The organism is Rhizobium tumorigenes, from assembly GCF_003240565.2.
Taxonomy (GTDB): Bacteria; Pseudomonadota; Alphaproteobacteria; order Rhizobiales; family Rhizobiaceae; genus Rhizobium; species Rhizobium tumorigenes.
Map to the genome: position 1 here is coordinate 57,672 of NZ_CP117256.1, position 461,373 is coordinate 519,044.

Sequence of the window (461,373 nt, forward strand, 5' to 3'; positions counted from 1 at the left end):
ACCGCCAGGAGAATTTCGCCGGCGCTTGCGCCGATTTCGCGACTGACCATCTGGCGGTCATGTTGCGGTCGCCGCGTGTGATTTATTGCCGTGCCTTCCTCTCGGAAGAAAAGGCACCCGTTCAGGACGCCACGTGTTTCGGCTACTACAATTATCCTGGAGCGCTCGATGACATCGCCAACTTCGAGGAACAGCTCGTTTCGCTCGGCGCACTCCGATTGTCCAAGAAGACGGATGGATCCTTGATGCGCCCCGACCTGGCGAAGGCCGAACAAATCGGACGAACGGGTTTCGGCATGTGGGGAGATCCAAGGAACAAAACACGATGATAGGTCGCTTATGGCTGCTGGCGATGGGAAGCATGGTAGCGCTCTTTGCGCCTTGCTTTGGCGCACCTGGGTATTTCGATCTGCGAAGCGATGTCACACTGGAAGGCGGCGAGAGCTGGTCCGATCGAGGGCAGAGGTTTCGCCTCTACGGTGTGCAATCTTGCATCCGGGGCACCACGTTTATAAACAGATCGGGCCAGCGCCGGGATTGCGGCGATGCATCGATGGCGGTGTTTGCTGCCTTCATCAAGGATACCCATCCGCAATGCGCGCCTGTGGTGCGGGTTGGGGCCCTGTCCTATGTCGTCTGCTTCTCGACGGTGGGCACACAGACTATCGACCTTGCCACTGCCCTGATCAGCGAGGGCTATGCCTTCGCCGCCCTGGATGCCAACGGCCTGCCGATCAATTCTTCCTATGCCGTCGCAGAGCAGGACGCCAAACGACGCAAGGCCGGTCTCTGGCAGTTCCCCGATGTTCAGCATCCATCCCTGCTGCTCAGTCATGCCGCAAATATTAAGGGGGAGAATCAGCCTTGATGAAACCTTCGTCCACGCTTCTGGTGTCAGTGCTCATGGTGTCGACGCCGGCGATTGCAGCCGATTGGTTGGCACCCCCTTTTGAAACACGGGCAAGTGCTCCGCCTCCGGTTCGCTATCCGGTCATCGAGGGACAAGTTTCCGTCGTTGATGGTCGAACGCTTTGGTATCCTCAGGCCTCCACGACAGTTCGCCTCTCGGGGATAGACACATGCGAATTGCCGCAGTGGGCGTTCAAAGCCGAGGCTTCGAAGCCGGCAGACGACGCTGCTCTAATCCCCTTGCCGTGTGGCGCGCTGGCGAAGGCGTGGTTGACGCGGGCCGCCCGGGGAGCGGTCGTTCGGTGCAAGGGCGTCTCCTACGATACGCAGGGAACTCTTGGGGCCCGTTGCAGTGTCCAGGGACATGATCTCGGCCTCGAAATGCTTCGTGTCGGCTGGGCGCGCACGACGGAGCCTGCATCCGGATCCTACGCGCAGGCTCAGCGTATCGCCATGGCATCGCACTATGGCCTGTGGTCCAGTTTGGTCCTGGATATGAACGAGTGGCGGCGCAAGGCAATCGATCGAACCTCAGCGCGTCGGCCGCTCGCCGACATGCACCTGCTGGCAGAACGGGAGAGTGAAATATCACCACCCTTTGCCGACGCTCGCCGCCTTCCTCGAAGAACCGATCGCTGAATTATGAGGAGGTGCCAATGGCCAGCCGTCTTATCGCTTTCGCTCTTCTGATGGTCTCTTTGTTGATGTCGCACGAAGCCCGATCGAGCGATTGGGGATGCGAAGTGCTGTTGTGTGCGGCCTCGTCCGATCCGTCATGGCACAGCGTCTCGGAGTGCCATCCGCCGATGGAAAAGCTGATTTCGGCGATGAAGAGCCCGGGATTTGCGTGGCCGACTTGTCCAGAGGGTGGATCCGGCAAGCCAGGATATGAGGCCTACGCGGATTGCCCTGTCGGGACGTCGCCCGCCGCGTTGCCTGACATCGGCGACAATCACGGTGCCGATAGTGCCAAGTCACAGTGCATGCGCACGGTAACCTCGTGCAGAGGCAGCTCGTTGGTCCAAGACAGTGACGGCAAGAGGAGAGCATCGGCAGGGGACGGGACAACGCGCGTCTACCGCAAGGGGAATAGCTGCATCTTTGACGAATATTCCGTCCGACCCCGGCGGCGCCAGCCATACTATTTTTATATTCTGGACGAGGAGACGAAAACGTCGAAACGCCATTTTTTCGATCTCGATCGTTAGCGACGGTCTTGCCGGAGTTCCTTTGACGCCGGTGCGGCGCGAGCCTGTGGCCCGCTTCGCTCCCAGCGAGCCGAGGAAAGATCGTTCGGACAAGGTGTTTGCCGCTCACGCTGTTGGCTTGGACATCGCGCTCGTTACCAACACTGAGCTCGACTATTTTGTCTGTCTGGAACGACGCTTGGAAACCTGGACAGGCTGCCACAATATGCGAAGACGTCGACCTTCTGGCGGACAGCGCTGCTTGGCGGCCACGACAAAAGAAGCCGTTAAGGGCTTGTGGTAACAGGCCATCGTAACCAGACGTGCCTCTGCGGTCTGAGGGGGACCGATGGCAATTCGGTGGTATCTGTCGGCGCGCGTGTCGCGCTCATCGCAATGAGCCGCGTCTAAAAGAGCACGCGAGCCGTGTCGGCCTAACTCTCCAATGTGCCCCGGATAACCTTATCGCTCCGGATCGCCGCCGATAGGACGAAGGCCAACGTCTGCTCATCCTGGTCAAGCTCTGCAAGCTGGGAAATGGCCATGAGGTAGGCAAGCGCCTTGTCGGTAAAGGTCGAGCCTATGGGAGCCCAACGCAACAACTGTAGGCGGATTTGCAGTTCTGCCGAGACGCACTCGGCCCATTCGGCGGGCGGCTCCTTTTGATTGATCGCCCGGTCTTTGATTTCCTGCATCCTGATGGCGATTTCGCGGTGCATTTTGATGAGTGACGCAAGTTCCCTGTTCGATTTTTGATCTGTCATCTTGTCCTTTCTCCTTTCCAGGTCTTGATCGCTTTTCGGGCATCAGCGGAAAAACTTCATGTCTGCTGTGATCACCCGCCCGATGCAGATAGCCAAGCGGCGGGAAATTCATGTATGAATCGCTCGTTGGTCGAGGCGAGTGTTAATGAAGACGGAATTGGAAAATTACATTGAAGAGGCTGGTCTCGTTGCAACGGATGACCCAAAAATAGACCGGCCGGTCTACAGGCGACCGGGCTTCAATGAACTTTTGACACCTGATGAACTCGACCAGAGAATTGTCGCAGCGCTCCAGGAGGCGCGGGTGTCGAGAAATCTGACGCGAGCCGAGTTGGCAATTCTATTTGGCTCTGCCCCTGCCGCCTATGGACGGTATGAAAACGGCATTACGAAACTGACGGCAACGCGCATTATTCAGCTATGCGAGGTTCTTAGAATCGTACCCGACGATCTGTTTTTCAATGCGGCACCGCATCTGTGGGGGGACGATCCGGAAGAGGTACAAAAGCGCCGCCGCATTACGAAACTAGCCCAGCAGTTGCCGCCGGACAGCCTTGAGACCGTGACCACCTTGCTGGAGGCGATGCTAGCGTTACGAAACACCTCTCCTCAGTCAAAATAGGCATTGTCGGACCGGGATCTTTGGCAAACGCTATCGCCACCGACAGAAGCCAATCGGAAAAACCGTAAAAATGTTGGCATATTCTTAACAGTATCGATTTACGTTTCGTCTTGCACCCCTTTGTATTGCGTCGGTGCCCAGCCAGTAGTTGACGCTTGCCGCCCTGCCGACCAGCTTGGCGGCAAGCGCCAGTTCTCCCTCGCCGGTTCATCAGTCTCAGCTGTCGCCCTTTGTGCCGGGCAGGCCTTCAAGCGGAGTTCCATTGAAGCGCGACCGAGGCTATCCGTCAAAGTTCAACGGAAAAAGTGGCCAGCAATGATATGAATTTGGGGCGCATTTTCTGGGGAATCGCCATGAAGGCATCAACAAGCCTTTGACCCTCGTCTGTGGCCACAAAGTCTTCCCGCATGGCCGCTTTGCGATCGAGCTCTGTGCTGCTTGCTTCCGGGTGCGCCAATGTTTCAAAGAAATATGTGATCGGTACGCCAAGCGTCCCGGCAAACCGATAGAGGATGGCCGAGCTGACCCTGTTCGTACCCCGCTCGTATTTCTGAATTTGCTGGAAGGAAACGCCGACGGAGGCACCCAGAGCCGTTTGCGATATACGCAACTGCTGGCGTCGCTTTTTAATGCGTTTGCCGACCACACGATCGATCTGACTTTGGTCATCCGTGGACCGGACTGGCCGCACGGCGTTCGAATTTCGAGTTTGCTCCATGAGACGCTCCCACTTGCCAGATGTCTGGCATTAAGAGCCGGGGAGTTAGAAAGACCTTCGGCGGCCCCCCGTGGACTTTAGCGCAAGCGCCTCTTGCATGCTCCACAGGCTCCCCGACCGAGAATGGTCGCGAAGAATTGCTCATGTGCGTTGTACCGAATGGGGTTTCTACGCCCCGGGACGATCTTCGTCCTGGTTGAATTCTACCAACGCGTTTCACTTTTGCAAAGAACTTTAAGACAATGTCTTAACACTAACGTAGGAAGCGGAGGAGCGGTCTGTTACTGCCGGCTGCGCTTCTTCATTTCCTGCTCAGCTTCGATTACGAGCATTCGCAGGAGATATCGGATGAAATGCAAGTCGGTCGCCGGCGGATAGCGGTGACAGGTTTCATCGGCGATCTTCAGCAAGGCGGATGTCTCCAAGTAAATCATCTCAACTATAAAGCTGGTGGCATCGGCAGATCCCATCAGCGATTTCTTCGGCCGTACCACTGCCCGTCTCCGCTATGCCGCCTCAGATTCGCGACCTACGAGCCGAGATACTGCGTTGCCCCATGTCAAAAGAGGATGGCCAATGCCGGCTTTTTGCCTCTGTCGCGCGAGCAATCCTGCGGGCAGGCGTGAAAACACCGCCTGTACATCGTCGCCGTTTGCGACCGTGATGTTTGCTATAACGCATGCGGGATAACCTCTTCGCCGCATCATCCTGACGACCGCAGGGTATGTCAGAAAGGTGACGGCGTTCGCACCAATGGCGGTGAGACATTCAAGTACGCCGGTCATCAGGATGTCCCCGGCGCGAAGGCCGGAAAGCAGGGGCAAATCACGCGCGATGGCGCACCGGCTCCATTCATAGTTGCTCGGTCCGCAACGAGGCGAAACCGAAGCCGGTAAAAGTTCTTTGACCAGGTGAGGGCCCGTCGTCTGCAACAGACGAGAATAACCGATCACTTCATCGTCGTGTTGGAGCACCAGATGAAGAGCCGTCGCGGTATCGAACTGATCGCGCTCGAGATGATCATCCCGGGCCAGTTCCACCCAACCCATTTGTTCGACAAATCGCCGATGCCGGAACGCCCACACGCGCGTCATGAGGCCCGGGTCGTCATTCTCATACATTACCTTCAGCATATCTAGATCTCCAGGTGTACTAATGAAGAATGCAACCGAAGATCAGCATTTTCTATTCGTAAAATGTCGTAATTTTAATATTGGAGACCGCGGCGAAAGGCTTCTGCGATCAGCTGAGCGCGGTTGGACACACCGAGCTTCTGCTGAAGATTGTGAAGATGGGCCTGGACAGTCCTTGGCGAGCGATGGGTCATCCTGCCGATCTCCCTGTCCGTCTTGCCGTCCGCGCACAAGGTCAGGCACTCGCGCTCGCTGCGTGTGACATAGGGGCTGTCAGGTTGTGAACGTCTCGGAGAGACCAGCTCTCGTAGACGGCGATGGGCGCTTTCGGCGACAATTTGAAGCAGGCTGACCTCTACGGGTCGCATTGGTTCGCGCCGTCCGCCTGCAGAAAAGAGACCATCCAGACCCAACTTGGAATGCAAGGGTATTGTTACCCCGTCAAGCAGGCCAAATTCGGCAGCTTCGCTCATGACCCGTTTGGACTTTTCTCCGAGGGCGTGCATCCGGATCGACTTCGACCAAACGATGGGTCGGTCGGACGTCCTGACAAGACGCACGACCGGGTCGCAATGAAAATAATTGGACTTCAGGTACCGCTCCCGCCATCCTGGAGGCCAGCGCTCCCCGATGAAAAACCCGTCGAGCGGTTCATGCGCACTGGGAAGATGAGCCATGGCGAAGTGCTCGATGCCAAGCTGACGACTGACAGCATCCACTGCCGCGACCAGGTGAGCCCTGGTGGTTGACACCTCGCTTGCACGGAAAAAATCGACAAGAATATCTGCGATCAGATCATCCATTCGCCTTCCCTAAAGCCGTTACATTGCCGATAGCGTCAGCGACGCCCGTGAAAGTCTTATTCCCTCTCCAACTCGACCGACCATAGCCACGCCAGTTCACAAGGGCGCGAGGAAATTGGGTTGCGGCTGCGCGTGGCCTGGGAATATCTTCCGCCAGTGATCGCGCGCAGGTGCCGGGAAGCTCGCGGCTAGGCCAGCCGCTCTCGGCAAATGCTCAAAACGATATCTTGCAAAACGGTGACCCTTTGCACCACCCATTCAAGCTCGTCATCGGCAATTGCGTATTTGGTGGAATAACGAGCCTCGACATAGGCGCGGTCGATGCTGGTAAAGCAGCGTCGCGCGAATTTTGTATCGCGCGGCCAGGCATCGATGAGACGCTCATCGGCCCGCTCAGCATGCGATCGCAGGACCGAAAGTCGGTGCGACTTCGGGCTGTAGAGGGTGATGACTTGCAGGGCGCAATGATATAGCCGCTCAATCGTTTGGTGGAGGAAAAACGCTGCCTCGTTGACTGTGCCATCAGAGATCGCAATTTTTGCATGCTTGAAGAAGTGCATTGCACTCGGATACCACTGATCGAAATTCCGCTGGGCTTCGTCGCGGGCTTCCATTGTGGACAGTTGTCGCGGCGACGTCAGCGGATGGCCCGGCGCATCGTAAAGCGCGATGCCGTCACGGGCTATATCGACAAAAAACGGGCGACCGCGGGCAAGCTGGTCATTCACCTCATGAAGCGAATGGACGATGAAATTGACGGGCGTTTCGAGATGCCTGGTGATGGTCAGCTCACGGACGAAGCGCTCGGAGGCGCTTTCCCAGCAGTCGAAGTTTTCTGCCACCAAATGGGAATTGACGACGATCAGAAGGTCATAGTCCGAGCGGTAGCCGCTCATGCGGTCCTCGACCCATCCGCCACGGGCATAGGAGCCGAAGAGGATGATCTTCAAGATCTGGGCGGCCTTAAGCTCCCCCTTAAGCTTGAACTGTCGTGCAGTATCGAATTCCTCAAAAAGGATCCGCGCGACCTCCGCCAGCTCCTCTTGCTTGCGCGGCGGCAGGTGATCGAGACCGTCCATCGTCGTCATTCCATCTCATCAAGTTTGGCCCACGAACCTGCGGCCTTTATAGCATAAAAAGGTTACGCCACGCTGCACCCATGTTTCGCACAATCCTCACGAGCAATCACTAGGCGAGTGAGGATATCCACAATATGGATAGCATGGTTCAACGCTTCGGATTGTTCATGCATACCGACCAGATTCCCGTCATCACCCTGCGTGGTACCGCATCGGAGCGGGGTCGTCAGCACGGCATGCATCTCCACGGTCCGATCCTGGACGCTTATGCCTCATTACGAGCCTCCACAAATAGCGCCGATTGGGATCGGGCCTGCATGAGGGCTACACCCGGTTTTCAGGCGCTTTCCGCTGTTTGCGCTGATATGCGCGCCGAGCTCGATGGCATGGCTGCGGCCACCGGCCTGACCGGGCTCGATGTCTATCTGCTCTCTGCCTTCGAATTTTTTATCGAAGGCAAGACCGGGTGCACGTCCGCCGGGATCGCGCGCGACGAGGGCGTGCTTGTTGCCCAGAACTGGGATGCGCCTGCAGGCACCGAGCGGCATCTCACCGCCTTCATCCATGAAGGTCCGGATTCTCATATTCTGACAATTGCCTCGCCGGGTACGCTCGGCTGGGTCGGCATGAATCGCCACGGCCTTGCCTTCGTCAATAATGATCTCCTTCTCGATACCTCGCATGTGGGTCTGCCAAGCCTCGTCATTCGCCGTATGATGCTGCATCAGTCGAGCGCTGATGCCGCCATCGCCGTGCTGCGCGCCTATCCCCACATGTCCGGACGCTGCTTCCTGGTTGGCGATGCCAACGGGACTTTGCGCGTGGCTGAACTCGGGCCTTCGGTGGGCGTCACCGACCGGGCCGTCCGCTCCGTTGTTCACACGAACCACCCACTTTTTCCCAAGCCTGCGATGTGGGAAGACATTGAGGCCGGTGCCCGTCATTACCCATCCAGCCGAGCTCGCCTTCGAGCGGCGCGTCAGTTCGCATTGACCGGCGTCCGCGACCTCGAGGCGTTGCTTCGCGATCGTTCCGGCGCACCAGACGCCATCTCCAAGTCGCCATCGTCGCGCGAGCAAACAGCGACCGCCTTCTCTGCGATCTTCGATTGCGGTCGGCGCGAGGCGATGATCGCAATCGGTCGCCCTGACCAGGCTGCCTATCGAAGCATCGGCTTGCGGCAGCCCGCTGGCGCCTAACAAGCTTAGCTAGCCTTTACCTCGAGCATACCGTTCTGGCGGGAAAATTGGGCAAAACGGGCCGCCAGTTCTACGGCGCGGGCCTCGCATTCCTGTGGAGGATAGGAACGAAGCTCGAAGCCCAGGACCCCTTTGAGCACATCGGCAGCCACATCCGTAAAGTGCACGGTACCGTCGTCGTCGACCCTCTCTATTCCGTCATAGCGTTGGCATTCGCGATTGATGGCAATGGCCTCATTGAGCGTCAGGCCAGCTGGAAGATCGACAAGCAGGCCGTCAGCGGAAACGCGGACCGGATACCCGCCGACAAGACCGAGCGGACCCGGGGCATGCACGACCTCCCCCTTTCTACGTACGAGCGCCAAAAGCATTGCTGTGGCCGACGAGGCGGTGACGGACTGGCCGGCGAGACCTTTGACGCGCCGAAACCGTCCGGCAACGAGGGAGAAGAGTTTGGCGTGATCGATGGCCTCGCGAGGGACTTCCAGTCCGTCGGCATAGATGCTGAGGTGATAAGGGGCCCCATCCGTGCCGCCGGTGCTTGGCATCCGATAGCTGAGATAGTGATGTGCGAAGAAGCGGACATCGATAGATACAGGCGGCAGCGCGAGCATGGAGGCCGCAGCCAGACGAATGCCCGGAACGGCATTGGCGATATTGCCAATACCAACGGCAGGCGCCAGCCCCTCTGCGGCCAATGTGGCGTTCACCACATCCGGATAGGACGCATTGACGACGACGGCTTTCGAGTCCGCAAGTCGCACGGCTTTCATCAGCCTGCGGATCAAGACCTGGTGCATCGGGGTCCAGATGCCACCACGCCCTTCGTCGAGACGCCTGAATGCATCCGGCGGAAGCTTGGTGATAACCCACCAGCTGTGCATGGTCGCGGCGTTGAAAATGATATCAGGCCTGATTTGCGAAAGTCTTTCGGCTGTCGCTTCGATGTTCATGAGGTCGATCGGATAAATCTCGACAGGCGGTGAGAAACCGAGATTCATCGCCGTGTAACGCGCCAGATTGACGCGATGCAGAGCTTTGTCACCGTTGCGCGCACCGACGGCAATTTCGATGTCTGCACCGCTTTGCAGCAGGAAGTCGAGCACGTCTCCACCGAGGACCCCCTGGCCAATTATCAAAATTTTCGAGCGGCGTTTCGTTTGAGCCATCGCACTATCTCCTAATTGTCAGATTCGGATTCTGCAGCGGATATGCATCTATGGATTGCAATATGACTCAATGTCACGTATATTGCAACCAGGAATATCCATATTTCTGAAGGCAGTCTTGGAATGACGATGCGCAACGAACCGGTCCTTCACGTTGACCTAGCGGCAATCCAGGCGAATTTCGCGGTGATACGGGCGCTCGTCGGGCAGGGCGTCGCCGTCAGCGCAGTGGTCAAAAGCGACGCCTACGGTCTCGGACTTGAGCCCGTGGCCGGTGCACTTTGGCGTGCCGGCTGCGACAGTTTCTTTGTCGCAAATGTGGAGGAGGGCCTGCGGCTGCGCCGCGAGCTGACCCAGGCAGATATCTTCATTCTCGAAGGACTGCACATGGAGAGTATTCAGACCTACAGAAGGAACCGCATGACGCCGGTGTGCAACACACTGGCACAGGCAAGGGCGGCCGCTTTGGCCATACCTGGCTATGCACTCAATCTAGAGACAGGCTTTGGACGGCTGGGCCTGGGGGTCGATGAGGTGGGCTCGCTTCTTCACGCGCAGTTGCCATCGCCTGTACTGGCTATGAGCCATCTTGCTTTTGCGGATGACCCGACCAATCCACGAAACGAGCTGCAGCGGCACCGTTTTGTCGGGATGTGCAGCATGCTTGGACCGGCCGTAGCGCGAAGCTTGGCAGCCTCGGCGGGCGTCTCGCTGGGCGACCGCTACCACTTCGACCGGGTACGCATAGGATCAGGATTATTCGGCCTTAACAACGCGGGTCTTAAGCCAAATCCCTTTACGCCGGTCATCCGGCTCAGTGCGCCGCTGATCGATATTCGGACGATCTACCGCGGCGAACCTGTCGGCTATATGGGGACCTTCGTTGCCAATCGACCGACCCGCCTCGGTGTCGTCTCGCTTGGCTATCGGCACGGCCTTGCCTGGCAGGTAGCGAACCAAATGTCGGCAGAGATCGATGGCTATCAGGCGCCTCTGGTTGGTCGGGTCTCCATGGAATATTGCGCCCTCGATCTGACGGACATACCGCTTGTTGCAACTCAGCTAGGCACACGGGTTAATTTCATCAGCGCGACAGCACCGCCGGAAGTCCTGGCGCGTGCAGGGGCCACCGTTGCGCAAGAGGTGATGGTCCGCACGGGAGCGTCCTGCACCCGTCTTTACCACATGCCAACCGGAAGAAGCACATGAGCGCGCGACGGCGTGCACAAATGCAATTGCTGGCCGCGGCGCTGCTTTTTAGCACGGCGGGGCTGTTCATGGGGGTGGCGCACGCCAGCGTCTGGACGATCATATTCTGGCGCAGTCTGTTCGCACTGCTCTTTACCCTCATGATCATGGTGAGCCACAACGGGCATGCCCGTTCGAAACTCGATCGTGCAGGCTGTATTGCAGCCATACTTTCCGCGTCAGCAATGCTTGCCTTCATTCCGGCTATCCGTATGACATCCGTTGCGAATGTCGCCGTGATCCACGGTTCGCTTCCATTGATGACATCGTTGCTGACGCGGTGGGTGGGCAAAGATCGTCTGTCGCCGGGCACTCTCGGGTTGGGAGGATTAGCCGGTTTTGGCGCGGCCGTCATCTTCTCCGGTTCGGCATCGTCGGGTTCGCATCTTGCGGGTGACTGCCTTGCACTCTTGATGACCTGCCTGATGGCGCTGATGACGATCGCTTTCCATCATTCGAGAACATCGATCTACCTTCTGGTGGCTGTTTCGAATGCGATCGCAGCAATTGCGGGCGGTATGCTTTCGCCGTCGCTTTCGATTTCCTTTCAAGAAGGCGTCGTGCTGGCCTGTTTTGCGCTGGTGCAGATGACGCTCGGTCTGATCTTCTTTGCAGCCGGTTCACGCGCGTCATCGCCGGCTGAGGCGGCCCTCATATCGCTTGCTGAAGTGCCGTTGTCAGCCCTTTGGGTGTTCCTTGCCTTCGCGCGCACGCCGGCACCTGAAACCCTAGCCGGCGCCGGGATCATCTTGACCGCCGTCCTCATCCATCTGCTGACGCGCCCGGGCGATCGCAATAACAAGGAACGACCCGATGCAGCTTGAGAACATGGTCCTGGAGACGACCCTCGCGGAGGTTGCTCAGTCCTTCCGTGGTATTATCCTGGACGTCTTCGGCGTCCTTCACGATGGTATCGAGCTGTACGAGCCGGTCAGGGATGCTCTGCGGCGAGTGCGAGCGGCTGGCATACGCATATGCCTGCTGTCCAATTCACCAAGGCGTACGGAGGCCGTTGCATCCCGGCTTGCCGCAATGGGTCTCGGCCGCGAGTTCTATGACGGGCTGATCACGTCCGGGGAACTTGCCTACGCAGCGCTTGCTTCTCCCATCTGGCCGGCCGCCCGGCACTACCTGCATGTCGGGCCACCTGAACTATCGGATCTTCTCAGTGGGCTCGCGCTCAGGCAGACGACAGACCTCAATGCGGCGAACTTTGTCCTTGCCACCGGCGATTTTGATGATCGCCCGCCTGTGCTCGAGCATGCGCGGCAGCGAGGCCTGCCTATGGTCTGCGCCAATCCCGACCTTGACGTGATGATTGGTGACAAGAGGGTTTTATGCGCTGGATCGGTGGCGGCGTCCTTTGAGGCGCTGGGTGGCACCGTCATCCGCTTTGGAAAGCCTGGGCTCGGAGCCTATGTCGGCTCCCTTCGGATGCTCGATCTGCAAGCTTCAGACGTGATTGCCATAGGAGACAATCTGGCAACTGACATCCTCGGTGCCAAACGCGCCGGAATCCGCTCGGCACTCGTCTTGACGGGGGTTCACCACGCCGAAGTCTGGCGTGACGATCACCTCGATCCGGAAGTGCTGGCGGCGCTGTGCGGAAGGCATAAGGCTGTACCGGACTATTTCCTTCGCCGGTTTGCCTGGGTTGAAACTCATATGCTCAATCCACCAGTGGGTTGAGCTGTTCTTCAATTTTGCGCACTTCTCTTGTCAGCAGATCAACAAGCTCTGGAATGCGCTCGGCAGCCATCCTGGGGCTTGTCATATTGATGGCGATCGAGGCGATCGCATCCCGGCCAGGCGGCAAGATCGGCACAGCGATCGCGGAAATGCCCGCAACGAGCTCGCCATCGTCCAACGCATAGCCCCGCTCTCGGACTTCAGCAAGCAAGAGCCTCAGCTTGCGTGACGAGAGACCGCCGAACTTCTTGTAGAGCTCGGCATTCGTCTCGAGTATGACGTCGGCTTCGGTTAATGGCAGGAAGGCAAGGATTGCCTGGCTTGCCGGCCCGATGCCCATCGGGATCTGGCCGCCGATGTGGCCGGTCAGGCTGTCGATGATATAAGTTCCCTGCTGGCGATCAACGCAGACCGTATTGAAGCCGGCTCGCGCCATCAGAAACACCGAGTCGTTGGTTGCAGCGGCGATCCTCAACAAGGCCGGTCGGGCGAGCTGGCGAAGTCCAGTGCCATCGGCAGCCGAAACGCCCATCGCAAAAAGGGCCAATCCCAGCCGGTAACGCTTCGTTTCCCGCTCGCGGTCGACGAGCCCGTGGCGCTCCAGGGCGGTAACGATCCGATGGACCGTCGGCTGCTTCAGGCCCATTGCCGTTCCGATGGTCGCCATGGATGCGCCGCCCTGGCCGGCATCGCCCAGGAATTTCAGGATCGCAACGGCCCTGTCGAGGAGCTGAGTTCCTTTGGCTGCAATGTCGTCGTTGGCCATGCCCGCTCCCAAACGCCGGTTGAGAGGGCATTCCTTATACATCGCGGGGGCAAAGTAAACGTCTAGGTGGGATACCTTAGGGCCGCATAGAGGTGCGCCGAGGACTGACGGGTACCGAGGTCGCGGGCCGCTTCTAGGAGCGCAAGGCGCTGAGCCTCCCTGGGAAGCGCTGCAGACAACGTCATGAACTTTTCTTGCAGATCTGCCGATGTCAATGGATTGTCAGGCTCGCCTCGGGGCAAAAGGACCTCGACCGTCCTGCTCCAACCTCCCGCCGTTATCGTCACTCGTGACGGTGTGGCTGCGGGGAAACTGTCACGGTAAATCGGCGAATATTTCAGCTGGACGCGGCGGGCAAGCCCGGTCACCCGTGGGTCGCTCAAATGTCTGTTTTCCATCGGCAGCAGCGAAGAGGCTCCATGCACCGACGCCAGCGCTACGCAGAAGGGAATGCTGTACTGCGCGGCTTCTAGCGACTGAGGCTCACTCTGGTTTGGCAGCGACAGCGCGCGTTCGAAGGTCTCTACGAGGACGTGGTCAATCATGGCGGGGACGATCCCGCTTCGTTTGAGAAGGATCAGGGCCGCATCGATTGCGGCATGCGCCCAGCGGCAGCAGCTGTAAAGCTTGAAATAGGCCCGTTCGATCGCCCAGCGCGCGGCGAAGCCGTCGATCAGGCGCCGGCGATCGTAGAGGGAAGGGTCGTCGAATATATCGACTGGCCCCCGATGACCGGCTGCCGCCAGGGTCAGGGCCTGAAGTCCATTCGCTGTTGCCCAGGGAATGCCTTCCTTCACCGTATGGCCGATCTTGGTCCAGCCCGTGGCAGCCTGCGACGTCGATGTGTGTGCGGCGATTGCGATCGCTTCGGCGACCACAGCGCTCGGGGCTTCCTGCAACCACCCGGCGGCCGCAGCGACACCTGGGCCGCACCATAGGCCGGTGTCGGTCGTGCGCAGAAGGCGGATATCGCGCGCAGCGGCAATACGCACTGCGACCTCGTAGCCCAGGGTCACTGCTGTCAGAAGTCGGCTGGCATCGGCACCGATCTGTTCGCCGACGGCGATCACGGCCGGAACGATCGCGGCGGCTGGATGACCCGATGCCTGTCTGTGGCCGTCATCGAGATCCAGCGCCGCAGCATAGGTCGCGTTGACGAAAGCCGCGCCGGCCGGTGCCAGCCGCTCCTTCGAAAACCAGACGGTCGCATTGCCAGCGTGCCATATGTCGACCGCCGCCCGTCTCGACGCATGGCCGGCCTGCGTTGCCGCGCCCGCAGTCGCCACGCCAAGCGTGTCCAGAACCGTGCGCCGCGCCGCGTCGAGGGTGTTGCCCGGCATCTTTTTGATCCGTTCGCAAGAACCGGCAAGGACAGCGGCCACGGGCTGCAGGTCGGGATCGTTCGGTATGCTCTCTGTGGTAGTATTCATGTTTCGAACATCCTCCAAGTGAATCTGATATAATGGATATATTATAGCATTGACATCCATAATGTGGAAGTCTAGCCTTTTGGAAATTGGTTAGAAAGGAGAGGATAATGGTCGCTCAAGACGATCCGCGCCGCAGCGCTCACAAGAAGCCTGCAGCGCCCCTGGACTTTTTCCTCGATGGTGGTCGCCTGACGGCACGGCAGGGAGAGACGGTTCTCAGCGCATTACGCCTGGCTTACGGATCAGCTGACATGTCCTCCCGTTCCAGGCTTCGGCTCGGCTTCTGTCTGATGGGGGCATGCCAGGACTGCTGGCTGTGGCACTCAGACGGGCGACGTCTGCGCGCCTGTACCAGTCGTCTCGAAGCAGGCATGTCGCTCGTTACCCGCGCGCCGGGGACAATCTGATGGCCGCCCCCGTGGTCATCGTCGGTGCGGGACCTGCAGGTATAGCTGCCGCAGGGGTGCTTGCGGCGGCGGGGGTGCGTCCCGTTGTGATTGATGAAGCCCGTAATCCCGGTGGCCAGATTTTCCGCCGTCCTGAGCCGGAGTTGATACGATCAACACGTCAGCTTTACGGATTCGATGCACGACGGGCGGCAACGTTCCGTCGACGTTCCGACGCGCTCGAACAGGCCGTGGATTATCGGCCGAGAACCCAGGTCTGGGGTGTGTGTGAAGGCGAGCTGCATATCCTGGACGAAGCGGGTGTTGCGGTCCAGGACTGGTCGCAGCTCATCATCGCGACGGGCGGCATGGACAGGCTCGTGCCAGTCAAGGGATGGACGGGCCGCGGCGTCTACAGTCTCGGCGGAGCACAAATCGCGCTCAAAGCAGAGGCATCGTTGATTGGTCGCCGCGTCGTCTTTGCGGGCACCGGACCGCTGCTCTATCTCGTTGCCTACCAATATGCGAAAGCAGGTGCCACGGTGGCTGCCGTCCTTGAGACCAGCGCTCCTTTTCAACAGTTTGCGCTGCTGCCAGCGCTGGCGTCGGGCGGCGCCATCTTCGCAAAAGGATTGTTCTACGTTGCGGCCCTCCTGGCACGCGGCGTCCCCGTAATGACAGGCGTCCGGCTCCTCGAAGTCCTGCGCGGCACAGACGGTGGTGTCACCGGGCTTGCCTACGCTTGGCGCGGCAGCGAGCGCATTGCGGCTTGCGATGCCTTGGCACTCGGCCACGGCCTCAAGGCCGAAACCCAACTGGCCGATCTGCTCGGCCTTGAGTTTTGGTTTGACCCTGCTCAGAGACAATGGTTGCCGTTTGCCGACCGCGACGGCCGCTCTTCCATGGCGAACATCTATCTCGCCGGTGATGGACTGTCGATCCGGGGCAGTGAGATGGCAGAGGCCAGTGGACGGTTGGCAGCAGTTGCTCTGCTTCAAGACAACGGTCACTCCGTCCCGATGAAGATCGACCGTGATCGGCATGCGATCGACAAGACCGCGCGCTTTCGAAACGCATTGAACCAGGCTTTTCCCCTGCCGCATAAGATGATCGCCCAGTTGCCCGACGATGTCGTCGTCTGCCGGTGCGAGGGGATAACGGCGGGTACGATCCGCAAGACGGTGGCGTCGACCGGTGAAGCAGAGATCAACAGGATCAAGGCCTTCTGCCGGGTCGGAATGGGACGCTGCCAGGGTCGGATCTGTGGAACAGCCGCCGCCGAACTGATTGCGGCGGCCGGCAGCGCGGAGATAAAGACGGTAGGACGCTTGCGCGGCCAGGCGCCGATTAAACCGCTGACACTTGGCGACTTGGCACCAGGCTCGCCATGACAAAACTTTACGATATGGCGATCATCGGCGGCGGGCTTGCCGGCTGCTCAACCGCTCTGCACGCAAGTCTTCAAGGTGCCTCGGTCATACTGGTCGAGCAGAGCCGTTGCGGGGCCCAGGCAAGCGGTGTTAATTATGGCGGAGTTCGCCAGCAAGGGCGTCATCCTGCGGAGATGGCGCTGGCGCGCCGCAGCAGAGCGATCTGGGGCAATCTGCCCAACCTCATTGGCACCGATTGCGATTTCGCTGCAACCGGTCACCTGAAACTGGCGCGCAACGACGCAGACCTCGCTGACCTGAGCGCGCATCGATTGCTGCTGGGCGACCACGGTATCCGCGCCGACCTGTTGGACGCTACCGATCTCAAGCGCCGGTTTCCCTATCTGGCAAAACATTATGTCGGGGGATCCTTTTGCCCAGAGGATGGCCAAGCCAATCCGCGGCTGGTTGCCCCGGCATTTGCGCGCGCCGCGCGCTTGATGGGTGCCAACATACTTGAAAATTGCCGGGTGATCAGCGCAGAGACCGGCACAGGCGGCTTTTTTCTCCGGCTTGACGCTGAGCCGACCCAAATCAGAGCCCGCCGTCTCGTCAATACGGCTGGAGCCTGGGGCGCAGCGGTAGCAGCGCAATTCGGCGATCACGTTGAAGAAGCAGTCATGGCACCGAACATGTGTGTCACCGAGCCGATCCCGCCCCTGATCGGACCCAATCTCGGGATTTGCGGCGGCAGCATCTACATCCGCCAGGCTCCCAATGGCAGCGTCATATTCGGGGCTGGCCTTGGCACCGCTGATCGCGAACATCTTCGTGCAAGGCCGCTCGCCGAAACCACGATGGACGCTGCAGTCGCTGCCATCGGCATGGTGCCTCAACTCAGGAACGTCCTGCTGCTCAGAAGCTGGACTGGCATCGAGGGACGTATGCCCGACGGACTGCCGGTGGTCGGGCCAAGCCCGGCTGTCGATCGTCTTGTTCATGGGTTCGGATTTTCGGGTCACGGATTCCAGCTTGGCCCTGCCGTCGGCGCCGTGCTGGCGGAACTCAGCCTCGAGGGCCACACAACGACATCAATTGCGGGCCTCGCCATGACCCGTTTCACACCAGGTCACGCGCTGGGCGCGCGCGCCTGACATTTACAAAAAGAGAAAGGGAACCAACATGCGATTTCTATTTTACAAAGTTCTCCTTGGCGCCGTGGCGCTTACAGCAAGCATTTCATCGCGGCCCGCAGCGGCTGTCGATCGGCCCTATCATCTCAGTGAGCCGAATGTTCTGTCCGTCGCCATTACCGGTGACATGCCAGGACTGGTGGTTCGCGATGGCAGGCTTGCAGGCTACGACGGCGATATTCTGCAGATTGCCGCCGACAAGCTCGGCCTGGTGATCAAGCCGGTCCCCATGGAATGGACAGGCGCCATAGCCGCAGTCCAGACCGGGCGCGTCGACATTATCGGTGGCAATGTCGCCTGGACGAAGCAGCGCGCCGATACGCTCGCGCTCACCGACCCCACGGGCTATTTTCAAAACGGTGTAACGTCGCGCGAGGATGCCGGATGGCACAGGCTCAAGGATCTGGAAAATCGCAAGGTTGGTTCGATGACAGGGTTCTCGTTCCTGCCAGAGCTTCACAAAATTTCCGGTCTGGAACTGACGCTCTACGATAGTACGGATGCCGCCCTTCGCGATCTGCACGCTGGACGCATCGAGGCACTGGTTGGCGACCCGCCGGTGATCGACTACGCCCTGTCGAAGAATCCTGCCTGGCACCTCGTCAATCTTCCCTTTTCCGACAACGACTTTAACTTTCCCCTGCTGACCGGGCTCGGCCGCCAATATGTATTCGGCCTTTCCAAACAGAACGCGGATCTTGCGGCGGACCTAAGCACTCAAATCCGTGCCTTGTGGACATCGTGTGAGGTGAGGACGATCGGCAAACGCTACGGCAATGTCAGTGAGGCGAACTACACACCCGCTGCAGAAAACTTTCGTGCCGGCGTCGACCGCGCGGCAGACTGGACGCCACCCGTCTGCGGCCGTTGACCGATCCGCATTGCCTGATGGCAAGCCCCTGCACTCCAACGAGAGAGGCCGCGATGGTCACCCCAAAACTTCTCGAGGTTCTCAATCTCGGCAAATCCTTCGGCCATCTGACAGTGCTCAAGAATATCTCCTTTAGCCTTGCCCGCGGCGAGCGCGTCGCGCTCATCGGTCCGAGCGGCTCCGGCAAGTCGACCTGCCTTCGCGCAATCAACTATCTGGAGCCGCCAAGCGAGGGCGAGATACGTCTTGAGGGACAGACGATTGGTCGCAGGCCCAATGGCCAGCGTATGACGGACCGTGAAATGGCACCGCAACGCGCCCAGATCGGCATGGTGTTCCAGCACTTTCATCTCTGGCCGCATCTATCTGTCCGTGCCAACGTCGCACTGCAGCCACGCAAGGTCAGAGGCATGAAACGCGATGCAGCCGACAGGCTTGCCGGCGCCCTCTTGGCCAAGGTACATTTGGCCCAGAAGGCGGACGAGATGCCCCATCGGCTTTCTGGGGGACAGCAACAACGCGTAGCCATCGCACGCGCGTTGGCACAGCAGCCAAAGCTCCTGCTTTTCGATGAACCGACGTCCGCGCTCGATCCGGAATTGGTCGGGGAAGTATTGACCGTCATCAAGGAGCTGGCAGCCGAAGGACTTGCCATGGTGCTTGTGACCCACGAGATCGGCTTTGCCAGAGAGGTTGCCGATCGCGTCATCTTCATGGATGGCGGGGACATCGTCGAACAGGGTCCTGCGCGAACGGTGCTTGATCAGCCTCAGTCGCCGCGCCTGAAACAATTTCTTGGATCGCTCCAGGGTCGGGGAGGGGGCAATGGATGAGGCTCTGCCCGGACTGATCGTCACGGCGCTCCTCAAGGGAGCGCTCGTGACCGTTGAGGTTACCGTCGGAGCCCTTATCGTCGCGCTGGGGATTGGCCTGACATTGGCGACTATATCCGCCCTGACGAAGTGCCGCCTATTGCAGGCAGGGATCCGCCTCTATGTCGAATTATTGCGCAACGTGCCGAGCCTGACCTTTCTCTTCCTACTCTACTTCGGCCTTGCATCTCTTGGCGTCCGGCTGTCGTCAATGGGAGCTGCTGTCTTGGGACTGGGGATGATCGGCGGCGCCGTGACCGTCGACATTTTCCGCTCCGGGTTTCTGTCGGTCGAAGTTGGACAAAGGGAGGCGGCCGCATCGTCCGGGCTAACCCCCTTTCTCGCCTTCCGACTGATCGTGCTGCCCCAGGGATTGAGACTGGCACTGCCGTCGATCGGAAACTATGCAGTCGCGCTGATCAAGGACACATCGCTTGTTGCCGCCATTGCGGCGCCGGAGCTGATGTTCAATGCCCGACAACTCGTCAACGAAACCTTCGAGACTGCCGCGATCTATGGGAGTGCTGCTATGGTCTATCTCGTTCTGACAGGCGTCATGGCGCAGTCCGTGAGCTTCTTCGAGCGCCGACTGGAGAGCCAATGATGTTTCTTCAAGTCATCGCCGACAACATCGCGGACTGGGGCCCCAGGCTACTCGCCGGACTGCGGGTTACTTTGTCGCTGACCGCAGTTGGGTTCAGCCTTGCCTTCGTGCTGGCACTCATGATCGAATATCTGCGCAGTCGCCGAAATATCTGGGTCAGCTGTCTTGCGCGACTTTACATCACAGTTGCTCGCGGCGTGCCGCTTCTGGTCATCCTCTATCTCCTCTACTTTGCGCTACCGGGCGCCGGCATCATGCTTCCGGCGTTCCTGGCTGGTACAATGGGCCTCGCCTTGGTCTATGCCGCTTATCTCGCCGAGGTCTTTCGCGCCGGCCTTCGTGCCATTCCATCGGGACAGCGCGAGGCGGCCATGGCGAGTGGCATGACGCCCTTCCAGGCTTTCCGGCATGTGCTCCTGGCGCAGGCGATCCGGTACACGGTCGCTCCGTTGCTGATCAATATGGTCTCGCTCTTGAAGGACAGTTCCATCTGTGCGTTGATCACGGTTCCAGAACTGACGCTGGTTTCGCGGGAGCTCATGTCGGAGAGCTTCAGGCCGCTTCACGTGTTTGCGCTGACCGCATTACTTTATTTCGGACTGGCTTGGCCGGCCTCCCTGGTTGCACGGTGGGTAGAGGGGCGCTTGATAGGTCGCTCTATCCACCGCATCCCGCGTGGTGCACGTCGAGGTGCCGATTGCGGGATTCTGAACCTTCAGCAACCCCATTAGCCTCCCTCGTTGATGGGATCGTCTGCCGCCACCAGGTGATGCAGGCGTTGGCGATCGGCGAGGGTGATCTGCGTGTAGCACCGAGACATACCAAAATCTCCAAAGTAAAACCCTTAAAATCATTGGGATGTCGCACTTGGAAATGGAATGTACCATCCGAGACCCGAAACATACATAACAGGCGGGTCACTTCTCAGCGGAAATCAACATCCAAGGTCACAAATGCTCTCCCGCGTTCGAAATGCGATCAAAAGGCCTGCACGCGCATATTAAATCGACGTCACCGGCCGCCGAAGACGGGCGACGTAACAGGGGCAAGTCTGGCCACAGTGTGTGGTATCAATCGACAAGCGAAGCATGGGAGAATGCCGGTTGCTACGCGAGACATCGAGTCGTCTTTTCGAAGTTCGTCGTCTTGGGAGACAGGACACGGCGGTCTTTCGCGATATCCGAAGAGAAGCCATCGCGGACAATCAAGACGCCTTGGGCATGAGTGTTGGCGAGGAGCTCGCGCACGATGAGGCGTGGTATCTAGAAAAGTTGGACGTTGACCATGTTTTTGGCGGGATCGACCAGACGCGCGCTCTGATGGGCGTTGTTGCTCTGACTAAAAGGCGGATAGAATACCGAAGTGGCGTTGCTGCGTTGTCAGGCATGTATGTCAGGCCGACTGCCCGGGGGACTGGCCTATCGCGGCATTTGCTCGATGCTGCGGTCTCCGAAGCCTGTCGGGACGGCCGGTCAGTTGTGCTCGCTGTCACAATCACGAACGAGGCGGCGATCAGGCTCTACTTGTCGGCGGGTTTTCGCGAATGGAAAAGTTGCGAACTGCAGTTGTACTTAGACACATTTTCTCCGCCACAGATGCTGATGATGCTTGACGGAGCCGAGTTCAGAGCTCTTTGACGTCCCTAAGGCATTATAGGGTGACGCCTTCATCAAGTTGGAAAAGACGCTTTAGGTACGGAGCTGTCCGGCTTCCCTTCGAACTGGCTACTTGTTGGGGCGTGCCTTTGGCGACTATCCTTCCACCCTCGTCACCCGCACCGGGTCCGATATCAATCACCCAGTCGCTGGCTGCTGCCACTGTCATATCGTGATCCACGACAACGACAGTATTGCCTGCCTCGACCAGTGCATTGAGCTGGACGACAAGCCGCTCGACATCGGACGGATGCAACCCGGTTGTCGGCTCGTCCAGCACGTAGAGAACGCCACCCTTCTGGGCTCGCTGAAGTTCGGTCGCAAGTTTGATCCGCTGCGCTTCGCCTCCAGAGAACTCGGTCGCAGGCTGACCCAGACGCAGGTAGCTCAGTCCAACCTCGCGCAGCACTTTCAGGGACGCCCTGACGCTCGGGGCGTCGTCGAAGAATTCCCAAGCGTCTGAGACAGTAAGCCCCAGGATTTGCGAGATGTTTTTCCCCCTGTATTCGATCTCGAGCGTGTGCGCATTGTAGCGGGTGCCATGGCAAGTCGGGCAGGGTGCATAGACGCTTGGAAGGAAAAGTAGCTCGACCATGACGAAGCCTTCACCCTCGCATCGCGGGCAGCGGCCCTTGGCGACATTGAAGGAGAACCGCCCGGCGTCATAGCGGCGCTTCCTTGCTTCCGGCGTGGCGGCGAAGAGGGAACGGACATGGTCGAACAGCCCGGTATAAGTCGCGAGGTTCGATCTTGGCGTCCGGCCGATCGGCTTCTGGTCGACCTGGATGAGGCGTCGGATCCTGTCCAGCCCGCCCTCGATCCTTCCCTGCGTCGGCATGCCTGGCTCCACCTCCAGCGCTGCCTCGTCCTCCGCGTCGCTTTCCTGACGAACCGGAGCGCCGAGCGCCTCGCCGACGAGTTCGACAAGCGCTTGGCTGACCAGACTTGACTTGCCCGACCCCGAAATGCCTGTCACTGTCGTCATGACCCCAAGCGGAAACGCGCAGTCGACGTCGCGAAGATTGTTTCGGGTGACACCGGAAAGGCGAAGCCAGCCGTCCGGTTCTCTCCGCTTTGACGATGGCTCGCTGGCTTTCGCGAACAAATGCTTTGCGGTTTCCGATCGTTCGACATTCCGCATGCCCTCCAGGGGGCCGCTGTAGAGGATCTCGCCCCCCAGTTCGCCGGCGGCCGGTCCCACGTCGACGATCCAGTCCGCGTGCCGGACGACGTCGAGTTCGTGCTCCACGACGAACAGCGAGTTTCCAACCGCTTTCAGTCCGTCAAGCGCCCGCAGTAGAGCTTCGGTGTCGGCGGGGTGTAATCCCGCCGACGGCTCGTCCATGACATAGACGACGCCGAACAGGTTCGAGACGACCTGGGTGGCCAGGCGAAGTCGCTGGAGTTCGCCGGGAGAAAGAGTGGGCGTGCTCCGCTCGAGGGTAAGGTAGCCGAGACCGAGATCGAGAACGACCGCCAGCCGCCTGCAAAGGTCACCTGCGATACGCTGCACCACCATTGCCTTCTCAGGGTGCTTCCGTCGCATGGCTACGAGCTTCTCGGCACCAGGGTCTGCATAGGGCGCGAAGATTTCCGAGAAACGGGCCATCGCCAGCCTGCTCATCTCGGCATAGTCGAGACCTTCGAATGTGACCGAGAGAGATTCCTTTCGCAGCCGCTTTCCTTCGCACAGCGGGCAGGCACTGCTGAGCATGTAGCGGTAAGCCCGCTTCTTCATCATAGCGCTTTGCGTTGTCGCGAAGCTATGGGTGACGTGGCGGCGCGCGCTTGAGAATGTGCCCATATAAGAGGGCTCGTCCTTCCTCGCGACAGCACGCTTTACCTGCTCATGGCTGAGGCCCGGATAGACCGGGACGATGGGCTGTTCTTCCGTGAACAGGATCCAATCGCGGGTTTGCTCCGGAAGCTGCCGCCATGGCTTGTCGACGTCGATGCCAAGGGTGATCAGGATGTCCCTGAGGTTCTGGCCGCCCCATGCCAGTGGCCATGCCGCCACGGCGCGCTCGCGGATTGACAACGACTGATCCGGCACCATCGACGCTTCGGTCACCTCATGGACACGACCGAGGCCATGGCATTGCGGGCAGGCACCTTCCTGCGTGTTCGATGAGAAGGACTCCGCCTCGAGATGAGGCTGGCCAGGAGGGTACGTGCCAGTTCGGGAATACAGCATCCGGAGGAGATTCGAGATGGTGGTCACGCTGCCGACCGACGAGCGTGCTGTCGGAGACCCGCGCTGCTGCTGAAGGGCGACGGCAGGCGGGAGACCCTCGATCTGATCGACGTCCGGAACGCTCATTTGTGTGAAGAGTCGACGGGCATAGGGAGAGACGGATTCCAAATATCGGCGTTGAGCCTCGGCATAGAGCGTGCTGAAAGCGAGGGAGGATTTCCCAGATCCGGAGACGCCCGTGAAGACGACAAGGGCGTCCCTTGGCATGTTCACATCGACGTTCTTCAGATTGTGCTCGCGGGCTCCACGGACTCTGACGAACCCTTCGAGCCTTTCGGCCGGAGGGACTGTACCGTCGCTGTGTCTTTTCGCCATCTGGGATCTCGAGCGTGACTGTTAAGCGAGGAGATAGCACACTCGTTCCGCCGATCAACGGCGAGCACAGCGCCGGCGGATATTCACGCGCTCCGTCTCCACTGCCATCTGTCTACCATAATCGATCCGCCTGAGGGTCGAAGGAAGCAACCGGTCGATGCCCTATTCGGAATAAATCCCAACGAGACCTCGTTGACGCTCCGGACAAAGCCTATCTGTGTAAGGCGCTATCTTTTGTATCATACGACGGGCACCCATGATTACCGAACCAGGCCGCCTCACTCTTGGAATCGTGCTCCCGTCACAGCCGAGGCAGGCGGCCGACTTCGACTTCGAAACCCAGATAGCGATTGCCCGCAGGGCTGACGAGCTCGGCTTCTCGGCGATCTGGGTTCGCGACGTCCCCCTTAACGGCGACAGCTATCCGGATCCGACCGGACACTCGGATCCGTGGGTTCTCCTGGGTGCCCTTGCTCTGGCGACGACGCGTATCAATCTCGTCAGCGGGTCGATCGTCCTCCCGCTGCGGCATCCTCTCCACGTTGCTAAAGCTGCCCTCTCTGTTAACGCGCTGTCGAAAGGGCGCTTCGTGCTCGGACTTGGATCCGGCGACAGACCATCGGAGTTTTCCGTCTTCGGCGAGGACTTCGAGAACCGCAAGGAGCTTTATCGGCACAACTGGACACGGCTAGCCGCCGCTCTCGGACAAGATGGTGCAGTTCTTGACGAGCAGAGCGTTGTCAGACCGGAATTTCAGATACGGCCGCGCACAGGATCCGCACCGGTTTCCATGCTTGCCGTCGGCTCGGCCTCGCAGTCGCTGGAGTGGATTGCCCGCAATGCCGTCGGCTGGGCGACCTACTACCGCCCGTTGTCAGCCCAGGCCGACCGCATCGGGCTTTGGAAGATGGCTGTCGGGAAGGTGACGACCGAACACCGTAGCTTCAGCCAGTCCATGTTACTGGATCTTTCCGAAGACACAGATGCGCCGCCCGAACCCCTCGGTCTTGGCATGCGGGTCGGAAGGAATGCGCTGGTCCGCTATCTTCAGGACATCCATGAGCTGGGCGCGAACCATGTGATGTTCAATCTTGCTTCGAGGAGCAGGCCGGTCGAACACATCTTGCAGGAAATCTCCGAGGACGTCATGGCTGAAGTCGGTCAGATGACGGAGGCGGGATTCTGATGGCGATCCCGGCTTCTTTCGACCCGGTTTCAGGCGGTGGCAGGTCCGGGGCGACTTCCCGTCAATGCTCGGCGTTGGCGTCTCCACGCTCCTTATGCGGATGCTGCAACCGCCGGCGCTGGCTGGCGCGCGATCAGCCCTGGCCGTTTTTTCGCATCGGCATTCGATCTATCAGGCCAAACATGGCCTCATCCGTCACGACCTCAGAACTGCGAAGCTTGACGCCGCCGTCTTTGCCGATGAGCACGGCCTGGAAGGCATTGCCCTCGATGCCGGCTTGCTGCCGAAGCTTCCGGGCATCCACGCCGGTCGCGTCGCCGTAGACCGGACGCACTTCGTCGCCGATCACCGTGATGACAACCATGTCCCTGCTTGCGAGGTCTTTTTGGTGGCTTTTCAGCATCTCGACCTGTCTCGCGAGCTTCTGATTGCCAGATCTGCCGAACAGGACAACGACGCGGTTTTTCCATTCATATTTTGCGAGCTCGTCCATCGTGGCGGACGCCTGGGATGCCATGACTGAGGCAACAGCGATGGCAGATGCTATGATTACGGTTTTCATGTTCCGTCTCCCTTCTTCCAGCCAAACGCACCGGCATGAACAATGTTCGCTTCAACCCGGTAATCGATTAATCCGAACGGTCAATTGATCAGCGCCCCTTGGAATGGAGAGCCCCGACTCTACCATGTATGTCCGAGTGCCGGTCGGGACGATCAGACAAAGACACCGGAGGTAGCCTTGGATCGCGACGTAGGGCCAGAACTCAGGCCGCTGGACACGCTGAGTGCAGACGAGAGACAGCGGGTGCTGTCCCAGTTGCATCGCGTCATCGTGGGGCTGATCGACGAACTTGCCAGTATTGGCCGCATCGACTTGATCGGACCACTTCACGATCTGGCGAAACTGCTGCGGGCGATCTCGGCGGATATCGCCCACTCGGAAGCCTTTCGGGAGGTTGTCGCATCGGTGGCCCAGCTTGTAGGACGGTTAGAAACATAACCGGGCAGAGGCCTACAGCCCGAACATTCCACTGAAAGAGCGAACAGGGCAGACCATTTCCGCGACGGCTAATCTTGCGCAGCAAAGGGCACCCGCCGCCGCTCCCAGAGGATTAAGACAACACTGGAAGCAACGATCAGCGCCGCTCCGGCGAAGACGTTTATGGCCGGCAACTCGGACCAGATGAGGTACCCGTACCCGAATGCCCAAATGAGGCCGGTGTACTCGATAGGGGCCAGCGCGGAGGCCGGCGCATATCGGAAACCCTCGTAGAGGATGAATTGGCCGATCGTCGCGATGGCTCCCAAACCCAGCATCAGCACCCAGCCCATCAGATCAGGCGTCTTCCAGATCCAGGGAAACGAGACGGCGCATGCCACCCCGAACAGGAGGCTGGTCGCGTACATCTGGGTGAGTGTCGACTCGCTTCGGCTCACGAGACGAACGAGTATTGTGCTCCAGGCCCAGAAGAACCCTGCGACAAGACACATGGCCGTGGGAATGAGATCCGGCGTGTGGCTCGGATTCGCGGCCACCGCGACGCCGACGAAACCGACGATGCAAGCGATCCATCGTCCCCCGTCGACTCTCTCCTTGAGTATCCAGATCGATAGAAACACGACGATGATCGGCGCGGAGAAGTAGAGCGTGGTGAGCTGGGCAAGCTCGAGGTGGCGCGCGGCGTTGTAGAAAAGTAGCCATGCGAAGAACATGAGGGCGGCGCGCAGAACGACCGACGAACGATGCGGACTTTTGAAGATCGACGGATGCTTGCGGTATCTAGCCAGAAATCCGCTGACGACCACGATGACGAAGCTGCGCATGAAGAGGATTTCGGGCACCTCGTAGTCGGCGACCAGCCATTTGACGATCGCGTCCTGCATCGCGAAGCAGGCGTAGCCGACACAGGCAAGTGCTATCCCTGCAAGCGGCCTGGTATCTCGATTTCCGGAATTCATCTTATCTCGCACTGATACTCGGAGGGCGGCAAGCCGCCGGCCGAGGAAGCAACGAGGCATGGCCTATCGGATTCATTCCGGATGTTCAACTCGACGGAGCTGATCGCAGGGCTTCAGAGCAACTGGAGGACGGCCGGGGGCCGTGAACTGCTCGCAGCCCCACCAAGCGCACGTTCACGATCTCGTCGTGCCTTCCAGCGGCTCGTCTGTCCTCCGAGCCAGCGCAAGACATCCGCTTCCAGCACCCAGACCGTCTCGTCGAGGATCGCATCGATCTTCGTGAGATTTTCATCTGCGATCCGGGTGAGAATGTCGGTATATAGCGTGGCTGACCAGATTGGAGTCTTTCTATCCTGGGTGAGCGTAGCTAACGCTTCGGGCGTCACTTTGACCTTCCAGACAAACTCCTCGTTGGTCGCCAGGAAGTGGGCGTTCTCGCCGATGATGACCGGATCAAATACTTGGGTGAGCATTTCGTCCTCCTCGCCGTTCAGACGTGCTTGTCGGCGTTGGCCTTGATGCTGTTCCGCAGCGCGTCCATGATTCTGATGACGTTTCCGGACGAAGGGGTTTGCGTGGCCGCCTTGAGCTTGCTGACTGGCTTCTTGAGGCTCTTCTTCTTTACCGCGATCAGATCGAGAAGCTTGTCCTAGAAGGGTTCTACGGCCATCTTGCCGTCCCAGTGCTTGGTCTCCTGCTTGATGAGCTGCTGGACCAGCGGCATCATGTCGGGATCGGCGGTCTCGGCGCCAATTCCCCCGAAGTAAGCGTCCTCATCGCGGATCTCGTCGCCATAACGAAGCGTCCAAAGTACGATGCCCTTGCCGCGGGGCTCCAGCATCACCGCGCGCTCGCGGCGGGACAAGACAAGTTTAAATATGTCGACCATCTTCTGCGCCGCCATCGCGTCGCGGATCACCGAGAAAGCTTCCTGACCCACGGCGTCCAGCTCGTCGTCTTCAAGCATGACGAATTCGTTCTCCCCGCGCTCCTATCTTTTCACCTCGTCGCCGCCGGCGACCTCTTTACCGGTCATGGCATCGACGTAGTGGCTGACGACGCGGTTCTGAAGCACGACGCCAAGGCAGACGAGGGCGACAAGGGCGATCACAACCGCTGACCGGGAAGAGTGCGGACTGATCAGCATCGCAGCGTGGCCGCCCAGTCTGCATACGGCGTGTTTCTGGCGAGCTTCTGATTATAATCGGGAGCACCGTCAGCCCACCACACAGCGCCGCGCTCGCCGAGCGCGGTCTTGGCCTCGCCCACCCGCCGCCGGGCGATAGCTTTGGCGTCCGGGTCGTCAATAGCATCTCGAACGGCTCGACGCGCCGACATCAGTTCCGAAACGAGTGTCTTTCGGCGATCCTCGTCAAGGGCAGGGTTGCTGCGCCTCCACAGCCGTCCGCGCACCACGAAGTATCGGCCGTCGGGTGTGTCTGGATATGGGCGCTTTCCGTCCGCCATCGTCTCAGCCAAACAGGTCCGCGGTCTTGCCCGGGATTCCGCCAAGGCCGCCAACCGCTGTATATCTCGGCAACACCATCATGCGGTCCTCGGGCAGCGGACGCTGAAGCTTTTTGGCCTCCAACCATGGGGCGGACAACCAGGTCTCGCATTCCTCTTTGGTCGTCAGCATGACGGGCATGGCTTTTGGATGTACCGGCTCGACTAGCTTGTTGGGCTTCGTCGTTAAGAACGCATAGATGTCGTGCTCGCCGTGACGGGGAGCCTTGATCGGTCCTCTGGCTCCCGTCCACCGCGTGTGGATTCCGGCAAGCGCGAAGACGGGTTGGTCCTCGTCAACGACGAACCAGCGGAGCGGCTTTTTTCCAGTGACGGGATCGGCGATTTGTTCGTATTCCGAGAATGCCGTCGCCGGAACGAGGCAGCGATTCCCGATGCCCAGCCATTGCTGCCAATGCGGTATCCACGTCTTGCGGACATTAGTCACGCCCTTGTCGGGCTTATCTTCGAGATGGATTTCCGGCGTCGGCATGCCCCATGTGCTCATGACCAGTTCACGCTCGCCGTTGCCGTCCAGGCGGACGATCGGACCAGAGCGGTCGGGGTGGACGTTGAGCGACGGCTCAAGATTGCCCTCGCGGGAATGCGTGACGCTGATGAAGTCGCGGATGGCCTGCTGGTTGGTGGTAACGTTGTAAAGGTTGCACATCGCTCTGTTCCCTGTTTGCTTAGGAAATAGCCTGCGACAGTCATCGATCAAGCAGGTGAATGCACGGCATACATCGGCGCTATTCGGGTTCGTCCCGGGGTTCCTCGGCTAGATCGTGGAGCGCCTGAGTGTCATCGAGATCGAACTCGGCCGAAAGGATCACGGTCAGAAAAGCCGCCCGAGCGATTTCCTTCTTGGTCGCCGAAGGATGACGCAGTTTGACGGCTTCAATCAGAGCCCTGGGTCTCATCCCGCGTTTGGCGATCGTCTTTATCGTTTCAGCGATCGCTTGGCTCTCCCGGAATTTCTTCTCCTGCATGGCAACCTCCGCGTCTTGCTCCGCGGCGAAAGTCTCATTCTTCCATGTGTGATTTATGTCATGGTGACTGGAATTCCACTGATAAGCGGCCCGATGGAGGACGTCCGTGCATATGGCGCACCATCAAAGGATATTGTCGAGGCCGATCAACTGAGGTTCGGATGGTGCATTGGTAACATCGGCGGCGCGGGCCTGGGCACCGCCATTGCGATTGGACCGCCCGTTCACCCTACGGGTCACTCCTCTGCTACGGTCGTTGCTTGACACGGCTTTCGCGGACGATATCGGTGCCGAAAAGTCTGAACTCGTCGCTAAGCTCATGCACCATGAACTCACGGACACGGCGCATGCACCCACCTTCCTGCCACTGCCGACCAGCACCATAGGACGGCGTGTTGCCGATTTTGCCTTTCAGGATTACCGGAACTGGTTGGACGCGGCAGGACTCGCGTCGCAAGCCGCCACGTCCGTGCGGACTACGACCGCTGTTGGCGCATTTCCGGTCATGGCGGTTGTCGGCCCAGCATGTACTCGCCTTCCTCGTTAGGCTCCGCCAAACCACTGCGACGTGGCTTGGGTGATCGCCTGAAAGTCTGTGACAGCATTGCCGGCCCAGGCGACGACGCCATCCGGTCTTACCAGCACCGCCGCCAAACCCAGCGGGTCCTCCGCCTTGCTGGTGATATAGGTGATCCGCGGAGCAAAAAAACGGAGTCGGTCCGGAAACAAAGATCCCTTGGCAAAGTCCAGCAGCACCCCTTTGCCGTTTCTCAGATGATCGCTGAGCGTTGTTCCATCGGCCAGCGCGAAGTCCGGAGCACTGCTACCAATGAGCGGATGATCGCCGCCGAGATTGTAGCGGAGATCGATCCCCCAGACGCGCTCGGCGAAATAGTTTGCTCCGTCCCGCATATGGATGAGGTCCCGGAAGATCGCCTCGAGCGCCCGTGCGCTGGGGCTGGGTCGCATGATCGCCACCTGAGCACGCGACCATTCAAGAACCTTTGCGCCCGTCGCCAAGGACAATGGTTGCTTCAAAGGGCCCATGCGGATTGGGCAGCAGCGCACGGCCGACGTTGAGCACGGCCTGTCCGATGGAAAGCGCTTGGTCATACCTTTGAACCGACGAACAGTGCCCTCTACCGATCAGACAGACGTTGCCAGTTGGAGGCCGGAACATCGAACGTCGGTTTCGGTTTCCAATGAGAAAGCGTTCTTACAAACAAAGGAGGCAGTGCCAGTGTTCTATCTTTCGATAGCCGCCATATGGGCGGTTGCGGCGATAACGCCGGGACCAAATTTTTTCGTCGTCGTGCGCACGGCACTGGAAAGATCGCGAACTGCAGCCTTCGGGGTGATGGCGGGCGTCATCCTGGGGACGTTCTTTTGGGGAATGGCGGGGTGGCTCGGTATCAGCTCGCTGTTCACGGCTGCACCTGTTGCCTACTTTGTTTTAAAGTTGGCAGGGGGGCTATATCTGCTTTACCTGGGCGGCAGGCTCCTTTGGCAGAGCTACGCGAGCGGCGGCCATTCGTCCGAGGCGACTTCGAAGACCGCTATTTCTCCACGGCAGGCATTCTACTCGGGCCTCGCAACGAACTTGGCGAACCCCAAGTCCGCGTTCTTCGTCGCAAGCCTGTTCGCCGCGGCCTTGCCGGCCAATTCCTCCTGGCCGGAGGGTATGGCAGCGGTAGCAATCATGGTGGCCATTTCCGCTCTGTGGTACACCTTTGTGCTGACCGTGATGCGGAACTCTTCCGTGGTCGCCGCTTACACCCGTGCAAAAAGGGCGATAGACGTCTTTGCGGGAATGGCGTTCGTGGGCTTCGGGGCCAAAATGCTCACATCTGCGAGGTAGTGGCACTCGGGCAGCGACGCCTACGCGACGGTCAGAAGTTGTTCATACAAGACTGTCGCAGGCGACGAGTGGAAAGCCAGCGGACGTCAGCTCCCCCTGAAGACGTACGACTGTGGTCCGGTCGATACGATAGCGGCGACATTCCCGGCCCAAGACAGGCGGCTAGCTTGGGTGTGTTCCACTGTTTCGATAGACGCGTCGGACCCCAGCTTCAAATGCCGTCAGCCAGAGAACCCCGCAGAAGCAATTCACACAGCGCGTCAGCCCACTGGGAACTAAGAGGTTGGCAAAGAAGCAGCCGCCAATAGATCGCGCCAACCATTGCGTCCAACATGAGCGAAACATCAAGGTCGGCGCGAAACTCACCATGAGCGATGCCGCGGGCCAGAAGTTGCCCGCTTTCTTCACGAAGCGGCTCGGAAAACGCCTCCACGAACAAGCGCCGCGTCTCGGGATCGCGCTGCGCTTCGGCGACGACGGACGCCGCGATTCGACCAGCAGGTCCATTGAGAGCATTGACGAGCGAATGCACCAGTCTCTTCAAATCCGCCACGACGTCCGATGTCGGGGTGTAAACGAGCTGTGGACGGAAGGCCTGTAAGAAGCTCTCAATCGCCAGAATGCCTTTGGTGGGCCACCAGCGATAGATCGTCGTTCGTGCGACGCCGGAGCGCTGAGCCACACCGTCGATTGAAAAAGAGTTGAGTTCGTTCTCCACCAAAATCGAGTAGGCGGCCTTGAGGACAGCCTGGCGAGCAGGCTCGTTTCGCGGACGACCAACGGGGCTAGATTGTTTCACAGTTATGTCAGGCATCACGATGCTCTTTGAAGTTGCGGCACGGTCTGTACCCTTGCCTTGAACCTGGCTCGAACATACGATACACAGTGTAGCGGAAATCAGGATCCATTTCAAATGTCCTAAGTCGAGGAGAGAGAGTCGTCATGCCAACCATCGCAATCGACGGCGTATGCGAAGTCAACTTCGTTCGAACAGGGCCGAGGGGCGGCGTTCCCTTCTTGTTTGTTCACGGGGTAGGGCTGGACCTGACCTGGTGGGGCGCGCAGGTCGAGGATTTCGGACGCGATCGTGACGTCGTCGCTCTCGATTTGCCAGGCCACGGTCTCTCCGGGGCCATGGTCCGTCCACTCAGCTTCGAAGTGATGACGTCAGTCATCGAACGCGTCATCGTCGAACTGGATGGCGGCCCCGTACATCTGGTGGGGATATCGTTCGGCGGAATGATCGCTCAGACACTTGCCCTCCAGCGTCCCGACTTGGTTCGCTCGTTGACCTTGGTGGCGACACTGTGCACTTTTCCCGAACCCGTCCGCAGCGCGCTGCGCGAGCGAGCGCGGGTCGCCCGCTCCGAGGGAATGTCGAAAATCGCACAGCTTTCCAATGAACGCTGGTTTCCACCGCACTTCCGCGAGCGAAGGCCGGACTTGCTCGACCGCGCGACAAGGAGCCTGCTGGCGCAGGACCCGGAGTTCCACGCGTCCATCTGGGAGCTGATAGCCGGGCTTGACTTGGAAGCACAGCTTCCGGCCATCTCTGCCCCGACGCTGGTGATTGTCGGAGCCGAAGACATTAATGCGCCGCTCTCGGCAGGCAGGCTAATCGCTGATCGGATTGCCGGGGCGGAGTTGCACGAGATGATCGGGCTGGGCCACTTCCCGCCATTTGAGACAGCGGAACCCTTTAACGCGCTGTTACGCGATTTCCTGAAAAGGCGGGCCGTCGACCAGATTTGAGGTCTGGTGGAGCGAATGTCTGCGCGTCGGACGCTCCTAGTGGGCACATCCGCAAACGCCCGATGCAGCGCGGCATCGTCTATTTCGGCAACGGCAGGGACACGATCGCGTGCCTTTGCACAGTGGTTAGGTCAGCCGAAGCCGATCAACCACAGCCATGACGGGGCGGTTGAACCTCAGCGGCCTCGCAGACGGACCGGGTAGTCAGCTACCTCCTTAGCAGGGGATGGACAACGTTACCTCAAGCATCGACCTTGTTGGATTGCTTTCGACAAAAGGAAGCAGCCTGACGCATTGGGGAACAAACGGCTGGCAAGCCTGTTTCGATGCGAACAAAGCCGAAAGGGATAAGCGTGGCCGCTCATCGATCTATTCCAAAGCATCTGGGGCTCACCGTTCTCGCGCTCGTTGCCGTTGTCGTCGGGGCAGCGTTTTGGGGTGCCGCCGACAGGCCCGAGGAGCCGCTTCGGAAGCCCGACCATGGTCACCTGGCGGACGTTCCCGAAGCCATCCCGGCAAAGGGGCTTCGCGACGTCTTCTGGCGCGTGCTTCATGAAGTCTCCGAAGATCGCGTTACGCTCATAGCCGGCGGCGTCACCTTCTACCTGCTGCTGGCCCTTTTTCCAGCACTTGCGGCGCTAGTATCATTGTACGGTCTTGTCGCCGACCCGGTCACGATCTCAGAAAATCTGGGGAAACTAGCGGGCATGCTTCCTCCCGGCGCTTTCGACATGTTTGCCGACCAGATCAAGAGCCTGGCAGAGAAGCGGGACAGCAGCTTGGGTCTGACCTTCTTCTTCGGGCTTGCCGTGGCGCTCTGGAGCACGCACAACGGGACGCTGGCCATCTTCGATGCGATGAACATCGCCTATGAAGAGAAAGAGAAGCGCGGCATCATCAAGCTAAACGTGGTCGCCTTCTGCTTCACAATCTGCGGCATGCTCGCTGCTATAGTGATGATCGGGCTTGTGGCCCTGCTGCCGACAGTGCTCTCCTATATCTGGCTTGATCAATTCAAGGAGAACGCGCTTCTGTTGCTGCGTTGGCCGATCGTCCTGGTGGTCGTGGCAGCCACGGTTCTGGCTATCTATAGAGTAGGTCCGAGCCGGGAGCCGCCCAAGCTGCGCTGGATGACCTGGGGAGCCCTGCTGACCATAATCGGCCTTACCGCCATGTCGCTCGGCCTGTCCTACTACCTCTCCCACTTCGCCAACTACAACGCGACCTATGGCACGCTGGGGGCGCTGATAGGCTTCCTGGTCTGGACCTGGCTCTCAGTCACGGTCCTGATCGTCGGGGGCGAACTCAACGCCGAGCTGGAACACCAGACTGCAAAGGACTCCACTACAGGATCGCCAAAGCCGCTTGGACAGCGGGGCGCATATGTGGCGGACAACGTCGCATCGAGTGGCGGGTGAGCTATCCGGTGCCAGTTGAACACCGAGGCTACTTGAGGGCAACCCCTTCAGACTTCAGGCCGTCCTTCAGCGCGTCGATCACATCGTAGCGGGTCTCTGACCACTCAGACGTCGTTGCCCAGTATTGAAGGGTCGGCACGGTCTTGTCTGCCGTGGCGCAGATACTGTTACGATGCGTGCCGCGGAATGTTGCGAAGACATCTAAGGCTGGGGAAGAACAACCATCTATGTGAAACGGCCCGGCTGGGATACTGGGCCATTTCATTTGATCCGAGGTCAGATCAGCTGGGTATTAGAACGTACGCTGAATGCGCAAAATGCCTGCCCAGTTGTCGTTGTCGCCAGGTGCGCTGTCGTACTTCGTGTAGCTAACTTCCGGCTGGAAGACGAGATCCTTGACCGGGTAGAATTTCAAATTAGTCGTAGCGGCAAACGTCTTGTTGTCGTCGTAGGCTACCTGGACGTTAAACTTCAGCTTGTCGTTGATCTGATCACCGATGCCGCCCCAAACCGCCCAATCACCCCAGCCAATACCGTTGCCGTTGTCGCCAGCGTACTTGTTGAGCTTGTTGCCGTCGGTGTTGTAGCCACCCATGACAAATGCCGAGAAGCCGCCGAACTTGGCATCGATACGGGCCTTTAAAGCGCCTTCTTCAACGATCGAGTCATAGCCGCCGACAACGCGGAAGGTGAAGGCACCGGTCTTGTAACCGAGACCGAGAACGCCGTCCGGAGCGTAGTGGTCCGAACTATTTTCGCCGTTAGCACCAGCGGCATTGCCGTTGTAGCTGTCTTCGATCGAAGCCACTGCCGTGAAGCCGTTGCCCGCGTCGTAGCTGTAGGTAAGCTGGTTCAGCTCGTCCTGGCCCTTGATTCCGTATTCGATCACGTCGTCGTTTACGACGTCGCCAGCGTAGCCCATCCACGCGGAGTAGACCGAGTCGGCCTTACCAACGAGGAAGCCACCGAGGCTGATGTTGGCCCAGAGAAGCTTGTTGGTGTTGTTGCCTTCCTGCGATTCAAAGCGGAAGACGGTATCCGTCTTCAGAGCGCCATACTCGGTGTCGGTTGCCGTATCGACAGACAGCTCAGCGCGGGTCTTCCAATAGGTGCCGCGAGCAGACGCGTCTTGACCGACGCGATAAGCGTTGTAAACACCGATGTCTTCGCGAACACGGCCGCCGATTTTCAGGCAGGTTTCCGTGCCTGGGATGTAGAAGTAGCCAGCGCCATATGCATCACAGATGCGGACGTATTCCAATGGCTCAGGTTCAGCCGCGACAATGGCGTCAGCTGCATGGGCACCGGACACGACCGAGAGGGCAGCGGCCGAGCCAAGAAGAAGGGTTCTAATGTTCAATTTACTCGCTCCAATCGAAGGGTGATGCCGTGGCCGCGTGGGGTTGCGCGTCTTCCCATCACCTAATGTTCGTAATCCGCTAGGGCGAACAGAGTGCGTCGACTCTCGTTCTAGGAGCTTCTTAGCAACTAATAGTTTTGGCGCCTTATCAATTGGTGCTCGGGGGCGAAAATTGAGTTCGGTTTCCAATACTGCGTTGCGCAAAAATCACGTCACAAAATCGTAATAAATACTGCTTCGCACAAACGGCCGAGATGGCATCAGTGGTCGGGGAGCATCTCTCCGAGATGTTGCCGAGCCCATTTCACCTCTTCCGCTGCCGTACGGCGAAAATGTCGTTTGAAGTCACGGCTGAACTGGGCTGGACTGACATAGCCAACAGAAAGGGCGACTTCAGCGATCGTGCGGTCTTGCCGGGCCAAGAGAACCCTCGCCTGATGAAGGCGCATCGCTTTCACATACTGTATCGGACTGCTTCCCGTCAGCGGCTCGTTGACCCTGCGGATAGGCCCCGATAATCCAAAAGTCAGCCGAGAAGCGCAATTTCTTGTGGCCGGTTCCCGCAGGGAGCACCAACGCGTGTCCCGCGGTCATTGTCAGCTCGAGCCCCGCCTCGGCCTCCGATTTACAAGTCGGTTTCACCTGTCGCTACTCCAAAGGCTTCATGCGCTGTCGTATGGTAGTGGTGGTAGTCGTAGACCCGTTTTTGACAAATAGCCTTTCGAATCCGTTTAAAGATCGGTAGGATCCATCCATGTCTCATTCCTTGCAAGCGATAAGCCATTGTTATCTATTGCAAGTCGCACTTCATCCTTGAACCCACCCCGCTACAAAACATGTCAAAGCTGGTTAGAGACGCGACGGTGTCAGCCATTTAGAAATGCGACACTGGCTCTGCGGGTCAGCCCCCGATCCGCCCGGCTGGTCCGGGTTGCAAGGGCGGAGCGGGGGCGGTGGAGAACACCGTTTCGGCTTTAGCTTTGAGACGATGTGCGCTTCTGTTCATTCGGCAGCCTCCATCCGCGCCAGCGCCTTCTGCCGCTTTGCAATCACCGCCGGGTCGTTCATGTAATCTGTCCTCGGCTTGCGACCGCGCTTCTGATAGCCATTGCCCTGGCTGCCGTCGCGAATGCCGAACATGTGATCCGTCTGGCCGGTGCGGCGGGGACCGCTCTTGCTACGGTGCAGTTCGCGCCCGGCCTGCATCTCGGCGACAACAGACAGCATGTCGTCCAGACGCTTGTTCTCAACGACGTCCGGCCGATGGACCGACCGCAGCTTGTCGAACGTTCTGTAGGGCAGGGCAAAGCTCTCGTGCATGATCTCGAGGCGACCGTCGGGATAATCGCAGACAACAACCTTCTTTCCCGAAAGTGGCCTGGAGAGGTCAGTCGGATCGAGAATGAACAACACCTTGTCGTAGCGCAGCGTCAAAGCTTGCGACAACGTGCGGACTTCCTTCCGGCACATAGCGCCATCAAGGTTCTCATGATCGGCCAGCGACCGGTGCATGTCCTTCGGATTGCGTGGTGACTTGCCGAAACGACCATTGAAGTCGGCGATAAATTCCGGCGCATAGGCATTGGCCGCCGCGATCGTATCGATGCCGTGTAGCCGTAACTCCTTCACCAGCCGATCCTGCAGCGTCTGGTTGGCGCGTTCAACCCGGCCCTTGGCTTGCGGGGTGTTGGCGCAGATGATGTCGATGTTCAGCTCATAAAGCGCGCGTCCAAACTGCGTCAGGCCGCTCGTCCGGTCTTTCTCCGACGCATGGGTCGCCCGAAAGACACCATGCTTGTCGCTGTAGAAAGCCAGCGGTTTGCCCCATTGCTGCAGATAGGCCTTCGTCGCATGCAGGTAGTCGAATGTGTTCTCCGATCCGGCAAAGCGCAGATGCAACAGTTTGCCGGTGGCGTCATCAATGTAGACGAGCAGGGCGCATTTGGGGCCGCGGCTTTCGAACCACCAGTGATGCGAGCCGTCAATCTGGACGAGTTCACCAAAACAGTCGCGCCGGCCGCGCGGTTGGAACACGCGCTTCTTGCGGGCTCGGCGCGAGGTCCAGATACCAGCCTCGGTCATCCATTGGCGCAGCGTCTCCTTGGCCACCGAGATCTGATGAAGCTCGATCAGCTTCTCACGCGCCAGCGTCGGACCGAAATCCAGATAGCGTTCCCGGATCAGATCCAGCGCCGCATTGCGAAAATCTTCGCTGTGGCGGCGATTGCTGGGTCGTGATCGCTTCTTCGACACGAGGCCGGCCGAACCGGCACTGTCATAAGCCTGCAGCAGCCTGTGGACCTGGCTGCGACAGAGATCAAGCAGTTCGGCCGCCTGAACGACACTCAAGCGATGATCCCGGATCTTCTGGATGACTTCGAGGCGATGCAATTCTTTCTGTGACATGGTGATCAAACAGGACATGACGACTCCGTTCGCTCCTGGTCTCCACCAGGCTGGACGTCGTCATCCTTGCTCCCAACGTTGATGTTGACCAGTGCATCGAAAGGCGAGACTGTCGCATCTCTAACTGGCCCAACTGTCGCATTACTAAATAGCCGCTACAAAACAAAAATGCGTAATGATAGTTATGGAACCTTGATCAACACATTCGATCGGACATTCGGTGGAGGTAAGCGCTGTTCTTACACCACGGTATTTGGGGCTGACGGGTTTCATTATCACTGTCGGCAGCAAGGCGTTCCGCTTTAGCCATCTCTACCGCTTTGGTTCGAACGGCCCGATATCATGCTCCTCGGTATCGGGCAGCCATTTCGCCAGGCCACCAGCCGCCGGAGCGGTAGCTGACATTGCTTTGCACCGAGCCAACGTCCTTGGCAAACAACCAGCCGGAATCAATTCCATCTTGTTCCCAAGTGATGCTCTTCTCAATCATCACATACCCCGTTGGTGGAGCTACCCAAACATTCTATCTGGGCGATATGACCACGGCAACAACTCATCGAACTGGCTCTTTGGATGGCCGTTGACAATCCTGGTGATGATGTCAGTTAAATTGGCCATCGGCTCAACGTCGTAAGCTTGGCCGTTTCGACGAGCGAGGCAATGGTCGCCCAGTATTCCGCCCCGGCGTCAGAGCCCGCAAAGAGCGAATTCTTCCAACTGCGAGCAGTTGTCGCCTTGGATCGAGCAACAGCGTCTCGTCGGCAAAGAGCTTTGATGATGTCCTCAAAACGTCGAGCCGCCACTGATGAACAGGCCGCAGACAATCGGCCGGCTTCTCCCGTTTGAAGGTGGTGTTGAATATAAATGTTACCTCAAAAGCTTAGGATGTTGCGCCCCTATTTGGGCGTCACTTCCGCATTCAAAGTTTAGGTTAGAAAGGCTCTGGCGCCTAGCATTTCTTGCACTGGTCGAAGGACGGACATCAGAAAGCGTCGTTCACGAAGCGCTCCCCCCCGCCGTCCTTGCAATGTTGAGGCGGTAGAAGTCTTCACGCCATGTGACCTGTGCGCGAAACAACCTGCCGGCTTCTCCCGTTTGAAGGTGGCGTGGAATATGAAGTTTAACTTAAACGGTTAGGAATTTGAGCCCCTATTTGGGGCGTCGTTTCCGCTTTCAAATCTTAGGCTAGAAAGGCTCTAGTTTCGGCCTATCGAGGCATGTTGTCGCTGTAAGTTGGCGCTGTAACTGGTTTTGGTGTTGTTTCTTCTCCAACCACTCAGTTGATACAATGTGGTGGCACTTGGCTTTGGGGCGTCCATTCCCTGTCGATTACCATATTGTGGCGGCTTTTATCGGTGCCAACGTCCCCTTTTTCCGTCCAGTTCGCCCCTCCGTTACTAATTTAGAGTGCAAGTAGAGCCGACGGCCTCACCGAGAATTGGCTCTGCGCCTGTGGGGCACCGCACGGCTTACAGGGCCTCTTGGGTCCGTGCCCGTCGGAAGATAGGGCTGAGCGTAAGTAGACGCCCGCCAGGCAAGGTTCACACCGTCGTTGGTTGCGAACGCGGCTCGGTGTCTGTCCTCTGTGCTCCTGCCGTTGAGACGCTCTGGTCTCCTCTGCGGGCATCCTAGTGTGGCCCCCACATCGCCGCGTAGCTTGTTCTCGTTTCCTTCACTATTTCAGCAGTTGTAACAGTATCACGATGTCCCGGGGCATCGGGAAGCCGCGGGACTGCCGGCTCCCCATGTGCGGGCCCATTGCAGTCTGTTCCCCCTTCCGGTCTCCCGCTTGCTGGAGCTACATCAATTCGCGCCCGGCAAGAACGTCTGCGTCTTGCCGGTGAGGCGATAGGCGGCCAGACCGAGCCATTCGTGAGCGGCGGTGTCGCTAATATCCAGTCCTTCGGCGATAGTACTGTACGGCAGTTCGAACTCTGCATTTCTAGTGCGGTAGTCAACTGGATAGGGAACGGTGGTGAACCCAACCGCTCTGAATGACGCGACCGCACGCGGCATATTATAGGCTGAGGTGACGAGCAGCCAATTGTCGGACGGCTGTGGTTTGGCTATCGCCATGCTTTGAACGGCATTTTCATAAGTTGTCTGGGAATTGCGCTCAGTTTCAATACGCTCTGAAGCTATCCCAAGGTCCACAAGCACGCGCTGGGCAATCTCCGCCTCGGTTTGACTTTCTCCGAGCACGAGATGGCCACCGCCCCCAGAGAGTATAATGCGAGCCTGGGGATATCGGCGTGCAAGCGCGGCAGTCTGAAAGATCCGCTCGGCATTGTTGTTGAGCGTAAGGCTGTTTCTGCTCGCTGTTATATGGGCTTCTTCAGCCCCACCGAGCATCACGATGCCGGTCACGTAACCGGGAAGGTCGGAGGCGGTGAACCGGTCCTCTAGAACCGTGAGAGCGGCGGGGCCAACCGGAGACCAGCCTGCGATGCAAAGCAGTACGGATGACGTGCCGAGCAACCACAAGGCCGTGCATGTCCTTCTTAGGAGTAACGCTGTGATCCCTAAAAGTCCGAGCAAGGCAACGAAATTCGATGGTAGAAATACTGACGCAACCAGTTGATAAAATATTAGGAACATTCTGCATCTGCTTTCAGGATAGCGTTGCGCCGGGGACGAGTCTGGAAGCGACCCATCCTGTAAGTTGCCGTTAATCCCTTAGAGGTTTTGTCAGACTACGCATCATTTAGTTCTGGTTGATGAACAAAATCGGACGACTGTAACTCTCACTTGCCAAGATTGGCCGAATTCGGGTTTGGTTAGGGTCGCAACTCGACCAACGACAACTCGGCATCCCGTAAAGACGTGACCCAAACGACTTCCTGCTTTAACTGCTGCGGCTGCGGCCTGTTGAGCCCACGACTGAGCCTCCCCTTCGTCGCATCGGCTTCAGCCTTGCTGGGCCTTGAGGAGCAACCACGCAATCGGAATGCAAAAGAGGCGCGTCAATCGATGCCCGTCTTGCCCCCCAATGCCCGGTCAATCTTCACCCTATCGACGGGACAGTGCGAAAGCGCACAGACACCTGCCTGGATCCAGCATTTGTACACTTCACCCTTCCCTTCCCACTGGACATCCACAGCGATCCCGGCCTCGGCGAATGGATATCTGGCCCGCCTGCAACGCTGGGCCCGTCTACAGCCGTCTCAACGACGCATAGGCGACGTTGCGATTGGCCCCTGATCAGACCGCCCCTTCGAACTTGCCGATATCGTTCGCCGCGTTCGATATTTTTCCACATCTCCGACTCCGGCCTTAACAGGAGCGACCAGTTCATAAAGGTCTCCATGTACCCTACGCTGACCTCGTCGGAGAAATTAGCAAACAATAACATCCCACCCGGCTTCAACATCCCTAAGCAATGGCGGGTCAGTTAACGGCTACACCGTAGGACAGATAATCGTAGAGACCCGCGGCATAGATCAGGTCGAACTGACCGAGTGTCTTCGTCCGGTTAGAATTTCAAGTACCGAACCACCCATAGCCTAGACGAGCTTCCGGCGTAACCGATCCACTGTATGTACTGCGAGTCGGTTCCACCAACGATGAAGCCGCCAGGCCTGATGCTTGCAAACAGAACCTTAGAGCTCCGCTTCCCACATTGCCTGCGATCAGCCGTCGTCGCTGCACAATTTCTGTCGAACGCTTGATGCTGTTGGAGGTCCTCCAGGTCCAGATCCTTCATCTTTCCGCGACGTCGCGCGGTGGGCCTGCGTGCTTGCCCCTGCCGACTTCGCCTTCGTCGTTCACTCACTGCGCGTGTGTGAGAGCGGCCTATCCTCGCTTCGATCAAGGACAGTGTCCACCGCCACGGGTGCTCGGCTTAATGTGACTCGCTCCATTTGCAGGCACGGTACGGACTTCAGGAGAAAATTTCGTCGTCTTGCTTGTCATAGAGCGTACGTCTGGCGTGCTGGGGCCTGCGGTAAACCCAGGGCGGACCGTCAGCCTCTTTCAAATCGCTTTAGCATCGTCCTCAGCTGCGCGTTTTGCTGTGTCAGGTGCTCTGCCAGCAACTGCTTCAGGCGCCGGTTTTCGGCACCGAGCAACGGCAACTCGTCAGAGTGGGGCTCCACACCCTCGACTGTCACCGTAGCTGCAGGCGCTAATTTGCGACCCCCGGCCTTTTCCAACCGACTCGTCCGATGACGCTTCGGTGTCCCTGTCGTTTTCGGTTTGAGCTTGCCGGCTACCGGCTTCAAAACAGTGTGTTCCGTCCAAGCCCGATCTTGCTGATGCGGTTGCATATTCACGGACCCGGTCGACGGCATCATACCCAGCTGGATTTCACCAGCTTCACAGATATCGGTAGCATCCTTTTCGGCCTCCGGTCCGAACGGTTGATCAACACGGGAGACCGGAGCGTTCGAAACGGCGTTCTGCATGAACGGGAGAGTTGTTTCCGCTTCCCGCACAAGCGCCTTGAGATCGGTCTCGCCCCAGATGGATTTTGGCTTAGTCTTCAATCGCCGGCGCGCCGATTTGATTTCGACGACGAAACTGCGCTGTTGTGGTTTCATTGCTTAATTCTCTGGTGATCGTCTTGCAGACTCAAGAGCGCTCGAAGCGCTCGAGCATTGCTCTCAGCTGGGCATTCTGCAGCCGGAGCTTGTGCGCAAGGAGGTCTCTCAGTTGCTTGATGTCCCTGTCGAGATCTATGACGTCGTTGGCAAGGGCGTTCGTTGGAGATGATGGGCCTGCAGCGGCCATCTCAGTGGCGTCGACGGGGTTTTCATATGTTGGATCGCTGCAGTCTCTCCTTAACCCCTTGTCCCTCGTGTTAAGTGCCTTGAGCGATTGAGCATCAACCTCACCTGCAGGTGACGGGTCTCGCGGATCAGAAATGGATTGCTCTTGATCCCCAGTCGCCTTGGCCTTCGCTGCTTCCGTGTCGTCCAAGGGAAAGGCAGGTGCTGCGGCGTCGGTTTTACCGTCGGTCGCCGCCGCCATTGGCACTTGAGCGCCGGCAGCAGGTTGGTCCATATGCGCAGGCCCAAGGGTGCCTTCCGGAGAAGAGAGGAGGATAGTCGGGGCGCGCTGCAATTCAATCTCGAGATTGTCGGCATTGCCAACGGCACGACTGTCATCATTCTTATCGGACGTCTTTTGCCGGGACATCAGCCGCGCGAGAAATTGCCAAGGTGGTTTCATGGTAGGTCTTTCCGGGCGGCAGACAATGCGATGATTCTGACAGCCCCAATCCGGCTCACAAGGCGAGCCGGAATATCTTTGATACGAGCCTCGAAAATACTGGCGGTGGTCGATTGCGCAACCGCAGACAGGTTTCTGCCCAGATCAGACGCCGAGGCGTTTGCGTAAATCGGCATTTTCCGCACGCAGCTTATCGGCCAGGGCGTGGCGAAGCCGTTGGTTTTCTTCCTCAAGCTGAATGAGATCAGCCATCTCGTCGCTCGCAGCGACGGAGGTGGCGGGCGTCGCTGGCACAGTGATAGGCTTGGCTTTGACGGCCGTCTTCTTCGAGGCGCCAAGGCCAGGCTTTTCGCCATCCGCTGCAATGGGTTCGGCACGCGGGGTCCGCTTTTGACGAACCTTCGGTGACCTTGCAGTAGCAGCCTCGATCTCGGCCTTGGACCGTCGTGGGGCACGCTGCTTTTTGGTCACAGGCACCTCTTGCTGCGCCTCCATTTCTGCAACTTCACCTGGGACGCCTGTTTCGCTTTCGTCTGCCATTGCTCTCTCCATAACGGTATGGATTCTTTTCGACTGCTAGACAGCGGATGTCAACAGACCGAACCAAATCGTCGGCTGACACCAATTTGCATTCAGTCCGACTTGCGAGTTGGAGTTACAGGCCGCAGGTGCCCGTGGCGCCGCAGCCGCCGGCGACATCCTTGAATACGGCGGCGATATCGACGTCTCACTGGTGGCGCCAGCAAGCGTGGCGCGTAGTCCTCGCCCGACGATTGGCAAAGGGCCAGGGAAACCTTCGACTGACTGGGGCTCAAAGCAAGCGTCAAGCGGCGAGGCGACGCACCTCACGCGATGGGGCGGCCTGGGAGGGCTTGCTCGCAGGCAGTTCGACAAACATCTTCCGCCATCTGGCGACTCGGCCAGGGCGGGCCGTATCGTCGATGACGATCATTCATGCCACAAGCCAACATAGCAGTCAGTAGGAGAAGGAAGTCATCAAAGTGGGCGAGATCCCTGAAAGAGTGGAAGGCGAAGCCCGCCAGCTCGCAGAAGAATCGCGGCGCGCCTAGCGATGCAGAGTTTGTAGCGCTGAGAGACGTTTGCAAAATCAACCGTCGAGCTCAGGCCAAACGCCCCTTTCTTCGGTGCCCTAGGCCCATTTCTGTTGCTAGTTGCGAGCGGGCTCGGGAGTATGCGGGAGCGACCATGGGGTAGTCAGCAGGCAACGCCCATTTTGCACGATATGCTTCTGGAGAAAGTGCGTGGTTCGTAATGATGTGTCGCTTCAGAGACTTGAAAGCTTCACCGCATTCCAGGCACGAAATCTGGTCATCTTGCAACGACTTCCTCACTGAGATCGCGGGCTTTTTCTTTTCTGCGACGGGAAGAACGGCGCTTCCAGACTTTGTTTTAAGCGCAGATTTGATTGAAATGATCAGATTGGCGATATCGCTGACCGGGACGACATGGTTGCTTAGATAGGCCGCCGTAATCGCAGCCGCTAACTGAGCCAACTTATCGGCGTCTTTGATATGATTTTCGTTGCTCATTAAATCTCCGCACGCTTAGTGGGTAGCGGTCACTGTCTAAGATGGCATCCGCTAAAACTCAGTCTTTCTGATAATCTACTCGCAGTGCCGCGGGTAACATTGAGTTGCCCGAAGCAGCCGTTCCCGGGATCAAAATCGAATCGCCGATAGCGCTTTTCACAGAAAGGTTCTGGCAGTTACGTAATCGGCACTCAGCTGTTTCCTCTGGTGCTGGTTAATCAACCGTAAATTTCCACAGGTCGCCGCATCGTATAATCGCCTCCGGACGAGCCTCGGCATGCGGCTTGCATGTTTATCGCTGTATTAATGGTGGAGCTCGTTTCTGGCATGCTGCGACACACATCAAATCAGTTTCCAACCCTTAGGCTCATCCTAAAAGGTCGTGAAAAATACAAGAGCATCAGAACGGTGCATGAAGCTGCCGCAACGTTGTTGGGAGAATGGCCAACTGACGACGGTGACTGCTACTTTGAGGCAATCATGACTTGCCTTGATGCGCTTTACAAAGCGACGCCGCCAGCGCTTGTCCGTGCAGCTCTGATCCGTGCCGCCGACGAGGAAAATATCGGGCATATTTCTTTAGTGTGTACAGCCAATTAAGGTCTCGCCATACGTGTCCCTTTAGTCCGCCGGGTGCACGGGAGATCCGGAGACAAATACACAAAGGCGGAGTGAGGCGATGGGCGAAACATGCAAAGGAATAATTCACCGCCGTCATCTGCTCCGACATGATTTGATTTCGAGCGATTGGCCCGCCCCGTCAAACCCAGCCGCCTTGCTAAGATCTGAACCACCGTTCCCCGTAACATGGATCTCCAATGTAGATCGGACGCCCCAAGACGTCATTATTTTTCACGAAATTCGCAATGTTCATGCCTTTGCACTCGCCAGTCGCCCGGTCGGCAAGACAGACTGAAGGTCGATGTCGGTAAGCTGACAGTCTGCTCGGATAGCTGGAAGCAGAAATCCGCGGGACTATGTAATTCACTTTATCTTTAATCCTTAATATTTAAAATCAACATTTACTTAAATAATTTGAACCAATGTGCGTAGACGAACGTCGCAACTGGTGATTCACATGCGTAAAATTCCTCTGATCTTATCTGCAGCTTGCCTCTATTACAGTGCAGCCTCGGCTGAGACCATCGGTGTCTCCATGGCCAATATGGACAAGTTCCAGACTGCGCTTGCTGCTGGCATCACCGATCACGGTGCAAAGATACCCGGGGTCAAGATCACGATGGAAAGCGCCGGCGGCGATGCCGCAAAGCAGATGGAAACCGTCAAAAAATTTGTCGCGGACAAGGTCGACGCGTTGATCGTCGGTCCCGCTGACGGTGACATGGGTGCCGAACTTTCCAAGATCGCCAGCGATGCAAAAATTCCGCTGGTCTACGTCAACAACGAGCCAGCCAACCTCGCCGAACTCCCGGAGAAGCAGACCCTCGTCGCCTCGGACGAGAAAGATTCCGGCACGCTCCAGACAAAGGAAGTGTGCCGGCAACTGCATGGCAAGGGCAATGTGGTCATCCTGATGGGGGAGCTGTTCCATGCGGCTGCTCGCAAGCGGACGGACGATGTAGCCGAAGTGCTGGCGACGGATGACTGCAAGCAGATCCATGTCGTCGAGCGGCAGGCGGCAAACTGGTCGCCGCAGCTTGCCGAATTTCAAATGCAGGAATGGATGACTGCCGGCGTCAAGTTTGATGCCGTTATCGCCAACAACGACGAGATGGCTCTGGGAGCAATCAAGGCCTTGAAGAAGGCCAACGTGCCGATGAACAAAGTGGTGGTCGCCGGTGTCGATGCCACAGATGACGCACTGGCCGCCATCGGGCGCGGTGATCTGGACGTCACGATCCTGCAAAACGCGGCAGGACAGGGTTCAGGATCGGTTGACGCTGCACTGAAACTGATCAAGGGCGAGAGCGTGCCGAAGACAATCTACATCCCGTTCGAACTCGTGACTGCCGACAACGTCGCCAAATATCTGCCTAAGAGCCAGTAAGAGAGCCAAGGATCAATCACATGAAAATCTGGAAAAAATTGGGTATCCGGACCCAAATTACCGTTGGTTTCCTACCTCTTATCCTGCTGATGAGCGTATTGTCGCTGAGCGCGATCAATGGCATGAGTGGTCTCGCTTCGATGTTTACTTCCTACCGCGCCACCGCTGGACAGAGCGTTGCGGTTTCGGATTACAGCAACAGGCTGCACGACATCCAGCTTGCCGCAGAAAGCTTCCGTACCAATCCCAGCGCCGACGTCGTCCAATCATTCAAGGAGGGCGTGAAGGCATTTTCGCTTGACGACCCGCGTCTGTCCGGCAACCAGGAACTGCAGAAGCAGATGGTCGAGATCCGCGCGGAGATCGGCACCTACAGCCACGCTTTTGAAAAGATCGTCGCACTCCACACCAAGCGAGACGTGCTGATCGGCAAGGTCACCCAGTTCGGACCATGGACGAGCATAGCGCTGAACGACGTGATGCGCAGCGCGTGGAGACAGGGCGACGTCAGCACCCTTCATCTGGCAGGCGACGCTCTGGAGGCATTCAACCGAAGCCTCTATTTCTCCGAACGCTTCGTCCACGCCGACGATCTCCAGGCCTATGACAATGCCCAGGCTGCGCTGAAGGAAGCGGTCGACCGCAATACGGCGCTCGGAAAAATCGCGCCTAACGAATTGCAGCAAAAGCGCATCGCCGGGGCTGCCCGCCTCATGCAAAACTACACCGCCCGTCTCGGCGACGTGAAGGATGTGCTGCTCGCAAGCAATGCGATCCGGCAAAGCGAGCTCGATGTCCTCGCTCCGAAAATTGCTAGCGGCTTCAAGAGTCTGCAGTCAACGATCACCAGCTCGCAAACGGCGCTGGACGGATCGGTGGAAAGCACCGTGCAATCCGCCACAACGAAGACGCTGGTCATCAGCGCGATGCTCATTCTCGTTGGGTTGGTTCTCTCCTACGCCATCGGCCGCCTCATCTCTGCGGCAGTGCGCAGCATGGCACTTGCCATGGAGAGGCTGGCACGCGGCGACGATACGATCGCCGTCGAAGGTACGGAATACCAGCACGAGCTGGGCGCCATGGCGCGATCGCTGAAAATCTTCCAGGAGACCGGCCGCGCCAAGCTGATCGCGGAAGCAAACGCTGAGCGCAGCCGCATTGCAGCAGAAGACGAGAGGCTCCGTCAGGAATCCGAACGTCTCTCTGACGCACGCTCCATGGAGCACGCTTTCCAGCAGATTTCGGCCGGGCTCGACGCGCTGTCGCAAGGCGATCTGACCGTCCGCGTCGGCGCAGTGGATGCCCGCTACGAGACGATCCGCGACCATTTCAACAACTCCGTCGCATCGCTTGCAGAAGCGATCCAGTCGGTCATCCATGCCGTCAGCACAATCCGCTCCGGACTGATGGAAATCTCCACGGCCTCGAACGATCTCGCACGGCGAACGGAGCACCAGGCAGCCTCGCTGGAAGAAACCGTCGCTGCACTCGGTGACGTGACGCGTGGGGTTAACGGAACTGCCGAAGGTGCAAGCCTCGCACAGACGGCCGTTGCGACCGCCCGTATCAACGCCGAGAAGGGTGGCGAGATCGTCGCAAGTGCCATCGACGCCATGACGGAAATCCAGGCTTCCTCGTCGAAGATCGGCAATATCATCAGCGTTATCGACGAAATCGCTTTCCAGACCAACCTGCTCGCGCTGAACGCTGGTGTCGAGGCGGCGCGCGCCGGTGAGGCCGGCAAGGGCTTTGCCGTCGTTGCCCAAGAAGTTCGTGAGCTTGCCCAACGCTCCGCCAGCGCTGCAAAGGAGATCAAGATTTTGATTTCCGCATCGTCGACGCAGGTGGCAACTGGTGTCAGTCTCGTCAGCCAGTCCGGCTTTTCGCTGCGGGAAATCGTCCAGCAGGTGGTCGCGATGAGCGGAACTGTGGGTGAAATTGCAACGAGCGCACGAGAACAGGCCTCCAGCCTCCGCGAAGTTTCTGCGGCGGCGGACCAGATGGACAAGGTCACCCAGCAAAACGCCGCCATGGTGGAAGAAACGACCGCTGCAGCTCAAGGCTTGAGCCAGGAAACGGAAAATCTCGCCAATATGATTGGCCGGTTCCGGACCCAGCGTTCACATAGCAATCGCGCGTTCGCGTTAGCATCGTAACTACAAGTCAGTGGCTCGAAGCAGTGATGTTTGCGTAAATGGGATGCAGCACTTGCAGCTTGACACCGACCTTTGCCCACTGCCGCGCCACAGAAAAGGATGTCAAGCTTGTGCTGCTGCAACATGCCGACGGCAAGCTCGCCCTGTGGCGTGGCGATGACGCCTGGGCCGGCCTCGACCCCCTGATGGCATCGGCCGAGGTCGAAGAGGGCGCGAAGCTTTTTTTCCGCAAGCCCCAGAACAATACCTGGGGCGTGCTCAACACCACGGAGACGTTCGCCGCAGAGCATCCAGATATCGTGAAGCGCGTGATTGCAGTCTACGAGCAGGCACGCCAAAATGCCCTGAAGCACCCTAAAGCGCTCAAGGCGGCGCTGGTCGAGGCAGCGAAGCTACCGGAAAACGTGATCGACAAGCAACTCGAGCGCACCGACCTCACCAAGCCGACCATCTGTACAGCCCAGAGGGAAACCGTTATCGCGGCTGGAAAGACATTGCAGAAGGCCGGCGTCATACAGGCAGGGGCGGATGTCGAGAAGGTGGAAGGTGAACTGATCGATACGGACTTTGCCGTCACAGATACTCGGTAGGGTTACGGTTCACTCCATGACGGATGTAGCCGAAGTCAGGCAGACTGTCGATAAGCAAACCGCGAGCGCCCGCAACCGACGGGCGCTATCGAAGTTTTTCGTGCGCCTTGCCAAGACAATTATCATTCCCGCTGGTCTACTCATTTTCTGGGAAGTGGCTGTCGATCTCGGCTGGATGGGTGGACGGTTGATGCCGCCGCCGTCGATGGTGATGAATACACTCTGGGCACTGTTGCAGAGTGGCGAGTTGCTGACACATGTGTGGATCACGACGCTTCGCGTTCTGCTCGGATTCTGTATCGGAACCGTGGCCGGCACCATCGCCGGCGCGCTGACGGGCTATATTCCACTGGCTCGCCAGTTGCTCGATCCGACCCTGCAGGCGTTAAGGGCCCATCCCCTCAGTCGCTTGAGTGCCCTTGTTCATCCTTTGGCTCGGTATCTTCGAGACATCAAAAATCGCGCTGATTGCCGTCGGCGTGTTCTTTCCTGTCTATCTCGGCTTTTCCGGCGCGCTGCAGTCGGTCGATCGCAAGATCGTCGAAGTCGGCCGCATCTTTCGGCTGTCAGGTTTTGCGATGGTCCGGCGCATTTTGCTGCCAGCGGTGTTTCCTGCCTACATCATTGCTTTGCGGGCTGGTCTTGGACTTGGCTGGATGTTCGTTGTCGCCGCAGAGTTCATGGGCGCTTCCGAAGGACTTGGCTACCTGCTCGTCGACGGCCAGCAATTGGGGAAACCGGCGCAGATCATGGCGGCCATCGTCTGTTTTGCAATTATCGGCAAAGCAACCGACAGCTTGCTGGTCTTGGCCACCGCCCCTTTGCTTCGCTGGCAGGACACTTTCAACCGGGGGCAGAGCTGATGTTGTCGTTGCAGGGTCTCTCAAAAACATTCGCCGGCGGCATGCACGCTCTTGAGGGGGTTTCACTTCGGGTGGGACCCGGCGAGATCGTCGCCGTGATCGGCGGCTCCGGCTGCGGCAAGAGTACGCTGCTGCGTCTCGTTAGCGGCCTTGATCACCAAAGCCGCGGCCGTGTGATGCTAGGTGCAGAAACCATTTTGGAACCGCACCCACGCATCAATCTCATTTTCCAGGAGCCGAGGCTGCTGCCGTGGTTGACGGTGGCGGGCAATGTGGGCTTTGGATTGCCGAAACAAACCGCTATCAACCGGGTTGGCCTTGTGAATGGGGCGCTGGAGAAGGTCGGCCTCTCATCCTATGCGGCGCGGTGGCCGAAGGAGCTTTCGGGTGGTCAAGCGCAACGTGTGGCGATTGCGCGTGCCTTGGTGACCCGCCCAAAAGTCCTGCTTCTCGATGAGCCGTTTTCGGCCTTGGATGCATTTACCCGTGTAGATCTGCAAGACCATCTTCTCGATCTCTGGGATGATACGCGGCCGACGCTGATCCTCGTTACTCACGAGATCGAGAAGGCAGTAGCGTTGGCAGACCGGGTCGTTGTCATGCGCCCACGTCCTGGTCAGATACTCGATGAGGTTGCGATCCAGCTGCCAAGAAAGCGAGACAGGACAGCCCCCGCCTTTGAAGCTAAAAGACGCAAAATTCTGGCGCTTCTGAATATGTCGTTACAATCATCTGCAGCGTGTCAGATGACCGCAAGTCGATCGTGATCAGTGTGTTACCAGTCAGACGTCGCCGACGTCACCGAACCGGGCACATCGGCAGTTCGGCCACTGACCTGCGACGGCGGGTGCGTGACTTCATACCTTCAAGCAGCTGATAACCGCCGCTCCATCGACCAAAGCCGCTGGCCGTGTTGATGTGTCCGGCGTTACCGATATTCTTTATCTCTGCTCCCCAGCAACGGGCGACCAGCGTCAGGCAGTCGAGCGACATGTAGCGGTCGCTGAGGCTACCCACGACTTTAGCGGGAAACGGCAATTGCCCCATCGGCATGTCACCAAAGACGACTTTCCCTGGGTGAAGAGTGTGTGTCGGCTGTAGATCACAGGGCGCGACGAGCAGCGCGGCCTTGACCTGTCTGGCGGCAGCTGTCCCTGCGAGGTTAGCGGCGAGCAGGCAGCCGAGGCTGTGGGCAACGATATAGGCCTCGCCGACGGCATCGAGTGTCTCTTCCAAACGCGGCATCCAATCACTGAGCCTTGGATTGTCGAAATCATTCTGAACGACGCATATGCTGTCGGGCTGGTCCCGCAACCAGAACTGCTGCCAGTGAGCCTCGTCGGATCCGAATAGCCCCGGCAAGATAAGGACCGCGGTCATGATCTAAGTCCTCCCTCAGGCTGCATCTCGGATGCAAACCATTCCCGAGTCCGGCTCATTGAGTTTTCCTCAGACCAGTCCCGCGACAAATGTGAACAGGAATAGGAATGCGAAGACGACCGTCCCCGCCTCAGCGCAGCGCGTTAAGCTGTGCATGAGATCGATCGGCCGAAGGAGCTGTAATTCCCCGGAGTATCCAACCGCGTAGCTCATCTCTCGGCCTTAATACCACGGTGCAGGACTGAATCCCCAATAGTACATCTCGTATTCACTGGTCGGGAGCTTGCGCTCGTGCTGTCGAAAGACCCCGGGACCGCGCAATTTCTTCTGCTGGCCACCCGCGAAAAGCGTGCTTAGACGCAATGTCAAATTTCCGAAAAGTGTTGGCTTCATGCTGATCTTCATCTGTCTATTGAGCAATTGAACTATTCAAGCGTGGACGAGATATCGGCGACTTTCCGGGAGTTTGTGAAACACAGCCACCTCAGCGGTCATGTACAAATATTGTAGATCAAAAGAATAGTTTAAAGAAATGGACGCCTAACCTTGAACCGCAGCCCGAAAAATTCGCCCGCGGCTACTGTTTTCGGCGCAACCGCTCCGTACGCTGCGGTGGTGAGCAGTACGATGGGCGGTATTCGCCGATAAAATGTGTTCATCCTCACTCGATTAGATGTCCGAAGCCGACGCTTGACGGGGTAAAGCCGCGCATCAGCCATTCAACCGCTCCGTGTAACCCCAGCAGAAGCATTCGGGCTACGGGGAGAGCTGCGCGTCTGACGGCGCCAGGAGCGATTACAATCTTGGGAACCGAAGCGTTCCGAATTCGGGTTCACTTTGCTGGGAATGGAGAGGATTATGAAAAAGCGGTTGCAATATCCCCCATATCGGAGAAACTGACACCTTACATTCATAAACTGAGATGTTAGTTTTAGCCATGCTCGATACTCAAAGCCCCTTTCTCGGCCACAATGAACCAGACGCGGTCGCCGTTACTGAGGCCAGGTTGCGCTTGGCAATCATATCGGGAGTTCTAGGGCCTGGCGCCCGGCTTTCCGAAGTAGGCCTTTGCCGGGAGTATGTGACAGGGCGCGGTATCGTTAGAGCCGCGCTCAGCCGACTGGCGCAGGGGGGGTTTGTCCTCTCGCAGCCGCGCAGCGGCTGGAAAGTGTCCGCTATTTCCGCCGTTGGACTGCGCGAGATCATCCTGGCGAGAGGGCGGTTGGAAAGCCTGCTTGTGGACGCACCACTGTCTGCTGCCGATCTTACCGCCATGCGAACGATCTGCGACATGCAGGCGGCACTGCGCTCAGTGCCTACCAGTACGCCTTCAGGCTATGGATCGCTGCATCGCAGCTACGATCGGCAAATCCGCGACATGCTGGCGACGAAACTGAAGGCCCCGCTTATCGCCGGCTGGCTCGCAAATCTCTGGGACAGGTCAGAGCGCTATTTGAATTATTTCGAAAGAACCGGCGCCGGAGCAGCGCCGTGTTTCGACTGGACGCCGTTCATCGAGGCCAAGGCACTGGCGAATGATGAAGAAGCAGCCGCCAACCTGGAGGAAGCCTGCATGGCGTTCGCCCGATTTTCCCAATCCAGCCTGCTTTCGTCTGAACTGGTTGCACCTGAGGCCGCTCCGCCCGCACCGAGGGCAGCCCGCGCGAAGACGGCGCTCCTGCCGCAACCCACTCGCCGTGAACGATCTTCTAAGAGGACGACATAATGCGTATTCCGATTTCATTCGCGTGTTTGTTGCTGTTTGCCACGACCGCCCTGCCCCTCACCGCCGTCGCGAAGGACGGAATTGTCGTCGATCTTGTCAGCGAACCGTCGTCGCTGGATCCGCAGAAGCAATGGAACCCCGATAGTTATTTCGTCTACCGCAATATTTTCGATCAACTCGTAACGCGTGACGACGACGGCAAGATCACGCCGTCCATCGCAACGGCCTGGAACTACAAATCCGACACCGATATAGCCTTTACCCTTCGGAGCGACGTCACCTTTCAGGACGGCACCCGGCTGACGCCGGAGGATGTGGCCTTCAGCGTCAACCGGATCATTGACAGGAAATTCGCCAGTCCCCAGCTCAGTCAGTTCAACAAGATAGTCTCGGCCACTGTCACCGGCCCCAACGAAGTGACACTGAAGACCGACGGCCCCTATCCCGTTTTGCTGGCGCAGCTCGTCAAGCTTTCGATCGTACCGAAACATGTCATCGAAGCTGTCGGGAATGATGCTTTCAACCTTCAGCCTGTGGGCTCCGGACCTTACAGTTTTGGTGCATGGCAACGCGGCGTCGCTGTCTCACTCGTGCGCAACGACAGCTACTGGGGCAAAAAGGGATACTTCAAGACAGCGGAATTTCGCGCCGTTCCCGATGCGTCGACACGCGTGGCCAACCTGAAAGCTGGTACCGCCGATCTGGCGGTCACGCTCAATCCCGATCTCGCTGCCCAGATCGATCCTTCGAGTGGCGCCAAAGTGCTCACGGCGGTTACCGAGCGCATCGCCTATCTCAAGCTCAATCCTTCGCGGCCTCCCTTTGACGACGCCAACCTGCGCCGTGCCGTCGCCTACGCGGTCGACAGAAGCTCGCTCATTGAGGGCCTTCTGGGCGGTTTCGACAAGCCGGTGTCGCAACTTGCCTCACCCGAGTATGCGGGCTATGTCGATGGGATTGTCGGGTTGTCTTTCGACACGGACAAGGCAAAGGCACTGGTTGAGAAGGCAGGCGAAAAGGCAAAGCAGCCGATAGCCTTTTTGACGTCGCCCACTTTCGACCAGCGTATCGTCGAAGCGCTGGTGCAGCAGCTTGGCGATGTCGGCTTCAACGTCAACATTGAGACCGTCGATTTCGCAACCTATCTTCAGCGAATCCAGAGTGACAAGCCGAAGCAGCCGGCAATCTCCTTCGGTCGGTGGTCCTGCGCCTGCCAGGATGCTGACGGCATATCCTTCCCGCTGCTGCATAGTTCGAGCTCCTTCTCGGCACTGTCGAATCCGCAGATCGACGCGTGGCTGACGGAAGCCCGCAACACCCTGGACGCCTCCAAGCGCATCGATGCCTACCGTCATGTGGCAACCTCAGTTGCCAGCGACGTCCCGGTCCTGCCACTTTACCAGGCGGCTGTTCTTTACGGTGCCTCCGCCAAACTGAATTGGCAGCCGACTGCCAACGAAAGCTTCTTCCTCAATCGCGCCAGCTGGCGGGATTGAGGCGTCGCTGCTGCGAAGATGCCGCGCAAAACATAAGTGTTGCTGTTCCCTGCATTAGCCGACCAGAAGCAAAGCCGGTCCACCGGAGAGCGAGGAAAAAGTGCCAAGTTTTATTGCCAAGCGACTTTTCCAAGCGATCATCGCACTGCTTGGCGTCGTGACGCTCATCTTTTTCCTGCAGCGGTTGACAGGCGATCCCGTCCTGCTGCTGGTACCGCAGGGCGCGACCCAGGCGGATATTGACGTAATGCGCACGGCCCTCGGTTTCGATCAGCCGCTTTATCTGCAGTATCTGCATTTTCTCGGTGGCCTCGCCCGCCTAGACCTCGGCCGCTCCTATGTCCAGAACCTACCGGTCAACGATATCCTCGCCAGCCGTATTCCCTATACGATGGAACTGGCTGCCGGGGCATTGGCGGTTGCCGTTGGCCTTGGCGTGCCAATCGGTGTCCTGATCGCCGTCAACCGAACCTCCTTTTTGTCGCGCTGGCTGATGGGCGTCGTCTTGATCGGACAGTCGATGCCAACCTTCTGGACGTCGATCCTGTTGATCATGGTATTTGGGGTTTGGTTGCGCTGGCTGCCACCATCGGGCGCCAGCGGTCTCTCGAGCCTGATAATGCCCTCCTTTGCGCTCGGTTTCCTGTCGATGGCAACTTTTGCCCGCGTGTCACGCACCGCCGTGCTCGATGAGCTTGGCAAGGACTACATCCGGACCGGTTATGCCAAGGGCCTGTCGACGGGCCGCATTGTCTTGCACCATATCTTGCGCAATGCGGCGGTGCCAATCGTGACCATCTCGGCCTTGGAGATCGCCAACCTGCTTACAGGCGCCATCATAATCGAAACGGTCTTCGCCTGGCCGGGCCTGGGACAACTCACCATCCAGGCAGTCAGCGCTCGTGATTTCTCCATCGTGCAGGGGATCGTGGTGATCGGCGCGGCTGCCGCCATCCTGCTGAACCTTGTCGCGGACTTTCTCTACAGCGTCATCGATCCGCGCATCCGATTGTCCGGGAGACGGCCATGAGCGTCGCGCTGGTACGGTGGAAGGCCGGCATGGTTGCAGGCGTGCCGGTCGGTGTCCTGCTCTCGGCGGCCGTTTTGCTGTCGATCGTCGCCGTTGCCGTCTTCGCTCCGCTCATTGCCCCCTACGATCCCTATGCGCAGAACCTGCTCGGGCGATTGAAGCCGCCGGGAACACTGGCCCGCAAGACACTCTATCTGCTTGGCTCTGACGAGCTCGGCCGTGATACGCTGAGCCGTCTCATCTACGGCGCCCGCGTCTCGCTTCTGGTGGCCATCGCCTCCGTCGTCTTGTCCGGCATCTTCGGCTGCGCCCTGGGCATGCTGGCGGCCTTCTACCGCGGCTGGACCGAAACCCTGATCATGCGCCTGGTCGATATCGTGCTGTCGGTACCGGCAATCCTGCTTGCGATTATCACCGTGGCGATCCTCGGGCCGGGACTTTTCAATGTCGTACTCATCCTGGCGCTTACGCGCTGGCCGCGCTACGCCCGTGTCGCCTATGGCCAGACGCTGTCGATAGTCACGATGCCCTACCTGCGCCTGTCGCGGTTCATGGGGGCAGGCTGGCTGCGCGTGCTTTGGCGGCATGTGCTGCCGAACATTGCCGGCGCGCTCATCGTTGTCGCTACGCTCGAGTTCGGATTGATGGTGTTGTTCGAGGCCGGGCTGTCCTTTCTCGGCCTTGGAGTGCAGCCACCGACCGCCAGCTGGGGCGCTATGCTCTCGGTCGGTCGCAACTACGTCGCCAATGCATGGTGGCTGTCGGTCATGCCAGGCTTCGCGCTTTTTCTTCTCGTCCTGTCTGTCAATTTCATCGGCGATTACCTGAGGGACCGCCTCGATCCACGGAGTCAGTGAGCACATGGTTGATTTTTCGCAAGATTACAAAGGCAAGCGCGTCATCGTCACCGGTGCGGCCGGCATCTTCGGCGGCTGGATCGCCGAGGCCTTCGCAGCAGCTGGCGCAACGCTGTTGGTCACCGATGCCGATACGCCACGGCTGGCCGCTGCGGCTTCGAAGCTGAGCGGCGGACCGCATCTTCAGAAGACGGCCGACCTCACCTCGGACGCAGACCTCAAGGCGCTGCTGGCTTTCGTTGCCGAGAGCTGGGGGACAGCCGATGTGCTGGTCAACAATGCCGGCATCTACCCATCCGGCTTCTTGCTCGACATTAGTATAGAGGACTGGGACCGGGTGTTCGATGTCAATGTCCGCGCGCCTTTCATCCTGTCACAAGGGGTCGCTCGCCAGATGATCGACAACGACGTCAAAGGCTCGATCATTAACATCTCCTCCGGGGCGTCGCGCAAGATGCGCAAGACCGTCGTGCCCTATTGCACCTCCAAGACGGCGCTCGACCGTCTGAACAAGGGATTTGCCATTGAACTCGCTGAGTTCGGCATCCGCGTTAACATCGTCGAGCCGGGATTTGCCCCAGGCAGCGATGTCAGCCACCTCACCCAGGAGCATATCGACACCGTGCTCAGCACTATTCCCCTCGGCCGTGTCTCGGCGCCAGAAGATGCGGCAACGGCCGTCCTCTATCTCGCCTCGGATGCCGCGAGCTACGTCACCGGCTCAACGCTTACGGTCGACGGGGGCAATTCGCTCGGATCGCTTGCCGTTTTTCAGACCAAAAAAACGGCACTGTAGACGGGGACCTGGACATGACGGAAGACGGTAAAACTGGTGCCTACGTGCCCTTCCCTCCTTATCAATGGCCTGAGGGCAAGCAGAGCGCGGCTTTGATCAGCGTTGATGTCGATGCCATCGCGCCCTTCCTGTGGGAACATCGCGAGGCAGTGCCGGATCGTCTTTCCCGACTTGAAATCCGCCGCTTCGGATTGCGTACCGGAATTGGCCGTATTCTCGACCTGTTTGCCGGCAAGGGAATAAGAGCCAGCTTCTTTGTCCCGGCCATTGTTGCCGAATTCGATCCGGACCTGCTGCCAGCGCTGCTCCAGGCCGGCCACGAAATCGGCCTACACGGTTACTTTCACGAGCTCGTCAAGGATATCGCCGACGACGAGTTCTCCGCAGCGTTGGGTGCCAGCCTCGAGCTGTTCGTCGCCCAGACCGGCAAAAAGCCGCTAGGCTTTCGCTCGCCAGCCTGGGAGATGACGCCGCATATGCTCGCCGAGGTAAATCGCGCCGGTCTTGCCTATGATTCGTCGCTGATGGGGTTTGACCATCCCTACGAGATCGACGGCATCGTCGAAATTCCAGTGCAATGGGCACTCGACGATGCAATCTTCTATAAATTTGAAAACAGCGGCAACGAACGCTGGGCACCTACCTCAAGCGCTGCGGTTTTGGCCGACTGGATAGCCGAATGGCAGGGGCTGCACCGTTTCGGCAGCCTATTCACGCTGACAATCCATGACTGGATTTCCGGCCGCGCGCAGCGCATCGACATGTTGGAGAAGCTGCTTGATACCATCGTGGCCGCGCCGACGGCGTGGATCGCTACCGGCGGGGAAATAGCCAAGCATCACGCGGGCTCGGGCAATCTTGGTCGCTTCGCCGTTGATGCCAATATTCCGGCATCGATTGAAACGCGACGCTTTGGACAAACCTCATGAATGAAACCTGGCAGATCGGCAAACGCGAAACGCGCGGCACGGGCGGCATCGTGGCATGCCAGAACTATGTCGCGGCGGAAGCAGGTGCCGCCGTGCTTTCGGCTGGCGGCAATGCCATCGATGCCGCCATCACCACGGCGCTGGTGCTCAGCGTCGTCGAACCATGGCTGTCCGGCATTGGTGGTGGGGGCTTCCTGTTGCGTGGCGATACAACCGGCGCAATCGATGTGCTCGACTTCAACGTGATCTCGCCTGCAGCCCTCGATCCGAGGGACTACCCGTTGGTAAAGGGCCGCGACGGCGACTGGTTCGACTGGCCGTCGGTAGAGGGCGACCGCAACCTGATCGGCTACGGCTCGATCTGCGTGCCGGGCGCCATAGCTGGCTTTGCCGAGGCGCTGGAGCGCTTCGGCACGCTTACCTTTGCAGAGGCACTGGCGCCGGCAATTGACCAGGCGCATCGCGGCTTGAAGCTGGACTGGTATGCCGCTCTTGCGTTGGCAATTGACGGCAGCAACCTGGCGCAGTTCGAGGGGGCCGCAGCGCTGTTCTTGCGTGATGGCCGCGCGCCGCGCGTGCCGGAAGGCGGCCGAACGACTTTCTTGCCGATGGCAGCCAAGGCGCTCACACTGGAGCGGCTGGCATATTCCGGAGCTACAGACTTCTATGAGGGCGAGATAGCCGACAGGATGGTGAGCGCCCTCAATGCCGGCGGCTCACCACTTTCCAAGCGGGATCTCCAAGCCTATGCGCCCCGCTGGCTGAGACCCCTGATACAACCTTTCGCCGGCCTTACGGTCAACGCGGTGCCTGGCCTGTCTGGCGGTCCCACTTTATGCGCAGCATTAGCCGAGCTGAGCGACACGCTGAGTGATGGCGATCCAACCGGCGGTCGGAACGCAGCAGCCTTCGCGGGCGCTCTGCGGCGGGCGACAGAGTATCGGCTCAGGAATCTGGGGCATGCCAACGGTGAAAGCTGCACCAGCCATATCAGCGTTGTCGACGCCGAGGGCACCATGGTTTCGCTGACCAACACACTGCTTTCGCGCTTCGGCTCGAAGGTGGTCGTGCCGGAGCTCGGATTTGCGCTCAACAATGGATTGATGTGGTTCGATCCCCGCCCGGGCCACCCCAATTCGATCGCCGCCGGCAGTCGGCCGCTGGCAAACATGAGCCCGATCATTGGCACGAGGGATGGACGGCCGGAGATCGCGCTGGGGGCAGCCGGCGGACGACAAATCGTCCCGGCCGTGACACAGATCCTCGCCTATGTTGCCGCCTTCGGCCTCTCGCTCGAAGAGGCCTTCAGCGTCACCCGCATCGATACCAGTGGAACGAAGGTGCGCGTCAATAGCGCTGCAGCAGGCGATGTGGCGACCTATCTCGCCAAGAGCTTCGAGGTTGAGATCATCGATGACGCACTCTATCCGGTCAACTTCGCAGTGCCGTCCGCTGTTATGCGGAAGAATGGCTTAAACAGCGGCATGGGCCATCCGAAAAACCCCTGGGCTGCAGCCCGCGAGGGGAGGATGCCATGACTCCGCCGGTCCTTAGCGTCGATGGGCTGCGTGTTACGATTGACGGCCGTCCCGTGGTCGACGGTGTGGATTTCTCGGTCGAGGCGGGGGAGATCGTCACGCTGGTGGGCGAATCCGGTTGCGGCAAGTCAATGACGGCTTTCGCAGTCATGGGTCTTTTGCCGCAAGTGGCTCGCCAGGAAGGTGGCAACATCTGGCTCGGCGGGGAACCCATCGGGAAAGGGAGGCGCAGTGGTCTACGTGGCACCAACATGGCGATGATTTTCCAAGAGCCGGTTGCCTCTCTCAATCCTCTGATGCCAATCGGTTGGCAGATCGCCGAATGCCTCATCGTCCACCGCCGCCTCACGCGCCGTGAGGCCAAGCGCCAGACGATCGCCATGCTGTCCGATGTCGGCATCCCGGAACCTGAGATCCGCTATAGGCAGTATCCCTTCGAGCTCTCCGGCGGCATGTGCCAGCGTGCCATGATTGCCATGGCGCTGATCACGCGCCCCAAGCTGCTGATCGCCGACGAACCAACGACGGCGCTCGATGTAACCATTCAGGCGCAGATCCTTGAATTGATGAAGCGCCTGCGGGACGAGACCAACACAGCAATCCTGCTCATCACCCATGACATGGGCGTGGTCGCCGACATCGCCGACCAGGTGGCGGTGATGTATGCGGGCCGCGTCGTCGAAACGGCGCCCGTCGACGACATTTTTGCGTGGCAGGCGCACCCATACACCAAGTTACTGCTTTCGACTATCCCGCGCCTTGATGGTGAGGCCAAGACATTGCTGCCGACCATTCGCGGCACAGTGCCGCGTATAGGCGACTGGCCGGTGGGCTGCCGATTTTCTACCCGCTGCCCGCTCGCCGATGATGACTGTCGAGAGGATCCGCCGCTCGCTCCAGCTGGTCTCGGCCGGCTAGCCGCCTGCTGGCATCAAGATCGAGTAGGAGGGCTGGCATGAGCAAAGCACTTCTGTCAGTCCGCGACCTACATGTGCATTTCCCGCTTGCGGCCGATTGGCTCGGGCGTCCGACAGGCTGGCTGAAGGCGGTCGATGGCGTCGACCTGGATATAGCTGAAGGCGAAAGCCTAGCGCTAGTCGGCGAGTCCGGTTGCGGCAAGTCGACACTGGGGGCCGCCATTCTCGGCATGCAGCAGCGCAGCTCCGGCCGGATCGTATTTGACGGCAGCGACCTGAACGACGACACAGCGCGCAGGCGTGCCGAGCGCTCTCGCGACATCCAGATCGTCTTTCAAGATCCGGTGTCGGCGCTCAACCCGCGCATGGCGATCGGCCGCAGCATAGCAGAGCCGCTTGACATTCATGGCATCGGCAGTCCACGCGAGCGGGCCGACCGTGTGTACGAGCTATTGGAGTTGGTCGGCCTCAACCTGACCGATGCAAAGCGCAAGCCGAATGCTTTTTCCGGCGGCCAGCGGCAGCGTATCGTAATCGCTCGGGCGATCGCGCTGCAGCCAAAACTGCTGATCCTCGACGAACCGGTGTCGGCGCTCGACGTGTCGATCCGCTCGCAGATCCTCAACCTGCTGCTTGAACTGCAGGGGCGACTGGGGCTTTCCTACCTGTTCATTTCCCATGATCTGTCAGTGGTCCGGCATTTTGCCGACCGGGTGGCCGTCATGTATCTCGGCCGTATTGCCGAGACAGGCGCGACACGGGACGTCTTTGCCGAGCCTATTCACCCCTATACCCAGGCGTTGCTGAGCGCCGTGCCACTGCCGGATCCTATTGCCCAACGTCGACGGCAGCGCGTCCTCCTCCATGGCGATCTACCAAGCCCGGCCAGTCCGCCTAAAGGCTGCCGCTTTTCGACGCGCTGCCCGATTGCAGAGCCCATCTGCCATGCAATTTCGCCTGGACTCGTGCCGGTGGGCGACAGCGGCCAAACCGCCGCCTGTCACATCAATGCCCCGGCCAAGCAGTTCGCAAGCCATCCATCCAAGGACCAACACAATTCGCCATCGGCATATAACGCCAAAAGCGACTTTAACAGGAGCTCGTCATGACCTTACGCAAACTGCTCGTCGTCGGCGCGAGCCTACTAGTTTTGCTGCCAGCGGCCAATGCCGCGCGAGCTGTCGACAAGCAGAGGTTCGTCGTCGATCTTGTCAACGAACCGTCGACCCTCGATCCGCAACTGCAGTGGAATCCTGACAGCTATTTCGTCTATCGCAACATCTTCGACAATCTGGTGACGCGCGACAATGCCGGCGCCATCGTCGGCGAGGTAGCAACCGCGTGGAAGCAGGTTTCCGACAAGCAGCTCGTCTTTACGCTGCGCGACGGCATCACTTTCCACGACGGCACGCCCCTGACGGCGACCGACGTCGCTTTCAGCGTCAATCGTATCATCGACCCAAAACTTGCAAGCCCTCAGATCAGCCAATTCAACAAGATCGCGAAGGCTGAAGCGACCGGTGAGCACGAGGTGACGTTGAGCCTTGCCAGCCCGTACCCAGCACTCCTGGCGCAGCTGACAAAACTCTCGATCGTCCCGAAGCATGTCGTCGAGGCGATCGGCAACGCTGCCTTTAACTTGGCGCCGGTCGGCAGCGGTCCCTACAAATTCGTTAAATGGGACCGCGGTGTCGCCGTGACATTGGATCGCAATGACAGCTACTGGGGCACGAAAGCTCCCTTCCCGCAGGCGATTTTCCGCGCCGTGCCGGATGCGTCGACCCGGCTCGCAGACCTTCAGTCCGGCACAGTCGATTTCGCGCGCGCCCTGACGTCCGACGAGGCGGCGCAGTTGGACGGCGCAGCCAATGTGAAGGCGATGCCTGTACTTACTGAGCGCCTCTCCTATATCCGCATCAATTCAGCAAAGCCGCCCTTCGACAATCCAGCGCTGCGTCAGGCGCTGGTCTATGCCATCGACAAGGACGGCATAACACAAGGTATTCTCGGCGGCCTCGACAAGCCGCTTGCTCAGATGGTGACACCGGCGCATTTCGGCTGGAGCGATAATGTTAAGGGCCTTGAATACGATCCAGACAAGGGCAAGGCGCTGATCGCCGCGGCCGGCAAACCACCAAAATTCCACCTGACGACTGGAGCGTTCTTCGACCAGCGCGTTGCAGAAGCTGTGCTGCAGGAATTGCAGGACGTAGGTTTCGATGTCGATATAGTTCAGGTGGACACCCCCACCTTCCTGCAGCTTATCCAAAAGGGGCCGGCTGATGGCCCCACCCTTGCCATCAGCACGTCCTCCTGCGCTTGCCAGGACGCCGACGGCGCCCTATCATCATTGTTCCGCTCCGGCAGCAGCTGGACAATTGCGGCAAAGCCGGAAATCGACAGGCTGCTAGACGAAGCCGGCGCTTCCTCAGACGACAAGCTCCGCCTGGCCGATTACCAAAAAGTCTCGGACTGGATCGCCAAGGACATCCCCACTGTGCCGCTTTACCGAATGGTGGCGATCTACGGCGCAGCAAAGCCCTTGAATTTCAAGCCGACGCCCAACGAAAGCTTCTTTATCAATCGCATGAGTTGGGGTGACTAACTATCTCACCAGAACGCTACCAAATTCGATTGGGGCCCAAAGGCCCCTTTCCACGCCGATTAGTTGAACGGACGCATTACTATCTAGCTATCAGCACACCCTTAAAGATCTGAGTAGAAATGCAGGCCCTATGACCATATCTATGTCTTGATTGATATCCGCTTCCAAGACGTTCGTGCTGAAATAGCTGAGACTTGAAGCCGGCTTGTCGCACCATTTCCGATGGTAGCAATTATTGCCTAGTGTTTTCGCTGGATAGTCGCCCTTTAGACCGGGCGAGCGAACCGTTTGCGTCGGCAATTTGATTTAGTATTAATTGGTCTTGATGGGTTTGAACCGGCGGCCACTCAGTGTGTGCACGGTTTTTTCCAACAATGTCAGAGGATTGAAGCGTAAGGCTGATTTTTATGGAACCATAAGTTACGGCTCGTATGCAGCGGCTAAATGGACATCTCAAATAGATGCGAATCAACTACTCTATCGGTTCAAGGGCTCTGCTATCCAATCAACGGGCATAGAAATGATGGACCGGACCGCGTCCCTTGCCTATCCGCAAATCCTGACCTGCCGTCAGAGCCGCGTGCAGGTAGTCTTTTGCCATTCCAACCGAGGTTGGAAGATCAAATCCGTGCGCCAGCTGGGCGGCGATCGCTGCCGACAGGGTGCAGCCGGTTCCGTGACTGTTGGGTGTTTCCAGACGCGGTGATTTGAAGGCATGGAATGCCCCGTCAGTGGTCAGCAGCGTGTCGACGCATTCGCTACCCTGGCCATGGCCGCCTTTGATCAGCACCGCGCGGGCATTCTCTTTTTGCAGCTGCAGGGCCTGCCGAGAGACCTCTTCAGGGGTTTCCGCCAGCGGCAGGCCTGTCAGTATGGCGGCCTCGAAAAGGTTCGGGGTGATGAGATCGGCTCTCGGCATCATTGCAAGCTTCAGTGCCGCCACGGCATCGTCGCGGAGCAACCTGTCACCTGACGTTGCCACCATGACGGGATCGAGCACGACAGGTCCTTCGAAATGCCGCAGGCCTTCAGCGACGGTCCGGATGATGTCGTAGCTCGCCAGCATGCCGATCTTGATCGCGTTCACCTGAAGGTCGTCCAGCACTGCCTGCATCTGTGCTGCGACCATGGAAACGGAAATATCCTCTATCGCAAAAACGCCCAACGTGTTCTGCGCCGTGACGGCGGTCAGTACGCTTGCGCCGTAAACGCCGAGCGCGGAGAATGTCTTGAGGTCCGCCTGGATGCCGGCGCCGCCGCCGCTGTCCGATCCGGCGATGGTAAGGGCTATCAGTGTCATTTCTCGATTTCCGCACGTCTCCACAGTGCCGTTGCTGCCAGCCATTGCCGGGTTCGGCCTTCCGGGTCTTCATGAAGGGTGATGTCGGTAACGACAGCTGCGCACGCCGCCCCCTGCTCCAGCACCAGCGGTCCCCGTTCGGCAGTGATGCCGCCGATGGCAACCAGCGGAAGATCGCCGATCCGGCGCTTCCACTCGGCAACCCGCTCGATCCCCTGTGGTTGCCATTTCATCTTCTTGAGGATGGTCGGCCAGACGGGCCCAAGCGCGACGTAATCCGGTCGAGCGCTAAGCGCCGTCTCGAGTTCGGCGACATCGTGGGTGGAAAGCCCGAGCCTCAAGCCGGCCGCGCGAATGGCGGCAAGGTCCGCCCCGAAAAGATCCTCCTGTCCGAGATGGACGAAGTCGCATTCCTCGTCGATCGCCAGTTGCCAGTAATCGTTGACGATAAGCTGGCATCCGTGAGCTAGGCACAAGATCCTTGCGCGCCGGATTTCCCGCCGCAGCTCGGTCTCAGACTTGTCCTTGACGCGCAACTGCACGAGTTTCACGCCGAGCGGCACCAGGCGCTCGATCCAGTCGGCACTGTCGACGAGGAGGTAGAAGGGATCGAACCTCATTGAAACACCGCCTTGCCGATGACGGGTGTCGAGGGAACGGCCATGTCACGCGGCTCCAGCATGCCGGACAGATAGGCAAGCCGGCCGGCATCGACGGCTTTCGCAAAAGCCTCGGCCATGACAGGCGGATCGCCGGCCATGGCGACGGCGGTGTTGAGCAGAACGGCGTCGTAACCCAGTTCCATGACCACAGCCGCATGCGACGGCCGCCCGAGGCCGGCATCGATGATCAGCGGGATCGCGGGGAAGGCCGCCCTGAAGGCAACGAGCGCCGACGCATTGCGCGGACCCGCCGCCGAACCGATCGGCGCGCACCAGGGCATCAGCACCTGGCAACCGGAAGCCAGCAGTTTTTCCGCAACGACAAGATCGTCCGTGGTGTAGGGAAAGACGCAAAACCCCTCGCTGCTGAGGATCCGCGCGGCTTCGACCAGCTCGAATACGTCAGGCTGCAGACTGTCGTGATTGCCGATGACTTCCAGCTTGATCCAGTCTGTCGCGAAGATCTCCCTTGCCATCCTGGCAGTCAGAATGGCCTCCGAGGCACTATGGCATCCGGCCGTGTTGGGCAGGACACGCACCCCGAGTTGACGGATGAGTTCGAAAAATGCGCCCCCGGTCCTGCCGCCGGAGGTCTCGCGGCGAAGCGACACGGTGACGATCTCGGCACCCGACCGCCTGACCGCCTCGCCCAGCACCGCCGGCGACGGGTAACGCGCCGTTCCGAGCAGCAGGCGCAACGACAGTTCGGTATCGTAAAGTTTCAGCATCGATCAGCCCCCCTGCATGGGCGACAGGATTTCGATCCGATCGCCGTCTTCGAGGCGCCTGTCTGCCCGATCCTCGCGGTGCACGAGATCGCCATTGACTGCTGTTGCCAGCCACTCGCCTTCGTATTCGAGGACAGCAAGCAGCTCCGCCAGCGTTGCCGCCTCCAGAGCCTGGGCTTCACCATTGACGATGAGTTGTTTCATCGGGAAAACTCCTTCCTGGTGGACATGCCATTGGAAAGGCGTGTTGCGGCCTTCACGGCCATGGCGGGTGCCAGCAGAAAACCGTGGCGATGCATGCCGGCAATCGCCAGCCCCTCCCCGGTTTCAACCACGCGCGGGACATTGTCGGCGAAGGCCGGACGGATACCGACACCGGTTTCCACCAGCCGCGCCTCGCCGAAGGCGGGATGAAGCGCGTAGGCCGCATTGAGCAGCTCCATCAGCGAGCGGGCCGAAATCGGCCCGTCATCCTCCGTCTCGATCATCGTTGCACCGACCATGAAGCGGTGGTTGTCGCGCGGGACAACATAGATCGGATGGCGGGGATGCAGCATCCGCACCGGCCGCGACAAACTGATCTCCCCGGTTTCCAGATGCAGCATTTCGCCCCGTACGCCCCGCAATCCCGTAATGTGGGGGATAGCCGCCGGTCCGGTGCAATCGATTGTGGAAGTGTAGTGCCGTTCAGGCAGCTGGCTGGCACCGAAGTGAAACCGGCTGCCGCTGCGGACGACAGCTTCGGCCAGGCCGATCAGCGCCCGCCGCGGATCGAGATGGGCTTCAGACGAAAAGAACAGCCCCTTTTCGAACCGCCCGCCAAGCGATGGCTCGAGCTCGGCGATGGCGTCCCGGTCGACCCAGACGTGGCCAGTCGTGCGGGATGCAGACCGGACGAGATCCGGCATGTCGCGCGGCTGCGCCACCACCAGCGTACCGTTGCGGACGACCTCGCCCGGTACGGCGTCGCTCCACCAATCGGCAGCTCCCCGGCCCAGTGCCAGAACGCTCCCGTCCGACGCCTCTCCTTCGCAATAGGGCGCAAGCATTCCGCCGGCGAAGAACGAGGCCCCGAGTCCTGCTGCATCCCGGCAATCGACGATATCGACCTCATGGCCGCGCTTGCGCAGTTCATAGGCGACGGTCAGTCCGGCGACACCGGCACCCCTGACAAGAAACCCCGCCATCACGCTTCACCGGCTATCGTCTTGGCTGGATTTTCCACCGGCATGTAGAGATCTCCGCCGTCACGATATCTGGCAGCCATCGCCTCCAGCCCCTCCTTCTGCGCTTCGGCACGGATCTCGTGCGAGATCTTCATGGAACAGAATTTGGGTCCGCACATGGAGCAGAAATGCGCCACCTTGTGCGCCTCCTTCGGCAGCGTCTGGTCGTGGAAGCTTCGAGCCGTATCCGGGTCGAGCGACAGATTGAACTGGTCCTCCCAGCGGAATTCGAACCGGGCACGCGACAGTGCATCGTCGCGCAGGCGTGCGCCCGGGTGTCCCTTGGCGAGATCGGCAGCATGTGCGGCGATCTTGTAGGTGATGACGCCGGTCTTGACGTCGTCACGGTCCGGCAAGCCCAGGTGCTCTTTCGGCGTCACGTAGCAGAGCATGGCGGTGCCGAACCAGCCAATCATCGCGGCCCCGATCGCCGACGTGATGTGGTCGTAGCCGGGAGCGACATCGGTGGTGAGCGGTCCAAGCGTGTAGAACGGGGCCTCGCCGCAGGTCTGCAACTGCTTGTCCATGTTCTCCTTGATCTTGTGCATCGGAACATGTCCCGGCCCTTCGATCATCACCTGACAATCCTTTGCCCATGCGATTTTCGTCAGTTCGCCCAACGTCTCAAGCTCCGCGAACTGGGCGGCATCGTTGGCATCGGCAATCGAACCCGGGCGCAGCCCATCCCCCAGCGAAAAGGTCACGTCATAGGCGCGGGCAATGTCGCAGATCTCGTCGAAGTGCTCGTAGAGAAAGCTTTCGCGGTGGTGGTGCAGGCACCACTTGGCCATGATCGACCCGCCGCGCGACACGATGCCGGTCACGCGGTTTACAGTCAGGTGGATATAGGCGAGACGGACGCCGGCATGGATGGTGAAATAATCGACGCCCTGTTCGGCCTGCTCGATGAGTGTGTCGCGATAGACCTCCCAGGAAAGATTCTCGGCAATGCCACCGACTTTTTCCAAAGCCTGATAGAGCGGCACGGTGCCGATCGGCGCCGGCGAATTGCGGATGATCCAGTCGCGGATATTGTGGATGTTGCGACCGGTCGACAGGTCCATCACCGTATCGGCGCCCCAGCGGATCGCCCAGACCATCTTCTCGACCTCCGCCTCCATGGACGAGGTGACGGCAGAGTTGCCGATATTGGCGTTGATCTTCACCAGAAAATTACGACCGATGATCATCGGCTCGCTTTCCGGATGGTTGATATTGGCCGGAATGACGGCGCGACCCTCGGCCACCTCGCGGCGCACAAATTCCGGCGTGACGAAATCCGGGATCTGAGCGCCAAAACTCTCGCCGTCCCGCACCGAGGTTTCACGGCCAGCCTGGCGTCCGAGATTTTCGCGGATGGCAATGAATTCCATCTCGGGCGTGCTGACGCCGGCGCGGGCATAGGCAAGCTGGGTGATAGCCCGCCCGGCAACGGCTTTCAGAGGTGCATGACGAACCGGAAATTCCGGCGTCAACCGCTCGCCGGTGGCAAAGCTGTTGTCCTCCGGTAAGACATGGCGTCCCTCATAGCGCTCGACATCGCCGCGCGACACAACCCAGCTTTCGCGCAGCCGCGAAAGGCCGCCGTTGATGGCAACGGTATGGTCCGGATCGGTATATGGACCGGAACTGTCGTAGACGATGACAGGCGGTTCCCCCGCAGTCGGATGCAAGGCGATCTCGCGCATCGGAACGCGAATGTGCGAGTATTGCTGGCCTTCGACATGGATTTTGCGGGAGGCTGGGAATGTGCCCGAGGTGACCATCGGGCTTTGGTTTTCAGCGGCAATATTCATCGTGAGGCTCCAAGTTTGCGTTTGGAGACCCAGTCCTAGAGCCGGAATGATGGAAGAACGCCGACACGGAATCCGGAATACGGATCTGTAACTGCAGCAGCGTTTTGCACCGTCCCTACGCCAGTATGAACTGGATCAGGTTCAACGGGTCACTGCGCGCGATAGCAGAATCTCAGCCCCTTGACGGGACACCCCTGGTGAATATGCAAAGCCTACGGGAGCTTTCTGAAGGGGTCAAGAGGCATCCGCCGTCGTATCCAAAGGTGTGAAGAGCTTGCCGCCTTGAAGGGATCTGAACTCTCAGCACTCCATTTGTCTTCGTCACGTCGATGATGAGGAAGTCGAGAATGCGCAATGGATCCGCGCTGGCGCCGCAAAGAACCGGCATCTTCGCCGGCTGGTCGATGTTATCATTCGAACCACGGTTCGATGTCAGGAATTGAACTCCGTAGCCGTTGGCATCCTGAAAGCCGGCGAGACTGCTGATCCCCATCGATGGGGAACCGGCCGGAAGCTGGCATCGACGCTCGCAGCAGTTCAAGGAAAGGAGGCAGGCTGTCTTCAACCTCCTCGCTGATGGCATGGTTCTAAGCAATGTCGCATCGCCGGTGAGGATCGAAGCCATGGGAAGGCGGACCCCCCAGCAGTCCTAAATAGCACTGCAAGGCCACCGTGCGAGAACAGTCCGGAGCCGAAGAGACCGCCCATCGCCCTGACAGTGCTGACAGTGCTTACAACCACGCGCCCGAAAGATCCTACTTGGCAATTGACAGAAGATGAAAAATCGGTTTCTCTAACCTGAGAAATCGTTTTTTCAATTGTTGAATGTGACAGGTTGGAAGCTGAATGGTTGGTGGCGACGCTATGGGAGCCGCCTCTGCAGGTCGGTCGCAGGGGATTCAACGCACGACTATTAAAGACGTCGCCCTTGCCGCCGGCGTGTCGGTTTCGACGGCCTCCAAGGCGTTGAACGAGCGCGGGCGCATGACCTTGGAGACTCGCGAGCGAATCCAGGGAATCGCGCAAAAACTGGGTTTTCGGCCGAACGCCATGGCGCGCGCACTTGTTCACCAGCGCTCGTTTACCCTTGGTCTTCTGACTAACGACACATACGGCCGCTTCACCTTGCCGATCGCGGCCGGCCTCTCGGCTGCGATGGCAGATCGCGGGGTGTCGGTCTTCCTGTGCGCCATTGACGACGACCCGGAGCGCGTGAGGCTCAATGTGGAAACGATGGAGGATAAGCGCGTCGATGGGCTGGTCGTTTCCGGAAAGCGTATCGACCGTGTCTTGCCGGTCGATCTCCCGGCCGTTCACATGCCTGTCGTCTACGTCAATGCGGCTTGCCCTCCAGGCGCCATAGGGTTCGTCCCGGACGACGAAGGCGGCGCCCATTCGGCCGTCGCCCATCTTGTCAGCCTCGGTCGCAAGCGCATTGCCCATGTAACTGGTCCTCGGGGTTTCGGTGCCGTCGGGCTGCGCGAAAAGGGCTGGCTGCGGGCGCTATCTGAAGCATCTCTACCCTGCTTTGGGGCGGCGCTGTCCGGAGAATGGTCCGAAGGTTTCGGCTACGAAAGCGGACAGCGGCTGATTGCCAATCGTGAGGCCGAGCGGCCCGATGCCATATTTTGCGGCAACGACCAGATCGCTCGTGGTCTGATCGACGCCTTGACGCTTTCAGGTGTCCGTGTGCCGGAGGACATCGCGGTCATCGGCTTCGACAACTGGGAAATCTTTGCAACAGCAACGCGTCCGCCTCTGACCACGGTGGACATGGGACTGAAGGAGCTTGGACGCCAGGCCGGCCTCACGCTCCTAGACCTTATCGACGGCAAGCCGGTGGAGGCCGGACAGCGGCAGCTACCGTGTCGTCTTAAGGTGCGACAATCCTGCGGCTCGGAGGCGCCGTCGGCAGACTAGAATTCAACCGTACCCGTAACCGGGTGCAAAATTGGGAGGGGAATGAAATGAAGACTTGGATAATTGGGCTCGGTGGATTTGTCATGACGGCGCTTGCCCTGCCGTTACCCGCCAGTGCGGATACATTCACGCTCTGGACGCGATCCGACAGCTCGACCTTCATGCCGAAGCTCGTCGAAGCATTCAACAAGAGCCAGAAGGAGCACCAGGCGAATTTGCAGATCGTGCCGGTCAACGAACTGGTGCAGAAATACGCTGTAGCAGCAGCAGGCGGGACGGCGCCGGATGCCTTGTCCCTCGACCTGATCTACACGCCCGCCTTCGCCGCGGCCGGTCAATTGGAGGACTTGACCGACTTCGCGAAGTCCCTGCCCTATTTCAACGCTCTTTCGAAGGCCCATATTTCTGTCGGCACCTATAAGGACCACATCTACGGCGTGCCGTTCTCCGCCGACGGTTCGGTGCTCATCTGGAACAAGAAGTTGTTCAAGCAGGCGGGTCTCGATCCGGACAAGGGTCCGGCGACCTGGGCGGAAATCCGCGCCGATGCTGAGAAGGTCAATGCGCTGGGCGGAGATATCAAAGGCTTCTACTTTTCCGGCAACTGCGGTGGCTGCAACATCTTCACCTTCACGCCGCTGATATGGGCGTCGGGCGGAGATATCTTCTCTTCTGATGGCCGCAAGGTGACGCTGGATACGCCGCAGATGCGGGATGCGATCTCTTTCTATCAAGGCATGGCAAAGGATAAGCTCATCCCGGCGGGCGCACAGACGGACACCGGGGCCAATTTCTTCTCTGCCTTTGCCACCGGCAAGATCGGCATTACACCGTCCGGCTCCTTTGCAATCGGCGCGCTCAACTCTCAAAACCCGGATCTCGAATACGGCGTAGCCCCCCTTCCGGGCAAGGACGGCGGCTCCTCCTCCTTTGCCGGCGGCGACAATTTCGTCGTCTCCAAAGGCACGAAGAAAATGGATGCGGTAAAGGCGTTCCTCGAGTTTTCCTATTCGCTCGACGGCCAGAAGCTGCTTGCCCGCAACGGTTCCCTGCCGATCCGCAGCGATATCGCCAAGGAAGCGCTGGCAGGCCTCGATTCACGCTATCTGATTGCTGCCGACGCGATGGCCAAGGGCCGGACACCCTACTCCACGGTCTTCAACGATCTCATCAACTCCGCCAACGGCCCATGGATCACCATGTTGAACACGGCTTTCTTCGGCGGACCGGATGCAATCGAACCGGCGATCCAGGCCGCGCAGAGCGCCATGCAGTCGATCGTCGACACCGCGCCCTGAGGGCTCGATCCTAAAAGGCGGAGCCGTGCGGCTCCGCTGCATGGATATCAGCGGAGGACTAGACAATGTCAGGCAACACCCCGGCGATGCCAAGCGGCGCGTCCAATGCCTTCCTGCGCCCCCGGCGCAAGCCGCGTCGTGACTGGATGGGACTTCTCTACGTGGCCCCGGCGCTGGCTCTGGTCCTCGTCTTCTTCCTGTTGCCTCTCGGCATGACCGCCTGGATGTCGCTGCACAACTGGCCGCTGATCGGCGTGCCGCGCTGGATCGGCTTTGCCAACTACAAGGCGCTCTGGAACGACGTCAATTTCTGGAACGCGCTCGCCTTCACCGTTCGCTACACCATCGCTGCCACGGTCGGGCTCATGCTGGTGGGCTTCGCGCTCGCTCTTCTCGTGGAAAAGCCGCGACCGTTCGCCGGCGTCTATCGCACCGCGTTTTTTCTGCCGGTGGTGATCGGCTTCGCTTCGGCGAGCCTTTTGTGGAGCTGGTTGTCGAATGTCGACAGCGGATTGTTTTCTCCGCTGGCCGAAGCGCTGGGACTGACGGACGGCCGCCTGAACCTTCTTGCCACCTTCGCACCCGCCTTCTGGTCGGTAACCGCCATGGTGATCTGGAAGATGTCGGGCTTCTACATGGTCATCCTGATGAGCGGGCTGCACTCCATTCCGGCTGACTTCACGGAAGCCGCCCGGATCGACGGCGCGAGCGCGCTGCAACGGTTCCGGTTCATAACGCTGCCTCTGGTGCGACGGCCCTTCGCCCTTGCGCTTATCCTTTGCGTTTCCGGCTCGATGCTCGCCTTCGACCAATTCTACATCATTCTCGCCGGCGGACCGCAGAACAAGACGATCACCGCAGTGTACTGGATTTTCAGCCAGTCCTTCGTGTCCTTCCGTCTCGGTTATGGCGCAGCGCTCTCCATGGTCCTGCTCGCCATTCTGGTGGTGCTGAGCGTGATCCAGCTGCGTCTGCTGGGTGATCGAGAGGCAGCACAATGACGATGACCGCGACGTTATCCGCAGCAAAGGCAGCGCCGGCGCGCAGACGCGGCAATGCCCGACTGTACAGGGTGCTGTTTCACATCACCGGCCTGCTCGTCGCACTGCTGTTCTTGGCGCCGATTGCGCTCGTGCTGCTCGCGTCTTTCCGCCCGCCCGCGATGGCGGGAAACGGATTGCTTTCGACCCAGGGCCTTGGTTTCGGAAACTACGGCCGGCTCGAGGATTTCGGCGCCGGCATCCTGCACTACGCCACCAACAGCCTGTTCGTCGCTGTCGCCACGGCGGCTTTGACAGTCGTGGTCTCGGTCTTTGCCGGCTACGGATTTTCACGCTTCCGTTTTCCGTTCAAGGCGGTGGCTTTCGTCCTCATTCTGTCGACGATCATGGTTCCGTTTCAATCCATCCTGACACCGCTGTTCCTGATCCTTGCCAAGCTCGGGCTGCAGAATACGCTGAGCGGACTTGTTCTAATCTATGTCACGCTGCAACTGCCCTTTTCAGTCTTCATGATGCGCAATGCCTTTGACGCGGTGCCCAAGGAGATCGAGGAGGCGGCGCGCATCGACGGCGTGAAGGGACTGCGGGCACTGGTCTACGTCATGGGACCCCTGGTGTTCCCGGGTGTCGTTTCGGTTGGCCTTTTTGCCTTCCTCAACGCTTGGAACGAATTTCTGGCGGCGCTTGTGCTGTTGACCGACCAAGACCGCTACACGCTGCCGGTGCTCGTTACGGCTGTGCGCTCCGGCCATTACGGCTCCGTCGACTGGGGTGCCGTGCAGGCCGGCGTCACCGTCATGATGATCCCCTGCCTGCTGCTCTTTCTCGCTCTCCAGCGCTATTACATCCGCGGCCTGACGGCCGGCGCGGTGAAGTAGGCGCACCACCGATCCAATAGAGGACCAACGTCATGAGCATGCCTACTCCAGCCGCCAACGCGATCCGCCGGAACGCCAAATTTCGCCCACCGGCCGTCCACCGGGTGCGCGTCGGTGGCTTCTTCGGCCCCCGCATCGAAACCATCGCTACCGCCACGGCCCACACCCTGCTCGACCGCTGCATCGAAGCGGGCATGCTGGACCAGGTCGATCCGGACCGCCCGAACCCCGGGCTGCGCATTCCATACCAGCAGGGCAACGACACCGTCAGCACCCAGATGTTCTGGGATTCCGATTTCGGCAAGAGCATCGAGGCGGCAGCCTATGGGCTTCTGCACAAGCCGGATGCCGCGCTTGAGGCCAGGATCGACGAGATCGTCGATGCCTATGGACGACTGCAGGACGAGAATGGCTACCTGAATTCCTGGTATCAGCGGATCGAGCCGGGCAAGCGCTGGACCAACCTGCGCGATTGCCATGAGCTCTATGATGCCGGCCACCTGATGGAAGGCGCCGTTGCCTATTACCACGTCACCGGCAAACGCAAATTCCTCGATATCATGGCGCGCTGTGCCGATCATATCGCCACCATCTTCGGGCCTGGAGAAGACCAGAAGCCAGGCTATTGCGGACATCCGGAAATCGAGCTTGCGCTTGTCAAGCTCGGGCGCGCCACCGGCGAGCAACGCTATCTCGAGCTAGCCCGCTTCTTCGTCAACGAGCGTGGCCAACGGCCTGACGGCAAGCATTATTACGATCTGGAAGCCCACGCCCGGGGCCGTGATCCGTCCGATTATCACTTTGCGACATATGAGTATTCACAGAGCCATGTGCCGGTGCGCGATCAGCGCCATGTGGTCGGCCATGCCGTGCGTGCGGCCTATCTCTATTCCGGGATGGCCGATGTCTCGACCGAGTTTGGCGACGACAGTCTGAAGCCGGCGCTGGAGGCAATCTGGGCTAACCTCACGGAAAAAAACCTCTATGTCACGGGTGGTTTCGGCCCTTCCGCCCACAACGAGGGACTGACCTTCGACTACGACCTTCCAAACGAAACGGCCTATGCCGAGACGTGTGCTGCCGTGGCGCTGGTCTTCTGGGCCAGCCGCATGCTGGGGCTGGGTCCCGATCGCGCCTATGCTGACGTCATGGAGCGGGCGCTCTACAACGGTGCTCTGGTCGGTCTCTCCATCGACGGCACCCGGTTCTTCTATGACAATCCCCTGGAAAGCCGCGGCAAGCATCATCGCTGGACCTGGCATCGGTGCCCCTGCTGCCCGCCGAATATCGCACGGCTGGTGGCGTCGGTCGGCACCTACATGTATGGCGAGGCAGAAGACGAAATCGCCGTGCACCTTTACTGCGAGGGCATTGCCGATCTGGAAACGGCGGCTACGCCTGTCCGGATCCGCCAGGAAACCATTTACCCCCTGGACGGCGCAATCCGGCTGACGCTGGAGCCGCAGCAGCCGGCCGAGTTTACTCTTTCCCTGCGCCTGCCGGCCTGGTCACCGGGCGTAACGATCCGTGTCAACGGCGCGCCGGTCGATCGTGCCGCCGTCGAGCAGAAGGGGTATGCGAGGCTGCCCCGCCTTTGGCAGTCGGGAGATGTCGTGGAACTCGATCTCGAAATGCCGGTGCAGCGGCTTCACGCTCATCCGAAGGCCGGCATCGATCAGGGGCGTGTCACACTCCAGCGCGGCCCGCTGGTCTATTGCCTTGAGGGCGTCGACAATGGAGATGACCTGAACTCCCTCGTCCTTCAACCGCAAAGTCGCTTTCGCTGCGAGCCCGTGAACGCACTTGGTGCCATCCCGGCACTTGTAACGACCGGTCTACGCGAAGTCGCCGCTGGCGAAAGCCTCTACACGGAAAGGCCGCCTCGACGGGAGGAGGCGGAAATCCGGGCGGTTCCATATCATCTGTGGGACAATCGCGCGGCGGGAGAGATGCTGGTCTGGATCCGGACGGAGGGTGGGCAATGAATGCTGTGGACATGAGAGTGGCATCTCACCTTTCAGCCCAGACCAGCGGCGTCGATCTGAGGGGCGTCTCCAAGAGCTTCGGCGCGGTCGACGTCATCCACGACATCGACCTTTCCATTGCGGCCGGCGAATTCGTCGTGTTCGTGGGGCCGTCCGGCTGTGGAAAGTCGACGCTTCTGCGGCTGATTGCCGGATTGGAGGAGACAAGCCGGGGCGAAATCCTCATCGGCGGACGCGACGTCACGGATGCAGATCCCTCGGATCGCGGCATCGCCATGGTTTTCCAGTCCTATGCGCTTTACCCGCACATGACCGTCGCCCAGAACATGGGGTTTGGCCTGCGCATGGCGCATCGGCCGAAGAAGGAAGTCGCCGATATGGTGCAGGCGGCGGCCGAAATCCTGCATCTTTCCCCCCTGCTCGATCGCCGTCCGGGCCAGCTCTCCGGCGGTCAGCGCCAGCGCGTCGCGATCGGCCGGGCCATCGTGCGCGACCCGAGGGTATTCCTGTTCGATGAGCCGCTCTCCAACCTCGATGCCGAATTGCGGGTCGGAATGCGCATCGAAATCGCCCGGCTGCACAAGCAACTCGGCAACACGATGATCTACGTCACACACGACCAGACCGAAGCCATGACGCTGGCGGACAAGATCGTCGTCCTGCGGGCTGGCCGCATCGAACAAATCGGCTCCCCGTTCGACCTCTACAACGATCCCGACAACCTGTTCGTCGCCTGCTTTATCGGCAGCCCCAAGATGAACATCCTGCCGGCGAGCTACGAGGCCGGCTCGCTTGTGATCGGCGGCCAGCGCCTATCGTTCGCCGCGCCCGCTGGCCTGCCGGCAAACGGTGAACTGCAGTTCGGCATACGACCTGAACATCTGCGCCCGACCCGCGAGAACGAGCAGGGGCTCAGTCTTACCGTCGATTTTACGGAATTCCTGGGTGGTGCTACCTATCTCTACGGGCAGCTTCAGCCCGGTATGTCGCTGGTCGTCCAAGGGGGCCGGGGCCCAGCGCCGAATGTCGGGCAGACGATTTCTGTGGCATTCGATCCGGCGGATGCGCGCTTGTTCGATGCCGACGGACAACGGATCCGTGAGGCAGCGTCTTGAGAGACGTATCACTCTGGACCGTTGGTCTGTCAAACTGCATTGTTTGTTCCGAGCTTTCGAAAGGAGTCAAACCTCGGGGCCCACCCGGCAAATAATTGCCGTCGGGAAATCGAGGCTTTTGCACGTCAGGTTCGGATTCAATGGCGACACTGACCTGATGTGATGGACGGCCTCCGCTGCCGGCACCACAATGTGCCAAGATGTGGGGTGTCGAACTCACATCAGGAGATGCATCCATGGAGAAGGTTGCTACTATTGGCCTGGATATTGCCAAGCAGGTATTTCAGGTTCACGGGATCAATGAGGCTGGGGCGATCGTGTGCCGTCGCAGGCTTCGCCGCGATGATGTCGTTGCGTTCTTTAAAGTATTGCCGCCGTGCCTGATCGGGATCGAGGCTTGCGCGACCGGACACCACTGGGCTCGGGTTCTCATAGCACTGGGTCACGAGGCTCGGTTAATGCCGGCATCTTACGTCAAGCCCTACGTGAAGCGTCAGAAGAATGATGCGACCGACGCTGAAGCGATCTGCGAGGCGGTGACCCGGCCAACTATGCGCTTCGTTCCGGTCAAGAGCGAGGAGCAACAGAGCGTGCTGATGCTGCATCGGGTTCGCGAGCTTTTGATTCGGCAACGGACGATGCTTGTGAACGCCTTGCGCGGACACCTCGCAGAGTTCGGCATTGTTACGCGGCAGGGTGCTGCCGGCGTCGGAACGCTTATCGCGTTGGTCGAAGATGGTGACCAAGATGTCATTCCGCCGCTTGCGCGGTCCGCACTTCTTTCGCTGGTAAGGCAGTTACGAGAGGTGCATGAGAAAGTCAGCGAAATGGACTGCCAAATTCAGGCTTGGCATCGAGCGAACGAATTGAGCCGTCGCTTGGAGACGATCCCTGGAATCGGCCCTATTACAGCCAGTGCGATTGCCGCGACTGTGGCAGACGCGTCTCTCTTCAAATCCGGCCGACAATTGGCGGCTTGGATCGGTCTCGTACCACGGCAGAACTCATCGGGTGGCAAAGACCGTCTCGGGAGGATCAGCAAACAAGGTGATCCCTATCTGCGACGTCTTCTCGTCGTTGGCGCGCACGCGGTCCTTCGCTTCAGTAAGAACCGCAAAACGGCACCGACGCGTTGGGCGGCCGATCTTTTGGCGAAGAAGCCTTACAACGTCGTCGCTGTTGCTTTGGCGAACAAAATGGCGCGGATCGTGTGGGCGTTGATGTCAACGGGAAAGCGCTTTGAAGCTGCCGGCACCATTTAACAGCTCCGGACAATGCAGAAATTGGTGAGGTGCTGATGGTGTGATGGCGTACGGTCGAGCCGGGATTGGAAAAACCCGATCAGTGGGTGTCGCTTGAAAGCGCGTTGACCTGTCTGGGATCCAATCAACGGACTACATCAGGGCCAGCGGCATGAACACGCCGCAATCAAAGGCCGAATACATGCCTGCACCCGACCAATCCGTCAGAAACGTCAAATTGCCCCTTGCCACGCGGAGGCCGTCCATACATGCCCCTTGCCACGCGGAGGCCGTCCATACATGCCACTGAACTTTCATCCAGCGATGGTTAGGGCCTCGGCGGCTTTGAATACGCCAAATGGCGCGGTGTGAGCAACCGGCGGAAACGCGAAGCTTTCATATTGCGTAGCGGTTGGAGCCGGTTGCAGCGATGATCCCGGCATAGTCTGCCGGGGTGTGATATCCGAGCGATGAGTGCGACCGAATATGATTATAATCCACCGCCCATTCAGCGATAGCGCTGCGGGCATGATCGAGGCCGAAGAAGACGCTCTAGTTGAGCAACTCGTCTCGCATGCGTCTGTTGAAGCTCTCGACACATCCATTCTGCATTGGCCTTCCGCGCGATGTTGTGCCATTCGACCTTGTGATCTTTCGACCAGGCCAGAATGGCATTCGAGGTGAGAGAGGTGGCTCGGTTTGTCTGAACAGTTTCGGGCGTTTGGCTAAGTGGATTTCCGCCTCGATTATGCCGCCACCATCATTGGTGCCAGCGCGTTGAAGTAGGCCTGATCCGGTGTCTGCCGGTCAAGGGATGAATGTGGGCGTCGGCTATTGTAGAAGGTAAGATATCGGCCGATGCCGACGCGGGCCTCGGACACGGTGTTGTAGGCGTGCAGGTAGACTTCCTCGTATTTGATCGAACGCCAGAGCCGTTCGACGAACACGTTGTCCCGCCACGCACCCTTGCCGTCCATCGAGATGGCGATCTCCGCCTTCTTCAACACGGCGGTGAAGTCGACAGAGGTAAACTGCGATCCCTGGTCGGTGTTGAAGATGTCGGGTTTGCCATATCGGGCAAGCGCCTCCTCAACCGCTTCGATGCAGAAGGCCGCTTCCATCGTGATCGACAGCCGCCACGACAGAACCCTCCGGCTGAACCAGTCCACGACGGCGCAGAGATAGACAAAACCGCGAGCCATCGGAACGTAGGTTATGTCCATTGCCCAGACTTGGTTGGGCCGGGTGACCGCCAACTTGCGCAGAAGATAGGGATAGATTTTGTGCCCAGGCGCTGGTTTTGAGGTGTTTGGGCGGCGATAAATCGCCTCGATGCTCATCTTCTTCATCAGCGTGGCGATGTGCAGCCGCCCAGTTTCCAGCCCTTCTCCCCTCAAGAGCCCTTGCAACATTCGACTTCCGGCAAACGGGTAGTCGAGATGCAGTTCGTCGATCCGCCGCATCAATGCAAGATCGCCGTCAGGTACCGGACGCGGCATGTAATAGACACTGCCACGGCTGAAGCCGAGAAGCTTCGCCTGGTGTGCGACCGACAGTGTATGTGAGCGGTCGATCATTTCTTTCCGCCCAGCAATCCCGCCTTGCCGAGCGCACCGGATAAAAAATCGTTCTCCAGTGTCAGCTCGCCGATCTTGGCGTGCAGTGTTTTGACATCGACGGTTGGACCCGCCGGTTCCGCCTTCGCTTCATCACTGAAAACGCCTGTCGCCCCCTCAAGGAGCTGGTCTTTCCACTGTTTGATCTGGTTGGCGTGCACATCGAACTGCTGGGACAACTCCACCAGTGTTTGCTCACCTCGGATGGCGGCGAGCGCCACCTTTGCCTTGAAAGCCGGGCTGTGGTTCCGGCGCGGTCGTCTCGTCATGGTATCTCCTGTTCCCGGCATCTAATCCGAAGTCAGGCAGAAATTCCACTTACCCTAGCTGTGCAGATTTCCCGAGCCAGCTCTATCGACGGATCGCGTCGAGATGCCCTGGATATAGGCCTCTTGTATAACGGCCGTCAGAGCCTTCTCGGCCATGCGGCGTGGTTCCAGGAAACTCGGGAAATAGCTACCTGTTCGCAGCTTGGGAATGCGCAGCTCCACTGTTCCGGCTCGCGTTTCCCAGTCGCGATCGCGGTAGCCATTGCGCTGGGCGAGACGAAGCGCTGTCTTCTCGCCATAGCCAGCACCCGTCGCGGCCCCAACTTCCAGTGCCATCAGCTTCTCGGCGGCAAAGCCAATCATCTCGCGCAGCAAATCCGCATCGGCGCTCTTCTCAACAAGCGAGCGCAGGTTCATCATGTCGTCGGTCATCGGTGGTGTCCTTCAGGTTGGTCATAAGCAACCCGACCCTACCGGAAAACACCGATGGCTATGAAACCCAGATACACCACGCGCTGGGACACGATCGAAGTCCCTCCGCTTTCGCCCGCAAAAGCATGGCCGCGGCCAAGTTGCCCCCTGCCGACCATCCGATAATAGCGATCCTGGAAGCCTCGTGATGTTCGAGAACGTAGCGATAGGTTGCCATGCAGTCATCGAGCGCTGCGGGATACGGATGGTCTGGTGGCACATGATAGTCGACACCGTAGCAAGAAATGCCCTGACTTTCGGCTTGGGAGCGGGCGCTCACCCGGCACGCCTCGCCGCCTCCGAAAACAAAAGCACCCCCATGAATATCGATAATTGCGGCGTCGCTATTAATCGCTTCAGCGGGCGTGGCAAGGTGCAGAGTGGTTTCTTCGAACTCGATCGTTTTCGCTTGAGTGGAGTGTCGCGCCGAGTGTGTCGGCCATAGAGGTGTAGTGGCGATCAACTATCGCTTTGACAGCAAGCCAAGCTCGATGATCGTCGGCTGCCGGCATGGCGTGGAGAGAATTGAGAGGCACCCCGTCATCACCGACCAGACGCCGGAGAACGGCCTGAGCTTCGGGACTGATGGATCGAGGGAATGGCAGCACTCTGGCGTCGATCCTAACCCCGGGTTGATCGTCGCTCATGAATGCTCCTAATCGGAAAGTTCGACAGCCTTATCGACGTTCGTGCTTATATCAACGGTGCGTTAAAAGGCAAAACGGCTTTTTGCATTGGCTCGGCCGCCCGAAAGGTCGAAACGGACAGGACATCAGCCCCCATGTACTGCCGCCATTGCGATCGAAACTGCGTTTCTTGGCAACGAAGCGACCGCCGCCTTGAAGCGATCGGAACTCACGGCGCCGGAATAGTTTTGATGGAACATATTTTGGATTGGCGCACTAGCGAGGCATGGATTTTAGCACCAAATGGTGCTAGCCAAGCGATCTGAAGGTAGGAGTCTTCGCATGCGATCCACTATCAATCTCGATGACAGCCTCATGGAACAGGCGAGATCCTTGACTGGAACAAAGGAAACAGCTGCGCTTGTCCGCCAAGCCTTGGAGACACTTGTGAGGGTCGAATCCGGAAAGCGCCTCGCTGCGCTCGGAGGTACCATGCCAGACGCAGAGGCAGCCCCTCGCCGCCGGAGCGAAGCGGCAAAGTGATACTCGTAGACACCTCGATCTGGATTGATCACTTCCGCCATAGTGACGCGGACTTGCGCAAAGTTATCGCGGACGACCGGCTACTCTGCCACCCCGTCGTTATCGGTGAACTGGCGCTCGGCAGTCTTCGCGACCGCGGGGTCGTCATGGCATTCTTTTCGGCGCAGCGAGAGGCACTTGTCGCTAGCCATGATGAAGTAATGACGATGATCGATCGGCACTCGATTTTCAGCATGGGGATCGGCTACACGGATGCACATTTGCTGGCTTCGACACTGCTCGACAGGCGATTGTTGTTATGGACCAGAGACAAGCGCTTAGCTGCCGCGGCACAAAAAGCGGGTGCTTCGCTGTATGCACCCACCATCGCGCCAAACTGAAGCCTTGAAGGATGGCATTCAGATCCATCGCCTTGAAAGGATATGAACCAACGACCCTGTTATTTGAATAGAGCTAACGCACTGAGATGTCACAGCGGGGAAAGTCGTTTGACTTAAGGGGGAAAGGCTGATTCGGGGCCGTTATCGGACTGACCGGTATCGGCGGGGAATTCGTGAAAGCTGACATCTAGCATCCGACAGGCACGAAGTCCGCGCGGCATTTAGCGCAGGTTCGATCGAATACCGGGGTAGAAGTGCAAATCAGCGAGATCCCTCTTTTAGGTGCCTTATTTGCCGGGCTTGCTAGATTTGCTGGGTTTGAGGGACGGTGTATTACCTGGTGAGCTTTTGTTATCACGGCGGCGCTGATCCGGTTTCCCTGTGGATTTCGCTATCGGCTTTGGTCCTGGTTTAAGTGCCATGAGTGCTCTCCTTTTTTGCTTTAAGAAAATAAGCCTGCACGTACCTTCTGACGAGGCTTAGGACACAGCAATACTATGTAACAGTCCACACTAGTTCTGACCTAAGTCAAGGTCCACCAATGGATATTCATACAGTAGCAACACCTCACGAAAATCGGCAGGCCAGGCCGGAGGCACTTTGCCTCACTGTCCCTATCAGTGGCGGTGAGGGCGATCGGGTTATTCCGTAGGGACGAAGTTTCTGAGAGCCTGCTGTCGGCCAGGATTGGCGGCGGCCTCGGCCGGTCACGTTGAGTGAGGTGCAACCGTCCGTTTCAGGGGCAAAGCCGGCTCCCTGCGCTGTCCTTCACTACCAGAGCGGCACACCGACCGGCAGCTCTCTGCGCATTGCTGCCGTTTGTCTAGGATGCAGCGAAAGACGGCCTGCAGGACGGTTCGGGAACCGGATGAACGACCGATTTGACGGTGCAGTGCTGCCGCAGCCCCGCTCAAGGAGATCGTTTAGGGGCCAAGTGCTCTTCACGAAGGCAATATCAGCACAGCAAAGTGAATGCTTGCACCGGAGGGAAGCCGCGTCGGGGGGCCGCGACTTCCCTCGCCTCCCCTCAGAGCGTCATTTTTTCCTTCGGATGCGGGCTGTCCTCGTAGGCGCCCCAGATCGACTGGTCGAAATTGATTGTAGCGCCTGTCATCAGGCCGCTTTCCTCCGACGAAAGATAGGCGCAGGCGCGGGCGACTTCGGCCGGGTCGACGAGGCGGCCGATGGGCTGGCGGGCAGCGGCGTCCTTCAGCCAGTCGGCAGGCGCGCCGTGATATTCCCGCTGAATGCGATCCTCGCCGTCGGTCGACATCCAGCCGATATTGAGGGCATTGCAGCGGATACGGTTCTTGAGCAGGCCGAAGGCGACATTGCGGGTGAGCGTATCGAGCGCACCCTTGGAGGCGCAATAGGCCGCGATGAAGGGCTGGCCGGCCATCGAGGACATGGAGGAGATGTTGACGATCGTGCCCTCGATGCCATCGCGCAGCATCAGCTTCACCGCATCCTGGATCAGGAAGAAGGGCGCACGGGTGTTGACCGCAAAGATGCTGTCGAACAGCGCTTCGTCCGTGTCGAGGATCGTGCCGCGATCGGTCAGTGCGGCAACATTGATCAGCGCATCGATGCGGCCGAAGGTCTGGTCGGCGGCTGCAATCACGGCGCGGCAATCCTCGACGCGGCCGAGATCGGCGGCCACGAAGGTGACCGGCGTGCCGTAGCGTTCGGTGATCTCCTTCGCCTTTGCCTCCCCCTTTTCACGGCCCCGCCCGCAGATCACCAGACCGCCTGCCCCGCGTTCGGCAAAGAGCCTGGCCACTTCCGCGCCTGAGCCTTGCGTTCCGCCGGTAACAACGGCGATCTCTCCATCCAGTCTCCCCATGTCGCTCTTCATCCTCCCTGTCATGCCTTGCTCCTTCATGCCTTGCGCTTTGCCGCCTGAGTATCCACCAAGCTCGCGAAGACCTGAGGCTCCATCCCAGCCTCAAGCGCTTCCGCCATCATGGTGTTCTGCGTCTTCGGCGCAAGACCGCCGACCGGGGGATCTCGGTCGAGATTGGTTGGAAAGGCATAGCCCTCGGCGGTTGCGGCGATAGCATTGGCCACCTCGGACAGGGTCAGTGATCCAGATGTCCGGGCGGCCAGAAGCGGCGGATAGACGGCCTTGCACATGGCGTCGCGATCGACGGATTCCATGGCGCGGCCAAAGGCTGAGGAGACCTGCAAAAGGTTCACCATGCGCCAGATGTCCTTGGAGACATTGTTGCCGGCGCCATGCATCAGCGCTGGACTGAAGAACACGGCGTCACCCTTGGCGAGAGGCAATTGCACGTGGTGTTCGGCAAATACGGTCTGGAATTCCGGACGCCCGAAGGCAAGGTATCCCTCGAAGAAGGATTGCGAATAGGGCAGGAATAGCGTCGGCCCGCTTTCGATAGGCATGTCACAATGGGCAACCGCACCCTGCAGGGTAAGCACCGGCGAGATCGCGTGGATATGGCCGGGATAGGCTTGCATCTGCTCTGGAGACATGAAGCCGAGATGATAATCGCGATGCGGAACCTGCGCCTTGCCGCCGGGGTTCACCCGGTTCATCTGTGCGGTCATCTGGTAGCCTCGGCCGAGCCAGGCTTCTGACGCCATGGCGATCGCGTCAGAGGCGTAGTAGCGGGCGAAATTCTCAGGGGCGGCGAGCGCGTGTTTCTGCAGCGAATTCCAGATGCGATCATTTGCGCCGGGCTTGGCGAAATGGTCGGCGGCAGCTCTGCCACCTTCCTTCTCTGCCGCGACGATAGCGTTGAAGACATCAGTCGCGCCGTCGACGACAGTCAGGTCGGCAATGGCCCGCTTGATGACGATGACGCCGGGGCCGGTCGAGAAGGCTTCGATCCATTCCGCCATCAATTCGAGGCGGGCATCCGGGTCGCGAGCGATCTCGCGGACCCTCGATCCATCATAGATCAACACGTTCTTCACGACGCCGGAGGCAAACGGCCAGTCGTGCGGATTCGTGGTCCGTGCCACCAATGCCTCGAAGTCGTCAATCTTGCCACTCTCCTTATCGAGCCAGACTTTTTGGCGACGGCGGCTGGTCAGGGTCTGCGTATCCATGGTGTTCCTCCCAATGTTTCTCTCCAGACTTGACCATAACCAACCGTAGTGGGAGAGATGAGCAGGAAAACACCTCAAAAATACCTCAGGAGTGGATTAATGGCTCCGCCGTTCCCGCTAAAGGACATCGCCCTGCAATCGGGGCTCAGTCTCGCGACTGTCGACCGGGCCCTGCATGGCCGTGCGCATGTCGCGCACGCCACGGCGCTGAAGATCGAGGCAGCGATGGTGGAACTGGAGCGGCAATATGCCGACTCATGCATCGGCGGGCGGCGCCTCGTCATAGACGTGGTGATGGAAACGCCGCAGCGATTTTCGAATGCGGTACGCGCGGCCTTCGAGGCCGAACTTCCCGGCATGAGGCCGGCTTCGCTGTCGACCCGTTTTCACGTGGCCGAGACCATGGAAGAGCGCGATCTCCTTGCTATCCTTAATCGCATCCGCCGGCGCGGCAGCCATGGTGTTGTCGTCAAGGTGCCCTCGACACCAGCGATCGCGCATATGGCAAGCGAGTTGATGGCAAGCGGCATTCCCGTTGTGACGCTGGTGACCGATCTGCCCGTGCCTGCCCGCCAGGGTTATGTGGGAATGGACAATCGCGTAGCCGGTGCAACAGCCGCCTATATGGTCGCCCGCATGGCGGGGCAGGCGACAGGCAAGGTGTTGCTGACGCTGTCGAGCGCTCGTTTCTCCGGCGAGGAAGAACGCCACCGCAGCTTTCGCGACGCGCTTCACAAGGACGCACCGCATCTTGGCATCACGACTATATCAGAGGGGTTCGGTGTCGACCGCACGACGGAAAGGCTGGTGAAGGCGGCGCTTGTCGCCGATAACGAAATACGCGCCGTCTATTCGATTGGCGGCGGCAATCGGGCGATCCTGAAGGCCTTCGCCGAAGACAGGCGCCGGATCGACGTCTTCGCCGCCCACGATCTCGATGCCGACAACCGCAGCCTGTTGACGCAAGGCCTTCTCACTTTCGTCATCCATCACGACCTACGCCAGGACGCCCGCAGCGCCTGCCAGATGGTCATGGCGCATCACCGGATGCTGCCGAGAGATTTCCAAGTGGCACCGTCGCGGGTCGCAATTGCCACGCCATATGAAGTGTTCTGAAACAGAACGATCATCTCATTGTCGCTACCAGCCGCATGTCCGGTTTTCGGTTGTCTTGAAATTCTGCTCTATGCCCGAAACGAAGGCGCAAGGCTGCCATGGGCCACAGCCCTGTTGAGCAAAAAGTGGAACCAAGATTTCAGGTCTTGAGCCGAATCGAACCATCGACCTACAATTCTAAAGGCTTAGGCGACCCAAGGATTGATAACTCTCACTCCGGCTGCCTCAAATGGGCTTGTATCTCGCGTTGCGACCGCGAGATGGTTTTCTGCTGCCGTAGCAGCAATGCATCCATCAGCCTTCCCGATCGCCTTTCCTGATGTTCGGGCGCTAGCCATCAGCTTCGCGTAGAATTGCGCTGTGCCTACGTTAAAAGGTAGAACGCGCCCGTCAAAGATGGGAAGAACTTCACCTTCAAGGCGATCGTGGAGAATTGTCTGACGCTTTCCTGAGGGCATTGAGGCAATCCCGAAACGAAGTTCGGCAATTGAAATCGCAGAGATGAATAGCGTCTCGATGGCCTGTGCATCCAGCCAAGTCAGCACAGCAGTATCAGGAGCCGGCTTCCAAGGCTCCGATACTACATTAGTGTCTAGCAAGATCATTCGAAAATCATCGGTTCTGCCGGGGTCCTGTCGCGCTGTTGTTGCAGCGCTTCGACGTCACTGTCTGACAGTTTGGCATCACGACCAATGGCCGCGAGCAATGATCCGAGTTTCACGCGTCCAGATGGACGAACAGCGGCTTCAAGAATGTCACGAATTTCGGCCTCGGTACTACGGCCGTGGTGAGTTGCTCTTGCGCGTAATGCCCGATGCGTTTCATCAGAGATGTTTCGAATGGTCACAGCCGCCACTGGTTCAATCCTATCTATATTTTGACTTGATATCAAAATAGTAGAAACGATAGCATTTTTCAAGTCGTTCTGGGAGAAAGAAACGGATCCTAGGCCGCGCACTCATAAACGGGGTTTGCAAATCAGCCTGATTTTGATTCATTGAGGCTTTGATTTGGAGGCCTCTCATGACCCGTCGCCGGTTTGATCTCACCGATTTCGAGTGGTCTGTGATCCAGCCTTTGTTGCCGAACAAGCCGCGTGGCGTGCCACGCGTTGACGACCGCCGTGTGATCAACGGTATTTTGTGGCGTTTCCGGACAGGCTCGCCCTGGGCAGACGTTCCGGACCGATATGGCCCATACACAACTTGCTACAACCGGTTCGTTCGGTGGCGCAAAGCGGGTGTCTGGGACCATGTTTTGGGCGAGATTTCCAAGGCCTTCGATGGCGATATCGTCATGATCGACAGTTCCTGTGTCCGTGTCCATCAACATGCGGCCACGGGAAAAAGGGGGATCAAGACGATGGCTGCATGGGACGTTCCCGTGGCGGCCTGACCACCAAGATCCACGCCGTTGTCGATGCAGACGGCCGACCGGTCCGTCTGGCACTCACAGCCGGGCAAGCCCATGACGGTCGCATGGCTGAGCCGATGTTAAAGGATATATCCAAAGGTGCGATCCTGCTGGCGGACAAGGCTTACGACACCAATGCGATAAGAACATTGGCAAAGCAGAAGCAGGCCTGGGCCAACATCCCTGCCAAAAGCAATCGAAAGCAAAGCTTCCCCTTCAGCCAATGGGTTTACCGACAGCGAAATCTGGTCGAGCGTTTCTTCAGCAAACTCAAGCAGTTCAGAGGCATCGCAACGCGCTATGACAAAAACCCCCTCAACTTTCTGGCCGCCGTAAAATTGGCAGTAGCAAGAATCTGGATCAGATCGTTATGAGTCTACGGCCTAGCACTACTTTGGCAGAATTGAATTTTTGCTATGAAAGTGTTGTTGACAGTGCGGACATCGGATCTGTGCTGGCGGTATAGTAAGCGCATTGATCACGGCTCGACGGACGGCTGGCAAGGTCGGTTCAGGCGGCCCACAGCGAACTCGTCGCTTCTTTTTTTTCCCGCTTTGCAGTTTGCAATCTCTGGTGCTGGAGAAAAGCATAAGCGATCATCGTCATCAGAGCGTGCCGATGTAGGCCTTGCCACGATCGGCCCTCGAAGTGATCGAGACCGAGCTCCTCTTTCATCTGCTGATGCGCCTGTTCGCAGACCCATCTCGCCTTGATCGCGGCCGCCAGCACTTTCAATGTCGCATCGACCGGCAAATTGGACAGGTAGTATTTGCGCTCGTCGTTTGATCGCCATTCGCCAACTAGCCAGGCCGCTTCGCCCGGCATGTGCTGCTGTCCCTTGTCATAGATGCGCTGCGGCGTGCCATCGGCGATCCGGATGCGCAATGCTGCAAACCGTGCGGTCAGGCGACCTTTTGTGCCGCGGCGCCAACTGACCTTCTTCCAGCTTGCAGATGCCAACATCGTTTCGGCGGCAACCGAAAGGGTGTCGGGGATCGAATGTTTGCGAGGACGGCCATGACCGGAGACGGAAAAGATCAATCCAACATCATCGGGATAAACCTTCTGATGCTTGGGGATACCGACCGCCCAAGTGAGGCCACGTTCACTTAAGCCCTTTCGGAACGCAGCCGACAGGCCGTAACCTGCGTCAGCCAGCACTGTGCCAAACCGGACACCGGTCACGATCAACCGATCGATCTCGGCAAGAGCAATCTCCGGCTTCGTGCGAGAGGTCCGCATGTCGTCTGGGACCCCAGCCTTCGCCATGCGCTCCTGATCACCGATCCAGCTATCCGGCAGGAACAGACGCAGGCCAACCGGGACCGGCACCTCGTCTCGCGCAAGCGTCACTGACACCAGCGTCTGGCAATTTGCTCTCTTGCCCAGCATCGAGGCGTATTGCGGCGCTACTCCGACGGAATGATCCCCCTTCTTCGGCAGGCCGGTGTCATCAATCACCAGAAACGCATCGGATGCGCCAACGATCCTGTCCGCCTGCAGCGCGAGCTCGGCCTCAAGAGGAACAGCATCCCAAAGGCCGTCGGAAATGAAATGGTGGAGACGGTCGTACTGGCCTGGAGCGAACCGTTCCGCCATCGGCTCAATACTCTTGCGGTCTCCGGGACCGATAAGCCCCGACACATAAAGTGGACACATCTGTCGCCGTTTCTTGTGTCCAAGCTTCTCCAGAAACGGCTGCAAAAATGCTGAAAGCTCTATATCCCAATCCGCCATATCGCGCCCCAAAAGTGAGAGCGCAAATCATCTCAAACCAGGCTTGCCCGAATCTGCCAAAGTAGTGCTAGTAAGCGCTCTTCGCCTTGATGCGATATGAACGGCCGGACCGGGGCCTCGCAGAGGGTTGAAACGCGTACGGACAGCCGGGGCAGAAAAAGACAGGCCATCCTGATGTTATGAAGATTGAACCTCCAACAATCATATGGCTGACGACATGCAGGATAAAAATTTTAAATAACCAGACCCCAAAGCACCACCGACTCGATGTTTTGTCCCCTATGGGTTACACAAGTTCATGTTCACGATTAGGCGCACCCGTAATTATGCGGACTGGATCAAAACGCTAAAGGACTTTCGTGCCCAAGCTCGAATAGCCGACCGCATTGACCGTCTCGCCGCAGGAAATCCTGGGGATGTAAAGCCAGTCGGCGAAGGCGTGAGCGAACTCCGCATTAACTACGGGCCTGGTTATCGTGTCAATTTTGTCCGGGAAGGGTTGGTCGTCTATGTTCTCCTCTGTCGTGGCGACAAGAGTACCCAAGAGAAAGATATTCGATAGCTAAAAAAACTAGCACAACAATTGAAGGAGTAATCGCATGCAACTTGAGACATTTGAGTACGACTCCGCCGAATTTCTTGGAAGTGAGGAAGCGATTGCTGAATATCTTTTAGCTGCTAGCGAAGATGGAGACGCAAACCATATTGCTCGCGCTCTTGGTGTTGTCGCGCGGGCGCGCGGCATGTCCGATCTTTCTCGGAATACCGGACTTACGCGACCTGCTCTTTACCGGGCAATAAGTGGAGATGGCAATCCAGAGTTTGGGACAATCGCAAAGGTAGCATACGCACTTGGTTATAGGCTAAATCTCGTTTTGAAATCCGACAGCGGATCGACCGCCGCGGTGAAGTGAACGGCATCAGAGCGAGGCCGCCATTTCTCCATGGTTTAAGCTCTTGATAGAATGCGAACAGGCGACACACTATTCGAATGAGCGAAGTAATTGATGAAAAGAACCTTGGCGGCGTAAGGCCAATTTATAGAACTCAGGCCCAGCTTCGCGCGCCAACGGGCAAAGGGCTTGTCGTGATAAGCGGCCTACATTTTTGTGGCTCTGTCTCCGCGTCAATACGAACTTTCAAAATGCGTTGGTATTTCCAGTAAGCTTTCTGCAGGCAGCGTTATCGGATACTGAACGGGAAATATTTGGCATTAATAGTATCGTACGTGTCGTCCGCTTCGATTACTTCAAGCGCCGAATTCAGCTTTTTCAGCAATTCCGTGTCGGAAGGGCGCACTGCAATACCCGCGCCATCGCCAAAATACTCCGTATTTTTAATATCGGAGCCTTTATACTCGCAGCAACTTCCCGCTTTTGTGTTTGCGAGCCAGTCATAGATTGCCAGCTTATCCTCAATAATTATATCGACACTTCCGTCGACAAGAGCTTTGTAAAGATCTGGGGATGCATGAAATTCAGCAGTAGACACACCCGCGTAAAACCGTCTCGCATAAGCTTCTTGTGAAGTTGCCGCTGTTACGCCTAGTCGGAGCTTCTTCAAGTCCTCTATGCTTGTACCTGCAATATCGCTCCCTTTTTTAACGATGAATACCGAGGGGCTGTCATAGTATTTTTGGGTGAATGCGACGCTTTTTCGTCTTTCAGCGCTCATCGACATGGACGAGACAATTGCGTCAAAGCGATCCGCTAGCAAGTCAGGGATCATGGTTGTCCATTCTTGGACAACAAACTCACACTTCAAGTTAGCTACCTTACAGAGCGCTCTTCCAATATCTACATCGAAACCTTGAAGTTGTTTATTGGAATCAACATAGTTGAACGGCGGAAAGGCACCCTCCACTGCGATCTTGATGCTTTTGGAATCTGAATTTTCTCCAGCGAGGCTAACGCTCGCAGTGAATAAACATCCGAGCGACATCAAACACATAAATACCCGCAAGATTTTCATAAAATGCATATCTCACCAATGCAGATGCGCCGGACAGTGTTGCCAAGACCTGACATCGCGGTAGGCATACATATCACGCAACTATTAAGGAGATTTTCCTCGTGCATGCTAATTTCAGCATGAATTGAAGTGTAATTCGTAATCAATCCAAGTCACTGTTATGTCGACTGGGGGGAGTCGCGTGCGTGGCAATGCAAAAATAAATTTAATTAAATACAGAGTAACGCAGACATCATCTGGGTCACTATTGATTCTGCTTGCCGTCAGCGCGCTCGGGATCCTAGGGCTTGTATTCTTAGCTGCCGTTTGGGCCGGTTCGGAAAGCGATGCTGCAGCCCTTGATCGTCAACGGCAACTCGTCACTGGTCGTTTGAGTGATCAGGTGACGCGGGTTTCTCAAGAAATGCAGCTGATCGGCGCTGGCTACGCGTCCTTTTTGGTGGGAGATCCGTCTTCAGCGAGCGGCGATACCCGTCTCGCTGGTGAAGGTAGTAGTCCCGCATCTGCAGAGACCTTCGGAAGGATTGCGACAACAGTCTTCGGTTTCAATGCCGCTTTCCTGACTAACTCCAAGGGGGAACTCGCCCTAACCTCAGATCCAGAAGCGACGCGCCGTTTCAAGTGGGTGCGACCGCTCCTTCAACCGCTTATCATTGGTCTTGAAAAAGGGCTTGCTCAACAAGATCCCTTGGCTGCATCAGGCAGGGTTGGTTTAATGCGACTTGAGGGCCGCCCTTCTGTCGTAGGCTCCATTCCCGTCTTGAGGTCGTCGACCGCGGGCGTAGCAAAAGTAGAACATTTGTATCTCTTGGTCGTTCGTTTCCTTGATGGAGTCACACTCGACACACTCAGTCGCGAACAAGGGTTGGCCGGTGCCCGGTACGCGCGTAGTGCGGATCAGGACCTTACTGAGGTTGCCTTCGAAATAAATGCGACGGCAACTGGTGAGCCCATTGGCTTCATCATCTGGAAGCCGGACTTGCCAGGGTCAAGAGTTCTGGGTCGTCTCATCCCAGTACTTTCTGTTGCCGGATTGATGATCGCTGGTTTGTTTTTTGCATTGATGGCACGCTTGCGCCGAAGCCTGAATGAGTTAAGCGATAGCGAGCACCATGCGAAGCATCTCTCGCTTCACGACGTTTTGACCGGACTTCCCAATCGAGCTTTGTTCGCCTCTCGCTTTGAGGAGTGTCTTGCCTCAATGAAGGCCGATCGTAGCACTGCTGCCATCGCACTCATCGATTTGGACAAATTCAAGCAGGTAAACGATACATACGGACACGCAACCGGGGACGAACTTCTGCTCGCAGTTGTCACAAAGATTTCCGAGCTGATAAATTCAAGTGACACCCTCGCACGCGTTGGCGGAGACGAGTTTGCGTTGCTAATGCCCGAGTGTGGAGGAGATACAGATAATCACATCGCGTTTTGTGAAAAAATCATAAGGGCCTTGAGTGATCCCTTTCAGCTTCGCGGCGGCGACATCGTCGTCCGCGTAGGCGGCTCAATCGGCGTTACGACCTTCGATGATGACATACGGACGGTCGATGAGCTCCTTCGCCGAGCCGACGTTGCGCTTTACCAAGCGAAGACAGCCGGTCGAGCCAGAGCTGTCTCCTATGATCATTCAATGGACAGCAAAGTCGAGGCACGGGAGGCTCTCAAACGCGATCTGCGTATCGTTCTGGAAGGCAGTTCGTCTGCCTCCGCGGAAAGCGGCGGGCAAGACATCGATAGGGGCAATCTAGAGGTCTATTTTCAGGGCGTGTATCGTTCTGACCAAATTGGTGAGCTTTCAAGCGCCGAGGCGCTCGTCCGGTGGAACCACCCGACGCATGGGCTGCTAACGCCTGACAAATTCATTTCGATCGCCGAAGAAGCCGGTATCATCGATCAGCTCGGCGAATGGGTGTTGAGAGAGGCGGCTGAAGCCGCATCAAACTGGCCAACAGAGATATCCATCGCAGTCAACGTTTCACCTTCGCAAATGCGGCATCCCGAATTTGATCGTCATGTGCTGGAAATACTCGCGGTGACAGGCTTACCTCCATCCCGACTGGAATTAGAGTTGACAGAAGCAACGCTGTTCAACATCAACGAGGACGCTCTAGCCGCACTAACACGGCTTCGGGCTCACGGTGTTCGTGTAGCCCTTGACGATTTCGGCACAGGGTTCTCGTCACTCAGCCACGTCATCCAATTTAACATCGACAGAATTAAAATCGACAGATCCTTTGTGAGGCTACTCGGGACGCGTGCCGAGGGTGCGGCTATCATATCCGCGATCGTCAGCCTGAGCCGTACCTTGGGCAAGGCGACAACAGCGGAAGGTGTGGAAACTCAGGGTCACCGTGACTTCTTGATCGCAGTGGGCTGCACCGATCTGCAGGGTTTCTTGTTTTCTAGGCCTGAACCCTTGGATGACTTCAGATCACGGATAAGTCGCCAATTGAAATTTGCAGCGCAACAATAGCAGCTATTTCAAAGTGGTAGCCAAATCCTGTAGACAGATTGCATCCTACGTCCTGATGGGATCTGACCTGATGTGAGTTCGACACCCCACATATTGGCACATTGTGGTGCCGGGAGCGGAGGCCGTCCATCACATCAGGTCACGACCCATATGCGATATGGTCAAAGTCTAACAGGCGACCGGCTTTGCCCTCGATCCATGACGAACCACCAACACTGGTGTAGGGAACTTCTGCCCTTCCCGACCGACTCCAATTCGCCTGGGGGGCCAATCCATGGCACCGAGTGGCTAATCGCTTTGCGATTAATCACTCGGTGTTCCTCCGTCAGCAGTGCCTCATACAAGGTAAGGCGCAATTAGGCTCAGATCGGCAGGTCCAAGGCGATCCGACGCCGTGTTTCTCTGGTGCCAGTAGGGATACTGAAGCCATGGCAGGCTGACCTGATCGAGTTTTGACAGCTCCTCATCCGTGAGCTTGAGTTCCACGGAGGCCAAGTTGTCCCTGAACTGGGTTTCGGTGCGGCCGCCGACGATAACCGACGTGACCGCTGGTCGGCCCAACAGCCAGGCAAGGGCAACCTGAGCAGCAGACAACCCTCTCCCCTCGCCAATCTCAACGAGCGCCTCGACGATGTTCCAAAGCCTGACCTCGTCCCGGATTGGTGGTTCGGTCCACCCGGCAAATTGGCGAGTGCCTTCCGGCGTGGCCTGGTTGCGGCGATGTTTACCAGACAGAAGACCGCCTGCGATCGGAGCCCAGACCAGAATCCCGAGGCCTTGGTCGACGCTGATGGGAACCAGTTCATTCTCCGCGTCACGCGTTTCCAGAGTATAGTGGATCTGCTGGCTCACGAAGCGCTGGTAGTGATCACGCTCGGACACGCCGAGCGCCTTCATGATGTGCCAACCGGAAAAGTTCGAACAACCGATATAGCGAATCTTGCCCTGCCTCACCAAGGTATCGAGCGCTTCCATCGTCTCCTCAACGGGCGTCAGGCCATCCCACTCGTGGACCTGATAGAGATCAATCACGTCAGTCTTCATGCGCCTCAGGCTATCTTCGCATGCCCTGATGAGGTGTTGGCGCGAAAGTCCGGCTTTGTTCGGCCCGTTGCCCATCGGGAACCGTGCCTTGGTGGCGATCAAAACGCCATTCTTGCGCGGTCCGCCGATGATTTCACCGAGGATCTCTTCGCAGAGGCCGTCGGAATATGCGTCCGCGGTGTCAATGAGGTTTACACCGGCATCGATGCAGAGGTCGACAAGGCGGCGCGCCTCGTCAATTCCGAGATCGCCGACGGTTTTTGCCCAACCGACGCCTCCGAAGGTCATCGTCCCCATGGTGATCGCAGATACTTTCAGACCCGAGCGGCCAAGCTGCCGATACTCCATTCTTCTTCTCCCAAAGCGTTGCAGTTACAAGGTATCAATTGCTTCGATCATGACTCGTCCTCGGCCATGCTCCGCCCGAAGCTAAAGTCCTCAAGTGCCTATGCTTCATCCACCGTCGGTGACACGCACAAATGCACCTGAATTCCGCACGAGAGCGTCGATTTCGACCTCGCGTTCTATGATGAAACGAAATCGCTCAGCGTGCCGATCAACATCGCCCCGACCGTCGCTCCCGCGTCCTGAAGGCCGACTGTTTTCTCCTGGAAGGCAGCCGCCTTGCCATGCTGTGCGACCAGGGATTTGGTGTCTTCCAATGCCCCTGAAGCGACGGCGGCGGCGTTGGAAAGCGCCTCTTGGAGCGCCAGCCCGCTCGTTGCCGCGGTCTGAAGACTTGCTGCGACAGGCGCCAGGACATCCATTATCGTCTTATCGCCAACTTTGGCCTTGCCGCGTTCGGCAACCCCGTCCTTGAACGCGACCCAAAACGCTGCCATCTCGGTCGTGCCAAGCGCCTCCGCACCCTCGACCGCTTTGCTCGCTCTCAAAAATCCGGTGGCAGTCAGCGTTCCCATGGTCGAGGGTGCCGTGCGGGCCATGATCGCTCCTGCCGTGCGCAGCAGCTTCGGAATCCCAGCTGCGGCTCCTTCAGATGCCACCGCCTCGGCAGCAGCCGTGAACGACTTGCTCATGGTGATGCCAAGATCGCTGTCACCAACCTTTCCATCGAGTGATATGAGATAGTCTCGCTGTTCGACAAACAATTGTTTCCAAGCTTCGAAAAGACGGATGAGGTTGGATGCAGATATGACGTCCATCGTTATGTCCTCACGAAGCGATGTGCTTGAAGAATGGGGTGTTGGCCGGCGCGGCCATCAGGCGATCAAGTTCCGGGTCGAGATGAAGGATGGACACGGAAGCGCCCGCCATCTCCATGGACGTGGCGAACTCGCCTATCCAGACGTGCTTGATCTGGACGCTGCGGCCTGCCATCAGCTGTGAAACGCGCCGGAACATGATGTAGAGCTCTTCCAACGGCGTACCGCCCAAACCGTTCATCAGCACCGCAACTTCGTCACCGCGCTTATAGTCCTGTTCGGCGAAGATGCGCTCCATCATCTGGTCGATTACGCTGTCGGCGGGCGCCAACTTCGTGCGGCGAATGCCGGGTTCACCATGGATGCCCATGCCGATCTCCATCTCGTCTTCGCCGATGGAGAAGGTTGCATGGCCGATTTCCGGGACGACGCAACTGGAGAGCGCAACGCCCATGGTACGCGTCTGCAGTCGCGCCTTTTCGGCGACCTCGTAGACCTGATCGAGTGTCATTCCTTCAGCAGCGGCGGCACCTGCGGCCTTGTAGACGAAGTACACGCCAGCAACGCCGCGTCGCTTGTGCTCCTCCCCAACCACCGAGGATGCTACGTCGTCATTTCCGACAACCTGCCTGACACGAATGTCATCCAGATCTGCAAGCTCCGCCGCCATGTCGAAATTGATAAGGTCGCCACTGTAGTTGCCATAGATATAGAGCACGCCAGCGCCCTGATCGATGGCTTTGGTCACCTGATAGATCTGCTCGGAACTTGGCGACTGAAACACACCGCCGACGCCTGCACCGTCGAGCATGCCGTCACCGATGTAGCCGAGAAAAAGCGGGAGGTGGCCGGAGCCGCCGCCTGTGGCGATCCCGACTTTGCCGGGCTTGGGCTTTGACGTCACCATGCAGCGCTTATCCTCAGCGACAAAAGTCACCTCCGGATGAGCGCGGTAGATGCCATCGAGCATTTCATCGACGAAGTCGGCTGGGTCATTCAAAAACTTACGCATGATTTTCTCCTGAAATTATCGTTTGCGCTGGCGTGTCACGAAGAATGCAGCCGCGAGAAGGATGAACACGCCGACGACAAGCCTCTGCCAGGTGCTTGGGATGCCGACGAGAACCAACACACTGTTGATGACGACGATCAGGAGGACGCCCAGGATCGTGCCCAGCACGGATCCGGTGCCGCCCGTGATCTTCGCGCCACCCAGCACGACGGCAGCGATCACGTTGATTTCCGTTCCGACGAGATCGAAGGGGTTCGCCTGGCGGTTTGCGCAGACATGGATGATGCCCGCGAGGCCGGCCAGCGCGCCCGCATATCCGAACAGGAAGAGGTGGACGGTCTTCAGGTTGTAGCCAAGGCGGCTCGCGATATTGGCATTGCCGCCGACTGCGAAGATGGCCCGCCCCATCAAGGTGCGGTTCAGGATCCACCACGTCACCAGCGCGGCGATGGGCAGGGCGAGGAAGTAGAATGGCAGCGTTACGGTCGCCCCATTCGCCGTCTCGAACTGCAGCAGCGGCAGGCGACCGAAGGCGCCCATTTGCGGCGGCAGCGACATAATCCACACGGTGCCGATGAAAGAGAGCAGGAAGCCGCGAAACAGATATTGCGTGCCGATGGTGACAATCAGCGACGGAACCTTCAGGTGATGGACAAGCAGGCCGTTGAACAATCCGAGCACGGCACCACCAGCCGTCGCGATAATCATGATCACGGCGATAGGCAGGCCGGGCAACTTGGTCTGGACCAGCACGGTCATGGAATACATCGTGAAGGCGGCGATCGCCGTGAATGAGACGTCGATACCACCCGCCGCAAGGATGATGAAGACACCCAGCGCAAAGAGACCCATCACCACGCTGGAACGGCCGATATCGATCAACGTCGATGGCTGCAGAAAGGCGGGGTTGGCGATCGAGACTGCGACGCAGATGGTCACAAGAATGATGAAGGTGATCGTTTCAGGCCGTCTGCGAACGAGATCACCAAGGCTCAAGCGGCTGGACATGGAGAGAGGCTGGGGGAATTTGTCTGACTCTGACGCGCTCAATGCACCAACTCCGGCTTGACGGCCAGCATGGCCTGATAGAGCTGATCCTCGGATGCCTGCTCCGTTTCAAATTCCTGGACGAGTCGACCATCCAGCATCACGAGTATCCGGTCCGTGTTTTGCAACAGCTCAGGAAGGTCATCGCTGACGATGACGATCCCCATGCCGGCTTCCGCAAACTTCTGAATTGCGCGGTAAATGGTATCCTTGGAGCCGACGTCGACACCGACCGTCGGTCCGTGGAGCAACAGCAGTTTCGGATTAATGCTGAGCCAGCGTCCGATGAGGACGCGCTGCTGGTTGCCACCCGACAGAGAGCCGACCGGCAAGTCGAGATCCTTGGTGTTCAGACGCATGTCTTCCGAGAGCTTGCCGGCGATTGCCCGGCCCTTCCCGCGGTTCACGATGCCAAACGTGTTGCTGAGCTTTCTCAGAATCAGGGCAATCTCGTTGTCGAGAATTGACTTGTCGAGAAACAGCCCTTCCGCCAGACGATCCTCCGGGACGTAGCCAATGCCGTAGTCGATCGCGTCCACCGGACGACGGATTTTCACCTCTGCGCCTTCGAGCCGGATGCTTCCGCCCGTGGCGGGCCTGACGCCGGCGATGGCCATGGCGAGTTCATTGCGGCCGGAGTCCGCAAGACCAGTGATACCGAGGATCTCGCCCTTTCGCAGTTCGAAGCTCATGTTGACCAGACCCGGAGCGCTGAGGTCTTTCACCGCCAGTGCCATTTCCACGCCGGGCCTGCCATGTCTGTACCGATCGGAATCAATCGATCGTCCTGTCATCAGCTCGGACAGCTGCGCCTTGGTGTATTGAGCGATGGGGCCCGTTGCCACGCACTGACCGTCGCGAAAGACAATCGCCTGGCCACCGATCCGGTAGCATTCGTCGAGCTTATGTGTCACGAAAAGGACAGCGACATTCTCCTGCCGCAGCCGCTCGACGACGCGGATGAGGTTATCGACCTCGCGTCGTGTCAGGGACGTCGTCGGTTCGTCCATGATCACGAGCTTGGCATTGGTCGCCACGGCGCGCGCGATGGCCACCAATTGTCGGCTTGCCAGCGGAAGATCCGCGACAATCGTATTGAGAAAGGATCGGTCTGTGGGCAAGCCCGCTATCGCAAGCGCGGTCACTGCCGTGTCCATCAGCCGCTTGCGGTCGAACAGTCTTGCCAGGCGACCATGACCGGAGACAAGCTGCTCACTGAGCGCCACATTTTCGGCGACCGTAAGGTTTGGCAGCAGTGACAAATCCTGATAGACAGTCTCGATGCCGTGGCTCAGGGATTGGATCGGCGTAATTGCCGGGAAGCCTGCGCCTTCAAGGATAATCTCCCCTACGCTTGGCGAGATGGCACCCGACATGATCTTGATCACGGTACTTTTGCCGCAGCCGTTTTCGCCGAGCAGGTGATAGGCCTCGCCAAGATCGATCGTCAGGTCGATGCCGCGGAGCGCGTGCACGCCACCGAACCACTTCTGAATATTTCGAAGTTCCAGGAACCGGCTCGAAGCCAGTTGGCCTTCGTTGATGTCCGCTGACACGTCTATTATCCTCAATCAACGCGGTCGTCGCACGGCTGTGTCGACCATTTCTCCGCCGGCGCCGCGACGGATCGCGGCGCCCGCCAGTTGCTGAGATTAGAAAAGGTGCGGCTTGTAGCTGGACTTATCGACCAGAACCATGCCGTTGCCGATCACCAGCAGGCCGTCGCCGGCACCCTTGGTGACCTTGACCTTGTTGTATCCTTCGACGCCAAGATCCATCCCGTCGGTGATCTGCTTGTTTTCCAGCAGGAGCTTGGCCAGCGAGTTCATCGCCATCCCTGCCTTCTGCGGGTCCCAGAAGCCGATTGCCGTGATGGCTCCGGCTTCCAGAAGATCGGCGGATGGATTGGGCAGTCCGGTGCCGACGAGGCAAATCTTTCCGCTCAGGCCAGCTTCGTCGATGGCGCGACCGACACCGAGAACGTCGTTGCCAGCGGACGTCTGGAAGCCCCGGATATCAGGATGCTTGCGCAGGATTTCCTTGGCTTTTTCGTAAGTGCCATTGGCGTCGTCGAAGGATTCGTTGTTCGAATCGACCAGTTCCATGCCTGGATACTTCTTAGCATTCGCTTCGCCTGCGCCGACCCACTGCATGTGCGTCCGGCTACCCACAGAGCCCACAAATGTCGTCCACTTGCCCTTCTGGCCCATGCATTGGGCGAGACGCTCGTTGAGAGCCGTCCCGTAGTCCGCGTTGTCGAACGCCTCCACGTCCGCCTGCGTATTTTTCTCGTTGTCGGCCTCATGGGTGACGACAACGATCCCACGATCCATCGCACGCTTGAGGGCGCCTTCGATGACGGCCGGGTCCATCGGCACGACGGCGAGAGCATTGACTCCCTTGGCCGTCAGGTCCTGGATGATTTGTAGCTGCTGGGCGGCGTCAGCGGTCGGTGGGCCGCTCTGGCTGGCAACGACGTCCGGGTTGGCCTTCTGGAAAGCTTCGACGCCTGTGCTCATACGGTCGAACCACGGAATACCGCTGATCTTGACGACCGTTACGATGACTGGCTTGTCGGCAGCCATAACAGCTCCGATGGCGCCGCTAAGCAGCGCACCCGCAACGCCTGCGATCAAAATGCGCTTTGACATGGTTTTCATTTTCTCCTCCACAAATGAACCCTCAGTTGTTAGGCCTCGGCGCCTGAGGGACGGGCGACGAAGGTTTGAACTGCCCTTTCGAGGGCGAGAGATAGCCGACGACATCGTAGCGACCGACGGCAAGGAACAGCAGGAGCAGCAGGCCCCAGGCGAAATCGCGGAGAAAATTCGACAGGCCACCGAAGTTGAGCAAACTCGACATCAGCTGGAGCGCGACAGCGCTGAGGACGACCGAAATGACTTTACCGTGGCCGCCTTCTGGCTTCACACCCGCCATCACGACGATCAGAATTGCGATCAGCAGGTAGGAACTGCCATAGTCGAACTTCACATTGACGTTGCGGGCAGCAATGACGATCCCGGCCAGTGCCGATAGCGTTCCGCTCAAGGTGTAGGTACCGATCAAGATCCCGGCGCGAGGAAAGCCTGCATAAACGGCTGCTGTCGGATTTGTGCCTGTCAGCATCAGCCATGAGCCGAACGGGGTGAACCGCAGCACCGCTCCAAGGACAAGCGCGACGAAGGCAAACACGAGAAAGCTGATCGGGACCGAGAGCATCATGTCGTTGCCGATCCTCGAGAGGAGATCAGGGCTTCCGACCGTCACGGCTTTGCCGCCGGACACCACAACCGCCAGCCCTGTGAAAGCCATCTGGGTTCCAAGGGTGCAGAGGATAGGCGTGATGTGCAGCTTGGCGATCAGGATGCCGTTGATTGCGCCGCCGATCACGCCGATCGCAACGGCAACGCCGATGAATGCGAGGCTGAACGCCAGCTCGTTGTCCGTTATCGAGCAAAACGACGAAACGATCACGGCCGAAAAAACCCCGGATAGGTTGGCAAGTGCGATTCCGGAGAGGTCGATGCCGCCGTTCCCGGCGCACATGGCCAGCATAACGCCGATCGCCAGCAGGCCGATCTCCGGAACCTGGCCGCCCATCGACTGCAAATTGAACAGCGAAAGATATGAGCCGCCCGATATGGCTGCGCCGACGACGAGGAGGGCGACGTTTATGACGACCAGCATCAACAGTTGGGCATTTGAGCTACGCATGGCCTCCCCTCCATGTTTACTAAACAAATAGTATCTTTAGTAAAACGCTATCAAAGCGATTTTCGGTTTGCAAGCGATATTTTTACGCAAAATGTTCAATTTTAGTGCATTTGTCGCATTCGATGGATTGCTGCTCCGCACAATGTTTACTAAACAAAATCGTGGCGCATTGTCGTCACTATTTTTGGGAATCGAGATGGCATCGAATCGCAGGACAATCAGAGACATTGCGGAGGCCGCTGGCGTATCACCTGCGACCGTATCGCTGGTTTTGAACGGCAAGGGCGGAATCTCAGATGAGACCCGAGACAAGGTGCTTGAGGCCGTCAAGCGATTGAATTACGTGCCGCGTCCAGCCAAACCAATCCAGGAGGTAACCAAGGAAAAGCTCCGATTCCTGAAGATTGCCAAACATGGACACACGGTGAACCGGGATCACAGCGTCTTTATCTCCGACTACATCGACGGACTGTCGGCGGAAGCGACCCGAAAGGGCTACATGCTTGAAGTCGTGTCGTTCGAGGGTACGTCCATCAGTGCGATCGCGGAAACCTTGATGGGCGCGCCTATCAGCGGGGTCATAGCGCTGGGGACCGAACTTTCGGAGCAGGATATCAGGCTCATCCAGAGCGCAGGCGTCCCAACCGTCTTCATAGACACCTTCTTCGACGTCTTGGACGCTAACTTTGTCGACATGAACAACGAGGACGCCGTCTTCAAGGCTCTCTCCCAGTTCAGGCAGCAAGGCTTCGAACGCATTGGGTTTGTCGCGAGCCACGTGGACACCCACAATTTTCGGATGAGGCGCGATGCATTCTTCAAAAACATGGTCAGACTTGGGTTAAAGGCACGCGAGCAGGATGTCCTATCTGTGGAATCAACCCCCGCCGGCGCCTATGCCGATACTCGTGCCTTGTTGGCGACAGGCATCGAGCTAGCGGAATGTTACTTCTGTACAAACGACGTCATTGCCTTTGGTTTCATCCGCGCCCTTAAAGAATTCGGCGTTTCAGTCCCAGGCGATGTTTCCGTCATCGGATTCGACAACCTTCCACAAAGCGCGACTATTGACCCTGCTCTGACGACTGTCGAAGTGTCGAAGCGCAAAATCGGGTATTTCGCAGTCACAGTACTCGACGACCTGATCAGGTCCACGGAGCCGCAGCCGTTCGTGAAAATTCAAGTTGGCGCGGAATTAGTACTTCGGCAAAGCCATTCCAGGGAGGAAAATCAGAAGGTTGACATGAGGCCGTCGTCGCGGAAGGCGCACTTCCAAACTTGAAAGTGGTTTGCGCTTGACGGGTATCGAACCTGCATCACCCATACAAGAACGGAAATAATCTCCGCTTATGGCGTGCCCCTATACGTCGCCTTGACGCGTATCGAACTGACCTTGCCCCCAAGTTTTATCCAGTTTTGAGTTCGCTCCAGCGGTTTTTGGTTTCTGTTGTTGGGTCGGTAGCGGCGGGTTGCGGTGCGGAGCCATTTTGGCTGCGCAGCACCGCAACCCGTCGCGGGTTGAGTGTCCGGGCGAATTCGGCCGGTGTCAGCCAGCCAAGGCCTGAATGCGGGCGTTGATCGTTGTAATCGCTACGCCAGTTTGAAAGTGCAGACCGGGCATGAGCAAGCGACGAGAACAGCGTTTCATTCAAGAACTCGTCGCGCAGCCGCCCGTTGAAGCTTTCGATAAAAGCATTCTGGATAGGCTTGCCAGGCGCAATGTAATGCCAGTCAATCTTGGTTCTGTCCGCCCATTGCAAGATCGCGTTGCTGGTGAACTCGCTGCCGTTGTCACTGACGATCATCCTCGGCTTGCCGCGCCCCTCGATAATCCGGTCAAGCTCCCGTGCGACGCGAAGACCGGAAAGCGATGTATCCGCAATGAGCGCCAGGCACTCCCTCGTGCAATCATCGACGACGGTCAGAATCCGCAACCTGCGCCCGTCGGTGAACTGATCCGACACGAAGTCCAGCGACCAACGATCATTGGCCGCCATCGGCACCAGCATCGGTGCTCGCGTGCCAATCGCTCGCTTGCGACCGCCGCGCTTGCGCACAGTCAGCTTCTCCTCCCGATAGAGCCGGAAGAGCCTCTTGTGGTTCACAACGTGACCCTCCCGCCGGAGCAGCACATGAATGCGTCGATATCCGAAGCGGCGGCGTTCATGCGCCAACGCCTTCATCCGCTCGCGAAGGTCCTGGTCGTCGTCGCGCCTGGTTTCGTAACGGATCGTCATTCGGCAAAGACCAATGGCTTTACACGCCCGCCGTTCGCTCATCTCATGATGGCTCATCAGATGCACGACAGCTTTTCGCTTGGCTGCGGGCGTCACCACTTCTTTCCCAAAAGGTCTTTCAAGGCAGCATTGTCGAGCATCGCATCCGCCAGAAGCCGCTTCAGCTTCGTGTTCTCGTCCTCAAGCGTCTTCAGGCGCTTGGCCTCGGATATCTCCATGCCACCGAACTTCGCCTTCCATTTATAGATGCTGGCATCGCTGACGCCATGCTTGCGGCAAAGCTCGGAGACAGGTGTGCCTGCCTCATGCTCCTTCAAAATGCCGATGATCTGTTCGTCTGCAAAACGGTTGCGCTTCATCCTCTGGTCCTCTCAATGGGCCAGAGCTTACTTCAAAATGGATTAATTCAGCGGGGCAAGGTCAAAACCAATGACCGGGCTTCCTTTGGCAAAAACGGTTTACGAATCAATGGATCGAGGAACTAGCGCGACGCCAATTTATGCAACTCGACGTTAACCTTGGCTCCTTATTCAGCCGAGAGTTAGGCAGCCGTAGGTGAGCTTGAACCCCGCGCATTCTCGTTAGTTCTGAAACAAGATAAGTCTTCGGCGGACATTGGACGGCCCATCATAAATCCTTGAAGCTGATGACACCCGGCATCTCGCAGAAAGTCTGCTTGCCCCTCGTTTTCAATTCCCTCTGCCGTAACCGGGATTGATAACGCAGTGGCGAGCGCAATCGTTGCCTTCAATACGTCCCTTCCACGCCCGTCGTTGGCCGCCCAAACCAAAGACCGATCGATTTTCATGCTGTCGAAGCCAAACTGTCTAAGCGCTCCTATACTGGCGTAACCGCATCCGAAATCATCAAGAGCAAACCGGACGCCGATCTTCTTGAGAACATCAATCGCCCTTTGCGCTTGGTGCGGGTTCGATATCAGAACGCCCTCTGTAATTTCTAGGGTCAGCCGGTTTGGTTCAAAGTTTTCCTCATTCAGAAGGCTGGCAATCCTGGGTGCGAATGAAGGATTGCAAATTTGAACAGGAGAAACATTGACGGACAGCCCTAGCTCCGGCCATTCAGCCGCCGCCTTCACGGACTGCCGTAGTATCGACATCCCAAGTTGGTCAATTAGACCAGAACGCTCTGCCAACGGGATGAAAATTTCCGGACTGACAGCGCCTGTCCGGTGCTGCCATCGAGCAAGGGCTTCCACTCCGTTCAGTTTTCCAGACCCTGACGCGACTAGAGGTTGATATGCGACGGTGATATCTCCTTCCGCAACGGCGCGTTTTAGCGCGGCCTCAAGCACGGCCATTTCTTCTCGGTCGCGGTCAAGGTCAGGTTCATAACCCACCGTCTTTCCCCTCCCTTCGTGCTTCGCCCGATAGAGGGCCATGTCGGCACGACGAAGCAATTCGAACGGCTCGGTGACGTCGCTGGAAGACGCGTTGCCAATGCTAACGCCAACCTCAACTGTTCGACCTTCGATCTCGAACGGCTTTTCGAAAAGCGAAAGCACTCGAGCGCCGAAGTCCGATGAAGAACATTGCCCGCGCTGGACAAGGGCAAACTCGTCGCCTCCTAATCTTGCGGCAGACACGATTTGCGGGTGGCATCCAGAAATTACCTCAGCCACTCTTTGGATAAGGACGTCTCCGATCTGATGGCCCCAGGTATCGTTCACTGCCTTAAAGCCGTCTAAATCAAGAAGATGAAGTGTAACATCGCCGCCTCTTACAAGCTCTCTATCCAAATCCGCCAGAAGCCCACTTCTGTTTAAGAGGCCACTAAGACCATCGTGGCTCGCTTCATAGCGGGCGACCCTCGCCATTCTCGCCATCCGCCGGGACTCTGCACCCCCGGCAATTACAACCAACACAAGGAAAGCAACCAAAATGATACCGGCGGCTAGGACGTCATTTCTGACCTCCTGATAAACTCGCGTACCGGGTCGCAGTCTATTCCATCCCAGATAAGCAACAGGCATGCCCGAAGTGCTTCGCAGTGCAACGGCGAGCATATTGCGGGGCGCTTCCTCGTAAAGGCGCAGGCCCTCAAGCTGATATTGCTCAGCAAGCAGGCCCAGGTCGGAATCCCGAACGTGCCTAAAAAGCGACAAAACTGCATAGGGGATGCTGACTGCCGTACCGCCATCTGGATGTATTATAGTGGAGGCAAGGATATCGACGCCGTCCCACGTCTTAACAAATTCGACGAGTGGTCTGCCTTCGTTCTTAAGAGCCGCCGAAGTTTGGGATTCGAGAGCACTTCCGAACCGGGCCGACGGATCGAAGGCCGAGCCTTTGTAGCTTGCCATCGCGGTTGCACCGCTGCGCGTCGTGACAACCGCTCCATCGTAAATCGAGGAAGCTCCGCTCGTTCCACGCCATTTTTCAAGGGCCCAGCGAGAGAATTCGCCGGTCTGCGAAACTTGATAGGCATCACTCGAGCCCGCATTGTCTAAAAGTGTCATCGAAACCCGGTCTTTAAGAGATCGGATCGCGGATTGGGCGGCACGGGAGGCACGCTCGTCATCACGGATATCTGCCGACCGGCGCATCGTTGTGATGACGTTTGTTGCCAGCGCTCCGAGAGTAACAAGGACCATAACAAACAAAACAGTAGAGAGAACAACGGACCGCTTTGAAAGGCCGTGTTGCTTCGATGGCATCTGTTTCTCCCTCAGACCCTAAAACGATTTAGCGTATTTTTTACAGGCGATGTTTACCTCAGCTTCGAAAAGTAACTCGGCGTTATTATCATGTGGCTTACGCTTGTGGTTAAAATCTGATAAATTGCTGAAGGCTAAGCAGCCGATGGAGACTGTACCTTCGCGGGGAACGGACCCCACAAGGAGTTTCAAAAGCGGGTCGAAAAAAATCGATGGGGAAAGCAGCCATGGCCGGTCGGCTCCTTTCGTCCAGAAAATGATTGGTTATCTGCATCGATCTTCTCACTCCGAATAATAGGCTTATCCTCCTCCCTCCCAAAAACAATACTCTCTAAACGCGCTTTCAACCTTTCGCGCTTACTTTCTATTTGAGAACACATCATATGGTAAATCCGACAGATGCGGACCCAGAGTTTGTCCGGTTTGCGGAGAGTGTGATGAAGAGCTTTGGGGCGATGCTGGCGGGCTATGGGGGCTTTGGGCCGGGTTTCAATTTTTTGCGGATCTCGCTGGCTTTCTCCATTGTTTTCTATCATGTTTTGACCAATTCCGGTCACTCGGTATTGGCGCACGGCCCGGTGCTGTGGTTCCTTGAGTACAGCCTAGCACTACTTTGGCAGAATTGAATTTTTGCTATGAAAGTGTTGTTGACAGTGCGGACATCGGATCTGTGCTGGCGGTATAGTAAGCGCATTGATCACGGCTCGACGGACGGCTGGCAAGGTCGGTTCAGGCGGCCCACAGCGAACTCGTCGCTTCTTTTTTTTCCCGCTTTGCAGTTTGCAATCTCTGGTGCTGGAGAAAAGCATAAGCGATCATCGTCATCAGAGCGTGCCGATGTAGGCCTTGCCACGATCGGCCCTCGAAGTGATCGAGACCGAGCTCCTCTTTCATCTGCTGATGCGCCTGTTCGCAGACCCATCTCGCCTTGATCGCGGCCGCCAGCACTTTCAATGTCGCATCGACCGGCAAATTGGACAGGTAGTATTTGCGCTCGTCGTTTGATCGCCATTCGCCAACTAGCCAGGCCGCTTCGCCCGGCATGTGCTGCTGTCCCTTGTCATAGATGCGCTGCGGCGTGCCATCGGCGATCCGGATGCGCAATGCTGCAAACCGTGCGGTCAGGCGACCTTTTGTGCCGCGGCGCCAACTGACCTTCTTCCAGCTTGCAGATGCCAACATCGTTTCGGCGGCAACCGAAAGGGTGTCGGGGATCGAATGTTTGCGAGGACGGCCATGACCGGAGACGGAAAAGATCAATCCAACATCATCGGGATAAACCTTCTGATGCTTGGGGATACCGACCGCCCAAGTGAGGCCACGTTCACTTAAGCCCTTTCGGAACGCAGCCGACAGGCCGTAACCTGCGTCAGCCAGCACTGTGCCAAACCGGACACCGGTCACGATCAACCGATCGATCTCGGCAAGAGCAATCTCCGGCTTCGTGCGAGAGGTCCGCATGTCGTCTGGGACCCCAGCCTTCGCCATGCGCTCCTGATCACCGATCCAGCTATCCGGCAGGAACAGACGCAGGCCAACCGGGACCGGCACCTCGTCTCGCGCAAGCGTCACTGACACCAGCGTCTGGCAATTTGCTCTCTTGCCCAGCATCGAGGCGTATTGCGGCGCTACTCCGACGGAATGATCCCCCTTCTTCGGCAGGCCGGTGTCATCAATCACCAGAAACGCATCGGATGCGCCAACGATCCTGTCCGCCTGCAGCGCGAGCTCGGCCTCAAGAGGAACAGCATCCCAAAGGCCGTCGGAAATGAAATGGTGGAGACGGTCGTACTGGCCTGGAGCGAACCGTTCCGCCATCGGCTCAATACTCTTGCGGTCTCCGGGACCGATAAGCCCCGACACATAAAGTGGACACATCTGTCGCCGTTTCTTGTGTCCAAGCTTCTCCAGAAACGGCTGCAAAAATGCTGAAAGCTCTATATCCCAATCCGCCATATCGCGCCCCAAAAGTGAGAGCGCAAATCATCTCAAACCAGGCTTGCCCGAATCTGCCAAAGTAGTGCTAGTGCCGATGTTTTTTGCCTTGAGCGGCTTTCTTATCACCGGTAGCGCCCAGCGTCTCAGTCTCGAAATTTTTCTCCTCAATCGCGTCCTACGCATCGTTCCGGCGCTTGTGGTCGACATTTTGGTGTGCGCCTTCGTCATAGGCCCAGCCGTCACCACGCTGCCACCCGGCGTTTATTTCACCGATGCGGGCTTCTTCGCCTATATGCTGAACATTATCGGCTCGGCGCATTTTGAACTACCAGGTGTTTTCACAGGCCTACCGGTGCCGCAGGTCAACGGCGCGCTGTGGACCATTCCCTGGGAGATCAACTGCTACACCATTGTGCCGGTCATGATTGTCACAGGTGCGGTGCGGCAACCGCAGGCGACCATCTTGCTGCTATCGGCCTTTGTCACCGCAGGCCTTGCGGTCGAGCATTTCACACCTACCGAGGCCGGGAACCTCCTGGACCTACATACACTCTTCGTCGGTCGTGGTGCGCAGCTCATCACTGCCTTCCTGTGCGGCATCCTTGCCTACCAGTTGCGTGACAGGATCCCGATGAGCAGAATGCTGTTTGGTGCCTGCGCTGTTATCGCACTTGCGGCCGCGCTCCTGCTCGACATGGGGGCAACCGAAAGGGTCGCAAACCGACTAATACTGCTTCCTGTCCTTGCCTACATCACCATATATTTAGGTTTGTCGCGCTTGACGCTACCGAAGATTTTGGAGAGCGGCGATTATTCCTACGGTGTCTATCTCTACCATGTGTACCTCATCCAGCTCGCTATTCTGCCCGGACCGCCGATCTTCGTCGGAACAGCAGTCGGTATTGTCATGTTGGTCTTGATCGCGGGCACCAGCGTGCTCTGCGTCGCTGCAGCGTCCTGGCACCTAATTGAGAAGCCCATCCTGTCGCTCAGAAAGCACCATTCTGCATCATCGTAAATTCCTTTGATTGCGAACACCATGTCCAAGCGCTCCATAGCGCCAGGAATTCAAACTTGCGATCTTAAGGGACTTCGTGTCCTCGAAAGGAGAGCCACGAAGGACGGCCGACAACCATGTTCAGAAATTGTTAAATCTGCCATATCGGCTACGTAAAAGCCCAGGATTGAGTGACCTAGAAGAGCCGGTGATGCCTCTGCATTGTGAACGGAATGAGACTAATGCCCGAGAAATCAGCAGTAATCATCGAAGGCGCAACCGTGGTTTTCGGTGATCGCCTGGAACCTGCTTCCGTGCGCCTGGAGGACGGTCAGATCGCCGCAATCGACGGCCCCCGTGAAGGGCCACGTCGGTCGATGGTCGTGGTCACCTTCTCGGACCGGCCTTTGTGGACGTCCATGGCGACGCGTTCGAGCGCCAGCTCATGCCCAGGCCCGGCACCATGCTTCCGGTCGAAGCAGCTCTTCTTGAAACAGACCGCCAGCTTGCGTCGAACGGGATAGCCACTGCCTTTCACGCTCTCACATTGAGCTGGGAGCCGGGCTTACGCTCAGTAGAAAACGGCCGCGCCGTCGTTTCCGCGCTTGAAGTTTGGCCCCGCGCCCGACAGTCGACAATCGCGTGCAACTGCGCTGGGAAACCTTCTGCTTCGAGGCAATCGGACTCATACGCGAAGCGCTCTCGGGGCCGCGCCGACCGTCCATTGCTTTCAACGATCACACGTCGATGCTGATGCTTGATCCTTCCTTGCCGTTACAGGAACGGCCGTTTGACCTCGATCCGGACTTTCCGGTCGTCGACACCTCGAAGGCTGCCTTTGCCGACAAGATGGGTGAGCGCGCCAAGCGGGCGAAGATATCCGCGACGGACATGGTTAGCCTGGCGAAGAGCATGTGGGAGCGCCGACCACAGGTTATGGCCGCCATCGAGGAAGTAGTTGCTCTCGGTAGGACTGCCGGCGCCCCAATGCTGTCCCATGATGACAGCCAGATCAAGACACGCGATTTCTATCGCGAGCGTGGTGCGCAGATCTGCGAGTTTCCGATGCATCGCCGGGTGGCAAGGGCGGCTCGCGAGGCCGGCGACTACATCGTTTTTGGTGCACCGAACGCGACACGCGGCGGCAGCCATCTGGCGTCCATTGCCGCCGCCGACATGATCCGCGAAGGCCTGTGCGACATCCTTGCTTCAGACTACTACTACCCGGCGATGCTCCTGGGTCTGGCGCGGTTGAAGGCCGATAGGGTTGGGCAGTTGCACGAACTCTGGCCGCTTGTGGCCGGCAATCCCGCCCGGGCATCCGGGCTTCTCGATCGCGGAACGATCGAGGTACGCAAGCAGGCCGATCTTGTGCTCATCGAATGGCCGGATGGCGCGACACCGGCGGTGCGCCGAACCTGGGTTGCCGGGCGGGAAGCGTACCTGGCGGTAGCTGCAAATCACTGTGCGAGTATCCGCCGGTCCCTAAATTGAATGCAATTTTCTAACGATACAATGGACTTGCGCTGTGTGTATAGCGTAACGGCGATTTATGGAACACAAGTATTTTACGATTAGCGGTCTCTCTGACTGTCGGTTACCCGCTGCCGCAGGCGGTCCAGGTGATACCGCATGGCAAGTTCGGCGCCTTGCATATCCCGCTGCTCAATCGCCCGGAAAATTGCATGGTGTTCGTCGAATACGCGCTTGGCACGCTCCGGGGTGCCCTCGCGCGTGATACTGAGCGCTACAGTCATTCCGCGTTCGATGAGACCGTGCAGTGTCTGCAGGACTTGTAGGAAGAGAACATTGCCACTCGCAGCCGCAACCGCATGATGGAACGCGAAGTCCGCGGAGACCGCCAGATTGCCCTTATCCATCACTGTTTTAATGGCATTCAAGGCATTTTCAATGTCGGACAGTTGTGAAGCGGTATGACGGAGTGCGGCCAATGCGGCGGCCTGGCCCTCAACAGCCATCCGCAGCTCCAAACAGCGTAGCATTTCAGAGACGTCAGACGGCTCGGCAAAACGCGTGAGGCCTGCCGGAGGGCGCTTCTGCACGAAGGTGCCGGCGCCCTGGCGGGATGCGACGAGGCCATCAGCTTGTAAACGCAACAGGGCCTGGCGAACGACAGGGCGAGAGACGTTGAACGACTGGCACATCTGATTTTCCGACGGCAGCCGATCGCCTTCGCGTAAAACACCAGAAACGATCTGCTCAAGAATCTGACCGTAAAGCATGTCGCCCAAACGTTCTTTTTTCTGTGGAGTGAAAATTAGAGCTGCCACCTGTTTCCCCATTTCGCCCGGATCGGTGTCGATACGATAATTCGTTGCGCCCTTGACTTGTCCGTTAACTTGTAAATATAAATTACATATTAGCTACTCGCCGTGCATTATTAGATGGAAGAACACCATGGGACAAGTCAACTCATCATTGAGCAAAGCGCTTTGCGGCGTGTCCGGCATTCTCGTCACGCCGTTCGATGCCGACGACCGCGTCGCGCCGCAGCGTCTGACACCCATAATCGATCGAGCCGTTGCGGCAGGTGTCGGCACATTGGTATCAAATGGCAACACCGGCGAGTTCTACTCTCTGACAACGGCTGAAGCCGAGGCGATGGTGCACGCGAGCGCCGAGATCGTTGACGGTCGCCTACCGCTCGTCGCCGGCGTCGGCCGCGGCATTCAGGATGCACTGGCGCTGACCAAAGCGTCGCGTATTGCGGGTGCCTCTGCGCTGATGGTGCACCAACCGCCGGATCCCTTCGTCTCCCCCCGCGGCGTTGTTGCCTATGTTGCGAAGATCGCGGACGAGGGCCAGGGTCTCCCCGTTGTCCTTTATCTTCGCGATGATGGAATAGGACCGGATGCTATCGCGGCTCTGTGTGCGATCCCGAACGTCATCGGCGTCAAATGGGCGTCAGCGTCTCCGCTTCGACTGAGCGAAGCGATTCAGGCGGGTGATCCGTCCATCGTTTGGGTCGGCGGGCTTGCGGAAATCTGGGCGCCGGCTTTCTACGCCGTCGGCGCGCACGGGTTTACCTCAGGATTGATCAACGTCTGGCCCGAACGATCCGTCGCCATCAACACCGCACTGGAGAATGGCGACTTTGGTGGCGCCAATGGGCTGATCCGAGGCATGTCAGCTTTTGAGGCCCTCCGGGCCGAGGAGCGCAATGGTGCGAACGTCTCCGTCGTCAAGGCGGCGCTGAAGCTGCTCGGACAGGATTGCGGCCCGCCGCGTGTTCCCGCTGCGTGGCCCCTCACGGCCGAGGCAAGCGGCAGGCTTTCGACACTAATGTCCGAGTGGCCGGTTTCGCAGCCTCTCGCCCAGCCGAGCTAGCGTCAAACGTCGCCGAGATAGATTGGGAGGAGAACCGAATGAAAATTGAACACGTGCAGGCGTTCATGTCCAGGGACAAGGATCGCCCACGCGTCCTCTTGTCCATCCGGACGGATGACGGGATCACCGGATGGGGCGAATGCTACAATCATGGCCCCGACAGGGCGCTCATTCCAATACTGGAGTATCTGTCGACGTTCATTGCCGGCCAAGATCCACGCCGCATCGAATATCTCATCCAACTGCTGATGCAGCAGTCACGCTTTCCGCCGGGCGCCTTGGGCTTGGCAGCGATTTCTGCCATCGACCATTGCCTTTGGGATATCTCCGCCAAGGCGCTAAACGTTCCAGTCTATATGCTGCTCGGCGGCAATGCGCGCGATCGTGTCAAGGTCTATGCCGGCGTTTATACGGCGCCCGATCCCAGCCAAGCCCGCGACGAAATGGCAGCCCTCAACGAAGGCTGGGGGTTTTCCGCCTTCAAGCTCAGCCCCTATCGCATCGACATCCATGCCAACCGCTGGGGCGAAGTCGTGCGAACAAGTGCCGAATATTTTCGCGAGCTTCGCGAAACGGTCGACAGCAGCTTCGAGATCGCTTTCGACGCCCATGCCAAGATATTCGAGCCGCGCCAGGCCGCCCAACTCGGCAATGCGCTGGCTCCCTACGACCCGCTGTTCTTCGAGGAGCCGATCCGGCCTGAGAATTTCGAAGCCTGGGGCGAACTGCATCGGGAGCTCAAATGCACGCTGGCAACGGGTGAATCCCTTTACAGCCGCTTTGAGTTCCTCCGCTTGCTGCAAGTGCGAGGCTGCGACATCATTCAACCTGACATTTGTGTCGTCGGCGGCCTCCTGGAGATGCGCAAGATTGCGGCCATCGCCGAGGCGCACTACGTGACCGTTGCGCCCCACAATCCGATGGGACCGCTGGCTACGGCGGTGAACCTGCACTTCAGCGCGTCTCAGCCGAACTTCCGCATTCTCGAATACCGCCTGCCGAACGAGATAGCCGCCGCAAACGGCACCAGGCTGCTGCGCGGCCAGACCATGGGCGACGCCCATTACGTGGTTGATCCCTATGTCCCCCAAAGCGGACACCTCGAGCTGCGGCCGGACCGCCCTGGCTGGGGTGTCGAAATCGACGAAGATTATCTGAAGACGGACCGTTACGTGCATTGGGAGCGCAAGGTCCCCAGCCGGCCGGATGGGTCGACAGCCTACATGTGACATAGCATTTGCGACCGATCTTCCGGGAGAGAAGATCGTCAACGCCCTTGATTGAGGCTGTTTGGGAGGGAACCACCATGACACCGAGCGAGCCCGTTCGAGCCGGCTACCAACGATTCATCGTCCTGGCACTGATTACCATCGTCCTCGCGCTGAGCACCGGCGACAGGGCGACGCTGTCTGTGGCCGGGCCAGGAATTGCGCGAGACCTGGGGATCACTCCTGTCAACATGGGCTGGCTGTTCTCGGCCTTCTCCTGGAGCTATTTCCTGTCGCAGGTACCATCCGGCTGGCTGGTCGACCGGACGGGGGCGAAGGCCGCGATTTTGGTGTCGCTGGCCGGGTGGTCTGCAACAGTGTTCCTGGTCAGCGGTGTCGGCTGGATCGCCTTTCCGGTTGTAGCCCTATTCATCCTGCGGCTGATCCTCGGACTGCTGGAAGGGCCGGTTGCACCCGCCTCGGCGCGCATCATAGCGGCTTGGTTTCCGTCGGATGAACGGGGCGTTGCCGGTGCCATCTTCAATTCGGCGCAATATCTCGCCTTGGCCGTCTTCACGCCGCTGATGGGTGCGCTCTATCACTATTTCGGCTGGGAATCGATCTTCTCCGTGATGGGTGGCCTCGGCCTGGTGCTTGCCGTTGTCTGGAGCCTGACCTATTTTGCGCCCAGCCAGCATCCGCGGGTCTCTGAAGCTGAACTCGACTATATCAAGTCCAGGGGCGCGTTGACCGATGTCGGCGCGAAGCCGGCAGCCGATGCGCCGCCGCCGATTGCGACCCGTCAGGCTATTAAGCAGATTTTGACGAACCGGATGCTTGTCGGGATCTTCTTGGCGCAATATTGCATCGCCTCCCTCTCGACATTCTTTATCTCCTGGTTTCCAAGCTACCTCGTCGAGGCACGGCATTTTTCGATGCTTCAGGCTGGGTTTGTCGCGTCCCTGCCGGCGATGTTCGGCTGTATCGGCGGGGTAACGACCGGCTTCTTTTCCGATTGGTTGCTTCGCCGGACGGGTTCGCTGAGCCTGGCCCGCAAGATACCGATCACACTTGGGCTCGGGCTGAGTGCGAGCATCATCCTCTGCAATTACACCGAGGTAAATTTCATCGTCGTGGCAATTATGTGCGCCGCGTTCTTCGGGAAAGGCTTTGGCGCGCTTGGTTGGACAGTTGTAGCAGACACGGCGCCGAAGGAAGCCATCGGACTGACCGGGGGTCTCTTCAATGCTGCGGGCAGTGTCGGCGGCATCATCACGCCCGTTGCTATCGGTTACATTATCCAGGGCACGGGCTCGTTTCACGGCGCCCTTCTCTATGTCGGACTGCATGTGATTTGTGCCGTGGTCAGTTACTGGCTGCTGGTTGGGCCGATTGAACGCTTCACGCTTTCGCCTGCGCCGACAATACCAACCGTGAGGAAAAGCCCGTCATTGCTCGATGTCGGTTAAAGCCTAGGATAATCATAGTGGCTGCCGTCTTTCCTTCCTTTCGTTGTCTCCGAACGACCCGTATGATTTGCTTGAGCCGAGTAACATCTTTGGCCAATAAGTTGACTGTCTAACCCTCCGATTCATAAGCTGCTACGCACTTTTGCGGAGCAACACCAATTTATGCAGAACTTGCGTAAGGGGTCGAACATCTTTTGCGGTTTCACGCCGACGGTTGAAGGCGTCGATGAAGCAACTAAACGCCGAGATCCAGTCGAGCTCCGCCATGGCGAAAGATGCAGAAGCTTTGCGCTAATTCTCATTGGCCTGACGAAGCGCACGGTTCTTAGTTCAAGAGCCTTCATCGTCTCGGCCACATCGCTCGGCAGGCCTGCTCGTTTGCCGCTGTCGACCTCGGTCTTCCTGACCCATTCGTGCTGCGTGGCTGGCGCGCAGCCAATCTTGGCACCGATAGGTAAAACGGCAGCCCAGCGGCATGGACGCTCGGCCTCGTGGTCTAGCACCATGCGTATGGCACGGTTGCGGCTTCGGGTGAAAACTTGTTCGTTGTCCTGCTCATGGTGGCTCCACTTCTCAGAAGTTGGAGCCTCCGGCACACCCTGGGCGGTTCAGTCAGGCTGTCCAAAATGACCGACTCGGCTACAATGGATCGGGTCGAGGTCGCAACATGCATAAAGTAGGAAAGCCTGAAGCAATCCTCGACACGTAAAAACTCTACTGACCCCGCCGTGCAATACCAAGGAGCCGCGCTGTGCCTGACCTATTTTCCCTAAAAGCGCGATTGCTTTCCAATCTTTCTAACGAGGTGCGACTGCGACTGCTCTATATGATTTTGGACAAAGAGGTGTCTGTTGGAGACATCGCACAATGCTTGGGAATAAGGCAATCCGCGTTGTCGCAACATTTGGCGAGGCTGCGAGGCGATAGGCTTGTCAGCACACGTAAGGTTGCGCAGACGGTGTATTACCGATGCGACAACCTGGGCGTACGACGCCTGCTGGAAACAGTAGGTGAAATTTATGAAACGAGAGCCGCTGCCGAGGCTGCATGAAGAACTGCTCATATTGGAACGTCCTACGCAGTTGTTAAGCCATAGCTCGTCCTTTAATTAGGCGTCAACTGCCGCCGCCAAGGCCATCTTTAACTCGCCAATTCCGAACGGCTTGCGCAACAGAGCGGTATGCGAGGGGTCGCCAAGCGCTGGCCCTTCATCCATGCCGGTGGCAAAGATAATTGCGACTGTCGGCCAGCGGCCTCTGATCTCGTGGCAGAAGGTTTTGCCGTCCATACCGGGAAGCCCAAGATCGGTCAGCACGATGTCCGGCTGGTTCTTGTCGAGCATGACCAGCGCCTCCTCGGCGGTCCCCACCTCGCTTACGGAGTGTCCTAGCTCCTCCAGCATGTCGACCGTCGCCAGCCGGATCAACGGCTCGTCCTCGACGACCAAGACTGAGAGCTTGACGGTGTCGGACACCGATGCGGCCGGGTCCGCCGACTGGGGGGCTTTGAGTTGTGCCGAAGCCATTGCGTTCTGACGGCTATTGTTGAGGACATGGCGGATTTTGTGTGCCAGTTGCTCGCGGCTGTAGGGCTTGGAGAGTAGCTGGACGCGCTCTACCGTCTCAACACTTCTTTCGGAGCTGAAAGATAGGGGAGTCGTTCTCGATCTCGATACCAAGAGCAACGGCTTCGGGCGTCCGTCGCAGTTACTCTCCTTAAATCCAGAAACTGGACGCTGTGCAGGGGTCCTCTTGGGATTGGGTGAAATCCGTATCGTCATCTGCGATCTAGCGCATTCTCTGCTTTCGGACGTTTGGTTCGAAATGCCGCGCGACTACGCGCCGGAGGCGGCGGCCAAGCAAATCGAGGCCAATCTAGCGCGAGAATGCGCCTCCCTCGGTTTTGCCATTCCAGACCTTCTTGGCGTCGGCCTGGCGATTTCAGCCCCCCTCAGCTATGACGGCCGGGTGCTCAATGGAGACGTCCTGCCGACCTGGGGCGGCGTCAATCTTGCGGCCTTGTTTTCGGATTATCTGGACTGTCCAATACACGCGGAAAACGAGAGCCACTGCGGCGCTTTGGCAGAAATGACATGGGGTGCCGCGATTGGCGAGAAAGACTTTGTCCTCTTCAAGTTCGACCTTGGCGTGGGTGGCGCGATCGTTCGAGATGGCGTGGTTCAGCGGGGCTTTACCGGTAGCGCGGCCGAATTTGGCCATCTCGTTCTGGATCCCAACGGCGCTCTTTGCCGCTGCGGAAATCGGGGCTGCCTTCAGACGTTTGTCGGCGGGTACCATCTTGTCCGGCACGCTGAAGAATTTGGTGGCCACCCCGTCACTATTGATCAGTTTGTCGAGCACGCAAGGGATGGCCGGCTTGGATACCGGCGCTTGATCGCCGATGCAGCGGACAAGGCTGGCTGGGGTATGGGTATCGCTGCCACCATCCTCAACCCTCCACTGTTCGTCATTGTCGGCAAGCTGGCCGCAATCGGCGAGGCTTTCCTGACGCCCATGGAACGCAGTTTTTTGCGCCATACCCTCCAGCCGCCGGACCAGCTGATTGAAACAACGAGACCCCGCTTCGTGGTTGGGAAGTTTCTCGGCAATGATGACACGGTCCTAGGCGCAGTGGCTCTTGTGCTGCATCAACACGGACGCGTCACCGGCTTTTCAGCACGGAATTAGATTTAACGGATCCAACGTGAGTATCGCCGCGCTTGATGGGATCTGAACCGCTGCCGATTTAACATACAAAATGAATTATTACTAATTTGTCGCGGAAGACATCGTAATTTTAGGAACCGTTAGCGATGCGGCGTTTCCGATATCTTTCGTAAGAAACCTCGCAATTTCGAAAGAAATACCTCGGGCTCGTTCAATTGGTCGCTGTCATGTGCCGCAACGTCAGTGCGTTGCAGATCCCGTCCCCTGCGTGCCAGAACCTCAAGACTGCTGACGAGCTCAGGTCTGAGCGCGATGACGTCACCGACGGCTTTTTTGTCGAGACGATAGGCTGTCACCGGTGTCAAAGCTTCGGCAGTGGCCGCGTAAGGCGTGCCGGTGATCATGCCGATGGCCCCAAGGCTTCCTCCCGGCCCGAGACGATGGATGACCTTGCGTACGGCCGTGGCACTGGCGGAGATTTCTACGGTACCGGAGGCAATGATAAAGAGGGCTTCTGGAGCTTCTCCCTCCTGTATCAGCTTGTCGCCCGTTGCATACCAGACTTCGCTCAAATGTTCCGAGAGAAGATTGCGGTCATCTGGCGCAAGGATGCCGAACCAATCCGACTCTTTGAGCAATATCGCCGGCGCCGGAACCTCCGCCCGGCTGACATTGGCGATCCCCGGCACGGCAAGCGATATGCCCGCATGCCGCAGGTGGTTTTGAATGTGCCCTAGCAGCTCCGTTCGCGCAGCGACGACCGCTTCGATGTTGGGGATCGAGAAGCCGATCTCATATTTGACACCGTCGCCGCTGACTTCCGTCCTGGCGATACTTGGCGCAGGTGCGTCGGACATCAGCATGCACGTCTTCACCGCGGCGGTGAGGACCGCCAGGCAGCGTTCGGGCAATTCGCCTGCTGCCAGCCGGACACTGACCGACATTGCGCGCGTCGGCGTGGGCAGGCTGTGATTGATCAGGCGCGATTTGGCCATGACGCTGTTGGGAACGATCGCGACATCGTGGTTGATCGTGGCGATGTGGGTGGACCGCCAATTGATCTGGATCACCCTCCCCTCGACCCCGCCCTCGACCCAGACAAGATCGCCGGCGCTGTAGGGCCTCTCGATGCCGACGGCGATACCAGAGAAGACGTCCGCCAGACTGCTCTGCAGCGCCAGACCGAGGACGATTGCGATGACGCCGGATGTCGCAAGAAGACCGCCGATAGGAACAGCAAAGACGAAATCGATGATGCCGAACAATGCCACCAGATGGATGACGGCGGCAATCAGATCCGAGACGATGCGGGTTTCCCGCGGCTTGGCCTCGAAGACCAGGAAGAGACGGGTGATGCCGATGGCGCCCTGGGCCGCGATAACCCACCAGCCGACTTCGATAACCTGCTCCCAAAGTCGTATGCCGGGAGGTTCCGCGACCAACTGCGGCGCAAAGGGGGAATCGAGAATGCGCTGCACGAGGATGGTAAGGAAGACGAAGACCGCCAATCGCCAGGCCGCCTTCACCCAGAGGGACCTGTCGACGATAAACCAGGGCACAATCATCGATGCAAGCAGGAGCAGGCTCGCAAGGATCAGGGCCGTCTCGTTGGACATTGTCATTCCGATCCTTCTGTCGCGGCGATGAGGTCTGCGCGGCACCTTTGCTGGCAAAGCTCGGGCCTGTCGAGTACCAACTGCTTATCCAGATTGCGAATACGACGCTAACTCGACCTCGGCTCAGCCGTGAGCGCAAGGGCGTCGGGCAATGTTTCGAGACGAATTCGTCTCGATCGATATCCGCAAGTTCCAATCGTCCAAAAAAGAGTCATCCCGTTCAAGACTATCCCGGGATGATGCCCCATTGGACACGGGTAGAAGTCTCGGGGCCGCGGTGGGGCGTGGATCCGAGCTTGGATCAATATCCACAAACCCATTTGCAGGCATCTCTTCCCAAATCGGCCGCGCGACCGAAGTTTTGCCTCCGAACACACCGAGCTTTCTATTTTCAATGCGCCGCACAGCGGAAGCCAAGCCAAAACCGAAAGGTATTCGACATGACCAAGAAGCTGGAAGTTTTGACACCACAGAACAGTCAGGTGATCTTCATCGATCAGCAGCCGCAGATGGCTTTCGGCGTTCAGTCAATCGACCGCCAGACCCTGAAAAACAATGTCGTAGGCCTCGCCAAGGCGGCAAAGATATTCACCGTTCCAACCACCATCACGACTGTGGAAACGGCATCTTTCTCCGGAAATACCTTCCCGGAACTGCTCGCGGTCTTCCCGGAGAACGACATCCTGGAACGCTCGTCGATGAACTCCTGGGACGATCAGAACGTCCGTGACGCGCTTGCCCGCAATGCCGGCAATGGTTGCAAGAAAGTGGTCGTCGCAGGTCTCTGGACAGAGGTGTGCAACACAACTTTTGCGCTTTCCTGCATACGTGACACGGACTACGAGATCTACATGGTCGCGGACGCGTCCGGTGGGACTTCGATCGACGCCCACAAATATGCCATGGACCGGATGATCCAGGTCGGCGTTGTCCCCGTGACCTGGCAGCAGGTACTGCTTGAATGGCAGCGCGACTGGGCCCGCAAGGAAACCTATGCTGCCGTCACTTCGCTAGCGAGAGAGCACTCGGGCGCCTATGGCATGGGCATCGATTACGCCGTCACCCATGTCCATGGCGGCGAAGAGCGCGTCATCCATGGCAAGCGCATCGGCCCAAACCCCGCCAATTGATCCGCGAACTGAAGCGTCTGCAGCGGATCGGATGTTTCGCCGCTGCGAGGTCACTTCTACACCATCGAGGAAGATCACCATGAAAGTCTATCTCCTGTCGCTCGGCGCCGGCCTCCTTGTCGGCATCGTCTACAGCCTGCTCAACGTCCGCTCGCCAGCGCCGCCTGTCGTGGCATTGATCGGGCTTCTCGGCATCCTGGTGGGTGAACAAATCGTCCCTCTCGCCAAGACGCTGATCGGCAATGAGCCGGCGGCGGTTTCGTGGATCAACCAGATCAAGCCACACATGTTCGGCCACATGCCCAAGGGCAAGGACACCAAGGATCTGGCCTCTGTCAGCCGAACTGCGGCCAAGTCCGACAGCTGAGTCTAGCTCCGGGGATGATGTCTCCCGCCGATCTCCGGAACTCTTGTTCACTCGCCATCCTTCCTTGCTCGAAGCCGGAGCCGTCATCATGCACGCCGACCTCATCCTTCACCATGGCCTGTTCACCACGCTCGATCGCACGAACCCGACCGCCAGCGCTGTTGCAATCAAGGACGGCAAATTTCTTGCCGTCGGTTCTGATGCCGAGGTCATTGTGCATGCCGGAACCGACACTAAGACCATCGATCTCAAGGGAAGGCGCGTGCTGCCGGGTTTGATCGACAACCACACCCACGTCATCCGAGGCGGCCTCAACTTCAACATGGAACTTCGCTGGGATGGTGTACGCTCGCTGGCGGACGCCATGGACATGTTGAGGCGACAGGTGGCAATCACGCCGGCACCGCAGTGGGTCCGTGTCGTCGGCGGCTTCACCGAACATCAGTTTGCTGAAAAACGGCTGCCGACGATCGAGGAGATCAACGCGATGGCGCCCGATACGCCGGTCTTCCTGCTGCATCTCTACGATCGCGCGCTGCTGAATGGTGCTGCGCTGCGAGCGGTCGGCTATACGAAAGACACGACCAATCCGCCAGGCGGCGAGATTACACGCGATGCCAAAGGCAATCCGACCGGCATGCTGCTGGCCAAGCCCAACGCCGGCATCCTCTATTCGACGCTTGGCAAGGGCCCCAAGCTGCCGTTCGAATATCAGGTCAACTCCACCCGGCACTTCACGCGAGAACTGAACCGGCTGGGCATCACGGGAGTGATTGATGCCGGAGGTGGGTTCCAAAACTATCCGGACGACTATGCCGTCGTCCAGAAGCTGTCCAACGAGAATCAACTGACCGTACGCCTCGCCTATAATCTGTTCACCCAGAAGCCCAAGCAGGAAAAGGAAGATTTTCTCAACTGGACGTCCTCGGTCAAATACAAGCAGGGCAACGACTATTTCCGCCACAACGGCGCCGGTGAGATGCTTGTGTTTTCAGCCGCCGACTTCGAAGACTTCCGCCAGCCACGGCCGGAAATGGCCCCTGAGATGGAGGGCGAACTAGAAGAGGTTGTTCGTGTCCTGGCCGAGAACCGCTGGCCGTGGCGTCTGCACGCAACCTATGACGAAACCATTTCTCGGGCACTGGATGTTTTCGAAAAGGTCAACAAGGATATTCCGCTCGAAGGACTGAACTGGTTCTTCGACCATGCCGAGACCATTTCCGACCGCTCGATCGATCGTATCGCGGCACTCGGCGGCGGTATCGCCACCCAGCATCGCATGGCCTACCAGGGCGAATATTTCGTCGAGCAACACGGTCATGGAGTGGCCGAGGCAACGCCACCAATCCGGCGCATGCTCGACAGTGGCGTTAACGTCTCCGCCGGCACCGACGCCACCCGCGTCGCCTCCTACAATCCCTGGGTTTCTCTGTCCTGGATGGTCACGGGCAAGACGGTTGGTGGCATGCAGTTGTATCCACGCGCCAGTTGCCTGGATCGTGACACTGCGCTGCGGATGTGGACCGAGAAGGTCACCTGGTTCTCCAACGAAGAAGGAAAGAAAGGCCGGATCGAAAAAGGCCAGTTCGCCGACCTTATCATTCCCGACAAGGATTTCTTTTCCTGCGCCGAAGATGAGATCTCCTTCCTGACGTCCGAGCTCACCATGGTTGGCGGCAAGATCGTCTATGGTGCCGGCATTTTTGCCAAGCTCGACGAGAGCGATATCCCACCCGCCATGCCGGACTGGTCACCGGTGCGCAAGTTCGGCGGTTACGCGGCCTGGGGCGAGCCCGAGGGTGCGGGCCGCCATTCGCTGCGCCGAACCGCCATCGCCTCTTGCGCCTGCGCCAGCGATTGCGGTGTCCATGGCCATGATCATGCCGGCGCATGGACGTCAAAGCTGCCTATCGCCGACCTGAAGGGTTTCTTCGGCGCACTTGGCTGCTCGTGCTGGGCCGTATGAGGTAGACGATCATGACATCACCACTCCGCTTCAGAAATCGCTTCAGCGCCCTGGTCTCGTCGCCTGCAGTTCAAGTCCTTGCACTTATTGGTTTGTGCGCGGCCTATATCCAAGGTCCGCTGACAAAGATTTTTGATTTCCAAAGCGCGATTGCCGAAATGCAGCATTTCGGTCTTAAGCCCGCACCGGTTTTTGCGATCGTTGTCATTGTGTTCGAACTGACCTCTTCGGCAATGATCCTTTCCGGTTTTTTGCGCTGGATTGGTGCCTTCGCACTGGCGGCCTTCACGCTGCTTGCAACCTTTGTCGCGCTTCGCTTCTGGGAATTGCCACCGGGCATGGATCGGATGATGGCCGCAAACGCATTTTTCGAGCATCTCGGCCTCGCCGGCGCTTTCGTCATCGTTGCAGCAGCCGATCTTGCGGGGAACACAAAGAGATAATCAGGAAGGTCAAGCCGCGATTGTTTCACAAATGGCAATTCAATCGAGATTATTATTGCAATAGCGCTGCCGCGTGGATTGCCTCAGTATCGCTGCAAGACAACCAATAACAGAGGTGCTCCGATGACCGAAAGAGATTTTCAGATAACGCGGCGCGACACGCTCGTTGCAGCTGCTGTTCTGACCGCCAGCATGACACTGTCCGCCCGTCCCTCAGCTGCCAAGACATCATCCATCAAGCTGACCCCAACAGGAGATAACACCATGGGTTTCGTTAAAACCGCAGACGGCACTGAAATTTTTTACAAGGACTGGGGCTCGAAGGATGCTCAGCCAATCATGTTCCACCACGGCTGGCCACTTTCTTCCGACGACTGGGATGCACAGATGCTCTATTTCCTTTCCAAGGGCTATCGTGTCGTCGCCCATGACCGTCGCGGCCACGGCCGGTCGGCGCAGGTCTCGGAAGGTCATGATATGGACCATTATGCTTCCGACGCCTTTGCGGTCGTCGAGCATTTGAACCTGAAGAACGTCGTTCACATTGGCCATTCGACGGGCGGCGGCGAAGTCGCTCGTTACGTCGCAAAGCATGGCCTGCCTGCCGGCCGCGTAGCAAAAGCGGTTCTGGTTTCCGCCGTTCCGCCGCTGATGCTGAAGACGAAGTCGAACCCAGGCGGTCTTCCGATAGAAGTGTTCGACGGCATCCGCAAAGCTGTTGCCGAAAACCGCGCGCAATTGTTCCTCGATTTCCCGACAGGCCCTTTCTACGGCTTCAATCGTCCAGATGCCAAGGTTTACCCCGGCGTCATACAGAATTGGTGGCGGCAGGGCATGATGGGGAGCGCCAAGGCCCATTACGAGGGCATCAAGGCCTTCTCGGAAACCGATCAGACTGAAGACCTGAAGGCGATCACAGTCCCCGTTCTTGTCATGCACGGTGACGATGACCAGGTCGTACCGATTGACGATGCCGCCAAGTTGTCGGTCAAGCTGGTCAAGGATGGTACCCTCAAGGTCTATGCAGGCTATCCGCACGGGATGCTGACGACCCATGCGGACGTGCTCAATGCGGATCTGCTTGCCTTCATCCAGTCTTAGGCTTTCTGGAAGGACGCGGCTTTAGTCGCCGCGTCCACCTTCAGCGATGAATTCGAGAAGCTCGGTCGGACCGATCGCTCTAGTCGGGAGGTTCTTCGATTTCTTCGCCGAATCCGAGATCGGCAAGCAGTGCCCGGAAGGGCTCAACGGAAGTGGGCGACCGTTGAAACTGCCGCTTCCGCCTCCCCCCAAAAACCGAAATCAACAGGACGGAAAATGTCGATCATAACCCCTGCACTACGATTATTGGCGGCCGGTGGTCTTTCGGTCATGCTGACGTCCCATTCAGCGAATTCTGCCGAGACAAACAAGAGCCTTGCCGTCGGTGCGCAATACGACACAACGCATGTTTATGTCCCGGTGGTCGATGTCGATGCTTTTGCAGCCAGTTTCATCGCAACATTCGGTGGCACGTCCACAAAGCAGATTGTCGCCACGGTAACGCCAACGCCAAGCAGCACGACCTCGCAGCTGATCCAGACGCCCGCAGGCACGGTCTCTCTGTTCGGCTTCAAGACTCCGATCCCCTTTCCCTTCGGGAACGAACGGACGGGATATCTTGTATCGGATATGGACCGCGCAATCCGCGACGCCCGCAACGCCGGGGCCTCCGTTATCGTCGATGCCTTTCCCGATCCGATCGGCCGTGATGCTGTCATCCAATGGCCAGGTGGCGTCAACATGCAGCTTTACTGGCACATGAAGGCCCCTGACTACCCGAAGTTCGACACGGTTCCAGAAAACAAGGTCTATGTGTCGAAGGATACCGTCAGCACATTCATTCGTGATTTCCTGGCCTTCTCGCGCGGCAGGATCGTTTCCGACGACAAGACCGCACCCGGTATCGAGATCGGACGTCCAAACGACACCTATCGCCGCGTTCGGATAACATCTGATTTTGGAAGAATGTCACTCTTGGTAACCGATGGCCACCTGCCGTACCCTTATGGCTACGAGACGACCGGCTACGAGGTGATGGACCTGGATGCCACCGTCGCCAAGGCGACGGCATCGGGCGCCAAAATACTGGTTCAGCGCTACACGTCGGACAAGCGCCAGGCAGTTATAGTCCAGTTCCCAGGTGGATATATTGCCGAAATCCACGCGCCGCTCGTCTCGCAATGATCGGCGGCTCGAACTTTGCCTGGATGACCAGAACTCAATCAGCTACGGCTGCCCGCAAGGCAACCGGTGCTGCGGCAGCAGCAGCGATCGTTCTTCTGTCATCCGTGGGGGGCGCCTGGTGCGCGAATGCCGATCAGCAGACAGCGCCGAAGAGGCCGCCAATCAAGACCAACCGCTGGCAGGAGGACTGGTCGGCGCTGGCAGATCCCGCCTTGAAGACACAACCGCTCGACCGCCTGAAATATGTTCCGATCGGCATAGCCGACCCGCAAAGCTACGTCTCCTTCGGCGCCACGGTCCGGGAGCGCTTTGAGAGCAACGGAGCGCCTTCCTTCGGCATCGGTGGCGTGGAACACGATTCCTATTTGTTGCAGCGGGCGCAGATCCACGCCGATTTTCACATCAACGAGAACTGGCAGCTGTTTACCCAGTTGGAAGATGTTCGCGCCTTCGACAAGACGATCATCGGCGGTGCCGACCAGAACCGCTTCGATCTCCGACTGGCGTTTCTGGCCTATGCGGACAATTTCGAAAGCGGTACCTTCAAGGCACGGGTCGGACGACAGGATTTCTCCTTCGATCTTCAGCGGTTTGTGTCATCACGCGACGGGCCGAACGTGCGGCAATCCTTCGACGCCATCTGGGTCGACTGGGAGACCGGGCCCTGGCGTTTCATCGGCTTCGTCAGTCAGCCTGTGCAGTACAAGGATGAAAGGGATTTCGACGATACCTCGAATGATCAATTCCACTTCAGCACGCTGCGCGTCGAGCGGCAGGTGCTCGGGAAGTCGGAACTATCGGCCTACTATTCCCTCTATCAGAAAGACGTGGCACATTTTCTCGACGGCAGCGGCGACGAACAGCGCCACATCCTGGACACCCGCTTTGCCGGTGCCGACAACGGCTTCGACTGGGATCTCGAAGCCATGGGACAAGCCGGCACGGTTGGCTCCAAGGATATAAGGGCCTGGGCAGCAGGCGCGCGGGTTGGATACACATTTGAAGAACTGGGCTGGACGCCACGCATTGGAATGCAGGCCGATATTGCATCCGGCGACCCTCATCCAGGCGATCAGACCGTCGGGACTTTCAATCCTTTGTTCCCGAATGGCTACTACTTCTCACTCGCCGGCTACACCGGTTACGCCAACCTGATGCATCTCAAGCCGTCGGTCACCATCAAGCCCACCGAGCAATTGACCCTGACGGGAGCTGTCGGGCTGCAGTGGCGCCAGACAACGAAGGACGCCGTTTACGTGCAGCCGAATATTCCCGTTCCCGGCACGGCGGGTCACGGCGAATCGTGGACCGGCGTCTACACGCAGCTGCGCGCGGATTATGCCTTCAACGCCAACCTTACAGGGGCGATTGAAGCAGTCCATTACGATGCTGGCGAAACGATCCGCCACGCCGGCGGACACAACAGCAACTATCTCGGCGCCGAACTGAAAGCCTCTTGGTAGGGCACAAAAAGGAAACCCCGTATGAAAAAACTATCTCTTGCCACAGTTCTGAGCTTCGATGCCGGATATGTCGACACAGCCGGATTTCTGGCACTTCAGGGATTGTTCACGGCGCATGTGACCGGCAATTTCGTGACGTTCGGCGCGGCTGTCGTGCTTGGTACGTCCGGGATCATTGCAAAACTTCTCGCTCTGCCGGTCTTTTGCGCCGTCATTCTTGTGACCAGACTAGCCAGCTACTGGCTCGCAGGTCGCAAGTATCCGGTCCTGAGTACGATGATGCGCGTGAAGCTCGTGTTGCTGATTCTGGCAGCCGTCCTCGCGGTATCTTATGGCCCCTTCCCCAAGGGAGACGGATGGCCTGCGATCGTTACCGGCATGGTGCTCGTCGCCGCGATGGCGATCCAGAATGCCGCCCACAAGATCCACCTTGCGAAGGCGCCGCCAACAACGATGATGACCGGAAACACCACGCAAATCATGATCGATGTCGCTGATATCGTTCGGGGAGAAACCCCGGAAGCCAAGAGTGTGGCCAAGAAGCGCGTCGTCAAGATGCTGACGAGCGTCTGCGCATTCGCCATCGGCTGCGGCGTCGCCGCCGCTGCTTTCATGTGGCTCGGAATTTGGTGCCTCGCAGTTCCGCCCTTGCTTGGCCTGCTGGCTCTTCTGGCGGAAACAGAAACGCCCGAAGGCGATGCGAAATAAGGCGGGCGTCGACGACATCCGCAACTGCGTTAGAAGCACCACCATTCATTGCCGGACTGGCGAGCTGGCCGACACAACCGCCATCGCGTTCGTCCGCACACCCTGGCTTGAACCATTGCAACGGCGTATTGCAGATATCAGCTATTGCGACGCCAATTGCCCGGCGTCGTACCGACGACGTTCGTGAAAACGCGGGTGAAATGGCTTTGGTCCGCAAACCCGCAGCTTATTGCCACTTCTGACAATGGCATTTCCTGCGCGCGCAGAAGTTTGCGGGCATGGGAGATCCGTTCGTTGACGAGCCATCGATGCGGTGTCATGCCGGTGGTCTCGCGGAAGGCGCGAATGAAATAGCCACGCGACAGATTGCAGGCTCGCGCGACGTCGAGAATGGACACGTCGCCATCCAGATTTTCAAGAAGAATGTTTTTTGCCAACATTTCCTGCGAGCGCGAAAGCCTTCTCAAATTCAGCGGTGACGCGAGCGACCTGCCGCCGTAGCGCTGGACAAGATGGGTTCCGATTGCCGTCGCCAGTTGGTCGATGAACAGCTTGCTTGCCTCCTCGGGTCGTTCGAGCGCAGGGATCAGCGCACGCACCAGATTGGCAAGCACAGGGTCTGATGATGCAGTCTCGGCTTCGAGAGACGTCACGCCTGAGAAATCCGCTTCCTCAACGATACGGCTCAAGGCGCTTGGAGAAATCTCCAGCAATAGGAAATCAAAGGAACCGCCGAGATCGGCTTTGTAGGGCTCGGCTAGATTGCGGATGTAAAGTGAGTCCTGTGCGAACACATGGTGCGTCGCGCGATGGCCCTGGAAAATACGTCGCGTATGTCCGGCAAGCGTCGAGATTCCGACCGCAAATCCGCGGTTGCTGGCCGGTGTTACGACCTGCTCGATTCTGTCATCTCTCGTACCTTTGCGGAAGACACTGATATCGGCACCATGAAGCACTTGATCTTTGTAGAGCTTGCTGAACGGGCATCCGAAAGTGTCGGTGCCCGACTTGATGGGAAATGTCGTCCGAGCGGTGGAATGACGAAGCAAGGCGCACTACTTTCTCGATCAGAGTTCAGCTAGGCAAGTTGATGCCACGACCACCCGCTATTTACCATATCTGTTTGGTGAATTTTGGCATGACGCTATGCGACAAAAGCCGAAAAATGATACATAGAGTGAGAAACGCTTATCGAGCTGGCCCCTTGATAACAGACCGGTCCAGGACGCATCGGCAGTCAGAACGACGGCTCGATTTTTTGCGGCCCTTGATCCTTGAACAGTTGACCTTCGTAAAGACTATGTGACGCTGCAGTCCCGGAAAATTGACGAATGAATAGATGAGACAAGTATTGGCCGCAGGCGAAAAAATTGCCGAATGTTTCGGAACGGAAAATGCCCGCTTTTTAAGGAGCAGGCCGCTTCGGCGGGCAGAACTATCCATTACGCACCTTTGGTGCCAATACGACGATGGTGACAATGTCGTCGATTTCCCTGCCGATGATGCGTTCCTTGTGGTCCTCTATCTGATCGATGTCGAACACCGCGATATCTGGCTTGATCGCCCCCCGGCTCCGATCAAGACCTACCCGAAAGGCTCGATCTGTCTGGTCAGCCTGCGGCAGGGAGCGACCATCGCAATTCGCGGAAATTTCGAAGCCCTTGTCTTTCATGTCCCGTGTGCGCTCCTCGCCGAACTGGCGGATGAAGCGGGGGAGCCGCGTGTCAACGATCTGGCCGTCTGCCGCGGGGCGGAAGATCAGACCGTTCGCTCTATCGGGTCGGCCATCCTGCCGCTCTTCGATCTGGCGGACGATGTGAGAGACCGCCTTTTGCCGCATGTCGCGCTCGCGTTCAATGCCCATATTGCCCATCGTTACGGGCATTTAGGAAACCTTCAATAAAAGCGCCGCGGTCTTTGAAATGCGCGGCGCTATTTCGTCGTCTCGATGACGCTGTCAGGCGGTCAGTGGCTCGAGATTGGCCTCGATCTGATCGCGGAAGCTTTCGTAGCGGCTAGGCAGCTTCAATGCCTCACCCAGATGTGCCGTATCCTCGTCGTGGTCGAAACCCGGTTCATTGGTGGCAATCTCGAACAAAATGCCGCCCGGAGTTCGGAAATAGATTGCCCAGAAATAATCTCGGTCGATCACCGGGGTGACCTGATAGCCGGTGTCCATCAGCGCTTTCCGCACTTCCAGCTGCTTCTCGCGATTGTCGACGGCAAAGGCTATGTGGTGGACCGAGCCTGCACCCTGGCGGGAAGACGGTGTCGCTGGCAGGGCTGCAAGGTCGATTGTGTCGGCGCCGTTCCCACCGGGAATGATAAAGCGCTTTACATTGCCTTCGGTTTCGGCACGCTGGTAGCCCATGAAGCCCAGCAGTTCTTCGGTCGCTGCCGTTTCGCGCAGATTGAAGCGAGCCCCGGCAAAACCGCGAATGGCCGCCTGGTCCGAGACGCTCCCCCCCCTCCATGCAGGGCGACCATCATCCGCCGTCTCCACCAGAGCAAAGCCATCACCATCGGGACCGATGAAGCGTAGCCGGTCGGCACCGAAGACGGTGTCGGCTTCGATCCCGCTGACACCTTGTAAGATAAACCGGTCTTTCCAGAAGGAAAGAGACCCTTTGGGAATGGCGAATTGGGTCTCGCCGACTTCGCCGACGCCGGGACGACTGGGCATCATGTTAGGAAATGGAAAATAGGTCATGACAGTGCCTGGAGTGCCATTTTCGTCACCGTAGTAAAGGTGGTAGACATTGGGATCGTCGAAGTTGACGGTCTTCTTGACGCGGCGCAGACCGAGCGTATCGGTAAAGAAGCTGTTGTTCTGCCGCGCATTCGACGCCATCGAGGTGATGTGATGAAGTCCATTGATATCCTTGATCATAGTCTGGTGCCCTTCTTCGTCCGCTGGTGTGTTTCGTTGACAGCAGATTTAGCCGGGTTGATTACCAAGGAGAATTGCAATATTTCTCTCGAATGAATTGTCATTTTTGAAATAATCAGATGAACGACTACAAAGCGCTCCGTGTTTTCCTTGTCGCCGCCGAGAAACGCAATTTTGCACAGGTTGCCCGCGAGCTTGACCTGACGCCGGCGGCGGTGACCCGTGCGATCGCGGCATTGGAGACTGAACTGGGCGTGCAGCTTTTCGTGCGCACCACACGGCAGGTGTCGCTGACGACAGATGGTGCCATTTTTGCAGCGCAGATCCAGCCTGCTGTAAAGGCGCTTGAGAATGCGCGGCGCGACGTGATGAATACGCATAAGGCGGATCAAGGGCGGTTGCGGATCAGCGCGCCCACTTGGTTCGGGAAGGCAGTACTGCCTCCGATCCTTTCAGGATTTAGAAGTCTCTACCCGAAGATGAGCTTTGAGATCTCGCTGTCAGATGGTCTCGTGGATATCGTCGATGACGACTATGATCTCGCGATCCGCATATCCTCGCAGCCATCTGACAAGTACACCATCTGGCGCAAGATCCGCGCCGTACCGCGTATCCTGGTCGCGGCACCTGGAAGCCGTTTCCTAAGTATCGAGCATCCCAATGAACTCACGCCCGACGACTGTCTCGCATACAGCGGCGAAAGTCGACGGGAAGCGTGGGTATTGTCGGACGGTGGGTCGAGTGTGACCATTTCAGCGGGTCGGGCGTTCAGCGCAAACAATGGCGAGGTTCTGGCCGACATGGCGGCCGATGGTGGCGGCGTCGCGATGCTGCCGGGTTTCCATGTGTCCGATCATCTGAGCACAGGGCGCTTGGTTCACGTTCTGCGGGGATGGGCGCCTCCGGACCTCTGGCTGACGCTCTATTACCCACCCTATCAGGCATTGCCACCGCGCATCGCTTCATTCTCTAAGTTCTTCGAAGAGCGAGTGGCGTCGCACATGACAATGCTTGATTGAAGTAAGAGAATATTAGCTGAATTATCAGGCAAATTGGCCTGGATATTTTCTAGGAATGTATTGAGAAGCCGGCCACGTATAGGTGGCCTTTAAGCTTTTTTAGGACTGCGGTTGACAGAAATCGAAGCCGCGCAACCCATCTTACATCGGAAATCATTTCCGCCGTGAGATGCAGGAAAAGTCTTTGCCTTGAACGGAATCGAACCTCTGGCCATAACTGGCCCGCCCGGCCGCCTGAGTGCTTCTCGGTAAGTAAGCCACGGGGATATTTTGCCCACCGGCACGTGGTCGTGGGCAACAAGAAGGAATGTTTGGGTCAGATCGTGCCCGAGTGCGCTTGCGAAAGTAAGTCGATCAATTGGGTCTCATACATCGACGGTTGATGTCCCCGGTGACGCGAGACCATGAATGTCAGCGAACCGATATGCCAGGCATGGCGGTCGAGTTCGATCAATGTTCCAGACGCGATGTCGCCAGCAACAAGGTCCGCCGGCATGTGCCCCCAACCCAATCCCGCATTCAGGAAATCATGTTTGGCGCTGAGTTCGTTGACGAACCAGCGCCGCTCGCTCGCCACCGACACAAGCGTCCTTTCCGCGTTGGGCTGGTTATCGGTTACGACGAGTTGAAAGTGGCGGCTGAACTCGTCGCGGGATACCGGCCCTTTAGTCTTGGCCAACGGATGAGAGGGCGCGCAAACGGTAACCATCGGCGTCTCGCAAAGCCAATGCCTCTCGATCGCGCTTGGCTTTAGCTCCGGCACCTCAGACGCGGTGACGGCGAACAGGCATACACCGTCTAGAACCAATGCCTCCCCGCCCTGCATGGTCGTTATGCGAAGGCTGACGGCAGCAGTCGGTGAGGTCTCATGGAGTTTCTGCAGACAGGCGATGAGATGCTTGCGCGGGAAATAGACATCGATCGCGATCGATAGCTGTGGGGCACCGGCTTCGTGGATGGAGCGCGCCCGCGTTTTCATTTCTTCGGTACGGGCGATCACCGCGCGGGCATCGGGCAGAAGGCTCCGGCCGGCATCGCTGAGCTCGGCCCGCCTCGTATCCCGCGCAAACAGGTCGACGGACAAGGCAGCCTCGAGTGCTGAGATCGCATGACTGACCGCCGACTGGGCGCGCGAAAGGTGTTTCGCAGCACCAGAGAAACTTCCCGCATCACACACGGCGACGAAGGTGCGGAGCTGATTGATGGTGACGCCGTCGAGCACTTCGATATCCAATGATTAGATCGATAGCAATAATATTACGTCAATTACCGAGATGGATCAATGCAGCTAGAACTCCGTCAGCGACGTGGGGTATCCGCACGTCTACCGAAACAAACGATAGAGGTCTTTATGCCCACGCTTCTCGCCATTGAGGTCAGCCCTCGTCATCATCTCTCTGCATCACGCAAACTCACGGCACATTTTATCGAGAGCTGGAAAGCCGAAAATCCTGACGGCGTTGTGGTCGTCCGCGACCTGATGAAAACCCATCTTCCATCTGTCGATCTGCCCTGGATCCTAGGAGCGTTTACCCCCGCAGACCAGCATTCCCCGGAGAGCGCTGCCGCCATCAAGGTGTCCGACGATCTCGTCGCAGAATTGAAAGCAGCGGACCATATCGTCATCGGCACGCCGATGTTCAATTTCTCGATCCCGGCAGTTCTCAAGGCCTATATCGACCATATCGTCCCCGTTGGTATCACCGTCACGGCCGACAACAAGGGACTTCTGACCGGAAAAAGGGCCGATATCATCCTGGCATCGGGTGGCGATTTCTCGCCCGGCTCGCCTGTTGAACACTACAATCAGGCAAGCGGCTACCTTCGCCAGGTCCTGACATGGATCGGTATCACAGACGTCAATATCATCCTGTCGGCCCGTGCCCGTTCGGGCGTCTATGGCGAGACGGCGATCGAAGCATATGGCGACACGGTTGCCGCTGCTGCGGTTCGCGCGCCTGCATCATCGCTTGCTGCGGCGGCAGAGTGAAAAAACGGAGGCGGATATGAGCTATAGTATCATTGGAACTGGCATTGTGGGATATACTCTCGCGAGCCTGTTCGCTCGAGGCGGCGTGGACGTGAAAGTCGCCAACACAAGGGGACCGGAGGCGGTGATCCCGATTATCAAAGACCTTGGCGCCAGCGTCGTTGCAGCAACGCTTGATGAAGCCCTTGAGGCAGACGTCATCCTCCTCGCTGTGCAGTTTCTCAACTTCAAGGACGTCGGTAAATTGAAGTCCGACTGGACGGGGAAAATCGTCGTCGACGTGACGAATTCAGCATTCCTGCCTCCGGACGTACAGGAACGCGAACTCAAGGGCCGCCTGTCTTCGGAGGTAAACGCCGAGCGTGTTCCGGGCGCAAAACTCGTGAAGGCCTTCAATCAACTGCCCATGCAAGGTCTTGCCGCGCCGGTGCCTCAAGGTGGTCGTCGCGTCGTGTTTATCGCCAGCGACTATCCAGATGCCAGCACCACAATCGCCTCGCTGGTAACGCAACTTGGGTTCGCACCAATCGAGGTCGGTAAGATCGCAGAGGGAGGAAGGCTGATCCAGGCCCGCAACGCGCTTGTGTTTCATAACTTGGTGAAGTTCGACAGCTGATGCCTTTGGGGCTGGTGCGGCGTGCGCCAGCCCCATGAAAATTAATGATTAAGCCGCATCCGAGATATCGAAGCGCACGATCTTGTCGCCATCCATGCGAAAGATGTGCATGACGGTCTTGTCCTTGAGGTCGTGGGTTTGCTGTCCCTGCAGCGGCTGACCGTCGAGGTCGAAGACCGACTGGATCACCTCGACCGTGATGATGCCGTCTTGCGTGATGGTAAACGCCACCGGCTCGACATGCGGGCTGACGACAGCCCACTGCCGCGTCCAATACTCGCGCACCGCTTCGCGCCCATGCTCGTGGCCTCCTTCCATCCCGTTTGCCCAGGCGACATCGTTGGCAATCGCGCTCAACACCCCATCGATGTCTCTCTCGTTGAAGCGATCATACAAATGCTTTATCAGTGGGATGTGATCGTTCGACATGTCATTTCCTCGATGTGAGATGTATAGAATCGCAGTGGTATCGACGAAGCCTTGCCTTCGGTCATCGATTTATATATGTGCGTATGTATATTGCAGTCAAGGGCAATCGAGGCAGTTGCAATGGATGAAGACGTGCTTTCAACTCCGGGGCATCTGATCACGCTTGCCGCCCGGGGTTTTGCCCGCCTGAGCGAGGCGCGCCTCGGACCGCTCGGCTTCGGTGTCGGCCAGTTGCCGGTTCTTGTCGCGCTGCAGAATGGCAAAGCCGCAACGCAACGGGACCTCGCTCGTTTCGCCAAGGTCGAGCAGCCGCCAATGGCGCAAATGCTGGCGCGCATGGAGCGGGACGGCTTGATCGAGAAGACACCCGATCCGGCCGATGGTCGCAGCAGCAGCATCGCGCTCACGAAGACCGCACTGATGCGCCTTCCGTCGGCGGTCGAAACCTTGTTCCATGGCAACAAAGAAGCATTGGCAGGCTTCACCGACGCAGAAGCGGGACAATTCGTCGATCTGCTGAAGCGGCTGATCGAAAACCTGGATCAGATCGCGGGCGCTGCGCCGGCATTGCGCAAAACGGATGGACCGCTGAAAAGCTCACGTGAAGGCTGAGACCGCTTAACAAGGGATGCCGGACGTAATCGCGGGTGCGCTGTCGACAGGCCTTATCCGAACGCCAGGCAAGGATGGTCGCGCACCCATCGTCAAGCCGCTGCGGCCATCGGGTTACCTCCGGCAAGGAGGACCGGAGCTACTGACCAACATGTCCTTCGGAAAACCGCCTTGCAGCTATCAGCACAGGCATGAAGTTGCGACCGGCATCGGTGAGTGCATATTCGACGCGCAGCGGTTGTTCGCCGAAGTCCGTCCGCCCGACGAGGCCGTCACTTTCCAACTCCCGCAGGTGCTGGGTCAGCATTTTCTGCGAGATGCCGGGCATGTCTCGTTTTAACTGAGACGTCCGCATCGAAGGCTCTGCATAAAGGCGGAAGAGGATCGGCAGCTTCCAGCGTCCGCTGATCATACGCAGCACCCGTGTGACATGCCCGACAGCGCCATCCGGGCCGAGGCAAACCGACCGTTCATCCTTTTCCATGAGCACTTTTAAGTGCGTACTTGCCTCGATCACCGTCCCGGTCTCCCTATGGCGTAGATATGTCAGATAGGAGTTCTTTGATGGATTTAAAACTTGCCGGAAAGATCGCGCTCGTGACCGGAAGCAGCAAGGGCATCGGCGAAGCGATCGCCAGAGGCCTCGCACGCGAAACCGCGACCGTCGTCGTGCATGGGCGAAACAGAGGAGAGGCGGAACGCGTCGCTCATGACATTCGCTCGCTGGGTGGACAGGCGCATGCCGTGGTCGGCGACCTCGCCATTGACGATGAGGTGCAGCATCTTGTCGAAGAGGCTCAGGCGCTCGCCGGCCCGATCGACATCCTGATCAACAATGCCGGCGGTTCGGGGGATGCGGAAGACTGGACGAATACCAAAACCTCGTCCTGGATCTCCACTTTTGACCGTAACGTGCTGGCCGCTGTCAGGGTCACCACGCGGCTGCTTCCGCACATGCGGGCCGCCAGGTGGGGCCGGATCGTCAACATTTCCAGTCTAGCCGGTTTGATGCCGCCCGCCGCCAGGCCCGACTATTCCGCAGCCAAGGCTGCGATGAACGCCATGACGGCATCAATGGCCAAAGCGGTCGCGGCTGACGGTGTGACAGTCAACACCGTATCACCTGGCACAATTCATAGCGAAAGGTTAGACGCACGGTTCCGCGAAGTGGCCGGCGAGCAAGGGATTGCCAGAGATGCGCCATGGGAATTGATCGAGCAAGCGGTCTTGCCGATGTTTGCCGCGGTGCCTGTCGGCCGTGTCGGAACTTTGGAAGAAATCGCTGACACCATCTCGTTTCTCGTCAGCCCCCGGGCGGGTTACATCACAGGAGCCAATCTCAGGCTCGACGGTGGGGTGCTGCCCACAATCTGACCGCATCACCTCGGTGCTGTTGGGAAGTGCCTTCGGCCAGCGGACCATGGGCAGACGATGCTTTAGATGCAGAAGAGCTTCGTCGGGAACCGCGATCGTGAATGGACGAATAATCATGTCTTTGTCCTCGAATGGTCCATGGACGCTTGCGAACGCTTGAAGCCGTCGCTGAGGTGGCGCGCGAGCTCGTTTGTGGCCTGGCTGCAGGCCCGGTTAGGACGATGAAGGGTGATGGCATAGGAAGGGAGGCTCGGGAGACCTGCGTCTTGATTGAGAATGTTGAGGTCGGTCGCAACCGTCGAGGCCAGCCAGGCGGATACAGCCATATCCATCCTGATGGAAGCAAGCGTTGCCTCCAGTCCCCCATTGTCGAAGACGGCGCGCGCCTTTCGGCCCTCTTTTTCCAGCGCGGCAAGGATGGCTGGCCGAAAACAGCAGGTATCGGCAACAAGCGAGATCGGCAGGGGAGATTTCCGATGCGCGGTGCCTCCCACCATGCCGACCCAGACCAGCCGATCGATCATCAGGCATTCTCCCGTAGCACTTGCAACAGGCTCTTCAACGACCATGAGATCCAGCCGCCCCTCTTCCATGCCGCGGCGGAGTTCCTCCGAAGACCCGCAACTCAGCTGCAAATCGACCTTGGGAAAAGCCTCGAGGAAACCTCTCAGCACCGGAACGAAAACCGTCCCGACCAGATCGACGGGCAGGCCGAGCCGGACCACGCCATCAACCGCATTACCACTCATCTCAGACCATATCTCATCATTCACCGCCAGCATCTGCCGCGCTTTCGCCAGCAGGCGTTCACCCGCCGGCGTCAGCGACAGCCCTCGGTGCTCCCTGGTGACCAACTGATTTCGCGATAGGGCTTCCAGACGCGCAATTTTCTGACTGACCGCCCCTTGCGTGAGATGTAGGGCCTTGGCGCTGGCTGTCATGCTCTTGCATTCGGCGACAGCAACAAAGGTTCGAAGAAGGGATGTATCGAGATTACGCATACCTGACATTAGTACAGCTAATAGTTTCTATTGCAATTATTAGCTTTACTTGCGGCTTTGAGATCGACATGCCTGTGTTTTCAGCCGAGGAATAACGTTGATCACGAGCATGGCACCCCTCCTTCTGTTCGTCCTGATTGCAACGATCAGTCCAGGCGGCGCGACCACCCTTGCGACCGCATCAGGAGCGAACTTCGGCTTGCGTAGATCCCTTCCGCTGATCGCCGGCATCTGCGCCGGCCTTGCCACGATGGCGGCACTTGCGGCATTGGGCCTTGCCACACTGCTACTGCGTGAGCCGACGCTTCGGATAGCCATGAAAGTCATCGGGTCGGCATATCTCGTGTGGCTCGCATGGAGAACGGCGCGTAGCGGCCGACCGGATCTCGAGCGCGGCGTTGCAAAGCCATACACCTTCTTTGGTGGCGTCGGGCTCTTATGGCTCAATCCCAAAGGATGGGCGATGACGCTGAGTGCTGCAGCCTCGTTCGCCACGATTGCTGAGGGGCCGGTTCAACTGGCGGGGATGCTCGGTATGACATTCGCATTGCTGTCCGGCCTGTCCCTCATCTTATGGTGTGCCGTCGGCCTTCTTCTTGCAAAATTCTTGCGATCCGATGCTCAATGGCGGGCGTTGAATATTGTTCTCGGCATCCTTCTCGCCGCTTCGATCCTGCCCATTTGGCTCTAATAATGCCGTGATTGTGTCCGAGTGAATGGAGTGTGATTTGACCAGAATTGCAGACTGCCAATGCGGCGGCGTCCACTTGACGTGCGAGGGTGAGCCGACCCGCGTGTCGGTCTGCCATTGTCTGGCGTGTCAAAAACGGAGCGGTAGCGCCTTCGCTGCTCAGGCGCGCTACGCCCGTGGACAAATAGCTGTTGCAGGGGAGACACGCGAATTCATCAGGATCGCGGACAGCGGTGAACACATATACCAGCACTTCGGTCCAGCGTGCGGAACTGGGCTCTTTTACTACCTCAAAGCGTCGCCTGACATCACTGCCGTTCCAGTAGGCCTGTTTGCGGACCCTCAATTACCCGCCCCACGCTACTCCGTCTACGAAGATCGCAAACATCCGTGGGTCGAGATCGCGACTGCAAGATAAATCAGCAACGCAGGGATCGAGACGGCGCAGCTCGCATATCAATCCCGGCATGACAATCAAATCCAGACGGCTGTTTTCCCATGTTGGTCGGACACATGGTTTCTTTGCGGATCTTGTTCGCTGGGGGGCAATGGGGTGGCTGAAAGGTGTGGTTTTCGAGAGCATCGAGAGGATTTAGTGTCAAGTGTGGAGACTGCTCACCATGCAGAGGTCAACGGCTACCTTTTGCAAACATCATGCATCGCAGCAGCGGTCCCGGGGGCGGCGGGCTCTCCCAATCCCATCCCGCGTAGTCGGCGGACGAGATCAGGATAGCTTTCACCAGCGACTTATCCGCGCGCCGTCAACGCCACGGCGCCTCCCATGCATGCGGCTGAAACGTTGCTTCCAACGGCGGCTGCGTGATGTTGGCCGTGTAATTCGTGATGGTGGATGCCGCAAGAACAGCGACCACTTCCAGCAGGCGGCTCTCATCAAAGCCCAGGTCGAGGAATTCACGCTTTTCGGCTTCACTGACGCCGCCACGCTTCTCGATCAGGGAACGCGTGAGTTTTGATAGAGCGGCGTGCTTGGCATCTCCAGGCAAAGCGCCGTTCCTGATGGCGGCTACATCGTCCGTGCTAACCCCTTCAGCAATGGCCAGATACGAATGGAATGCTACGGCCCACTCCGCGCCATTGGTGACGGCATTGGTTAAAAGCAGGATCTGGATCTCGGCCTCGCTGAAACTGCCGCCGTGGACCCGACCGAACAGATCGGTCAGGCTGCCGATAAGCGCGGGCGACGTTGCCATCGCGCCGGCGATATTCGGTATGAAACCGAAGGCGGAGTTCAACGCTTCAAGCGCCGGCTTTGACGCCTCAGGCGCGGTCTCGATGGAATGAACGGGAAGGTTCGTCATGTAATCGTCCTTTAAGGTTTGCAATCGCGCCACGCTGCGGCACCTAGAAGAAAAGGCGCCGAGCCAAGCGCTGGTGGTTTGCTTGTTCAATCGGCCTGTGCCGCCTCTACGATCACGTCGGCGACTTGTTGCGGATGCGAGAGCATGACGACATGCGATGCATCGGGCACGACCACGACATCGCGCGCCTGCGCCCGCTTTGCCATGAAGGCGTGTAGCGCCGGGGGGATGCTCTTGTCGGCGGCGCCGTAGACGAAATAGGAGGGAATGGTTCTCCAAGCCGCCGGACCTGAAGCCTCCTTTAACGCGGCCTCTGTCACTGGTCGTTGTGTTATAGCCATCAACGTCACTTGATCATGCGGTAGGTCGGCTGCGAATGGCCCGGCAAATTTTGCGGGATCAACGCTCAAATCATGACCACCATCGGAAAGCGTCACCGGCTTTGCCAGGGCGGCGCCGAGTTCACTGCCTGGAAACTTACCAATCAAAGCAAAGGCGCTCTCGCCCTTTTCTGGCGCGAAGGCCGCGACGTAGACCAGCGCCGTGACATTGTTATTGCTATTGCTATTGACTGCGTTGGTTATGACCACTCCGCCATAGGAATGGCCGACCAACACCACCGGCCCGTTGATGGATTTTATGACGCTGGCGACCAATGCGGCATCGCCAGCAACGCTGCGAAGCGGATCGGCAACAGCGACGACATTGTAGCCATCCTTTGAAAGGAGCGGGATCACACCATTCCAGGACGAGGAGTCAGCCATCGCACCGTGAACCAGAACGATGGTGGGTTTGGTCGATGCGGCTTCGGTCGCCATCGGAACGATCAGCAGCATAGTAAGTGCCGCTATGGTTTGCGATAAGCCGCGAACGGCCAATTTCGTTTCGGGGTTCATTATTTTCTCCTAGACAGGCTCGGGCGCCTGTATCTGGGACGATATAAACCATGCTAAATTTTAGATAAGACTTGCGGGCGGAATGATATTCGTGCGCATTATGCATGAATGGATTTTGACGACCTCAAAACATTCTGCCGGGTTGCCCAGCTAAGCAGTATCGCGGCCGCGGCGCGGGCCGAGGCGAGCGAGGCATCAACGGTATCGCGGAGAATCGCCGCGCTGGAGGCGCAGCTTGGGACGCGTCTGTTCCAGCGGACGACGCGCAAGCTATCGTTGACAGAGGCCGGCGCGATTTTTCTGTCTCACATTCTGCCGATCCTGGATGACGTCTCGGCGGCAAGCGAAGCGGCCGTCGCTGCGGTGGAACAGCCGGCCGGCCTGTTGCGCGTGACCGCTTCCAACGCCTACGGCGAAGCTGTGGTTGCGCCACTTCTGGCCGCGTTCTGCGCGCAATATCCGAAAATCGAGATAGACCTGCTGCTCTCAGATTCGCTGGTCGATCTTGTCGCCCAGCAGGTCGACGTCGCCTTGCGTCTGGGGCCGCGCCCCGCGGGCGATCTCATCGTCTCCAAGCTGAAGACGATTGAGCGTCGTCTGGTGGCATCGAAGGAATATCTGTCGTCTTTGCCGACGGTCGAGCAGCCCAGTGATATTGTCGGGCATGTTTGTCTTCCGACGACGAATTCACCGCAACCGCCTGTGTGGCTGTTCAGGCGCGATGTCGAAAATATTGAGCTGGTCGTGCCGGCGAAGATAAGGACCAGCAATACGCTGGCGCTTCGTCAGTTGGTCCGCGACGGTGTCGGGATCTCGCTCCTTCCGGAGTGGTCGGTGGACGAGGATATCAAAAGTGGGAAGCTCATCCAACTCCTTCCAAACTGGAAGGTCAGCGTCGGGGCACAGGAGAGTGCCGTGTGGATTGCCTACCCCTCGCGCGCCTACCTCCCCCTGAAAACGCGGAAATTTATCGATTACTTCAGGGAGCAGGTCTCGTAGACAGTCCCGGTCGCCTGTTGGTCACTGTCCATCATCATCGTTTGGTGTAACGTCGCCGAGGGGTGATACTCCAAACATCCTGCGGTACTCACGATTGAACTGCGACTGACTATCATATCCGACTTCGAAGGCGATCGTGCCTGCCTTCGATCCACCGAGAAGCAGTCTGCGACGCGATTCGTGCAATCGCAGGCGTGTTCGAAACTGTAACGGGCTCGACCCTGTTGCCGATTTGAAAGCGCGATGAAACGACGTGACACTCATTCCGGTCATCTGGGCGAGATCGCCAACGCTAACTGCCTTGTTGAAGTTTGCCTTGATCCAGGCAGTTGCCTCAGCAATGCGAGATATCTGGGTTCCAGTCGTCCCGGATTGCCGGACAAGAGCTGCGAGGCTGCCGACGAGAAGGCGGTAATGGATCTCGCGTTTAATGAGAGGTGCGATGACCTTTATATCTGCAGGCCGATCCAGAAGCCGAACAAGCCTCTCGAAGGGCTCAAGGATATCTTCGTTTTGTGGTGCCGTTTTGGCGCCGGCCGTTTCGCTGCTCCCACCACGGCTCTCTTCTTCGAACAGAAGGTCCACGATCAGCTCCGCGTCGAGATCGAGGGTAAGAGAGAAGTGCGGTTCCAATGGTGTCGCCTCGGTGATGTTGGCCGAGACCGGCAAGTCAATAACCGCGACCAGATAGTCATCGGGGCCCACATCTAACCGCGTGCGATCCAGAGAAATCTGCTTACGCCCCTGCAGAACAATGCAGATCCGGGGGTTGTAGAGGCTTCGTACCGGTTCCGTTGGATGATCGCTGCGAAACAACGTTAATCCAGGCACCGCCGTTGCCTGCTTTGGCCCCCGGCAATGCGCCCGCACATGATCTATCAACCGCCGCTTCGTCGTTTCCATAGAGGCTCACGTTAAACAAATTGGAAACGGGCTGTAACCCGTCGCGACGGGATTGGTAGGATTGTGCAATACTATGGCAGCCCTGATCTAAGCGTCATGGTTTGTGGGTCCCATCTTCCATGCATGGCCGTGTGGCCTTGTTCATTTGAAAAGGGAAAATACCATGACCGACGATGTATCTGTCTGGCTTATCACAGGCGCCTCATCAGGATTGGGACGGGCACTCGCGGAAGCGGCTCTCGAGGGTGGCTACAAGGTCGCGGCGACCGCCCGGCGTCCCGAAACTCTGACTGACCTGGCCGAGAAATATCCCGATCGCTGCGTCGCAACGACACTCGATGTGACCAATCCTGCGAGTGTCAAAGCGGCGGTTTCAAAAATCGAAAGCAGTCTCGGTAAGATCGACGTTCTGGTCAATGCTGCCGGTTACGGATACCTGGCTGCAATAGAGGAAGGCGAGGACGACGGCGTACGCGCGCAGTTTGAAACAAATGTCTTCGGGCTGCTTGATGTCACCAAGGCTGTGCTGCCTGGAATGCGCAACCGTCGAAAGGGCGCCGTCGTCAACCTTTCCTCCTTGGGCGGTTTGGTCGCTTTTGCAGCGACTGGCTATTATCATGCGACCAAATTTGCCGTTGAAGCTTTGTCGGAGTCTCTCTCGCACGAAGTCGGGCCGCTTGGCATCAAGGTTCTCATTGTCGAGCCCGGTGCTTTCCGGACCGATTGGGCCGGCCGCTCAATGGTTGAATCGCCGACCGTCATAGACGACTACGCAGAAACCGCAGGGAAACGTCGATTGGCTACGCGGGCCGTATCTGGTTTGCAGCCCGGCGATCCGGCAAAGGCTGCCGCAGCAATCATCGCGGCAGTTCAGTCCGAGTTCCCGCCTCTCCGTCTACTTCTAGGGGGCTCGGCAATGAAAATTGCCCTCGATCGACTTGATGCACTTCGGGCGAATTTCGATGCCACAGCTGACATCACGACCAGTGTAGATTTTCCGACGACGTAGAAATTCCGGGAATAACCTCTGGCGGGCGGCCATTGCCTACGGTCATCATCCGATGCTTACCCGCGATCCTGTAAGGACCGGTCGTGCGGTATGCCGGGTGGCACGGGAAGGCTGCGGCCGTGACCAAGGTCGCACTCGAACCCTGTTACGACCGAGCCTTAAGGAGCCGTTCTGGTCGAATAGGAGGAATGCTGCAGCCGACGTGAAACTTTGGTTCGGGTTATTGAGGTGTATCGCCGCCATGCCGGTGCATCGACGGCCCAGCTCGGCACTCTGCTGCCGGAACGGACATGGATCGAACAGTTCGCCAACAGTTGCAGCAGGGCGGAGAGGTGCTCGATATTGGATGCGGGTCCGGCATAGTGCCGGCCGATCTTGCTGTCGTCGTATTGGATATCAAAATCGGTGAAGAGATCAAACGAACCAAAGGCGCTCGTTCCGCCACGAAACAATTGCCTGAGGGTTGCTCACGGCGCGCATCACGTGTGACCCGGCGCGGCTTTTTCGTCATATATGTGCCTAGAGGGTATCGATAACCCCCCCGTCAACGCGTACGGACGCCCCGGTTGTGGCCGACGCAAGCGGCGAAGCCAGATAAGTCACGAGGTTTGCGACCTCTTCGACACTTGCCGCTCGCTGGATGATTGAGGTGCTGCGATGCTGCTTGACGAACGCCGCAGCCAGATCCTCGATCGGTAGGCCGGTCTTTTGCTGTTCCCCCGCAAGCATGGCCTGCACGCCCTCGGACAGCGTAGGGCCTGGAAGGACCGAGTTGACGGTGACACCCGTGCCGGTCATCCGCTTCGCCAGACCCCGGGCAACGGCGATGTCGGCGGTCTTGCTGACGCCATAGTGGATCATCTCGACCGGGATGTTGAAGCCGGACTCCGACGCGAGGAAGATTACGCGTCCCCAGTTCAGCTTTTGCATGCCGGGCAGATATGCCCGAGACAATCTGACGGCCGACATGACGTTGACCTGCCAGTGCCGGTCCCAAACCTCGTCTTCGGCGTCAAAGAAGTCGATAGGCTGGAATATGCCGGCATTGTTGATCAAGATGTCCGCATGTGGAACCCTGGCCACGAGTGCCCTGCATCCCTCTGCTGTCGATAGGTCGGCGGCCACCCCAGTCATCCTTCCGGTGATCCCCTCGCCTTTGAGCCGTTCTACGGCCCTTGCGGTCTTGTCTTCTGACCGGCCGTTGATGATCGTGTCCGCGCCGGACTTCGCAAGCTGTCTGGCGATTGCGTAGCCGATGCCTTCAGTGGAACCGGTGACCAAAGCCGTCTTGCCGGTGAGATCAATCTGCATTTTGTCTGCTCCCTGGGTTGATTGGCTATCGATCTTGAAAAGTATATCTGCAAAACGGGGAACGGTCTCCTCCCGGTTCCAGTCCCGTTGCAGTTCGCAGATCAACTGCACCCACGAGACGGGTTTGCCGCCGGCCTGGAGCAGCCTTATCAGGCCCGCCTCATGAGCTTCGAGCGAGGTTCCGCCGATGCAGTCCACGACCGGGTAGACTTCGAAGCCTTCATTGATCGTGTCGAGAGCAGGATGCACGAGGCACACCTCGGTCCACAAGGCCGCCATGATCAGCTTGTTACGGTCCGCGGCCTTCACCGCGCGATCGAAGTCCTCGTCCTCCCAGGCATTAATGGAGGTCCGGTCGATCGGCTTTACGTCTCAGAGGACATCAGTGATCTGATGAATGGTCGGCTGGTTGCGGCCCGTCTGGCCGTTGACCGTCGAGAGGATGATCGGCATCTCGTAGAGCTTTGCAATCCGGGCCAGCGCCGTAATGTTGGCCGCGAGCTCACGCCGAGGCCGGGAGGCGATGGAAGACACCTGGACGGGCTGAAAGTCTATGATGATCACGGCAGCGTTTTGCAGCGTAAGCAGATGGTCGCCGACGGGATCTCTGCGATGGGCAAAGGACCTCATATCTTGCTCTCTTCACTTTCCTGCGGGTGCGTCGGCGGCGTCGACGTACTGAGTGTCGGTGGGACCGACGCCTGTGATGAAGACCGCCGCCGACTTATCTCCCGTGAATGCGAAATGGGCCGTGTTAGCAGGCTCGGTGTAGAAGCCTCCAGGTCGCAGGACCGACGTGTCGGCATTGTCCGCCTTTTGACCGTATCCGAGATGCCATTCGCCGGAGACGACGAGCGCTTGCCGCTCATCGCGATGACTGTGCGCGGCGATACGGGTGCGCGCGGCCACTTGAAGCTCGATAGCGTACGGGCCGGGTTTTGTCGGATCGCCGGAAAGGACAACCATTTTCACCCGCTGCTGGCCCGAGGTCCCCGCTCCGCCTTGGCCATGGCTCAATGCGGCAACGTCATCTGCTTTTAGTCGCGTCGGCTTGAGCACGATGGATCGGGAGCACCGAGGAAGGCGCGGATCGCCGCGACCGTCGCTTCAGGTTGCTCCTCCATGAGCCAATGGCCCGAGTTTGCGATGACGACCTGATGCACGTCATCGGCGGCGAAGCGCATGACGTGAGCCATCATTGGACCAAAAGAGCGCTCGCCCCCAATCGCCAGAACCGGCATTTGCAAACGACCCTTTATCAGGGCGGCACGATTATCGATCGCATCCTGATCGAATGCGGCGAACTGCATGAATCCGGCGTGCATGCGTCCAGGCTTCGAGTACAATTCCGCATAGTGCGAGCGGGAGGCTTCGGTGAACCTCGAAGGGTCGGCGGCAAACTCGTTCCAGAACCGATCGAGATAGATCCGTTCCCGTCCCAGCACCAAACGCTCCATGTCGGGTCCGCCGAAACGAAAGTGCCACAGCAACGGACTTTTGAGAATGTCTTCCCAAGGCCCGATACCGGGAACGGGCGCGTCCATCATGACAAGGCGCGTGGTGCGATCGGGATATTCCCTGGCAAAGGCGTAGGCGACCATGTTGCCAATGTCGTGACCGACAACGTCGGCCTTCGAGACCTTCAGCGTATCCAAGACCCCTGCTAGGTCCTTCGCTTCGTTCTGTTTCGTGAAACCATCTGTCGCCACGGCAGACAGACCCATGCCTCTGAGATCCGGGGCGATGACGGTGTGGTCGGCCATCAGCTCCTTGGCGAGCGGCGCCCACATGTCGCCTGTGTCGCCATATCCATGGATTAGTAGGACCGCAGGACCCTTGCCGCCAATCCTTAGGTGAACCGTGGTTCCGTTGGTCGTGATCTCCTCTGTCCTGAAGGTGCCAGGGAAGTCGAAGGACTCCGCCGCCGCTTCGCCGCCAAGTAAAAGGCAAACCGCTATTGTTGCCAGTATCTGTTTCATCGAAGACCCCCATGGATGGAGGGTTTCTACTACGGGTACGGGTCGACCATCTTGCACAATCTGATCGTTTCTGGTGCAAAACTGAAGGGACGGAGCTAGGCATTCCGCCGGAGAGAGCAATCCGTCGCGGAGTTCACGTTTCCACCCAGTACCGCAAGAAAATTCAAGACAGCGGCGAGACATTGCACTAGCGTGCTGGAATAGAAGTGAGGGCTTTGAGACCGCGTAGCGAGGGCGATACGTGCAATCCGATCCTGCCTATGGTCAGAAGTTCGTCAGTCCGTTCAAAGCGGACTCGGCTTCGCAGCTTGCCGTGTCAGGAATAAAGAAGTCGCGCCTGCTCGTCTCGCGACTTCGACGAGATACGCCCGGGCACGGCCTGGTAACGGCTCCCCAGCAGGAAGGCGGCGCAGTCTACTCCGTCCTTCTGCAGCTTCGTGAGCAGACGAGCCGAGAGCTGTTCATCGCCGAAAAATGCGTCCATCGCGGCTCTTACGCGGCTCGCACGACCAGCATCGTAAATCATCTTGAGCGCCCTACGGCGAACTTGCTCAGCCCATTCGACAATTTGATGTTTACGGTCCCCCAAACCGCTCTCGACGAGATCGCCGACGAGCGTGGCGTTGCCCGAGTGAACCAACTTTACTGTAGGACTGGCGGCGTGTTCGACAAGACGGTCTGGCATCTGGGCAACGCTCTCCTTCCGGCTTTGGAACGCCCCAACGAAGTCGGCGCGCTCTATGCCCAGCAACTGATGCTCGCCATCAACACGTACTTTGCCCAGACCTTCGGCGGACTGCGACAGCCGAAAGATAAAGCGGGAATGCTTGCGAGCTGGCAGCTGAAACGAGCGACTGAGGCAATGACGTCGCTTGCGGACGACGATCTCTCTCTTAAGGAACTGGCATCTCAGTGCGGACTTTCCGTAAGCTACTTCGTGCGTGCCTTCAAATCCACGACAGGTGACTCGCCGCATCGTTGGATACTGCGTCACCGCATCGAATGCGCCAAGTCGATGCTCGCGCATGGCGATGCGAACCTCGTCGACATTGCGACAAGCTGCGGCTTTGCCGATCAAAGCCATTTCACCCGGATGTTCAGGTCGTTCGTCGGCATCACCCCGGCGGCGTGGCGACGGGCAGTAAAATCTTGACGATCTGCGATCCTCAGGACGATGGGAGCTCAACTTGGAATCGGATCAGCATTACGCGCAGAGGCAAGTGCGGCAGTTCAAGACCGACACCCTTTCTCAGATCGTCGCGTCAGGGCCTGCAAATTCGAAGCTCCTTGTGTCGCGGGTCAGGCGCGATACTCCGGGCCATGGGTTAGCCACGCCGACGAGGTCGGATTCGGTGTTCTCAATCCTTGTCCAGCTTCGCAAGCAGGAGCGTCGGAAGCTCTTTCTAAACGATAGGCTTGTTCATCAGGGAGCGTTCCCAGAGCGCACGGTTTCGGTGGTCAATCACTGGCAAAGTCCCAAGGCAAACCTGTTGAGCGCGTTCGATACGATCATCTTTACAGTCCCACAGACGGCTCTTGACGAAGTCGCCTACGAGCAGGCCCTGCGGCCGGTCCCGACACTGCTGTGCGAGAACGAAGGGCGCCTCGACGGCACGATCTGGAGCCTTGCCCAATCCCTCCTCCCCGCGCTCGAACGTCCGGAAGAGGTGGGGTCGATGTACGCGGAGCGTGTCCTGCTCGCGAGCACGACATATTTTGCACAGGCGTTCGGCGGACTGCGGCAGGCTGCGGCAAGCCGACACGGTCTTTCGCGTCGGCAAGGCCAATCTAGCCTTTGACCTCATGCAAGATCATCTTTATACTGATCTGTCCCTGTCAGCCCTTGCTTCCGAGATGAATCTGACAGCCCGGGAGTTCGCACAGGCATTTCCAAACACAACGGGCAGCGCACCTGACAGATGGATGCGCCGTCAACGAGTTGAAAAGGCGAAGATGCTGCTCCGCGCAACTGCGCTTCCGATTTCGCAGATCCCCACTGCCTGCGGCTTTGTGAGTTCGGAACATTTCTCGCGCATCTTCGCATCAATTGTGGGCGTAACGCCGGCTACCTGGCGAAAACATATTCTGAATTGAAGCTAGCGCCGAACAGCGCTCGACCAAGTCCTACCAATTGACTATGCGGAGAATGCTGGCCGGGGCATTCTGGGTCTTGAAGTCATAGGAACGAACGACCCGCGATCTAGCCGCAGGCTTCTAGCCTGAAAATCATCGGAAAAATGATTTCTCCTCCCTCGTCTGGTCCTTTGCCTTCTACCGGTTTGATCAGCAGCAGGCCTAAATCCTCGGCGGGATAGTTCGTTGCGCAGGCACACGGTCTGAGTCGGTCAATCCCACGCCGAAGTGGGCAGCAGCGTCCGCCAAAATCACTTGCAGCATCTTCGCGGCAGCTTCAATTTCATCCTTTTCACCTCTTTGAGGCAAGCGACCGGCATCCTTCGGGTAACGGTAGGTCGTAGCGTAGACAGTGAGGAAAGTGATCGGAGACATTCTTGCCTTCAACGGATTCTCGTTGGGCAGGAGATCTCTTAGGACGTCAAGTCGATGCGAGTCTCTACGCTCAGCCTTGATATTTTCCGAGTTGAGGAGCGCCAGAAGGATTTTCTCGGCAGCTTGCTGCAGATGGTAGACGTCGTTTCTGTTGTCTATTGCTGAAAGGGCCTCAGCTGCAACCAAATCTTCATGCGCCAGCCGAAGATAATTTGCGATGTGGAGACTAGCCGACATCAAGAACGACGCCGTCTACGACGATATGGCTGGATGCGGAGTTCGCAACGGCCAGGTCAGCGTGGAATTCTGAAAGCCTAATGCAGGAGACATCTGCGTAAACGCCCGAGCCTTCCTGAATGCGCCAACCAGACATGGGCGAAAAAAAGCGTTCCGGCGCTTCGTCGGAAACGATCACTTTCAGGTCCCAATCGCTCTGGCTAGTCGCTTCCCCGCGGGCGCGGCTGCCATAGAGAATGACATCGATCGGGCTGTATTCTGCCTTGATACGAGCAAGCAGCGTTCCCAACTCCGGAAACCGACCGGCAGAAGCAACACGTCCGCCAAAACTATCTGCAACAACAGTCATTTCCGTCCCATTACATCGCTCTTTCACCACTATAGCCGCTCTCGACAGGCATTTCTACTGGTTCGATATCAGGGTAAGCTACAGAGGTATCGCCTTCGCCGCGAAGGCTCGGCTAAACCGGCACAACCATGGCGCCTAGAAAGGTGGCGGCGCACGCAAAGATGTCGAGCGCAATACCTCGCCTTGAGCGGAGTCGAACCTAAGACCGCGCCGTTGTTTCGCGTCGATCTCATCCGAACCGTAGGGATGTCAAAGACTTAGAAATCCTAATCCACGAGCTCGTTCGCTAGTGCATTGCCAACCACTTAGGATGACCGTCTCGAATTTTTGAGAGCTGTCCTCGCCCTTCTTCTCGCGTCTCGCTGCAAAAGTTTGAATTCGCTTGAGGTCGTTCGCGATCAACCGGCACGTTTGAAAAGTGTGTCGTAGAAATTGGGTGGAAATGGATGAATAAATGGGATATGACAGCGTCTCAGGTATCGGATGCGAATGGATGGGCAAATGGAGCTTCTAAACACAGCGACCGTCCGAATCACGCCCGAAATCCTGTCGTTGATCGCCGAAATCGATGAATTCAAAGGTGCTTGGCGTGCGATCGGCCGGATCGCGCCTGAGCGGCTATCCAGCCTCCGGCGGGTTGCTACGGTCGAAAGCGTCGGTTCCTCCACACGTATTGAAGGGGCACGCCTCACCGACCGGGAGGTGGAAAAGCTACTGGCAAACATTCGCCTGGGGTCGTTTACGACACGCGACGAGCAGGAGGTTGCCGGCTATGCGGAGGTAATGGAGACCATCTTCAGTGCCTACGAAGCAATTTCGTTCACCGAGAATCATATCCGTCAGCTCCACCGCGACCTTCTTGCGCATTCGACAAAGGACGAGCGGCATCGCGGCGCCTACAAAACCCTCTCCAACAACGTGGAAGCGTTTAACGAGCAGGGCGAGAGCCTCGGCATCGTTTTCGAAACGGCATCACCGTTCCATACGCCGCGTCGAATGGAAGAGCTGATCGCCTGGCTGGATGAGCAAGGGCGAGAAAAGCGGCTCCATCCACTTTTGGTCGTAGCGATCTTCGTTGTCGTTTTCCTCGAAATCCATCCATTCCAGGATGGCAATGGCCGCCTATCGCGTATTCTGACCACTCTGTTGCTCCTGCGGGCCGGCTACGCTTACGTCCCCTACAGCTCGCTCGAAAGCATCATCGAGCAAAGCAAGGAGAGCTATTACATCTCGCTTCGACGCACGCAAGGAACGATCCGCAGCGCCGAGCCTGACTGGAATCCCTGGATCGAGTTCTTTTTGAGAGCCCTGCATCGGCAGAAGACGCGGCTTGAGAAGAAAATGGAGCGCGAACGCATTATCCTCGCCGACATGCCGGAATTATCTGTCACATTGCTCGAATTGGCGCGCGAGCACGGGCGGATCACGGTCGCGGAGGCTGCACGGATCACCGATGCAAGCCGTCACACCATCAAGGATCATCTCAAGGCACTCGTGGATCAAGGGCACCTCATCCTGCGCGGTGCAGGCCGCGGGGCATGGTACGGTCTTTCATGATGAACCGGATGTCAGGTCCATCTGAATAGATATGCCCTTGAACCGTAATGAACCCGCGACCAGATGGCCGAAATTGAATAAGCGTCTGAAACGCCAAGCTTTTTTGCATGAGGCCTATTTATGGAACTCAGGTGAGGAGCGGCAAGCCTGGCATGATCCGCCTTGACTTGTATCGAGCCAATGGCGCCCTTTTTCGACCGCATCAGCTACCGATATGTCCATCACTTCTTTCCTTACATCAATTTGATTTGCTGGGAATGCATGGTGACTTCAATTTGGCATGAGGGTCAGAGCGCCTTTGCTCTGGATCGAAATAGCCGCAACCGAATGAGCTTCACGCAAGGAGACCGAGATCATACGACCAAGCAGGCGGTTCGCTAGATATCCACCATTGAAGGCATCACCAGCACCTGTCGTATCGACGGGTGTGTGAACGGTTTGCGCTGGCGATGTTCCTCCGTCTCCATCCAGACGGTAAAATGTTGGATCTGATCCACACTTCACCACGATTTCGCTTGGACCACTCCTGGAAACTCGATCGAGCGTGGCGATGGGATTTTCATCGCCATAGAGGCTTCGCTCATCATCGAATGTTGGCAGGACTATATCACTTAGCGATAGAGCCTCGCCGATCACCTCCATCGCGAACTTTTGGTCGCTCCACAAGCGACTGCGGTAGTTGGGATCAAATGCAATCCTGGCGCCACGTTGGCGTGCGGCCGAAAGTTCATCAAAAAGAGTTTCAAGATGTTCATTGGGCATGACTGCCGTCGTAATGCCGGAGAGGTAGATCAGGTCTCTTCCAAGAGGCTCTGTCTCAGTGCGTTACGGTCAACAGCCAACTGGCGTGCGGCGGACTGGCTACGCCAATAATCGAAGCTCCGCTCATAGCCATCCAGCGTAATGGCGTAGAGACCGGGTCGCAATCCCGGGATGACTGGGCTGTAGGCAGTGCCGATCTCGTGTTCGTTGAAGAATGCCCGTTGTCTCCGAGAGAATCCATCGTCTCCGAAGGCCGTCACAAAATCAAGAATGCTATCAGAGGGCAGGAGCGCCCGCATCGTCCATAGAGTGTTGAACGTATCACCAGCGTAGGCCGACTGCCAGCTGTCCGGCCCGGTGCTGGATAGCTCGATCATGCACTCCCCCACGGAGGCAATGCTCAATCTCTTTGCCATGTTATCCCGCTACTACAATTTCGCATACCATCACGCATCAAAAGCCAGCTGTACTTTCAGCGTTTGCTCAGGATGATTCTCGACCAAATCGAAGGCCTTGCGAGCGTCGGCCGCGTTGAAAGTTTGCGTGATCATGTCTACGGGTTTCAGCTTGCCCGTCTCGAGCCACTGCACGACTTCGGGGATGAACCTTCGGTTGAGGCGCGAACCAACCAGGCTCAATTCCTTGCGAACGATTTCCTGCTGGCTGATATTGCAGGGCGCCGCCGAGAAGCCTAGAATCCCGATGCGCCCGGCGGGTCCCGCGATGCGGCAGGCTTCGTCGAGCAGTGCCGGGATACCTGCACCATCGATGACTATGGAAGGGCCGAGCCCATCCATCTCGTCAGCCACCTCTGCGGGTACAGATTTTTCTCGCGAATTTATGACGACATCGGCACCAAACTCAAGGGCTCGCTCGAGGCGTTGCGGGTCGATATCAGCGATGATGCAGCGCGCGCCGCGCATCTTTGCAACCTGAAGGACCGTGATACCCACCGTACCGGCGCCGTAAATCATCACGACGTCGTCAGCGCCGCATTCTGTGCGAGATAGAACGTTCGCCGCCACCGCCAGCGGCTCGGCAAGTGCTGCAACGTCAAACCCGAGCGACGGCGAGATCTTGACGGCATTTTCCTGCGGGATGACGGCGACCGATCGGAACCCGCCGTCTCGGTGGACGCCTATGACCTGCAACTTGGCGCAAACGTTCGAGCGACCAATGCGGCATGGATGGCATTTGCCGCAGGATATCACCGGATCGGCAACCACATGATCGCCGATCGCGAGGTGAGATACGCCACGGCCAAGCGCCGTTATCACTCCCGCGAACTCGTGCCCGATGATGCGCGGATAGGTGACGAACGGATTGGAGCCGTGAAGGATGTGCATATCCGAGCCGCAAATACCGGCCCTTATAACTTGGATAGCGATCTCCCCATCGCCCGGCGGCAGCGCGTCGCGCTGGTCAATGCCTAGCTTGTGGGGTTCCGAGACAGATATCGTAACCATGTTGTCTCCGTTGTTGTCTTGTCTGGTGCCAGACCCCCGTGGGAGGGTCTTTTAAAGAGCAGTGCTCAGACCGATTGAATGGATTTCAGATGCCGGTCGACGCTGGCTCGCCACGCAGTATCAATCATGAGCGTAGGCGGAAAAAGCCCAGGGATATCGAAGAAAGCCACGGAACCGTCATTGCGTAGCACGCTGTCTTGGGCCGCTTTTCGCAGCTCGTCGGCACGGGGGTCATCAACATTTTCCGTCGTCAGCACGTAGGCGATCCATAATGCCGTCGCATAGGCGAATGCGTCGGCATCCTTCCCGGCTGCTAGCGCCTCTAATGCTGGAGCGAAGATCCGCTGCGGCAATTTCTGAGTACCGTCCATGGCGATCTGCGCCGTCCGATGGGCGATAGCCGGATTGGCAAATCGGGCGACCAATTGCTCGATATATGCGTCAAGATCGATGCCCGGCACCGGATCGAGCGTCGGCAGCGCTGCCTGCATATGATGGCGAACGATTTGCTGATAATCGGCCACGGCCATGACATCGCGAACATATTCCAGGCCGTGTAACTGGCCTATATAGGCAATGAGCGAATGCGAGCCGTTGAGAAGCCTGAGCTTCATCTTCTCATAAGGTTCGACTGCGTCAACGAAGAGAGCGCCGCCTGCCTCCCAAGCGGGCCGCCCGGTGACAAAGCTGTCTTCGATCACCCATTGCGTAAATGGCTCGGTCTCAAGAGCCAGTGCATCCGCTGCTCCGATGATGCCAGCTGCACGTTCGCGGACTGCATCTGTTGCGGCGGGCACGATCCGATCCACCATGCTTGACGGGAAGCGGCCTTCCGTCTCGATCCACTGGCCGAGCTCAGGATCGCGGCGAGATGCCATTTCGATCACAAGACGACGAACGACATGCCCATTGCCCGGTAGATTGTCACAGCATAGTACCGTGAATGGCGCATGGCCAAGCGCATGTCTGCGTGCGAGGCCTTCAACGATGAAACCTATTGCTCCAACAGGGTTGTGCGGGTCTGCCATATCATGGGCCACCGCCGCGTGGTCGGCATGGAGGCCACCGGTTTTTGGATCTATCCCATAGGCCTTTTCGCTGACTGTCAAGGTTACGATCCTGATGGCAGGATCTGCGAGGCAGGAGAGGAGCGCTTCCCGATCTTCTGTCGCCGCGATTGCCCTGACTGTTGAACCGACGATCCGGGCGCCATCTCCCACACGGTCACGCGTGACGACAGTATGCAGGCAATCTTGCGCGGTCAGGGCATGAACGATGTCTGTCGACCGGAGACTTGCTCCGACGATGCCCCAGTCACCGAACTCATGCGTGAGCGCATCGTCGGTATAGACCGCCTGATGGGCACGATGGAAGGCGCCGATACCGAGGTGAACGATGCCTGGTTTCAGCGCGGATCTGTCGTAGCCGGGTGCCTGGACGCCCTCCGGCAGGATTGTCTGTGCATTCAATCGCTGCATGATCAAGCCAGTCCATAAGTCGCGTGCGACAGGGTCCGCTCGATACCGCGAAGCTCTGCCAGGCCCTTGAGCCGGCCGATGGCCGGATAGCCCGGTTGCGCGCCGCGCGTCAGATCGTTGAGGATTTCCTGGCCGTGGTCGGGTCGCATGAAAATCTGGTGATCTGCGCGGCCCTCAGTCCTGCGGCGATTTTCTTCAGCGACGATAGCAGCGATAACCGCCACCATGTCGGTATTGCCCTCCAGATGTTCGTCCTCGAAGAACGAGCATGGCGTGGTCTCATCTTCCCGCCGGACATTGCGCAGATGGACGAAGTGGATGCGCGACGCGAGGCGCCCGACCATTGCTGGAAGATCGTTGTCTGCGCGCACGCCGAGCGACCCTGTGCAGAAGGTCACGCCGTTGGCGAGGCTGTCGACGGCCTCAAGCACCTCGACGTAGTCCGCTTCGGTCGACAGGATGCGCGGCAATCCGAGCAGCGGCCATGGCGGATCGTCCCCATGGGCACACAGACGCATCCCGAGCTCTTCGGCAACAGGAACCACTTCCGACAGGAAGGTAATCAGGTTGGCGCGCAGGGTCTTCGCATCGATCGATGCGTAGCGCGCGAGTGCCTCGCGTAACTCGCCGATGCTGTAGCGGTCGGAAGACCCTGGAAGGCCGGCTCCAATATTGCGAGAGAGCGCGTCCTTTTTCTCATCGGACATGGCTCGGTATCGCTCTTCGGCTTGTGCGATCACATTTGGCGGGTAGTCCGCGTTAGCTGCGGGTCGCTGAAGAACATGGATATCAAACGCCACGAAGTCGATCAGGTCGAAGCGCATTGCCCGTGCACCGCTCGGCGTCTCCCAGCGGAGGTCGGTTCGTGTCCAGTCGAGGACCGGCATGAAGTTGTAGCAGACAGTGAAAATGCCGGCGCCTGCCAAGACGCGCAGGCTTTCCTTCCAGGCCTCAACATGGGCTTTCCAATCGCCCGACATCGTCTTGATGTTTTCGGATATCGGAATGCTTTCCACGAGCTCCCATTCCAGACCGCCGGCCCGGACCTCGCTTTGTCTCTTGGCGACGTCCTCGGTCGTCCATGCCGTTCCGGTTGGCACATGGTGGAGTGCGCTGACGATACCCTGGGCCCCCGCCTGGGCCGCGTCACGAACACTGACCTTGTCAATGGGCCCGAACCAGCGCCATGTATGTCTCATGCCTTACCTCTTGTATTCATTTCTGCGTGCAAAGCACCCGAACCGCCTTGATCGGATGCCATTTTAGATTCAACGAGTGCCACGGCTCTCGCTGGAGATCCGGAGCCGCCCACGATTGGCAATGGCAAGGCCACCAGAAAGCAGTAGGGCGGCAATTGTCCGAGATTGGCAAAGTTTTCGCCGATGAGAATGTTTCCGCCAAGGAGGATATTGTGGGCGGGGAAATTCGAGCTGCCATAACAATCGATCGAAAGGCAGTCCGAGCCGACGATACGAACGCTTCTCTCCTGCAAAAACTCGCTGGCACCCTGCGACAGGCCTGGCCAATCCTTGAGAAAGCAATCCTGTTGGGAGGCATCATTCCAGTACCGGTCCCAACCGAAATGGAAGAACACCGCATCTCCTGCCTCGATCGGACCGTAAAGGTCCTCGAACTCCAGGATCCGATCGATAGTTACGGCTTCGCGAGGGGCACAATCTTGGGCGTCGATGGTCGCCATGCGGCCAAAGAATTGCTCAAGGGAAATCTCTGCGATCGACTGGCCGCCCTTTATAAAATGCAAAGGCGCATCGAAATGCGTGCCGGAATGTTCGCTTAAGCAAAGCGAGTGGTTACAGGCGACGTCGCCGTTATCGTAGCTCTCAATGACCTCCTGGCAAAATGCCGGGTGGGTTGGCCAGACCGGCATGCCTTCCTTTAGTGGATGGGTGAGATCGATGAACCTGAAGCGGTCTCGCCTGAAAAGAGCGGTAAGATTGTCCATGTCAGGCAACCCGCGGTCGGGGCGCGATCGCCACGATGAGGATGATCAATGCACCGGTCAGCACGAAACGTACGCCCGCCTGCATCTGGAAGGTGTTCAGCATTGTCGCCATCAGATTGAAGAAAAGTGCGGCACCCCAGATGCCGACGGCATTCGCCTGACCACCCGCGACGCTGGTGCCTCCAAGCACCACGACGGCAATGGATTCCAGAAGGTAGACATCACCCATGTTCAGTGCTGCACCGCCGGAAAAGCCAGACAGCAGGAACCCCGCAAGACCGCCGGCAACGCCGCAAAGACTGTAGGCAATGAGCCGAACACGCCCCGCCGATATGCCTGCCAGCCGCGCCGCCGGCTCACTTTGGCCGACGGCCAGAAGACGGCGACCCCAGATGCCGCGCGAAAGGACAAGCATGGTGACAATGGTCAAGAGCATGACCGCGAAAGGCATGAAAGGAATGCCCTCAACGCGCCATTGCGTGAACGCAGACAACATGGCCGGCGGCTTCAGCGTCGCCTCTCCGCCAAGGTTGAAGGCGAAGGACTGAAACACGAAACTCCACGCCAGCGTCGCTATAATTGGCGGCAGCCGCAGCAATGTGATGGCAAGGAAATTGAGCATCCCCGCGACCGCGCCCACAGCAATTGCTGCAAGCAAACCAGCCAGGATCATGCCGTCCTGGGCCTTCATTACGGTCATGGACACATAGGCCGCAAGCGTCAGCACCGATGGTACCGACAGATCGATATTACCCGGCCCCGATGCAATGACCAGCATCTGGCCGGTTCCTACGAGCACACTGAAGGCGCCGAAGGTAAGGGCAGCGGTCAGGGTGGCCTCGGCACTGCCAAAGCCGGCATAGGCGGTGGTGGCAATCCACATCATCAGCGCAACAATGAAGCCGTAGGTCCACGGTGCAAGAGTAAGACGCGACATCATGATTTTTCCTCCGACAGGAGGACACGCCCGGCCAGCACGAGAAACAGGATTCCGCCCTGCGCGCCGATCTGCCAGGTTGGCGGCACCTGCAGGAAGCTCAACAGAGACCCGGCAAGGGAGAGCGTCAGTGCGCCGATGACCGTTCCGACCGGCGAGACGACGCCGCCGTTGAACGAACCGCCGCCAAGAATGACGGCGCCGACCCCAAGCAGCGTATACGCCGGCGCTACGTTGGGATCACCTGAAGTCGTCAGACCAGTCAACGTCACACCGGCAAGGCATGCAAGCACGCCGGCTGCTGCGTACACCAACACACGGATACGAGTGGTTGACCAACCTGCCCGTTCGATCGAACGCGGATTGGCGCCAGCACCGAGAAGAACCGCTCCATAGGAGGACCGGGTAATGATCAAGTGGCCCACCGCAGCGGCGACGACGGCTAACAAGATCGGCAACGGAATGAACGGTGGACGCCAGTTCATGAAGCCCGACAGCCATGCTGGCACCGAACCGCCCGGCGAGGGCAGGATGATAATGGCGATGCCGAGCCAGATGAACGACATGCCAAGCGTGACGATGATCGAGGGCAGCTGGCGAAGATGGATGAGCAGGCCAATGCCGGCATAGACGGCGATCGTCACCAGATAGAGTAGAACCGCCAGCAATGGATGAGCGTCGAGGTTCAGTGCGGTAATACATGTGATCAGCCCGACGAAGGCGCCGTTGGAAAGATCGATGTCACCCAGCATGATGATCAGCATCTGGGCGAGCGCCGCAAAGACCAGCGGCGTCGCAAGCTTGAAGAGCAGCGTGAAGCCGAAATAGCTCATGGCCGACGGCCTTATCCAGAAGATGATCGCAAGCATGAGAACAAGCGTAACGGCCGGCAAACCAACCTGCAGTGCCGCAGTCAGCCATGCGGGACGGCGGACCGACTGACGTCGGATCATCACATCAGCCATTTGCGCCTCCAAACGAAGCTTCGAGGATGCGGCCATGATCAATGTCAGCGCCGTGTATCTCCTCCACGGCCCTGCCTTCGCGGAACACGTAGAGCCGGTCGCAATTGTTGAGTTCTTCCATCTCGGTCGTATACCAGACGAAGGTCCGGCCCCGCTCGGCTTCGCTGCGGATCAATTGATAGACTTCCTGTTTGGTGCCGACATCGACGCCGCGCATTGGGTCATCCAAGAAAATGACGCTGGCGTCGGAGGCGAGCGCGCGTGCAAAAAGCACCTTCTGCTGATTACCGCCGCTCAATGAGAGGATGGGCGTATCGATGGACGGTGCCTTCACCTTGAGGCGTGCGGACCACTTTCCAGCGAGATCTTTCGCTCCGGTACTCGATACGAAGCCATATTTCTGCAGAGCATTAAGACTGCGAATCGTGAGATTATCGGCGATCGACCATAGTCCGAAAATACCTTCCAGCCCGCGGTCGCCGGCGACATAGGCCGCACGGATCTTGCCGCTCCTTTCGATCGCCGCGAAGATAGCCCGCAACCTCTCTCGCTGGCCGTGGCCGTCGAGACCCGCAAATCCGATGATTTCGCCGGCGGCGGCTTGGATCGGCCGGTCGGCAGCATCGATCCCTGCATGATCTATCTGCGGCTCGCCGAAGCCACGCGAACTCCGATTTTGTCTATGCTCGTGCGTAGCCTCGATGCTGCCCATCATCTCGACCAAATTGGAGCGCGACAGTCCTTGAGTTGCGCGCTGCGCAACGACCTTGCCGTCCACCATGACGACAGCACGGTTGCAGACAGAAATGATTTCGTTCAGCCGGTGCGTAATAAGAATGCACGCAATACCCCTTGAAGCTGCCCTGCGGATATAGGTCAGAAGCTGTTCAGTCGCCTGGTGTCCGAGGGACGATGTGGGCTCGTCCAGAATGACGCAGCGGACAGTGATATCTGTTTCCGTAAAGGCGCGGGCGATTTCCACCATCTGCCGCAACCCGATCGATAGCTCCGAGATCTTTGCGTCTGGGTTAATGCCGTGGCCAGGAAAGATCTCATCCAGCGCCTTCGCGATCAGATCTCGCGCGCGGCCGCGCCAGCCAAAACCCCGCAGCTGACGGTGGACAATGCGCGTGTTCTCGGCAGCAGAAAGGTTGGCGCAAAGCGACAACTCCTGAAATATGCAGCGCAGGCCTCCCGACTGGGCTCGCCCCGCGCTCCATATATCAACGTCTCCTCCACCATAGCGGAAACTGCCTGCCGTGCGCTGCACTGCGCCCGACAAGACATTCATCAGCGTCGACTTGCCGGCGCCGTTGTGACCGACCAAGCCAACCACCTCGCCGGAGCGTAGCTGAAAATCCACACCACCGAGTGCGTGGACGGCGCCGTAGCTCTTACGAATATGGCGAACATCGATCAGCGCTTCTGCTGCAGCCTGCGCCGACGAGGGGGTTGCAAGGTCATTCATATGTCAATTCTCACTTCGGTGCTGGAACAGCCGGAAGAGCAGTCTTGTTGACGTTGGCATCGATAATCTTTGCCACGAGATCCTGCGGGTACTGCGCGTTGACCACGCCACCTTCCGGAACCGTCTTCAACCATGCCTCGAGATCGGGCTGATTGATCTGCAGCAAAGGCACCTCAACGAATTTCGGCACCTTTTTGCCCGCTAGGATTTGCTGGGCAACCCAGAAGGCGACCTGCGAAACCGATGGTGTTGCGCCAAGCGAGAAGGTCTCATAACCGGACGCATCGTGCTCCTGCTTCCAGAGCCCTAGTTCATCCTGGCGATTGCCCATGATGATGATCGGCAGGTCCCGCTTTGCCGCCTTGAAAGCCTGAGCCGCGCCATAACCATCGCCGCCTTGGGTTAGGACTGCATCGACCTTGGGCAAGGAGGGAAGAATGCCGGACACCTCCTTCTGCGCGACTGTAGCCGTCCACTGGCCGTACACTTCGCCAACGCTCTTGTAGGCCGGATGCTCGGCCATTGCCTTGACGACGCCGTCATGCAGCCGCTTATCGAAGCCATCGCCAGCCATGCCGCGAATCTCGAGGATATTTGCCGGCCTGTCGCCCTGCTTTCCCTTGATGAAATCAAGCTCTGCCTTGGCATAGGAATTAAGGTTGTAGTCAACCACGTAGGCGCAGGGCTCGGTCACACCACTGGCAAAAGCGACGACAACTATACCTGCGTCGCAAGCATCCTTGATCGCGCCGTTGAGTGCCGTGTCCGAGCCGGCCAGAACGATGATTGCGTCATATCCTTGCAGGATCAGGTTCTGGATCTGCGAGGCCTGTTCGGTAACCGAGTTGTTGGCACTGACGACAGCCGTATCGCCAATCTTGCCATCGGCTTTCGCCTTTGTGCCCATGTCCTGAAAGCTCTTGATCATCACCTGCCGGAATGAGTTTCCGGCATAGGAGTTGCTGAATGCGATATTCTTGCCGCTGGTATCCCCCACGGCAATGCCATCCTCGGCGCGGGCGGTCGCAGTTATGGCTGGACTTGTCAGCAACGCCAGGCAAAGCGCGGCGGCAGTTCTCTTGTAGACGGTTCTCATCGGTGCTCTCTCCTCCAGCTTCCTGTTCAAGGCCCCGCTCCTGTCGTGACCCTCGGGTCGGCGGCGGATCGTTCGACGGCAATTCGTCGCCTCGTTCTCTGATATTCGCCGAAGCGAGTATCTCCCGAAACTCTGCTGTCGATAGGTCCGCCTGTCTCTCCCCAGGACTTAAGATACAGACTGCCATGGTAGTATGTCAACGTCTGTGATAGACTGCTTCGTCAGGATATGCGATTTGCGGAGATGGCGACGACTATTGCTGAGAAGGGGGCATGATGGCAGACAGACACGGGATCGACGAAAGTGCTGGCAGGAAGGGTGCAACCCCACCTGGAAACGACATTTTAGAAGCGATTAATATCCGCCAGCCCATCGCTCCTCAGGTTTATGAGCGTCTTCGCCGAGCTATAACGACGCTTGCGATGCTGCCTTCCGAGGCGCTGAGCGAAAAAGATCTCTCACTGCAGCTCGGCGTCAGCCGAACACCTGTGCGCGAAGCATTGATCCGGCTTGCGGATGAGGGATTAATTGACATTTTGCCGCAACGCGGGAGTTTCGTGGCGCCGATCCGTATCCACGATGTCGAGGAAGCCCAGTTCATCCGGGAATCGCTTGAGGTTGCGGTCGTTAAGAGGTTAGCGGGAGGCTGTTCGACGCGGTTCCTGACCGACATCAAAGCCAATCTTTCCCGGCAGGAATTGGCAGTGGCCCAGGACAACGGGGACCTGTTTTTAGAGCTTGATGAGGCCTTTCACAGGGGCTTTTGCGAGGAGGCCGGCCTCTCGAAGAGCTGGCGTGTTATCCAAACAGTGAAACTGCAGATGGATCGAGTCCGTTACCTCAGCCTCCCCGATCCCGCCCATTTGAAGACACTATTGGCACAGCACTGGGAAATCGTCCATGCGATCGAGCACGGGGATCGGGAGTTGGCGAGTAACGCCATGTCGGCGCACCTGCAGGAAGTACTTCGCACCGCGCAGCGGTTAAGCGTTCAGCGAGCAGAGCTAGTTGAGCGCTGAAGAATATATTCCGGAGAGTTCCAAAAAACCGAGATCCAGACTCTCGCGCCTTGAGAGGATCTGAACCGTCGGCCACTTACTTTTAGAGATGTTTCCTAACAATATCAACAGCCTTGAGCGTAAAGCTGATTTATGCAACTATGCACTTTTGACACCCAGGCGTGCCAATTCCGCTTTTGCACCGTCAAACTCTAAAAACGTCTTTGGGCATAACCGAATGCTTGCCTGCGGACGCCCGAAATCACTTTGTTGTCAAGCCTCGACGCTGCAACGGCCCATCAAAGACCTCCTTCCGCATATTTGCTGATCCCCGCACCAACGCTGTGAAGGCAAAGATCCTAGTCGATGGCGACGGTAAGGTTTTAACAGCCGCGCCTGATTTTCGACCTTCGTCAGCAACGACTACCTTCTGAAGAAGTAGCAGCCCCGTCGCCAGCCGGAAAGTTGCTCGATATCCCGGCTGGCGCCACCTCAGATCACAGCGCAGACCGTCTTGGTTTCCAGGTAGTTCTCCAGGCCCGGCGCGCCGTTTTCGTAGCCCCAACCGGATTCCTTGTGGCCGCCCTTCGGCAGTTCGGGCGAGAAGTACGAATGGCAGTTGATCCAGACGGTGCCTGAACGGATCCGCGCGGAGAGCCGATGGGCAGAACCGAGGTTCTCCGTCCAGACGCTGGCTGCAAGCCCGTAGGGCGAGTCGTTGGCAAAGGTAATTGCCTCATCGGCGTCATCGAACGGTGTGACAGTCACCACGGGACCGAAAATCTCCTCCCGCATCATCCGCATGTCCTGCCGGACCCCCGTCATGACCGTCGGCCGGTAGAAGGTCTGTAACTCTCCGTCCTGCGCGCCACCTGTAACGATCTCGGCGCCTTCGCTGGCGCCCTCGGTCACATAGCGCGCGACATGATCGGCCTGACGGCGATTGACGAGGGGCCCGAGGTCGACCTCCGGATCCAGGCCGTGGCCGAGCCGCAGCTTGGCCGCCTCCTGCGCCAGCCCTTCGACCAGTTGCTGATAGATCGAGCCATGGGCATAGACGCGCGAGCCGGCGACGCAGACCTGTCCGCCATTGGCAAAGATGCCCCGCGCAATGCCCGGTATGGCCATCGTCATGTCGGCATCCGGCATGACGATGGCCGGCGACTTGCCGCCGAGCTCGAGTGTCAGCTTCTTGAGATTGCCCCGGGCGGCTCCGACGATCAGCTTGCCGACTTCGGTCGAACCAGTAAAGGCGACCTTGTCGACGCCGGGATGGCTGGTCAGTGCCGCACCGGCCGTCTCGCCGAGGCCGGTGACGATGTTGACCACGCCGCGCGGCAGCCCGGCCTCGAGCATAAGTTCCCCCAGCCGAAGCGTGGTCAGAGACGTTTCTTCCGCCGGCTTCAGGACGACCGTGCAGCCGGCAGCCAGCGCCGGGGCGAGCTTCATGGCTGCCATCAGCATCGGCGAGTTCCACGGCGTGATGGCGGCGACGACTCCGATCGGCTCGCGCGTCGTATAGGCGAATATCTTCTTGCCCGGCGGCTGGTAGCCGATCGAGGTCGGGATCGTCGTGCCGAGGATCTTGGTGGTAAAGCCGGCGTAATAGCGAAACTGCTCGGCCGAGGCGGGGATCTCGCCCAAGCGTCCAGTCTTGAGAGATTTTCCCTGGTCGAGGGTCTCGAGTTCGGCAAGTTCGTCGACATGGGCATCGATGAGATCAGCGATCCGCCACAGCAATTTGCCCCGCGCCGACGGCGTCATGCCGCGCCAGGCATCCCCTTCGAATGCTCGCCGTGCCGACGAGACGGCGGCATCGATATCGGCTGCTCCTGCCGCCGCCAGTTCAGCGAGAGACTTGCCGGTGGCTGGGTCGAACGTCTTGAACGTGGCGCCGGAGGCGGCCGCGACCCACGCGCCATCGATCAGCAGTTTCTTTTCTGTTTGTGCCAGAAAGCGTCGTGCGCCTTCGCTGGCGGGCTCGAAGATGCGAATTGGGATGGTCATGGGTGTGGATCTCCCGGCCCGTGGGCCAATTGAGCAGCTTCAAGCCGCGCCGATGCGTTGAGCGCACCGCGAATGATCGAATGATAGCCGGTGCAGCGGCAGATATTGCCCTCGAGCGCAGAAAGAATCTCCGCCTCGCCAGCAGCCGGCAGGTCGATGAACAGTGCCGTCAGGGCCATCAGGAAGCCGGGCGCGCAGTAGCCGCACTGGAAAGCATTTTCTTCGGCCAGCGCTGCCTTCACGACCCGCGCGATCTCGAAGGCATCGATCCCCTCCGGCGTGACGATGTCTGCATCCGGCAGCTGCCATGCCATGACCAGGCAACCATTGACGGCAAGGCCGTTCATAAACACGGTGCAGGCGCCGCATCGGCCGATGCCGCAGGCGATCTTGGTGGCGGTGAGACCGAGTTCGTCGCGCAACAGTTCGGCTAGCCGCATATCCGGCGGCACTTCGAGGGCGACCGTTTCGCCGTTGAGGCGGAAGTTGACGTGCGTCGTCGCCACGGTGCTCATGCCCGCCCCGCCATCGCATCGAGGATTGCCTCCGGGGAAAGCGGCAGGCTGAGCGGCCGGTGGCCGATGGCATCGGCAACGGCATTGGCAATCGCCGGCGCGATGGCGCCGATGCCGAGTTCGCCGGCCCCGCGCGGCCCAAGCTCGTCGCCCGCGTCCAGATCTTCCAGTGCATAGACCGACATTACCGAAGCACTGTCCCTGATGCCGGGCATCATATAGCTGTCGAAATTGCCGTTCACGTTGGTGGCGTCGTGCATCATGGCGTCTTCCGTCAGCGTAAACCCGAGCCCCTGGATGGCGCCACCCTCCATCTGACCGAGATAGGCGGCGACGTCGATGACCGGGCCTGCCGCCGTGTGCTGCCTGATCTCCATGACACGCACGCTGCCGGTCACGCGGTTGACGGCAACCCGCACCAGACATGCCCCGAAGGCGAAGATGTAGCGGGCGTTGCCTGCCTCGTAGTCCGTCTTCGGAAAGTCGAAGGCGACCGTGGCGCTGGGCAGCGCGTCCGGCCCCAGCGAGCGGGCCAGCTCACGGTAGGTGAGGAGAAGGTCCCCGCTGTTGCTGCCGGCGTCGGCAAAGCCACAGGGTGCAAGCCGCAGGCTCATTGCCGGAAGTCCGATTTTCAGTCCGGCGGCCTCGAGCAGCTGTGGCGCCAGCAGCGCGCCGGCGGACTTGGCCACCTGCCAGACGACATAGCCGCCGCGCGATGCCGTGGTCGAGCCGGAATCGGGCGCAAGGTGGGTATCTCCCGTCACTGGCAGGACATCGTCGCGCCCGCAGCCAAGCCGGTCGGCAACGGCTGCCTTGATCGATGTCGGCAGGCCCTGCCCCATTTCATCGAGGCCATAGGCCGCTTCGATGAAGCCGTCTTTGGAGAGGGCAAGCCTGCCGCCGGCCGGGTCGGGAACCAGCGAGCCGAGACCATTGCCCTGATAGTTCAACGCCATGCCGACCCCAACGATCTCCTCGGGCCCTACCCCGCCCGCCTCCTGCCACAGAGGACTTGCGGCAGCGGCATCCAGCATCTCGGACAGCCGCTCTGAGGTAGACACAATCTGGCCGAGATAGCCGGGCGCGCCGGGCTGGCGCAGATTGCGGCGACGGATGTCGACCGGCGTCAGGCCGCAGAGGTCTGCCAGCAGATCCATCTGACACTCGATCGCATAGGTCATCTGGTTGGCGCCAAAGCCTCGGAATGCCCCGCAGACACCATTGTTCGTATAGGCAAGGCGACCGCGGGTCTCAACGTTATCTATGATGTAGGGTCCTGCCACATGTTCGAGCGCGGTCTCAAGAACGCCGGGACCGAGCGATGCATAGGCACCGGCGTCGGAGAGGACATCGACCTCCTGGGCGAGCAGCCGGCCATCGGCATCACAGGCGGTGCGCATTCGGATCGTCATTGGATTGCGCTTGACGCCGGCAACGACCGATTCTGCGCGCGATAGGTGGATGCCAACCGGCTTCCCGGTTTTCTCGGCAAGAAGCGCCAGTGCCGGCTGCACCGTCAGTTCGTCCTTGCCACCGAACGCGCCGCCCGTCGGGCTGGTGACGACGCGGATCGTCTCCTCCGGCCGCCCAAGAATTCGCGCAAGTTGCTGGCGGTCGCGAGCACCGTGCTGGCCGCCGGCGAAGATCGACAGAACGCCACCCGCCTCCACCTCCGCATAGCCGCCTTCTGTTTCCATGAAGCCATGCATCTGCCGGGGCGTCGTATAGACGCGCTCGACGATGTGGGCGGCAGTGGCAAAGCCTTGCACCACGTTGCCGCGTGAAAAATGCAAGCTTCGCTGGAGATTGCCGCCCTCGTGCACGGCGGCCGCATCATCGGCTAGAGCCTGCAGCGGATCGGTGACGAGTGGAAGTGCGGCATATTCGACCTTGATGAGATCGAGCGCTGCCTGTGCCGTCCTTTCGTCGACGGCGGCGACAGCCGCGACCGCATCGCCCTTGTACCTCACCTTGTCGAAGCATAGTGCTGGTTGATCCTGTACGACGATACCGAAGGCGTTGACACCATTGATGTCGCGATGGGTGACGACGGCAGCAACCCCCGGCAGAGCCTCTGCATCGCGCGTGTCGATCGAGACGATCCGGGCGTGGCCGACGCCAGCGCGCAAGATCCGCCCGACCAGCATGCCGGACATTCTTCGGTCGGTAAGGTAGGCCAGCTGGCCAGCGATCTTGGCCTCCACGTCCGGGCGCGTGTGCCAGCGCTGCGGCTGGTCCCTCCGGCTCAGTCGAATTTCTGCTACGAGCGGCGGCGCTTCCAGCCGGCACCTGCGGGATCGTGCGGGCAATTCGGGCAGCCCGGCCAGGCCATGGACCAAGGCATTGGCAGCGACGTGGCGGCGGTAGCGGCCAGATCGAAACATATCATCGGGAGCAGATATTTCGTCTATCAACCGGGCGTGCAGCGCGTCCCAGTCGACATCGGCCCAGGCGAGACCCCCGAGGCTCGCCTCTGTTGCAACCAGGCGTGTCGGCGCCACGATGCCACCGCCGACAGCAAGCCGCACGGTTTCGATCCTGCCATCCGTTAGTCCGATAAGGCCGGAAATGCCAATGACACTCGGAGTGAAGGCGGCGCGCAATCCGATTTTTCGCGTGGTCCAGCGAAAGACAGGGAACGTCTCGGGAAGGATGACGGCCTTGATTACTTCATCCGGAGTGGCGGGCTGCGATAGCCAATGGCGGAGGCTTTCGCGCCCGGTGCCGCCTGTGCGGGCGATTTCCAGGCAAGCATCGAGCGCCAGCATGGGCGGCAGCAGGCAGCCATTGCGGCCGGCGATATTGCCGCCGATTGTGCCTATATTGCGCACTGCGGGGCCCGCCACCGATGCTGCCGATACCGCGAGCATCGCCAATCGCTCGGCAACCAGCGGATCCCTCAAGAGTGCCGACAGCGGCGTAAGGGCTCCGATGCGGATGATCTTGTCGTCGAGCGAGATACCGGTCATCTCGCCTATGCGCCCGAGATCGATCAGTCTTGCCGGTTTCGCCGCACTTTTTGCCCACTCGAGTTGCAGGGCCGTCCCGCCGGCGACGAGACGCGCATCCTCGAAATCCCGCATCATGCCGAGGGCATTCCCGACGGACGCCGGATGGAGCACGGTGAAGTCGGCGCGGGTCATCGTCAGCCAGCCCCCATCGTTGTGCCGAAACGGATACCCTTTTCCTTCAGCCAGCGGCGGTAGGCGACGGAGGAGCTGTCTGCGCGGGTCGGGATTTCCTGGCGCGGTTCCAGTGGCAACAGAAGCGGCCGCTGGTTCTCGACGACGATGCGATCCTGCAGGAAAATGATCTGCTCGAAGTGTAGCAGCGAGGTATGCGTCGAGGCGTTGTCGACCAGATACATGACGGGCTGGGCGCGACAGAGCCCCTCTTCCATCGGCTGGATGAACAGCGCAATGGCGTCGAGCCGATCCGGCGCTGTGGGGCAGACGCGGTAGAGCATGACGCAGAAAGGCGTGGGCACGCGGTAGGTCAGTTGCACGAAGGTGCCTTCGCTCTCGGTGGCAGCAATGCGCGGCTGGAAGAAGGTGCAGTTGGTCGCCCAGACCTCGTCGACATCGCGGCGGACCTCACTCAGATAGCCCGGCACTTCGGTGTGCGGTTCCGAACCGAGGATGTCTGTGTGGACGAACGGGAAATGTGCCATGTCGAGGAAATTTTCGACGACGCGAAGGCCTGATGCCCGCATCCTCACCCAGCCGCAGGGTACAAACCGGCGATCGGTCTCCGAGGCTTCCGAGATGTCGAAGATGTCCCTGTTCGGATGGCCGAGCGTCGTCCAGACGCAACCGTATTTCTCCTGCGCAGGCAAGGGGGCGTCAGACGCCACGCCGGAATGCACTTCGCAAATGACGATCCGCCCGCCTTGCTGGCGCACGATCTCGATGTCCTGCCCGAGCAACCGCGTCCGCACGGGCACTCCGGTGACGTCCGCTGCGGTTTCGACAGCGTACCACTCGTCCAGTGCAGCCCTGTCGGATGTCTTTGCCATGGAGGCTCCTATTCAGCCTTCGTCCACTGCGCCGTGCCGCCGGCGTTCTCTGCCAGCCATGCCGCACGGCGAGCAAAATGCGGCGGTGCGATGCGGTGGATCTCGGCGATGATTGCCTTCATGTCGCCGGTCTTAAGCATGCCGTCCTCGACTAGGATCTTGCCGTCGACCATCGTCATGCTGACATCGCCGCCGCGAACGGCGTGGACGAGGTTGTGCTGAAGGTTGAAATAGGGGTCTTCACCGAAAACCGGCGTCATGCGCGGCGTATCGGTGCGCACGGCGATCAGATCCGCCCGCTTGCCCGCTTCCAGCGAGCCGATCTCGTGATCGAGCCCGATGGCGCGTGCACCTGATATCGTCGCCATGCGCAGGACGTCCCAGCTATCCATCGCGGCCGCATCGAGATCCTTCAGCTTGCCGAGCAGGGAGGCGACCTTCATTTCCTCGAACATGTCGAAGTTGTTGTTTTCCTTCTCGCCATCCGTGCCGATCCCCACCGGTACGCCGGCTGCCAGCATATCGCCAACGAGGGCGATGCCGCTTGCAAGCTTCATGTTGCTGACCGGGTTATGGGCGATGGAGACCTTGTACCTCGAGATGAGCTCGATCTCTGCCGAATCGAGCCAGACCCCGTGGGCGATCATGGTGCGCGGTGCCTCGAAGAAGCCGAGCTCTTCGAGCGCAAACATCGGCCGCTTGCCATAGCGCTTGCCGAACTCTGCCAGCTCGATCTCCGCTTCGCTGCAATGGGTGTGAAAGCCGGTGTCATATTTTTTGGCAAGGGCGATGGCGCGTTGCTGGCCTGCCTCGTCGGCATAGAAGAGGTGTTCGAGCCCGACCCATACGTTGATGCGCCCATCCGCCTTGCGATGCCAGGTCTCGATCATCGCCTCGTTCATGTCGAGCGTGTCGAAATAGTTATATTCCGGGTGCTCGCCGACATAGGGCACGGCCACGAGCCGGTTGCCGATGGCGGCTGCAGCCTTTGCGCTGCCGTCCATGTATCGCCACATGTCGACCACGGTCGTCGTGCCGCCGAGAACAGATTCCGCGTAACAGAGCCAAGACGCCGCCTCCGCCTCGTGCGGCTGCAGCATGCGGTGCATCGGGTTGATATGCAGGGTCAGCCAGTCCCAGACGGGCAGGTGCTCCGCCGTGCCGCGCAGGAAACCGGAATGGGCGTGGGCATTGATGAGCCCGGGCATCAGGACGGAATTCTCGATCTTTCTGACGGACACCTCCGGATGTTCGGCCACGAGTTCGGCAAGCGGCGCCACCGCCTCAATGCGTCCGCCGTCGATCAGTACGGCACCACCCGTCACGACGCGATTTGCCGGATCCATGGTCAGGAGATGGTCGCCGGCGATGATCTGTCTTGCACTTGCCATGATGGGTTCCAATTTCGTTTATCCGGTCCTGCACCGAGGGCTCAGGTCCCGGTCGCAGTGAGCAGGAAGTCGGCCGCCCGCTCGCCGATCATCGTAACCGGCGCGTGGGTATTGCATGTCGGGATAATGGGGATGACCGAAGCGTCGGCAATCGTCAGCCCGGCGACGCCCATCACCCTCAGCCTGCTGTCGACCACAGCCATCTCCCCGCTGCCCATCGCGCAGGTTCCGCAGACATGGAAAAAGGTCGAGCAGGCGTTGCGGATGTAAGCGATGATGTCCTTTCGGCCGAGCATCGCCGGCGGGGCTGCGTATCCGCCGAACCAGTCCGCATAGGCGGGCGTTGCCGCGAGCGCCATTATCGTTTCCACCGAAGTGACGAGGGCGTCGAGATCACTCGGTTCAGCGAGGTAATTGGGCTGGATTTCCAGCCCGCCGCCCGGCTCCGGGCTCAGCAGCCTCAAATAGCCGACGCTCTTCGAGCGCATCAGCCCGCAGCCGATCGAAAAGACGTCACTGGGAAGATCATAAAGTTGACGAATGCGCGGTTCGGCGCTGTTGCCCTGGACGGGAAAGGCGTGCAGGTCGGCTTGCGGCAGATGAGCGCTCGACTTCCAGTTCATCATCGTGCCGCCGCCATTGCCGATCGTCGGCCCAAGCGGCTGCCTGGCGCGAAAGACGCAGGCCTGCACCAGCGGATGATCCTGGAGGTTGCGGCCGACGCCTGCAAGTGCGGCACGGACGTCTATCCCGAGCCGCTTCAACTCGGCGGGATCGCCGATGCCGGACATCATGAGCAGACGCGGCGTGTCGATCGCTCCAAGGGCGAGAACGACGCCGGTCGTTGCTTCAGTCTCGTGCGGACGGCCGTCGACCAGATGGGTAACGGAAACGCACCGGCCGTTTGCGATCCCGAGGCGGATCGCGAGCGAATTTGTCACCACTGTCAGCCGCTCGTTGTCGAGCACCGGCTCGAGATAGCCTTTCGCCGAACTCCAACGCTTGCCGCCGGATATGTTGAAATTGGAAACGGCAGCACCCTCGTTGTCGGGGCCGTTGGGATCGTCGATGACGGGAATGCCGAGCGCCCGGGCGCCGTCGAGCATCGCCGCGGCTGTCGGGTGCAGTGTCGCACATCGCTCGATGCGCAACGGGCCGCTTGCACCGCGCAGGTCCGATGCACCGTCCTCCCAGTCTTCCGAACGCTTGAAGAACGGGAGCATGTCCTTGAAAGACCACCCCTTTGCGCCGGCAGCTTCCCAGGCATCGTAGTCCATCGGATGGCCGCGATACCACATCATCGCATTGACGCTGCTGGAGCCGCCGAGCACCTTGCCGCGCGGAATACCGATGACGCGATTGTTGACCGCAGGCGTCGGCGCGTAGTCGTAGCCCCAGTCGTAGCGGCTGCGGCCGAGCGGCACCCAGGACGCCGGGTCTTCAATTTCGGGAATGCCGAAGCCCGAGCTTCCGGCTTCGATCAAGAGCACGCTCGCGTCGCTGCCGTCGATCAGACGCCGTGCCACCGCGCAGCCGCCCGACCCCGATCCGACGACGATATAGTCGTAGGCTCTGGAAAGCGGCTTCTGGGGAATGGCGATGGCGGACATCGAACGATATTTCCTGTTCAGTTGTGCTCGCTGGGGCCCATGATGACGATGCCTTCGCTCGCCTCGACATGGCGGACGAAGATGTATTTGTCCTCCCGGCCATCGCTGTGCTTGCGTTTGATGTCCGGCTGCACCGTGCCGGCAACCTTGGCGACGATGACATAGGGGGCGTGGGCTGCAAGCCCTGCGGCGCAATGGGCGTCGAACTCTTCCACGTCGCGTGCCGTGAAGGCATTTTCGATGCCGCAGCCGCGCGCGATGGCAGCGATATCGACACGTCCGAAGGCCGTATGCGTCGGCGGTCCGCCGATCGACTGGTAGATCTCGTTGTCCCAGACGACGACGAGGAGGTTCTTCGGTTGCTCGTTTCCGAGCGTCGCGAGAATGCCGAGGTTGAACATCATGCCGCCGTCCGTATCCAGCGAAACGATGCGCCTGTGTGGCAGGCCGGCGGCAAGCCCGAAGGCCTGGGGCGTGACGCAGCCGAGCTGCTGTTGGAAAAGGCTGGCTTCCCGCATATGCGGCGCCGCGTTGTACCATTCGTCGACGCTGCCACCGAGGGAGAGGATGACGAGCTCATCCTTCAGCCGGGCCGAAAGGGCTTTCATGCAATCGAAGCGTTTCATCGGACGATCTCCCCGCCAAGCGCGATTGCCGAATGGTAATAGGCCGCATAGGACCACTTGAAGGCGTCGGTGATGGCCCGCTCGATCGCCTCTTCCTCGCGCACGATCCGGTACGGAATGCGCAGCGCGTCGAGCACCGGCTCCATGGTTATGCCATGGGGGATCGCCCACCAGTTGTTCTCGCCGAGCTCACCGCGATAGCTCATCAGCATGACGACCGGGATGCCGGCACCAAGGCCCATGCGCGCCAGGGGTTCGACAGACGCCCTGAGCCCGGAATTTTCCATCACCAATGCTGCCCGTTTGCCGGACAGGAAGACCCCGCCACAGATCGCGGCGCCCTCCCCCTCGTTCGTGACGCGGATCGTGCGGATATCGGGATCGGCATCGAGCGCCGGGTAGAGCTCCTTGAAAAGTGAGTCCGGCAGGTAGCAAACGACGCTCACGCCGGCCTTTTTCAGGCCACGGATGACAGCGTCAACAGCAGATTTTTTCATCGGGCATCCTCTCTTCCCGGTCAGGGTGACAAATGCCGGATGTTCCGAATAGGGTCTTATTTTCGATCCATACAATGCGCCAAAAGCAACATGTCATCATGTTCGATCTTCCGATCCATCAAGCGACTGCGCCAGAAGCCTGCCCATCGCCGAGGCGGCGTCCGACATTTCCTTCTCCGAGCGCGAGAGAAGCATCAGCTTGCGCGGATTGACCTTGGCGTCGTGCAAGGGGACGAACGTCAGCGTCCCATCGGCAATCTCCTGTTCGATGCCGACACGGGTCTGCAGCACCGTGCCGAGGTCGCGCTTGGCAAGATCGATCATGAGCCCGATGGAGTTGGTGCGCGCGCGGGGCGTGAGGTCGACGAAAGATCGGCTGAAGGCATCCTCGACCCAGGCGCCGAGCGTCAGGCTGGCGTCGGACAGGATGACCCGTTCGCCAGCAAGGTCGAACAGCTTCAGTTCCTTCTTCTGCGCATGAGGGCTATCCGGGAGCGCCAGTACGCCGAGCGGCAACAGCACAGTCGAAATGCGCCGCACATTGCGCGCCACTTTGGCGTCGAACACGACAGCAAGATCGCATTCGCCAGCGGCCACGGCATCGGCGGCCTGCTGCGATCCCATCACCCTGACATCGACGGAGATCTCCGGGTGCCGCTTCCAGAATTCCTGCAGGGCGTCCGGCATCAATCCCCGCGAGACGCTTTCGATGATGGCGACGGAGACGGTACCGCGATGCAGTCCGTTGAGATCGTTGATCTCGGTGCAGGCGCGCTTCAGTTCCGAAAGGCTGAGACGGGCGTGATAGAGCATCAGTTCACCGGCGCTGGTGAGCTTCAGCCGCTGGCGGACACGCTCGAAGAGAGGCGTGCCGAGCTCTTCCTCGAGCTGCTTCAGGATACGGCTGATCGAGGACGGCGCGACGTTCAGGGCCTGGGCTGCCTGGCGAATGGAGCCAAGACGCGCCACGAGCTGAAAGTAGTGGAGACGGGTGGCCACCAGCCCGAGCCGAAATGGATCCATCATGCCAACATGCCCATAAGCCGCGCCTTTCCGCTCTCAGTGATAATCGGGAATGCCGGGCATGGTCAGGAAGCCCTTGAGCGAGCGGAAATGCCGGATCCAGCGTCGCAGCGCCGGGAACTCCGCGTGATCGACACAGAAATCGCGGCTGAGGGCGAAGGATGGGAAAAGCATGAGGTCGCCAAGCGTCGGACCGCTGCCGCAAAACCACTCCAGTCCATCGAAATGGCGGATTGTCATATGGTCGTCCATGATCCGGAAGGCTTTGCGGGCCGAGGCGCGAAGCGTTGTTTCGTCACCGGGCGTATCGAACAGCGCCTGTAGCCGGGCCGCCACCGCCGGGCCAAGGGCAGTGTCGCCAAAGCCGACCCATCGGACGACGTCGGCGAAGGCCTTCGGGTCGTGCGGCAGCCACTGTTGCGCCGCGTCGTGCGCCCTGGCAAGATAAAGAAGAACGGGCGCCATGCCGTAAACGACGAGATCGCCATCCTTGACGACGGGAAGCGTCCCGAGCGGATTGAGAGCCAGCATGGCCGGTTTCCCGTGCTCCTGCCCTGGAAACATGTCGATGGCCACGGTCTGCCAATCCAGCCCGAGCATGGATAGCAAAAGACGAGCGCGGTAGCTGTTTTCGTCGAGTTCGTAGCCGTAGAGGGTGATTTCCGGCATCAGGCCATCTCCGCCGTTTGCTCGAGTTCGAACCGCATCTTTTCCATTAGGCGGGCGTGGTGCGCCTGCCTGCCGCTTGCCTGCGGGGAAAGAGGGCCGAGAATGACACCGTGAATGGCGGTCTTGTCGGGGGAGACTCGCTGGACGGCCATGAGCAGCCGGTCGCCATCCGCCGCCAGCAGTCCGGTGTTGGCATCCAGATGTTTCATTCCCGCCTGATCGAGCGCCGCGAGCACATCGCTGATCGGACAATCGACATAGAGGCTGCGGACGGGCGCGAATTCTGCGGCACCCACGGCATCCGGCAAAACGGCCTCGCTGGATGCCGTCGCCCAGATGATCCCGTAGTCTTCCCGCGCAAGATATGTCGGCACCTTGATGGTCAAAGGCACGTCCAGCGCAGGATGGGCCGGGATGTAGCGGCACTGACCGGCAGCATCATACTGCCAGCCGTGGTAGAGGCAGGCAATATGGTCGCCGCGCACGAAACCGAAGCTCATCCGCATGCCGCGATGCGGACAGCGATCCTCCCAGACATGGACGATGCCGCTGCTGTCGCGCCAGACGACGATCTCCTGCCCGTCGACGACGGCACCCGCCGAGGTTCCGGGCTCGATCGAGGACGAAAGCCCGACCGGCACCCACCCTGCTTCCAGTCTCATGATCCGCTCCTCTTCATGCCGCAGCATGTCGCTCGATATCCAGGATGATGCAGTCGTAAGGGCCCAGGCTGCAGGCCATCTCGAACGCATCGACGAGATCGCCCTGACCGCGAACCGAAAGAGTGGCGGCTGCACTGTCGCAGGCGCCGAAATCGATGTCGAGATCCAGCTTGCGGGCGCGATGCGTGGCAAACTCCGTGAAGCTGTCGCAGATCATCTGACCGCGAAAGATAAAGCTTGCCGCTTCGATCATCGCTCGACCTCGCTCGGGCAAGCGCCGCTCTGCGACCTCCCTAGTGCCTTGACCTGCATGAAAATGACCCGTCTTGCATAAATTTTCATCGCGCCTTAGTTTTGTGCATCCTATCCGGTTTTTGCCGGAGAGTTCAAGTCGGTTTGGTGACGGAGTTGTTGCCTTTTGCGCCTGAGCGCCTTCGAAAAATTGGCACTATTCCGAACAAATGCCGTCTGACACTGTGATTGCCGATAGCGTCTTGCGCGCTTGAGATGGACGAAACCGCGCAGATCTATGCCGCTCCAGAGCCGTTTTCGACCGGGAAGTTGGTCCTCGTCATCTGGCACAGTTGTTGCGTCGCATAAATCAACGCTGGCCGAAGCCGGCTATAAAGGGGGATACCATGCTGGACTTGCGTACGCTTTCAAGACGCGGATTTTTGAACATGAGTGCCGCTGGCGCCGCCTCGCTGATGCTGCCGACAGGCTTTGCCAGCCAGGCACTGGCCGCCTCGGCATTTCCCCCGATCAAGGAAGAAGACGCTGTTGTCGGTTTCGGCCATGTCGGCCCTATCTCCGACGAGGGATGGACCTGGTCCCACCATCAGGGTCTCCTGGCCGTTAAGAAGGCCTATCCCAAACTCAAGAAGGTTCTCGAGGTCGAGAACATTCCCTACTCGGCCGACGCCACACGCACCTATCGCCAGTTCGTCAGCGAAGGCGCCAACATCATCTTCGATACGTCGTCCAACGGCGATTTCCTGCATGGGGTGGTCAAGCGCGCCACCGACGTCGCCTTCATGGAATGCGACGGCCGCGTGACGATGGACAATCTCGGCTGGTACTACCTCGCCCACTGGTATCCGACTTATGTGATCGGTGTTGCCGCCGGCCATCTGTCTAAAACCGGCAAGCTCGGCTACATCGCCTCTTTCCCGGTCGCTTCCGTCTATGCATCGACCAACGCATTCCTGATGGGCGCTCGCAGCGTCAACCCGAACGCCGTGTTGCAGACCATCGTCATCAACTCGTGGTTCGACCCGCAGGCAGCGACGCAGGCCGGCACGGCGTTGATCGACAACGGCTGCGACTTCCTCTTCGGTATTATGGATGAGGCCGGATATCTCCAGGTCGCGGAAAAGCGTGGCGTCTGGGCGGCGATGTGGAACACCGACATCCGCCGCTACGGCCCGAAATCCTATGTCTCGTCCGTGCTGATCGACTTCACCAAATTCTATGTCGACCAGGTCGGCAAGCGCCTCGCCGGCACCTGGACGCCGACCGAGCAGCTGTTTGCCATGGGTGCGGGCGTCGATCGCGACAAATGGGGCGAAAAGGTTCCGACCGACGTCGCGGCGGCGGCCGACGCAGTCCGCCAGAAGATGGTTGGCGGCTGGTCCCCGTTTACCGGAGAGATCAAGGATGCAAGCGGAAAGGTACGTGTTGCTGCCGGCCAGACGATGACCGACCTGGAACTCTACAACTGGGACTGGTCGGTCGAGGGCGTCTCGGGCCTTTCCGGCTGATCCCGGTCGACAACCACCAATCCGGGACCCGGCCTTGCGGCCGGGTTCGCTGCTTTCCTTCCGGTGCATATTGATGACTGAAAACGCGATCCGTTTCAAAGCTCCTGCCGGTGCGCCGCCTTTGGTCCAGCTGAAGGGTATCTCCAAGTATTTTCCAGGCGTCGTCGCCAACGAGAATGTCGACCTCGATGTCATGCCGGGTGAGATCCACGCCCTCTTGGGCGAAAACGGCGCCGGCAAGTCGACCCTGATGAACATCCTGACCGGTATCTACCAGCCGGACGCGGGCGAAATCATTATCGACGGTTACGCCAAGCAGTTCGCCACCCCGCTGCAGGCCATCGCTGCGGGGATCGGTATGGTGCATCAGCATTTCAAGCTCGTGCAGGCGTTCACGGTTGCCGAAAACATCCATCTCGGCTGGTCTGAGACACCCCGCCGTGCCTCGGCGCCTGTTCTGGAAGCCCGGACTGAGGCGCTTGCCGAAAAATTCAATCTCCAGACCCGACCGGGCGCGCGGGTGAGCGACCTGTCGACGGGTGAGCAGCAGCGCGTCGAAATCCTGCGCGTGCTTGCCCGCCAGGCGCGCGTGCTGATCCTCGACGAGCCGACGGCAGTGCTGACCCCTGCCGAAGCCCGCGAGCTCTTCAAGGCCTTGCGCAACTTCGTCGCCAGCGGCAATGCCGTCATCTTCATCAGCCATAAGCTCGACGAGGTGCTGGAAATCTCCGATCGCATCAGCATCCTGCGCGGCGGCCGCAAGATGGCGACGGTCGAGGCGGCCGAGTGCAATCCGCGCATGCTTGCAAAGCTCATGGTCGGTCGAGATATCGTGCTTGCCGACATGCGCCAGCGCTCGCCGACCGCGGCTGCAATGTCGGCGACACCGGCGCTCAGCCTTGAGCACGTCTCGGCTTCGGGCGACAACGGCAATCAGGCATTGTTCGATGTCTCGCTCGACGTCCGGGCCGGCGAGATCGTCGGCATTGCGGGCGTCGCTGGCAACGGGCAGCGCGAGTTCAGCCAGGTGCTGACAGGCATTCGCCCGCTCAGCGCAGGCCGCATCCTTATCGATGGCAGCGCGGTGGAGAATGGCAATGCGGCATTTTTTGCAGATAGCGGCATCGGCCACATTCCGGAAGACCGACTGCACAGCGGCCTGGCGCCGGCGCTGAGCATCACCGTCAATGCCGTCATGCGCGAATACAAGACACCGCGGATCTCGGCGGGAGGCATCTACCGGCCGGCCTCGGCAGCGGCGCTGGCCAAGGAAATTGCCGCCGCTGCCGAGGTGGCTATTCCGGATTTCGCCATGCCCGTCCGCAATCTGTCGGGCGGCAACCAGCAGCGGCTGGTGGCGCGTCGCGAAATGCGGATCGCCCACCGCGTGCTGGTGGCCGCCTATCCCAGCCGCGGCCTCGATGTCGGCGCCATCAACACGATGCTGCGCTATATCGTCGAACTTCGCGACGCCGGCGCCGGTATCATCCTCATTTCCGAAGAACTCGAGGAACTGCTGAACGTCTCAGACCGGATCGCTGTTCTCTATGAAGGCCGGATCATGGGCATCGTCGATACCGACAACGCCGACCTCGACGAGATCGGCCTGCTCATGGGCGGCCGCGCACCAACCCACGAGGCCGCCTGAGATGGCTGCATCACTTCGCCTTCAGCGTCTGCCGTCCGCGTCGCCCGTCATAGCCTTTGCGGCGCGCGCCGCAGCCATTGTCATTGCCCTCGTCTTTGCCGGTATCGTCCTGTCGCTCACCGGGGCCGATCCTCTCAATCTCGGCCTGCAGGTGTTGAGCGCCAGCTTCGGATCGAGTTTTGGATTGGAGGATCTGGGGCTGCTGCTCATTCCCCTGATCCTCACCGGGCTGTCGGTCTCTGTCGCCCAGCAGATCGGCGCCTGGAATATCGGGGCGGAAGGCCAGTTCTACGCAGGGGCCTTCGCTGCCGCCGCTGTCGGTCTCTTCGTGCCGGGACCGCCGGTCGTCATCCTGCCGATGATGTTCGTCGCCGGACTTGTCGGCGGCGCCGTCTGGATCCTCGTGCCGACGCTTGCGCGCGCCTACGCCGGTGTCAACGAGCTGATCACGACGCTACTGCTCAATTTCGTCGCGATCCTGCTCGTCTACTATGTCTCGACGAACGCCTGGCGCGACAAGATGGCGAATTCGGCCACCAAACGACTTTCCGCTGAAATCCCGGACTTCTGGGGCTCAGTCCACTGGGGCCTGCCGATTGCCGTTATCGTCGCGCTGGCCGTCGCGGCCTTGCTGGCGTTCTCGCGCTGGGGCTATGAAGTGCGCCTCGTCGGTTCGAACCCATCGGCTGCGCGCTATGCCGGCATGCCGGTCCGCAGGCACCTGATTACCGTCATGCTGCTCTCCGGTGCCATCGCCGGTCTCGCCGGCATGCTGGAGATCGCCGGCACGGTGCATCGCCTGCAAGGGGGCATCTCCAACAATTACGGCTATCTCGGCATTATGGTCGCGGTTCTCGCCCGTAGCTCAGCGGTCGGCGTCATTTTTTCCGCAGCGCTGATGGCCTTTATCCTCAATTCCGGAATCATCCTGCAGACGCAGGGGCTGACGACGTCGACCGTGCTGGCAATCACCGGATTGATCCTGTTTCTAACCGCGATCGGCGACGAACTCGCCCATTACCGTATCGCCCGCGACAAGGCTTGAGGAGACAGAACATGGACCTTCTGACCGGGCTTTTCACCACGGCGTTTCTTGCCGGCGGCGTGCTGGCGCTGGCCGCCCTCGGCGAGGTGCTGGCCGAGCGCGTCGGCGTCGTCAATCTCGGCGTCGAAGGGCTGATGGCCATGGGCGCGCTGACAGCGGTTGCCACCGTCGCGTCATTCCCGTCGCCAACGGTCGGTTTTCTCGCGGCCCTCGGCGTCGGCGCTGTCTTCGGCATGATGTTCGCGTTCGCCACTGTGATCCTCAGGGCAAATCAGGTGCTCTGCGGCCTTGCCTTGACACTGATGGGCAATGGTCTTGCCTCGACGATCGGCCGCGCCTATTCCGGCATGCCCGCCCGTGCGGTGTTTGCCGGTATCGAGGTACCGCTTCTCAGCAGCATCCCGATCTTCGGGAAGGCCTTCTTTTCGCAGAACATCCTCGTCTATCTCATCTATATCATCCTGCCGGTCGGGCTCAGCTACCTGATGCTCCGAACCCGCCACGGCCTCAACATGCGGGCTGTCGGCGAAAATCCGGCTGCGGCAGATGCTGCCGGCATTTGCGTCAATCTCATCCGCTTCGTCTACGTGACGGCCGGCTCCGCGCTGGCGGCGGGTTCCGGTGCCTATCTGACGTTGACCTTCGTGCCCTCGTGGTCCGATGGGGTCGTCGCCGGTCGCGGCTGGATTGCCGTCGCACTGGTAATTTTTGCCGGCTACCGGCCGATCCCGGCTGTCCTGTCCGGGCTGCTGTTCGGCTTCATCACGGCACTCGGCTTCGTCGGCCAAGCGCGTGGCTGGCCGTTTGCGCCTGCCTTTCTGTCGATGCTGCCCTATCTTGGCACCATGGCCTTCATCATCGTGCCGGTGCTCACCTGGCAGCGGATGCGCCGGATCATGGCGGCACCGGCGGCTATCGGCGTGCCCTATTACAGGGATGTGCGCTGATGCAGGAGGCATGCGCCACGCGGGTATTTGTCGATTTAGCGATGGACCAATGGCCCGCAGATCATCAAGATGAGGCGGCAGGCAGTCGATCGAGAAACGGGAGCACTCCATGAGCAGATGTTCGGACCAGGCAGCCCTTAATCAATGGTATCCGCTCGATACGGAGACGGAGATTCCCTTCGGGACATCGTCGAGCCGCCTGCTCGGCAGCGATCTTGTGGTAACGAGAGAGGCGGAAGGTTTAATCGCGGTTACGGCAGAAGACGGTGCCCTTCCGATCATCAAACGCTTCGGCCTTGTCTGGACGACGTTGGGGCAACCGGCCGGCGGCCTCTTTGCGCTGCCGGAGGCTGACGAGGAAGACCGTCGTGTCGTCAACTGCGGTTCCGTGATGGTTCGCGCATCCGGGCTACGGATTGTCGAGAACTTTCTCGACATGGCGCATTTTCCGTTCGTGCACACCGACATTCTGGGCGCCGAGCCCCACACCGAAGTGATGCACTACAATGCCGAGATCCGCCGGGATGTCGACGAGGTCTGGGCAACGAACTGCCAATTCTTCCAGCCGCAGGCCGCCCTATCCGCGACTGGCGGCATCATGACCGACTATATCTACCGCGTCATGACCCCGTTTGCGACGCTGCTCTACAAGACATGCCCGAACGCGGCCAACCGATGGGATGTCATATGCCTGTTCGTCCAGCCGCTCGATCCCGGCCGCTGCCGCGCCCATCCCGTCATGTTCCTGATCGACGATGTCTCGACGACCACCGAGCTGGTGCATTTCCAGCAACTGATCTTCTTGCAGGACCGCATCATTCTCGAAAACCAGCGCCCGGTGCTGTTGCCGATGGAGGCGCGCTCGGAGATCCCGACGCGGGCCGATGCCAGCTCCATCGCCTATCGTCGCTGGCTGAAGGAGAAGGGCATCACCTACGGCACTTCAGCGATGGCAGCGTAGCGGATAACCCATGGATCTTCGCAACCGGACACTTAGCGCCAGCGGCTTTCACACGCCGGTACGCGGCACCATCGATATCCTGCAGGACGTCTTGATCGACATCGACGGTGACGGCAGGATCGAGGCGATCTTGAGGCCCGGCGAACCCGGCTATGACGAAATTCGCCGGGCCCGCGAGACCGACGGGCGGCTCGTCACCCTTTCCCGCACCACCTACCTCCTGCCGGGCTTCGTCGACCTGCACGTACATGCGCCGCAATATCCGCAGCTGGGAAGCGCGCTCGACGTGCCGCTCGAGGTCTGGCTGCAGACCTATACCTTCCCGCTCGAGGCCCGCTACCAGGACCTGGCCTTTGCAAGGCGCAGCTATGGATTGCTGGTCGACGACCTGCTGGCGAACGGCACGACCACCGCCCTCTATTTCGCGACAGTCCACCAGGAGGCGACGCGCCTGCTGGTGGATCTCTGCCTCGAGAAAGGCCAGCGGGCATTGATCGGCAAAGTCGCAATGGACAATGCCGACGAATGCCCGGACTATTATCGCGACGCATCGAAAGAGGCGGCCTTGGAGGGCACGCGGGCGCTGGTGGACCATATCCGCAGCCATCCGGACAATGGCGCCGATCGCGTTCTGCCGGTGGTGACGCCACGCTTCATTCCGTCCTGCACGGATGCGACACTCGAGGGGCTCGGTGCCATCGCCAGCGAATGCGGTTGCCATGTCCAGACCCATTGTTCCGAGAGCGACTGGGCGCATGGCTACGTGCTCGACCGCTACGGGTCTACCGACACCGACATGCTCGACCGGTTCGGCCTGCTCGGGCGCAAGACGGTTCTCGCCCATGCCAATTTCCTGACGGCCGGCGACATCGAAACAATCCGCGTCCGCAAGGCCGCCATCGCCCATTGCCCTCTGTCCAACGCCTATTTCGCCAACGCCGTCTTCCCACTGCGCGCAGCGCTCGAAAAAGGCGTTCACGTTGGATTAGGCACCGATATTTCCGGCGGTCCGAGCGCGTCAATGCTTGAAAATTGCCGAGGCGCCATCCTTGCCTCGCGCATGTTGCAGAGCGGTGTCGATCCGACAGTCGCTGCGGGTATCCGATCGACCTTCAGCCCCGCGCAGATCGATTTCCGCGATGCCTTCTACATTGCGACCACAGGGGGCGGCGTGGCCCTCGACCTGCCCATCGGCCAGTTCACGCCCGGCTACAAATTCGACGCCGTCGTCATCGATGTCGAGGCTGAAGGCGGGACGGTGCGCCTTTGGGACGAGTTCGACCACGGTGAGCAGATCCTCCAGAAGATCGTATACACCGCGTCGCGGGCAAACGTCTCCGCCGTGTGGGTCGACGGGCTGGACAGACTGGCTGTCAGGTGATCAGCTAGCAACTTGCATTACGGGCGCTGCTTGTCGTTCGTCGTGAGATAGATGGCGTAGACAAAGGTCGTCGCTGTTACGAAAAGGCGGTTGCGGCGTGGTCCGCCGAAGGTGAGGTTGGCAACGGTTTGTGGCACCTTGATCTTGCCGAGCAAGATGCCGTCTGGCGAGAAGCAATGCATCTCTCGTCCTTCCAGAACAGCGCCTCAACCCAATCATAGATCGGGATCACATGGAAATGGATCGGATAGCATTGAAGGAAGTCGTTGTCTGCATAGAGGAAAACCACCAACAGCTTGCCGGAAATCAGGGGAGCTATATACTCAGGCCGAAGGGCATACCCTTCAAACACGAAGGGCGTTGGAACATGGCCCACGAAGACCTTCGGGCACCGACTGCTACGTCCTTTAGGACGACGGTTCAAGCGTTCTGACTTCGATGACCAACGCCTTTTAACGCCGGAGAGTTTAGAAGCGTGAGCGACACTGCCCGGTGGGTTGTCCGCGGCTGATTCTCGCTGTGACATTACGCCAACGTCTAAATCCATGTCGCGACATCACCCGGAATGGCGACTTCGCCCGGCTCCAGCGCCTCGATCCAGGCAAGGTCGCAATGCAGCGAGTTTACCAAATCAATCGATGTCCAGCGGATGAGGTTCAGGCATTCTCTGAAACCGTCGGGCGTCATGTTGACCACTCCTAGTCCTCAAAGTTCGAACGACACTGTTGTGCCATTATACCCTCATTGCGGAGCCTCGAGCGGGGGCCGCTCGCGTCTATCCTGAGACGTGAGATTTCTAGCCCGCGCGGCGTTTTCCATGATCTTCGCAAATTCACCCAACGGCACGTGATCAGCGCGAAGCATAAGCCGGATCATCGGATCATGGAGAACTTCCGACATCGTCAAATCATCGTGGTACATGCGATCACCCTTTTTTTTGTGAGGTTGATAGCGCTGGTCTGTGACGCCAACATGATGAGATCGAGGCTAGATCTGGGCCTGTCTTGACAGCGCGGCCGGCCATGGAAATCCGGGATGCATCGATAGCAGCTGACGCCCGCGATCTGTTGCAACTTTGCCGCATCTCAAAGATTAGCCAAAAAATCTAGCCGAGTTCCACTTGGCCTGCGTCCCCAATCGATCTAGGATTGGCAATCATCAACACGGTTCCAGGGAGTTTTCGATGGCTAATTTTCACAACTCCCGAGCAGCTTCCGCGAAGTTCGCCTGAAGCCTGCAGCGTTTTTCGACGCGATAGAACCTGATTGACTGGTGCCACCCTCCCGTCGATCATTCCTCACAAAACCCTTTCGCGCGTTTCTGCGCGGACATCCCTTTCCCTGTGAAGGAGCCGGCGTGAGCCGGATATATCAATGGCTTTTGGTTTCAAATCCCGCCGCAGCGGGGCTTTTCGCAGCGTCTTCCGTTTTTGCTGGGCTCATTGGAAGCATCAGCCGGGCCGCGCTTCCTTCATGTTGTTTACTGTCATGCTCTCGACCCTTGCGGATGTGCTGACACCCTTGTTCTCCGGTCGGCTGGTCGATGCCGTGGTCTCCGGACAAGCGAGCGATCTCGCAACGTGGAACAATGCCATCAACGCTTTTTGTTGGCTGATAGCACTGTCGATCAGCGCCGTCATTCTAAGGCATGCGACGTTCACCGCCATCATAGGCTTCACCCTGAAGTCAATGTCTGAGATTGCCGCGGACTCTTTCGCCCATATCCAGCGGTTTTCAAGCGATTGGCACGCCAACAGTTTTGCCGGCTCTACCGTCCGCAAGGTGACGCGTGGCATGTGGGCGCTTGACGTCCTCAATGACACCGTCTTCGTAGCGCTGTTTCCATCGCTGGTCATGCTCATCGGCTCAACGATCCTGATGACGTGGTACTGGCCGATGATGGGATTGCTGGTCGGCGCCGGTTCGGTCCTCTTTATTGTGTTCACTGCGGTGATGGCATTACGCTATGTCGCGCCTATGGCTAGCATGGCTAACAGTTGGGATACGCGTCTTGGCGGCGCGCTTGCCGACGCCGTGACGTGTAATGCGGTGGTTAAAGCCTTTGGTGCCGAAAGCCGTGAAGACGAACGTCTCTCCCTCGTCACTCGGAAGTGGCAAGATCGAACACGACGGACCTGGACGCGGGGCACCCTGAACGGCACCTCGCAGAATGCGCTGCTCAGCCTGTTGCGTGGGTGCGTGCTGGGCCTTGCCCTTTGGCTCTGGGCCAATGGCAAGGCCAATGCCGGCGACATCACCTTCGTCCTGACCGCGTTTTTCATTCTACAGGGCTACCTGCGCGAAATCGGCATGCATATCCGTAACCTCCAGCGCTCGGTCAACGACATGGAGGAGCTTGTCACCATCCATGCCCAGCCTTTGGGGGTGGAAGACGTTCGCGGGGCACCTGCGCTCCACGTGAAAGCTGGCTTGATCACCTTCGATCGTGTCACCTTCCACTATGGCAACCACCACGCCCCGCTCTACAAAGATTTCTCGGTCACCATCAAGCCTGGCGAACGGGTGGGCCTCGTCGGCCATTCTGGCTCTGGAAAGACCACCTTCATCAAACTGATCCAGCGTCTGCATGATATCAACGGTGGGATAATCTCGATCGACGGGCAGGATATTTCCAAGGTAGCTCAGACCTCTCTTCGCCGCCAGATCGCCATTGTCCAGCAGGAACCCATCCTGTTTCACCGCTCGCTGGCGGAGAATATCGCCTACGCAAGACCAACCGCTACGCAAGAGGAAATCAGAACTGCCGCGCGGCTTGCCAGCGCCCATGACTTCATACAGGCGTTGCCAAAGGGTTATTCGACACTTGTCGGCGAACGCGGCATCAAACTTTCCGGTGGCGAACGGCAACGCATCGCCATCGCCCGGGCATTCCTGGCCGATGCTCCAATCCTGATCCTTGATGAGGCGACCTCTAGTCTCGATTCAGAGTCGGAGATGCTCATCCAGGAGGCAATGGAGAAGCTAATGGAGGGCCGTACAACACTCGTCGTCGCTCACCGGCTGTCGACAGTGCGGGCGCTTGATCGGCTACTAGTCTTCAAACACGGACATATTGCCGAGGAAGGCACCCATGCTAGCCTGATCCGGCGCGAGAGCGGTATCTACCGGGGGCTTTTCGAGCGCCAGGCACTGGATCTGACGAAGGGCATCGCGAGCGAAGGGCTGATCGGCTGACAAGAGGCTACAGGCAGCCTTCTCCCAAAATGGGCTTACCTTGCACGCGAGGTGGCCCCCTCGCCTTGAAACGATCTGAACCGCCCGCCCCTTCAGCAACGAAGACCTTTTCTAACGATCTCAAAGCCTGGAGCGTAACCGTAATTTATGGAACATTGGGAGGGTGTTTCTTACGTAGCCTGGTTAGGTGTAGCCACTCCGCAAGCGCGAGCTAAGAGAATAGTTTTCTTCGAATTGCTTCAGCTGCTGCGTGGGTTCTACTAGTGACGCCTAGCTTCTTTATGACCGAATTCATGTAGGTATTGACTGTGTGGAGTTGATAACCCGTTTCAACGGCGATTGTTTCACTAGTTAGGCCAAAGCTAGCTTGCTTAAGGCAGGCGATCTCGCCGGCTAGCAAGCGGAGCTCATCGGCCGCGAACCGCTCCATGAGTGGTTTTGTTATCGCGGTATGAATGACTTCGGCAACAAGCGATAGAAAACACTTTTCCTCGTCAGTGAACGGGGTCGTACGGCATACATAGACCGCCCCGTAGACCAAATCATTCCTCGCGACCGGAAAAAATGTCCGGTTTTGAACGCCATACATGCGAGCAAGATAGGCTAAGCGCTCTGGCGGCTTTTCCAATGCATAGACGTCTGATTCCGCGATCACGGAATGCGCAGAGCGCACCGCGCGGACAAATGGATCCAATGAGAACATGCGATCCGCGTCGTAGGCTTCAACGAAGGCTGGAGGCAGGTCAGTGTCGATTGAAAATCCAAACCCGTAACGATAGTTATCTAAGTCGAGGCCACTGATCACGATATAATCAAATGGCACCGCAAGTCGTAAGCGATCGATGATAGTATTCCGCCCGAAGTGCCTGTGGTTCGGGACCGAGCGAAGATCCTGAAACTCATCAAGGGCCTTCGGCGTCGTAGTGGATAATTGTCTGACCGGCATACATCATTCCTTAAAGCGTAATCGACGAAAACCGTGTCAGATCGATTTAGTCGATTCTGTTTTTATTAAGTGCTCTTATCGACGAAAAACGTTTAGGTCGACAATCCCTGTTTGCCCCACGAACAAACCGCTCCCCAACGTCAGTTTTCCCGATGCCGTGTGGCCCCAGAGATCAAACATGTATTTTCCATAAGCCGTTTGTACCTGGGCAAACATCTGCTCGACGCCACAGCCCTTGCTTGCGGTTGAATAGAGCAGGGTTCGTATAAACAATTTGTACAGGCCTGACGGTTGTTCGCGCCGCAAGCACAGCAGAGTCGGTCATCTTCAGATGCCCTCGGCGAAATTGCGTCACCCATATCGTAAAAATCGACAAAATAAGTGAGATCGACGACAATACGGCGGGGTAGATATCCTTCACGTCGTGAACCTTGTAATAGGGGCCTCTCACTATAGAGGACTTATCCACCCACGTTTGAGGATTACACAGTTTCATTACATCCGGCGCGGGAAAATCGGTTCTCTGGACCAATATGAATCCGATATAGCGAAACAGTCGTTTTCAGGACATGCGTCTGTGATTGACCGCTCTTCGGTGTCGTCACATGCTGCTGCATGCTCAATCTAGGAAATCACGAATGCGGAGATTGATCGTGACCGGCTCGAATGGTGCGGGCAAAAGCTACATGGCCGCGCAATTGGCGGCAGTGCGTCCGGAGGTTCCGGTCATTTCCTTCGACGCCGTAAAACTCACGCGAAATTGGCAGCAACGCCCCAAATCGGAGATCGACGGCGAACTGTTACGCATTGTCCAAATGGACAGCTGGATTTTGGAAGGCGGTCCGAGTTTACTCCCCTACGCGGTCGACCGTGCCGATGGCATCATATGCCTTGACCCACCAATGGGATTAAGAGCTTGGCGCTTGATTATACGGCCGCTGCGCAACATGGGGAGAACTCGTCCGGAACTCCCGCGTGGCAATGTTGACTGGCCATGGAAGCAATACAGATTTGCAATTCGAAGCCTCCGAAATCAGGACCGGTTTCGAGCTTCGATTTCTAACCACCTCGCGGATGCCGGAGGCGTCCGCATTTGGCATATTCGAGATACCCGTGACATCGGGTCAGTGATTGCCGAGTGGCGGAATTCAGCAACTTAGGCGATCTGTTTTTCCCTAACGAATGTCCGCTCCTCGCCATGCAGGACCTCTCTCACTTCGTGATAACCGAGACGAGCGTAGAAGCTTCTCGCCGTAAGAGAGGCTGGGACGTGTAAGACCTTGACACCGATTTTGACAGCGGCGGTTTCCACCCTTGCCATGAGACGCCGTCCGACGCCGTGACCTTGAACGGTCGGGGATACAAAAACCGTCCTCACCATATCTCCATCAAGGCTTGCTGTACCAACGGTCTCACCGTTTCGCCGTGCAACCCAAATGACCCGGCTAGCCATAAAATTAAGTACCGCTTCCGGGGAGAAGTTGCCAACGACCGTCTCAATGACACCGGCAGGATAGTCGGCTGAATTGCTGATACGGATTGTGTCCTGCACCAGTTCGCTGATCGCAACGGCGTCGCTGCCGAGCGCAAGCTGGATTTCGATTGGCTCTGTCATGTCTGGATTGAACTAAGCCGCTGATCGCGGCGATTTGCGGCGGGCTTTGACGAGAGCGCCCTGACTGAGAGGATGGTTGTGTTGCAACCCACCCTTCAGACAGGAGGCCCCGATGGCTGAGATAAGCCCTCTTCGCCGCCGGATGATTGAGGACATGACGATCCGCAATTTGTCCCCGGCAACCCAAAGATCCTACATCAGTGCAGTCCGGAAGTTCAGCCGCTATTTCTCCCGATCACCTGATCGGCTTAATCTCGACGACATTCGCACGTTCCAGGTTCACCTTGTCTCGACGGGGATATCGTGGGCATCGTTAAATCAGATCGTGTGTGCTCTCCGATTTTTCTATGGCATTACCTTGGCCCAAGACGATGTCCCTGAGCGGATTCCATACGCGCGCAAACCCCGCAAGATCCCCGTTGTTCTGTCGGCGGACGAGGTGGCCCAATTTCTTGAGGCCGTCTCCAGTCTCAAGGCGCGTGTAGCGCTGACCACAGCTTATGCCGCTGGCCTCAGGGTCGGCGAGGTCTGTGGTCTGAAGATCGAGGATATCGACAGTTCCCGGATGGTGATCCATGTTCGTCATGGCAAAGGCGCCAAAGCCCGATACGTCATGCTGTCAAACGAGCTGCTGGGCATTTTACGCAGTTATTGGCGTCTATCGCGACCCACCGGGTTCCTTTTTCCAGGGCGCGATGCCGACAGGCCGATCGAACCGACCGTTTTGAACGCCGCCTGTCGTTCAGCGGTTGCCGCTACTGGCCTTTCAAAGCGGGTCACCGTCCATACGTTGCGGCATTCCTTTGCAACGCACCTTCTGGAGAACGGCACCGATATCCGGATCATCCAGGTCTTGCTTGGCCATGCCTATCTATCCAGCACTGCGCATTATGCACAGGTGTCCACCGACACCATCAGGTCGACCGCCAGTCCCCTTGACCGTTTGCGATTGGAGGTGACCCCGCCGGAAGCGTAGCAGGTTGCGTCCCGCCTTCGAAGTCGCCGACATCTTTCGGTGGCATGGTGGCCCTTACAGACGCGAGAACGCCGGTCATCTTGGCCGCAGCGAACGACGCGTCATGGGAGCAATAGAAGCCTGCCGGACACCCAGGCTCGGGGGTCATGTCGATGCTTGCGATCAGTGCGGCAGAACCCGCATCTCCTATAACTCATGTCGTAATCGCCACTGCCCAAAGTGTCAGGGAGCCGCTCGCAAGGATTGGGTCGACGCACGCATCGCCGATCTCTTGCCGGTCCCCTATTTCCATGTGGTCTTCACGCTACCACGTGATGTCGCTGACATCGCCTTCCAGAACAAGGCGGTCGTCTATGCATTGTTGATGCAGATCTCGGCCGAGACCCTGCAGACCATCGCAGCTAACCCCAAGTGGCTAGGCGCAGAGATCGGCGTCACCGGCGTACTTCACACCTGGGGCCAGGCGATGACCCACCATCCCCATGTCCACTGCGTCGTACCGGGCGGAGGCCTCTCACCAGACAGAACAAGGTGGATCAATTGCCGATCGGGCTTCTTTCTACCCGTGCGCGTGCTGTCACGTCTGTTTCGCCGACGCTTCCTGACAGCTCTCGCTGAAGCCTTTGCCAAAAACGAACTCCAATTCTTCAACGAACTCGCTCATCTCAACGATAGCAAGACATTCGCCCGCCATCTTGCCCGCGCTCGCAGCATCGAATGGGTGGTCTACTCAAAGCCCCCATTCGGCGGTCCAGATCAGGTACTTGCCTATCTTGGCCGCTACACCCATCGTGTTGCCATCGCAAACAGCCGCATCGTCCATGTCGATGACGACCATGTCGCCTTCAGATGGAAGGATTATCGTGGAGACGGTCGCGACCGTGAGAAGATCATGCGTCTTCATCCCCACGAGTTCATCCGGCGCTTTCTCCTTCATGTGCTTCCGGATGGCTTCCACCGCATGCGCCACTTTGGCTTCCTCGCCAATTGTCATCGGCGCGATCGTATCGCTCTCTGCAGAAGCCTCCTCGGCCAACCATCACCGACAGGCGAGCGATCCCATTCGACAAAATCTCAGCAGGCCCATTCCTTCGAATGCCCCGATTGTCAGCGTCCCATGCGTCGAACTGGCGTCACCGTTGCCCCTGTACCACCGCCTCGGCCATCATCCTTCTGGTGCGATACTTCATGATGTCAGACAACCGCAAACATCACAGCATATTCCCACTCGTCCAGCGCTGTGCCGGCGATCGATATCGCTCGACCCCCGCAAGATCGAACCGCTTCAGATCCCGGTACATTTGGCCCACAGGTTGCAAGGTCTCCGGCAAAACGCTCCCGAATGTCCATTCTCAGGATCAGCGACACCCTCGGAGCAATCGGGACGGCATGGTTCCGGCTCCGCCGACATAGGGCCGCTTCTCAATTCCCCATAGCAGCGTCCAACAACCCGCGTCTTAGTTCAATCCGGCTTACATGAGGCCGCCCGAACCCGCCGCGCTGTCCCATGCGACCTCAAATAACCCTCCAGATTCTAAGCCAACGCCGCTTTTGATTCAATGAACGCGTAAGGCCGAAAGGTCATTTTCAATATATGCGTCTCAGATTGACCGTTCTTGAGTATCGCCACATACTGCTGCATGCTCACCATAGATCCAGAAATTACTTGGGCCGAAGAATGGCTAGCATCTCACACCTACCGTGTGTTGGGTGAACCCAGCTTAATACACACTGTTCCATGGTCAAAAATCTATTGCTTCGAAACTGACCGGGGGAACGTTTACCTGAAATGGAGCGCACCTCCCTACGCGCGCGAGGCGGTGCTGATGATCCATATAGCCGAGCTTTATCCGGCCGATATTTCTCCGGTTTTGGCGAAAAAAACCAAGACATTGGCGCATTTCTTATGCCTGACGGCGGCGAGCCTCTCCGTAGCAACCTGAAGTAATCATATGATCTGCAAACTGTCGGCACGCTGCTTAATCGATATGCCTCGATCCAGCGTACGTTTTCCTCCCAAGTGGAGCAGCTTCTCACGCTGGGGCTGGAAGACTGGCGTATGGCCATGTTTCCTGGCCTCTACAACGATTTGGTTCATGACGAGGGTCTGCTGAAGCAGGAAGGGTTGGGCGCGGCCGAAATTGAGAAGTTGCAAGAGAAGGAAGAAGACTTCCGTCGTCTATGCAACACTCGCCAGATTCAAAGTGCCTGAAACGGTCGAGCATTGCGATTTTCACGATAACAACGTCCTCACCAATGCCGGCGGCATGCTTATCAACGACTGGGGTGATGCAGTCATTTCCCATCCGTTTTTCTCCCTGGCGGGCTTTCTGGACAGTGCTGTCCGAAACCACGGACTTGAGATCGATTCACTCGTCTACAAACACTTGAAAGATGCCTATTTCGAAGTCTGGCTCGACTTGGAAAACGCGGAAAATCTGGAACGCATTTTCGAGATTGCCTGCATCCTCCGTCCGATTGAGTTCGCATTTAATTTCAGCGGCGTCGCTCGGATGATAACGAAAAAGGAGTTCGATCCTTACGGGGGCTAAATCGCAGAAGCTCTACGCCAATTCCTATCGGCTATGCCTACGCTTTCGCTATCGACAGAATGAGCACAGTCACTTTCATCAATTAACGACATAGTATGCTCCTCTAATGACGTCACTCCTCCGCCTTGAAGGGATGCGAACCGCAGACCCCGCGATTCCCAGCGAGTACTAGAGTGGACGAATATCCGGCGTCCGCCGGCCAGTCTGCGAATGTCTGTGAGGCAGACTGTACTCAGCGATATCGGACGTGATCCGCTTGATGGGCGCTCACAATAGGCTATGTCGGTGGAATGAGCATTTCCGAAGCCAACGATACTTCCCGCAGACAGAAGATGCGTGCAGGTTTGCAGCGTCTCGAAAGCATTGCCGGGCGAGGCGTTTTCGTTGTCCAAGCTGTTTTATCGACTGTAGACATCGCCATCCTCACCTTCTTCGTACTCGGCCCTTATTTTCGTTCCGGACCTTCCTATCTCGTCATCGACTACGCGATTGCAATCTGGATAGCTGGCGAAATCGTCGCACGCGCTATAGCGTCGCCGTCGCTGCGCGTCTGGTTGCTTCGACCCATGACCTGGATCGACTTCGTCATCCTGGCGACGCTCTTATTCCCGGCGGTGCTGTTCAATTTTGCCTTCCTGCGAGTTATGCGCATTTGGGCCATTGGGCGGAGCCCGCTTTTACGAGAAGCGCTGCGCAGGACGGGCCATGTCGATCGTCTCGATGTCGTGCGGGCCGTCATCAATTTCCTCGTCTTCCTCTTTCTCGTGACGGGTTTTGTGTACACCTCTTTCTTTTACCACCAGGATGGTGGTGAGGGGTTCGTGGATGCGCTGTATTTCACGGTGGCCACGGTCACAACGACGGGTTTTGGCGACATCACCCTCCCCGGTACCGTTGGCAAACTGACGTCCGTTGTAACGATGATTGTCGGGATTTCGCTGTTCGTTCGGCTCGCACAGGCTGTGGTTCGACCCCATAAAGTGACCTATGCCTGCCATCGCTGTGGTCTACAGCGACATGATGCCGACGCCGTGCACTGCAAGGCTTGTGGCGAAATTCTCAACATTCCGGACGAGGGCGCGTGACGCCAGGTCGAACATGACTTTCAGGAGTGCTCTGCCGATGCAGCCTTCATCGAGTTGAAAGCCGGTCATTTTCGCTCAGCCCTCAATTGCTGCGTCCCGCGTCGAGTAGGCTGGTATAATAGCCACTCCCTAGATAGGAACTGACCCTTTGATTTCCAAATTTGTTACGATGGCGCCCCGTCCACAGAAGGCGCCATCGTAAGTGCAACATGTGCCCGTTGTCATTGGGATCCACCGCCCTTCCCGGTCACTAGTCATCGCGGAGCGCGCGTGAGATGTGGCCTGACCGAATTCTGACGGTGAGCCAAAGATAAATTCGATGACCTTGGCGGAGGACATTTCGCATGGCTTCGATCCAGTCAATCGACAAACGTTGAAGCTGACGATATCTGTTCTGCCAAGCTCCTCGCCATGAAGCCAGGTCTTTCTGGCACTCTCCGACCGCTTGACTGTCACGCCCCATGGCCGGCCCCCAAAATGTCCGTCGATATAGCCGTCCGGCAATCTGGCAAGCGCGTCTTCGAACTTCGTCAGAACACGCGGCGGTGTTCTGCCCGCCTTTCATGGTGCCAGGCATTCGTCGCAGAGCCCGCAGCCGTCGTCATCCATGCTTGATGCGGGACACGACCTTTGACAACACGGACAGGTCGTCGCATCCGAAGCGCAAGTCTCTTCTCGTCCCGACGGAATAATTTCGATGCAGATTTTCGACAGCATATCGGCCGCGCGTTGATCCATGGCGATGCTCCAATTCAGGCTTATACCAGAGATAGTAAGCGTCGGCGGCGGCACAAGCCGGCAGGTCGCTACGGGGACGTAGCCAATTCAAACACAGTGAGAGTCAAGCATCGTCTTGACGATCTTCCTCTGATCTTGTCGATTTGTGCCTTGTTTAAACCCGCACATGCTGTGCAGATCAGAGTTTCCATCGACGAGATCAAGCCGGAAATTCTTCGGTATCGAAAAATTCTCAAATCTGTCATATCGGCTACGTAAAAGCCCAGGATTGGGTGGCCGGGCAAAGCCAATGCTAACTCTGCATTTTAACGGAATGAGACTGATGCCCGAGAAATCAGTAGTAATCATCGAAGGCGCAACCGTGGTTTTCGGCGATCGCCTGGAGGCTGCGTCCGTGCGTCTGGAAGACGGTCAAATCACGGCAATCGACGGCCCCCGTGATGGGGCCACGTCGGTCGATGGTCGTGGTCATCTTCTCGGACCGGCCTTTGTGGACGTCCATGGCGACGCGTTCGAGCGCCAGCTCATGCCCCGGCCCGGCACCACACTTCCGGTCGAAGCAGCGCTTCTCGAAACAGACCGCTAGCTTGCGTCAAACGGGATAGCCACAGCCTTTCACGCTCTGACATTGAGCTGGGAGCCGGGCTTACGCTCAGTAGAAAACGGCCGCGCCGTCGTTTCCGCGCTTGAAGCTTTGGCCCCGCGCCTGACAGTCGACAACCGCGTGCAACTGCGCTGGGAAACCTTCTGCTTCGAGGCAATCGGCCTCATACGCGAAGCGCTCTCGGGGCCGCGCCGACCGTCCATTGCTTTCAACGATCACACGTCGATGCTGATGCTTGATCCGTCCGTGCCGTTACAGGAACGGCCGTTCGACCTCGATCCGGACTTTCCGGTCGTCGACACCTCGAAAGCTGCCTTTGCCGAGAAGATGGGTGAGCGCGCCAAGCGGGCGAAGATATCCGCGACGGACATGGTTAGCTTGGCGAAGAGCATGTGGGAGCGCCGACCACAGGTTCTGGCCGCCATCGAGGAAGTCGCTGCTCTCGGTAGGATTGCCGGCGCCCCAATGCTGTCCCATGATGACAGCCAGATCAAGACACGCGATTTCTATCGCCAGCGTGGTGCGCGGATCTGCGAGCTCCCGATGAATTGCCGGGTGGCAAAGGCGGCTCGCGAGGCCGGCGACTACATCGTCTTCGGCGCACCGAACGCGACACGCGGCGGGAGCCACTTGGCGTCCATCGCTGCCGCCGACATGATACGCGAAGGCCTCTGCGATATCCTTGCTTCGGACTACTACTACCCGGCGATGCTTCTGGGTCTGGCGCGGTTGAAGGCAGATGGGGTTGGGCAGTTGCACGAACTCTGGCCGCTTGTGGCCGGCAATCCCGCGCGGGCATCCGGGCTTCTTGATCGCGGAACGATCGAGATTGGCAAGCAGGCCGATCTCGTGCTCGTCGATTGGCCGGATGGCGCGACGCCGGCGGTGCGCCGAACCTGGGTTGCTGGGCGGGAAGCCTACCGGGCGCTGGTCGCAAATCACTAAGCAAGTACCCCGGTCTTCGCATTACCTCGTGAAGTCTGACGTGTCCCAGGGCGTGGTGTAACTGGGTTCACCTTCCAGGCGTACGAGACGCGTTCCGCCATGTTGAAACAGAGCTTGAGCGATGGGACACCGAACTCGAAGCGGAACGATCAGCGCTTGCCCGGTCCATCCTTGGAATCGTGCCCGGAGACATCGTTACGTCCGAAAGCCGCGAGTAACTGTTGCGGCTGTCGGTTACGAGCGTAACGTTATATTCCGGCGGCAGCAGCGTCAACTTCATGGTGTCAGGAATTAGGTTTCAAAGAACGGAACGCTGGGCAAGCTGCAAGAAACGCTGAATTTGCCTTACCGACGAGAGACACGCTCAAAAATGAGGCCGTCAGTGCCTGGCGCGCAGGCTCCTCAACCAAGCCGTGATGAACGAGCAGCACTCAAACCGGCAATGTTTCAAGGGAAATCGACCAGACTCACCCGCAGGTCATTGATGACCGCGGCGAGCCCTGGTGCGCCGATCAGTGGCACAATCCGGGCCGGCGCCAGCTTGGGGACGGCCCGCCCGAAGACAGCGACATTCGTGTGGCCGTTCAGTCGAGATGGATAGATGACGCCGTCGGGAAGAGACTGATGCTCGTGGAATGCCAGCGCCCAAGAGCGCGCCAGGCTCTGACGCGAGGATTTCGCCACGTCTGTTGGAACCCCCATCCTGATCGGGTGATCGTCACGCAGGTCAACAAGGCTGAGGTCTGCGATCGTCTCGACCTCAGCGTAGCGCCGCGCATAGATCTCTTTCTCATCGATCGGAAGATCGCCGACAAGACCGTCGCGGCGATCACGCAGAACCGCCTCTAGGAAGCAGACCTTGAGTGTTTCGCCGAGATAAAGAACGCCGAAGCGCTTCGTTGCATCACGTCGGCGCGGGTCGCTGAAACGGCTTGGCATTTTTCCAAATCCCAGCGGGTCCGGAAAGGCGCTCGCGTAGATCCGGCCAAAGCGACGCCCTGAAGGAATCGTTTCAATATCGAGCGGCTGACGCTCGAAACCGGTAGGCGGTTTGATACCAGCCATTTAGCGGAAGTCACCGCGGGCAATGCCCTCGGCTGCGGCGATCACGTCGTTATCCTGGCCCCGCTTAAGGGCGTCGAGCCCGGTGCGACCGTCAAGCGCACCGTGGGGCGAAACTAGAAAGCGGTAAACGGCCCAGGCACCCGCCAGGATCTCGTGCAATTTTTGAAGCGCCGCATAGGGTCGGCCGTCTCGGTCAAGCTGCCAGGCCGGGAAGCGGAACCCTCGCTTGGCGCCATCCAGGCCGAGCACTTGGCCGTTTTGACGCTTTGTATTGACCGTGACGCGCGAAACGCCAAGAAGATCTGAAAAGGCGTCGGCGCTCAGCATGTCGTCCTCGCTGAGGATCTCTGCAACGCGGCGATGGCCGCGCTCTCGTGCGGAGGACAAGGCTGCCTTCAGTTCGTCATCCGGTTCGCCAGCCTCTTCGACCAGAAACGCACCGTCGCCAACCAGCAAGTCTTCCTCGACGATCGAAATTGTCTGCGCTCCGGCGCGCGGATCCACGACGACGCGGAAACTCACCTGATGGCCAGCCTTCTGGCTCAGTTGCACCGCCTTGGTATACTGGTTAAGCAACGCTTTTTCGAAATCGGCCTTGCGGGGTAGCTTCATCGATAGCGCGATATTTGGAGTTTCACTTGCTGACGTTTTCGTGACGGGCATGACAATCCACCTTTTGAAAATAAAATAGCCAGTCGTTGTCATCTCGTCAAGTTCGTTAAGTTAGTAAAGACATCATCCGATTTATCCAACCCTGTGTGTTTCACGCAGAGCCTATCGCCTTGATGGGAATCGAACCTTCGGCGCACCATTGTCTTCGTCACGTCGAATTAAATTAACTGCTTGGCTTTCCAAGGACGAACGCATTAATTTCCAAATGGAAGCTCGATGTCCTCCCGGTTTTTCTTTGCCCCCTTGATCATGACCGCCTTGAACCGCGCCCTGGATCCCCGGCGCCGTCAGTCGTCATTGTCGCCACGACGCCGGCAATCAGCACGATTGGCGACTGGCTAAGAGACAAACTTGACGCATAAAGGTCAAAGGGAGCGATCCAAAGACGACAGGCCCCTCACGCCCTTCACAGGATTTAAATTCTCGGTGCAAAAATATTCACGAACCGAGGGAGATCAAGCAGTTGCATCTAAGCGTTGACCCCTCTGCCGCCACCAGAGGGCATCAAAGATGTGAAAGACGCTTGGGCAACGAATTATCGTTGACGACTGAAATCATGAATCCGTAACCGGCTTAGCCTTGACTTGGTTGTTCCCAAAGGTTCAGCGATCGGCCGATTTCCGTCTTCAAAGCATTTTCATACAGCTCGTACCCCCAGCTGATATCGAAGACCGCCATGCCGCAGGCGATGAAGATGATGCGATCATCCGCAGTTTCACGACCGGATTTTTGGCCGTTGACCACATCACCCATACCGGTGGAATCATGCAGTTGCGGCAGTTTGCCGGCATCGATGAGGCGGTAGAACGGGCCGCCGATGACCCCACCGTAGTAGGCTTCCTTGTCGCCTGAAGCGATCGCATCTTCGACATACGCCTCGTGGAGAGGGGTATGATCGTACACGACCTTGCAACTGGTCAGGAAGGATTCGTCGGTGTTGACTGGGCCGGAAACAAGAATCGTGGCGCCCTTCTTGATCCAGCTGTCTTCAAAAAAGAGCGGCTTGAGACGAGAGGCTGCGACCGTAATGACATCGACGTCGCGGAAACCGGCTTCCGCACTGTCGACTCCGACGGCTGGAATCCCGTATTCCTGGCTGACCCAGCTGGCAAACTCGTTCGCCTTGTCGAGGAAGAGGTCGAAACAGATAACTTTCTCGATCGACTTCATCTGGGTCATCACCGCAACGAAGCAGGCCTTGTTGATCGGACCGCAGCCAACCACCGACGCAACCTTGGAATTCGGGTTTGCCAGGTGCTTTGCGGCGACACCAGGCACGCCGCCGGTCCTGGCCGCGCTCAGCAGGTTTGCCGACATCAGCGCCAGCGGCGCGCCTGTTTCCTTGTCGTTCAGCATCATGGTCAGAATGGAGCGTGGCAATCCCTTGCCGGCATTCGCATGGTTGGAACCGTACCATTTGTTGCCGCAGACGTCGAAGCGGCCGCCGAGATAGCCTGGCATGGCGGCGAAGCGGCGGTCGGGTCCGGCCACCGGCATGTTGGGAAAACGCGTCTGCTTTGGAAAGACGATATTCATGCCGTGACTGTTGTGATTGGCTCCCCCCATCAGGTAGTCGCCTTCACCCAACAGGCTGAAAGTCTCTTCGCAAACGCGAACGCATTCTGCGGCGTTGAGGACGCCGGCCTCGATCATGTCAGGCTCGGAAAGATAGAGAAAATCAATTCTAGGATACATGGTGTTGCCTTGAAATCGGAGTTAAGCGCTTGCTGTCTGACGGTCTGGATCCGACGCGTCTGCAAAGCGGAGAAGCGGTGTGATGTCGAAGAGCCGGCAGCCGGGACTACGGGCATTGGCGCGCATGAGGAAGTTGAGCTTTTCGATGCGTTCGCCCGAGCGCGGCGCGCCGTTCTTCTGGAAAGGCACCTGCAGGCCGACGGAGAAGTCCATCACCACGTCGTCAACAACCCCACCCGAGCGGCCTGACGGCACGGCAATCATCCCGTGATCTGCAGCGAACCGGTAGGCATCCATGGCTTCGGTGATGGTCCCGACCTGGTTCGGCTTGAGTACAAATCCTTCAACGGCGCGCATTTCATGGGCGCGGCGCAGCAGCGGCAGACTTGTCACGGTCAGGTCGTCGCCGAGGACGAGCGTGCGCGGCAACGCCTTGACCGCCCGACTGTAACCGTCCCAATCGTTTTCATCGAGAAGGTCCTCGATGAAAACGAAGTCGAAGGTTTCGGTCAGGCCCTTGACGTAGGCGATCAACGCATCGGCGGAAACACGCTCGCCCTTGAGCAGATAGGTGTCGCTTTTCTTGTCATACATCTCGCTGGAGGCGCAATCGAGCGCGAACGCCACGCGGCCGGCATAGCCGCAGGCATCGACGGCCCTCTTCATCAGGGAAAGCACGATCGCCGGATCATCGGATGGCGCGGCGTAGCCGTAGGAACTTGCGACCTGAGGCTTGTGGCCAAGATAGTCGGTGAGGATATCGGCGAGCTTGTGAAAGATCGCCACCGCCATCTCGATCGATGTGTCAATGCTGTCAGTGCCATAGGGCACGATCAGGAATTCGTTGAACGGCTGCACCAGGTTTTCATAGCGCCCGCCGTTGATGACGTTGAAGCACGGCACCGGTACGGTCTTGAGGTCGCCGCCGGCGACATGCCGGTAAAGCGGCATGCCACGCGAAGCCGCCGCCGCCCGGAACACGGCGATGGACGCGGAGTAGATCGTGTTGCCGCCGAGATTGTGCTTGTCCGACGTACCATCCAGCGCAATCATGGTCTCGTCAATCGCTCGCTGGTCGAAGACATTCATGCCGATCAGGGCGGGGCGAATGATCGCCAGCGCCTTCTCGACCGCATTGTGAACGCCCAGTCCCCCGTAGGAGGCCGGATCGCCATCGCGCAGCACGAATGCCTCGTGCATGCCGACGGAGGTGCCTGTCGGCGCGGCACCGAGCCCTATGGACCCACTTTCCGTGCGGACCTCGATTTCGATGGCCGGACGGCATTTGCAGTCGATGATCTGTTGAGCGTGAAGGGAAACGATCTTGTCTTCCATTTTAGTTCTGACCCTTTGCTTCCGGAACGTACATGATCGTGAGATCGCACAGGTTGGTGCCGGTATTGCCGGTGAAGACGGCCGACGAGAGCGGCTCCAGGGCTTCGAAGCAGCTGTGCTCGCGAAGACTGTGGAAGAGGTTGACGCCTTTGGCCGCCGCGGTGCCCAGTGTGGTCGAATCAGCAATCCCGCCGGCCACCGTCGTCGTGCCATCCGTGCCCTCGCTGTCGATGGACAGGAGGCAGGCGCCCTGCGTCTTCGCCGCGGTGATGGCGAAGCTGACGGCCATCTCCTGGCCGGGGCCACCATGGCCTCGGATCAGCGAGCTGTCTTCGATCAGCGTCGTCACCTCGCCTGAACTCAGCAACACGCATGGCGCCTTGATCGGATTGCCATAGGTCTGGATTTCGCGCGCCATCGCGGCAAAGAAGGTTCCGGCATCGCGTGCCTCGCCTTCCAGGAAGGACGAGACGATCATCGCCGGAATGCCCATCTCGTCGCAGATTTCCTTGGCGTAGATGCAGGAATCGGGGAGCGTGTTCAGCAGGAAATAGGTGTTGTCCGGAAACGCCTTGGGCGTCTCTGCTTCCGGCCCGGCATTCATCAGATGATTGACGATCGTTTTCGGCAGGCGATCGGCCAGATTGCGGTTGTTGATGGTGGCGCGGGCGTCGTCCAGCGTCGTCGCATCCGGTCCGATCGGCGTGCTCTTGTAGGCGGCGTAGGGGACCGATATGTCGGCCGTCGCCGGATTGCCGACCGCATCGCTGATACCGAAACCAATAAGTTCGGCGCCGACGTCCTGGATGCGCTTGGCAAGCATGCCGCCGTTCAGCGCTGATATGTGACGGCGAACAGCATTGATCTCATAGATTCCGGCGCCCGATTTCAGAAGAACATCGGTGGCATCGATCTCGTCCTGCAGCGAAATGCCATCGATCGGGCAGGACATCAATGCGGAGCTTCCGCCGCTGATGACGCAGATGAAGAGGTCGTCAGGCCCGGCCTGGTCAACGATCTCGATGATCTTGCGCGATGCCCGGTGACCCTCTTCGTTGGGCAGCGGGTGGCCGCCGATATAAACTTCGGTGCGATGAAAGCGGTCTGCCTCTTCCGCGACTTTGACAATCGCGATTCCCTTGGTCAGGTGGTCGCCGAGTACATGATCGACGGCCATGGCCATGTGATTGCAAGCCTTGCCGGCACCGAATAGATAGACGTGCCGCTTTTTAGAAAGGTCCCACGAGGCGGCGCCGATGTGGAGGACACTGCCCTCCATGCGCATGATCGCCCGCATGCGCTTGTAGCTGTCGAGCCGATCCAGTGTTCGGTCGGCGATCTCGAGGACGATCCGCCTTGAGGCGACGTCACCTCGCGAACATACCTCCTCAGAGTTCCTGATTTTTTTCATGACGAATTCGCTTTGTCTGGTTGAGGTGCCTGAGCCCACGCATTCTATTGAAATTAGCCAATGTCGATTGTCGCCAATTTCAGATCGCATGGGTTTGCTTGCAGAGTGCTCGTTTAAGGCTAAGATGGAGGCGTTCGTCGTGTCCGGCTCACAATCCGCTGTCGCTATCTCGAGATGGAACGTGGCTAGTCGATACGCTGACCATCCTCTCCGAAGAAATGAAGATGCGCTGCCGGCAGTCTGACGCGCAGCTTGGACGGTGCTGCCAGGACCATCTCGTCCTGTGTGAAGATTTTGAACGGCACATCGTGGAGCTTCAGGTGAAGGATGAAACCGAGGCCGGTCGGTTCAACAAGATCAACATCCACCTCGCGGCTGGCCTCAGGGTCGAGGATAACGCTTTCAGGCCGGATGCCGACCGTGAGTTTAGAGCCGGCCGGGAGCGGCAATGGCTTTTGAATTGGCAGCGCTGTTCCGTCCTTGAGGACGACGCAAGCGCCGTCATTCGACGAGTAGGTCGCGTCTATGAAATTCATGCCTGGCGATCCGATGAAGCTGGCGACGAACAGGTTAGCGGGCCGCCGGTAAAGATCGAGAGGGCTGCCGACCTGCTGCACCCTGCCCTCGTTCATCGCCACGATGCGATCGGCCAGCGTCATTGCCTCGATCTGGTCATGGGTGACGTAGACGGACGTTGCCTTCAACTCCTTGTGAAGGCGCTTGATTTCCGATCGCATCTGTTCGCGCAGGCGGGCATCGAGATTCGAGAGCGGTTCGTCGAAAAGAAAGGCCGCCGGATCGCGAACGATCGCCCGTCCCATGGCAACGCGCTGTCTCTGGCCGCCGGACAGCGCCTTGGGACGGCGATCCAGCAGTGCCGTCAGGCCAAGGACCTCGGCCGCACCGCTGATAGCTGCGGTGATCGCTGCCTTTGGACGTTTGCGCAGCTTGAGACTGTAGCTCATGTTGTCAGCGACGGACATATGCGGGTAGAGCGCGTAAGACTGGAATACCATGGCGATGTTCCGGTTCTTGGGCGCAAGATCGTTGACGCGCGTACCGCCGATCCTGATCTCGCCATCGGAAACATCCTCCAGCCCGGCGATCATCCGCAACAAGGTGGACTTGCCGCACCCGGAGGGACCGACAAGCACGATGAACTCGCCATTCTCTATGGAAAGGTTGACTTCATGAAGGACAGTGTGGTGGCCGTACGACTTGCGGACGGCATCGATGGTTATGGATGACATGTTCTAACTCTTTCAGCCTTTGACGGCGCCTGCGGTAAGGCCCTGGACGAGGAAGCGTTGGATGGCGAAGAAGAAGATCCCGACCGGAACGAGCGCCATCACGGAGGCAGCCATCATCTGGCCGAAGTCTACCGAGAACTTTGACACGAAGGTCAGCAGGCCGACCGGGAATGTCGATACCGACCCTTGCGAGATGAGCATCAGGGCGAGCAGCAACTCGCTCCAGGCAGCCGTGAAGACGAAGCCCAGGGTCGCGGCAATTCCCGGCAAGGTTAGCGGCAGGATGATGTGACGGAATGCTGTGAAGCGCGTCGCACCATCAATCATCGCGGCTTCCTCCAGATCCTGCGGCACGCCGTCGAAGAAGGACTGCATCAGGAAGGTGGCGAAGGGAATGTTGAAAGCGCTGTAGACGATGATAAGGCCGAAAAGACTGTTGGTTAGGCCTAGCGTCGAATACATCTTGAAGATCGGCGCAATCAGCATAGCCAGGGGAAACATCTGGGTCAGCAGCATCAGGGCGAGCATGGCGGCTTTGCCTCGAAAGGTGAAGCGCGACATGGCGTAGCCCGCAAGTGACGCCAGGACGGTAACCACAAATGCCGTCCCCAGCGATACGATAAGGCTGTTTTTGAAGAAGATCGGGAAATCGCTGTTGGTCAGCACATAGGCGTAGTGCTCGAACGTTGCCCGAGAGGGCCACAACCGAACGCCTTCGGAATAAAGGAGATCGGTCGGCGTGATCGAGACCTTGATCAGCCAGTAGATGGGAAACAAGGCAAAGACCAGATACGGCAGGAGCGCTAGCCTGTGTAGAAGGGTGAGAACGAGCTTCGGTGTCTTCATTATCAGTGACCTTTCAACAAGCTCTTCCGCAACACCATGATCAGCGCGGCGTAGATGAACAGCAGCAGCACCAAGACGACCGCGACAGCTGAGGCGTAGCCAAAATCCAGCTGCTTGAAAGCGATGGTGAAGATGTAGCTCGAGAGGATCTGTGTGTGGTCAGCCGGTCCGCCATTCGTCATGACGACGATCAGATCGGCGAAGTTGGCGACCCAGATCGTCCGAAGAAGCACTGTGATCAAGATCGTCGGCGCCAGGAATGGAACGGTGATCGAGAAAAATCTCTGGATCGGCGAGGCCCCATCGATGGCGGCGGCCTCATAGAGATCGCGAGGAATGGACTGGAGGGCGGCAAGCAAAGTTATCGCGAAGAACGGTATCCCGCCCCAAACGTTGGCGATGATCGGTCCCCACATTGCGGTCGCCGGGTCGGAGAGGATGTTCTTCGGTTGCGACAGCAGACCAAGCGCGCTCATCCAGTGCGGCAACGGGCCTACCACTGGATTAAAAAGCCACGCCCAGGTCAGCCCCATCAGCAATGACGGGACGGCCCAAGGCAGAAAAATCAGGGCTTGGGCAAGGCCGCGGCCAAAAAACGGCTTGTCGAGCAGAAGCGCCAGAAAGAGTCCGAACACAAATTGAAGAGCGACGGAGGCCGCCGTCCACCAGATGGTATTGAACAGGGCACCATAGAAGATCTTGTCTCCAAGGATTTCCTTAAAATGCTGGAGCCCTATGTAGCCGCCGGAAAACGGGTTGAGGATCTGCACGTCCTGAAAGGCGTAGGAAACGCCGAGGGCGAGAGGAACCAGGATGAGCGCGATAATCAGCAACACCGACGGTGCGGTGTAGAGATATGGCTCTAGCATACGGCTCAGCCGCATGGACAATGGCGGCGTTCGACCCTTCGAGAACTGGGACGTCATGCGGATAACCTTTCTGGATGGCATCCTCATCGTGGCGGGTGGGGGCTGCGCTGGGAGTACGCCGCCGCCCTTGCCGCCACGACTTTGGAGCCGGAACGGAACCAAGGCGAGTACGTGTGCCCTGTCCCCATTCATTATCGATCATCGAGCTTATTTACTGGACAGGAACTTTTTCTGGGCTTTGGTCATGTAGTCCGCCCACTGATCTGCCATGGCATCACCAGAAATCTCGCCAAGCAAGGCCTGCTGCGACGTCTTGAGCGTCAGCACGTCCTTGAAGTAGGCAAACTCCTGCAAATACGTCGGCATCCGCATCGGCGTCATGTTCGGGTCGGCAAGCTCGTCGAACCAGCCCTTGAACTGGGGCGAAGCATAGAAGGGATCCTTCTGGGCCGACTTCAAAACGGGCAGAGTGCCGACCCGCTTGTTCCACTCCATGTTGCCCTCTGGGCCTTCAAGCGTGGAGAGCAGCTTCCAGGCGAGATACTTGTTCTCGCTTTTGGCCATCATCGACCAGCCGACGTAACCGATCGTCGGGAAAGCCTTGCCGTCTGAACCCTTTGGCATGGAAGTCACGCCGAAGTCCTCGGGCTTCATGCGATCCGCGATTGCAATCAGAGCATCCGGATCCTGGTCCAGCATCGCGCAGGTGCCGGAATAGAAGCCGGCGACGACCTCGTTGAAACCCCAATTGACGCTGTCCTTCGGAGCAAGACCCTTCTTGTAGTAATCGACGAGGAAATTCAGGCCCTTCTTCCAGCCTGCATCATTCAGCGTCGAGACGCCATCCTTCGTGAAGAAATCGGATGAGCCGGCGTTGGAGGCACCGAACATCATCCAGCCGTTGAGGCCGCCAGGACCGCCACGCAGGCAATAGCCGGACTTGCCGGTCTTCTCGACAATCTTCTTGGAGACGTCGAGGAACTCATCCATGGTCTTCGGCGGCTCGCTCACACCCGCCTGAGCGAAAAGCTTCTTGTTGTAGAACATCGCCCGCAGATAGAGGCCGTATGGCAGCGTGTACGCGGTGTTCTTGACATCGCGGCCCAGTGCAAGCGCCTGTTCGGTGAGATCGGACGTGTACTGCCACTTGGCAAGATATGGCTCAAGGCTCTCGAGCTGGCCGTTGTTTGCGTAAAGCGACAGCCAATTGTCAGGCATTTCGACGATGTCCGGCACGTCGCCTGCCGAAACCATGGTGGCGAACTTCTGGAATGCTTCGCTCCAGGGCAGCGAGGTGATCTCGACTGTCGTTCCCGGGTTGGCCGCCTCGAACTTCGAGACGATGGACTTCAATGTGACGGTCCGTTCCGGACTTGTCAGGACTTCAACGATCTTGAGCTTCGTATCCGCGAACGCGGTGCTGGCCATCAACGACATTGCGGCCACAAGAATTAACCGTTTCATGCAATCCCCTTTTATTAGTATGATCTAAGCATGCTTGATGGCCAGGGTCTCCAGGACATCTGAAAACTTTGTAAAGAAGATTGGCGACAATTGTCAATCGCCAATCTTGCGTAGTTTCCCAAAGCCGCTTATGCATTCCCTTGCAGGCGTCGCCAGCACCGGCCCATCAGTGAAACAGCAAGCAGGATAGAATTATGCAGCTCCAGCCTCTTACAGTCCGCGGCGCCTCTTTTCGCGACAGCGCAGGCCGAGAAGCTCTGTTAAGGGGCGTCAATCTTGGTGGCGATTGCAAATTCCCCTACCCCTACGGCGGCACCAATCACCCGTCAGATTTTTCCGACCATCGGACTGTCAGCTTCATTGGTCGGCCTTTTCCTCTGGAGGACGCCGACGAGCATCTTGGCAGATTGAGGCACTGGGGGTTCAACGTGCTCCGCCTGCTGACCACATGGGAAGCGGTGGAGCATGAAGGGCCGGGCATCTATGACGAGGCCTATCTGGATTATTTCACGGCCCTTTGCCGCAAGGCCGGAGAATACGGAATGTATGTCTTTGTCGACTTTCACGAAGATGCGTGGAGCCGCATGACGGGCGGAAGTGGCGCTCCAGGATGGGTCTTTGAGGCTGTCGGACTTGACTTTACCAAGTTCCACCCGGCGGGCCTCTCGCACGTTATGCAGCTGAAATATGACTATGCTCTGGGCGGTCGACAGGACAGTTATCCCCAGATGACCTGGGGCTCCAACCATCGGCTTTCGCCCGGTGGCATCATGTGGACCCTGTTCTTCACGGGACGGCTCTTTACGCCGGACTTTCTGATCGACGGCGTCAACGTGCAGGATTTCCTGCAGTCGCACTACATCGGCGCCATGAAGGCGGTCGCAGCGCGGGTCGCCGACCTCCCGAACGTGCTAGGCTTCGACACGTTGAACGAGCCCGTGCCCGGCTGGATCGGCAAGCAGATTAGCTATCGCCATTTGCGGCCCAGTGCCGACAATCCCTCCAACCCGCGCATTGGCCTTGCTCTGTCGCCACTCGACAATCTGCTGGCCGCCCAGGGAATTCCGGTATCGGTGCCGCGCATCCTGCGCGATCCCGGCACAGGTGCGTTTTCGGTCGGCGATGAGGAGATCATCAATCCCGACGGCGTATCGATCTGGCTGCCGGGAAAAGCCTGCCCGTTCGAGGCTGCCGGCGCCTATACGGTGAAAGATGGCAAGGTTACCGCGATCGATGAAGATTTCTTCTGCGGTAGCAAGATCCGCCCGGTGACTGCCGCCGAAGACGCCTATGCACCGCTTTTCCACGGGGTTGCAAAGGCCATACAGGCCTTCAATCCGTCGTGGGCATTGTTTGCCGAACTAGAGCCATACAGCATCTATGTCGGCGGTCCCTTCCCTAAGGCCATGCCATCGCATGCAGTAAATGCCAGCCACTGGTACGACAGCTCGACGCTGTACACCAAGAGCTTCAATGCCGAACAGGCTTACGATTTCACCACTGGCCAGATGCTTTACGGCCGTGAAGCCATCAAGGCCAGCTACGTGAAGCAGATGCAGGACATTGCCGATCTATCCAAGACGTTAGGGCCTGATGGCGCTCCGACGCTCATTGGCGAATTCGGTATCCCGTTTGACCTCGATGGCGCGGCCGCATACCAAGCTTGGGAAAAAGGCGATCGAAGCAGCGCTCCCTGGCAGCAGCACATCGATGCATTGACGCTGACATATGAAGCGTTTGATGAACTGAAGCTGCATGGCACGCTGTGGAACTATACGGCGTCGAATCGCAACGCCTTGGAGATCGGCGATGGCTGGAACCAAGAGGATCTTTCGATCTACTCAGTTGACCAACGCGAAAATCCCGAGGATCCGAACTCGGGCGGGCGGGCCGTCGAGGGTTTTTGCCGCCCCTTCGTGCGCTTTGCGCAGGGAAACCTGATCCGACTGTCGTTCGCCGCCGACCATCGTGTTTTCCATGCGGAGATCAAGGTCAACGGTGACATCGAGGCGGACAGCGAAATATATCTTCCGCGGCTCCATTTCGGCAACCAGCCCATCATCGAAACGAACGGCCCGTCGGCAAGCGTCGTCTACGACAGCGCGACACAATGCGCACTGATCCGCGCTGCGCACGGATTGCTGGAAATCCGGGTGAAGCCCGAAACCAACTTGTAACACCGGGGCAGGTGTCGCAAGAAAGAGATAGTCATATCAGCCCGCTCGCGTCACTGAGACCGGGGATCGTGGAGGAAACAAATTCGATGGCACTGCGCTCTATTTCGCCGATCGTGAAGATGCCTATCGAGGTGCAGGCAACGGACGCGCTGCGGGACGCCATCGTCAATGGTGGCATCGCGCCGGGCGAACGCATCACGGAGCTCCAGCTATCGGAAGAAATGGGTCTGTCCCGGGCGACGTTGCGCAGTGCGCTGCACCAGCTTGCAAAAGAAGGCTTGATGACCCTCATTCCTTACACAGGCTGGAGTGTCATCAGCATGACCTCCGTCGATGTTTGGGAGCTTTACACATTGCGATCAGCTATAGAGCGTCTTGCGGCCCAGCTTGTCGCAAGAGCAATTGACGATCATGGCAGGAAAGTCATCCAAACCGCATTCGAAAGCGTGATCACTGCCTGCGAAACGGCGAACGGCAGTGCGATCGCGGCAGCTGACTTTGCCCTTCACAAAGCCATCATAGAACTGACCGGGCATAATCGATTGATTGCTCAATATGGGCTCATCGAGCAGCAGATACGAATATCGATCCGCTCCAGCGATGCGCTGATCGCCAGCGGCGACGAAATCATCGAGCAGCACCGACCGATCGTCGATGCCATTATCGGCGGCAGCCCAGAGCTGGCTGGGGCACTGTCAGAGCAGCATAACCTTACCGAGGGGCAGAAACTATCGGACCATCTGCGGTCGCGGGAAGAGACAAACCCTCCAACAAGCGAGCGGAAACCGTTCACACGTGAACGGTAGCGCCCGGTACCGAGCGTCCCAGGGCGGCAACGTCGCCGGCGTTCTTTCAAAGGAAATGCACATGGATTTTGAGGATAGCATTCTTCAGCAGGCTTCCCGCATCGTCGCCCATGATGAGGCGAATGCTTATGATGCGGTGGTGCCGCCGATAGTACAGACCTCGCTGTTCACCTTCTCCAGCTATGAAGAAATGGTCTCGACATATCGCGGAGAGACAAGCCGTCCTGTTTATACGCGAGGCCTCAACCCAACGGTCCGGGCCTTCGAAGACATGCTTGCGAAACTGGAAGGTGCCGACGACGCACTCGGGTTTGCCAGCGGTATGGCGGCGATTGCCTCTACAATCTTGTCCTTCGTCAAGCCCGGCGACCGGATCGTCGCAGTGCGGCATATTTATCCCGACGCTTTTCGGCTTTTCGGCACCCTGCTGGCCCGCATGAACGTCGGCGTGGATTATGTGGATGGGCGCGACCATGGCGAAGTTCGCAAAGCCTTGCCTGGAGCCAAGCTGTTCTACATGGAAAGCCCGACGAGCTGGGTCATGGAAACGCATGATGTCGGCACGCTCGCAGCGCATGCCCGCGAGTTCGGGGTTCTGACGGTCATCGACAACAGCTGGGCAACGCCGGTCTTTCAGCAACCCTTGTCGCTCGGGGTGGATCTGGTTCTTCATTCGGCTTCGAAGTATCTCGGTGGTCATAGCGACGTCGTCGCCGGTGTGGTGGCCGGTTCCAAGGAACTTGTCGGGCGTATCCGTTCAGAAGCCTATCCCTATCTCGGAGGCAAGCTGTCACCGTTCGACGCGTGGCTCATCATCAGGGGCTTGCGCACCTTGCCAATCCGCATGAAGGCGCACGAGTCCTCGGCAGTCACCATTGCGCAACGGTTGCAAGCGCATGCGCAGGTGGAGCAAGTCTATCATCCCACCTTAGCCGGGGGCTTGCCGGCCGGTCTGACGGGGACATCAGGGCTGTTTTCGTTTGTTTTCAAGGAAAGCATCGATGTCAGCATATTTTGCAATGCGCTCAAGTATTTCAAGCTTGGCGTCAGTTGGGGCGGCCATGAAAGTCTGGTCGTGCCGGCGGAAGTCGTCCTTCAGCAAAAAGCGCTACCGAACTCAGCGCAAACTTTCGGCATCAATCCGCGGTCCGTTCGCCTGCACGTTGGGCTTGAAGGCACTGAGACGCTCTGGGCTGATCTCGAAAACGCAATCGCGACCGCGGCAGGCTGACCCGGATGGCGTCACCTGCTCTGCATCCGACAGCATAGGTACTTCCACAAGATCTCGAACTAGGGCCTTTTCGGCCGGAAAGCTGGAGCATCCATATGGCAAACTCGCTCAATACGCCTCCACTGTCGCGATATAGCGGGCCAAACCAACCCGACCTCGATACTGAGGAAATCTGGGCCGCCCGCGTCGATCTGGCGGCCTGCTTCCGAATGGCGGCGCGATATGGCATGGAGGAAGGCATATGCAACCATTTCTCAGCTGTCGTGCCCGGTTACGACGACCTGTTCATTGTTAATCCGTATGGATTTGCCTTCAGTGAACTGACAGCATCGATGCTGCTCATCTGTGACTTCCATGGCAATGTGATCTCCGGCAATGGCGCACCTGAGGCTACTGCCTTCTTCATTCATGCACGAATCCACAAAAATATCCCGCGGGCCAAAGCCGCTTTCCATACCCACATGCCCTACGCGACGGCGCTTTGCATGACCGAAGGCGACCCTCTGATTTTTGCAGGCCAGACGGCATTGAAATTCTACGGGAGAACGGCGGTCGACAGTGCCTATAACGGCTTGGCCCTCGACGTTCGCGAGGGAGACCGCATAGCCGGCGCAATCGGCGATGCTGACATCGTCTTTATGAAGCATCATGGCGTCATTGTGTGTGCGCCCAATATCGCTGAAGCGTGGGACGACCTGTATTACCTGGAACGAGCATGTGAAGTGCAAACGCTGGCGCTCTCGACCGGACGAAAGGTCGAGCCGGTCGCTCCGGATATCGCGCAGGCCGCCTATCAACAGATGCGGGAAGGCGATCCGGAGTCCGCTATACTGCATTTGGATTCGATAAAGCGGACTCTGACCAGAGAAGAACCGAAGTTCAGGGAATGAATGTTTCGCGCGAAAGGCCGATTTGGCGCTCGCTTATATCAAAGGCGAGGTACTCATTCGTTCCGCTTCATAATATTATCGGCTAGGGTATCAGGGGTATCTATTACTGCAGTGACTGGTGACCTAACTTATGTTTAGTTCCTCGAGGCCAAGAGCATGGGCCTGCACCGTGCGCTTGAACGGTATTGAACCCGCGACCGGATGGCCGAATTGAATAAGCGTCTGAAACGCCACGCTTTTTTGCATAAAGCCTATTTCTGGAATGTCTGTTCCAGCGACAGCTCTATGTTCGATACCAATTCCCCGTAAGCACATTAATATGGCAGGTGCACGATGCCACGCAAGTGCGCCACCGAAATTCCCACCTCCTGTCCTCTGGATTCGAACGACAGTCGACAAGGGGCCACTGCCGTACTGCCGCAGTCTGATCCGTAAAGGTGGCTCCAACATTTTGTAACAACAAACGACACACTGCAACAGTAGCAAGGCTCATAATGTCATTGAGCTTCGCATCGCCTCCAAACATCGATCTAACTTGGTCGCCAAATAGGACCGGGTAGAGCGTTTTAGTCAAAGGGAAAATTCATGACACGTCATGTCATCGCGTTCACCGCGGCCGCTGCTCTGACCGCTATCGCCGCCGTACCGGCCTTCCCGCAGGTCGTAATCTACGATGGCGAGCCTTCAGATCCCTACTCGGTCGACGGGAACACGGAATCCAACTTTCTAGATTCTTGGAACCGCCATCATGACGATCAGAACCGCTGGTCCGGGCAACAGTCTAGCTTTGGACCGGGTGACGTCATTACCTTGCTTGAAGGTCGCGGCTACCGAGTGAGGAATGTTCAGGATGTCGGCGAACGTTATCTGGTCAAGGCAACCCGTGGCGGCGACAACCTGCTTGTGAGCGTATCGCGGTCTGGCGATATCATGGGTGTTGTGCACGACCAGAGATAAAAGTGATACCGGATTTCGCACGGTGAAGAGCTCACTCGCATATTGATTCCAGGGTCATAGCGTGGCAGTTCTGATTTCCAAACGGCTCAAAGCTCAGATGCGTTCTAACTTCGAAACGTTTGAAGGACGCTGATCCGATGAGCGTGACTTGGCCTTGCATGGGCAATAAAATTAGGGCGCCATCCATTAATAGATTTAGAGTTTTGCGCGTAAGGACGAGGGAACCCGATGACACATGCAACGGACGCCATTGCCCAACCGTCACCTATGAATCCACGCATCCGGCGCATGCTCACAGATCCGATCCTGCCCATGCTTGTTCGCCTAGCCTGGCCAAACGTCCTTATCATGCTGGTACAGGCGTCGACTGGGCTCATAGAGACTTGGTGGCTATCCCATCTGGGTACCGATGTGCTCGCCGGAATGGCGCTCGTGTTCCCTGCAGTCATGCTGATGCAGATGATGTCTGCCGGTGCATTCGGCGGAGCAATTTCGTCAGGGATTGCGCGCGCGCTCGGCGGAGGTCGAAACGCGGACGCAAATCAACTTGCGACCCACGCCATCATCATCAACGTCATTCTTGGCTTCATATTTACAGCGATCATGCTGGCTTTCGGACGGCGGATTTATCGGGCGCTAGGCGGCGGTGGCAGTGAGATTGAGACTGCTCTCATCTATTCCAATGTTGTTTTCAGCGGAATGGCATTCGTTTGGCTGATGAATGGCCTAGCTAGTATCGTGCGTGGTACGGGTAACGTGCTTGTACCGGGTATCGTCACCTGCGGCGGTGCGATTGTGCTTGTTTTTGTGTCGCCGCTCCTGATTTTTGGCTTCGGGCCAGTCCCCGCCATGGGGGTTGCCGGTGGAGGATTGGCGTTGTTGCTCTATAACTTTTGTGGCACCGCTATTCTCGGATGGTATATTTTGTCAGGCCGAAATGCCGTTGTTTTCGGACGTGATGCCCTGAGCTTTGATCGCTTTCGAGACATAGCGCGGCTGGGCGCCGTCTCATCTGTCAACTCTGTGCTCACGAATGTCACGATAGGCGTGGCAACGGCGATTGTGGCTGCTCATTCAAGCGTGCAGGCAGTCGCAGGCTTCGGTACCGCTGCAAGGCTTGAATACCTTCTCATGCCCGTGATATTCGGGATCGGCGCTCCGATGGTTGCCTTGATAGGGACCAATATCGGCGCCGGTCAGTGCGATAGAGCCATCAAGATTGCGTTAACGGGCGCTGCTCTATCGTTTGCAATTACGGAAACGATTGGTATCATCGCTGCGATATTTCCTCATGAATGGATTAGTCTGTTCAGCCATGCTGCCGGGGCTATCGATACAGGCGTCAGCTACCTGCAGGTGATCGGGCCCGTCTACGGGTTCTCCGGGATGGGCATGGCTCTTTACTTTGCTTCCCAAGGGGCAGGCCAACTGCGTTGGCCTATGTGTTGCGGATTACTCCGGCTGGCCGTTGCAGGAGTTGGCGGATGGCTTGCGGTAGAGATTTCAGGTTCGCTACAAGGCTTATACGCTGCCATGGCAATCGCACTTGTTGTCTATTCCACACTTTTGGCGCTGGCGATACGCTCTGGCGTTTGGTTTCACGCCTCCGCCGATGAGGGCTCAGGCTCCCTGAGGCCGCAGCCGTCCCGCGGCCAGCATTAGCCAAGTTCGCCCTTCTAGGCGCACAACGAACTGCGCACCCGAGCCAAACTCTAGCCAACAAGTGCCAGCGATCAATTTCGGATATTTGCCGAGCTTCTAAGATCGCCGACGGAATCGAAAGTCTTCGGCTTCTCAAGCCTCTGGTCAGGCGTGGCGTTCAAGGGCGCGGACCGTCGCATCGACCTGCGGCTCTCGGCTCCGGACCAGATCACCGACTATTCGAGCCGGGCCCGGACGCATTGTTCAGCCAAGAGTGAGGTAGCCAGTATTTAGAAAAACGCCGTAATCTTAGTCGGGCCGAACACCGGTGTTCCGTCCGGCGTTATCGTTCATTGGCCGCAATAGAAGGTGACTTCGGACATCGCCGCCGGGAAAACTTCTGGCGACCGTGCGTTCGCACGTGGCAGGGCGTCCTTCGCCAAGATCGGTGGCGTGGCCGTAGATTTCGGCCATGCCTCCGAGCGGCATGCGATCGCCAACTCAGGTGATGGCGATCCTGTGGGTTTTCCTCGGGTCGAAATCAACAAATGAAAAAATCGCATGTGCAACACCGGGGTGTGATCTGTCTTGTCGATAGCCCCTTCTAAGCGGGGATAGGGGCTTATTCACCCAGCTCAGTTCCGAAACCGCACGCTCTGGAAGCCTGTTTGCCAAAACCGCTCCCTCTGGCGACATCCTTTCCCGCGAGTGCAAATCGCAAGATCACCACCCGGGCAAGAAACGACGTCCCTCAAGCGACTACCAGTCTGACTACAACTAGAGCTTGCTCAGAACCTCAAGCGAACCCGCATCCCCGAAGAAAGAAATCGACTGATTTCCTGGCCCGGGCGATCGCCGCGTCCCTGTTCGGGGGCCGCCCGCCGAGGGTATCCTGAATCATCGGCCCTTGGATGAGGTAATAGAACTGATCCGCTAAAAAAACCGCGTCCTCGACGCCGCCGTTGTATAGAAGAGAGCTTAGCCGATCTCGGGAGTGCTTTCTTCCGGCAGCTTCGGCGATTCGCATCAGTTCGGGAAACTTTCTCGCCTCTCTGTGAACTAGGAAATACAGCGCCAGCACTTGCGTATCCAGAAACGCATCGACCAGCTTCTCGGCGACCGTATGAAGCTCTTCAGAAAGCGTCTTGCCTCCAAGCCGCGACAACTCGGCCGGGGGCCGCCGCTGTTTTGTGAAGTCGATGATAACCGCTTCGAACAGGTCGGCTTTCGTGGCGAAGCGCGTATACAGTGTTCTCTTAGAGCATTTCGCCAGCGCGGCAATGTCATCCGTGCTCGTGCCCTCGTACCCCCTGTCGAGGAACAGGACCTGAGCCGCGGCGACGATCTCCGCCGTCAAATTCGCCTCGTTTCCCTTAGCGGGACGCCCTCTTGAACGTGGGCTTGCCTGGGAGCTCTTTGCGTCGTTGCCACTATTGACCGTAATTTTCATCGTCTCCTGTTCGTATCGACATCCTGAAGGTTCCTCATGACGGCACCGATCGCAATGCTCAGTGCATCGCCGCTGCAGGTGCGCGCTGAATCGGTCTCAGGATAAACACCAGCGGTGTGATGACCAGAAGGGAGATGGCGAAGAAGTAGAACATGTCGTTGAACGCCATGACGGTGGCCTCACGAATCATTACCTGAAAAATGTTGACGGTGGAGAGCTGGACAGATTGCGGATCACTCCCGGACTGAAGCACACGCTCCTGGACAATGAGGGAATTGGCGGTTACCGACTCGATCAAACGCTGCGTGTGAAGCGAGGTCTGACGGTCTAGCAGGGTACCGATCAGGGCAAGACCAACGGAACCACCGAGGTTACGGGCGGCCGTGTATATTCCTGCGGCGTCCTGCGCCTGTTCGCGGGGCACGGAACGCGTCATGGCCTGATTGAGGAAGATAAGCGTGAAAGCTTGCCCGAATCCGCGAAGCAACTGCGAGAAATTGAAGTCGCCCCCATCGGCGCCCGCGGTTAGGCCCGTATCCACATAACAGCTCACAGAATAGCACATCAGTCCGAATACGATCGCTATCCTAAGGTCGAGCTTTCTGGTCAGAAGCGGGAAGAGCGGGATGATCATCAGCATCGGAAGACCGCTAAGGAGGACGACCATGCCCGACTGGAGTGCATTGTATCCGCTGATGCGTGCAAGAAACTGCGGTATCAAATAGGTTATCCCATAGAGCGAGGCACCGGTCACGACCGCCATGACAATGACACTCCCAAATGATCTCTGAAACAGGATGCCGAGGCGGATGACGGGTCTTTCCGCGGTCAACTGACCCACGACAAGCATAAGCAGTCCAAACAGCGCAAATCCCGTCAGCAGTACGATAACCGAGGACTCGAACCAGCTTTCTCTCTGCCCGTCCTCGAGAACGACAGTAAGGCATCCCAGGAACATTGGCAGCCCGACGATACCCAGCCAATCCGCTTTCAGCAGTAATTCTAGACTGGTCCTCGCAGGCGGTAGTCCAAGGGTGAGAAGCAGAAGCAGGCCGACGCCTACGGGGAGATTAAGAAAAAACGCATAGTGCCAGCTGGCGTTCTCTGTAAGCCATCCACCAAGTACAGGGCCTGCGATGGGCCCCATGACAGCGGTGATCCCGAACAGGGCGATGCCGACTGGCTGCTGGTCTGGCGGCAGCCGCAGAGCGATGATGGTCATGGCGGTCGGTATCATAGCGCCTCCGGTAAACCCCTGGCCGACGCGTCCCGCCACCATCATTCCGAGAGACGTCGAAAAACCGCAAGCCATCGAGAAACAGATGAACAGTGACGTCATCACCAGCAGGAACTTCCGGAGGCCGAGAAGGTCGGTGAACCAGCCAGAAAGCGGGATCATGACGATCTCCGCCACGAGGTAGGCGGTGGCGATCCATGTGCCTTCCGATCCACTCGCGCCAATTTCACCCTGTATTTGGGGCAGAGCGGAGTTGGTAATCGAAACGTCCAGCGTCGCCATCAACGCACCGACTATACCCGCGGTGACGGCGGTCCATGCCGCTGCATCCGCTTTTTCGAGCGGTTTAACGGCCTCGCCATCCACTGTCGTGATGCTCATTGTCCGACCTCGACGGCTTCGCCTTTCCCATAGCAGCTACCGCGGGTATCCACCTCGACACTGACGGAAAGTCCGGGAACTAGCAGCTTTGGTGGGTTTGCATTGGCCTCAATCTTGATGCGGACGGGAATGCGCTGAACGATCTTTGTGAAGTTGCCTGTGGCGTTTTCGGTCGGGATCAGGGCGAACTGCGCGCCCGTCCCAGGCGAGAAGCTCTCGACTTCGCCATCGAGGGTGCCGGAGCTAATGGCGTCGACGCTGATGTGAGCGGGCTGTCCCACACGCATCATTTCGACCTGCGTCTCCTTGAAGTTGGCAACGAGGTAGATGTCGTTGACGGGAACGATAGTCATTAGCCGCATGCCCGCAGAGACGTACTGCCCGATGTTGACCGACTTGTCGCCGACGACACCCGCAATCGGCGCGGTGATCTCGGTAGCATCAAGATTTAGCTGGGCGGTTGCCAGCTGCGCTTCGGACTGCCTCACGGCCGCCTCCACCTGTTTGACAGCGGCTTCGGTGGTGTTGATGGCCTCTTTGGCAGACTCTAGTGACGCCTCGGAGACTTTGACCTGCGCAGCCTGCTGGTCACGCTGACTCGTATAAGTGGCTATCTGCTCGTTGGACGTCGCGCCTGAGCGGCCGAGCGACTGATAGCGGTCGACCTGGCTCTGGGCGAACCGCGCCTGGGTCCTTACCGAGATAAGCTGGGCTTCAGCCTGACCGACTGCGGATATCTGCTGCTTCGCTTCGGCCAGCGCTCTGGCGAGGTCCGCCTTGGAGGACTCGACACCCGCCTGCGCCTGCGCGACCTTGGCCTGATAGTCTTGGGGTCTGATTTCCAGGAGCCTGTCGCCGACAGCGACCCTCTGGTTCGCGACCACGTACAAGTGTTCGACATATCCCTGGACCTTAGGGGACACCGCCGTCTGGTCGGCCTGTAGGAACGCATCGTTGGTTGACTGCAGAAAGCGGCCGACTGTCCAGTAGTGGAAGAACCAAATGGAGCCGCCGACAACCGCCACGAGGGCGACGATCAGGAGGATGCGTTTAATCAGCCGCCTCTCTTCTGGCGATTTAGTCGGCGGGGAGAGGTCTCCGGGCTGTTCTTCGGAAACGTCGCCTTCGTTTTCGACCCGCATTGCACTCGCTTTTGCCACTACCTGATCACTCCATCACTTTAATGGTACTATATAGTTTATTTAATCGCGATGGAAATTCCCGCTGGCGACATGCGGCACTCTTCAGAGCTTTTTGGGAAGAAAGGCGAAAAAAGGCGCCGCAAACTGCGGGGGCAGAGAAAGGCGATAGCCTTCAGGAGATATCAGAACTGCTTGCGGCAGCCGATCGTGATCGTGTTACTCTCGAATCGGGGGTGAACGAATAATCAACGCGAGCCGTGAGTTGAAGCTGTCAGCCGCCGTATAATGATATCCTGTATCCAGCATGGGCTTTCGAATAACGCCGCCCTAGCGAACACGCTCTGCAGATTGATGCTGACGCTGGCGTCGAGAGGCACTGACAACCTGATCATGCGCGAATCGCTGCCCGAACTTGCCGATGACCCGCACGACAATGGGATCATCAGCAGCGTGATGCTGCCGGTTGGAAGCGGCCTCGAAGTCAGTCGCTACGACCCGGACTAAAGCTATATGAGGCTTTTTGTCAAACCCACGTGAGCCTGCTTGCGGGAGACAACAGCCCGACGAGGCTGGATGGACCGGCAGCCGGGAAGCGGCTGCCGGAATTCATGCGATCAGAGGCGTTTAGCTAGCAAACGAGCTATTGAAGTTGAAGCCGCCAGACGCGTTGCTGAACGAGAATGTTCCAGCCTTCTGTACAACTTCAGCCGGCAGCGATGCCGAAAACGTGCCTGACTTCGAACCGAAGGTGTAGCTGCCGCTGACAGCACCATCGGCACCGATGGTGACCGTGGAAGCGACCGTGGAGGCGCCGCCGCTCACGAGATCCAGCTGGGCGATGTCGAGTTCGATGATGTTGTTCATGTTAGTCTCCTTTCAGGTTGGGTTGGGGGGTGGCCTGCCTGGCCTTCCCCTCCTTCAGTCATCACCGGCTGCCTATGGCCATCAGAGGGTCCAATATCCAGTCGGTGAAGTGTCGGCGATCTGTGACGATATCGCCGATTAGGGTCATACCGGGGGTCAGCGGACGCTCTTCGCCATACGCGGCGATGCTGGTGCGCTCGAGGCTGACTGTGACCCGGTAGACGGGAGCTGTAAGGGCGATGGGAGCCAGAAGCTCACCCTCGCGATAGGTTGCGCGGGAGACCTGAACGACATGTCCCAAAAGCATCCCGAAACGCTGATATGGAAAGGCATCGACCTTGAGCCGTACCTCCTGCCCTGGCTGGATAAGGCCAGCAGCGCGCGGCGGAACGAGGAGATTGGCTTCGAGGTTGCTGCCACCAGGCACGAGGGCGGCAAGAGGCGATTGGACGATGGCAGTCTGCCCCGGCTGGGCCTGTAGCGCCGCAACCCGGCCGGCCACCGGCGCGACGACCACATAGGCGCGGTTGACCTGCAATTGGGCGAGGGATTGCTCAAGCTCGCTGCGAAGACCTTGTAGCTGAGCGAGCTTGTCGTCCCTTCCAGCCGGCAGGCTGGCCAATTGCGAGCGGGCATCGACAAGATCGCCTTGCCGCTGTTCCTTTTGCCGCTCCAGTTCGTGGATGACGCTCTCCTGGGCAAAGATCTGCTGCTGGCGGCGCGATAGTTCAAAACGCGTGCCGCCGCCATTGACCTGGAGCTTGGCATAGTGGCCGGTATCGTCTGTTTGCAGGGCTTGCAGCCCGCGTTCCGACTCCAGACGTTGCTCCTGGCTCGCCAGTTCACTGCCCAGTCCTTCGACACGGGAAGACAGGCGCCGCTCCTCCTGGTCAAAGCGGGTGTTGGATGCCTTGATCTGTGTGTCGATGGACTGGATACGGGCTTGCGTCTCGATCCGCAATTTTTCACCAACCGTGCCGTCAGCGCCGGTCATCTCCAGCGACAGCTCCACCATCGGCTGCCCCTGGGTGACCTGGTCTCCCTCATGGACGAGCACGCGTGTTACCGTACCGCCCCTGGCGGCGTAGATCTGCGCCAGGCCGCCAGTCGGGGCGATGTAGCCCTGCACCGTCTCCTTGCGCGCATAGGTACCAGTCATGAGATAGGCCGCACCGACGACAACGAGGCAGCCGAGGACGGCCGTCATCATCCCGTGGCTCACCGGTTGTGCGATCATCACCTCCCCGCCAATGCGGCGGCGATGTTCAGTGGCTTCGGTGCGGAACAAGGTACTCATGGCACCACCTGCAGAGGCTGTGCCGGCACGTCGCGCTTCAGCTCGCGTATATTGCCGTTCTCGACTGCGAAGACGCGGGCAGCTCCCTCGATGGCTCCGGCGCGATGTGCGACCATCACTTGGGTGATACGGAGCTTGCTCAGCGATTGCATGAGGCGGCGCTCCGACAGAACGTCCAGGTTGGCCGTCCCCTCGTCGAGGAACAATATGGACGGCTTGCGGTAAAGCGCACGGGCGAGGAGAGCTCGCTGCTGCTGCCCACCCGACAGCGTCGATCCAAGATCGCCAACCAGGGTCATGTAGCCCATTGGCATACGCATGATTTCGTCATGAAGGCCAACGAGGCGGACGACTTCTTCGACCCGCGCCATATCGATCTCAGGATCGAAAAAGGCGATGTTGTCGGCAATCGTCCCCGCAAAAAGCTGGTCGTCCTGCATCACCACACCAACCTTGGCTCGATAGGCGCGCATCCCGAACGCCCCGAGCGGGAGACCGTCGACAAGCACCTCGCCTTCGCCCGCCGGATAGAGGCCCATCAACAATTTCAAGAGGGTAGACTTGCCGCCACCGGAAGGGCCAACAAAGACGACGGATTGCCCCGCCTCTATGGAGAGGGATACATCCTTGAGAACCCATGCCTCACGTTCGGCATAGCGAAAGGAGAGGTTGCGCACGAGGAGCGATCCGGCAAGGGGACGATCCTCGCGTGCTGCGGCATTGAGGGCGGGCTCGGGATCCTGATGAACGACATCGGCCAGGCGCTCGAGATGAAGGCCGATCATTCGAAATTTGAAATACTGATCGACGAGTGAAAACGCTGCCGTGCTGAACTGGCTCCGATAGGAAAGGAAAGCCAGCAGCATGCCGAGCGTCATCTCTCCCCTAATGATGCTGCCGGCGCCGAAATAGAAGACCAGAAGCATCTCGGCACCCGTCAGGAAGGATAGGCCTGCCGAGCCTTTGAGACTGATTTTCTGGACGCGTACATTGTTGTTGATGCTGTCGGCATAGGCATTTTGCCAGACACCGTGGCGTTCCAGTTCACGTCCGAACAGCTTGAATGCTCGCGCACCACGGATAGTTTCGAGGAGGATACCATCCACCTTGGCCTGGTACTGGATGCCTTCGTTGGTCAGGCTGCGAAGCCAAGGGAAAGTCCCCATTCGGATGCAAATGACTAGCGCCAGCGATGCCAGCACAATGCTTGCCAGATAGGGTGCGTAGATCAACATCACAGCCAGCGTGATGATCGCCATCAAACCGTCCAGCGCGCCTGACACAAAGCCACCTGTCAGCAGATCCTGAACCGGTTGAAGGGAGTTGAAACGCGACAGGATATCGCCGAGACGACGTTTTTCAAACCACGGGACAGGAAGGCGCAAGGCATGGCGCAACAGATTGCCGCGCATCTGAAAGGTGAGAAGCGTGCTGAAGTGCATCTGCACGTACCCGCGCAACAAGGTCGTGGCGCTCTGGACCAGCAGCAGCAATCCCGCGCCGATGACTATGACGTTCAAGAGACTGAAATCACCTTTTGAGATGGCCTCGTCGACAATCATCTGGTTGACCAGCGGCGACAGCAGAACAAAGAATTGCAACAGGGTGGAGAGCGCCAGGATCTGCAGCAGGCTCGGAATGAAGCCTGCGCTCCGGGACCACAGGTCGGCCAGGCGCACCCGCTCGACCACCTTGCGTGTTCGGAAGGTGGTTGCCGGCGTGAGTTCCAGCGCTATCCCGGTAAAATGTTTCGATGCTTCGTTGAGGGAAAGCCGTCGCTGGCCGCTCGCGGGATCGTGGATGTCCACCCACCGGCCGGATGCATGCGTCAGCACGACGTAGTGCGACATATCCCAGTGGAGAATGCAGGGTGTCTTCAGCTTGCCGATATCTGCCATTTCCAGCTTCAGCGGCCGACTGGTCAGACCGAGATCGTCAGCGACGGCGATGAGCGTTTTCAGAGTCGTACCGTTTGCGGATGCAGCGTGGCGGCGGCGAAGTTCTGACAAAGTTGTCCGATGACCGTGAAAGCCGGCCACCATCACCAGGCACGCAAGCCCGCATTCAGCGGCTTCGGATTGTAGCAGAGGCTCAATCCCGTAGCGTTTATGGAGGGCCGTGAGAAACAACTGACTATCTCGCTTTAGCGGTGGTGAAAAATGAGAAATGGGGTGCAATTTCCGACGAAAGCCCGGCCGTTATGCCGGCCGACGACCGTCCGCTCACGACAGGGCCGTCGACGAGTTTTCTGCACACGATGGTTAAAGTTCAGGAGATTTGGACTTTTAAATCCAGTTCAGAGCTCGCATCGGACCAAGGGCACTGACTGGTCCCGAGTTCCGTGAAGATGAGTGATGTAAGACATACGACAAAGCTCCCTTGGATCGTTGTCGGCGCTTTATTCCCGGCACTCGTAATTCGTGCGTGGCAATCAAGCTGCCGTGTCCAAAGGTATGGCATGCCTCACTATTGAGTTGGGACTAGTTATATTGGGAGATGTTGCGGCGGCGCACTTTGCTGCCACAATCAAGATGATATCGGGCTCGAAGGAGGGGCCGAAGGCTCTGGCTGCGTAGCGGCAATCACGATGAGGCGTCTCATCCTGATCGCCGCGCTATACTCTGGCCCAGGGGGCGTAGAAGGCGACGTGACGGCCTACCTGCTCCGCATGCGCTACGGCCAGAAACATTGAAGCAAGATTTTCAGCCTTTTGCTTCGGCATCTTCAACTCCGAAGCCTTGCTGGCGCGCTCATTCTCGGCCGCGCACTGATCTCTGGCATTCATATGACAGTGTTGGGATTGCCTTTGGCATTGGCGGCGTGGTCGCGGCAAGTTTGCTGCTTCTGGCCAGCGGTTACCATAGCTCGGGCGAGCAATGGGAAAGACATATGCGAAGACGTTCCTGATTCTAGTCGTTTGCCGATGCTTCGGCTGGCATTGTTATCGACAGCGGAGCAGACTAAAGTGGAAGTCAAGGGAGGCGTCATCGAGGAACGTCGCCGTTTTTCCATGAAGCTTATCCAGGACTGACCCCTGACTATGTGCCTAAGCCCTCACTCTCCTGCAGCCATTTGTAGGCCCACAACAGCCTGGTCTTGCTTTCGGCTTGTAAACTTCATCACGTAGACAAAGAAGACCGGTACGAAGAGTATTGCGAGGAGCGTCGCCGATATCATACCACCGAGGACGCCCGTGCCAATAGCAGTCTGGCTTGCCGACCCAGCCCCAGTGGCTATAGCTAAAGGGACAACGCCAAGTGAGAATGCAAGCGACGTCATCAAAATAGGCCTGAAACGGAGATGTGCTGCCTCGACCGCCGCGTCAAACGACGATTTTCCAGCAGCCCTTAGGTCTTTAGCGAACTCGATAATTAGAATAGCGTTCTTCGCTGACAAACCCATGATCGTAATCAGGCCGACCTTGAAGTAGACGTCGTTTGGCATATCGCGCAGCATCACCGCGCCCACGGCCCCGATAACGCCGAGAGGGATGACGAGAAGCACTGAAATCGGGATGGCCCAGCTCTCATATAGTGCGGCCAGGCAGAGAAACACTAGCAGAACGGAGAGGCCAAGAAGCATCGGAACTTGCGAGCCCGACTGGATCTCTTGCAGGGACTGGCCGCTCCACTCGTATCCAAAGCCTGCTGGAAGCGTTTGGGCGATGCGCTCGACCTCAGTGATGGCGTCACCCGATGAATACCCGCTTGCCGCCTGCCCGCTGAACCGGACTGCTGGGAAACCATTGTAGCCGACGATCTGTGCGGATCCCTTGGTGAATTCGTATCTCGAAAATGCGGAGATCGGTACCATCCCGCCCGCAGCGTTCCTGACGGTAAGTTTCATCACATCGAAGATAGTTCCACGCTTGTCTGCGTCCGCCTGCACAGTCACACGTTGCATGCGCCCAGAGTTTGGGAAGTCGTTGACGTAGGACGAGCCAAGGTTAGTGCTGATTGTCTGATTGATATCGGCGAATGTCACGCCATAAGTATTTGCTTTCTCGCGGTCGATTGTCAGCACAGTTTGCGGCGCGTCCGGAAGGCCCTCAACCATAACGCCTGCTAGAACGGAGCTTTTACGGGCCCCTGCCATGAATTGGTCGCGCGCCTCGTTCAGCGCTGCAGTCCCCAGATTTGCTCGGTCTTGAAGCCGGAATGCGAAGCCGTTGGTGCTACCCAGGCCGGAAATTGCTGGTGGTGACAATGCGAAGGCACTTGCATCCCTGATCATCTGGAAGCCGGCATTGAACTTTGCCGAAAGTGCCCGTGCCGACTGCGCGGCCGTCCTCTTGCTCCAATCCTTGAGAGTGATGAACGAGAGTCCTGCGTTTTCGCCCGATCCAGAGAAACTAAACCCGCTTATCGCGACGATACGCTCAACAGATGATTCTGAGGCGACGATTTTCTCCATGGCCTTGATGGAATCAAGCGTCCGTTCCGCTGTCGCGTCGGCTGGGCCCTGAACTTGAGCCAGCAACGTTCCCTGGTCTTCATCGGGTAAGAATGACGAAGGCAGTTGCAGGAACATCCACGCCGTCACCGCAGCCACGGCGAGGTACACGATCATCACCCTGCCTACCCTTCGCAGAAGACATGCTACCCATCCGCTATACTTCTTCGAGCCACGGTCAAATCCTCGGTTGAACCATCCAAAGAAGCCCCTTTTTGTGTGAGAGTGACCTTTCTGGACAGGCTTAAGGAACGTCGCGCAAAGTGCCGGCGTCAGTGACAGGGCTAGGAACGCGGAGAAAAGAATGGAGGCGACCATCGTTAAAGAAAACTGCTTGTAAATCACGCCGACAGCGCCGGGGAAGAACGCCATAGGAACGAAGACGGCTGTCAAAACCAGTGTGATGCCAATGACGGCCCCGCTGATCTGAGTCATCGCCTTCTTTGTCGCCTCCTTGGGTGAAAGCCCTTCTTCTGTCATGATCCGCTCGACATTTTCGACAACGACAATCGCATCGTCCACCAGAATCCCAATGGCGAGGACCATGCCGAACATGGTGAGAACGTTGACGGAGAACCCAAGCACGTACATGATGCCGCAAGCACCGAGCAAAGCGATTGGCACTACGATGGTCGGAATGATCGTATAGCGAAAGTTCTGGAGGAAGAGGAACATCACGGCGAATACGAGAACCATTGCCTCGACAAGCGTCATCAGCACCTGTTCGATAGAGATGTTGACGAACGGCGTGGTGTCGTAGGGAATGGAATATTCAATATCACTTGGAAATGAGGGTGCAAGTTCGGTCAGGCGAGCCCTGATGGCGGTGGCCGTCTTCAGCGCATTGCCGCCAGGGGCAAGTTCTATGGAAGCGCCAGCGGCAGGCTTGCCATTGATGCGAACCGATGTCGAATAGCTATCGGCACCGACTTCAATTCGTGCCACGTCGCTAAGTCGAACAGTTGAGCCGTCAGTTTCCGCGCGAAGCACGATCTTACCGAATTCCTCCGGCGTGGTGAGTTGGCCTTTGATCAATAGGGAGCCTGTCGTGCGGCGATCCGGCAAAGATGGGGACGTGCCAAGACGGCCAGCAGCGACCTGCGCATTTTGGGCTTGGATGGCTGCTGTAACATCGGCGGGTGTCAGATTAAGGCCAAGCAGTTTGTCTGGGTCAAGCCACACACGCATGGCGCGCTCGCCACCAAAGAGTTGGGCGTTGCTGACACCAGTGACACGGCGCAACTCATTGGCAATGTTTCGGCTCATGTAATCGCTGAGAGAAATACCGTCGGTCGAACCACTTTTAGAGGTTAGCGCCACCAAAAGCAGCGTTCCGCCTCCCGCTGTTTCGACGTTTATTCCTTGTTGGACAATCGACGGCGGAAGCCTGGCTTCGACCCGTTTGATGCGGTTTTGGACGTCGACGGCCGCCGTTTCAGGAACCGTTCCCGGCTCGAATGTCACAGTAATCTTGATCGAACCAGCCGCGTCGGATGTTGATTCATAATAGAGCAGCCCAGGAACGCCATTCAGTTCCTCCTCCATCAAGCGTGTCACGCCCTCGTAAGTATCTTCCGGGGATGCGCCCGGATAGGTAGCCGTGACGGTGATTTGAGGCGGCGCTACATCCGGATACTGGGAAATAGGAAGCAGGAAGAGCGAGATTGCGCCACCGAGCATAATTGCGATGGCGAGAACCCAAGCAAAGACTGGACGTTCGATAAAGAAGGCTGGCATCGAAATTATCCCTCTTTCTTTGCGGAGGAGCTTGTCGAAGCTATCCCGGGCCATGGCTCGGCCTTGACAGACGCGCCGGGGGCAATCCTCTGAAATCCATCCACCACGACCCTGTCGCCTGTTGCCAAACCCTTGACGACAACCCAGCGGCCTTCAATAATCCAGCCGAGCGTCACGTCGCGAACTTCGATTTTGCCTTTAGCGTCGACAATATAGAGCTGAGGTTTTCCGGCAGTATCACGTTGCACTGCTTGCTCCGGAACAGCGAATGCGCCTTCCAGGGAGCCCTGCTGGAGTTTTGAGCGAACATACATGCCCGGAAGCAGGTTGTGTTCCGGATTTGGAAACTCGCCCCTAAGGATCAATTGCCCAGTCTGGGCGTTCACGCTTGCCTCAGAAAACAACAGCTTGCCTTCGTGTGGGTACGCACTGCCCTGCTCCGTCACGAGCTTCATGGCTACCCTCTCCCGACCCACCTCCTTAAGATGACCCGTCTTAATAGCATTTCGTAATAGTATCAATGTGTCGGCGGGCTGGGTGAAGTCAGCGTAGATCGGATCAATCTGTTGGATTGTCGCCATTACGTCTGAGGTTGGGCTGACCAACGTGCCCTCGGTGATGAGAGCGCGACCGATCGTGCCGGTGATGGGAGCCTTGACCTGCGTATACTGAAGGTCGAGCTCGGCCGAGCGCAAATCCGCTTCCGCTCGGGAAACATCGGCGTTGCTCTGGGCCAGCGTCGCGATTGCCGTCTCACTGTCATCTGCGCTGGTAACGCCCTTTTGCTGAAGCTGTGTTTGCCTGTCTGACTTTTGGGAGGCCAATTTTCGAGCAGCTACCGCGCTGTCAACAGCTGCTTGCGCTGAATCAACCTTGGCCTGAAATGGAGCCGGGTCAATCACATAAAGGAGGTCACCTTGTTTGACACCAGCTCCCTGCTCGAAAACCCGTTTCAGCACCAGCCCAGTCACGCGCGGGCGGACGTCAGCAGTAACCATCGAGGCAACACGCCCCGGCAATTCACTGACGACCGGTAGAGTTTGCGGCCTCACCTCTACAACGGACACAGGCGTCGGTGGCGCCGCGGCGGCTTTCGTAGTGGCATCCTCGTTGCTGCAGGCCGTTATAGAGAGGGCGACGCACGCCCATAATGCAGTCCGCGTTACTGACATAGATAACGACATGGAATGTCCCCAGGTGAAGCTTTATGGAGAGAAGTCAGGCCACATCAACCAAAAACAAGATAAACGAGACAGTATCGTTTTCTGGATGAGAAAATGGTTTCTGAATTCAGCGGGTAGAGGCACCAGGGCCATATTCAAACAAACACTATCGCTGGCGATTTCAAGTACGACCGTCAACGGCTTAACGATTAGCCGCTGCTAATTCTCAGGCATCACTAGCGGCTTTGCCATTTGATCAATTAGAGAGTCTGCTCCCCTTTCGATGCCAATTTTTGAACCCTTCAAGCGCACAAACGTCGCACCAGCGTTCATTGCCATCGGATATTGCTTGGTGACGTAAGAAGACAACAGGCGACTGGTACTGGAATCGTAAATCTCAACGGCGTAGCTCACTGACCCAGCCATTGTCCCTTCCCGGCCTCGAACGGCCTGCGCAGTGTTGACCACGACGCCGCCGACATCCAAATGTGAGAGCGGTCCGAGAATGGGTGTGGTGTCCTTCGCTCCGGTCAGCGTCAGGTGCAGTCTAACGGTCTGGGGACCAGGGCTCTTGACAACTGCAAACCTCGTCTTCAGTCGCGACGTAAAGACATTCTGCATGTAGTCGGCAAGGACCGACTTGTCAGCGTTTGTGAGCTTGACGAACTGATTGTCCTCACCCCGGTAAATGGTGACCGGATCAATGATGATCTTGGTGTACTGCCGCCAGTCAACGGTAGTTGAGAAGCGGTACGGCACCCGACCAGATTTGTCCTCGGTGTTTGAGCGAAGCTGAGACCTAGATGCAAGTCCTGAGTAGGGCGTCGGATCTGCCGTGGTGCACCCAGATATGATAGAAGACAACGCGGCTAGCGAAATGGCGAATAATAGAGTTTTCAAATGTTGGCTCCAAGGTCGATGGCATCTCTGCCGTGGCCAACTTAGCTGTCTGAATGTTGCGGTGTTATTTGAAATGTTCAAAAATGTTCGACAGAAAGATTTGTGCATTTCCCGGCAGTCCAGGTGCGTGGCAGCACGACACCGTAATCTGTTCAAAACGCCGAAGTACATACGTTGGAAGTAAGATGTTGCCCCCTGGGAGCTATACATCCCCAGCCTCAGCGTGTGACTTACCTACCCTTCGTAATACTTCCGCATGTCCTCTGGTGGCGTGGTGATAGCGAGATAAACCAAAGCTTCCTCTCCAGTATTTTCAATACCATGAACGACGCATGGCGGTGTCCTAACGATTTCACCGGCACTGAGAGGGATGGATTGGTCGTCTTCAAGCAACAGCATTCCTTGGCCAGCTTCTATCAACCAAGTCTGTTCTGAGTTGGGGTGACTATGTCGAGCTGAAACTGCGCCTGGCTTCATGGTCACTCTGGTGATGGTCACCTGTGCGTCTGGGGAATTATCCTGACATAGGATTTGCTCAGATTTTTTTCCCTGATTTCGCAAAACTACAGACTTTTCGACTGCGAGAATTTGAACTTTCAGTTTGATCTCCTGTCAAACGCCTAACCTGTTACCCGCATTACCGTAATCGCCGATAGACTAGATACTTCTTACACATTGCTTCGTCCTCCGTAAATCGAGCAAAACGCCTAATCACGGGATGGAGGGATTTACCGCTTTGCTTCGTTGATCGAGTGAATGATTTCCCCTGTTGATCGCACACGCGCGATTGCTGGAAAAATTCTGTGGACTGTAAACTCGTGCATTTCTCTACTTAGGCTTGAGCATCCGTCCTCCGCAATTATGACTGAGTACCCGTGCTGCCACGCCTCGCGTGCTGTGCTTTCGACACCAAAATTTGTGGCAATCCCAGCTATTATGACGGCTGTGATACCGCCCCTGTTTAGCAATATATCTAATTCAGTGTCGTGAAACGCGCCCCATTGGCGCTTGGTCACGACAGGTCCGCTCAAGCTGCATACAGCCCACGAAAATTCGGAAAAACGTAGTGGTAGCGGGTCTGGCATCCGACTCTGCGCGTCTGTCGGTTGGCCCGGCAGTTTGGAAAAGTCCATTTTGACGCGAACCGTCAAACCGCCGAATGACGCGACCGCCTTGGCGAGAGCTGCAGCATTTGTCACCACAGTTTCAGAAGAGTGCGGCGCAATTGCTCTTTGCAATATGCCTTCCTGCAGGTCTATGACCAAAAGCGCGGTGGTCGACGGCGCCAATACAATGTGCCTCAAGACTGACTCCTATTAAAGCAATTATCCGGTCGCCAATCGTGTGAGTGCGAATCGTTACCTGTCAATACAACCTGTTTGTCATGGCAGGAATATATCACATCGTGCAACAGCACCCCCTCAACCCCATATTCAGCAAAGCCTGCCAATCTTTATCCGAATTCGCCCAAGCCTCTTGCGAGCGCCTTTTATTCGGTCGCAGCCCCAACTGTATGGGAGCTTCTATTTTGGGACAACCGGAAGGCATATAACAATTATTAGGCCGTGCGGCACGCCGTCAGAGAGAGAGAAGCGACCGGAGTGGCCTTTAACCACGATACCTTGCGCGATCGTAAGACCAAGACCAAGCCCTCTTTTTGCGCCAATTTGGCGGGATTCATCTGCCTTAAAGAATGGTTCCAACACTTTTTCCTTGAGTTCGTCCGGTAGGCCGGGGCCGTTGTCACAAACGCGAATTTCGACCTCACCCTGATCATTCGTATTGAGTCTCAGTTCTATGCGTGCCGCGTAGCGGGATCCATTCTCAATTAAATTTGTCAATGCTCGGGTCAAAGCTTGAGGCTTGCAGGTGTGGGTCAATTTTCTGGGGCCTATATAATCAACGTCAATCCCTGCATCTTGAAAGTCGGAAGCGATTGTTTGTAGCAGACTGGAGAGGTCGACTTTGCGCGCTTTCTCAGTATCAGACGGATCATTAAAATATGCCAGGCATTCGTCCACCATAAACACCAATGTAGTAACATCGGTCAGCATAAGATGCCTGAGTTCGGGCTCGAAGCAACGCTCGATACGCATCTTCAGTCGGGTCAGCGGCGTTCTTAGATCATGCCCTACGGAGCTGAGAACGCGGGTACGGTATTCTACCATGCTTTGGATCCTGTTACGCATTACGTTCAGCGATTCCGCCAAGCTACGGATCTCCAATGCGCCGTCCGCTTCGAACGGCTCATGAGTATCGTCATCCATACTCACACGCTTTGCCGCCGCCGCGAACCGCCGCAAAGGGTTGGTGATCAGCAAGCCGCTAAAATAGGCGAGAACAAGCAAAGGAACTACAATCTTTAAAAGCCCGCTGGCGACGGCCGGCGCAAACCAGACTTCAGCGGGAAACACTGGTATCCGGAAAACAAGAACACGCCCATAGTCAACGCGCACTGCCAGCACATTCGGCTTGGCTTGCGCGGAGAACAAGTGCTTGATTGATGTCAGTATATTTCCGGCCGTTAGCGCTTTAGCTCGCGAAACGAGTTCTTCATGGGAAAGAATATTTCCTTGCCAGGTTAACTGCTCTTCCGCCGGCAACTTTTCGACAGCAACATCCATGCTCGCCGCCGCAGCAAGAACAGCATCCTCTTGCTGCAGTGTTTTAGCATCTTTGAACTGTAGGAACAGTGCTTCTGCTCTTCCGGCGAACAGCCCATTCTGAAACTCGCGATCTTGCCGGCCGTAAATGAAAGGCTCTGTAAACATGGCAACTATCGAAACCAAAATAACGAGCATAGTCGCTAGAATGAGTATCTGCCGTTGTATGGAGGCTCTTCGAAGGTTTCTCAAATTACCCGCTCAACTCGAGATGCGAATAAATAACCGCCAAGCCGGACGGTCTTGATAAAGGTCGGATCTTTCAGGTTTGGCTCAATCTTCTGTCGCACGCGACTGATGTGTGCATCAATGCTGCGCTCAACTGGCCCAGCAGATCCTGCATGTGTCATTGAAAGGAGCTGTTCGCGATTGAGCACCTTGTTTGGATGGGAGCAGAATGCCAGAAGGATTTCGAATTCGGCTGTCGTCATGGATACCTGCACCCCATCCGGATCTTGTAGCTGTCGACTTTTCGGGTCGATGCGCCAGCCTGAAAACGTCATTGGGGCAAGATCAGGCTCAGCCTCCCGTCCGCGTGCGCTTCGTCTCAAGATGCTTTTGATCCGCGCCATCAGTTCACGCGAATTAAATGGCTTGGTAACGTAGTCATCAGCTCCAAGCTCTAATCCCAGAACTCGATCAATGTCTTCCCGCATCGCTGTTAGCATCAGTATTGGCAGAGAACTTGACGAACGGAGCCGTCTGCAAATGCTAAACCCGTCCTCACCGGGAAGCATTGCGTCAAGCACGATAAGGTCGAAAGAATGGTGAAGCAAAAGCTTGTCCATGTCCGCGCCGCTGCCTGCAGACATTGCTTGGAAGCCGCCTCCCCTAATCAGCTCAACAAGCATGTCGGCGATGGCTAAGTCATCTTCAACGACGAGCACGTTGGTCTGATCCGAGATCGCCATTTCATATGCCATATTGGGGTATTCTGCCTTTGACTGAATTGCGAGTCCAGCATTATGCCACCAGGCACGCAGCTAGTCATTTCGTTTTGTTTTCCGCGCCCGACTGCCCTTGTCGCGCTCGATACATCAGGAGCGTTAACGATCCGACGCCTCAAGCTGCATGTACAATCTCAGCGTATTTCTCAGTAGTTACCGCGAAAGCCGCCGGCTGTTGCATGAAATTACATTTGAAGATGTTGAGATATGTTGTTGGAGGTGGGGAGGATGCCTCGAATTACGACGATAGATTGATCTCGCCGCGTTTCTCAATGCCGATGAGAACCGTTGATTGTCGCAAGCTCTCCCGACCACCAGGCGAAAGAATGCAGTGAGTAGCAGCGCTGACGCGTAGCGCCGCAACAGGACGCTATCATTAATTCCGCTATAGAAGGCAAAACCAGCATTTGCCGAGGTGCCCGACGGTGACAAGGAGAAATAGTGCCGTAATCACGTATCCACTTATTGAAGCCGCTCCTATCGCCCAGAACACAACGATACATACCCCATACAGTAGAATCTCCCCCTTCAGTGCCGAAATCGGAAACGTATCCAAAGTCGAAGGAGACGCAAAATCGATTTTCTAAAGGATCGTGTCCCAGCGCGTGGTGTATCTGGGTTTCATAGCCATCGGTGTTTTCCGGTAGGGTCGGGTTGCTTATGACCAACCTGAAGGACACCACCGATGACCGACGACATGATGAACCTGCGCTCGCTTGTTGAGAAGAGAGCCGATGCGGATTTCCTGCGCGAGATGATTGGCTTTGCCGCCGAGAAGCTGATGGCACTGGAAGTTGGGGCCGCGACGGGTGCTGGCTATGGCGAGAAGACAGCGCTTCGTCTCGCCCAGCGCAATGGCTACCGCGATCGCGACTGGGAAACGCGAGCCGGAGATCGTGTCCCGTAGCGTGGTGTAGCTTTTGACATCCACGGCATATCCCGGTCTTGGCCGGAGGGAATATCAACGAGCCACTGCTGGCATGCTGATGAGGGGATCATCGCTCATTTGGGCGATTGTTTCCAGCGTCATATAGCGGGACCGCTGGACGGCCCATTTGATGGCATGGACCGCTCCCTTTCCCTCAGCGAAGATGGCGGCTGTTTTTTAGCCAAGAAGGAGTCATCCCATGCCTGTTGTTACTGTTGGTCTCGATCTCGCAAAAACAGTCTTTCAAGCTCACGGCGTCGATGCTGCCGGCCAAACTGTTCTTCGCCGTCGCCTTGGACGCAGCGAATTGTTGGCGTTTTTTGCTAAGCTGCCGCCTTGTTCGATCGCGATGGAAGCATGCTCAAGCGCTCATCACTGGGCTCGGGAGCTGGTGAGGTTGGGACACGACGTTCGGCTCATTCCGCCGCAATATGTCAAACCCTACGTTAAACGGAATAAGACCGACGCGGCAGACGCAGAGGCGATATGTGAGGCGGCGGGTCGACCAAGCATGCGCTTTGTTCCGATCAAGACCCGAGATCAGCAGGCAGTGCTCGTTTTGCATCGGTCTCGTTCATTGCTGGTTCGGCAACGAACAGCATCGATCAACGCTGTGCGGGGATTGGTTGGTGAGTTTGGGCTTATCACATCAAAAGGCCGCTACCGCATGTCAGAGTTGCGGCAGCGCATGAACGCAATGACACCAGACCACCTACCAGAAATCGCCTGCCAAGCTATCAATACCCTGTTTGATCATATCGATGTACTCGAAGAACAGATTGCTGCTGTCGAACGACAGATTGTCGAGTGGCATAAGAGCAACGAAGACAGCCTTCGACTGGCGACTGCGCCAGGTGTTGGCCCTATCACAGCGAGTGCTATCGTAGCAGCTGTGGGAGATGGTCGTCAGTTCCAGTCGGCGCGGCATTTTGCGGCCTGGCTTGGATTGACCCCAAGGATACATGCGAGCGGGAAAAAAGAGAGGATCGGAAGGATCAGTAAAGGAGGCGACCGATATCTGCGGGCGCTTCTAATCCATGGCGCAAGAGCGATTGTCGGTACGCTGTTCCGCAAAAATGTGACGCCTCGTCCGTGGCTGCTTGCACTGGCGGCACGCAGACCGACCAACGTCACCGCCGTCGCCGTCGCGCACAAAACGGCACGCGCCTTGTGGGCAATGCTGACGCGTGAAGAGAAGTACCGCAAACCAATTGCTGCTGCACCGTCTGCAGCGTAACAGCTTCAGCACTGTTCCTATAAACAGTGCTGGCTTGCGAGGGTAAGCGAATGTGATGGCAAACCGGTATGATCCGGGTTCGGCAAAGGCCCATGAAACGATGCGAGCCATATGAGCTCGTCCATTTGTCTGGCCGCCGATCCGCGAATACCATCAAGGCCAGCGGCCGAGAGGCTCGCATAGACAGGCCGGATACACGAACGCAAGCACCGTGTCTGCCGTGACGTTCAAATTGCACCTTGCAAACCGGGAGCGGTCCATACACATCGTTCTGCTCGAGGAGCAGAGCGCCGACGAGCCGAATGATGGCATCCTCGTTTGGAAAGATGCCAACCACCTCGGTGCGGCGCTTGATCTCACCGTTTAGGCGTTCGATGGGATTTGTCGAATGCAGCTTCGCCCAATGCTGCTTGGGAAAGGTCATATAGGCCAGCACATCGTTCTCTGCCTCATCCATCAGATTGGCAAGTTTTGGCACCTTCGGCCTGATTTGGTCGGCGACATTGCGCCATTGCGTGCTGGCAGCCTCCGGCGTCTCCTGGGCAAACGCTGGTATCCCTCCGCCGAAGGCCGTCTGCCGTGATTTGCTGATTGGCTTTAAGTCCATGCCTTATGTCATGCGCTACAATCATATCACCCATTGAGGTCTTGTCCGCCGATGATCTTGGTCGCCGGCGGGATTGGTCGGACGAAGAGAAGGTCCGGATCGTCGAGGAGAGCCTGCAGGGTTTTCGGCAGGGTTCAGTGACAGCACGGCGCTATGGATTGTCGCGATCGTTGCTGACAGCCTGGCGTCGTCAATATCGGAGCGGGCTTTTGAACGTTTCCGCGTCAACGGGCTTCGTACCGCTTTCGATTTCGCCGCCGGGGGCATCTTCCGAGATGAACTCACCGCCGCGGTCTGAAGACGACAAGACGATCGAGATCGGCCTGCCGAACGGCCGGCGGCTGACGATCCCGGCCTCGCTTGATCCGACCATTCTTGCCCGACTGCTACCGATCCTGGATGCGTCATGATCGCTTTTCCAGCCGGGGTGAAGGTGTGGATCGCGGGTGGCGTGACGGACATGCGTTGCGGCATGAACAGCCTGGCGCTGAAGGTGCAGGAAGGCCTTGGCCGCGATCCTCATGGCGGTGAGGTCTTCTGCTTTCGCGGCCGCAAGGGTGACCTGATCAAGGTCCTGTGGCACGACGGCGTCGGAATGTCGCTTTATATAAAGCGCCTTGAGGCTGGCAAGTTCATCTGGCCGGTCAGCCATAACGGCTCTGCCGTGCCAGTGTCGACGGCGCAGTTGGGCTACCTCCTGGAAGGGATCGATTGGCGTAATCCGCGTTGGACGCAACGCCCTTCCAAGGCAGGTTGATCGCCTCTATTTGCGCTGTTTTTGTTGGGCTTTCGGCATTTTTCATGATAGCTTTTGGCCATGGATGACGCTGCTTCGGAGATAGCCAGATTGCGCGCCGCGCTTGCGGCGTCCGAGGCGCGTGCTGCCTCCGCCGAGGCCAATCTCGCGCAGGTGCGCGCCGTCGTGACAACCTCTGAGGCGATGATCCGGCACCTGAAGCTTGAGATCGCAAAAATGCGCCGCGAACAGTACGGACAAAGTTCGGAACGGCGCGCTCGGTTAATCGACCAGATGGAATTGCAGCTCGAGGAACTCGAAGCTGATGCCACCGAAGACGAGATCGCAGCTGACCGCGTGGCAGCGAAGATCACAAATGTCTCCGCCTTCGAACGCCGCCGGCCGGCCCGTAAGCCGTTTCCTGAGCACCTGCCACGTGAGCGCATGATCATCGAAGCTCCGTCGACCTGCACCTGCTGCGGCTCGACCAGGATCGTGAAGATGGGCGAAGACATCACTGAGACGCTGGAGGCGATCCCGCGGCAGTGGAAAGTGATCCAGACGGTGCGAGAGAAGTTCACCTGCCGGGATTGCGAGAAGATCAGCCAGTCACCGGCCCCGTTCCATGCGACACCGCGGGGATGGGCAGGTCCCAACTTGCTCGCCACGATCCTGTTCGAGAAGTTCGGCCAGCATCAGCCATTGAATCGCCAAGCCGAGCGCTACGCCAAGGAAGGCGTCGATCTCAGCCTCTCCACGTTGGCCGACCAGGTCGGAGCCTGCGCGACCGCCCTGCAGCCGATCCATGACCTGATCCGCGCCCATGTACTGGCAGCCGAACGGCTGCATGGTGACGACACCACCGTGCCGCTCCTGGCCAGGGGCGCAACACGGCAGGCAAGGTTATGGACCTACGTGCGCGATGATCGTCCGTTTGCGGGCGGCGCACCGCCCGCAGCGCTCTTCTACTTCTCACCCGATCGCGAGAAGACCCATCCCAATCGGCATCTCGCCGGGTGGCATGGCATCCTGCAAGCCGATGCCTACGGAGGCTATAACGATCTCTATCGTGCCGATCGAAGTCCGGGGCCGGTCAGGAGTGCACTTTGTTGGAGCCATGCGCGGCGCAAGTTCTTCGAACTGGCAGATATCGCCGGCAACGTACGCAAGGGCAAGCCAGCCCATGAGATATCGCCTGTCGCGCTTGAAGCCGTTGCCCGCATTGACGCGCTCTTCGACATCGAGCGCGGCATAAACGGCATGTCCGTCGAGGAACGGCTTGCCGCTCGGCAGGAGCATGCTCGCCCACGCGTCGAGGATTTGTACGACTGGCTCAGAGCGCAACACGCTCAGATGTCGAAGCACAATCCCGTCGCCAAGGCGATCAACTACATGTTCGATAAGGAGGGACGCTGGGAGGCCTTCACCCGGTTCCTCGATGACGGCAGGCTATGTCTGACCAACAATGCGGCCGAGCGGGCCCTGCGCGGGATTGCTCTCGGAAGAAAGTCCTGGCTATTCGCCGGCTCCCAGCGAGGAGGCGAGCGTGCCGCCTTCATGTATTCTCTGATCGTCACCGCCAAGATGAACGACATCGATCCGCAGGCCTGGCTGGCGGACGTACTCGCTCGCATGCCTGGCATCCCCGTATCAAGGCTGCCGGAACTGTTGCCATGGAACTGGTCTTCCGCAGGCCATGTCCGTCAGAAAGCAGCCTGATGGCGCGCCCGACGCATGTCTACACGATCGACTATGTCGCCTCGCTGATCGGCGAGAACATTGAACTCATCCAGCAAGTCGCCAGCAACTCCGACAACATCGACTACGGCGAGATGATCCACACCCACGATGGAAGCGAAGAGGGCATCACGACCTTCACCGAACGCGGGATCGAAAGCTTGCAGGAATTCCTCGCCGATATCCGCACCTGGGATGGTGGTATCCGCCAATTCCTCATCGACGAGCAATGCGATCAGGGAAAGATCGAACGCATCATGGCAGACGAGCCGAAATCATAACCCCTGCGGCCCTCGCCGGATGGATACCTTCGAAATGCCCGACATGCCCATGGCCTTTACGAGGTCATCGACCGATCGCGTCGAGATGCCCTGGATATAGGCCTCTTGTATGACGGCCGTCAGAGCCTTCTCGGCCATGCGGCGTGGTTCCAGGAAACTCGGGAAATAGCTACCTGTTCGCAGCTTGGGAATGCGCAGCTCCACTGTTTCTAAAGCTTCTTGATGCTTCGCCTAAAGCTGCACCTGCGCAGTATGTTCACCATGTTCGTTTTCCGCCAGCATCTTGTTTCTGATGCTGTTCATTGCTTCTCGCCGACAGGTGCGCGGTTGCAGAACGAAGATTTTGCAGCACGCCACCATCTACCAATTGTCCTTCGAGCTTTTCTGAGGTTGCGACCCGATTTAGAAAGATCAGGCTGGGAGCTTTTTCGCGTGGACCGAGGAACGTTTGAAATTTGAATACGCTCCATGAACGCTTTGCCGTCGAATTGCTTTGAAGCGTGGACACTGCCGTCACCAAGGATTACATCGTAGAAAAAGACCTCCAGGTTCAACACCGGGGTGAGCTTTATATTGCGAACCATTGCTATGCCCGGACGCGTTGTCACGACCAGAGCATAACCGCCAGAGCGCAGTGCGTCGAATAGTTCGGGGATGGTGTAAACAGCAACGGCCATATATCCATGGGTCTTCAGCTGCGATAAAATTACATCCGCCCCATTTCTAGCAAGAAAGACGAGGATTGGGTTACGGTATTTAACATCTGAGTGCAGCGTCACAGACCTACTCCTTTTTATGAAATGAGCTTAGCTGTTCTCAGCTCAACGGTGTGTTCGATCTTATTCGGTTTTGTTTTGAGCTTTGCGGCGGCGGTGCAACGCGACGGATTGTGGCGCTGCCAATCCGCGCGCTGCTCAATCCAGATCCGCGATAGACCTAATGGCGTTGCGACCCGTCTCGATCGCCAGCCAAGGCACAGCAGCGGTTTGCTCCAGCACATATTGAGCTTGCTGAAGAGGGCGAAAGCCTCGACCGGCCTCATCGCCCTTCGTCAGTAGCGCGTTGTTGGAAACCTGACCGTGCCGGATTGAACCTACGGCTTGGTGATCTCGCCTTTGACATTTTGAACCACATTCCTTGAGTACCTCGAGATTAGAAGGTCTCTTGATCGGGGAAGTTGGTTTATTGGCGCGTGGAGAGGCAATTTTGTCGAAGGCGTAGTTCGCCGGTTTTGAAAATGGAATAGCGACCACAGGCGCCAGGGGGAAAGGCGAGGTGCTGGCCCCGCGCGCTGGCGAAGAATCGATAGCAGCCATCAGCCCTGTAGGCTTGACGCCCCCGTGCAGCGAAGCAGTGTGGATGCTTGGTCTTGCGGCAGGCGGATTGGCGGCTCCGTGCCACTGAGTGGTATAGGCCGCTGCGGACGATACGCCAATGATAAGAGCACAGGCACTTAACCTGATCCATGTGCCCGAAAGTGCGAAACGCGGATGCTGTCCAAGATCGATCGTGTGTTGGTACGTCCAAACTCTTTCCGCGTTTAAGTCGAGTGCATTTACCCGTGAAAGACTTCCTTGAACGGGTAACTTGGCATCTGGCTCGAAAGTCATTTTGGGAGTCCTCTTCAGCCTCGGGATGGGCTTGTAACTTGGATCGTATCAAGGACACCTGTTTTCGAATGTTCTAATTTGTTGGGTTATGTTGCGGTAGAGATGGCACATGCGTGTTTAACCCACGTTGTCGCTGAACCGGTGGCTGTTTCTTGCATCGCATGACTTGAAGACGTCTGTTTGTCTGAGAAGCTCATCAGGCGCTCACGACGTCAGAAGTTCTCGATCCCAATTCTTCGAAATTTGTACCGGATTCTGTCACTACAAATGAATTACGCCCACAGAGGCAATTGGTCGCAACAGATCGCAACATTTCAGAATAAAACTTCGCAGCAGTCTGGTGCAGTGGATGCAATATAAGCAGTTAAAAATTAACCAACTGCTTTTTAAAGTGTACCCTCTATGCCGACTAATCCTGATTTCTTAGTGTCTGTTCAAGAATGGCGGGCGTGCGCGGGGTTGAGTGAAGGGCGGCAATCAGATTCTTTGTATTTTGCGACAAATACGGAGAGATCGAATGGCCTGGACACCCTTCACCCGGCGTCACCATGACAGAAGCCGCATGCGCTACGCAAGTGATCTGAATGACCGTGAGTGGAGCTTGATCGAGCCCTTCATGCCGAGGCAGCCTCGACTGGGCCGCAGACGCAAGACGTCGCTTCGGGCGGTGATGGACGCGATTTTTTATCTGCTGCAGTCAGGCTGCCAATGGGCATTGCTGCCGCATGATTTTCCACCGAAAAGCACGGTCTACCATTATTTCAACCGGTTTTGCCGGGACGGGACGTGGCGTCGTATCCATGACGCGCTCTACTGCCGAACGCGGCAGCTTGAGGGGCGAGAAGAGCAACCGTCATTTGCCATCATCGATAGCCAATCAGTGAAGACCGGCCCGGATGCTCGTCTCGATATTGGCTATGATGCGGGTAAGAAGATCAAGGGCCGCAAGCGGCACATTCTGGTCGATACTCTTGGCATGCTTCTGAAAGCCGAGGTCCACTCGGCAGGAATTCAGGATCGTGATGGAGCAGCACTTGTTTTCGACAGGCTCGCCAACCGTTTTCCCTTTATCGAGAAAATCTGTGGCGACGGCGGCTATCAGGGCACAACGGTTGAAGAGGCCAGCCCGCGACCGATGGAGATTATCAAACGAAACCAGGCCGGTTTCCAGGTGCTACCGAAGCGATGGATTGTCGAACGAACGCTGGCTTGGCTCGGCATAGACCGCCGAATGGCAAAGGATTTCGAGCGTTTCTCGGCCACAAGCCTAGCCTTCATCCAAACAGCAATGATCAAGCTCATGACAAGAAGGCTCGCTCGATACCCGCTTTCTTGAACAGATGGGGTGATTGGGGTCTGCGCCGCGGGTGTGGCTGCTCCCCTTGAGGATGTTAGAACGTGGTCCGTGTTGATCGGCCACAAGCATCGAAAGGAAGCAGCCATGATGTACTATGCTGGAATGGACGTGTCTTTGGAAGAAACATCGATCTGTATCGTCGACGAGACCGGCCGGATCGTGAGGGAGACGCGGGCGGCGAGTGAGCCGCAGGCGTTGATCGCAGCACTTGAGGATATTGGTCTGCCAATGGAGCGCATTGGCCTTGAAGCGTGCTCGCTGACGGCCTGGCTGCATGACGGGTTGCGGGGCGCGGGATTGGCAGCGATTTGCATCGAGACGCGCCAGGCCAATGCGGCAATGACGACGATGCCCAACAAGACCGATCGCAATGATGCACGCGCCTTGGCACAGATCATGCGCACCGGTTGGTTCCAGCAGGTGCATGTCAAGAGCCGCCAATGCCGGCTGTGGCGCTCGCTTCTGGTCGCACGCCGGACGGTGATGAACGAGATGCGCTCGATCGAGAATGTGGTGCGCGCCATTCTGCGGGAGGGCGGCATCAAGCTTGGGACGCCAAGTCGGGCAGACTTTGCAGGAAAGGCGCGCCAGATAGCGAACAGCGATCCGCTGGTGATGGCGCTGGTCGAGCCGCTATTGGCCGTGCTTGCCACGATGCTGGAACAGTTCGCCCAACTGACGAAACAGGTGCTCGACGTTGCCAAAGGTGAGATGACATGTCGTCGGCTGATGAGTGTGCCCGGCGTAGGACCGATCACCGCGTTGGCCTTCCGTGCCACCATCGATCGCCCAGACCGGTTCCGTCGGTCGCGCGATGTCGGTGCCCATCTCGGCCTGACGCCGTCGCGCTATCAATCCGGCGAGACCGACATCCAGGGTCGGATCAGCCGATGTGGTGACGAAATCGCTCGAACCGCGCTTTATGAAGCAGCTCATTCGCTGCTGGTGCGGTCGAAAAAATGGTCGAGCCTCAGGGCCTGGGGCACGAGCATTGCCGAGCGCCGCGGCATGGCGCGGGCACGCGTCGCAGTCGCCCGAAAACTTGCGGTGATCCTGCATCGCATGTGGTGCGACGGTTCCGAATTCCGTTTCGGAAAGCAGGCCGACCTCGCAGCAGCCTGATGATGAACAACCGGAGGGAAAAGGCACAAACAGCAAGTTCTGCCTGAAAGGCAAATCGGATCGTTCCCGTGGGGACGATGGGCAAGGTGATCTCGTTTAGAGTCTCGAACCTGAGGGCGAAAACCCCAAGGTCGTGAAACAGATTGGGACACCTTGCCTTCCTGACCCCATCATGCGGCGGCCACGCGCCGACCGCGAAGAGAAGCGAGTGACCCGCGGGGCGGTATGATCCGAAATTTAGATCGGGAGCAGCTTGACTTCAACGACCCCAATCAGAGAAGACTCTTAGATGGCGCTTGTAAGCGCGCAACTCGCGTAACGTGGAGACTTCGTCTAGGGTCGTTCCAAAGAACCGATCAGCCGAGGCCCCCTTGAAAAACCCCATGGGCTGGTTGATGAACACCCTCCGGAAATTGCGGTCGTAGCGGACAATGCCGTCGGCCGTATGTTCGACTAGCACTACTTTGGCAGAATTGAATTTTTGCTATGAAAGTGTTGTTGACAGTGCGGACATCGGATCTGTGCTGGCGGTATAGTAAGCGCATTGATCACGGCTCGACGGACGGCTGGCAAGGTCGGTTCAGGCGGCCCACAGCGAACTCGTCGCTTCTTTTTTTTCCCGCTTTGCAGTTTGCAATCTCTGGTGCTGGAGAAAAGCATAAGCGATCATCGTCATCAGAGCGTGCCGATGTAGGCCTTGCCACGATCGGCCCTCGAAGTGATCGAGACCGAGCTCCTCTTTCATCTGCTGATGCGCCTGTTCGCAGACCCATCTCGCCTTGATCGCGGCCGCCAGCACTTTCAATGTCGCATCGACCGGCAAATTGGACAGGTAGTATTTGCGCTCGTCGTTTGATCGCCATTCGCCAACTAGCCAGGCCGCTTCGCCCGGCATGTGCTGCTGTCCCTTGTCATAGATGCGCTGCGGCGTGCCATCGGCGATCCGGATGCGCAATGCTGCAAACCGTGCGGTCAGGCGACCTTTTGTGCCGCGGCGCCAACTGACCTTCTTCCAGCTTGCAGATGCCAACATCGTTTCGGCGGCAACCGAAAGGGTGTCGGGGATCGAATGTTTGCGAGGACGGCCATGACCGGAGACGGAAAAGATCAATCCAACATCATCGGGATAAACCTTCTGATGCTTGGGGATACCGACCGCCCAAGTGAGGCCACGTTCACTTAAGCCCTTTCGGAACGCAGCCGACAGGCCGTAACCTGCGTCAGCCAGCACTGTGCCAAACCGGACACCGGTCACGATCAACCGATCGATCTCGGCAAGAGCAATCTCCGGCTTCGTGCGAGAGGTCCGCATGTCGTCTGGGACCCCAGCCTTCGCCATGCGCTCCTGATCACCGATCCAGCTATCCGGCAGGAACAGACGCAGGCCAACCGGGACCGGCACCTCGTCTCGCGCAAGCGTCACTGACACCAGCGTCTGGCAATTTGCTCTCTTGCCCAGCATCGAGGCGTATTGCGGCGCTACTCCGACGGAATGATCCCCCTTCTTCGGCAGGCCGGTGTCATCAATCACCAGAAACGCATCGGATGCGCCAACGATCCTGTCCGCCTGCAGCGCGAGCTCGGCCTCAAGAGGAACAGCATCCCAAAGGCCGTCGGAAATGAAATGGTGGAGACGGTCGTACTGGCCTGGAGCGAACCGTTCCGCCATCGGCTCAATACTCTTGCGGTCTCCGGGACCGATAAGCCCCGACACATAAAGTGGACACATCTGTCGCCGTTTCTTGTGTCCAAGCTTCTCCAGAAACGGCTGCAAAAATGCTGAAAGCTCTATATCCCAATCCGCCATATCGCGCCCCAAAAGTGAGAGCGCAAATCATCTCAAACCAGGCTTGCCCGAATCTGCCAAAGTAGTGCTAGGCCGTAGACTCATAACGATCTGATCCAGATTCTTGCTGCTGCCAATTTTACGGCGGCCAGAAAGTTCAGGGGGTCTTTGTCATAGCGCGTTGCGATGCCTCTGAACTGTTTGAGTTTGCTGAAGAAACGCTCGACGGGATTTCGCTGTCGGTAAACCCATTGGCTGAAAGGGAAGCTTTGCTTTCGATTGTTCTTGGCAGGGATGTTGGCCCAGGCCTGCTTCTGCTTTGCCAATGTTCTTATCGCATTGGTGTTGTAAGCCTTGTCCGCCAGCAGAATCGCACCTTTGGATATATCCTTTAACATCGGCTCAGCCATGCGACCGTCATGGGCTTGCCCGGCTGTGAGTGCCAGACGGACCGGTCGGCCTTCTGCATCGACAACGGCGTGGATCTTGGTGGTCAGGCCGCCACGGGAACGTCCCATGCTGCCATCGTCTTGATCCCCCTTTTTCCCGTGGCCGCATGTTGATGGACACGGACACAGGAACTGTCGATCATGACGATATCGCCATCGAAGGCCTTGGAAATCTCGCCCAAAACATGGTCCCAGACACCCGCTTTGCGCCACCGAACGAACCGGTTGTAGCAAGTTGTGTATGGGCCATATCGGTCCGGAACGTCTGCCCAGGGCGAGCCTGTCCGGAAACGCCACAAAATACCGTTGATCACACGGCGGTCGTCAACGCGTGGCACGCCACGCGGCTTGTTCGGCAATAAAGGCTGGATCACAGACCACTCGAAATCGGTGAGATCAAACCGGCGACGGGTCATGAAAGGCCTCCAAATCAAAGCCTCAATGAATCAAAATCAGGCTGATTTGCAAACCCCGTTTATGAGTGCGCGGCCTAGCGAGCGGATTTCTCGCTCGCGGCGTACCAACTCCTCCTGAGTGGTTTTTAACGCCGTTATGTCATTAGCTTCCGGCATAAGGAAAGCGACCGTACCATCCTCATCGAAAATTGGCGTCAGGGAAAAATCACTGACATAGAGCTTGCCGTCGCTCCCCCGCTGCGACGTAAGCCCACGGTGAGGGCCGTCTTGCGAGGTTGATGCGAACATCGGAAGTCCTAGTGCAAACACTAGGAGTAGACCTATGACCAAGCATCCGATTGAAGTGATCACGTCTGTCGAGCGCCGTCGGCGCTGGTCTCTCGAGGACAAAGAGCGGCTGGTTGCAGCCTGCCTTGAGCCTGGTGCGGTTCTTTCCGAGATTGCCCGTACGGCCGGCATCCACGTTAGCCAGCTCTTTCGGTGGCGCAAGGAACTCTGCCGGATCGAGGAGCCGTCGAAGCAGGTATCGAGCACCTTGGTGCCCGTGATCGTTTCGGAGGCCGCGCCGGCAGCCCAGCCCGCCGCCTTAGAAGCGCCAGCCCCATCGCAGTCCCGCCGGAAGCGTAGCGATGTGATGATTGAGCTGGGCCGCGGTCGTCGTGTCCGCGTGGACAGCGACATCGACACGGAGGCACTTGGCCGCATTCTCGATTGTGTACTGGGCCGGCGATGATCCCTGTTCCTGCTGGTGTGAAGGTCTGGTTGGCAACCGGCCATACGGACATGCGCAAAGGCTTTCCCGGTCTGTCGCTGATGGTGTAAGAGACGCTGAAGCGCGATCCGATGTGCGGGCATCTGTTCGTCTTCCGCGGTCGTGGCGGTGGCCTGATCAAGGTCATCTGGCATGATGGCCAGGGAGCATGACTGTTCACGAAGAAGCTGGAACGGGGACGCTTCATATGGCCGTCGGCGGCCGATGGGACGGTCGTGATTACCCCTGGGCAGCTTGGTTATTTGCTGGAAGGTATCGACTGGCGGATGCCACAAAAAACTTGGAGACCGACCTCAGCCGGATGAGCAAAACGCTGGAATGACGGGGTCGAATATGATTCCATCAGGCCATGCACGATGCGGTCGAACAGCTTCCCGACGATCTTGCCAGCGCACTTGCGGCCCTGGCGGCGGAGAGTGCCCGGCGTGTTGCTGCCGAGGTAGAAGCGGCGGCTGCCAAGGCGGAAGCCGCAAGCGCAAAGGCGCTCGTATCGCACTCCGAGGCGCTGATCGCGCGGCTGAAGCTGGAGATCGAGAAGGTCCGCCGGGAGCTTTACGGCAGCCGCTCTGAGCGCAAGGCGCGGCTTCTCGAACAGATGGAACTGCAACTCGAAGAACTCGAAGCTGATGCAGGCGAAGACGAGCTCGCGGCGGAGATGGTTGCCAAGGGCTCGACCGTCAGGGCCTTCGAGCGCAAGCGTCCGTCACGCAAGCCGTTTCCCGAGCATCTGCCACGCGAACGTGTCGTCATTGCTGCCCCAACAAACTGTTCCTGCTGCGGCTCGGCCAAGCTGTCGAAGCTCGGTGAGGATATCACAGAGACGCTGGAGGTCATCCCGCGTCAGTGGAAGGTCATTCAGACCGTTCGGGAGAAGTTCTCCTGCCGCGAATGCGAGAAGATCACGCAGCCGCCAGCACCCTTCCATGTGACGCCGCGCGGCTTTGCCGGCCCGAACCTTCTGGCGATGATCCTGTTCGAGAAGTTCGCCCAGCATCAGCCGCTCAATCGCCAAAGCGAGCGCTATGCCCGAGAGGGGATCGACCTCAGCCTGTCGACGCTTGCCGATCAGGTCGGCGCGTGTGCCGCGGCCCTGAAGCCAATCCGTCATTGGCCCACCAGTGACCCTCTCAAAAACACAGTGCTCACGTCTGCTCCGCGTCAAGGCCGGTGAAGGCATAACCGATGGGGTTCGTTTCCACATTGCGGCCGTCGGGTGTCAGTATCGCCACAAGACGACGGGTTGAGTTGAACAATGCCCGATTTCGCCTCGCTAGCGGCGATTGCTCGCTGATCTGCCTTTCTCCTTGAGGCATCGCGTAGCACAGCGTTTATATAGCGGCCTTCTGCCAGCCGAAGATGGGTCAGGCAAAGTTCAACATCGATCACCGTGCCATCCGACCTTCTTACGACGGTGTTCACATGTACGCTATCGGATACGGCGCATGCGTTGGTGACCAATAGGTCGCGCGAAACATCCTCGAGGGAAAATGAACAGAAATCGAGAAGACTTTTGCCTCCAATGTCCGCGATTGCACAGCCCAGGAGGCGGGCGAAGCTTGCATTCGCTTGGAGGATCGTGAACTCGGAGACTGATAGCAGAGCGACGCTTTCGCCGCAGATGCTGGACGCAGGCGATATGATTTGGTCGAAATTGCTCCGTATCGATTCTTTAATATGGAAAGCTGGTCAATCATGTTGTTTCGCACCTACGGTTATTAGATCCGGAGCTTAGTAAATTCAGGTCGATGATCTCAACCTTAAGAAACGCATCATAGGCGACAATCCTCTAATTTATCCTCATCGAAATACTTAGTTTTTACACAAACATTCCAATTTATTGTTTATACAGGCATAATCGAAACAAAAGGGTTCGGCTTCAGACTTCAAATCTTACGGCCACATGAAGCGCATGCTGGATGCGCCTAGCTATCGCATTCGAAGCATGCGTAGCCGACCGGGTCAGACTAAAAGCGAGCGTCTTGGAGGCCAGCTCGCCACGAAGGTACGTGTGCCAAGCGAGAGCCGTCTTTGTGAACAACGCTGGTCTGTAAAGGGTCGTCAGCACGGAATGCCCCGAGCTACTTATCCCCGCCATTTCACGAGCCCGCCTGAGCAGTTGCCTTCTCTCGACGCGATCCAAGCCCATTTCAACCGAGCATTGGCCAGCGGCAAACAGCAAACACAGGAAAGTACCAATTTGCTTGATGGACCTCGGCTGCATTCGCGATGGTTTGAGTCTCTAGGTTCAACGGTTTCCAGCGCTTTTCATTTCGTGCCATGGCAGCTCGAAATATATGTGCTGCAACATTTTTGAATATAACGCGACCCAAAGCAACATTGGCGTCTGATATAACGAATGAACAACGCGAGACGGAAAATTCTACCGATTTCCATGGGAAAACAGGACATCACAAATGACCACGATACAACTCGCATTAGCGGCAACTATATTTCTCTCGTGGCTGTGGGTCACGCTGTATGCAGTGAAGAGGAACATCTTAGGGATAGACAAAGCATGGTAACTACGCAGTCTGTCTAGAACACCTTTCGTCTGTATTTGTGAGCGAGCGCGATTGATGCCAACGGCGTTGCACTGCGAATAGCATAGGCGTAGACGCCTTCGCATGTGCCGGTAAAAGGCTGTGCAATCGCCCGATATTTTTCAAGAAGCGATGTCCCCGCAACATTTGGCGATTTACCTTATCAATATTGATCGCGCCGCCGATAGGCTGGCGGAGATGAGGCGGCAGAGTGCCGAATTTTCGATTGAACTCAATCGCGTCGAAGGCGTCGATGGGCAGGTCCATCCGAGTGAGGACTGGATTGATGTCGATGTGCGTCTCTTCCTGAAGCGAAATGGGCGGCATATTTTGCCAGGAGAATATGGTTGCTATCGCAGCCATCTGCTTGCGCTAGAGCGGTTCCTTGCCGGCGGTAAAGACGCGGCGATCGTCGTTGAAGACGACATCTTGCTCGACGATACGTTTTTAGCGCGAGCGGTTTCCGCCATGGAAGCTGCTCCAGATGCCGACGTGATCAAATTCGTGAACCATCGGTGGAAGGGCTTCCGAACTTTTACCACAACCGCAGAAGGCGATATTCTAGGCCGCTGCATATTTGGGCCACAAGGCTCCACGGCAGGCTATCTGGTAACGCTTAGCGGGGCGGCGAAGATAGTCTCCAAGTTGCGGATCATGTCTTTGCCCTGGGACGTCGCTATTGAACGCGGGTGGGACAACGGGACATCGCTTTACAGCACTCGGTCCAATTTGGTCGGGTTCACTCGCTTGCGAAAGAAGACGATGATCGGCAACCGTGAGACTTATTTGTCTGCCAAACTACCTATCTGGCGCCGGATCCCTGCACATTGCTTTCGGACGATGGATTTTTTTCGGAGGTTGCATTATGTGCTTGTCCAATCCCGGATGTCCAGATGCAACATCATTGACGCTTCCAAGGGCCGGCGTCTCGTTGAACGGTTTATGATCGCTTTGACTTGGCACCGATAGGCAGACGTTGAGGGAATTTATGTCACGATGGTGCCAGCCGAGTGGCCATAACAATTTGCGTCAAGTTGACCGAACCGAGCGCGTGGAACCGTTCCTCGCTGATCGATCTCAAGGCTCTGGTAATGCAGGCTCGGAAGTAGGAGACATCCTACTTCCCTAAAGGTGACCGAGATCCGTAAGATGGCCGACTGACCCAGTCTGCCTTAAGCCAACATCTTGCTTATCCCAATTTCGCGGGTCTAGTTCGGTTTCATCGAACAAGCACAGTGTAGATATTGTTCATGCAACCATCCAGGGGTCTGCGAGTAATTGTGGGTTATAGCTGAAATTAATCAATGAATACCAGCGGAGACCGATCATTTTTGGATCTGTGTTCAATACAATTCTGCAGCGTCGTCGTTGAGCGGTGCTCGTAGATTTCATTTTGCTCCCTGCGGCGACGGCATAGCGATTAGGCCTCAAGCCCAGAAATGTCTATTAACGGGGGCGTTTAGCAGCTTTCAATCGTGGGGATCGAGACCGCAACATTTCTCAACAACAAACGACACACCGCAATAGCAACGCGGCGCATACAGATCACGCTGGCCCATCCAAGGCCTGACCAAAGGGCGAGGCGCCCCGCACCTGAACAGAGTGGGCGGGGCTTTCAGGTTCAAGCTTAAGCGCCACGAACCAAAGTCAGAGCCACCCTCGGATGCTCAGAGCCTTAAAAAGATTGATGGAGACATCAATCTCTTTGGAGATGCAGTCAGGAGTATTCGCATGGCGAAAGTTTTCAAATTGATGCGACGGCGTCCGGTTATCGTTTTTCTGCCGGCAGGCAGGTCAGCCGCTGTGATCTCAACGCTGGTATCGAACCGGTTCCAGGTCTTTGAAGTATGGTCCATTCCACAGCTTTTCGACGCTGTTCGGTCGGGCCGTTGCGCCGCTGTAGTCACCTTGGACACCTCTATCGCCCTCGTCCTCGCGATCGGGTCAATAAAGGCGATGGATGCCAACGCTTATTTTGGCATCTCGAATGCCAAATCGACTTTCGACGCTGTAGGGTTCTTGGAGCGGATCACCGTGTTGGTCAATGCTGACGGAAGACAAGACACTCCCGTCGTCGGCGGCACACTGAAGAATCGCTTGGGGAGGATCTCGGACCGTCCACTCGGACAGCTGTGGAGCGCACTGATCCTCGGTGGCCCGCGGCCCCGAGATCCCAGCTAGCGGCAATGCCTTTTACCCAATGCATCTTGCCGAATAGACCGCCGGCGTGTGCTCTGGCGGCCGGCGAGGTAAAAGGCGCGTGTGAATTCGTTGAGCGACCCAAGGAACAAAAAGATGAAGGCGATAATCAGCCCGGGACGGAAGAGATATTTTCTTGCCAAGTAGACAGCTTTTCCACCGGCAACTGCCCGCGTGGGCTTTTGGAATACCGTCGTGGCGATCTTGGGAAGCAAAAAGAGAGAAGCTCGGCAAAATGCTGCTTTACGGCAAAAATACGACAAAAATCCATAGCAGTCCGCGATCAGATTGCATATTTAGTCTAATATTTACAGAGACCTAGGGCGTCACACAAACATCATTTGGCACATCACGGATTTGTGATCACGGTCGGTCGACTCATCAATAAGAGATTGCCGGAGCAAGTACGACACCCAATTGTGACAGCTTGGTTTGGCTAATGAGATACTTGCCCGGTTAACCCTGTACCGAAACTGAAACCAAGGAGCAGACATGAAACGCAGGACTTTTCTAATCGGAACGACGGGTGCGATATTCGGCGCATCCCTCAACGGCATCCCTTCGGCGATGGCGCAGGACGCCAAGCCTGAAAAGACCGACGTGGCGATAGGGGTGGGCGGCAAGCCGCTCTTATACTACCTGCCGCTGACAATCGCGGAACGCAAAGGCTTCTTCAAGGAAGAGGGCCTGAACGTTACGATCAACGATTTTGCGGGCGGCTCGAAGTCTCTCGAGGGCCTCGTCGGCGGTTCGCTCGATATCGTCGCCGGTGCCTACGAGCACACGATCCGCATGCAGAACAAGGGACAGGATATCGTCGGGATCTGCAATCTCGGCCGCTTCCCCGGTATCGTCATTGCCGTGCGCAAGGATCTCGCCGGCGAGATCAAGTCGATGGCCGACATGAAGGGGCGCAAGGTCGGCATTACCGCGCCCGGCTCCTCGACAGCGCTGATGTTCCAGTACGCAATGCTGAAGAGCGGATTGAAGGCCGACGATGCCTCGCTGATCGGGATCGGCGGAGGTGCCGCCGCACTTGCAGCCTTCAAGAGCGGTCAGATCGATGCCATATCGCATGTCGACCCCGTCATCGCGCAGCTGCAGTACGACAACGATATCGCCATTCTCCTCGACACCCGCACGGAGGCCGGCACGCGGTCCCTGTTCGGCGGCCCCAACCCGGCTGCGACTGTCTACCTCAAGAAGGACTTCGCCATTGCCAATCCGGTGACGACGCAGCGCACCGTCAACGCGTTCATGAAGGCATTGAAATGGATTGGCCAGGCCAGCCCCGAGGATGTGGCCAGCGTGGTGCCGACGGAATACCAGCTGGGTAACCGCGATCTGTACATGCAGGCCTTCAAGAACTCGAAGGAAATGTACTCGCTGGATGGACTGGTCACCAAGGAAGGGTACGAATCCATGATGGGCGTGCTGAAAACGCTCGATCCGGGACTTGCCAATGCCGATGTCCCCTTCAGCAAGACCTTCGATCCGACATTCGCCAAAGCGGCGAAGACTTGATCGGCGCTGTGGATCACAAGCAGGAACTCCACATTCCAATCACGGAGAAACAAACATGCAAGGAAAGACGACCCCAGATCCAACGGTACAGCATTTTTGCTTAAGGCAAAAAATACACGGCGAGTTAGCAATTTCATTCGAGCCCGGCAGCTCCGTAGGGACAAGCATTGAACGGGGAGAGGAGACAATAATGTCACCTTATAGTGAAGCATACAGACGAACCGTTAGGCAGTCTCTTCAAGCAATATGGCTGGACTATAGCGCGACGATCAGAATGAGACGCCGCGAAAAACCGGTAGGTCGCTTTGTTTGTCGCGAATGAGCGGGCCTGCCGCGTTGGCATTTGGCCTCTATGGCGAAACGCCGCCGATAGCTTGGCATCGTAAAAAAGGCCAGCGAAGGACGCTATCCGCAGATACCTCTCATGCTCAGGCATTTTTTCCCAAAGAGTCATCGCCGCTATGCGCAATTCGCGATGGTGGCCGGAAGAGATCTCGTGGCCACCGACGAGTATCTGGCGACCTCATTGTGAGGCCTTGATGTGGGCGGCATAGGCCATCAAGGCGTCGATGTCTTTGGCGAGGTGGCCGTTTGCGAGGCGGCTGAAGAAGTCGCAAAGATAGGCGTAAGGTTCAACGCCGTTCATTTTGCAGTTGCCGATAACACTGGCAAACCGAGCCCAGTTGCGGCCCCCTTCATCGTGCCCTGCAATGGCCGGGCGGCGGATCGCGTTTTCCACCAGGTTGGAGTCAAGATCGACATGGCCGTCGTTCAGGGACAGACGGAAGCCGTCCTGTGGCGTCAGCACATAGGCCAAGCCTTTTCCGAGATCGGAGTGGACGCGCGCGGCCTGCGTTGCCAGCCAGGTGAAGCAGTTGCTTTCTCTCAACGCTCAATCCAAGCAGATTTCGCCGGAAGTCGAGCTGAGAAGAGAGGTGGCTCGGTTTGTCTGAACAGTTTCGGACGTTTCGCTAAGTGGACTTCCGCCTCGATTATGCCGCCACCATCATTGGTGCCAGCGCGTTGAAGTAGGCCTGATCCGGTGTCTGCCGGTCAAGGGATGAATGTGGGCGTCGGCTATTGTAGAAGGTAAGATATCGGCCGATGCCGACGCGGGCCTCGGACACGGTGTTGTAGGCGTGCAGGTAGATTTCCTCGTATTTGATCGACCGCCAGAGCCGTTCGACGAACACGTTGTCCCGCCACGCACCCTTGCCGTCCATCGAGATGGCGATCTCCGCCTTCTTCAACACGGCGGCGAAGTCGACAGAGGTAAACTGCGACCCCTGGTCGGTGTTGAAGATGTCGGGTTTGCCATATCGGGCAAGCGCCTCCTCAACCGCTTCGATGCAGAAGGCCGCTTCCATCGTGATCGACAGCCGCCACGACAGAACCCTCCGGCTGAACCAGTCCACGACGGCGCAGAGATAGACAAAACCGCGAGCCATCGGAACGTAGGTTATGTCCATTGCCCAGACTTGGTTGGGCCGGGTGACCGCCAACTTGCGCAGAAGATAGGGATAGATTTTGTGCCCAGGCGCTGGTTTTGAGGTGTTTGGGCGGCGATAAATCGCCTCGATGCCCATCTTCTTCATCAGCGTGGCGATGTGCAGCCGCCCAGTTTCCAGCCCTTCTCCCCTCAAGAGCCCTTGCAACATTCGACTTCCGGCAAACGGGTAGTCGAGATGCAGTTCGTCGATCCGGCGCATCAGGGCAAGATCGCCGTCAGGCACTGGACGAGGCAGATAATAGACACTGCCACGGCTGAAGCCGAGAAGCTTCGCCTGGCACACAACGGATAGCTTATGCTCGCGGTCGATCATTTTTTTCCGCCCAGCAATCCCGCCTTGCCGAGCGCACCGGATAAAAAATCGTTCTCCAGTGTCAGTTCGCCGATCTTGGCATGAAGCGTTTTGACATCGACGGTTGGACCGGCCGGTTCGGCCTTGGTTTCATCGCCAAAAACGCCTGTCGCCCCTTCAAGGAGCTGGTCTTTCCATTGCTTGATCTGGTTGGCGTGCACGTCAAACTGCTGGGACAACTCCACCAGCGTCTGCTCACCTCGGATGGCGGCAAGTGCCACCTTCGCCTTGAAAGCCGGGCTATGGTTCCGGCGCGGTCGTCTTGTCATGGTATCTCCTGTTCCCGGCATCTAAGCCGAAGTCAGGCAGAAATTCCACTTATCCTAGCTGTGCAGATTTCCCGAGCCAGCTCTAAGCCCGGAGCCAGAACAGACAAGCTGAAATGCTTTCGGCTAATGGAAGGCACCTCACGCTAACAGCTGAAAAACAGCAGAAACACTTATAAAATCAATTATTTATCGGACAATACACAAGGGTGTTTATGGAACTTTGAGATGTGCTCCGCAAATTTTCCCCGTTAGTGCTCCATGCTTAATCACCGCCTCCAACTATAAAAACTCACGGCGATCCCGCGACCGGCGAAGCACTGATCGAAGACGTCGAGCGGCTGGACGACGTCTGGCTGGCTGGCTCGATCATGGCCGGATGGATTATGAAAGCAGACAGCTTGTGGAGAGGCTGACGTTATCAGCACCAGATGGCCGCCCTTTGAGGGCGGACCCTGATCGGGCCAGCGGATCGAGTGATGCACCGATGCGATGAAAGACTGCCAGCGCGATAGGAGCTTCGGAATGGCCACCGCCTCGACACCTGTCATGATTTCGGCTTTCAGACCGAAACGGCTGGAAACCAGTTCGACAAACGGCGCGTAGATCAGCCCTTTGATGGAGGCTCCGTCTTCACTGACGACATAACCGCCATGCTGGGTGCAAGCGCGGGCAAGATCAAGCGTGGGGTGAGCCTCGCCCCGCGTTGCGAGGATCATCTTCAGGCATGCCATACCGCAAAGATTGGGAGCCCAACGAGAGTATTCCTCGACCGTTTGCGCTCCAGATTGCTGCCAAAGCGGATCATCCAGCAGGGCTGCGGCTCCCTTTGCAACAACAGGCAACGTCATTTCGGGCGTTTCCCACTGACTGAAATACGGCACGTTGTTCGTTGGCATTCCCATCCTACTTCGTCTAGTTCGCCGGCAGCGGCTACCTTCCACCCGCCTTGGCTCTCAGGAACGAAAGAATCCCGATTTTTGCAACGCAATCCAGAGCATTAAGCCAGCGCACTGCAGGGCGGGCTATATCTGATGATGTCCTTATTCATATTGGGTTTTAAAGGCTCGAACTTTGCAGTTCGGGTCTTGTTCGAGTGTCCGCCTTCGGGAATCGAGCCGTCGACCGGTCCCGGACCTCAAGGCGGCTCACCTGTTTACGGTCTCTGATAATGTCCATGGCTACAACACTGGCTATATTGACGTTGATATAGCCAGTGCTCTTCCATATTCCTCATCCGTACAAGACGGCCTTCCTCGGATGCGTACGATTCCTCTTTAGATCGGCTCGAACTGCTCAATCGTTACCTCATCCACACCAGCTGCGCCTCCGTTGGATCGCACCTGCAGATAAGCTTCGTACACCTTCTGCTTACTGATATTAAACGGCTGCCTTGCATATCCATCAACGTTTCTGTTGCCAGTTGTGTTGATAATACGACCACCTGATCCGACCTCTTCGCTCCAGCTCCATTACGAGCCTTCATCGCTACTACAAATCCTCCGTCCCAGTGCCCCGCATCGGTACTCTCGCCTTACGGTCTTCTCCGCTTGTGCTTCTCCCTTTGCAGCGGAGCGACTGGTTCCTGCAGTTCCGCGACAACGCCTGCATCCGCTTCACGCCCCCTCACGCCGGTCGCCGCTTGCCCGGTCACCAGGCATCTGACAAGCTGATCCCAGAGAGACGAGACACCTCTGGTTCTGACGACAGGTTTCACGGTACGCGCTTCATCGGAAGGTTCATTTTCATTCGTCTCTTGGATGCCAGACGAGATTGGCCAACAATATGTATTAGGGCAGAAATAAGGCGGCCTTTTGCGGCCCAACATTACACGGAAGGGAAATACTCTCACAAAATCAGTAAATTAAGCCGTTATAAAATTTTCATTTGCCAGATCACGGGTTTGTGATCAGTTTCTGCACGTAACCTACACGGATTTGCGTTGGTGAAATACGCAACGAATAAAAGTCCATTAACGAATGGTATAGGGCGCCTGAGTCTTGCTTCAGGGCTTCTGGCATCACGATCAGAGTTAAATACATCCTCATCGGCTTTCCGCTGAGCGCTGTGTAAAGTTATGTAATGCCAATCCATTTGACGCCGCTTACCGAGCCATGCGCCAAGAGTTCCAAGGAGTACTGCATGAAGCGCCTCTTCGCTATTTTTCTCGCGGCCTTGCTGCCCGCCGCAGCGAGTGCAACCGAGCATCGCCAAGGACCGCTCGCCCTGCCGGCTGTAATTCGTATGCTTGGTAAGGGGCAGCCGGTCGCCGTCACCGTTGATCTCAGTCTTTGCAGCCCAGTACCAAACGATGCAAATCCGAGCAAGACACGCGGTGGATTACGGATTAACGCTTTTAGATTGACGGACGATGGGACGCTTGCCTTTGCTGACGAGCATATGACCATCGATCTCGATGGAAAGCCAATCGTTCAGTTTTTACGATACAAAGTCCGCCCAGACAAAAGCGCTCAATTCTCTATGACTGTGTTCAGCCTTCCCCCATACGAACAAAAGGGTACGACACTCGAATTTAATTGTGCATTGGACCGTGGATTAAGTTTCTTCCCAACGCGCTAATGTGGGCGCACTTAGATGTTGGTGGGGTGACCGCCATATGTAACGATCCAAGGAAATCCGCGCCAAAGTCATTACGCGCATTGTTTCGCACGTGTTTCCCGCCACTGTCGTCATCACACAATGCAACACTCCTGCCGCAGCTAAAGAACAGAATGTCCTTCTGACGCGCCGGATTTGTCTCGCTAGCTGGCCGAAGTTTGGGCGACGGATGGACCGAATTAAAGGTATTGATGAATGAATCTGAACAACTCCGCAGAGCGCGACGCGAACTTTCGAGTTCCGGTGCTGCCCATTTCAACCCTCAGTTCGGACCCTCATGGCGTCTACCGGCACTACCGAAAGGAGATACCGTTCATCTTGTCGGAAGCGGGGGTATATCTGATCTTGCGTGCCGACGACGTTCTCAGCCTGTGCAGCGATGCTAAGACACGTCAGGTAGAAACAGAGTTGGTCACCCTGCGCGGCGTTGGAGATGGACCGATCTGGGAATTCGTGCAAAACGGGATGCTGACGTCGAATGGGGATGTTCATTTGCGCAGACGATCTCCCCTGACCAGGACATTCGCCTTCAAGATGATTGATGCATTGCGACCTCTCATTAGAGAGACTGTTGCACAGATCGCAGATGCCGTAGCGCCCGATGGTGGCATGGATTTGCTTGAGGACTTTGCCGCTCTTATTCCGGCCAAGATCATTGCGTCGATCTTAGGCCTCCCACAGGACGATGTGAAGAGATTTACAGAGATCGTATACCGTTTCAGTCCGCTCCTGGGCGGATCTTGGCGTGCGCACGATGTACCGCAGCTTCAACGGGCAGCCGGCGAGCTAAGATCATATGTTGCCGACGTCGTGGCTAGGCGCAGTTATAAAAAGAACAATGACTTTGTGAGCAGGCTTCTTTTCGATGTGGAAAGCGACGGCTCCTTGTCCGCCGAGGAAGTGATTACTCAAATCATGACTTTGATCGTCGGTGGTAGCGACACCACGCGATCTGCCATCGTCATCCAGCTCGCAGTGCTTCTCCAGCATCCTGATCAATGGGATGCAGTTTTGAAGAATCACGACCTGGTTCCAAAGGCCGTCCTGGAATGCCTACGTTATGAGCCCGCGATAGGCTCAGTTCCGCGCGTCACCACCACCGATATCGAGTTAGACGGGATGCTCCTCCCCGCCAATAAAGCTTGCTCCCTCGTGACCATGTCCGCCCTCAGAGATGAGCATCTGTATAGGGACCCTGATCGACTAGATATCACAAGAGAGCAATTGAAATGGCATCCGGTATTTGGCGCTGGAGCGCACCGTTGTCTGGGCGAAGCACTTGCAAAAGTTGAGCTGGAAGAGGCATTGACCGTCCTAGCAGAGCGTTTCCCGACCATCAGAGCCGGTGGCGCCTTTCCAAAGGTCAATGGCTTTTCGGGCATACGAACAGTTCAAAACTTTCCCGTGACTTGGGACGCAGATCGGCATCGATAGCGCTGGACACCAACTTCTTAGCAAGTTTTGCTTCGAACCGTTCTTGGCTCTGATAACAAGCTTGGGTTCGGCGTCTCTGATCGGGTGGTGATGCCAGCGCAATAATCGCGGCATGCATTATGTGCCATAAAGCAACAGCGTTCCAGCTTTTCTCCCGCGATAAGCGGCTGGATGCGCGCCCTAACGCCGACAAACTAAGGTGAAGGTTTTAGCATGGCTGCGAACGCGTCAAGCCGCAAACTATGTCGGAATGTTCTCTTTAGCCCAAATCGGGTGAGATAAAGGATTTTCAATGAAGCTAGTATTTCCTCTTACGGCGTCGCTCCTTACAGCCGTGACCCCGTCACCGAAAGAGGTGGACATTCAGGCACTGCGCCTTCGCTCGCCCATCGCTCCAACGACGAATACTGCCGAATTCGGCAGTCCGATTAGCCCTTCTGACATCATGCAGTTACACGACATGCGTCATCTGGAAATGTCGCCTGATGGTAAGACAATATTGTTTGTCGTTCAACGGCAAGTGGCGACCTTCGGCTCCGACCAGCAAAGGATATGGTTCGTGCCGACCGACGGCAGCGAGCCCGCGCGTGAGCTCGTCAGCGGTCCTGGTGTTGACAACACACCGCGCTGGTCTCCGGACGGTGGAATGATCGCGTTCCTGTCAAACCGCAGCAGCAAACAGACCATAGAAACCGATATGTCGACCGCAGGCAAGCCCGCCGCATCCAGCCGACCTGAAGGCCAAACCGATGGATCGCCGCCAGCTGTTTTGGACGCCGGGGGCAAACAGACCCGCCAGCTCTGGAAGGTTGGGCGCAATGGTGGAGAGCCAGTGCCGCTCCCTGCAGTGCCATGCGATATTACCGATTTCGCATGGTCGCCCGAGGGGACGAAGATTGCTTTTCTAAGTGCTGATCCAGATCCACCGGGGGAAAAGGCAGATCGTGAGGCGAAGCGTGACTGGGTCGAGATGGACAAGGCTGGCCACATGTCCCGCCTTTGGGTTCTGGATCTTTTGAGCCACAAGGCGCGACCTGTCTCGCCAGAAACTGTCAACGTCAGTAAAATGGCGTGGTCTCCAGATGGAAAACGCATGGCGGTCCGTGTCGCGGATACCAGCGCGATCAATGATCATTTTTATCATTCGCGGATAACCACTTTTGATCTTCAGAACGGCACACTCGGCAAGACGCTCATTGAACATGCCGCGGAAGGCCCGTTATGGGCACCAGACGGCACTGCCATCCTCGCCTCGGAAATTCTCACGCCGGGCTTTATTGGCATGGCCCCCCGCGTTTACAGCTTTGCGACAAATACACTCATAAAGCTCGCCGACGACCACGCGGGGTTGTTGACTCGGTTGCAATGGGCTGCGGATAGCCGCTCTATCCTCGCCTTGTCATTTGAGGAGACGCAATCCAGATTAGTGAGAATCGCGGCGACCGGGAACGGGCGTGTCACGCGGCTTGCCACTTTGGAAGGTGAGGCTTTCGACCTCACGACTAGTCAAGATGATCGCCTCGTCGCAGTTGCGCTGTCAAGCCCTGAGCGACCTGCCGACGTTTGGACCATCGCCGGCAAACAGATCCGTCCAATTACAATGATCAACCCGCAAGTCGCCCGCTGGAAATGTGGCAAGGTGAGTCAAATATCTTGGACCAGTAGCCATGACGGAAAGCGGATCTATAGTGTCCTCGTTACGCCGCCGGACTACACCCCTGGGAACCCGATTAAGACAGTCATACAAATTCACGGCGGTCCCGAATGGGCGTGGTGGGCGGGGTGGCTTGGGAGCTGGCACGAATGGGCGCAGATGCTGGCGACGCATGGCTATGCCGTATTGCTACCCAATCCGCGCGGCTCGGACGGTCAAGGCACGGCCTTTGCGCGAGCGATTGGGCATGACTGGGGCGGAGTGGACTATCAAGACGTGATCGACGGCGTTGACATGCTCGTCGCAATGAAGATTTCGGACCCTTCGCGCCTCGGCATCGGCGGCTGGAGCTATGGCGGGTTCATGGCGGCCTGGGCGGTGACGCACAGCGAGCGCTTTAAGGCAGCAGTGGTCGGTGCTGCTCCAACCAACATGACTACGATGGCGCGCATTACCGACACGCCCGACTACACCATGGGTTATTTCGGCGAGCCATCCGCGCACCTTGCTGATCTCGATAGGGTATCGCCCGTGCGAATGTTGGGAAACGTTCATACGCCAGTGCTGGTACTGCACGGCGAGGCAGATACGCGAGTGCCGATAGCGCTTGGTCTGGAGTTCTACCGAGCACTAAGACTTCTTGGCAAACCCGTTAAGATGATCAGCTATCCGCGGGAAGCTCATTGGTTTAGCGAGCCTGAGCATCAGGCCGATATCCAGCGCCGCGTTCTCGATTGGTTTGATGCCTACCTCTAGCTAGTCGCGACTAATACTTTAACAAATAGGCGTTCGACTGCATTCCCTCGGGCGACGTCAACGCGTTAATTACACGGCGGGAGGCGTATGAATTATTAATCGCTCTACAACGCTCACATCCTGATCGGCGTTGGTGCAGGGATCAGCAACAGTGCGAAATTTGGTCTTTGATGGCCTTACTTATTTGCTTTCTCCTGTCAAGGCTTGGCGACGAACGGATTTCGCGCGTCCGCAAGCAAGCATTCGGTTCAAAATGGCGACGCCGCTTGCAGCCTCTGTCTGTTGAGAAAGGAATGACCGCGCACGCAAACGCGGTCCAATTATACGTTTGTATCGACCCATCGCCGTTTCGATCAACGCCCGTTTACCATAGCCAGTGGACGTCTGCCATTTCAGCCGACCATCAATCCGGATGGATGCGATGTGGATCTCTCTCTGGCAGGACGGCTGGGCGCTGGGCCGCGCAACAGCGTTTGAGCGCGGTGGGATGACGACCCTTCGCGCCTGCGCTGTGACGCAGAACAGCGTCGTAGGTGGGAGTGCCTTCGTAGGCTCCATCGGCGATGAATTGGCCGCTCCCATCATCGATCTTATCAAGCAATGGCTCCAGCTGCGAGGCATCGCCGGTTTCCTGATCTGTCAGGCCATGGATAATGATCTCGCCACTGTCGGCGTCAACCGCCAAGTGCAGTTTGCGCCAGCCACGCCGGGACTTTGCCCCATGCTATTCTTCCAGCCATTGGCCCGCGCCATAGACCTTGAGCCCGGTACTGTCCACAAGCACGTGAAGGGGGCTAATGTATCCCTCCGCCGAAGGCCGTCTGCCGTGATTTGCTGATTGGCTTTAAGTCCATGCCTTATGTCATGCGCTACAATCATATCACCCATTGAGGTCTTGTCCGCCGATGATCTTGGTCGCCGGCGGGATTGGTCGGACGAAGAGAAGGTCCGGATCGTCGAGGAGAGCCTGCAGGGTTTTCGGCAGGGTTCAGTGACAGCACGGCGCTATGGATTGTCGCGATCGTTGCTGACAGCCTGGCGTCGTCAATATCGGAGCGGGCTTTTGAACGTTTCCGCGTCAACGGGCTTCGTACCGCTTTCGATTTCGCCGCCGGGGGCATCTTCCGAGATGAACTCACCGCCGCGGTCTGAAGACGACAAGACGATCGAGATCGGCCTGCCGAACGGCCGGCGGCTGACGATCCCGGCCTCGCTTGATCCGACCATTCTTGCCCGACTGCTACCGATCCTGGATGCGTCATGATCGCTTTTCCAGCCGGGGTGAAGGTGTGGATCGCGGGTGGCGTGACGGACATGCGTTGCGGCATGAACAGCCTGGCGCTGAAGGTGCAGGAAGGCCTTGGCCGCGATCCTCATGGCGGTGAGGTCTTCTGCTTTCGCGGCCGCAAGGGTGACCTGATCAAGGTCCTGTGGCACGACGGCGTCGGAATGTCGCTTTATATAAAGCGCCTTGAGGCTGGCAAGTTCATCTGGCCGGTCAGCCATAACGGCTCTGCCGTGCCAGTGTCGACGGCGCAGTTGGGCTACCTCCTGGAAGGGATCGATTGGCGTAATCCGCGTTGGACGCAACGCCCTTCCAAGGCAGGTTGATCGCCTCTATTTGCGCTGTTTTTGTTGGGCTTTCGGCATTTTTCATGATAGCTTTTGGCCATGGATGACGCTGCTTCGGAGATAGCCAGATTGCGCGCCGCGCTTGCGGCGTCCGAGGCGCGTGCTGCCTCCGCCGAGGCCAATCTCGCGCAGGTGCGCGCCGTCGTGACAACCTCTGAGGCGATGATCCGGCACCTGAAGCTTGAGATCGCAAAAATGCGCCGCGAACAGTACGGACAAAGTTCGGAACGGCGCGCTCGGTTAATCGACCAGATGGAATTGCAGCTCGAGGAACTCGAAGCTGATGCCACCGAAGACGAGATCGCAGCTGACCGCGTGGCAGCGAAGATCACAAATGTCTCCGCCTTCGAACGCCGCCGGCCGGCCCGTAAGCCGTTTCCTGAGCACCTGCCACGTGAGCGCATGATCATCGAAGCTCCGTCGACCTGCACCTGCTGCGGCTCGACCAGGATCGTGAAGATGGGCGAAGACATCACTGAGACGCTGGAGGCGATCCCGCGGCAGTGGAAAGTGATCCAGACGGTGCGAGAGAAGTTCACCTGCCGGGATTGCGAGAAGATCAGCCAGTCACCGGCCCCGTTCCATGCGACACCGCGGGGATGGGCAGGTCCCAACTTGCTCGCCACGATCCTGTTCGAGAAGTTCGGCCAGCATCAGCCATTGAATCGCCAAGCCGAGCGCTACGCCAAGGAAGGCGTCGATCTCAGCCTCTCCACGTTGGCCGACCAGGTCGGAGCCTGCGCGACCGCCCTGCAGCCGATCCATGACCTGATCCGCGCCCATGTACTGGCAGCCGAACGGCTGCATGGTGACGACACCACCGTGCCGCTCCTGGCCAGGGGCGCAACACGGCAGGCAAGGTTATGGACCTACGTGCGCGATGATCGTCCGTTTGCGGGCGGCGCACCGCCCGCAGCGCTCTTCTACTTCTCACCCGATCGCGAGAAGACCCATCCCAATCGGCATCTCGCCGGGTGGCATGGCATCCTGCAAGCCGATGCCTACGGAGGCTATAACGATCTCTATCGTGCCGATCGAAGTCCGGGGCCGGTCAGGAGTGCACTTTGTTGGAGCCATGCGCGGCGCAAGTTCTTCGAACTGGCAGATATCGCCGGCAACGTACGCAAGGGCAAGCCAGCCCATGAGATATCGCCTGTCGCGCTTGAAGCCGTTGCCCGCATTGACGCGCTCTTCGACATCGAGCGCGGCATAAACGGCATGTCCGTCGAGGAACGGCTTGCCGCTCGGCAGGAGCATGCTCGCCCACGCGTCGAGGATTTGTACGACTGGCTCAGAGCGCAACACGCTCAGATGTCGAAGCACAATCCCGTCGCCAAGGCGATCAACTACATGTTCGATAAGGAGGGACGCTGGGAGGCCTTCACCCGGTTCCTCGATGACGGCAGGCTATGTCTGACCAACAATGCGGCCGAGCGGGCCCTGCGCGGGATTGCTCTCGGAAGAAAGTCCTGGCTATTCGCCGGCTCCCAGCGAGGAGGCGAGCGTGCCGCCTTCATGTATTCTCTGATCGTCACCGCCAAGATGAACGACATCGATCCGCAGGCCTGGCTGGCGGACGTACTCGCTCGCATGCCTGGCATCCCCGTATCAAGGCTGCCGGAACTGTTGCCATGGAACTGGTCTTCCGCAGGCCATGTCCGTCAGAAAGCAGCCTGATGGCGCGCCCGACGCATGTCTACACGATCGACTATGTCGCCTCGCTGATCGGCGAGAACATTGAACTCATCCAGCAAGTCGCCAGCAACTCCGACAACATCGACTACGGCGAGATGATCCACACCCACGATGGAAGCGAAGAGGGCATCACGACCTTCACCGAACGCGGGATCGAAAGCTTGCAGGAATTCCTCGCCGATATCCGCACCTGGGATGGTGGTATCCGCCAATTCCTCATCGACGAGCAATGCGATCAGGGAAAGATCGAACGCATCATGGCAGACGAGCCGAAATCATAACCCCTGCGGCCCTCGCCGGATGGATACGGGCTAATTGCCACAGACTTGTGGTCGTTGCTTCTGGCCGATGGCTTCCAGGTACTGGCCCTCCTGCTCAGCGTGGTGTGATCGGGCACAGCCAAGTCCAGCGCCATCATTTCTAAACAGAGTTCAAAAAACCCTCGCTCTGGCGCAACCGCAACCCAAACACCATTCCCAGCATGAGCGTGGTTTCGATCGCCAGATCAGTATAGCGCGGCTGGCCACAACGCGTCTTGCGACGTGGCACTGCCCAGCCCGCCAGCGCTTCCGGCGTTATCCAAAGAGTCAAACTGCCCGGCGGCGAAGACACGCTTCATACTCTGCCCAGTTCGTCACTTTGAACTTCATCTTACCGATATGATGGCGGTGCGCGGCGTTATCTTTGTGCGGCATGTTGGATCAATCAACCTAGTTTCGATCCTGGCCGCATAGATGCAAAACATTGACATCTGGTCCGTGCACCAATTCCGGTCTTAACCTGTTCGATCGCGTTTGCGCGCTCGGTCATTCCTTTCTCAACAGAAAGAGGCTGCAATCGGCGTCACCATTCTTAACCGAATGCTTGCCTGTGGACGCCCGAAATCTGTTCGTTGCAAGATACCGACGATAGCAATGAAATAAGCGGCCTATCAAAGACCGAATTCCGCTCAAATGATAATCCACGCGCCAACGCCTCCACAATAGTGAATGAAGCCCAGGAAGGCGAAGGTCTCGGCTTTTCGCGCGCCACGTCGCTGCCGACTCAAAGCCGCGAACCGGCCAAACTCGATCAGCCGCGTCTTGCGTTCGTGAAGCGCCACGCTAAACTGCCTAATCGCTCCTTGAAGAGCGAGAAGCACTTCTTCCGCATCATCCTTGTTGTCGAAGCCAATAACGAAATCGTCGGCATTGCGCACGATCACAATTCGGCCGCGTACATAGCGTCGACGCCATTGATGAACTCACAGATCGAGCATGTAGTGCAGAAAGATGTTGGCGAGGAGCGGGCTAATGCCAGCTCCTCGCCTGGTATCCGCGTAATTTCCCCACGAGTCTCCATCATCGAAAAGCGCTGCGTCCCCGTTGAAAAAACAGCCCCTGCTTGCAGCCGGCTGTACCGAGGCCAAGCAAGAGGAACGCTTTCAATCAAGTATAGCGACTGCTCGTGTCCATCCTGCCGATGCCGCCCGGATTTTTACCGGGAAGCAGGCGATGATGAATCCCGTCGCAGGCAGCTTTTCAAGATTGTGAAGCTTTTCGAGATGGCAGTAACCTATTTCGCGCCCGGCCTTGTGCCCCTCCCAAATTAGGTTTGCGTCGCCACTCTCGGAGTATCGTCCCGCCGTTTGGACGAACGGCGCGTCCCAACTCCAGGCGTCGGTACCCGTCACGCGTACACCGCGCTTTGTCAGATAGAGCGTCGCCTCGCGCCCCATCCCACAGCCTGATGCGACGTAGTCAACATGTCCGAAGCGTTCGCCCGCCCGCGTGTTTACAACGACGGTATCCAGCGGCGAGATAACATGGCCGATACGCTCCAGTTCGGCCTCAACGTCAGCAGCTGATGCCACGTATCCGTCAGGGAAATGCCGAAAGTCGAGTTTGACACCGGCTTGAAAGCACCACTCTAAGGGAACCTCGTCTATCGTGATAGCGCGGTGCCCCCCGTCCATCGTAGACGCGTAGTGATAAGGTGCATCAAGATGGGTGCCGTTATGCGTCATGAGATTTACCCGCTCTATGGCCCACGCTTCCCCATCTGGAAGGTCGCCAGCCGTAAGCCCCGGGAAAAATTCGAGCAATCCCGGCAGCGCTGCCTTGTGGTCAATGTACTCGATACTTGGTCCATACCCAGGGGGATCGGACATCACATCGTTTTCTAGGCAGACCGAGAGGTCAACTATTTTCCGTTTCATACGCCAATCTCCACTATCGCTAATTAACTTGCAATTGCAGCATCTTCCGCCGACAGTTCCTTTCCGCGGCACTTCGCTCGACATGCGTCGCTTGCGTGATACCGACCGGCACCCGCGTTTCTTCCTGGTCGAACTCACGACCGGTAGCGCCTGGGCTTTATGGATTGCCGACAGTGGCGGTATCACAGGGTGATGGCATCCCCGGGAATAACACAGTCGCTGAGTTGCTGTCTGATCTAGCTCTGGCCCAAGGGATCGGCGCCGATGAAGACGATCTCTTGCCGACGATCTCCTCAACTGTATCAAGAGAACATTCCATCGCCTTCCTCTCGCCACATCGCCTGGCCAGCGGTTGCGCGGCACTGCCGACCGCCACAAGCCCATTCTCGAAGTTCACACCATCGCGGCCGCTTGGCTGATTTTCCGACATGCTTCAGTTGCACCGCAAACCAGAAAATTCTTTTCCAACAACCACACCACGGGCCATCAAGAATAGCCTGGAACTTGATCGGATTGAAAGTGCGCTTTTCGCGGTCGAGAAACGATCGGATGCCATATTCGTCGCTCTTCGTAGTATTGTCCTTTGAGCTACTTTAAACCAAAGCTTAGGGCCTTTCGTTCTGTCCATATCGAATAAGCCCTAAAATCGGTGCCTTATCAATCTTCAATGTCTTTGACGATTACAGCAATGCGAACCCCAGGTTCAAAGAATTTATTGAGAAGGACGGCTTCCGGCGCCGGCGGACTGTTCGGGAAGGCAGTTCTGGCTGGTTTTCATGAACGAGGCATGCCTACGGACCTACCAAGTGCTCTTGACGAGAGACGGACATACGGCGCCGCAAACATCCTGGCATGTTGCGCTGGAGACCGGCTTGACGATCTTCCGCCCATCTTGTTCATTCAGGGAATGTTCAAAGCCGCAAATGCTGTCCAAATCAGAGTTTCCATCGATAAGATCGAACCAGACGTCTGGCGCCGGCTGGTCCTGCCGGTCCAATGGAACCTAGAGCATCTGCATCTTGGAATTCAGGCTGCATTCAACTGGTGGAATTATCATCTCTATGAGTTCCGGATCGGTGGTCTGCGATATGGGGAAGTCGAGACCCTGACGGAGGATGCCACCGACGACGATCCTCGGGTCTTCGATCAGAGAGAGGTCCGTTTGCTGGACTTCGAGCAAGGTTCCGTGTTCAGCTACCATTATGATTTCGGGGACGACTGGCAGCACACCGTCGTGGTTGAAGAGTTCTTGACGCTCACCGCTACGCCGAAGCACGGGAGCTGTGTCGCAGGCGCAAGGGCGCGACCACCGGAGGATGTCGGCGGCGTGTCGGGACATGAGCGGTTCCTGGAGATCATCGCCGACCGGGAAGACCCGGAGTATGACGAAACCATCCGTTGGTGCGGTGGCTACTTCGATCCGGAATGGTTTGACCTTTCGAGTACCGACAAGGATCTGCGCAATGCACTGCGATCAAATGTCAAACGGCGTCTGTATCAACCGAAACCGAAAGCCAATCCAAAGAAATGAGTTGGCAGGGTGCGAGATGACCGCCTTGATGGGATACGAACCAACGTCCCGCAGCGTGGATCACCTAAGTATTGGAGAATTGCCTCTGTATGGTGCGGAGACAAAGCAAGTGCTGAACGAGCTCTAATACGTTAGCGGACTGGCGCCCATCCCGCCTACGGGCGGCACAGGCTCTTCGGCCGGCACAGAGCTGGCAATCATCGCGATCAGCTCTTGAAGAACGCGAGCAAATCCGCATTTATCAGGTCCGGATTGGTGGCAAACATTCCATGTGGCAGAGCAGGATATGTCTTGAGCGTGCCCATTTTCAAAAGCTTCACCGCCTTCAGAGCAGTGTTGGCGATCGGAACGATCTGGTCATCTTCGCCATGCATCACCAGAACCGGAACATCGATCTTCTTGAGATCTGCTGTGAAGTCTGTTTCAGAGAAGGCCTTGATGCAGTCATACTGCGCCTTGATGTCACCCATCATGGCCTGGCGCCACCAATCCTGCTTGGTGCCCTCGGAAACCTTCGCACCCGGCCGATTATAGCCATAGAATGGGCCTGCGGACAGATCAGCGTAGAGCTGGGCACGGTTGCTGGCAACGCCGTTGCGAAAGCCGTCGAACACCTCGATCGGAATGCCATCCGGATTGTTCTGCGACTTCACCATCACTGGCGGGATCGCACTGATGGTAACGGCCTTGGAAACGACACCGCCGCCGCCATGCTTGGCGACATAGCGAATGACCTCACCGCCGCCGGTGGAGTGACCAACATGGATTGCGGCCCTCAGGCTAAGATGCTTGACCAGAGCCGCGCAATCATCTGCATAGGTTTCCATGTCGTTTCTGACTGCCGAAGGGCTGGAGCGACCATGGCCGCGGCGATCGTAGGCAATGACCCGAAAGCCCTCTGCCAGGAAAAACATCATCTGAGGATCCCAGTCGTCCGCACTCAGCGGCCAGCCATGATGAAACACGATCGGCTGGCCCGTACCCCAGTCCTTGTAGAAAATTTCCGTACCGTCGGTAACGGTGAAGGTACCCATGTTCTTATGCCCTAAATTGTCATTGGTATTTGGTTGGCTTTTCGCCAATGCCGAGAAAGGCAGGACGGCGACTGCAGTGGTGACCGCAGCCATTCCGGCCAGGACTTCGCGACGCGTATGTCCGACGTCAATTGGTTTGTCTGTCCCAGACATGCTGGTCTCCCTTTAGGCTTGTCGCGGCTATAGGCTGGACCATGCGGTCCCTGTTCGTTGCAGTGGCGGCAAGCTGCCAACCAGCGTGTGTTCGTCGTTTAGAAATGTTCCTCGACGAGTTCCTCGCTTTTTGCCCAGAGACGCTTGGCACTGTCCTGGTCGAGTGCGTATGAGCGCACGCCCTCGTCAAAGCCGCCCTCGTCGGCAACATCGGCGACACTGCAATTCTCGCAGTACCGACCGCCAACGAGATCACCATCGGCGACGACCGCTGCCCAGACCGATGTCGCGGCGCCCTGCTCGATCGTCTTGTATTCGAGCGGCGGCGCGCCTGCTGCTTCGCTCGCCTCCTTGAGTTGGGCAACGATGGCCTCCAATTGCTCTGGTGTCATATGGCGGATAAGCCCGGTGCTGATCACGCCAGGCATGACCGCAGCGGCGCGGATGCCACGACCACGATGCCGCCTGTCGAACTCGACGGCAAACAGTGAATTGGCGGTCTTCGAACGTGCGTACGCAACCCACGGATCGTATGCGCTTCGTTCGAAATTGGGGTCGTCCAGATTGATGTCAGCCATGCGATGGCCGGCCGATGACAGGACGACCAGGCGGCCGTTGTCGGCGATCATTGGCGCAACACGGTTGACGAGCAGGAAATGTCCAAGATGGTTGGTTCCGAACTGCGTCTCAAACCCATCTGCCGTGCGGCCCAACGGCGTTGCCATGACACCGGCATTGGCAATGACGATATCGAAGGTCTTTGAGTCCTCCAACAGCCTGTCGCTGCAGGCGCGGATGCTGGCAAGCGACGTGAGGTCGAGTTCGACCAGCTCGAAGCTTCCTCCTCCGTCCACGGCTGCCTGCCGAACGCCCTCGGTCGCTAGACGTGCCTTAGCGAGATCGCGCGCCGCTCCCACGACCTGCGCCCCATGGGAGACCAGCGCACGAGCGGTCTCGACGCCAAGCCCGGATGAGACACCGGTGACAAGGACACGCTTGCCCGTCAGATCCAGGCCAGACAGCACGTTCCCAGTGGTAGAATGCTTTCCAAAGATTCTCATGATCCCCTCCTTTTCGAATGCACGGCCGTGGCAGGTCAGCTCTTGTGAACGACTTCGAAGGAATAGCCGTCGGGATCGACCACGTCGGCTGCGTAATAGCCGGGATAGTACTCCAGTCGTGCACGTGGGGAGATGTTGTTCTTGGCGCCTGCCGCGATGGCGGCCTCGTAGAACGTGTCGACGAGTGCATTGCTGCCGGCCTTGAAGCCCCAGTGGATCGCGTCAGGGTTGAGAGTTCCCTGCTTCAGCCAAAAGATGGCACTCTGGCCGTCGCCAAAACCCCAGAGATCCGGATGGCCGTTTTCGCCTTTGAACGGCATGAAGAACTTGATGTCCAACGGCTTGAGTGCCGCTTCGTAGAACGCGAGCGATGTTTTGATGTCGCTGACGGTCAAGATGATGTGGTCGAGCATGGGGATGTCCTGTCCTTTGGTATTCATGTGTGAAACGCCGCCTCATCCCGGAAAGGGGACGACCGCGAAGCTGGTTGTCTTTCCCCGCGATTTGCACTAACGTTTCGTAAGCAAGTTCTACGTTGTCAGTGGAAACTCCGCAAGAACGCACGTCAATGTTGGGAACTAACAGCGAGGTAAGTATGCGTAAAAGCACCGCAAAAATTCAGCTTGAGCCCGGTCTTCTGTGCCGCAACGAAGATCCGATCGCCTTCCGTGAACTACTGACCAAGGTGGGTGACAAGTGGAGTATCTTCACAATGCTTGCACTTTCCATGCTTCCCGGCGAGCGCGCTCGGTTCTCGGAACTCAAGAGATCCATTCCGACAATATCCGAGAGAATGCTGGCATTGACGCTGCGCAACCTGGAGCGCGATGGGCTGGTGACGAGGGAGCTTTTTCCCGAGGTTCCGCCACGGGTAGAGTATGAACTCACCGCCATGGGCAAGAGCTTGTTGCCAGCATTGCAAGGCTTGGTGGACTGGGTTGCCGCGTATTCGGACAAGGTGAAAGTCGCCCGGAACGTCTTTGATTCCAAGTGATCGCGACGAACATTGCTATCCCCTGCTCATCGGCACACCAGCCTGGAAATCACAGCGGCCCAACGTCCTCTAGAGGAAACCGAAATGCAGATGATTCCGAGAGATCCCAGCGATGGCATCTATCCGACGACAGATTACGTGCACGCGATGGAAGTCAGCGGCGCGGCACGATTCCTCTTTCTCAGCGGCACTATGGGGCTTGATACCGATGGCAATGCTCCACCCGGCCTGGAGGAGTAGTTAGAGCTGGTCTGGTCCAATATCCGGCGGATCCTCGCGGAAGCAAACATGACAACGGACAATATCGTGCGCCTGACCAGCTATCTTCGCGATGCTTCGTATTCGACTGCAAATCAGAATGCCCGCATCAAGGCATTGGGTGATCGGCGCATCCCGACCACCGCAGTCGTGGCTGGCACGCTCTTATCGGATTGGCTGGTTGAGATTGAAGTGATCGCCGCCGCGTGACGGCGAATGTGATCGGACGCCTTGAACGGAATCGAACCATTGCCGCCTCGGGCAAGAAAGAGAACAACCTGTCTTTCTCTATGGGTCGTTTCACACCTAGATCCATTGCTTGATCGGGGTCATTCGTGAAGGACTTTGACATCACCGTACCATCAAATGCCTAAGCTCCTCCGACAGCGGAGCGTCAACTGACAAATCCTTTCGAATCAGGCCATGACTCCATCGTTTGTAGGAGCGTGGCGCATGCCATGGGGGACAGTCGACAATGGGATACCAGCAGACGCCGACAACTAGCACTCCATGGAATGTGGCTATGTTGACCTGATCCAACACATGGCGCAACCAGCTTCCCTTATGCAGGCCGGGATGCCGCCGATGATGAACGGGATGCCCATCATGCCAGCTTGTCTCGGATACCATGATCGGCTTGCGATAGCGACGCCATGTTTTCATCAGGACCTTCGCCAAGGCTGTCCGAGCGGTATGCGGATAATAGTTGACGCCCACGACGTCGACGCCGACAGCCGCCATGATGGCGTCCGTTGCCTCGAACTGTCGGTCACCCACTCCGGTGATAGGATCATTGGTCAGGATACCAACATCCGGATGATGATCGCGGGCGACACGGGCCATTGTAACCGCCATCTCGATTGCTTCATGCTTGGGCATTTTCGCGATAGCGGGGTAAAGCGATGGTTCGTTGACCGGGCAGAGCCAAAGTTTCTCCGGACCATTAATTGCAAGTGCCTTTTCGGACGCAAGCCTTGCACAGCGGATTGGGTCTTCGTTTCGATGATAATGCGACAGATCCCATATCACTTCTAAGCCTGCGTCTTTCGCCGCCAAAAGCCGCTCGCGCACGCTGTGACCTGGAACGAGGCCGTCGCGGACCGTCAATAAGCCATGATCGCGAACAATGCGATAGTGCTCAGCCATCCTCGTCTGAGCGGCGTGCTTCGTCGTTACCAACAGATCATGATGGCCACCGTGGACGAGGCCACATGAAAAGACGCTCCCGGATCTCGTGCTCACAGACGTCATGATGCCTGAGCTGGATGGGTTTCGTCTACTGGCCGCACTGAGATCGAACAAGCGGACCGCCGACTTGCCGGTCATCCTCCTGTCTGCTCGCGCGGGCGAGGAAGCCCGCATCGAGGGGCTCGGCGCGAGAGCGGACGATTATATCGTCAAACCGTTTTCCGCGACCGAGTTGGTCGCCCGGGTCGGAAGCACTCTGCGTCTCGAGGAGCAACGAAGCCGCTCGTCCAGGAATGAGCGCGCCACGTTGCGGCTGACCGAAGCCAGGCTTAGGGTCGCACTGCAAGCTGGACGGCTTGGCGCCTGGGAGCTTCATGTCGAAAGTGGCGAGGTGAAACGCTCCTCACTCCATGACACGGTGTTCGGATATGACGAGCCGCGCGCGACTTGGACATATCAAGATTTCATGGATCACGTCCTTCCCGAGGACAAGGATCGTGTTGATGCAAGTCTTCATGAGGCGATTGCCCAGAAAGGCGTCTGGCATTTCGAGTGCCAGATCCGCAGGGCAGATGGCGAATTGCGTTGGATTGAGGCGCTCGGCGGTCCCGCCCCGGAGACCGATGGCAGCGTCGAAACGATGCTGGGCGTCGTCAGCGACATCAGCGATCGGAAATTGCACGACGAGCGGCAGAAGATGCTGCTCGACGAGTTGAACCATCGGGTCAAGAACACGCTTGCGACCGTGCAATCGATCACGACGCAGACCCAGAAGTCTTCACCAACGCCTGAGGCTTTCGCCCGTGCGCTCGAAGGCCGTGTTCTAGCGCTTTCGCGTGCCCATGAACTGCTGACCGAATCCGCCTGGCAGGGCGCTTCGCTGCAAGACGTCGTTCAGCGATCGATGTCAGCCCAGCGGATAAACGGGGAGCACGTCTCCATCTCCGGGCCGCGTATCCGCCTCGACCCGAATGCCTCGGTATCCCTCAGCATGGCTTTTCACGAACTCAGCGCGAATGCCGTTGAGTTTGGCGCCCTGTCGAATGGCAGTGGGCATGTGGATGTCTCGTGGGCAATGGACGGCGTAAATCCCGGGGTGATCAGCGTCGTCTGGCAGGAGAGTGGCGGCCCGCCGGTGAGTACCCCGTTCGAGCGCGGTTTCGGCTCGGGCCTGCTCGAGCGCGCCCTGCCGCGCGAACTCGGCGGGACGATCAGCCTTGAATTCAATCCTGACGGTCTGCGATGCGTAATGCGCCTCCCGTTGTCGCGGAAACTGGAGACCATGGCTTGATATCGGATCCTACCCTGAATGGTCTACGCGTCCTGGTGGTTGAGGATGAAGCGCTCGTCGCGATGATGGTCGAAGACTTCCTCGCGGATCTCGGGTGCACGGTCGTGGATGTGGCTGCCAACGTCCCTGCCGCCCTGGATGTCGCGAACGACCACGGTGTGACTCTCGACGGAGCGGTCCTGGACGTGAACCTTGGAGGCGAAAAGGTATTTCCAGTCGCCGACGCGCTGCAGATGCGCGGCATTCCGTTCATCTTCGCGACGGGCTACGGTGCAGCGGGCATAGATGAAAGATTCAGCAAAGCTCAGGTCCTGTCCAAGCCCTATGATGTCCGCGCTCTTCAGGCAGCTCTCGTATCTTCGGGGATGCGACGAAATTGATAGTGAGAGTTCAATTTCTCCGCCGTTTAGCGGAAGCCATTGCGCTCTGAATACGTTGGTGCGATTTCGCACTGAATGGGCGCTGGGATGAATAGCGGGCGGGGCACGTTGACGGCCTTTCCCTGTAGAACTACCCTAGATACCAGGGCCAAATCTCAGCGGGGATGCGAGGATGTCACAAGCGGTATCCGAGCAATTGTTCTCGGAGGTTTTTATAACCGATCAGCTGGAACACCGGCGTATCGAACGGGCAGACTTTCTAAAAGAGAAAATCGCGCTTCAGGACCTTGCTTCGCGCATGGTGACGGACCCCGACGCGGTTCTCCCCCGGTTCGTTGAACTGGCGATGCAAATGACCGGTGGCACGTCAGCTGGCCTTAGCATCTTTGACCAGAATGCGTCCGAGTTCAAATGGCTGCACCTTTGCGGCGAACTTGCAGCCTTTGAAGGTGCGTCCACGCCTCGCAACTACAGCCCATGCGGAGTGACCTTGGACGTCCTTGTCCCTGTTCTCTGCCGACATCCAGAATGGGCATACAGTTGGGTAGCCGATGCGCAGATTGCCCTTCCCGAAGTCCTTCTCGTTCCTTTGCTGATTGGCGGAAAAGAAGCCATCGGGACATTGTGGATTGCGTCTGGCGTCGATGAGCACTTCACGTCGGAACATGCCCGCGTCGCGTCCGAGCTCGCCACCTTCGTGGGCATCGCCATGCATGTGAAGCGAGGAGAAGAACGGATCAGGCAGGCGCTTGAAGCCCAGGAAACACTGACGCGGGAAATGAACCACCGCGTGAAGAACCTGTTTGCCCTGACGGAAGGCATGCTTCGTCAAACGCTCCGCGCCTCCGACTCCAAGGAGGAGATGGCCGAAGCTTTGTCGGGCCGTTTGAGAGCACTGTCCAGCGCCTACTCGCTAGTGCTACGCGACAACCTTGCGGAGGAAGGCGACCTGGATTTGCGAACGCTCACCGAAGCGATCCTGAGCCCACATGTTCATGGGGCTTCCGACCAGGTCTTTATTGTCGGCGACCGTCTGATCTGCGCTGAAAGGGCGGCAACGTCCATCGCGCTCATTTTGAACGAATTGGCGACCAATGCTGTGAAGTACGGTGCGCTCGGATCGGACGGCGGGGCCGTTTCAATCACGTGGCGAATTTTGGACGGAAACCTTGAGCTCGACTGGGTCGAATCGAACGGTCCGCTTGTCACCGAACCAATTCGCGTAGGCTTCGGAAACAAGTTGGTAGAGACGACCATCGTCAGGCAGTATCGTGGCAGCTTGCAATATCAGTGGCTGTCGAGCGGGCTGTCGGTGGCAATTACAATCCCCAAATCGACGATCCTGGCGTAGCGACTATGAGACTGGAGGAGGCCTTCCCGGGCAGGCAGATCCATGGTTTTAATGCGATCTGAACCCTTGACCACTCACGCTGTGAGACGTTTTTCAAGCAATATCATGGAGTTGGCGCGTAAAGGTGATTTATGGAACTCCGGTCTTCTGTGGGTCCGAGGTGTCAACCGCAGCCCGGCCGTTACCGCCCGCCACAGTATGGTCGCAACCTACAGTCACGGCGAAGCCGCACTTGAAGTTTGTTTCAACCAGCGAGCCAATATTTATGCTTCTTCTTGCTACGTCCTGCACTCTTGCTAGTGCCGGCACTAGAATTTCCAATGCTATCCTTGGCCTCGCAAGAAGGCCTTAACTCGAGCAGTCCATTGGATCAACTTATTGGTAATTTTAATAAACCTATTGTTCATTTTAGGCATGTAGCATTTACCAAGATATTTCATTTTTAACCGTGCAGATGATGGGCTTTCACCATGCAGAACATCCCGATTATAGGTAAATTCCTGTCAATAATGGCCTTGTTTGGGCTATTTGCGATTGGTGTCGCGGGCTACGCCGCTTTTCAAATTAAGGCAACAGATACCGCTTACAGTAATCTTCTGGATGGCGAAACAGTTGCTGCGCTCTACTCGGCCCGTGCGAACAGAGCGTTACAGGGATCGCGCGCAGCGATCGGAGACTTGTTGATAGCGCGATCGGATGAAACCAACAGTACTGCGACAAAAGAATTCCAGACGCAACATGACAATTTCATCAAGTATATGGACTTGGCCATTGCGGCCCTTCCCTCCTACGCCGACGCTCCTTTGTTGAAGGCGGACAGCCTTGCCCTGATCGACAACGCTTGCGGAAATACTATTGCTCTCGCCAAGAAATCGTCGACGGCAGAAGACATCACGGCGAGCCAAGGGGTATTTCTGAACGAATGCCAGCCAGGTTTCGCAACTTTGGCGCCACGATTTACGAAAATGGTCGACTCCATCTCTGCTATAAGCACTGTAACCAGTGACGGCCTGACTGCATCTTCCAACTACACGGCTGTGCTAACTGTCGTCGGGGTTATCGGCGGACTTCTGGTTGTCCTTGCAATTGGCTTCTTTGCAATCCGGTCGTGGCTAGTGACGCCGATCCGGGGCCTGGCTGAGACGATGGGCACGCTCGCCGGTGGCGATCTGTCTGCAAACGTTGCCGGTACCGAGCGCCGTGACGAAGTTGGAACGATGGCAAAGGCCGTTCAGGTCTTCAAGGACAACGGCCTGCGCAGCCTCCAGATGGAGCAGGAAGCGGCCACCGTCCGCAATACAAGCGAAGCCGAACGTGCGCGCACTGCAGAGGCAGACCAGAAGCGTACGAGCGAGATGGCTCAGGCTACCTCCGGTCTTGGCGAAGGCTTGCAGCATCTCTCCAGCGGCGACCTCACCTTCCAGCTCAACGAACCGTTTGCGGCCGCCTTCGAAGGCCTGCGGTCGGACTTCAACAACACCGTCGAACGTCTCCGCGAGACACTTTCGTCTGTGAGCCTGGCAACCGGCTCAATCGACAGCGGCTCCCGCGAACTGAGCCAGAGCGCCAACGACCTTTCCAAGCGGACCGAGCAGCAGGCTGCGGCCCTTGAAGAAACTGCCGCGGCGCTCGACCAGATCACCACCAACGTCGCCAATTCCTCCAAGCGTGCCGAAGAAGCTCGCTCGGTGGCAATCGAGGCCAATCAGTCGGCCCGTCAATCCGGCGAGGTTGTGTCCAATGCTGTCGATGCCATGCAGCGGATCGAGCAATCCTCAACCCAGATCTCGAACATCATCGGCGTCATCGACGAAATTGCCTTCCAGACAAACCTCCTGGCCCTGAATGCAGGCGTCGAGGCAGCACGCGCCGGAGAGGCCGGCAAGGGTTTTGCCGTTGTCGCGCAGGAAGTGCGTGAACTGGCTCAACGCTCGGCGCAGGCAGCCAAGGAAATCAAGGGGCTGATCCGCAATTCTGCAACCGAAGTCGAAAGCGGCGTCAAACTGGTGACCGCAACAGGCGAGGCCCTCAAGATCATCGAAGGCCAGGTCATTTCCATCAACACCCAACTCGACGCGATCGCAACGTCCTCGCGGGAACAGTCGATCGGACTTGCTGAAGTCAATACGGCTGTCAACCAGATGGATCAGGTCACCCAGCAAAACGCGGCGATGGTCGAAGAGGCCACGGCTGCTAGCGTCTCGCTGGCAGATGAGTCCGACAAGCTTCGCCAGTTGATCAGCCAGTTCCAGCTCGGACGCAGCGCTCCATCCAATGCAGGCACCAAAAACAGAACGACCAGCCATGCTCCAACCCCGATCCACGCCGGGCAAAAGCCTGTCTCCTCGCCGGCTAGACGCATGGTAGGCCAGGTCGCAAAAGCATTCGGTCTCAACACCGCCGCCAAAGCCGAAAGCTGGGAAGAGTTCTGACGCCAGGCGCCACATCGTAGAATACAAGAGAGCGCGGGCGCGCTGTGTACATGCGGCCACGACGAGAGCAATCGTATGCTTGTAGAAAGCTTTGAAGAGACCGAGCTGCTCGCCGGCGAACATCCTTGAAGCCATTCTCGCTACAGGCAGATTAATTTAAGGTGCCCTAGGAAGAGTTATACGTAGGACAAGGCTACCCCCTTCCGACTGTCTTTCCAAGACAAGGCTATGACTATCAAAATTCCGGCCGCCAAGCACTTGGCGGCCGTGTTGTGTTGTCCGATTAGGTGCCCGTTCCAATAGTACCGGTAAGATAGTAGAAAAGTGCGTGCCTGCGCAGGATCATAGAGCAGAGTCAGGCCAACGCCCACGATACAAACCGCCACACACACGCCCAGCCAGATGGCATATAATCTCCTTCGAGGATGGCCTCGTCATTGGTTCCCAGCCTCATAAGCAGATCGGCCTTAAATGTACCGGGTGCGAGCCACCACTCGCAGGTCGGGCTACCGCAGTGTCTATGACGAGACAACGAAGTGAGCGCCGGAAGCCTCTGTATTTATCGACAATGCCTCCATTGGTGTGATGGGTAAATTTCTACAGGATTCGATATCGACCTGTCTCCGAGAGATGTCGGACCATGTCCACTTCACTCATGGGGACGGCATGCTTGTCGAGTTTTGCAGATTTGGAGGAGCCAGGCGTGACCACTTGGTCGCGCGCAGCCTGCTCCGAAAACATGTCAAACTGTTATGCCATTCCTGTTGTCTAAGCCTCGCCGCCAATTTGCTTACTTCAAAACACGACACGATCGGCAGATCAACCTTGTTGGTGGGGTGCGATTTCGGCCAACCTGGTGAGCAAGGTTCACAATCGCGCAGTTTGCGCAGTGACAGCTCCTGGCCCGTTGCGCAGAAGCGTCCTAAACAGAAAAGGGCATACTAGCTTTAGCGGTTCGGGCAAAAATGGGTACTTTTTTGCCCAGCCATTGTTGCATTCTTAATAGGATTGCTCCATATCAATGCTCAACAACACCCGCCACGCCTCGGACGGAACCTCGGTTTCGAAACTGCGCACCCCGGCGGGTTTTTTGTTTTCTGGCGGTTCGAATCCGCCTATGAAATGGTATGAAGTTTGAAAAGCCATCCGTTTCTATTCCCGATCAAATTGCCTTGCTCGAAGCAAGGGGAATGGCCGTCCCGGATCCAGCCTACGCAGCCCATTGCCTCCAGCACATAAGCTACTACCGGCTACGAGCCTACTGGCTTCCGTTCGAGGGTATCCCACAGGCGACTGGCGAACATAGGTTTCGAGATACAACATCCTTCGACGATGTGTTGGAGCTATACATTTTCGATAGGCGCCTTCGACTACTCGTGATGGATGCGATCGAGAGAATCGAAGTGTCTTTGCGAGGCGGTTGGGCGCATCACCTCGCGATGAAATACGGGCCGCACGGCTATCTTGATCCTGGCCTCTATCACCGAGCAGACCGATATGCTCAGGCCTTCTCGAAGCTGATTGAGGATCTGCGTAGGTCGAAGGACACTTTCATCCTCCATTATAAGAATAGATATGACGATCCTGAACACCCGCCGGTCTGGATGACAGCCGAGGTAATATCGTTAGGGCAGTTGTCGATGTGGTACAGCAATCTAAAAAACCGATCCGATAGACAGGCGATTGCAAAAGTTTACGGTTTGGACGAAACGGTTTTGATATCGCTTGCGCATCATCTTACTTACATTCGCAACATCTGTGCCCATCACGGGCGACTCTGGAACAAGCAAGTCACAGTCAAGATGACCGTACCGAAGTCTCCTGCCAGCCTGAAGCTTGCGCTGAATGGAGCTGCGCAGGGTCGTCTCTATAACACCATTGTGGTTCTTGCTTACCTTATGGATATTGTTGCGCCAAAAAACCAATGGCGAGAGCAGGTTGCAGGGCTGATGGAATCTTGCCTACTGGCAGATCAGGCAGCGATGGGCTTCCCTCCAAAATGGAAAAATCTTTCCGCGTGGGCGTAATCGACCGCGATGCCCAAAGGCCGTTTATGGTTGGCCGTTATTCCTCAATGCCTTGCGCTTGAATGGATTCGAACCTGCGGCATCTCATTTAAGCGGAGATAATTTCCTCTTAACGGGCCCGCTCACATGCGCTCGCCTTGATGGAATTCGAACCGACGACGACCTCCGCAGACAGCAATTTATGACGGATTCAACATCCTGGAGCTTACGCAAATCTTTTTAAAGTTGAGACGCTTAGCGTTTCATTCCTCTTGCCATAGCTGCAAGCAGCCAATCGAACTTTCGCCAATGCCTGCCTACAGGCGGGCCTTTTTGGACATTTGTTTGGGAGAGCCGACCGTCATCAAGCCGATATAGCGGCTTCATCCCAACCCCAACGAGAATTTTCATCAGGGATACGAGCTTGTCAAAAGTTGCGCGGACCTAGCTGACCAACGCATCCACCGCTTTGCGAATCCAGTCGAGGCGTCGAGCCGGAACCAGCCCATAATTGTAGAAGTTGATGCCGTCTGCGCCGCTGCTGATTGCCGCGCGGGTCCTGAACGCGAGTGACTCGGCCGAGAGAACCTCGGGATAAAAGACCCGAAGTCCGACACCAAGGTATTTGTCCGGTCCCAGCGCGGTACGCGTTGTTCTCATCAGATCACATATGGCAGCAGGCTCCATAAAATAACAGCAAACTATTGCGCCGTCGCAAACCTTGCCGATCGCGGCCAGATCGACGCCACCGAGCCAGCTGTCTTTCAAGTCGATCAGCACGATCCGCGTTGCCGGATCGGCTGCATCGCGGATCTCGGCCACAAGGCTGGTCACGGGCTCCGTGCGCCAGCAGAGATAGGCGTGAAGGTCTGGCCAGGCGCGGAAGGCATTGACGCCGTCCGTCGGGAAGCCGGGGACCTGGGCTTCCGGCACCTCGCGCTCACACATCTCGGCGACAAAACGCTTCACCGTCTCCCGTGCTCCCTCAACCGCGACGCCGGCCTTTGCCGCCCGCGCCATGCAATGTTCGCAGAAGCAAAGGGAGAGCAGGAAGTCGTCCTCCGGCAGCAGGCCGACGCCGTCTTCTTCGTGATGGTACTCATGCGTGAAACCCATGAAGTTCGGACTTTCGAGTTCCAGCATGTCGGGTTTGTAGGCATACGTAATTTCGGCGACCATGGTGACGACATAGTCGCGGGCCGCCGGGCTCGAAGGGCAGAGATTGTAGTAGTTGGCATTGCCGAAGGCATTGCGCGTCACGTGCTGCGGATGGAGCATTCCGAGCCGGGTGTTGTGCAGGCAGACCGTCCAGCAGGAGACCTTCATGCCACCCTCTTTGCGCGCCGCAGTCAGAGCGGCCAACATGTCGCCTCGCTCAACGACATTGCGTGCCATCAGCGGGCGGATCTCCTTGCTCGCCCAGGTCTCCTCGCTCGGGCGATAGTAAACCGTTCCGTCCTCGGGAAAATAGGCCTTCTGGTCCGGGCTGCGAGGCTGCAGGAACCGTCCGGCGTGATAGGAGGTGGCGAGGCTGACGGTGTTGAGACCGGCGCGGTCGCGCAACTCGGCGCTAGCTTGCGCCAGGCCCTGGTCCTGGAGGTCCCAGGGATAGGTCCACATGGAAAGATGCATGGTTCCGCCTCGTTCTATGAATTGTTGACTGCAGCAGTTCGTGCTGCAGGTTCGTGTTCTTCTGTCACATGTCGATCGGCTCGGCGACCTGTATCAGGCAGTCGCCGGCCTGGCTGTCGCAATGCAGGCGGTGCGAGATGACGATTCCACCTTCTGCGAAATACAGCGGCTCCTCCGCCAGATCCAGACGTTCCATGTCGTGATACCAGCCCGCGACGTCACCGCAGGATACGGTCGTGCCAAGCGCCACTGCCGGCTCGAACCAGCCGCGCCGCTCGGCATAGATGCCTTGGCTATGGCGTGACAGGGATAGTAGCTGCAGCGGGCCCCGTACCGGTAGAGGCGCCATCGAAAGGATCGGCATTTCGACAATCCCGAGAGCAAGAAGCAGGCGGTCAATGGCCGAGGCCGTGAATGCCATGCTCTCCGGTGTTACCGTTCCACCGCCGCCAAACTCGCCAGAAAGTCCGATCGCGCCGGCGCGGCTCGCTGATCCCATCGATGTCGGCGCCGCTGGACCATTGTCGGCAATGAACGCGTAGGAACCGCCCATGGCAGCGAGAAGCGCGGTTGCACGTCGAAAGCGTTCCTCGTCCGCCTGTCGTTCGATCAGCGTGCAGGGCAGATGCGCCATCGAGGTACCGCCCGAGTGAAGATCGAGGACGACGTCGTGGGGCGGAAAGAGCCGCGTCTCCAGAAAATACGCAAGGCGCGCCGTCGGGGTGCCGAGGGGGTCGCCGGGAAAGGCCCGGTTGAGATTGCCACCATCCAAAGGAGAACAGCGCTTTGCGGCCATGACGGCCGGCAGGTTGGCCATCGGCAGGATGGTCACGGCACCACGGATCTTCGACAGCTCAAGCCGACGTATCAGGCGCCCGAGCTGGAACTCCCCCTCATACTCGTCGCCGTGATTGCCCGCCATGAGCAGGATGCTGGGTCCCTCTCCGTTCTTAAGCCGGAGGATCGGAATTCGGATCTGGTAGTATGGCGATCGATCGACCGAATAGGGGATGGCGAGAAAGCCGGTCTGTCGGCCCTCCTGCGAAAAATCGATCGGATTGACGAGGCCACTATGCATTTGATCTCCAGTCTGGCAGCGCTTGCGGCGCGGACGCGCCGCTCGCATTAAAGGTCGATTTCAGTCGAGATGCCGATCGTACCGTTGGACGAAGGGATGAACCGCAGAACGCTTTTCGGAGGTCAGCCGCCAGAAGCGGCATACCTGCTGCCCTTCGCGATCCGTCGATTTCATCCAAAGTGCGTGAGATAGGCATTGCTCACACGATGATCCGGGCTAAGGCCATAAAGGATGGCATGGCGGTCGATGCAGGTGCACGGATGCGAGATGCCAAACTCGATGACGTCGCCAACGGCGACGTTGCTCTGTTCGCTGAGCTGGATGAAAGCGTGCTGGTCGTTCAGCCGCAAGACCGCGCATTCGCGTAGATCGGCGTGGTGCCGCCCGTTTCGATAAAGGGCCAGCGGTTTTGGCAGACCCTGATCGTTTGCGACGTCACGCAGGCCCATGCCACAGATCGCAAGTCCCGCTTCGGGACGGGACAACACCTCCGCCCAGATCCTCAGCGCCGGAACGAAGGCAGCCGAGGCCGATTGCACGACCCCTTCCCGGACGTAACCGCCACGGGCATCGAGATCGGCCAACCCACGCTGATAGATGCCGTGATCGTGGAAGAAGATGGCGCCGCTGCGAAGCACCAAGCGGCAATGCGGATCGGCAGCCACCGCCGCGCGGAGCCCCGCGATGACCATATCGAAGAAGACAGATCCCCCCGCCGTCAGCAGCAGTGGACGCGCACCGCCGAGGCGGGCGCGAAGCGCGATGAGAAATTCCGATGTGATGTGCAGGAGACTGCGAATGCGCTCTGCCGTTTCCTGCAGATAGGGCGTGGCGGCAGCGCCTTCGTAAGCGGCGATGCCGGTCAGCCTTAGCTTCGGAGTTTCCGACGCCAGAAGAAAGTCCAGAATGTCGAGACCCGCTTCCAGGGTTCGGGCACCGGCCCGGCCGGCGCCGAATTCAATCAACAGGCTGAGGGCCGGCAGGTCGGCGCGCTCGCCCCATGCCTGACGAAGGGCATCGACCGCGTCGCGGGAATCGACGAAAATATGGAGCTCTGCATCCGGGAAGCCCGAAAGCAGCGCGGCCAGCCGGCGCGCAGCGGCAATCCCGCCGATCTCGTTGGCAAGGATCAGTTTTCGCTGACCGGCCTTCAGGAATACGCTTGCTTGGCGAATATCCGCAACCGTCGTGCCCCAGGCGCCGGCAGACAGCAGCGCAGCGGCGAGCGCGGGTGCCATCGGCGTCTTCGCATGCGGCGCGATCTCGACGCCATGCTCCTTCACGAGCCCCATCATCTCCTCGATATTGCCGGCGAAGGCTGTTTGGTCGAGCGACATCAGAGGCAGCCCCATCTGGCCGTCATAGGGCTTCCAGTTCTGCGCGCCGATCGCATCGAGTGGCAGCGGCGGGTGACCGGGCGGAAAACCGCGGATACGGTCATCGATCAGGGGATTGGGCAGGGTATTCAAGTTCATGTCAGACATTTTTCTCTCTTGCGGTGAGGGTTCCATCATTCCCAAGCCCCAGCCGGTAGGTGTCGTTAGCGGTAGAAAAGAAGAGCGATCGCTGCTCGTGCAGCGACAGCGGTTCGGCGGCACGCCGGAAGACTTCGTAGACTTCGTCGAACGTGGCATGCAGTCCCGCGACCGGGAAGTCGCTCGCGAACATGCAGCGCGACACGCCGAAGCTCTCGAGGCAATGATGGATGACCGGTTCCAGGCTGTCGAAGCTCCAGGCATGGTCATAGGCAACGAGGTCGGATATTTTGAGCCGGATGTTCGGCTCGCTGCCGAGAGACGCCAGGCCCCTCCTCCAAAGAGCCATCCCTTCTTCCGTTCGATCCGCCGGGCTGCCGCCATGGTTCAGGACGAAAAGCGTCTCGGGAAATGCGCGGACAAGATCGCGTGCCTCATCCATCTGCCAAGGATAGAGCATCAGGTCGAAGACCAGTCCGAGCCGGGCCAGTTGCGAGAGCCCGGAACGCCATTGCGGATCTGCCATCCGCCCTGCCCGAGGTGCAAAGCTCTTGGCAGAATCCGGATGCCAGCTAACGATGTCGCGGATTCCGACTACTCTCGGATTGGCCGCTTCCGCCGCAAGCCTGACACTTGCATCCGGATCGTCAAGCTTTACTCGGGCGACATAGCGCCGCGCGATGCCGCCCGCATGATCGAGAGCGTCAAGCCACGCGGTCTCCTCATGGGGATGATCGTTAGACCAGCCGGCTTCGACATGAACAGTGGCGACCACATTCTGGCGCGCTGCATCTCCAGCATAGTCCGCGATGCCGTAGTTTCGCAGCAACGCGGACATGCCGCAGAACATCGTTTCCTGCGTCTCGTCCCGCGCTTTCTCCAGCCAGGGATGGCGCTTGAGCCCCAGGTCCCAGAGATGGTGATGCGGATCGATCACCGGGCCGGCGTAGCGCGTCATCGACGTGCCTCCCGGCCCGAGATCAGAAGCAGCGCAAGAATAAGCGAGCCGAACATGATCGAACGCCAGCCGGCAGAGGCGTTGACGACGGTAATCAGCGCCGTCGTCGTCACCAGCAGGATTGCCCCTGGAATGGTTCCTGCATAAGTGCCCCGGCCGCCGAGGATGGACGTGCCGCCGAGCACGACTGCTGCGATTGAGGTGAGCAGGTAGGGATCGCCGATGCCGACATAGCCCTGCCGGTTCATCCCGAGGAGAAGGATGCCGGCGAGCCCGGCGAAAAAGCCGGACAGCGCATAGAGAATGAGGGTGTTGCGGGTCATGCTGACGCCCGACAGGCGGGCCGCCAGCGGATTGGCGCCGAGCGCGAGAAAGCGCGCGCCGATCGGCATGCGGTGGATGAGCGTCAGCACGCCGGCGGACACGACGATCCACAGCAGCACCCCAGACGGAACACCGAGAGGGCGCGCTTGTCCTAGCATGACGACGGCCGGGTTCTGCACCGTCACGGCACTGCCGCCGGCAACAAGAACCAGCACGCCCTGCAGGAAGGTCGCCATGGCGAGCGTCATGATGATCGGCGGAACCCTGAGAACGGCGGTGCCTGCCCCGTTGAGAAGGCCGATGCCGATGGCAATGGTGAGTGCCAGGACGACGCCCACCAGACCCGTCGGATCCCAGGCCGGCGACAGAAACGGGAGCAGGATCGCCGTGACGGTGATGACCGCGCCGACGGAAAGGTCGATGCCGCCCATCAGGATGACCAGCGTCTGGCCGGCGGCGGCTATGCCGATAACCGCCGCCAGTTCCAGCAGATAGCGCAAATGCCCATAGGCGGCGAAGCCGCGCAGCGTGAGGCCCGCCACGAGCCAAACCAGGGCAACGAAAACGAAGGTGAGGAGCGGCGGATTGCGGAGAAGCGTTTTGAACAATCTCATCGCGCAGGCCTCCAGCGTACGAGAAGCTCCGGGATAGCAACGGCTCCAACGATGATAAGCCCTTGGGCGACATATTGCGCAACCGGAGGAAAGCCGAGGAAGAACATAACGTTGATCATCACCGACAACAGAAGGCTGCCGCAGACCGCACCCCGCATCGTCCCCCTGCCCCCGAGAAAGCCGACGCCGCCGAGAACGGCCGCCGCAATCGAGTTGAGCGTGAAGGGTGCGCCAATGATCGGATCGCCTGAACCGGTCTGGGCGGCCACGAACAGCCCTGCGAGCGTTGCCAGCAGGCCGGACAGCGCAAAGGCGACGATCTTCACCTGCTCGATCGGCACGCCGGACCGAAAGGCCCCAATCGGATTGTCGCCGGCGGCATAGATCCCGAGGCCAAGGGGCGTCGCGAGAAAGATTTTCCAGAGCCCGAGGATCAGCAGCAGCAGCAAGAAGGCGACCGGCGTGTGACCGGCCAGGGCCGTGGAGAGCCATTCGGGAACGAAGCCACCCGGCCGAGGCAACAGGAGAAGCGCGACCCCCGTGATGATGAAGGAGCCGGCGAGCGTAACGATGATCGCCGGGAGCCGTAGAAGCGCAACAATCGACCCTGTCACAGCCCCGATGCAAAGGCCGGTAACGGTTACCGCCAGAATGCCGCCGGTAGCACCGAGAAAGCCGCCCATGGTCGTCGCAGCAACGACCGCGCCAAGGCTGACCAGCGGCCCGATGGCAAGGGTGATGCCCCCGTTTAACATCAGCAGGGCTTGCGCCATGGTGACCAGCGCCAAGGGAAACCAGTTCTGTGTGAACTTCGAAAAGCCCCCGATCGACATGATGCCGGGAAAGAGCACGGCATAGAGCAAGAGGAAGGCTGCGACGACGATGTACAATCCGAAAAGGCCGCGATTTCGCTGTCTCTGCACGGCGCCGTAGAGGCTTGACGATGATGCGGGGGTCATGGAATGGCCTTTTCTTGCACGAGTTTCGCGTCGCCGATTTCCTCGACCGCCATTGCGGCGCCGACGATGGCTTCCTCGGTAATGGCATCGCCGTGCAGTTCGACGACGATCCGGCCTTCGCGCAGCACCAAGACGCGGTCGCAGAGATGGACGAGTTCCGGCGTATCCGAACTTGCCAGGATCACGAGACGCCCCTCCGCCGCAAAGCGGCGCAGCATCAGATAGATTTCCCGCTTGGTCTCGATGTCCACGCCCCGCGTCGGATCGTTGAGAAGGAGGACGCTCGGATCGAGCGGCAGCCACTTCGCCAGCGCGACCTTTTGTTGATTTCCGCCGGATAGGGCCTGTACCGGCCGGGCCACGTCCCCCTTGATCATGAGCTGACCCGCGAGATCGCCGATAAGTTCGGCTTCTGCGCGCCGGTTGCGCAGGCCACCACGCGCCAGTCGTGCCAGGGAAGGAAGGATGATATTCGAGGCGATCGAATGCTGTAAAACAAGCCCTTCATGCTTCCGGTCGGCTGGAACGTAGACGATGCCAGCCGCATTGGCGGCGTCGACGTCTTTCGGGAGGCCGGACCTGCCGTCTATCTCTGCCTCTTTCGCTTTCGCGGGAATGGCACCGTACAGACCGAGGAGAAGATCTTCCTGCCCCTGCCCGACTAGCCCGCCGATCCCGAGGATCTCACCAGTACGCGCTGAAATGTGGGCGTCGCGCACCATGCCGGCCGAGAAGCCGTCCGCCCGCAGCCGAAGCACACCCGACACCACCGCCGGACGAGGCGGAAAGAGTGCGCCGGTCTCGCGGCCGACCATCAGCCGCACTAGGCCTTCTCCATCGATGCCGGAAAGCGACCTGTCGGCGGTAATACCGCCGTCCTTCAGCACCGTGACATGGGAGCAGAGGGCACGCACCTCGTTCAGCCGATGGGAAATATAAAGAACCGCCACGCCCCGGTCCCGCAGCGTGAACACCACGTCAGCGAGCACGCCGGCTTCGTGGGCCGACAAGGATGATGTCGGCTCGTCGAGGATCAGCACGCGGGGCTTGGCAAACAGCGCCTTGGCGATCTCGACCATCTGGCGACGCCCGAGCGACAGCTCCGACACCGGCGTATCGACGGGTTCGGTTACGCCGACCAGATCGCAGACATCCCGCACGCCGCGGGCAAGAGCGCGGTAGTCGATCAGGCCAAATCGCCGCGGATAGGCGCCGAGCCCGATATTTTCGGCAATCGACAGCTGACTGGCAAGGCTAAGTTCCTGCTGCACGACACCGATGCCTGCAGTCCGCGCCAAAGACGGCGAAAGCCGTGCAACGGCCTTCCCATCAATCGCGATGGTGCCCTGATCCGGCGCCAGCGCGCCGGACAGGAGATTGATAAGCGTGGACTTCCCGGCACCATTCTCGCCCAGCAGGGCATGGACGCGGCCCGGCATAAGGGCGATGTCGACGCCCTTCAGAACTGGATTGCCGAAAAACCCCTTGAATACTCCGCGCGCCTCCAGCACCGGCTGTCCAGCGGTCACGATGTTCTCTCCTGCCGGCTCACGAGGTCCAACATGGCTTCCACTCACTGTGCGAGGAGCTTGTCGAACAGCGCCTTGTCGTAGTTTGAATAGATATATCCGTCGGCGGGGAAGTCCTTGGCGCGGGCGAGATAGCTGTCCACGGAGCCGTTGTCGATTACCGGCAACGGAACCTTGATGAAGGCCGGAACGGTCTTTCCCTGGAGGGCCTGCACCGCCGTGTAGACCGAGAGCGCGCCCAGCCAGTTCGGCTGCATGGTGGCCCAACCCTTCAGACCCTTTTCCTTCCAGAGCTCAAGAAACTGGCGTGCATTCTCGCCCGTGATGGGAACCTGATCGCGACCTTGACGATCGAAGGCGAGAACGGAGCCGGCCGACAAGGCGCCGCCGAGAGACAATATCCCGTCGATCTCCTGATTGGCAAAGAGCAGGCTGGTCATGGCTTCCTGGGCCGGCGCGACATTGTATTCGGTGTTCGTCTCGGTGATGACCTCGATGCCTTTGTTGGCGTCGAGAACCGGCTGCGCGCCCTTGCGCCGATCATCGGAGACAGAGATACCTGCCGGACCGTTCATGACGATGATCTTTCCCTTGCCGCCAAGCTGGCCGACCAGCCATTTCGCGGCAGAAGCGCCCCATTCGTTGGAATCCGTGTTGATCTTTGCCGTGACCTTTTCCGTGTTGACGAGGCTGTCGAAATTCACGACGGCGATGCCTTTGTCGCAGGCATCGGAGATGACGCGGTCGAGCGCATTGGAAGAGCCGGCAATGACCACGATGGCATCCACATTGGCGTCGATCATCGACTGAATCTGCTGGATCTGGGTCTGTGCATTCCCCTGGGCGTCGGTGATCATCAAATTCTTGACCAGGCCTGCCTTCTTGAGTTCTTCCGCTTCCGAGGCGATGGTGCCCTCGGTCTGCTTCATCCAGGTCGGCACCGAATAGATGTTCGCCCAGCCGATGGTGTAGGGCGCCTTGCGGTCGCCCTTGACGCAGCCCGATGCTGCAGACGCGCTGCTGGACGATGCAGCGACAAGAATGGTCGCAGTCGCCGCGGCAGCAAGAAGGCGGCGCAGTGTCTTGTAGGATTTGTTGGTAAGATTTTTCATGTCGTTCCCCTTTTTGAGGCGGCATCGCATGTATAAGCCGTACAGGCGCCGCTTATGGTAACGTTACCATTCGGAAAACCCGTGTCAATGATAACGTTACCATAGTATGACGAATTTTGGCTTGCGCTTTGGCGGCTTGCCCGACCTGATTGCCTTTCCCGCGATGGAGGTCAGGCGGTTGCCTGCGAGCGGGGCCCGGACTAGAGATCAGTGCTGGCAGGAGGCAAGGAAACGGATGGAGATTGAGCGCGAAGACGACAAAGCCACCTTCGTTTACGACGAAGTCGTACGCATCGCCGGCACGGGCGCGCCAAAACCTGTCCCGTTCGATGTCGAGGGCAAGGGGCAGCCGGGGCGCGCATCGATCGGCGACGTCGCGCGACTGGCCGAGGTCGCACCGATCACTGTTTCAAGGGCGCTGCGGAATCCCGAGATGGTCAGCCCCGACAAACGCCTGAGGATACAGCGCGCGGTTGAAGAAACCGGCTACAGTGTCAATCCCCATGCGAGCGCTCTCAAAAGCGGTCGATCCAATATCGTCCTGGCATTCGCTTCAAATCTCATGAGCGAACAGTTTTCCTTGGCGTTGCGGTCCTGCACCGCAGTCCTGGAAGATGCAGGCTACCTCTTTCTTGTCGGCCAGACTTCATACTCCTATGAACGCGAGACGGCAGCCATCCGCTCGCTACACGCCATGAAACCTGCCGCCGTGATGTTTACCGGTGTCATCGAACTGGAGACCAATCGAGAACTCCTTCGCGGCCTCGGCATCCCCATCATGGAGACCTGGGCGCTGCCGCGCGATCCGATCGACATGCTGGTCGGGTTCTCCAACACGGAGGCAGGATGGATCGCTGCCGATATCTTGCATAGAAAGGGATATCGCACTGTGTCCTATGTCGGCCGGCGCGGTGGCCGTGGCGCTCTGCGGCTGAAGGGCTTCCACGACGGTTGTCGTGCGCTCGGCATGACGCTGCTCGGCGAACACCTGATAGACGACGTCAATGGTGTCTCCGACGGCCGCCGCTGTCTGGCGGCCGCCATATCCCAAGCGGCAAGACCCGAGGCGCTCTTCTGCAGCAACGACGTTTTGGCGCTCGGCTGCATGATGGAGGCTCGCCGCCTGAACATCCGCGTGCCCAACGACCTTGGCATCCTCGGATTTGGTGAAAGCGACATCGCCGCCGAAATTCCCCCAGGTCTCACGACGATCGGTATCGACAGTGCCATGCTAGGCCGAAAAGCGGGTGAGATGTTGATTTCAAGTCTCTCGGGCGCGCCCTTCGCAGGTAAATTAAAACGTCTAGACCTGCGTGTGAGCGATCGCGGCAGTGTTTGATTGATCGCTCCCGCCTCAACAATGTCGCGCGGCACCACTTTGGACGGTCCCCATGATTGTCGCTCGATAAATTCCGTAGTGTTTGCTGCCGGTCTTGAACAGATACGAACCTGAGACCCCGTCGTTCAGTAGTTGTAGCGGCGTCGTTTTCTGTAGTTTTTGCTAACAAGTCGCGCTACGGAGTGGCCAGTATCAGGCCGGCTGCCGACCGTCGGCTTCTGGCGCGGGATCGGCAAAAGCTGCCGCGCAATATTCGGGCACACGACTTTTTATCGATCGGCGTAGTTTGAATCCAAATAGGGGAGCCACCGTGTTTCGTACGCTAGGACGCGTTATGGCCACCGAACTCCGTCGACAGTACGATGTAATTTACTGCTTGAGCGACGTCTCCTGCTCCCGATAGGCTGTGCGCAAAAAACAGATGCCGGAATGGGTCCGAAAACACGACGCTCCAGTTGCCGGCGAGGTGGGGATAAGGCGCGCTATTCGTCCGCCTGGAAGGAGATCTGACTCGCTTCCATCGACAGAATCTACCATATTCTACCTCATGCAACCAACGGCTTCCCTTGCGCCCGCGTCGTCGCTAGGGCGGTGGCCGCCTCTTGTCCCTGGCGACTACAACGCTGGCGTAGTGCGTCTGGTCACACTTGTGTGCGACCGGGTGAACCATCTTTTGTTCGCTTCCGTTGAGCTGTTGCCGACCGAAATGCCAGCTCCCCCAAATCCGCCACGCGGCGGCTGGTGGAGCAACATCGGTGACGATCGGCTGTGCGTGGGCCGGACCGCGCTGCCGTTGGCGGACGCGCTCGACTGGTACGAGGCCTTGAAACAGGGGCGCGCCACCATTCCGGGCAAGACCTTTGCGATCACAGCCTCGGCGCTAGGGCCTGAACCCGACTACGAAGGTTTTGCGGTCCTCCCGGAGCCGCCGCCCTTCTCGCCATCATGGCACGGCCGGCCGCGGCTACATCGCTTGGTGCCGATGGCGGCTCTGGCCGAGCCGGTTCAAGCGCTGCGCGATAGAATGGTCAACGTCAGCGCCGAAGGCCGCGCCCGGCAATGGCTTCGTGACCACATCCATTTCGATTTATTGGCTTATGATGACTGGCTGGGCTCGGGCGTTCTGATCGCGCCTAATCCGCTGCTGCGCGGCTTCAGCGCACGCATAGTCAATCGGTCGGTGACGCCAGAGACCCTGGAGCTTGGCGGCACCCCGCGACGGGGTGCCAATGTCACGTCACTGCGAATGGTGGTCGAAGAGGTACGCGCGGGAGCGCCGGCGTGGCGCGCCGAGGGCTCGCCAAACGCACTTGGCCGCTTCCGCGCTCGGGCGCCCTCTCAGGTCGCCATGGTGCGCGAGGAATTGTTCTGTCCCGTGCGCGGCGTATTGGACCGCGAGCCACCGGCTTTCTTCTTCCGCGACTTCTCTGTCTCCTCCTCTGTGGTAGCAGAGGCCAAGGCTCGTTACGTCGACCCTCCGACCCGTGCCCCTGATGCGGGTGCGCGGACGGTGTATGTCCGACCCGCCCCAGCGCGGCAATCTGCCCCCCCTATGACACCCTTACGGGCGCTCGAATACCTCCAGGACGCGCGGGCCGAGCGGCAGGGCGCGCTTCGGCCTGCGGAGTCCCCGCAAGTCCCGCCCGGCGTTCGCCTGTTTGAGCACAATCGCGGGGAGACAGTGGATTGGATATGTGGGCTGATCGGCCGCGCACGTTCTCACGTCCTATTCGTTGACCCTTACTTAGACGCTGACGACCTGCAGCAGTTTGCAACGGCCACCCAGTATCAGGGCGTCGCAATCCGCGGCCTGATCAATCCTCGTCCCCGCCGTCACAAGCTTCTCGACCCCAACGGCGATAGCTTTGGGGATCTCATGCTGAAGAAAATTGCGGCCTTCCGCGACCCAGCCCAAGAGTTCGGCGAGATCGACATCCGAGTGTCCCTGGGGCGCCGCCTGCACGACCGCTTCCTTCAGATCGACGATGTCATCTGGCACGCCGGCCATTCGTTCAACAAGGTGGGCGGCGGCGAGATTAGTCTGATGACTCTCGTCGCCCAACCCATTGAATTGGCCCAGGCCTTAGGGGAGACTTTCGCCGAAGCTGAGCCGTTCGAGACATGGTGGGCCAATCGGCCGCCGGCGATTTGGTCGTGGAGGCATGAGGCGGGCCATCAGTTGCGCCGCTTGGCCAAATGGATCGAACGTCCGCCTGCCGGCCAAGTGCGAGGGGACGTCGATGACTAACGGCCTGACCCTTCCAGCGCCGGTCGATGGCGCTGTGGCGCTCGCTGCGACCATGGAGTGGATTGCAGCATCCGAAGGCTCGGATGAGCTCTTTTCACCCGCCTTAAAGCCGCTGGACGTCTCGGGCGGCTCGGAGAGCCTAGCCCAGCATTTGGCAGCGGCCGGGCTACCCTGTTGGCGTGACGCGATCGTTGCCAATGCGGCCCCGGGACAGCCCCTTCATCTTGATCCGCCTCTCGCGTGGCTGATGGCTCACGCAGCCCTGGAAGTCGCCGTTTCCGCAACCCGTACGGGGCTTTTCCATACGGTAGACGAGCTTCAGATACTCGGCGATGTCGGTAACAGGTACTTGGCCGCCGCGATCTGCGCCCGCGTCGCGGGTCAAGCGGACACCTACCCGCTGTTGGCGCGATTACAGACGCGCCTACAGGGCTTATGGGGCTCTCGTTTCAATGATCGTCTGCGACAGTACGCCGAACGGACGGTCGGGGCGCCACTGACCACGCGCGACCTGTGGCCCCGCCATGACGGCATGCCTGTAGGCGCTGGCTGGGCGCACCAAGCGGCCGCTACTCTCTGGCCCGGGAGCTACATGGCGATGCTAACCGGCTTACCCTCGCTGTTTCAATCGGGGTTAGCCGAGCCACTAGAGCCGCTCGACGTCGACCGAGTCGCAGCCTTGGTCATAGCCTGCCCGCGAATTTTTTCGGACGACGGAGCGCCCTTAGGCCCTGTCGTTCCGTTCGTTATGCTTGAGGCGATCGAGGGGCACCTTCCGGCCATCGCCATGAATGACATGCCCCGCGCGGAAGCCGGCGTTGTGCGCCTCTTGGAGGCGGTAATGTCTAGGCCTGACGGACACTGGCTGGGGCGGGCATGGCTGCAGCAGATCATCTGGCGCGGCACAGCGCGTCGGGCCGGCCGGGCCCAGATGGATGTTGACGCCCAACGCGCAGTCCGCGACCACCTCCTCGCTGGCCTATCCACCCGCGTCGCACCGCTCGCAGCGGCGTTCGAATGGATCCGCGCGGAAGAGCCGCTTTGGGTAGTTCATCGGATCTTGGCCGAGGCCTCGATTTTGGAGGCGCATGGCGATGCGATTGCGGCGGCCGAAATCCTGGCCAGTGGGGTTAAGCAGGGGTTGGTGACGGCGACGGGCCGCGCCGACGGTATGACCACGCGCTCGCCGGAGTCCGACGTGGTCGCCCGCATCCTCTCCCGCATCCCAGACCTCACCATGTGGTTCAAGACCTTGTGGAGGGAGACCTACGAGGTGCGGGAGGCACTGAGCTATCCGGTCCAGCGCAACCTCGACAACCCGGCATACCCGGTCCTCTCGTGGGGCTTGAATGGCTTGAACGCCTCGCAGCAAGCCCCGGTCGACCAAGCGGGGCTTTGGCGGGCGATCGCCGGCGCTGTGTTCGAGACTCAGCGGATCGACCCCAAAGCGTGGTTGTTCAACGGCGCAATTCCGCCAATTACCCGGATCACCGTACAACTGGGCGCCGCGCTTGCCAAGTTGGGCATTGTGCCCCTCGATGATCTAGCCTGTTTTTTGGGCGATCAGCTTGACCCGACCGCGGAACACGTCCGGCTTTGGCAAATCGCACGGGCCGAAGCCTCTGATGCGCTGACACTGGAGGTCGGCCGCAAGGTCGGCGCCGCCTTGGTGCGTGAGGCAATCGAGATCGCCCTCAGCGAGCCGCAGCCCAACTGGGATATGGCGTTGGACCCTGCCGCCAAGGTGGATCTAGCGGACTTCGCGCGGCGCCTCTGACGCTCGTTGGGGTCCAGTTTCCGACACTCCCTGTTCATGAGCGAAGGTCGGCTTTTTGGGAGCAATGCAAACATCATCGAATGTCTGATTAGAAGGCGCAAAGCAGTCCTTGCGTGCGGGCCGCGAGTGGCTCATCAGAATCGCGTTGCCAGCATCGTAGCTCTTGAAAAGAATCGAACCGTCGACCCGCTTCCCAAGCACAGCGAAGGGTGCGGAAACTCATAAAATCAACGATTTAGCGCTCGTGAAAACAGCAAGAACTCTGAAGGCTTCTCTTCAAAAATTGACTCGCGCTATACGCGTGCAAAGAGTTACTAATGACGGCATGCTAGAGGACCTTCCGTGCCGTTCTATTTCCGCAAATCGATATCTGCCGGCCCCTTCCGGTTCAACTTCTCTAAAGGCGGCGTTGGCGTTTCGGTCGGCATACGCGGATTACGAATTGGAACCGGACCACGGGGCCACTACGTCCATGCCGGCCGCAACGGCTTCTACTACCGGGCATCAATCGGCAAAGCCGGCAAGAAGGCCTCCCGGACCGACTATGACTTGATCCCCGAAGACACACGCTTGGGGGAACCTGGTGTCGACATGATCGCGATCGATTCCGGCGACGTCATGATCATGCGGGACGAGAAGTTCAGCGATTTGCTCGACGAAATCAATACGAAAAACCAACAGGTCAGATTGGCCACGGCATTCGGCTGGACGACAGCAATCCTGGGGTTGCTGATAGCGCTCATGACGGGACCACCGGGCATCATGGTGATGTTGGGCGCCCTACCAGCGTACGCTGTCGGCACATGGTTGGATTCTTACCGCCGCACAACCGTTCTCTATTACGATATCAGTGACGGGTTCGAGCAGGCCTACAAGAAGCTTACCGACGGCTTTGACGGACTGAACGCCTGCAATGCCAAATGGCATATTGCGGCCGGTGGGGCGATCCAGGACTTGAAGACCTGGAAACGAAATGCTGGGGCCTCCCATCTGGTCAGCAAGAAAACGACCACTTTGGCCTACGCCCTTCCAAGGGTCATCAAGAGCAATGTCACGCCGCCATCTCTCCACGTCGGCCGCCAGATCATATACTTCCTGCCGGACGTTGCTCTCATCGCCGACGGCAGTAAAATTGGTGCCGTGGGATACGATGACCTCCAGATCCGATACCAAGATTCTCATTTTATCGAATCCGGCACTGTCCCGCGAGACGCAAAGGTCGTGGATCATACTTGGCAACATCCCAACAAAGGTGGTGGCCCGGACCGACGCTTTGCCAGCAATCGGCAAATTCCGATCTGCCTCTACGAGACGATGCATCTCCACAGCAATTCGGGTTTGAACGAACTCGTTGAATTCTCCAAAACTGGCCAGGCAGCGTCGTTCGTAGCTGCATGCAAGGCGCTGGCCAAGGCGAGGGAGGAAGCCGTGTTGGCTCCAGCGCAGGTGGCACTCGCTGAGCTGCGAACGACGGACGCATCTGCGTCAGAGCCAATCGAAACAAACAAAAGCGGAAACTCGATTGCCTACGTCGTAGCACTGCTTGTCATTGGGGTTCCGGGTATCGTTCTGTTGGCAAACCATAGCCAGACGACCACTCCTGCGTCTGGATATAAGCCGGTCTTTGCCAGCACGCCCTCTGCAACTACGTCGACCGCCAGCAGCGGCCCTGGTGTACCCCGCAGCCCGGCGCATCTCGTCAGCTCAGCAGGTGTTGCGGCGCAATCGCCTGTGGCGATCTCCGCTGACGCAGGGACCGTCGCGCCAACGGCGGACGCGATTCAATCCGCAATCCAAACGGCAGCACTGACTTCTCCGCCGGACGGTGACGCTTTCGAAACCCTAGTCTCGATGATTTCCGTACCAGAGCCACGAGCGGAGACGCCAATTTCGCCACCGCCGCAACCGGCTCCGAAATTTGGCTATATCAGGCTGCCCCTGCAACTTCGTGAGGGTCCCAGCCCCGCCTACTTGGTCGTCACCAGCGTAGCTCAAAACCTTCAGGTCGCCATCATTGGCCAAGAGAACGGTTGGATACGCGTCAGCGCTGGACCCGACGCCATAGGTTGGGTGGCTAAAGACATGGTCGGCAAGGCTCCCATCGTGCTTCAGAAGCCAAAGGTCCAGCAGCCCATAAAGTCGGCGGCGACAGCTCCCCGTCGTGAGAACGGTCGATAGTTCTTGTTTGCTCAATCGCCGCCGCAGTATTGCCAGCCAATCCCCGCTTGGTAGCACCATCCGGCAACATTCAATTGTTTGCCTAGTTGATTCTGTGATTGGCAGGCGGCGGCATCGGTCGGACCTTCTTGGCTGGAGAGACGGCAGTTGGTGGCATCTACAATCCAGCGCCGGATGATCCGATCCGGGCCACCGGGATTCTTATCAGTTTCGATGATTTTCCCGGTCTCCGACAGTATCTTTCCGGTCGTCGGGTTCCATACCAACGCGAAGTTCACCGCCCCGGATGAGGATTTCTGCCGGACAATGCTTGAGGCATACCAGTCAACGATCCCGAAAATTGCACACGTATTGGAGCATGAGGCATGGGCAGTGCTGCTGCGAACGGCGTAAATGCGGGCGGGCCAGCGATCAGCGAAGGTCTCCTTTTCCGCCAGCACGGCCGCAGCCGAGAGCTGCTTCCCGTAGTAGGTCAGGCTATCCGCATAGGAATTCCGCAAGAACGACATCGCTAACTGCTTTGGCTGTGACCAGGCAGCGTTGAACTGATTGAAGAAGCCCAGCGCCGTCTCAACTGCCTCCGACGTTGCCATCGATCCCTGTGCCTGCTCGACGTGTTGCCCGGCTGATATGGAAGGATCTGTAGTCACACGCATCTGCCGCACCTCAACCTCGCTGAGGTATCGTGGTGTCTCGCGCTGAGCCTGGCTGAGATCGAACAGCTCCGGGACTACCCCCATCTCAGTCAGGTACTGCTTTACGATGGGCTCGGCTGTTGCAGCGTCAGAAAGCCCCTGCCCGGCATCGCTGCTATCGAGAAAGCCCGACGCCTGGACGGCTATCGAGCCCGCTTCCGCATATCGCTCCACGCCGCCAAAATAAGCCAGCAAGCAGGCAGCGGTGCACGTGGAGTTCTTGATTTGTAGAGTCGTCAATCCCAGCCCACGGATCGTTCGGCCGAACTTCATGGCGGTTGGCCGATCACCGCCGGTGGAGAGGAGCGACACCAGCTTAGTTGGGAAGCTATCCAGCTCGTGGGCCATGACGTTCGGATCGTCAGTGGGCTCGAATTGTCCTTGGATGAGAAGAACGTTCAACCCATTAGTCGAAGCCAAGTGTTTATACATCAGCGCGGCATGGGCCTCGCCAGATTGGCTGAAGGCGAAAAGTGCTGCCAGACATCCTAAGGCCAGCCCGAGCCTTGCCGTCGTGGTCATCACGCTTCGACACCTTTCAATTGGCTGAGATCCCTAGAGCGGTCAGGACCTCCGGCGTGATCGTGCCGGTGACCTTCAGCTTGTAGGCATCTTGCATCTTCGACAACCCGACCTTCGTCGCGGCATCCACCTGCCCCGTTATCGGACCCGGGTAGTATCCGAACGCGACCAGCCCGGTTTGGACTTGGATGACGATCCGCTTGAACCGGTCGGTGTTGCCCGGCAGGACCTTGAGCGACGGCGGCGCTGCTGGAGCGGATGCGACTGCGGGAGGCGGAGCGACTGGCTGTGGCGCAGCGGGCTGAGGAGCGGCATAAACTGCGGCAGGCGGCGTATAGGTGGCAGCCGGAGGGTGATAGACGGGCTTTGGTGCGTAGTTCGGAGCGGGATCAGGGGCAGTATACGTGCTGTCATAGGTCGCGCGGGGAATATATCCGCTCCCGGCACTCGAAGCATGGCTTGCATGGGATGCGTGACTCGCATGCGACCTGTGCCCAGCAAGCGTGTAAACGTGCTTGATGCGGAGACGCTCGAATATCGACTGAGGGCTTTTCTTTTCCGCCATCCCGCTGACCGGGGCTGCGTCGGATTTCGCTGGCATGAAGCCCGCCGCTATCAACGACGGAATCAGATAAACCTTACGTTTCATTGTGCAGCGAGTCCCCCGAAACCCTGGGTATGCTTATACCACTCGAAAAAACCACCACAAGCCGAGCGCACGGCGCAACCATCGCAAAACTCCAGATATTTTCGTTTCCAGTCGGAGATCGTGGAAGGGGCAAGATGTCGGTATGCCTTTGGGACTGAGCACAAAGGAAAGTTGTAGAGTAAGACCCTGATGTCGTGGGCGATTGCTACGTTCACCGCTGTCTTCAGTAAGCCGAAGTCGAGGGAGGTATCTTGGAAGGAAGACGACCAATTCATCCGTCCGTATCCGATGTTCTCAAGCTGCATCAAGGCCCAGACATCGAGAAATGGCAGCCGCGTCGTGACATAGGATGCTAGCGCGGGAAGATGAGCCCAGTTTTGGCGGAGGATGACTGTTCTCAGCTCAACCGACGCTCCTGCCCGGATCAAAAGCTGGAACGATTTCTGCAGCCGATCAAAAGCACCTTGCTTTCCAACGATGCTGTCATGGACCTGGGCATCAGCGGCGTATAGCGGGATGCCCCAGAGCATCCTGGCCCATCCGATATCTGCGAGCGTTTCCATATCTCCAGCTTCGAAGAACTGGCCATTGCTCAGGATGTGGAAACGTAGGTCCGGTCGAGCGGCAGTGACAGATCGCAGGAACCGGAACAGCTTTTCCTTGTGCAGGAGCGGCTCTCCTCCAGTGATGCCGATGTAGGCGTTTTGAGGAGCGAGCTGGGCTGCGATCTCAAGGTACTCGAAAACGTCGACGTGATACTTTTTGGGTGGCTGCGAACACATGACGCAAAGCTGATCGCATTGCTCTGTCACCAGGAAGGTGTTGTGTTTGGATCCTGCCCTCACGAGACGCCGCGCCGCGCTGCCATCATGGGGGATCAGCAAAACATCACCGTCGAGAGGCGTAGTTGCTGGCGCGTGAACTGTCAGCGAAAATCCATGGAAGTCGAATTCCCGCGATACCTTGTCTGCCCCAATCAAAAAAGCATCGTGCTCGCCCTGCTCCCCGGCAAGGAACGTCTCACGGAGCCGGACGACCAGCGGGCGGTCCAAAGGTGGAGCATCAACCCTTAGGCGGAGATCGATCATGAATGGACCTTAGCCAGGCTTGGATCGAATTCAGGGATGCCAGCCCATATTGCGAGAGATTTGTGGACCTTCGGGTCATTCGAATAAAGCAGCTCGAATACCTTGTCGAAGATGGCTGTATGGCGTTGGCAGAAATGCGTCAGGTTCTTCGGCATGTCGATGCGGCCGTACCGGGAGAGGTCATCGACGAGGTCGACCCCGCAAAACGCTTGGTAAGGACAGTGAATGCAATCTGGGTCGCAGATATTGCTGGCTTCGCTATTGAGCGTATTGATCACACGCCGCTGCAACCCGGTACCCACGTTACCCATGCTCAGGTCCAGTTGCCCTACTCGTGTCACCATCCTCGCTTCATCCGTTGGATAGAATGTCCCGTCGTAGTCGATGACGAGATAGCTGCGCCCGATGACGTTTGGGTTGCGGAGATCAACATGGCCGTCATGCCCAGATCGGAGGACCCGTCGCAGACAGTGGACGAAATAATATTCTTCTACGGGAAGCTCTGCAGTTGCATTGTGCTCAATCAGCGCGTCGATGAAGGCTGCGTGATAGGAGTTCCACTCCATCGTCGTATCCTTGGCATCAAATTTTTTGCGCGCGAAACCTTGAAAATTGACAGGGCGGAGGAAAATTGACCGCAAACCGAACTCTCCGAACGCCTCGATGATATCAGTGGGCGACGGCAGATTGCGGATGTCGAGAGTAGGTAGAGCGGAGACGTGCCCATCGTCTAAGTGGTCGACTGCATACCGGAGGTTAGCGAAGAAGGCGTTGGTATCGTCGGACGTAATCGTCCTCTGCCGCTCATGCGTCAGCCGATTGCCGTCCAGCGAGGTACTGACATACGTGTCGGCCGCCGCCAGGAAGCTCCAGGCCTCAGGACTGACTGTCTGCAGATTGGTGCAGACGACGAACTCCGCTTCCTCGAACCGCCGGCGTGTGAAGTTGCGAACTGCCTCCAGTAGATCCAAACGCAGCAGCGGCTCACCACCCTGGAATTCGATCTCGATCCTGCTCGTTGGCAGCGCGTCGAGGAATTGGATCACCTGATCGAGTGTTTCCTGATCCCAATCAAAGCCAGCAGCGCCTTCATTTACCCTGGACACCTGGCAATAACCGCATGCCAGGTTGCAACGGAGAGTTGGTACAAGGATCAGGTATTGTAGCTCAGTTGGCGCATAAAGTCTCTTGGCCCAACGGTAGGCAAAGCCGGTGAAATCGAGATCGCCTTCTGTCGCGAAGCTATGGCCGTTTTCGGCAAGAAACCGGGTGTCGCCAGCGCTGAGCTGGTCAAACGCATACCGCTCCAGGAAAGCCTGGTCAGATCTGAAGTAGCCACCGGCATCGTCCGCAAACAAGAAGCTCTCGCCCGCAGCTGGCCGGAATTTCAACGGAAACACGGTCATTAGCCCATCACGCCTTCCATGAGCTTCATACGGAGAACGAGATTTTCGCTGTACACCTTCTGCCGGTACAAACCGAAATTGAGATCGCGTCTGATCGCATTAGCCACCGCTATGGGGCATTCGATCACCACTTGAGGCTCTTCAACCGAGAAACTGGCCGCCGGATACAAGAAGCCGAACCGGACTATTGTCTCTGCCAGGAATTGTAGGAACGAAGGCGGGACATCGATCTTCATCTTTATGTATTCTGCCCTCCCGACGTCCACTACATGCCCCCCCAACCCCGACGCTCATTCGCGTTTATGACCCTGGCTGGCACACTATCAGGTTGTTGGCTGTTTGTTGTAAAATCTTGCCGGACTTCGAGGAAAAGTTCGTACCAAAAGATTTTTTCAGACCCGATTGACTCTCTCATCGGCAGAGAACAAAATAGGAACATATTCCGCGATTGGGATTGTGTCTTACATTTTGGGGAGTGCCGACGTGTCAGCTATTGCTTGCCATGATGATATTGATTTGTCCGAAGAATGCTTGGTGAGAAGCTTGGTCGCCGCTTACGGGCGTGATGCGACTGCTGCGCTTCGCGCCGTGATTGAGGAAGCCGCATTCGAACAGAACGAGCTTCCGACGGCGCCCAGCATCGTCAGTAGTGGTTTCGCTCAGGGATGGCAGCCCCACTTCCAGCGGGAGGCTTGAAATGAGACAACGGCGCGGCGTTGAGTTGGCGCCATTCCCACCTGCAATTTTTCGGGAGTTGGATGGCTACGATTATGACACCATCCGGCTTTTGAAGGAATGGGAAGTGCTGGGAGCCAAGTGCGCACTATGCGGGAAGACTGTTTGGCTAGACAAAAGCGCCATTATCCAGCGCTATGGCAATCAGTACCTTGAATACATGGGTTGTAAACTTCGGTGTACCTGCAAGAACCGCGAGGGTTAATCGTGTGCTGATAGGAAGGCTTGGAAGAGTCTCAGATCGCTACTTGCGCTTGAAGGCATGTGAACCATCGGTCACGTTCGCAGCGCCAGAGCACAGTTAGGCCCAAGAATTGAAGAAAACTCGCCGGCGGTGACCGCATCTTCAAAGCTGCTCTGGTGGGTCAATGCCAAATTTGGCCCTTGCCCACTCATCAACGGCGCATCGCACGAAATCGAAGATCGCGGAAATATTAGTTCTCGCGACGCTCCGCCCGTTTGTCGATAGCTTCTGTCGGACCAATGGATGCAGGTTATCCGGTTCAAGGATGTTACCTCTGCCCATCGACTCCTCCACCAGCAATGGCAACAGCGAAAACAACCCCAATAAGTGCGCCTCACGCGCCTTGATCACCGATTTCAGGATACCAAAGGCTCCTCCGCCCTCAAACGCAGCCAGATCACGAGGCCCATCGTAAGCGTTGCTCCATCGTCGCCACCAGGTCTCATCGCGTGGAAATCCCGCCGTCGCAAAATGGCGTATCGGATTTCGCAAGATCTTTCGTCTGGAAGGCGTCGCCTCGGCATCTGGTATTCGCACGCGAACAGCTCCCCTGCCCTTTGCACGCATGAACAATCTCGATGTCTCCGCGTGGATCTCATTGCCATCAGCGCTGTAATCCCGCCGGAAGCCGCCCCATTGCTGATAGCTGGACAGCGTGTACCCGGCCACCTTATCATCGACGATCACATCGAGATCTTCGCCAACGAGATAGCGCGCCATATCGGCATCCACTCTGTCGGCTAACCTCTGGAAGCCTGGATGACCGTCGAGAAAGCGGTGGGGCACAGCGGTTGTCCCCTCGAACATGGCCGAACGCTTCTCGTTCGAAGCCGCTGTTTGAAAGGCTCGAACGTAGTGGTCGGAATATCTCGTATCGGCATCAGCTTGCAGGATAAGCAACCTATCGGGTTTGATGTTACGGGCGTCTGCGACCATGGTAGCTATTTCGTTCCCTTTGGCCCGTGGGGGAACATATCCGCGGTTCGATTCCTCTCCGACGAACACCAAGCCGACACCAGCGCGTTGCTGGATTTCTTTCAGCACAGCGAGGGTCCCATCTTTGGAGCCATTGTCGACTAGAACGAGGATCGTGTCCTTCGGCGGTGGGCCCTCACCAAACCCCAGCGACGCTGCCGTTGCCGGAATGAGATCACGTTCGTTTAGACAGGGGATAACGATCGCGGTTAGCATCCGTGACCTCCGCGCGAGAAAAGTCTGCAGATCGCTCCATTTGTGGCAGCCCGCTTAATCACGCCGAAGCCGCCGAACTAGACCTTCTCCAGACCATAAGCTTCTGTCGTTCCTGAGCCGACGTCTCGTCGATGAACCCCGCTTTTTCCGCAGCGCGTGCCGAGGCGATGTTCGATTTTTGCATGTGGGCGTAGATGACGACGTATTTGCTTCGCTCGCAGGCCCAACGATAACATAAGCTGCCGATACCACGACCTTGGCTCGTGATATTGAGATAGATCTGGATCGAAGCATGCTTGCCGATCGGTGACTCGTCGATCAAGTTGATGAAGACTTGTCCCGCCCGTTTGCCGCCCAATTGTATAAGCCAGGCTTCACCATCCGCTCCGCCGCCTCGTCCTTTCGTACCTTTTGCCCGCACAAGTTCGACTTCGTCTTCGGAGATAAGAACACGATTTTTTCGCGCCTTCCCCTTGTTGCGCGTCCCTTTGTCGGCGTGCCCGGAGAGCCCAGATCGCGCTGTCCCGCCCTCAAGCGTATCCAACCCAAGACAGCTCGCCAAATGTCGATCAACTTTCGCCCACAGTTCGGCCGGAAAGAAACCCGGTGAGAAAGCGAACACGACGTCCTCAATCACCTCTAGCAATCCGCGACGACGCAAAGCCTGGGTAAGCATCGTGATCTGAGCAAAGATCTTCTCGACGGGAGTATCGAGGCGCGCCGGACGTTCGCGCCAATCGCTGTCGCCATCATATCTGTTATTGAAATAGTCCATATCGATGTGGAGGAGCAGCGGACCACCTTGAATACCCTCCAACCAGTCGTCGACATCGGGCGTCAAACGGTAGTGCCCGGCACCTGTGCCGCTTGAGGGCTCGAGCGTAGCAACTGGTCGCGATGCACCAGGTTGAAGCAAATCGTCCGAATTGTCTTCGATACGGATTACAAAATCCCGAGTGGCCACGGCTTTTGGCGGCTGACACAGGTGTCTCACCTCTGCGAGCGGTACGGCAGCGAGGAACGGGGTCATGAAACTACCCATTCCGATCGCGCCGCTTTCGATCGCTTCAATTACCGTGTCCGGATCGGATAGGGAAATCTGGCGGTTCGTTATGAGATCCCGCCAGCCAGCTTCGTTCCGTTCAATACGTGGAGAGCCTAGATCGCGGTGATCGTCAACGTGAAGCAGAACCAGCGACGTCAATGTCTCGGTACCGCCCCGCCGTTTAAGCCATTCCGACCAGCTCGCTAATGTCCAGCTGTCGTAAAGGCAGCGCAGCAGTTTGGGAGAGCGACGGCGCGCGCGAGCCATTTCTTCACGTTTTAGGCCTTTGCCCCACCAATCGAGGCCCAGATCTAGCTTGTCGTCTATGTGTCGTTCCCGGCCGGAAGGCCAGCTCAAACTGAGATCCCACCCACTCGGTCCTAGCGACGCGATTGCGTCCTTGTCACAAAAATAATCGCGTAGACGGGCGTGCCGCTCGGTTTCGTCGAGTGGTAGGCTTTCGGTCGCCACGCGAATCCTGGTCATGCGGTAGCGAGCGACCGCGCTCCCGCCTTCTCCAGAACATCAATCAGCGCGTCACCGACAGATGTCATCTCGCAAGTGCGCAATGTCGATATGCCAAGCTTGAGATTGCGTTCTGTGTCAGCCAGCTGATTTAGAGCCCGGTTGTGCATACGCCGCGGTCCGTTTCTGAGCACGTGCTCCCAGAACCTCTTCAGTTCCACGAAGACAAACACGGCATGCAACAATCCGGAGGGCGGCCTTAGGTCGGCTCGCCAAGGCGAAACGACGCGCGGCGCGAAGGGGCTGACCGTCGGTCCGAAGCGTTCCAGAAGATACAGCTTCTGGTGACGATGTTCATGGATCAAGGAGTCCGCAAGGTCATAGGGGTCGATCAAGGAGTCACCCTGCGTCACGGAAACGAACAAAGCGCCCGGAACCGAGTCATCGCTGAACGAGACGATCTTCTCAGGATGAGCGGTCGGATCACGCACGAACTGCACCGCGTGGCATGCCGATGCAATCTCGTCGGCAAGCGCCGGACGCCATTGTCTCACGACGCTCAGTGCTTCCCGCACCACTGCGCGCGCGTCAGTGGCGATGCCTTCAGGTTCGAAGTAGATCTGTTCTCCGAATGGCGTACGTAGCCACACGTCGTCAGCCGCAATATCCATGCCGTTGTCCCGATGTCGATCGAAACCGGATGCCAGCGATACGAGATATGCACCGTCCGCGACGAGCGGCTTTCCGTCTACGTCGTGAATTGCTGCTCCTTTGAGATGTGCAAGGAACGTCCGCGTCCAGGCGACCGTGCCTGGTTGGCAAGCGACAGCTTCGAATTGATCTGATGGGAGATCCATGAGGGTGCGCGCCGCTGCGCCCACTGATTGATCGAGCGAAAGCGCATTGGCGAGTGCAGATCCAAATTCGCCGACATATTCACGTTGCGCGTCATCAATCAGCAGCGTCATAGCCGGATCAGCGGTTTCGGCGAATTCGAAACGTGCGAGATCAAACCCTTCCGGAAGTCGGGAATTGAGCGCGGGTTGATCCGCGACCAGACTGTCGGCAAGCCTCTTCTTGACATGCGAAATCAGGTTGAAGAGTTCGGCGCAATAGACTGAAGGATTATCGAATCCATTTGCGCCAAACCGGTGCGGGACCGATCCGCCGCCACAAATATCAACCACGGTGCAACTGAGGCACTTCGCGCTCAGTCCATCCTTGCGCAGGAGACTGCGATGCTTCTCTATACCTGCGGAAGCCGCAACCGCCGATATCGCCGCATCGCGGACCGATCCCGGTAGGGCAGTCGCGCCGTCGGTCGTGATCTTCAGAACATCCAGATCGTGGTAGCTGCCATCCGTTTCGATCGAAAGCAGGTTGACGTCGCCGAATCCAAACGCGTCTGTTGCTGACGGCAGACCAGCCGCGACATCGAGGAGCGCCTCAAAGGTGCGCACGGGCAGGTGCGGGTATACGTCGAACCACAGATCGAACGCCTTGACGAGCCAGTCCTGGTAACGGTTCGGTTGACCCTCGCGACCTGGCGGCGGCCTCAGATGATGGGCGTCCGGAAGCAGGAAGTCGAGCTTCGGCGGGTTGAGCGTATCGAAAAACGTGAACAGCTCGTCTGGTTGCACCTCCGGATCTATTACCGAAATGACGCCTGCGAAAATTTTGGGATGCGCCTGCAGGCGATTGTAGCCTTCCATCACACGATCGTAGCTCGATCGGCCTTTTCGGCTGACACGATGGCGGTCGTTCGCTTCCCGCCCGCCGTCGAGGCTCAGCGAGACTGAGATATCCGCAGCCTCCAATGCGTCGAGCGTTAGGTCGCTTAACAGCAACCCGTTGGTTTGCATCGCCATGTCGAGCGACACGTCGGATCCAACTGCCGCTCTTAGATCATTCGCAAACCTCACTATCGCGTGGACGCCAGCAAGCAATGGCTCGCCGCCGTGAAATACGACGACGGCGCGCTTTAGTCCCACCGCGGCGACGTATTCCCTCAAGCGTGCGGCAAATGCTGCCTGAACTTCTGCGGACATTGTTTTGGGCATTTTCCGCCAGCTTTGATCAGCATGATGATAGACGTAGCAGTAGTCGCAATCGAGATTACACCGCAAAGCCACTTTAACCAGGAAGGACGTTATCCGGGCATCTGTCACGCGTCAGCCGTCAAGAGCGGTTGTGGCGGTGATGCATCCGGTCGTAGCTGGTGATGATGTCGCTAGTTTCAGCGTTGGATAGCACGCGGCTGCGCAAACGTTGGATCGCCGGGTTTGCCGACTCTGTTCGCATGACCGTAGTTTTCAGGTTTTCTTCAACCAATTCGACGACTAGCTTTGCTTCTGCAGGCATACCACGAACTCCCATTTCGTTGCTTTGCAATCTATACGAGATTTCAAGATATTCAATAACGATATAGGTCACTTTCTATTTTCTAAGGTAAGATCGCGGCTTCCTTACGGAAACCGATTTAAAAGCGAGCAATCAGCATCACAACGATGGCGCTACCTTTAGCGTTTTCGATTAGAACAATGTGCGCCTTGAGCCGAATCGAACCATCCACACGTTGTCCGTTTACACTAAGTTATTGTAAATATGTGCATTGTGTAATGTAGGGCGTCTGTCGCGATAAGACGATACTATGGAACTATTTGACATTTGAGGAAGCGCAGGCCCGATACTGTCGTTCCATTCCGTGCCGCTCCATAGAGATGGATGTTGCCCTTAGATCGAGTCGAGAGACGACCGGAACCCGCCTGCTGCGACACCGGCCAGGTTTGACGCCCTTCGTTCGGGACGCTCAACCAGAAATCTTTCGACGCTGCGAAAGCCTATCGAGAATGGTCCAGGAAGATGAGATGCCCCATTTCATATTCGGCAGCCTGAGGATCATCACGAGGAAAAGTCCGCACGGCCGCGCAGGTTGCTATCTCTGCTCGCGGCTGCTGGTTCGGTGATGCCGTTCCCTTTCTCGCGGCCAATCTCACTTTCTGGCGGGCCACGGAAATCCTGCGCAGGAACAGCCGTGTATTTGGCGAGGGCGCGTTGCTAAGGGCGAGCGGCCTCTAGGAGAACGCTCTGTGGGCTATGGCTCCTGAACGGTAGAGGCCCGGTATCGTCGGGCCTCTACAGTAGGGATGCGCATTGCCGACATTCGTTTTGGATCGATCTATGGACGAAGGTGCTTACAGACATCAGGGGATTACGCATCGCGTGAATAACTTTCACAAATTTGACCGATGGTGATATGTTTTCGCTGACGGTGACGGTTTCCCGCAATGGGGTCTAGATCCGGTGATCCAATTTCGCGAGATGACCTATGGGTGAATGGCCTACGCAGGGCGTGATTGACTTTCACGGAAGACCCTTACCTGAGCGAGGCGAGCCGGCCGGCTATGCTGCGATCATTGCGGCATTTGACCTAATCGTACCCTCGCCGTCTCGGATGGCCGCGATCTCGGAGCGGCATCACCCCAGATCGACCGAAGCGTGGCTCATGCTCACGCCTCGCCATCGGCCGGAGCCGGCCCTGGTCTCTCAGCTGGTCTTTGCCTTCAAATATGAAGGCATCGACCTTCAGGTACTGGCCGCACTTTTTCGAGCAGCTCGCCCTGAGGCGATCGAGGCGATTATCCGGATGACTCCAACCGGCGCCTTTGCGCGACGGATCTGGTTTCTGTACGAATGGCTGACGGGCGTCCAGCTCGATATTCCAGATCCCGGCAAAGTGCGAATGGTCCCTGTTCTCAACGCGGATCAGCAATATGGTCTGGCGGAGGGCGATCCGTCGCCTCGGCACAAGGTCCTGAACAACCTTCCCGGCACCGCAGATTTCTGTCCGCTCGTTCGAAAGACAGAGGCTCTTGCCGCATTCTCGCAGAAGGCGCTTGGCGTGCGGGCGCGCGAGGCGATGGGCCGGGTCCGACCCGATCTGATAGCACGCGCCGCAGCGTTCATCTTGCTCAACGATTCGAAGTCATCGTTTGCTATTGAAGGGGAGCGGCCGTCTGGGCAAAGAGCGGCGCGTTGGGGACAGGCTATTTCGCAGGCGGGCGTGAGAGCGCTCAGTGTCGAGGAGCTCGATCGTCTTCAGCGGATCGTCATCGGCGATGCTCGTTTCGTGCGTCTCGGGCTCCGAGATGAGGGCGGTTTCGTCGGAGTTCATGACCGCGACACCAACATGCCCATTCCCGATCACATCAGCGCCAGACATGAGGACCTCGAAAGCTTGATTAGCGGTCTCATCGCCTATTCCGATCGCGCGACACGAGGAGCGATGGATCCGGTCGTGGCTGCAGCTTGCCTGGCGTTCGGCTTCGTCTACATCCATCCGTATGTCGATGGGAACGGCCGCCTTCACCGCTGGCTGATCCATCATGCTCTCGCGACAGCAGCCTACAGCCCGCCTGGTCTCGTGTTTCCCGTCAGCGCAGCAATCCTGCGGAACATAGACCAGTACAGGGCTGTGCTCGAATCTTGGTCTGGGCCTTTGTTGCCTTTCATCGAATGGCGCCCCACCGCTGCTGGCAACGTTGAAGTGCTGAACGACACCGCTTCGTTCTACCGGTACTTCGACGCGACTGAGCATGCCGCCTTCCTCTACGATTGCGTCGAACAGACCGTGGATCATGATCTGCCGCAGGAAGTCCGGTTCCTCCAAGCCTTTGATCTTTTTGCGGCTGGTATTCAGGAGGTCGTCGACATGCCTATGGCCCAAGCCGAGTTGCTGCACAAATTTCTCGACCAAAATGGAGGTCGCCTGTCGCAGCGGGCGCGCACAAAGGAGTTCGCTGCACTCAACGATACGGAGGTTGAGCAGATCGAGGCGCTCTACGCCGGCACATTCGATCAACCTGCCCAATGATACTAACATTTCGGTGTTTCGGGCCCATTCTCATTCGGCGCATTCGCCTCTATCTTGCTCGCGCACGCGCTTACGCGGCGATTGCTCTCAAAGCTGTTTCGAAGGGACTAGGATGGAAGCGACAGGCGTTCTGGCTGCCGGGGAAACAACAGCCGCCATGGCCTATATCAAGGGTCGAAGGGGTGTATCACCACGCCAGATGAAATTGATCCTGCTAGTCTGTATGTTGACGATCGGCATCCCAGTGGGAGGATGGGTGTCGGGGTCATGGTTCGCAGCCACGATTTCAATCGAGTTCGCTTTCGTTGGCGTTTGGGTGGGATTGCTGGCAATCCAAAGACTGGCCGGCTCTTCAATGCGGAAAGCTCTTGCGAAGCGAGGTCAAGCATATGAGCAGCCGCTTTCGCTTCGCTTAACCCCTGAGGCGCTAGTCTATGATCTGGGCGACCTGACGATGACCGCCAATTGGCGTTGCGTCACGGATCTCTTTCAAACCCGCAAATACTGGGTGTTTCTGGTTCAAAGCAGCGCCATGGTCCTTCCTCGGCGCTTTTTTACAACCGCCGAAGCCGAACACATTTTTATTGCCGAGGCCATGTCGCGGATGACGGACGCGGCGCGTGCGAGAAGCCCGGATGCGGCAAAGCTGATTGGCGGTTAGCGTTGATTTTTGCATCAGGACCGACTGGGCTAGCCCGTAGAGTGTTGCAGGGGCATGACGCACTCGATGATGCGCTTTCGGTTTCATATACGCTGCAACACCTCACGAAGGTCGGAAAATTGCAGTCGATGGTATTCGACGGCGAGTGACAGAGGGGTCAGATCGCTATATCGCTCAAAATTAAGGCGACAAGTGGAACTGATGCTACATCACATTTCATTTGGGGTGGCGAACATCGAAAGATCAGCCGCTTTCTACGACGCTGCTTTTGAACCCATTGGTATGTCCGGGTCTGGGAAGACCTAACCCCCGGCGACCCAGATCAAGCAATTGGTTATGGCCTGCCTGGTGGTGGCGACAAATTTACGATCAAACTTCGAGGTGGGGATCCTCAGTGTCCGGGAGCCGGGTTTCATCTTGCTTTTACTGCCCCGAGCCGAAGCGCGGTCGCGTTATTCCACAAGGCCGCTATGGACTATGGCGGTCTCGACAATGGACCACCAGGTTTGCGAGCGCACTATGGACCCAGTTATTTCGCCGCCTTCGTTATCGATCCGGATGGACATCGCGTTGAAGCCGTCTGCAAGGAACCCGAATAGTCATCGTCGCGTGAGTGTCGGCGGGAAGCTAGCGTTATGGAAGAACCACCCCGACGGCATTGCTGTATCGCGAAAATCCTAGACTGCCCGAAAACTCTAAGATCCCGTGACCTGAACCGGGTGTATTTCGGAGCTAGAAAACCTTTGCCATATCGACAGTCGTAAAGCCGGGACGAGGCGCGACCTGCGCCGGTGTCGAGCCATGGTCCGGGCCAGAGATGTTAAAGGCATCAACAATGGCGAAGGCGCGCTCGTCATCGTTCTCGCGCAGTCGACCAGCAGACCACAATGAAGACAGGGATGCCAAGCATGAGCAGGCTCCAGGGGAACAACGCAAACGTGAACACTCCAATCGACCCAGCGAACGCCGCTGCCGCGAAAATCCACAATGCTGTGGCGACCTTCGCCCGCATGTCGTTCTCCTTCCATCTAGAAATGATCTAGCCGAGATCGGCTTGGGGGGAGTGCCCCCCGTTTCGCCGGACAGTCGGCTAGTTTGATTTAGCCCTGATGAACTGCCGAGGGTAGGCCATCTTGAGCGCGGAATGGGGATGGATTTCGTAGTAGTCTTCGCTCCATCGATCTGCCGGAGCGCGGTGTCGGCGCCCGGAAGTGGTGAGATGCGGATATAGTCCCGTTTCAGGGTTTTGACGAAGGCTTCCGACATGCCGTTGGACTGCGGGCTGGCGACCGGTGTGAAGCAGGGCGTCAGGTTTATCGCCTGGGCGAAGAGCCGGGTGTCTTTGGCGGTATAGGCCGAGCCGTTGTCGGAGAGATGTTCGATTGCCTGTGGCGCTCGCGTTGCACCGAAGCGTTTTTCTACCGCCTCCAGCATCATGTCCCGGACGTCGGAGCCCGATATCCCGGCATTGGCGACGGCCATCCAGGCGATGATTTCGCGGTCGAAGGCATCGATAATGAAGCCCGGCGACGTCGCCTTCGTCATCTCCAACACAGGCACGACCCGCTCCATCATCGATATCGCCCGGATCGCCCACGAGAACGGAGCGACTGTGATCTGTTTGACCGGTTCGGATTCGCCGCTCACCCATTATTGCGACGTTTCGCTGATTGTCGAGACGCTCGGAAACACCAACATGTACATGCCGATGATTTCGCGCATTGCGGCACTGGTCGTGATCGATATCCTCTCGACCAGCGTTGCCCTTCGACGTCCGCCTGAAGATCAGGCAAGAATACATCAGATGAAGCCGCAGCTGAGCTATATGTGAAAGATGCAGCCGATTTAATTTCGTCTGTTCCACGTAGAAGCCGTCGCCTTGAACCAATTCGAACCGAAGGCACACCAAACCCCACAGCTCATCCGCGGCGCTACATTGAAATACTTTCCCAATCTTCATGCCCGTGGCGAATTCGCACTACGAAAATTTTCTCATCATCTTCAACCCGATAGACGATGAGATGTGCTTTGAAGGGATGAATTCTGATGGGCGGTTCGATCTCATTCCGTTCGCGCGCGATGCGTGGGTCAGCAGCTATCAGATCAAATAATGCGAAAAGTTCATCGTGGTAGCGTTTTGCCTGATCTACTCCGAACATACGGGCACCCTGCTGGGCGATCGCAATAATGTCTTCTTCCGCCTCGACAGAAAGCTTAAAACTCATGACTCGCTGGTACGAGCCATCGCCTCAGCGAAGAGTTCATCCTTCGATCGAATGCCAACGCCACTTTGGAGCCTGGCCTCGACGAAGCTTTGCATGGCGGCAATCTTGTCGTTTCGTGTCTGGTCGCGTCTGATCAAGTCGCGTACGTAGTCACTAGCGTTCGAATATCGCCCGGTCCTAGCCTGCGCCTCCACCCAATCCTTCATCGGGTCTGGAAGAGATACGTTCATTGTCGCCATCGGAAACCTCCATTTGAAGAGATTATGTCCGATTTTGGCAAAGTTTGTCAAATGCTCCACATCTGTATGGGTCAGAACCGTCCCCCATTCTTTCTGCAGGTGCGATAACGCCCATTTATGGAACTCCCCGTCGGAAGCACCTATCAAGCGACGTACGCGATGTCGCCGGAAATTCGCTGTTTCTGCGCTTGCGATCCGACGTCGCGGATCGGCGCCAGGACACCAGACTGGTTTTGCGGGATCTGGCCAAGAGCCGGATCGGATACGCAGAGAATTTCAAGACCTGCGCCAAGGTTCGATAGGAAACGTCGGCGCCACTTAGTACTGCGGCACGGTGATGCCACCCAGCCCGCTTGCCGTACTATTCGATGTTCCATCGCAATAGCCGCCGTGTGCGGTCGCGCTCCGGGGCGGTGATGCGAAACTGCTCCGCCAGGCCATGCGCCACCTGCAGCGCTTCGGCATACGATCGTATAGGATGCGACCGGTTGGCGTTATTAAACGCTGTGCCCTGCTGGCGTCGGGCATTGGTGGCGCTGCGTCGGGATCGGTCGTGGATGCCGCGCTGTTCTATCTCGCCCGCAGACGCCGCACGGCGCTGTCGCCGACGAGTTGCACGAGGCAAACCAGGGCGATCAGCACCGCGATGACCACGGCCATAACCGTTGTGTCGAACCGCTGATAGCCGTAGCGGATGGCCATGTCGCCGAGCCCGCCTGCGCCGACGGCGCCGGCCATGGCGGAGGCACCGATGATGCTGACGATGGTGATCGTGAAACCGCCAATGATGCCCGGCAGCGCCTCCGGCAGCAGCACATGGCGCACAATGTGCCAGCGGCGGCAGCCGATCGCCTGCGCCGCCTCGATCAGCCCAGCGTCGACCTCGCGCAGGCTGACTTCGGCGATCCGCGCAAAGAACGGTGTGGCGCTGATCGACAGCGGCACGACGGCCGACCAGACGCCGATCGTGCTCCCCGTGATAAAACGGGTCAACGGCAACAGTGCGACCAGGAGAACGATAAAGGGCGTGGCACGAAAACCATTGACGATCGCCGACAACACTTTTTGCGCCCGAGGTGCATTGATCAGACCGCCCGGTGCCGAGAGCACCAGAAAGACGGCAAGCGGAATGCCTGCAAGGACGGCGATAATCGCCGATACACCGACCATGACGATCGTATCGAGAAGTGCCTGCCAAAGGCGATCATACATCAGTGCGGACATAGCCCAATACCCTCACGTCATGCGCCAGGCCGGCAATTTTGGCGGGAACGTTGTTATCCAGAGAGCCGATTGCCAGCAGAAGACGGCCATGTACATGGCCCTGGATACGGTCGAGCGAACTCTGCAGCAGCCTCACGGACGCACCGGCGGCAGCGGCAATCCGCGTCAGGTCCGGCTCCAGGCCGTCGGCCCCGGTATAGGTGAGCTGCAGGATCACGCTGGTAACATCCCGGCTGCTGGTTGGCCGGATGTGGCGGGCGATATCGTCCGGGATATCGCGGGTCAGCGGTTGCAGCAGTGCGCGTGTTGCGTCGTGCTGCGGATCGCCAAAAATGCGCCAGACTCGCCCCGTCTCGGCAATCTTGCCTTGATCGAGCACCAGCACATGGTCGCAGATTTCGCGGATGACGCTCATTTCATGGGTAATCAGCACGATCGTCAGTTTTAGCTGCTGGTTGATGTCCCTCAAGAGCTGCAGGATAGACAGGGTGGTTTCCGGATCGAGCGCCGAGGTCGCCTCGTCGCAGAGCAAAATCTCCGGTCGATGGACAAGCGCCCGGGCAATGCCGACCCGCTGTTTCTGGCCGCCGGATAGCCGTGATGGATAGGTTCCTTCTTTTCCCTCGAGGCCAACAAGGGCCAGGACGTCGGCCACCCTTTCCGCGATCTGGGCGCGCGGCACGCCGGCCACCATCAGCGGCAGGGCGACATTGCCCCAAACCGTTTTTGCCGATAGCAGATTGAAATGCTGAAAGATCATGCCGATGCGGCGCCGCAGAGCGACGAGGTCGTTTTCGTCAAGCTGGGCGATGTCCTGCCCGTCGACGAAGACGCGGCCGCTGCTTGGCTTTTCCAGGCGGTTGATGGTGCGAAGCAGGCTCGATTTCCCTGCACCGCTTCTGCCGATGATGCCATAGATCGCGCCGGGCGGAATGGCCTGGGTGATGCCCTGCAGGGCGTGGACCGGGCCGGCGGAGGAGCGGTAGGTTTTCTCGACGGCTTCGAAAGCCACCGATCCCTTGCCGATGGCGCTCTGCGGCTGCGTCAGATCGACAGCCGCCCCGGACCCCGCGCGCGCTCCGAAAGACGAAACCGCGCGCTCCCGCAGCAGCTTCAGTTCAGCCATGGCAACGTGTACAGCTTGCTGTTGGCGGCGAAGGCCTTGTCGATCGCCGCTTTGACAGCGGGCGAATTCTGATAGAGCGTCACCAGTTCCTTGATGCCTGGATCACCCGCCTTGTCCTTCTTGACGGCAAAGACGATGGCGAACTGCTTGTCGTCGACGCCGGAGTAGAGCAGGCCGGAGCTCGGATCGAAGGCTTTTGACGCGACGATGAAGTGGGGATAGCCCTGCGCCAGGTCGACGTCGCCGGTAACACGCGCCAGCTGCGGCCCCTCTACCTCGGTAAAAGTCAGATGTTTGGGATTGTCGACGATATCGTCGAGCGAGCCCTTGAAGCCGACGCCTTCCTTGAGCTTGATCAAGCCGGCCTTCTGCAGCAGCAGCAGGCCGCGGCCCTGATTGACCGGATCGTTGGCGATGGCGACTTTTCCATTGTCCGGAATGCTTTTGAAATCCTTGTACTTCAGCGAATAGAGACCGATGTTCGCCAGGACGCCGATGCCGGCACTGGTGAAATCATAGCCGCGATCAGCGATGGCGTTGTCAAGAAAGGGCTTGTGCTGGAAATAGTTGACGTCGATATCGCCGGACTGGAGAGCGATGTTCGGTGTCGTCCAGTCGGTGAATTCAACCACCTGCAGATCGAGCCCCTTCGCCTTCGCCTCGGGGATCAGCGCCTCGATGGAATCGGCATAGACACCGGGCACCACGCCGACCTTGATGGTTTTGGCCTGAACCGTTGCGGTGAGCGCCAGCAAGGCCGCGGAAACTAAAGCTGCAAAATGATATTTCATCATGACCTCGCGACTGAATGGCGCGGAGTGTAAAGATGATGGACGGGGTAGACCAACCGCAGGATCACCAATCCACTCTCGCTTTTGGAAAGCAACGCTATCTTTGGCGTTTTATCCGAACAATTATTTCTTCCGTCACCGTCTCTGCGGGCAAGCCCATGGAGCGCACGGACATCCATGCGGCGTGCGGCGGCCGGAGTTTGTCACCGCAGAGCACCGTAAATCGGACCCCGCCGTCGAAAGAATAATCCATTGCTGGCTGCCAACTGCGAACGCCACTCAGGTTTGACGAAAGAACAGATTCGATCGGTCACCCAACAGCCGACGTCGTCAAGCAGTCATCCGCATCCCTCTGCGTGTAAAGATGCCCGATGCAGCTTTGACAGGAAGCTATTTCCCGACTCATCTTGAATTTTAGTATATTTGAACTGTCAAAGCTCGAAGCCCCTGCTTAGCCTATAGTCGCCGGCGTCACGAAAGGCGACGGCTTAAGAAACGGCGACGTGCGCCACATGGGTAGGGACGGGACAATGAAACTCCACAAGGGACTGCTTGCCACCTTGTTCGGCGCAATGACACTGGTCGCTGCCTTCGGTGCCAGTGCCGCCGACAAAAAAGTCGTCGTCGGCTATCAGACGGATGCCTTGCCGTCGTCGGTCGGCATCGCTAACGGCGCCTTTGCCAAGGCGACCGGCTATGACATCGATTTCCGTAAATTCAATTCTGGCGCCGATATCTTTGCCGCCATCGCCTCCGGTGACGTGCAGGTCGGCTATGTCGGGTCCAGCCCCTTTGCAGCGGCGACTTCGCGCGGCCTGGCCGTCAAGGCCTTCTACCTCTCGTCGATTTCGGGCATCGACGAAGCGCTGGTCGTGCGCAATGGCTCTGGGATCGATACGCTGGCGGATCTGAAAGGCAAGAAGCTGGCGGCCGCTCCGGTCTCGACTGACCACTACCAGCTTCTCGCTCTCATCAAGAGCCTCGGCCTCACCGAAAAGGACGTTCAGGTCTTCGCCATTCCCCAGCCGCAGATCGTCGCGGGTTTCGCGCGCGGTGATATCGATGGCGGCTTCGTTTGGGATCCAGCGCTGACCGAACTGAAGAAGAACGGCAAGGTGCTTATCACCTCCAAGGAGGTTGCCGACAAAGGCGCGCCGACCTTCTCTGCCTGGGTCGCCGCTACCGACTTCGCCGACAAGAACCCCGCTTTCCTGAAAAACTTTGCCGGCGTTATCAACGCATCCTATGCTTCCTTTGCTAACGACAAGGCCGCCTGGGGGCCGGACAGCGACAACGCCAAGCTGCTGGCCAAGCAGCTCGGCGGCACGGCGGAACAGCAATCTGCCGCACTGAAGAACCTGACATTGCTGACACCTGAAGTTCAGGCTTCCGATGCCTGGCTCGGCGGTGGTGAGAAGTCCGGTGCGGCCAAAATCCTCAAGGATACGGCAACGTTCCTTAAGGACCAAGGCAAGGTCTCGGAGGTCCTGCCAAGCTACGCCGCCTTCGTCACGCCAGACGCCGTCGTCGCGCCGAGTAACTGATAGCAACCGTCCCGCGCTGTCGTTATTCGCAGCGCGGGAAACATATTGGATTTCACATATGCTGAAAGTCGAACGCGCCTCCGTCTATTTCAAAGCGCGGGATGGCCGCACCGTGCATGCTCTGGACCGGGTGTCTCTCGACATCCCCGACCAGGGTTTCGTCGTTGCACTGGGTGCTTCCGGCTGTGGCAAGTCGACCTTGCTGCATGCCATCGCCGGATTTCTGCCGCTGTCGGAAGGCAAGATAACCCTGGACGGCCGACCGATCGAAAAGCCTGGTGCCGACCGTGGCGTCGTGTTTCAGAAAGACACGCTCCTGCCCTGGAAGTCGGTCCTCGACAATGTTGGCCTCGGCTTGAAATTTGCGGGCGCCGGAAAATTCGAGCGCCGCGAGAAATCGCAGGAGCTGCTGCAGCTGGTCGGTCTCGGCGAGTTCGGCAACGCCCTGCCTCATGAGCTCTCCGGTGGAATGCGCCAGCGCGTCGGCATCGCCCGGGCGCTGGCGACGGAGCCCGATATCCTGCTGATGGACGAGCCGTTCGGCGCGCTCGACAGCCTGACGCGCGAGCAAATGCAGGAGCTTCTGGTGTCGATCTGGCACCGGACGCGAAAGCGCATCTTCTTCATCACCCATTCGATCGAGGAGGCGCTGTTTCTTGGCACAGAAGTGATCGTCATGTCGCCGCGCCCAGGCCGGGTCGTCGCGCGCTTCAGCCTCGATTTCGTCAAGGACCTTGCCAAAATCGGCGATGCGCGGGCGATCAAGACATCGTCCAAATTTGCCGATCTGCGCGAAGAGATCCGCACCATCATCCACAGCACCGACGACGTCAGGAGCGCTGCCGAATGACCGAACTGACAGAAGCAGCGAGCATTCTCCATCCGGAGGCGGAGGCGACCCATCGCCTCGTTAAGATGCGCACCTTCGGCATAGGCGAGCGATCGACTGCACCGATCAGCATAATCACCGGTATTTTGCTCTTGGCCGCCTGGTGGGGCGTGGCGAAATCTGGGCTCGTAGCCCATCTCTTTCTGCCGACGCCGGAAGAAGTCGTGAAGCAGGCAGTCGCCGTCTATAATGACGGCTATGCGGGCGCATCGCTCTGGGAGCATGTGTCGGCTAGCCTGTTTCGAATTCTCTCTGCCGCGTTCATCGCCTGTCTTTTCGGCGTGCCCGTCGGGCTGGCCATGGGATTGAACCGCTGGGCCAAGGGCGTGCTCGACACGCCCATCGAATTCTACTGGCCGCTGCCGCCACTGGCCTACCTGCCGCTGATGATCATCTGGCTCGGCATTGGCGAGACGTCAAAGATCACCCTGCTGGTCCTGGCAATGTTCGCGCCAATCTGCCTGTCGGCCCAGGCCGGCGTGCGGTCCCTACCGATCGAGCGGGTCAACGCTGCGCTGTCGCTGGGCGCCAGCCGCTGGAACCTGTTTTTCGACATCGTTTTGCCTTCGGCATTGCCGGAAATCCTGACGGGCATCCGCATCGCGCTCGGCGTCGGCTGGGGAACGCTTGTGGCGGCCGAATTGATCGCGGCAACCCGCGGCATCGGGTTCATGATCATGTCAGCCTCGCAATTCCTGGCGACGGATGTTGTGTTCGTCGGCATCGGCATCATCGCCGCATGCGCGTTTGCCTTTACACTGATGATGAGCGCCTTGGAGGCATGGCTTGTGCCTTGGAAAGGCAAGAGCTGACGCTCCTGTCAGTCGAAACCGCCGCGGAACAAAAGAGAGTTGGTCACCAATCAGGATGCTCGCTCAAGATGCGCTTGTTTCGCCCACCTAACGAGGCCGTGCAGGTCGTAGAAGAAGGCAGTTCCTGCATTGGGCGCCCGTATCGAAGCGGTGAGATACTTTTTGCAAAGGTGTCACCAAAACTGTGAAAATCTTTCACCGCGGAAGCAGACGTTACTGACCGAACGCCTTCCGTATCGCGCGTCTGCAGTTTAGGCTTAAAGCATCTCAAAGGATTTTTGATCTTTTCAACCATATCGACGCCCCTCTTATTTCGGAGACATCATGACTATCCTTCTCACACGGTCGCGGCTGCTCGGCACGGTCCTTGGCGTCGCGGTCGCCTTTTCCGCCGGCCTTGCCAAGGCTGAAACGCCAGCCAATGTCCTCGTCGTTGCCCAGTCGATCGACGATGCCGTGAGCTTTGATCCGGCTGAAGGGTTTGAGCTGACCACCGTCCAGGCATTTAACAACATCTATCAGCGCCTGATCCAGTCCGACCGCAAGGACGGTACCAAGATCGACCCGGCACTGGCGCTCTCCTGGAAGCCCGGAGCCGACGGCAAGAGCCTGACCTTCAAGCTCGACCCGGCCGCCAAGTTCGCCTCCGGCAATCCGGTTCGCCCCGAAGACGTGAATTTCTCGCTGTCGCGCGCCGTAAAGCTCAACAAGGCGCCGGCCTTTATCCTCAACGAACTCGGATGGAAAGCCGACAACGTCGACAAGGCGATCGAGAAGGTCGATGCTGAAACGGTGAAGCTCACTTGGACGGCCGATGTGGGGCCGGCCTTTGCACTGTCACTGCTGACAGCGCCGATCGCCTCGATCGTCGACGAAGCCTCCGTCTCGCCCCAGGCCAAGGATGGCGATTTCGGAAATGCCTGGCTGAAGACCAATTCCGCCGGCAGCGGTGCTTTCACGATCGCTAGCTACGCGCCGCATGAGGCGTTGGTTCTGCAGTCCAATCCGACATCGTCGGAAAAACCAAAGCTCGACAGCGTCATCATCCGTAACGTGCCTGACGTTTCGGCGCGCCGCCTGCTGGTCGAGCAGGGCGACGCCGATATCGCCCGCGGCCTGTCCGCTGACCAGATCGAGGCACTGAAGTCAAAGGCCGGTGTCAAGGTCCTCGCCGTGCCATCGGCCCGCACCGACTACCTGTTGATCAACACCAAGGCGAACGCAACGCTCGGCAACCCTGCCTTCTGGGAGGCCGCCCGCTATCTCGTCGATTACGACGGCATTGCCAAGGATCTGCTGCGCGGCCAGAGCCAAGTCCACCAGGCCTTCCTTCCGGTCGGCTTTCCCGGCGCGCTGACGGATACGCCGTTCAAGCTCGATGTCGCCAAGGCGAAGAAGATCTTGGCAGACGCCGGCATCAAGACACCATTCAAGATCGAGTTCCCGGTCTTCAACGACCAGCCCTTTCTGTCGATCGCCCAGTCGCTTCAATCGAGTTTCGGCAAGGCTGGCATCGAGCTCGACATCCAGCCGGGCGTTGCCAGCGAAATCTACGCCAAGGGCCGTTCCGGCCAGTACCAGATCACCCTGCGCTACTGGATTCCGGACTACTTCGACCCGCATTCGAATGCCAGCGCCTTTGCCATCAACAAGGACAATTCCGCCAACACGGTTGCCAGGCAGGCCGGCTGGGTCATTCCGGATCTGACCAACGAAACACTGGCCGCCGTCAAGGAGCAGGATGCCGCCAAGCGCATTGGGCTTTACCAAGACTTGCAAAAGAAGCTTCAGAAGTCGTCGCCCTTCCTTTTCCTGCTTCAAGGCAGCGATCAGGTCGTGTTAAGCGACAAGATCAAGAACTATGTGCAGGGCCTGAATGCCGATCAGGTCTATTACGACCAAGTGGAAAAATAAGTGCAGCCTGCGACGCTCGCGGTATCTCTGGATAAGCAAAACTCCCGTCAGCCAAAAGGCTGGCGGGGGTTTGTCATGTTAGGGCGCCTGTTGCGCTGGCTGTGGTCCTTTGCGCTGACGTTGCTTGGCCTGGCGCTCGTCACCTTTCTGATGACGCGGCTTGCCCCGGCCGATCCTGCCCTACAGATGGTCGGCGATCATGCCAGCCAGTCGAGTTACGACGCAGCGCGCCTAGCGCTCGGTCTCGACCGCCCGCTTCCTATTCAGTTTTTGCGCTATCTGCAGGCCGCTTTTTCCGGCAATCTCGGCCAGTCCATTTCGACCGGGCAACCGGTCGCGAGCGACATCGCACGCACCTTCCCGGCAACGATTGAACTGGCAACGACCGCCATCATCGCCGGCGCCATCATTGGCCTGGCGCTTGGTATCCTTGCCGCCATGCGGCCGGGAAGCTGGGTCGATGCCATTGCCCGGGTCGTTTCGCTGTTCGGCTATTCCGTGCCGATCTTCTGGCTCGGCCTGCTGATGCTACTGCTGTTTTATGCCCGCCTGCATTGGGCGCCGGGTCCCGGACGGCTAGGGATCGTCTTCCAATATACTGTCAAACCCGTCACTGGATTTGCGATCGTCGACGCCTGGCTGTCAGGTAAGCCGGGTGCTGTGGCCGACGTACTCGCCCATCTCGTGCTCCCCGCCACCGTGCTGGCACTCTATGCGCTGGCCGGCATTTCCCGACTGACGCGTGGCGCGGTGCTGACCGAGCTCGGCCAGGAATATGTGCTGACAGCGCGGGCCAAGGGCGCCAGCCTGACCCGCATCGTCTTCGTCCACATCCTCCCGAACATCTTTAGCACTCTGCTGACCGTCGTGGCACTGGCCTATGCCAGCCTGCTCGAAGGCGCTGTGTTGACAGAAACCGTGTTTGCTTGGCCCGGCATTGGCCGATACCTGACGACAGCCATGTTTGCCGGTGACACCCCGGCCATTCTTGGCGCGACGCTTGTCGTGGGAAGCACCTTCGTGCTGCTGAACGCCCTGACCGACCTTACCGTCGGCTTTGTCCAGAAGGACCGTGCCCGATGAGCCTTGTGGTGGAACCCGCGGTTCTCTCCAGCTCCCTGCTGCGGCGCGTGCTGCGATCGCCGTCGGCAGCCATCGGGACGACGATCCTGTTCTTGATGCTGTTCGCGGCACTCTTTGCGCCGCTGATCGCACCCTACGATCCGAACCTGCAGGAGACGGCCAACCGGCTCGCCGTGCCGAGCGCCGAACATTGGATCGGCACCGATGCCTTCGGCCGCGACCTGCTGTCGCGCTTGCTCTATGGTGCCCGCCCGACCCTCTTGCTGGTGCTGTTCGTCGTGCTGCTGATGGCACCCACCGGTATTGTCATCGGCGTGCTCGCCGGCTATTTCGGCGCCATCACTGAGCGTATCCTGATGCGGATCACCGACATCGTCATGTCCTTTCCGCGGCTGCTGCTGGCCTTCGCCTTCGTCGCCATCATGGGCCCTGGGCTTCTCAACGGTGCCCTGGCGCTCGCGCTCACCAGCTGGCCGGCCTATGCAAGGCAGGCGCGCGTCGAGACGGTGGCGTTGCGCCGCAGCGATTATCTTGCCGCCGCCGAGATGGTCGGCATCCGCGGGACGCGGCTGCTGATCGGCCATGTTCTGCCGCTGGTGATGCCATCCGCCATCATCCGCCTGGCGCTTGACCTGTCAGGCATCATCCTCGCCGCAGCCGGTCTCGGCTTTCTCGGCCTCGGCGTCCGTCCGCCGACGGCTGAATGGGGCTCGATGGTCGCCGAGGGCACTCAGGTGATTTTCGACCAATGGTGGATAGCCGCCGCCCCCGGCTTTTCGATCCTGTTCATCTCGCTAGGCTTCAACCTCGTCGCCGACGGCCTGCGCGACATCCTGGATCCACGTCATGGCTGAACCCTTGCTCGACGTCCAGAACCTGACGATTGCCTTCCCGTCCGACCGTGGTCCGATCGATGTGGTCAAATCCATCTCGTTCGGCGTTGGCCGCGAGATCGTCGCCGTCGTCGGCGAATCCGGCTCGGGGAAATCGATGACCGGTCGCGCCATCATGGGGCTGCTGCCACCGCAGGCCAAGGTGCGCGCTGAGGCGATGAGGTTCGACGGGGTGGATCTGCAGACAATGCGACCTTCGCAGTGGAATGGTCTGCGCGGCGATGGCATTGGCCTGATCTTGCAAAACCCGAAATTCTCGCTCAATCCGGCCCATCGCATCGGCCGTCAGATCGAGGAAACATTGCTCTTGCACACCAAACTGTCCGCTGGCGAGCGTCGCGACAGGGCGCTGGAGATGATGGACAAGGTTGGGCTTGCCGATCCGAAGCGCGTCTACGACAGCTATCCGGCCGCCCTGTCCGGCGGCATGGGCCAGCGTGTAATGATCGCCGCAATGCTGATCAATCGCCCAAAACTGATCATCGCCGACGAACCGACCTCGGCGCTCGACCATGATTTGCAGGAGCAGATTTTGCTGCTGCTGCGTTCTCTGGTCGAAGAGTTCGGCATGGCCATGATGCTGATCAGCCACGACCTCCAGCAGGTAGCGCGCTATGCCGATCGCGTCATTGTCCTGCGCCAGGGCGAGATCGTCGACCGTCTCCCGGCCGCCAGCCTCGCCGAAGCCAAGTCGCCCTATACCAGAGGCCTCTGGGCGGCACGGCCGTCCGTAACCACTTACGGAACACGCCTGCCGGTGATCGATGACGAGGACGCGACGTGACTGGGATCGTAGTAGAGCATCTTTCGGTCACTTTTCAGGGCGCAACGGCTCCATTTAAGGCCGTCGACGATGTCAATCTCTCAATTGCCAAAGGCGAGACCTTTGGCCTCATCGGACCGTCCGGCTGCGGCAAGACCACAGTGCTGCGCAGCATCGCCGGCCTGAACTTGGCGTGGGGCGGATCGATCTCCGTCTTCGGCCAAAAGCTGCAGCCCCACCACAAGGTTACCGGTCTCTTGCGGCGCGAGATCCAGATGGTGTTTCAGGATCCCTATTCGTCGCTGCACCCCCGCCACCGCATCCGCCGCGTGCTCGGCGAGCCGCTCACGATCGCGGGCGTCGCCGACGTCGAGGCGGAGGTTGCTTTGGCGTTGGAGCGGGTCGGCCTTTCGGCAGCAATCGCCGATCGCTATCCGCATCAGCTCTCCGGCGGCCAGCGCCAGCGAGTGGCGATCGCCCGGGCCCTTCTGCTGAAGCCACGACTGCTGCTGCTCGACGAACCGACCTCGGCGCTGGATGTGTCAGTCCAGGCCGGCATCCTCAATCTGCTCAACGATCTCAAGGCGTCGCACAACATGACGCTGGTGCTGGTCAGTCATGATCTCGGCGTCATCGGCCACATGTGCGACCGGGCCGTGACGATGGAGAAGGGGGGCATCATCGGCGAGGTGGATCACGCCGGACTGTTGGCGAGCTCACTAGCCACACCCTAATGGCGGCGGCGATAGCGCAGTGAACACATGCTGTAGTCGAGCTCGGATATTTGCGCCAGAAGTTCATCGGTGGTGCCGTCTTCGCAGTCTTCGCTTCCAAAGCAGCGGCGCGCTTCGTGCAGATGCAACCTGTCTTCCAGGCTGTCGCGACGAGACCGAAGGCGACCGAAATAGCGCAGGACGCTCATTGAGTTCTCCTTGTTCGACGTTCGTGTTCCGCAGAAACCGTCCTATCGAATTAGTCTACAATACTAGTAGACTAAAGAAATGGGGCACTGTCCTTGTCGCATTTCTTGAAAAAGATAACCGCCATGTGCTGGCCAGGTGCGGATCCACGAAACAAGCGGCTGGCGCTAATCCTCGATGTGCAGGACAGCGCCGTGCGAGCGGCCAATGTCGAGATTGGCAGCGCCGCGGCCGCGCAGACCGACCGAGAAGGCGCCCTCGCCGCGCGCCCGCAGACGGCTTTGCGTCTCTCCCTGGTCCCGCCCGACGAGTTCGATGATCGACGCGCCGATTGCGACGCGGACACGCTCGCCGGAGCGGCTGACGGCATCGGCCCCCACTAGTGCACGATAGCGGTCCGCGCTCGCCGTAATATCCGCGACATCGACGCGAACGACCGCGATCCCCTCGACCCCGTTGGGGTGCCGGCGATGCTCGCCCGGGGGCACGCGCAAATCCCGCGATGTGACATCGCCGCACCAGAAGGGCAGGTCGCGCGTTTCCGGGCGGACGATCTGCCAATCGAGCCTGACGCCATCCGGCCGCAAGCGCCCGCCGGCCGTCGGCCCATTCAGGCTCAGGCCACGCGCCCGGGCGGCGGCGAGATGCGTCTGGGTGTCGTCCGGAACCAAGGCGAAATCGACAAGCCCCTCGCCGGCCTCGGTCAGCAGTGTCCACCACGGATTGCCGGGAGCGGGCCGCTGATAGGCGATCAGCTCGAAATAGGCGCCATCGGCAAACACCACCAGGGCATTGTGTGATACGCCGCCGTGATGCACGCCACCGGGATAAACCGTGAAGCCGAGCAGCCGGTAATCCGCGACGGTCCGCTCAAGGTCATTGACGGCGATGACAATGTGGTCGAGGGCAAAGGCCATGTTTTGGTTTCCGTTGGAGGAGTATCTTACGACAGTGCGTGCCACGCGCCTTAGGCCACAGGTGTCGGCTCTCCGAGCGACAGCATCAGCCGGTTGGCCCAGTTGAAGAATGCCGCGCCGTGAATGACGTCAGAAATTTCCAGATCGTCAAGCCCCTCGGCCCGTAAGCGCTCGATCTCGGCCGCGCCAAACACGGGCGGGGTGGCCGTCAGCGCCACGGAGGCGGCGACGATGGCGTTCCAGCGGCTGCCGAGATCGGCATCGGTGCCCTCATCGAGAAGCCGCTGCACATCCTCCGTCCGCTTGGAAAAATGCGAGGCGAAACGGGCATGCACCGAGGCGCAGAAGATGCAGCCGTTGGAGCGCGAGGCGGCGGCGGCCGACAATTCGCGATCGGCACGGGGAAGGCCAGACTTTGTGTTGTAGAAAATGTCCTTGTCGGTCTTGGTTCGAGCACCCAAGATGTCCGGATCGCGGGCGAGCAGCATGAAATAGGTCGATTTCGAGCGGGCGGCATCGACAAGGCCGGCCCAATGCCGGTCGGTCAGATCCGTCTCTTCCAGCGGCTGAAGCCAGGGCGTCCAGCCGATTTCGGCCTGGGTGAAGGCATTTGGACGGTTGTCGATATCGGTGTGGATGATCGTCTCGGACATGACTGTCTCCCTATGCGTTCGCGGTTGCCGTCGTGTTTGCGGCGGCCAGTGGTTTGGTGCCGGCGGCAGCCAAGGCGGTCAGGCCGGCAACGACGCGGATCTGGAAGGCCAGGAAGGCGAGGATCTGCGACAGGGTGACGATGGCCGTCGTGCTCCAGCCGGCATCCAGCAGCTTCTGCAGCGCCTCAGGGCTGGATTCGCGCGGCCGGAACATCAGGAGGTGGCTGTGCTGCAGCGCCGCCGTCAGCCTCTTGCCGAGCGTCACGGCGTTGAATTCGGAGATGACGAAGGCCGGCCCCGGCTTGTCCTCGGCCGAAAGCGGCCCGCTCGGGAAGCGTCCGTAAGGCCCTTGCGTCCGGCCCTTTTCAACCTCGGCATTGATGGCGCCGAGCAGCGACGCGCTGCCGGGGATCTCGGCCAGGCCCGCGGCATAGAATTCCGCCACCGCATCGGCCCGGTGCAGCCCGGCAACGAAGGCGGCCACCGCCAGGCGCTCGGTCCGGCTGACATCGCCCGGCTCGGCCGGCTCGAACAGCGCCAGATAGCTCTGCTGGGCGTTGGTGCGCGTTTCCGGTCGCTCGCTGCGAATGCGATCGACGTTGGAACCGGCGCCTGTTCCGGCCAGGAGATCGATGACGTCAGGTTTGGAGGATGTCATGGGAAAGCCTTTCTGTTTGAAGGCGCGATTAGGCGGTTGCCGCATTCAGGCGCGCAATCGGACGGACTGCCTGTTCGGCCCAGCCCAGCGCCGGCGCTACTTCGGAGGCGATCAGTTCGAGCGAGCGCAGGATATAGGCGTGCGGCGGATCGACGGAATGGACCTGGAAGACGAGATCAGTGACGCGCGACAGTGCCGTGTCGGCCTGCAGCGAGGCGATGACGTCGTCTGGCGTGCCGACATGCGCGTCGAAGGCCTTGATTAGGCCGGCTGTCGTCCGGTCGGCGATGACATGGCCGCTGGCGACGAAGCGCTCGACGCTGCGCTGCAGGCCGATCTCGGCCAGATGCAAAGCCTCCTTGCGGTCGTCGACGACAAACAGGCTGCGCGAGCCGAGAATGCGCGGCGCACGCCCGGTCGGCAACGCCGCAAGATAGGCGTCGATGATCGGGTTCTGCAGGTCCCAAAGGGCTGCAAACGGTGTCTCCGCCGGTCGCGGCTGGGTGCGCGACAGCATCAACCCGTCGCCATCGCGGCCGGCCCGCTCGCCGCCGCCGACGGAGAAGGTCGCCTGCCAAACGCGATCGCCGAGGGTCGGTGCAGCCGGATAGAGCCGGTTGCCACCCGGCAGCTCACCGCCGCTCCAGGCCTTGCGGATTGTGGCGAGATGGCTGCCATAGACGGGCCCGCGTTCGGCGCTGTCCAGGCCGAAGGGTAGAAACGCCTGCGGCGTGCCGCCAGTGCCAAACCCGACCTCCAGCCGGCCACCCGACAGCAGATCGAGCACGGCGGTGTCTTCTGCGACCCGGACGGGATTTTCCATCGGCAGGGTGATGACGCCGGTGCCGAGGCGGATGCGTGATGTGCGGGCAGCGATATCGGCGAGCAGCACCAGCGGCGCCGGCAATCCACCTTCCTCCTCATTAAAATGGTGCTGCGCCAGCCAGGCGCTGTCGAAGCCGACTTTTTCGGCATGGATGATCTGCTCGCCGACCAGGCGATAGCGGGTTTCGGCGTCGGTCTGGTCGAGCACGCGGCTGAAGAAGCCAAGTCGCTTTGGCTGAGAGGAAACGGTCATGGGATTATCCTGCACTGGTAAGGGGGTTGCGCATCAATGATTGGTAGCGCTTGCCGGGAATGGCCTCGAGCAGCTCGCGGGTGTAGTCGCTTTGCGGACTGCCGAAGACGTCTTGCACCGCGCCGTCCTCGACCAGCTTGCCGTTGTTGAGCACGGAGACGGTGTCGGCAATCTGCCGGACGACGGAAAGATCATGCGAGACGAACAGATAGGTGAGGCCCAGATCCCGCTGCAACTTTTCGAGCAACGCCAGGATCTGCGCCTGAACCGTGACATCGAGGGCGGACACGGCTTCGTCGAGCACCAGGATCTGCGGATCGAGGACCAGCGCCCGGGCAATGGCGACGCGCTGTCGCTGGCCGCCGGATAAAGCCCGCGGCTGGCGCTGCAGCACATCGGCCGGCAGGCCGACCTCTTCCACCATCGCCGCAACTCTGTCGAGCCGCTCTGTCGGCGCGATCCGCTCGAAATTCAAAAGTGGCTCCTCGACGATCCGGCGGATCGTCTGGTGCGGATCGAGCGAGCCGAACGGGTTTTGATAGACGAGCTGGATTTTCTTGCGAAAAAGCCGCAGCGTCTCGCCCTTCAGCGAAGCGAGGTCCAACCCATCGATGGTGATCCTGCCCGTCGTCGGGCGCTGGAAGCCGGCGACGGCGCGGATGGTCGTGGTCTTGCCGGAGCCGGATTCGCCGACGATCGCATGGGTGGTGCCGCGCCGGACGCGGAACGAAATATCGTCGACCGCCCGAAAGCCCGCGCCCCTGCCCTGGCCAAAATCCTGGACGAGGTTTTCGACGACGATGATGTCCTTCGAAGGATCGTCGGCGGGCTGCGTATCGCCTATCTGCTGCGCGGCAATGGCCGCCAACGGCCTTGGCTTGATGTTCAGCGAGGGTGCATCCGCCAAGAGCTGACGGGTATAGCCGCTTTTCGGTTGTCTCAAAATTTCGGCGGTGCGGCCCTGTTCCTGGATGACGCCTTGCTGCAGGACGATCAACCGGTCGGCGCGGTCGGCGGCAACACCGAGGTCATGGGTGACCAGCAGCACCGCCGTTCCCGAATCCTGGCGCAGCACGTCGATCAGGTCGAGGATATGCCGCTGCACCGTCACATCCAGCGCGCTGGTCGGTTCGTCGGCAATGATCAGGGACGGTTTGAGGGCAATGGCGATGGCAATCAGCACCCGCTGCTTCATGCCGCCGGACAGTTCGTGCGGATATTGCTGGGCCCGCAGTTTCGGCTGATTGAGGCCGACGCGGTCCAGCAGCTCGATAGCGATCTCATAGGCCTGTGCACCCGAGGCCTTGCCGTGAATGGTCAGGATTTCCGCCACCTGCCGACCGATGGTTTTGACCGGGTTGAGCGAATTGCCCGGATCCTGGGGGATGAGGCTGACGACGGAGCCGCGAATACCGTTCAATCGCTTCTGCGGCCATCGTGCAATGTCTTGGCCATTAAGGCGGACGCTGCCGCCTTCAAGCCGGCCGTTAGAGGGCAGCAGCCCGATGATAGCCTGCGCCGTGGAACTCTTGCCGGAACCGGACCCACCGACCAGCGCCACAACCTCGCCGGCCGCGACGGTAAAATCGATGCCATGAACAGCGGTGCGCCATCCGTTCCGGTCCTCGTAACCGACCGTTAGGCCGGAGACGTCGAGGGCAGGTAAGGCGGCGTTGTTAACTGTCTGAACGATGGTCATATCCGCGCCCTCCCAATGGCTTGGCTGACACGATTGACAGAGAGTACGACCAATACGACAACGATGCCGGGTGCGGCCGTCAGCCACCAAGCGGTCGCGATATAATTTCGCCCCTCGGCGATCAATAACCCCCATTCGGGTGTCGGCGGCGGTGCGCCGAAACCGAGGAAGCCAAGCGTTGCCAGCTGCAGCATGGCCCAGCCGATCTGCAATGCTGTGAACCCGATGACGGATGTCAGGGAGTTCGGCAGGATATGGCGCCAGAGCACCTGTAGGAAAGTGCCGCCGCTGCCGAAGGCGGCCTCGACATAGTCGCTGCGGCGGACGGTGACGACCTCCGAGCGCACCAGCCGGGCAAAGCTGGCGATTGAGGTGACGCCGACGGCGATGGCGGCGTTGGTCGTACCGAAGCCAAGTAGCGCGATGACGCTCAGCGAAAGCAGCAGCGCCGGGATCGACAGCAGCACATCGACGAAGCGCATGATGGTGGCATCAACCCAGCCGCTGAGCGAGCCGGCGAAAATGCCCATCGTCGTGCCGACGACAAGCCCAATGGAGACGGCCGCAAGCGCGCCTGACAGTGAATTGATCGACCCATAGACGATGCGGCCGTAGACGTCGCGGCCGAGCGAATCTGTGCCGAGCAGATGCAGCGCGCTCGGTGCCTTGAGCTGCTGGCCCGGCTGGCCGGCAAAGGGGTCGTAGATCGTGAACAGGCCCGGCTCAATGGCCCACAAAGTGACGACGGCGAGAACGATGATGCCGAGAATCAGGCCTGGTTGGAGACGACGGATCAACCAGCGCGAGCGTGGACCTTCGGACAGCAGGTCTGGTGCTGGCGCAGCGGCGACCACGCCGGTTTCCGCTTTTTCGATGGTATGCACGGCTATATCGAGAAGGCTCATCGGATCCCTCCAAAAGCAACTTTCAGCCTCGGATCGAAGACTGGATACAAGAGGTCAACGACGAGATTGATGACCACGAAGGCGGTGGCGGAGATGACGACGATCGCCTGCAGCACGGCGACATCCTGACTGTTGACCGCCTGTTCCGTCAGGCTGCCGATGCCATTCAGCCCGAAGACCGTCTCGGTGACGACGGCGCCGGCCAAAAGTTCGCCGAACAGTACGCCAGCGAGGGTCATGACGGGAAGCGCGGCGTTCTTGGCGACATGCCGCCAAAGCACCCAGGCATGCGACGCACCCTTGGCACGGGCCACCGAGACAAAGGGCCGCGTCAAGACCTCATCGATGTTTCGCAACAGGATTTGCGCCATTGGGGCCGAGATCGGCACGGCAAGTGTCAGCACCGGCAGGATCAAGCCCTGCCAGGGGCCGGGATTGATCACCGGCACAAGGTGAAAGCGGAACGAGAACAGGTGAATGAGCATGATCCCAAGCCAGAAGGCCGGTACAGAGATGAAAAGCGCCGGGATCGACTGGATGAGGGTGCGCAATCGTCCGAAGCCGGCGATGTTGGCGAGCACGGCGATGACCATGGCAAACAGCGTTGCGGTCGCAAAGCCGAGGCCGGCAAGCCACAGGGTGGCCGGTAGATTGGTGGCAAGCTCGGAGCTGACCGGAACGCCGGCCTTGAACGAATAGCCGAAATCGCCCGTCAGAAACTTGCCTATGGCGCGAAAATATTGCTGCAATATCGAGCCATCAGCAGCGTAGGCGGTACGGAGCTCCGCCAGCTGGTCGGGGCTGAGGCCATAGTCCGGATTCTGAAATTTGATCAGCACCGCATCTCCAGGCATCGCCTGCAGCAGCAAGAAGGAAACCGTGAAGCTTACCCAGAGTACCAGCACCGCCTGCCCTACTCTGAACATGATATATCTTGGCATGACAGACCTCATCAACTGCATTGGCCCGGGCGTCTGGCCGGGCCAGAAATGTTTCAGTGTTCGGCAAGCCAAGTGTCGTAGAAGCTTGGACGGCCGACGGATTCAAAGGCAATGCCGCGGACATAAGGCGCGCTGGCAAAGACTTGCGGCTCTTCGAAGATCGGGATGACATAAGCCTGGTCGAGCAGATATGCCTGCGCCGCCTTAGAGGCGGCAAAGCGTTGGGCGCTATCGGTTCCCGACGCAACGCTTTCCAGGAGTCCGTTCAGCTTGGCATCGACGAAGGTCGCCTTGGCGTTGAGGCCGCCCTTCTGCAGCAATGCATCGCGGTTCAGCGGGTAGAACTGGCTTTTGATCACATCGGGATCGGCGCGGCCGACTTCGGCAACCACCAGCGGCGTTTTATCGGGATTGACGGTGTCGACGACGACATTGCCCGAGGTGCCGGCCAGCACTTGCAGCTTGACACCGACCTTTGCCCACTGCTGCGCCACGAGCTGCAGCACAGCCTTGTTCTGCGGCTGCGGCAGGGATTCGTAGACGGCCAGCGTCAGTGGCTTGCCGTCCTTCTGGCGAACGCCGTCTCCCCCCTTCGCCCAACCAGCCTCATCGAGAAGTTTCTCCGACAGCGCCGGTTCGTAGGATAGCTTATCCGACAGATCCTCATAGGCCGCGGCGGATGACGAAATCACGGATTTGGCAGCCGGATAGTTGGCAGAAAACAGGGTCTCGACGATCTCCTTATTGTTGGTCGCATGCAGAAGCGCCTGGCGCACCCGCACGTCGGCCACCAGCGGGTTCTCCGGTCGGAAGGCAATGCTGTCGTTGACGCCGCGGGTCGGCGCGGCATAGATCGGGAAGCTCTGGTCGCTGACCTGCTTTTCGTCATAGGCTTGCAATTGGCGGATGAAATCCGCTTGCCCTGACAGCAGCGCGCCGATGCGAACGCTGTCTTCGCCGGTAATCACGTATTTGATGCCATCGAGATAGGCGCGCCCCTGATGTACGAGCTTCTGAGGACCCCAGTTGTAATCGCCGCGTGCCGTCAGCGTCAGATCCTTGCCGATGGTCTCGGCTGCGACCGTGAAGGGGCCGGAACCGATGATTTTCGTGGCGTCGCCGAGTTGCTCGAAGGGCAGGCCTAGCGTCTTCAACGACACCAACCCGGAGCCGATCACAGAGGTCCCCTGCAGGAAGCCGGGCGCCGGCTTCTTGAAGACAAATTTTACCGTTTGCGGGTCGATAACTTCGCTGTGGTCATAATTGTTGATAACTTCGGAAACCGGCTGCTTCAGTGCCTTGTTGCCATGTCCAAAAGTATCGAAGTTCCTGGCCACCGCGTCGGCATCGAGCGGCGTGCCGTCGGAGAAGGTCACGCCCTTGCGCAACTTGAAGACATATTCGGTGGCATCGGTGTTTACAGTCCAGGAATCGGCTATCCACGGCTCCATCCCCAGCGTCTTTGGGTTCTGGTAGGTCAGCTTGTCAGTGATCTGGTTGAGGATGCCGCCGTTCGGGTAGAAGCCGCCGGCCGGCGGATAGAGATTGGTGTGGGCCTGCTGCTCGAGATAGACCAGCGTGCCACCTTGTACCGGTTTCTCCGCATCCGCCGAAAAGGCAGTCGATGACAGCAGCGATGCGATGCCGGCGAATGTTGCGGCCATGAAGGTAGTCTTGTTGCGCATGGGAGAGCCCTTGATGTGAATTCCTTTCAAGGGTACGGCATGCGGCTGCAGGCGCAATATTCTCTATTAAATTAGTGTGCTATTTTTGTCGGTATATGCAAAACAACCGACGCGTAAGATCGTCTTTCCTTGCAACTTGTCTCCGATCCCATCCGCCGACCCTGTCTCGCGGCTCGTCCGGTATACAACTGCGACATCGGGCAACTTGCGCGTGGCATTGTCGCAGCTGCGCCGTGAATGCGGCACGCGGCCTACACATCAGTTGGCCTATCCCACCGCTCGGGATGTCCGCTGCCGTCGGCACAGCTATTCTCGAAAAATTATTCCTGTTGAGGCAGCCGAATGAGAGAAATCTGCGTCCCGCATCGGGGTGCCTTCTCTTACGATTGCGATAAGACAATTTTTTTCTTCAAATCAAAACAAAAGGCAGCCCCAGATGATGTCGACGATAAGAGCTACATTCTTGGGAGTTGCAGTCGCCGTCGGCATGATCGCCGGGCCTGCAGGGGCGGCCCAGCTTTCAGAGATCCGCATCGACTGGGCTACCTACAATCCGGTAAGCCTGCTTCTTAAGAAGGAGGGCTTGCTGGAAAAGGAGTTCAAGAATGACGGCATCAAGATCACCTGGGTGCAGTCGGCCGGATCCAACAAGGCGTTGGAATTCCTTAATGCGAGCTCGATCGATTTCGGCTCGACAGCCGGCGCCGCGGCGCTGATTGCCCGTTTCAACGGCAATCCGGTCAAATCGATATATGTTTTTTCGCGGCCCGAGTGGACGGCTCTGGTCACCCGTGCAGACAGCCCGATCAAGTCTGTAGCCGACCTCAGGGGCAAATCCATCGCAGTCACGCGTGGCACCGATCCACACATATTCCTCGTGCGCGCGCTGGCAGATGCCGGGTTGACAGAAAAGGATGTCAAGCTTGTGCTGCTGCAACATGCCGACGGTAAGCTCGCCCTATTGCGTGGCGATGTTGACGCCTGGGCGGGCCTCGACCCCCTGATGGCATCGGCCGAGGTCGAAGAGGGCGCGAAGCTTTTTTTCCGCAAGCCCCAGAACAATACCTGGGGCGTGCTGAACACCACGGAGACGTTCGCTGCAGAGCATCCAGACATCGTGAAGCGCGTGATTGCGGTCTACGAGCAGGCACGCCAAGATGCCCTGAAGCACCCTGAAGCGCTCAAGGCGGCGCTGGTCGAGGCAGCGAAGCTACCGGAAAACGTGATCGACAAGCAACTCGAGCGCACCGACCTCACCAAGCCGACCATCGGTACAGCCCAGAGGGAAACCGTTATCGCGGCTGGAAAGGCATTACAGAAGGCCGGCGTCATACAGGCAGGGGCGGATGTCGAGAAGGTGGCAGGTGAACTGATCGATACGGACTTTGCCGTGACAGATACTCGGTAGGGTTACGGTTCACTCCATGACGGATGCAGCCGAAGTCAGGCAGACCATCGATAGGCAAGCCGCGAGCGCCCGCAAACGACGGGCGCTCGCGGCTTTTTCCGTACGCATTGCCAAGGCAATTATCATTCCCGCTGGTCTACTCATTTTCTGGGAAGTGGCTGTCGATCTCGGCTGGATGGGTGGACGGTTGATGCCGCCGCCGTCGATGGTGATGAATACACTCTGGGCACTGCTGCAGAGTGGCGAGTTGCTGACACATGTGTGGATCACGACGCTTCGCGTTCTGCTGGGGTTCTGTATCGGAACCGTGGCCGGCACCATTGCCGGCGCGCTGACGGGCTATTTTCCGCTGGCTCGCCAGTTGCTCGATCCGACCCTGCAGGCACTAAGGGCAATACCCTCAGTCGCCTGGGTGCCCTTGTTCATCCTTTGGCTCGGTATCTTCGAGACATCAAAAATCGCGCTGATTGCCGTCGGCGTGTTCTTTCCTGTCTATCTTGGCTTTTCCGGCGCGCTGCAGTCGGTCGATCGCAAGATCGTCGAGGTCGGCCGCATCTTTCGGCTGTCAGGTTTTGCGATGGTCGGGCGCATTTTGCTGCCAGCGGTGTTTCCTGCCTACGTGATTGCGTTGCGGGCTGGTCTTGGACTTGGCTGGATGTTCGTTGTCGCCGCAGAGTTCATGGGCGCTTCCGAAGGGCTTGGCTACCTGCTCGTCGACGGCCAGCAATTGGGGAAACCGGCGCAGATCATGGCGGCCATCGTCTGTTTTGCAATTATCGGCAAGGCAACCGACAGCTTGCTGGTCTTGGCCACCGCCCCTTTGCTTCGCTGGCAGGACACCTTCAACCGGGGGCAGAGCTGATGTTGTCGTTGCAGGGTCTTTCAAAAACATTCGCCGGCGGCGTGCATGCTCTTGAGGGAGTTTCACTGCGGGTGAGACCCGGCGAGATCGTCGCCGTGATCGGCGGCTCTGGCTGCGGCAAGAGCACGCTGCTGCGTCTCGTTAGCGGCCTTGATCATCCAAGCCGTGGCCGTGTGATGCTGGGCGCAGAAACGATTTTGGAACCGCACCCACGCATCAATCTGATTTTCCAGGAGCCGAGGCTGCTGCCGTGGTTGACGGTGGCGGGCAATGTGGGCTTTGGATTGCCGAAACAAACCGCTATCAACCGGGTTGGCCTTGTGAATGGGGCGCTGGAGAAGGTCGGCCTCTCATCCTATGCGGCGCGGTGGCCGAAGGAGCTTTCGGGTGGTCAAGCGCAACGTGTGGCGATTGCGCGTGCCTTGGTGACCCGCCCAAAAGTCCTGCTTCTCGATGAGCCGTTTTCGGCCTTGGATGCATTTACCCGTGTAGATCTGCAAGACCATCTTCTCGATATCTGGGATGATACGCGGCCGACGCTGATCCTCGTTACTCACGACATCGAGGAGGCAGTAGCGTTGGCAGACCGGGTCGTTGTCATGCGCCCACGTCCTGGTCAGATACTCGATGAGGTTGCGATCCAGCTACCAAGAAAGCGAGACAGGACAGCCCCCGCCTTTGAAGCTAAAAGACGCAAAATTCTGGCGCTTCTGAATATGTCGTTACAATCATCTGCAGCGTGTCAGATGACCGCAAGTCGATCGTGATCAGTGTGTTACCAGTCAGACGTCGCCGACGTCACCGAACCGGGCACATCGGCAGTTCGGCCACTGACCTGCGACGGCGGGTGCGTGACTTCATACCTTCAAGCAGCTGATAACCGCCGCTCCATCGACCAAAGCCGCTGGCCGTGTTGATGTGTCCGGCGTTACCGATATTCTTTATCTCTGCGCCCCAGCAACGGCCGACCAGCGTCAGGCGGTCGAGCGACATGTAGCGGTCGTTGAGGCTGCCAACGACTTTAGTGGGAAAAGGCAATTGCCCCATCGGCATGTCGCCGAAGAGGACTTTCCCAGGGTGAAGAGTGTGCGTCGGCTCTAGATCACAGGGCGCGACGAGCAGCGCGGCCTTGACCTGTCTGGCGGCAGCTGTCCCTGCGAGGTTAGCGGCGAGCAGGCAGCCAAGGCTGTGGGCAACGATATAGGCCTCGCCGACGGCATCGAGCGTCTCCTCCAAACGCAGCATCCAATCACTGAGCCTTGGATTGTTGAAATCATCCTGAACGACGCATAGGCTGTCAGGCTGGTCCCGCAACCAGTGCTGCTGCCAGTGTGCCTCGTCCGATCCGAATAGCCCCGGCAAGATTAGGACTGCGGTCATGACCTGATTTTCTCCCTCAAGAGGATTCTGGGACGCAAACAATCCCCAGTCCTGCTCGTTGAGCTTCCCTCAGACCAGTCCCGCGACAAATGCGAACAGGAACAGGAATGCGAAGACGACAGCCCCCGTCTCAGCGCAGCGCGCTAAGCTGTGCCTCAGATCGATCGGCTGAATAAGCTGCAAATGCCGGGTGTATCCAACGACATAGCTCATATATGGGCCTCAATACCACGGTGCAGGGCTGAATCCCCAATAGTACATCTCGTATTCACTGGTCGGGCTCTCGCGCTCGTGCTCTGGAAAGACCTCACGGGTGCGCAATTTCTGCCGCTGTCCACGCTCGAAAAGAGTGGCGAGACGCAATGTCAAATTTCCAAAAAATTTTTGCTTCATGCTGATCTCCTTCTGCCTATTGAGCAATTGAATGATCCTAGCGTGGACGCGGTATCTGCGGCTTGCGGGTGCCAGATACAGCCCGGTCGGTCGCCACATACCAATATTGTCGATAGAGTTAGTAGATTGAAGAAATGAAAGCCTAACCTTGAACCCGAGCCCGAAAAATTCGCCTGCGCGCACTGTCTTCGACGCAACGCTTCCCTATCCGCATCAATTCAGAGAAGCCGCCCTTCGACAATTCGGCGCTGCGCCAACTGGTCTATGCCATCGACAGGGAGGGCATAACACAAGGTATTCTCGACGGCCTCGACAAGGGCGCGTCGCTGACCGCCGGAGCCGCCAAACTACCAAAATTACACCTGACGACTGGCGCGTTCTTCGACCAACGCGTTGCTGAAGCTATGCTGCAGGAACTAGGTTTCGATGTCGATATGGTTCAGGTCGACACCCCCACCTTCCTGCAGCTTATCAAGAAAGGAGCCGGCAGATGGCTCCACCCTCTCAATCAGCACGTCCTCGCGCCTACCAGGACGACGACGCCCTCTCTTCATCATTCCACTCCGGCAGCAGCTGGCTCTTACTCAGAGGACAAGCTCCGTCTCGCCACTAGCAAAAAGTCTCGGACTGGATCGCCAAGGACATCCCCACTGTGCCGCTTTACCAGATGGTGGCAATCTACGGCGCAGCGAAGCTCTTAAATTTCAAACCGACGCCGAACGAGAGCTTCTCTATCAAACCGCATAAGTGGCGATGGTTGATTGGCTTTTAGCGGGCTTGAAGCGCTCGCGCGCCAATGTGTGCAAGCATTATAGTCAATGAAAAATAATTCGAGCTCACGGCTGACCAAGTGTCGAAGATCACCTCCGGCAGCACAAAAAGAGAAAAAAACTCTACGAAGTACTCTATTAAAAATATATACTAACTATGCATTTGGAAAGCGGCCTATTAGATTCTCGTTCAGTAAAACGAGCAGCCGGAGCCGCCATGTCGCGTTCAATTCGCTTCAATGCCTTTGATATGAACTGCGTCGGACATCAGTCTCCCGGCTTATGGAAACACCCGCGTGATAGGTCCTGGAAATACAAAGACTTAGATTACTGGCAGGACTTGGCTAGAACACTTGAGCGAGGAATCTTCGATGGCATCTTTATTGCCGACGTGATCGGTTATTATGACGTTTATAAGGGTTCGAACTATCACGCCATTGAGCAGGCGGCACAGATTCCAGTCAACGATCCTCTGCAGTTGGCGGCACCCATCGCGCTTGCGACCGAACACCTGGGCATCGGCATCACCGCATCGACATCGTTCGAACATCCCTACACCTTCGCGCGCCGCCTCGCGACGGCCGATCACCACACCAAGGGGCGCATTGGCTGGAACATCGTGACCTCGTATCTTGAAAGCGGTGCGAAGAATATTGGCCAGCTTGGTCTGAAGGGGCATGACAACCGCTATGAAATCGCTGCCGAATATGTTGAGGTCCTATACAAGCTGTTCGAGGGCAGCTGGGAGGAAGGCGCGGTCCAGCGCGATGCGGTTCGCGGCATCTTCACCGACCCCAGCAAGGTGCACGAGATTGGCCACAAAGGCAAATACTTCGATGTCCCGGGCTATCATCTGAGCGAGCCCTCGCCGCAGCGTACGCCCGTCCTGTACCAGGCTGGCGCCTCAGGGCCGGGCAAGGCTTTCGCCGCAGCACACGCGGAATGCGTCTTCGTTGGCGCGCCGACCAAATCATTGCTCAAAGCCCATGTCGCCGAGATCCGCCAGCGGGCTGCCGATGCCGGTCGCGATCCACGCAAGGTACTGATCTACAATCTCTCAACGCTGATCATCGACGAGACGGACGAGAAGGCACGAAAGCGCTTCGAGGAATACCAGGCCCATAGCTCTTATGACGGTTCGCTGGTGTTCATGTCAGGCTGGAGCGGCATCGATTTTGGCCAGTACGCGCCGACCGATGCCTTGAAGAAGGTCGAAACCAATGCGATCGTTTCGATGGTCGAGCATTTCGCCGGCAAGGACAAGGCGTGGACGGTCGAGGAACTCGCCCGCTGGGGCGGCATCGGCGGTGTTGGGCCAGTCTTCGTGGGTTCGCCGTCGACTATCGCCGACATCCTGCAGGAGTGGTCGGAGGAGACCGATGTCGATGGCTACAATCTTGCCTACGCGGTAACGCCCGAAAGCTTCGAGCAGGCCGTCGATCTGCTCGTACCGGAATTGCAGAAGCGCGGGGTCTATCCAACCGCCTACCGGCCGGGAACGTTGCGCGAAAAACTGTTCGGTGAAGGTCCATATCTTGCCAAATCCCATCCCGCAGACGCCTATCGCGACATCGAGGCTTTCAAGCGTCGCCAGACTGAGCGGGCGGCAACGCAACAGCTTAGAACTGCGGGCTTGTAATGCCGGCGCTTCTGGAACTGCATCACGTCTCACTTTCCTTCAAGGGCGTTACTGCGATCAGCGCCCTCAGCTTCTCGGTGCAGCCGGGGGAAATTTGCGCCCTGATCGGGCCGAACGGCGCAGGTAAAAGTTCGCTGCTAAACGTGATCAACGGAGTCTATCGTGCCGATTCAGGCGACGTCGTCTTTGACGGCCTGCGCTTCGAGGCAATTCGGCCGCAAAAGGCCGCGTGTATTGGCATCGGGCGAACCTTTCAGCATAATGCTCTATTCCGTAGGCTTTCGGTCCGCGAGAACGTGTTGGCCGGTCTTTCACGGCATGGCAAGGCAAGTTTTGCCGAGAACATCCTACGCATCGGGCGCGATCGGGAGGAGCGGCGGACATTCCTTGCCCGCGCCGAAAGGATACTAGCTTTCCTCGGCCTTGAGCGGCATGCCGAGACCATCGTCTCAACCCTGCCCTACGGCTTGCAGAAGCGGGTCGACCTTGGTCGCGCCCTCGTTGCTGACCCCAAACTTCTTCTCCTCGACGAGCCGATGGCCGGCATGAACCAAGAGGAAAAGCATGAGATGAGCAGGATCATTGCGGAGGTCAACCGGACCTTCGGGACGACTGTCGTGCTGATCGAGCACGATGTCGGCATCGTGCTCGACCTTGCACATCATGTCGTCGTCCTCGACTACGGCCGCAAGATCGCCGACGGCCTTCCTGCTGAAGTGCGCGCCGATCCAGACGTCATCGCGGCCTATCTCGGCACGGTTCATTGAGGAGAGCCCATGTCCTTTTTCTTTGAAACCTTGGTCACCGGACTGTTTGCGGGGCTAATGTACGCGCTCGTAGCCATCGGTTTCGTGCTGATTTACAAGGCCTCCGGCGTCTTCAATTATGCCCAGGGATCGATGGTGTTCCTCGCCGCCCTTGCCTTTGTCACGCTCGTCGAACACGGAGTAAATTTCTGGATCGCATTCGTGCTGACCGTCGCGCTGATGATAGCTGCGGCTGTCCTGATAGAGGCGACGGTTCTGCGACCCTTGCGCAACCGTGATCCGTTGACGTTGTTCATGGCAACGCTTGGTCTGAGCTTCGTGGTTGACGGCGCATCGCAGTTCTTTCTGGGCACCGACGTCCATATGCTCGACATCGGTGTCGAGGATATCGCCGAGAGTTACGGCGGCATCCTCATCAGCCAGTTTGACATCGTCGCGTCGTTCATCGTCGTTGCACTGGTGGCAGTGCTGGCCTTGGTGTTCAACAAGACCCGCATGGGCATCTCGCTGCGGGCTGTCGCCGACGATACGCTGGCTGCGCAATCGATCGGCATCCGCCTGCCCGCTATCTGGCGGATCGTCTGGAGCGTTGCAGGAATCGTCGCCCTTGTCGCCGGCTTACTTTGGGGCGCACGCCAAGGGGTTCAGTATTCGCTGTCCCTCATTACGCTAAAGGCGCTACCAGTACTTATTATCGGCGGCTTTTCCTCAATCCCGGGGGCCATTGCCGGCGGTCTGATCGTCGGCGCCAGCGAGGCGCTAGCCGACATCTACATAGGCCCGCTAGTCAACGGCAGCGTCTCCACCTGGTTCGCCTACATTCTCGCCATCGCCTTCCTCCTAGTACGGCCCTCAGGGCTGTTCGGCGAACGCGAAATCGAAAGGGTGTGATGATGACCGCATTTCAATATACTAGCCTTCCCACCAGTGGGCGTATTGCGCCCAATGCGCGATACCTCCTGATCGCCGCCGGCCTAGCCGTCGTTTTCGGACTCATACCGGCAATCGCCAATGACTATTGGTTGAGTTCCATCATCATCCCGACGGTCGTCATGGGACTTGCCGGCATCGGCCTCAATCTTCTTCAGGGCTATACAGGGCTGGTGTCGCTTGGCTCTGCCGCCTTCATGGCCATCGGCGCCTTTTCCGCGTACAATTTCATCCTGAGAGTTCCTGGCATGCCGCTGCCAGTCGTCCTCTTGCTGTCGGGGCTCGCTGCTGCCCTTGCCGGCGTCGTCTTCGGCCTGCCGGCGTTGCGCATCAAGGGTTTCTATCTCAGCGCTTCAACGCTCGGTGCACAGTTCCTTTTCGAATGGCTGTTCAGCAACTTCAGCTGGTTCTCCAACGACAGTCAGTCGCTGACCATTTCGGCGCCGCGTCTGACCCTGTTTAACTACGACCTGCAAACGCCGCTGGGCCGTTATTTGCTGGCCACCGGTGTCACGTGCCTGCTGATCGTCCTCGCCCTGCTCATCGTGCGGAGCCGGCTAGGGCGCGAATGGATGGCGATCCGCGACATGGAAACGGCGGCATCGGTGCTCGGGATCAGGGTTGCGCGACGCAAGCTGCAAGCCTATGCCATCAGTTCCTTCTTCCTCGGCATCACCGGCGTGCTCTGGGCATTCGCCTATCTCGGCACGTCGGACGCCCACACCTTCAGTCTCGACAAGTCCTTCCAGATCCTGTTCATCGTCCTGATCGGAGGCGTTGCGACCATCTTCGGCAACTTCCTCGGCGCCGCCTTCATTGTCCTGACGCCGATCCTGCTCGATCGCGTCGTTCTGGCAGCCCACCTGTCCTTCCTCGGTGACCAAGGCGCCCTGACAAACCTGCAGCGCATCGTCTTTGGCGTCATCATCATCGTCCTGCTGATCAAGGAGCCTGACGGCCTGGCGGCGCTCATTCGCCGCGCGGTCGATATGTTTCGGACAAGACGGTCCGAATGAAGCGGATTAGCGACAGGCACATTGGCGGTCGCCCGACTAATCGTTCTCTTCCCTATCCTTCAATAACCACATCAAGGGGTTACCATGTCTCTTTTTTCCAAGACAATGGCGCTCGGCGCCACAGCATTGATCGCGTTATCCACTCTTGGCGCAGCTGCACACGCGGAAGAGGGAAGTGGCCAGCAGCTCTTCCCCCTGTTTTCCTACCGCACCGGGCCGTACGCGCCATCCGGCATTCCGCAGTGGGCCGGCTATCGGGATTATTTCAACTATATTAATGCGAAGGGAGGGGTAAACGGCGTCAAGATCTTCGTTCAGGAATGTGAAACGGCGTATACGCTCGAACGCGCATTCGAATGCTACGAGCGCTATAAAAATGGATATGCCGGCGCTCCGGTTGCTGTGCTCTTCACCACATCGAGCGGCTTCGACGCCGCCGTCTCCGACAAGGCCCGCCAAGACAAGCTGCCGATCGTGTCGGTAGCCGGCGGTCGGGGCGATGCCGTCGATGGAAGCGTCTTTCCCTATCAGTTTCCGCTGCTGTTCGACTACTGGACCGAGGCTTCGATCGTCGTCGAGCACATCGCCAATACGGTGGGCGGCTATGACAAGCTGAAGGGACTGAAGATTGCCACCCTTTACCACGACTCGGGTTATGGGCGTGAAACCATCCAGCCCATGGCGATCCTCTCCAAGAAATACGGCTTCGAAAATATCCAGATCCCCGTTCCGGACCCAGGCCAACAGCAGCAGGCGCAGTGGCAGCAGATCAAGCGCGCCGGCGTCGATTGGGTTTTCTTCCGAGCCTGGGGCGTGATGTCGCCGGTTGGCCTGAAGACTGCGGCCCGCGTCGGCTTCCCGGCCGACCACATCATAGGCGATATATGGACCGGATCGGAAGAAGACGCGCGTCCCGCCGGACCAGCCGCCAAAAATTATCTGGCGGTCTCCGTGTTCCCGTCTGGGACAGATTTCAAGGTCAGCCAGGAGATTAAGAAGAACATCATCGATGCCGGCAAGGGAGATCTGAGCGACGGCTCGAAGTTCGGTTCGGTCTATTACAATGCCGGCCTGCTGCAGGCGATCCTCTACACCGAGATACTGCGGACGGGACAAGCCAAGTACGGAAACCGGCCTTTGACTTCAGCCGAAGGGCAGTGGGCCGTTGAACATCTCAACCTGACCGCCGAGCGTATCGAGGAACTCGGTGCCACGGGCCTCATAAGCCCAATCAAGGTGACGCCACAGGATCACGAGGGCAGTCCCGCTGCCAAGATCGTCCAGTGGGACGGCACGAGATGGACGGCAAAAACCGATTGGCTGAAGGGCGATCGACCGCTGTTCAAGGATGCCATCTACGCCAGGGCCGCAGCCTACGCGAAAGAAAAAGGCATCACGCCCCGTCCGTCCGACGCGGTCAACTAACACTAAAAGGATATGTAACATGACCACACAGGCGAAAGGGTTTCTCGAAGTCAAGGAGATAGAGGCCGTCTACGGGCAGGCCGTTCTCGCCGTGCGGGATGTGTCGCTTTCGGTCGGGGAAGGCAAGATAGTTGCCCTCCTCGGCGCGAATGGCGCCGGTAAGACGACAACCCTGAAGGCAATCTCCAATCTCTTGGGCTCCGAGCGCGGTAAGGTAAGTCGTGGCAGCATCAGTTGGCGCGGCCAATCCGTTAGTACGTCGTCAGCTTCAAGGCTGGTGGGCAAAGGACTCGTTCAGGTTCTGGAGGGTCGACATTGCTTCCCGCAACTGACAGTCGAAGAGAACATTCTCGCTGGCGGATTTGTCCGCAAGTCGTCGCGCCGGGCGTTGCTCGACGATCTCGAGCAAATCTACGCTTGGTTCCCGCGTCTTCGCGACAAGCGTCGAACAAAAGCCGGCCTGACCTCGGGCGGCGAGCAGCAGATGGTGGCAATCGGTCGTGCGCTGATGACAAAGCCTAGCCTCGTACTGCTGGACGAACCGTCGATGGGCCTGGCGCCGATTATCGTCCAGGAGATCTTCGAGATCATCCGGACGCTGAACAGACAGTCCGGCGTCAGCTTCCTGCTGGCCGAGCAGAATGCCAATCTCGCGCTCAAATATGCCGACTATGGTTACATCTTGGAAAATGGGCGCATCGCCGTTTCGGGGACTGCAGCTGACTTGCGCGCTCGCGAGGATGTTCATGATTTTTATCTTGGCGGCGCGGCGGCAGTCACAATTAACTGATGGTTCCTTTAGATCCAAAACTGACAAGGACTTCACGATGACCACCCAGATAGATCTTGCATGGGGTGCAGGCCCAACCGAACGTTATGAGGAACTGGCTTCGCGCTTTCGTCCTCTATTCGACGACATCGCAAAAGGTGCCCTCGACCGCGAGCTGACGCGGACCCTGCCACAGGCCGAGATCGACCGGTTGAAGCAAGCGGGACTGGGCGCACTGCGCATACCCGTCGCCGAAGGCGGGTTGGGCGCGACCTTGCCGGAACTGGCGAACATACTGATCGAGCTTTCCTACGCCGATTCAAACATTACCCAAGCGCTGCGCGGGCATTTCGGATTTGTCGAGGATGTCGTTAACAAGGCGCCCGGTGGGTCTCGCCACCGCTGGGTCGAACGCATTGTCCGAGGCGAGATAGCTGGCAATGCGTGGACGGAGGTCGGGGCCGCCAAGCAGGATGCCTTCTCGACGCGGGTCTCGCGCAAGGACGGCGGACTCGTGGTAAACGGCACCAAATACTACACCACCGGATCCATGTTCGCCGACTGGATCGACGTCGGCGCGACAGGGCTGGAGGGAGAGGGCGTCTCGCTACAGGTTCGGCGTAATGATCCCGGCGTCAACGTTGTCGACGACTGGGACGGTTTTGGCCAGAAGCTGACGGCGAGCGGCACGACCGTCTTTACGGACGCAGGTGTCGATCCCGGCGACATTGTCGTCGACGACGACAAGTTCCGCTATGGCGCCGCCTTCTACCAGCTGGTCCATCTTGCCACTCTCGCAGGTATCGGCCGTTCGCTCGCTAACGAGGTGGCGCAGGCTGTAGCGGCGCGCACTCGCCATTATTCGAACAGCGCCGGGCCGCGCTCAAGCCAGGACCCACAGGTCCTCCAGGTGGTCGGCCGCTTGCGTTCCAACGCTTATGCCGCAAGTGCTATCGTGCTGCAGGTTGCTGCTGCCGTAGAGCGCGCATATCAGGCGCATTTTACCGGCAATCCTGAGGCCGAGGAGCAGGCCAATGCAATTGCCGAGCTGGAAACGTCACAGGCTGTCACCGTCATAAGCAATCTCGTTCTCGAAGCTGCAACGATTGCTTTCGACGCGCTTGGCGCATCCGCCGCGCGGATTTCGGCCGGCCTTGACCGCCATTGGCGCAATGCCCGCACGCTGGCATCTCATAACCCTCGCATTTACAAAGATAGAATCGTCGGCGATTTCGCCGTAAATGGCACGCCGCCGCCTTATCAGTGGCGAATCGGACTTGCATCGACTTGAACTTGTAGAAAAAGTTTGAGCGAATGCAATGTCGTCCGTGCTCCTCTCGAAGAGACCCGCTGGTACGCTAATCATAAATCGTTGCGCTTGAAAGGATCGGAACCTTCGACCACTCACGCATCGACGTCTTTCCAAAGAAATCAATGGATTGAAGCGTAAAGCCTGTTTATGGAACCTAAATAGTTGGCTTAGTCTGCTCGATGACTGCTTGGCCGGCCTCAGGAGCAGAATTAATAAATCAAGTCCTTAGCAGGGCATGTGAAAGCCCGCTTCAGGAAATGCCCGCTTCAGTCATGCACGACCGAAGATTCTCGAGTTGCTGCGCATTCATGGCGCGCTTGGGGATCGGATTAAACATCGGACCGATTCGCATCAGCACAATCACATCGTCATTCTCCCGCCAACCCTTGATGTCACGCCAGGGTAATTTCTGGAACGCGTCCGTCTGGCTGAACGCGATGTGCATCTTGTCCCAATCTGCGGATGTGTCGAGCGCCGAATTGCTGGCTTGCCGGAAATATCGAAGCGATTGCCATGTCGAAATCCGAGGCAGTACGTAGTGCATTCCCAAAATTGCGCAGAGGGAGACGAAAAAGTTCGTGACGATGGCTACAACGAGCGTTTCGCGACCGGTGAGACCCGAAAATAGGCACATTCCGATCCAGATTAGCAGGAATGCGGCGATGTAAGCATATGGCTTGATCCGATAGCGCCACCACAATCTGTTGCCTGAAATGATATCTTCGTCCGTCAATCGGTAAGTAACCATCCGTCTTGTCCCCGTAGCGCTGCCAATTGAACTAAGCCATATGTTTCATATTTGGCCCCTGCTCCATTGAAAATATCCTTTGCAAACGGCAAGAGGATATACATCGGTTTCGATGGACCGCTGGAATGAGCGAGCGGAAGTGCAAAGGGGAAGCTAGCAAGTGCCCGCAGTGGTCTGCTATCGGATGTACATGGTCAGGATCGCTAGCAGCTCAGTCGCTCAACGTTCCCCTGTCCTGTGCCAGTTGCTGGTAGATCGCATCGCCCTGCTCGGGGAATGTTCCGTTTGCGAGGTGCTCGGCATATTCCTCGAGGTCGACGAAGACGTTGATCGTGCCGCCGCTGATGAAGACGATGCAGGGTTCGGTATCGGCATCCGACTTCCACCAGTAGAAGCATAGTCCGAGGCCCCGGCCGCCATCTTTCAACGCCAGCAGTGCCATTCTTCGCCAGTCGGAGGGATCTGATGGGGGCAGCGGCTTGTAGTCCTCGGCCTTCAGGTCGATCGATTCTTTCACGTCCGGGTTGGAGTAGAGTTCTTCCAGCTTGTTCGGATCAACGACATCCAATCCCGTCAGCCCTCCGACCAAGTCAGGGCGAAGCTATAGAAATCGCGCATCTGTGGCGAAAGCGGCTTGCGAGACACCCAGTCGATCATCAGGATCATTTCCGGCGGCTGTCCCTGCGATACGGTTTGAAAAAAGCCAAATTCCTCGTTTTTCTCGTAGATCTTTTTCAGCAGGTCTAGCATCCGGTTTCCTTTGCAACAGTCGCAGAGTGTCAACCATGTGTGGCATTATCGGCTACCGACAAGATCATCCGCAATCCAGTCGACCATCTTCCATCTTGCATGGAGGGTCCGACGTAGGAAGTCCGACGAGCAGGCATGGTGCTTTAAGAGTCCCGCTCCTCCTCGAGCCGAGATATAGATCGTATCGCCCTGTTCTGGAAACGTGCCATTTGCGAGATATTCGACCAGTTCCTTCAGATCGGCATAAACTCCACGGTGCCTGAACCCGTCATGTCCGCCCTCGGACACGGCGAGAATTGCCGTCCGCTGCCAGTGGGAAGGGTCGGACGGCGGGATCAAGGCCACGTATTGTGACATCAATTCCAGCGACCGTTTCGTTCTTGAAATGCCTGCCTTTGAAGTTATCACAGAATGATCTGCCAGGCGCACAAGATTGCACGTATCTTGGAAAACCGGGAGAAAAATTCTTGAGTTCGAAAGCTTCGCGTCTGGGGTCGAGGGCCAATGGTCAAGCTTGGCGAGGCATCTCCGCTACTCCAATAGTTCGAATGGTAAGTATGGCTCGGCATCGATGCAACGCCTCCCTGTCGAGCCGTCGTCTTTGGCCACGCAGACCATATCCACCTAAACACCCTCGGATCCATCTCCTGTCGCGGACTGCTAGGCGAAACAGATTGGCTGTTTTCACGGCGTAACAACGCCTTCAGATCATACGTCTTAAAGCGATATTTGAATGTAAGATTGCTGCGTCATGGTTGTAACCTTAGATTCAGCATGTCTCAAGATTGTCGGTCCGATTAACGCCGCAGGCATCAAGCGATGATACGTCTATCGGAGAAAGGAGCGGCCATGTTGATAGAAGTGCAAAACAGTATTCTGAAGATGGTCGCCCAAGGCGACGATCTCGAGGCAACACTTGCGACGCTATGCTGCGAGTTGGAAACATTATTGCCAGGTACACGCACGTCAATATTGATTCTGGATTCGCATGGCTTGCTACACCCATGCGTGGCTCCGAATCTGCCGAAGGACTACTCAGCTGCGCTGGATGGCATTGCAATCGGCCCGTCCGCAGGCTCATGTGGAACAGCCGCCTATCTGCGGCGCGTTGTCGTGGTAGACGATATCGAAAACGATCCTCGATGGTCGGCTTTCAAAGATCTGGCTCAGGCTGCCGGCCTAAGAGCATGCTTCTCAAGCCCAATCTTTGGAAGCAAAGGACAAGTCCTTGCGACATTTGCTCTCTATTTCGATGAGGCGCGAAAGCCAACCGCTTTCGAACAGAGCGTCGTGGAAGGTTGCTTGCCGCTATGTATGATCGCACTTGAGCGTCATGAGCGGTTCCAGGAGCGGGAGCGTCTCGCATACACTGATGCGTTGACAGGCCTCACCAACCGCGCCAAGTACAACAAGGACCTCGAAAATGTTCCGAAGTCCGGATGGTCACTGTTGTTGATCGATATCGACAACCTCAAGAGCGTCAACGACACATTCGGTCACAACGCTGGCGACGATTTGATTGCGGCTGTGGCGGCTCGCATTGCCGGCTCGGCCGCCACGCTACGAACCTATCGCATCGGCGGCGACGAATTTGCCGTCATCCTGGATGATGCGGCTATCGACCCCAAGGAGTTAGCCGAGCGTATTGGTAGCAACGTAAGTGTCCCAGCCGTGTGCGGCGAGCACACGGCGTTCCCGACTATCACGATCGGTATTGCGCACTGGAGAGTGGGCTTAAGCGTGGCTGAGGTTCGGCAGAACGCCGACATCGCTCTCTATCACGCCAAGGAAGAGAGCCGCGGCGGCGTGCTCATTTATAACGATACCCTGACCACCGCGATTTCAAGACGTTCGGAAGCCATCCACAAAGTGGCTGCCGCTCTGAAGGACAGCAGGATTGAAGCCTGGTATCAGCCGATCGTACGGATAGATACCGGAGACATCATAGGCGTGGAAGCTCTTGCCCGCATGCGTACGATCGATGGCGCCATCGTGCCGGCCGCCGAATTTTTCGAAGCCACAAAGGATGCCCAGATCGCGGCATCGCTCACACGACGGATGATTGAGTGCATCGCTCGGGATGTCGGTGGATGGCTAAGGCTCGGCATACCGTTTCAGCATGTGGGCATCAACCTGTCTGCCGCAGACTTCTCCTGCACGGACTTACCGGAAAGCCTCGAGGTCGCGTTCAGACAGGAGGGGGTACCACTGCACCATGCTGTGCTGGAAGTGACGGAATCCGTCTATCTTGGTGATCGTGATCGACGTGTCGCGAAGAAGATCGCGGCCTTACGTGCCGCGGGGTTGCTTATTGCCCTCGACGACTTTGGCACTGGCTTTGCATCACTCACCCATCTCATCACCGTGCCTGTGGATATCATCAAGATCGATAAATCCTTCACCGATCTCTTAGGCCCTGACGACCCCGGGACGAGCATAGTCGAGGGTATCCTCCATATTGCCAAACGCCTTGGCATCAAGGTGGTCGTAGAGGGCATAGAGACTACTGAGCAAGCCGAGCTTCTGCTTGAGCGGGGCTGCGTCCTCGGTCAGGGCTACCTATACTCGAAGGCTCTACCAGCCGATCAGATCTGCACGCTTCTACGCGAACGCGGACAAGCACGGGACAGCGTTTCAGAGCTGAATGCTACCCTCCACCGCATGCGTGGCGAGCCAAGTTCCCTCCCTGGCCGAGACACAGCTTGATTAAGCGGTTTTCGCTCGCAAAGCGTCGCCCCACACCTCTGCCCGACCTGATCGGCCGCCATGATGGGATACGAACCCAAAAACTTGTCTTATTCTGTCAAGGTGTTGAGAAGCCGAGACGAATGAGTATTTCCGCGGAACTCCAAGAGCGTCGGGGTTTAGTCGAGCATCTTTTTGACCGTCGCGATCGGGAGGAACATCCGCATCGCATTTGTTGGCAGGGGTTGAAAGCCGTAATCAATATAAAGCTTTACTCGTTTCTCGGTCCGCTCTGCATCACCGCAATCAAGGACATCGAGCATTACGATTGCCGTACCTATTTCATCCGAGATACGCACTATTCGCGTCAAGCAGTCGATCAGCAGGTCGCCGCCGTATCCGCTGCCAGCGAATTTCAAATCGCGACCGATCATTGAGATGTAGGCCGCGGGAATTGACCCGTGTCCGGGCCGGTCGCGCGCGAACCTTTTCGGAAGCTCCGAATAGTCAACAGCGTGGCTGTTGATGGCGTAGAAGCCCATCACCGGACCCCCGTCTTGCGTCATGACAAAAACACGAAGATTGTCGCTTTTCTGAAGCTTGTTTGCGGTCTTGTGAAAGAAATTATCGACCTGCACAATGCCGCACGAAAAAGCCGCCCGATCATGTTTGAGGGGATCGAGCGGCTCGATGATTGGCTTTGACGCTTCGTTTTGCGGCATTATTTTGAATTGACAGTGTCGCTGTGACGCTTGAAAGCAGCCTTAAGTCTATCTGTCGGCTCTGGTGGGTTATCCAGTGCAGCAAAAAACGCAGCCTGATCGGCTGGCTGCAAAAGGGTCCGTTCATGAGCGGCAATTGTCGTTATGGCGGATTGATAAGCAGCGTTGATCGTGAAAGCGGAGTCGTCTACACCGGATAGCGCAGCAGCGCGTTGAATTGCCGTCTTGATGCGCGCCTTCGTACGGAAGCCCATACGTGCGTCGTTTGGTTCATCGATTTCGGCAGTCATGTCTTTGAAAGCAAGCATAGTCGCCTCCTATTCGGGTGTAACAATGTAGCATTGCGTACGTCAAAATGACGTACTCGTCAAGTTGGTATTCGAATTTGTGTACGTTTGGTGTGCGTACGTGCAGTGAACGTCGTGCAACGTATCTGGTTCCGGCGCACCGTGCAGATGGGCAGGCGAACGTCAACGACTTTTCACCAGCCTAGACAGGCCTCAACAAGAAACCAAAATATCTACAGGGCCTGTGTGACAATGCCCGGAAAATTAGCCTAATTTCCTCAAGCATCCAAGAGGCAGAGCTCCCGGCTGTTGGATATTATCAGCTCAAGCCTTGAAGGGAATCGAACTACCAATACCATCGGAAATCTTTTGGTTTCAGCTACTCAGCCGTATGGTGCGCGTAGTAAACTTTTAGAACTTTTAGGTTGCTGGAGATTCGACCGAGGCATGGGAGCAGGCGTCAACCCCTCGCAGGTCGGCAACTGGAGGTTGTTTGGAATTTGTACGAACTGGTCACCGTGCCGCCCTGATCCGGTGACAAGCTGTCGTAATGCGGGAGAGCTCTGGCGGCGTCCTCGTCTAATAAAATTCAGTATGTGATCAGCAATTTATCGCAGGGTGGGCCGGCCATGCCGCTCCGAACCGGCATACACTTCTACTCTTCCGATGCATCATCTTCCGCAATTTTGCGCAGCAAGAACAGCAATGCAACCCGCTCGGCTGGATTGAGACGCGCCATCGTTTTTTCGCTGATCTGGTGAGCCTGTGGATACATGGCCTGCAGCAGCGCCTCACCCTTCGGCAGGATTGCGATGATGACCTTGCGGCCGTCGGCCTCGTCCTTGGAAAGCTCGACCAGTCCCCTTGCCTTCAGCCGGTCTACGATGCCGCGGATAGTCGCCTGGTCGACGGAGGTCGCCTTAACCAGTTCCACCTGCGAACTCGGCCCGAGATCGCGCAGCGCGCACAGCGTGACGAACTGCATCGATGTCAGATCCGGATCGATCGTGCCGTCCTGAAAAATCGAAAGGTGCCGCTGATAGGCCTTGCGCAGGAGATGGCCGACCTGCTCGGTTACTTTGTATTCGGCGCCGGACTGGGTCGCATCTTGCGACGTATCATTGCTTTTCTTGCTCATATCAGCAGCAGGCCTCTGTTTGGCGGCAGTCCTATACGATCCATTCCGAGCCGAACATCCCGAAGCTGGGCCGCCTCACCATTTGCTCCGCGGGTTTCGCCCTATCCTCGTGCGCAGAGGATAGGGCGGGCGTCGCTGCCTTACTTCCGGATATACTGCATTTCCTTCACGGCGACGTCGCCGTTCAGCACCATTGGCTCGTCGTCCAGGAACAGCGAGCAACCACGCATTGGGATATCCAGGTGGCAGGCGGTGTCGTTCGGACCGCCGAGCTCGTTATTCGGGCCAGTTGAGAACATGACGTTGCCATAGAACGAGCGGGCTTCCATGCCCATGCCACCCGGGAATTCCCCAGGCACCATGCGATGCCACTTGGCGTTCTGGTTGAGGCCCCAGCCCACATGGCTCATCCCCATGCCACGCGGATCGTCGAAGCCTTCCATGTAGGACTTGACTAGATCGGCATCGAGGCCGCCCCTGATATCGGTGATCCAGCCGTTCTCGATCGTATAGGTGATGGGGTCGCGGACGTAAATGTTTTGCGGCAGCAGAATGTCGCCCGGAGCGACGACGATGGTGCCGTCGACGCCATCATCGTCGCCACCTGTGAATACGAAACCGGACGGCCAATGGTCCCAGCGGCCGGGCTCGTCGGTGCATGCATATTCGGTGATGGCGGGATAGGTGTTGAGCTTGTAAGTGACATCGGTGCCGTGCGGCGAGGTAATGCGCATGACCTTCGCCTTGGAAAGCAGGTCGCCCGCGAATTCGACGCGCTCGCGCAGCTCCTTTGTCGGCAGCATGCGGGCGAGAACGTCCGGCGGCTCCACCGCCGTCAGGATGCGGGTTCCGGCCGCCTGGATGGCCATCTGCTCGGGACTGAACAGCAGGAAGATGCAGTCGATCAGCATGTCGGCGGCCTTGAGCGCCTCCACAGCATCGGGCATGGAGGCAAGGCCTGTCTGGCCGACGGCCCATGCCCCCGCTGGCGGCACCGGCGGTAGGCGCATGTGATACATTTTGGCGCCGAGGCGCAGGCCAGCGCCCATGAAGGCGTCGGCATAATCGAGGCGCTCGTTGCCCTGCGTCAGGACGATGAGTTTTTCGCCCTCCTTGACGCCTGACATCTTCAACTGATGCAGGCAGATTTCCGTGAAGCTGAATTGATCCATGCTCGTTCCCCTTGTTGGTTGAAGGCTCAGGTGTGCGGAGGGTTAAGGACAGGCGGGCTTGGCGATTGCCGCGATCGCCTCCTCCCTCGAAACGACGTCGCCATACTTGTTGTCGATGTCGAAGAGGTTCGCATTGTGCGGATCGGGATGGCGGTCGCCGACACAATCGCGCACGACGATGGCCCGGAATCCGTGTTGCACCGCATCGACGGCGCTCGCGCGGATGCATCCGCTCGTCGAGCAGCCGGCCATGATGACGGTATCGATGCCCTGGGCGTGCAGGTGGGAGGCAAGGCTGGTACCGAAGAAGGCGCTGGCATATTGCTTGACGATAACGAGCTCACCGGCTGCCGGCTCGACGCCTTCGCAGAATTCGGCAAGCACGTTGCCTTCGACCATGGCCTTCATGACCGGCGACTTCTTGACCCACATGCCGCCATCGGCACAATTTTCGGCCAGATAAAGAATGCGCGTGTGGATGACGGGAATGCCGACGGCGCGGGCAGAGGCGATCAGCTCGGGCGTCTGCGCCACGGCATCGACCACGCCGGGCGCATAGAGCGGCGCTCCCTCGATCGTGTAGGCCTTCAGGAAATCGATGACAAGGAGCGCCGGTCGCTGGCCGAAGCCGATGCGGTTGCCCCAGACACCCTGATAGTTGGCTTCGGCGGTTTGCATTGTCGTCTCCCTAGTAGGCGCCGGACAGCAGCGCACCGGCACCCGGTACGACAGCTTCGAGACCGAGCGATTTCAGCATGCAATAGGTCGTGGCAACGGCGGCTGTCAGCACCGGCTTGCCGGTCATGGCTTCAACCTTGGCAATCACGGGCAGCGACGGCATCTGGACACAGGCGGACAGCACGATGACGTCGACATCCGTAAGATCGAGCGCCTGGACGATGGCTGGAAGATTTTCCGGGTCGTGACGCGCGACATCGAGATTGTCGGGGATCTCCAGCGCACGCCAGTCCATGACTTCGAAGCCTTCTTCCCGGATGTAGTCCACCACGAGCTCGGTGAGCGGCTTCATGTAGGGCGCGACGACGGCGATCTTTTTCGCCTTCATCACCTTCAGGCCCTCGATCAGGGCGCCGGCGCTGGTCACGACGGGAATGTCGGTGCCATTCTCCTGCGTGCGGCCGGTTAGGCGCTTTTCCGACTGGCGGTGATAGCCGAGGCCCATCGCCATGATGGCAACGAGGCAGGCATAGCCGAGCACATCGACGCGGGCATCCGAGAGTTCGACGGCGCAGCGATCGGATTCGGCATCCATGGCCGCCAGTTCTTCCTTGACGACTTTCTTCATCCGCATGCGGCTGGAGTGGAACGTGAACCGCTCGGGCCGGATCGATTGGCGCGCCGTCAGCATGGCCGGAATTTCGGTTTCCATCGTGGTGTTGGAACTCGGTACGATCTGGCCGATACGGTAATATTTCTGCACGGATGAAGTCCTCTGCGGCATGGAAGGCGAAAGACGGGTGAGTGGCGAAGCCGATGGCTCCGCCACCGCATTCAACTGGAGAGAAAGTCGCCGAGGGCGACGAAGAAGCCGTCGAAATCATCCCACGGGATCATGTGGCCCGCATTTGGCACGCGGGTGATCTCGATGGCACCGTTCAGGCCGGAGATCTCCTGCTCGTCCACCGTTTCGATCACGCCACCGCGCCCCGCCACCATCAGCATGGTGGGCTGCTTGAGCTTGGCGAAGTCGCCGAAGATCTCGTCCTTGTGGAAGTCTTCGAATGCCGTGACGATGGCCGGCAGATAGCAGGTGTGCAGCCATTCGGCGCGCAGCTGCCGCTGCTCGAGCGTCCATGTCGGGCAGAACGCCTTCATGCCCTCGGCATCGATGCCCTTCTCGGCAAGCGTGATGGAATCGACATACCACGCAAGCTTGCTCGGATAGGGCCGGCGGCCGGGACCGGAAACCGGGGGATCGACAAGCACCAGGCGGGAGAAGACCTCTTGCGCCGACGCGGCAGCGCGCATGGCGATACGGGCGCCCATGGAATGGCCGACAACCGCCGGCCTATCGAGGCCGAGGGCTTGCGAAAGGGCTATGACGTCCTCAGCCATCGCATCCAGGCCATAGTCGAGGTCCGGGCCGGTGGAGGAGAGGCCACGGCCGCGAACGTCGATGACATAGACATCATTCGTTTCGGCGAGGCGCTCGGCGACGAAACCCCAGGTGATGGCCGGGCTGGTGATGCCCGGGATCAGGATGACGACGGGGCCCTTGCCGCCGTAGCGGAGATAATGCTGGCGGATGCCGTTGGCATAGACGTTCGCGCCGTAGATGGGGCCGTTGCTCATGCTGCTTTCTCGCTTTTCAACGGTTCGGCGTAGAGATCATAGCCGTAAACCCATGACGGATCCTCCTGGTTGAGCAGGAAGGTATTGGCATTGGACACGGTCTGCACGCGCGTCGCGCGGTCGCGGCGGTTGGCTTCGTAGAGCGCGAAGGCGGTGCCGAAGTTGTTGATGCCGGTCTCCAGCAGACAGCGCGTCAACATGGCGGCATCCTCGATCGCCATTGCCGCGCCCTGGGCCATGTGCGGCTTCATCGGATGGCAGGCATCGCCAAGAAGCACCAGGCGGCCGATGCTCCACAACGGCAGTGGATTGCGGTTGAAGAGCGGCCACTTGGTCACCTCATCCGTGCTTTCGATCAGCGCCTGGATGATCGGGTGGTAACCCTCGAACTCGGAGAACATCTCCTCGCGGCTGCTTGGTACGAATGCGGATTCGAACTCCCATGCGGCATGGGGCACACCGGTGACATAGTAATATTCATCGCGACGGGCCGTCGTGTAATAGACCATCATATGGCGATCCGGTCCCCACCACTTGACGCAGTCTTCGAAGGTGAGGTCGTATTTCTTGAGCTTGTCGGAAGAAATCAGCGCGCGGTGCCCGACCCAGCCGCTGTAGTTCGGCTTCTCCGCACCCAGCAGTGTTTCACGAACACGAGAGTTGATGCCGTCAGCGCCGATGACGATGTCGGCCCTGACCGACGTGCCATCTTCGAATTCTATCAGCACGTCTGTGCCGTTATCGTCAATGCGGGTCAGCTTCTTGCCGAAATGCAGCGTTCCCGGTTGCAGCGCATCGCATTGGATGCCCTGCAGGTCGCCGCGATGCACCGTGCAGTAAGTTGCACCGTAGCCCTCAAGCGGAATGCGGGAGCGATAGTCGCCGCTGATGCCGTCGCGGCTGAACCAGTGGCTGGGCGTGCTGCTGATGCTGACGACCTTTTCCGCAACGCCGAGGCGTTCGAAAATCTTTATGACATTCGGCCCCATGTGGATGCCGGCGCCGAGGCGCGAGAAGCTCGGGGCCTGCTCATAGACATTGACGTCGAAGCCCGCCTGCTGGAGCAACGCACCCGCCACGGCGCCGCCGAGACCGGCCCCGATAATCGCGATCTTTTCCTTACCGTTGGACATGGCCGACCCTTCTAGCTGTCATGTTGACGCATAATCTTGCAATTCGAGGCATGATGAAATTTTTAGCGCATACGCTATAAATAGCAAGTCTGGCTTTTGCATTTTTGCAAAAAATCCGGCTAGCTTTTCCCGAAAATATGGATATCGTCTTGCTTGCCGGCACGCGCATGCGCACGGAGAAACGGTCATATAAAGTGCATACGCTTTATAAATAAGCAAGGAACAGCAGATGCGTGACGTGATTTTCGATCACGTCATTATGTTTTGCGGGCGTCGAAGCGAGGTCTGCGGCATAATGGTGTGCGTGAGTGCCGGCGGACCGGTTTCGGCCTGCGCCCGTGCTTTGGAGTCCGGCTCTTGAAGGAGGTCGGCTCATTCAGGCTGAACGTCAACGGCGCCGTCAGCGACGTCGAAGCGGGTGGCGCAACGCCACTTCTTTATATCCTCCGAAACGATCTCTGCCTCAACGGCCCCAAATACGGTTGCGGCCTCGGTGAGTGCGGCGCCTGCGCAGTGCTGGTGGATGGCAGGGCCGTTCGCTCCTGCACCGTGCCGCTGAAGGCCCTGGGGAGCAGGCAGGTGACGACGCTGGAGGGCCTGGCAAAGTCTGGCCGTCTGCATGTCGTCCAGCGCGCCTTCATCGAGGAGGCCGCCGCGCAGTGCGGATACTGCCTGAACGGCATGATCATTGCCATCGTCGGGCTGCTGGAAGCCAAGGCCGAGCCGGATGAGGCCGATATTCGCGACGCTCTGCGGCATCATCTTTGCCGTTGCGGCACGCATATGGAAATACTCGCTGCAGCACGCCGCGCCGTCGCCTACGCCAGGACCGACCGCGCATTCGGCGGATCGGCAGAGGCCCGAAACGAGGTTTCGCCATGAACACCCAACGCGAAGCGTCGAAATCCTCCTATTTCTCGAGCTCCGACATTCTTCTCGTCGTTTCGGACAAATCCCGCGGCGACGAGGCCGAGCTCTATATCGCCATCGACCGGGACGGTCGCGTCAAGGCTTTCAACGGCCATGTCGATCTCGGAACGGGTATCCGCACATCGCTGGCGCAGATCGTCGCGGAAGAGCTGGACGTACCCTTCGAGCATGTGGACATGGTGCTGGGAGCGACCTCTGCGGCGCCCAACCAGGGTGCCACGATTGCCAGCGAGACGATCCAGATCACCGCTGTGCCCCTGAGGCAGGCCGCCGCGACCGCGCGACACCATCTGATGGCAAAGGCTTCCACCCTGAAGGACACGGCCGTCGAACATCTCATCCTGCATGACGGCATCATACGTGCCGACGGCGGAGAGAACTGGAGCCTCACCTTCGCAGAACTCGTGGCCGGCGAGCATGTGCGACTGTCGATCGATGCGACAGCCGCGCTGAAGCCCGCATCCGCCTACCGGATCGTCGGCGCCTCGCTGCCCCGGGTGGACATACCGGCAAAGGCAACCGGTGAGTGGACCTACGTGCACGACGTGCGCGTGCCCGGCATGCTGCATGGTCGCGTCATCCGGCCGCTTTATGCCGGTTTCGATAATGGCGAGCACGTCGGCAACAGTCTGATCTCCATCGATGAAGGCTCGATCGCCCACATCGACGGCGTCGTCGGCGTCGTCGCCATTGGTGATTTCGTCGGCGTCGTCGCAACGCGCGAAGAAATCGCCATGGAGGCTGCAAAGACGCTTGTTGTTGTCTGGCGCGTGCCGCCCGAACGGCCGGATCTGAATGCGCCGGAGATGGCGCTGCGCGCCAACCCCGCAACCCCGCGCAAGCTCATCGATCGCGGCAACGTCGATATGGCGCTGGACGGCAGCGCCGAGCCGATGAACCGCACCTATGTCTGGCCCTACCAGATGCACGGCTCCATCGGTCCGTCCTGCGCAGTGGCGGATTATGGCGACAACGGACTGACCGTCTGGTCCGGGACGCAGAACCCCTTTCCGATGCGCCGCGATCTGGCGCTGCTCCTGGACATGCCGGAAGACCGGATCCAGGTGGAACGTCTGGAGGCGGCGGGCTGCTATGGCCGCAACTGCGCCGACGATGTCACCGCCGATGCAGCACTTCTGTCCCGGGCCGTCCGGGCGCCCGTCCGCGTCCAGCTGACACGCGAGCAGGAGCATGCCTGGGAGCCGAAGGGGGCAGCGCAGGTGATGGACGTGCGCGGCGGCCTCGATCTGGAAGGTGGGCCATCGGCCTATGATTTCGAGACGCGCTATCCGTCCAATCTCGCGCCCACTCTGTCGCTGATCCTGACGGGCAAGGTGCCGCCGGTATCGGATGTGGTCCAGATGGGCGACCGCACGGCGATCCCGCCCTATGCCTACGGCAATCTGCGGGTCACCGTGCACGACATGCCGCCGATCGCGCGCGCCTCGTGGTTTCGCGGCGTCTCGGCGATGCCAAATACCTTCGCCCATGAATGCTATATCGACGAGCTTGCGGCCGCGGCCGGCGTCGACCCCATCGAATATCGTCTGCGCTACCTGCACGATCCGCGCGCGGTCGATCTGGTTCACGCTTTGGCGGAACGGGCCAACTGGGTACCCCACACAAAATGGGGCACGCTCGGTGGCGAAGGCGACCTGCTCTACGGGCGCGGTTTTGCCTATGCCGTCTATATCCACGGCCCCTTCCCCGGCAAAGCGGCGGCCTGGGCGGCCTGGGTGGCCGACGTCGCGGTCAACACCAAAACCGGCCAGATCGCGGTGACGAAGGTAACCTGCGCGCAGGATTCCGGGATGATGATCAATCCCGACGGCGTCAGGCACCAGATCCACGGCAACATCATCCAGTCAACCAGCCGCGTGCTGAAGGAGCGCGTCGAATTCTCCTCCACCGCCGTCACCTCGAGAGAATGGGGTGGCTACCCGCTCATCACCTTCCCTGAACTCCCCGATATCGACGTGCTGATGGTGCCGCGGCATGACGAGCCTCCGCTTGGCGTCGGCGAATCCGCCTCCGTGCCCAGTGCCTCGGCCATTGCCAACGCGGTGTACGATGCGACCGGCATACGTTTCCGCGAACTGCCGCTGACGCCGGAGCTGGTGCTGTCGGCACTGAGGGGCGATGCGCCCGCCGTGCCGAAAGCGCCGCCCGCAGTCAAGAAACGATGGTGGAATCTCGGCCTGTCTGCGGCCGGGGCCGTGGCGGCGATAGCCGGCCTGGCGACGATGGCTTCGCCCTGGCGCCCGTCCATCGCCACTATCGAGAGACCCGATACGAACGTCTACAGCGCTGCCACCATCGAGCGCGGAAGGCTGGCCGCTGCGGTCGGCGCCTGCAATGTCTGCCATGTCGGCAATGACGGAACGCCCTTTGCCGGCGGGCGGCGGTTCGATACGGCCTTCGGGACTGTCTACGCGACCAACATCACCCCTGATGTGACCAACGGTATCGGGGGCTGGTCCTATCCGGCTTTCGAACGTGCGATGCGCGAGGGCATCAGCCGCGATGGGCACCATCTCTATCCGGCCCATCCCTACACATCCTTTGCCGGCGCTGAAGATGCGGACCTGCAGGCGCTCTATGCCTATATGATGACGCAATCGGCGGTGGCCGAAAAGGCGCCGGAGACGAAGCTCAAATTCCCCTTCAGCATCCGGATGATGATGGCTGGATGGAACGCGCTCTTCCTCAAGGCGACGCCGATAGGCTACGAAAAGACGCGCGATGCGAGCTGGAACCGGGGGGCGTATCTCGTGGAGACGCTCGGCCACTGCTCCGCCTGCCACACGGAACGCAATGCGCTGGGTGCCGAGAAGACGGGAAGCGCCCATCTTTCAGGTGGCTTTGCCGACGGTTGGGAGGCGCCTGCGCTCAATGCCATGGGCAAGGGCCCCGTCGGCTGGACGGAAGACGCCTTCTATGACTACCTGCGCAGCGGCCATTCACGTGACCACGGCAGCGCCGCCGGTCCGATGGCCCATGTGGTGGAGGTCATGCAGCCGCTGCCGGATTCGGATATCCGCGCCATGGCAAACTATCTTGCCAGCCTCAACAAGGACGGCGATCCCGCCAAGGCCGCGGTTCAGAGCGAGGCCGCCATCGCTGCCAGCGAAGACGCCAGGCGCGATGCAGCGCTTGTCTCCCCGAAGGGCGAGCGGATCTTCAACGGCGCCTGTGCCACCTGCCATGCCGGCAACACGGTCCTCTCGTCCCTGGCGCTGAACAGCAACTTGCACGCCGATACGCCCGACAACGTCATCCAGGCAATCCTCGGCGGCGTCGAGGCGCCGGCGATCCTCGCCGCGACGACAGGGCGCGAGGCACCCGAAGTCATGTCGATGCCGTCATTCCGCAATACGCTGAGCGAGAGCCAGTTGAAGGATCTCACCACCTATCTCAGGGCCCGCTTTGCGCCGGACAAGCCGGCATGGAACGACGCTTCGGCCGCTATCCAACGCGCGGCTGCCACCGCACACTGAGGAAGACGCTTTGCGGGAAACAGCATCCATTGCGGATTTCGACAGTCGGACGCTCTTCCGGACGCCGACAGCTGCATTTCGCCCATCCGCCTACTGGTTCTGGCACAGCATTCCGGACAAGGCGACCTGCCGGACGCAACTTGTCGATTTCCAGGCGAAGGGTATCGGCACCATCCTGATCCAGGCGCGGCTTGCCCTGCCGCTCGAAGCCTATCTGTCGCCCGATTATCTGGCCGCCTACCGCGATGCAGCCGATGTCGCGTCCGAACTGGGGCTGAAACTCGGCATATACGACGAGTATAACTGGATCAGCGGCCAGGCCGGCGGCCGCACGGTGGAAGGGCGTGACGATCTGCGGGAACGCCACCTGTTCTGGTCGTCAGCGCTCCATAGCGAAGGGGGGATCAGCAGGATCCGTCCGTCCTTCACGCAGACGATGGGTGCCGACATCATTGCCTGGCAATACGAAGGCGGGCGCATCGGGTGGCGCGAATGGACGATCGAGGCGGCGCTACTGCATCCGTCCGCTGCGATCAACAGCCTGGATGAGATCGTCGACGTGACTTCGCGCGTCCGCATCGCCGGCTCCGATCCCACTGCCTGCACCTATGTATATGATGGCGAGATCGTACCAGGCTCGATGCTGACGGTTTTCGTCAGCGCACGCTCCTCGACCTCCAGGATCATCAACTACCTGCTGCCTGAGGCTGCCGAGCACTTCATCGATGTCGGCCTCGAGCCCCTTGTTGCGGCACTGGGCGAACACGTGCCGCACACGGTGGAATCCGTATTCTACGATCAGCCCGCCCCCGGTTTCTATCGCTGGAACGAGATGGTCGGCAATCTCGGAAACAGCCTGCTGTATGCGCCTGGCCTTCGGGACCATGTTGAAACTAATGCCATGACACCCTTCGCGCTTGTCCTGCTTGCGGTCGTATGTGACGTCGGGCCCGGGACCCTGCAACTGCGTGCGCGGTTTCACGCCGCCTATGCCGACCTGATGAATGAAGCCTTCTTCGGCACGCTGCGGAAATGGGCGGAGGAAAAGCGCATCGTCCTGACGGGGCATGAAGTGCTGGCCCATGTCGGCTCCTGGGCGCCCAATGGCGGCTTCACCAGCATCGATCCGCGCGTCGCGCCTGCCGTCGACTTCTTCGGCATCGATGCCTTCCGCCATCGGACGGCCGTGGATGCAAACAACCTCGACCCGCAGCTTTCCCCCAAGCTGGGCGATTCCGTGGCCCGCTCGAACGGGCGCAGCCGCTGCGTCGTCGAGACCTATTTCAGTGCCGGACGCACCGAGGTCAGAGCGGCCGGCCAGTGGGAGGTGACGCTCGAGGCAGCGCGCGCCGGGGCCATCCGCCTCGCCTGCCTCGGCGCCCGGCAGTTCCTCTGGCACGGCGTCTACCAGACGGACGGTCGCGACAATGACCCGACGCCCTTCACCAATCCGCGCTTCGATTTCGCCCCCGGCATCAATTTCGAGCCATGGTGGGCCTATCACGATCTTTTTGCCGTGGAGATCGCGCGCGTCTCCGCCTTCATCGAGCCGGCTACGCCGCGAACACCGGTCGCGATCCTCTATCCGCTGTATACAGCCTTTGCCGAAGGGCCACGGCACAGCCATGCCGCCCATATCGGAGCCTGGTGCGAACAATTGCTGGCCCAAGGCTGCGACTTCATGTTCGTGAGCGAGCGGGATGTCGCCGACGCAACGTTTGAAGACGGGCGACTGCTCGCATCCGGTCTTGCTTTCGACGCGGTTGTCCTGCCGTCCACCACCGTGTTGCAATCGGCAGTGACGATCGAGAGGCTCGATGCATTCCGGAATATCGGCGGCCAGGTGTGGTCCTCCGGCGAACGGCTGTCAGGGGTATGCGCCGGGCAGAAGCCGGTCGGTCCGATCGAGGTAACCAGGCATCTCGAGGCCGTGCCGGATGCGCAGGCAATGTCCGCGCTGCTCTCGACCATCGCTTCTTCAGGCCCACAGATACAGGGTCGCAAGCCATGGCACTGGGTCGGCTGCGATCGGGATGGCTGGTGGCGGATGGTTGTCTTCAACGATGGCGCGCAGGAGATGCGTTTTGACATCGCGCTTGGCGAGGGTTTCGACTACGAAATATGGGATCCGGAACAAGGCACTGCGGAACCGTTCGCTGGCGTCCAGCACCTCACTGTCCTTCTTGAGCCGCAAGAGGTGCGTTGCATCCGCCTTTGCGCAACTTCACAGGCGGTTGCCGGATCTGGCCAGCTATCGAGCCAGCCGCCGCTTGACCGAAGCCGAGCAATCGCCTTGGCGGTTGGATGGACGTTCGCGCCGGGAGAAGGCCAGGTTTCGGTATCCATATCCGTCGAGAATGGCTGGGAGGTGCAAGGCTTTGCGGCCTTCAGCGGAACCGGCATCTATCGCCTCTCCTTCACCACGGAAGCCGAAGGCGACTGGATACTGGAACTGCCGGTGGTGCATACGGCCGTGACCGCTTATGTCGACGGAGCCGAAGTGGGACGGCGCGGATGGCGGCCCTATTGCTTTTCTCTCCTCCGCCTCGCTGCTGGTACGCATCAACTCGAGCTTCATGTCGCCAATACGGCGGCAAACCGCTACTACCACAACACACCCTATCTCGGCAGCACCCTGGACAGGAGCGGGTTGGGCGCCCCGCCTCGCCTCGTGCCGCTGCGAAACCGACCGGAATGAGATCATGCTAAAACACTCGACAGTCCCCCTGATGCGCGCCTGGAACAGCTGGTCCGACCGACCCGCCGAAATGGTGTTCCTGCCGCTCGGCATGCGCATCACGCCCGTTCTCTATTCGACCCGCAGCCGGACGACATCCCTCATCGAGCCGCGGCGCGACACCGTGCGGCTCGGCCGCCACGCGATCGATGGATCACTGATCGAGCTGGAAACCGACCACAGCGGCACGACCGTCGCGTTCAGCACCGACAAGGCCGATCCTTTCGCGGTTCGCGGCAGCTGGGAGGGCAAGGCTGCCGGTGAATGGGGCCTGCGCTTCTGGTTGACGATGGCAATCTCGGCCGATAGCGGCGAGTTGGTCACTTACGAGACAGGCCGCGGCATCACCCTCGTCAAGATCGGCACGCGCTTCGTGGCCGTCGCCACGGCGGAAGCACCGGTGCATGTGACGGGCCATGATACGATCGAGGCGCTGAGGGGCGATTTCGAGACAAACGGCTATTTCTACACCGCGAGCCGGAAGAACGAAGCGCCGGTCATCGGGCTGCGCTTCAACCTGGAAATGATGCGCCAGGGCGCCTACGCCGCCGCAGTGGCCGACAGTGCGGAGCTTGCCATCGCAAAGGCCGAGGCTTGTCTCGCCGCAGGCAAGGCGGCCGCCGCTTCAAGCGCCCATGACGGCAACTATGAAGGTTCGCTCGATGCGATCCGCGATGTGGTTGCCTGGAACACGATCTGGGACGAGACCAATGCCCGACCCTACACGGCCGTGACACGCATCTGGAATCTTGGAAAATTTGCAGTCTGGTACAACGACCAGCTGTTTGCGGCACTGCTCGCCGGCGTCTTCGACGCCGATCTGGCGCGCGAGAACATGGCGACGGCGATGGCGAGCGCCACGCCCCAGGGCAACATCGCCTGCATCGTCACCTCGAACGATGCCTGGGTGGATCGCAGCCAGCATCCGAACGGCGCGCTCGTCGTCTGGCAGCTCTACCAGCGCACCGGCGAACGCTCGCTGCTGGCCGCAAGCTACGACGCGCTGGCCCGCAATCAACGCTGGTGGCGCGAGCATCGCGATCCCGATGCCTTCGGGCTGTTGTCCTGCGGCACATCCGATGTCGGCGAAGGTCTCTACAAGGGTACGCATTTCGCCGCACGCAACGAGACCGGCATGGACAACTCCGCCACGCATGACGAGGCTATCTATGATCCCGTGACCCGCACCCTGTCGACATTCGATCTGGGGCTGAATTGCGCCGCTGTTCTCGACGCGGAAATGCTGGCGAAAATGGCAGCAGTTCTCGGCAAGGATGACGATGCCCGTGAATTCGGAGCGATCGCCGAGCGGTGCCGTAAGCTGATCTCCGAGCATCTGTGGGACGAGAGCCGAGGCATATTCGCCAACCGCCAGCGCCACGGCGGCTTCGTCCGGTCGCTCTCGCCCACCAGCTTCTATCCCCTGCTGTGCGGCGCTGCCAGTCCCGAGCAGGCCGAGCGGCTGCTTGGGCACCTCAATGACGAGACGACCTTCGGCGGCGACTACGTCCTCCCGAATGCGACGCGCGACGATCCGGCCTTTGCCGACAACGTATACTGGCGCGGCCGCATCTGGCCGAACGTCAACTACATGGTCTGGCTCGGCCTGCGCCGCTACGGCTTTGCGGCCGAGGCAAGCAAGCTCGCGCGTCAGAGCTATGAACTCTTCATGAAAAACTGGAGCAACGACCGCATCGCGTCGGAAAACTACAATGCCGTGACCGGCGAAGCGATGGACCAGGGCGATACGGATCCCTTCTATATCTGGGCAGCCTTGCTGCCGCTGATGGCCGTCGGCGAGATTGTCGACTTCGATCCGTGGACCGGCTGGACACTGCACAACACGGGCGCCGATCTTTCGATCGGGCCGATGCTGTCTCCTTCCGGCATGATGTCGCTATCTGTTGCCGGCGGCCTGCTGGAGATGACGCTGGACGGACGCCTGTCGCTCACGACCGATCTCCAGACCAACCTGTCGCAGATCGCCTTCAGCGATGCACGTTTTGCCTGCACGATCGGACCGGTGGATAGCGCCGGTTTCATCAGCCTGCCGCACGTCGCTCATGGCAGCATCGTGGCGGCGCGGCTGGGTGGCGAGGAGCTCGCTTTCGAGGCGGCTGCGGACGGCGTCCGCGTCGAAATATCGCCATCCGCCCTAGGCCGGAAATTGAATCTCTATTTTTTTGACAGCGTGGACATCAATGGCACTTGATGGAACTTGACATGTGACAAATGCGCATATTACTTTGCATACAAATTAAAAAGACTGCCGGAAGAGCAAGAGGGTTGAACGGAAGTCTGTGCGTCGAAGCGCTCTGCTCGCGATGTCAGCATCCTACTGGCTGTGACTGATAGAATTGCGTTTATATTGGTGCCGTGGCGAACGGCGCTGCGAAGACGCTTGCCTTCAGATACGCATGTCCAGGTTGTTCGCCTTTCCTAGATTAGTTTGTGTACAAATCATATGGCGCGTTTTGTGAAACGCGAGTTGCCTTTGATTTTTATATCGCCTGGGTCGGCGGCTTCGGCCGTGAACACTGAAAACAGTGAATTTTCATGAGGGGTTACACATGACTGAAATCACAAGACGCAACGCGCTGAAGCTGATGTCCGGCGCAATGATTGCCGGTGCCGCATTCTCGGGCCTGCCGAGCCGTGCCTTTTCGGCCGGCAAGATCACGGTCCTGAACTGGCAGGGCTACGGCACCGACGAAGCCTGGTCGATCAAGGCCTTCGCAGAAAAGACCGGCATCGAAGTCGTCCACGACTACTACAGTTCGGAATCGGAAATGCTGACCAAGCTGCGCACCAATCCGGGCGCCTACGACATGGTCATCCTGAATGCCGCCCGCTGCGCGCAGGCAACGGCGGAAGATCTGCTGCAGCCGATCGATTTCAGCAAGGTTCCGAACGCCGCTACGATCGATGCCAATCTCCGCTCCAACGCCAATTTCCTAAAGGACGGCAAGGGCTATGCGGTTCCGTGGGTCTGGGGCATGACCTCGCTGGCGATCCGTGACGGCATGCCTGTTCCGGACAGCTACAAGGTCTTGGCGGATCCGGCCTACAAGGGCCGCGTTGCCATGGACGACGACGCGATCATCAGCGTTGCCGCCGGCGCGCTGATGACCGGCCAGGACATCAACAATCCCAAGGATCTCCGCGCCGTCCGCGATGCGCTGAAATCCATCAAGCCGAACGTAAAGCTGCTGTGGTCGACGGAAGACCAGTGGAACAAGTCGTTCGCAGCCAAGGAATTCGACCTTTCGCTGTTCTGGTCGGGTGGCTCCGTGCGCTCAAAGCGCAATTCGAAGCTGCCTGTCGATTTCGTCGTTCCCAAGGAAGGCGGCATCGGCTGGGTCGACGGTCTCGGCATTCCTGCATCCGCCCCGAATGCGGAAGGCGCGCTGGCTTTCGCAAACTGGCTGATCGACCCGACCTTCTATCTCGAATGGGCGACCAAGGTCGGCGCGCCGGCCTCGTCCAACTCGGCAGCACTGGCCGCTCTTCCGGCCGACGACCTGAGCCGCCAGGTTCACAAGCCGGAATACCTCAAGACCATGGGCATCATGTCGGCTCTCCCGGATGATCGCCGCGAAGCATTCAACAACCTGTGGCAGGAAGTGAAAGCCTTCTATGCGGAATGAGACAGGTACACTGACGTCGGAGCGCGGACCCTCGGGTCTGCGCTCACGACGCGCCCTTCCATCCTGGGTTTCGACGACGGCGCTGCTGATGCCGACCTATGGCTGGCTTACCCTCGCTGTTTTCCTGCCGCTGCTGACCATGCTGGTCTTCAGCTTCATGTCGGCCACTCCTATGGGCAAGGCGCCAATCGTCTTCACCCTGAAGCAGTACAGGGCCTTCATCGACCAGCCCTATCTGGTCGGCATTGCTGTCACGTCGCTGGTGATCGGCTTCTGGACGACGCTTTCCTGCGCCGTGATCGGTTTTCTGGCGGCTGTCGCGCTCACCCGCTCGACGTTCGGCAAGACGCGCGAAATGCTGCTGATCCTCATCCTCCTGCCGTTCTGGACCAACGGTCTCGTCCGCGTGTTTTCCTGGACGATGGTGCTGCGCGAGAACGGCTTCCTCGACACGCTCCTCCACATGGTCTTTCCGGATGCCGGCTCGATCGGCTTTCTCTACAGCCGCTACGCGATCGTTGTCGGCCTGGTGCATGGCTACCTGCCCTACATGATCCTCACCTGCTACATCGCGCTGGTGACCATCGATGAAGCGATCATCGAGGCTGCCTCCAGTCTCGGCGCGCGCTGGTGGACCATTCTCTTCAAGATCCTCGTGCCTATGGCAGCACCCGGCCTTGTCTCGGGCGCCGTGCTGACCTTCATTCCGGTGATCGGGTCCTTCATGGAACCTCGCATTCTCGGTGGCCGCGTCGGCGTGACCATGGGCACCGTTATCGAGGACCAGTTCACGCAGGCTTTCAACTGGCCGCTGGGCGCCGCGCTGTCTTTCACGCTGCTTGCCGTCGTGCTGGCTATCTTTGCAACGTTCTCCGGCGTCCTGCGCCGTGGCACGGCAGCCTAGGGAGGAAACACCGAATGAAATCGCTTGGTCGTTTCTATCTGATCGCCATCCTTGTCTTTCTCTACACGCCGATCCTCGTGATGATGGCCATGGGCTTCAACGCTTCGCCGCTCTACGAACTGCCCTTCACCTTCTCCACCCGCTGGTATGAGGCGCTCTGGAACAACAGCATCCTGCTGACTGCAGGCATGAACAGTATCTTCATCGCCGTCATCACAGCTGTTTTGGCGACCACGCTCGGCACGATGGCATCGGTTGCCCTGTCGCGCAGCACGTTCCGCGGCAAGAGCTTCCTGCAGATCATGCTGCTGCCGCCGATCGCCATTCCGTGGCTGATCACCGGCACGGCCATGCTGATCTTCTTCTACTGGACCGGCATCGGTCGCGGCATGCATGCGATCATCATCGGCCATGTCGCCCTTGCCATCCCCTATGTGGTGCTGGTGGTCGGAACGGGCTTCCGAACGATCCGGGCCGACCTCGAGGAAGCCGCCATGAGCCTGGGCTCCACGCCCGTCCATGCCTTCTTCTCCGTGACCCTGCCGCTGCTCTATCCGAGCATCTTGGGGGCTGCCCTGTTCGCCTTCGCGGTCTCGCTCGACCAGTTCGTGATCTCCTATTTCCTCGCAACGCCCGGCTTCACCACATTGCCGGTTCAGATTTACTCCTCGATTCGCAAGGGCTTCACCCCTGAAATCAACGCTATCTCGACCGTTCTTCTTCTCGGTTCGATGACCGTGATCCTGATTTTTGCGCGCTTCGCCAAGCCCGGAGACACAAGTGACAAACGTTAACGTCCATTCCGTTGCCAAGACCTACGGCGCAACGCCTGTTCTCGCCGATATCACCACCGAGTTTCCGGAGGGCTCGTTCACCAGCCTTCTCGGACCATCCGGCTCCGGCAAGACCACGCTACTGCGCATCATCGCCGGATTCATCAAGCCCGACCAGGGTGTCGTGACCATCGGCAGCAAGGATGTCACCAACGTGCCCGTCTGGGGCCGCAACATCGGCATGATGTTTCAGTCCTACGCGCTGTTCCCGCACATGACGATTGCCCAGAACGTGGCGTTCGGTCTTGAGCGCCGTGGCATCAAGGGTGCGGCGGCCCGCAAGGAAGTCGATCGCGCCCTGGACATGGTGCGCCTGCCCGGCTTTGCCAACCGCATGCCGAAGCAGCTCTCCGGCGGCCAGCAGCAGCGTGTTGCACTGGCACGCGCCATCGTCATCAAGCCGAGCGTTCTGCTGCTCGACGAGCCGCTGTCAGCGCTCGACCGAAGGCTTCGCCAGGAGATGCAGGTCGAACTGCTGCGCATCCAGCGCGAGAGCGGGCTTACGACAATCTTCGTCACCCACGACCAGGAAGAAGCCCTGACCCTTTCCGACAAGGTCGCCATCCTCGACAAGGGCCGCATCATCCAGGTCGGCGCGCCCGACGCCGTCTACGAAAAGCCGCTGACGCGCTTTGCAGCGGAGTTCCTCGGCGATTCCAACTTCCTCACCGGAACCGTCGTGGACGGCGGCGTGAAGCTCCCGGACGGCACAATTGTGCGCAGCGCCAGCACCCTGCCGGCCAACGGCACCAAGGCAACGCTGGCAGTCCGCCCCGAGAAGATGTCCATTGCCGCCGGCAATGGCGAAGGCAACAACCTGACGGCACGCATCACGACGGTGATCTACGCCGGAGCGGTGCTCTCCTATCTGCTCGAAACGGCCGATGGTATCCCCCTCAAGCTCTTCGTGCAGAACAGGGACGGTACCTTGCTCAGCGAAGGCGATACGGTGATACTGAACTGGTCGCCGGAACACACCGTCTGCGTACTGGATTGATGATGAGGGGCGCGCCGCTGTCCGGCAGCGTGTTGCTTGTCGTCATCGACATGCAGCGGCTCTTTGCCGAAGAGACGGCCTGGTTCACGCCTGGCCTCGCCGCCATCGTGCCGAATGTGGCAAAGCTTGCCGAAGTGCGGCCGGACAGGACCGTGTTCGCCCGGTTCGTCGTTCCCCAACAGCCGGCCGAAGCGAGGGGACAATGGCAGAGCTACTACGAGCGCTGGAAGGCGGTGACGCTGGACGAACTCGATCCGGAAATGCTGGATCTTGTCGCGCCGCTGGCGTCGCTGGCACGTCCGGGTTCGATCGTCGACAAGAAGACCTATTCCGTCTTCGAGACTCCGGGCTTCGTGGAGCGCTTGGAGGAACAGGGTATCGATACGATCGTCTTCACCGGTGTCGAGACGGATGTGTGCGTCTATGCCAGCGCGCTCGATGCGGTGGACCTCGGATACAAGGTGATCCTTGCCAGCGATGCCCTGGCCAGCGGCGACATGGTCGCCCATGATATGGTGCTGACGCGGCTGGCGCCGAGGTTCTCGGAGCAGATTGAAATTTTGACGACGGACGCCATTCTGGATCGGTGGTCCGCATGACGGCTTTTCATGGGTCGCCGGTTTTCGGCAGCCTTGAGCCCGGTTGAGAGAGAAGATGGACATTCCGCTCAAGGACAACGCCCGGGAATCGAACGGTGCCGCGACGCCGGCGCCGAAACGCGACCAGGCGCAGTATACGCTGGGCGAGCAGATCGGCTTCTTCCTGCGCCAGGCCAACCAGCGCCACGTGTCGATTTTCGCCAGCCTGATCGCCGAGAAGCTGACGACCACCCAGTGGGCGGCGCTCGTCAAGCTCAAGGACCTGCAACCCTGCTCGCAGGGCAATCTCGGCCGCGAGACGGCGATGGACATGGCGACCATCAAGGGCGTCGTCGACCGGCTCGTGAAGCGCGGCCTGGTGCATACGGCGCCTGACGCGGCGGATGCGCGGCGCCTCGTGCTGACGCTGACGGTGGAAGGCGAGGCCATGGTCGAGCGCAATCTTTCCATCGCGCTGGAGATCTCGCAGCAGACGCTTGGCCCGCTGACAACAGCGGAACGCATGATGCTGATGGAACTGCTCCAGAAGATCAGTTGACGGGACCCGCGCTGTCCCTCCCTCCTGCATGCCAACAAAGGAAAATCCGCCATGTTTCCCGCTGACGATAAGGAAATCCGTTCGCTGGTCGCGGCGATGACGCCGGCGGAGAAGGTCGACCTCGTCAGCGGCTCCGGCCTCTGGAGGACAGCTGCCATCGACAGGCTGGGGATCAAGTCGATCCTGATGACTGATGGAACCTATGGCGTGCGCTACTCGACGACGCAGATCGATGCCGACGACGACGAGGAGAATGGCCTTGCCGCATTTCTCGATGTGGTAAACCAGCAGGCCGACGACACAGGCGGAATGTTCGGCACGACGAGGCCCGCGACCTGTTTTCCGAACGGAAACCTTGTCGGCTGCTCCTGGGACCTCGACCTGCTTTACCGGATGGGCGAAGCACTGGCGCTCGAATGCCGGAGCCTCGGGATCCATCTCCTTCTCGGCCCCGGCATCAACACGCGGCGCACGCCGCTTGCCGGACGGGCCTATGAATATTACTCGGAAGATCCGGTGATCAATGGCGAGCTCGCCGCCGCCCTGATTTCCGGCTTGCAGGACAATGGCGTCGGCGCATCGCTGAAACACTTCGCCTGCAACAACTCCGAGATCGAGCGGACGACGACCAGTTCCGACGTGGACGAGCGGGCCTTGCGGGAAATCTATCTCGCGGGTTTCGAACGGGCGATAGCAAAGAGCGCGCCCTGGACGGTCATGAGCGCCTATAACCCGGTCAATGGCATCCATGCCGCAGAGAACCCCTGGCTGCTGAAGCAGGTGCTGCGCGACGAATGGGGCTATGATGGCCTCGTCTTGTCCGACTGGCACGCCATCAAGGACCGGCCCGCATCGCTGGCAGCCGGCAACGACCTCGACATGCCGGAAAGCAAGCCCCGCAAGGCCCGCCTTCTCGCCGCCGTCGAGGCTGGAAAGGTGGACGAAGCCAGGCTCGACGAGGCCTGCGCGCGGGTGATCGCCCTCGCTCGTCGTTGCCAGGCTGGCGCCCAGCCGGCTGTCCCGGTGGACCTCGATCTCCACCATACCCTCGCCCGCCAGATCGCGGCAGAATCCATCGTGCTGCTGCGCAACGAGCATCAGGCTCTACCCCTCGATGCGGCCGCTTCCGGCGATATGCTGGTCGTCGGGGACGGCGCCCTGGTGCCGACGATCCAGGGATCGGGCTCCGCGACGACCAACCCCTATCGGGTCGACAACCCGTTCACGCAGATCGCCGCGCGTGCCTCCCCCGATCTGACGGTGCGTCACGTTCCTTTTCCCAGGACGGACGACGTGTCGTTGGAGTTTGCAACGGAGGCCGTCCTCGCGGCCGCCTCTTCGGCTCAGGTGGTCATCGTCTTTGCCGAGAACCAGAAGGGTCGCAATGGAGAGGGCAATGATCGCGACAGCCTCAGACTGGCTGCCGGCCATGACCAACTCATCCGCGCCCTCGCCGGTGCCGGACGAAAGGTCATCGTCGTGCTCAGCATGCCGGATGCGGTCGAAATGCCATGGCTCGACCGCGTCGATGCCGTGCTTGCCTGCTTCTACCCCGGCCAGGGCGGCGGCGAGGCCATTGCGCGGGTGCTGTTCGGCGAACAAAATCCCTGCGGGAAACTGACGACGACAATGCCTGAGCGCCTGGAGGACATCCCCGGCTGGCACACTTACCCCGGCGAAAATGATCGGCACGTCTACAGCGAAGGAATATTCGTCGGCTACCGCTACTACGATTTCAAGGCCGTGCCACCGCTTTTCGCGTTCGGTCATGGCTTGAGCTACACTGAGTTCTCCTACGAGGAGATGGTGCTAGACAGACAGGACATCGGTCCTTCGATGAGCTGTACTGCCAGCATCACCATCCGCAATACGGGATCTGTGGCCGGCAAGGAAATCGCCCAACTCTACGTCCGCCCCATAAAGCCGGGCCTCCGGCGGCCTGTCCGGGAACTCAAGGCATTTGCAAAGATTGCGCTCCAGCCGGGCGAGGCCACGGTCGTGGCCCTGCCGCTCGCTCCGCGCGATTTCCAGTATTTCGATGTTTCCCGCGCCACTTGGGTGCTCGATGCGGAGGCCTTTGTCATCGAAGCTGCCGCGTCCTCCCGCGACATACGCCTCAAATGCCGCCTTGGCTGCGTCTCCGAGACCTATCCCCCGGCGCCGCTATCGGCGCTTTCGCCACCGTCGCTTGTCTTTGCAAACGCAAAAGCCGCCCCGGCGCTGACGGCACTGCTGATGGCAAAACTCGATATGTCCGAGCCAGATGCCATAGCGCTCCTGGACGAGCTCGACGGATCGTTCCTAGGCTTCTACGACACGTTGAGCTGGTACATCGGTGATGAAATTTCAGAGGCCGATATCGAGACACTCTTTATGGCGTTGAATGAAGGCAAGATCGATATGCCCGAAACCAGTGCAGAGTGAGGCCGCGACGGAAGCAAGGATGTCTGCAGGCCATGCCGTGGGATCGGTGTCATCCAGCTGGCATAACACTCATACTTCCCACGGGAGAGCCCGAGGTCAGGGTTCGCCACATCCTCACATGCAACAATATGGAAGCACTACACTGCGCCGTACTGCGCGGGTTGGGTATCGGTCGCATGCCGGATTTCCTCGCGGCCGCCTGGCACCGGACCGGGAGCTATCACCACTGTTGATCGATCATCTCGATGCGCCCGGCCAGTTTAACCCGATCTGGTCTTCGAGCCGGCATCTTTCACCCAAAGTGTGGGTTTTCGTCGAATTCATCGGCAAGAGGTTGTTTTCCAGCGAATTTCAGGTGGCTCCCATGGTTAATCAGCGGTCTTGAAGGGATACGAACTGCGACCCTGTAATTCCCAGAGCATAGGTCTGAAATAACTCAGAAGCGAATGTCAGCCTTGCTCGCATCGAATAACCGATACGGGAGCGGACCGCCCACTATGCATTTGATTTTACGGAGAGCTGCCTCTCTGCAGCCTGTCCCCTTGGGAATGCCAATCTCCAACAGCAATTTCCTAGCCCATTTGTGGCGTTTGGCACGGGACGTCAGCCGCACGATATGGACCGCCCGGCGAGGAGCGGAGCGTACGCGGTAAGTCGGTGGGATATGAACTCTGTGAACAGCCGCACGCGCTTCGTTTTGCGTGTTTCCCCCTGCGTGAGAAGCCAGATCGTTGCACGTGATTTCAGATCGACGCCCGGAACTCTCGCAAGCAGGTGATCGGCATCTCCAACGAAACAGGGTAGTCTCGTCATGCCGATCCCTTGCCTTGCAGCGGCGATCTGCGCCTCGGCGTCGGGCGTCCTGAACGGAACCCCTGTGGCGCGAACCTCCCCTTTGTCGAACCAGTCCGGAACAGCCTGACCGCCGATGACGATGGGCTTGATTGGATCAGCCGCACCCGCATGCCACGCGGCCAGTCTGTCGCGGGACATGTAAACAGCCGCGAGCAGATCCGGGCCTTTCAGGCCATGAAGATTGAGAGGCAGAGTCTTGCGGTCGGAGACCATTCGGATCGCCACATCAGCCTCCCGGTTGGTCAGATTCACGACCTCGCCGGTCGATACGATCTCCGTCTCGATGTCCGGATGCAGACGCGCAAAATCTGCGATATCCGGCATGAGCAGGTGTGTCGCAAGGAACGGGGGCAGCGTCACCCGCAGAAGCCCGCGTACGCTCTGATCGCGCCCGAAGACGCGCGTCTCCAGTTGGTGCGACGAGGCTTCCATCTGGTTTGCGAACTCGAGAACCTCCTCGCCCGCGGCCGTCAGGCGGTAACCCGAAGGCAGCTTTTCGAACATCTGCGCCCCGAGGTGCTCCTCGAGCTGAGCAATGCGTCGCAATACGGTCGCGTGGTTGACTCCCAGGTTCTTGGCGGTAGCCCGCACTGAGCCGCCACGCGCGGCGGCAAGAAAGTAGCGAACGTCATCCCAGTCGATCATGGTTCATTCCCGCGCCGCGTGGGGCGGCTTCCGAATACAAGTCTACCATACTCAGCGGGATTGAGCGTGATCGTCGCCGCGTTCGATCAGGTAAGTGGATCGTTTTCGCACCACGGATGCGCGCGATTGCGCACTCACCGCCTGACGCCGGCGAACCCATATCGAGGCTGTCGGAGGATGTCTCCGCAAAGCAATGACCCAAGACGCGACACAAGGAATGTATGACATGACCAGATTGAATGGAAAGACGGCCGTGATCACGGGCGGCGCCACCGGTATCGGCCTCGCCGCTGCAAGGCGCTTCATCGAGGAAGGTGCCATCGTCTTCATCTACGGCCGTCGGCAGCAAGCACTCGATGCGGCTGTGGCCGCGCTTGGACCCAACGCCCGCGCGGTGAAGGGCTCGGTCTCGGATGAGGCCGATCTGGATCGGCTCTACGCGGCGGTGAAAGCCGAGCGCGGAAGCCTCGACGTCGTCTTCGCCAATGCCGGGGCCGGAAGCCCGCTTCCTCTCGGCCAGATCACCGCCAAGCACATCGACGACACTTTCGACACCAACGTGAAGGGCACGATCTTCACGGTTCAGAAGGCGCTACCACTGATGGGCCCGGGCGGTTCGATCATCCTGACGGGATCGAGCGCCGGAACCACCGGCGCTCCCGCATTCACGGCCTACAGCGCCAGCAAGGCAGCCGTGCGCAATCTCGCACGGACCTGGGCGGAGGATCTGAAGGGTACCGGTATCCGGGTCAATGTGCTGTCGCCCGGGGCGACGGCCACCGAACTGGCAAAGGAAGCGCTCGGAGAGGAGGGCCAGAGGGCCTACGGCGCGATGACCCCGCTGCAGCGCATGGCCGACCCGGCGGAGATCGCAGCCGTGGCCGCCTTCCTCGCGTCAGACGACAGCAGCTTCATGACCGCAAGCGAAATCGCCGTCGACGGTGGGCTCGCCCAACTATGACCCCGGCGCGGTTCCGTGCCTTACTCACACACAACGAAGGACAAAGATTATGAAAGCACTCGAAGGTAAAATCGCAGTCATCACGGGCGGAAGCAGCGGGATCGGCTTGGCCACAGCCAAGCGTTTCGTGGAAGAAGGTGCGCAGGTCGTGATCATTGGGCGACGCGAGAAAGCCTTGCAAGAGGCCGCGGCCCTTATCGGGAAAAACGTGACATCAGTCGTGGGCGACGTCTCGCGCCTGGAGGATCTGGACCGGCTCTACGCCACCGTGAAGGAGAAACATGGTCACATCGACATCCTCTTCGCAAACGCGGGCGCTGGGACAGTTGCGCCGCTCGCGGCAGCGACCGAGGCCCATTACGACCAGACCTTCGATGTCAACACGAAGGGGATGTTCTTTACGGTGCAGAAGGCTCTTCCCCTCTTCAAGGACGGCGGTTCGATCATTCTGAACTCGTCGGTTTCGAACGTAAAGGGGTTGCCGGCCTTCAGCGCCTACGCAGCAAGCAAGGCGGCTGTCCGCAGCTTCGCGCGGTCCTGGACCATGGAGTTGCTGGATCGAAAGATCCGCGTCAATACGATGAGCCCCGGCGCGATCGAGACTCCCGCCTTGGCGACAACGACCGGCCTCACCGCCGAGCAAGCCGAAGCGGCGGTCGCCCAGTTTACATCCCAGATCCCGATGGGTCGCAGGGGCAAGCCAGAGGAAATCGCGGCTGCGCTCACCTTCCTCGCCTCCGACGAAAGCTCCTACATCACCGGTATCGATCTCGCCGTCGATGGTGGTTGGGCGCAGGTCTGACCCGGCGTCAACACAGGATCGGAGAAGCATTATGAGCTACGCAATCATCGGCTTCGGCAATATCGGCCGAGCTCTGGCCAAGGCCTTCGCACGCAACGGCATCGAAGTGACCGTTGCAACGAGGCGCGACCCGGAAAGCTTTGCAGCCGACGCGGCCGCGATCGGGCCGAAGGTCATTGCCAAAACACTGACGGACGCCGTCAAGGCGGACGTCATCTTCCTGGCTGTGCGTTTCGAAGCGCACTCGGACGTCGCAAAGGCGCTTCCCACCTCGCAGGGGAAGACGATCATCGATGTGACCAATGCCTACGGTGTGCCCCCCGAGGAACTCGGGGGACAACCGTCTTCGAAGTTCGTCGCGCAAGCCTTCCGTGGTGCAAGTCTGGTCAAGGGTTTCAACCACCTGGGCGCTGCCATTCTTGCCCAAGATCCAGCCGCACAGGGCGGCAGACGAGCCGTGTTCCTGGCGAGCGACGATGACGCTGCCGCAGACGAAATCGGTAAGCTTGCGGAACATCTCGGTTTCGCACCAATCAAACTCGGCGGGCTATCGGAAGGCGGGCTGCTGGTCCAGGCGCGCGGCGATAGCTGGGGCCATCTGATCTTCAAGGACCTGATGAAATTCGACGCATAAAGCGACGTCCCATGGACAGGGCCACGAGGTGCGGACCGGATCGAGCATGATCTGGTCCAGCAAAATGGAGACAGTCCTATGAGCATTCAAAAAAACATCCAGACCGTGAAGGACTTCTTCGCCGCGATTGGCCGCGGCGACCGGGAGGCTCTGCTGGCGCTGGTCGCGGAAGATATCGAGTGGATCATTCCGGGCAAGGACTGGCCGCTGGCCGGCACCTACCGGGGGCATGCGAGACTGGCAGATCTGCTGGAGACGGCCTCCAGGTCGATGGAAACCTCCACGGAACCCCGGGAGTTTGTCGCACAAGGAGACCGCGTTCTCGTGGTCGGTTTTGCCAGCGGGAAGGTCAAAGCCACGAACAAGCCGTTCGAGGACGACTGGATCTTCGCCATCACGATCCGGGACGGCAGACTGACCAGCATCCGGGAATATGTCGACACGCAAGCACTGGCCCAGGCCTCGCAGATGCGGCGCTCTATCGCGCGGCGAACACCTTCCGACAGTTCCGGATGACGCCGCAGCATCTCGCTGTAAACGGCGACCGCACGGATGCCAGGAGCGGCCTTGAGGCGACGCCGGTCGCGTGACGCCTTGCTCTGCGACGGAAGGTGCGCATCCTTCTCGATGCGGTAGGCCGGGGCGACCTAAATGGGGTTGTTTTGTCGGTACTTCATTAAAAGCCTCGTCTGATGATCGGTTACATGGCGTCCCGTAACAAAAATGATTCTCCATTCTTCGAAAATCACCCACGCTACCGGGCTAACCGCAATCATGAGAGGCAAAAAATTGCGCAGCGGCGGGATGTAACTCCAGTCGGACTACGCCCTCCCTTCGTCACATCCCTGCCGCCGAGTCTCATCCTGAATGTCGCCGCGCAGATGAGGGGTGAACATATTGTTAGACTGTAGGTCGGTGCGCCTATGGCCGCATTAAGCGAATTTCGCGGAGCGTTAGGATCCCGTCCTAATTCTGCAACGAATGCTTTGTTCAATTGCGCCTGCGCGAATGGTTTCGACAACCGTGAGGATATGGGCGCCCACTTCCGGCGGTTGTCCTACGCGGCTTTGATTCAATCGTGACGCAACATTCACTCCGATTTCTTCTGCTGCTTAGCCCCGCTATAAAAGCCTGTAAACGCTGGGCCTGGCGCGCCCGGTCATCGGCATGGCCATCACACTTGCAAAGCCGGTACATAGCTTTCCGATCTCGTGGGCACCTCCGCTCAACCAAGCGCAATCGCACCAAGCGGCACAAATCCGGCTTGGCGCTATAGGATAGGGTCGAGGTCGCAACATGGCCGTGAAACAGGAAAGCCTGAAGCAATCATGGGCACGTAAAACTTCACTGACCCCGCCGCGCAATACCAAGGAGCCGCGCTGTGCCTGACTTATTTCCCTTAAAAGCGCGATTGCTTTCCAATCTCTCCAACGAGGTGCGACTGCGACTGCTCTATATCATTTTGGACAAAGAGGTGTCTGTCGGAGAGATTGCACAGAGCTTGGGAATAAGGCAATCCGCGTTATCGCAACATTTGGCGAGGCTGCGAGGCGATAGGCTTGTCAGCACCCGTAAAGTTGCACACGGTGTACTACCGATGTGACAACCTCGGCGTGCGGCGCTTGCTAGAAACAGTAAATGAAATTTATGAAACGAGGACCGTTGCAGAGGCTGCATGAAGAACCGCGCGTATGGGACGCCTTACGCAATTGTTGAGCTAGAACCCAAAACGTCGCTGAGGAGGCTGGATAGTCTCATTGGTCCGTTGATCGGTTTACAACTCATACAGCTCGCGTTATCGAGGCGATACCCGCTATCCGCATTTCCATCTCTGGGAAGACGGAAGAACGTTGACATTCATACCCAAAAATTAGCCCACATCGCAATCGTCTCTAACTTCCTCCAAGCTACGCCGTTAGACAGGTGTTTTAGGCCATCAACGGGTTTGATCATGCACTTTCTTTAAAATCAGCGTCAGTAGAATCTGGTCCCCCCATCGACATATCGAGCATCCACCCCTTAACACGCGCTTGCTGGCTTGCGACCGAATGGCCAACTTTGAATGTTGGAGTTCTTGCTGCTTGTTTTACCGGGATATTGCTCTTCGGTCGAACTTTGGCCGGCTGACCCCGAGATGGCTGCATGTTGTCAGTTCCTGAACTATTGACTTTGAAGAAGGCGATAGAGGCTTGTAGTTCCTCGGCCTGTGCGGCAAGTTCTTCAGAGGTAGCCGACATTTCTTCAGATGCTCCGGCATTTTGTTGGGTCACTTTGTCGAGTTGTTGGATTGCTTCATTGATCTGACTGGCGCCGACATCCTGCTCGCGGCAGGCTGCGGAGATTTCAGAGACCAGTTCTGCCGTCTTGCGGATATCTGGCACCAAGCGGGTCAGCATCGCGCCTGCTTCCGTGGCGACGTTCACCGTTTCACTCGAAAGTCCGCTGATCTCCGCGGCAGCTGACTGGCTGCGTTCCGCAAGCTTGCGTACTTCAGAGGCAACGACGGCAAAGCCCTTGCCATGCTCACCTGCGCGCGCTGCTTCCACCGCTGCATTCAAAGCAAGAAGGTCGGTCTGGCGGGCGATTTCCTGAACTATGGAAATCTTCTCGGCGATCGTGCGCATCGCAGCCACGGCGCGATTAACCGCCTCACCGGAAGCTTCAGCATCCTTTGCTGATTGGCGGGCAATCTTTTCGGTCTGGGCGGCGTTATCGGCGGTCTGCTTGATATTGGACGCCATCTCTTCCATTGATGCGGCGGCTTCTTCAGCCGACGCCGCTTGTTCGGTGGCGCCCTGCGAAAGCTGCTCAGAACCAGACGAAAGCATCTGCGAACCCGTTGATACATTCTCACTGGCGGTCAATGCATCGGCAACAACTCCGCGAAGCCGCTCCACCATGGACTGAAGCGCGATTCCCAGTGTGTCCTTGTCGGAAAGCGGCTCGGGTTCCACCGTCAGATCTCCGCTGGCGATCTCGTTGGCAATGACCGCTGTTTTACGGAGGTTGTCTACCATATGGTTGATCGCGTTTTTCATGCGCTCGTGGTCGCCTTCACATGCGATTGCCACATGCTGTGTAAGATCGCCCACGCTCACCTGAAGAAGCACGCGATTACCCTCCGAGATCGGAAGAATAATCGCGTCTAGCATTCCGTTGATACCGGAGACCACCTTGGCGAAATCACCAACAAAACGATCGGGAGCGCCCCGCTCCGAAAGCCTGCCGGCCGTGGACGCAGCAATGAGCCGTTGAAGTTCCGTAATAATCGCTTTTAAATTTCCGCGCAGCGTTTCGATAGTCTCATTGATAAAAGCCTTCTTGCCGGGGAACTGCTCGAGCGGTGCCTCAAAATTACCCTGGCCGAGTTCCTTGATGCAGGCCATGGCCTTCTTTTTGACAGCTATATGACCGCTGACCATGCCGTTGATGCCCCTCGCCACCAAAGCAAAGTCGCCTTTAAATTTTTCGACCGGCACAAAGACATCAATGTCGCCCTTATCGTGCTCAATCGACATCGTATTCATTTCGGCAATCAGACCCTTGAGATTGGCGCGCAAGGTTTCGATAGTTTCATTGATAAAAGCCTTTTTGCCGGGGAACTGCTCGAGCGGCGCTTCAAAATTGCCCTCGCCAAGTTCCCTGACACAAGCCATGGCCTTCTTCTTCACCGCGATATGGCCGTCAACCATGTCGTTGACGCCCTTGGCCATTAGCGCGAAGTCCCCTTTAAACTCATCTGTGGACAACTTGACATCAATATCGCCTTTGTCGTGGTCGCTTGACATACGCGCGAGAGATGCCCCTAGCTTTTGCATTGGCTGCATGCTGGCGTCGAGTAAATTGTTGACGGCGATCAGCATCTCTCTCGCGTCGCCTGTTGCCCCATCGAGGTTCGCGCGTTCGGAAAGGTTGCCGCCCGAGACGCTGATACAGATCCGCTGCATCTCCACCAGAGCAACCTGAGATTTAGAAGATTTCTTCAATTGAGTGTAGAAAGACATTTTGTTTCCCCTGTTGGAAGCCGTTTGGGAGCTGGCGCACCTTTGAGGTCTCGGGCGATGTATGATCGCCGTGTTGACGTCAGGCTTGCTGAGAGTCTGGCGGAGACAAAAGCAAGAAATCGGCGCACGGCCACAAAATGCGCACCCCGCCATTTGGTGAGCCGCATTCCCCTAAGTGTCACGCTTTTTGATCGATGGCCCTCTGACGCCAAAGCTGAGACGATTGACGTGAAATATGTGTCGTATGAAGATTGAATGATGACGCTCCGCTAAGCAGGGCACCGACACTCTGCCCATATAAGCATGATATTCGTAGTCATGAGAATATCTGCAGAGTTGTTGACGGCGCGTGTATGACCGCATGCGCTTGCCCTTTTGGTAGAGTGAAGCGAGCCGTATTTTACACGCTTGCCGGGAATCTACGCGAATGATGCGCCGGTAGAGTTAACGAAGCCTTTCTAAACCAATGCGATTATACAGTCGTAAATCATAAAGGTCTGAACGCGATATTTGTAATGGAAGACTGATCCGCCGCTGCGAATGCCTTCAGAATTGATGAGAGCTCGGCTCAGGACTCGTTAAATCAGAGCCAGAAGATGAAGGCGGCTTCGATGCATATGCTTGAGAAGAAGGTGTGGGCGCAGCGATCGTATCGGGTGTGTATTCTGCGCCAGTCCTTGAGCCTGCCAAACATGTTCTCGATCTTGTGGCGCTTTTTGTAGAGAGTCGGATGTGAAATGCACCCCTCGGTATGAGGAAGAGGCTTGATGACCGAAGCGGTAGAGGCCGTCAACAGATGCGGCTTCACCGACTTTTTTCTGAACCGCATCGAGGCGTGGACCCTGCCAGGGAGCGTGGCGTCGGACCGTATTCTGGAAAAAGCCAGGTTTTGCTATGAAGGTACACTTCGTCAGAAGGCGTGGTTGAAAAATGTCTTCCACCATTTCCGAATGTTCGGCTGTTTAGCTGGTGAAGCGCCTATCCCGCCGCGCAAAGCCTGATTTTGTCCCACACTTACTCAGAACCAGAAGTCGGACGAAATGCAGGATTCGGGAACAACCATACGAGATGAGTGGCTGAGAAAATTGCATACACAAAGTAACGTAAATCTGAATTGACCATGTTTTACGGACTGGCTGAGGATAAATTTGTAACGGTGGGAGAGCGGAATGCCGTGGACCGTCCAAGCCTACATGGATACTGGAGCGCCAGACGAGTTCGAGACGTTTGAAGAAGCTATAGGAAGAGCGGCTTCACTTAGAGACGAAGGAATTATGATCTTTTTCCATGCACCGGCAGAGGCTACCGATGAACAACTTCAGGCATTTGTCGATCTTTTTGGTCCTGAATCTCCCCAGGTTTAAGATCTGGATGCGGAGCTGATTTTAATCTGCGGCCTCCAGGGTTGTCCGGGCAGTGGCAGGGCCCTTCATACCGGTAGCGTAGATTTGACCGCCGTCCCGTCGTTACCGCCCGGCCGCGCGTCGAAGCGAAGATTTCGACCACCAAATTTAACTGGAGATATTACGACTGTCGGCCAAAACTCGCGACACCCTCACGACCGCCGTCGACGCGCTAGCCAAACAGTGTGCCCGCTGCAGTCCGGGTCTTCGGCAACATGGGACACAACATCAAAGCCATTCCGGTCGAGCAGAATGCGGTATTCCTCAGGGTCGAGGCTTGCATGATAGAGGGGCTCTCCATTGAGCGTGCCTATCGCTTCGCCAAAGGCTGGACCACTCGTGAACAGCAATGGGGCCGCCGGTTCGGCATGGTCTCGGAAGATAGGGAACATCATCCGCTGATCCTGAGGCGCTAGGTGAAAGAAGCTGTCCCAAGCAATTAGCCCGCCGTATCTCCGATCCAATTTCAGAAAGCGCATATCCGCCACTTCCACTATCGCGCCGGGCAGATTGGCCTGAAATAGCGCGATCATTTCCGGCGAACCGTCCACACCGGTAACCGGATGACCTCTGCCGGCAAGATAACGCGCGATAGGCTCTCCTGATCCGCACCCAATATCGAGCACGTCCGTCCCTCGCCGCAGCATGTCGGCAAACCGCCCGATCCACGCGTGCTCGTGCAGCACCGTGCCGCGCGCAGTTGTCCATGCGGCAGCATGGCGACGGTAAAGATCTATGATGCTGAAGGAGGTGTCGATCATGGTCATACTTTGGGTTTCTGTCTCCAGCCGCTTTGTACGATATCGAGATAGCTGATGACCTTGCATAAGACAAAGTCTGTAACCTAATATGACCGCGGCCGCCCGGGCGCACCTGAACGTATTTCGCCTTCAACGGATCTGAACCGTCGATGCCGTTCCTGAACACGTTAAGTGCTTGATGAGAAGGAGTTTAGGCCATAAGCGCCCATTTATGGAACGTGTTCGACGTGCTGAGGGCAAGTGTATACGGAGTTATGCCTTTCACGTTTGATCCAGATTTTGTCAAAAAGATACTTGAGCTCGGCAAAATCGATCTTCGACCTTAACGTCATTGGCTTGGCATTGGCCATCATACCAACCACATGAACCCAACATCCGCGCCGGGACGAGGTCAGCGATCCGCGCCCTCAACAGCGTATGATTAGGTCGTCTGATGGTCTGCCCGGATCGGCTCAACCGTTTCTTTCACAGCGTCAGCACGCCAATGCCGCGATCGTGATGACAAAAGACGCGGGGCTCAGCGCCGAAATTGAGATTACCAACGGGGGCCTCCGCAGTGCTGGTCCACGTGGCGACGCGGGACGCAAAGTCCAGGAAGCTCTGGTAGCTACACCTGCGACCATTGCCCGGATAAGAGCGCCGGGAAGCCACTCAGACTCTTGGTACGCGGGTTGCTTTGCGAGCAGCATACGGAATGTGACGCAGGTCTCAGCCTCAGCTTCGTCGCAGGCAGCATGATCCTCCCACCATCACGAACAGCGATCTGCAGCGTGATATACAGTCCGAACCCCAGTCCCTGCTCAGGCGGTCGGGAGCGGTGGTTTTGAGGATTCAGCCCGACTGCTACTCTGCTGCGACCATTTCCCGGATGGCACTCGATACCCGTAAATGATCGTAGGCTTTGCTGAAAAACCTGCCCTGGACTGGCAGCTGGTCGTTACCCAATTGCCGATGCCCTGATGTCACGATAATTTGTACATGTGGCCATCTTGTCGCGTACCGCCGCCGCCAGCTTCAGCCCGTCCATTGTGCCTGGCATGTCGATATCCGTGAAAACGGCGCGAATTTCGGAGTGGGTGTTCAAAATCGCGGTCGCCTCATCGGCAGCCGCCTCATAGACCGTGAACTCCTCATCCTCAAGGAAAGTAGTGATATCCATTCGAATGAGCATTCCGTCTTCAACGACGAGAACTGCGTTCAGCCGAGAGACATCAACTAGGCCCAGCGGCTGGCCAGTCATTGGAGGGCTCCTCCGAACCAGCGCCATCATCGGTGCCTGACATGGAATCAATCACCTCACGAAGCTGCGTAGATTCCTTCTCAATCATATAGATGACCGCCCTTTTCTCAGCGCCTTTCGCGACAAGCTCCTCCACAATAGACACAAGGCGCGGTCTTACCTCTTTCAAAATATTCTCGTTGTTTGCCATTTTCACCTCCTGCGACATGAATTCCGCGCGTACCGAAGCCACTAACTTTGGGGCTTTCTAGGTGTCACATCTGCCGCCAAGACAAGGCTGACAGGCGGAGAACCGCTTGCGTCGCCTGCAATTACAGCGGACACGTAGGCAAGCGCGTTCTTCATTCCGTTCATCGTGTACGGTTTTTCAATTGCGCCGATCGCGCCGGCAAAATCCTGCGGGATCTTCTTGATGTTGCCACTTACAAAGACGTAAGGAATACCGGCGGCGGCCAGTTCGCGTCCGACATCGACGCCAGTCGGCCCGTCCGTGAGGTGGATATCGACGAACGCGAAGTCGGGTTTCGATGAACCAATCTGCTCCTGGGCCTGACTTCTGCTCATGGCGAGCCCTGTGACCTCGTGGCCCGCCATCTCCACTTCGCTCTCCAGCTCCATGGCGAGCAGCATCTCATCCTCGACGATCATGACTTTCAATGTGTATTCTCCTGATGATCGTCGACCAACAAAACCACGTTTACGATCGTTTTTCGACCTTCCTGCTTCCGTTCAATTTCGGCTCCAAGCTGACGAGCTGACGCCTCCAGTAGCATCTGGCCAAGCTCGGCATTTTCGATATCCGGCTCGACGGGCTCGGATGTATCCTCGATCCTGATCAGGAAATGCCCGTTTAGGCGTCGGACGACGACGTGAATATCGCCTCCTCCGTCACTCAATCCTCGGCGGACCGCGTCTCCGACCAACTCATTCACGATCAGCGAAAGCGGAGTGGCCTTGACCGCGGGCACCAGCAGCGGCGAAAGATCGAGGGTGAGGCGTATATCCTTGCGGCCGGTTGCATCGACGAGGTCGGTCACCAGCTCGCGCGCGAACTCGGATATATCGAACTTCGAGACGTCGTCGAGTGTGAACAGTTTTCGCTGGACGGTACTGAGCGCCTCGATTCGATTAAGCACGGACATCAGCGTGTGCCTGCGACCGTCGTCCTTGGTAACCCGTGCCTGCATCTTCACGATGGACGCCATCGTCAGCAGGTTGTTTTTCACGCGGTGGTCGACTTCATGGACCAGCAATGTACGAGCCTCGAGCGCCGAGCGAAGGTTTGCCGTGTGTTTGGCAACCTCGGCTTCAGCCGCATGCCGGGCGGCCGCTAGATCGGACTCGCGGCTTTTGACATTGGTGAAGTCGAGTTGTGACGCAAAGAAATAGATGATCGCACCGGTCTCATCTCGTACCGGGCTGATGAACACAGCATTCCAGAACTGGCTACCATCTTTCCGGTAGTTGAGAATATCGACGGCGACGTCTTGCCCGGCTGCGATTGCTTCTCGGATCTTCGAGATCGTTTCCCGATCTGTTTCCGGTCCCTGCAGAAAACGGCAGTTGCGGCCGATGACCTCATCGTCGCTATACCCGGACAGTCTTAGAAAAGCATTGTTACAAAAAATAATCGGGTTATCGCTCTGGTTCGGATCGGTGACGATCATTGGCATCCGCGTTGCCTTGAAAGCAGCGGCGAAGGGATCCTCGCTGACATGGCCTGCGAGAAGCCGGTTGCCCGCGTCTCTGGCGTCGGTTTGAAACTGATCCCTTTCCGGCATGACAGTCCTGGCTATGGTTTCCGCAAATGAAGTCGCGACAGCTAAAAGGGTTCCAAAGTATCCGTCAAACGTGAGGATGCAGCTGCGCTTCGATGTCACAGATCACGCCGGAAAAATCATAGACGATCGTCGAGCGCCCATGCATTTCTGCAGCCAACAGGCGTTCGACAAGACGGGATCCAAACCCTTTCCGCGTCGGAGGAACCACGGGCGGGCCATCTTTTTCTTGCCAGCGGAGGTTGAGCGCTCCCGTTTTGTCATCGTAGGTCCAGCTGATCGCGACCTTGCCTTCCGAAACCGAAAGCGCTCCGTACTTTGCTGCGTTTGTGCCCAGCTCGTGAAGTGCAAGTGACAGCGATGCGACGGCCTTTTGCGGCAGCAGCACCGGCACACCGATGATTTCGAACCGCTCCGGGGGATAGGGGGCGACGGCCTGTTCGACAACCGCCGTGAGTTCCGCACGTTGCCAGTCGTCCTGAGCAAGAAGATCGTGCGCATGGGCCATGGCTGAAAGGCGTGCCTCAAATGCGCTGACAGCTTCGCCTTCGCCATTGTCTTTTCCAAACGTCTGCCTGGCGATGGCAATGACTGTCGCAAAGACATTTTTGACGCGATGGTGTAATTCGCCGATCAGGACCGCTTGGAGACGCTCAGCCTCCCTTCGCGCGGAAATGTCATGCGCAATCTTTGAGGCGCCGATGATCTGGCCGGCGCTGTCAAAAATCGGCGAGACACTGAGAAGCACGTCGACCAAACGGCCGTTTTTATGCCGCCGCTTTGTCTCGTAGGGTTCAACCCGAAATCCCGCTTTGATCTGGCTAAGAAGAGCCGGCTCCTCGTCAAGACGATCCTCGGGGACAAGACCCATGACCGACCTTCCGACAATCTCTTCAGCTTTGAAGCCGTACAGGCGTTCAGCCGCTGTATTCCAGGATGTGATGGTCATCTCTAGATCTATACCTACGATGGCATCGTTGGACGAGGCAATGATGGACGCCAGCAGGCGTTCCACTTCCTGGTTCTTCTTTCTTTCGCTGATATCGACGGAGACGACAGCCACCTGAAGGATTTTGCCGACCTCGTCTCGAAGAGCCGACACCGTGTTGTTGACCCATAAGAGATTGCCATCCTTTCGGACGTAGCGTTTCTCGATGTCGAAGCTTTTGCCTGTTTCCGCCAGAAGCTTGTAAAGCCTGCTCTGCTCAGGAAGATCCCCAGGATAGGTAATGTCGCGGACGTTTTTGCCGACCAGCTCATGTTCGTCATAGCCAAGTATTTCGCAAAACCGGCCATTGACGTGCAGGATCTCGCCGTCGAGGCTGCCCTGGCCGATCCCAGCTGCTGACTGCGATACGACCGCCCGTAACCGTTCCTCGCTTTGCCGCAACGCGTGTTCGACGCGGATGCGATCGGTGGTTTCGCTCACGATGCAAAACACGCCCCGCACATTTCGATCCTCATCATGGATTGGGGAATAGGAGATGTCGAAATAGACCGTCTCGGGATGCCCATGGCGCTCGATGTAGAAGGGGCGATCCTTGGCGGCCACTGTCTCGCCGGTGTCAAGCACCTGACGCAGGAGAGGCCCAAGGTCGTCCCAGAGTTCGCTCCAGTTCTCCTGTGCTGGTCGACCGAAGGCTTTGGGATGCCGCAGTCCAATGCTTGGCGCATAGGCCTCATTGTAAAGTGCCACGAAATCAGGACCCCAGAAAAGCACGATCTGCGCCTTCGACGGCAACATGATGTCGACAGCGCTCCGGAGACAGCCCGGCCATGACGACGGCGGACCGAGCACGCTCATATCCCAGCCGCCGCTCTCGATCATTCGAGAGATTTCGTCCTGTCCCCAACGCGTCTTTCCGGTCCCGTCCGACATCGGCGCCCGCTCCACATTTCCAGAGCGACCTTGCCAGTGCCGCACTCGATTTAACCGGGAAATAAATTATGGAGTTGGCAGAATCTTGCAAGACTTTTTACCACCTCGGAAAGGCTTGGTTTTGTGATTGCAGTAGGCAGGTCTAAAGACACGTCCGGCACCTTAGCCCGCAGATCCAAAACACGACGCTTTATCCAAGCAAAAAAGGACTGATTGCGAGTTGGGAACTTCGACAGCCAAAAGAGGTTTCTACCGGCGACCTTACGGTCGCCATCTCAACAATCAGGAAGAAAATTATGACTCTCGAAGGCAAGAAGATTTCGATCCTCATCGCACCCCGCGGCACCGAAGAGGCTGAATTCAAGAAGCCCAAGGAAGCAGTCGAGGCTGCCGGCGCTAAAGTCACGGTGGTCGGCGTTGAGGCAGGCGAAGCCAAGACAAATAATAGCGACCTCGACCCCGGAAGCTCGTACACCGTAGACAAAAAGGTGACAGAGGTTGCTGCGAGCGACTTTGACGGCCTTGTCATTCCAGGTGGATGCGTCGGCGCAGATAAGCTGCGAGCCGACGCCGACATCATTTCGTTTGTTCGGTCATTCTTCGAGCAGGGGAAGCCCGTCGGCGTCATCTGCCATGGTCCGTGGCTCTTGGTGGAAGCAGACGTTCTGGAGGGGCGAACAGTAACATCCTACTCGTCGATCCGGAAAGACATCGAAAACGCTGGTGGAACCTGGGTGGACAAGGAAGTGGTCACCGACAAGGGACTGGTTACGAGCCGGAAGCCCGACGATCTCCAGGCATTCTGTGCGAAGATCGTTGAGGAGTTCGCAGAGGGAAAGCATCCGGAGCAGTCCCGCAGCGTCGTCGCCTGACCTGTCCAGCCAGCGGTTACATTTTCGTGCCCGCGATCACCGAAGGCTGCGGGCAACGCCTTGTTTAAGGCAATGGCGTCAAGATCGACACGCTGATCGGGGTAGCGGACCCCGCTTCTCCTGTTGCATGGCTGGCCGCAGACCAGGATGGCCGGGCGGCCGGGGCCCGTAAGGTATGGGTTCTCTTCGCATGAGCGTCTCTGCCTGCGGACGTGAGGCCCGAAAATCCCGCCCCTTGGGGACGTGCCCTTGTACTGAACGGCACGCAATTGACCAATGCTGGTAGAAGTCGACGACTGCTCGCCCGGGTCGCGGAACTTTGACGATGAGACATCGTTTTCTTTTCTTCATTGAAGCAAGAGGAGATGTTCCATGCCCCAGGGCGACAAATCCGCATATACCGACAAGCAGAAGCGCAAGGCCGAGCATATCGAGGAAGGCTACGAAGACCGTGGCATCTCCGATCAGGAAGCCGAACGCCGTGCCTGGGCCACCGTCAACAAGGAAAGTGGCGGTGGCAAGAAGTCAGGGTCTGGCCGCGGCCATGCCGAAAACCACGCCTCTTCCGAAAAGGGCGGACGCAAGGGCGGTGCCGCCGCTGCGTCGCGCACCAAGGAAGAGCGCTCGGCCTCAGCCAAGAAAGCTGCAGCCACGCGCAAGCGCAACGAGCAGCATGCGCATCATTGATAGGACACGGCGTCACGACAGTGGCGCCATTTCTTCTATGGAGGAACGTTCATGCCGAAGAAGAAATCGAAACAGAAATGGTCGCAGGATGTCACTGACAACAGCGACGCGATGGACCTGAAAGACGGTGTCTTCAAACAGCGCAGCGCCAAGAAGATCGCCGACTCGCTGAAAGCCTCGGCCGAACACAGCGACCGCCGCAAGGCCAGCCCTTTCCAGTCCGCCATGTCGATGCTGAATTTCGACATCAATCGCGCGGGCAAGCAGCTGTCGAAGTCGCGCCTGGCGACCCTTGATCGCGCCAAGGATGAATTGCGCAAGGATTTCGGGAAGTAGCCAAAACACTGATCATCGGGGCGGCATCGCCAATAGCCCGGCTACCGCCACGCGATCCGCCGACAGATGATTGAGCGTGTTGCTTTGGCGGTTCGTTTCAAAACTTGCTTTTGATCCCTTGTTGGTCGCAGCGGGCAAACGTTATGGGAGGGCGATCTTCATGCCGGGTAGGAACGCCCCGCCCCTCACCTATCCGGGCAAAGATGGCCGCCAGTATGTTGCGATTGCTGCTAGTGGGCACGGTGGCCTACAATCTCGGAACGGCGACGAGTTTGTCGCTTTCGCGGTACCGAAAGGATCTTAAAGAGCGTCTGATCCACCCTTCCAATACGCCCGAGTCGCTTCGGGAGCTCAGCCGATCGTGCTCCCTTGCCTGACGGCCCTGAACGCGAGCGACATTCCGTGAGGGCTGCAAAGGAGAGGTGGAATGCAGAGTACCGGCTCATTCAAATCGGTGTGAACACAAATGGATATGGATATCATGCCTGTCGTTCCGACCTGGACCGAAATTGCCTGGCGGCTGGCGTTGACGGTCGCCGCCGGTTGCCTGATCGGCCTCAACCGTGAAGCCGGCGGCCACCCAGCAGGCTTCCGAACGACGCTGCTGGTCGGCCTTGCTGCTTGCCTCGCTATGATTCAGTCCAATTTGTTACTCGGTACCACCGGCAAAACCGATCAGTTCTTCGCGGTTATGGATACGCTCAGGTTTCCACTCGGCATACTGACCGGCGTCGGTTTCATCGGTGGAGGAGCGATCCTGAAGCGGGGTGACATGGTCACGGGGGTAACCACCGCGGCGACACTGTGGATCATGACGGCGATTGGCCTTTGCATCGGCGGCGGCCAGTGGATCGTCGGCAGCACTGGCGCCATTATCGCTTTCGTCGTTCTTTCGCCATTCAAGATGTTTGACGAAGCTATTCCCCGGATGCAAAAGGCCCGCGTTGTCATCGAACCTCTCGAATCCAGCGACATCGTAGATTTGTCGGAATTTCTACCGGCGAGCAGTTCCTGCAGATTCATTGGCAGAAAACTCACAGAGTCCGAGCAAAATATCGCGCTGTCATTTAAAATCGGCTGGCGGAAAATGGACGCGATGGCGCTGTCTCGTCACCTGGAAGAGGTGGGAAGTAAACGGTTCAGGATACTGGAACTTAAGCTTCTCAACGCAACCACTTGACGGGATTCCCACCGATTGGCTGATTTGCCCTATCTTTTGAGGTCTACCATGACTGCTGGTATATTTCTTACGGATGATGAGCTCGACATGTTGAGCGATGCTGAACTGCGCTCCTTAAGAGACATGTGGATCCGCGCGGTGGAAGCCGAAAACCGCAAGCTTAATCATGACGGGCCTATAGACAAGGTCGACACAATGATCTGCCAAGCGCACAAGATTGCACGTATCTTGGAAGGCCGAAGAAATTCTTGAGCGCGAAGTATTTCAAGTTTTACGCACAGCCTCCGCGCCCTGTGGCGGTCCGCCTTGCCTTTGACGTGTAACCTTCTACGTTTGCCGTTGCAGCGGCCGGAACAGCCGCCACAATGTGTCTCAATCCGTATCCGTCGAGATGGATGGTGCAGCGGCACTTCAAGTCGAGCGTGCCAGCTTGACAACCAGACCATCCAAACGCTGGCAAATGTACGGGATCAGATAGATATCGATCCTGCCTCGGCTCGTGTGTAGGTCGGGCAGGAATCAGTTAAATTAAATTAGTCTACCGGCGTTTAAGTTTTCAACTCGTGAGGACGTGGAACCCGAAGGCGGGTCATCCGTAGTCTACCCATGCACTGGCGGGACTTAACCTGCTGAAAGAGTAAGTCCTCGCGCTCATTGGGAAGGCGCGAATAAAGTTGAAAGATATCTTACTCCTCGGATGGCTCGATCGTATCGGCAAAGATGGAGCCTGCGAGCACGCCGCGCGTAAGGTCATCTCTATCCCTATCGATCTGAATCACCGTATAAAGCTTTTCGCTCCGAAAAGCGCTGGCATTGGAAGTCGTCACATCCTCTGCCGGGGCAGCGTCAATTTTCATGAAGTCGCGTTCATGAGCAGATGCAACAATGCGGGCGTCGCCGGACGTTCTCGCCGCAACAACAACCTCTCCCTGGTAAGGAGAGTTCGCCCAGCGAGGGTCGTCCTGTTCAGCTATCGGCAGCAGCTTGTAGATGTTGAGTTTCTCGCCGTCGCCAATTTTGGGGGTCGGTATCTCAGCCGCGTCTTGTATCTGAGCCTGACTTTCCATCGACTTGCCGAATGTATTTGACGTCGTGGCGTTATTCGGCTCGGTTCCATGTGTCTTGACTACATTTGACATGCTTGCTCCTTGCATTTTCATAAGGAACGAATGTGCTGATGACTGAGTTCCGTCGCCTGTTCGTCATCTTAAATATACCGTCAGACGACAGGCACTTCGTTCCGCATGCGGTCGCCGCCAACCCGAATATTCGGCGTTGCTTCTTCGGCAATCTGAATGCACGCTTTGATCGGGATTGAAAGCTCGATCATCTCCTTTGAGCGGCGTTCATGGGCCACCAAAACCGCATTGTCGGTCCGGGAGCGGTTGGATTCCTCGAAGGCTGCCGGGATGGTGACTCCTGCCAAATAGAAACAGGGCTTGCCACTGCAACAGGCGTAAAATGCTGTCGTTGAAAAGCCGCCTTCGCGAAACGGTACCGGCCGCTGATCGTCTTGGCGGTGAAATTTCCAAAAACACATGGTAGTCAAGGTTTGTAACGGAGGCGGTGCGCCGCTGAATCCAGGATGAGAGTGCCTTGATGAGCAGACGTATTTCGAAAGTAGAAGGCCCACACCCTGTCGATGTATACGTTGGCCTTCGCCTACGAATGCGTCGCGCTCAGTTGGGCATGTCGCAGACTAGGCTTGCCGACGAACTTGGGATCACCTTCCAGCAGATTCAGAAATACGAGCGCGGCTCCAACCGGATTAGCGCGTCGATGCTGTACGATATCGCACGCGTGGTAGGGGCTCAGATCGCTTACTTTTTTGAAGGCTTACCTGATATGGAAAGTGCCAGCCTACTGACGACATCAGTTCCCGAGCGACACAAGAACTACTTGTCGAGCCCTGAAGGGCTTAAGTTGATCGAAGTCATGAGCGACCTTCCGAAATCGTTACACAGTAAGATATTGTCCCTCGCCGTCGCGGTCCGCAAATCCAGCGACGGTGGGTATGGCAACGAGGGAACCAGATCGCGCGAGGTTTCTGACCCGTAGACCGTCGCTGGAGCGTGCCTATAGCTGCAACAAGCGATTTCGCGGACCGTAACGATCAGGACCCCCGTGGTCGCCGACGGTCCCAGAAAGCCCTGATGGTTTGACACCGAAGGCGCCGTCACGCGCAGAAAGTCGAGGCAAGACCGGGACCTGATCGAACGCTATCGTCCGCCTTGAAAGTAGTCGAACCGTCGGCTGCGCCGTTGGGTACGCAATATTCTCATCACACATCGACCAACCGCCGTTCCCGATTTCCTTTGTGAAAATTCGCGCGGCCCTCGAAATTACTAAAGGACGTCGAGCAAATTCAATTGGATAAGACTTTCAACACTGGCGACGATTGCTTCTTCGCTTGTGCGTGGCTTCCACCCGAGCCTCTGCCTCGCCTTGTCACTGCTGGAGCGTCTATGGCTTGCGCTACGTGAGGAAGAGGCACCGCGACTGGGAACTCTGGCGACAAATTCCGGAAAGCGCTCGCGCAATATGGTGGCAACCGCCAACAGAGATACTGGCTCGCCGCTCACAGCAATGAAGCGCTCGCCCGCCGCGGACGGATCAGTAATGGCCCGCAGATGCAGGTCGGCCACGTCGCGCACATCGACAACACCGAACCACATATCCGGCAACTCAGGTGGGAAGGCTCCGTCCAGCAGTCCTTTGATGATCTGAATTGACGTCGAAAGCTGAGGGCCGAGCACGGGTCCGAATATTCCGGTCGGGTTGACGACACTCAGCTCGGGTGTTCCACTGTCCTTCACGAAATCCCATGCAGCACGCTCCGCAATGGCTTTCGACAAGATGTATGGCTGGTTTGGTCCATCGATCGGTGTCCAGTCTTCCTCGGTAAAGACATGACTTGGTGCCTCCGGGCCGTACCCAACTGCGGCAAAGGATGATGTGAGCACAACGCGCCTCACGCCGGCGTGACTGGCCGCACGAAGAACACGCAAGGTCCCGTCGCGCGCCGGCACAATCAAGTCATTCGGATCGTCCGGCTGGGCTGACGGAAACGGAGATGCCGTGTGCAGAACATAGTCGCAGCCCGCGACAGCGTCGCTCCAACCTTCGTCATTCCCCAGATCAGCTTCATAAAATGCGACCTCGTGCTTCGGATCGACACCAGCTGCCGCGAGCATGGCGCGGACTTCTCCTGCTTTGTCGAGACTGCGCAGCGTCGTGCGAACCTCATGCCCCGCGGCGAGCGCCGCTACGATGCAATGGCTGCCAAGGAACCCTGAGCCACCCGTTATAAGTATCTTGCTCATATGATTTTCCATACCTTCACTTGTCCTTGCGACCAGTCATTGCGAAGCATATGAAAATTGGCAAGTAGGATGAATTTCCAGAGGTAGTATGGAAAACCAGACCATAGAGCCGCGGATATATGGCGAAGATTGCGATGGCTGCACGGGACCTGAGCCGATCGACGTCATGCGCTTTCAGCGGACGATCCGGGCGATCACCGGTAAGTGGAAGATCGAGATCGTCTGTAGCCTGGTTGCTGGGCCGATGCGTTTCGGCGAACTGCGCCGAGCGCTTCCGGGTATCACTCAGCATATGCTGACCGAGCAGCTTCGCGACCTCGAGCGCAACGGCATCGTCATTCGCACCGCTTACGCGGAGATACCGCCACGGGTCGAGTATGCACTTTCGCAGGCCGGTATCGACCTCATGCCGACCTTTGCGACCTTGCGGGACTGGGCCTTGCGATATGAGAACCAGTTGGCGGGCTAGCTCCGTAGATGTGTCACCCGCGTCTGCTGAGGGCGTCGCGCGGAAAGCCGGCAGCGAGGTGGTCGATGAGCGCCCGGACGGCAGGTGACAGGCCGCGTCTCGTCGTAAAAACCAGATGCACGATACCTTGTAGCCCACCCCAAGCTGGCAACACGCGCACAAGCCTTCCAGCCTCCAGCGCCTCGCGACAGACATGATCGGGCAGCAGCGCAATACCCAGGCCATTGATTGCAGCATCGCGCACGGTTGCCATGTCCTCGCATCCCATCCGCGGCTGGACCCGAACGATATGCTTGTGCCCATCCTCAGCTTCCAAATGCCATTCGAGATCGTCCGAGGCATCGTCAGTTGACAATGTCGGGAAGGTGTTCAGATGCTCGATGTTGGCCACCTGACTGGCAAGTTGAGGACTGGCAACCAGAATGCGGATCGAGGCTCCCAGCGACCGCATGGTCAGGGCTGCATCCGAGGTAAGGCTGGCGCGGACGCGAAGCGCGAGATCAATGCGTTCTTCGATCAGGTCCACCGCCCGGTCGGTTGCCACCAGCTGGAGCCGCACTTTCGGAAAGCGTAACAGGAAGGATGACATCAATGGCGAAATGGGCGCGACCATCCCTGTTGGGCAACTGAAGCGGATGCGGCCATGCGGTTCAGCCTGCGCCTGCGCGACCAGCGCTTCCGCCTGTTCGGCTTCCGTAAGTATTGCTCTGCATCGCTCGTAAAATGCTTGGCCAGTGTCAGTCACCCGGAAACGGCGGCTTGACCGCTCGATCAATCGCAAGCCTAGCCGCTGCTCGAGGCCAGCAATCCTGCGGCTGAGTTTGGACTTCGGCTCACGCAGCGCCCGCCCCGCGGCGGCAAAGCCGCCATGAGCGACGACTTCGGCGAAATAGGCGTAATCGTTCAGATCAATCCGCATCCAGCGTTCCTCCTATGGAACGGTACGTGTCAAACTCGCTGACTACAAGCCTCATCGTTCGTCTTCCATATTCGAAAGCAACGGCACTTCGCCGGTTTTGAAGGAGAAAGACGATGACGAACAGGTTCAACAACAAGGTCGTGGTGGTGACGGGTGGATCCAGCGGTATCGGCCTCGCCGCGGCGAAAGCTTTTGCAGCAGAGGGTGCTTCGGTGTTTATCACCGGCCGCCGGCAGGAGGCGTTGGATGCCGCAGTGAAGCAGATCGGCGGGCGCGTGACAGCAGTGCGGGGCGACATGGCTGATCTCGCCGACATCGACAGGCTTTACGATGCCGTCCAACAGAAGCACGCACCGATCGATGTGCTGTTCGCCAATGCCGGCGGCGGCGAAATGGTCGCGCTCGGTGCGATCACCGAGGAGCATTATCAGCGCACGTTCGACACCAACGTGAAGGGCGTCCTGTTCACGGTTCAGAAGGCGCTACCGCTTTTGAAGGACGGTGCCTCCGTCATCCTGACGAGTTCTACCACCAGCATTTCCGGCACGCCGGCTTTTAGCGTCTATTCGGCGACCAAGGCCGCGGTGCGCAACTTCGCCCGCAACTGGATGCTCGACCTCAAGGATCGCCACATCCGCGTCAACGCGATCAGCCCTGGCGTCACGGACACCGCCGGCCTGGACGAATTGTTCGGTGGTGGCACGCAGGCTCAGGGCACCAGAGACTATCTGGCGAGTCTGATCCCCGCAGGCCGCGTCGGTCGCCCCGAAGAGATCGCCAATGCCGTGCTGTTCCTGGCTTCCGATGAGGCGAGCTTCATCAACGGTATCGAACTCTTCGTCGATGGCGGCCAGGCCCAAATCTAAAGTCCCATGTGTCGCCAGAAACCTCGGCACAATACCGTGCCGAGGTCGGTGGCCTCTCAAGGAAAGATGTCATGATACAGTCCAACGAATCCGCAGAGCGTATCCGCGAGTTGCTTGACCGGAACCTCCAGGAAGTCTTCGGCGAAGGCGACAACGACCGGCGGCGTGCCGCGATCGGCGAACTCTGGGCCGAGGACGGCGTCCTCTACGTTCCTCCCGGTGCAATCATCGGCCACGATGCGATTGACAAGTTCGCTGGCGACCTAAGCGCCACGCATCCGCACTATGTCTATGCGCCGCACGGCAATCCGCAGGTACTCCACAACGCCGGACGGTTGGCCTGGGGTTCGGGTCCGCGCGGTGAGCCGCCGGAATATACCGGCTGGGATGTGATCACCGTCCGTGACGGCAAGATCACGGCGCTCTACGTCTTCCTCGACGAGACCTCGGATGAGTTTCGCCGGGTCAGCAGCGTACCGTGAGCTGAGTTGATCTGCTGAGCCGGCATTCACGCCCGGCGAAGACGGCTGAGCGAGCGCGATCCTGTATGGGGACTGATGCGCTTCCAGGTTGCATATTTTCGCCGTCACACGCTATCGGCGCGGGCTCTGGCAGTACCATTGGCTCACTACTGGGAACAAGTATAGCGCTTGCGGCTATTCTCGGCATGGCCGGATACTTCGCCGGGGTCGTCCAGGCCCCGATGACAGCCTTCGTCATCATTCTGGAAATGACCGGCGATCACCAGGCCGTCATCCCGATCATGGCCGTCTCGATGCTTGGATATGTCACGTCACGCGTCCTGTCGCGAGAACCGCTCTATCACGGCCTGTCTCACAATTTCATCGCTGCAGCTGTGGGTGCCAGGCGCTCATAATAGCATTCGACAGCCAATCAGGTGAGCGACCCGTAGGCGCATCATCCGGGCGACAGTAAATAGCGCCACTCCCGGATGGCTTTGATGAATTGCAAGCTTGTCTGCTAATCCTTTTCACGCAGGCCTCTCTGAGTGATCAAGTGGCACCGTGCAAGATCTGCACCATTGAAATTACTGAGTCATCATCTCTTTGATCGACCGAACCACGACATCTGGATTGTATGGCTTCGACATGAAGCGCGCCCGCGCCGGGAGGCTGTCAACACCGACTGCACGATGACCGGACGTTACGATGATCGTAACGGGCGGCCATCTGTCCCGAACCGACGCTGCAAGCTTGAGGCCATCTACCCCGCCGGGCATGTCGATGTCCGTAAACATCACTTCTATGCGCGGATTGGCTATTAGTAACTCGATTGCAACAACTGAATTCTCGGCTTCGAACACCTCGAAACCCGCATCTTCCAGTTCGTCAACAATTCCCATTCGAACGAGGGCCTCGTCTTCGACAACCAAGACGGCGGTTCGTTGAGCAATCATGACTTAAATTTTCTGGTTGGCCGGATCCCGCTGAATGGAGGACAAAGCGAGACAGTTTCGCGTCGAGCTAGCCAAGTTTGGCTGTTAGTGTGCATACAACGCCTCCAGACGGGTAAATGATCCGTACGTCGCCTGAGAAATCTGCAGCAAGCACGCGGGAGATAAGCCGTGACCCGAAACCCTTGGTCTTCGGCTCGGACACGGCCGGTCCTCCGCTCTCTTGCCAGACGAAATTGAGATCCTGTCGTCCGTCTGAGGCCTTTGCGAGATGCCAGGATATTCTGACGCGGCCGGCGTCGTTTGAAAGTGCGCCATATTTGGTGGCGTTAGTGGCAAGCTCATGCAAAGTGAGCGCCATCGAGAGGCTCTGCTTCGGCGTCATCTCGAAGTGAGAGCCATCGATATCAAAACGTCCGTCAGATCCGCCATGGGGCGCAAGTGCCGCTCGCAGTGTGTCATGGATGCCCGCGCTTTCAAACGTCGTGGCCATGAGCAAGTTCTGGGCCTGCGCCAGAACGTGTAAACGCGCGTTGAATATCTCTCGTCGGTCTGCGATGTCATCGCCACGCAATGTTTGTGTCGCTATTGCACTGACCATCGCCAGGAGATTTTTGATCCGGTGCTGCAGTTCGCCACTGACCAACTGCTGGCGCGCCTCATCATCCTTTCGGTCCGTGACATCCCGCACTGTGCCCACGAATTTCGTCAAGCCGTCGAACGTAACAGTTTTCGCTCTGGCATGAACCCAGCGGCTCGGCATGCCGGGGCGTTCAAGCATTCGATACTGGACGTCGAGAATACCACTGCCACTTGGATCGAGGGCCTGCGCCGCTGACTCGGCAAGAGCCAGCCGGTCATCGGGATGAACGCGGGATGTGAAATTGTCGAAAGTCGCCTCTTCATCAGCCAAACGATGGAGCAACATCCTTGCCCGTTCGTCCTCCTTGATATCAATGAAATGGCCATCGACCACAGTGCATTCCCAAACGCCCATTCCTGCCGCGTCAAGCGCAAGCTCGAGCTGAAGATCCTTTCGGCGAAGCGCGAGTTCGACATTTTTCAAGTCTGTGACGTCGCTTCCCTCCACAAATATCCCGGTAACGACTCCATCCGCGCTGAATATCGGCTGATAGACAAAGTTGAGGAATGCTTCTTCATAAGGGCCGTCCGGTGACCGCTGGATTGCAAAGCTGACACTGCGACCAATGAACGGCTCCCCCGTCACATAAACCTCGTCCAACAGTTCGAAGAAGCCCTGCCCTTCGATATCAGGGAATGCCTGGCGGACCGGTACACCAATCAGGTCGCGATGCCCAACAAGCTGAAGATAGGCCCTGTTGGTAATCTTGAAGAAGTGATCCGGCCCTTCCAGAACACACATGAAGCTCGGCGCATCGAGCAGCATCCGCCTTAACGTGTCGGCCTCGGCTTTGGCTGCTTCCTGTTCGGCCGCAATCAGTTCTGCAACCTTCGCCTCTGCGGCATGACCCTCGCTGATATCACGAGAAATCGAGAGGAGTTGGGTGGGCCTGCTGCCACTATCGACAAGCGGCAGGACTTGAACATCCCAGAATCGATCGTTACCACGCGCCGTCTTGGCAGAGCCTGTGAAGCGGGCCGGACGCCCTGAGGCAGCGATTGCGACGGCATTACGGGCGGCGACATTACTCTCGTCCGCCCAGAAATCAGGCCACGGGCAGCCTTTCAAGGAATCGAAGTCATCCACCTCCATGACGTGCTTGCCACCTTCGGACATAAAAAGAAGATGGCCTTCAAGATCGAGGACCTTGATGCAATCATCTGAGGCGGAAAGCACTGCTTCCAACAGCGCCACCGGGTTCACATGCTCGGTTGCGAGGGCTTCAGCGAGTGTTTTAACAGCCCCGTCATTGTTGTTGGAACTGGACATAGAGACGAGCACGGCCTTCTAGGAGAATCTCACGCAATCTCGGTAGCAGATGCAGTTACACAAAGACAGGCCGCTGGCTTGGTTGGGCTGCTGGCACGGCTTCGCTGAGAACCAGGCTAGCCATTTGCAGCTCAACCTGCTGATCGGCACATCAAATCTCCGACGCATTGACAACAACCTTGTACGCTGGCGAGTTCTGCCGTCTGCTGAGATAGAATAGGTAAGCATGGACGGCTGTCGGCATCGAACGCCTTGAAAGGACTCGAACCATCAACACCAAACTGCGCGCCTTAGGTCATTGAGTATTCATCATTTTTCCATAAATCGCATGACGCAACCTTAAGGATTATAAAATCCCATCATCAATCATAAGCCGTATATTGGATTCATTTTCAAGAGGAACTTCCTGCGGAGATCTACGGATTCCCGCGCATGTTCCGGCGTATCGTCCTCGCCACCGCTCAGGACAGCATCGCAGATCATCAGCGCGGTCACATACGCATTGCCGTCAGTCGGTCCCGGCCATTCCCGCACCAGGCACTCGGCAATATCCGTCACGGATGCCAGCGTCCGGAAGCCGCCCCATGCGATCTGAACCGGGAGGATGTGCAAATCGGACGGCACTCAGTCTCTCCGGCGTGATCGATATTCATCAATCTGGCGTTCGATCTCCGCCTCGGCCGCCGCGCAGCTATCCCCGAGATCCTGACGGAACTGCGCCGTCTCATTTAGGAAATCCATATAGGTCGCGACAGCCAGGTGCGGGTTACCCTTCGAGCGCAGCCGCGTGACCCTCCGTCTCCATCCCGGTATCGGATCCTTCTTGATCTTCAGGGGGTACTTCTGGCCCAGCCACGCGACGAGATCGCGGATGGAGCCGCCGGAGAAGCCATTCTCCCGAGCGAACTTGTGGCCCTCCGGGGCGAAGGCCAGCCGCCACACTTGGCAGTCAATCGTCGCCTGATCGCGGGTGATCCCCTTCCCGCGCGGATACGCGCCAACCGAAATGACACCCATGTATGCGTCGTTCTCGGTAATGATGAGTTCGATGTGGTCAGCCAGTGCCCCGATTGTTGTCCCTTTGACGAACGGACAGCGATCCTTCAGCGTCCCGCACGCCTTCGCGAAGTCTCCGATCTCGGCCGGACTGCGCTTGCTGCTGTTGAAATACTTCTTCGCCCGGTCGGGGATCACCGTAAGATTGCCGTAGCTAAGGCCAAAACCGGGGAACGCCTTCAGGATGTCGCAGGCAAACCAGAAATAGAAGGGAGCGATGGCTGGCAGGATGGGTTCGTGCTGCAGGCCGACGTGATATAGCTCATTCCTGAACTCGTGCATGATTGCCACTGTCCGCGCCTGCTCTTCCGTGACCAACTTCTCGATGCGAGCATATTTCAGCTTCGCATCGAATGAATGGCCTAAGGCATCGGCCAGCTCCTGCTTATGAGGATAGCTCTCTTCCAGGCGGTTCCAACTCTTGTGGTGAGCATACTTGTCTGTCGCAAGCTTGTGGATCGCGAGCTCAACGGCATTATCGGTCAGCATCAAAGCGAACCGAGCATCGTGCACGCTGCCCTTATCCAGATGTTCGAGGGCGAGGTCCATCTGGTCGAGAAGGGCCGCATAGAAGCTAAGGGCGGTCATCCCAGATCAATCTCGTCCGCGGCTTTGCGAGCGTGATCGTCTAAGAATTGGTTCATCGATCGCTCTTGGCTTCCTTCAATCTGAGCTGCCATGTCGAGCACGTCCTGCATCCAGTTGCCGATACGAAACCCGCTCACGTCCACGAACTCCCACTGGGCGAATTCATCCATTAGATCCTTGGAGACGCTGAACTTAGCGACACAGATTTCGCCGGAGAAGAATTGAACCTCCCCGCGATAGGTACTGTCTCCAGGCGCTGATGACAGACCGCGATCACGGAAGACGAGGCGATATGGCCGATGCCTGAAGGTGAAGTCGTTGGTCGTTACCTCGGTGCGGCTCGAACCGATCTCTTCCGTCGTTCGCGAGGACGAAATGTTTGTAGCCTCGAACTTAACCCACGTCTGAAAGTCGTCGCGCTGGCTCCACGCGTGCCAGTGGGCCATATGTTCAGGGAGGTACCGACCGAGAGCGTATGCCAGTCGACCTTCAGTGACGATCTTGCGCGACCTTTGGACTTTCTGGTGAGCGGCCCTGATCTCTTCATCGGGAGCAGCCTGCTGTGCGGCGTACGATGCATCAGCATATGATCGGAGCGAGTTCGCCAGCTCCTTTGCGGCAGCATCAAGCTCTTCCTGTTTTGACTTCGCTGGCTTGATCGGCTCGGCCGCCATTATAAGCTCTGCAGCGTTCCGCCGCTCCTTTCTCTTCCAGAACATCGCATCCCCCTCGTTTCCGAGACGATATCATCAAGTTTTCGGAATAGGCAGGGGGAAGAAGGCTCTTGAATTAGGCTCGACCGACCATGGATGTTGCGGAGATGGACCCCGCGCCTGCAGATATTCCGGACGGCAAGCTTACAGGAGGCAGTCAGGACCCTCGGTTGAAGACGAGACCACACGTTGCGCAACAAAAAGGCGGTCTGCCGGAGGCCGGAGGCCCTTTTCTTAGAGAATGACAGATGCTCTCGGAACTAAGCGACGCGCGGTGACACCTCCGCCCTCGCGAGCAAGGATCTCAACGAGAGCTGCATTCGGGCCATTTACGAATAGATTTTGGAATACTGGCTCGAATTTGGGGTGCGAAGACGTCATTTCAGGCAGCTTGATATCGGCCAGCGTGCCAGCGAGATAGTCAGCAATCCGAATGAGCTCCGCGTACTCGTTTTTGCCGTCCCATCCAGGTAGCCCGAAGAGGAACTCAGGTTCGAGAGCGTCTTGGCCGTTCATCATCCGATAAAGATGGAAGTAGAGAAAGACGAGGTCGAATGCTACCTTGTCGTGCTTGTCGAACATGGCATCACGATCACTGATCCAGCGGACCATCTTCGGCCTCTTCTTCTGAGCCAGATGCCTGCAAACGACTGACGCGAAGGCTGCGCAGAGGAAAATTTGCCGAGCCAGATTGGAATTGCTGGATCGCCTTTTCATCTCCGTTTGGAAGCTTTTGAGACGCTTGTCCACTTCCCGGTAATGCCCGACTTTTTCGGGGATCAAGACAATCATCTCCGCGACGACTGCACGCATGTCCTCAATGGCCCCGCGGATGTTGTTGTCCGTCATGTAATCCCGCAGCAGCTTAGATTTCCTCGGAAGAAGGTAACTGATGCTGAAAACCACAGGGCTTCTCAGATACGAGATGAGACCTTCGGATGGTGAGCGGGATCCCTTGATATCGCTTGGAGCTACCGCCGCGATGTATTCCTCAATATTTGCCTGAGTGTCATGGTTGAGGACGATCGCGAATGCGAAAACGTCATTGGCCTTGTTCTGGTCCCCGATGCAGTAGTCGGAGAAGACGTTCCAAGCCAGCCCTTCCGGATACTGCTTAAACCAAGCGTCGAGATCGGCCGTGATGGTCCCGTAGACGGTTTCGAGCAGTCTGATCAGTTCGAACATGCCGCTCTCACTTGTCGCCGGAAGGCTCCGATTTGTGACCTGGCATACTCCTCAGGATCCGATTTGTCAGGCCATTGACCTCGTAAGAGATGGATTCCGGCGTTCTGAAGCTGTCGTATGTCCTCACCAGTCCCAGAGCTTCGCAGACTTTTGCGACATAGAGCTTGTGCAGCTCGTTCTCGTCGTCGATATCGAACGCCGTGACCTCGCCAGCCGAGATGCGGAACACCTCGTGAGGCTCAAGGCCGCTGTTATCCATCAGCAGCGCTTCGTCCGCATGGGTCAGCGCCGCCCCGAGCTTATCTAGGGATCCGACATATCGCCTGCGGATGTCATCGTCAGGAATGTCGTGGCCGCCTGCCTCAACACGCTGTCTGACGCGCTCGATGTTCGTCTCGACGGAATCCAGTGCGACATAATAGAGGCCAACCGAAAACCCGGCCGCCTTGGCATCGCGCATCAGGTTGATGGCCTGCTGGCTGCTCAAGGTTGTTTCGTAGACGAAGGATGTTCGGGTCTCGATCATCTCTGCGAGCTTGCGGATCGCCGCCCTGCCCGCTGCCATGGCCGCTGCTCGGCCGTCACTGGCTCCGGTCAGTTCCTTGGCAATTTCATCGGCGTTGATCCACACGCCTTCGAGCTTCAGCTTGGCATAGGCGGAGGACTTGCCGGACCCGTTGGGACCGCCCAGAATGATGCACGATGGCTGCGACAATTACCGCCCCACGGCAGCATGAACACGAACGTCCTCGTGTTCGGCGCGATCCTTCGCCTCGTTGGCGAGATCCTTGGCAGAGATCGGCAGACCCAGACGACGGCGCTCGGCAATAGCTTCCCGGCCGATTTCCTTCAGGGTTTCCTTGTTTTCGTCGTACTTCTTCAAAAGCATCGTCGATCTCCTATGCCTTCAATATAGCGCCGATCAGGCCGGACGGCAAATATCGCTTGTCTGAGGTTCCGCCGACAGCAGCACTTGAAGTCATCAGGTCGCGGGAGACGGCCTCTTCATCGAAAGCCATGGCATCTTCCGCGTTCCTGTCTCTGTAACTGACCCCGGCCCATCAAACGGTCGGGGTTCTTTTTGCGCCCTGCAGGCCGATCTCGATGTCGATAGGTTCATAGCCCTCAATGTCTTCGCCAACGTCGAGATCCATGCCGTCAATGCCTGCGCGAGATGCAGGACAACGCCGAGGTCTACAAGCTGAACTGACCATCAACCCGGATTGGTCATTGCCTTTTGCTTCTGCTCGATAAAGCGGCGCTTGTAGGCGAGTTGGAATTGCCCGTACGACATCAGCAGGGGAACCATGGGATTTGCCTTGTAGTCCTCTGGTGTCGCCGGCGGCATAAAGAGCGTGATGGCTAGGTCCAAGTTCTCCGATATCGGTGAGACCTTGACCTTCGTCAGCTTCAGGAGATCGTCCGCGTCCTTGATCAGGATGAGGTCGGTCTTCGCTTTGGCCTCGCGGAGTGTCTTCGCTGACGCCCTTTCGACAGCAGCGGCGAGGAACTTGAACCCTTCCCGTTTCCAGTGTTCCCGGATGCGCCGGAAGGCTGCAGCGCGGGACACATCAAATTTGAAAGTCAGGGGGAAAAGCTCCCGCATCGCGATCGGCAAATCCTTGCTGTTGCCGCTGGCTACGATCAGGTCCGCGATGACATCCATGTACTTGTCATAGCCGGATCCGAACGGACGACCTTTCTTCATTCCTGTCATTGTGTTGTTCCTCGTTTCCTTGGAGAGAAATCTACCGCGCTCGGGAGCAGCCACCAACAGGCATTAAATGGTCGTAAGTCGGCCAGAAGCGTCTCTCGTGTATTTTATCCAAATTGCATTTGCTTCAATGCGGCGGCTTCCCGAGGTCGATCAGCGCCCCGAGTTCACGACCTTGTCCGACCCGTTGGCCCAATGCCGGGCGGAGTGTCAACCGACATCGTTGATCAGGATTGGGGAGCTCCGGTTTTCATGTGTCCTAAGAGGGTCAACAGTGTGACGAGCCTCTCTTCATCCTCGGGGGTACCGTCCCATAGGGCACAAAGGGCTCGCACTAACCTTTGGGGGGCGACAGGCTCGGAATCTCTGACAGAAAGCCCCAGAGAATTGCAAATTTGCACGACACTCGGATTCATCGTCCGAAAGTGGCCATGGCAAACTCTGTTAACCTGGCTTGCATCGACGCCCGACAATGCAGCAATCTCGGTGAAACTAAGGCCCAGCGAGCGACGCTTCGTCTCGATCTCGGCGGCCAGCTGCAGGACGTATTCGCGCTTGATTTTCATGCAAATTTGCATAAAAGCTTTTTAAAGTATTTTCAAAGTAAAATTTAACCATGAGCGACGACGCAGAAATACGTTTTTACCGAGCCAATGAGAGGCCCTACGGGGCCTTCAGCAATTTGTATCGGCGAGAGATTGTGTTCGAGGGCGAGACCTTCGTCACGTCTGAGCACGCGTATCAGGCCGGAAAAGCGCGCAAGCCGGAAGTCCGTCGCTGGCTCATGCAAGCGCCATCGCCAGCTTTGCTGGCGATGGCGGCACATGGTCTTTATTACTGGGACATTTCTCCCGGCTGGTCGAAAACAAAGTTCGACCGGATGCGTCGTGTTCTCCACACGAAATTCACCCAGCATGAGGATCTTCAGGAATTACTTCTGTCAACCGGTGCATCGCGCCTAGTGGAAACTGCTGTGACCGATAGTGAAGTCAACCGTCTGTGGGGTGAGGTCAATGGCGTCGGTCAGAATATGCTTGGCGTGTTGCTGATGGAACTGCGTGATCAGTTGCGCTGTGAAGTCTCAGCCGCTCCACAGGTTGAAGCAGCGGAATGATGATGAGCGCGCGCACCCCGATATCTGTTCGCTAACAGATAAGCTCTTCGCCGCGCATCATTGATTCGCAAAGACCATCGTTTATTGATACGACGAGAGCCATGACAATCTTTGCTGAAAAACTCCGCCGGTTGCCGGAAACCGTCGTTTTGGCGAAGGGCGGGCCGATTGAAGAATTAGCGGCCGCCCTGCACAGCGGGAAAGGGCGGGTAGTGATTGCCGTCGGCTCTGGCGGATCCGCGGTCACGGCTGACTACCTTGCCAGATGCAGATCGACGCTGTCGCTTGGACCGACGATCGTATATACCCCGATGGAATATGTCCTGTCGGCCGAAGACTGGGCCGATTGCGAGGTTTGGCTCTTTAGCGCCGGGGCAAACAACCCGGATATCGCTGCCGCTTTCGAGACGGCGGTGCGAATGAAGGTGGCAGCAATCAGGCTGGTGACCACGCGTGCTGACGGAAAAACGGCGCTCGCCGCCGCAGCAAGCAACACAGGTGCTGTCTATGTGGTTCCGGTTGCCGATCCCAAGGACGGCTTTATCGCCACACACTCAATGACGGCGATGATCGCGGCATTGCTTTACGCCAGTGATCGGCTTTCCGAGAAGCCGTCCGCAACAGATTTGGCTCAGGCTTTTGAGCAAGCCGCGCAGGCGGCCGTTGATCCTTACGCTGATACCCAATCACCTGTTAAGGCTTTCAAACGCGGCGATACAATAATTGTCCTGCATGATCCGCAGGCCCGAGCGGTCGCTACTCTGATAGAGACCTCGCTTTGGGAGACGGGTATAGCAGCGGTCCAGCGGGCGGATTTCAGGAATTTCGCGCATGGTCGCCACGTTTGGGCGGCAAAGTATCCCGACGCGATGTTCATTCTGGCACTCACTACCGCCGAGACAAGAAGCATTTGGGCTGCGCTCCTCGATGCCCTGCCCTCTGTTGGGAACGGTGCCAGCGATGTCGGGTTTGCGGGGCGTTTTCAGATTGCCGTGGCTATTTTGGAAGGGTTACGGCTTATCGAGGTGCTTGGTAACAGTGTCGGCATCGATCCCGGCCGACCCGGCCGCGGTCCGTTTGCAGAAGCAATATATAATCATGATGGTCTTGAGGTCATCTCTCGTCAAATGACGCCCGGCGTTCGCCACAAGCTCAGGGCGGTCCTGCTTCACGATCCGTTGGGACAAGAACCCCTGTCGGTCTGCGCCGTCGGCCAAAAGCGGCTCCATGATTTCGCAAAGGCGCGATTTCGTGGGCTTGTCCTCGACTATGACGGAACGATCGTTTCCACGGATGATCGGCTGGCGGCACCGGCCGATAAGATCGCAAAGCAGTTGCAGAGGCTTATGGACGCTGGTGTGCTCATCGCCGTCGCCACCGGACGAGGGGGGTCTGCCGGCGAAATGTTACGCGACGCTCTGCCCACTCGATATCATCCGCAGGTGATTATGGGTTATTATAATGGTGGCCATATACGGACCCTCGACGTCGATATCGCGATCGACCAACCGGCGCAAGATCCCGACATTCTCGAGGTTGCCGATTGGATTGAAGCGCATGAACTGCTCGCGCCCGGGGTGCGTCTAAAGCCCGGGCGGGTGCAATTGATGCTGAACCACAAGGACATTCCCGACCACGCTCGCTTTTCCATGTCACTTAACGCCTGCCCAGCGGTTGTGGCCAGAAGAGTCAAAGTCCTTTCGTCGCACCACAGCTTCGATATCCTCCCGAGGGCAACCACCAAAAACCTTGTCGTTGATATTCTGACCGAAATGGCCGGCGACGCTCGAGCCACGTTTCTTGCGATCGGAGACAGTGGCTCGCCAATCGGGAACGATTTTGATTTACTATCGATCAAGCACGGCGTCAGCGTCGACAGTGTCTGCGGAAACCTTCAAGGCAGCTGGTCGTTGTTCGGGGCGGATACGACCGGCCCAGACGCGCTTTTTCGCATTCTGCAGGCGATCGACGCCGGTCAAAGTGGCGCCTCGGTAAACCTTGAAGCATTGGAACTCGACAGTTGACGGTAAATGTAGTACAAAACAAGAACGCAGTTTCGAGCGAGGCTAGACCCGATATGATCGATGTTGCTGGAACCGGCTTTACCGTTTTGGATCGCATCTACGTTGGCATTGAAAATGCCTTCTCAGAAGAGCTCGGCGGATCATGCGGCAATGTTCTGTTATCTTTGGCGATGCTCAACCGTCACGTGGCGCCAGTCCTCAATCTCGGTGACGACGAAGTTGGAGAACGCCTGACGGGCGAGTTCCGTGGTGCCGGCGCTATTACGCGTTACATCCGACGCCACGAGCACACCCGTTCGCCTGTTTTGGCTCAGCACCTCGATACTGATTCCGGCACGCATTTTTTTGCGTTCACCTGCCCGACAACCCATGAAGCCTTGCCGCGTTACGAACCTATCGGCCAGGCGGACGTTGAAGATGCACGGCCGATCCTGGAAAATTGTGCGGTTTTCTACACCGATCGCGTTTCCGAGTCGATTGTTGAGGCCATGGAGACCGCCGCATCGAAGGGCGCGATTGTCTATTTCGAGCCGTCCGACATCAAGGATCCGTCGCTGTTTCGGCGCGCAGTCCTGTCGGCAACCATTCTGAAATATTCTGCGGACCGGCTAGGCGGAATGGTCAAAGATGCAATGGTCCCGGCTCATACGATTTCGATCATTACGCATGGCGAGTCCGGGCTGGAAGTTTCAAGCTCCAAACACCGCTATTGGTCGAAAGCGATCGCGGCGCCGATCGTTCGCGATACATGTGGCGCCGGTGATATGGTAAGCGTCGGGCTGATTGACTGGTTGATTTCGCTTGGTCAATCCAGAAAACTGGGCTTGGAGGCAGATGAAATAGCGCCCGGCATCGAAGCTGGACAACGGCTCGCGGCCGAGAATTGCGCATTCGTCGGCGCGCGCGGGCTTTTTCAGCATCGCGGGGCCGAATATGCCAGATCAATCCTATCTCCATCAGCCGTGCATTCACAGAAAATTCGCTGAGCGCTTAAGCACTACAAAGCAGCGGTCCACTTATAACCACAGAAATACAACGGATAACACCCTGAAGCACCTTGCTTGGGCGTGTGGGATTGCGCATAGCTTTCGGTAGGGTTGTTTCAGTCTGCATCATTGCCGGCTTACGCAGGGGGGCGAGGTCACGTGAAGAAGGAGCTGGCCGAAGCCCTTCTTGCGAAAATTATGGACTGGTCGGACGCTGAAAAAGCGACCGAACGAGCCCGCCTCGAAAGTTTCGCAAGCTACAAATACGACGAATATCAGCAATTCTCGCCGGGTCGACGTTTCGTCGAAAGTCTGGCGCTTTGGCTTGGCCAATTCGACCCTGGGGCCGAGCGACGAACCGCGTATGATTTCATTTGCAATCGTTTGGTTTTCGTATCGACGAACGAAATGAACCATCTTGTACAGCTGACCTTTCCGACTATAATCAGGCCGCGCATAATTGCCGATGTTGCGCAGGAACTGGGGATGAACCCGCAACGCATAAAGGCGATCGTCGAGACGCCTGAATATCGAATGCGATTGCGCAGAACCCTGGTGCTCGGTATGAGCGATGGCGCGAGAACGGACTGGTTCCGACGCGCCAATCCGCAGGATATGTCGAACGAACAGGTTTTCCACGCTTATGACGTCTCGAACGCAAAAGCGGAAAACATGCGTTCCAAGCTTCGCAAAGACCTGAGGTCGATCCTCGACCATGAGCCGTCAGAAGACCAGGTCTGCTTCCAATATATTGTACTTCTCGACGATTTCTCTGCCAGTGGCACCAGTGCCATCAGGCAGGATGAGGAGACGCTTGAGTTCGATGGCAAAATTCCCAAGATTGTCGAGATGCTTGAGTCACGCGAAGCATTGGGTGGCGCTGTCGCGGAAACCGGCCTCGTCCTGATCATCGTCGTTTATATCGCGTCCGACCAGGCGATCGATCACATCAAGAAACTCCTGCCAAAACTGACCTTCTCCAAGGGCACGATCGTCTTTGAGGTTGTCCACCGGCTGGGACCGTCCCTTCGGCTGGACGATCAACGGGATGCCGGCATTCTAGCGCTCGCCAATCAGGATCGGTATTTCGATCCTGATGTGGACGATGAGCATGGTGCCGTCGGCGGCACTTCGAAGCGGCTCGGATATGCGGACGGTCGGCTGCCGGTGATTTTAAGTCACAACACTCCGAATAATTCAATTTTCCTGCTCTGGGCCGAAGATATCCAGCGGGTCCGCGGGTTGTTCCCGCGGGTCAGCCGTCATAGGAAGCGGCAATGAGAAATCCGTTTCGTCTGCGCGCATCGCAGCGCTCCGTTAGCGATGAGGAGTTCGTCAAGCTGTTTGGTGCCGGCGCACTCGATCTGATGTCGCCGATCAATGACCCTTGGGGTGGCCTCGTATTTTTGCGAAGCGCGCCAGGCGGCGGGAAGACGACGTTTTTGCGGCTGATGACACCCCGTCCCCTGCGACTGACGAGCCAGCTCGCCGACGCCAACCCCCAGGTTAAGGCCACGCAGGAAGGTTTGCGGGAGGTTGGTGCCCTCGGGACGGATGGCCCGGCCCTTCTTGGAACAATGGTGAGTTTCACCCGCGAGTACAAGGATCTTGCCGAATTCGATAAGGGCAATGTGCTATTCCGTGAGCTGGTCAATTCCCGGATCGTCATTGCCACTTTGCGAGCGGTGCTTGAGCGTGCCGAGCGACAGTTTCCGGACGACCTGGAACGGATTCATTTCCAATGGCAACCGGAATCGGGAGCGACCATTCCAGCCAAGGCATCCGGAAAAGAACTGTTCGATTGGGCGTCGCAGATCGAACGCGGCTTTTACGACCGGATGGACGAGCTCGGCGACCCGGCGCCCGTCAAGGGCGGACATGCCCGGCTCGACGGGCTGAAGTGGTTCGCGCATGCGGAGATCATCGACAATCATGGGCGTGTCGAGGCCAAGCGCGTCCTTCTGCTTGATGAACTTCAGACGCTGGCGGCATCACAGAGAACCAGCCTGATCGAGTTCGTGACCGATGCCCGTGAACAATGCGGCGTTTGGATAGCAGAGCGTCTTGAAGCACTGACCCACCGTGATCTCCTGTCGGAGGGCGCGCTCAAGGAACGCGACTACGAGGGTGTCATCCAGCTCGAACGCCGCTGGAGCGGCGCGCGCACCAAGACATTCGGCAAATTCGTAGAAGCGATCGCCAATCTCCGCGCTGAAAAAGCCGATGGTTTCGAGGGCCGCGATTTCTTCTCACTCATCGCCGAGCGAGACGACCTTTCAGAATGGGAGGAACGGATCGAGACGAAGATTGCCAGCATGGAAGCGGATATTGTCAGGGCGAACGGGTCCGGCAACCGCTACGATGTGTGGATCGACGAGGCTCGTCAACACCGTGGCTCCGTCATGGACCGGGCGTTGCGTTGGCGCACGACGAAAATTTTGATCGACCGCGATTCCACCCGTGCCCAGGGCTCTTTCGACTTCGATTCACTCACCTCGGCCGAGTTTGACAAGCGCGGGGGCAGCGGAACAGAGCGCGCTGCAGAACACTTTCTTCGCACCGAGCTCGATGCGCCTGTCTATTTCGGCCGTGATGCACTAGCCGCAGTCTCGTCGTTCAACGTCGACCAATATCTTGAAGTCGCCGGTGAACTCTTCGAGGAAATCACTGCCAAAATCAGGTTTCATCGCGACAAGCCGATGCCGCTTTCTCCTGAACGGCAGGACACCCTCATCAGGGAGGTCGCAAAATCCCGCTGGGACGGGCTGCCGCGCCGTCTTCCCAGAGGATATGAAGCGCGCCGGCTACTTGAGGGCATTGGCAGCTTCTGCCAGCATCAGACATTCCGCAGTACCGCACCTTACGCGCCTGGTGTCACCGGAATAGCGATCACCATGCAGGACCGCGCCACGCTGATTGATCGCCCAGATGACGAAATCAAGCATTTCCTCGCTCTGAGAGACGTCCTCACCTCGCTGGTCGGGATGAACCTGCTGGTGCCTCGGCTCGATCATCAAAACAACAACAAGTCGTATGTCGTCTTTTACCTGAACAGACTTCTCTGTGTGCATTTCGGCCTTCCGCTTGGATATGGCGGCTGGAGGCCGAAATCGCTCCGCGATCTCGTACAGTGGCAGGACCGGGGCGCCGCAGAAAAGTCACCAGAGGGACCGACGCTTGTCTGACGAAACAATGATGCGCTGGGATCCATATTCCCTCACCCGAGATGGCGATTTCGACACGTTCTGGAAAGCCCATGTGGCCGCGCGGCCGCGCAAGATGCTGCTGGTTCTCGGCCGTGGGTTCGATGTCCGTGCGCTCGCAACCGCCAGCCGACTTCAAGCGGCGGGGGCGGTTCTCCAAATCTGGCTTCTGGCATTCGACAACGGGCTAGCCGACAGTCCCTTGCGCGCCAAACTGACGCTGGACAATTACAACGGCTTGGTCGCACTCTTCGGCAATGCAGCCATCAAGCGCATCGACATAAAAATAGGCGGCCCGGCGGGATCCGCAGCAACATCGCGGAACACGCAAGCCGCGATCAAGGGCGCAGGAAGCTGCTCCGGCTTTGACGATGTCGTGATTGACATAAGTGCCATGCCGCGCATGGTGGCGCTGACGGCCGTCGCGCAGATCCTCTATAATCTTGATCAAATGGCCAAAACAGGCGGACCTAATGTCAATCTTCACGTGACAACCGCAGAAAGCGTTGCTGCCGACCTGGGCGCCCAGGGCGGCAGCCTGAGCGACGCCGTGACGCTGGTCGCTGGATTTTCAGGGCAATTGACAGCGCAGGGAACCGAAAACTGGCCCCGGGTCTGGTTTCCGGTCTTGGGAGAGCGTCAGCACGAGCGCCTCGACCTAATCCGCGCGGAGGTCGACCCAGATGAGATTTGCCCGGTCATACCGTTCCCCACCCGCAATGCCCGCCGCGGTGATGAGATCGTCAATGAGCACCGGGCAATCCTGTTCGACGAATTTCAGATTGAGCCGAAAAACGTCCTCCTTGCCTGCGAATATAATCCGTTCGAAGCTTACAAACAGCTGTTCCAGGCCATGGACCGTTACCGTCGAGCCCTGAACAAGCTCGGCGGTTGCAAGGCATTTGTGTCGCCGGTCTCTTCGAAACTGCTGTCTATCGGGGTTCTTCTCGCCTGCTACGACCATAAATATGGTCAGATCAGCGGCCCCCCACTCGACGTTGGCATTCCGTACGTTGAGACCGCGGTCTATGGAGATCCGGATCAAGGCATGGAGCCGGAATTCGAACTTTATTCGATGTGGATCCGGGGTGAGTGGGAAATTTAATCAGTACTGAACCGCAGCCGGAGAATGGCGGGTCACCCTATTTGAACAAACCCGGCTTCGTTGCACGACCGCGCACCGTCCATTGACCGTTTTTGTCGGTCTTTGTCTCCACCTCGCGTATTTTCTTGGCGAGTTCCGACGCTTGCCTGCCGTGGTCGGTGGGCGCCGAAGCATATTCCGACGATTTGGTCCGCACTGCCTGCCGCACTGCCTCGCTTGAACCGGGGGTCGGACCGCCAGTTGGACCCCGCGAAAGCATTTTAACGGCCATGGAGCAACTCCCTTTCGACATTCTTCAAGAACTGGAACTCCTGCAATATAAGTTCTTCTAGGGCGTTCAGCAACTCCTGTTGGGCATCCTGGTTAAAAGCGAGCGCCTTGTCGCTGTCCAGGGTGATGATAACCCTCGTTTGCTCGTCAATCTTTACGGGAACGCACAAGACCCAATTCAGATCCTTCCAGATCAGCTTGCGAAGCCATCGATCCTGTGGAGCCGTCAGGCTCTCGTTCCAGACTGCGGGATCGCTTTTTGATGCATAAAGCGTCTCATTTTCGTTCCAGGATCGTCCGATCAGGGACCGCTCCAGGGGAAGCGTGATGCGTTCGTCCGAAAGATCGGTATATCCAGAACTGAATTCGAGCCGGACGGTCCGGTATCGAGGTGCGACAGGGATCGCTATGGCAATGCGGGTTGCGAATTCTGCTTCGTCCAAACCGGCGGCAGCGTAGGAAGCAGATATCAATCCGTGGCAGCGCCTTGAGACACTCTCGCAATTGTCGTTGATGATCCGCGGCAGCTCTATCATCCGAGCAATGAGGCTACCCTCGCAATATTGCTCAGTCTCGGAAATGATCTCGGAGGCTCTCTCACGGCCGACATCGAAGTCGAGGAGTCCGATGTTCACGGTCAATCGCTCGGCGGTCAGTCTCTCGACACCACGCTTGTTGAGAAGGCCCGCCCCGAAGATCATCGTTCCGAGCATCGATCCGATTGTCCAGCCTGGCGTCCGATTTTTGCTGGGAGTGACCCCTATTTCAATTGCCGCTGTCAAAGCATCGCGATCGATCGACCGCTCATCGTCAAAGGTCCAGGCCGGCAGGTTCGATACCAGTCCGCCATCCATGAACCAGTTGTTATTAATGCGCCGTGGTTTGAACACGCAGGGGATTGCAATTGAGGCACACACTGCATCGGAAACCGCGGCGTCCGGGGTTGTTTCCGCCGAGAACACCATAAGCTCTTGTTCGGATATGTTGGCCGCGACGATCTTCAAGGGTGGAAAGCCCGCCATAGCCAGATCGCGAAACGTCGGAGGGCTTCCATCACGCCGTCCCCGGCATTTCATGGCAATGAGCTGATCGAGCGCGCGCTTCACGACGTCGAGGCTGACAAAGCCAGCAACCGCCATGCGGGCTGCCAGCCAGAGTGCGGCGAATGACGCCAGCACCGCGATCAGAGCAAGCTGCGGATAAAAGATCAGGCCTGCGACTAAAAAAATCAGGCCCGCGATCGCCAGGAACACGCAGATTTGCCGGCTTTTTAAAACCAGGCGGACCAGCTGCAATCTGTACCAGGAATCCCTGCCGAAGAGGTTGGCCGGCGTTCCGGCCGGTTGTTTTGTCGAGGAGACACTGGAATTGCGGCGATCAAGGTCAAGGCGATCCAGGATGTTCGTCTTGTGGGCGACGGAAAACAACTCCTCACCTGAATAACCGCAGGCTGCAAGCGTTGCGACAATGGCGCCGGCAGATGTTCCGGCAAAACCAACGAACTCGACGTCCTGTTTCGACAGCGCGCGGAAAGCGCCAACGTGGCCCAAGCCTCTCGCTCCAGCTCCCTCAAAAATGCAGTAGATTCTTTGCTTAGGTTGCATAGGGGTTATCAAACTTGTTTTAAAGCTTCATGGCCGTAATTCGGCAACTTCCATGGGAACCGGGAAAGAGCGCAGCCTTCTACCAGATGCACTTTCAAGGCGGAAGCCCAGCTGCGGCTGCGACGTGAGGTTAGAGAAGGCAGGCCATACGTAATACTCGCTTGTTTAGGCCTTATGTTCATCAACACATGGCATCGAATGGGGAGTGCTGTTAAATCGGTGTGGAAGTGAAAGAAACCACTACCTCCGATGCTAGGCCGCTTCTTTGGCCCTCCTCATGCGTTTGTGGCGTAATCGTCGCTGCGTAAGGCGCAGTTACTCAAGTCCGTGACAATGCGCATGAGTTTGAAAAATCGGTTGAGCAGACTGTCTACTTACACCGTAGATATTGCCCCAGTGGCTCAACTAAAGCATGGTCGGACGATGATAAACACGCTTGCGCTAAATTTGATCGCCGACGTCATGAAGTGGGACAATGAGGTCGCAACGCAAGAGTATGCGTGGCTTCGACTCATGTCTGCAATGAAGTACGATGGCTATGCGGACTTCCGTGCTGGCGTTCGATTCCTTGAAAGCCTCGTATCTTGGTTGAGGCAGTTCGAGGACGCTGATCGCCCTACGGCATATCATTTCATCAAAACCCGTCTAGTCTACATCTCTGGACTCGAAATGCATCGCGTCATTGAGACGTTCATTCCGGAGGTTGTCACGCCGTACGTTCGGCGGGCCGTGGCAGGCGAGTTGGGTATCAAGCCATATGAGGTCTGGCAGACAGCGGCAGCAGCGAGAACTTTCGCTCATCGGCTAAGACGATGCCTTTTCGTTGGCCTAAGCGATGGGAGCCGCATCGATGTTCTACGCAGGGCAAATGCTGGTCGATTGTCGCAAGAACAAGTGGTCCCAATGATGAATGTCGATGACGAGAAATGGAAGAGCCTCGCAGAGGACCTTCGTAGCGAAGAAGGCCCTGACGCCGTTTTCGATGACGTTTATCTGATCGACGATTTCACCGCGTCAGGGACAACGTTTATCCGCTTTCCAGAGGGTAAGCCGAAAGGGAAGCTCGCGAAGTTCGAAAAAATTGTGCAGGATGCGAGAGGTCGTCTCAAAAATGATTTTCCCCTGGCTGCCGGATACACGCTTCATATCCATCATTATGTATCGACTACCCAGGCACGCGAAGCTCTCTTGATGCGGCTCGATGAGGCAAAAGTGCAGCTTAAGAACAGAAGTTTCGGTGACGTCGTGATCACTGAGGGAATGCGACTTCCTGTGGACTTGGCATTGGGTAGGGTTAATGCTGGAACTGGCGCAATGACGCCAGTGCGCGCTTCAGACCCGCCGGTAGTCGACATCTGCAGGCGCTATTATGACCATGGGCTTTTCATCCGGCTTGAGAAACATTGTCGTGAAGCCGGCCAGCTTGACATGAAATTCGGTTATGCAAATTGCGCATTGCCAGTAGTTTTGGAGCATAACACCCCGAACAATTCCATCCCGTTGCTTTGGGCCGAAACTGCAGGTCAAGAAGGGTTTCCTATGCGACCTCTTTTTCATCGTCGTGACAGGCACGGTTGAACATGGCAAATCCATTTTTAAGAAGAGCAACAGAGTATGTGCGCGAAGATGAGTCCTTCTTGTCGATCGTCAGTCCCGCGCCGCTTACTACTTTCCTAGCCACCAATAAGCATAAAGACGATATGTTCGAGGTGCCGGTTAGAATCATCGGCGCACCTGGCAGCGGCAAAACAATGCTCGCGACACTCGCCGAGTTCAGAATGGTAGAAACCATTTTGCAGGATGAAAGTAATCCCATCAATCGTGCGCTTGCAGATGCATTAGGACAAGCGGGGTTTCTAAAGGAAGGAAAACCTCACGTTGCAGCTGTTCGCATTCCGATGGAGTCGGAATACCGCGACTTTTGGGAGCTTCCGTACGAACCTGCGGTGAAGACGAAACTTGCTTTTTGGCTAGTTCAGGCGAGGGCAATGCTGGGTTTGATCCGTAGTCTCACGGCCAATAAGACACGGGACATCGTTGATATTCAATTTATACCCCGCGCAACCTATGAAGCTCATCTTGAACAGATCGGAGGTCTAACCGCCATCGGAATTCGTGATCGCGCGCTCGCCGTACAGCGCGCAATTTACTCCGTCGGTGCAGGTCTTCGCGCGCCAAAGCTTGAGAACCTTCCCGCCGACGCTATAGCGCCCTATGCTCCATTCGATGCTATCAGCAAAATTCGAATTGATTGGATGGGTGAGGAAATCGAGTTAAGTCCCCTTGTAATGCTCGACGACGTCCACGCGCTGCATCATGAACAGCTCCAAGCGATGTTTGAAATGCTGTCTCACAGAGAGATGAAGTTCGGCCGCTGGATGATGATGCGACTTGATGCTTTGAGTCCTGGTGCTGTTCTTCGCTCCACAGGTACCCAGCCAACCCACAATCGTGCCAAGGGTCGTGACTTCGTCGATATCCGAATGCAGGGAGATGAAAAGAAAGAAGCTGCGAGAAAACAGTTTAGAACCATGGCACGCGATATGGCAAAGCGTTACCTTCCGATGATCGAAGCCCTCCGAAATCGTAACGCAACTGACGTCGATCGCCTACTTCCTGCAGAGCCTCCTAAGCTCACCCCGGGACAGATCAAAGAACTTTCTTTAAAGGTCGATAAAGATCAAGCCAAGCTGTCCATTGGCCCGTCTCGGCGTAAGGAGATTGACAGCCTCGTCGATGAATACATCAAGCGGACAAAATCCTACGATGATCGGCCAGAAGTTGCTTTAGCTATGACTAGGATCTTGCTTCACCGCTACGCTATCCGCATCGCGAGAGCTACGCCCTCATTGTTTGAGGAAATCGACCCTGATCCTCGCACGCCGTTGAAAGCAGACTCCGATGTGGCTCATGGCGCACGCCTCCATCTATATCACGAGTATGACCGGCCGCTCCACTATGGTGTAGACGCGATATGCGATGCAAGTAATGAAAACGCTGAGGTTTTTCTTCAGTTCGCTGGCGAGCTCGTGGCCAACATCGAGACCCGGGCAATTCGAAACAATCCTTTACCGCTTCCTGCCCGAAGCCAGCAATCGATCCTCACTAAGAAGGCAAAAGCAATGATGGACGCTTGGGCGTTCCCCAATGCTCAGCGCGTCCGGGATCTTGTGGACGCGATGGGGCAGGAATGTAGGGAGGAGTCCCTACTACCTAATGCCCCTCTTGGGCCCGGAGCAAATGCTATAGCTGTTTTGGAAGAAGAAATGGAGGCTTTGTCCACTGACGATGAAGTTGGCTCGGTTCTGAAGCATGCAATCGCCAATGGCGCGGTCACGATCGAACGAAACTATGGTCAGGGTGGCAAACAGTGGGCACTCGTTGAATTGACCGGAACGGTTAATCTCGCATACGGCTTAACGTTCAATCGCGGCGGTTTTCTACCAAAAACCCTTGACTACATTCGCTTTGTGACAGGCGCATCAAATGCGTAGTCACTGGTCGAATTGTATTGCTAATTTTGATACCGAGGTCGAAGGTTTCGTTGAGGAATACTTCCATGATCCGCAGAGAAGGGTACTGCTCGTCGCGGCCGCTGGCTTCGATCCAAGATCAAGGCGAATCCCTCAGATGCTCTCCTCGACATTGGGCAACCGCTTATCTGCATTGTTTATTCGGGAAGAAAGACCAGGGCCGTCGCATGAACTCTTGGACAAGGCGAACGCGAACGAGGTCTCCTTACGTGCCATAGTCCAAAATTCCAAGATTGTCAGCATCGATGTGTTTGCAGACGATGGTGCGCCTGTAGGCGGTGCCCGGATCATCGCTAGTTTAGAGCAGAATCCAGTTGGCGACGATATCACTGATGTCATCCTTGACCTTAGCGCATTGTCCATTGGGATAGCTTTCCCGGTAGCGAGAATGCTGCTTGAGGACTGCGAGCAGACAAGTAATCGCTCTTTCCACCTAATGATGGTGTCCAATCCTGAGTTGGACGATCAGATATCGAGTATCCCTTCGAGTAGACCGACAATGGTCCGCGGCTTTGCACCTTCTGTGCAAGACGAAAATCACGACGTGGCTCAGGTCTGGATTCCTCAGCTCGCGCCGGGCCGCTCGTCTTCGCTGACTCAGATCGGCATTGCGGTGGGGCGGTGCTACAAAATTTGCCCCCTCCTACCATTTCCTTCGCGCAATCCCAGGCGAGCTGACGATTTGCTTGCCGAATATCGGACTGCGTTGGTGGATGAATGGGAGGTTGACCCCCGTGATATCGTGTACGCTTCAGAGCGCAATCCTCTAGACTGTTACCGAACATTGACAACATTGAAATCTCGGTTTGATCGCACCATGCGAGGAACATACGAGCCGCGGATGATATTGACCCCAGTTGGTAGCAAGGTGCTTGTCGCGGGTGCCTTGATGGCAGCGATAGAACACGACATGGCGGTCCAATATATCGAGACCGAAAGCTATCTCTTTGATCCTCAGGAGCTTCCATCGGCTGAGTCGCCGGATATGACTGTTCATTTGATCCTGTCTGGACCTCTATATCAAAATTATGAACACGGCGGAGTGGCGTGATCCGATGCATTTTGACAATGCGGCGGAGTCCGTAGCTCTCATCGATAGGCCGATCCCACGTCGTCTTCGACGTCTCCGCCGCGCCGGGCGGTGACTCTTCTAGGCAGATTGCTGCTGAGCAGACCTGCATCCTCATGCGCCTCAATGTTCGGCTGGGCTCGCGCAATGTCTCCACGCCGAAGGCAAAGAGAAATGAGGGTCGTCACCTAGGGACAGGGCGCCGCGGAGTTGGGTTGCGTGGCGCTGACGCTATTAAGACTGCGCGACGGAGGCAGCAATCGTGACGTGGCGCCTCCCATGCTGAAGACTTTCACAGTTCGTTCGCGTTATCGGCTGGAAATATCCCACTGCCCGGATACGTAGGATGTCGTTCAGCAACCCTGTGGCCGTTTCCTGCCGCAAGGCAAGGCTGCGCGGCTGGCGAAAATACTGAATCAAGCCTGGGAAACCCGCGGCGTAGAACAGGGCGTTGGAGTCACATCACGCCCCATGCCCGAAACCTCCCCCTCCCCGTCATCTCTCTCAAGCCGAGCTCCAAAACGATCCGCCGCGCCGCCTGTGGCGTGACGTCGAGTGTCTTCGCCACCATCCCGGCCGACACCAATGGCGTTGCCATCACCAGCTCGACCAGCTCCGGCAGCTTTGAAGACGTCCGGCGTCCGTCCAGCTTTCGCTCGAACATAGTGCGCGCCAACGCGAGCCGGTCATGCTCTTTCAGACCGAGCTCGGCGGCCGCCAACAGACCGTGGGCAATGGCGAGCAGGCGGGTTTCGCGGTCGCGATGGCGGCGCCGGTCGACGGGGATGGTTTTCAGGCCGAGATTGACGGCGGCGAGATGCGCGCCGGTGGTGAGACCGGCCTGGCGCAGGATCGAGGCGGAAAACAGCCGGCCAAGCCAAGGGGCATGCTGAAGCACGAAAAGCTCGTTCCAGGCATCGAGGGCGACGATAGCCTGCAGCACCGCCGGCAAGTTTTCGGCCTGCCGCAACACAGCGTGCCATTCCTCGAGCCGCGCGTCCTCGTCCCAGTCGAGATCGTAGATCATCGCATCTTTTTCCGCCGCGCCGGCGCGACCGGGCCGTGTTGCGTTCTCGATCGCGGCCTCCGATCGGGCGAGCACCGCATCGATGGCGGCATAGTCGACGCCGGGTAAATTCTCCGCGTCATCACCATCGTCCCCCTCCCCTTCCGGAGTTATCGGCGCCACCGGGCGAATGACGACGGCAGTCTTCCCCTCGCCCGCGCCGGCCGAATTGATGTCCGATGTTTGTCGCAAAGTCCGGATACCCTCGGCCGACAGTGCCCAATCCGGCGATTGCATGGCGATGCGCCTGCGGGTTCGCAACACGTCGCGAGCAATGGTCAGTTCGTGGGTGGGCGTACGGATGTCGCGGGTGGCGTCGTGAAGGACGAGGTCTTCAAGATGGACGAGCTCGCCGTCGATCCACAGCGAGGCGCAGGCGTCGGTGAACTGGGATCGTTCGAGGAAGCCCGCGCCGACGGGCGAGCGGGCGATGCGCTCGTCGAGACGCGCGAGCGCGACACAGGCGTCGAAAGCCGGCCGCATCAGAGCTGTCATGCTGATTTTCGTAAGATCGTAAGCCATTGAAATTATGGTAAATGATTTGCTAAAGGAACTCTATCTCAAAGTTAGTATTCCTCACATAGTATGATCGAGCGTTGGCATCCTAACCATCGATAAGTACGCCTTATCGGAGGTGAGCAGACCAACTGCTTGACCAACCTTTTCGGGGTCTCTGTTTTGGTGCTTCAAGCCAAGTTGAGAGGTTCGAGTAGATGACGACGACCGTGAGAATCTTAGAAGCAAAGACCCATCTGTCCGATCTTCTCGCTCGCGTCGAGGCCGGCGAAGATTTCGTCATCGCCCGCGGCAACGACCCGATCGCCCACGTCACCCGTATGCGCAAGGAAAGCGATCTTCAATTGCTGCTCGCCGAAGTCCGCGCCGCGCGATCGAAGGCGGCAGCGGTGACGCATGACGAGATCCTGTCGTGGCGCGGCGAAGGCCGCCGCTGATATGGCGTTCGTTCTCGATGCCTCGATGGCGGCGGCCTGGTTGCTGCCGGAGGAGTATTCTGACGCAGCCGAGACAGTGATCGCCACGATCGAGGCCCCCAGCCCTGTCCCGTCGCGGTTCTTCTTCGAGATCCGCAACATTCTTGCCATGTCCGAACGCCGCGGTCGCATCGTCGTCGGGGGTGCTCTGGTCAACATGGAGCGTGTGCGCCGTTTGCCGCTGGATGATGCAGGCATTGGCGGAGATGGTTATGTGCTGCTTCTGGCCGCCAACCACAGTCTGAGCGCCTATGATGCTGCCTATCTGGCGCTCGCCCTTAACCGCAGCATTGCGCTTGCCACGCTTGATCGCAAGCTCGCTGCTGCCGCCCGCAAGGAGGGCGTCACGGTTCTCGGGCCCTTCGCGCATGGCGACTGATCGGCCAACCGGTGACGCAGTCGATCGTCGGCCCATGAACTCACAAGATCGCTGCTGTCCTTCCGCTCGATCGGCGCGACGAACTCGCCGAACTGTTGATTGATCAGAAACGCTGCGCCATCTGGTCAACGAGGGAATGGGCGAAAACACTCTTTCGGGCTCTGACGTCTGATCTGGCTTATCTTCAAGCTTGGTGCCTGGCGGCGACGGGAAGATCTCTACCCTGGCCTGCACCCGAAGCCCTTCTCCTCAAATTCGTCGCCCATCATTGAAAGCAAAACACCAAGCGAAACTGATCGCCACACAAAATATGACTATTTTACTCAACAATGACTAGACGGGACCGTCCCGTTTGATTATAAGGTGGCCGAGAGGTTGGTACACACGGTCGAAAGAATGCGGACGTGCCCTTGCCCCCTCAGATTGGACAATCGCCAACGCCCATTCCTTGCTGGGAGTTTTCCCGGACTTTGCACCATCGCCGCACAGCCCGGAAGTCAGTTCAAAGGCATCAGAGAGGCTTTATATGCCGAGGATACAACAGCGCATCGAATCCGATCATTCGAGAGGTCGAGCATCGAGGGAACCCGTTTCCGACGAGGTAGATATCCTCGGAATTGGGTTCGGCCCCGCCAATCTGGGCCTTGCGATCGCCATAGAGGAACGCAGCCGGGACACGGACGGCGAGAAGGCGTTGACGTCGCGCTTCGTCGAGGCAAAGTCGGAATTCTGCTGGCATGACGGGATGCTCCTGCCGAACGTCACCATGCAGATCAGCTTTCTCAAGGACCTTGTTTCCCTACGAACCCCCACAAGTCGATACACCTTCGTGAATTATCTTCATGAAAGGCAAAGGCTGTCCGACTTCATCAATCTCAAGACGTTTTTCCCATCCCGCAGGGAATTCCACGACTACCTTCGTTGGGCCGCCGACCGGATATCCGTCCCGGTTTCCTACGGCGCTGTAGCGCGGGGTATTGAATGGCGCGGCGGTCGTTTCGCGGTGAGCGTTGCGCGGAGCGCCGACATCAATGTGCCCATCGAGACGATTCATGCCCGCAATATCGTCGTCGGGGTAGGCTATCGGCCGGCACTGCCGGAGGGCATCGTTCCCAGTCTGCGGATATTCCACAATTGCAACCTTCTTCCGAACCTAAAGAAACTGCCGTCCAAGCCGAACCGGCGGTTTCTCGTGGTGGGAGCCGGACAAAGTGCTGCCGAAGTCGTGGCATATCTCCATGAAACCTGCGGCGATGCCGAGGTCCACGCATCTCTCAGGCGCTTCGGCTACTCGCCTTCCGACGATACGCCCTATGTCAACCGCATCTTCGATCCTTCATCGGTAGACGAATTCTATACGGCGCCTCCCGAACTCAAGAAGAGGCTGCTTGCCTATCATTGGCCGACGAACTACTCGGCCGTCGATGCGGACCTGATCAATGATCTGTACCGGCGGGAATATGACGAGACGGTCGGCGGGTTCAGGCGTCTGCACATACACAGGACGACCGATGTCGAACAGGTGGTCGAAAACGAGGACGGAGTCTCTGCCGTCATCCGCGATATCGGCGGCAGACATCACTCGCAGTTGAAATTCGACGCCATCGTCTTCGCAACAGGCTTTCAGCCATTCGACCTGCGGGACATGCTTGGATCGGGTATCGACGCGGACAATGCCTTCGATGGTCCCCTTCCCCTCGTGAACCGGGATTATTCGCTTGAACTTCCGACCATACCCGGGCGCATCTATCTGAATGGCGGCGTTCAGCACAGCCACGGATTGACGTCGTCGCTGCTGTCCAATGTCGCGATGCGATCCGCCGACATCCTGGACGCCATCGCGGCCGACACGAGGTGCGAGCCCTGCGAACAAACAGTCGAACGCAAGACCTTGGGAGCCCTATGATGTCCGTAAATCCATTCGATGACCCGAACGGCGTTTTCTATGCCCTAGTCAATGACGAGGAGCAGTATTCGCTCTGGCCGACCTTCAAGGCCGTTCCCAATGGCTGGAGCGTCGTTCATGGCGCGCCCGACGGCGCACCGCGCCAGCAGGTGCTCGATTGGATCGACAGGACATGGACGGACATGCGGCCGAAATCTCTGCGCGACCAGCTGGCCGCCTCGGCATCGGGTCCGGGCAGCCTGTAGAAGGAAGCTTCGCCATGACGCTTATCACATCAGGCATAGCGCAACCGGGAACGACGCGCATGGTGCCTCTGACCGTGGATGTCTTCACCGCGGCAGGCGCCCTTGCCCGGGCCGTGGACGGCAGCGTTTCGCACGTGCCGGAAAGACGGCAAGATGGTACCGGCGCGGAGCCGCAGCCTTACATCCTCTACGAAAAGGCCGGGGAGATCGTATTTGCGGCGGGTTGCGCGACGGAGATCCGGCTGGATCGGGCGGGCCTTCATTTGACGACGCCTGCTGGCTCTCGAACCGAGCCTCTTACCGACCGACCGCTGCATCAGGTTCGGGCGATGGTGGCGAGCGTTCTTTCCCATGACAAGGGCGAACAGCTGCGCATCTTCGGCTGGGCGGCGTTCGAACTCTCCTACCTGTTGCAAAGCCTGCCTATCGGCGATCATGCCGGAACGCTGCTCTATCTCGTTCTGCCGCAACATGAGGCACGGATCCGCGCCGGCGAGGCAAAGATCGTTGTCTCCGATCCTGACATCGCCGATCTTTGGGAGGCGGCGCTGCGCGAGGCAAGGCTGGAGGAACCTGCCAAAATCGTGCAGGTGGACGAGATCAGCGACACTAGCGGTTATGTCGATGCGGCCCGCGGTGCTATCAGGTCGATCGACGGCATCAGGCTTCGCAAGGTCATCCTCTCGCGTCGGGTGTCTGTATCTCAGGATATCGATCTGGTCGCCAGCTACCAGATGCTTCGTCGCCATAATACGCCAGCGCGGTCCTTCCTGCTGCGGCTTGGCGGCATTGCGGCGGCGGGCGTCAGCCCGGGAGCAATCATCGAGGTCTCGGCGACCGGCGCCATCGCCGCGCAGCCGCTTGCCGGCACGCGTGCCTGGACGGGTCAGTCTAAACGCGATGCCGCGCTGCGGGAGGAACTCCTCTGTGATCCCAAGGAGATCTATGAACACGCCCTGTCGGTCAAGCTGGCGCAGGACGAAATTGCCGAGGTCAGCGAGCCGGGAACGGTGTTCGTCGAGGATTTCATGGATGTCGTTGCCAGGGGCAGCGTTCAGCATCTGGCCTCGCGTGTCCGCGGCCAGCTGCGGAAGGACGCCAGCTGCTGGGATGCCTTTGGCAGCGTCTTTCCGGCAGTGACCGCATCGGGAATTCCCAAGCGCGACGCGTGCAGGGAGATAGGCCTCCGCGAGGATACGCCCCGAGGGCTCTACAGCGGCGCCGTTCTGTCCATAGACAGCCAGGGCGGACTGGATGCGGCCCTCGTTCTGCGATCGGTCTACCAGGCCGGGGGAACCACCTGGCTTCGCGCCGGCGCCGGCCTCGTCTCGCAGTCCGATCCTGAACGCGAGCTCGAGGAGACGCGCGAGAAGATGCGCAGCGTCAGCCGCTTCCTCGTCGCACGAGCCGGGAGCGTCGCGTGATCACAGCTCAAATCAACGGCATTCGCATCGCCTACGAGGATACCGGCGGCTCCGGCCACACGGTGCTGCTGGTGATGGGAACGGGAAGCCCTGCCCGCGTCTGGCACGTGCACCAGACGCCGGCGCTCACGGCTGCCGGCTTCAGGGTCGTGTCCATGAACAACCGGGGAATTCCGCCAACGGACGAATGCCCCGACGGATTCACGATGGCGGACATGGTCCAGGATGTCGTCGGGTTGATCGAGCACCTGGGCTGCACCAGGGTATCGCTGATCGGCACTTCGCTCGGCGCCAGGATCGTAGTCGAGACGGCGCTCGCCAGACCCGATCTTCTGTCCAGCGTCGTTGCGCTTGCCGCGCATGCCCGTCTGGATCCCGTGCAGCAGGCTATGACGCGCGGCGAGATCGCACTCGCCGAAAGCGGCTTACCGCCACCCGCCGACTATCGTGCCGCCGTCATGGCGTTGCAGTACCTGTCGCCTGCAACCCTTTGCGACGAAGGTCGGGCCCAGGACTGGCTTGATATGTTTGCATTCGATGACGGACGGATCACCGCCGGACACAAAGCGCAGCTGCTGCTGTCGCAGTTCCTCGACGATCGCCGCCCCGACTACCGGACCATCTCCGTTCCGATGCTGGTCGTCGGCTTTGCAGACGACGCCGCCATACCACCCCGCCTGAGCCGGGAGGTGGCGGATGTCGTCCCGGGCGCGGAATACGTGGAAATCGCCGATGCGGGCCACTTCGGGTACCTCGAAAGACCTGAAGAGACGAACCGCCTCATCATCGACTATCTCAGACGGCGGCCCGCTCGGGCCGGTGCGGTCGAAGCTTCAGCGGATACCGGGGTGCAACATGCCTGAAACGACTTTACGGACGTGGCCGCTTGAATTGGCCGAACGCTATCGCGAACTGGGCTACTGGCGCGGGAAGGACCTCACGGCTTCCGTCCGCGAGCAGACGCGGATCAATCCGGACAAGATTGCGCTCATCGATACTGCTGGACGGCAGCTGACTTATGCGGAGCTTGATCGGACGACGGACCGGGTGGCATCGGCGTTGCGCAAATGGGGTCTGCAGCGCGGTGACCGGTTCATCCTGCAACTGCCCAATGTTATCGAGCTCGTCACCCTGCTGCTCGGGTCGATCCGGGCAGGCGTGATCCCCGTCATGGTGCTTCCGACCCACCGGGAACAGGAGGTCAGCCATCTCGCCCGGGGGTCGGGAGCCGTCGCCTATGCGGTCGCCGACGTCGAGGCGAGCTATGATTTCCGATCGCTTGCGCGCCGCGTGAAGCAGGCCGCGCCGTCGCTGCGCCAGATCCTCGTCGTGGGCGACACCGGCGGTGATCCCGCGTTGAAAAGCTATGGCAAGCTTGTCGGTCTGGAAGCCGAACCTGCGGAAATCGAGGATATTGATGCCTCGTCTGTCGCGCTCTTCCTGCATTCGGGCGGAACCGGCGGGCTTCCCAAGCTCATTCCCCGAACCCACAACGACTACGAATACAACGCGCGCGCCAGCGCCGAACTCTGCGGCTTCGACGGCGCCACGGTCTATCTCGCAAGCCTCTCCGCGGCGCATAACTTTCCCCTCGCCTGCCCCGGCATACTTGGCACCTTCATCGCCGGCGGCACCGTGGTGCTTGCGCGGGAGCCCAGTCCGGACACCGTCTTCTCGCTGATCGCAAGGCACCGGGTGACCGTCACGGCTGCGGTTCCCACCTTGGCGGCACTGTGGCTGGAGGCGCGCGAATTCGATGATGCCGATCTGTCCAGCCTGCGCGTTCTCCAGGTCGGCGGCGCAAAGCTCGCCCCGTCCGTCGCCGCCCGCATCCATGGTTTCCTGGGCGTGCGCGTCCAGCAGGTCTTCGGAATGGCGGAAGGACTGCTGAATTTCACGCGGGACGAGGATCCGGTCGATTTGGTGGAAACGACCCAGGGCCGGCCGCTGTCGCCGCATGACGAGATCCGCCTGGTGGACGAACTGGGCGCCGATGTGTCGGACGGCGACGTCGGCGAACTCTGGACGCGCGGTCCCTATACGATCCGCGCCTATGGGGCGGCGCCCGAAGTCAACTTGCGCGCCTTCACCGCCGATGGTTTCTATCGCACCGGAGATCTGGTGCGCCGGCTTCCCACGGGCCATCTGGTCGTCGAAGGGCGCGCCGGCGACCAGATCAATCGCGGAGCCGAAAAATTCTCGTCGGTCGAGATTGAGGAGTATCTGCTCGATCACCCGGCCGTGCGGGATATCGCCGTGATAGGCGTGCCCGACGTCAACCTTGGCCAGGCGTCGTGCGCCATCGTGCGCCCGGTCGAGAGGCCGCCAAGCCTGCGCGATCTCAGGGATTTTCTGAGGAGCCGCGGCGTGGCGACCTACAAGTTTCCCGATACCATTCGCATCGTCGATGAAATCCCCCTGACGCGCTTCGGCAAGATCGACCGGAAGCGTCTCCTGGAATGGTTCGGCGAGGCCTTGCCGGACCCGACGGGCGCGCCGGCCTAGGCCGCACCACCCTCGACGACCAGCATACGCAGCAACTGTCCAAGATGGGTGCAGCCGCCTACGGCGCTGCAGCCAGGACGATTACGCCCTCCAGACATGCCGCCTTGGTCGGGACCGATTGACGGACGCGTGGGTCGCAAGGGGCCGTAGCTGGACATGAACAACGTATCCCCCCGATGATTATACGGAGATAGTCATATGAATGCCCGGTTCGATCTGACAACGCCTGAATACCGGCTGCGCACCCGCGGCGTCGCTCAGCGCATATGCCCAAAAGGTTCGGACGGCGCTTCCGTCGCGGCGGCCGTCGCGGTCGCTATGACGGCCATGAACGACAAGACGCACAACGCCACCAAGCCAATCGTCGTCGGCCTGGTGCCCTTCGACGCCGGCGCGCAGGCTGTCTTCTACATTCCCGAGGAAGTCGAATTCAGCACGGACTACCAAGCGACGCCGCTTCCGCAGGACGCACGGAGCAACGCCTTCGAGGTCCATGGCGACGACCCTCCCGCCTATCGGGAGAGCGTCACGGAAGCGCTCAGGCGGATCGAGTCGGGTGACTTGGAGAAGGTCGTACTTGCGCGCAGCGTGACGGTCGATTTCGGCGCGCCGATCGATATCGATGCAGTCTACACCCGCCTGTGCACCCGGAACGGCAGCGCCTATGTCTACCGGGTGGATCTGCCGGATGGTAACGAAAGGACATCCTCCGTGTTGCTGGGCGCGAGCCCGGAACTGGTGTTAAGCAGCGACAGAGGCAGGATACGCAGCACGCCCCTGGCAGGCTCCATACCCCGCGCCGTGAATGCACTGGCGGACGAGGAGGCCGCCCGCGGACTTTTGCGCTCAAAAAAGGATCTGGCGGAGCATTCGCTGGTCGTCCAGTCCGTTGGCGAGACATTCCGACAATTCGCCGACAAGGTCGACGTGCCCAGTGAACCGCAACTGGTGCAGACGCCGGTCATCTGGCACCTGGGAACCTACATCACCGGCATGCTGCGGGAGAATGTATCGCCCATCGCCCTTGCCTACGCTCTTCATCCGACGCCCGCCGTCGGCGGTTGGCCAAAGGACGCCGCTCGGCGGGCGATCGCGGAATTAGAGGAGTGCGACCGCGGATTCTACGCCGGTCTCGTCGGATGGATGGACGCGGAGGGAAACGGCGAGTGGGTTCTCGCCCTGCGATGCGGGATCGTCAACGGAAACAGGGCGACCGTGTTTGCAGGGGCTGGCATCGTTGCGGGCTCCGATCCGGAAACGGAATACCTGGAAACCAGAACCAAGCTGCAAACCTTCATCAATGCGCTGGGATAACGCTGTCGTGGATAGGTGCGCCTCTAATATATGAGAATTTTAGTCAACATTCGCTAGACGGGACCGTCCCGTTTGATTATAACTCGTCTGCATCCTGGCGCTACCGAGCGACGTCAAAGAGCAGAGGAAGCGATCGTTCTTCGCTGCAGCGAGGGAGGACTTTGTGTTGTCGGCACCCGTCAGTAAGCCGGGTGCTGTTCAAGAGGTCGCGTCGCTGACGCGACATGAAAACCCATCATTTCAGGCCATCAAAGAGGCTACGCATGCCGACGATACAGCAGCGCATCGACCATGCCGGTCCGGCCGGAATCCACCTTCCCCGGGAGGGCGAGATGAGCACTCTTCCGGAAAGATTTGCGCATTTCGCTGTCCGCTATCCCAAGGCGATTGCCGTCACGTCCATGGAACGATCGCTGAGCTACGCGGAGCTCGAAGCAAGCGCGAACCGGCTGGCACGAAGGCTGATCGCGGCAGGTGCCGGCCCGGATCGCATCGTCGGCGTCTCCCTGCCGCGTTCGACCGATCTGATCGTCGCCCTTCTCGCCGTCCTGAAGTCCGGTGCCGCCTACCTGCCTCTCGATCCCGCCTATCCTGCCGCGCGCCTCGACTATCTCCTGTCGGACGCCAGGCCGGTGACGATCATCAGCGCTCTCGGCGTCCCGATCCCGGAGAATGACCTGCCTCGGCTCGATCTCTTCGCCAACGAGGAGGAAGGGACATGGGATGCCTCCCCCATTCGGGATAGCGAGCGTCTTTCAGGCCTGCATCCCGATCAGCCGGCCTATGTCATCTATACCTCCGGCTCCACGGGCCGTGCAAAGGGGGTAGTCGTTTCGCACCGGTGTGTCCTGACGCTTCTCGACGCCACGATACCGATGTTCGACCTGGGTCCCGCCGATGTCTGGACCGCATTTCATTCCTACGCATTCGACTTCTCGGTCTGGGAGATCTGGGCGCCGCTGCTGACCGGAGGACGCACGGTCGTCGTTCCATCGGAAGCGACATGGTCCGGCGATGAGTTCCTGGCGCTGCTGGAAGCCGAGCGGGTCACCGTCCTCAATCAGACCCCGTCTTCCTTTGCATCGCTGGAGCGGGCCGACGCCGATGGCGCGAAGGCGCTCGACGCTCTGAGGCTGGTCATATTCGGCGGCGAGGCGCTGGATCCGGCAAGACTGTCCGCCTGGTTCGCCCGCCGTCCGTCCCGACCGCGCATGGTCAACATGTATGGGATAACCGAGACGACCGTGCACGTCACTGCGATCGATATCCTACCGGAGATGAGCCTCGCCTCCAGCGAAAGCCCGATCGGCCGGCCACTGCCGGGCTTTCGCGATCATGTTTTCGACGAGGGATTGCGTCCGGTCGCCGACGGCCAGGTGGGCGAACTCTATCTGGGCGGTGCGCAGGTATCGCGCGGCTACTTCGACCGTCCCGCCCTGACCGCCACGCGCTTCGTGGCCGATCCGGACAGCCACGGCGGCCGGCTCTATCGGACGGGAGACCTCGTGCGGCCCCTTCGCGGCAACCTGAATTTCATCGGCCGCGCCGATACCCAGCTCTCATTGAGGGGGTTCCGGATCGAGCCGAACGAAGTTGAGGCAGCGCTCGATGCCTATCAGGGCGTCACAGCGAGTGCGGTCACCGTCAAGCCGGATCCTGACGGAAACGAAGGTGAGGACTGCCTCGCGGCCTATGTCGTCGTGGCCGGCGGGACGCTCGACGAGCGGGGTCTGCGGGTACACCTGGCGCGCCTGCTGCCGGCGCATCTTGTTCCCAGCCACATCATGCTGCTGGCAGCACTTCCCCTTACCCCCAACAGAAAACTAGACCGGGCCGCGCTGCCCCCGCCTCCGCCGCGAAAGACGGGTAGGGCGAATCTTCGCGAGGAATTGCTGCGCCGCCGCCTGGGCAATCGTCCCTAGTCATCACCGAGGAAACAACAGATGAACATAAGCAACGAGCGGTGGATACGTGATGTCGTCGTCGAAATTCTCGGCGAGGAACCAGCGACCATTTCCGATGGCGAAAACCTATTTGAAGCCGGGCTGGATTCGGTCGGACTTCTGCGGCTTGTCAATCGCCTGCGGCGTGGCGGGCTGCAGGTCAGCTTTGGGGATTTAGCGCGGGAGCCGACCCTTGCGGCATGGGACAGACTGGTCGGCAGCGAAAAGGCCGCAGACGACGGCGCCGAACCGGCAAGCGGTCATACGGCGGATGCCCCCGATGAAGGCGGGGCCAATAGCGAGCCGACACAGCTGGGCGTGATGCAACACGCCTATTGGGTGGGACGAAGTGCGGGGCAGAGGCTCGGTGGCGTTGCTGCCCATCTCTATGCGGAGTTCGATCATCCCCCCACCGGCACCGATCCGGCAATCGATGCGAACAGGCTGAAGGCTGCGCTGGAGCGTGTGCTGGAGCGCCATGAAACGCTGCGCACCCGCATCACCTCGGACGGGAGGCAGGAAGTATTGGCGAAGCTTTCCGCCTTGCTTGCCGTGCACGACATGCGCGGACATTCCGAGGCCGAAGTGCAAGATCATCTGTCCCGCATGCGCGATGCCTTCTCCCATCAGGCCCTCGATATCGACAATGGCGAAGTCATGTCGGTCGCGCTGACCCTGCTGCCCGATGGCGCGACGCGCCTCCATCTCGATGTCGACATGATCGCCGCCGATGCCGTCAGCTATCGGATCCTGCTCGCCGACTTCGCGGCGCTCTACGGCTCGCCTTCCCTGAACCTTCCGCCCCTCGGCCTAAATTACCGGGACTATCTCGCAGGCACGCGATCCGGCCACGCACAGCGCGTACACCAGGCCGCCGAAGCCTGGCGAGAGCGATTGCCGACATTACCGGGGGCGCCGATCCTGCCCGAAGTGATCGAAGCGACGTCTCGAGATGCAACCCCCAGAGTTGCGCGCCGGCATCTCTGGCTGGCACCCGGACAAAAGCAGCAGCTTACCGAAATTGCCCGTCGCAACGGCGTGACCGTGGCCATGACCGTGGCGACCGTGCTTTCCGAAGTGGTCGGGCATTGGAGCACGACGGATCACTTCCTGCTCAATGTCCCGATGTTCGATCGCGCGGCTAACCACCCCGATATCGATCGGATCGTTGGCGATTTCTCCAGCTCGGTCATGCTCGAGGTCGATCTGCGGCAGCCGCTGACATTTGTCGACAGGGTCCGGGCGCTGCAGGCCCGCATGCATGCCGATGCAGCGCATGCATCCCATACCGGTCTCGATGTGCTGCGCGATCTCGGCCGCCAACGGGGCGAAACGGTACTGGCGCCGGTCGTGTTCACAAGCGCGCTGGGGCTTGGCGAGCTTTTCGCGCCTGCTGTCACCGCCGTCGTCGGCCGGCCCGTCTGGGTCATCTCGCAAGGTCCGCAAGTTCTTCTTGATGCGCAGGTCACCGAATTCGAGGATGGACTGCTGGTGAACTGGGACACCCGCGAAGATGCCCTGGCGCCGGGCGTTGTCGATGCCATGTTCACCGCGTTCGAACAGGTCTTGCGCGAGGTTATCGACGAACCCGCGGCATGGAATCGACCCATTCGGATTTCCACCGCAAACGCGCAGCGTCGCCGGTCTGGCGATCGCGATGTCCGGATCGTTGATGCCGCGGGATGCGATCGTCCCGATCATGTCGCGGGCCGCCTGCTGTTTGCCGGCGAAGACGAGCAGGGTCGCCGGCCATGGGGACGCGCGGACGAAAGCGGAGGGGTCAGGCTGCTCGGTGACGATGACGAGCGCGTGGACGTCCACGGAATTCCGGTATGGCCCGTGGAGGTGGAGGACGCGATACGATCCGATGGTCGCATAGGCGAGGTCGCCGTGGTGCGGCATGACGAGAGCCTTGTCGCTGTGGTCGCGTTTGAACCGTCCACGGAAGCGGATACCAGAATGACAGGCAAGGCGTTTCGCGCCCAGCTCGCAAGGCGGATTCCATCGCATCTCCTGCCGAGCCGGATCATCGTCGTCGACCGCTTGCCGCGTAACGCCGATGGTGGGGCGAACTCGGACGCCCTGGACCGATTGATCTCGGCCAAATCAGAGCGATCCGACCATGTCGCGCCCCGCACCGATCTCGAGCGCGTCCTTGCCGGCGCATGGGAGGAAATTCTAGGTCTGGAAAATATTGGCGTGAACGAGGAGTTCATCGCGCTGGGAGGCGATTCCCTGCTGGCGGCAAGAGTGGTCTCGAGATTGCGGGAAGAGCTCGACACAAACGCGGTGACGCTCCGCGCCCTGTTTCGCTCTCCCACCATTGCCGAGCTTGCGGAACAGCTCCGCAAGGACGGCGATCCCGCCAGGCTGGACGAAGTGGCGTCCATCGTCCTCGAAATCCGAGCCATGTCCGATGACGAGGTCGCCAGCCATCTCGGCGAGACGGCGTCCGACACGAGCTCCCGGCAGAGCGGAACGGCGGCATGATCGCGGACCGCCAAACGCTGCTTCGGCAGCGGCTCGCATCGGCGGGGCTGGGGGGAGCGGCGAAAGGCGATGGCATTCCGCGCCGGGCCGATCCTCGCCAGGCCGTTCTCTCCTCTGCCCAGCAGCAAACCTGGCTGTATCAGCAGGCGTTTCCAGGGAGCGTCAGCAACAATCTCGGTCTTGTCATCACATTCAATGGACAGGTGGACGAGAACAGGATTGCAGCAGCCGTCGATCGCATCGTGGAGCGGCACGAAATCCTTCGGACCACCTACCATGGCGGCCCGGATGGCGTTGCCTATCAGCACATCAGGCAATCCATGCGGGTTCCAAAGTCGTTCGCCAATGTCTCCGGCGAAGAAGCCATGGCGCTGGCCAAGGCCTCGTTGCTCACGCCGTTCGACCTGGAGACGGAGGCGCCTCTCAGACTGCTGTTCTTCCGCACCGGTGTCGACGAGATCATGTTTGCGCTCGTCGTGCATCATATCATCTGGGACGGAGCCACCTTCGACTTGTTCTCGAAGGAACTGGAAAGGGCTTACGAGGCGGGCGCGGCCAACCCTCCGGCGCTGCTCGTTCACTATGCCGACATCGCAGAATGGGACCGAAACCGTCAGCCCCGGATTGCCGACGATGACAGGGAATACTGGATACGCCGCCTCGCCGCTCCCCGTCCGCCGAAGACATTGAGGACGAACACCGGCGACATTGCAGCCGACCCGGAATCGGCCGGCCGCGTCGATTACCGGCTGGCGTCATCGCTTGACCTGACGCGCCTTGCCGCCAGCCACAGGGTGACGCCCTTCATTGCCTTCCTGGCCTGCTGGGCCGCAGTGCTCTCCAGGAAAGACGCCGACGAGGTAACGGTTGGCACGACGGTGCTGACCCGCGATCATATCGAGGCGGAAAACCTCATCGGCAATTTCGCCAACCACATCGTGCTTCGCCTGCCGGTCGGCAGCGCGTCGGCCTCCCGAACGCTGATCAGGGCAACCGCCGCGGAATTCGACGCAGGCTTTGCCCATCGCAATCTGCCTTACGAAACCGTCGTCGAAGCCCTTGGCGGCCAGGAGATCGCGGCGCCGCCCAACCTGTTCGATTCACTGGTCGTCTTCATTCCGAGCGGAACGGAAGGCCCGCGCCTCCCGGGCATCGCTACCCGATGGCAGCGCCTTCACAACGACGCGACGCAGTTTCCCCTCGTTCCACTGGGCTTGGAAGTCTTCGTGCGCGGCCGCGGCGCGCAAACCGTCATCGATGTCGAGGCCACCTACGCCCGGAACGCCTTCTGCAGCGAAACCATCACCGAACTCCTTTCGCAGCTGGACAACACCATCCGCGATGCAGTCCAAGAGGTCTGGTAAAATCCATGAATTCGCGAATTGAACTCCTGCACCGACGGCTCGAGCAGAATGGCGTGAAACGCACGGCGATCCGGAAACGCCCGAACGCCGATGCGGCACCGCTATCGGACGCCCAGCACAGGATGTGGCTGCACCAGAAACTCCATCCCGCCAGCGGCGCCTACAATGTCTGCATCCGCATCGACCTTGCCGGCGCTCTCGATGTGTCCCGGCTGCTCGCCGCGCTTGCCGCCGTAGTCGATCACCACGAAATCCTGCGCACCACCTATTCGACGGACGCAAAAGGCCAGCCCTTCCAGCGAATTCACGCCCAATTGTCCCCTGAGGTGCATATCGTCGAACACGGCGACCCCGAGCGCGTGGCGCGCGACAGCGCCTGCGCGCCGTTCGATATCGCCTCCTCCGGGCCGCTCCGTGCGCATCTGGTCACGATAGATGCCGCCAGATGGTCGCTGGTGCTGACGGTACATCATATCGTCTGGGACGGCGGATGCTTCGGTATTTTCAGTCGGGATCTCAGCCTTGCCTATCGTGGGCTGGCGATCGAGCCCCTGTCGATCCAGTATGCTGACATCACGGCGCATCGGAGCTCCCCCAATTCCGACGCAGACCTCGAGGCACAGCTCAGCTACTGGCGTGAAACGCTGACGCCATTGCCGCCGGCTTTGCCCCTGCCTACCATCCAATCGTCCGGCCCCCGCACCAGCGAAAGGGCAAGCCGCCTGGATCGCGTCATGCCGACCGACTGCGCCACGGGCCTGCGCGCGGCCGCCGCCAGCCTCAAGACAACGCCTTTCGCCGTTTTCATCGCCGCCTATGCGCTCCTGCTCCATCGCTGGACCGGAGCATCCGATATCACCATCGGCACGACAGTCGCCAATCGGCATGAGCCGGGAAGCGGCGCGCTCATCGGCAACTTCGGAAACACGGTCCTGCTGCGTCTCGAAGTGTCTGGAGACGCAACGTTCCGCCAACTCGTCGCGCAGACGGCGCGTGTCGTGACAGACGCGGTCAGCCATGGCGACGTCTCCTTCGAACGGATCGTCTCCGCGCTCGCGCCTGTGCGCGAGGCCGGCCACGGCTACTTCACCGACACGCTCGGCCTGTTCCTCGACCGCGACATCGGTGGTCCCGACCTGCCCGAGGTCGAGGTTCGATGGAGCAATGTGTTCAACGGCTCCTCTCCGTTTGCCCTGACCTTCCAGGGCTTTCTGACAGGCGACGCCCTGGAGGTGGAAGCGACGTTCCGCAGCGAGCTTTTCGCGACCGCCACCGTGCTCGACATGCTCGACCACCTGGAATCGATACTGCTCGCGGCGACTGCCGACCCCGCGCAGCTTTGCTCGACCGTCAGCCATCTGCCGGCCCCGCAGCGTGACCGCCTTCTTCGGCTTTCCCGCGGAGCCGAGATCGATCGAAACCCGGTTTCCGTCCTCGACCACTGGCGCCGCCAGGTAAAGAGCAAGCCCTCGCGAATTGCGCTCGTCAGCGGCCCGGATCGTTTCCGTTTCTTCGAGATCGACGAACAGGCCAATCGACTGGCAGCGCACCTGATGGCGCGCGGTATCCGGGCGCAGGATGTTGTGGCTGTCGCTGCAAGCCGCGGATTGATCACCGTCGTCGCGCCGCTGGCGATCTGGAAATGCGGTGCGATCTTCCTCCCGCTCGACCCGCGCCATCCCGAAGCCCGCTTGCAGAAGCTCGTTCGTTCCGCAAATGCAAAACTCCTGATCTGCGATTTCGACGTCGCGATCGATAATCTGCCCGTCGTCTCCATCGATGCATTCATGGCTGCGGCAACCGAGCCTGCCATCGATCCCGGCCACAGCCCCCATCGGCTTGAAGCAGCCCATATCGGCTTCACATCGGGATCCACCGGCCAGCCGAAGGGCGTCGTGACCACACATGGCTCGCTGGCGGCGCGGACCGTCTGGGTGTCGGACCATTGGCGCGGGGGCGTGGGCGGCACCCGCCTTGCCAAGAGCGCACCCACGGCGATCGATGCAACGGCAGAGCTCTGCGAAGCCTTCGTCACTGGCGAATACATCGTTCTTGCGACGGATGACGAAGCCAGGGATGCGGCAGCGCTCGCTCGCCTTCTGAAAACCCACGGCATAGGACACTTCATGGCGGTACCGGGGCTGATCGGGGCCGTCGCGATCGCCGCGCCGGACGTCATGTCCGACATGGATCGGGTTCTCTCCACCGGCGAGCCCCTCCTTCCCGGCGTTGCGGCCTCCATCTACCGGACAGCCGAAAGCGTGCCGCTCTACAATTCCTACGGATGCACGGAAACCACCGGAGACGTCACGGCCGGAAGGATAAGCAGCAAAGATGCCGCAAACGGCGTCATATCGATCGGCCGGCCGCTCCCCGGGTCCTGCTGCTACGTGCTGACCGCAGATCTGACGCTGTCTCCGCCGGGCGCGCTCGGCGAACTCTATGTCGAAGGACAACAGCTCGCCCGCGGCTATCTTGCCCAGCCGGCATTGACCGCGACCCGGTTCATTGCCAGCCCCTTTGCCGGGCACGACCGCTTGTACCGCACAGGGGATCTCGCTCGCTGGCGCGAAGACGGGCTGCTTGAGCTCGCCGGCCGCGTTGATGACCAGGTCAACATACGCGGCTACAGGGTAGAGCCCGACGAGACCGTCGCGGAACTTTATGCCGCCCCCGATGTGAAAGAGGCGGCCATTCTGGCGCGCAGGATCGGATCCACAATGGAACTCGTCGCCTATGTGTCGGGCGACGGCCTGCGACCGCAGGACGGGCCGAGGCTCCGCGCACGGCTGGCCGATCGCCTACCGGGCCCGCTTGTCCCGGCCGAGGTGGTCGTGCTGCCGTCATTGCCGCGGCTCGAGGGCGGCAAGATCGACCGGCAGGCCCTGCCGCGGGGGGTGGTCGCGCCGGATGTTTCATCGAGATCGCCGCGAAACGATCGCGAGAAAAATCTGACGCGCATCCTGGCGGAGCTTCTCGGCTGCGGGTCCGTCGGCATCGACGAGAACTTTTTCACGCTTGGCGGAGATTCGCTGATGGCCTTGTCCTTCGCGGCGTGCGCCAACGCTGCCGGATTCGAATTTCCGGCGGCGGCGGTGTTCCAGTATCCCACCGTCGCCCAACTGGTGGAGCAGCTCCCGCCATTGGTCGAAGAACAGGCGAAGCCCATCTCTCTTCCGGCGCAGGTACATCGCTTCCGGCTTTCCGGCTTGCCCCTGTCCGAATTCGTGACGTGGGAGCCACTTCGAGGTCCAGCCAAGCCCGACCGTTTGCGCGCGGCGCTGGCGGAAGCCATTTCGAGCCATCCGACGCTTCAACAGGGGATTGCCGTCAGGGGACGACTGTGGCGCGCCGCGCGGATGGCCGGGGCCGGGCGTGACGCCAAGGTCATCGAGATCGCGAGTTCCGACCCAGCCAGGGTGATAGAGGCGGCGCGATCGGCGATCGATATTGCCGCGGGCGCCGTGATTGCCGTAGTCCTCACCCCCGATGCCGCCCTGCTGGTCGCGCACGCCGCCGCGATCGATGGCCTGTCGCTGAGGCGAATAGCCGATGACATCTATAGACACCTTGCGGCGGAACACATGACGCCGACGCGCGCCGATCACGCGAGCGGTCGCGGTCAAGCCGCGATGCATCCTTTCGCGCCGGTTCCAGCAACCATCCACCACGACTGGCAATCGATCATTGACCTGGGCCCGAAATGCCCATGGTGGGTCGGACCGGACGAGATCCTGTCAAAGGGACCTGATGTCAGGGTTAGGGCCGCGATGGACCTCGCCGCTGAAACTCTTCACATGCATGCCCTGCTGTCTGCTGCTCTCGATGTCTCCAAAGGCGATCTCGTCGTTGCGGATGTCGAGGTCGAGCCCGACGGGATCGGCCCACTTCTTGCGGCGCCCGTGCTGGCGCGCGCTGGCGCCCGGGACGCACCCGGCGACGGGGGCTTGTATATCGCCTTTATCGATCGCCGCAGGCCTGTCGCGGGTGGCCCCGGCCTTCTCGTACGGCGTACCGTCACGCCGCGATCGTGGCCGGACGCCGGCATGGTCCGGGGTACGGATCGCCTTTACCGGATTGTCGCATCCTGGCAGGAGATCGAAGGCCAAACCGAGTTGGAGATCGCGGCCGGCGATGCGGACATGGCGCGGGCACTGCTGAACGCGTGGATCGCTGCAATCTCACGTCAGGATTCAGACCGTGCGTAGTGGCGACCTCAATACGCCGCTGGCAACACATCTGGCACAATTCACGCGCCATGGACGTTGCCACAATTTTCACGCGGTGCCGTGGCCAGCCATCCTTGAGGCTGCATCCCCGGAATTCGCACAGCAGTATCGCGCAATACTCGGCGCCGACCTTTCGCGGATAGACGCAAGTTGGTCGGGCAGCGCCGTTGATTCGTTCTTCACACCCCACGGGCCGCTTGCCGACGCACAACAAAGGACGGCCAGGGCATTCGGCGCGGATGCAACGTTCTTCGGCACCAGCGGCACGACGACCAGCAATCAAATCGCCCTGGAATCTCTCCGCTTTCCCGGCGCTGACGTGCTGATAGATTGCACAGCTCACCAATCACTGCTCTTTGCTGCCGAGGGAATGAACGTCGTGTCCTCGCCTTGCGCCGGCACGGTGGAAAACCCGTGCATCGACATTGAGGAAACGGCGAGGCTGCTTGCGCGACGCGCCTCCGAGGGTCGACCATTCGATATCCTGGTGCTTTCAGCCACAAGTTACGATGGTCGAAAGCTGCGTCTTGATCGCGCTCTGCCGGTCATGGTCGAATCGTCTCCGACGACGGCAATCGTCATCGATGAAGCCTGGTCGGCACTGCACGCGTTTGTTCCTTCGCTTGTCGATTCCACCGCCCTTGCCGTTGCTTCCCGTCTGCCACTGCTCGCACCCGTCCTGGTGACGCATTCGGCGCACAAGACGATGGCAGCGCTGCGGCAGGGTTCCTACCTTCACGTCCTCGGCTCTTCCTCCGATATCGAGAAAGTGCGCCTGGCGCGGTATCGCATTCACACCACCTCCCCGTCATGGCCGATCCTGACCTCGCTCGATCTTGCGCGCGCGCATGCCGAGCAATTCGGCGCCACCGAGTTTGCCAATGCCGTCGTCATCAAGACGAAACTCGAAGCAATGCTGCGCCAAGACCCTGTCACCGCCGACATTCTGGCGTCCCCGTCGCTTGGCCCCTACTACGAGCTTGATCCGCTGGTGTTATGCCTTCTTGTCGGGCCGCGCTCGCGTATCATCAGGGATCGGCTCTTAAGCGAACACCACGTGCTCATCACGGTAGCCGGCGATCATCTCGTCGTGCGTCTGCATTTTGGCGTTACCGAGTTCGATCTGCTTGCGCTGATGAAAGGCCTGTCGCTGCTGGCGTCGGAATTCAGATCGCCACCACCCGCTCCACGACCGGCCGGCCCGCAGGATTTCGTGCCCGTCATTGGCTCGCATAGCCGGAACTATATCATTCCCTATCCTCCCGGCGTTCCGCTAGCGAGGCCTGGAGAGCTCTGGACGGACCGGCACGCCAAGGCGCTTACACAAGAAAGAGCGCGAGGGTCTGAAATCTATTGCCTGGCAGCAGGCGGCGGCGGCGCGCGTCGCGCCACGGGTGCGGTCCCTGTGGCGCTCGACCCGATAGTCAGTCCGGCCACCGAGGACGAGCCCATGTGACCGAGGCTTTTTGCGACAGTTTGCCAGCAACCGCGAAGCCGCCCTTCATCCCATGCGACGCCTAGCCGCAAAGACGACTGGCCAGCCGGGTCTCGACACCCCATTCGACGGCCTTCGCCGTGATCAGACAGGAGAAATGAAATGATGTTTTCGGATCGCAAGCAGCAGCTTTTGCTGCAACGGCTCGCGGGCGCAGGTCTTCTGCACTCGGAGCAATCCGTCGCCAACGATCGCCCGCGGCGCGAAGAGCGCGACGGGCCCGCTGTCCTTTCCAACGCGCAACGGCGGATGTGGTATCACTCCCAGCTTGCCGAAGGGTCCGCGGCCTATAATTTCTGCCTCGTGCTCCGGCCGGACGAAGACGCATCCTTTTCCGTCCCGGCTCTGACCGCAGCGCTGGAGCAGGTAATGCTCAGACACGAGATATTACGGACGAGGTACCGGACCGGCGCCGACGGTGCGCCGCAGCAGGTCATCGAGCCCTATCTTGCGCCGGACGTGACGGAGATCGATCTGACGCCGGCATCGAACGAGTTTGCCGGGACGATCGAGGAAAGGCTGGACGACCTCGCATGCCGGGCCCGCGACCAGCCCTTCGATCTAAAGGTTGATGCGCCCCTGCGCGCGCTGGTGGTGCGAAGCGGCGCGGCTGTTATCGCCATCATCCTCGTCCTGCCCCACATCGCCGGAGACGGTGGGTCATTCGGAATCGTGCTCGCCGATCTGGAGCGGGCCTATGGGCATGGCGCCGGATCGGATGCGTCGCCGCCTGCGTCCAGCATCCGCTATTCGGACTATGCCTTGTGGGAGCAGCGGCATCTGGGCGATCCCAAAACACCGGCGAGCCTGCATGCCCGCCAACTGCGCTTCTGGGAGACCCAGCTGGCCGACCTTCCCGCGGAGATCCCGCTTCCCTTCGACCGCCCTCGCCCGACTACACCGAGCTTCTCCGGCAGCCAGGTGAGGGAATGGCTCGGGGAAGGGTTGTCGGCAGCCCTGCGGCGAATGGCCGGAACCAACGGCGGTACGCCACTTGTCGCGCTACAGTGCGCCGTCGCCGTTGCTCTCGGCCGCGTGGGCGCCGGACAGGACATTCCCCTCGGCGCCGCAGTCGACCTACGCCATGATTCCTCGCTCGACCAGCTCGTGGGCTTCTTCAGCAATACGGTGGTCGTGCGTGTCGATCTAGGGCGGGATTCCGAATTCTCGGAGCTGTTCCAACGCGTCCATGACACCGGCCTCAAGGCCCTCGACAACAGCGATGCACCCTTTGAAAGCGTCGTCGAGCACATCAATCCGCCGCGCGCCGTCGCGCGAAATCCGCTCTTCGGCGTCATGGTGACCGCCACCAGACCCTGGCCCGTTCTGCGGTTCGGCGATACGACCCTGCGTCTCGAGGAGCCGCGGCAGACCCAAGCGAAGTTCGATTTGACCTTCGTCGTCCATGACGAAGGCGCGGGCGGGCGGATCGGCGTGTCGCTGCTCTATGCCCGCGATCTCTTCGATGAAACCACGGCGCGACATCTGCTCGATCTGGTGATCGGCATCCTCGGGCAGGCAGCCCATCACCCACAGTTGCGGCTATCGCAATTCGCGGAATTCGGACACCGGTACTTGACCCCGCAAGCCTCCTCCCTTGCAACGATACTGGCGGCGCGTCAGGGAGCCTCCTCCACTACGATGCGCTCCATCCAGCTGGTCGACGGCGTTCGGCAAGCCGATGTCGTTGCGGCCCTTGTCGGCCTGCTCGGGCGGCACGACGCGCTGCGCCTGCGCCGCGACGCGGAAAACGGACAATGGGACCTTGCCGCCACCGCCCGGCTCTGGGACGCCCCTGTGCTGCTGGAACAGCCGGCAACCGCCGAGGATGCGGAGCGATTCGTCGCCTGGCTCGAGGTCCCTCCGGGAAGCGATTCCGCCACGCCCAAGCGCCTTCTGAAGCTGCAGGCGCCGGGGCGATGGATAGATGACGAGTCGTGGAGCGTGCTGCTGGCGGAGCTCTCTCCACTGCGGTCGGATGGCAGGCAAACGGTCCCAAACAGGGCCGGATCCTACGCCGACTGGTTGACCCGCACCGCCGACTTCGCGGCGGAGACGGACATGGTCGCCCATACCGAATCCTGGCTCGACATGCTGGACGAGGCCGCCGATCGCGCGCCGACGGGCGAATTTTCCGACAATTCCTTCATATCGACCGAGCGCCGCATGGCACTCCCTGGCCTCGGGGAGAGGCCCGATCCGGCGGCGCTCCGGGTTGCCGCGATGGCGGCCCTCATCTGGACAAAGCGGCGGGCTGCCGCTCCGCTTCTGCTTGAGATCGATGAAGCCGATCGAGATCGCTTCGCCAACACCACCACGGGAACCGCCGCCGGATGGTGCAGACGACGTTTTCCTCTTCTCGTAGCGGCTCCGCAGGAAGGCGCCGCGGAAAGCCTGCTTTCGCCGCAGCGCATCGAAAGCTTCATCCGCGCCGCCGGTCATGTTCTCGGGCTCGATAACCCCGAGCCGGTGAGCGGCGACTTCGCCGCAAGCTACTTTCTCGCGCGCGACGTCAGCGCCGATGTGGCCGGCGCGCTCGATGATACGCCCCGACCCGACCTGACGCTTGCCATCATCACCACCGACGAGGGCGATGCACCGATCTCGCCTGAAGCTGATATCCACGAGGAAGGAGAGCGCTGGACGATCAGGATCGACCTGCGACGCAAGCAGGCATGGCTTGGCATTCGTGCGCGCCGCAGCGCCTCCGAAATCGACGCCCTCATCGACGCGTGGCGGGGCGTCCTTGCGGAATTCCTGGCAGCGGCCGCTCCCACAGATAGCGGCGGACGATCCGAAGACGATGGAATCCTGGAATTGTCCCCCTGGGATCTGCGGCGTCTCGAGGAATCCTTCGGCACCGTGCGCGCGGTGCTGCCGCTCTCGCCTCTCCAGGAAGGCCTGCGCTTTCACGCCGTCGGCGCAGCGGAAGGCTCGAACGAGGTCTACATATCCCAGACCTCGCTGGATCTCCTTGGCGAAATCGACGCCGATCGTCTTCACCGGGCCGTCGAAAAGGCGATCAAACTGGCGCCGACCGTTACCGCGGGCTTCGCGGAAATCGGCGGCAGGATGGTGCAGGTCGTGCCTGCCGATGTGAAGGTTCCCTGGCGCTTCGAAAGGGCCGCCGACGAGGATCGGGCGAGGCTGATCGCCGACCAGGAATATGGGGCTCGGTTCGATGCCGCCCGTCCGCCCCTGATCCGGTTTGCGCTCATCGGCATGCCGGACGCCGGCGCCGGCGGTCTCAATCGGCTTTTGTTGACGGCGCACCATATCCTGCTCGACGGCTGGTCGATCCGCCTCCTCTACCGCCTCATCGTCCAGCTCTACCTGGACCCAGCTGGAGCGGCGCCTCCACCGTCCTTCGGGCGCTATCTGCGATGGTTCACGGGGCAGAACATGGCCGATGCCGAGACCGTATGGCACCAGCTGCTCGCCGGAAGCGAAGCGACGATCCTCTATCCCGCCGCCCGTGGTCTGGAGGCAAGCGTCGAGCACAGCCATGAGCGCGCACGCTCCATTGACGCCGGAACAACCACGGCGCTGTCCCGGCTGGCCCGCTCGGCATCCACGACCCTCAGCACCGTCCTCGAGCTTGCGTGGGGCACGCTCCTCATGCGGCTGAGCGGCGCTTCGAATGTAGTGTTCGGAAACGTCGTATCGGGCCGACCGGCGGACATCGAGCAGGTGAGCGAAATCATCGGCCTCCTGTTCAATACGGTTCCCGTGCGTGTGGAAGCCGCGGGTCCGCAATCGGTAAAGGCGGCGCTCGGCGCTCTTCACGCGCAAAAGGCCGTTTCCCTTCGTCATTCTCATGTCAATCTCACGCGCCTGCAGCAGATCGCCGGGCATAGTCCGCTCTTCGACACGCTCTTTTCCGTCCAGAACCTGCCCGTTTTCGAATCTCCGAGAAACCAGGCCATCCGGATCGGGCATGCCAGTGTTCGCGACGCGACCCATTATCCCCTCAGCATGTCGGTCACGCCGACGGGCGAGACGATCGACCTGCGGCTGATGTTCCGCAGCGACATCGTCGGGCGGGAGCAGGCCGAGGCGATCATCCATGCCTACGAGCACATATTGAACGCCTTTGCCCGGGATGCGGACCTACCGCTGCTCGCCGTGAACGCCTTGCCGGAGACCAGCCTCCTGCTGCCGCGATCCATCTCGGGAGAAAACATGGAGATCGGCTCCCTCTCCGTTGCCGATCTGCTCGTCAAACAGGCGCTGGCCACGCCGGATGACAATGCCGTCACCTCCGGCGATGCCAGGCTCACCTTCGACCAGTTGGCGACAGCGGCGCACCGACTGGCGCATCTCCTCCAGGCGCGCGGTGTCTGGCCGGAGCATCGAGTCGCGCTGCTTTTGCCCCGCTCGGAGCTGATGATCGTGGCGCTGTTCGGTGTTTTTGCCGCCCATGCGGCCTATGTTCCGATCGATCCAGAGACGCCCGTCAATCGGGTCCGCTCGATGCTGGACCAGTCGCAGCCAACCGTCATTCTCAGCGTCAGCGAGATGACGGCGCTTCTGCCCCCCGAATATGCTAATGACCCGCGGGTTGTGCTGCTCGACGACCCCGCCACGAAGGCGGAGCTTGAACGCCTCCCGAATACTCTGCCGGAAAGCGAGCGGCCGGCAGGCCTGAGGCATCTGGCCTATATCATCTTCACTTCAGGATCGACCGGAGAACCGAAGGGCGTCGCCGTGCCCTATATCGGGCTCACCAGCATGTTCATCAATCACAGGAAGGCCATCTTTGCGCCTGTTCTGGCCGCCCAGGGTGGCCGCCGGCTGAAGATCGCGCATACGACTTCATTCGCCTTCGACGCGTCCTGGGAGCAGCTGCTGTGGCTGCTGGCCGGGCACGAGGTGTATGTGATCGACGACGAACTCCGCCGGGATCCAGACCGGCTGCTGCCGTTATTCGATCGCGAGGAGATCGACGCCTTCGACGTCACCCCGACCTATGGCGGGTATCTTCTGGAGCACGGACTGCTCGAACGGGACCGCCCGCAGGGAAGGGACGGAACCGGCGTCGTCTTCGTCTCGCTCGGAGGCGAGGCGGTCGGCCAGGATCTGTGGACACGGCTGCGGGAGGCGCCAGGTGTCGGCGGCTACAATCTCTATGGTCCGACCGAATATACGATCAACGCACTTGGGGCGGACCTTGCGGAAAATTCCGAGCCGACCGTCGGCCGGCCGATCGCCAACACGGACGCACATATTCTCGACCCGGGACTGCATCCGGCGCCTGTGGGCGTCACCGGCGAACTCTATCTCGGCGGCGTGGGTCTGGCCCGCGGCTATGTCGGGCGGCCCGCAATGACGGCGGATCGCTTTGTTGCAAACCCCTTCGGCAATGCCGGAGAACGGATCTATCGCACCGGGGATCTGTGCCGCTGGCGGCCGGATGGAGGCATCGACTATCTCGGCCGGTCCGACAATCAGCTGAAAATTCGCGGGTATCGCATCGAACCGGCCGAAGTCGAAAACGCGCTGGTCGCGCAGACGGGGGTGAAGCGCGCCGCCGTCGTGGGAAACACCACCCCGGACGGTTCCGTGCGCCTCATCGCCTATGTGGTATCCGACGCTCAGGTGGCCGACGCGGACAGCCTGCGCGAGCGGCTCCGGCTGCAACTTCCATCCTACATGGTGCCCGCCGTCATCGTTTTCGTGGAAGACCTGCCTAGAACCATCAACGGCAAGCTCGACATCGCGTCGCTCCCCAATCCGGCGACGGCGGAGGTCCGGACTGCGCTGCCGATCAACGAGACCGAGCGGATTATCTGCGATCTCTTCGCCTCCGTGCTGGACCGGCGGCCGATCGGCCGCTTCGACGACTTCTTCGAATCCGGCGGCCACTCCCTCCTCACCGTCCGGCTTGTCGGCCTGCTTCGCGATGCGATCGGCCCGGGCATCAACGTCCGGCAAATATACGATCACCCGACGCCCGCAGCCCTCGCCCTGTCCCTTGGGACGACCCACGGGATCGCCCCTGTGCAGGCAGGCTCCGCCGATGCGGATCGCGAGACAGCGCTCATGCTCGCGGATCTGGTCCTGCCGGCCGACATTGCCGTCCCCGATCATGGGGGCATTGCGCCACGGCTTGCTCTGGCAACCATCAACTCCGTGCTGCTCACCGGCGCCGCTGGCTTCATCGGCTCCTTCATCCTGGCCGAGTTGCTGCGGAAAAGCGACGCCAGGATCCATTGCCTAGTGCGCGCAAGGGATGAGGCGGGTGCCACGGCGCGGATACGCCAGTCGTTGACCCTGTATGGCTTGTGGGACGATGTCTTCGAGCATCGGATCGTCGGGCTTCCCGGCGACCTGTCGCAGCCTCGTCTCGGACTGACTGAGGAGACGTTCGCCGCGCTTACCGACGACCTCGATGTCATCATCCACAATGGCGGTGCGACGAACGAATTCGATCCATATTCGCGCCTCGCGGCGATCAATGTCGGGGGCGCGAAGGAGATCTTGCGGCTGGCAGCCGGGGGAAACCGTGTCACGCCTGTCCATTTCGTCTCCACGGCTTCGGTCGTCGCGCGGCGTGGGGCAAATCCCCCCGTCATCGGGGAAAGCACCCGCCTGCCCATCGGCGAGGTGGAGAGTACCGGATATGTCCAGAGCAAGTGGGTGGCCGAAGAGCTGATGCACGCGGCCGCGGCAAGGGGCCTGTCCGTCACCATCCATCGGCCCGGTCGCGTCAGCGGACACACCGTGACGGGAGCCTGCAGCACCAGCGTCGGCTTCTGGCATTTCATCCGGTCGATGCTTGTGCTTGGGGCAGCGCCCGCCTTGCGATCCGATCGCCTCACCCTTGCGCCGGTCGATTACGTGGCCAAGGCACTCGTTGCGCTTGTCGAGCGCGGGGATCCCGGCGCCACCTATCATCTCTCCAACCGCATGCAGACCAGCATCGGCGCCATTGTGAAGGCGGCGCAAAGGGCTGGCCATCATCTGGAAATCATGCCCTTCGAGGCTTGGCGCGAGCGCCTGGCACAGGCGGTGGAAGAGCGGACGAGGCGGGACGACGACTCCCTGTCGTCCATCATGCTCCTCGTCGAGCACCTCGACAAGTATGACGGTCCCGCAGTGGAATCAGCGCTCGGCCAGGAAGCAGTCGAGGCCGCTTTGGCCGGTCTGGACATTGCGCCGCCGCCGATAACGGATGCGGTGCTCGACCGCTACGTCGAACATTTCATCGCCACGGGCTTCTTTCCTGCCGCCGATAATGGGCGGGCAAGGTCTGCCCTTGCCTAATCGGTGCGATCGGACCTCTGCGCCGTCGACGGACGTGGACGGCGCAGGGACTGGAACAGCACAGCCGAGCCGGCGCGCGGTTCCAGCATATGGCGATCCAGGATCGCCCATGTCCTGGCAAATCCGCCGTCGGTCTCGAAATCGATCCGGATCTCCGCGTTTTTGGGCATGCATTCGTCCAGCGACTGCACAATCGAAAAGCGCAGACGATCATCGTCGCCGATACCGTTGAAGATGGCGGCGTCGAACCCGAAGAATTGCCGGACGACGGGATGCAATGCCTTGAAGATGGTTTCCTTGGCGGAAAAAATCAGGGTAGCCAAGAGAGCGGCGTCAAACCTCGTCTGCCAAAGAACCAGGTTGCGTTCCTCCGCGGACAGCGCCTCTTTCAAGATCGCGTCGAGAGCAGCGCCCGTCGCCACCTTTTCCACATCGATGCCCACCAGTCTATTTTCATCGGCAACCAAGAGGCAGACGCATTTCCCGTGCGAATGGCTAATCGACCCGGATATCCCGATCGGCCAGACGGGCGCGCCCTGGTCACCAATGGCGATCGGAACGTTGCCGCGACGGAGGCACTCCAGCGCGGCGCGGGCGAGAACACGCCCCGCCAGAAATTCGCCTTGGCGTTTCGCCACCGCGCCCGCCAGCCTTGAGGGAAAGTCGATATCGCAGGCCACGAACAGCGACGGGCTGTAGGCTTCGACTTTGTAGTCCGCCTCCAGAGCGATAAGCCTGTCGGTCTCCATGCCGAAGACAGCGATCGCGCTCAGGAAGGGGTCTGCACATGCCGGCAGCTGAGAGAGATATCCCGATACAGGCTTCACATCCATGTTTCCGTCATCACGCAGCGTCCCGCCGGAATACCGCTACGAAGTCCTGTTGCCACCCACGCCGTTGATGAGCCAGCGCCATGTCCTGTCAAAATGCGCTTCCACATCTTCACGTGCGCTGAATTCATTGCTGCCCATCATTGCCGCGGCCGTCGGCAACGCGACCATACAGTGAATGAGATGGTTGGCGATATCATTTGCAACCCCCGCGCAGATCGCCCCGGCCTCCTGGGCTTCCTCCACCGTCCTTATCAACTTCGCCATGATCGGATCGGGCTGCGGCGGTATCGGTGCGGTCTTTTCGAACACGACGGTTTCGCTAAAGGTGATCCGCTTCAGCGCGATCAGCTCCGGCTCCATGTTGACGTGCAGAAGCTGCAGCAGCAGGGACTGCAGCCGCTTGAGAGGATCACCAGTGACCAGCGGCAGTTCCGCGATCTTCGCGACGGCACTCCTGTGGGCGTGCTCGACCACGGCCTCGAACAAGGCCACCTTCGAGGAGAACCGGCGATAGACGGTGTCCTTGCCCGCGCCGCAATGGGCCGCGACCTGCTCCATGGACGTGCCCGCAAACCCCCTGCCCGCGAAAAGCTCCGTTGCGGCAAGAATGATCCGCTCGGCCGCCATATCCTGGAACGCTTTCGGGGGACGGCCCGGCCGCACCACTGCACTCACACTTTTTTCCATTGCCTTTTCCTGCGTTTAACCCCGTCCGACTATTGTGAGAACATCCCTCTGACATCAACAGATAAAAGTTGAGTGATGCATTCATATTAACTGGACAGGACGTACCCGTTTGATTATTAGATGTACCATAATCGGATTGCTCGGGCCATGGGGAACGTTCGTGAATCGTCATATTTCTGTTGCGCAAATTTTGCTGGTGTCTACATTTCTGGTTCCGGCGCCGCAGGCGGCTTCCCAGGAAAAAGCCACGCCCTTGGTGCCCATTGTCGTTCAATCGCCGGGCAAGGACGATGACACGGCAAACAAGATTCTCGCCAAGTCCACTCCATCCGCCACCAAGACCGCAACGCCGGTAATCGAGACGCCGCAATCGGTGACGACCGTCACCCGCAGACAGATCGATGAGCAGAACCCGCAGACCGTCAGCGAAGCGCTGCGCTATACCGCCGGCGTGCTTTCCGACAGGGACTCCAATTCCCGCTACGACTCGCTGTTCATTCGCGGGTTCGGCGCCTTCGGCACCGCAACCAGCTATGTCAACTACTTGGACGGCATCAAGCTGCAGCGTGGGCAGGCTTTCGCCACACCGTCCATCGATCCGTTCTTCCTCGACCATATCGATGTCCTGAAAGGTCCGTCCGCGCTGCTCTACGGACAGGTCAGCCCAGGCGGCCTGGTAAACCAGGTCAGTCGCGCGCCATCGGATGTCCAGGCGAACGAGATCAGGATCGAGGGCGGAACCGATGGTCGCATCCAGACCGGCCTTTATTCGACAGGGCCGATCACGACCGACGGGACGTGGCAATACGGGCTCGCCACCGTCGGCCGCTCCTCGGGCACCCGCTACGACGATGTCGACGAGAAGCGGTTCGGCATCGCGCCGGCTCTCAAGTGGCAGCCCGACGCGACGACGTCCCTCACATTTTCCGGCTATTATCAGCGGGATCCCGAGGGTGGCTACTTCAATTCGATCTATCCGAAATTCCTGGCTCCGGCAGGCCTTGCCGGCTATCTCGGCCCCAAGCTCGATGTCGGGGATCCCAGCTACGATAGCTTCGAGCGCGAGCAATACGGGGCTGGCTACCAGTTCGAACATAGTTTCGACAACCAAGTAACAGTCCGCTCCAATTTCCGATATTCCGGTGTGAATTCCGAGCTGCATTCACTTCAGATGAACGGCCCGATGTCGGCGGCGGGCATCATTCCGCGCTGGGCCGTCGAATCCATCGAGGATGCCAAGGGCTTCTCGTTTGACAACCAAGCGGAATTCAAGGTCGATACAGGTGCTGTGAACCACACGCTTCTCGCCGGCGTCGATATTCAACGCACCGACAGCAGTTGGCAATATCTGCTCGGCGGGGCAACGCCGCTTGATGTCACAAACCCCGTCTACGGCCAGCCGGTTGGGCCGTTCGTGAAAGCGATCGATACCGACCTGTCCCTGCGCCAGACCGGGATCTACCTTCAAGATCAGATCGAACTCGGCGGCCTGCGCGGCGTCTTCGGCGTGCGCCACGACTGGGCGGACCAAGACACGGACAACCTGCTCGCCGGAACATCGTCCGACCAGTCGGACAGCGCGACGAGCTATCGGGCCGGCCTTCTCTATCTCTTCGATAACGGTATCGCGCCCTTCGCCAGCTATTCCACCTCATTCGAACCATCCACCAGCACCGGCGCGGGCGGCGCAGCGTTCAAGCCGACCGACGCACAGCAATATGAGGTGGGGATAAAGTATCAACCCACGGGGTTCGACGCGCTATTCACCGTGTCGGCCTTCGATATCCGCCAGCAGAACGTCGTTTCTTACGACGCCGCATCGGGTTTCAACGTTCAGCAGGGCGAGATCCATTCGCGCGGAGTGGAATTCGAAGCGAGGGGTAATGTAACGAGCAATATCGAGCTGATCGGCGCGTTTTCCCTGCTCGATACGACGGTCTCCAAATCGTTCGACACATCCCTCATCGGCAATCGTCCGCAGGCCGTGCCACGGTATTTCGGTTCGCTCTGGGCCAATTATACCGTTGACAGCGGTGCGCTGGAGGGACTGAGCATTGGCGGCGGCGTGCGTTTTGTCGGATCGAGCTACAGCGATGACGCCAATACGGTGAAAGCCGATGGATATACCTTGCTGGATGCGGCGCTGAGTTACGACTTTGGTGCGAAAAACCTGAAGTTAAAGGGTCTTCAGGCGACGCTGAACGTCACCAATCTGCTCGACAAGGAATACTATTCCTCCTGCAGTTCCGAATATTATTGCCAGTACGGAAACGGAAGAACGCTTCTCGCGGGCCTGAAGTACAAGTGGTGACGAACGTTGAAGATCGATAGACGTCAATTCTGCGCCTCCATCGCCGCCGGCGGCATCCTGCTGGGCGCAAGGCCGCTCCTGGCGGCGGAACCGGTCACGGTCGTCGACATAGCCGGGCGCACGGTGCATCTCCCGGCGCCGCCCAGACGTATCATTTTGCTGGAAGGCCACGATCTGCTGACAATGTCGCTCCTCCATCCAGATCCCGCAGCGCTCGTCGTGGGTTGGGCGGCCGTCGACAGGATCGACAGCAAGATCCTGGAAACGCGACTGCGGAACAATCACGCGCTGGCGGAGGTCGGCAAGCAGGGGCCCGACACCGTGTCGCTGGAAGGCGTAATTGGCCTCATGCCCGACCTCATCGTCACCACGGAGTTCATGACGCCGGGTGGTGATGGGAATCCGCTGCTGGAGCGTCTGAAGCTGCTCGATATTCCCGTCGTTTTCAGCGATGCCTCGAGCAACGGACCGGCCGATGGCCAATCGCCCGATCCGATCGCACAACTCGAAATCTCGATGCGAATGTGGGGCACCCTTCTCGGTAAAACGGCGAAGGCGGACGCGTTCACAGCCTTCGTGAGACGGCAGATGGCAGGCATCGCCGCACGGGTTTCCCGCAAACCGGCCGTGACGACCTATCTCGAAGTCCAGTCCACGCTCGATGATTGCTGCTGGGCCGCGGGGCGCAAGGTCTGGGGCGAATTGCTGGCCTTGGCCGGCGGTGCGCCGCTGCCAGGCATCACCGCGCCGTGGTTTCAGAAGCTGTCGCTCGAATACCTGCTATCCACCAGCTTCGACGTCTACATCGCCTCAGGCGGCGGGTGGGCGTCCGGCAGCCGACCTGCGATCGGTCCGGCGATCGACCCCAAGCTGGGCCAGGGGGGATTGCAGCGCCTGATCGACGGCCGGCCCGGCTTCGATGCCTTGCCAAGCGTTCTCGCGAGGCGCGTGCACGGGATCTGGACCGGACTGATCACCAATCTGCCTCTCAACATCCTGTTCGTGGCGCAAGCGGCGCAATGGCTTCATCCCGAAGAATGCGCCGACCTCGACCCAGCGGCGATCCTCGACAGCATCAACACCCAGTTCGCGGCCTTTCCGATCGAGGGACCTTTGTGGGCCTCGATATAAGCCTATGGAGCCAGTCCGGATGTTACCGACTTCGTTGAAGACATATAGAGCCACCGCCGTGGTGCGATTTCCCGGGATCGACGCGTACGTGGATCCGATCCTTGAGTCGATCGCCACCCACGACATGGTCGTGGAGGCGGCGGCGGGGATACATCATTTCCGGTCGTCTTTCGGCCATGCCACGCTCGAAGTCCTCGAGGACGGCTTCCGGCTGACGGCCGAGGCTCCGGACGCCGGCGGTCTCAACCGGGTGAAACATGCGCTGGTCGGGCCGATCGGCTTCATCGCCGCCCGCGAGACGATGGACATTCTATGGGAGGGCGATCATGCGGAGCCTGCTTTGCCCGACGATCTACGGATTCTGCAGGTGACGTCGATCGAGGACATTGCTCCTCGCCTCCGCCGCATGACGTTTCGCGGCGAAAATCTGGAGCGCTACGATCGCTCCGATCAGTTGCACTGTCGACTTATTTTTCAGCCCCGCGGCATCAGCGAGCCCCTGTGGCCCATGCTCGATCACCGCGGCCATGTTGTCTGGCCGGACGCCGGCGCGGTGCCGACGCGCGTCTACACCATCCGGCATATCCATGCCGCCCGGCGGGAAATCGCCGTCGACTTCGCCCTTCACTCAAACCCCGGCCCCGCAACGCAATGGGCCATGGACGCCAGACAGGGCGACGTCGTCGGCATTCTGGGTCCGGCCGCGCACGGGCCGAAAGATGCCGGGTTCTATGTGCTGATCGCGGATGAAACAGGATTGCCGGGGGTTGCCCGGATCGTTGAAACCCTGCCTGCCACGGCAACCGGCCTTGCATTCATAGAGGTGGATTCCGATGCCGACGAATTGCCGATGCGCTATCCCGAGGGGATGTCGATCGTCTGGCTGCACAGGAACGGCGCCGGCCCCGGCACGACGACCTTGCTGCAGGATGCCCTACGAAGGGTAGAGTGGCCCGACAATGCGGACAGGACCTTCGTATGGGGTGGATGCGAACATAAGGCGTTCAGCGCCATCCATCGGTATCTGAAAACAGAAGTCGGGCTGCCGAGAGACCGCTTCCTCCTGTACTCCCACTGGCATCGGTCACTCAGCGAGGAAGAAATCATCGCAATTGGCGGCAAGGCATATCTCCCAGAGTAAGGTCAAGCGTATGATTGATCGAATGGGGCAGCATTGACCGGCCTGCGTGCGTGCGGCCGATCGCCTTTTTTATGGGTGTCGGCCGTTAAATGAGCGGATTCGAGCGCCCGGCGTCTCTAAGCGGGGCGCGTGAGCTGGCTCTCGTCACCGCCTAGTCTGCTCGGCATTTCATCGCTCTGTCTGGAAGGAGCCAGCTTCTCCGAAGCTCTATCACTACAAGCAAAACTCACTCGACTACGGCGCATAAGTTTTTGGTGTGAACTCCTTATCGGAGGTGAGCCATCTTGGATGCGATTGTTGCCATCTCGACCGGCAAACGCTATGTTTACGTCGACATTCATCGAGGATCACCATGTCCGAACCACAGCTTTCCATCCGCAGTGCCAAGGCGCGTGACCTGGCCCATGCGCTGGCCCGACGGACCGGCCAGCCTATCAACAGGCTCGTCGAGCAAGCGCTTGAGCTCTACGACCAGGAACTGCGTGAAAAACAAGCAAAGACGCCGGCCGATATCCTTTGGGACCTGATGGCGGAAGGCCGCCGCTCGGTGCCGTCAGGCACGACGTCGGCTCATGATGATCTCTATGACGAAAACGGCCTGCCTAAATGATTGCTCTCGATACGTCAGCGATCGTGGCCACCGCGCTGGGCGAGCCTGAGGCCGAACTTTTCCACGCCCTTATAAGCCGCGAAGAAGTCCTCGTGGGTTGGCCAACCGTTCTCGAGGCCCGGATGGTGTTGACGGGAAAGCGCTTTCCAGGTGCTGCGGCCGTCATCGCCCAGTTGGTCGTGCTGCCCAATGTCACCGCCGTCGCGTTTGGTGAGCGCCACTACCATGCCGCAGAGCTCGCGTTCGAGCGGTTCGGAAAGGGGCACCATCCAGCGAGCCTGAACATGGGTGACTGCTTCTCCTATGCGGTGTCTGCGGTGGCTAAGGCGCCCCTCTTGTTCAAGGGGCGGGACTTTTGGCAATCTGACCTGAAATTACATTCGGCGTCATCGACGGCATGAGCGGATCAAGCGACAAGGCCCTGAACCGCCGGCTCGAAGAGCTCGACACGATCGCCGCCGTCCTGCCGATGGGGCGACGGGACGAACTCGCTGAAATCCTGTCGGACGAGGACGTCAAAACCCTTCGTCATCTGGTCAATGAGGGCATGGGTGCCAATTCTTTGCGCGCTCTCACATCGGATCTCGCCTACCTGCAGGCCTGGTCGCTTGCTGCCACCGGCAAATCCCTCCCTTGGCCGGCCCCTGAGGCGCTGCTCCTGAAGTTCGTGGCCCATCATCTCTGGGATCCGGAAAAGAGACTGACTGATCCACAGCATGGCATGCCGATCATCGTAGAAGAAATCCTTCGCAGCCAGGGCCTTCTTAGAGTGGCGGGACCGCATGCGCCCGATACCGTTCGCAGACGGCTTGCCACATGGTCGACACTGACAAAATGGCGCGGGTTGAATGGTGTCTTCGCCTCCCCTTCCCTGAAATCGGCCATTCGACTGGCTGTTCGCGCCAACCCACGACCAAGAAAACGCAAGAGTGCTCAGGCCGTTACATCAGATGTGCTGGCAAAACTGCTCGGCACCTGTCGCAGCACAAGCCTTCGCGACGTCCGCGATCGGGCAATCCTGATGGTGGCCTTTGCCTCCGGCGGCCGTCGTCGCAGCGAAATCGCCGGACTGCGGCGGGAACAGTTCACCGTTGAGCCTTCAATCGCCGTTGAAGGTGCCCCTCCCCTCCTGTCGCTCTCCATCCATCTTAGACGTACCAAGACCAGCAGTGCCGACACCGAGGAGGTCGTGTACCTCACCGGCCGGCCGGTCGATGCGCTGAACGCCTGGCTCAAGGCTGCCAGGATCGACAGCGGCAGTGTGTTTCGGGCGATTGATCGCTGGGGCAATGTGTCCCGCAGGGCGCTCGATCCGAAGGCCGTCAATGATATTGTCAAGCATCGGGCCGCGCTGGCCGGGCTGGAGGCTGGGGAGTTTTCGGCGCACGGCTTGCGATCAGGCTATCTGACCGAGGCGGCCAATCGTGGCGTTCCCCTTCCTGAAGCCATGGAACAGTCTCGGCACCGCTCGGTCCAACAGGCGTCCAGCTATTACAACAATGCGACCCGGCGCACCGGACGGGCCGCCAAACTGCTGTAGGAGGCACACAATCAAAACTTTCGTAGCTGTTTTTGGTTGATAAAGGCGGCGTACGATTTGGAGTAATTCTTGCTCCGACCCCAATCCGACCCAAAAATCATGCAATAAAACAAAAATCTCAAGTGACGTCACGAGAACTGAACTGCTCTTTCTCAGGCGCAAGGGCCATAAGCGGATCAGCAGTTTTAAAGGCCGCAATCAACTTTGGTATGTCTGAGTCATTGACAGCAATCGGATGAGCCGTAGCAGCATAAAAATGCGCCATGAATTCCTCTGGCAGTCGTACTCTGTACTTCTCAACCCAATGTAATATCACTCCGTCCCAAAAATATACGCCATCTGAAAAAACAACGTTTCTCACCATATCGTGCTGACTGTATGGGTCGCGCGTGGGGCTTACAAATTCGATGAGAATCAGTCCCTGTTTTAGGTAAGCAGCAACTTCTTTAGCAAGCCTGACGGGCATTGCATTCATATTGTCTTCAATACTCGGAGCCGCCAATGACTCGGGCAAGTCTTGTCGTTCCTTATATAAAAATAAGCGCTTCAAATTTTCCATAACGTCACTTTCGCTGAAAAATGGCCACTTAGCTTGTCTGGTGACGTTGCACCGCTGAATTAATCCATTTTGAGAATTGATCCCTGCACTGACGGGGTTCGGGCATGGGGTAAAGTCTATTGCCCACAACTGGCGCTCTTATTGGGCCTTCGTTTCAATCCGTGGCCAGAGCGTTTAGCTGTAGTGTGCCGTGAAGCAGACCGTTTAATGTTGGAAGTTTTTGCAAAACCGCCGAAAAGCTAAGGCTGCTTTCAGGCCCTGGATGTCTTCAGCTCGACCCATGCTTGATAGTAATCGCATTCCGTGCCTAATCGTTGCTCATGGCGATCGCCGTCCAACTGTCAAAGAGGTCCCAGAAATCCATACCAACCAACGGCTCGTCATCATCAACCCAGAGCAACATGGCGTCTGGGTTTTCGCCGAAGGTGCTGCTAAGGCTCACATAGCCTTGGCCTTTGCCACCGCTGTTAAAAACATTCAGATAGTCTTTCGACTTATGATTGTTAAACTCACTTAATGACGGCTCGGTTAGATATTCGTTGCCGTCCCGACCGATTGGACGGATATCTCGTTCCGGCAACAGACCGCCCATCGAGTGGAAATCACAAAATCCATCCATTAAATTATAGAATTTACCAATGCTGCCACCAAACCGGGAAGCTGCTCTAGGCAAGAAGCCCCTGTAGGACACCATATCTCCATCTAGAAGGCGGTCGACCACTAGCATGAGATCTATATCCAACTTTACGAGATAGGCATCCTTTGTTGTTTCGCCAAGCGTGGCAAGTGTCTCCGGCATGAGGGAAAAAACCTGATCCGCCAGCATTTCAAAAGCGGCAATCCGCCTGGTCTGATCGCCGTCAGCCAACGGCGCCCAAAGGCTGGGAAGTGCACCGACCGCCGAATGAGTGGTGACGATAGAAAAATTTCCAGT

Annotated in this window: 411 protein-coding genes, 32 pseudogenes and 1 riboswitch (2 of these 444 running past the window's edge); of the genes and pseudogenes, 224 read left to right on the forward strand and 219 right to left on the reverse strand. The window is 58.6% G+C overall.

The annotated features are described in order from the left end of the window. The 3 genes from PR017_RS18010 to PR017_RS18020 form a co-directional block, all read left to right on the forward strand. On the forward strand, positions 1-329 hold the 3' portion of the coding sequence (locus tag PR017_RS18010) for a hypothetical protein (RefSeq protein WP_240538881.1). 166 nt of this gene lie to the left of the window's left edge; the window shows 329 of its 495 coding nt (coding positions 167-495); its start codon lies beyond the left edge, outside the window; it ends in the stop codon at positions 327-329. A gap of 224 nt (positions 330-553) precedes the next feature. Next, the gene (locus tag PR017_RS18015; RefSeq protein WP_279619544.1) at positions 554-868 is read left to right on the forward strand and encodes a thermonuclease family protein; all 315 of its coding nucleotides are present in this window, start codon (positions 554-556) and stop codon (positions 866-868) included. Further along, the gene (locus tag PR017_RS18020) at positions 868-1,548 is read left to right on the forward strand and encodes a thermonuclease family protein (RefSeq protein WP_111217299.1); all 681 of its coding nucleotides are present in this window, start codon (positions 868-870) and stop codon (positions 1,546-1,548) included. The genes PR017_RS18015 and PR017_RS18020 overlap by 1 nt, the downstream gene beginning before the upstream one ends. 982 nt (positions 1,549-2,530) lie before the next feature. Here the strand turns inward: PR017_RS18020 and PR017_RS18025 are convergent. Continuing rightward, positions 2,531-2,860, reverse strand: a complete 330-nt coding sequence (locus PR017_RS18025) for a hypothetical protein (RefSeq protein WP_111217303.1) — start codon at positions 2,858-2,860, stop codon at positions 2,531-2,533. A gap of 145 nt (positions 2,861-3,005) precedes the next feature. Here PR017_RS18025 and PR017_RS18030 point away from each other — a divergent pair, with 145 nt between their 5' ends. After that, a complete protein-coding gene (locus PR017_RS18030; RefSeq protein ID WP_111217305.1) occupies positions 3,006-3,482 on the forward strand; it encodes a helix-turn-helix domain-containing protein in 477 nt (158 codons plus the stop codon). 286 nt (positions 3,483-3,768) lie between these two features. Here the strand turns inward: PR017_RS18030 and PR017_RS18035 are convergent, their stop codons facing one another. The 5 genes from PR017_RS18035 to PR017_RS18055 all read right to left on the reverse strand — a co-directional run bounded on the left by PR017_RS18035 (position 3,769) and on the right by PR017_RS18055 (position 7,224). Next, positions 3,769-4,200: a helix-turn-helix domain-containing protein gene (locus tag PR017_RS18035; protein ID WP_111217307.1), complete on the reverse strand. Its 432-nt coding sequence runs from the start codon at positions 4,198-4,200 to the stop codon at positions 3,769-3,771. A 281-nt stretch (positions 4,201-4,481) separates the two neighbouring features. Beyond that, positions 4,482-4,670 (reverse strand): hypothetical protein, encoded by a 189-nt coding sequence (locus PR017_RS18040; RefSeq protein ID WP_111217309.1) that lies wholly within the window; start codon positions 4,668-4,670, stop codon positions 4,482-4,484. A gap of 36 nt (positions 4,671-4,706) precedes the next feature. Next, positions 4,707-5,333, reverse strand: a complete 627-nt coding sequence (locus tag PR017_RS18045) for an acyl-homoserine-lactone synthase (protein ID WP_111217311.1) — start codon at positions 5,331-5,333, stop codon at positions 4,707-4,709. A 74-nt stretch (positions 5,334-5,407) separates the two neighbouring features. Continuing rightward, positions 5,408-6,136: a helix-turn-helix transcriptional regulator gene (locus PR017_RS18050; protein WP_111217313.1), complete on the reverse strand. Its 729-nt coding sequence runs from the start codon at positions 6,134-6,136 to the stop codon at positions 5,408-5,410. 188 nt (positions 6,137-6,324) lie between these two features. After that, positions 6,325-7,224, reverse strand: a complete 900-nt coding sequence (locus PR017_RS18055) for a HEPN domain-containing protein (RefSeq protein WP_111217315.1) — start codon at positions 7,222-7,224, stop codon at positions 6,325-6,327. Positions 7,225-7,349: 125 nt separating this feature from the next. Here PR017_RS18055 and PR017_RS18060 point away from each other — a divergent pair, with 125 nt between their 5' ends. Beyond that, positions 7,350-8,414 (forward strand): C45 family autoproteolytic acyltransferase/hydrolase, encoded by a 1,065-nt coding sequence (locus PR017_RS18060; protein WP_240538882.1) that lies wholly within the window; start codon positions 7,350-7,352, stop codon positions 8,412-8,414. A 5-nt stretch (positions 8,415-8,419) separates the two neighbouring features. On the opposite strand, the gene PR017_RS18065 is transcribed toward PR017_RS18060, so the two are convergent. Beyond that, positions 8,420-9,583, reverse strand: coding sequence for a Rossmann-fold NAD(P)-binding domain-containing protein (locus PR017_RS18065; protein WP_111217318.1), 1,164 nt, complete (start codon positions 9,581-9,583; stop codon positions 8,420-8,422). 129 nt (positions 9,584-9,712) lie between these two features. Here PR017_RS18065 and alr point away from each other — a divergent pair, with 129 nt between their 5' ends. The 3 genes from alr to PR017_RS18080 are packed head-to-tail and all read left to right on the forward strand — an operon-like array spanning position 9,713 to position 12,520. Then, positions 9,713-10,792, forward strand: a complete 1,080-nt coding sequence (gene alr, locus PR017_RS18070; protein WP_111217390.1) for an alanine racemase — start codon at positions 9,713-9,715, stop codon at positions 10,790-10,792. Further along, positions 10,789-11,655 (forward strand): DMT family transporter, encoded by an 867-nt coding sequence (locus tag PR017_RS18075; RefSeq protein ID WP_111217320.1) that lies wholly within the window; start codon positions 10,789-10,791, stop codon positions 11,653-11,655. The genes alr and PR017_RS18075 overlap by 4 nt, the downstream gene beginning before the upstream one ends. Beyond that, positions 11,645-12,520, forward strand: coding sequence for a TIGR01459 family HAD-type hydrolase (locus PR017_RS18080; protein ID WP_111217322.1), 876 nt, complete (start codon positions 11,645-11,647; stop codon positions 12,518-12,520). The genes PR017_RS18075 and PR017_RS18080 overlap by 11 nt, the downstream gene beginning before the upstream one ends. On the opposite strand, the gene PR017_RS18085 is transcribed toward PR017_RS18080, so the two are convergent. Together PR017_RS18085 and PR017_RS18090 are read right to left on the reverse strand one after the other, a co-directional pair. Continuing rightward, positions 12,501-13,286, reverse strand: a complete 786-nt coding sequence (locus tag PR017_RS18085; RefSeq protein WP_111217324.1) for an IclR family transcriptional regulator — start codon at positions 13,284-13,286, stop codon at positions 12,501-12,503. The two genes, PR017_RS18080 and PR017_RS18085, sit on opposite strands and share 20 nt — an antisense overlap. Before the next feature lie 62 nt (positions 13,287-13,348). Beyond that, positions 13,349-14,716: an MmgE/PrpD family protein gene (locus tag PR017_RS18090; RefSeq protein WP_240538883.1), complete on the reverse strand. Its 1,368-nt coding sequence runs from the start codon at positions 14,714-14,716 to the stop codon at positions 13,349-13,351. Positions 14,717-14,823: 107 nt separating this feature from the next. Here PR017_RS18090 and PR017_RS18095 point away from each other — a divergent pair, with 107 nt between their 5' ends. The 8 genes from PR017_RS18095 to PR017_RS18130 all read left to right on the forward strand — a co-directional run bounded on the left by PR017_RS18095 (position 14,824) and on the right by PR017_RS18130 (position 21,649). Next, positions 14,824-15,123 (forward strand): 2Fe-2S iron-sulfur cluster-binding protein, encoded by a 300-nt coding sequence (locus PR017_RS18095; protein WP_111217326.1) that lies wholly within the window; start codon positions 14,824-14,826, stop codon positions 15,121-15,123. Further along, positions 15,123-16,493, forward strand: coding sequence for an FAD/NAD(P)-dependent oxidoreductase (locus PR017_RS18100; protein WP_111217328.1), 1,371 nt, complete (start codon positions 15,123-15,125; stop codon positions 16,491-16,493). Before PR017_RS18095 ends, PR017_RS18100 begins: the two co-directional genes overlap by 1 nt. After that, positions 16,490-17,626, forward strand: coding sequence for an NAD(P)/FAD-dependent oxidoreductase (locus tag PR017_RS18105; RefSeq protein ID WP_111217330.1), 1,137 nt, complete (start codon positions 16,490-16,492; stop codon positions 17,624-17,626). Before PR017_RS18100 ends, PR017_RS18105 begins: the two co-directional genes overlap by 4 nt. A gap of 28 nt (positions 17,627-17,654) precedes the next feature. Continuing rightward, positions 17,655-18,536 carry a substrate-binding periplasmic protein gene (locus tag PR017_RS18110; RefSeq protein WP_111217332.1) on the forward strand — a complete coding sequence of 294 codons (882 nt, stop codon included), beginning with the start codon at positions 17,655-17,657 and terminating at the stop codon, positions 18,534-18,536. 53 nt (positions 18,537-18,589) lie between these two features. Then, positions 18,590-19,369, forward strand: a complete 780-nt coding sequence (locus tag PR017_RS18115; RefSeq protein WP_111217334.1) for an amino acid ABC transporter ATP-binding protein — start codon at positions 18,590-18,592, stop codon at positions 19,367-19,369. After that, on the forward strand, positions 19,362-20,012 hold the full coding sequence (locus tag PR017_RS18120) for an amino acid ABC transporter permease (protein WP_111217336.1): 651 nt from the start codon (positions 19,362-19,364) through the stop codon (positions 20,010-20,012). Before PR017_RS18115 ends, PR017_RS18120 begins: the two co-directional genes overlap by 8 nt. Next, positions 20,009-20,743 carry an amino acid ABC transporter permease gene (locus PR017_RS18125; protein ID WP_111217338.1) on the forward strand — a complete coding sequence of 245 codons (735 nt, stop codon included), beginning with the start codon at positions 20,009-20,011 and terminating at the stop codon, positions 20,741-20,743. Before PR017_RS18120 ends, PR017_RS18125 begins: the two co-directional genes overlap by 4 nt. 372 nt (positions 20,744-21,115) lie before the next feature. Further along, the gene (locus tag PR017_RS18130) at positions 21,116-21,649 is read left to right on the forward strand and encodes a GNAT family N-acetyltransferase (protein ID WP_161959292.1); all 534 of its coding nucleotides are present in this window, start codon (positions 21,116-21,118) and stop codon (positions 21,647-21,649) included. A 13-nt stretch (positions 21,650-21,662) separates the two neighbouring features. Here PR017_RS18130 and PR017_RS18135 read toward each other — a convergent pair whose 3' ends face one another. Beyond that, positions 21,663-24,236, reverse strand: a complete 2,574-nt coding sequence (locus PR017_RS18135; RefSeq protein WP_111217342.1) for an excinuclease ABC subunit UvrA — start codon at positions 24,234-24,236, stop codon at positions 21,663-21,665. Between the two features lie 256 nt (positions 24,237-24,492). Here PR017_RS18135 and PR017_RS18140 point away from each other — a divergent pair, with 256 nt between their 5' ends. Then, entirely contained in the window at positions 24,493-25,422 is a 930-nt protein-coding gene (locus PR017_RS18140) for a TIGR03571 family LLM class oxidoreductase (RefSeq protein ID WP_111217344.1), read from the forward strand. Positions 25,423-25,555: 133 nt separating this feature from the next. Here the strand turns inward: PR017_RS18140 and PR017_RS18145 are convergent, their stop codons facing one another. Continuing rightward, positions 25,556-25,984: a DUF4174 domain-containing protein gene (locus PR017_RS18145; protein WP_111217346.1), complete on the reverse strand. Its 429-nt coding sequence runs from the start codon at positions 25,982-25,984 to the stop codon at positions 25,556-25,558. A 177-nt stretch (positions 25,985-26,161) separates the two neighbouring features. Here PR017_RS18145 and PR017_RS18150 point away from each other — a divergent pair, with 177 nt between their 5' ends. Then, on the forward strand, positions 26,162-26,422 hold the full coding sequence (locus tag PR017_RS18150) for a hypothetical protein (protein ID WP_111217348.1): 261 nt from the start codon (positions 26,162-26,164) through the stop codon (positions 26,420-26,422). 68 nt (positions 26,423-26,490) lie between these two features. On the opposite strand, the gene PR017_RS18155 is transcribed toward PR017_RS18150, so the two are convergent. The 7 genes and pseudogenes from PR017_RS18155 to PR017_RS18185 form a co-directional block, all read right to left on the reverse strand. Further along, positions 26,491-27,381, reverse strand: coding sequence for a DMT family transporter (locus PR017_RS18155; protein ID WP_111217350.1), 891 nt, complete (start codon positions 27,379-27,381; stop codon positions 26,491-26,493). A gap of 113 nt (positions 27,382-27,494) precedes the next feature. Next, positions 27,495-27,854, reverse strand: coding sequence for a hypothetical protein (locus PR017_RS18160; RefSeq protein ID WP_111217352.1), 360 nt, complete (start codon positions 27,852-27,854; stop codon positions 27,495-27,497). Positions 27,855-27,871: 17 nt separating this feature from the next. Continuing rightward, positions 27,872-28,450: pseudogene (locus tag PR017_RS18165) on the reverse strand (Ku protein); the annotation flags it as partial. A 71-nt stretch (positions 28,451-28,521) separates the two neighbouring features. Next, positions 28,522-28,848, reverse strand: a complete 327-nt coding sequence (locus PR017_RS18170) for a hypothetical protein (protein WP_111217394.1) — start codon at positions 28,846-28,848, stop codon at positions 28,522-28,524. A 4-nt stretch (positions 28,849-28,852) separates the two neighbouring features. Then, positions 28,853-29,557, reverse strand: a complete 705-nt coding sequence (locus tag PR017_RS18175) for an SOS response-associated peptidase (RefSeq protein ID WP_111217354.1) — start codon at positions 29,555-29,557, stop codon at positions 28,853-28,855. A 79-nt stretch (positions 29,558-29,636) separates the two neighbouring features. Then, positions 29,637-29,876: a hypothetical protein gene (locus PR017_RS18180; RefSeq protein WP_111217356.1), complete on the reverse strand. Its 240-nt coding sequence runs from the start codon at positions 29,874-29,876 to the stop codon at positions 29,637-29,639. Positions 29,877-30,419: 543 nt separating this feature from the next. Further along, a pseudogene (locus PR017_RS18185) lies at positions 30,420-30,887 on the reverse strand (aromatic-ring hydroxylase C-terminal domain-containing protein); the annotation flags it as partial. A 229-nt stretch (positions 30,888-31,116) separates the two neighbouring features. Between PR017_RS18185 and PR017_RS18190 the strand changes: the two are divergent. Continuing rightward, a complete protein-coding gene (locus tag PR017_RS18190; RefSeq protein ID WP_161959293.1) occupies positions 31,117-31,734 on the forward strand; it encodes a LysE family transporter in 618 nt (205 codons plus the stop codon). 211 nt (positions 31,735-31,945) lie between these two features. On the opposite strand, the gene PR017_RS18195 is transcribed toward PR017_RS18190, so the two are convergent. Continuing rightward, positions 31,946-32,548, reverse strand: coding sequence for a TetR/AcrR family transcriptional regulator C-terminal ligand-binding domain-containing protein (locus PR017_RS18195; RefSeq protein WP_111217362.1), 603 nt, complete (start codon positions 32,546-32,548; stop codon positions 31,946-31,948). 128 nt (positions 32,549-32,676) lie between these two features. Between PR017_RS18195 and PR017_RS18200 the strand changes: the two genes are divergently transcribed. Further along, entirely contained in the window at positions 32,677-33,486 is an 810-nt protein-coding gene (locus PR017_RS18200; protein WP_111217364.1) for an alpha/beta fold hydrolase, read from the forward strand. A 353-nt stretch (positions 33,487-33,839) separates the two neighbouring features. Then, positions 33,840-34,904: a YihY/virulence factor BrkB family protein gene (locus PR017_RS18205; RefSeq protein WP_240538884.1), complete on the forward strand. Its 1,065-nt coding sequence runs from the start codon at positions 33,840-33,842 to the stop codon at positions 34,902-34,904. A 292-nt stretch (positions 34,905-35,196) separates the two neighbouring features. Here PR017_RS18205 and PR017_RS18210 read toward each other — a convergent pair whose 3' ends face one another. The 10 genes and pseudogenes from PR017_RS18210 to PR017_RS18255 all read right to left on the reverse strand — a co-directional run bounded on the left by PR017_RS18210 (position 35,197) and on the right by PR017_RS18255 (position 45,389). Then, the gene (locus PR017_RS18210) at positions 35,197-36,264 is read right to left on the reverse strand and encodes a porin (RefSeq protein WP_111217368.1); all 1,068 of its coding nucleotides are present in this window, start codon (positions 36,262-36,264) and stop codon (positions 35,197-35,199) included. A 260-nt stretch (positions 36,265-36,524) separates the two neighbouring features. Continuing rightward, positions 36,525-36,785 (reverse strand): annotated as a pseudogene (locus tag PR017_RS18215) (helix-turn-helix transcriptional regulator); the annotation flags it as partial. Positions 36,786-37,266: 481 nt separating this feature from the next. Continuing rightward, entirely contained in the window at positions 37,267-38,688 is a 1,422-nt protein-coding gene (locus PR017_RS18220) for an ISNCY family transposase (RefSeq protein WP_111218748.1), read from the reverse strand. Between the two features lie 322 nt (positions 38,689-39,010). Next, on the reverse strand, positions 39,011-39,160 hold the full coding sequence (locus PR017_RS18225; protein WP_240538965.1) for a hypothetical protein: 150 nt from the start codon (positions 39,158-39,160) through the stop codon (positions 39,011-39,013). A 20-nt stretch (positions 39,161-39,180) separates the two neighbouring features. After that, positions 39,181-39,419: pseudogene (locus tag PR017_RS18230) on the reverse strand (transposase domain-containing protein); the annotation flags it as partial. A gap of 1,054 nt (positions 39,420-40,473) precedes the next feature. Continuing rightward, on the reverse strand, positions 40,474-41,154 hold the full coding sequence (locus tag PR017_RS18235; RefSeq protein WP_161959321.1) for a YdcF family protein: 681 nt from the start codon (positions 41,152-41,154) through the stop codon (positions 40,474-40,476). Positions 41,155-42,632: 1,478 nt separating this feature from the next. Beyond that, positions 42,633-43,208, reverse strand: a complete 576-nt coding sequence (locus PR017_RS18240) for a hypothetical protein (RefSeq protein ID WP_111219462.1) — start codon at positions 43,206-43,208, stop codon at positions 42,633-42,635. Between the two features lie 31 nt (positions 43,209-43,239). After that, positions 43,240-43,839, reverse strand: a complete 600-nt coding sequence (locus PR017_RS18245) for a hypothetical protein (protein ID WP_111219464.1) — start codon at positions 43,837-43,839, stop codon at positions 43,240-43,242. A 144-nt stretch (positions 43,840-43,983) separates the two neighbouring features. Then, positions 43,984-44,379 carry a SyrB-like regulator gene (locus PR017_RS18250; protein ID WP_111219466.1) on the reverse strand — a complete coding sequence of 132 codons (396 nt, stop codon included), beginning with the start codon at positions 44,377-44,379 and terminating at the stop codon, positions 43,984-43,986. A gap of 581 nt (positions 44,380-44,960) precedes the next feature. Then, the gene (locus tag PR017_RS18255) at positions 44,961-45,389 is read right to left on the reverse strand and encodes a Ros/MucR family transcriptional regulator (protein WP_111219468.1); all 429 of its coding nucleotides are present in this window, start codon (positions 45,387-45,389) and stop codon (positions 44,961-44,963) included. A 288-nt stretch (positions 45,390-45,677) separates the two neighbouring features. On the opposite strand from PR017_RS18255, the gene PR017_RS18260 reads away from it, so the two are divergent. From PR017_RS18260 to PR017_RS18285, 6 genes and pseudogenes are all read left to right on the forward strand, one after another. Then, positions 45,678-45,989: a DUF982 domain-containing protein gene (locus PR017_RS18260; protein ID WP_240538966.1), complete on the forward strand. Its 312-nt coding sequence runs from the start codon at positions 45,678-45,680 to the stop codon at positions 45,987-45,989. Between the two features lie 478 nt (positions 45,990-46,467). Continuing rightward, a complete protein-coding gene (locus tag PR017_RS18265; RefSeq protein WP_111219470.1) occupies positions 46,468-47,397 on the forward strand; it encodes a substrate-binding domain-containing protein in 930 nt (309 codons plus the stop codon). A gap of 20 nt (positions 47,398-47,417) precedes the next feature. After that, positions 47,418-49,553: a methyl-accepting chemotaxis protein gene (locus PR017_RS18270; RefSeq protein ID WP_111219472.1), complete on the forward strand. Its 2,136-nt coding sequence runs from the start codon at positions 47,418-47,420 to the stop codon at positions 49,551-49,553. A gap of 92 nt (positions 49,554-49,645) precedes the next feature. After that, positions 49,646-50,143 (forward strand): annotated as a pseudogene (locus PR017_RS18275) (type 2 periplasmic-binding domain-containing protein); the annotation flags it as partial. A 16-nt stretch (positions 50,144-50,159) separates the two neighbouring features. After that, positions 50,160-51,006 (forward strand): annotated as a pseudogene (locus PR017_RS18280) (ABC transporter permease). Beyond that, on the forward strand, positions 51,006-51,773 hold the full coding sequence (locus PR017_RS18285; RefSeq protein ID WP_278332933.1) for an ABC transporter ATP-binding protein: 768 nt from the start codon (positions 51,006-51,008) through the stop codon (positions 51,771-51,773). Before PR017_RS18280 ends, PR017_RS18285 begins: the two are co-directional and overlap by 1 nt. Positions 51,774-51,804: 31 nt before the next feature. Here the strand turns inward: PR017_RS18285 and PR017_RS18290 are convergent, their stop codons facing one another. Next, on the reverse strand, positions 51,805-52,386 hold the full coding sequence (locus PR017_RS18290; RefSeq protein WP_278332934.1) for an RBBP9/YdeN family alpha/beta hydrolase: 582 nt from the start codon (positions 52,384-52,386) through the stop codon (positions 51,805-51,807). Between the two features lie 937 nt (positions 52,387-53,323). On the opposite strand from PR017_RS18290, the pseudogene PR017_RS28445 reads away from it, so the two are divergent. From PR017_RS28445 to PR017_RS18340, 11 genes and pseudogenes are all read left to right on the forward strand, one after another. Continuing rightward, positions 53,324-53,545: pseudogene (locus tag PR017_RS28445) on the forward strand (GntR family transcriptional regulator); the annotation flags it as partial. 9 nt (positions 53,546-53,554) lie between these two features. Then, the gene (locus PR017_RS18295) at positions 53,555-54,112 is read left to right on the forward strand and encodes a hypothetical protein (protein WP_279619545.1); all 558 of its coding nucleotides are present in this window, start codon (positions 53,555-53,557) and stop codon (positions 54,110-54,112) included. Beyond that, a complete protein-coding gene (locus PR017_RS18300; protein WP_111218149.1) occupies positions 54,112-55,608 on the forward strand; it encodes an ABC transporter substrate-binding protein in 1,497 nt (498 codons plus the stop codon). The genes PR017_RS18295 and PR017_RS18300 overlap by 1 nt, the downstream gene beginning before the upstream one ends. A gap of 100 nt (positions 55,609-55,708) precedes the next feature. Next, positions 55,709-56,638: an ABC transporter permease gene (locus tag PR017_RS18305; RefSeq protein WP_111218151.1), complete on the forward strand. Its 930-nt coding sequence runs from the start codon at positions 55,709-55,711 to the stop codon at positions 56,636-56,638. Next, positions 56,635-57,495, forward strand: a complete 861-nt coding sequence (locus PR017_RS18310; RefSeq protein WP_111218153.1) for an ABC transporter permease — start codon at positions 56,635-56,637, stop codon at positions 57,493-57,495. The genes PR017_RS18305 and PR017_RS18310 overlap by 4 nt, the downstream gene beginning before the upstream one ends. 4 nt (positions 57,496-57,499) lie before the next feature. After that, entirely contained in the window at positions 57,500-58,291 is a 792-nt protein-coding gene (locus tag PR017_RS18315; RefSeq protein WP_111218155.1) for an SDR family NAD(P)-dependent oxidoreductase, read from the forward strand. 14 nt (positions 58,292-58,305) lie between these two features. Then, on the forward strand, positions 58,306-59,220 hold the full coding sequence (locus tag PR017_RS18320; protein ID WP_111218157.1) for a polysaccharide deacetylase family protein: 915 nt from the start codon (positions 58,306-58,308) through the stop codon (positions 59,218-59,220). Next, on the forward strand, positions 59,217-60,758 hold the full coding sequence (locus PR017_RS18325) for a gamma-glutamyltransferase family protein (RefSeq protein WP_111218159.1): 1,542 nt from the start codon (positions 59,217-59,219) through the stop codon (positions 60,756-60,758). The genes PR017_RS18320 and PR017_RS18325 overlap by 4 nt, the downstream gene beginning before the upstream one ends. Continuing rightward, on the forward strand, positions 60,755-61,717 hold the full coding sequence (locus tag PR017_RS18330) for an ABC transporter ATP-binding protein (RefSeq protein ID WP_111218161.1): 963 nt from the start codon (positions 60,755-60,757) through the stop codon (positions 61,715-61,717). The genes PR017_RS18325 and PR017_RS18330 overlap by 4 nt, the downstream gene beginning before the upstream one ends. Then, positions 61,714-62,784, forward strand: coding sequence for an ABC transporter ATP-binding protein (locus tag PR017_RS18335; protein WP_111218163.1), 1,071 nt, complete (start codon positions 61,714-61,716; stop codon positions 62,782-62,784). Before PR017_RS18330 ends, PR017_RS18335 begins: the two co-directional genes overlap by 4 nt. Further along, complete coding sequence (locus PR017_RS18340) at positions 62,781-64,280, forward strand: ABC transporter substrate-binding protein (RefSeq protein WP_111218165.1); 1,500 nt, start codon at positions 62,781-62,783, stop codon at positions 64,278-64,280. Before PR017_RS18335 ends, PR017_RS18340 begins: the two co-directional genes overlap by 4 nt. Positions 64,281-64,785: 505 nt before the next feature. Here PR017_RS18340 and thiD read toward each other — a convergent pair. The 7 genes from thiD to PR017_RS18375 form a co-directional block, all read right to left on the reverse strand. Beyond that, entirely contained in the window at positions 64,786-65,580 is a 795-nt protein-coding gene (thiD, locus tag PR017_RS18345) for a bifunctional hydroxymethylpyrimidine kinase/phosphomethylpyrimidine kinase (protein WP_111218168.1), read from the reverse strand. Further along, positions 65,577-66,200, reverse strand: a complete 624-nt coding sequence (locus PR017_RS18350) for a thiamine phosphate synthase (protein WP_111218170.1) — start codon at positions 66,198-66,200, stop codon at positions 65,577-65,579. Before PR017_RS18350 ends, thiD begins: the two co-directional genes overlap by 4 nt. Further along, positions 66,197-66,970 (reverse strand): thiazole synthase, encoded by a 774-nt coding sequence (locus PR017_RS18355; RefSeq protein WP_111218172.1) that lies wholly within the window; start codon positions 66,968-66,970, stop codon positions 66,197-66,199. The genes PR017_RS18350 and PR017_RS18355 overlap by 4 nt, the downstream gene beginning before the upstream one ends. A 3-nt stretch (positions 66,971-66,973) precedes the next feature. After that, positions 66,974-67,174 carry a sulfur carrier protein ThiS gene (gene thiS / locus PR017_RS18360; protein ID WP_111218174.1) on the reverse strand — a complete coding sequence of 67 codons (201 nt, stop codon included), beginning with the start codon at positions 67,172-67,174 and terminating at the stop codon, positions 66,974-66,976. Then, positions 67,171-68,157 carry an FAD-dependent oxidoreductase gene (locus PR017_RS18365; protein ID WP_111218176.1) on the reverse strand — a complete coding sequence of 329 codons (987 nt, stop codon included), beginning with the start codon at positions 68,155-68,157 and terminating at the stop codon, positions 67,171-67,173. Before PR017_RS18365 ends, thiS begins: the two co-directional genes overlap by 4 nt. Further along, complete coding sequence (gene thiC / locus PR017_RS18370) at positions 68,157-69,992, reverse strand: phosphomethylpyrimidine synthase ThiC (protein WP_111218178.1); 1,836 nt, start codon at positions 69,990-69,992, stop codon at positions 68,157-68,159. The genes PR017_RS18365 and thiC overlap by 1 nt, the downstream gene beginning before the upstream one ends. A 94-nt stretch (positions 69,993-70,086) precedes the next feature. Continuing rightward, a riboswitch (TPP riboswitch) is annotated at positions 70,087-70,198 on the reverse strand. Next, entirely contained in the window at positions 70,165-70,617 is a 453-nt protein-coding gene (locus tag PR017_RS18375; RefSeq protein WP_154677457.1) for a GSU2403 family nucleotidyltransferase fold protein, read from the reverse strand. It overlaps the preceding riboswitch by 34 nt. 239 nt (positions 70,618-70,856) lie before the next feature. Between PR017_RS18375 and PR017_RS18380 the strand changes: the two genes are divergently transcribed. The 7 genes from PR017_RS18380 to PR017_RS18410 all read left to right on the forward strand — a co-directional run bounded on the left by PR017_RS18380 (position 70,857) and on the right by PR017_RS18410 (position 79,451). Then, a complete protein-coding gene (locus tag PR017_RS18380) occupies positions 70,857-71,912 on the forward strand; it encodes a LacI family DNA-binding transcriptional regulator (protein WP_111218187.1) in 1,056 nt (351 codons plus the stop codon). A 47-nt stretch (positions 71,913-71,959) separates the two neighbouring features. Beyond that, complete coding sequence (locus PR017_RS18385; RefSeq protein WP_111218180.1) at positions 71,960-73,210, forward strand: ABC transporter substrate-binding protein; 1,251 nt, start codon at positions 71,960-71,962, stop codon at positions 73,208-73,210. Between the two features lie 86 nt (positions 73,211-73,296). Next, positions 73,297-74,211 (forward strand): carbohydrate ABC transporter permease, encoded by a 915-nt coding sequence (locus PR017_RS18390; protein ID WP_161959304.1) that lies wholly within the window; start codon positions 73,297-73,299, stop codon positions 74,209-74,211. Between the two features lie 2 nt (positions 74,212-74,213). Beyond that, entirely contained in the window at positions 74,214-75,089 is an 876-nt protein-coding gene (locus tag PR017_RS18395; protein WP_111218189.1) for a carbohydrate ABC transporter permease, read from the forward strand. Between the two features lie 32 nt (positions 75,090-75,121). Beyond that, a complete protein-coding gene (locus PR017_RS18400; RefSeq protein WP_240538910.1) occupies positions 75,122-77,074 on the forward strand; it encodes a glycoside hydrolase family 127 protein in 1,953 nt (650 codons plus the stop codon). A gap of 17 nt (positions 77,075-77,091) precedes the next feature. Next, positions 77,092-78,189, forward strand: coding sequence for an ABC transporter ATP-binding protein (locus PR017_RS18405; protein WP_275113016.1), 1,098 nt, complete (start codon positions 77,092-77,094; stop codon positions 78,187-78,189). A 236-nt stretch (positions 78,190-78,425) separates the two neighbouring features. Then, positions 78,426-79,451: an IS110 family RNA-guided transposase gene (locus tag PR017_RS18410; RefSeq protein WP_111218184.1), complete on the forward strand. Its 1,026-nt coding sequence runs from the start codon at positions 78,426-78,428 to the stop codon at positions 79,449-79,451. 293 nt (positions 79,452-79,744) lie between these two features. Here PR017_RS18410 and PR017_RS18415 read toward each other — a convergent pair. The 4 genes and pseudogenes from PR017_RS18415 to PR017_RS18430 form a co-directional block, all read right to left on the reverse strand. Then, positions 79,745-80,121: pseudogene (locus PR017_RS18415) on the reverse strand (integrase core domain-containing protein); the annotation flags it as partial. Positions 80,122-80,176: 55 nt separating this feature from the next. Continuing rightward, positions 80,177-81,315 (reverse strand): IS3 family transposase gene (locus PR017_RS18420; RefSeq protein WP_279619546.1). Its coding sequence is split into 2 segments (ribosomal slippage): positions 80,177-81,057 and positions 81,057-81,315, totalling 1,140 coding nucleotides; the frame shifts between segments, so codons are not numbered across the junction. Between the two features lie 84 nt (positions 81,316-81,399). Then, positions 81,400-81,747, reverse strand: a pseudogene (locus tag PR017_RS18425) (transposase); the annotation flags it as partial. 58 nt (positions 81,748-81,805) lie between these two features. Further along, the gene (locus PR017_RS18430; RefSeq protein ID WP_240538815.1) at positions 81,806-82,249 is read right to left on the reverse strand and encodes an alpha/beta hydrolase; all 444 of its coding nucleotides are present in this window, start codon (positions 82,247-82,249) and stop codon (positions 81,806-81,808) included. Positions 82,250-82,754: 505 nt separating this feature from the next. Here PR017_RS18430 and PR017_RS18435 point away from each other — a divergent pair. Then, complete coding sequence (locus tag PR017_RS18435; RefSeq protein ID WP_111215818.1) at positions 82,755-82,955, forward strand: type II toxin-antitoxin system VapB family antitoxin; 201 nt, start codon at positions 82,755-82,757, stop codon at positions 82,953-82,955. Continuing rightward, on the forward strand, positions 82,952-83,335 hold the full coding sequence (locus PR017_RS18440; RefSeq protein WP_111215816.1) for a type II toxin-antitoxin system VapC family toxin: 384 nt from the start codon (positions 82,952-82,954) through the stop codon (positions 83,333-83,335). The genes PR017_RS18435 and PR017_RS18440 overlap by 4 nt, the downstream gene beginning before the upstream one ends. A 1,027-nt stretch (positions 83,336-84,362) precedes the next feature. On the opposite strand, the gene PR017_RS18445 is transcribed toward PR017_RS18440, so the two are convergent. Both PR017_RS18445 and PR017_RS18450 read right to left on the reverse strand, forming a co-directional pair. Continuing rightward, complete coding sequence (locus PR017_RS18445; protein ID WP_111215821.1) at positions 84,363-85,190, reverse strand: SDR family oxidoreductase; 828 nt, start codon at positions 85,188-85,190, stop codon at positions 84,363-84,365. 23 nt (positions 85,191-85,213) lie between these two features. Beyond that, positions 85,214-86,407 carry a phytanoyl-CoA dioxygenase family protein gene (locus tag PR017_RS18450; protein ID WP_111215815.1) on the reverse strand — a complete coding sequence of 398 codons (1,194 nt, stop codon included), beginning with the start codon at positions 86,405-86,407 and terminating at the stop codon, positions 85,214-85,216. Positions 86,408-86,506: 99 nt separating this feature from the next. Here PR017_RS18450 and PR017_RS18455 point away from each other — a divergent pair, with 99 nt between their 5' ends. Further along, on the forward strand, positions 86,507-87,523 hold the full coding sequence (locus PR017_RS18455) for a LacI family DNA-binding transcriptional regulator (protein WP_240538814.1): 1,017 nt from the start codon (positions 86,507-86,509) through the stop codon (positions 87,521-87,523). A gap of 185 nt (positions 87,524-87,708) precedes the next feature. On the opposite strand, the gene PR017_RS18460 is transcribed toward PR017_RS18455, so the two are convergent. Further along, positions 87,709-88,128, reverse strand: a complete 420-nt coding sequence (locus PR017_RS18460; protein WP_111215811.1) for a type II toxin-antitoxin system VapC family toxin — start codon at positions 88,126-88,128, stop codon at positions 87,709-87,711. Continuing rightward, a complete protein-coding gene (locus PR017_RS18465) occupies positions 88,125-88,379 on the reverse strand; it encodes a FitA-like ribbon-helix-helix domain-containing protein (RefSeq protein ID WP_111215819.1) in 255 nt (84 codons plus the stop codon). The genes PR017_RS18460 and PR017_RS18465 overlap by 4 nt, the downstream gene beginning before the upstream one ends. A gap of 167 nt (positions 88,380-88,546) precedes the next feature. Here PR017_RS18465 and PR017_RS18470 point away from each other — a divergent pair. After that, a protein-coding gene (locus PR017_RS18470; RefSeq protein ID WP_111215810.1) for an IS5 family transposase occupies positions 88,547-89,310 on the forward strand; the annotation gives its coding sequence in 2 pieces (ribosomal slippage) (positions 88,547-88,862 and positions 88,862-89,310; 765 coding nt in all). Positions 89,311-89,446: 136 nt separating this feature from the next. Here the strand turns inward: PR017_RS18470 and PR017_RS18475 are convergent. Continuing rightward, positions 89,447-90,673 (reverse strand): IS701 family transposase, encoded by a 1,227-nt coding sequence (locus PR017_RS18475; RefSeq protein WP_111219125.1) that lies wholly within the window; start codon positions 90,671-90,673, stop codon positions 89,447-89,449. Positions 90,674-90,971: 298 nt separating this feature from the next. Here PR017_RS18475 and PR017_RS18480 point away from each other — a divergent pair, with 298 nt between their 5' ends. Together PR017_RS18480 and PR017_RS18485 are read left to right on the forward strand one after the other, a co-directional pair. Further along, positions 90,972-91,235: a type II toxin-antitoxin system RelE/ParE family toxin gene (locus PR017_RS18480; RefSeq protein WP_111215804.1), complete on the forward strand. Its 264-nt coding sequence runs from the start codon at positions 90,972-90,974 to the stop codon at positions 91,233-91,235. 37 nt (positions 91,236-91,272) lie between these two features. Beyond that, positions 91,273-91,587 (forward strand): addiction module antidote protein, encoded by a 315-nt coding sequence (locus PR017_RS18485; RefSeq protein WP_111215803.1) that lies wholly within the window; start codon positions 91,273-91,275, stop codon positions 91,585-91,587. A gap of 268 nt (positions 91,588-91,855) precedes the next feature. Here PR017_RS18485 and PR017_RS18490 read toward each other — a convergent pair whose 3' ends face one another. Next, complete coding sequence (locus tag PR017_RS18490; RefSeq protein ID WP_240538813.1) at positions 91,856-92,644, reverse strand: ABC transporter substrate-binding protein; 789 nt, start codon at positions 92,642-92,644, stop codon at positions 91,856-91,858. 181 nt (positions 92,645-92,825) lie between these two features. Between PR017_RS18490 and PR017_RS18495 the strand changes: the two genes are divergently transcribed. Continuing rightward, on the forward strand, positions 92,826-95,117 hold the full coding sequence (locus PR017_RS18495; RefSeq protein ID WP_240538812.1) for a putative bifunctional diguanylate cyclase/phosphodiesterase: 2,292 nt from the start codon (positions 92,826-92,828) through the stop codon (positions 95,115-95,117). 336 nt (positions 95,118-95,453) lie between these two features. Here the strand turns inward: PR017_RS18495 and PR017_RS18500 are convergent, their stop codons facing one another. From PR017_RS18500 to PR017_RS18530, 7 genes are all read right to left on the reverse strand, one after another. Beyond that, a complete protein-coding gene (locus PR017_RS18500; RefSeq protein WP_111215798.1) occupies positions 95,454-96,509 on the reverse strand; it encodes an aldo/keto reductase in 1,056 nt (351 codons plus the stop codon). Between the two features lie 176 nt (positions 96,510-96,685). Further along, the gene (locus PR017_RS18505; protein WP_111215796.1) at positions 96,686-97,324 is read right to left on the reverse strand and encodes a dihydroxyacetone kinase family protein; all 639 of its coding nucleotides are present in this window, start codon (positions 97,322-97,324) and stop codon (positions 96,686-96,688) included. Positions 97,325-97,334: 10 nt separating this feature from the next. Continuing rightward, positions 97,335-98,336 carry a dihydroxyacetone kinase subunit DhaK gene (locus PR017_RS18510; protein WP_111215794.1) on the reverse strand — a complete coding sequence of 334 codons (1,002 nt, stop codon included), beginning with the start codon at positions 98,334-98,336 and terminating at the stop codon, positions 97,335-97,337. Between the two features lie 15 nt (positions 98,337-98,351). Next, entirely contained in the window at positions 98,352-99,344 is a 993-nt protein-coding gene (locus tag PR017_RS18515; protein WP_111215793.1) for an ABC transporter permease, read from the reverse strand. Between the two features lie 38 nt (positions 99,345-99,382). Continuing rightward, entirely contained in the window at positions 99,383-100,939 is a 1,557-nt protein-coding gene (locus PR017_RS18520) for a sugar ABC transporter ATP-binding protein (protein ID WP_240538811.1), read from the reverse strand. A gap of 96 nt (positions 100,940-101,035) precedes the next feature. Then, positions 101,036-102,043, reverse strand: coding sequence for a substrate-binding domain-containing protein (locus tag PR017_RS18525; protein ID WP_111215791.1), 1,008 nt, complete (start codon positions 102,041-102,043; stop codon positions 101,036-101,038). 22 nt (positions 102,044-102,065) lie between these two features. Continuing rightward, entirely contained in the window at positions 102,066-103,097 is a 1,032-nt protein-coding gene (locus tag PR017_RS18530; RefSeq protein ID WP_111215789.1) for an ABC transporter permease, read from the reverse strand. 67 nt (positions 103,098-103,164) lie between these two features. Between PR017_RS18530 and PR017_RS18535 the strand changes: the two genes are divergently transcribed. Beyond that, a complete protein-coding gene (locus PR017_RS18535) occupies positions 103,165-104,379 on the forward strand; it encodes a LacI family DNA-binding transcriptional regulator (protein WP_240538810.1) in 1,215 nt (404 codons plus the stop codon). Positions 104,380-104,503: 124 nt separating this feature from the next. Here PR017_RS18535 and PR017_RS18540 read toward each other — a convergent pair. Continuing rightward, a protein-coding gene (locus tag PR017_RS18540; RefSeq protein WP_111215788.1) for an IS3 family transposase occupies positions 104,504-105,693 on the reverse strand; the annotation gives its coding sequence in 2 pieces (ribosomal slippage) (positions 104,504-105,444 and positions 105,444-105,693; 1,191 coding nt in all). Between the two features lie 182 nt (positions 105,694-105,875). Next, positions 105,876-108,008 carry a putative bifunctional diguanylate cyclase/phosphodiesterase gene (locus PR017_RS18545; protein ID WP_111215786.1) on the reverse strand — a complete coding sequence of 711 codons (2,133 nt, stop codon included), beginning with the start codon at positions 108,006-108,008 and terminating at the stop codon, positions 105,876-105,878. Positions 108,009-108,445: 437 nt separating this feature from the next. Here PR017_RS18545 and PR017_RS18550 point away from each other — a divergent pair, with 437 nt between their 5' ends. Next, positions 108,446-108,634 (forward strand): hypothetical protein, encoded by a 189-nt coding sequence (locus tag PR017_RS18550; protein ID WP_133255534.1) that lies wholly within the window; start codon positions 108,446-108,448, stop codon positions 108,632-108,634. 103 nt (positions 108,635-108,737) lie between these two features. Here PR017_RS18550 and PR017_RS18555 read toward each other — a convergent pair whose 3' ends face one another. After that, positions 108,738-109,964, reverse strand: a complete 1,227-nt coding sequence (locus PR017_RS18555; protein WP_111219125.1) for an IS701 family transposase — start codon at positions 109,962-109,964, stop codon at positions 108,738-108,740. Positions 109,965-110,040: 76 nt separating this feature from the next. On the opposite strand from PR017_RS18555, the gene PR017_RS18560 reads away from it, so the two are divergent. Both PR017_RS18560 and PR017_RS18565 read left to right on the forward strand, forming a co-directional pair. Continuing rightward, complete coding sequence (locus PR017_RS18560; RefSeq protein WP_279619547.1) at positions 110,041-110,964, forward strand: acyltransferase family protein; 924 nt, start codon at positions 110,041-110,043, stop codon at positions 110,962-110,964. A 221-nt stretch (positions 110,965-111,185) separates the two neighbouring features. Further along, a pseudogene (locus PR017_RS18565) lies at positions 111,186-112,437 on the forward strand (alpha-D-ribose 1-methylphosphonate 5-triphosphate diphosphatase). A gap of 80 nt (positions 112,438-112,517) precedes the next feature. Here PR017_RS18565 and PR017_RS18570 read toward each other — a convergent pair. Further along, positions 112,518-113,186 carry a FadR/GntR family transcriptional regulator gene (locus PR017_RS18570; RefSeq protein WP_279619557.1) on the reverse strand — a complete coding sequence of 223 codons (669 nt, stop codon included), beginning with the start codon at positions 113,184-113,186 and terminating at the stop codon, positions 112,518-112,520. Positions 113,187-113,361: 175 nt separating this feature from the next. On the opposite strand from PR017_RS18570, the gene PR017_RS18575 reads away from it, so the two are divergent. The 3 genes from PR017_RS18575 to PR017_RS18585 all read left to right on the forward strand — a co-directional run bounded on the left by PR017_RS18575 (position 113,362) and on the right by PR017_RS18585 (position 116,968). Then, complete coding sequence (locus PR017_RS18575; RefSeq protein ID WP_111222253.1) at positions 113,362-114,291, forward strand: dihydrodipicolinate synthase family protein; 930 nt, start codon at positions 113,362-113,364, stop codon at positions 114,289-114,291. A 38-nt stretch (positions 114,292-114,329) separates the two neighbouring features. Next, positions 114,330-115,520 (forward strand): mandelate racemase/muconate lactonizing enzyme family protein, encoded by a 1,191-nt coding sequence (locus tag PR017_RS18580; protein ID WP_111222254.1) that lies wholly within the window; start codon positions 114,330-114,332, stop codon positions 115,518-115,520. A gap of 77 nt (positions 115,521-115,597) precedes the next feature. Continuing rightward, positions 115,598-116,968: an MFS transporter gene (locus PR017_RS18585; RefSeq protein WP_111222255.1), complete on the forward strand. Its 1,371-nt coding sequence runs from the start codon at positions 115,598-115,600 to the stop codon at positions 116,966-116,968. Positions 116,969-117,221: 253 nt separating this feature from the next. Here the strand turns inward: PR017_RS18585 and PR017_RS18590 are convergent. After that, positions 117,222-117,527 (reverse strand): annotated as a pseudogene (locus PR017_RS18590) (transposase); the annotation flags it as partial. Positions 117,528-117,794: 267 nt separating this feature from the next. Between PR017_RS18590 and PR017_RS18595 the strand changes: the two are divergent. Next, positions 117,795-118,019, forward strand: coding sequence for an ArsR/SmtB family transcription factor (locus tag PR017_RS18595; protein WP_111222256.1), 225 nt, complete (start codon positions 117,795-117,797; stop codon positions 118,017-118,019). Between the two features lie 57 nt (positions 118,020-118,076). Here PR017_RS18595 and PR017_RS18600 read toward each other — a convergent pair whose 3' ends face one another. Next, positions 118,077-118,493 carry a response regulator transcription factor gene (locus PR017_RS18600; protein WP_161959383.1) on the reverse strand — a complete coding sequence of 139 codons (417 nt, stop codon included), beginning with the start codon at positions 118,491-118,493 and terminating at the stop codon, positions 118,077-118,079. A 67-nt stretch (positions 118,494-118,560) separates the two neighbouring features. Here PR017_RS18600 and PR017_RS18605 point away from each other — a divergent pair, with 67 nt between their 5' ends. Next, positions 118,561-119,655 carry an ROK family protein gene (locus tag PR017_RS18605; protein ID WP_111222318.1) on the forward strand — a complete coding sequence of 365 codons (1,095 nt, stop codon included), beginning with the start codon at positions 118,561-118,563 and terminating at the stop codon, positions 119,653-119,655. Between the two features lie 119 nt (positions 119,656-119,774). Here the strand turns inward: PR017_RS18605 and PR017_RS18610 are convergent, their stop codons facing one another. Continuing rightward, complete coding sequence (locus tag PR017_RS18610; RefSeq protein ID WP_111222258.1) at positions 119,775-121,256, reverse strand: mechanosensitive ion channel family protein; 1,482 nt, start codon at positions 121,254-121,256, stop codon at positions 119,775-119,777. A gap of 434 nt (positions 121,257-121,690) precedes the next feature. Here PR017_RS18610 and PR017_RS18615 point away from each other — a divergent pair, with 434 nt between their 5' ends. The 8 genes from PR017_RS18615 to PR017_RS18650 all read left to right on the forward strand — a co-directional run bounded on the left by PR017_RS18615 (position 121,691) and on the right by PR017_RS18650 (position 129,553). Further along, a complete protein-coding gene (locus tag PR017_RS18615) occupies positions 121,691-122,380 on the forward strand; it encodes a hydrolase (RefSeq protein ID WP_111222259.1) in 690 nt (229 codons plus the stop codon). 79 nt (positions 122,381-122,459) lie between these two features. Beyond that, complete coding sequence (locus tag PR017_RS18620; RefSeq protein WP_111222260.1) at positions 122,460-122,747, forward strand: XapX domain-containing protein; 288 nt, start codon at positions 122,460-122,462, stop codon at positions 122,745-122,747. Between the two features lie 88 nt (positions 122,748-122,835). Next, entirely contained in the window at positions 122,836-124,713 is a 1,878-nt protein-coding gene (locus PR017_RS18625; RefSeq protein ID WP_111222319.1) for an amidohydrolase, read from the forward strand. 11 nt (positions 124,714-124,724) lie between these two features. Beyond that, positions 124,725-125,156 carry a DoxX family protein gene (locus PR017_RS18630; RefSeq protein WP_111222261.1) on the forward strand — a complete coding sequence of 144 codons (432 nt, stop codon included), beginning with the start codon at positions 124,725-124,727 and terminating at the stop codon, positions 125,154-125,156. A gap of 264 nt (positions 125,157-125,420) precedes the next feature. Continuing rightward, the gene (locus tag PR017_RS18635) at positions 125,421-126,257 is read left to right on the forward strand and encodes an alpha/beta fold hydrolase (protein ID WP_341798961.1); all 837 of its coding nucleotides are present in this window, start codon (positions 125,421-125,423) and stop codon (positions 126,255-126,257) included. Between the two features lie 270 nt (positions 126,258-126,527). Beyond that, positions 126,528-127,382, forward strand: coding sequence for a glyoxalase (locus tag PR017_RS18640; RefSeq protein ID WP_240539145.1), 855 nt, complete (start codon positions 126,528-126,530; stop codon positions 127,380-127,382). A gap of 23 nt (positions 127,383-127,405) precedes the next feature. After that, the gene (locus tag PR017_RS18645) at positions 127,406-128,845 is read left to right on the forward strand and encodes an alginate export family protein (RefSeq protein WP_111222320.1); all 1,440 of its coding nucleotides are present in this window, start codon (positions 127,406-127,408) and stop codon (positions 128,843-128,845) included. A 21-nt stretch (positions 128,846-128,866) separates the two neighbouring features. Further along, positions 128,867-129,553, forward strand: a complete 687-nt coding sequence (locus tag PR017_RS18650) for a YoaK family protein (RefSeq protein ID WP_111222264.1) — start codon at positions 128,867-128,869, stop codon at positions 129,551-129,553. Between the two features lie 137 nt (positions 129,554-129,690). Here the strand turns inward: PR017_RS18650 and PR017_RS18655 are convergent, their stop codons facing one another. Beyond that, entirely contained in the window at positions 129,691-130,566 is an 876-nt protein-coding gene (locus tag PR017_RS18655; protein WP_111222321.1) for a helix-turn-helix domain-containing protein, read from the reverse strand. Between the two features lie 338 nt (positions 130,567-130,904). On the opposite strand from PR017_RS18655, the gene PR017_RS18660 reads away from it, so the two are divergent. After that, entirely contained in the window at positions 130,905-131,456 is a 552-nt protein-coding gene (locus PR017_RS18660) for a hypothetical protein (RefSeq protein WP_111222265.1), read from the forward strand. Positions 131,457-131,510: 54 nt separating this feature from the next. Here PR017_RS18660 and PR017_RS18665 read toward each other — a convergent pair whose 3' ends face one another. Beyond that, positions 131,511-132,443, reverse strand: a complete 933-nt coding sequence (locus PR017_RS18665) for a ring-cleaving dioxygenase (RefSeq protein ID WP_111222266.1) — start codon at positions 132,441-132,443, stop codon at positions 131,511-131,513. A gap of 119 nt (positions 132,444-132,562) precedes the next feature. On the opposite strand from PR017_RS18665, the gene PR017_RS18670 reads away from it, so the two are divergent. Continuing rightward, positions 132,563-133,462 carry a LysR family transcriptional regulator gene (locus PR017_RS18670; RefSeq protein ID WP_111222267.1) on the forward strand — a complete coding sequence of 300 codons (900 nt, stop codon included), beginning with the start codon at positions 132,563-132,565 and terminating at the stop codon, positions 133,460-133,462. Positions 133,463-133,778: 316 nt separating this feature from the next. Here PR017_RS18670 and PR017_RS18675 read toward each other — a convergent pair whose 3' ends face one another. Continuing rightward, the gene (locus PR017_RS18675) at positions 133,779-134,684 is read right to left on the reverse strand and encodes a LysR family transcriptional regulator (RefSeq protein WP_111222322.1); all 906 of its coding nucleotides are present in this window, start codon (positions 134,682-134,684) and stop codon (positions 133,779-133,781) included. Between the two features lie 129 nt (positions 134,685-134,813). Between PR017_RS18675 and PR017_RS18680 the strand changes: the two genes are divergently transcribed. Continuing rightward, the gene (locus tag PR017_RS18680; RefSeq protein ID WP_111222268.1) at positions 134,814-135,452 is read left to right on the forward strand and encodes an FMN-dependent NADH-azoreductase; all 639 of its coding nucleotides are present in this window, start codon (positions 134,814-134,816) and stop codon (positions 135,450-135,452) included. A gap of 16 nt (positions 135,453-135,468) precedes the next feature. After that, positions 135,469-136,068 (forward strand): NADPH-dependent F420 reductase, encoded by a 600-nt coding sequence (locus tag PR017_RS18685; protein ID WP_111222269.1) that lies wholly within the window; start codon positions 135,469-135,471, stop codon positions 136,066-136,068. Between the two features lie 48 nt (positions 136,069-136,116). On the opposite strand, the gene PR017_RS18690 is transcribed toward PR017_RS18685, so the two are convergent. After that, the gene (locus PR017_RS18690; RefSeq protein WP_111222270.1) at positions 136,117-136,497 is read right to left on the reverse strand and encodes a nuclear transport factor 2 family protein; all 381 of its coding nucleotides are present in this window, start codon (positions 136,495-136,497) and stop codon (positions 136,117-136,119) included. Between the two features lie 120 nt (positions 136,498-136,617). On the opposite strand from PR017_RS18690, the gene PR017_RS18695 reads away from it, so the two are divergent. Continuing rightward, on the forward strand, positions 136,618-137,109 hold the full coding sequence (locus PR017_RS18695) for a MarR family winged helix-turn-helix transcriptional regulator (RefSeq protein WP_111222271.1): 492 nt from the start codon (positions 136,618-136,620) through the stop codon (positions 137,107-137,109). Between the two features lie 139 nt (positions 137,110-137,248). On the opposite strand, the gene PR017_RS18700 is transcribed toward PR017_RS18695, so the two are convergent. After that, complete coding sequence (locus tag PR017_RS18700; RefSeq protein ID WP_111222272.1) at positions 137,249-137,593, reverse strand: winged helix-turn-helix transcriptional regulator; 345 nt, start codon at positions 137,591-137,593, stop codon at positions 137,249-137,251. An 80-nt stretch (positions 137,594-137,673) separates the two neighbouring features. On the opposite strand from PR017_RS18700, the gene PR017_RS18705 reads away from it, so the two are divergent. Further along, on the forward strand, positions 137,674-138,483 hold the full coding sequence (locus tag PR017_RS18705; RefSeq protein ID WP_111222273.1) for an SDR family NAD(P)-dependent oxidoreductase: 810 nt from the start codon (positions 137,674-137,676) through the stop codon (positions 138,481-138,483). Positions 138,484-138,596: 113 nt separating this feature from the next. On the opposite strand, the gene PR017_RS18710 is transcribed toward PR017_RS18705, so the two are convergent. Continuing rightward, positions 138,597-139,424, reverse strand: a complete 828-nt coding sequence (locus PR017_RS18710) for a LysR family transcriptional regulator (protein ID WP_240539138.1) — start codon at positions 139,422-139,424, stop codon at positions 138,597-138,599. A gap of 169 nt (positions 139,425-139,593) precedes the next feature. On the opposite strand from PR017_RS18710, the gene PR017_RS18715 reads away from it, so the two are divergent. Next, on the forward strand, positions 139,594-140,175 hold the full coding sequence (locus PR017_RS18715) for a LysE family translocator (protein ID WP_111222323.1): 582 nt from the start codon (positions 139,594-139,596) through the stop codon (positions 140,173-140,175). 25 nt (positions 140,176-140,200) lie between these two features. After that, positions 140,201-140,593, forward strand: a complete 393-nt coding sequence (locus tag PR017_RS18720; RefSeq protein ID WP_279619548.1) for a GFA family protein — start codon at positions 140,201-140,203, stop codon at positions 140,591-140,593. A gap of 343 nt (positions 140,594-140,936) precedes the next feature. On the opposite strand, the gene PR017_RS18725 is transcribed toward PR017_RS18720, so the two are convergent. Continuing rightward, complete coding sequence (locus tag PR017_RS18725) at positions 140,937-141,494, reverse strand: carboxymuconolactone decarboxylase family protein (protein WP_111222276.1); 558 nt, start codon at positions 141,492-141,494, stop codon at positions 140,937-140,939. Positions 141,495-141,580: 86 nt separating this feature from the next. Beyond that, entirely contained in the window at positions 141,581-142,390 is an 810-nt protein-coding gene (locus PR017_RS18730) for an alpha/beta fold hydrolase (protein ID WP_111222277.1), read from the reverse strand. A gap of 108 nt (positions 142,391-142,498) precedes the next feature. On the opposite strand from PR017_RS18730, the gene PR017_RS18735 reads away from it, so the two are divergent. Then, positions 142,499-143,389, forward strand: coding sequence for a LysR family transcriptional regulator (locus PR017_RS18735; protein ID WP_111222278.1), 891 nt, complete (start codon positions 142,499-142,501; stop codon positions 143,387-143,389). Positions 143,390-143,410: 21 nt separating this feature from the next. Here PR017_RS18735 and PR017_RS18740 read toward each other — a convergent pair whose 3' ends face one another. Further along, positions 143,411-144,292 (reverse strand): AraC family transcriptional regulator, encoded by an 882-nt coding sequence (locus PR017_RS18740; RefSeq protein WP_111222279.1) that lies wholly within the window; start codon positions 144,290-144,292, stop codon positions 143,411-143,413. A gap of 163 nt (positions 144,293-144,455) precedes the next feature. Here PR017_RS18740 and PR017_RS18745 point away from each other — a divergent pair, with 163 nt between their 5' ends. Then, positions 144,456-145,301: an oxidoreductase gene (locus PR017_RS18745; protein WP_111222280.1), complete on the forward strand. Its 846-nt coding sequence runs from the start codon at positions 144,456-144,458 to the stop codon at positions 145,299-145,301. 519 nt (positions 145,302-145,820) lie between these two features. On the opposite strand, the gene PR017_RS18750 is transcribed toward PR017_RS18745, so the two are convergent. The 5 genes and pseudogenes from PR017_RS18750 to PR017_RS18765 form a co-directional block, all read right to left on the reverse strand. Next, positions 145,821-146,612: an SDR family NAD(P)-dependent oxidoreductase gene (locus PR017_RS18750; RefSeq protein ID WP_111222324.1), complete on the reverse strand. Its 792-nt coding sequence runs from the start codon at positions 146,610-146,612 to the stop codon at positions 145,821-145,823. Positions 146,613-146,783: 171 nt separating this feature from the next. Then, a pseudogene (locus PR017_RS28450) lies at positions 146,784-146,921 on the reverse strand (isochorismatase family protein); the annotation flags it as partial. Between the two features lie 63 nt (positions 146,922-146,984). Next, the gene (locus PR017_RS28455; RefSeq protein WP_425070044.1) at positions 146,985-147,242 is read right to left on the reverse strand and encodes a cysteine hydrolase family protein; all 258 of its coding nucleotides are present in this window, start codon (positions 147,240-147,242) and stop codon (positions 146,985-146,987) included. A gap of 12 nt (positions 147,243-147,254) precedes the next feature. Beyond that, positions 147,255-147,578 carry a cupin domain-containing protein gene (locus tag PR017_RS18760; protein ID WP_111222282.1) on the reverse strand — a complete coding sequence of 108 codons (324 nt, stop codon included), beginning with the start codon at positions 147,576-147,578 and terminating at the stop codon, positions 147,255-147,257. Between the two features lie 71 nt (positions 147,579-147,649). Then, the gene (locus PR017_RS18765; RefSeq protein ID WP_111222283.1) at positions 147,650-148,591 is read right to left on the reverse strand and encodes an alpha/beta fold hydrolase; all 942 of its coding nucleotides are present in this window, start codon (positions 148,589-148,591) and stop codon (positions 147,650-147,652) included. Positions 148,592-148,832: 241 nt separating this feature from the next. Between PR017_RS18765 and PR017_RS18770 the strand changes: the two genes are divergently transcribed. The 3 genes from PR017_RS18770 to PR017_RS28460 all read left to right on the forward strand — a co-directional run bounded on the left by PR017_RS18770 (position 148,833) and on the right by PR017_RS28460 (position 150,685). Further along, entirely contained in the window at positions 148,833-149,744 is a 912-nt protein-coding gene (locus PR017_RS18770) for a helix-turn-helix domain-containing protein (protein ID WP_111222284.1), read from the forward strand. A 337-nt stretch (positions 149,745-150,081) separates the two neighbouring features. Beyond that, complete coding sequence (locus PR017_RS18775; RefSeq protein ID WP_133255662.1) at positions 150,082-150,390, forward strand: hypothetical protein; 309 nt, start codon at positions 150,082-150,084, stop codon at positions 150,388-150,390. A gap of 55 nt (positions 150,391-150,445) precedes the next feature. Further along, complete coding sequence (locus tag PR017_RS28460) at positions 150,446-150,685, forward strand: helix-turn-helix domain-containing protein (RefSeq protein ID WP_425070046.1); 240 nt, start codon at positions 150,446-150,448, stop codon at positions 150,683-150,685. Between the two features lie 201 nt (positions 150,686-150,886). Here PR017_RS28460 and PR017_RS18780 read toward each other — a convergent pair whose 3' ends face one another. Continuing rightward, positions 150,887-151,336, reverse strand: coding sequence for a HEPN domain-containing protein (locus tag PR017_RS18780; protein ID WP_111222287.1), 450 nt, complete (start codon positions 151,334-151,336; stop codon positions 150,887-150,889). After that, complete coding sequence (locus tag PR017_RS18785) at positions 151,326-151,715, reverse strand: nucleotidyltransferase domain-containing protein (protein WP_133255663.1); 390 nt, start codon at positions 151,713-151,715, stop codon at positions 151,326-151,328. The genes PR017_RS18780 and PR017_RS18785 overlap by 11 nt, the downstream gene beginning before the upstream one ends. Before the next feature lie 453 nt (positions 151,716-152,168). On the opposite strand from PR017_RS18785, the gene PR017_RS18790 reads away from it, so the two are divergent. Next, entirely contained in the window at positions 152,169-153,242 is a 1,074-nt protein-coding gene (locus PR017_RS18790; RefSeq protein ID WP_111222289.1) for a Fic family protein, read from the forward strand. Positions 153,243-153,512: 270 nt separating this feature from the next. Here PR017_RS18790 and PR017_RS18795 read toward each other — a convergent pair. The 9 genes and pseudogenes from PR017_RS18795 to PR017_RS18835 form a co-directional block, all read right to left on the reverse strand. After that, positions 153,513-154,420: pseudogene (locus PR017_RS18795) on the reverse strand (sugar kinase). A gap of 30 nt (positions 154,421-154,450) precedes the next feature. Further along, positions 154,451-155,470, reverse strand: coding sequence for a Zn-dependent oxidoreductase (locus PR017_RS18800; protein WP_111222290.1), 1,020 nt, complete (start codon positions 155,468-155,470; stop codon positions 154,451-154,453). A 65-nt stretch (positions 155,471-155,535) separates the two neighbouring features. Then, on the reverse strand, positions 155,536-156,951 hold the full coding sequence (locus tag PR017_RS18805) for a mannitol dehydrogenase family protein (RefSeq protein ID WP_425070047.1): 1,416 nt from the start codon (positions 156,949-156,951) through the stop codon (positions 155,536-155,538). After that, positions 156,951-158,147, reverse strand: coding sequence for a mannonate dehydratase (gene uxuA, locus PR017_RS18810; protein ID WP_111222292.1), 1,197 nt, complete (start codon positions 158,145-158,147; stop codon positions 156,951-156,953). Before uxuA ends, PR017_RS18805 begins: the two co-directional genes overlap by 1 nt. Then, the gene (locus PR017_RS18815) at positions 158,144-158,911 is read right to left on the reverse strand and encodes a cyclase family protein (protein ID WP_111222293.1); all 768 of its coding nucleotides are present in this window, start codon (positions 158,909-158,911) and stop codon (positions 158,144-158,146) included. Before PR017_RS18815 ends, uxuA begins: the two co-directional genes overlap by 4 nt. Position 158,912: 1 nt before the next feature. Beyond that, positions 158,913-159,851: an ABC transporter permease gene (locus tag PR017_RS18820; RefSeq protein WP_111222294.1), complete on the reverse strand. Its 939-nt coding sequence runs from the start codon at positions 159,849-159,851 to the stop codon at positions 158,913-158,915. Further along, positions 159,848-160,813, reverse strand: coding sequence for an ABC transporter permease (locus PR017_RS18825; protein WP_240539140.1), 966 nt, complete (start codon positions 160,811-160,813; stop codon positions 159,848-159,850). Before PR017_RS18825 ends, PR017_RS18820 begins: the two co-directional genes overlap by 4 nt. Next, a complete protein-coding gene (locus PR017_RS18830; RefSeq protein WP_111222295.1) occupies positions 160,806-162,281 on the reverse strand; it encodes a sugar ABC transporter ATP-binding protein in 1,476 nt (491 codons plus the stop codon). The genes PR017_RS18825 and PR017_RS18830 overlap by 8 nt, the downstream gene beginning before the upstream one ends. A gap of 10 nt (positions 162,282-162,291) precedes the next feature. Beyond that, on the reverse strand, positions 162,292-163,377 hold the full coding sequence (locus tag PR017_RS18835; protein ID WP_111222296.1) for an ABC transporter substrate-binding protein: 1,086 nt from the start codon (positions 163,375-163,377) through the stop codon (positions 162,292-162,294). A 272-nt stretch (positions 163,378-163,649) separates the two neighbouring features. Here PR017_RS18835 and PR017_RS18840 point away from each other — a divergent pair, with 272 nt between their 5' ends. After that, complete coding sequence (locus PR017_RS18840) at positions 163,650-164,396, forward strand: GntR family transcriptional regulator (protein WP_240539141.1); 747 nt, start codon at positions 163,650-163,652, stop codon at positions 164,394-164,396. A 471-nt stretch (positions 164,397-164,867) separates the two neighbouring features. Here PR017_RS18840 and PR017_RS18845 read toward each other — a convergent pair whose 3' ends face one another. The 12 genes from PR017_RS18845 to PR017_RS18900 all read right to left on the reverse strand — a co-directional run bounded on the left by PR017_RS18845 (position 164,868) and on the right by PR017_RS18900 (position 177,643). After that, on the reverse strand, positions 164,868-166,382 hold the full coding sequence (locus PR017_RS18845) for an aldehyde dehydrogenase family protein (RefSeq protein WP_111222297.1): 1,515 nt from the start codon (positions 166,380-166,382) through the stop codon (positions 164,868-164,870). Then, complete coding sequence (locus PR017_RS18850; RefSeq protein ID WP_111222298.1) at positions 166,379-166,897, reverse strand: (2Fe-2S)-binding protein; 519 nt, start codon at positions 166,895-166,897, stop codon at positions 166,379-166,381. Before PR017_RS18850 ends, PR017_RS18845 begins: the two co-directional genes overlap by 4 nt. After that, entirely contained in the window at positions 166,894-170,040 is a 3,147-nt protein-coding gene (locus PR017_RS18855) for a molybdopterin cofactor-binding domain-containing protein (RefSeq protein WP_111222299.1), read from the reverse strand. The genes PR017_RS18850 and PR017_RS18855 overlap by 4 nt, the downstream gene beginning before the upstream one ends. A 2-nt stretch (positions 170,041-170,042) precedes the next feature. Beyond that, entirely contained in the window at positions 170,043-170,912 is an 870-nt protein-coding gene (locus PR017_RS18860; protein WP_111222300.1) for an aromatic ring-hydroxylating oxygenase subunit alpha, read from the reverse strand. Between the two features lie 8 nt (positions 170,913-170,920). Then, complete coding sequence (locus PR017_RS18865; protein WP_111222301.1) at positions 170,921-172,303, reverse strand: amidohydrolase family protein; 1,383 nt, start codon at positions 172,301-172,303, stop codon at positions 170,921-170,923. Between the two features lie 41 nt (positions 172,304-172,344). Next, a complete protein-coding gene (locus tag PR017_RS18870) occupies positions 172,345-173,913 on the reverse strand; it encodes a GMC family oxidoreductase (RefSeq protein ID WP_111222302.1) in 1,569 nt (522 codons plus the stop codon). Between the two features lie 17 nt (positions 173,914-173,930). Then, positions 173,931-174,539: a thiamine pyrophosphate-dependent enzyme gene (locus PR017_RS18875; protein ID WP_111222303.1), complete on the reverse strand. Its 609-nt coding sequence runs from the start codon at positions 174,537-174,539 to the stop codon at positions 173,931-173,933. Next, positions 174,536-175,036: a thiamine pyrophosphate-binding protein gene (locus tag PR017_RS18880; RefSeq protein ID WP_111222304.1), complete on the reverse strand. Its 501-nt coding sequence runs from the start codon at positions 175,034-175,036 to the stop codon at positions 174,536-174,538. The genes PR017_RS18875 and PR017_RS18880 overlap by 4 nt, the downstream gene beginning before the upstream one ends. Before the next feature lie 96 nt (positions 175,037-175,132). After that, a complete protein-coding gene (locus PR017_RS18885) occupies positions 175,133-176,062 on the reverse strand; it encodes a LysR family transcriptional regulator (RefSeq protein WP_240539142.1) in 930 nt (309 codons plus the stop codon). A 33-nt stretch (positions 176,063-176,095) separates the two neighbouring features. Further along, positions 176,096-176,728: a glutathione S-transferase family protein gene (locus PR017_RS18890; RefSeq protein WP_111222305.1), complete on the reverse strand. Its 633-nt coding sequence runs from the start codon at positions 176,726-176,728 to the stop codon at positions 176,096-176,098. Further along, positions 176,728-177,390: a Rieske (2Fe-2S) protein gene (locus PR017_RS18895; RefSeq protein ID WP_111222328.1), complete on the reverse strand. Its 663-nt coding sequence runs from the start codon at positions 177,388-177,390 to the stop codon at positions 176,728-176,730. Before PR017_RS18895 ends, PR017_RS18890 begins: the two co-directional genes overlap by 1 nt. A 13-nt stretch (positions 177,391-177,403) precedes the next feature. Then, entirely contained in the window at positions 177,404-177,643 is a 240-nt protein-coding gene (locus PR017_RS18900) for a hypothetical protein (protein ID WP_240539143.1), read from the reverse strand. A 385-nt stretch (positions 177,644-178,028) separates the two neighbouring features. Between PR017_RS18900 and PR017_RS18905 the strand changes: the two genes are divergently transcribed. The 6 genes from PR017_RS18905 to guaD all read left to right on the forward strand — a co-directional run bounded on the left by PR017_RS18905 (position 178,029) and on the right by guaD (position 185,132). Further along, positions 178,029-179,150, forward strand: a complete 1,122-nt coding sequence (locus PR017_RS18905; RefSeq protein ID WP_111222306.1) for a BMP family ABC transporter substrate-binding protein — start codon at positions 178,029-178,031, stop codon at positions 179,148-179,150. A gap of 73 nt (positions 179,151-179,223) precedes the next feature. Further along, complete coding sequence (locus tag PR017_RS18910; protein ID WP_111222307.1) at positions 179,224-180,798, forward strand: ABC transporter ATP-binding protein; 1,575 nt, start codon at positions 179,224-179,226, stop codon at positions 180,796-180,798. Between the two features lies 1 nt (position 180,799). Further along, positions 180,800-181,843: an ABC transporter permease gene (locus PR017_RS18915; RefSeq protein ID WP_111222308.1), complete on the forward strand. Its 1,044-nt coding sequence runs from the start codon at positions 180,800-180,802 to the stop codon at positions 181,841-181,843. A gap of 11 nt (positions 181,844-181,854) precedes the next feature. Next, positions 181,855-182,790: an ABC transporter permease gene (locus tag PR017_RS18920; protein WP_111222309.1), complete on the forward strand. Its 936-nt coding sequence runs from the start codon at positions 181,855-181,857 to the stop codon at positions 182,788-182,790. A 109-nt stretch (positions 182,791-182,899) separates the two neighbouring features. After that, positions 182,900-183,751, forward strand: coding sequence for an aromatic ring-hydroxylating oxygenase subunit alpha (locus PR017_RS18925; protein WP_111222310.1), 852 nt, complete (start codon positions 182,900-182,902; stop codon positions 183,749-183,751). A gap of 10 nt (positions 183,752-183,761) precedes the next feature. Then, positions 183,762-185,132, forward strand: a complete 1,371-nt coding sequence (gene guaD / locus PR017_RS18930; RefSeq protein ID WP_111222311.1) for a guanine deaminase — start codon at positions 183,762-183,764, stop codon at positions 185,130-185,132. 17 nt (positions 185,133-185,149) lie between these two features. Here guaD and PR017_RS18935 read toward each other — a convergent pair. After that, positions 185,150-185,323 (reverse strand): annotated as a pseudogene (locus tag PR017_RS18935) (SMP-30/gluconolactonase/LRE family protein); the annotation flags it as partial. A 346-nt stretch (positions 185,324-185,669) separates the two neighbouring features. Continuing rightward, positions 185,670-185,819, reverse strand: coding sequence for a hypothetical protein (locus PR017_RS18940; protein WP_164498261.1), 150 nt, complete (start codon positions 185,817-185,819; stop codon positions 185,670-185,672). Between the two features lie 686 nt (positions 185,820-186,505). On the opposite strand from PR017_RS18940, the gene PR017_RS18945 reads away from it, so the two are divergent. Further along, positions 186,506-188,326, forward strand: coding sequence for an ABC transporter ATP-binding protein (locus PR017_RS18945; RefSeq protein ID WP_111222313.1), 1,821 nt, complete (start codon positions 186,506-186,508; stop codon positions 188,324-188,326). Positions 188,327-188,537: 211 nt separating this feature from the next. Here PR017_RS18945 and PR017_RS18950 read toward each other — a convergent pair whose 3' ends face one another. Further along, positions 188,538-189,272 (reverse strand): autoinducer binding domain-containing protein, encoded by a 735-nt coding sequence (locus tag PR017_RS18950; RefSeq protein ID WP_111222314.1) that lies wholly within the window; start codon positions 189,270-189,272, stop codon positions 188,538-188,540. A 638-nt stretch (positions 189,273-189,910) separates the two neighbouring features. Between PR017_RS18950 and PR017_RS18955 the strand changes: the two genes are divergently transcribed. After that, on the forward strand, positions 189,911-190,432 hold the full coding sequence (locus tag PR017_RS18955) for a P-loop NTPase family protein (RefSeq protein WP_111222315.1): 522 nt from the start codon (positions 189,911-189,913) through the stop codon (positions 190,430-190,432). Here the strand turns inward: PR017_RS18955 and PR017_RS18960 are convergent. After that, positions 190,429-190,887 carry a GNAT family N-acetyltransferase gene (locus PR017_RS18960; protein WP_111222316.1) on the reverse strand — a complete coding sequence of 153 codons (459 nt, stop codon included), beginning with the start codon at positions 190,885-190,887 and terminating at the stop codon, positions 190,429-190,431. The two genes, PR017_RS18955 and PR017_RS18960, sit on opposite strands and share 4 nt — an antisense overlap. A gap of 112 nt (positions 190,888-190,999) precedes the next feature. Here PR017_RS18960 and PR017_RS18965 point away from each other — a divergent pair, with 112 nt between their 5' ends. The 7 genes and pseudogenes from PR017_RS18965 to PR017_RS19000 all read left to right on the forward strand — a co-directional run bounded on the left by PR017_RS18965 (position 191,000) and on the right by PR017_RS19000 (position 197,787). Beyond that, a complete protein-coding gene (locus PR017_RS18965; protein WP_111220930.1) occupies positions 191,000-191,863 on the forward strand; it encodes a tyrosine-type recombinase/integrase in 864 nt (287 codons plus the stop codon). 4 nt (positions 191,864-191,867) lie between these two features. Continuing rightward, positions 191,868-193,055 carry an IS91 family transposase gene (locus PR017_RS18970; RefSeq protein WP_111220929.1) on the forward strand — a complete coding sequence of 396 codons (1,188 nt, stop codon included), beginning with the start codon at positions 191,868-191,870 and terminating at the stop codon, positions 193,053-193,055. Positions 193,056-193,479: 424 nt separating this feature from the next. Further along, entirely contained in the window at positions 193,480-193,806 is a 327-nt protein-coding gene (locus tag PR017_RS18975) for a hypothetical protein (RefSeq protein WP_133255558.1), read from the forward strand. 116 nt (positions 193,807-193,922) lie between these two features. Continuing rightward, a complete protein-coding gene (locus tag PR017_RS18980) occupies positions 193,923-194,075 on the forward strand; it encodes a hypothetical protein (RefSeq protein WP_161959300.1) in 153 nt (50 codons plus the stop codon). Continuing rightward, on the forward strand, positions 194,068-194,415 hold the full coding sequence (locus PR017_RS18985) for a phosphotransferase (RefSeq protein WP_161959301.1): 348 nt from the start codon (positions 194,068-194,070) through the stop codon (positions 194,413-194,415). Before PR017_RS18980 ends, PR017_RS18985 begins: the two co-directional genes overlap by 8 nt. A gap of 290 nt (positions 194,416-194,705) precedes the next feature. After that, positions 194,706-195,500: a potassium channel family protein gene (locus tag PR017_RS18990; RefSeq protein WP_111218084.1), complete on the forward strand. Its 795-nt coding sequence runs from the start codon at positions 194,706-194,708 to the stop codon at positions 195,498-195,500. A 1,060-nt stretch (positions 195,501-196,560) separates the two neighbouring features. Further along, positions 196,561-197,787 (forward strand): annotated as a pseudogene (locus tag PR017_RS19000) (alpha-D-ribose 1-methylphosphonate 5-triphosphate diphosphatase). Positions 197,788-198,234: 447 nt separating this feature from the next. Here PR017_RS19000 and PR017_RS19005 read toward each other — a convergent pair. Next, entirely contained in the window at positions 198,235-198,852 is a 618-nt protein-coding gene (locus tag PR017_RS19005) for an RES family NAD+ phosphorylase (RefSeq protein ID WP_111218088.1), read from the reverse strand. Beyond that, positions 198,853-199,515 carry an XRE family transcriptional regulator gene (locus PR017_RS19010; RefSeq protein WP_111218110.1) on the reverse strand — a complete coding sequence of 221 codons (663 nt, stop codon included), beginning with the start codon at positions 199,513-199,515 and terminating at the stop codon, positions 198,853-198,855. A 274-nt stretch (positions 199,516-199,789) separates the two neighbouring features. On the opposite strand from PR017_RS19010, the pseudogene PR017_RS28465 reads away from it, so the two are divergent. Further along, positions 199,790-199,886, forward strand: a pseudogene (locus PR017_RS28465) (ABC transporter permease); the annotation flags it as partial. A gap of 211 nt (positions 199,887-200,097) precedes the next feature. On the opposite strand, the gene PR017_RS19015 reads toward PR017_RS28465, so the two are convergent. The 7 genes from PR017_RS19015 to PR017_RS19045 all read right to left on the reverse strand — a co-directional run bounded on the left by PR017_RS19015 (position 200,098) and on the right by PR017_RS19045 (position 208,394). Then, the gene (locus PR017_RS19015) at positions 200,098-201,219 is read right to left on the reverse strand and encodes a tyramine oxidase subunit B (RefSeq protein ID WP_111218090.1); all 1,122 of its coding nucleotides are present in this window, start codon (positions 201,217-201,219) and stop codon (positions 200,098-200,100) included. A 21-nt stretch (positions 201,220-201,240) separates the two neighbouring features. After that, positions 201,241-202,554 (reverse strand): phosphopyruvate hydratase, encoded by a 1,314-nt coding sequence (gene eno / locus PR017_RS19020; protein WP_111218092.1) that lies wholly within the window; start codon positions 202,552-202,554, stop codon positions 201,241-201,243. A 1-nt stretch (position 202,555) separates the two neighbouring features. After that, complete coding sequence (locus PR017_RS19025) at positions 202,556-203,965, reverse strand: glycerate kinase type-2 family protein (RefSeq protein WP_111218094.1); 1,410 nt, start codon at positions 203,963-203,965, stop codon at positions 202,556-202,558. A gap of 185 nt (positions 203,966-204,150) precedes the next feature. After that, positions 204,151-205,215, reverse strand: coding sequence for an ABC transporter ATP-binding protein (locus PR017_RS19030; RefSeq protein WP_111218096.1), 1,065 nt, complete (start codon positions 205,213-205,215; stop codon positions 204,151-204,153). A 12-nt stretch (positions 205,216-205,227) separates the two neighbouring features. Next, positions 205,228-206,061 carry a carbohydrate ABC transporter permease gene (locus PR017_RS19035; RefSeq protein WP_111218098.1) on the reverse strand — a complete coding sequence of 278 codons (834 nt, stop codon included), beginning with the start codon at positions 206,059-206,061 and terminating at the stop codon, positions 205,228-205,230. A gap of 2 nt (positions 206,062-206,063) precedes the next feature. Further along, positions 206,064-206,987 carry a carbohydrate ABC transporter permease gene (locus tag PR017_RS19040; protein WP_111218100.1) on the reverse strand — a complete coding sequence of 308 codons (924 nt, stop codon included), beginning with the start codon at positions 206,985-206,987 and terminating at the stop codon, positions 206,064-206,066. 150 nt (positions 206,988-207,137) lie between these two features. Further along, positions 207,138-208,394, reverse strand: a complete 1,257-nt coding sequence (locus PR017_RS19045; RefSeq protein WP_111218102.1) for an ABC transporter substrate-binding protein — start codon at positions 208,392-208,394, stop codon at positions 207,138-207,140. Positions 208,395-208,588: 194 nt separating this feature from the next. On the opposite strand from PR017_RS19045, the gene PR017_RS19050 reads away from it, so the two are divergent. From PR017_RS19050 to PR017_RS19080, 7 genes are all read left to right on the forward strand, one after another. Then, positions 208,589-210,571, forward strand: coding sequence for a glycoside hydrolase family 5 protein (locus PR017_RS19050; RefSeq protein ID WP_111218104.1), 1,983 nt, complete (start codon positions 208,589-208,591; stop codon positions 210,569-210,571). 86 nt (positions 210,572-210,657) lie between these two features. After that, a complete protein-coding gene (locus PR017_RS19055) occupies positions 210,658-211,377 on the forward strand; it encodes a GntR family transcriptional regulator (protein ID WP_206423129.1) in 720 nt (239 codons plus the stop codon). 61 nt (positions 211,378-211,438) lie between these two features. After that, positions 211,439-212,608 carry a PLP-dependent transferase gene (locus tag PR017_RS19060; protein ID WP_111218106.1) on the forward strand — a complete coding sequence of 390 codons (1,170 nt, stop codon included), beginning with the start codon at positions 211,439-211,441 and terminating at the stop codon, positions 212,606-212,608. 95 nt (positions 212,609-212,703) lie between these two features. Further along, positions 212,704-213,498, forward strand: a complete 795-nt coding sequence (locus tag PR017_RS19065; RefSeq protein ID WP_111218108.1) for an aldolase — start codon at positions 212,704-212,706, stop codon at positions 213,496-213,498. A gap of 585 nt (positions 213,499-214,083) precedes the next feature. Continuing rightward, positions 214,084-214,455 carry a hypothetical protein gene (locus PR017_RS19070; protein ID WP_278333019.1) on the forward strand — a complete coding sequence of 124 codons (372 nt, stop codon included), beginning with the start codon at positions 214,084-214,086 and terminating at the stop codon, positions 214,453-214,455. A 228-nt stretch (positions 214,456-214,683) separates the two neighbouring features. After that, on the forward strand, positions 214,684-216,117 hold the full coding sequence (locus PR017_RS19075; protein ID WP_279619549.1) for an MATE family efflux transporter: 1,434 nt from the start codon (positions 214,684-214,686) through the stop codon (positions 216,115-216,117). A 348-nt stretch (positions 216,118-216,465) separates the two neighbouring features. Next, the gene (locus PR017_RS19080; RefSeq protein WP_111220927.1) at positions 216,466-216,648 is read left to right on the forward strand and encodes a hypothetical protein; all 183 of its coding nucleotides are present in this window, start codon (positions 216,466-216,468) and stop codon (positions 216,646-216,648) included. A 244-nt stretch (positions 216,649-216,892) separates the two neighbouring features. Here PR017_RS19080 and PR017_RS19085 read toward each other — a convergent pair whose 3' ends face one another. Genes PR017_RS19085 through PR017_RS19095 form a run of 3 tightly spaced genes read right to left on the reverse strand, consistent with a single transcriptional unit; the run spans position 216,893 to position 220,306 of the window. Continuing rightward, positions 216,893-217,546, reverse strand: a complete 654-nt coding sequence (locus PR017_RS19085; protein ID WP_111220926.1) for a TetR/AcrR family transcriptional regulator — start codon at positions 217,544-217,546, stop codon at positions 216,893-216,895. A gap of 58 nt (positions 217,547-217,604) precedes the next feature. Continuing rightward, complete coding sequence (locus PR017_RS19090) at positions 217,605-219,164, reverse strand: DHA2 family efflux MFS transporter permease subunit (RefSeq protein ID WP_111220925.1); 1,560 nt, start codon at positions 219,162-219,164, stop codon at positions 217,605-217,607. After that, positions 219,161-220,306 (reverse strand): HlyD family secretion protein, encoded by a 1,146-nt coding sequence (locus PR017_RS19095; protein ID WP_111220924.1) that lies wholly within the window; start codon positions 220,304-220,306, stop codon positions 219,161-219,163. The genes PR017_RS19090 and PR017_RS19095 overlap by 4 nt, the downstream gene beginning before the upstream one ends. A gap of 351 nt (positions 220,307-220,657) precedes the next feature. Between PR017_RS19095 and PR017_RS19100 the strand changes: the two genes are divergently transcribed. Then, complete coding sequence (locus PR017_RS19100; RefSeq protein ID WP_154677474.1) at positions 220,658-220,810, forward strand: hypothetical protein; 153 nt, start codon at positions 220,658-220,660, stop codon at positions 220,808-220,810. Positions 220,811-220,930: 120 nt separating this feature from the next. On the opposite strand, the gene PR017_RS19105 is transcribed toward PR017_RS19100, so the two are convergent. From PR017_RS19105 to PR017_RS19145, 10 genes are all read right to left on the reverse strand, one after another. Beyond that, positions 220,931-221,170 (reverse strand): flagellar hook protein, encoded by a 240-nt coding sequence (locus PR017_RS19105; protein ID WP_111220922.1) that lies wholly within the window; start codon positions 221,168-221,170, stop codon positions 220,931-220,933. A 61-nt stretch (positions 221,171-221,231) separates the two neighbouring features. Beyond that, positions 221,232-222,467 carry an HlyD family secretion protein gene (locus PR017_RS19110; RefSeq protein ID WP_279619550.1) on the reverse strand — a complete coding sequence of 412 codons (1,236 nt, stop codon included), beginning with the start codon at positions 222,465-222,467 and terminating at the stop codon, positions 221,232-221,234. Next, on the reverse strand, positions 222,464-224,509 hold the full coding sequence (locus tag PR017_RS19115) for a peptidase domain-containing ABC transporter (RefSeq protein WP_425070048.1): 2,046 nt from the start codon (positions 224,507-224,509) through the stop codon (positions 222,464-222,466). Before PR017_RS19115 ends, PR017_RS19110 begins: the two co-directional genes overlap by 4 nt. Before the next feature lie 1,012 nt (positions 224,510-225,521). Beyond that, entirely contained in the window at positions 225,522-228,656 is a 3,135-nt protein-coding gene (locus PR017_RS19120; RefSeq protein ID WP_111221256.1) for an efflux RND transporter permease subunit, read from the reverse strand. Positions 228,657-228,661: 5 nt separating this feature from the next. Further along, positions 228,662-229,840, reverse strand: coding sequence for an efflux RND transporter periplasmic adaptor subunit (locus PR017_RS19125; protein ID WP_111221257.1), 1,179 nt, complete (start codon positions 229,838-229,840; stop codon positions 228,662-228,664). A gap of 198 nt (positions 229,841-230,038) precedes the next feature. Beyond that, complete coding sequence (locus PR017_RS19130; protein WP_240539048.1) at positions 230,039-230,719, reverse strand: DUF3313 domain-containing protein; 681 nt, start codon at positions 230,717-230,719, stop codon at positions 230,039-230,041. 234 nt (positions 230,720-230,953) lie between these two features. Further along, the gene (locus PR017_RS28470) at positions 230,954-231,196 is read right to left on the reverse strand and encodes a cupin domain-containing protein (protein ID WP_423228425.1); all 243 of its coding nucleotides are present in this window, start codon (positions 231,194-231,196) and stop codon (positions 230,954-230,956) included. 251 nt (positions 231,197-231,447) lie between these two features. Continuing rightward, on the reverse strand, positions 231,448-232,023 hold the full coding sequence (locus PR017_RS19135; protein WP_206423195.1) for an isochorismatase family protein: 576 nt from the start codon (positions 232,021-232,023) through the stop codon (positions 231,448-231,450). A 219-nt stretch (positions 232,024-232,242) separates the two neighbouring features. Beyond that, positions 232,243-233,574 (reverse strand): HAMP domain-containing sensor histidine kinase, encoded by a 1,332-nt coding sequence (locus PR017_RS19140; protein ID WP_111221259.1) that lies wholly within the window; start codon positions 233,572-233,574, stop codon positions 232,243-232,245. Further along, positions 233,571-234,305 carry a response regulator gene (locus PR017_RS19145; RefSeq protein WP_111221260.1) on the reverse strand — a complete coding sequence of 245 codons (735 nt, stop codon included), beginning with the start codon at positions 234,303-234,305 and terminating at the stop codon, positions 233,571-233,573. The genes PR017_RS19140 and PR017_RS19145 overlap by 4 nt, the downstream gene beginning before the upstream one ends. Positions 234,306-235,014: 709 nt before the next feature. Here PR017_RS19145 and PR017_RS19150 point away from each other — a divergent pair. Together PR017_RS19150 and PR017_RS19155 are read left to right on the forward strand one after the other, a co-directional pair. Beyond that, positions 235,015-235,221: pseudogene (locus tag PR017_RS19150) on the forward strand (transposase); the annotation flags it as partial. A gap of 235 nt (positions 235,222-235,456) precedes the next feature. Beyond that, positions 235,457-236,494 carry an IS110 family RNA-guided transposase gene (locus PR017_RS19155; protein ID WP_111221261.1) on the forward strand — a complete coding sequence of 346 codons (1,038 nt, stop codon included), beginning with the start codon at positions 235,457-235,459 and terminating at the stop codon, positions 236,492-236,494. Between the two features lie 265 nt (positions 236,495-236,759). On the opposite strand, the pseudogene PR017_RS19160 reads toward PR017_RS19155, so the two are convergent. Further along, positions 236,760-237,044 (reverse strand): annotated as a pseudogene (locus PR017_RS19160) (transposase); the annotation flags it as partial. A gap of 98 nt (positions 237,045-237,142) precedes the next feature. Here PR017_RS19160 and tnpA (PR017_RS19165) point away from each other — a divergent pair. Genes tnpA (PR017_RS19165) through PR017_RS19180 form a run of 4 tightly spaced genes read left to right on the forward strand, consistent with a single transcriptional unit; the run spans position 237,143 to position 239,855 of the window. Next, positions 237,143-237,511, forward strand: coding sequence for an IS66-like element accessory protein TnpA (gene tnpA, locus PR017_RS19165; protein WP_279619540.1), 369 nt, complete (start codon positions 237,143-237,145; stop codon positions 237,509-237,511). Continuing rightward, entirely contained in the window at positions 237,508-237,858 is a 351-nt protein-coding gene (gene tnpB, locus PR017_RS19170; protein ID WP_111222041.1) for an IS66 family insertion sequence element accessory protein TnpB, read from the forward strand. The genes tnpA (PR017_RS19165) and tnpB (PR017_RS19170) overlap by 4 nt, the downstream gene beginning before the upstream one ends. Before the next feature lie 60 nt (positions 237,859-237,918). Then, positions 237,919-239,556, forward strand: coding sequence for an IS66 family transposase (gene tnpC, locus PR017_RS19175; protein WP_111222040.1), 1,638 nt, complete (start codon positions 237,919-237,921; stop codon positions 239,554-239,556). After that, positions 239,556-239,855 (forward strand): hypothetical protein, encoded by a 300-nt coding sequence (locus tag PR017_RS19180; RefSeq protein WP_111222039.1) that lies wholly within the window; start codon positions 239,556-239,558, stop codon positions 239,853-239,855. Before tnpC (PR017_RS19175) ends, PR017_RS19180 begins: the two co-directional genes overlap by 1 nt. A 12-nt stretch (positions 239,856-239,867) precedes the next feature. Here the strand turns inward: PR017_RS19180 and PR017_RS19185 are convergent. The 3 genes and pseudogenes from PR017_RS19185 to PR017_RS19195 form a co-directional block, all read right to left on the reverse strand. Beyond that, a pseudogene (locus PR017_RS19185) lies at positions 239,868-240,062 on the reverse strand (transposase); the annotation flags it as partial. Positions 240,063-240,154: 92 nt separating this feature from the next. Continuing rightward, positions 240,155-240,634, reverse strand: coding sequence for a hypothetical protein (locus PR017_RS19190; RefSeq protein WP_133255643.1), 480 nt, complete (start codon positions 240,632-240,634; stop codon positions 240,155-240,157). Positions 240,635-240,769: 135 nt separating this feature from the next. Continuing rightward, a complete protein-coding gene (locus PR017_RS19195; protein WP_133255644.1) occupies positions 240,770-241,465 on the reverse strand; it encodes a hypothetical protein in 696 nt (231 codons plus the stop codon). Positions 241,466-241,982: 517 nt separating this feature from the next. Here PR017_RS19195 and PR017_RS19200 point away from each other — a divergent pair. Both PR017_RS19200 and PR017_RS19205 read left to right on the forward strand, forming a co-directional pair. Then, positions 241,983-242,801, forward strand: coding sequence for an IS5 family transposase (locus PR017_RS19200; RefSeq protein ID WP_279619552.1), 819 nt, complete (start codon positions 241,983-241,985; stop codon positions 242,799-242,801). A gap of 105 nt (positions 242,802-242,906) precedes the next feature. Beyond that, positions 242,907-243,944: an IS110 family RNA-guided transposase gene (locus tag PR017_RS19205; RefSeq protein ID WP_111223039.1), complete on the forward strand. Its 1,038-nt coding sequence runs from the start codon at positions 242,907-242,909 to the stop codon at positions 243,942-243,944. A 580-nt stretch (positions 243,945-244,524) separates the two neighbouring features. Here the strand turns inward: PR017_RS19205 and PR017_RS19210 are convergent. The 3 genes from PR017_RS19210 to PR017_RS19220 all read right to left on the reverse strand — a co-directional run bounded on the left by PR017_RS19210 (position 244,525) and on the right by PR017_RS19220 (position 246,883). Then, on the reverse strand, positions 244,525-245,751 hold the full coding sequence (locus PR017_RS19210; RefSeq protein ID WP_111219125.1) for an IS701 family transposase: 1,227 nt from the start codon (positions 245,749-245,751) through the stop codon (positions 244,525-244,527). A gap of 80 nt (positions 245,752-245,831) precedes the next feature. Further along, positions 245,832-246,595, reverse strand: a protein-coding gene (locus PR017_RS19215) for an IS5 family transposase (RefSeq protein WP_111219113.1) whose coding sequence is annotated in 2 segments (ribosomal slippage) — positions 245,832-246,280 and positions 246,280-246,595 — 765 coding nt in all. Because the reading frame shifts where the segments join, the coding sequence is not laid out codon by codon here. Between the two features lie 36 nt (positions 246,596-246,631). Continuing rightward, positions 246,632-246,883, reverse strand: coding sequence for a hypothetical protein (locus PR017_RS19220; protein WP_111219111.1), 252 nt, complete (start codon positions 246,881-246,883; stop codon positions 246,632-246,634). A gap of 34 nt (positions 246,884-246,917) precedes the next feature. Between PR017_RS19220 and tnpA (PR017_RS19225) the strand changes: the two genes are divergently transcribed. From tnpA (PR017_RS19225) to PR017_RS19235, 3 genes and pseudogenes are all read left to right on the forward strand, one after another. Then, complete coding sequence (tnpA, locus tag PR017_RS19225) at positions 246,918-247,328, forward strand: IS66-like element accessory protein TnpA (RefSeq protein ID WP_111219109.1); 411 nt, start codon at positions 246,918-246,920, stop codon at positions 247,326-247,328. Then, positions 247,325-247,672 (forward strand): annotated as a pseudogene (tnpB, locus tag PR017_RS19230) (IS66 family insertion sequence element accessory protein TnpB). Before tnpA (PR017_RS19225) ends, tnpB (PR017_RS19230) begins: the two are co-directional and overlap by 4 nt. Positions 247,673-247,716: 44 nt before the next feature. Beyond that, a pseudogene (locus tag PR017_RS19235) lies at positions 247,717-248,469 on the forward strand (IS66 family transposase); the annotation flags it as partial. Between the two features lie 56 nt (positions 248,470-248,525). Here the strand turns inward: PR017_RS19235 and PR017_RS28475 are convergent. Continuing rightward, positions 248,526-249,041: a PAS domain-containing protein gene (locus PR017_RS28475; protein ID WP_111219107.1), complete on the reverse strand. Its 516-nt coding sequence runs from the start codon at positions 249,039-249,041 to the stop codon at positions 248,526-248,528. Between the two features lie 968 nt (positions 249,042-250,009). On the opposite strand from PR017_RS28475, the gene PR017_RS19240 reads away from it, so the two are divergent. From PR017_RS19240 to PR017_RS19250, 3 genes are all read left to right on the forward strand, one after another. Beyond that, positions 250,010-250,876, forward strand: coding sequence for a glycosyltransferase family 25 protein (locus tag PR017_RS19240; protein ID WP_240538952.1), 867 nt, complete (start codon positions 250,010-250,012; stop codon positions 250,874-250,876). A gap of 762 nt (positions 250,877-251,638) precedes the next feature. Continuing rightward, on the forward strand, positions 251,639-252,088 hold the full coding sequence (locus PR017_RS19245; RefSeq protein WP_133255568.1) for a hypothetical protein: 450 nt from the start codon (positions 251,639-251,641) through the stop codon (positions 252,086-252,088). A gap of 510 nt (positions 252,089-252,598) precedes the next feature. Then, on the forward strand, positions 252,599-253,630 hold the full coding sequence (locus PR017_RS19250) for an ABC transporter substrate-binding protein (RefSeq protein WP_279619553.1): 1,032 nt from the start codon (positions 252,599-252,601) through the stop codon (positions 253,628-253,630). Positions 253,631-254,153: 523 nt separating this feature from the next. Here PR017_RS19250 and PR017_RS19255 read toward each other — a convergent pair. The 3 genes and pseudogenes from PR017_RS19255 to PR017_RS19265 all read right to left on the reverse strand — a co-directional run. Continuing rightward, positions 254,154-254,501: pseudogene (locus tag PR017_RS19255) on the reverse strand (transposase domain-containing protein); the annotation flags it as partial. A 121-nt stretch (positions 254,502-254,622) separates the two neighbouring features. Continuing rightward, positions 254,623-255,761 (reverse strand): IS3 family transposase gene (locus PR017_RS19260; RefSeq protein ID WP_279619542.1). Its coding sequence is split into 2 segments (ribosomal slippage): positions 254,623-255,503 and positions 255,503-255,761, totalling 1,140 coding nucleotides; the frame shifts between segments, so codons are not numbered across the junction. Between the two features lie 266 nt (positions 255,762-256,027). Next, positions 256,028-256,657, reverse strand: coding sequence for a C39 family peptidase (locus PR017_RS19265; protein ID WP_111218074.1), 630 nt, complete (start codon positions 256,655-256,657; stop codon positions 256,028-256,030). A 1,243-nt stretch (positions 256,658-257,900) separates the two neighbouring features. On the opposite strand from PR017_RS19265, the gene PR017_RS19270 reads away from it, so the two are divergent. The 3 genes from PR017_RS19270 to PR017_RS19280 all read left to right on the forward strand — a co-directional run bounded on the left by PR017_RS19270 (position 257,901) and on the right by PR017_RS19280 (position 262,221). Beyond that, positions 257,901-258,338, forward strand: coding sequence for a VirK family protein (locus PR017_RS19270; RefSeq protein ID WP_111218072.1), 438 nt, complete (start codon positions 257,901-257,903; stop codon positions 258,336-258,338). A gap of 234 nt (positions 258,339-258,572) precedes the next feature. Continuing rightward, a complete protein-coding gene (locus tag PR017_RS19275; RefSeq protein ID WP_111218070.1) occupies positions 258,573-259,811 on the forward strand; it encodes a cytochrome P450 in 1,239 nt (412 codons plus the stop codon). Between the two features lie 292 nt (positions 259,812-260,103). Next, positions 260,104-262,221 carry a S9 family peptidase gene (locus PR017_RS19280; RefSeq protein ID WP_111218068.1) on the forward strand — a complete coding sequence of 706 codons (2,118 nt, stop codon included), beginning with the start codon at positions 260,104-260,106 and terminating at the stop codon, positions 262,219-262,221. Between the two features lie 180 nt (positions 262,222-262,401). Here the strand turns inward: PR017_RS19280 and PR017_RS19285 are convergent. Further along, positions 262,402-263,014 (reverse strand): annotated as a pseudogene (locus tag PR017_RS19285) (IS5 family transposase); the annotation flags it as partial. A gap of 102 nt (positions 263,015-263,116) precedes the next feature. Between PR017_RS19285 and tnpA (PR017_RS19290) the strand changes: the two are divergent. Genes tnpA (PR017_RS19290) through PR017_RS19305 form a run of 4 tightly spaced genes read left to right on the forward strand, consistent with a single transcriptional unit; the run spans position 263,117 to position 265,829 of the window. After that, positions 263,117-263,485, forward strand: coding sequence for an IS66-like element accessory protein TnpA (gene tnpA / locus PR017_RS19290; RefSeq protein WP_279619540.1), 369 nt, complete (start codon positions 263,117-263,119; stop codon positions 263,483-263,485). Next, complete coding sequence (tnpB, locus tag PR017_RS19295) at positions 263,482-263,832, forward strand: IS66 family insertion sequence element accessory protein TnpB (RefSeq protein WP_111222041.1); 351 nt, start codon at positions 263,482-263,484, stop codon at positions 263,830-263,832. The genes tnpA (PR017_RS19290) and tnpB (PR017_RS19295) overlap by 4 nt, the downstream gene beginning before the upstream one ends. A gap of 60 nt (positions 263,833-263,892) precedes the next feature. Continuing rightward, the gene (tnpC, locus tag PR017_RS19300) at positions 263,893-265,530 is read left to right on the forward strand and encodes an IS66 family transposase (RefSeq protein WP_111222040.1); all 1,638 of its coding nucleotides are present in this window, start codon (positions 263,893-263,895) and stop codon (positions 265,528-265,530) included. Beyond that, on the forward strand, positions 265,530-265,829 hold the full coding sequence (locus PR017_RS19305; RefSeq protein ID WP_111222039.1) for a hypothetical protein: 300 nt from the start codon (positions 265,530-265,532) through the stop codon (positions 265,827-265,829). Before tnpC (PR017_RS19300) ends, PR017_RS19305 begins: the two co-directional genes overlap by 1 nt. A 26-nt stretch (positions 265,830-265,855) precedes the next feature. On the opposite strand, the pseudogene PR017_RS19310 reads toward PR017_RS19305, so the two are convergent. Continuing rightward, positions 265,856-266,243 (reverse strand): annotated as a pseudogene (locus PR017_RS19310) (transposase); the annotation flags it as partial. A 96-nt stretch (positions 266,244-266,339) separates the two neighbouring features. Here PR017_RS19310 and PR017_RS28480 point away from each other — a divergent pair. Further along, a pseudogene (locus PR017_RS28480) lies at positions 266,340-266,471 on the forward strand (IS5/IS1182 family transposase); the annotation flags it as partial. Between the two features lie 26 nt (positions 266,472-266,497). Here PR017_RS28480 and PR017_RS19315 read toward each other — a convergent pair. Together PR017_RS19315 and PR017_RS19320 are read right to left on the reverse strand one after the other, a co-directional pair. Beyond that, positions 266,498-266,746: a hypothetical protein gene (locus PR017_RS19315; RefSeq protein WP_240538855.1), complete on the reverse strand. Its 249-nt coding sequence runs from the start codon at positions 266,744-266,746 to the stop codon at positions 266,498-266,500. A gap of 225 nt (positions 266,747-266,971) precedes the next feature. Then, a complete protein-coding gene (locus PR017_RS19320) occupies positions 266,972-267,745 on the reverse strand; it encodes a cyclase family protein (protein WP_111217008.1) in 774 nt (257 codons plus the stop codon). A 907-nt stretch (positions 267,746-268,652) separates the two neighbouring features. Here PR017_RS19320 and PR017_RS19325 point away from each other — a divergent pair. Next, entirely contained in the window at positions 268,653-269,276 is a 624-nt protein-coding gene (locus tag PR017_RS19325) for a plasmid pRiA4b ORF-3 family protein (RefSeq protein WP_111217012.1), read from the forward strand. 206 nt (positions 269,277-269,482) lie between these two features. On the opposite strand, the gene PR017_RS19330 is transcribed toward PR017_RS19325, so the two are convergent. The 3 genes from PR017_RS19330 to PR017_RS19340 all read right to left on the reverse strand — a co-directional run bounded on the left by PR017_RS19330 (position 269,483) and on the right by PR017_RS19340 (position 271,937). Continuing rightward, the gene (locus PR017_RS19330; protein WP_111217006.1) at positions 269,483-270,463 is read right to left on the reverse strand and encodes an alpha/beta fold hydrolase; all 981 of its coding nucleotides are present in this window, start codon (positions 270,461-270,463) and stop codon (positions 269,483-269,485) included. 98 nt (positions 270,464-270,561) lie between these two features. Further along, a complete protein-coding gene (locus PR017_RS19335) occupies positions 270,562-271,527 on the reverse strand; it encodes an SDR family NAD(P)-dependent oxidoreductase (protein ID WP_111217004.1) in 966 nt (321 codons plus the stop codon). 32 nt (positions 271,528-271,559) lie between these two features. Further along, positions 271,560-271,937, reverse strand: a complete 378-nt coding sequence (locus PR017_RS19340) for a VOC family protein (protein ID WP_111217002.1) — start codon at positions 271,935-271,937, stop codon at positions 271,560-271,562. 182 nt (positions 271,938-272,119) lie between these two features. On the opposite strand from PR017_RS19340, the gene PR017_RS19345 reads away from it, so the two are divergent. Next, positions 272,120-272,518, forward strand: coding sequence for a winged helix-turn-helix transcriptional regulator (locus tag PR017_RS19345; RefSeq protein WP_111217010.1), 399 nt, complete (start codon positions 272,120-272,122; stop codon positions 272,516-272,518). A gap of 84 nt (positions 272,519-272,602) precedes the next feature. Further along, a pseudogene (locus PR017_RS19350) lies at positions 272,603-272,986 on the forward strand (RidA family protein). Positions 272,987-273,127: 141 nt separating this feature from the next. Here the strand turns inward: PR017_RS19350 and PR017_RS19355 are convergent. Beyond that, positions 273,128-273,922 (reverse strand): glycosyl hydrolase 53 family protein, encoded by a 795-nt coding sequence (locus PR017_RS19355; protein ID WP_111217000.1) that lies wholly within the window; start codon positions 273,920-273,922, stop codon positions 273,128-273,130. Positions 273,923-274,025: 103 nt separating this feature from the next. Between PR017_RS19355 and PR017_RS28330 the strand changes: the two genes are divergently transcribed. The 5 genes from PR017_RS28330 to PR017_RS19385 all read left to right on the forward strand — a co-directional run bounded on the left by PR017_RS28330 (position 274,026) and on the right by PR017_RS19385 (position 281,445). Then, the gene (locus PR017_RS28330) at positions 274,026-275,255 is read left to right on the forward strand and encodes a sensor histidine kinase (RefSeq protein ID WP_111216997.1); all 1,230 of its coding nucleotides are present in this window, start codon (positions 274,026-274,028) and stop codon (positions 275,253-275,255) included. Then, on the forward strand, positions 275,255-275,635 hold the full coding sequence (locus PR017_RS19370; RefSeq protein ID WP_240538856.1) for a response regulator: 381 nt from the start codon (positions 275,255-275,257) through the stop codon (positions 275,633-275,635). The genes PR017_RS28330 and PR017_RS19370 overlap by 1 nt, the downstream gene beginning before the upstream one ends. Positions 275,636-275,807: 172 nt before the next feature. Continuing rightward, positions 275,808-276,986, forward strand: a complete 1,179-nt coding sequence (locus PR017_RS19375; protein ID WP_111216993.1) for a sensor histidine kinase — start codon at positions 275,808-275,810, stop codon at positions 276,984-276,986. Positions 276,987-277,456: 470 nt separating this feature from the next. Further along, a complete protein-coding gene (locus PR017_RS19380) occupies positions 277,457-279,418 on the forward strand; it encodes a methyl-accepting chemotaxis protein (protein WP_279619554.1) in 1,962 nt (653 codons plus the stop codon). A gap of 1,127 nt (positions 279,419-280,545) precedes the next feature. Continuing rightward, entirely contained in the window at positions 280,546-281,445 is a 900-nt protein-coding gene (locus tag PR017_RS19385) for an Abi family protein (protein WP_111219131.1), read from the forward strand. A 423-nt stretch (positions 281,446-281,868) separates the two neighbouring features. Here the strand turns inward: PR017_RS19385 and PR017_RS19390 are convergent, their stop codons facing one another. From PR017_RS19390 to PR017_RS19425, 8 genes are all read right to left on the reverse strand, one after another. After that, a complete protein-coding gene (locus PR017_RS19390) occupies positions 281,869-283,056 on the reverse strand; it encodes a glycoside hydrolase family protein (RefSeq protein ID WP_111219133.1) in 1,188 nt (395 codons plus the stop codon). Between the two features lie 64 nt (positions 283,057-283,120). Then, the gene (locus PR017_RS19395) at positions 283,121-284,134 is read right to left on the reverse strand and encodes a succinylglutamate desuccinylase/aspartoacylase family protein (RefSeq protein WP_111219135.1); all 1,014 of its coding nucleotides are present in this window, start codon (positions 284,132-284,134) and stop codon (positions 283,121-283,123) included. Between the two features lie 170 nt (positions 284,135-284,304). After that, complete coding sequence (locus PR017_RS19400) at positions 284,305-285,618, reverse strand: alanine racemase (protein WP_111219137.1); 1,314 nt, start codon at positions 285,616-285,618, stop codon at positions 284,305-284,307. Further along, positions 285,611-286,567, reverse strand: coding sequence for an amidohydrolase family protein (locus tag PR017_RS19405; RefSeq protein ID WP_111219139.1), 957 nt, complete (start codon positions 286,565-286,567; stop codon positions 285,611-285,613). Before PR017_RS19405 ends, PR017_RS19400 begins: the two co-directional genes overlap by 8 nt. Then, positions 286,564-287,505: an ABC transporter permease gene (locus PR017_RS19410; RefSeq protein ID WP_111219141.1), complete on the reverse strand. Its 942-nt coding sequence runs from the start codon at positions 287,503-287,505 to the stop codon at positions 286,564-286,566. Before PR017_RS19410 ends, PR017_RS19405 begins: the two co-directional genes overlap by 4 nt. Next, positions 287,502-288,464 (reverse strand): ABC transporter permease, encoded by a 963-nt coding sequence (locus PR017_RS19415; protein WP_111219143.1) that lies wholly within the window; start codon positions 288,462-288,464, stop codon positions 287,502-287,504. Before PR017_RS19415 ends, PR017_RS19410 begins: the two co-directional genes overlap by 4 nt. After that, positions 288,461-289,993: a sugar ABC transporter ATP-binding protein gene (locus tag PR017_RS19420; protein ID WP_111219145.1), complete on the reverse strand. Its 1,533-nt coding sequence runs from the start codon at positions 289,991-289,993 to the stop codon at positions 288,461-288,463. Before PR017_RS19420 ends, PR017_RS19415 begins: the two co-directional genes overlap by 4 nt. A gap of 44 nt (positions 289,994-290,037) precedes the next feature. Next, entirely contained in the window at positions 290,038-291,105 is a 1,068-nt protein-coding gene (locus PR017_RS19425; RefSeq protein ID WP_111219147.1) for an ABC transporter substrate-binding protein, read from the reverse strand. A gap of 235 nt (positions 291,106-291,340) precedes the next feature. On the opposite strand from PR017_RS19425, the gene PR017_RS19430 reads away from it, so the two are divergent. From PR017_RS19430 to PR017_RS19445, 4 genes are all read left to right on the forward strand, one after another. Then, entirely contained in the window at positions 291,341-292,444 is a 1,104-nt protein-coding gene (locus PR017_RS19430; RefSeq protein WP_111219149.1) for a LacI family DNA-binding transcriptional regulator, read from the forward strand. A gap of 661 nt (positions 292,445-293,105) precedes the next feature. After that, positions 293,106-294,692: a VPA1262 family N-terminal domain-containing protein gene (locus PR017_RS19435; RefSeq protein ID WP_133255569.1), complete on the forward strand. Its 1,587-nt coding sequence runs from the start codon at positions 293,106-293,108 to the stop codon at positions 294,690-294,692. Next, positions 294,685-296,469 (forward strand): hypothetical protein, encoded by a 1,785-nt coding sequence (locus tag PR017_RS19440; protein ID WP_111219153.1) that lies wholly within the window; start codon positions 294,685-294,687, stop codon positions 296,467-296,469. Before PR017_RS19435 ends, PR017_RS19440 begins: the two co-directional genes overlap by 8 nt. A gap of 342 nt (positions 296,470-296,811) precedes the next feature. Further along, positions 296,812-298,647 carry a DUF4236 domain-containing protein gene (locus tag PR017_RS19445; protein WP_111219155.1) on the forward strand — a complete coding sequence of 612 codons (1,836 nt, stop codon included), beginning with the start codon at positions 296,812-296,814 and terminating at the stop codon, positions 298,645-298,647. An 11-nt stretch (positions 298,648-298,658) separates the two neighbouring features. Here the strand turns inward: PR017_RS19445 and PR017_RS19450 are convergent, their stop codons facing one another. The 9 genes from PR017_RS19450 to yhhA all read right to left on the reverse strand — a co-directional run bounded on the left by PR017_RS19450 (position 298,659) and on the right by yhhA (position 309,120). Beyond that, positions 298,659-299,867, reverse strand: a complete 1,209-nt coding sequence (locus tag PR017_RS19450) for a hypothetical protein (RefSeq protein ID WP_133255570.1) — start codon at positions 299,865-299,867, stop codon at positions 298,659-298,661. 13 nt (positions 299,868-299,880) lie between these two features. Continuing rightward, entirely contained in the window at positions 299,881-300,513 is a 633-nt protein-coding gene (gene hxsA, locus PR017_RS19455; protein ID WP_111219159.1) for a His-Xaa-Ser repeat protein HxsA, read from the reverse strand. Beyond that, the gene (gene hxsC, locus PR017_RS19460; protein WP_111219161.1) at positions 300,510-301,601 is read right to left on the reverse strand and encodes a His-Xaa-Ser system radical SAM maturase HxsC; all 1,092 of its coding nucleotides are present in this window, start codon (positions 301,599-301,601) and stop codon (positions 300,510-300,512) included. Before hxsC ends, hxsA begins: the two co-directional genes overlap by 4 nt. Beyond that, entirely contained in the window at positions 301,598-303,007 is a 1,410-nt protein-coding gene (gene hxsB, locus PR017_RS19465) for a His-Xaa-Ser system radical SAM maturase HxsB (protein ID WP_111219163.1), read from the reverse strand. The genes hxsC and hxsB overlap by 4 nt, the downstream gene beginning before the upstream one ends. Then, complete coding sequence (locus PR017_RS19470) at positions 303,007-303,243, reverse strand: hypothetical protein (RefSeq protein ID WP_133255571.1); 237 nt, start codon at positions 303,241-303,243, stop codon at positions 303,007-303,009. The genes hxsB and PR017_RS19470 overlap by 1 nt, the downstream gene beginning before the upstream one ends. A gap of 845 nt (positions 303,244-304,088) precedes the next feature. Beyond that, a complete protein-coding gene (locus tag PR017_RS19475) occupies positions 304,089-305,177 on the reverse strand; it encodes a glycosyltransferase family A protein (protein WP_111219171.1) in 1,089 nt (362 codons plus the stop codon). A gap of 58 nt (positions 305,178-305,235) precedes the next feature. Then, positions 305,236-306,579 (reverse strand): GNAT family N-acetyltransferase, encoded by a 1,344-nt coding sequence (locus PR017_RS19480; RefSeq protein WP_279619555.1) that lies wholly within the window; start codon positions 306,577-306,579, stop codon positions 305,236-305,238. A 125-nt stretch (positions 306,580-306,704) separates the two neighbouring features. Then, on the reverse strand, positions 306,705-308,855 hold the full coding sequence (gene yhhB, locus PR017_RS19485) for a cyclophane-forming radical SAM/SPASM peptide maturase YhhB (protein WP_111219173.1): 2,151 nt from the start codon (positions 308,853-308,855) through the stop codon (positions 306,705-306,707). A gap of 10 nt (positions 308,856-308,865) precedes the next feature. After that, a complete protein-coding gene (gene yhhA / locus PR017_RS19490; RefSeq protein ID WP_133255572.1) occupies positions 308,866-309,120 on the reverse strand; it encodes a YhhA family cyclophane-containing RiPP in 255 nt (84 codons plus the stop codon). An 895-nt stretch (positions 309,121-310,015) separates the two neighbouring features. Between yhhA and PR017_RS19495 the strand changes: the two genes are divergently transcribed. The 4 genes and pseudogenes from PR017_RS19495 to PR017_RS19510 all read left to right on the forward strand — a co-directional run bounded on the left by PR017_RS19495 (position 310,016) and on the right by PR017_RS19510 (position 312,820). Next, the gene (locus PR017_RS19495) at positions 310,016-311,560 is read left to right on the forward strand and encodes a Fic family protein (protein ID WP_111219177.1); all 1,545 of its coding nucleotides are present in this window, start codon (positions 310,016-310,018) and stop codon (positions 311,558-311,560) included. 112 nt (positions 311,561-311,672) lie between these two features. Next, positions 311,673-312,221 (forward strand): YcxB family protein, encoded by a 549-nt coding sequence (locus PR017_RS19500; RefSeq protein WP_111219179.1) that lies wholly within the window; start codon positions 311,673-311,675, stop codon positions 312,219-312,221. 44 nt (positions 312,222-312,265) lie between these two features. Continuing rightward, positions 312,266-312,370, forward strand: a pseudogene (locus PR017_RS19505) (exonuclease); the annotation flags it as partial. 52 nt (positions 312,371-312,422) lie between these two features. Then, a pseudogene (locus PR017_RS19510) lies at positions 312,423-312,820 on the forward strand (VOC family protein). A gap of 491 nt (positions 312,821-313,311) precedes the next feature. On the opposite strand, the pseudogene PR017_RS19515 reads toward PR017_RS19510, so the two are convergent. Next, positions 313,312-313,742, reverse strand: a pseudogene (locus PR017_RS19515) (DDE-type integrase/transposase/recombinase); the annotation flags it as partial. Here PR017_RS19515 and PR017_RS19520 point away from each other — a divergent pair. After that, on the forward strand, positions 313,738-314,052 hold the full coding sequence (locus tag PR017_RS19520; protein ID WP_240538957.1) for an SIS domain-containing protein: 315 nt from the start codon (positions 313,738-313,740) through the stop codon (positions 314,050-314,052). The pseudogene PR017_RS19515 and the gene PR017_RS19520 sit on opposite strands and share 5 nt — an antisense overlap. Positions 314,053-314,152: 100 nt before the next feature. Here PR017_RS19520 and PR017_RS19525 read toward each other — a convergent pair whose 3' ends face one another. From PR017_RS19525 to PR017_RS19545, 5 genes are all read right to left on the reverse strand, one after another. Beyond that, positions 314,153-314,446 (reverse strand): type II toxin-antitoxin system RelE/ParE family toxin, encoded by a 294-nt coding sequence (locus PR017_RS19525; RefSeq protein ID WP_111219181.1) that lies wholly within the window; start codon positions 314,444-314,446, stop codon positions 314,153-314,155. Further along, entirely contained in the window at positions 314,443-314,685 is a 243-nt protein-coding gene (locus tag PR017_RS19530; protein WP_111219220.1) for a type II toxin-antitoxin system ParD family antitoxin, read from the reverse strand. The genes PR017_RS19525 and PR017_RS19530 overlap by 4 nt, the downstream gene beginning before the upstream one ends. 570 nt (positions 314,686-315,255) lie before the next feature. Beyond that, a complete protein-coding gene (locus tag PR017_RS19535; RefSeq protein WP_111219183.1) occupies positions 315,256-315,909 on the reverse strand; it encodes a methionine ABC transporter permease in 654 nt (217 codons plus the stop codon). Then, on the reverse strand, positions 315,890-317,035 hold the full coding sequence (locus PR017_RS19540; RefSeq protein WP_111219185.1) for a methionine ABC transporter ATP-binding protein: 1,146 nt from the start codon (positions 317,033-317,035) through the stop codon (positions 315,890-315,892). The genes PR017_RS19535 and PR017_RS19540 overlap by 20 nt, the downstream gene beginning before the upstream one ends. Beyond that, positions 317,023-317,826: a MetQ/NlpA family ABC transporter substrate-binding protein gene (locus tag PR017_RS19545; protein WP_111219187.1), complete on the reverse strand. Its 804-nt coding sequence runs from the start codon at positions 317,824-317,826 to the stop codon at positions 317,023-317,025. Before PR017_RS19545 ends, PR017_RS19540 begins: the two co-directional genes overlap by 13 nt. Positions 317,827-318,398: 572 nt before the next feature. Between PR017_RS19545 and tauA the strand changes: the two genes are divergently transcribed. The 3 genes from tauA to PR017_RS19560 are packed head-to-tail and all read left to right on the forward strand — an operon-like array spanning position 318,399 to position 321,071. Next, complete coding sequence (tauA, locus tag PR017_RS19550) at positions 318,399-319,370, forward strand: taurine ABC transporter substrate-binding protein (RefSeq protein WP_425070049.1); 972 nt, start codon at positions 318,399-318,401, stop codon at positions 319,368-319,370. 58 nt (positions 319,371-319,428) lie between these two features. Then, positions 319,429-320,220, forward strand: a complete 792-nt coding sequence (locus tag PR017_RS19555) for a taurine ABC transporter ATP-binding protein (RefSeq protein ID WP_111219191.1) — start codon at positions 319,429-319,431, stop codon at positions 320,218-320,220. Continuing rightward, positions 320,217-321,071 (forward strand): ABC transporter permease subunit, encoded by an 855-nt coding sequence (locus PR017_RS19560; RefSeq protein ID WP_111219193.1) that lies wholly within the window; start codon positions 320,217-320,219, stop codon positions 321,069-321,071. Before PR017_RS19555 ends, PR017_RS19560 begins: the two co-directional genes overlap by 4 nt. A gap of 43 nt (positions 321,072-321,114) precedes the next feature. Here the strand turns inward: PR017_RS19560 and PR017_RS19565 are convergent, their stop codons facing one another. Continuing rightward, on the reverse strand, positions 321,115-321,366 hold the full coding sequence (locus PR017_RS19565) for a hypothetical protein (protein ID WP_133255573.1): 252 nt from the start codon (positions 321,364-321,366) through the stop codon (positions 321,115-321,117). A gap of 29 nt (positions 321,367-321,395) precedes the next feature. Between PR017_RS19565 and PR017_RS19570 the strand changes: the two genes are divergently transcribed. The 5 genes from PR017_RS19570 (at position 321,396) to PR017_RS19590 (ending at position 326,458) form a co-directional block, all read left to right on the forward strand. Continuing rightward, positions 321,396-322,985, forward strand: a complete 1,590-nt coding sequence (locus tag PR017_RS19570; RefSeq protein WP_111219195.1) for an ABC transporter substrate-binding protein — start codon at positions 321,396-321,398, stop codon at positions 322,983-322,985. 75 nt (positions 322,986-323,060) lie between these two features. Continuing rightward, positions 323,061-324,068, forward strand: a complete 1,008-nt coding sequence (locus tag PR017_RS19575) for an ABC transporter permease (RefSeq protein ID WP_111219221.1) — start codon at positions 323,061-323,063, stop codon at positions 324,066-324,068. After that, entirely contained in the window at positions 324,065-324,922 is an 858-nt protein-coding gene (locus PR017_RS19580) for an ABC transporter permease (RefSeq protein WP_111219197.1), read from the forward strand. Before PR017_RS19575 ends, PR017_RS19580 begins: the two co-directional genes overlap by 4 nt. Further along, the gene (locus PR017_RS19585) at positions 324,915-325,745 is read left to right on the forward strand and encodes an ATP-binding cassette domain-containing protein (protein ID WP_111219199.1); all 831 of its coding nucleotides are present in this window, start codon (positions 324,915-324,917) and stop codon (positions 325,743-325,745) included. Before PR017_RS19580 ends, PR017_RS19585 begins: the two co-directional genes overlap by 8 nt. Further along, on the forward strand, positions 325,742-326,458 hold the full coding sequence (locus tag PR017_RS19590; protein ID WP_111219201.1) for an ABC transporter ATP-binding protein: 717 nt from the start codon (positions 325,742-325,744) through the stop codon (positions 326,456-326,458). The genes PR017_RS19585 and PR017_RS19590 overlap by 4 nt, the downstream gene beginning before the upstream one ends. Here PR017_RS19590 and PR017_RS19595 read toward each other — a convergent pair. The 9 genes from PR017_RS19595 to PR017_RS19635 form a co-directional block, all read right to left on the reverse strand. Further along, entirely contained in the window at positions 326,455-326,646 is a 192-nt protein-coding gene (locus PR017_RS19595) for a hypothetical protein (RefSeq protein ID WP_111219203.1), read from the reverse strand. The genes PR017_RS19590 and PR017_RS19595 overlap by 4 nt on opposite strands. Before the next feature lie 165 nt (positions 326,647-326,811). Continuing rightward, on the reverse strand, positions 326,812-327,561 hold the full coding sequence (locus tag PR017_RS19600; protein WP_111219205.1) for a VOC family protein: 750 nt from the start codon (positions 327,559-327,561) through the stop codon (positions 326,812-326,814). A gap of 50 nt (positions 327,562-327,611) precedes the next feature. Then, entirely contained in the window at positions 327,612-328,214 is a 603-nt protein-coding gene (locus PR017_RS19605) for an alkylhydroperoxidase domain protein (protein ID WP_111219207.1), read from the reverse strand. Positions 328,215-328,224: 10 nt separating this feature from the next. After that, positions 328,225-328,872: a CMD domain protein gene (locus PR017_RS19610; protein ID WP_111219222.1), complete on the reverse strand. Its 648-nt coding sequence runs from the start codon at positions 328,870-328,872 to the stop codon at positions 328,225-328,227. A gap of 28 nt (positions 328,873-328,900) precedes the next feature. After that, positions 328,901-329,950 (reverse strand): putative FMN-dependent luciferase-like monooxygenase, encoded by a 1,050-nt coding sequence (locus PR017_RS19615; RefSeq protein WP_111219214.1) that lies wholly within the window; start codon positions 329,948-329,950, stop codon positions 328,901-328,903. Positions 329,951-329,954: 4 nt separating this feature from the next. Then, complete coding sequence (locus PR017_RS19620; RefSeq protein ID WP_111219215.1) at positions 329,955-331,649, reverse strand: dipeptide ABC transporter ATP-binding protein; 1,695 nt, start codon at positions 331,647-331,649, stop codon at positions 329,955-329,957. Further along, the gene (locus PR017_RS19625) at positions 331,646-332,554 is read right to left on the reverse strand and encodes an ABC transporter permease (protein ID WP_111219216.1); all 909 of its coding nucleotides are present in this window, start codon (positions 332,552-332,554) and stop codon (positions 331,646-331,648) included. Before PR017_RS19625 ends, PR017_RS19620 begins: the two co-directional genes overlap by 4 nt. Continuing rightward, a complete protein-coding gene (locus PR017_RS19630; protein ID WP_111219217.1) occupies positions 332,551-333,495 on the reverse strand; it encodes an ABC transporter permease in 945 nt (314 codons plus the stop codon). The genes PR017_RS19625 and PR017_RS19630 overlap by 4 nt, the downstream gene beginning before the upstream one ends. 53 nt (positions 333,496-333,548) lie before the next feature. Next, complete coding sequence (locus PR017_RS19635) at positions 333,549-335,180, reverse strand: TIGR04028 family ABC transporter substrate-binding protein (protein WP_111219218.1); 1,632 nt, start codon at positions 335,178-335,180, stop codon at positions 333,549-333,551. 439 nt (positions 335,181-335,619) lie between these two features. On the opposite strand from PR017_RS19635, the gene PR017_RS19640 reads away from it, so the two are divergent. From PR017_RS19640 to PR017_RS19650, 3 genes are read left to right on the forward strand one after another with little or no spacing between them, the layout of a single operon-like run. Continuing rightward, positions 335,620-336,588, forward strand: a complete 969-nt coding sequence (locus PR017_RS19640) for an aliphatic sulfonate ABC transporter substrate-binding protein (protein ID WP_111219224.1) — start codon at positions 335,620-335,622, stop codon at positions 336,586-336,588. A gap of 16 nt (positions 336,589-336,604) precedes the next feature. Then, complete coding sequence (locus PR017_RS19645; RefSeq protein ID WP_111219219.1) at positions 336,605-337,450, forward strand: ABC transporter permease; 846 nt, start codon at positions 336,605-336,607, stop codon at positions 337,448-337,450. Next, the gene (locus PR017_RS19650; protein WP_279619556.1) at positions 337,450-338,217 is read left to right on the forward strand and encodes an ABC transporter ATP-binding protein; all 768 of its coding nucleotides are present in this window, start codon (positions 337,450-337,452) and stop codon (positions 338,215-338,217) included. The genes PR017_RS19645 and PR017_RS19650 overlap by 1 nt, the downstream gene beginning before the upstream one ends. 31 nt (positions 338,218-338,248) lie before the next feature. Here PR017_RS19650 and PR017_RS19655 read toward each other — a convergent pair whose 3' ends face one another. Then, on the reverse strand, positions 338,249-338,830 hold the full coding sequence (locus PR017_RS19655) for an RBBP9/YdeN family alpha/beta hydrolase (RefSeq protein WP_278333005.1): 582 nt from the start codon (positions 338,828-338,830) through the stop codon (positions 338,249-338,251). A gap of 222 nt (positions 338,831-339,052) precedes the next feature. Further along, the gene (locus PR017_RS19660) at positions 339,053-339,223 is read right to left on the reverse strand and encodes a hypothetical protein (RefSeq protein WP_154677465.1); all 171 of its coding nucleotides are present in this window, start codon (positions 339,221-339,223) and stop codon (positions 339,053-339,055) included. Between the two features lie 987 nt (positions 339,224-340,210). Here PR017_RS19660 and PR017_RS19665 point away from each other — a divergent pair. The 7 genes from PR017_RS19665 to PR017_RS19695 all read left to right on the forward strand — a co-directional run bounded on the left by PR017_RS19665 (position 340,211) and on the right by PR017_RS19695 (position 347,830). Next, the gene (locus tag PR017_RS19665) at positions 340,211-341,632 is read left to right on the forward strand and encodes an LLM class flavin-dependent oxidoreductase (protein ID WP_111219326.1); all 1,422 of its coding nucleotides are present in this window, start codon (positions 340,211-340,213) and stop codon (positions 341,630-341,632) included. Then, on the forward strand, positions 341,632-342,399 hold the full coding sequence (locus PR017_RS19670) for an ABC transporter ATP-binding protein (protein WP_111219324.1): 768 nt from the start codon (positions 341,632-341,634) through the stop codon (positions 342,397-342,399). The genes PR017_RS19665 and PR017_RS19670 overlap by 1 nt, the downstream gene beginning before the upstream one ends. Positions 342,400-342,408: 9 nt before the next feature. Further along, positions 342,409-343,290, forward strand: a complete 882-nt coding sequence (locus tag PR017_RS19675; protein WP_111219322.1) for a branched-chain amino acid ABC transporter permease — start codon at positions 342,409-342,411, stop codon at positions 343,288-343,290. Beyond that, positions 343,290-344,345 (forward strand): branched-chain amino acid ABC transporter permease, encoded by a 1,056-nt coding sequence (locus PR017_RS19680; RefSeq protein ID WP_111219320.1) that lies wholly within the window; start codon positions 343,290-343,292, stop codon positions 344,343-344,345. The genes PR017_RS19675 and PR017_RS19680 overlap by 1 nt, the downstream gene beginning before the upstream one ends. Before the next feature lie 84 nt (positions 344,346-344,429). Further along, positions 344,430-345,770 carry an ABC transporter substrate-binding protein gene (locus PR017_RS19685; protein WP_111219318.1) on the forward strand — a complete coding sequence of 447 codons (1,341 nt, stop codon included), beginning with the start codon at positions 344,430-344,432 and terminating at the stop codon, positions 345,768-345,770. Positions 345,771-345,789: 19 nt separating this feature from the next. Continuing rightward, positions 345,790-346,560, forward strand: a complete 771-nt coding sequence (locus PR017_RS19690) for an ABC transporter ATP-binding protein (protein ID WP_111219316.1) — start codon at positions 345,790-345,792, stop codon at positions 346,558-346,560. A 37-nt stretch (positions 346,561-346,597) separates the two neighbouring features. Then, on the forward strand, positions 346,598-347,830 hold the full coding sequence (locus tag PR017_RS19695; protein WP_111219314.1) for an acyl-CoA dehydrogenase family protein: 1,233 nt from the start codon (positions 346,598-346,600) through the stop codon (positions 347,828-347,830). A 271-nt stretch (positions 347,831-348,101) separates the two neighbouring features. Here PR017_RS19695 and PR017_RS19700 read toward each other — a convergent pair whose 3' ends face one another. The 3 genes from PR017_RS19700 to PR017_RS19710 all read right to left on the reverse strand — a co-directional run bounded on the left by PR017_RS19700 (position 348,102) and on the right by PR017_RS19710 (position 349,349). Continuing rightward, positions 348,102-348,599: a YcxB family protein gene (locus PR017_RS19700; RefSeq protein ID WP_111219312.1), complete on the reverse strand. Its 498-nt coding sequence runs from the start codon at positions 348,597-348,599 to the stop codon at positions 348,102-348,104. A 211-nt stretch (positions 348,600-348,810) separates the two neighbouring features. Beyond that, complete coding sequence (locus tag PR017_RS19705) at positions 348,811-349,167, reverse strand: hypothetical protein (protein WP_111219310.1); 357 nt, start codon at positions 349,165-349,167, stop codon at positions 348,811-348,813. Between the two features lie 5 nt (positions 349,168-349,172). Further along, positions 349,173-349,349, reverse strand: coding sequence for a hypothetical protein (locus PR017_RS19710; protein WP_154677464.1), 177 nt, complete (start codon positions 349,347-349,349; stop codon positions 349,173-349,175). 849 nt (positions 349,350-350,198) lie between these two features. Between PR017_RS19710 and PR017_RS19715 the strand changes: the two genes are divergently transcribed. Then, positions 350,199-352,055, forward strand: coding sequence for a sensor domain-containing phosphodiesterase (locus tag PR017_RS19715; RefSeq protein ID WP_111219306.1), 1,857 nt, complete (start codon positions 350,199-350,201; stop codon positions 352,053-352,055). Positions 352,056-352,213: 158 nt separating this feature from the next. Here PR017_RS19715 and PR017_RS19720 read toward each other — a convergent pair whose 3' ends face one another. The 8 genes from PR017_RS19720 to PR017_RS19755 all read right to left on the reverse strand — a co-directional run bounded on the left by PR017_RS19720 (position 352,214) and on the right by PR017_RS19755 (position 358,799). Next, positions 352,214-352,756, reverse strand: coding sequence for a GNAT family N-acetyltransferase (locus PR017_RS19720; protein ID WP_111219304.1), 543 nt, complete (start codon positions 352,754-352,756; stop codon positions 352,214-352,216). After that, positions 352,756-353,064: a type II toxin-antitoxin system TacA family antitoxin gene (locus PR017_RS19725; protein WP_111219302.1), complete on the reverse strand. Its 309-nt coding sequence runs from the start codon at positions 353,062-353,064 to the stop codon at positions 352,756-352,758. The genes PR017_RS19720 and PR017_RS19725 overlap by 1 nt, the downstream gene beginning before the upstream one ends. Before the next feature lie 634 nt (positions 353,065-353,698). Beyond that, positions 353,699-354,181, reverse strand: a complete 483-nt coding sequence (locus PR017_RS19730) for a MarR family winged helix-turn-helix transcriptional regulator (protein ID WP_111219300.1) — start codon at positions 354,179-354,181, stop codon at positions 353,699-353,701. 140 nt (positions 354,182-354,321) lie between these two features. Beyond that, on the reverse strand, positions 354,322-355,353 hold the full coding sequence (locus PR017_RS19735) for a 2,5-dihydroxypyridine 5,6-dioxygenase NicX family protein (protein WP_111219298.1): 1,032 nt from the start codon (positions 355,351-355,353) through the stop codon (positions 354,322-354,324). Positions 355,354-355,395: 42 nt separating this feature from the next. After that, positions 355,396-356,031: an N-carbamoylsarcosine amidohydrolase gene (locus PR017_RS19740; protein ID WP_111219296.1), complete on the reverse strand. Its 636-nt coding sequence runs from the start codon at positions 356,029-356,031 to the stop codon at positions 355,396-355,398. 10 nt (positions 356,032-356,041) lie between these two features. Continuing rightward, entirely contained in the window at positions 356,042-356,794 is a 753-nt protein-coding gene (locus PR017_RS19745) for a maleate cis-trans isomerase family protein (RefSeq protein ID WP_111219342.1), read from the reverse strand. Between the two features lie 71 nt (positions 356,795-356,865). After that, positions 356,866-357,666: an alpha/beta fold hydrolase gene (locus PR017_RS19750; protein ID WP_111219294.1), complete on the reverse strand. Its 801-nt coding sequence runs from the start codon at positions 357,664-357,666 to the stop codon at positions 356,866-356,868. Then, positions 357,663-358,799 (reverse strand): FAD-dependent monooxygenase, encoded by a 1,137-nt coding sequence (locus PR017_RS19755; RefSeq protein ID WP_111219292.1) that lies wholly within the window; start codon positions 358,797-358,799, stop codon positions 357,663-357,665. The genes PR017_RS19750 and PR017_RS19755 overlap by 4 nt, the downstream gene beginning before the upstream one ends. 357 nt (positions 358,800-359,156) lie before the next feature. Here PR017_RS19755 and PR017_RS19760 point away from each other — a divergent pair, with 357 nt between their 5' ends. The 11 genes from PR017_RS19760 to PR017_RS19810 all read left to right on the forward strand — a co-directional run bounded on the left by PR017_RS19760 (position 359,157) and on the right by PR017_RS19810 (position 375,905). Beyond that, positions 359,157-359,681, forward strand: coding sequence for a (2Fe-2S)-binding protein (locus PR017_RS19760; RefSeq protein WP_425070045.1), 525 nt, complete (start codon positions 359,157-359,159; stop codon positions 359,679-359,681). Further along, positions 359,678-363,226: a molybdopterin cofactor-binding domain-containing protein gene (locus PR017_RS19765; protein WP_111219290.1), complete on the forward strand. Its 3,549-nt coding sequence runs from the start codon at positions 359,678-359,680 to the stop codon at positions 363,224-363,226. The genes PR017_RS19760 and PR017_RS19765 overlap by 4 nt, the downstream gene beginning before the upstream one ends. Before the next feature lie 10 nt (positions 363,227-363,236). Further along, positions 363,237-365,924, forward strand: coding sequence for a carbohydrate-binding protein (locus PR017_RS19770; protein ID WP_111219288.1), 2,688 nt, complete (start codon positions 363,237-363,239; stop codon positions 365,922-365,924). Positions 365,925-365,928: 4 nt separating this feature from the next. Then, the gene (locus PR017_RS19775; protein ID WP_111219286.1) at positions 365,929-368,175 is read left to right on the forward strand and encodes an MGH1-like glycoside hydrolase domain-containing protein; all 2,247 of its coding nucleotides are present in this window, start codon (positions 365,929-365,931) and stop codon (positions 368,173-368,175) included. A gap of 358 nt (positions 368,176-368,533) precedes the next feature. Continuing rightward, positions 368,534-369,610: an ABC transporter substrate-binding protein gene (locus tag PR017_RS19780; RefSeq protein ID WP_111219284.1), complete on the forward strand. Its 1,077-nt coding sequence runs from the start codon at positions 368,534-368,536 to the stop codon at positions 369,608-369,610. Next, entirely contained in the window at positions 369,600-370,514 is a 915-nt protein-coding gene (locus tag PR017_RS19785) for an ABC transporter permease (RefSeq protein WP_111219282.1), read from the forward strand. Before PR017_RS19780 ends, PR017_RS19785 begins: the two co-directional genes overlap by 11 nt. Before the next feature lie 14 nt (positions 370,515-370,528). Continuing rightward, positions 370,529-371,308, forward strand: coding sequence for an ABC transporter permease (locus PR017_RS19790; protein WP_111219280.1), 780 nt, complete (start codon positions 370,529-370,531; stop codon positions 371,306-371,308). After that, the gene (locus tag PR017_RS19795) at positions 371,295-372,344 is read left to right on the forward strand and encodes an ABC transporter ATP-binding protein (protein WP_111219278.1); all 1,050 of its coding nucleotides are present in this window, start codon (positions 371,295-371,297) and stop codon (positions 372,342-372,344) included. The genes PR017_RS19790 and PR017_RS19795 overlap by 14 nt, the downstream gene beginning before the upstream one ends. Further along, complete coding sequence (locus tag PR017_RS19800) at positions 372,344-372,943, forward strand: cysteine hydrolase family protein (RefSeq protein ID WP_111219276.1); 600 nt, start codon at positions 372,344-372,346, stop codon at positions 372,941-372,943. The genes PR017_RS19795 and PR017_RS19800 overlap by 1 nt, the downstream gene beginning before the upstream one ends. A 55-nt stretch (positions 372,944-372,998) precedes the next feature. Next, positions 372,999-373,481, forward strand: coding sequence for a MarR family winged helix-turn-helix transcriptional regulator (locus tag PR017_RS19805; RefSeq protein ID WP_111219274.1), 483 nt, complete (start codon positions 372,999-373,001; stop codon positions 373,479-373,481). 51 nt (positions 373,482-373,532) lie between these two features. After that, complete coding sequence (locus PR017_RS19810; protein WP_111219272.1) at positions 373,533-375,905, forward strand: beta-glucosidase; 2,373 nt, start codon at positions 373,533-373,535, stop codon at positions 375,903-375,905. A gap of 603 nt (positions 375,906-376,508) precedes the next feature. On the opposite strand, the gene PR017_RS19815 is transcribed toward PR017_RS19810, so the two are convergent. Beyond that, the gene (locus PR017_RS19815) at positions 376,509-377,405 is read right to left on the reverse strand and encodes a LysR family transcriptional regulator (RefSeq protein WP_111219270.1); all 897 of its coding nucleotides are present in this window, start codon (positions 377,403-377,405) and stop codon (positions 376,509-376,511) included. A 226-nt stretch (positions 377,406-377,631) separates the two neighbouring features. On the opposite strand from PR017_RS19815, the gene PR017_RS19820 reads away from it, so the two are divergent. The 4 genes from PR017_RS19820 (at position 377,632) to PR017_RS19835 (ending at position 380,318) form a co-directional block, all read left to right on the forward strand. Beyond that, the gene (locus PR017_RS19820) at positions 377,632-378,366 is read left to right on the forward strand and encodes an SDR family NAD(P)-dependent oxidoreductase (protein ID WP_111219338.1); all 735 of its coding nucleotides are present in this window, start codon (positions 377,632-377,634) and stop codon (positions 378,364-378,366) included. A 49-nt stretch (positions 378,367-378,415) separates the two neighbouring features. Then, the gene (locus PR017_RS19825; protein WP_111219268.1) at positions 378,416-379,168 is read left to right on the forward strand and encodes an SDR family NAD(P)-dependent oxidoreductase; all 753 of its coding nucleotides are present in this window, start codon (positions 378,416-378,418) and stop codon (positions 379,166-379,168) included. Between the two features lie 31 nt (positions 379,169-379,199). Beyond that, complete coding sequence (locus PR017_RS19830; protein ID WP_111219266.1) at positions 379,200-379,802, forward strand: NADPH-dependent F420 reductase; 603 nt, start codon at positions 379,200-379,202, stop codon at positions 379,800-379,802. Between the two features lie 78 nt (positions 379,803-379,880). Further along, positions 379,881-380,318 carry a nuclear transport factor 2 family protein gene (locus PR017_RS19835; protein ID WP_111219264.1) on the forward strand — a complete coding sequence of 146 codons (438 nt, stop codon included), beginning with the start codon at positions 379,881-379,883 and terminating at the stop codon, positions 380,316-380,318. On the opposite strand, the pseudogene PR017_RS19840 reads toward PR017_RS19835, so the two are convergent. Then, positions 380,270-380,479 (reverse strand): annotated as a pseudogene (locus PR017_RS19840) (IS21 family transposase); the annotation flags it as partial. The gene PR017_RS19835 and the pseudogene PR017_RS19840 sit on opposite strands and share 49 nt — an antisense overlap. Before the next feature lie 758 nt (positions 380,480-381,237). Between PR017_RS19840 and PR017_RS28335 the strand changes: the two are divergent. Next, positions 381,238-381,405, forward strand: a complete 168-nt coding sequence (locus tag PR017_RS28335; protein WP_240538961.1) for an ArsR family transcriptional regulator — start codon at positions 381,238-381,240, stop codon at positions 381,403-381,405. A gap of 346 nt (positions 381,406-381,751) precedes the next feature. Here the strand turns inward: PR017_RS28335 and PR017_RS19850 are convergent, their stop codons facing one another. Together PR017_RS19850 and PR017_RS28485 are read right to left on the reverse strand one after the other, a co-directional pair. Further along, the gene (locus tag PR017_RS19850; protein ID WP_206423155.1) at positions 381,752-383,806 is read right to left on the reverse strand and encodes a methyl-accepting chemotaxis protein; all 2,055 of its coding nucleotides are present in this window, start codon (positions 383,804-383,806) and stop codon (positions 381,752-381,754) included. A 583-nt stretch (positions 383,807-384,389) separates the two neighbouring features. Continuing rightward, entirely contained in the window at positions 384,390-384,635 is a 246-nt protein-coding gene (locus PR017_RS28485; RefSeq protein ID WP_425070038.1) for a transposase, read from the reverse strand. Between PR017_RS28485 and PR017_RS19860 the strand changes: the two genes are divergently transcribed. Beyond that, entirely contained in the window at positions 384,574-384,807 is a 234-nt protein-coding gene (locus tag PR017_RS19860) for a GNAT family N-acetyltransferase (protein ID WP_206423154.1), read from the forward strand. The genes PR017_RS28485 and PR017_RS19860 overlap by 62 nt on opposite strands. A gap of 168 nt (positions 384,808-384,975) precedes the next feature. Continuing rightward, the gene (locus PR017_RS19865; RefSeq protein ID WP_111219262.1) at positions 384,976-385,170 is read left to right on the forward strand and encodes a hypothetical protein; all 195 of its coding nucleotides are present in this window, start codon (positions 384,976-384,978) and stop codon (positions 385,168-385,170) included. Positions 385,171-385,361: 191 nt separating this feature from the next. Here the strand turns inward: PR017_RS19865 and PR017_RS19870 are convergent, their stop codons facing one another. From PR017_RS19870 to PR017_RS19895, 6 genes are all read right to left on the reverse strand, one after another. Beyond that, positions 385,362-385,976, reverse strand: a complete 615-nt coding sequence (locus PR017_RS19870; RefSeq protein ID WP_341798952.1) for a class I SAM-dependent DNA methyltransferase — start codon at positions 385,974-385,976, stop codon at positions 385,362-385,364. 931 nt (positions 385,977-386,907) lie between these two features. Beyond that, positions 386,908-387,210 carry a response regulator gene (locus PR017_RS19875; protein ID WP_425070039.1) on the reverse strand — a complete coding sequence of 101 codons (303 nt, stop codon included), beginning with the start codon at positions 387,208-387,210 and terminating at the stop codon, positions 386,908-386,910. Then, on the reverse strand, positions 387,182-387,400 hold the full coding sequence (locus PR017_RS19880; protein ID WP_133255576.1) for a hypothetical protein: 219 nt from the start codon (positions 387,398-387,400) through the stop codon (positions 387,182-387,184). The genes PR017_RS19875 and PR017_RS19880 overlap by 29 nt, the downstream gene beginning before the upstream one ends. Before the next feature lie 41 nt (positions 387,401-387,441). Beyond that, positions 387,442-387,867: a response regulator gene (locus tag PR017_RS19885; RefSeq protein WP_111219258.1), complete on the reverse strand. Its 426-nt coding sequence runs from the start codon at positions 387,865-387,867 to the stop codon at positions 387,442-387,444. After that, positions 387,864-388,991: a PAS domain-containing protein gene (locus PR017_RS19890; RefSeq protein ID WP_111219256.1), complete on the reverse strand. Its 1,128-nt coding sequence runs from the start codon at positions 388,989-388,991 to the stop codon at positions 387,864-387,866. The genes PR017_RS19885 and PR017_RS19890 overlap by 4 nt, the downstream gene beginning before the upstream one ends. A gap of 64 nt (positions 388,992-389,055) precedes the next feature. Beyond that, positions 389,056-390,867: a PAS domain S-box protein gene (locus PR017_RS19895; protein ID WP_111219254.1), complete on the reverse strand. Its 1,812-nt coding sequence runs from the start codon at positions 390,865-390,867 to the stop codon at positions 389,056-389,058. Between the two features lie 296 nt (positions 390,868-391,163). On the opposite strand from PR017_RS19895, the gene PR017_RS19900 reads away from it, so the two are divergent. From PR017_RS19900 to PR017_RS19920, 5 genes are all read left to right on the forward strand, one after another. Next, on the forward strand, positions 391,164-391,739 hold the full coding sequence (locus PR017_RS19900) for a type 1 glutamine amidotransferase domain-containing protein (RefSeq protein ID WP_111219252.1): 576 nt from the start codon (positions 391,164-391,166) through the stop codon (positions 391,737-391,739). 372 nt (positions 391,740-392,111) lie between these two features. Beyond that, positions 392,112-392,426 (forward strand): plasmid stabilization protein, encoded by a 315-nt coding sequence (locus PR017_RS19905; protein WP_111219250.1) that lies wholly within the window; start codon positions 392,112-392,114, stop codon positions 392,424-392,426. Positions 392,427-392,477: 51 nt separating this feature from the next. Further along, entirely contained in the window at positions 392,478-392,762 is a 285-nt protein-coding gene (locus PR017_RS19910; protein WP_111219248.1) for a DUF3175 domain-containing protein, read from the forward strand. A gap of 466 nt (positions 392,763-393,228) precedes the next feature. After that, positions 393,229-393,942: an MgtC/SapB family protein gene (locus tag PR017_RS19915; RefSeq protein WP_240538959.1), complete on the forward strand. Its 714-nt coding sequence runs from the start codon at positions 393,229-393,231 to the stop codon at positions 393,940-393,942. Positions 393,943-393,990: 48 nt separating this feature from the next. Continuing rightward, complete coding sequence (locus PR017_RS19920; RefSeq protein WP_111219244.1) at positions 393,991-394,194, forward strand: hypothetical protein; 204 nt, start codon at positions 393,991-393,993, stop codon at positions 394,192-394,194. Between the two features lie 434 nt (positions 394,195-394,628). On the opposite strand, the gene PR017_RS19925 is transcribed toward PR017_RS19920, so the two are convergent. Then, on the reverse strand, positions 394,629-395,081 hold the full coding sequence (locus PR017_RS19925; protein ID WP_111219242.1) for a hypothetical protein: 453 nt from the start codon (positions 395,079-395,081) through the stop codon (positions 394,629-394,631). 80 nt (positions 395,082-395,161) lie between these two features. Continuing rightward, positions 395,162-395,491 carry a hypothetical protein gene (locus PR017_RS19930; protein WP_133255575.1) on the reverse strand — a complete coding sequence of 110 codons (330 nt, stop codon included), beginning with the start codon at positions 395,489-395,491 and terminating at the stop codon, positions 395,162-395,164. Between the two features lie 50 nt (positions 395,492-395,541). Between PR017_RS19930 and PR017_RS19935 the strand changes: the two genes are divergently transcribed. Beyond that, the gene (locus tag PR017_RS19935; RefSeq protein WP_111219238.1) at positions 395,542-396,000 is read left to right on the forward strand and encodes a helix-turn-helix domain-containing protein; all 459 of its coding nucleotides are present in this window, start codon (positions 395,542-395,544) and stop codon (positions 395,998-396,000) included. Between the two features lie 287 nt (positions 396,001-396,287). Here the strand turns inward: PR017_RS19935 and PR017_RS19940 are convergent, their stop codons facing one another. Further along, positions 396,288-397,265, reverse strand: coding sequence for an SDR family oxidoreductase (locus PR017_RS19940; RefSeq protein ID WP_111219236.1), 978 nt, complete (start codon positions 397,263-397,265; stop codon positions 396,288-396,290). 88 nt (positions 397,266-397,353) lie between these two features. Here PR017_RS19940 and PR017_RS19945 point away from each other — a divergent pair, with 88 nt between their 5' ends. Continuing rightward, entirely contained in the window at positions 397,354-397,734 is a 381-nt protein-coding gene (locus tag PR017_RS19945) for a winged helix-turn-helix transcriptional regulator (RefSeq protein WP_111219234.1), read from the forward strand. Between the two features lie 13 nt (positions 397,735-397,747). On the opposite strand, the gene PR017_RS19950 is transcribed toward PR017_RS19945, so the two are convergent. After that, positions 397,748-398,653: a LysR family transcriptional regulator gene (locus tag PR017_RS19950; protein ID WP_111219232.1), complete on the reverse strand. Its 906-nt coding sequence runs from the start codon at positions 398,651-398,653 to the stop codon at positions 397,748-397,750. A 113-nt stretch (positions 398,654-398,766) separates the two neighbouring features. Here PR017_RS19950 and PR017_RS19955 point away from each other — a divergent pair, with 113 nt between their 5' ends. From PR017_RS19955 to PR017_RS19965, 3 genes and pseudogenes are all read left to right on the forward strand, one after another. Beyond that, positions 398,767-399,519 (forward strand): SDR family NAD(P)-dependent oxidoreductase, encoded by a 753-nt coding sequence (locus tag PR017_RS19955; RefSeq protein WP_111219230.1) that lies wholly within the window; start codon positions 398,767-398,769, stop codon positions 399,517-399,519. Positions 399,520-399,590: 71 nt separating this feature from the next. Continuing rightward, a complete protein-coding gene (locus tag PR017_RS19960; RefSeq protein WP_111219228.1) occupies positions 399,591-400,001 on the forward strand; it encodes a nuclear transport factor 2 family protein in 411 nt (136 codons plus the stop codon). Positions 400,002-400,081: 80 nt separating this feature from the next. Next, positions 400,082-400,396 (forward strand): annotated as a pseudogene (locus PR017_RS19965) (chloride channel protein); the annotation flags it as partial. Between the two features lie 171 nt (positions 400,397-400,567). On the opposite strand, the gene PR017_RS19970 reads toward PR017_RS19965, so the two are convergent. From PR017_RS19970 to PR017_RS20015, 10 genes are all read right to left on the reverse strand, one after another. Then, a complete protein-coding gene (locus PR017_RS19970) occupies positions 400,568-400,936 on the reverse strand; it encodes a response regulator (RefSeq protein ID WP_111219226.1) in 369 nt (122 codons plus the stop codon). A 67-nt stretch (positions 400,937-401,003) separates the two neighbouring features. Further along, positions 401,004-402,845, reverse strand: coding sequence for a PAS domain-containing sensor histidine kinase (locus tag PR017_RS19975; RefSeq protein ID WP_279619535.1), 1,842 nt, complete (start codon positions 402,843-402,845; stop codon positions 401,004-401,006). Positions 402,846-403,211: 366 nt separating this feature from the next. Beyond that, the gene (locus tag PR017_RS19980; RefSeq protein ID WP_111221285.1) at positions 403,212-403,469 is read right to left on the reverse strand and encodes a DUF982 domain-containing protein; all 258 of its coding nucleotides are present in this window, start codon (positions 403,467-403,469) and stop codon (positions 403,212-403,214) included. Continuing rightward, positions 403,470-404,489 (reverse strand): hypothetical protein, encoded by a 1,020-nt coding sequence (locus PR017_RS19985; RefSeq protein ID WP_111221286.1) that lies wholly within the window; start codon positions 404,487-404,489, stop codon positions 403,470-403,472. Further along, positions 404,486-405,208: a hypothetical protein gene (locus PR017_RS19990; protein ID WP_111221287.1), complete on the reverse strand. Its 723-nt coding sequence runs from the start codon at positions 405,206-405,208 to the stop codon at positions 404,486-404,488. Before PR017_RS19990 ends, PR017_RS19985 begins: the two co-directional genes overlap by 4 nt. A gap of 228 nt (positions 405,209-405,436) precedes the next feature. Then, the gene (locus PR017_RS19995) at positions 405,437-406,387 is read right to left on the reverse strand and encodes a hypothetical protein (RefSeq protein WP_111221288.1); all 951 of its coding nucleotides are present in this window, start codon (positions 406,385-406,387) and stop codon (positions 405,437-405,439) included. 7 nt (positions 406,388-406,394) lie between these two features. Next, positions 406,395-407,102, reverse strand: coding sequence for an ATPase (locus tag PR017_RS20000; RefSeq protein ID WP_111221289.1), 708 nt, complete (start codon positions 407,100-407,102; stop codon positions 406,395-406,397). After that, entirely contained in the window at positions 407,103-407,276 is a 174-nt protein-coding gene (locus tag PR017_RS20005; RefSeq protein ID WP_164498253.1) for a hypothetical protein, read from the reverse strand. It lies immediately after the preceding gene. Between the two features lie 324 nt (positions 407,277-407,600). After that, positions 407,601-408,104: a hypothetical protein gene (locus PR017_RS20010; protein WP_133255624.1), complete on the reverse strand. Its 504-nt coding sequence runs from the start codon at positions 408,102-408,104 to the stop codon at positions 407,601-407,603. A gap of 224 nt (positions 408,105-408,328) precedes the next feature. After that, on the reverse strand, positions 408,329-408,667 hold the full coding sequence (locus tag PR017_RS20015) for a helix-turn-helix domain-containing protein (RefSeq protein ID WP_133255625.1): 339 nt from the start codon (positions 408,665-408,667) through the stop codon (positions 408,329-408,331). A gap of 50 nt (positions 408,668-408,717) precedes the next feature. On the opposite strand from PR017_RS20015, the gene PR017_RS20020 reads away from it, so the two are divergent. From PR017_RS20020 to PR017_RS20045, 6 genes are all read left to right on the forward strand, one after another. After that, the gene (locus PR017_RS20020; protein ID WP_111221292.1) at positions 408,718-409,215 is read left to right on the forward strand and encodes a riboflavin biosynthesis intermediates N-glycosidase; all 498 of its coding nucleotides are present in this window, start codon (positions 408,718-408,720) and stop codon (positions 409,213-409,215) included. Positions 409,216-409,316: 101 nt separating this feature from the next. Further along, complete coding sequence (locus PR017_RS20025) at positions 409,317-411,239, forward strand: HAD hydrolase family protein (RefSeq protein WP_111221293.1); 1,923 nt, start codon at positions 409,317-409,319, stop codon at positions 411,237-411,239. 53 nt (positions 411,240-411,292) lie between these two features. Next, entirely contained in the window at positions 411,293-412,225 is a 933-nt protein-coding gene (locus tag PR017_RS20030; protein ID WP_111221294.1) for a PfkB family carbohydrate kinase, read from the forward strand. Positions 412,226-412,336: 111 nt separating this feature from the next. Next, positions 412,337-413,506 (forward strand): phosphoribosyltransferase-like protein, encoded by a 1,170-nt coding sequence (locus tag PR017_RS20035; protein ID WP_133255626.1) that lies wholly within the window; start codon positions 412,337-412,339, stop codon positions 413,504-413,506. Continuing rightward, complete coding sequence (locus tag PR017_RS20040) at positions 413,503-415,410, forward strand: ORC-CDC6 family AAA ATPase (RefSeq protein WP_111221296.1); 1,908 nt, start codon at positions 413,503-413,505, stop codon at positions 415,408-415,410. Before PR017_RS20035 ends, PR017_RS20040 begins: the two co-directional genes overlap by 4 nt. Next, entirely contained in the window at positions 415,403-416,533 is a 1,131-nt protein-coding gene (locus PR017_RS20045; RefSeq protein WP_133255627.1) for a hypothetical protein, read from the forward strand. Before PR017_RS20040 ends, PR017_RS20045 begins: the two co-directional genes overlap by 8 nt. A gap of 260 nt (positions 416,534-416,793) precedes the next feature. Here PR017_RS20045 and PR017_RS20050 read toward each other — a convergent pair whose 3' ends face one another. Then, the gene (locus tag PR017_RS20050; RefSeq protein WP_240539054.1) at positions 416,794-418,419 is read right to left on the reverse strand and encodes a patatin-like phospholipase family protein; all 1,626 of its coding nucleotides are present in this window, start codon (positions 418,417-418,419) and stop codon (positions 416,794-416,796) included. Positions 418,420-418,830: 411 nt separating this feature from the next. Between PR017_RS20050 and PR017_RS20055 the strand changes: the two genes are divergently transcribed. Genes PR017_RS20055 through PR017_RS20065 form a run of 3 tightly spaced genes read left to right on the forward strand, consistent with a single transcriptional unit; the run spans position 418,831 to position 422,991 of the window. Further along, on the forward strand, positions 418,831-419,985 hold the full coding sequence (locus PR017_RS20055; RefSeq protein WP_111221383.1) for a phosphoribosyltransferase-like protein: 1,155 nt from the start codon (positions 418,831-418,833) through the stop codon (positions 419,983-419,985). A 2-nt stretch (positions 419,986-419,987) separates the two neighbouring features. Further along, positions 419,988-421,901 (forward strand): hypothetical protein, encoded by a 1,914-nt coding sequence (locus PR017_RS20060; protein ID WP_111221300.1) that lies wholly within the window; start codon positions 419,988-419,990, stop codon positions 421,899-421,901. Next, complete coding sequence (locus PR017_RS20065) at positions 421,894-422,991, forward strand: hypothetical protein (RefSeq protein WP_111221301.1); 1,098 nt, start codon at positions 421,894-421,896, stop codon at positions 422,989-422,991. The genes PR017_RS20060 and PR017_RS20065 overlap by 8 nt, the downstream gene beginning before the upstream one ends. A gap of 475 nt (positions 422,992-423,466) precedes the next feature. Here PR017_RS20065 and PR017_RS20070 read toward each other — a convergent pair whose 3' ends face one another. After that, on the reverse strand, positions 423,467-424,606 hold the full coding sequence (locus PR017_RS20070) for an RHE_PE00001 family protein (protein ID WP_111221302.1): 1,140 nt from the start codon (positions 424,604-424,606) through the stop codon (positions 423,467-423,469). A gap of 182 nt (positions 424,607-424,788) precedes the next feature. Here PR017_RS20070 and PR017_RS20075 point away from each other — a divergent pair, with 182 nt between their 5' ends. From PR017_RS20075 to PR017_RS20145, 15 genes and pseudogenes are all read left to right on the forward strand, one after another. Continuing rightward, on the forward strand, positions 424,789-425,028 hold the full coding sequence (locus PR017_RS20075; RefSeq protein ID WP_111221303.1) for a type II toxin-antitoxin system Phd/YefM family antitoxin: 240 nt from the start codon (positions 424,789-424,791) through the stop codon (positions 425,026-425,028). A gap of 1 nt (position 425,029) precedes the next feature. Further along, the gene (locus PR017_RS20080) at positions 425,030-425,446 is read left to right on the forward strand and encodes a type II toxin-antitoxin system VapC family toxin (RefSeq protein WP_111221304.1); all 417 of its coding nucleotides are present in this window, start codon (positions 425,030-425,032) and stop codon (positions 425,444-425,446) included. 47 nt (positions 425,447-425,493) lie between these two features. Beyond that, positions 425,494-425,715, forward strand: a pseudogene (locus PR017_RS20085) (integrase); the annotation flags it as partial. Positions 425,716-425,972: 257 nt separating this feature from the next. Next, complete coding sequence (locus PR017_RS20090) at positions 425,973-427,352, forward strand: lysine N(6)-hydroxylase/L-ornithine N(5)-oxygenase family protein (protein ID WP_111221305.1); 1,380 nt, start codon at positions 425,973-425,975, stop codon at positions 427,350-427,352. After that, positions 427,352-427,597 carry an MbtH family protein gene (locus tag PR017_RS20095; protein WP_111221384.1) on the forward strand — a complete coding sequence of 82 codons (246 nt, stop codon included), beginning with the start codon at positions 427,352-427,354 and terminating at the stop codon, positions 427,595-427,597. The genes PR017_RS20090 and PR017_RS20095 overlap by 1 nt, the downstream gene beginning before the upstream one ends. A 14-nt stretch (positions 427,598-427,611) precedes the next feature. Beyond that, positions 427,612-429,021, forward strand: coding sequence for a salicylate synthase (locus tag PR017_RS20100; protein WP_206423200.1), 1,410 nt, complete (start codon positions 427,612-427,614; stop codon positions 429,019-429,021). Next, on the forward strand, positions 429,018-429,884 hold the full coding sequence (locus tag PR017_RS20105; RefSeq protein ID WP_111221307.1) for an alpha/beta fold hydrolase: 867 nt from the start codon (positions 429,018-429,020) through the stop codon (positions 429,882-429,884). Before PR017_RS20100 ends, PR017_RS20105 begins: the two co-directional genes overlap by 4 nt. Then, a complete protein-coding gene (locus PR017_RS20110) occupies positions 429,877-431,526 on the forward strand; it encodes a (2,3-dihydroxybenzoyl)adenylate synthase (RefSeq protein WP_111221308.1) in 1,650 nt (549 codons plus the stop codon). The genes PR017_RS20105 and PR017_RS20110 overlap by 8 nt, the downstream gene beginning before the upstream one ends. 198 nt (positions 431,527-431,724) lie before the next feature. Continuing rightward, the gene (locus tag PR017_RS20115) at positions 431,725-432,840 is read left to right on the forward strand and encodes an isochorismate synthase (RefSeq protein WP_111221309.1); all 1,116 of its coding nucleotides are present in this window, start codon (positions 431,725-431,727) and stop codon (positions 432,838-432,840) included. Between the two features lie 263 nt (positions 432,841-433,103). After that, complete coding sequence (locus tag PR017_RS20120; RefSeq protein WP_161959351.1) at positions 433,104-434,762, forward strand: amino acid adenylation domain-containing protein; 1,659 nt, start codon at positions 433,104-433,106, stop codon at positions 434,760-434,762. A 21-nt stretch (positions 434,763-434,783) separates the two neighbouring features. Then, positions 434,784-437,273, forward strand: coding sequence for a condensation domain-containing protein (locus tag PR017_RS20125; protein WP_111221311.1), 2,490 nt, complete (start codon positions 434,784-434,786; stop codon positions 437,271-437,273). Next, entirely contained in the window at positions 437,270-438,637 is a 1,368-nt protein-coding gene (locus PR017_RS20130) for a condensation domain-containing protein (RefSeq protein WP_111221312.1), read from the forward strand. Before PR017_RS20125 ends, PR017_RS20130 begins: the two co-directional genes overlap by 4 nt. A 5-nt stretch (positions 438,638-438,642) precedes the next feature. After that, positions 438,643-442,845 (forward strand): non-ribosomal peptide synthetase, encoded by a 4,203-nt coding sequence (locus tag PR017_RS20135; RefSeq protein WP_111221313.1) that lies wholly within the window; start codon positions 438,643-438,645, stop codon positions 442,843-442,845. Beyond that, positions 442,838-444,322: an aminotransferase class I/II-fold pyridoxal phosphate-dependent enzyme gene (locus PR017_RS20140; protein ID WP_161959352.1), complete on the forward strand. Its 1,485-nt coding sequence runs from the start codon at positions 442,838-442,840 to the stop codon at positions 444,320-444,322. The genes PR017_RS20135 and PR017_RS20140 overlap by 8 nt, the downstream gene beginning before the upstream one ends. 141 nt (positions 444,323-444,463) lie before the next feature. Further along, entirely contained in the window at positions 444,464-451,627 is a 7,164-nt protein-coding gene (locus PR017_RS20145; RefSeq protein ID WP_111221315.1) for a non-ribosomal peptide synthetase, read from the forward strand. Here the strand turns inward: PR017_RS20145 and PR017_RS20150 are convergent. Together PR017_RS20150 and PR017_RS20155 are read right to left on the reverse strand one after the other, a co-directional pair. Next, a complete protein-coding gene (locus PR017_RS20150; RefSeq protein ID WP_161959353.1) occupies positions 451,624-452,454 on the reverse strand; it encodes a 4'-phosphopantetheinyl transferase family protein in 831 nt (276 codons plus the stop codon). The two genes, PR017_RS20145 and PR017_RS20150, sit on opposite strands and share 4 nt — an antisense overlap. A gap of 42 nt (positions 452,455-452,496) precedes the next feature. Further along, positions 452,497-453,147 carry a TetR/AcrR family transcriptional regulator gene (locus tag PR017_RS20155; RefSeq protein ID WP_111221317.1) on the reverse strand — a complete coding sequence of 217 codons (651 nt, stop codon included), beginning with the start codon at positions 453,145-453,147 and terminating at the stop codon, positions 452,497-452,499. Positions 453,148-453,343: 196 nt separating this feature from the next. Between PR017_RS20155 and PR017_RS20160 the strand changes: the two genes are divergently transcribed. From PR017_RS20160 to PR017_RS20185, 6 genes are all read left to right on the forward strand, one after another. Next, complete coding sequence (locus PR017_RS20160; protein WP_240539055.1) at positions 453,344-455,458, forward strand: TonB-dependent siderophore receptor; 2,115 nt, start codon at positions 453,344-453,346, stop codon at positions 455,456-455,458. Positions 455,459-455,464: 6 nt separating this feature from the next. Further along, complete coding sequence (locus PR017_RS20165) at positions 455,465-456,589, forward strand: ABC transporter substrate-binding protein (RefSeq protein ID WP_240539056.1); 1,125 nt, start codon at positions 455,465-455,467, stop codon at positions 456,587-456,589. Between the two features lie 88 nt (positions 456,590-456,677). Continuing rightward, the gene (locus PR017_RS20170) at positions 456,678-457,730 is read left to right on the forward strand and encodes an SIP domain-containing protein (protein ID WP_240539057.1); all 1,053 of its coding nucleotides are present in this window, start codon (positions 456,678-456,680) and stop codon (positions 457,728-457,730) included. A gap of 352 nt (positions 457,731-458,082) precedes the next feature. Then, positions 458,083-458,340: a type II toxin-antitoxin system VapB family antitoxin gene (locus PR017_RS20175; protein ID WP_111221320.1), complete on the forward strand. Its 258-nt coding sequence runs from the start codon at positions 458,083-458,085 to the stop codon at positions 458,338-458,340. After that, the gene (locus tag PR017_RS20180; protein WP_111221321.1) at positions 458,337-458,741 is read left to right on the forward strand and encodes a type II toxin-antitoxin system VapC family toxin; all 405 of its coding nucleotides are present in this window, start codon (positions 458,337-458,339) and stop codon (positions 458,739-458,741) included. The genes PR017_RS20175 and PR017_RS20180 overlap by 4 nt, the downstream gene beginning before the upstream one ends. After that, positions 458,738-459,880, forward strand: a complete 1,143-nt coding sequence (locus PR017_RS20185) for a site-specific integrase (protein ID WP_111221322.1) — start codon at positions 458,738-458,740, stop codon at positions 459,878-459,880. Before PR017_RS20180 ends, PR017_RS20185 begins: the two co-directional genes overlap by 4 nt. Positions 459,881-459,998: 118 nt before the next feature. Here the strand turns inward: PR017_RS20185 and PR017_RS20190 are convergent, their stop codons facing one another. Further along, a complete protein-coding gene (locus PR017_RS20190) occupies positions 459,999-460,439 on the reverse strand; it encodes a hypothetical protein (RefSeq protein WP_111221323.1) in 441 nt (146 codons plus the stop codon). Positions 460,440-460,746: 307 nt separating this feature from the next. Beyond that, positions 460,747-461,373, reverse strand: partial view of a hypothetical protein gene (locus PR017_RS20195; protein WP_111221324.1) — the 3' portion only. 30 nt of this gene lie beyond the right edge of the window; 627 of the gene's 657 nt are visible here — the last part of the coding sequence; its start codon lies beyond the right edge, outside the window; its stop codon occupies positions 460,747-460,749.

Excerpts from the sequence above, each read along its gene's own strand:
- PR017_RS18015 (WP_279619544.1), top strand. The coding sequence starts at position 554 with ATGGCGGTGTTTGCTGCCTTCATCAAGGATACCCATCCGCAATGCGCG.
- PR017_RS18020 (WP_111217299.1), top strand. The coding sequence starts at position 868 with ATGAAACCTTCGTCCACGCTTCTGGTGTCAGTGCTCATGGTGTCGACG.
- PR017_RS18025 (WP_111217303.1), bottom strand. The coding sequence starts at position 2,860 with ATGACAGATCAAAAATCGAACAGGGAACTTGCGTCACTCATCAAAATG.
- PR017_RS18030 (WP_111217305.1), top strand. The coding sequence starts at position 3,006 with ATGAAGACGGAATTGGAAAATTACATTGAAGAGGCTGGTCTCGTTGCA.
- PR017_RS18035 (WP_111217307.1), bottom strand. The coding sequence starts at position 4,200 with ATGGAGCAAACTCGAAATTCGAACGCCGTGCGGCCAGTCCGGTCCACG.
- PR017_RS18040 (WP_111217309.1), bottom strand. The coding sequence starts at position 4,670 with ATGGGATCTGCCGATGCCACCAGCTTTATAGTTGAGATGATTTACTTG.
- PR017_RS18045 (WP_111217311.1), bottom strand. The coding sequence starts at position 5,333 with ATGCTGAAGGTAATGTATGAGAATGACGACCCGGGCCTCATGACGCGC.
- PR017_RS18050 (WP_111217313.1), bottom strand. The coding sequence starts at position 6,136 with ATGGATGATCTGATCGCAGATATTCTTGTCGATTTTTTCCGTGCAAGC.
- PR017_RS18055 (WP_111217315.1), bottom strand. The coding sequence starts at position 7,224 with ATGACGACGATGGACGGTCTCGATCACCTGCCGCCGCGCAAGCAAGAG.
- PR017_RS18060 (WP_240538882.1), top strand. The coding sequence starts at position 7,350 with ATGGATAGCATGGTTCAACGCTTCGGATTGTTCATGCATACCGACCAG.
- PR017_RS18065 (WP_111217318.1), bottom strand. The coding sequence starts at position 9,583 with ATGGCTCAAACGAAACGCCGCTCGAAAATTTTGATAATTGGCCAGGGG.
- alr (WP_111217390.1), top strand. The coding sequence starts at position 9,713 with ATGCGCAACGAACCGGTCCTTCACGTTGACCTAGCGGCAATCCAGGCG.
- PR017_RS18075 (WP_111217320.1), top strand. The coding sequence starts at position 10,789 with ATGAGCGCGCGACGGCGTGCACAAATGCAATTGCTGGCCGCGGCGCTG.
- PR017_RS18080 (WP_111217322.1), top strand. The coding sequence starts at position 11,645 with ATGCAGCTTGAGAACATGGTCCTGGAGACGACCCTCGCGGAGGTTGCT.
- PR017_RS18085 (WP_111217324.1), bottom strand. The coding sequence starts at position 13,286 with ATGGCCAACGACGACATTGCAGCCAAAGGAACTCAGCTCCTCGACAGG.
- PR017_RS18090 (WP_240538883.1), bottom strand. The coding sequence starts at position 14,716 with ATGAATACTACCACAGAGAGCATACCGAACGATCCCGACCTGCAGCCC.
- PR017_RS18095 (WP_111217326.1), top strand. The coding sequence starts at position 14,824 with ATGGTCGCTCAAGACGATCCGCGCCGCAGCGCTCACAAGAAGCCTGCA.
- PR017_RS18100 (WP_111217328.1), top strand. The coding sequence starts at position 15,123 with ATGGCCGCCCCCGTGGTCATCGTCGGTGCGGGACCTGCAGGTATAGCT.
- PR017_RS18105 (WP_111217330.1), top strand. The coding sequence starts at position 16,490 with ATGACAAAACTTTACGATATGGCGATCATCGGCGGCGGGCTTGCCGGC.
- PR017_RS18110 (WP_111217332.1), top strand. The coding sequence starts at position 17,655 with ATGCGATTTCTATTTTACAAAGTTCTCCTTGGCGCCGTGGCGCTTACA.
- PR017_RS18115 (WP_111217334.1), top strand. The coding sequence starts at position 18,590 with ATGGTCACCCCAAAACTTCTCGAGGTTCTCAATCTCGGCAAATCCTTC.
- PR017_RS18120 (WP_111217336.1), top strand. The coding sequence starts at position 19,362 with ATGGATGAGGCTCTGCCCGGACTGATCGTCACGGCGCTCCTCAAGGGA.
- PR017_RS18125 (WP_111217338.1), top strand. The coding sequence starts at position 20,009 with ATGATGTTTCTTCAAGTCATCGCCGACAACATCGCGGACTGGGGCCCC.
- PR017_RS18135 (WP_111217342.1), bottom strand. The coding sequence starts at position 24,236 with ATGGCGAAAAGACACAGCGACGGTACAGTCCCTCCGGCCGAAAGGCTC.
- PR017_RS18140 (WP_111217344.1), top strand. The coding sequence starts at position 24,493 with ATGATTACCGAACCAGGCCGCCTCACTCTTGGAATCGTGCTCCCGTCA.
- PR017_RS18145 (WP_111217346.1), bottom strand. The coding sequence starts at position 25,984 with ATGAAAACCGTAATCATAGCATCTGCCATCGCTGTTGCCTCAGTCATG.
- PR017_RS18155 (WP_111217350.1), bottom strand. The coding sequence starts at position 27,381 with ATGAATTCCGGAAATCGAGATACCAGGCCGCTTGCAGGGATAGCACTT.
- PR017_RS18160 (WP_111217352.1), bottom strand. The coding sequence starts at position 27,854 with ATGCTCACCCAAGTATTTGATCCGGTCATCATCGGCGAGAACGCCCAC.
- PR017_RS18170 (WP_111217394.1), bottom strand. The coding sequence starts at position 28,848 with ATGGCGGACGGAAAGCGCCCATATCCAGACACACCCGACGGCCGATAC.
- PR017_RS18175 (WP_111217354.1), bottom strand. The coding sequence starts at position 29,557 with ATGTGCAACCTTTACAACGTTACCACCAACCAGCAGGCCATCCGCGAC.
- PR017_RS18180 (WP_111217356.1), bottom strand. The coding sequence starts at position 29,876 with ATGCAGGAGAAGAAATTCCGGGAGAGCCAAGCGATCGCTGAAACGATA.
- PR017_RS18195 (WP_111217362.1), bottom strand. The coding sequence starts at position 32,548 with ATGCCTGACATAACTGTGAAACAATCTAGCCCCGTTGGTCGTCCGCGA.
- PR017_RS18200 (WP_111217364.1), top strand. The coding sequence starts at position 32,677 with ATGCCAACCATCGCAATCGACGGCGTATGCGAAGTCAACTTCGTTCGA.
- PR017_RS18220 (WP_111218748.1), bottom strand. The coding sequence starts at position 38,688 with ATGTCCTGTTTGATCACCATGTCACAGAAAGAATTGCATCGCCTCGAA.
- PR017_RS18225 (WP_240538965.1), bottom strand. The coding sequence starts at position 39,160 with ATGATTGAGAAGAGCATCACTTGGGAACAAGATGGAATTGATTCCGGC.
- PR017_RS18240 (WP_111219462.1), bottom strand. The coding sequence starts at position 43,208 with ATGAAACCACAACAGCGCAGTTTCGTCGTCGAAATCAAATCGGCGCGC.
- PR017_RS18245 (WP_111219464.1), bottom strand. The coding sequence starts at position 43,839 with ATGAAACCACCTTGGCAATTTCTCGCGCGGCTGATGTCCCGGCAAAAG.
- PR017_RS18250 (WP_111219466.1), bottom strand. The coding sequence starts at position 44,379 with ATGGCAGACGAAAGCGAAACAGGCGTCCCAGGTGAAGTTGCAGAAATG.
- PR017_RS18255 (WP_111219468.1), bottom strand. The coding sequence starts at position 45,389 with ATGAGCAACGAAAATCATATCAAAGACGCCGATAAGTTGGCTCAGTTA.
- PR017_RS18260 (WP_240538966.1), top strand. The coding sequence starts at position 45,678 with ATGTTTATCGCTGTATTAATGGTGGAGCTCGTTTCTGGCATGCTGCGA.
- PR017_RS18265 (WP_111219470.1), top strand. The coding sequence starts at position 46,468 with ATGCGTAAAATTCCTCTGATCTTATCTGCAGCTTGCCTCTATTACAGT.
- PR017_RS18270 (WP_111219472.1), top strand. The coding sequence starts at position 47,418 with ATGAAAATCTGGAAAAAATTGGGTATCCGGACCCAAATTACCGTTGGT.
- PR017_RS18285 (WP_278332933.1), top strand. The coding sequence starts at position 51,006 with ATGTTGTCGTTGCAGGGTCTCTCAAAAACATTCGCCGGCGGCATGCAC.
- PR017_RS18290 (WP_278332934.1), bottom strand. The coding sequence starts at position 52,386 with ATGACCGCGGTCCTTATCTTGCCGGGGCTATTCGGATCCGACGAGGCT.
- PR017_RS18300 (WP_111218149.1), top strand. The coding sequence starts at position 54,112 with ATGCGTATTCCGATTTCATTCGCGTGTTTGTTGCTGTTTGCCACGACC.
- PR017_RS18310 (WP_111218153.1), top strand. The coding sequence starts at position 56,635 with ATGAGCGTCGCGCTGGTACGGTGGAAGGCCGGCATGGTTGCAGGCGTG.
- PR017_RS18315 (WP_111218155.1), top strand. The coding sequence starts at position 57,500 with ATGGTTGATTTTTCGCAAGATTACAAAGGCAAGCGCGTCATCGTCACC.
- PR017_RS18320 (WP_111218157.1), top strand. The coding sequence starts at position 58,306 with ATGACGGAAGACGGTAAAACTGGTGCCTACGTGCCCTTCCCTCCTTAT.
- PR017_RS18325 (WP_111218159.1), top strand. The coding sequence starts at position 59,217 with ATGAATGAAACCTGGCAGATCGGCAAACGCGAAACGCGCGGCACGGGC.
- PR017_RS18330 (WP_111218161.1), top strand. The coding sequence starts at position 60,755 with ATGACTCCGCCGGTCCTTAGCGTCGATGGGCTGCGTGTTACGATTGAC.
- PR017_RS18335 (WP_111218163.1), top strand. The coding sequence starts at position 61,714 with ATGAGCAAAGCACTTCTGTCAGTCCGCGACCTACATGTGCATTTCCCG.
- PR017_RS18340 (WP_111218165.1), top strand. The coding sequence starts at position 62,781 with ATGACCTTACGCAAACTGCTCGTCGTCGGCGCGAGCCTACTAGTTTTG.
- thiD (WP_111218168.1), bottom strand. The coding sequence starts at position 65,580 with ATGACACTGATAGCCCTTACCATCGCCGGATCGGACAGCGGCGGCGGC.
- PR017_RS18350 (WP_111218170.1), bottom strand. The coding sequence starts at position 66,200 with ATGAGGTTCGATCCCTTCTACCTCCTCGTCGACAGTGCCGACTGGATC.
- PR017_RS18355 (WP_111218172.1), bottom strand. The coding sequence starts at position 66,970 with ATGCTGAAACTTTACGATACCGAACTGTCGTTGCGCCTGCTGCTCGGA.
- thiS (WP_111218174.1), bottom strand. The coding sequence starts at position 67,174 with ATGAAACAACTCATCGTCAATGGTGAAGCCCAGGCTCTGGAGGCGGCA.
- PR017_RS18365 (WP_111218176.1), bottom strand. The coding sequence starts at position 68,157 with ATGGCGGGGTTTCTTGTCAGGGGTGCCGGTGTCGCCGGACTGACCGTC.
- thiC (WP_111218178.1), bottom strand. The coding sequence starts at position 69,992 with ATGAATATTGCCGCTGAAAACCAAAGCCCGATGGTCACCTCGGGCACA.
- PR017_RS18375 (WP_154677457.1), bottom strand. The coding sequence starts at position 70,617 with ATGGCTTCGATCCTCACCGGCGATGCGACATTGCTTAGAACCATGCCA.
- PR017_RS18380 (WP_111218187.1), top strand. The coding sequence starts at position 70,857 with ATGGGAGCCGCCTCTGCAGGTCGGTCGCAGGGGATTCAACGCACGACT.
- PR017_RS18385 (WP_111218180.1), top strand. The coding sequence starts at position 71,960 with ATGAAGACTTGGATAATTGGGCTCGGTGGATTTGTCATGACGGCGCTT.
- PR017_RS18390 (WP_161959304.1), top strand. The coding sequence starts at position 73,297 with ATGCCAAGCGGCGCGTCCAATGCCTTCCTGCGCCCCCGGCGCAAGCCG.
- PR017_RS18395 (WP_111218189.1), top strand. The coding sequence starts at position 74,214 with ATGACCGCGACGTTATCCGCAGCAAAGGCAGCGCCGGCGCGCAGACGC.
- PR017_RS18400 (WP_240538910.1), top strand. The coding sequence starts at position 75,122 with ATGAGCATGCCTACTCCAGCCGCCAACGCGATCCGCCGGAACGCCAAA.
- PR017_RS18410 (WP_111218184.1), top strand. The coding sequence starts at position 78,426 with ATGGAGAAGGTTGCTACTATTGGCCTGGATATTGCCAAGCAGGTATTT.
- PR017_RS18435 (WP_111215818.1), top strand. The coding sequence starts at position 82,755 with ATGCGATCCACTATCAATCTCGATGACAGCCTCATGGAACAGGCGAGA.
- PR017_RS18445 (WP_111215821.1), bottom strand. The coding sequence starts at position 85,190 with ATGAAGAGCGACATGGGGAGACTGGATGGAGAGATCGCCGTTGTTACC.
- PR017_RS18450 (WP_111215815.1), bottom strand. The coding sequence starts at position 86,407 with ATGGATACGCAGACCCTGACCAGCCGCCGTCGCCAAAAAGTCTGGCTC.
- PR017_RS18455 (WP_240538814.1), top strand. The coding sequence starts at position 86,507 with ATGGCTCCGCCGTTCCCGCTAAAGGACATCGCCCTGCAATCGGGGCTC.
- PR017_RS18460 (WP_111215811.1), bottom strand. The coding sequence starts at position 88,128 with ATGATCTTGCTAGACACTAATGTAGTATCGGAGCCTTGGAAGCCGGCT.
- PR017_RS18475 (WP_111219125.1), bottom strand. The coding sequence starts at position 90,673 with ATGGCGGATTGGGATATAGAGCTTTCAGCATTTTTGCAGCCGTTTCTG.
- PR017_RS18480 (WP_111215804.1), top strand. The coding sequence starts at position 90,972 with ATGTTCACGATTAGGCGCACCCGTAATTATGCGGACTGGATCAAAACG.
- PR017_RS18485 (WP_111215803.1), top strand. The coding sequence starts at position 91,273 with ATGCAACTTGAGACATTTGAGTACGACTCCGCCGAATTTCTTGGAAGT.
- PR017_RS18490 (WP_240538813.1), bottom strand. The coding sequence starts at position 92,644 with ATGAAAATCTTGCGGGTATTTATGTGTTTGATGTCGCTCGGATGTTTA.
- PR017_RS18500 (WP_111215798.1), bottom strand. The coding sequence starts at position 96,509 with ATGGAGTATCGGCAGCTTGGCCGCTCGGGTCTGAAAGTATCTGCGATC.
- PR017_RS18505 (WP_111215796.1), bottom strand. The coding sequence starts at position 97,324 with ATGGACGTCATATCTGCATCCAACCTCATCCGTCTTTTCGAAGCTTGG.
- PR017_RS18510 (WP_111215794.1), bottom strand. The coding sequence starts at position 98,336 with ATGCGTAAGTTTTTGAATGACCCAGCCGACTTCGTCGATGAAATGCTC.
- PR017_RS18515 (WP_111215793.1), bottom strand. The coding sequence starts at position 99,344 with ATGTCCAGCCGCTTGAGCCTTGGTGATCTCGTTCGCAGACGGCCTGAA.
- PR017_RS18525 (WP_111215791.1), bottom strand. The coding sequence starts at position 102,043 with ATGAAAACCATGTCAAAGCGCATTTTGATCGCAGGCGTTGCGGGTGCG.
- PR017_RS18530 (WP_111215789.1), bottom strand. The coding sequence starts at position 103,097 with ATGCGTAGCTCAAATGCCCAACTGTTGATGCTGGTCGTCATAAACGTC.
- PR017_RS18545 (WP_111215786.1), bottom strand. The coding sequence starts at position 108,008 with ATGCCATCGAAGCAACACGGCCTTTCAAAGCGGTCCGTTGTTCTCTCT.
- PR017_RS18550 (WP_133255534.1), top strand. The coding sequence starts at position 108,446 with ATGAAGAGCTTTGGGGCGATGCTGGCGGGCTATGGGGGCTTTGGGCCG.
- PR017_RS18555 (WP_111219125.1), bottom strand. The coding sequence starts at position 109,964 with ATGGCGGATTGGGATATAGAGCTTTCAGCATTTTTGCAGCCGTTTCTG.
- PR017_RS18560 (WP_279619547.1), top strand. The coding sequence starts at position 110,041 with ATGTTTTTTGCCTTGAGCGGCTTTCTTATCACCGGTAGCGCCCAGCGT.
- PR017_RS18570 (WP_279619557.1), bottom strand. The coding sequence starts at position 113,186 with ATGCTTTACGGTCAGATTCTTGAGCAGATCGTTTCTGGTGTTTTACGC.
- PR017_RS18575 (WP_111222253.1), top strand. The coding sequence starts at position 113,362 with ATGGGACAAGTCAACTCATCATTGAGCAAAGCGCTTTGCGGCGTGTCC.
- PR017_RS18580 (WP_111222254.1), top strand. The coding sequence starts at position 114,330 with ATGAAAATTGAACACGTGCAGGCGTTCATGTCCAGGGACAAGGATCGC.
- PR017_RS18585 (WP_111222255.1), top strand. The coding sequence starts at position 115,598 with ATGACACCGAGCGAGCCCGTTCGAGCCGGCTACCAACGATTCATCGTC.
- PR017_RS18595 (WP_111222256.1), top strand. The coding sequence starts at position 117,795 with ATGATTTTGGACAAAGAGGTGTCTGTTGGAGACATCGCACAATGCTTG.
- PR017_RS18600 (WP_161959383.1), bottom strand. The coding sequence starts at position 118,493 with ATGGCTTCGGCACAACTCAAAGCCCCCCAGTCGGCGGACCCGGCCGCA.
- PR017_RS18610 (WP_111222258.1), bottom strand. The coding sequence starts at position 121,256 with ATGACAATGTCCAACGAGACGGCCCTGATCCTTGCGAGCCTGCTCCTG.
- PR017_RS18615 (WP_111222259.1), top strand. The coding sequence starts at position 121,691 with ATGACCAAGAAGCTGGAAGTTTTGACACCACAGAACAGTCAGGTGATC.
- PR017_RS18620 (WP_111222260.1), top strand. The coding sequence starts at position 122,460 with ATGAAAGTCTATCTCCTGTCGCTCGGCGCCGGCCTCCTTGTCGGCATC.
- PR017_RS18625 (WP_111222319.1), top strand. The coding sequence starts at position 122,836 with ATGCACGCCGACCTCATCCTTCACCATGGCCTGTTCACCACGCTCGAT.
- PR017_RS18630 (WP_111222261.1), top strand. The coding sequence starts at position 124,725 with ATGACATCACCACTCCGCTTCAGAAATCGCTTCAGCGCCCTGGTCTCG.
- PR017_RS18635 (WP_341798961.1), top strand. The coding sequence starts at position 125,421 with ATGGGTTTCGTTAAAACCGCAGACGGCACTGAAATTTTTTACAAGGAC.
- PR017_RS18640 (WP_240539145.1), top strand. The coding sequence starts at position 126,528 with ATGCTGACGTCCCATTCAGCGAATTCTGCCGAGACAAACAAGAGCCTT.
- PR017_RS18645 (WP_111222320.1), top strand. The coding sequence starts at position 127,406 with ATGACCAGAACTCAATCAGCTACGGCTGCCCGCAAGGCAACCGGTGCT.
- PR017_RS18650 (WP_111222264.1), top strand. The coding sequence starts at position 128,867 with ATGAAAAAACTATCTCTTGCCACAGTTCTGAGCTTCGATGCCGGATAT.
- PR017_RS18665 (WP_111222266.1), bottom strand. The coding sequence starts at position 132,443 with ATGATCAAGGATATCAATGGACTTCATCACATCACCTCGATGGCGTCG.
- PR017_RS18670 (WP_111222267.1), top strand. The coding sequence starts at position 132,563 with ATGAACGACTACAAAGCGCTCCGTGTTTTCCTTGTCGCCGCCGAGAAA.
- PR017_RS18680 (WP_111222268.1), top strand. The coding sequence starts at position 134,814 with ATGCCCACGCTTCTCGCCATTGAGGTCAGCCCTCGTCATCATCTCTCT.
- PR017_RS18685 (WP_111222269.1), top strand. The coding sequence starts at position 135,469 with ATGAGCTATAGTATCATTGGAACTGGCATTGTGGGATATACTCTCGCG.
- PR017_RS18690 (WP_111222270.1), bottom strand. The coding sequence starts at position 136,497 with ATGTCGAACGATCACATCCCACTGATAAAGCATTTGTATGATCGCTTC.
- PR017_RS18695 (WP_111222271.1), top strand. The coding sequence starts at position 136,618 with ATGGATGAAGACGTGCTTTCAACTCCGGGGCATCTGATCACGCTTGCC.
- PR017_RS18700 (WP_111222272.1), bottom strand. The coding sequence starts at position 137,593 with ATGGAAAAGGATGAACGGTCGGTTTGCCTCGGCCCGGATGGCGCTGTC.
- PR017_RS18705 (WP_111222273.1), top strand. The coding sequence starts at position 137,674 with ATGGATTTAAAACTTGCCGGAAAGATCGCGCTCGTGACCGGAAGCAGC.
- PR017_RS18710 (WP_240539138.1), bottom strand. The coding sequence starts at position 139,424 with ATGACAGCCAGCGCCAAGGCCCTACATCTCACGCAAGGGGCGGTCAGT.
- PR017_RS18715 (WP_111222323.1), top strand. The coding sequence starts at position 139,594 with ATGGCACCCCTCCTTCTGTTCGTCCTGATTGCAACGATCAGTCCAGGC.
- PR017_RS18720 (WP_279619548.1), top strand. The coding sequence starts at position 140,201 with ATGGAGTGTGATTTGACCAGAATTGCAGACTGCCAATGCGGCGGCGTC.
- PR017_RS18725 (WP_111222276.1), bottom strand. The coding sequence starts at position 141,494 with ATGACGAACCTTCCCGTTCATTCCATCGAGACCGCGCCTGAGGCGTCA.
- PR017_RS18730 (WP_111222277.1), bottom strand. The coding sequence starts at position 142,390 with ATGAACCCCGAAACGAAATTGGCCGTTCGCGGCTTATCGCAAACCATA.
- PR017_RS18735 (WP_111222278.1), top strand. The coding sequence starts at position 142,499 with ATGGATTTTGACGACCTCAAAACATTCTGCCGGGTTGCCCAGCTAAGC.
- PR017_RS18740 (WP_111222279.1), bottom strand. The coding sequence starts at position 144,292 with ATGGAAACGACGAAGCGGCGGTTGATAGATCATGTGCGGGCGCATTGC.
- PR017_RS18745 (WP_111222280.1), top strand. The coding sequence starts at position 144,456 with ATGACCGACGATGTATCTGTCTGGCTTATCACAGGCGCCTCATCAGGA.
- PR017_RS18750 (WP_111222324.1), bottom strand. The coding sequence starts at position 146,612 with ATGCAGATTGATCTCACCGGCAAGACGGCTTTGGTCACCGGTTCCACT.
- PR017_RS28455 (WP_425070044.1), bottom strand. The coding sequence starts at position 147,242 with ATGAGGTCCTTTGCCCATCGCAGAGATCCCGTCGGCGACCATCTGCTT.
- PR017_RS18760 (WP_111222282.1), bottom strand. The coding sequence starts at position 147,578 with ATGGTTGTCCTTTCCGGCGATCCGACAAAACCCGGCCCGTACGCTATC.
- PR017_RS18765 (WP_111222283.1), bottom strand. The coding sequence starts at position 148,591 with ATGAAACAGATACTGGCAACAATAGCGGTTTGCCTTTTACTTGGCGGC.
- PR017_RS28460 (WP_425070046.1), top strand. The coding sequence starts at position 150,446 with ATGAATCTGACAGCCCGGGAGTTCGCACAGGCATTTCCAAACACAACG.
- PR017_RS18780 (WP_111222287.1), bottom strand. The coding sequence starts at position 151,336 with ATGTCGGCTAGTCTCCACATCGCAAATTATCTTCGGCTGGCGCATGAA.
- PR017_RS18790 (WP_111222289.1), top strand. The coding sequence starts at position 152,169 with ATGCGAATGGATGGGCAAATGGAGCTTCTAAACACAGCGACCGTCCGA.
- PR017_RS18800 (WP_111222290.1), bottom strand. The coding sequence starts at position 155,470 with ATGGTTACGATATCTGTCTCGGAACCCCACAAGCTAGGCATTGACCAG.
- uxuA (WP_111222292.1), bottom strand. The coding sequence starts at position 158,147 with ATGAGACATACATGGCGCTGGTTCGGGCCCATTGACAAGGTCAGTGTT.
- PR017_RS18815 (WP_111222293.1), bottom strand. The coding sequence starts at position 158,911 with ATGGACAATCTTACCGCTCTTTTCAGGCGAGACCGCTTCAGGTTCATC.
- PR017_RS18820 (WP_111222294.1), bottom strand. The coding sequence starts at position 159,851 with ATGATGTCGCGTCTTACTCTTGCACCGTGGACCTACGGCTTCATTGTT.
- PR017_RS18825 (WP_240539140.1), bottom strand. The coding sequence starts at position 160,813 with ATGGCTGATGTGATGATCCGACGTCAGTCGGTCCGCCGTCCCGCATGG.
- PR017_RS18830 (WP_111222295.1), bottom strand. The coding sequence starts at position 162,281 with ATGAATGACCTTGCAACCCCCTCGTCGGCGCAGGCTGCAGCAGAAGCG.
- PR017_RS18835 (WP_111222296.1), bottom strand. The coding sequence starts at position 163,377 with ATGAGAACCGTCTACAAGAGAACTGCCGCCGCGCTTTGCCTGGCGTTG.
- PR017_RS18840 (WP_240539141.1), top strand. The coding sequence starts at position 163,650 with ATGATGGCAGACAGACACGGGATCGACGAAAGTGCTGGCAGGAAGGGT.
- PR017_RS18845 (WP_111222297.1), bottom strand. The coding sequence starts at position 166,382 with ATGACCATCCCAATTCGCATCTTCGAGCCCGCCAGCGAAGGCGCACGA.
- PR017_RS18850 (WP_111222298.1), bottom strand. The coding sequence starts at position 166,897 with ATGAGCACCGTGGCGACGACGCACGTCAACTTCCGCCTCAACGGCGAA.
- PR017_RS18855 (WP_111222299.1), bottom strand. The coding sequence starts at position 170,040 with ATGACCCGCGCCGACTTCACCGTGCTCCATCCGGCGTCCGTCGGGAAT.
- PR017_RS18860 (WP_111222300.1), bottom strand. The coding sequence starts at position 170,912 with ATGGCAAAGACATCCGACAGGGCTGCACTGGACGAGTGGTACGCTGTC.
- PR017_RS18865 (WP_111222301.1), bottom strand. The coding sequence starts at position 172,303 with ATGGCAAGTGCAAGACAGATCATCGCCGGCGACCATCTCCTGACCATG.
- PR017_RS18870 (WP_111222302.1), bottom strand. The coding sequence starts at position 173,913 with ATGTCCGCCATCGCCATTCCCCAGAAGCCGCTTTCCAGAGCCTACGAC.
- PR017_RS18875 (WP_111222303.1), bottom strand. The coding sequence starts at position 174,539 with ATGAAACGCTTCGATTGCATGAAAGCCCTTTCGGCCCGGCTGAAGGAT.
- PR017_RS18880 (WP_111222304.1), bottom strand. The coding sequence starts at position 175,036 with ATGAAAAAATCTGCTGTTGACGCTGTCATCCGTGGCCTGAAAAAGGCC.
- PR017_RS18885 (WP_240539142.1), bottom strand. The coding sequence starts at position 176,062 with ATGATGGATCCATTTCGGCTCGGGCTGGTGGCCACCCGTCTCCACTAC.
- PR017_RS18890 (WP_111222305.1), bottom strand. The coding sequence starts at position 176,728 with ATGCCGGAAATCACCCTCTACGGCTACGAACTCGACGAAAACAGCTAC.
- PR017_RS18895 (WP_111222328.1), bottom strand. The coding sequence starts at position 177,390 with ATGAGACTGGAAGCAGGGTGGGTGCCGGTCGGGCTTTCGTCCTCGATC.
- PR017_RS18900 (WP_240539143.1), bottom strand. The coding sequence starts at position 177,643 with ATGATCGAAGCGGCAAGCTTTATCTTTCGCGGTCAGATGATCTGCGAC.
- PR017_RS18905 (WP_111222306.1), top strand. The coding sequence starts at position 178,029 with ATGCTGGACTTGCGTACGCTTTCAAGACGCGGATTTTTGAACATGAGT.
- PR017_RS18910 (WP_111222307.1), top strand. The coding sequence starts at position 179,224 with ATGACTGAAAACGCGATCCGTTTCAAAGCTCCTGCCGGTGCGCCGCCT.
- PR017_RS18915 (WP_111222308.1), top strand. The coding sequence starts at position 180,800 with ATGGCTGCATCACTTCGCCTTCAGCGTCTGCCGTCCGCGTCGCCCGTC.
- PR017_RS18920 (WP_111222309.1), top strand. The coding sequence starts at position 181,855 with ATGGACCTTCTGACCGGGCTTTTCACCACGGCGTTTCTTGCCGGCGGC.
- PR017_RS18925 (WP_111222310.1), top strand. The coding sequence starts at position 182,900 with ATGAGCAGATGTTCGGACCAGGCAGCCCTTAATCAATGGTATCCGCTC.
- guaD (WP_111222311.1), top strand. The coding sequence starts at position 183,762 with ATGGATCTTCGCAACCGGACACTTAGCGCCAGCGGCTTTCACACGCCG.
- PR017_RS18940 (WP_164498261.1), bottom strand. The coding sequence starts at position 185,819 with ATGACGCCCGACGGTTTCAGAGAATGCCTGAACCTCATCCGCTGGACA.
- PR017_RS18945 (WP_111222313.1), top strand. The coding sequence starts at position 186,506 with ATGGCTTTTGGTTTCAAATCCCGCCGCAGCGGGGCTTTTCGCAGCGTC.
- PR017_RS18950 (WP_111222314.1), bottom strand. The coding sequence starts at position 189,272 with ATGCCGGTCAGACAATTATCCACTACGACGCCGAAGGCCCTTGATGAG.
- PR017_RS18955 (WP_111222315.1), top strand. The coding sequence starts at position 189,911 with ATGCGGAGATTGATCGTGACCGGCTCGAATGGTGCGGGCAAAAGCTAC.
- PR017_RS18960 (WP_111222316.1), bottom strand. The coding sequence starts at position 190,887 with ATGACAGAGCCAATCGAAATCCAGCTTGCGCTCGGCAGCGACGCCGTT.
- PR017_RS18965 (WP_111220930.1), top strand. The coding sequence starts at position 191,000 with ATGGCTGAGATAAGCCCTCTTCGCCGCCGGATGATTGAGGACATGACG.
- PR017_RS18980 (WP_161959300.1), top strand. The coding sequence starts at position 193,923 with ATGGCCATGTTTCCTGGCCTCTACAACGATTTGGTTCATGACGAGGGT.
- PR017_RS18990 (WP_111218084.1), top strand. The coding sequence starts at position 194,706 with ATGAGCATTTCCGAAGCCAACGATACTTCCCGCAGACAGAAGATGCGT.
- PR017_RS19005 (WP_111218088.1), bottom strand. The coding sequence starts at position 198,852 with ATGGCTGGTATCAAACCGCCTACCGGTTTCGAGCGTCAGCCGCTCGAT.
- PR017_RS19010 (WP_111218110.1), bottom strand. The coding sequence starts at position 199,515 with ATGCCCGTCACGAAAACGTCAGCAAGTGAAACTCCAAATATCGCGCTA.
- PR017_RS19015 (WP_111218090.1), bottom strand. The coding sequence starts at position 201,219 with ATGTATCCTAGAATTGATTTTCTCTATCTTTCCGAGCCTGACATGATC.
- eno (WP_111218092.1), bottom strand. The coding sequence starts at position 202,554 with ATGGAAGACAAGATCGTTTCCCTTCACGCTCAACAGATCATCGACTGC.
- PR017_RS19025 (WP_111218094.1), bottom strand. The coding sequence starts at position 203,965 with ATGAAAAAAATCAGGAACTCTGAGGAGGTATGTTCGCGAGGTGACGTC.
- PR017_RS19030 (WP_111218096.1), bottom strand. The coding sequence starts at position 205,215 with ATGTCATCCATAACCATCGATGCCGTCCGCAAGTCGTACGGCCACCAC.
- PR017_RS19035 (WP_111218098.1), bottom strand. The coding sequence starts at position 206,061 with ATGAAGACACCGAAGCTCGTTCTCACCCTTCTACACAGGCTAGCGCTC.
- PR017_RS19040 (WP_111218100.1), bottom strand. The coding sequence starts at position 206,987 with ATGACGTCCCAGTTCTCGAAGGGTCGAACGCCGCCATTGTCCATGCGG.
- PR017_RS19045 (WP_111218102.1), bottom strand. The coding sequence starts at position 208,394 with ATGAAACGGTTAATTCTTGTGGCCGCAATGTCGTTGATGGCCAGCACC.
- PR017_RS19050 (WP_111218104.1), top strand. The coding sequence starts at position 208,589 with ATGCAGCTCCAGCCTCTTACAGTCCGCGGCGCCTCTTTTCGCGACAGC.
- PR017_RS19055 (WP_206423129.1), top strand. The coding sequence starts at position 210,658 with ATGGCACTGCGCTCTATTTCGCCGATCGTGAAGATGCCTATCGAGGTG.
- PR017_RS19060 (WP_111218106.1), top strand. The coding sequence starts at position 211,439 with ATGGATTTTGAGGATAGCATTCTTCAGCAGGCTTCCCGCATCGTCGCC.
- PR017_RS19065 (WP_111218108.1), top strand. The coding sequence starts at position 212,704 with ATGGCAAACTCGCTCAATACGCCTCCACTGTCGCGATATAGCGGGCCA.
- PR017_RS19070 (WP_278333019.1), top strand. The coding sequence starts at position 214,084 with ATGACACGTCATGTCATCGCGTTCACCGCGGCCGCTGCTCTGACCGCT.
- PR017_RS19075 (WP_279619549.1), top strand. The coding sequence starts at position 214,684 with ATGACACATGCAACGGACGCCATTGCCCAACCGTCACCTATGAATCCA.
- PR017_RS19085 (WP_111220926.1), bottom strand. The coding sequence starts at position 217,546 with ATGAAAATTACGGTCAATAGTGGCAACGACGCAAAGAGCTCCCAGGCA.
- PR017_RS19090 (WP_111220925.1), bottom strand. The coding sequence starts at position 219,164 with ATGAGCATCACGACAGTGGATGGCGAGGCCGTTAAACCGCTCGAAAAA.
- PR017_RS19095 (WP_111220924.1), bottom strand. The coding sequence starts at position 220,306 with ATGCGGGTCGAAAACGAAGGCGACGTTTCCGAAGAACAGCCCGGAGAC.
- PR017_RS19100 (WP_154677474.1), top strand. The coding sequence starts at position 220,658 with ATGCTGACGCTGGCGTCGAGAGGCACTGACAACCTGATCATGCGCGAA.
- PR017_RS19105 (WP_111220922.1), bottom strand. The coding sequence starts at position 221,170 with ATGAACAACATCATCGAACTCGACATCGCCCAGCTGGATCTCGTGAGC.
- PR017_RS19110 (WP_279619550.1), bottom strand. The coding sequence starts at position 222,467 with ATGAGTACCTTGTTCCGCACCGAAGCCACTGAACATCGCCGCCGCATT.
- PR017_RS19115 (WP_425070048.1), bottom strand. The coding sequence starts at position 224,509 with ATGGTGGCCGGCTTTCACGGTCATCGGACAACTTTGTCAGAACTTCGC.
- PR017_RS19120 (WP_111221256.1), bottom strand. The coding sequence starts at position 228,656 with ATGCCAGCCTTCTTTATCGAACGTCCAGTCTTTGCTTGGGTTCTCGCC.
- PR017_RS19125 (WP_111221257.1), bottom strand. The coding sequence starts at position 229,840 with ATGTCGTTATCTATGTCAGTAACGCGGACTGCATTATGGGCGTGCGTC.
- PR017_RS28470 (WP_423228425.1), bottom strand. The coding sequence starts at position 231,196 with ATGAAGCCAGGCGCAGTTTCAGCTCGACATAGTCACCCCAACTCAGAA.
- PR017_RS19145 (WP_111221260.1), bottom strand. The coding sequence starts at position 234,305 with ATGGCATATGAAATGGCGATCTCGGATCAGACCAACGTGCTCGTCGTT.
- PR017_RS19155 (WP_111221261.1), top strand. The coding sequence starts at position 235,457 with ATGCCTGTTGTTACTGTTGGTCTCGATCTCGCAAAAACAGTCTTTCAA.
- tnpB (WP_111222041.1), top strand. The coding sequence starts at position 237,508 with ATGATCGCTTTTCCAGCCGGGGTGAAGGTGTGGATCGCGGGTGGCGTG.
- tnpC (WP_111222040.1), top strand. The coding sequence starts at position 237,919 with ATGGATGACGCTGCTTCGGAGATAGCCAGATTGCGCGCCGCGCTTGCG.
- PR017_RS19180 (WP_111222039.1), top strand. The coding sequence starts at position 239,556 with ATGGCGCGCCCGACGCATGTCTACACGATCGACTATGTCGCCTCGCTG.
- PR017_RS19195 (WP_133255644.1), bottom strand. The coding sequence starts at position 241,465 with ATGACTTTCGAGCCAGATGCCAAGTTACCCGTTCAAGGAAGTCTTTCA.
- PR017_RS19200 (WP_279619552.1), top strand. The coding sequence starts at position 241,983 with ATGGCCTGGACACCCTTCACCCGGCGTCACCATGACAGAAGCCGCATG.
- PR017_RS19205 (WP_111223039.1), top strand. The coding sequence starts at position 242,907 with ATGATGTACTATGCTGGAATGGACGTGTCTTTGGAAGAAACATCGATC.
- PR017_RS19210 (WP_111219125.1), bottom strand. The coding sequence starts at position 245,751 with ATGGCGGATTGGGATATAGAGCTTTCAGCATTTTTGCAGCCGTTTCTG.
- PR017_RS19220 (WP_111219111.1), bottom strand. The coding sequence starts at position 246,883 with ATGTTCGCATCAACCTCGCAAGACGGCCCTCACCGTGGGCTTACGTCG.
- tnpA (WP_111219109.1), top strand. The coding sequence starts at position 246,918 with ATGACCAAGCATCCGATTGAAGTGATCACGTCTGTCGAGCGCCGTCGG.
- PR017_RS19245 (WP_133255568.1), top strand. The coding sequence starts at position 251,639 with ATGGCGAAAGTTTTCAAATTGATGCGACGGCGTCCGGTTATCGTTTTT.
- PR017_RS19250 (WP_279619553.1), top strand. The coding sequence starts at position 252,599 with ATGAAACGCAGGACTTTTCTAATCGGAACGACGGGTGCGATATTCGGC.
- PR017_RS19265 (WP_111218074.1), bottom strand. The coding sequence starts at position 256,657 with ATGCCAACGAACAACGTGCCGTATTTCAGTCAGTGGGAAACGCCCGAA.
- PR017_RS19270 (WP_111218072.1), top strand. The coding sequence starts at position 257,901 with ATGAAGCGCCTCTTCGCTATTTTTCTCGCGGCCTTGCTGCCCGCCGCA.
- PR017_RS19275 (WP_111218070.1), top strand. The coding sequence starts at position 258,573 with ATGAATCTGAACAACTCCGCAGAGCGCGACGCGAACTTTCGAGTTCCG.
- PR017_RS19280 (WP_111218068.1), top strand. The coding sequence starts at position 260,104 with ATGAAGCTAGTATTTCCTCTTACGGCGTCGCTCCTTACAGCCGTGACC.
- tnpB (WP_111222041.1), top strand. The coding sequence starts at position 263,482 with ATGATCGCTTTTCCAGCCGGGGTGAAGGTGTGGATCGCGGGTGGCGTG.
- tnpC (WP_111222040.1), top strand. The coding sequence starts at position 263,893 with ATGGATGACGCTGCTTCGGAGATAGCCAGATTGCGCGCCGCGCTTGCG.
- PR017_RS19305 (WP_111222039.1), top strand. The coding sequence starts at position 265,530 with ATGGCGCGCCCGACGCATGTCTACACGATCGACTATGTCGCCTCGCTG.
- PR017_RS19320 (WP_111217008.1), bottom strand. The coding sequence starts at position 267,745 with ATGAAACGGAAAATAGTTGACCTCTCGGTCTGCCTAGAAAACGATGTG.
- PR017_RS19325 (WP_111217012.1), top strand. The coding sequence starts at position 268,653 with ATGTTCAAAGCCGCAAATGCTGTCCAAATCAGAGTTTCCATCGATAAG.
- PR017_RS19330 (WP_111217006.1), bottom strand. The coding sequence starts at position 270,463 with ATGTCTGGGACAGACAAACCAATTGACGTCGGACATACGCGTCGCGAA.
- PR017_RS19340 (WP_111217002.1), bottom strand. The coding sequence starts at position 271,937 with ATGCTCGACCACATCATCTTGACCGTCAGCGACATCAAAACATCGCTC.
- PR017_RS19345 (WP_111217010.1), top strand. The coding sequence starts at position 272,120 with ATGCGTAAAAGCACCGCAAAAATTCAGCTTGAGCCCGGTCTTCTGTGC.
- PR017_RS19355 (WP_111217000.1), bottom strand. The coding sequence starts at position 273,922 with ATGGCTGAGCACTATCGCATTGTTCGCGATCATGGCTTATTGACGGTC.
- PR017_RS28330 (WP_111216997.1), top strand. The coding sequence starts at position 274,026 with ATGATGCCTGAGCTGGATGGGTTTCGTCTACTGGCCGCACTGAGATCG.
- PR017_RS19375 (WP_111216993.1), top strand. The coding sequence starts at position 275,808 with ATGTCACAAGCGGTATCCGAGCAATTGTTCTCGGAGGTTTTTATAACC.
- PR017_RS19380 (WP_279619554.1), top strand. The coding sequence starts at position 277,457 with ATGCAGAACATCCCGATTATAGGTAAATTCCTGTCAATAATGGCCTTG.
- PR017_RS19385 (WP_111219131.1), top strand. The coding sequence starts at position 280,546 with ATGAAGTTTGAAAAGCCATCCGTTTCTATTCCCGATCAAATTGCCTTG.
- PR017_RS19390 (WP_111219133.1), bottom strand. The coding sequence starts at position 283,056 with ATGCATCTTTCCATGTGGACCTATCCCTGGGACCTCCAGGACCAGGGC.
- PR017_RS19395 (WP_111219135.1), bottom strand. The coding sequence starts at position 284,134 with ATGCATAGTGGCCTCGTCAATCCGATCGATTTTTCGCAGGAGGGCCGA.
- PR017_RS19400 (WP_111219137.1), bottom strand. The coding sequence starts at position 285,618 with ATGTCTGACATGAACTTGAATACCCTGCCCAATCCCCTGATCGATGAC.
- PR017_RS19405 (WP_111219139.1), bottom strand. The coding sequence starts at position 286,567 with ATGACGCGCTACGCCGGCCCGGTGATCGATCCGCATCACCATCTCTGG.
- PR017_RS19410 (WP_111219141.1), bottom strand. The coding sequence starts at position 287,505 with ATGAGATTGTTCAAAACGCTTCTCCGCAATCCGCCGCTCCTCACCTTC.
- PR017_RS19415 (WP_111219143.1), bottom strand. The coding sequence starts at position 288,464 with ATGACCCCCGCATCATCGTCAAGCCTCTACGGCGCCGTGCAGAGACAG.
- PR017_RS19425 (WP_111219147.1), bottom strand. The coding sequence starts at position 291,105 with ATGAAAAATCTTACCAACAAATCCTACAAGACACTGCGCCGCCTTCTT.
- PR017_RS19430 (WP_111219149.1), top strand. The coding sequence starts at position 291,341 with ATGGAGATTGAGCGCGAAGACGACAAAGCCACCTTCGTTTACGACGAA.
- PR017_RS19440 (WP_111219153.1), top strand. The coding sequence starts at position 294,685 with ATGACTAACGGCCTGACCCTTCCAGCGCCGGTCGATGGCGCTGTGGCG.
- hxsA (WP_111219159.1), bottom strand. The coding sequence starts at position 300,513 with ATGAAACGTAAGGTTTATCTGATTCCGTCGTTGATAGCGGCGGGCTTC.
- hxsC (WP_111219161.1), bottom strand. The coding sequence starts at position 301,601 with ATGATCGATCTCCGCCTAAGGGTTGATGCTCCACCTTTGGACCGCCCG.
- hxsB (WP_111219163.1), bottom strand. The coding sequence starts at position 303,007 with ATGACCGTGTTTCCGTTGAAATTCCGGCCAGCTGCGGGCGAGAGCTTC.
- PR017_RS19470 (WP_133255571.1), bottom strand. The coding sequence starts at position 303,243 with ATGAAGATCGATGTCCCGCCTTCGTTCCTACAATTCCTGGCAGAGACA.
- PR017_RS19475 (WP_111219171.1), bottom strand. The coding sequence starts at position 305,177 with ATGCTAACCGCGATCGTTATCCCCTGTCTAAACGAACGTGATCTCATT.
- PR017_RS19495 (WP_111219177.1), top strand. The coding sequence starts at position 310,016 with ATGGGTGAATGGCCTACGCAGGGCGTGATTGACTTTCACGGAAGACCC.
- PR017_RS19500 (WP_111219179.1), top strand. The coding sequence starts at position 311,673 with ATGGAAGCGACAGGCGTTCTGGCTGCCGGGGAAACAACAGCCGCCATG.
- PR017_RS19520 (WP_240538957.1), top strand. The coding sequence starts at position 313,738 with ATGAAGCCCGGCGACGTCGCCTTCGTCATCTCCAACACAGGCACGACC.
- PR017_RS19525 (WP_111219181.1), bottom strand. The coding sequence starts at position 314,446 with ATGAGTTTTAAGCTTTCTGTCGAGGCGGAAGAAGACATTATTGCGATC.
- PR017_RS19530 (WP_111219220.1), bottom strand. The coding sequence starts at position 314,685 with ATGGCGACAATGAACGTATCTCTTCCAGACCCGATGAAGGATTGGGTG.
- PR017_RS19535 (WP_111219183.1), bottom strand. The coding sequence starts at position 315,909 with ATGTCCGCACTGATGTATGATCGCCTTTGGCAGGCACTTCTCGATACG.
- PR017_RS19540 (WP_111219185.1), bottom strand. The coding sequence starts at position 317,035 with ATGGCTGAACTGAAGCTGCTGCGGGAGCGCGCGGTTTCGTCTTTCGGA.
- PR017_RS19545 (WP_111219187.1), bottom strand. The coding sequence starts at position 317,826 with ATGAAATATCATTTTGCAGCTTTAGTTTCCGCGGCCTTGCTGGCGCTC.
- tauA (WP_425070049.1), top strand. The coding sequence starts at position 318,399 with ATGACACTGGTCGCTGCCTTCGGTGCCAGTGCCGCCGACAAAAAAGTC.
- PR017_RS19555 (WP_111219191.1), top strand. The coding sequence starts at position 319,429 with ATGCTGAAAGTCGAACGCGCCTCCGTCTATTTCAAAGCGCGGGATGGC.
- PR017_RS19560 (WP_111219193.1), top strand. The coding sequence starts at position 320,217 with ATGACCGAACTGACAGAAGCAGCGAGCATTCTCCATCCGGAGGCGGAG.
- PR017_RS19565 (WP_133255573.1), bottom strand. The coding sequence starts at position 321,366 with ATGGTTGAAAAGATCAAAAATCCTTTGAGATGCTTTAAGCCTAAACTG.
- PR017_RS19570 (WP_111219195.1), top strand. The coding sequence starts at position 321,396 with ATGACTATCCTTCTCACACGGTCGCGGCTGCTCGGCACGGTCCTTGGC.
- PR017_RS19575 (WP_111219221.1), top strand. The coding sequence starts at position 323,061 with ATGTTAGGGCGCCTGTTGCGCTGGCTGTGGTCCTTTGCGCTGACGTTG.
- PR017_RS19580 (WP_111219197.1), top strand. The coding sequence starts at position 324,065 with ATGAGCCTTGTGGTGGAACCCGCGGTTCTCTCCAGCTCCCTGCTGCGG.
- PR017_RS19585 (WP_111219199.1), top strand. The coding sequence starts at position 324,915 with ATGGCTGAACCCTTGCTCGACGTCCAGAACCTGACGATTGCCTTCCCG.
- PR017_RS19595 (WP_111219203.1), bottom strand. The coding sequence starts at position 326,646 with ATGAGCGTCCTGCGCTATTTCGGTCGCCTTCGGTCTCGTCGCGACAGC.
- PR017_RS19600 (WP_111219205.1), bottom strand. The coding sequence starts at position 327,561 with ATGGCCTTTGCCCTCGACCACATTGTCATCGCCGTCAATGACCTTGAG.
- PR017_RS19605 (WP_111219207.1), bottom strand. The coding sequence starts at position 328,214 with ATGTCCGAGACGATCATCCACACCGATATCGACAACCGTCCAAATGCC.
- PR017_RS19610 (WP_111219222.1), bottom strand. The coding sequence starts at position 328,872 with ATGACATCCTCCAAACCTGACGTCATCGATCTCCTGGCCGGAACAGGC.
- PR017_RS19615 (WP_111219214.1), bottom strand. The coding sequence starts at position 329,950 with ATGACCGTTTCCTCTCAGCCAAAGCGACTTGGCTTCTTCAGCCGCGTG.
- PR017_RS19620 (WP_111219215.1), bottom strand. The coding sequence starts at position 331,649 with ATGACCATCGTTCAGACAGTTAACAACGCCGCCTTACCTGCCCTCGAC.
- PR017_RS19625 (WP_111219216.1), bottom strand. The coding sequence starts at position 332,554 with ATGAGCCTTCTCGATATAGCCGTGCATACCATCGAAAAAGCGGAAACC.
- PR017_RS19630 (WP_111219217.1), bottom strand. The coding sequence starts at position 333,495 with ATGCCAAGATATATCATGTTCAGAGTAGGGCAGGCGGTGCTGGTACTC.
- PR017_RS19635 (WP_111219218.1), bottom strand. The coding sequence starts at position 335,180 with ATGCGCAACAAGACTACCTTCATGGCCGCAACATTCGCCGGCATCGCA.
- PR017_RS19640 (WP_111219224.1), top strand. The coding sequence starts at position 335,620 with ATGTCGACGATAAGAGCTACATTCTTGGGAGTTGCAGTCGCCGTCGGC.
- PR017_RS19645 (WP_111219219.1), top strand. The coding sequence starts at position 336,605 with ATGACGGATGCAGCCGAAGTCAGGCAGACCATCGATAGGCAAGCCGCG.
- PR017_RS19650 (WP_279619556.1), top strand. The coding sequence starts at position 337,450 with ATGTTGTCGTTGCAGGGTCTTTCAAAAACATTCGCCGGCGGCGTGCAT.
- PR017_RS19655 (WP_278333005.1), bottom strand. The coding sequence starts at position 338,830 with ATGACCGCAGTCCTAATCTTGCCGGGGCTATTCGGATCGGACGAGGCA.
- PR017_RS19660 (WP_154677465.1), bottom strand. The coding sequence starts at position 339,223 with ATGAAGCAAAAATTTTTTGGAAATTTGACATTGCGTCTCGCCACTCTT.
- PR017_RS19665 (WP_111219326.1), top strand. The coding sequence starts at position 340,211 with ATGTCGCGTTCAATTCGCTTCAATGCCTTTGATATGAACTGCGTCGGA.
- PR017_RS19670 (WP_111219324.1), top strand. The coding sequence starts at position 341,632 with ATGCCGGCGCTTCTGGAACTGCATCACGTCTCACTTTCCTTCAAGGGC.
- PR017_RS19675 (WP_111219322.1), top strand. The coding sequence starts at position 342,409 with ATGTCCTTTTTCTTTGAAACCTTGGTCACCGGACTGTTTGCGGGGCTA.
- PR017_RS19680 (WP_111219320.1), top strand. The coding sequence starts at position 343,290 with ATGATGACCGCATTTCAATATACTAGCCTTCCCACCAGTGGGCGTATT.
- PR017_RS19685 (WP_111219318.1), top strand. The coding sequence starts at position 344,430 with ATGTCTCTTTTTTCCAAGACAATGGCGCTCGGCGCCACAGCATTGATC.
- PR017_RS19690 (WP_111219316.1), top strand. The coding sequence starts at position 345,790 with ATGACCACACAGGCGAAAGGGTTTCTCGAAGTCAAGGAGATAGAGGCC.
- PR017_RS19695 (WP_111219314.1), top strand. The coding sequence starts at position 346,598 with ATGACCACCCAGATAGATCTTGCATGGGGTGCAGGCCCAACCGAACGT.
- PR017_RS19700 (WP_111219312.1), bottom strand. The coding sequence starts at position 348,599 with ATGGTTACTTACCGATTGACGGACGAAGATATCATTTCAGGCAACAGA.
- PR017_RS19710 (WP_154677464.1), bottom strand. The coding sequence starts at position 349,349 with ATGCTAGACCTGCTGAAAAAGATCTACGAGAAAAACGAGGAATTTGGC.
- PR017_RS19715 (WP_111219306.1), top strand. The coding sequence starts at position 350,199 with ATGTTGATAGAAGTGCAAAACAGTATTCTGAAGATGGTCGCCCAAGGC.
- PR017_RS19720 (WP_111219304.1), bottom strand. The coding sequence starts at position 352,756 with ATGCCGCAAAACGAAGCGTCAAAGCCAATCATCGAGCCGCTCGATCCC.
- PR017_RS19725 (WP_111219302.1), bottom strand. The coding sequence starts at position 353,064 with ATGCTTGCTTTCAAAGACATGACTGCCGAAATCGATGAACCAAACGAC.
- PR017_RS19730 (WP_111219300.1), bottom strand. The coding sequence starts at position 354,181 with ATGAGCAAGAAAAGCAATGATACGTCGCAAGATGCGACCCAGTCCGGC.
- PR017_RS19735 (WP_111219298.1), bottom strand. The coding sequence starts at position 355,353 with ATGGATCAATTCAGCTTCACGGAAATCTGCCTGCATCAGTTGAAGATG.
- PR017_RS19740 (WP_111219296.1), bottom strand. The coding sequence starts at position 356,031 with ATGCAAACCGCCGAAGCCAACTATCAGGGTGTCTGGGGCAACCGCATC.
- PR017_RS19750 (WP_111219294.1), bottom strand. The coding sequence starts at position 357,666 with ATGAGCAACGGCCCCATCTACGGCGCGAACGTCTATGCCAACGGCATC.
- PR017_RS19755 (WP_111219292.1), bottom strand. The coding sequence starts at position 358,799 with ATGTCCAACGGTAAGGAAAAGATCGCGATTATCGGGGCCGGTCTCGGC.
- PR017_RS19765 (WP_111219290.1), top strand. The coding sequence starts at position 359,678 with ATGAACACCCAACGCGAAGCGTCGAAATCCTCCTATTTCTCGAGCTCC.
- PR017_RS19775 (WP_111219286.1), top strand. The coding sequence starts at position 365,929 with ATGCTAAAACACTCGACAGTCCCCCTGATGCGCGCCTGGAACAGCTGG.
- PR017_RS19780 (WP_111219284.1), top strand. The coding sequence starts at position 368,534 with ATGACTGAAATCACAAGACGCAACGCGCTGAAGCTGATGTCCGGCGCA.
- PR017_RS19785 (WP_111219282.1), top strand. The coding sequence starts at position 369,600 with ATGCGGAATGAGACAGGTACACTGACGTCGGAGCGCGGACCCTCGGGT.
- PR017_RS19790 (WP_111219280.1), top strand. The coding sequence starts at position 370,529 with ATGAAATCGCTTGGTCGTTTCTATCTGATCGCCATCCTTGTCTTTCTC.
- PR017_RS19800 (WP_111219276.1), top strand. The coding sequence starts at position 372,344 with ATGATGAGGGGCGCGCCGCTGTCCGGCAGCGTGTTGCTTGTCGTCATC.
- PR017_RS19805 (WP_111219274.1), top strand. The coding sequence starts at position 372,999 with ATGGACATTCCGCTCAAGGACAACGCCCGGGAATCGAACGGTGCCGCG.
- PR017_RS19810 (WP_111219272.1), top strand. The coding sequence starts at position 373,533 with ATGTTTCCCGCTGACGATAAGGAAATCCGTTCGCTGGTCGCGGCGATG.
- PR017_RS19815 (WP_111219270.1), bottom strand. The coding sequence starts at position 377,405 with ATGATCGACTGGGATGACGTTCGCTACTTTCTTGCCGCCGCGCGTGGC.
- PR017_RS19820 (WP_111219338.1), top strand. The coding sequence starts at position 377,632 with ATGACCAGATTGAATGGAAAGACGGCCGTGATCACGGGCGGCGCCACC.
- PR017_RS19825 (WP_111219268.1), top strand. The coding sequence starts at position 378,416 with ATGAAAGCACTCGAAGGTAAAATCGCAGTCATCACGGGCGGAAGCAGC.
- PR017_RS19830 (WP_111219266.1), top strand. The coding sequence starts at position 379,200 with ATGAGCTACGCAATCATCGGCTTCGGCAATATCGGCCGAGCTCTGGCC.
- PR017_RS19835 (WP_111219264.1), top strand. The coding sequence starts at position 379,881 with ATGAGCATTCAAAAAAACATCCAGACCGTGAAGGACTTCTTCGCCGCG.
- PR017_RS19850 (WP_206423155.1), bottom strand. The coding sequence starts at position 383,806 with ATGTCTTTCTACACTCAATTGAAGAAATCTTCTAAATCTCAGGTTGCT.
- PR017_RS19860 (WP_206423154.1), top strand. The coding sequence starts at position 384,574 with ATGACCGAAGCGGTAGAGGCCGTCAACAGATGCGGCTTCACCGACTTT.
- PR017_RS28485 (WP_425070038.1), bottom strand. The coding sequence starts at position 384,635 with ATGCGGTTCAGAAAAAAGTCGGTGAAGCCGCATCTGTTGACGGCCTCT.
- PR017_RS19865 (WP_111219262.1), top strand. The coding sequence starts at position 384,976 with ATGCCGTGGACCGTCCAAGCCTACATGGATACTGGAGCGCCAGACGAG.
- PR017_RS19870 (WP_341798952.1), bottom strand. The coding sequence starts at position 385,976 with ATGACCATGATCGACACCTCCTTCAGCATCATAGATCTTTACCGTCGC.
- PR017_RS19875 (WP_425070039.1), bottom strand. The coding sequence starts at position 387,210 with ATGACTGGCCAGCCGCTGGGCCTAGTTGATGTCTCTCGGCTGAACGCA.
- PR017_RS19880 (WP_133255576.1), bottom strand. The coding sequence starts at position 387,400 with ATGGCAAACAACGAGAATATTTTGAAAGAGGTAAGACCGCGCCTTGTG.
- PR017_RS19890 (WP_111219256.1), bottom strand. The coding sequence starts at position 388,991 with ATGCCGGAAAGGGATCAGTTTCAAACCGACGCCAGAGACGCGGGCAAC.
- PR017_RS19895 (WP_111219254.1), bottom strand. The coding sequence starts at position 390,867 with ATGTCGGACGGGACCGGAAAGACGCGTTGGGGACAGGACGAAATCTCT.
- PR017_RS19900 (WP_111219252.1), top strand. The coding sequence starts at position 391,164 with ATGACTCTCGAAGGCAAGAAGATTTCGATCCTCATCGCACCCCGCGGC.
- PR017_RS19905 (WP_111219250.1), top strand. The coding sequence starts at position 392,112 with ATGCCCCAGGGCGACAAATCCGCATATACCGACAAGCAGAAGCGCAAG.
- PR017_RS19910 (WP_111219248.1), top strand. The coding sequence starts at position 392,478 with ATGCCGAAGAAGAAATCGAAACAGAAATGGTCGCAGGATGTCACTGAC.
- PR017_RS19915 (WP_240538959.1), top strand. The coding sequence starts at position 393,229 with ATGGATATGGATATCATGCCTGTCGTTCCGACCTGGACCGAAATTGCC.
- PR017_RS19920 (WP_111219244.1), top strand. The coding sequence starts at position 393,991 with ATGACTGCTGGTATATTTCTTACGGATGATGAGCTCGACATGTTGAGC.
- PR017_RS19925 (WP_111219242.1), bottom strand. The coding sequence starts at position 395,081 with ATGTCAAATGTAGTCAAGACACATGGAACCGAGCCGAATAACGCCACG.
- PR017_RS19935 (WP_111219238.1), top strand. The coding sequence starts at position 395,542 with ATGAGCAGACGTATTTCGAAAGTAGAAGGCCCACACCCTGTCGATGTA.
- PR017_RS19940 (WP_111219236.1), bottom strand. The coding sequence starts at position 397,265 with ATGAGCAAGATACTTATAACGGGTGGCTCAGGGTTCCTTGGCAGCCAT.
- PR017_RS19945 (WP_111219234.1), top strand. The coding sequence starts at position 397,354 with ATGGAAAACCAGACCATAGAGCCGCGGATATATGGCGAAGATTGCGAT.
- PR017_RS19950 (WP_111219232.1), bottom strand. The coding sequence starts at position 398,653 with ATGCGGATTGATCTGAACGATTACGCCTATTTCGCCGAAGTCGTCGCT.
- PR017_RS19955 (WP_111219230.1), top strand. The coding sequence starts at position 398,767 with ATGACGAACAGGTTCAACAACAAGGTCGTGGTGGTGACGGGTGGATCC.
- PR017_RS19960 (WP_111219228.1), top strand. The coding sequence starts at position 399,591 with ATGATACAGTCCAACGAATCCGCAGAGCGTATCCGCGAGTTGCTTGAC.
- PR017_RS19970 (WP_111219226.1), bottom strand. The coding sequence starts at position 400,936 with ATGATTGCTCAACGAACCGCCGTCTTGGTTGTCGAAGACGAGGCCCTC.
- PR017_RS19975 (WP_279619535.1), bottom strand. The coding sequence starts at position 402,845 with ATGTCCAGTTCCAACAACAATGACGGGGCTGTTAAAACACTCGCTGAA.
- PR017_RS19985 (WP_111221286.1), bottom strand. The coding sequence starts at position 404,489 with ATGACCGCCCTTAGCTTCTATGCGGCCCTTCTCGACCAGATGGACCTC.
- PR017_RS19990 (WP_111221287.1), bottom strand. The coding sequence starts at position 405,208 with ATGTTCTGGAAGAGAAAGGAGCGGCGGAACGCTGCAGAGCTTATAATG.
- PR017_RS19995 (WP_111221288.1), bottom strand. The coding sequence starts at position 406,387 with ATGTTCGAACTGATCAGACTGCTCGAAACCGTCTACGGGACCATCACG.
- PR017_RS20005 (WP_164498253.1), bottom strand. The coding sequence starts at position 407,276 with ATGCTTTTGAAGAAGTACGACGAAAACAAGGAAACCCTGAAGGAAATC.
- PR017_RS20010 (WP_133255624.1), bottom strand. The coding sequence starts at position 408,104 with ATGACAGGAATGAAGAAAGGTCGTCCGTTCGGATCCGGCTATGACAAG.
- PR017_RS20015 (WP_133255625.1), bottom strand. The coding sequence starts at position 408,667 with ATGAAAATCAAGCGCGAATACGTCCTGCAGCTGGCCGCCGAGATCGAG.
- PR017_RS20020 (WP_111221292.1), top strand. The coding sequence starts at position 408,718 with ATGAGCGACGACGCAGAAATACGTTTTTACCGAGCCAATGAGAGGCCC.
- PR017_RS20025 (WP_111221293.1), top strand. The coding sequence starts at position 409,317 with ATGACAATCTTTGCTGAAAAACTCCGCCGGTTGCCGGAAACCGTCGTT.
- PR017_RS20030 (WP_111221294.1), top strand. The coding sequence starts at position 411,293 with ATGATCGATGTTGCTGGAACCGGCTTTACCGTTTTGGATCGCATCTAC.
- PR017_RS20040 (WP_111221296.1), top strand. The coding sequence starts at position 413,503 with ATGAGAAATCCGTTTCGTCTGCGCGCATCGCAGCGCTCCGTTAGCGAT.
- PR017_RS20055 (WP_111221383.1), top strand. The coding sequence starts at position 418,831 with ATGATAAACACGCTTGCGCTAAATTTGATCGCCGACGTCATGAAGTGG.
- PR017_RS20060 (WP_111221300.1), top strand. The coding sequence starts at position 419,988 with ATGGCAAATCCATTTTTAAGAAGAGCAACAGAGTATGTGCGCGAAGAT.
- PR017_RS20065 (WP_111221301.1), top strand. The coding sequence starts at position 421,894 with ATGCGTAGTCACTGGTCGAATTGTATTGCTAATTTTGATACCGAGGTC.
- PR017_RS20075 (WP_111221303.1), top strand. The coding sequence starts at position 424,789 with ATGACGACGACCGTGAGAATCTTAGAAGCAAAGACCCATCTGTCCGAT.
- PR017_RS20080 (WP_111221304.1), top strand. The coding sequence starts at position 425,030 with ATGGCGTTCGTTCTCGATGCCTCGATGGCGGCGGCCTGGTTGCTGCCG.
- PR017_RS20090 (WP_111221305.1), top strand. The coding sequence starts at position 425,973 with ATGCCGAGGATACAACAGCGCATCGAATCCGATCATTCGAGAGGTCGA.
- PR017_RS20095 (WP_111221384.1), top strand. The coding sequence starts at position 427,352 with ATGTCCGTAAATCCATTCGATGACCCGAACGGCGTTTTCTATGCCCTA.
- PR017_RS20100 (WP_206423200.1), top strand. The coding sequence starts at position 427,612 with ATGACGCTTATCACATCAGGCATAGCGCAACCGGGAACGACGCGCATG.
- PR017_RS20110 (WP_111221308.1), top strand. The coding sequence starts at position 429,877 with ATGCCTGAAACGACTTTACGGACGTGGCCGCTTGAATTGGCCGAACGC.
- PR017_RS20115 (WP_111221309.1), top strand. The coding sequence starts at position 431,725 with ATGAATGCCCGGTTCGATCTGACAACGCCTGAATACCGGCTGCGCACC.
- PR017_RS20120 (WP_161959351.1), top strand. The coding sequence starts at position 433,104 with ATGCCGACGATACAGCAGCGCATCGACCATGCCGGTCCGGCCGGAATC.
- PR017_RS20125 (WP_111221311.1), top strand. The coding sequence starts at position 434,784 with ATGAACATAAGCAACGAGCGGTGGATACGTGATGTCGTCGTCGAAATT.
- PR017_RS20130 (WP_111221312.1), top strand. The coding sequence starts at position 437,270 with ATGATCGCGGACCGCCAAACGCTGCTTCGGCAGCGGCTCGCATCGGCG.
- PR017_RS20135 (WP_111221313.1), top strand. The coding sequence starts at position 438,643 with ATGAATTCGCGAATTGAACTCCTGCACCGACGGCTCGAGCAGAATGGC.
- PR017_RS20145 (WP_111221315.1), top strand. The coding sequence starts at position 444,464 with ATGATGTTTTCGGATCGCAAGCAGCAGCTTTTGCTGCAACGGCTCGCG.
- PR017_RS20155 (WP_111221317.1), bottom strand. The coding sequence starts at position 453,147 with ATGGAAAAAAGTGTGAGTGCAGTGGTGCGGCCGGGCCGTCCCCCGAAA.
- PR017_RS20175 (WP_111221320.1), top strand. The coding sequence starts at position 458,083 with ATGTCCGAACCACAGCTTTCCATCCGCAGTGCCAAGGCGCGTGACCTG.
- PR017_RS20180 (WP_111221321.1), top strand. The coding sequence starts at position 458,337 with ATGATTGCTCTCGATACGTCAGCGATCGTGGCCACCGCGCTGGGCGAG.
- PR017_RS20185 (WP_111221322.1), top strand. The coding sequence starts at position 458,738 with ATGAGCGGATCAAGCGACAAGGCCCTGAACCGCCGGCTCGAAGAGCTC.
- PR017_RS20190 (WP_111221323.1), bottom strand. The coding sequence starts at position 460,439 with ATGGAAAATTTGAAGCGCTTATTTTTATATAAGGAACGACAAGACTTG.